Origin of the sequence: Cellulomonas timonensis (assembly GCF_900046455.1) — a bacterium.
Classification (GTDB): domain Bacteria; phylum Actinomycetota; class Actinomycetes; order Actinomycetales; family Cellulomonadaceae; genus Cellulomonas_A; species Cellulomonas_A timonensis.
On the sequence record NZ_FCOT01000010.1, the window covers coordinates 1 to 413,515 of the forward strand.

Annotated in this window: 367 protein-coding genes, 1 other RNA gene and 5 pseudogenes; 153 read left to right on the forward strand and 220 right to left on the reverse strand. The window is 72.7% G+C overall.

Annotation, left to right across the window (positions count from 1 at the left end):
* Both BN3788_RS20030 and trxA read right to left on the reverse strand, forming a co-directional pair.
* Nucleotides 1–2,534: glycosyl hydrolase (locus tag BN3788_RS20030; protein ID WP_315969735.1), on the reverse strand; the 2,534-nt coding region annotated here is incomplete at its 3' end.
* Between the two features lie 256 nt (nucleotides 2,535–2,790).
* On the reverse strand, nucleotides 2,791–3,165 hold the full coding sequence (gene trxA / locus BN3788_RS03700; RefSeq protein ID WP_066582496.1) for a thioredoxin: 375 nt from the start codon (nucleotides 3,163–3,165) through the stop codon (nucleotides 2,791–2,793).
* Nucleotides 3,166–3,282: 117 nt separating this feature from the next.
* Here trxA and BN3788_RS03705 point away from each other — a divergent pair, with 117 nt between their 5' ends.
* Nucleotides 3,283–3,843: an NUDIX hydrolase family protein gene (locus BN3788_RS03705; protein ID WP_066582497.1), complete on the forward strand. Its 561-nt coding sequence runs from the start codon at nucleotides 3,283–3,285 to the stop codon at nucleotides 3,841–3,843.
* Nucleotides 3,844–3,863: 20 nt separating this feature from the next.
* Here BN3788_RS03705 and BN3788_RS03710 read toward each other — a convergent pair whose 3' ends face one another.
* From BN3788_RS03710 to clpS, 25 genes and pseudogenes are all read right to left on the reverse strand, one after another.
* Complete coding sequence (locus BN3788_RS03710; protein ID WP_108723770.1) at nucleotides 3,864–4,580, reverse strand: 4'-phosphopantetheinyl transferase family protein; 717 nt, start codon at nucleotides 4,578–4,580, stop codon at nucleotides 3,864–3,866.
* Nucleotides 4,577–6,334, reverse strand: coding sequence for an ABC transporter ATP-binding protein (locus BN3788_RS03715; RefSeq protein ID WP_082812547.1), 1,758 nt, complete (start codon nucleotides 6,332–6,334; stop codon nucleotides 4,577–4,579). The genes BN3788_RS03710 and BN3788_RS03715 overlap by 4 nt, the downstream gene beginning before the upstream one ends.
* On the reverse strand, nucleotides 6,331–7,980 hold the full coding sequence (locus BN3788_RS03720; RefSeq protein WP_066582500.1) for an ATP-binding cassette domain-containing protein: 1,650 nt from the start codon (nucleotides 7,978–7,980) through the stop codon (nucleotides 6,331–6,333). The genes BN3788_RS03715 and BN3788_RS03720 overlap by 4 nt, the downstream gene beginning before the upstream one ends.
* Nucleotides 7,977–15,203 (reverse strand): amino acid adenylation domain-containing protein, encoded by a 7,227-nt coding sequence (locus BN3788_RS19945; RefSeq protein ID WP_066582501.1) that lies wholly within the window; start codon nucleotides 15,201–15,203, stop codon nucleotides 7,977–7,979. The genes BN3788_RS03720 and BN3788_RS19945 overlap by 4 nt, the downstream gene beginning before the upstream one ends.
* Nucleotides 15,200–20,017, reverse strand: coding sequence for a non-ribosomal peptide synthetase (locus BN3788_RS19625; protein ID WP_082812549.1), 4,818 nt, complete (start codon nucleotides 20,015–20,017; stop codon nucleotides 15,200–15,202). The genes BN3788_RS19945 and BN3788_RS19625 overlap by 4 nt, the downstream gene beginning before the upstream one ends.
* Nucleotides 19,915–26,151: pseudogene (locus BN3788_RS03730) on the reverse strand (amino acid adenylation domain-containing protein); the annotation flags it as partial. The pseudogene BN3788_RS03730 and the gene BN3788_RS19625, both read right to left, overlap by 103 nt.
* A 35-nt stretch (nucleotides 26,152–26,186) precedes the next feature.
* Entirely contained in the window at nucleotides 26,187–27,236 is a 1,050-nt protein-coding gene (locus BN3788_RS03735) for an SIP domain-containing protein (protein WP_082812551.1), read from the reverse strand.
* Complete coding sequence (locus BN3788_RS03740) at nucleotides 27,233–27,508, reverse strand: phosphopantetheine-binding protein (protein WP_066582503.1); 276 nt, start codon at nucleotides 27,506–27,508, stop codon at nucleotides 27,233–27,235. Before BN3788_RS03740 ends, BN3788_RS03735 begins: the two co-directional genes overlap by 4 nt.
* The gene (locus BN3788_RS03745; RefSeq protein ID WP_066582504.1) at nucleotides 27,495–28,808 is read right to left on the reverse strand and encodes a lysine N(6)-hydroxylase/L-ornithine N(5)-oxygenase family protein; all 1,314 of its coding nucleotides are present in this window, start codon (nucleotides 28,806–28,808) and stop codon (nucleotides 27,495–27,497) included. Before BN3788_RS03745 ends, BN3788_RS03740 begins: the two co-directional genes overlap by 14 nt.
* On the reverse strand, nucleotides 28,805–30,526 hold the full coding sequence (locus BN3788_RS03750; protein ID WP_066582505.1) for a (2,3-dihydroxybenzoyl)adenylate synthase: 1,722 nt from the start codon (nucleotides 30,524–30,526) through the stop codon (nucleotides 28,805–28,807). Before BN3788_RS03750 ends, BN3788_RS03745 begins: the two co-directional genes overlap by 4 nt.
* On the reverse strand, nucleotides 30,523–31,656 hold the full coding sequence (locus BN3788_RS03755) for an isochorismate synthase (protein ID WP_066582506.1): 1,134 nt from the start codon (nucleotides 31,654–31,656) through the stop codon (nucleotides 30,523–30,525). The genes BN3788_RS03750 and BN3788_RS03755 overlap by 4 nt, the downstream gene beginning before the upstream one ends.
* 69 nt (nucleotides 31,657–31,725) lie before the next feature.
* Nucleotides 31,726–32,445: an SDR family oxidoreductase gene (locus BN3788_RS03760; RefSeq protein ID WP_066582507.1), complete on the reverse strand. Its 720-nt coding sequence runs from the start codon at nucleotides 32,443–32,445 to the stop codon at nucleotides 31,726–31,728.
* On the reverse strand, nucleotides 32,442–33,098 hold the full coding sequence (locus BN3788_RS03765) for an isochorismatase family protein (protein ID WP_066582508.1): 657 nt from the start codon (nucleotides 33,096–33,098) through the stop codon (nucleotides 32,442–32,444). The genes BN3788_RS03760 and BN3788_RS03765 overlap by 4 nt, the downstream gene beginning before the upstream one ends.
* A gap of 1 nt (nucleotide 33,099) precedes the next feature.
* The gene (locus BN3788_RS03770) at nucleotides 33,100–34,104 is read right to left on the reverse strand and encodes an ABC transporter substrate-binding protein (RefSeq protein ID WP_066582509.1); all 1,005 of its coding nucleotides are present in this window, start codon (nucleotides 34,102–34,104) and stop codon (nucleotides 33,100–33,102) included.
* A 54-nt stretch (nucleotides 34,105–34,158) separates the two neighbouring features.
* Nucleotides 34,159–34,953 (reverse strand): ABC transporter ATP-binding protein, encoded by a 795-nt coding sequence (locus BN3788_RS03775; protein ID WP_066582510.1) that lies wholly within the window; start codon nucleotides 34,951–34,953, stop codon nucleotides 34,159–34,161.
* Nucleotides 34,950–36,023 carry a FecCD family ABC transporter permease gene (locus BN3788_RS03780; RefSeq protein ID WP_082812552.1) on the reverse strand — a complete coding sequence of 358 codons (1,074 nt, stop codon included), beginning with the start codon at nucleotides 36,021–36,023 and terminating at the stop codon, nucleotides 34,950–34,952. The genes BN3788_RS03775 and BN3788_RS03780 overlap by 4 nt, the downstream gene beginning before the upstream one ends.
* Nucleotides 36,020–37,066, reverse strand: a complete 1,047-nt coding sequence (locus BN3788_RS03785) for a FecCD family ABC transporter permease (RefSeq protein WP_066582790.1) — start codon at nucleotides 37,064–37,066, stop codon at nucleotides 36,020–36,022. The genes BN3788_RS03780 and BN3788_RS03785 overlap by 4 nt, the downstream gene beginning before the upstream one ends.
* 231 nt (nucleotides 37,067–37,297) lie before the next feature.
* A pseudogene (locus tag BN3788_RS20150) lies at nucleotides 37,298–37,651 on the reverse strand (ATP-binding cassette domain-containing protein); the annotation flags it as partial.
* A gap of 237 nt (nucleotides 37,652–37,888) precedes the next feature.
* A pseudogene (locus BN3788_RS03790) lies at nucleotides 37,889–39,163 on the reverse strand (ATP-binding cassette domain-containing protein); the annotation flags it as partial.
* Complete coding sequence (gene rdgB, locus BN3788_RS03795; RefSeq protein ID WP_066582512.1) at nucleotides 39,160–39,777, reverse strand: RdgB/HAM1 family non-canonical purine NTP pyrophosphatase; 618 nt, start codon at nucleotides 39,775–39,777, stop codon at nucleotides 39,160–39,162. The pseudogene BN3788_RS03790 and the gene rdgB, both read right to left, overlap by 4 nt.
* A complete protein-coding gene (rph, locus tag BN3788_RS03800) occupies nucleotides 39,774–40,592 on the reverse strand; it encodes a ribonuclease PH (protein ID WP_066582513.1) in 819 nt (272 codons plus the stop codon). The genes rdgB and rph overlap by 4 nt, the downstream gene beginning before the upstream one ends.
* 56 nt (nucleotides 40,593–40,648) lie before the next feature.
* Nucleotides 40,649–41,437, reverse strand: coding sequence for an MBL fold metallo-hydrolase (locus BN3788_RS03805; protein WP_066582514.1), 789 nt, complete (start codon nucleotides 41,435–41,437; stop codon nucleotides 40,649–40,651).
* Nucleotides 41,434–42,249: a glutamate racemase gene (murI, locus tag BN3788_RS03810; protein ID WP_066582515.1), complete on the reverse strand. Its 816-nt coding sequence runs from the start codon at nucleotides 42,247–42,249 to the stop codon at nucleotides 41,434–41,436. The genes BN3788_RS03805 and murI overlap by 4 nt, the downstream gene beginning before the upstream one ends.
* A gap of 14 nt (nucleotides 42,250–42,263) precedes the next feature.
* Nucleotides 42,264–42,929, reverse strand: a complete 666-nt coding sequence (locus tag BN3788_RS03815) for a DUF2017 family protein (protein WP_066582516.1) — start codon at nucleotides 42,927–42,929, stop codon at nucleotides 42,264–42,266.
* Nucleotides 42,929–43,222 carry an ATP-dependent Clp protease adapter ClpS gene (gene clpS / locus BN3788_RS03820; RefSeq protein WP_082812553.1) on the reverse strand — a complete coding sequence of 98 codons (294 nt, stop codon included), beginning with the start codon at nucleotides 43,220–43,222 and terminating at the stop codon, nucleotides 42,929–42,931. Before clpS ends, BN3788_RS03815 begins: the two co-directional genes overlap by 1 nt.
* Before the next feature lie 49 nt (nucleotides 43,223–43,271).
* Here clpS and BN3788_RS03825 point away from each other — a divergent pair, with 49 nt between their 5' ends.
* Complete coding sequence (locus BN3788_RS03825; RefSeq protein ID WP_066582517.1) at nucleotides 43,272–44,657, forward strand: nicotinate phosphoribosyltransferase; 1,386 nt, start codon at nucleotides 43,272–43,274, stop codon at nucleotides 44,655–44,657.
* A 44-nt stretch (nucleotides 44,658–44,701) separates the two neighbouring features.
* On the opposite strand, the gene BN3788_RS19460 is transcribed toward BN3788_RS03825, so the two are convergent.
* The 10 genes from BN3788_RS19460 to BN3788_RS03870 all read right to left on the reverse strand — a co-directional run bounded on the left by BN3788_RS19460 (nucleotide 44,702) and on the right by BN3788_RS03870 (nucleotide 54,802).
* A complete protein-coding gene (locus tag BN3788_RS19460) occupies nucleotides 44,702–44,860 on the reverse strand; it encodes a hypothetical protein (RefSeq protein WP_187138353.1) in 159 nt (52 codons plus the stop codon).
* A 234-nt stretch (nucleotides 44,861–45,094) separates the two neighbouring features.
* The gene (locus BN3788_RS03830) at nucleotides 45,095–46,858 is read right to left on the reverse strand and encodes a DEAD/DEAH box helicase (RefSeq protein WP_066582792.1); all 1,764 of its coding nucleotides are present in this window, start codon (nucleotides 46,856–46,858) and stop codon (nucleotides 45,095–45,097) included.
* Between the two features lie 62 nt (nucleotides 46,859–46,920).
* Nucleotides 46,921–47,310: a DUF3039 domain-containing protein gene (locus tag BN3788_RS03835; RefSeq protein ID WP_066582793.1), complete on the reverse strand. Its 390-nt coding sequence runs from the start codon at nucleotides 47,308–47,310 to the stop codon at nucleotides 46,921–46,923.
* Nucleotides 47,311–47,379: 69 nt separating this feature from the next.
* Nucleotides 47,380–48,174: a glucosamine-6-phosphate deaminase gene (gene nagB / locus BN3788_RS03840; protein ID WP_066582518.1), complete on the reverse strand. Its 795-nt coding sequence runs from the start codon at nucleotides 48,172–48,174 to the stop codon at nucleotides 47,380–47,382.
* Nucleotides 48,162–49,148 (reverse strand): ROK family protein, encoded by a 987-nt coding sequence (locus tag BN3788_RS03845; RefSeq protein ID WP_234346468.1) that lies wholly within the window; start codon nucleotides 49,146–49,148, stop codon nucleotides 48,162–48,164. The genes nagB and BN3788_RS03845 overlap by 13 nt, the downstream gene beginning before the upstream one ends.
* Nucleotide 49,149: 1 nt before the next feature.
* Nucleotides 49,150–50,079 (reverse strand): carbohydrate ABC transporter permease, encoded by a 930-nt coding sequence (locus BN3788_RS03850; RefSeq protein WP_390619683.1) that lies wholly within the window; start codon nucleotides 50,077–50,079, stop codon nucleotides 49,150–49,152.
* Complete coding sequence (locus BN3788_RS03855; protein ID WP_066582519.1) at nucleotides 50,076–51,014, reverse strand: carbohydrate ABC transporter permease; 939 nt, start codon at nucleotides 51,012–51,014, stop codon at nucleotides 50,076–50,078. Before BN3788_RS03855 ends, BN3788_RS03850 begins: the two co-directional genes overlap by 4 nt.
* Before the next feature lie 72 nt (nucleotides 51,015–51,086).
* A complete protein-coding gene (locus tag BN3788_RS03860) occupies nucleotides 51,087–52,445 on the reverse strand; it encodes an extracellular solute-binding protein (RefSeq protein WP_066582520.1) in 1,359 nt (452 codons plus the stop codon).
* Between the two features lie 88 nt (nucleotides 52,446–52,533).
* Nucleotides 52,534–53,718, reverse strand: coding sequence for an ROK family transcriptional regulator (locus tag BN3788_RS03865; RefSeq protein ID WP_066582796.1), 1,185 nt, complete (start codon nucleotides 53,716–53,718; stop codon nucleotides 52,534–52,536).
* A 115-nt stretch (nucleotides 53,719–53,833) separates the two neighbouring features.
* On the reverse strand, nucleotides 53,834–54,802 hold the full coding sequence (locus tag BN3788_RS03870; RefSeq protein WP_066582521.1) for a PfkB family carbohydrate kinase: 969 nt from the start codon (nucleotides 54,800–54,802) through the stop codon (nucleotides 53,834–53,836).
* A 135-nt stretch (nucleotides 54,803–54,937) separates the two neighbouring features.
* On the opposite strand from BN3788_RS03870, the gene BN3788_RS03875 reads away from it, so the two are divergent.
* Nucleotides 54,938–55,300 carry a GntR family transcriptional regulator gene (locus tag BN3788_RS03875; RefSeq protein ID WP_066582522.1) on the forward strand — a complete coding sequence of 121 codons (363 nt, stop codon included), beginning with the start codon at nucleotides 54,938–54,940 and terminating at the stop codon, nucleotides 55,298–55,300.
* Nucleotides 55,301–55,324: 24 nt separating this feature from the next.
* Here the strand turns inward: BN3788_RS03875 and BN3788_RS03880 are convergent, their stop codons facing one another.
* On the reverse strand, nucleotides 55,325–55,543 hold the full coding sequence (locus BN3788_RS03880) for a hypothetical protein (RefSeq protein WP_234346472.1): 219 nt from the start codon (nucleotides 55,541–55,543) through the stop codon (nucleotides 55,325–55,327).
* Nucleotides 55,540–55,959, reverse strand: a complete 420-nt coding sequence (locus BN3788_RS03885) for a hypothetical protein (RefSeq protein ID WP_187138354.1) — start codon at nucleotides 55,957–55,959, stop codon at nucleotides 55,540–55,542. Before BN3788_RS03885 ends, BN3788_RS03880 begins: the two co-directional genes overlap by 4 nt.
* Before the next feature lie 139 nt (nucleotides 55,960–56,098).
* Here BN3788_RS03885 and pgi point away from each other — a divergent pair, with 139 nt between their 5' ends.
* The gene (pgi, locus tag BN3788_RS03890; RefSeq protein ID WP_066582523.1) at nucleotides 56,099–57,781 is read left to right on the forward strand and encodes a glucose-6-phosphate isomerase; all 1,683 of its coding nucleotides are present in this window, start codon (nucleotides 56,099–56,101) and stop codon (nucleotides 57,779–57,781) included.
* Between the two features lie 34 nt (nucleotides 57,782–57,815).
* Here pgi and BN3788_RS03895 read toward each other — a convergent pair whose 3' ends face one another.
* Together BN3788_RS03895 and BN3788_RS03900 are read right to left on the reverse strand one after the other, a co-directional pair.
* Nucleotides 57,816–58,976, reverse strand: a complete 1,161-nt coding sequence (locus tag BN3788_RS03895; protein ID WP_108723775.1) for a S1C family serine protease — start codon at nucleotides 58,974–58,976, stop codon at nucleotides 57,816–57,818.
* Between the two features lie 168 nt (nucleotides 58,977–59,144).
* Entirely contained in the window at nucleotides 59,145–60,386 is a 1,242-nt protein-coding gene (locus BN3788_RS03900) for an amidohydrolase (protein WP_066582525.1), read from the reverse strand.
* Between the two features lie 244 nt (nucleotides 60,387–60,630).
* Here BN3788_RS03900 and BN3788_RS03905 point away from each other — a divergent pair, with 244 nt between their 5' ends.
* Both BN3788_RS03905 and BN3788_RS03910 read left to right on the forward strand, forming a co-directional pair.
* Nucleotides 60,631–61,065 carry a DUF5994 family protein gene (locus BN3788_RS03905; RefSeq protein WP_147525043.1) on the forward strand — a complete coding sequence of 145 codons (435 nt, stop codon included), beginning with the start codon at nucleotides 60,631–60,633 and terminating at the stop codon, nucleotides 61,063–61,065.
* 184 nt (nucleotides 61,066–61,249) lie between these two features.
* Nucleotides 61,250–61,453 (forward strand): cold-shock protein, encoded by a 204-nt coding sequence (locus BN3788_RS03910; protein ID WP_066582527.1) that lies wholly within the window; start codon nucleotides 61,250–61,252, stop codon nucleotides 61,451–61,453.
* Nucleotides 61,454–61,525: 72 nt separating this feature from the next.
* On the opposite strand, the gene BN3788_RS03915 is transcribed toward BN3788_RS03910, so the two are convergent.
* On the reverse strand, nucleotides 61,526–62,038 hold the full coding sequence (locus BN3788_RS03915; protein WP_147525044.1) for a hypothetical protein: 513 nt from the start codon (nucleotides 62,036–62,038) through the stop codon (nucleotides 61,526–61,528).
* Between the two features lie 178 nt (nucleotides 62,039–62,216).
* On the opposite strand from BN3788_RS03915, the gene BN3788_RS03920 reads away from it, so the two are divergent.
* The 3 genes from BN3788_RS03920 to BN3788_RS03930 all read left to right on the forward strand — a co-directional run bounded on the left by BN3788_RS03920 (nucleotide 62,217) and on the right by BN3788_RS03930 (nucleotide 63,855).
* The gene (locus BN3788_RS03920) at nucleotides 62,217–62,597 is read left to right on the forward strand and encodes an RNA-binding S4 domain-containing protein (RefSeq protein ID WP_066582798.1); all 381 of its coding nucleotides are present in this window, start codon (nucleotides 62,217–62,219) and stop codon (nucleotides 62,595–62,597) included.
* Between the two features lie 101 nt (nucleotides 62,598–62,698).
* Nucleotides 62,699–63,151 (forward strand): S-ribosylhomocysteine lyase, encoded by a 453-nt coding sequence (locus BN3788_RS03925; protein WP_066582529.1) that lies wholly within the window; start codon nucleotides 62,699–62,701, stop codon nucleotides 63,149–63,151.
* On the forward strand, nucleotides 63,148–63,855 hold the full coding sequence (locus BN3788_RS03930) for a 5'-methylthioadenosine/adenosylhomocysteine nucleosidase (RefSeq protein WP_066582530.1): 708 nt from the start codon (nucleotides 63,148–63,150) through the stop codon (nucleotides 63,853–63,855). The genes BN3788_RS03925 and BN3788_RS03930 overlap by 4 nt, the downstream gene beginning before the upstream one ends.
* A gap of 15 nt (nucleotides 63,856–63,870) precedes the next feature.
* Here the strand turns inward: BN3788_RS03930 and BN3788_RS03935 are convergent, their stop codons facing one another.
* The 3 genes from BN3788_RS03935 to BN3788_RS03945 all read right to left on the reverse strand — a co-directional run bounded on the left by BN3788_RS03935 (nucleotide 63,871) and on the right by BN3788_RS03945 (nucleotide 67,083).
* A complete protein-coding gene (locus tag BN3788_RS03935) occupies nucleotides 63,871–64,716 on the reverse strand; it encodes a PhzF family phenazine biosynthesis protein (RefSeq protein ID WP_066582531.1) in 846 nt (281 codons plus the stop codon).
* A 51-nt stretch (nucleotides 64,717–64,767) separates the two neighbouring features.
* A complete protein-coding gene (locus BN3788_RS03940; protein WP_066582799.1) occupies nucleotides 64,768–65,415 on the reverse strand; it encodes a dihydrofolate reductase family protein in 648 nt (215 codons plus the stop codon).
* Between the two features lie 102 nt (nucleotides 65,416–65,517).
* Nucleotides 65,518–67,083: a leucine-rich repeat domain-containing protein gene (locus BN3788_RS03945; RefSeq protein ID WP_066582532.1), complete on the reverse strand. Its 1,566-nt coding sequence runs from the start codon at nucleotides 67,081–67,083 to the stop codon at nucleotides 65,518–65,520.
* 173 nt (nucleotides 67,084–67,256) lie between these two features.
* On the opposite strand from BN3788_RS03945, the gene BN3788_RS03950 reads away from it, so the two are divergent.
* Nucleotides 67,257–68,018 carry a metal-dependent hydrolase gene (locus BN3788_RS03950; protein ID WP_159066849.1) on the forward strand — a complete coding sequence of 254 codons (762 nt, stop codon included), beginning with the start codon at nucleotides 67,257–67,259 and terminating at the stop codon, nucleotides 68,016–68,018.
* Between the two features lie 12 nt (nucleotides 68,019–68,030).
* Here BN3788_RS03950 and BN3788_RS03955 read toward each other — a convergent pair whose 3' ends face one another.
* From BN3788_RS03955 to BN3788_RS03975, 5 genes are all read right to left on the reverse strand, one after another.
* Nucleotides 68,031–69,788 (reverse strand): dipeptide ABC transporter ATP-binding protein, encoded by a 1,758-nt coding sequence (locus tag BN3788_RS03955; protein ID WP_066582534.1) that lies wholly within the window; start codon nucleotides 69,786–69,788, stop codon nucleotides 68,031–68,033.
* Nucleotides 69,785–70,729, reverse strand: coding sequence for an ABC transporter permease (locus BN3788_RS03960; protein WP_066582535.1), 945 nt, complete (start codon nucleotides 70,727–70,729; stop codon nucleotides 69,785–69,787). Before BN3788_RS03960 ends, BN3788_RS03955 begins: the two co-directional genes overlap by 4 nt.
* Nucleotides 70,722–71,648, reverse strand: coding sequence for an ABC transporter permease (locus tag BN3788_RS03965; protein ID WP_066582536.1), 927 nt, complete (start codon nucleotides 71,646–71,648; stop codon nucleotides 70,722–70,724). Before BN3788_RS03965 ends, BN3788_RS03960 begins: the two co-directional genes overlap by 8 nt.
* Nucleotides 71,649–71,725: 77 nt before the next feature.
* The gene (locus BN3788_RS03970) at nucleotides 71,726–73,342 is read right to left on the reverse strand and encodes a peptide ABC transporter substrate-binding protein (RefSeq protein ID WP_066582537.1); all 1,617 of its coding nucleotides are present in this window, start codon (nucleotides 73,340–73,342) and stop codon (nucleotides 71,726–71,728) included.
* A 253-nt stretch (nucleotides 73,343–73,595) separates the two neighbouring features.
* A complete protein-coding gene (locus BN3788_RS03975; protein WP_147525045.1) occupies nucleotides 73,596–73,979 on the reverse strand; it encodes a hypothetical protein in 384 nt (127 codons plus the stop codon).
* Between the two features lie 255 nt (nucleotides 73,980–74,234).
* Between BN3788_RS03975 and BN3788_RS03980 the strand changes: the two genes are divergently transcribed.
* Complete coding sequence (locus BN3788_RS03980) at nucleotides 74,235–74,918, forward strand: HAD-IA family hydrolase (protein WP_066582800.1); 684 nt, start codon at nucleotides 74,235–74,237, stop codon at nucleotides 74,916–74,918.
* Nucleotides 74,919–75,028: 110 nt separating this feature from the next.
* Here BN3788_RS03980 and BN3788_RS03985 read toward each other — a convergent pair whose 3' ends face one another.
* Nucleotides 75,029–75,934, reverse strand: coding sequence for an LLM class flavin-dependent oxidoreductase (locus BN3788_RS03985; RefSeq protein ID WP_066582539.1), 906 nt, complete (start codon nucleotides 75,932–75,934; stop codon nucleotides 75,029–75,031).
* Nucleotides 75,927–76,502, reverse strand: a complete 576-nt coding sequence (locus tag BN3788_RS03990) for a TetR/AcrR family transcriptional regulator (protein ID WP_066582540.1) — start codon at nucleotides 76,500–76,502, stop codon at nucleotides 75,927–75,929. Before BN3788_RS03990 ends, BN3788_RS03985 begins: the two co-directional genes overlap by 8 nt.
* Before the next feature lie 94 nt (nucleotides 76,503–76,596).
* Here BN3788_RS03990 and BN3788_RS03995 point away from each other — a divergent pair, with 94 nt between their 5' ends.
* The gene (locus tag BN3788_RS03995) at nucleotides 76,597–77,430 is read left to right on the forward strand and encodes an alpha/beta fold hydrolase (RefSeq protein WP_066582541.1); all 834 of its coding nucleotides are present in this window, start codon (nucleotides 76,597–76,599) and stop codon (nucleotides 77,428–77,430) included.
* Nucleotides 77,431–77,601: 171 nt separating this feature from the next.
* Nucleotides 77,602–79,287 (forward strand): family 10 glycosylhydrolase, encoded by a 1,686-nt coding sequence (locus tag BN3788_RS04000; RefSeq protein WP_147525046.1) that lies wholly within the window; start codon nucleotides 77,602–77,604, stop codon nucleotides 79,285–79,287.
* Here the strand turns inward: BN3788_RS04000 and BN3788_RS04005 are convergent.
* Nucleotides 79,268–82,090, reverse strand: a complete 2,823-nt coding sequence (locus BN3788_RS04005; RefSeq protein ID WP_082812556.1) for a cation-translocating P-type ATPase — start codon at nucleotides 82,088–82,090, stop codon at nucleotides 79,268–79,270. The two genes, BN3788_RS04000 and BN3788_RS04005, sit on opposite strands and share 20 nt — an antisense overlap.
* A gap of 206 nt (nucleotides 82,091–82,296) precedes the next feature.
* Here BN3788_RS04005 and BN3788_RS04010 point away from each other — a divergent pair, with 206 nt between their 5' ends.
* The 3 genes from BN3788_RS04010 to BN3788_RS04020 all read left to right on the forward strand — a co-directional run bounded on the left by BN3788_RS04010 (nucleotide 82,297) and on the right by BN3788_RS04020 (nucleotide 85,250).
* Nucleotides 82,297–82,962, forward strand: a complete 666-nt coding sequence (locus BN3788_RS04010) for a hypothetical protein (protein ID WP_066582543.1) — start codon at nucleotides 82,297–82,299, stop codon at nucleotides 82,960–82,962.
* Nucleotides 82,963–82,993: 31 nt separating this feature from the next.
* Nucleotides 82,994–84,757 carry an FAD-dependent oxidoreductase gene (locus BN3788_RS04015; protein WP_082812557.1) on the forward strand — a complete coding sequence of 588 codons (1,764 nt, stop codon included), beginning with the start codon at nucleotides 82,994–82,996 and terminating at the stop codon, nucleotides 84,755–84,757.
* Nucleotides 84,758–84,983: 226 nt separating this feature from the next.
* A complete protein-coding gene (locus BN3788_RS04020; protein ID WP_066582544.1) occupies nucleotides 84,984–85,250 on the forward strand; it encodes a metal-sensitive transcriptional regulator in 267 nt (88 codons plus the stop codon).
* Nucleotides 85,251–85,257: 7 nt separating this feature from the next.
* Here BN3788_RS04020 and rlmC read toward each other — a convergent pair whose 3' ends face one another.
* The 5 genes from rlmC to BN3788_RS04045 all read right to left on the reverse strand — a co-directional run bounded on the left by rlmC (nucleotide 85,258) and on the right by BN3788_RS04045 (nucleotide 90,495).
* Nucleotides 85,258–86,382 carry a 23S rRNA (uracil(747)-C(5))-methyltransferase RlmC gene (gene rlmC / locus BN3788_RS04025; protein ID WP_066582545.1) on the reverse strand — a complete coding sequence of 375 codons (1,125 nt, stop codon included), beginning with the start codon at nucleotides 86,380–86,382 and terminating at the stop codon, nucleotides 85,258–85,260.
* 10 nt (nucleotides 86,383–86,392) lie between these two features.
* Nucleotides 86,393–87,127: a SprT-like domain-containing protein gene (locus tag BN3788_RS04030; RefSeq protein WP_066582546.1), complete on the reverse strand. Its 735-nt coding sequence runs from the start codon at nucleotides 87,125–87,127 to the stop codon at nucleotides 86,393–86,395.
* 7 nt (nucleotides 87,128–87,134) lie between these two features.
* Entirely contained in the window at nucleotides 87,135–88,826 is a 1,692-nt protein-coding gene (locus tag BN3788_RS04035) for a long-chain-fatty-acid--CoA ligase (RefSeq protein ID WP_066582547.1), read from the reverse strand.
* A 62-nt stretch (nucleotides 88,827–88,888) separates the two neighbouring features.
* Nucleotides 88,889–89,593 (reverse strand): uridine kinase family protein, encoded by a 705-nt coding sequence (locus BN3788_RS04040; RefSeq protein ID WP_187138355.1) that lies wholly within the window; start codon nucleotides 89,591–89,593, stop codon nucleotides 88,889–88,891.
* Nucleotides 89,594–89,682: 89 nt separating this feature from the next.
* Complete coding sequence (locus BN3788_RS04045; protein ID WP_066582548.1) at nucleotides 89,683–90,495, reverse strand: SDR family NAD(P)-dependent oxidoreductase; 813 nt, start codon at nucleotides 90,493–90,495, stop codon at nucleotides 89,683–89,685.
* Nucleotides 90,496–90,846: 351 nt separating this feature from the next.
* Here BN3788_RS04045 and BN3788_RS04050 point away from each other — a divergent pair, with 351 nt between their 5' ends.
* The gene (locus BN3788_RS04050) at nucleotides 90,847–91,185 is read left to right on the forward strand and encodes a DUF5808 domain-containing protein (RefSeq protein ID WP_234346473.1); all 339 of its coding nucleotides are present in this window, start codon (nucleotides 90,847–90,849) and stop codon (nucleotides 91,183–91,185) included.
* Nucleotides 91,186–91,277: 92 nt separating this feature from the next.
* On the opposite strand, the gene BN3788_RS04055 is transcribed toward BN3788_RS04050, so the two are convergent.
* The 9 genes from BN3788_RS04055 to BN3788_RS04095 form a co-directional block, all read right to left on the reverse strand.
* Entirely contained in the window at nucleotides 91,278–92,306 is a 1,029-nt protein-coding gene (locus tag BN3788_RS04055) for a zinc-dependent alcohol dehydrogenase (protein WP_066582550.1), read from the reverse strand.
* A 195-nt stretch (nucleotides 92,307–92,501) separates the two neighbouring features.
* On the reverse strand, nucleotides 92,502–93,266 hold the full coding sequence (locus BN3788_RS04060) for a nucleotidyl transferase AbiEii/AbiGii toxin family protein (RefSeq protein WP_066582551.1): 765 nt from the start codon (nucleotides 93,264–93,266) through the stop codon (nucleotides 92,502–92,504).
* A complete protein-coding gene (locus tag BN3788_RS04065) occupies nucleotides 93,263–93,889 on the reverse strand; it encodes a type IV toxin-antitoxin system AbiEi family antitoxin domain-containing protein (RefSeq protein WP_199824732.1) in 627 nt (208 codons plus the stop codon). Before BN3788_RS04065 ends, BN3788_RS04060 begins: the two co-directional genes overlap by 4 nt.
* A gap of 84 nt (nucleotides 93,890–93,973) precedes the next feature.
* Entirely contained in the window at nucleotides 93,974–94,990 is a 1,017-nt protein-coding gene (locus BN3788_RS04070; protein WP_066582552.1) for a LacI family DNA-binding transcriptional regulator, read from the reverse strand.
* Entirely contained in the window at nucleotides 94,987–97,131 is a 2,145-nt protein-coding gene (locus tag BN3788_RS04075; RefSeq protein WP_066582553.1) for an alpha-galactosidase, read from the reverse strand. The genes BN3788_RS04070 and BN3788_RS04075 overlap by 4 nt, the downstream gene beginning before the upstream one ends.
* Nucleotides 97,132–97,135: 4 nt before the next feature.
* Nucleotides 97,136–98,470: an ABC transporter substrate-binding protein gene (locus BN3788_RS04080; RefSeq protein WP_066582554.1), complete on the reverse strand. Its 1,335-nt coding sequence runs from the start codon at nucleotides 98,468–98,470 to the stop codon at nucleotides 97,136–97,138.
* A gap of 74 nt (nucleotides 98,471–98,544) precedes the next feature.
* A complete protein-coding gene (locus BN3788_RS04085) occupies nucleotides 98,545–99,444 on the reverse strand; it encodes a carbohydrate ABC transporter permease (protein WP_066582555.1) in 900 nt (299 codons plus the stop codon).
* On the reverse strand, nucleotides 99,441–100,367 hold the full coding sequence (locus BN3788_RS04090; RefSeq protein ID WP_066582556.1) for a carbohydrate ABC transporter permease: 927 nt from the start codon (nucleotides 100,365–100,367) through the stop codon (nucleotides 99,441–99,443). Before BN3788_RS04090 ends, BN3788_RS04085 begins: the two co-directional genes overlap by 4 nt.
* Nucleotides 100,364–102,406: a beta-galactosidase gene (locus tag BN3788_RS04095; protein WP_066582804.1), complete on the reverse strand. Its 2,043-nt coding sequence runs from the start codon at nucleotides 102,404–102,406 to the stop codon at nucleotides 100,364–100,366. The genes BN3788_RS04090 and BN3788_RS04095 overlap by 4 nt, the downstream gene beginning before the upstream one ends.
* Nucleotides 102,407–102,572: 166 nt before the next feature.
* Between BN3788_RS04095 and BN3788_RS04100 the strand changes: the two genes are divergently transcribed.
* The 5 genes from BN3788_RS04100 to BN3788_RS04120 all read left to right on the forward strand — a co-directional run bounded on the left by BN3788_RS04100 (nucleotide 102,573) and on the right by BN3788_RS04120 (nucleotide 106,861).
* A complete protein-coding gene (locus BN3788_RS04100) occupies nucleotides 102,573–103,010 on the forward strand; it encodes a hypothetical protein (RefSeq protein WP_066582557.1) in 438 nt (145 codons plus the stop codon).
* A 268-nt stretch (nucleotides 103,011–103,278) separates the two neighbouring features.
* Nucleotides 103,279–103,974 carry a nuclease-related domain-containing protein gene (locus tag BN3788_RS04105; protein WP_234346474.1) on the forward strand — a complete coding sequence of 232 codons (696 nt, stop codon included), beginning with the start codon at nucleotides 103,279–103,281 and terminating at the stop codon, nucleotides 103,972–103,974.
* A 246-nt stretch (nucleotides 103,975–104,220) separates the two neighbouring features.
* Nucleotides 104,221–105,051, forward strand: coding sequence for a CPBP family intramembrane glutamic endopeptidase (locus BN3788_RS04110; protein WP_066582559.1), 831 nt, complete (start codon nucleotides 104,221–104,223; stop codon nucleotides 105,049–105,051).
* 2 nt (nucleotides 105,052–105,053) lie between these two features.
* On the forward strand, nucleotides 105,054–106,205 hold the full coding sequence (locus BN3788_RS04115) for a sensor histidine kinase (RefSeq protein WP_108723776.1): 1,152 nt from the start codon (nucleotides 105,054–105,056) through the stop codon (nucleotides 106,203–106,205).
* Nucleotides 106,202–106,861 carry a response regulator gene (locus BN3788_RS04120; protein WP_066582560.1) on the forward strand — a complete coding sequence of 220 codons (660 nt, stop codon included), beginning with the start codon at nucleotides 106,202–106,204 and terminating at the stop codon, nucleotides 106,859–106,861. Before BN3788_RS04115 ends, BN3788_RS04120 begins: the two co-directional genes overlap by 4 nt.
* Before the next feature lie 16 nt (nucleotides 106,862–106,877).
* On the opposite strand, the gene BN3788_RS04125 is transcribed toward BN3788_RS04120, so the two are convergent.
* A complete protein-coding gene (locus BN3788_RS04125; protein WP_066582561.1) occupies nucleotides 106,878–107,552 on the reverse strand; it encodes a class I SAM-dependent methyltransferase in 675 nt (224 codons plus the stop codon).
* Between the two features lie 368 nt (nucleotides 107,553–107,920).
* Here BN3788_RS04125 and BN3788_RS04130 point away from each other — a divergent pair, with 368 nt between their 5' ends.
* From BN3788_RS04130 to BN3788_RS20160, 5 genes and pseudogenes are all read left to right on the forward strand, one after another.
* On the forward strand, nucleotides 107,921–108,562 hold the full coding sequence (locus BN3788_RS04130; RefSeq protein WP_066582806.1) for a DNA alkylation repair protein: 642 nt from the start codon (nucleotides 107,921–107,923) through the stop codon (nucleotides 108,560–108,562).
* Nucleotides 108,563–108,689: 127 nt separating this feature from the next.
* Nucleotides 108,690–109,340, forward strand: coding sequence for a DUF5317 family protein (locus BN3788_RS04135; RefSeq protein WP_066582562.1), 651 nt, complete (start codon nucleotides 108,690–108,692; stop codon nucleotides 109,338–109,340).
* A 357-nt stretch (nucleotides 109,341–109,697) separates the two neighbouring features.
* A complete protein-coding gene (locus tag BN3788_RS04140; RefSeq protein WP_066582563.1) occupies nucleotides 109,698–110,351 on the forward strand; it encodes a maleylpyruvate isomerase family mycothiol-dependent enzyme in 654 nt (217 codons plus the stop codon).
* A gap of 245 nt (nucleotides 110,352–110,596) precedes the next feature.
* Nucleotides 110,597–110,767, forward strand: a pseudogene (locus BN3788_RS20155) (Cys-Gln thioester bond-forming surface protein); the annotation flags it as partial.
* Nucleotides 110,768–111,088: 321 nt separating this feature from the next.
* Nucleotides 111,089–112,297: a DUF5979 domain-containing protein gene (locus BN3788_RS20160; RefSeq protein ID WP_390619764.1), complete on the forward strand. Its 1,209-nt coding sequence runs from the start codon at nucleotides 111,089–111,091 to the stop codon at nucleotides 112,295–112,297.
* 216 nt (nucleotides 112,298–112,513) lie between these two features.
* Here BN3788_RS20160 and BN3788_RS04155 read toward each other — a convergent pair whose 3' ends face one another.
* Nucleotides 112,514–113,608, reverse strand: a complete 1,095-nt coding sequence (locus tag BN3788_RS04155) for a helix-turn-helix transcriptional regulator (protein ID WP_082812559.1) — start codon at nucleotides 113,606–113,608, stop codon at nucleotides 112,514–112,516.
* 29 nt (nucleotides 113,609–113,637) lie between these two features.
* The gene (locus tag BN3788_RS04160) at nucleotides 113,638–114,033 is read right to left on the reverse strand and encodes a DUF1304 family protein (protein ID WP_066582566.1); all 396 of its coding nucleotides are present in this window, start codon (nucleotides 114,031–114,033) and stop codon (nucleotides 113,638–113,640) included.
* 177 nt (nucleotides 114,034–114,210) lie between these two features.
* On the opposite strand from BN3788_RS04160, the gene BN3788_RS04165 reads away from it, so the two are divergent.
* Nucleotides 114,211–115,155 (forward strand): alpha/beta fold hydrolase, encoded by a 945-nt coding sequence (locus BN3788_RS04165; RefSeq protein ID WP_066582567.1) that lies wholly within the window; start codon nucleotides 114,211–114,213, stop codon nucleotides 115,153–115,155.
* Between the two features lie 77 nt (nucleotides 115,156–115,232).
* Entirely contained in the window at nucleotides 115,233–116,462 is a 1,230-nt protein-coding gene (locus tag BN3788_RS04170) for a cytochrome P450 (protein ID WP_234346475.1), read from the forward strand.
* 214 nt (nucleotides 116,463–116,676) lie between these two features.
* Here BN3788_RS04170 and BN3788_RS04175 read toward each other — a convergent pair whose 3' ends face one another.
* The 5 genes from BN3788_RS04175 to ssrA form a co-directional block, all read right to left on the reverse strand.
* On the reverse strand, nucleotides 116,677–117,144 hold the full coding sequence (locus BN3788_RS04175) for a hypothetical protein (protein ID WP_147525047.1): 468 nt from the start codon (nucleotides 117,142–117,144) through the stop codon (nucleotides 116,677–116,679).
* Nucleotides 117,144–118,202: a sporulation-delaying protein SdpB family protein gene (locus tag BN3788_RS04180; RefSeq protein ID WP_066582570.1), complete on the reverse strand. Its 1,059-nt coding sequence runs from the start codon at nucleotides 118,200–118,202 to the stop codon at nucleotides 117,144–117,146. The genes BN3788_RS04175 and BN3788_RS04180 overlap by 1 nt, the downstream gene beginning before the upstream one ends.
* Nucleotides 118,199–118,783, reverse strand: coding sequence for an SdpA family antimicrobial peptide system protein (locus BN3788_RS04185; protein ID WP_066582571.1), 585 nt, complete (start codon nucleotides 118,781–118,783; stop codon nucleotides 118,199–118,201). The genes BN3788_RS04180 and BN3788_RS04185 overlap by 4 nt, the downstream gene beginning before the upstream one ends.
* Complete coding sequence (locus BN3788_RS04190) at nucleotides 118,780–119,376, reverse strand: hypothetical protein (RefSeq protein WP_147525049.1); 597 nt, start codon at nucleotides 119,374–119,376, stop codon at nucleotides 118,780–118,782. The genes BN3788_RS04185 and BN3788_RS04190 overlap by 4 nt, the downstream gene beginning before the upstream one ends.
* A gap of 506 nt (nucleotides 119,377–119,882) precedes the next feature.
* Nucleotides 119,883–120,252: a transfer-messenger RNA gene (gene ssrA, locus BN3788_RS04195) on the reverse strand.
* 245 nt (nucleotides 120,253–120,497) lie between these two features.
* Here ssrA and BN3788_RS04200 point away from each other — a divergent pair.
* Complete coding sequence (locus tag BN3788_RS04200; protein ID WP_066582807.1) at nucleotides 120,498–121,001, forward strand: DUF6328 family protein; 504 nt, start codon at nucleotides 120,498–120,500, stop codon at nucleotides 120,999–121,001.
* An 87-nt stretch (nucleotides 121,002–121,088) separates the two neighbouring features.
* Nucleotides 121,089–121,385, forward strand: coding sequence for a hypothetical protein (locus BN3788_RS04205; RefSeq protein ID WP_066582573.1), 297 nt, complete (start codon nucleotides 121,089–121,091; stop codon nucleotides 121,383–121,385).
* Nucleotides 121,386–121,396: 11 nt separating this feature from the next.
* Here the strand turns inward: BN3788_RS04205 and BN3788_RS04210 are convergent, their stop codons facing one another.
* Nucleotides 121,397–122,455 carry an ATP-dependent DNA ligase gene (locus tag BN3788_RS04210; RefSeq protein WP_187138356.1) on the reverse strand — a complete coding sequence of 353 codons (1,059 nt, stop codon included), beginning with the start codon at nucleotides 122,453–122,455 and terminating at the stop codon, nucleotides 121,397–121,399.
* A gap of 156 nt (nucleotides 122,456–122,611) precedes the next feature.
* On the opposite strand from BN3788_RS04210, the gene BN3788_RS04215 reads away from it, so the two are divergent.
* A complete protein-coding gene (locus BN3788_RS04215; RefSeq protein WP_108723778.1) occupies nucleotides 122,612–123,664 on the forward strand; it encodes an SMP-30/gluconolactonase/LRE family protein in 1,053 nt (350 codons plus the stop codon).
* A gap of 27 nt (nucleotides 123,665–123,691) precedes the next feature.
* Here the strand turns inward: BN3788_RS04215 and BN3788_RS04220 are convergent, their stop codons facing one another.
* The 4 genes from BN3788_RS04220 to BN3788_RS04235 all read right to left on the reverse strand — a co-directional run bounded on the left by BN3788_RS04220 (nucleotide 123,692) and on the right by BN3788_RS04235 (nucleotide 128,380).
* Entirely contained in the window at nucleotides 123,692–124,930 is a 1,239-nt protein-coding gene (locus tag BN3788_RS04220; RefSeq protein ID WP_082812563.1) for a beta-ketoacyl-[acyl-carrier-protein] synthase family protein, read from the reverse strand.
* Entirely contained in the window at nucleotides 124,923–126,620 is a 1,698-nt protein-coding gene (locus BN3788_RS04225) for a class I adenylate-forming enzyme family protein (RefSeq protein ID WP_066582575.1), read from the reverse strand. The genes BN3788_RS04220 and BN3788_RS04225 overlap by 8 nt, the downstream gene beginning before the upstream one ends.
* 36 nt (nucleotides 126,621–126,656) lie before the next feature.
* The gene (locus BN3788_RS04230) at nucleotides 126,657–127,475 is read right to left on the reverse strand and encodes an SDR family oxidoreductase (protein ID WP_066582576.1); all 819 of its coding nucleotides are present in this window, start codon (nucleotides 127,473–127,475) and stop codon (nucleotides 126,657–126,659) included.
* A 62-nt stretch (nucleotides 127,476–127,537) separates the two neighbouring features.
* Nucleotides 127,538–128,380 carry a CPBP family glutamic-type intramembrane protease gene (locus BN3788_RS04235; protein WP_234346476.1) on the reverse strand — a complete coding sequence of 281 codons (843 nt, stop codon included), beginning with the start codon at nucleotides 128,378–128,380 and terminating at the stop codon, nucleotides 127,538–127,540.
* 122 nt (nucleotides 128,381–128,502) lie between these two features.
* Between BN3788_RS04235 and BN3788_RS04240 the strand changes: the two genes are divergently transcribed.
* Both BN3788_RS04240 and BN3788_RS04245 read left to right on the forward strand, forming a co-directional pair.
* The gene (locus BN3788_RS04240; protein ID WP_066582577.1) at nucleotides 128,503–130,605 is read left to right on the forward strand and encodes a thioredoxin domain-containing protein; all 2,103 of its coding nucleotides are present in this window, start codon (nucleotides 128,503–128,505) and stop codon (nucleotides 130,603–130,605) included.
* A gap of 3 nt (nucleotides 130,606–130,608) precedes the next feature.
* Nucleotides 130,609–131,190 carry a TIGR03086 family metal-binding protein gene (locus BN3788_RS04245; RefSeq protein ID WP_066582578.1) on the forward strand — a complete coding sequence of 194 codons (582 nt, stop codon included), beginning with the start codon at nucleotides 130,609–130,611 and terminating at the stop codon, nucleotides 131,188–131,190.
* 19 nt (nucleotides 131,191–131,209) lie between these two features.
* On the opposite strand, the gene BN3788_RS04250 is transcribed toward BN3788_RS04245, so the two are convergent.
* The 13 genes from BN3788_RS04250 to BN3788_RS04310 all read right to left on the reverse strand — a co-directional run bounded on the left by BN3788_RS04250 (nucleotide 131,210) and on the right by BN3788_RS04310 (nucleotide 142,766).
* Nucleotides 131,210–133,033 carry a DUF2207 domain-containing protein gene (locus tag BN3788_RS04250; protein WP_147525050.1) on the reverse strand — a complete coding sequence of 608 codons (1,824 nt, stop codon included), beginning with the start codon at nucleotides 133,031–133,033 and terminating at the stop codon, nucleotides 131,210–131,212.
* Nucleotides 133,034–133,132: 99 nt separating this feature from the next.
* Complete coding sequence (smpB, locus tag BN3788_RS04255; RefSeq protein WP_066582580.1) at nucleotides 133,133–133,603, reverse strand: SsrA-binding protein SmpB; 471 nt, start codon at nucleotides 133,601–133,603, stop codon at nucleotides 133,133–133,135.
* Between the two features lie 138 nt (nucleotides 133,604–133,741).
* Nucleotides 133,742–135,064 carry a peptidoglycan DD-metalloendopeptidase family protein gene (locus BN3788_RS04260; RefSeq protein ID WP_066582581.1) on the reverse strand — a complete coding sequence of 441 codons (1,323 nt, stop codon included), beginning with the start codon at nucleotides 135,062–135,064 and terminating at the stop codon, nucleotides 133,742–133,744.
* A gap of 4 nt (nucleotides 135,065–135,068) precedes the next feature.
* Nucleotides 135,069–135,983: a permease-like cell division protein FtsX gene (ftsX, locus tag BN3788_RS04265; RefSeq protein ID WP_066582582.1), complete on the reverse strand. Its 915-nt coding sequence runs from the start codon at nucleotides 135,981–135,983 to the stop codon at nucleotides 135,069–135,071.
* Between the two features lie 12 nt (nucleotides 135,984–135,995).
* Complete coding sequence (gene ftsE, locus BN3788_RS04270) at nucleotides 135,996–136,685, reverse strand: cell division ATP-binding protein FtsE (RefSeq protein ID WP_066582583.1); 690 nt, start codon at nucleotides 136,683–136,685, stop codon at nucleotides 135,996–135,998.
* Nucleotides 136,686–136,798: 113 nt separating this feature from the next.
* Complete coding sequence (gene prfB, locus BN3788_RS04275; protein ID WP_066582584.1) at nucleotides 136,799–137,914, reverse strand: peptide chain release factor 2; 1,116 nt, start codon at nucleotides 137,912–137,914, stop codon at nucleotides 136,799–136,801.
* 69 nt (nucleotides 137,915–137,983) lie between these two features.
* A complete protein-coding gene (locus tag BN3788_RS04280) occupies nucleotides 137,984–138,466 on the reverse strand; it encodes a Tad domain-containing protein (RefSeq protein WP_082812564.1) in 483 nt (160 codons plus the stop codon).
* A gap of 50 nt (nucleotides 138,467–138,516) precedes the next feature.
* A complete protein-coding gene (locus BN3788_RS04285; RefSeq protein ID WP_066582585.1) occupies nucleotides 138,517–138,999 on the reverse strand; it encodes a pilus assembly protein TadE in 483 nt (160 codons plus the stop codon).
* Complete coding sequence (locus tag BN3788_RS04290) at nucleotides 138,996–139,403, reverse strand: TadE family protein (protein ID WP_066582586.1); 408 nt, start codon at nucleotides 139,401–139,403, stop codon at nucleotides 138,996–138,998. Before BN3788_RS04290 ends, BN3788_RS04285 begins: the two co-directional genes overlap by 4 nt.
* A gap of 47 nt (nucleotides 139,404–139,450) precedes the next feature.
* Nucleotides 139,451–139,702: a hypothetical protein gene (locus BN3788_RS04295; protein ID WP_390619707.1), complete on the reverse strand. Its 252-nt coding sequence runs from the start codon at nucleotides 139,700–139,702 to the stop codon at nucleotides 139,451–139,453.
* A gap of 38 nt (nucleotides 139,703–139,740) precedes the next feature.
* Entirely contained in the window at nucleotides 139,741–140,673 is a 933-nt protein-coding gene (locus tag BN3788_RS04300; protein WP_082812565.1) for a type II secretion system F family protein, read from the reverse strand.
* Nucleotides 140,670–141,521, reverse strand: coding sequence for a type II secretion system F family protein (locus BN3788_RS04305; protein WP_066582587.1), 852 nt, complete (start codon nucleotides 141,519–141,521; stop codon nucleotides 140,670–140,672). The genes BN3788_RS04300 and BN3788_RS04305 overlap by 4 nt, the downstream gene beginning before the upstream one ends.
* Nucleotides 141,522–141,539: 18 nt before the next feature.
* Nucleotides 141,540–142,766 carry a CpaF family protein gene (locus tag BN3788_RS04310; protein WP_066582588.1) on the reverse strand — a complete coding sequence of 409 codons (1,227 nt, stop codon included), beginning with the start codon at nucleotides 142,764–142,766 and terminating at the stop codon, nucleotides 141,540–141,542.
* A gap of 269 nt (nucleotides 142,767–143,035) precedes the next feature.
* Here BN3788_RS04310 and BN3788_RS04315 point away from each other — a divergent pair, with 269 nt between their 5' ends.
* Together BN3788_RS04315 and BN3788_RS04320 are read left to right on the forward strand one after the other, a co-directional pair.
* Nucleotides 143,036–143,809: a class I SAM-dependent methyltransferase gene (locus BN3788_RS04315; RefSeq protein ID WP_066582589.1), complete on the forward strand. Its 774-nt coding sequence runs from the start codon at nucleotides 143,036–143,038 to the stop codon at nucleotides 143,807–143,809.
* Nucleotides 143,810–143,828: 19 nt separating this feature from the next.
* Nucleotides 143,829–144,740: an aldose 1-epimerase family protein gene (locus BN3788_RS04320; protein ID WP_082812615.1), complete on the forward strand. Its 912-nt coding sequence runs from the start codon at nucleotides 143,829–143,831 to the stop codon at nucleotides 144,738–144,740.
* Nucleotides 144,741–144,842: 102 nt separating this feature from the next.
* On the opposite strand, the gene BN3788_RS04325 is transcribed toward BN3788_RS04320, so the two are convergent.
* From BN3788_RS04325 to BN3788_RS04335, 3 genes are all read right to left on the reverse strand, one after another.
* The gene (locus tag BN3788_RS04325; RefSeq protein ID WP_066582591.1) at nucleotides 144,843–145,769 is read right to left on the reverse strand and encodes a M15 family metallopeptidase; all 927 of its coding nucleotides are present in this window, start codon (nucleotides 145,767–145,769) and stop codon (nucleotides 144,843–144,845) included.
* 203 nt (nucleotides 145,770–145,972) lie between these two features.
* Entirely contained in the window at nucleotides 145,973–147,016 is a 1,044-nt protein-coding gene (locus BN3788_RS04330; protein WP_066582592.1) for a hemolysin family protein, read from the reverse strand.
* On the reverse strand, nucleotides 147,013–148,377 hold the full coding sequence (locus tag BN3788_RS04335) for a hemolysin family protein (protein WP_066582593.1): 1,365 nt from the start codon (nucleotides 148,375–148,377) through the stop codon (nucleotides 147,013–147,015). The genes BN3788_RS04330 and BN3788_RS04335 overlap by 4 nt, the downstream gene beginning before the upstream one ends.
* A gap of 293 nt (nucleotides 148,378–148,670) precedes the next feature.
* Between BN3788_RS04335 and BN3788_RS04340 the strand changes: the two genes are divergently transcribed.
* From BN3788_RS04340 to BN3788_RS19205, 7 genes are all read left to right on the forward strand, one after another.
* On the forward strand, nucleotides 148,671–149,450 hold the full coding sequence (locus BN3788_RS04340) for a response regulator transcription factor (RefSeq protein WP_066582594.1): 780 nt from the start codon (nucleotides 148,671–148,673) through the stop codon (nucleotides 149,448–149,450).
* Nucleotides 149,447–150,493, forward strand: coding sequence for a sensor histidine kinase (locus tag BN3788_RS04345; RefSeq protein ID WP_066582595.1), 1,047 nt, complete (start codon nucleotides 149,447–149,449; stop codon nucleotides 150,491–150,493). Before BN3788_RS04340 ends, BN3788_RS04345 begins: the two co-directional genes overlap by 4 nt.
* 94 nt (nucleotides 150,494–150,587) lie before the next feature.
* Nucleotides 150,588–151,523 carry an ABC transporter ATP-binding protein gene (locus BN3788_RS04350; protein WP_108723780.1) on the forward strand — a complete coding sequence of 312 codons (936 nt, stop codon included), beginning with the start codon at nucleotides 150,588–150,590 and terminating at the stop codon, nucleotides 151,521–151,523.
* Nucleotides 151,520–152,323, forward strand: coding sequence for an ABC transporter permease (locus BN3788_RS04355; RefSeq protein WP_066582597.1), 804 nt, complete (start codon nucleotides 151,520–151,522; stop codon nucleotides 152,321–152,323). The genes BN3788_RS04350 and BN3788_RS04355 overlap by 4 nt, the downstream gene beginning before the upstream one ends.
* A gap of 204 nt (nucleotides 152,324–152,527) precedes the next feature.
* Entirely contained in the window at nucleotides 152,528–156,274 is a 3,747-nt protein-coding gene (locus BN3788_RS04360) for a multifunctional oxoglutarate decarboxylase/oxoglutarate dehydrogenase thiamine pyrophosphate-binding subunit/dihydrolipoyllysine-residue succinyltransferase subunit (RefSeq protein ID WP_066582598.1), read from the forward strand.
* A 133-nt stretch (nucleotides 156,275–156,407) separates the two neighbouring features.
* A complete protein-coding gene (locus tag BN3788_RS04365; protein ID WP_066582599.1) occupies nucleotides 156,408–157,049 on the forward strand; it encodes a DUF6318 family protein in 642 nt (213 codons plus the stop codon).
* A 187-nt stretch (nucleotides 157,050–157,236) separates the two neighbouring features.
* The gene (locus BN3788_RS19205; protein ID WP_147525051.1) at nucleotides 157,237–157,587 is read left to right on the forward strand and encodes a hypothetical protein; all 351 of its coding nucleotides are present in this window, start codon (nucleotides 157,237–157,239) and stop codon (nucleotides 157,585–157,587) included.
* Nucleotides 157,588–157,636: 49 nt separating this feature from the next.
* Here the strand turns inward: BN3788_RS19205 and BN3788_RS04375 are convergent, their stop codons facing one another.
* On the reverse strand, nucleotides 157,637–158,626 hold the full coding sequence (locus tag BN3788_RS04375) for a GlxA family transcriptional regulator (RefSeq protein WP_066582814.1): 990 nt from the start codon (nucleotides 158,624–158,626) through the stop codon (nucleotides 157,637–157,639).
* A 93-nt stretch (nucleotides 158,627–158,719) separates the two neighbouring features.
* Here BN3788_RS04375 and BN3788_RS19210 point away from each other — a divergent pair, with 93 nt between their 5' ends.
* A complete protein-coding gene (locus BN3788_RS19210; protein ID WP_159066850.1) occupies nucleotides 158,720–158,881 on the forward strand; it encodes a hypothetical protein in 162 nt (53 codons plus the stop codon).
* A gap of 163 nt (nucleotides 158,882–159,044) precedes the next feature.
* A complete protein-coding gene (locus BN3788_RS04380; protein ID WP_066582601.1) occupies nucleotides 159,045–159,650 on the forward strand; it encodes a GDSL-type esterase/lipase family protein in 606 nt (201 codons plus the stop codon).
* Nucleotides 159,651–159,737: 87 nt separating this feature from the next.
* Here BN3788_RS04380 and BN3788_RS04385 read toward each other — a convergent pair whose 3' ends face one another.
* From BN3788_RS04385 to BN3788_RS04395, 3 genes are all read right to left on the reverse strand, one after another.
* Nucleotides 159,738–160,358, reverse strand: coding sequence for a PadR family transcriptional regulator (locus tag BN3788_RS04385; protein WP_066582602.1), 621 nt, complete (start codon nucleotides 160,356–160,358; stop codon nucleotides 159,738–159,740).
* Nucleotides 160,358–161,176, reverse strand: coding sequence for a DUF4097 family beta strand repeat-containing protein (locus BN3788_RS04390; protein ID WP_066582603.1), 819 nt, complete (start codon nucleotides 161,174–161,176; stop codon nucleotides 160,358–160,360). The genes BN3788_RS04385 and BN3788_RS04390 overlap by 1 nt, the downstream gene beginning before the upstream one ends.
* Nucleotides 161,177–161,267: 91 nt before the next feature.
* The gene (locus tag BN3788_RS04395; protein ID WP_066582604.1) at nucleotides 161,268–162,359 is read right to left on the reverse strand and encodes a type IV pilus twitching motility protein PilT; all 1,092 of its coding nucleotides are present in this window, start codon (nucleotides 162,357–162,359) and stop codon (nucleotides 161,268–161,270) included.
* 131 nt (nucleotides 162,360–162,490) lie between these two features.
* On the opposite strand from BN3788_RS04395, the gene BN3788_RS20165 reads away from it, so the two are divergent.
* Nucleotides 162,491–162,565, forward strand: coding sequence for a 50S ribosomal protein bL37 (locus tag BN3788_RS20165; RefSeq protein ID WP_372456374.1), 75 nt, complete (start codon nucleotides 162,491–162,493; stop codon nucleotides 162,563–162,565).
* Nucleotides 162,566–162,668: 103 nt separating this feature from the next.
* Here the strand turns inward: BN3788_RS20165 and rsrA are convergent, their stop codons facing one another.
* Together rsrA and BN3788_RS04405 are read right to left on the reverse strand one after the other, a co-directional pair.
* Nucleotides 162,669–162,986 carry a mycothiol system anti-sigma-R factor gene (gene rsrA / locus BN3788_RS04400; protein WP_082812566.1) on the reverse strand — a complete coding sequence of 106 codons (318 nt, stop codon included), beginning with the start codon at nucleotides 162,984–162,986 and terminating at the stop codon, nucleotides 162,669–162,671.
* Entirely contained in the window at nucleotides 162,983–163,723 is a 741-nt protein-coding gene (locus BN3788_RS04405; RefSeq protein WP_066582815.1) for a sigma-70 family RNA polymerase sigma factor, read from the reverse strand. The genes rsrA and BN3788_RS04405 overlap by 4 nt, the downstream gene beginning before the upstream one ends.
* Before the next feature lie 73 nt (nucleotides 163,724–163,796).
* On the opposite strand from BN3788_RS04405, the gene BN3788_RS04410 reads away from it, so the two are divergent.
* From BN3788_RS04410 to BN3788_RS04430, 5 genes are all read left to right on the forward strand, one after another.
* A complete protein-coding gene (locus BN3788_RS04410) occupies nucleotides 163,797–164,330 on the forward strand; it encodes a ferritin (protein WP_066582605.1) in 534 nt (177 codons plus the stop codon).
* A 44-nt stretch (nucleotides 164,331–164,374) separates the two neighbouring features.
* The gene (locus BN3788_RS04415) at nucleotides 164,375–164,965 is read left to right on the forward strand and encodes a DoxX family protein (RefSeq protein ID WP_187138358.1); all 591 of its coding nucleotides are present in this window, start codon (nucleotides 164,375–164,377) and stop codon (nucleotides 164,963–164,965) included.
* Between the two features lie 79 nt (nucleotides 164,966–165,044).
* Nucleotides 165,045–166,352, forward strand: coding sequence for a 3-phosphoshikimate 1-carboxyvinyltransferase (gene aroA / locus BN3788_RS04420; RefSeq protein ID WP_066582606.1), 1,308 nt, complete (start codon nucleotides 165,045–165,047; stop codon nucleotides 166,350–166,352).
* A gap of 37 nt (nucleotides 166,353–166,389) precedes the next feature.
* The gene (gene rsgA, locus BN3788_RS04425) at nucleotides 166,390–167,478 is read left to right on the forward strand and encodes a ribosome small subunit-dependent GTPase A (protein WP_066582607.1); all 1,089 of its coding nucleotides are present in this window, start codon (nucleotides 166,390–166,392) and stop codon (nucleotides 167,476–167,478) included.
* Nucleotides 167,479–167,545: 67 nt separating this feature from the next.
* Nucleotides 167,546–168,343 carry an inositol monophosphatase family protein gene (locus BN3788_RS04430; RefSeq protein WP_066582608.1) on the forward strand — a complete coding sequence of 266 codons (798 nt, stop codon included), beginning with the start codon at nucleotides 167,546–167,548 and terminating at the stop codon, nucleotides 168,341–168,343.
* A 32-nt stretch (nucleotides 168,344–168,375) separates the two neighbouring features.
* Here the strand turns inward: BN3788_RS04430 and BN3788_RS04435 are convergent, their stop codons facing one another.
* The 3 genes from BN3788_RS04435 to BN3788_RS04445 form a co-directional block, all read right to left on the reverse strand.
* Complete coding sequence (locus BN3788_RS04435; protein ID WP_066582609.1) at nucleotides 168,376–168,843, reverse strand: DUF6912 family protein; 468 nt, start codon at nucleotides 168,841–168,843, stop codon at nucleotides 168,376–168,378.
* Between the two features lie 26 nt (nucleotides 168,844–168,869).
* A complete protein-coding gene (locus tag BN3788_RS04440; RefSeq protein WP_222705420.1) occupies nucleotides 168,870–170,168 on the reverse strand; it encodes an AAA family ATPase in 1,299 nt (432 codons plus the stop codon).
* 61 nt (nucleotides 170,169–170,229) lie between these two features.
* On the reverse strand, nucleotides 170,230–170,901 hold the full coding sequence (locus tag BN3788_RS04445; RefSeq protein ID WP_066582610.1) for a hypothetical protein: 672 nt from the start codon (nucleotides 170,899–170,901) through the stop codon (nucleotides 170,230–170,232).
* A gap of 167 nt (nucleotides 170,902–171,068) precedes the next feature.
* Here BN3788_RS04445 and BN3788_RS04450 point away from each other — a divergent pair, with 167 nt between their 5' ends.
* Nucleotides 171,069–171,299, forward strand: a complete 231-nt coding sequence (locus BN3788_RS04450) for a helix-turn-helix domain-containing protein (RefSeq protein WP_066582611.1) — start codon at nucleotides 171,069–171,071, stop codon at nucleotides 171,297–171,299.
* A 41-nt stretch (nucleotides 171,300–171,340) separates the two neighbouring features.
* Here the strand turns inward: BN3788_RS04450 and BN3788_RS04455 are convergent, their stop codons facing one another.
* On the reverse strand, nucleotides 171,341–171,871 hold the full coding sequence (locus tag BN3788_RS04455; protein ID WP_066582612.1) for a hypothetical protein: 531 nt from the start codon (nucleotides 171,869–171,871) through the stop codon (nucleotides 171,341–171,343).
* A gap of 136 nt (nucleotides 171,872–172,007) precedes the next feature.
* Between BN3788_RS04455 and BN3788_RS04460 the strand changes: the two genes are divergently transcribed.
* Complete coding sequence (locus BN3788_RS04460) at nucleotides 172,008–172,835, forward strand: LysM peptidoglycan-binding domain-containing protein (RefSeq protein ID WP_066582613.1); 828 nt, start codon at nucleotides 172,008–172,010, stop codon at nucleotides 172,833–172,835.
* Nucleotides 172,836–173,056: 221 nt separating this feature from the next.
* Nucleotides 173,057–173,551 (forward strand): Rv3235 family protein, encoded by a 495-nt coding sequence (locus BN3788_RS04465; protein WP_066582614.1) that lies wholly within the window; start codon nucleotides 173,057–173,059, stop codon nucleotides 173,549–173,551.
* Nucleotides 173,552–173,614: 63 nt separating this feature from the next.
* On the opposite strand, the gene secA is transcribed toward BN3788_RS04465, so the two are convergent.
* The 9 genes from secA to mtrA form a co-directional block, all read right to left on the reverse strand.
* Nucleotides 173,615–176,401, reverse strand: coding sequence for a preprotein translocase subunit SecA (gene secA / locus BN3788_RS04470; protein ID WP_066582615.1), 2,787 nt, complete (start codon nucleotides 176,399–176,401; stop codon nucleotides 173,615–173,617).
* A gap of 100 nt (nucleotides 176,402–176,501) precedes the next feature.
* Nucleotides 176,502–176,876, reverse strand: a complete 375-nt coding sequence (locus tag BN3788_RS18910) for an EamA family transporter (protein WP_108723787.1) — start codon at nucleotides 176,874–176,876, stop codon at nucleotides 176,502–176,504.
* Nucleotides 176,873–177,535 (reverse strand): hypothetical protein, encoded by a 663-nt coding sequence (locus tag BN3788_RS18915; RefSeq protein ID WP_066582617.1) that lies wholly within the window; start codon nucleotides 177,533–177,535, stop codon nucleotides 176,873–176,875. The genes BN3788_RS18910 and BN3788_RS18915 overlap by 4 nt, the downstream gene beginning before the upstream one ends.
* A 3-nt stretch (nucleotides 177,536–177,538) precedes the next feature.
* Nucleotides 177,539–178,876, reverse strand: coding sequence for a winged helix-turn-helix domain-containing protein (locus BN3788_RS04485; protein ID WP_066582618.1), 1,338 nt, complete (start codon nucleotides 178,874–178,876; stop codon nucleotides 177,539–177,541).
* 151 nt (nucleotides 178,877–179,027) lie between these two features.
* On the reverse strand, nucleotides 179,028–179,696 hold the full coding sequence (gene hpf / locus BN3788_RS04490; protein WP_066582619.1) for a ribosome hibernation-promoting factor, HPF/YfiA family: 669 nt from the start codon (nucleotides 179,694–179,696) through the stop codon (nucleotides 179,028–179,030).
* Between the two features lie 188 nt (nucleotides 179,697–179,884).
* Nucleotides 179,885–180,469: a ComF family protein gene (locus BN3788_RS04495; RefSeq protein WP_234346477.1), complete on the reverse strand. Its 585-nt coding sequence runs from the start codon at nucleotides 180,467–180,469 to the stop codon at nucleotides 179,885–179,887.
* 399 nt (nucleotides 180,470–180,868) lie between these two features.
* A complete protein-coding gene (locus BN3788_RS04500; protein ID WP_066582620.1) occupies nucleotides 180,869–182,581 on the reverse strand; it encodes an LpqB family beta-propeller domain-containing protein in 1,713 nt (570 codons plus the stop codon).
* Nucleotides 182,578–184,278, reverse strand: coding sequence for an MtrAB system histidine kinase MtrB (mtrB, locus tag BN3788_RS04505; RefSeq protein WP_066582621.1), 1,701 nt, complete (start codon nucleotides 184,276–184,278; stop codon nucleotides 182,578–182,580). The genes BN3788_RS04500 and mtrB overlap by 4 nt, the downstream gene beginning before the upstream one ends.
* Nucleotides 184,279–184,310: 32 nt before the next feature.
* Nucleotides 184,311–184,994 (reverse strand): MtrAB system response regulator MtrA, encoded by a 684-nt coding sequence (mtrA, locus tag BN3788_RS04510; RefSeq protein ID WP_066582622.1) that lies wholly within the window; start codon nucleotides 184,992–184,994, stop codon nucleotides 184,311–184,313.
* 671 nt (nucleotides 184,995–185,665) lie between these two features.
* Here mtrA and BN3788_RS04515 point away from each other — a divergent pair.
* The 6 genes from BN3788_RS04515 to BN3788_RS04540 all read left to right on the forward strand — a co-directional run bounded on the left by BN3788_RS04515 (nucleotide 185,666) and on the right by BN3788_RS04540 (nucleotide 192,027).
* Complete coding sequence (locus BN3788_RS04515; protein WP_066582623.1) at nucleotides 185,666–186,511, forward strand: glycerophosphoryl diester phosphodiesterase membrane domain-containing protein; 846 nt, start codon at nucleotides 185,666–185,668, stop codon at nucleotides 186,509–186,511.
* Nucleotides 186,508–187,182, forward strand: coding sequence for a DUF4129 domain-containing protein (locus tag BN3788_RS04520; RefSeq protein WP_066582624.1), 675 nt, complete (start codon nucleotides 186,508–186,510; stop codon nucleotides 187,180–187,182). The genes BN3788_RS04515 and BN3788_RS04520 overlap by 4 nt, the downstream gene beginning before the upstream one ends.
* Nucleotides 187,179–188,369, forward strand: a complete 1,191-nt coding sequence (locus BN3788_RS04525; RefSeq protein ID WP_234346478.1) for a DUF4350 domain-containing protein — start codon at nucleotides 187,179–187,181, stop codon at nucleotides 188,367–188,369. Before BN3788_RS04520 ends, BN3788_RS04525 begins: the two co-directional genes overlap by 4 nt.
* A gap of 165 nt (nucleotides 188,370–188,534) precedes the next feature.
* The gene (locus BN3788_RS04530; protein WP_066582625.1) at nucleotides 188,535–189,515 is read left to right on the forward strand and encodes an AAA family ATPase; all 981 of its coding nucleotides are present in this window, start codon (nucleotides 188,535–188,537) and stop codon (nucleotides 189,513–189,515) included.
* A gap of 6 nt (nucleotides 189,516–189,521) precedes the next feature.
* Nucleotides 189,522–190,814 (forward strand): DUF58 domain-containing protein, encoded by a 1,293-nt coding sequence (locus BN3788_RS04535; RefSeq protein ID WP_066582626.1) that lies wholly within the window; start codon nucleotides 189,522–189,524, stop codon nucleotides 190,812–190,814.
* 58 nt (nucleotides 190,815–190,872) lie between these two features.
* Entirely contained in the window at nucleotides 190,873–192,027 is a 1,155-nt protein-coding gene (locus BN3788_RS04540) for a winged helix DNA-binding domain-containing protein (RefSeq protein WP_066582627.1), read from the forward strand.
* A 22-nt stretch (nucleotides 192,028–192,049) separates the two neighbouring features.
* On the opposite strand, the gene BN3788_RS04545 is transcribed toward BN3788_RS04540, so the two are convergent.
* On the reverse strand, nucleotides 192,050–193,039 hold the full coding sequence (locus BN3788_RS04545; protein WP_066582628.1) for a stage II sporulation protein M: 990 nt from the start codon (nucleotides 193,037–193,039) through the stop codon (nucleotides 192,050–192,052).
* A 50-nt stretch (nucleotides 193,040–193,089) separates the two neighbouring features.
* Here BN3788_RS04545 and BN3788_RS04550 point away from each other — a divergent pair, with 50 nt between their 5' ends.
* The gene (locus BN3788_RS04550; protein WP_066582629.1) at nucleotides 193,090–193,908 is read left to right on the forward strand and encodes an RDD family protein; all 819 of its coding nucleotides are present in this window, start codon (nucleotides 193,090–193,092) and stop codon (nucleotides 193,906–193,908) included.
* Nucleotides 193,909–193,939: 31 nt separating this feature from the next.
* Here the strand turns inward: BN3788_RS04550 and ahcY are convergent, their stop codons facing one another.
* Nucleotides 193,940–195,403, reverse strand: coding sequence for an adenosylhomocysteinase (gene ahcY, locus BN3788_RS04555; protein WP_066582630.1), 1,464 nt, complete (start codon nucleotides 195,401–195,403; stop codon nucleotides 193,940–193,942).
* A 531-nt stretch (nucleotides 195,404–195,934) separates the two neighbouring features.
* Between ahcY and BN3788_RS04560 the strand changes: the two genes are divergently transcribed.
* From BN3788_RS04560 to BN3788_RS04570, 3 genes are all read left to right on the forward strand, one after another.
* Entirely contained in the window at nucleotides 195,935–197,191 is a 1,257-nt protein-coding gene (locus tag BN3788_RS04560; RefSeq protein WP_082812570.1) for a quaternary amine ABC transporter ATP-binding protein, read from the forward strand.
* Nucleotides 197,188–198,072, forward strand: coding sequence for an ABC transporter permease (locus tag BN3788_RS04565; RefSeq protein ID WP_066582631.1), 885 nt, complete (start codon nucleotides 197,188–197,190; stop codon nucleotides 198,070–198,072). Before BN3788_RS04560 ends, BN3788_RS04565 begins: the two co-directional genes overlap by 4 nt.
* A 61-nt stretch (nucleotides 198,073–198,133) precedes the next feature.
* Nucleotides 198,134–199,051, forward strand: a complete 918-nt coding sequence (locus tag BN3788_RS04570; RefSeq protein WP_066582632.1) for a glycine betaine ABC transporter substrate-binding protein — start codon at nucleotides 198,134–198,136, stop codon at nucleotides 199,049–199,051.
* A gap of 76 nt (nucleotides 199,052–199,127) precedes the next feature.
* Here the strand turns inward: BN3788_RS04570 and BN3788_RS04575 are convergent, their stop codons facing one another.
* The 3 genes from BN3788_RS04575 to BN3788_RS04585 form a co-directional block, all read right to left on the reverse strand.
* Nucleotides 199,128–200,063, reverse strand: coding sequence for a cation diffusion facilitator family transporter (locus BN3788_RS04575; protein ID WP_066582633.1), 936 nt, complete (start codon nucleotides 200,061–200,063; stop codon nucleotides 199,128–199,130).
* Nucleotides 200,064–200,207: 144 nt separating this feature from the next.
* A complete protein-coding gene (locus BN3788_RS04580) occupies nucleotides 200,208–200,414 on the reverse strand; it encodes a Trm112 family protein (RefSeq protein WP_066582634.1) in 207 nt (68 codons plus the stop codon).
* Nucleotide 200,415: 1 nt separating this feature from the next.
* The gene (locus tag BN3788_RS04585; RefSeq protein ID WP_066582635.1) at nucleotides 200,416–201,915 is read right to left on the reverse strand and encodes a phosphomannomutase/phosphoglucomutase; all 1,500 of its coding nucleotides are present in this window, start codon (nucleotides 201,913–201,915) and stop codon (nucleotides 200,416–200,418) included.
* Nucleotides 201,916–201,991: 76 nt separating this feature from the next.
* Here BN3788_RS04585 and galE point away from each other — a divergent pair, with 76 nt between their 5' ends.
* Nucleotides 201,992–202,987, forward strand: a complete 996-nt coding sequence (gene galE, locus BN3788_RS04590) for a UDP-glucose 4-epimerase GalE (RefSeq protein WP_066582636.1) — start codon at nucleotides 201,992–201,994, stop codon at nucleotides 202,985–202,987.
* A 37-nt stretch (nucleotides 202,988–203,024) separates the two neighbouring features.
* Here the strand turns inward: galE and BN3788_RS04595 are convergent, their stop codons facing one another.
* Nucleotides 203,025–203,330 (reverse strand): hypothetical protein, encoded by a 306-nt coding sequence (locus BN3788_RS04595; protein WP_066582637.1) that lies wholly within the window; start codon nucleotides 203,328–203,330, stop codon nucleotides 203,025–203,027.
* Between the two features lie 6 nt (nucleotides 203,331–203,336).
* Complete coding sequence (locus BN3788_RS04600) at nucleotides 203,337–203,732, reverse strand: DUF3499 domain-containing protein (RefSeq protein WP_066582638.1); 396 nt, start codon at nucleotides 203,730–203,732, stop codon at nucleotides 203,337–203,339.
* Nucleotides 203,733–203,806: 74 nt separating this feature from the next.
* On the opposite strand from BN3788_RS04600, the gene BN3788_RS04605 reads away from it, so the two are divergent.
* Together BN3788_RS04605 and BN3788_RS04610 are read left to right on the forward strand one after the other, a co-directional pair.
* Nucleotides 203,807–204,262: a metallopeptidase family protein gene (locus BN3788_RS04605; protein WP_315969736.1), complete on the forward strand. Its 456-nt coding sequence runs from the start codon at nucleotides 203,807–203,809 to the stop codon at nucleotides 204,260–204,262.
* Between the two features lie 12 nt (nucleotides 204,263–204,274).
* A complete protein-coding gene (locus BN3788_RS04610) occupies nucleotides 204,275–205,132 on the forward strand; it encodes a glycosyltransferase family 2 protein (RefSeq protein WP_066582639.1) in 858 nt (285 codons plus the stop codon).
* Nucleotides 205,133–205,155: 23 nt separating this feature from the next.
* On the opposite strand, the gene BN3788_RS04615 is transcribed toward BN3788_RS04610, so the two are convergent.
* From BN3788_RS04615 to BN3788_RS04630, 4 genes are all read right to left on the reverse strand, one after another.
* Entirely contained in the window at nucleotides 205,156–206,712 is a 1,557-nt protein-coding gene (locus BN3788_RS04615) for a DUF5719 family protein (protein ID WP_066582640.1), read from the reverse strand.
* Nucleotides 206,709–210,158 (reverse strand): glycosyltransferase, encoded by a 3,450-nt coding sequence (locus BN3788_RS04620; RefSeq protein WP_066582641.1) that lies wholly within the window; start codon nucleotides 210,156–210,158, stop codon nucleotides 206,709–206,711. The genes BN3788_RS04615 and BN3788_RS04620 overlap by 4 nt, the downstream gene beginning before the upstream one ends.
* Nucleotides 210,159–210,202: 44 nt before the next feature.
* Nucleotides 210,203–210,538 (reverse strand): WhiB family transcriptional regulator, encoded by a 336-nt coding sequence (locus BN3788_RS20035; protein WP_289563714.1) that lies wholly within the window; start codon nucleotides 210,536–210,538, stop codon nucleotides 210,203–210,205.
* Nucleotides 210,539–210,729: 191 nt separating this feature from the next.
* Nucleotides 210,730–211,647: a hypothetical protein gene (locus BN3788_RS04630; protein ID WP_066582642.1), complete on the reverse strand. Its 918-nt coding sequence runs from the start codon at nucleotides 211,645–211,647 to the stop codon at nucleotides 210,730–210,732.
* A 138-nt stretch (nucleotides 211,648–211,785) separates the two neighbouring features.
* On the opposite strand from BN3788_RS04630, the gene BN3788_RS04635 reads away from it, so the two are divergent.
* From BN3788_RS04635 to BN3788_RS04670, 8 genes are all read left to right on the forward strand, one after another.
* The gene (locus BN3788_RS04635; protein ID WP_147525052.1) at nucleotides 211,786–213,000 is read left to right on the forward strand and encodes a hypothetical protein; all 1,215 of its coding nucleotides are present in this window, start codon (nucleotides 211,786–211,788) and stop codon (nucleotides 212,998–213,000) included.
* Nucleotides 212,997–213,788 carry a glycosyltransferase family 2 protein gene (locus tag BN3788_RS04640; protein ID WP_066582644.1) on the forward strand — a complete coding sequence of 264 codons (792 nt, stop codon included), beginning with the start codon at nucleotides 212,997–212,999 and terminating at the stop codon, nucleotides 213,786–213,788. Before BN3788_RS04635 ends, BN3788_RS04640 begins: the two co-directional genes overlap by 4 nt.
* On the forward strand, nucleotides 213,785–214,648 hold the full coding sequence (locus BN3788_RS04645) for a ChbG/HpnK family deacetylase (protein WP_066582645.1): 864 nt from the start codon (nucleotides 213,785–213,787) through the stop codon (nucleotides 214,646–214,648). The genes BN3788_RS04640 and BN3788_RS04645 overlap by 4 nt, the downstream gene beginning before the upstream one ends.
* Nucleotides 214,645–215,316: a class I SAM-dependent methyltransferase gene (locus tag BN3788_RS04650; protein WP_066582646.1), complete on the forward strand. Its 672-nt coding sequence runs from the start codon at nucleotides 214,645–214,647 to the stop codon at nucleotides 215,314–215,316. Before BN3788_RS04645 ends, BN3788_RS04650 begins: the two co-directional genes overlap by 4 nt.
* Nucleotides 215,317–215,508: 192 nt before the next feature.
* The gene (locus BN3788_RS04655) at nucleotides 215,509–216,855 is read left to right on the forward strand and encodes a hypothetical protein (protein ID WP_066582647.1); all 1,347 of its coding nucleotides are present in this window, start codon (nucleotides 215,509–215,511) and stop codon (nucleotides 216,853–216,855) included.
* 260 nt (nucleotides 216,856–217,115) lie between these two features.
* Nucleotides 217,116–218,393, forward strand: a complete 1,278-nt coding sequence (locus tag BN3788_RS04660; RefSeq protein ID WP_147525053.1) for a hypothetical protein — start codon at nucleotides 217,116–217,118, stop codon at nucleotides 218,391–218,393.
* 245 nt (nucleotides 218,394–218,638) lie between these two features.
* Nucleotides 218,639–219,898 carry a hypothetical protein gene (locus BN3788_RS04665; RefSeq protein ID WP_066582649.1) on the forward strand — a complete coding sequence of 420 codons (1,260 nt, stop codon included), beginning with the start codon at nucleotides 218,639–218,641 and terminating at the stop codon, nucleotides 219,896–219,898.
* Between the two features lie 10 nt (nucleotides 219,899–219,908).
* Entirely contained in the window at nucleotides 219,909–220,661 is a 753-nt protein-coding gene (locus BN3788_RS04670) for a TIGR03089 family protein (protein WP_082812617.1), read from the forward strand.
* Between the two features lie 33 nt (nucleotides 220,662–220,694).
* Here the strand turns inward: BN3788_RS04670 and manA are convergent, their stop codons facing one another.
* Together manA and BN3788_RS04680 are read right to left on the reverse strand one after the other, a co-directional pair.
* On the reverse strand, nucleotides 220,695–221,888 hold the full coding sequence (gene manA / locus BN3788_RS04675) for a mannose-6-phosphate isomerase, class I (protein WP_066582650.1): 1,194 nt from the start codon (nucleotides 221,886–221,888) through the stop codon (nucleotides 220,695–220,697).
* An 87-nt stretch (nucleotides 221,889–221,975) separates the two neighbouring features.
* Nucleotides 221,976–223,079 carry an NAD-dependent epimerase/dehydratase family protein gene (locus BN3788_RS04680; protein WP_066582651.1) on the reverse strand — a complete coding sequence of 368 codons (1,104 nt, stop codon included), beginning with the start codon at nucleotides 223,077–223,079 and terminating at the stop codon, nucleotides 221,976–221,978.
* A gap of 461 nt (nucleotides 223,080–223,540) precedes the next feature.
* Here BN3788_RS04680 and BN3788_RS20040 point away from each other — a divergent pair, with 461 nt between their 5' ends.
* Together BN3788_RS20040 and BN3788_RS04690 are read left to right on the forward strand one after the other, a co-directional pair.
* On the forward strand, nucleotides 223,541–224,638 hold the full coding sequence (locus BN3788_RS20040) for a WxcM-like domain-containing protein (protein WP_315969737.1): 1,098 nt from the start codon (nucleotides 223,541–223,543) through the stop codon (nucleotides 224,636–224,638).
* The gene (locus BN3788_RS04690) at nucleotides 224,635–226,845 is read left to right on the forward strand and encodes a glycosyltransferase family protein (protein WP_066582653.1); all 2,211 of its coding nucleotides are present in this window, start codon (nucleotides 224,635–224,637) and stop codon (nucleotides 226,843–226,845) included. Before BN3788_RS20040 ends, BN3788_RS04690 begins: the two co-directional genes overlap by 4 nt.
* A gap of 79 nt (nucleotides 226,846–226,924) precedes the next feature.
* Here BN3788_RS04690 and BN3788_RS04695 read toward each other — a convergent pair whose 3' ends face one another.
* From BN3788_RS04695 to rfbD, 3 genes are all read right to left on the reverse strand, one after another.
* Nucleotides 226,925–228,808 carry a methyltransferase domain-containing protein gene (locus BN3788_RS04695; protein ID WP_147525054.1) on the reverse strand — a complete coding sequence of 628 codons (1,884 nt, stop codon included), beginning with the start codon at nucleotides 228,806–228,808 and terminating at the stop codon, nucleotides 226,925–226,927.
* 2 nt (nucleotides 228,809–228,810) lie between these two features.
* Nucleotides 228,811–229,683 carry a glycosyltransferase family protein gene (locus BN3788_RS04700; protein WP_199824733.1) on the reverse strand — a complete coding sequence of 291 codons (873 nt, stop codon included), beginning with the start codon at nucleotides 229,681–229,683 and terminating at the stop codon, nucleotides 228,811–228,813.
* Between the two features lie 245 nt (nucleotides 229,684–229,928).
* Nucleotides 229,929–230,780 (reverse strand): dTDP-4-dehydrorhamnose reductase, encoded by an 852-nt coding sequence (gene rfbD, locus BN3788_RS04705; protein WP_066582655.1) that lies wholly within the window; start codon nucleotides 230,778–230,780, stop codon nucleotides 229,929–229,931.
* Nucleotides 230,781–230,872: 92 nt separating this feature from the next.
* Here rfbD and BN3788_RS04710 point away from each other — a divergent pair, with 92 nt between their 5' ends.
* Entirely contained in the window at nucleotides 230,873–231,505 is a 633-nt protein-coding gene (locus BN3788_RS04710; protein ID WP_066582656.1) for a dTDP-4-dehydrorhamnose 3,5-epimerase family protein, read from the forward strand.
* Nucleotides 231,506–231,562: 57 nt separating this feature from the next.
* Entirely contained in the window at nucleotides 231,563–232,432 is an 870-nt protein-coding gene (rfbA, locus tag BN3788_RS04715) for a glucose-1-phosphate thymidylyltransferase RfbA (protein ID WP_066582657.1), read from the forward strand.
* Nucleotides 232,433–232,501: 69 nt separating this feature from the next.
* On the opposite strand, the gene BN3788_RS04720 is transcribed toward rfbA, so the two are convergent.
* Entirely contained in the window at nucleotides 232,502–233,638 is a 1,137-nt protein-coding gene (locus BN3788_RS04720; RefSeq protein WP_066582658.1) for a glycosyltransferase family 4 protein, read from the reverse strand.
* 146 nt (nucleotides 233,639–233,784) lie between these two features.
* Between BN3788_RS04720 and BN3788_RS04725 the strand changes: the two genes are divergently transcribed.
* From BN3788_RS04725 to BN3788_RS04755, 7 genes are read left to right on the forward strand one after another with little or no spacing between them, the layout of a single operon-like run.
* On the forward strand, nucleotides 233,785–234,807 hold the full coding sequence (locus BN3788_RS04725; RefSeq protein WP_066582659.1) for a glycosyltransferase family 2 protein: 1,023 nt from the start codon (nucleotides 233,785–233,787) through the stop codon (nucleotides 234,805–234,807).
* 33 nt (nucleotides 234,808–234,840) lie between these two features.
* Nucleotides 234,841–235,947, forward strand: a complete 1,107-nt coding sequence (locus tag BN3788_RS04730) for a glycosyltransferase family 4 protein (RefSeq protein WP_066582660.1) — start codon at nucleotides 234,841–234,843, stop codon at nucleotides 235,945–235,947.
* Between the two features lie 23 nt (nucleotides 235,948–235,970).
* Nucleotides 235,971–236,882 (forward strand): glycosyltransferase, encoded by a 912-nt coding sequence (locus BN3788_RS04735; RefSeq protein WP_159066851.1) that lies wholly within the window; start codon nucleotides 235,971–235,973, stop codon nucleotides 236,880–236,882.
* A complete protein-coding gene (locus tag BN3788_RS04740; RefSeq protein WP_066582662.1) occupies nucleotides 236,879–238,360 on the forward strand; it encodes an MATE family efflux transporter in 1,482 nt (493 codons plus the stop codon). Before BN3788_RS04735 ends, BN3788_RS04740 begins: the two co-directional genes overlap by 4 nt.
* A 40-nt stretch (nucleotides 238,361–238,400) precedes the next feature.
* Nucleotides 238,401–240,011, forward strand: coding sequence for a DUF2142 domain-containing protein (locus BN3788_RS04745; RefSeq protein ID WP_066582663.1), 1,611 nt, complete (start codon nucleotides 238,401–238,403; stop codon nucleotides 240,009–240,011).
* Between the two features lie 48 nt (nucleotides 240,012–240,059).
* Nucleotides 240,060–240,629 (forward strand): hypothetical protein, encoded by a 570-nt coding sequence (locus tag BN3788_RS04750; RefSeq protein WP_066582664.1) that lies wholly within the window; start codon nucleotides 240,060–240,062, stop codon nucleotides 240,627–240,629.
* Nucleotides 240,629–242,734, forward strand: coding sequence for a hypothetical protein (locus tag BN3788_RS04755; protein WP_066582665.1), 2,106 nt, complete (start codon nucleotides 240,629–240,631; stop codon nucleotides 242,732–242,734). Before BN3788_RS04750 ends, BN3788_RS04755 begins: the two co-directional genes overlap by 1 nt.
* Before the next feature lie 274 nt (nucleotides 242,735–243,008).
* Here the strand turns inward: BN3788_RS04755 and BN3788_RS04760 are convergent, their stop codons facing one another.
* From BN3788_RS04760 to BN3788_RS04780, 5 genes are read right to left on the reverse strand one after another with little or no spacing between them, the layout of a single operon-like run.
* The gene (locus tag BN3788_RS04760; RefSeq protein ID WP_066582666.1) at nucleotides 243,009–245,237 is read right to left on the reverse strand and encodes a hypothetical protein; all 2,229 of its coding nucleotides are present in this window, start codon (nucleotides 245,235–245,237) and stop codon (nucleotides 243,009–243,011) included.
* Entirely contained in the window at nucleotides 245,234–246,184 is a 951-nt protein-coding gene (locus BN3788_RS20045) for a WxcM-like domain-containing protein (RefSeq protein ID WP_066582667.1), read from the reverse strand. Before BN3788_RS20045 ends, BN3788_RS04760 begins: the two co-directional genes overlap by 4 nt.
* The gene (locus BN3788_RS04770; protein ID WP_147525055.1) at nucleotides 246,181–246,603 is read right to left on the reverse strand and encodes a GtrA family protein; all 423 of its coding nucleotides are present in this window, start codon (nucleotides 246,601–246,603) and stop codon (nucleotides 246,181–246,183) included. The genes BN3788_RS20045 and BN3788_RS04770 overlap by 4 nt, the downstream gene beginning before the upstream one ends.
* Entirely contained in the window at nucleotides 246,590–247,549 is a 960-nt protein-coding gene (locus tag BN3788_RS04775) for a glycosyltransferase family 2 protein (protein ID WP_234346479.1), read from the reverse strand. Before BN3788_RS04775 ends, BN3788_RS04770 begins: the two co-directional genes overlap by 14 nt.
* Nucleotides 247,550–247,551: 2 nt before the next feature.
* Nucleotides 247,552–248,646 carry a DegT/DnrJ/EryC1/StrS family aminotransferase gene (locus tag BN3788_RS04780; RefSeq protein ID WP_147525056.1) on the reverse strand — a complete coding sequence of 365 codons (1,095 nt, stop codon included), beginning with the start codon at nucleotides 248,644–248,646 and terminating at the stop codon, nucleotides 247,552–247,554.
* A gap of 197 nt (nucleotides 248,647–248,843) precedes the next feature.
* On the opposite strand from BN3788_RS04780, the gene BN3788_RS04785 reads away from it, so the two are divergent.
* Nucleotides 248,844–249,587: a glycosyltransferase family 2 protein gene (locus tag BN3788_RS04785; RefSeq protein ID WP_234346480.1), complete on the forward strand. Its 744-nt coding sequence runs from the start codon at nucleotides 248,844–248,846 to the stop codon at nucleotides 249,585–249,587.
* Nucleotides 249,584–249,985, forward strand: a complete 402-nt coding sequence (locus BN3788_RS04790; RefSeq protein ID WP_066582671.1) for a DUF2304 domain-containing protein — start codon at nucleotides 249,584–249,586, stop codon at nucleotides 249,983–249,985. The genes BN3788_RS04785 and BN3788_RS04790 overlap by 4 nt, the downstream gene beginning before the upstream one ends.
* Before the next feature lie 103 nt (nucleotides 249,986–250,088).
* On the opposite strand, the gene BN3788_RS04795 is transcribed toward BN3788_RS04790, so the two are convergent.
* Genes BN3788_RS04795 through BN3788_RS04810 form a run of 4 tightly spaced genes read right to left on the reverse strand, consistent with a single transcriptional unit; the run spans nucleotide 250,089 to nucleotide 255,747 of the window.
* The gene (locus BN3788_RS04795; RefSeq protein WP_066582672.1) at nucleotides 250,089–252,566 is read right to left on the reverse strand and encodes a glycosyltransferase; all 2,478 of its coding nucleotides are present in this window, start codon (nucleotides 252,564–252,566) and stop codon (nucleotides 250,089–250,091) included.
* A 34-nt stretch (nucleotides 252,567–252,600) separates the two neighbouring features.
* Nucleotides 252,601–253,647: a class I SAM-dependent methyltransferase gene (locus BN3788_RS04800; RefSeq protein WP_066582673.1), complete on the reverse strand. Its 1,047-nt coding sequence runs from the start codon at nucleotides 253,645–253,647 to the stop codon at nucleotides 252,601–252,603.
* Nucleotides 253,640–254,848, reverse strand: a complete 1,209-nt coding sequence (locus BN3788_RS04805) for an ABC transporter ATP-binding protein (protein WP_199824734.1) — start codon at nucleotides 254,846–254,848, stop codon at nucleotides 253,640–253,642. Before BN3788_RS04805 ends, BN3788_RS04800 begins: the two co-directional genes overlap by 8 nt.
* Nucleotides 254,845–255,747 carry an ABC transporter permease gene (locus BN3788_RS04810; RefSeq protein ID WP_159066852.1) on the reverse strand — a complete coding sequence of 301 codons (903 nt, stop codon included), beginning with the start codon at nucleotides 255,745–255,747 and terminating at the stop codon, nucleotides 254,845–254,847. The genes BN3788_RS04805 and BN3788_RS04810 overlap by 4 nt, the downstream gene beginning before the upstream one ends.
* Nucleotides 255,748–255,885: 138 nt before the next feature.
* Between BN3788_RS04810 and BN3788_RS04815 the strand changes: the two genes are divergently transcribed.
* From BN3788_RS04815 to BN3788_RS04835, 5 genes are all read left to right on the forward strand, one after another.
* Nucleotides 255,886–256,977, forward strand: a complete 1,092-nt coding sequence (locus BN3788_RS04815) for a glycosyltransferase family 4 protein (protein ID WP_066582675.1) — start codon at nucleotides 255,886–255,888, stop codon at nucleotides 256,975–256,977.
* Nucleotides 256,974–258,077, forward strand: a complete 1,104-nt coding sequence (locus tag BN3788_RS04820) for a glycosyltransferase family 2 protein (RefSeq protein WP_066582676.1) — start codon at nucleotides 256,974–256,976, stop codon at nucleotides 258,075–258,077. The genes BN3788_RS04815 and BN3788_RS04820 overlap by 4 nt, the downstream gene beginning before the upstream one ends.
* A gap of 37 nt (nucleotides 258,078–258,114) precedes the next feature.
* A complete protein-coding gene (rfbB, locus tag BN3788_RS04825) occupies nucleotides 258,115–259,110 on the forward strand; it encodes a dTDP-glucose 4,6-dehydratase (protein WP_066582677.1) in 996 nt (331 codons plus the stop codon).
* A 73-nt stretch (nucleotides 259,111–259,183) separates the two neighbouring features.
* Nucleotides 259,184–260,482: an LCP family protein gene (locus BN3788_RS04830; protein WP_234346482.1), complete on the forward strand. Its 1,299-nt coding sequence runs from the start codon at nucleotides 259,184–259,186 to the stop codon at nucleotides 260,480–260,482.
* A 497-nt stretch (nucleotides 260,483–260,979) separates the two neighbouring features.
* Nucleotides 260,980–261,909 (forward strand): LCP family protein, encoded by a 930-nt coding sequence (locus BN3788_RS04835; protein WP_066582678.1) that lies wholly within the window; start codon nucleotides 260,980–260,982, stop codon nucleotides 261,907–261,909.
* 58 nt (nucleotides 261,910–261,967) lie between these two features.
* Here BN3788_RS04835 and purE read toward each other — a convergent pair whose 3' ends face one another.
* Together purE and BN3788_RS04845 are read right to left on the reverse strand one after the other, a co-directional pair.
* On the reverse strand, nucleotides 261,968–262,513 hold the full coding sequence (gene purE, locus BN3788_RS04840) for a 5-(carboxyamino)imidazole ribonucleotide mutase (RefSeq protein ID WP_066582679.1): 546 nt from the start codon (nucleotides 262,511–262,513) through the stop codon (nucleotides 261,968–261,970).
* Between the two features lies 1 nt (nucleotide 262,514).
* Entirely contained in the window at nucleotides 262,515–263,696 is a 1,182-nt protein-coding gene (locus BN3788_RS04845) for a 5-(carboxyamino)imidazole ribonucleotide synthase (RefSeq protein WP_066582680.1), read from the reverse strand.
* Nucleotides 263,697–263,864: 168 nt separating this feature from the next.
* Here BN3788_RS04845 and BN3788_RS04850 point away from each other — a divergent pair, with 168 nt between their 5' ends.
* Nucleotides 263,865–264,374 (forward strand): GtrA family protein, encoded by a 510-nt coding sequence (locus BN3788_RS04850; protein WP_082812618.1) that lies wholly within the window; start codon nucleotides 263,865–263,867, stop codon nucleotides 264,372–264,374.
* 18 nt (nucleotides 264,375–264,392) lie between these two features.
* On the opposite strand, the gene BN3788_RS04855 is transcribed toward BN3788_RS04850, so the two are convergent.
* Nucleotides 264,393–265,715, reverse strand: coding sequence for an ATP-binding protein (locus BN3788_RS04855; protein ID WP_066582681.1), 1,323 nt, complete (start codon nucleotides 265,713–265,715; stop codon nucleotides 264,393–264,395).
* 2 nt (nucleotides 265,716–265,717) lie between these two features.
* Complete coding sequence (locus BN3788_RS04860; protein ID WP_066582682.1) at nucleotides 265,718–266,410, reverse strand: response regulator transcription factor; 693 nt, start codon at nucleotides 266,408–266,410, stop codon at nucleotides 265,718–265,720.
* A gap of 153 nt (nucleotides 266,411–266,563) precedes the next feature.
* Here BN3788_RS04860 and BN3788_RS04865 point away from each other — a divergent pair, with 153 nt between their 5' ends.
* The 7 genes from BN3788_RS04865 to BN3788_RS19215 all read left to right on the forward strand — a co-directional run bounded on the left by BN3788_RS04865 (nucleotide 266,564) and on the right by BN3788_RS19215 (nucleotide 278,513).
* The gene (locus BN3788_RS04865; RefSeq protein ID WP_066582683.1) at nucleotides 266,564–268,507 is read left to right on the forward strand and encodes a cellulase family glycosylhydrolase; all 1,944 of its coding nucleotides are present in this window, start codon (nucleotides 266,564–266,566) and stop codon (nucleotides 268,505–268,507) included.
* 97 nt (nucleotides 268,508–268,604) lie between these two features.
* Nucleotides 268,605–269,948: a sensor histidine kinase gene (locus tag BN3788_RS04870; protein ID WP_108723781.1), complete on the forward strand. Its 1,344-nt coding sequence runs from the start codon at nucleotides 268,605–268,607 to the stop codon at nucleotides 269,946–269,948.
* A gap of 16 nt (nucleotides 269,949–269,964) precedes the next feature.
* Nucleotides 269,965–270,681 carry a response regulator gene (locus tag BN3788_RS04875; RefSeq protein ID WP_066582684.1) on the forward strand — a complete coding sequence of 239 codons (717 nt, stop codon included), beginning with the start codon at nucleotides 269,965–269,967 and terminating at the stop codon, nucleotides 270,679–270,681.
* Nucleotides 270,682–270,835: 154 nt separating this feature from the next.
* The gene (locus tag BN3788_RS04880) at nucleotides 270,836–271,660 is read left to right on the forward strand and encodes an ABC transporter ATP-binding protein (protein WP_066582685.1); all 825 of its coding nucleotides are present in this window, start codon (nucleotides 270,836–270,838) and stop codon (nucleotides 271,658–271,660) included.
* On the forward strand, nucleotides 271,660–274,326 hold the full coding sequence (locus tag BN3788_RS04885; protein ID WP_066582686.1) for an ABC transporter permease: 2,667 nt from the start codon (nucleotides 271,660–271,662) through the stop codon (nucleotides 274,324–274,326). Before BN3788_RS04880 ends, BN3788_RS04885 begins: the two co-directional genes overlap by 1 nt.
* A gap of 102 nt (nucleotides 274,327–274,428) precedes the next feature.
* Nucleotides 274,429–276,891: an FtsK/SpoIIIE domain-containing protein gene (locus BN3788_RS04890; RefSeq protein ID WP_199824735.1), complete on the forward strand. Its 2,463-nt coding sequence runs from the start codon at nucleotides 274,429–274,431 to the stop codon at nucleotides 276,889–276,891.
* Between the two features lie 176 nt (nucleotides 276,892–277,067).
* The gene (locus BN3788_RS19215; protein ID WP_066582688.1) at nucleotides 277,068–278,513 is read left to right on the forward strand and encodes a hypothetical protein; all 1,446 of its coding nucleotides are present in this window, start codon (nucleotides 277,068–277,070) and stop codon (nucleotides 278,511–278,513) included.
* On the opposite strand, the gene BN3788_RS04900 is transcribed toward BN3788_RS19215, so the two are convergent.
* Nucleotides 278,499–278,915 carry a hypothetical protein gene (locus tag BN3788_RS04900; protein ID WP_066582689.1) on the reverse strand — a complete coding sequence of 139 codons (417 nt, stop codon included), beginning with the start codon at nucleotides 278,913–278,915 and terminating at the stop codon, nucleotides 278,499–278,501. The genes BN3788_RS19215 and BN3788_RS04900 overlap by 15 nt on opposite strands.
* 457 nt (nucleotides 278,916–279,372) lie before the next feature.
* Between BN3788_RS04900 and BN3788_RS04905 the strand changes: the two genes are divergently transcribed.
* Complete coding sequence (locus tag BN3788_RS04905) at nucleotides 279,373–279,621, forward strand: WhiB family transcriptional regulator (RefSeq protein ID WP_066582690.1); 249 nt, start codon at nucleotides 279,373–279,375, stop codon at nucleotides 279,619–279,621.
* A gap of 175 nt (nucleotides 279,622–279,796) precedes the next feature.
* Here BN3788_RS04905 and BN3788_RS04910 read toward each other — a convergent pair whose 3' ends face one another.
* A complete protein-coding gene (locus BN3788_RS04910) occupies nucleotides 279,797–281,284 on the reverse strand; it encodes a sensor histidine kinase (protein WP_082812576.1) in 1,488 nt (495 codons plus the stop codon).
* Between the two features lie 109 nt (nucleotides 281,285–281,393).
* Between BN3788_RS04910 and BN3788_RS04915 the strand changes: the two genes are divergently transcribed.
* The 7 genes from BN3788_RS04915 (at nucleotide 281,394) to BN3788_RS04945 (ending at nucleotide 287,507) form a co-directional block, all read left to right on the forward strand.
* Nucleotides 281,394–281,909 (forward strand): DUF2505 domain-containing protein, encoded by a 516-nt coding sequence (locus BN3788_RS04915; RefSeq protein WP_234346483.1) that lies wholly within the window; start codon nucleotides 281,394–281,396, stop codon nucleotides 281,907–281,909.
* 243 nt (nucleotides 281,910–282,152) lie between these two features.
* Nucleotides 282,153–283,496 carry an ABC transporter substrate-binding protein gene (locus tag BN3788_RS04920; RefSeq protein ID WP_082812577.1) on the forward strand — a complete coding sequence of 448 codons (1,344 nt, stop codon included), beginning with the start codon at nucleotides 282,153–282,155 and terminating at the stop codon, nucleotides 283,494–283,496.
* 89 nt (nucleotides 283,497–283,585) lie between these two features.
* The gene (locus BN3788_RS04925; protein ID WP_066582691.1) at nucleotides 283,586–284,590 is read left to right on the forward strand and encodes a carbohydrate ABC transporter permease; all 1,005 of its coding nucleotides are present in this window, start codon (nucleotides 283,586–283,588) and stop codon (nucleotides 284,588–284,590) included.
* Nucleotides 284,587–285,507: a carbohydrate ABC transporter permease gene (locus tag BN3788_RS04930; RefSeq protein ID WP_066582692.1), complete on the forward strand. Its 921-nt coding sequence runs from the start codon at nucleotides 284,587–284,589 to the stop codon at nucleotides 285,505–285,507. Before BN3788_RS04925 ends, BN3788_RS04930 begins: the two co-directional genes overlap by 4 nt.
* A 106-nt stretch (nucleotides 285,508–285,613) precedes the next feature.
* Nucleotides 285,614–286,651, forward strand: coding sequence for a LacI family DNA-binding transcriptional regulator (locus BN3788_RS04935; RefSeq protein WP_066582693.1), 1,038 nt, complete (start codon nucleotides 285,614–285,616; stop codon nucleotides 286,649–286,651).
* A gap of 32 nt (nucleotides 286,652–286,683) precedes the next feature.
* The gene (locus BN3788_RS04940) at nucleotides 286,684–287,121 is read left to right on the forward strand and encodes a fluoride efflux transporter FluC (protein ID WP_082812578.1); all 438 of its coding nucleotides are present in this window, start codon (nucleotides 286,684–286,686) and stop codon (nucleotides 287,119–287,121) included.
* Nucleotides 287,118–287,507: a fluoride efflux transporter FluC gene (locus BN3788_RS04945; RefSeq protein WP_066582695.1), complete on the forward strand. Its 390-nt coding sequence runs from the start codon at nucleotides 287,118–287,120 to the stop codon at nucleotides 287,505–287,507. The genes BN3788_RS04940 and BN3788_RS04945 overlap by 4 nt, the downstream gene beginning before the upstream one ends.
* 17 nt (nucleotides 287,508–287,524) lie before the next feature.
* Here the strand turns inward: BN3788_RS04945 and BN3788_RS04950 are convergent, their stop codons facing one another.
* Nucleotides 287,525–290,827: a bifunctional proline dehydrogenase/L-glutamate gamma-semialdehyde dehydrogenase gene (locus BN3788_RS04950; protein ID WP_066582696.1), complete on the reverse strand. Its 3,303-nt coding sequence runs from the start codon at nucleotides 290,825–290,827 to the stop codon at nucleotides 287,525–287,527.
* A gap of 123 nt (nucleotides 290,828–290,950) precedes the next feature.
* Between BN3788_RS04950 and BN3788_RS04955 the strand changes: the two genes are divergently transcribed.
* The 5 genes from BN3788_RS04955 to BN3788_RS04975 all read left to right on the forward strand — a co-directional run bounded on the left by BN3788_RS04955 (nucleotide 290,951) and on the right by BN3788_RS04975 (nucleotide 296,393).
* Entirely contained in the window at nucleotides 290,951–291,724 is a 774-nt protein-coding gene (locus BN3788_RS04955; RefSeq protein WP_066582697.1) for a helix-turn-helix domain-containing protein, read from the forward strand.
* A 96-nt stretch (nucleotides 291,725–291,820) separates the two neighbouring features.
* The gene (locus BN3788_RS04960) at nucleotides 291,821–292,624 is read left to right on the forward strand and encodes an aldo/keto reductase (RefSeq protein ID WP_066582698.1); all 804 of its coding nucleotides are present in this window, start codon (nucleotides 291,821–291,823) and stop codon (nucleotides 292,622–292,624) included.
* A gap of 2 nt (nucleotides 292,625–292,626) precedes the next feature.
* Nucleotides 292,627–293,793, forward strand: coding sequence for a M15 family metallopeptidase (locus BN3788_RS04965; protein ID WP_066582699.1), 1,167 nt, complete (start codon nucleotides 292,627–292,629; stop codon nucleotides 293,791–293,793).
* 147 nt (nucleotides 293,794–293,940) lie between these two features.
* Nucleotides 293,941–295,215 carry a Glu/Leu/Phe/Val family dehydrogenase gene (locus BN3788_RS04970; RefSeq protein ID WP_066582700.1) on the forward strand — a complete coding sequence of 425 codons (1,275 nt, stop codon included), beginning with the start codon at nucleotides 293,941–293,943 and terminating at the stop codon, nucleotides 295,213–295,215.
* Nucleotides 295,216–295,421: 206 nt separating this feature from the next.
* Nucleotides 295,422–296,393, forward strand: coding sequence for an LLM class flavin-dependent oxidoreductase (locus BN3788_RS04975; protein ID WP_082812579.1), 972 nt, complete (start codon nucleotides 295,422–295,424; stop codon nucleotides 296,391–296,393).
* Nucleotides 296,394–296,402: 9 nt separating this feature from the next.
* On the opposite strand, the gene hemQ is transcribed toward BN3788_RS04975, so the two are convergent.
* The gene (hemQ, locus tag BN3788_RS04980) at nucleotides 296,403–297,152 is read right to left on the reverse strand and encodes a hydrogen peroxide-dependent heme synthase (RefSeq protein ID WP_066582701.1); all 750 of its coding nucleotides are present in this window, start codon (nucleotides 297,150–297,152) and stop codon (nucleotides 296,403–296,405) included.
* Nucleotides 297,149–298,309 carry a ferrochelatase gene (locus BN3788_RS04985; protein ID WP_066582849.1) on the reverse strand — a complete coding sequence of 387 codons (1,161 nt, stop codon included), beginning with the start codon at nucleotides 298,307–298,309 and terminating at the stop codon, nucleotides 297,149–297,151. Before BN3788_RS04985 ends, hemQ begins: the two co-directional genes overlap by 4 nt.
* Before the next feature lie 264 nt (nucleotides 298,310–298,573).
* Here BN3788_RS04985 and BN3788_RS04990 point away from each other — a divergent pair, with 264 nt between their 5' ends.
* The gene (locus BN3788_RS04990; RefSeq protein ID WP_234346486.1) at nucleotides 298,574–299,479 is read left to right on the forward strand and encodes a serine/threonine-protein kinase; all 906 of its coding nucleotides are present in this window, start codon (nucleotides 298,574–298,576) and stop codon (nucleotides 299,477–299,479) included.
* A gap of 23 nt (nucleotides 299,480–299,502) precedes the next feature.
* Here BN3788_RS04990 and BN3788_RS04995 read toward each other — a convergent pair whose 3' ends face one another.
* On the reverse strand, nucleotides 299,503–300,009 hold the full coding sequence (locus BN3788_RS04995) for a flavodoxin domain-containing protein (RefSeq protein WP_066582853.1): 507 nt from the start codon (nucleotides 300,007–300,009) through the stop codon (nucleotides 299,503–299,505).
* A 247-nt stretch (nucleotides 300,010–300,256) separates the two neighbouring features.
* On the opposite strand from BN3788_RS04995, the gene BN3788_RS05000 reads away from it, so the two are divergent.
* The 3 genes from BN3788_RS05000 (at nucleotide 300,257) to BN3788_RS05010 (ending at nucleotide 303,396) form a co-directional block, all read left to right on the forward strand.
* The gene (locus tag BN3788_RS05000; RefSeq protein WP_159066853.1) at nucleotides 300,257–301,150 is read left to right on the forward strand and encodes an FKBP-type peptidyl-prolyl cis-trans isomerase; all 894 of its coding nucleotides are present in this window, start codon (nucleotides 300,257–300,259) and stop codon (nucleotides 301,148–301,150) included.
* A gap of 117 nt (nucleotides 301,151–301,267) precedes the next feature.
* Nucleotides 301,268–302,719, forward strand: a complete 1,452-nt coding sequence (locus tag BN3788_RS05005; protein ID WP_066582703.1) for an endo-1,4-beta-xylanase — start codon at nucleotides 301,268–301,270, stop codon at nucleotides 302,717–302,719.
* A 107-nt stretch (nucleotides 302,720–302,826) separates the two neighbouring features.
* Complete coding sequence (locus BN3788_RS05010) at nucleotides 302,827–303,396, forward strand: NYN domain-containing protein (RefSeq protein WP_066582854.1); 570 nt, start codon at nucleotides 302,827–302,829, stop codon at nucleotides 303,394–303,396.
* Nucleotides 303,397–303,444: 48 nt separating this feature from the next.
* On the opposite strand, the gene BN3788_RS05015 is transcribed toward BN3788_RS05010, so the two are convergent.
* A complete protein-coding gene (locus tag BN3788_RS05015) occupies nucleotides 303,445–304,146 on the reverse strand; it encodes an alpha/beta hydrolase (RefSeq protein WP_066582704.1) in 702 nt (233 codons plus the stop codon).
* Between the two features lie 199 nt (nucleotides 304,147–304,345).
* On the opposite strand from BN3788_RS05015, the gene BN3788_RS05020 reads away from it, so the two are divergent.
* Nucleotides 304,346–304,927, forward strand: a complete 582-nt coding sequence (locus tag BN3788_RS05020; protein ID WP_066582855.1) for a DUF1697 domain-containing protein — start codon at nucleotides 304,346–304,348, stop codon at nucleotides 304,925–304,927.
* A gap of 25 nt (nucleotides 304,928–304,952) precedes the next feature.
* Nucleotides 304,953–305,396 carry an HIT family protein gene (locus BN3788_RS05025; RefSeq protein ID WP_066582705.1) on the forward strand — a complete coding sequence of 148 codons (444 nt, stop codon included), beginning with the start codon at nucleotides 304,953–304,955 and terminating at the stop codon, nucleotides 305,394–305,396.
* A 31-nt stretch (nucleotides 305,397–305,427) separates the two neighbouring features.
* On the opposite strand, the gene BN3788_RS05030 is transcribed toward BN3788_RS05025, so the two are convergent.
* Entirely contained in the window at nucleotides 305,428–306,240 is an 813-nt protein-coding gene (locus BN3788_RS05030; RefSeq protein ID WP_234346487.1) for an SDR family NAD(P)-dependent oxidoreductase, read from the reverse strand.
* Nucleotides 306,241–306,397: 157 nt separating this feature from the next.
* On the opposite strand from BN3788_RS05030, the gene nhaA reads away from it, so the two are divergent.
* Both nhaA and BN3788_RS05040 read left to right on the forward strand, forming a co-directional pair.
* A complete protein-coding gene (gene nhaA, locus BN3788_RS05035) occupies nucleotides 306,398–307,714 on the forward strand; it encodes a Na+/H+ antiporter NhaA (protein WP_066582707.1) in 1,317 nt (438 codons plus the stop codon).
* On the forward strand, nucleotides 307,711–309,426 hold the full coding sequence (locus BN3788_RS05040; RefSeq protein ID WP_234346488.1) for an alpha/beta hydrolase: 1,716 nt from the start codon (nucleotides 307,711–307,713) through the stop codon (nucleotides 309,424–309,426). The genes nhaA and BN3788_RS05040 overlap by 4 nt, the downstream gene beginning before the upstream one ends.
* A gap of 26 nt (nucleotides 309,427–309,452) precedes the next feature.
* Here BN3788_RS05040 and BN3788_RS05045 read toward each other — a convergent pair whose 3' ends face one another.
* Nucleotides 309,453–309,944: a DsbA family protein gene (locus BN3788_RS05045; RefSeq protein WP_066582709.1), complete on the reverse strand. Its 492-nt coding sequence runs from the start codon at nucleotides 309,942–309,944 to the stop codon at nucleotides 309,453–309,455.
* Nucleotides 309,945–310,049: 105 nt separating this feature from the next.
* Between BN3788_RS05045 and BN3788_RS05050 the strand changes: the two genes are divergently transcribed.
* Nucleotides 310,050–310,757 carry an alpha/beta fold hydrolase gene (locus tag BN3788_RS05050; RefSeq protein WP_066582710.1) on the forward strand — a complete coding sequence of 236 codons (708 nt, stop codon included), beginning with the start codon at nucleotides 310,050–310,052 and terminating at the stop codon, nucleotides 310,755–310,757.
* Here BN3788_RS05050 and BN3788_RS05055 read toward each other — a convergent pair.
* Complete coding sequence (locus BN3788_RS05055) at nucleotides 310,748–311,518, reverse strand: helix-turn-helix transcriptional regulator (protein WP_082812582.1); 771 nt, start codon at nucleotides 311,516–311,518, stop codon at nucleotides 310,748–310,750. The genes BN3788_RS05050 and BN3788_RS05055 overlap by 10 nt on opposite strands.
* Nucleotides 311,519–311,607: 89 nt before the next feature.
* Here BN3788_RS05055 and BN3788_RS05060 point away from each other — a divergent pair, with 89 nt between their 5' ends.
* Together BN3788_RS05060 and moaA are read left to right on the forward strand one after the other, a co-directional pair.
* On the forward strand, nucleotides 311,608–312,090 hold the full coding sequence (locus BN3788_RS05060) for a MogA/MoaB family molybdenum cofactor biosynthesis protein (RefSeq protein ID WP_066582712.1): 483 nt from the start codon (nucleotides 311,608–311,610) through the stop codon (nucleotides 312,088–312,090).
* A gap of 71 nt (nucleotides 312,091–312,161) precedes the next feature.
* A complete protein-coding gene (gene moaA / locus BN3788_RS05065; RefSeq protein WP_066582860.1) occupies nucleotides 312,162–313,169 on the forward strand; it encodes a GTP 3',8-cyclase MoaA in 1,008 nt (335 codons plus the stop codon).
* On the opposite strand, the gene BN3788_RS05070 is transcribed toward moaA, so the two are convergent.
* A complete protein-coding gene (locus tag BN3788_RS05070) occupies nucleotides 313,166–313,513 on the reverse strand; it encodes a DUF6457 domain-containing protein (protein ID WP_066582713.1) in 348 nt (115 codons plus the stop codon). The two genes, moaA and BN3788_RS05070, sit on opposite strands and share 4 nt — an antisense overlap.
* Before the next feature lie 196 nt (nucleotides 313,514–313,709).
* Between BN3788_RS05070 and BN3788_RS05075 the strand changes: the two genes are divergently transcribed.
* On the forward strand, nucleotides 313,710–314,870 hold the full coding sequence (locus BN3788_RS05075; RefSeq protein ID WP_066582714.1) for a calcium:proton antiporter: 1,161 nt from the start codon (nucleotides 313,710–313,712) through the stop codon (nucleotides 314,868–314,870).
* A 48-nt stretch (nucleotides 314,871–314,918) separates the two neighbouring features.
* Here BN3788_RS05075 and mobA read toward each other — a convergent pair whose 3' ends face one another.
* From mobA to BN3788_RS05095, 4 genes are all read right to left on the reverse strand, one after another.
* Complete coding sequence (gene mobA, locus BN3788_RS05080) at nucleotides 314,919–315,554, reverse strand: molybdenum cofactor guanylyltransferase (protein WP_082812584.1); 636 nt, start codon at nucleotides 315,552–315,554, stop codon at nucleotides 314,919–314,921.
* The gene (gene glp / locus BN3788_RS05085; protein ID WP_066582862.1) at nucleotides 315,551–316,792 is read right to left on the reverse strand and encodes a molybdotransferase-like divisome protein Glp; all 1,242 of its coding nucleotides are present in this window, start codon (nucleotides 316,790–316,792) and stop codon (nucleotides 315,551–315,553) included. Before glp ends, mobA begins: the two co-directional genes overlap by 4 nt.
* Before the next feature lie 84 nt (nucleotides 316,793–316,876).
* Nucleotides 316,877–317,074 carry a hypothetical protein gene (locus BN3788_RS05090; protein WP_066582715.1) on the reverse strand — a complete coding sequence of 66 codons (198 nt, stop codon included), beginning with the start codon at nucleotides 317,072–317,074 and terminating at the stop codon, nucleotides 316,877–316,879.
* Nucleotides 317,075–317,131: 57 nt separating this feature from the next.
* On the reverse strand, nucleotides 317,132–317,641 hold the full coding sequence (locus tag BN3788_RS05095; RefSeq protein WP_066582716.1) for a hypothetical protein: 510 nt from the start codon (nucleotides 317,639–317,641) through the stop codon (nucleotides 317,132–317,134).
* A gap of 120 nt (nucleotides 317,642–317,761) precedes the next feature.
* Between BN3788_RS05095 and mqo the strand changes: the two genes are divergently transcribed.
* The gene (gene mqo, locus BN3788_RS05100) at nucleotides 317,762–319,318 is read left to right on the forward strand and encodes a malate dehydrogenase (quinone) (protein WP_082812585.1); all 1,557 of its coding nucleotides are present in this window, start codon (nucleotides 317,762–317,764) and stop codon (nucleotides 319,316–319,318) included.
* Here mqo and BN3788_RS05105 read toward each other — a convergent pair.
* The 3 genes from BN3788_RS05105 to BN3788_RS05115 are packed head-to-tail and all read right to left on the reverse strand — an operon-like array spanning nucleotide 319,302 to nucleotide 321,461.
* Nucleotides 319,302–319,976: a DUF1275 family protein gene (locus BN3788_RS05105; protein WP_066582717.1), complete on the reverse strand. Its 675-nt coding sequence runs from the start codon at nucleotides 319,974–319,976 to the stop codon at nucleotides 319,302–319,304. The two genes, mqo and BN3788_RS05105, sit on opposite strands and share 17 nt — an antisense overlap.
* The gene (locus BN3788_RS05110; protein ID WP_066582718.1) at nucleotides 319,973–320,725 is read right to left on the reverse strand and encodes a YoaK family protein; all 753 of its coding nucleotides are present in this window, start codon (nucleotides 320,723–320,725) and stop codon (nucleotides 319,973–319,975) included. The genes BN3788_RS05105 and BN3788_RS05110 overlap by 4 nt, the downstream gene beginning before the upstream one ends.
* Before the next feature lie 34 nt (nucleotides 320,726–320,759).
* Complete coding sequence (locus tag BN3788_RS05115) at nucleotides 320,760–321,461, reverse strand: YoaK family protein (RefSeq protein WP_234346489.1); 702 nt, start codon at nucleotides 321,459–321,461, stop codon at nucleotides 320,760–320,762.
* Between the two features lie 165 nt (nucleotides 321,462–321,626).
* Here BN3788_RS05115 and BN3788_RS05120 point away from each other — a divergent pair, with 165 nt between their 5' ends.
* The gene (locus BN3788_RS05120; RefSeq protein WP_066582719.1) at nucleotides 321,627–322,454 is read left to right on the forward strand and encodes an SGNH/GDSL hydrolase family protein; all 828 of its coding nucleotides are present in this window, start codon (nucleotides 321,627–321,629) and stop codon (nucleotides 322,452–322,454) included.
* On the opposite strand, the gene BN3788_RS05125 is transcribed toward BN3788_RS05120, so the two are convergent.
* The 7 genes from BN3788_RS05125 to BN3788_RS05155 form a co-directional block, all read right to left on the reverse strand.
* Nucleotides 322,451–323,218, reverse strand: a complete 768-nt coding sequence (locus tag BN3788_RS05125) for a carbon-nitrogen hydrolase family protein (protein ID WP_066582720.1) — start codon at nucleotides 323,216–323,218, stop codon at nucleotides 322,451–322,453. The two genes, BN3788_RS05120 and BN3788_RS05125, sit on opposite strands and share 4 nt — an antisense overlap.
* A 62-nt stretch (nucleotides 323,219–323,280) precedes the next feature.
* Nucleotides 323,281–323,913, reverse strand: coding sequence for a CE1759 family FMN reductase (locus tag BN3788_RS05130; RefSeq protein WP_066582721.1), 633 nt, complete (start codon nucleotides 323,911–323,913; stop codon nucleotides 323,281–323,283).
* Nucleotides 323,910–325,052 (reverse strand): LLM class flavin-dependent oxidoreductase, encoded by a 1,143-nt coding sequence (locus BN3788_RS05135; protein WP_066582870.1) that lies wholly within the window; start codon nucleotides 325,050–325,052, stop codon nucleotides 323,910–323,912. The genes BN3788_RS05130 and BN3788_RS05135 overlap by 4 nt, the downstream gene beginning before the upstream one ends.
* A gap of 190 nt (nucleotides 325,053–325,242) precedes the next feature.
* A complete protein-coding gene (locus tag BN3788_RS05140; RefSeq protein WP_234346490.1) occupies nucleotides 325,243–326,376 on the reverse strand; it encodes an acetamidase/formamidase family protein in 1,134 nt (377 codons plus the stop codon).
* Nucleotides 326,373–326,786 carry a RidA family protein gene (locus BN3788_RS05145; protein ID WP_066582722.1) on the reverse strand — a complete coding sequence of 138 codons (414 nt, stop codon included), beginning with the start codon at nucleotides 326,784–326,786 and terminating at the stop codon, nucleotides 326,373–326,375. The genes BN3788_RS05140 and BN3788_RS05145 overlap by 4 nt, the downstream gene beginning before the upstream one ends.
* Before the next feature lies 1 nt (nucleotide 326,787).
* Entirely contained in the window at nucleotides 326,788–328,371 is a 1,584-nt protein-coding gene (locus tag BN3788_RS20050; protein ID WP_066582723.1) for an amino acid ABC transporter permease/ATP-binding protein, read from the reverse strand.
* 52 nt (nucleotides 328,372–328,423) lie between these two features.
* Nucleotides 328,424–329,344, reverse strand: coding sequence for an ABC transporter substrate-binding protein (locus BN3788_RS05155; RefSeq protein WP_066582724.1), 921 nt, complete (start codon nucleotides 329,342–329,344; stop codon nucleotides 328,424–328,426).
* A gap of 291 nt (nucleotides 329,345–329,635) precedes the next feature.
* On the opposite strand from BN3788_RS05155, the gene BN3788_RS05160 reads away from it, so the two are divergent.
* Nucleotides 329,636–330,340: a FadR/GntR family transcriptional regulator gene (locus BN3788_RS05160; protein ID WP_066582725.1), complete on the forward strand. Its 705-nt coding sequence runs from the start codon at nucleotides 329,636–329,638 to the stop codon at nucleotides 330,338–330,340.
* Nucleotides 330,340–331,488, forward strand: coding sequence for a YoaK family protein (locus tag BN3788_RS18490; protein ID WP_082812587.1), 1,149 nt, complete (start codon nucleotides 330,340–330,342; stop codon nucleotides 331,486–331,488). Before BN3788_RS05160 ends, BN3788_RS18490 begins: the two co-directional genes overlap by 1 nt.
* Nucleotides 331,489–331,769: 281 nt before the next feature.
* Here the strand turns inward: BN3788_RS18490 and BN3788_RS05175 are convergent, their stop codons facing one another.
* From BN3788_RS05175 to BN3788_RS05195, 5 genes are read right to left on the reverse strand one after another with little or no spacing between them, the layout of a single operon-like run.
* Entirely contained in the window at nucleotides 331,770–332,348 is a 579-nt protein-coding gene (locus BN3788_RS05175) for a DUF6286 domain-containing protein (protein ID WP_066582728.1), read from the reverse strand.
* Nucleotides 332,345–332,701, reverse strand: coding sequence for an Asp23/Gls24 family envelope stress response protein (locus BN3788_RS05180; protein ID WP_066582729.1), 357 nt, complete (start codon nucleotides 332,699–332,701; stop codon nucleotides 332,345–332,347). Before BN3788_RS05180 ends, BN3788_RS05175 begins: the two co-directional genes overlap by 4 nt.
* Entirely contained in the window at nucleotides 332,694–332,876 is a 183-nt protein-coding gene (locus BN3788_RS05185; RefSeq protein ID WP_066582730.1) for a hypothetical protein, read from the reverse strand. Before BN3788_RS05185 ends, BN3788_RS05180 begins: the two co-directional genes overlap by 8 nt.
* Before the next feature lie 21 nt (nucleotides 332,877–332,897).
* Nucleotides 332,898–333,203, reverse strand: coding sequence for an Asp23/Gls24 family envelope stress response protein (locus BN3788_RS05190; RefSeq protein WP_066582731.1), 306 nt, complete (start codon nucleotides 333,201–333,203; stop codon nucleotides 332,898–332,900).
* A complete protein-coding gene (locus tag BN3788_RS05195; protein ID WP_066582732.1) occupies nucleotides 333,200–333,679 on the reverse strand; it encodes an Asp23/Gls24 family envelope stress response protein in 480 nt (159 codons plus the stop codon). Before BN3788_RS05195 ends, BN3788_RS05190 begins: the two co-directional genes overlap by 4 nt.
* A 415-nt stretch (nucleotides 333,680–334,094) precedes the next feature.
* Between BN3788_RS05195 and BN3788_RS05200 the strand changes: the two genes are divergently transcribed.
* The 4 genes from BN3788_RS05200 (at nucleotide 334,095) to ligD (ending at nucleotide 339,086) form a co-directional block, all read left to right on the forward strand.
* Nucleotides 334,095–334,697 (forward strand): hypothetical protein, encoded by a 603-nt coding sequence (locus BN3788_RS05200; protein ID WP_234346491.1) that lies wholly within the window; start codon nucleotides 334,095–334,097, stop codon nucleotides 334,695–334,697.
* Nucleotide 334,698: 1 nt separating this feature from the next.
* Entirely contained in the window at nucleotides 334,699–337,032 is a 2,334-nt protein-coding gene (locus BN3788_RS19960; RefSeq protein ID WP_066582733.1) for a hypothetical protein, read from the forward strand.
* A 220-nt stretch (nucleotides 337,033–337,252) separates the two neighbouring features.
* The gene (locus BN3788_RS05210; RefSeq protein WP_066582734.1) at nucleotides 337,253–337,963 is read left to right on the forward strand and encodes a head GIN domain-containing protein; all 711 of its coding nucleotides are present in this window, start codon (nucleotides 337,253–337,255) and stop codon (nucleotides 337,961–337,963) included.
* Nucleotides 337,964–338,015: 52 nt separating this feature from the next.
* Complete coding sequence (ligD, locus tag BN3788_RS05215; RefSeq protein ID WP_066582735.1) at nucleotides 338,016–339,086, forward strand: non-homologous end-joining DNA ligase; 1,071 nt, start codon at nucleotides 338,016–338,018, stop codon at nucleotides 339,084–339,086.
* 32 nt (nucleotides 339,087–339,118) lie between these two features.
* Here ligD and BN3788_RS05220 read toward each other — a convergent pair whose 3' ends face one another.
* From BN3788_RS05220 to BN3788_RS05235, 4 genes are read right to left on the reverse strand one after another with little or no spacing between them, the layout of a single operon-like run.
* Nucleotides 339,119–340,348: an MFS transporter gene (locus tag BN3788_RS05220; RefSeq protein ID WP_066582736.1), complete on the reverse strand. Its 1,230-nt coding sequence runs from the start codon at nucleotides 340,346–340,348 to the stop codon at nucleotides 339,119–339,121.
* Nucleotides 340,349–340,405: 57 nt separating this feature from the next.
* On the reverse strand, nucleotides 340,406–341,245 hold the full coding sequence (locus BN3788_RS05225) for a carbohydrate ABC transporter permease (protein WP_066582737.1): 840 nt from the start codon (nucleotides 341,243–341,245) through the stop codon (nucleotides 340,406–340,408).
* Entirely contained in the window at nucleotides 341,238–342,209 is a 972-nt protein-coding gene (locus tag BN3788_RS05230; RefSeq protein WP_066582738.1) for a carbohydrate ABC transporter permease, read from the reverse strand. The genes BN3788_RS05225 and BN3788_RS05230 overlap by 8 nt, the downstream gene beginning before the upstream one ends.
* Before the next feature lie 29 nt (nucleotides 342,210–342,238).
* Complete coding sequence (locus tag BN3788_RS05235) at nucleotides 342,239–343,588, reverse strand: ABC transporter substrate-binding protein (RefSeq protein ID WP_066582739.1); 1,350 nt, start codon at nucleotides 343,586–343,588, stop codon at nucleotides 342,239–342,241.
* A gap of 224 nt (nucleotides 343,589–343,812) precedes the next feature.
* Between BN3788_RS05235 and purT the strand changes: the two genes are divergently transcribed.
* Nucleotides 343,813–345,012 (forward strand): formate-dependent phosphoribosylglycinamide formyltransferase, encoded by a 1,200-nt coding sequence (gene purT, locus BN3788_RS05240; RefSeq protein ID WP_066582740.1) that lies wholly within the window; start codon nucleotides 343,813–343,815, stop codon nucleotides 345,010–345,012.
* Here purT and BN3788_RS05245 read toward each other — a convergent pair.
* The 4 genes from BN3788_RS05245 to BN3788_RS05260 all read right to left on the reverse strand — a co-directional run bounded on the left by BN3788_RS05245 (nucleotide 344,993) and on the right by BN3788_RS05260 (nucleotide 352,006).
* Complete coding sequence (locus tag BN3788_RS05245) at nucleotides 344,993–347,098, reverse strand: oxidoreductase (protein WP_199824736.1); 2,106 nt, start codon at nucleotides 347,096–347,098, stop codon at nucleotides 344,993–344,995. The genes purT and BN3788_RS05245 overlap by 20 nt on opposite strands.
* 18 nt (nucleotides 347,099–347,116) lie before the next feature.
* The gene (locus BN3788_RS05250; protein ID WP_199824737.1) at nucleotides 347,117–348,316 is read right to left on the reverse strand and encodes an acyl-CoA dehydrogenase family protein; all 1,200 of its coding nucleotides are present in this window, start codon (nucleotides 348,314–348,316) and stop codon (nucleotides 347,117–347,119) included.
* On the reverse strand, nucleotides 348,313–351,414 hold the full coding sequence (gene aroA / locus BN3788_RS19965; RefSeq protein WP_066582742.1) for a 3-phosphoshikimate 1-carboxyvinyltransferase: 3,102 nt from the start codon (nucleotides 351,412–351,414) through the stop codon (nucleotides 348,313–348,315). The genes BN3788_RS05250 and aroA (BN3788_RS19965) overlap by 4 nt, the downstream gene beginning before the upstream one ends.
* Nucleotides 351,415–351,505: 91 nt before the next feature.
* Nucleotides 351,506–352,006 carry a GyrI-like domain-containing protein gene (locus BN3788_RS05260; RefSeq protein WP_066582743.1) on the reverse strand — a complete coding sequence of 167 codons (501 nt, stop codon included), beginning with the start codon at nucleotides 352,004–352,006 and terminating at the stop codon, nucleotides 351,506–351,508.
* A 122-nt stretch (nucleotides 352,007–352,128) separates the two neighbouring features.
* Here BN3788_RS05260 and BN3788_RS05265 point away from each other — a divergent pair, with 122 nt between their 5' ends.
* Both BN3788_RS05265 and BN3788_RS05270 read left to right on the forward strand, forming a co-directional pair.
* Nucleotides 352,129–352,401, forward strand: coding sequence for a DUF2277 domain-containing protein (locus BN3788_RS05265; RefSeq protein ID WP_066582744.1), 273 nt, complete (start codon nucleotides 352,129–352,131; stop codon nucleotides 352,399–352,401).
* Between the two features lie 364 nt (nucleotides 352,402–352,765).
* A complete protein-coding gene (locus tag BN3788_RS05270) occupies nucleotides 352,766–354,208 on the forward strand; it encodes a stealth family protein (protein WP_390619767.1) in 1,443 nt (480 codons plus the stop codon).
* On the opposite strand, the gene BN3788_RS05275 is transcribed toward BN3788_RS05270, so the two are convergent.
* The 5 genes and pseudogenes from BN3788_RS05275 to BN3788_RS19695 form a co-directional block, all read right to left on the reverse strand.
* A complete protein-coding gene (locus BN3788_RS05275; RefSeq protein WP_066582745.1) occupies nucleotides 354,195–355,145 on the reverse strand; it encodes a phosphodiesterase in 951 nt (316 codons plus the stop codon). The two genes, BN3788_RS05270 and BN3788_RS05275, sit on opposite strands and share 14 nt — an antisense overlap.
* Nucleotides 355,146–355,313: 168 nt before the next feature.
* Complete coding sequence (locus BN3788_RS05280; RefSeq protein WP_066582746.1) at nucleotides 355,314–355,631, reverse strand: type B 50S ribosomal protein L31; 318 nt, start codon at nucleotides 355,629–355,631, stop codon at nucleotides 355,314–355,316.
* A gap of 184 nt (nucleotides 355,632–355,815) precedes the next feature.
* Nucleotides 355,816–356,649: pseudogene (locus BN3788_RS05285) on the reverse strand (amidophosphoribosyltransferase); the annotation flags it as partial.
* Nucleotides 356,650–357,150: 501 nt separating this feature from the next.
* Nucleotides 357,151–357,552 (reverse strand): ATP-binding cassette domain-containing protein, encoded by a 402-nt coding sequence (locus BN3788_RS05290; protein ID WP_234346495.1) that lies wholly within the window; start codon nucleotides 357,550–357,552, stop codon nucleotides 357,151–357,153.
* Nucleotides 357,441–358,847 carry an NAD(P)/FAD-dependent oxidoreductase gene (locus BN3788_RS19695; protein ID WP_066582748.1) on the reverse strand — a complete coding sequence of 469 codons (1,407 nt, stop codon included), beginning with the start codon at nucleotides 358,845–358,847 and terminating at the stop codon, nucleotides 357,441–357,443. Before BN3788_RS19695 ends, BN3788_RS05290 begins: the two co-directional genes overlap by 112 nt.
* Before the next feature lie 165 nt (nucleotides 358,848–359,012).
* Here BN3788_RS19695 and BN3788_RS05300 point away from each other — a divergent pair, with 165 nt between their 5' ends.
* Nucleotides 359,013–359,762, forward strand: coding sequence for a class I SAM-dependent methyltransferase (locus tag BN3788_RS05300; RefSeq protein WP_066582749.1), 750 nt, complete (start codon nucleotides 359,013–359,015; stop codon nucleotides 359,760–359,762).
* A 16-nt stretch (nucleotides 359,763–359,778) separates the two neighbouring features.
* On the opposite strand, the gene BN3788_RS05305 is transcribed toward BN3788_RS05300, so the two are convergent.
* The 6 genes from BN3788_RS05305 to BN3788_RS05330 all read right to left on the reverse strand — a co-directional run bounded on the left by BN3788_RS05305 (nucleotide 359,779) and on the right by BN3788_RS05330 (nucleotide 368,706).
* The gene (locus BN3788_RS05305; protein WP_066582750.1) at nucleotides 359,779–360,945 is read right to left on the reverse strand and encodes a GNAT family N-acetyltransferase; all 1,167 of its coding nucleotides are present in this window, start codon (nucleotides 360,943–360,945) and stop codon (nucleotides 359,779–359,781) included.
* Nucleotides 360,946–360,957: 12 nt separating this feature from the next.
* A complete protein-coding gene (locus tag BN3788_RS05310; RefSeq protein ID WP_147525057.1) occupies nucleotides 360,958–361,707 on the reverse strand; it encodes a LysE family translocator in 750 nt (249 codons plus the stop codon).
* Nucleotides 361,708–361,720: 13 nt separating this feature from the next.
* A complete protein-coding gene (locus BN3788_RS05315) occupies nucleotides 361,721–364,672 on the reverse strand; it encodes a non-ribosomal peptide synthetase (protein ID WP_147525058.1) in 2,952 nt (983 codons plus the stop codon).
* On the reverse strand, nucleotides 364,669–365,676 hold the full coding sequence (locus BN3788_RS05320; protein ID WP_159066854.1) for a TauD/TfdA family dioxygenase: 1,008 nt from the start codon (nucleotides 365,674–365,676) through the stop codon (nucleotides 364,669–364,671). Before BN3788_RS05320 ends, BN3788_RS05315 begins: the two co-directional genes overlap by 4 nt.
* A 65-nt stretch (nucleotides 365,677–365,741) precedes the next feature.
* Nucleotides 365,742–367,646 (reverse strand): asparagine synthase (glutamine-hydrolyzing), encoded by a 1,905-nt coding sequence (gene asnB, locus BN3788_RS05325; RefSeq protein ID WP_082812596.1) that lies wholly within the window; start codon nucleotides 367,644–367,646, stop codon nucleotides 365,742–365,744.
* An 82-nt stretch (nucleotides 367,647–367,728) separates the two neighbouring features.
* The gene (locus tag BN3788_RS05330; protein ID WP_066582755.1) at nucleotides 367,729–368,706 is read right to left on the reverse strand and encodes a nucleoside-diphosphate kinase; all 978 of its coding nucleotides are present in this window, start codon (nucleotides 368,704–368,706) and stop codon (nucleotides 367,729–367,731) included.
* A 242-nt stretch (nucleotides 368,707–368,948) separates the two neighbouring features.
* On the opposite strand from BN3788_RS05330, the gene BN3788_RS05335 reads away from it, so the two are divergent.
* Nucleotides 368,949–369,632: a hypothetical protein gene (locus BN3788_RS05335; RefSeq protein WP_066582756.1), complete on the forward strand. Its 684-nt coding sequence runs from the start codon at nucleotides 368,949–368,951 to the stop codon at nucleotides 369,630–369,632.
* Here BN3788_RS05335 and BN3788_RS05340 read toward each other — a convergent pair.
* Together BN3788_RS05340 and BN3788_RS05345 are read right to left on the reverse strand one after the other, a co-directional pair.
* Entirely contained in the window at nucleotides 369,624–371,627 is a 2,004-nt protein-coding gene (locus tag BN3788_RS05340) for a heavy metal translocating P-type ATPase (protein ID WP_082812598.1), read from the reverse strand. The genes BN3788_RS05335 and BN3788_RS05340 overlap by 9 nt on opposite strands.
* Nucleotides 371,627–371,869, reverse strand: coding sequence for a heavy-metal-associated domain-containing protein (locus tag BN3788_RS05345; protein WP_066582757.1), 243 nt, complete (start codon nucleotides 371,867–371,869; stop codon nucleotides 371,627–371,629). The genes BN3788_RS05340 and BN3788_RS05345 overlap by 1 nt, the downstream gene beginning before the upstream one ends.
* A 303-nt stretch (nucleotides 371,870–372,172) precedes the next feature.
* Here BN3788_RS05345 and BN3788_RS05350 point away from each other — a divergent pair, with 303 nt between their 5' ends.
* Nucleotides 372,173–372,865, forward strand: coding sequence for a Crp/Fnr family transcriptional regulator (locus tag BN3788_RS05350; protein WP_082812599.1), 693 nt, complete (start codon nucleotides 372,173–372,175; stop codon nucleotides 372,863–372,865).
* Between the two features lie 28 nt (nucleotides 372,866–372,893).
* Here the strand turns inward: BN3788_RS05350 and BN3788_RS05355 are convergent, their stop codons facing one another.
* The 17 genes from BN3788_RS05355 to BN3788_RS05425 form a co-directional block, all read right to left on the reverse strand.
* Nucleotides 372,894–373,241, reverse strand: a complete 348-nt coding sequence (locus BN3788_RS05355) for a cupin domain-containing protein (protein WP_066582758.1) — start codon at nucleotides 373,239–373,241, stop codon at nucleotides 372,894–372,896.
* A 69-nt stretch (nucleotides 373,242–373,310) separates the two neighbouring features.
* Complete coding sequence (locus BN3788_RS05360) at nucleotides 373,311–373,994, reverse strand: response regulator (protein WP_066582759.1); 684 nt, start codon at nucleotides 373,992–373,994, stop codon at nucleotides 373,311–373,313.
* Nucleotides 373,991–376,594, reverse strand: coding sequence for a DUF4118 domain-containing protein (locus BN3788_RS05365; RefSeq protein ID WP_082812600.1), 2,604 nt, complete (start codon nucleotides 376,592–376,594; stop codon nucleotides 373,991–373,993). Before BN3788_RS05365 ends, BN3788_RS05360 begins: the two co-directional genes overlap by 4 nt.
* Nucleotides 376,591–377,262 carry a potassium-transporting ATPase subunit KdpC gene (gene kdpC / locus BN3788_RS05370; RefSeq protein ID WP_082812601.1) on the reverse strand — a complete coding sequence of 224 codons (672 nt, stop codon included), beginning with the start codon at nucleotides 377,260–377,262 and terminating at the stop codon, nucleotides 376,591–376,593. Before kdpC ends, BN3788_RS05365 begins: the two co-directional genes overlap by 4 nt.
* Before the next feature lies 1 nt (nucleotide 377,263).
* Nucleotides 377,264–379,387: a potassium-transporting ATPase subunit KdpB gene (kdpB, locus tag BN3788_RS05375; RefSeq protein ID WP_066582891.1), complete on the reverse strand. Its 2,124-nt coding sequence runs from the start codon at nucleotides 379,385–379,387 to the stop codon at nucleotides 377,264–377,266.
* Nucleotides 379,388–379,449: 62 nt separating this feature from the next.
* The gene (gene kdpA / locus BN3788_RS05380; RefSeq protein WP_066582761.1) at nucleotides 379,450–381,114 is read right to left on the reverse strand and encodes a potassium-transporting ATPase subunit KdpA; all 1,665 of its coding nucleotides are present in this window, start codon (nucleotides 381,112–381,114) and stop codon (nucleotides 379,450–379,452) included.
* On the reverse strand, nucleotides 381,111–381,203 hold the full coding sequence (gene kdpF / locus BN3788_RS18925) for a K(+)-transporting ATPase subunit F (RefSeq protein WP_108723783.1): 93 nt from the start codon (nucleotides 381,201–381,203) through the stop codon (nucleotides 381,111–381,113). Before kdpF ends, kdpA begins: the two co-directional genes overlap by 4 nt.
* Nucleotides 381,200–381,349 carry a hypothetical protein gene (locus BN3788_RS19220; RefSeq protein WP_159066855.1) on the reverse strand — a complete coding sequence of 50 codons (150 nt, stop codon included), beginning with the start codon at nucleotides 381,347–381,349 and terminating at the stop codon, nucleotides 381,200–381,202. Before BN3788_RS19220 ends, kdpF begins: the two co-directional genes overlap by 4 nt.
* Before the next feature lie 163 nt (nucleotides 381,350–381,512).
* On the reverse strand, nucleotides 381,513–382,583 hold the full coding sequence (locus BN3788_RS05385) for an SIS domain-containing protein (protein ID WP_199824738.1): 1,071 nt from the start codon (nucleotides 382,581–382,583) through the stop codon (nucleotides 381,513–381,515).
* Nucleotides 382,576–383,718 (reverse strand): hypothetical protein, encoded by a 1,143-nt coding sequence (locus BN3788_RS05390; RefSeq protein WP_066582763.1) that lies wholly within the window; start codon nucleotides 383,716–383,718, stop codon nucleotides 382,576–382,578. Before BN3788_RS05390 ends, BN3788_RS05385 begins: the two co-directional genes overlap by 8 nt.
* Complete coding sequence (locus BN3788_RS05395; protein ID WP_066582764.1) at nucleotides 383,715–385,220, reverse strand: sugar ABC transporter ATP-binding protein; 1,506 nt, start codon at nucleotides 385,218–385,220, stop codon at nucleotides 383,715–383,717. Before BN3788_RS05395 ends, BN3788_RS05390 begins: the two co-directional genes overlap by 4 nt.
* Before the next feature lie 43 nt (nucleotides 385,221–385,263).
* Nucleotides 385,264–386,262: a sugar ABC transporter substrate-binding protein gene (locus tag BN3788_RS05400; protein WP_066582765.1), complete on the reverse strand. Its 999-nt coding sequence runs from the start codon at nucleotides 386,260–386,262 to the stop codon at nucleotides 385,264–385,266.
* Nucleotides 386,263–386,328: 66 nt separating this feature from the next.
* The gene (locus BN3788_RS05405) at nucleotides 386,329–387,267 is read right to left on the reverse strand and encodes an ABC transporter permease (protein WP_066582766.1); all 939 of its coding nucleotides are present in this window, start codon (nucleotides 387,265–387,267) and stop codon (nucleotides 386,329–386,331) included.
* On the reverse strand, nucleotides 387,264–388,454 hold the full coding sequence (locus tag BN3788_RS05410) for an ROK family transcriptional regulator (protein ID WP_066582767.1): 1,191 nt from the start codon (nucleotides 388,452–388,454) through the stop codon (nucleotides 387,264–387,266). The genes BN3788_RS05405 and BN3788_RS05410 overlap by 4 nt, the downstream gene beginning before the upstream one ends.
* Before the next feature lie 237 nt (nucleotides 388,455–388,691).
* Nucleotides 388,692–389,795 (reverse strand): sugar kinase, encoded by a 1,104-nt coding sequence (locus BN3788_RS05415; RefSeq protein WP_066582768.1) that lies wholly within the window; start codon nucleotides 389,793–389,795, stop codon nucleotides 388,692–388,694.
* Between the two features lie 29 nt (nucleotides 389,796–389,824).
* Nucleotides 389,825–390,451: a bifunctional 4-hydroxy-2-oxoglutarate aldolase/2-dehydro-3-deoxy-phosphogluconate aldolase gene (gene eda / locus BN3788_RS05420; protein ID WP_234346506.1), complete on the reverse strand. Its 627-nt coding sequence runs from the start codon at nucleotides 390,449–390,451 to the stop codon at nucleotides 389,825–389,827.
* A gap of 82 nt (nucleotides 390,452–390,533) precedes the next feature.
* The gene (locus BN3788_RS05425; protein ID WP_066582770.1) at nucleotides 390,534–392,024 is read right to left on the reverse strand and encodes a PucR family transcriptional regulator; all 1,491 of its coding nucleotides are present in this window, start codon (nucleotides 392,022–392,024) and stop codon (nucleotides 390,534–390,536) included.
* Nucleotides 392,025–392,119: 95 nt separating this feature from the next.
* On the opposite strand from BN3788_RS05425, the gene BN3788_RS05430 reads away from it, so the two are divergent.
* Genes BN3788_RS05430 through BN3788_RS05455 form a run of 6 tightly spaced genes read left to right on the forward strand, consistent with a single transcriptional unit; the run spans nucleotide 392,120 to nucleotide 399,599 of the window.
* A complete protein-coding gene (locus BN3788_RS05430) occupies nucleotides 392,120–393,064 on the forward strand; it encodes an oxamate carbamoyltransferase subunit AllH family protein (RefSeq protein WP_159066856.1) in 945 nt (314 codons plus the stop codon).
* Nucleotides 393,061–394,560: an acyl-CoA synthetase FdrA gene (fdrA, locus tag BN3788_RS05435; protein ID WP_082812605.1), complete on the forward strand. Its 1,500-nt coding sequence runs from the start codon at nucleotides 393,061–393,063 to the stop codon at nucleotides 394,558–394,560. Before BN3788_RS05430 ends, fdrA begins: the two co-directional genes overlap by 4 nt.
* Nucleotides 394,557–395,933 (forward strand): YlbE family protein, encoded by a 1,377-nt coding sequence (locus BN3788_RS05440; RefSeq protein WP_066582773.1) that lies wholly within the window; start codon nucleotides 394,557–394,559, stop codon nucleotides 395,931–395,933. The genes fdrA and BN3788_RS05440 overlap by 4 nt, the downstream gene beginning before the upstream one ends.
* Entirely contained in the window at nucleotides 395,930–396,946 is a 1,017-nt protein-coding gene (locus BN3788_RS05445; protein ID WP_066582774.1) for a carbamate kinase, read from the forward strand. The genes BN3788_RS05440 and BN3788_RS05445 overlap by 4 nt, the downstream gene beginning before the upstream one ends.
* Complete coding sequence (locus tag BN3788_RS05450; protein ID WP_108723784.1) at nucleotides 396,946–397,635, forward strand: cysteine hydrolase family protein; 690 nt, start codon at nucleotides 396,946–396,948, stop codon at nucleotides 397,633–397,635. Before BN3788_RS05445 ends, BN3788_RS05450 begins: the two co-directional genes overlap by 1 nt.
* The gene (locus BN3788_RS05455; protein WP_082812606.1) at nucleotides 397,632–399,599 is read left to right on the forward strand and encodes an allophanate hydrolase-related protein; all 1,968 of its coding nucleotides are present in this window, start codon (nucleotides 397,632–397,634) and stop codon (nucleotides 399,597–399,599) included. Before BN3788_RS05450 ends, BN3788_RS05455 begins: the two co-directional genes overlap by 4 nt.
* A 90-nt stretch (nucleotides 399,600–399,689) precedes the next feature.
* On the opposite strand, the gene BN3788_RS18930 is transcribed toward BN3788_RS05455, so the two are convergent.
* Complete coding sequence (locus BN3788_RS18930) at nucleotides 399,690–400,352, reverse strand: hypothetical protein (protein WP_066582776.1); 663 nt, start codon at nucleotides 400,350–400,352, stop codon at nucleotides 399,690–399,692.
* Nucleotides 400,353–400,487: 135 nt separating this feature from the next.
* On the opposite strand from BN3788_RS18930, the gene BN3788_RS05465 reads away from it, so the two are divergent.
* The 4 genes from BN3788_RS05465 to BN3788_RS05480 are packed head-to-tail and all read left to right on the forward strand — an operon-like array spanning nucleotide 400,488 to nucleotide 402,000.
* Nucleotides 400,488–400,829 carry a PadR family transcriptional regulator gene (locus BN3788_RS05465; protein ID WP_066582777.1) on the forward strand — a complete coding sequence of 114 codons (342 nt, stop codon included), beginning with the start codon at nucleotides 400,488–400,490 and terminating at the stop codon, nucleotides 400,827–400,829.
* Entirely contained in the window at nucleotides 400,829–401,380 is a 552-nt protein-coding gene (locus BN3788_RS05470; protein WP_066582778.1) for an HAAS signaling domain-containing protein, read from the forward strand. Before BN3788_RS05465 ends, BN3788_RS05470 begins: the two co-directional genes overlap by 1 nt.
* Before the next feature lies 1 nt (nucleotide 401,381).
* Nucleotides 401,382–401,561 (forward strand): hypothetical protein, encoded by a 180-nt coding sequence (locus tag BN3788_RS05475; protein WP_066582779.1) that lies wholly within the window; start codon nucleotides 401,382–401,384, stop codon nucleotides 401,559–401,561.
* 49 nt (nucleotides 401,562–401,610) lie between these two features.
* A complete protein-coding gene (locus BN3788_RS05480; protein ID WP_066582780.1) occupies nucleotides 401,611–402,000 on the forward strand; it encodes a VOC family protein in 390 nt (129 codons plus the stop codon).
* 44 nt (nucleotides 402,001–402,044) lie between these two features.
* On the opposite strand, the gene BN3788_RS05485 is transcribed toward BN3788_RS05480, so the two are convergent.
* From BN3788_RS05485 to BN3788_RS05510, 6 genes are all read right to left on the reverse strand, one after another.
* Nucleotides 402,045–404,390 carry a glycoside hydrolase family 31 protein gene (locus BN3788_RS05485; RefSeq protein WP_066582781.1) on the reverse strand — a complete coding sequence of 782 codons (2,346 nt, stop codon included), beginning with the start codon at nucleotides 404,388–404,390 and terminating at the stop codon, nucleotides 402,045–402,047.
* Nucleotides 404,387–405,556: a glycoside hydrolase family 15 protein gene (locus BN3788_RS05490; protein WP_066582782.1), complete on the reverse strand. Its 1,170-nt coding sequence runs from the start codon at nucleotides 405,554–405,556 to the stop codon at nucleotides 404,387–404,389. The genes BN3788_RS05485 and BN3788_RS05490 overlap by 4 nt, the downstream gene beginning before the upstream one ends.
* A gap of 93 nt (nucleotides 405,557–405,649) precedes the next feature.
* Nucleotides 405,650–406,933 (reverse strand): ABC transporter substrate-binding protein, encoded by a 1,284-nt coding sequence (locus tag BN3788_RS05495; protein ID WP_066582783.1) that lies wholly within the window; start codon nucleotides 406,931–406,933, stop codon nucleotides 405,650–405,652.
* An 84-nt stretch (nucleotides 406,934–407,017) separates the two neighbouring features.
* Nucleotides 407,018–407,854, reverse strand: coding sequence for a carbohydrate ABC transporter permease (locus BN3788_RS05500; RefSeq protein ID WP_066582784.1), 837 nt, complete (start codon nucleotides 407,852–407,854; stop codon nucleotides 407,018–407,020).
* Complete coding sequence (locus BN3788_RS05505; RefSeq protein WP_082812609.1) at nucleotides 407,847–408,806, reverse strand: carbohydrate ABC transporter permease; 960 nt, start codon at nucleotides 408,804–408,806, stop codon at nucleotides 407,847–407,849. Before BN3788_RS05505 ends, BN3788_RS05500 begins: the two co-directional genes overlap by 8 nt.
* Nucleotides 408,803–410,029, reverse strand: a complete 1,227-nt coding sequence (locus BN3788_RS05510; protein ID WP_066582785.1) for an ROK family transcriptional regulator — start codon at nucleotides 410,027–410,029, stop codon at nucleotides 408,803–408,805. The genes BN3788_RS05505 and BN3788_RS05510 overlap by 4 nt, the downstream gene beginning before the upstream one ends.
* Before the next feature lie 242 nt (nucleotides 410,030–410,271).
* Between BN3788_RS05510 and BN3788_RS05515 the strand changes: the two genes are divergently transcribed.
* From BN3788_RS05515 to BN3788_RS05525, 3 genes are all read left to right on the forward strand, one after another.
* Nucleotides 410,272–410,898, forward strand: coding sequence for a DUF4956 domain-containing protein (locus BN3788_RS05515; protein WP_066582786.1), 627 nt, complete (start codon nucleotides 410,272–410,274; stop codon nucleotides 410,896–410,898).
* Nucleotides 410,895–411,698, forward strand: a complete 804-nt coding sequence (locus BN3788_RS05520) for a polyphosphate polymerase domain-containing protein (protein WP_066582787.1) — start codon at nucleotides 410,895–410,897, stop codon at nucleotides 411,696–411,698. Before BN3788_RS05515 ends, BN3788_RS05520 begins: the two co-directional genes overlap by 4 nt.
* A 25-nt stretch (nucleotides 411,699–411,723) precedes the next feature.
* The coding region (locus BN3788_RS05525) for a carbohydrate-binding domain-containing protein (RefSeq protein WP_082812610.1) at nucleotides 411,724–413,515 on the forward strand (1,792 nt) is incomplete at its 3' end.

Here is a 413,515-nt window from a genome sequence, read left to right on the forward strand (position 1 = left end):
GTCGTGGTCGCCACCGGCAGCGACCGATTGGTCCCGCCGGTGCCGGGCGTAGTGGAGTCCGAGCCGTGGACCAGCCGCGAGGCCACGTCCGCGGAGGTCGTGCCCGGCTCGCTGGCCATCATCGGCGTCGGCGTGACGGTCGGGCTCACTGTCGGGCTGGGCGTGGGGCCTGGGCCGCCACCCGAGCCCGAGCCACCGGACCAGGTGTGCGCGCCGCTCGCCACGGTGCGCCCGGCGGGCACGTCCAGCGTCGTGCCGTCGGAGAACGCCACGGTGATCGGCGCGGACGTGACGTTCGCGGCGACGTAGGTGCGCGCGCCGTTCGTGGCGAAGACCGCCGCCAGCGGATGGTCGGCCCGCACTGTCGCGTCAGGCGGACCGAGGGCCGCCAGGCTCGAGACCCAGTGGAACGTGTGCGCGCGGCTCTCACCCTCCTCGGGCAGGTAGCCCGGCTGGGCGTTCAGCGCCGCGAGCGCGGCGGGCCCGTCCCCGAGGGCCAGGTACTCCCACCAGATGTCCTGCCACACCGTGGGCGGGCCGCCGTTGACGGCGGCCATCTCGGCGTAGTTCTGGCGCACGTCGTCGGGCCGCTGGCCCAGGTACAGGTGGCTGCCGGTGATGGGCAGGGTGTTGATGCCCTGGATCATCTCGGGCTCGGCGCTGAACCACGTCGCGTACGCCCCGCCGTCGCCCCAGATCATGCCGACGGTGCTGTGGCCGAAGCCGTCCGGGATCGCCTCGGCGCCGTCGAACCAGTACGCCTGGATGGCGGCGGCCTGGGTCGCGTACAGGTACGCGCCCAGGTCGCGCATGGCCGTGTCCCCGGTGGCCTCGCCCCACTGGACGAGCGCCCCGGCGAAGTTCATCCCCTCCGAGCTCGACTCCTGGTTGTTGCCCGCGGCGAACGCCCCGTGCCCGGACGCCCAGTCGTGGCCCGCGTACACGTCGAAGTCCCGCAGGTACGGGAACAGCGGGTCGGAGCGGTCGGCGCCGTTGGCGTCGCGCACCAGCAGGTCCACCATCCCGCCGTAGGCGTCGTCCGCCGCCCAGGCCGGGTCGAACTTGGCCAGCGTGGCCGCCGCGGCGATGAAGTAGCCGTAATGGAAGTGGTGGTCGTTGAGCTCCTTGTCGGAGCCGTAGGACGCCGGGTAGCCGATGAGCGTGCCCCACCTGTCGTCGTAGGCGAAGACCTGCTCCGTCTTGCCGGGCGCAGCCGTGAACCAGTTCGTCAGGGTGGAGCGGATCTGCCCGAGGGCGGCGTCCCGGACGTCCGTGCGCCCCACCAGGTCGGCGATCTCCGCGATGCGGGCCGCGCGGCCGAGCCCCTTGCCCGTCCAGTACGTGTCCGGGGAGACCTGCTGCATGGGGTCGGCGGCGGCCTCCGTGAGGAGCGCGTCCAGGCGGGCCGCGGCGTCGCCGGAGCCGGTCGCGACCGCCGGCAGCTCGGGGAGGATCCCGGTGAACGGAGTCTGCGTGGTGAACGACGTGGCGCCCACGTACGCGGTCATGTCGCCGCGCGGCGACGGGTACTCCGCGGGGGCCGGCTCGGCTGGGCCCGCCACCGACGCCAGGTGCTGCTGCTGGTGCGGGTACAACGCCAGCACAGTGCCCTGCGCGGAGCCCTCCAGCGGAGTGGTCTGCACCGCGTACGTCGTCGAGACGCTGCCCGCGGCCTCGTCGTAGGCATAGTCGGCCTGCGTGCCGGTGACCTCGGCGAACGCGTACAGCTGGTACTGCGCCAGTGCCGCCTGCCGGGCCGCGTCGTCGGAGGCCGCGCTGGTGGGCAGCGCCGCGACGCTCAGGTACCCGAGCCCGGCCAGGCCGCTGACCAGGCTCGACCCGGACACCGTCCAGGACGACCCGCTGGGGGCGAAGGCCGCGTAGTCGTGGCCGCCCGCGGTGAAGCCGATCGTCCCGCCGTCCTGGCTCCACACGCGCGGCGTCCCCGTGACGGTGAGCTGGGCCTGGCCGCCGGTCAGGTGGTACCAGCTGAACGGCAGGCCGTGGCCGATGGTGGCGCGCATCGTGCGGGCGCCGTCGTCCCACGAGGGCGTCACAGTCCAGTCCGACCAATCGGCCACCTCGACCACCGGCGCCGCGAGGCCCGCGACGCCGACCAGCACATCCTGCGCGTACGGGTAGTGGAACTCCCCCACGCCGCCGGGCGTGCCGGAGAGCACCGGGTCACGGGTGCTCGACAGGCCCAGGCCCGCCGCCGTGGGCTGGTACGAGACGGGGTGGGCGTGCAGCGGCTCGCTGCCCACGCAGTTCCACCGCTTGAAGACGAGTGACGACCACCAGTCGTTGGTGGGGATCGCGCCCGTGGGCGCGTCGTCGGTGAGGTACGCGCGCGGATCGGACGCGAGCGGGGCGCAGCCCTCCGGCGAGGGGCCCACCCGGTCCGTGGTGTAGCCGCCCGAGCCGACGGGGACGGGCTCCGCCTGCGCCGACCCGGCGATCGCGCCGATCCCGGTCACCGCGAGCGCCAGCGCCGCCAGCGAGGCTGCCCATCGAGCGGGCCCTCGGGGCCTCACACGGGCAGTCCGCGACCTTCCCGCGTCATTCGTCGTCATCGACAGCATGAGCAGCCCCCCGACGACCGGCCTCTCTCGGCCCGTCACCCGCTGACGCCGCCGTGAGATCGGTCTCCTCGCACCGTAGGCGCGGGAACAGCCCGTCGCAAACCGACACGAATACGTGTCAACGGGGTGGCCCTGAACGCGCGAACGGCCACCACCTGACGCTGGGGCCAGGCGGTGGCCGTCGTGCGAGGCCCCTCGGGGCAGGCGCTCAGTTCTGGGAGGCTGTCTCCTGCGCCGCGATCTGGGCGCGGACGTCGTCCATGTCGAGCGCCTTCACGGCGCTGATGACCTGCTCGAGCGCCGGCGCGGGCAGCGCGCCCGCCTGGTTGAACACCAGGATCCCCTGCCGGAACGCCATCAGTGTCGGGATCGACGTGATGCTGAGCTCCATGGAGAGCTGAGGCTCGGCCTCCGTGTCGACCTTCGCGAAGACGACATCGGGGTGCGCCTGCGAGGACGCCTCGAAGATCGGCCCGAACCGCTTACACGGTCCGCACCACTCCGCCCAGAAGTCGACGAGCACGATGTCGTTGTCGGTGATGGTCTGCTGGATCGTGTCTGCGGTCAGCTCAGTGGTAGCCATGGCCGCTCCTCCCTCGTCGTGAGTCTGCGCACGTAAGAGCACGCCCACCCTCCCGAGTATTCCCTCGTCGACGCGCGTCGGCCTGCCCGGGGTCTGCCGGGGAGGTAGAACAGGACCGTGACCGACACTGCTGACTTCCCGCATGAGCCCGAGCCCCAGCGTCCCGCTGGCTGGATGGACCACGAGGAGATCCGCCACGTGCGCACCCTCCTGCCGATCCTGTACGTGGACGCCATCCCCGTCCGCGTGGACGAGTCGGGCGATGTGGTGGCGGTGGGCCTGCTGCTCCGGGTGACCCGGGAGGGCGTGATGTCCCGGGCGCTGGTCTCCGGGCGGGTCATGTACCACGAGCGGGTGCGCGACGCGCTGCTGCGGCACATCGAGAAGGACCTGGGCCCGGTGGCGCTGCCGCAGATCCCGGCGTCCCCGCAGCCGTTCACCGTGGCCGAGTACTTCCCGACGCCGGGCGTCACGCCCTACCACGACCCCCGCCAGCACGCGGTGTCGCTCGCCTACGTCGTGCCCGTCGCCGGGGACTGCCGCCCCCAGCAGGACGCGCTCGACCTCGCGTGGCTCACCCCCGAGGAGGCGACGTCCAGCCAGGTGCAGATGGCGATGAACGGCGGCCAGGACCTGCTGCTACGCCAGGCGATGGCCCACGTGGGCCGCCTGCCCTGAGGTCGACGGCGGCCCGCACGTCAGGCGCGGGCCGCCACCGCAAGCGAGGCCGACGCCTCCCCCGGCTCCTCGAGCCGACACAGCGACACGGGCCTGGCCTGCGGCGCGTCGAAGCGCGTGACCCGGCCGTCGCGGACCTCAAGCCGCAACGGGTCCACAGCCAGCCCCCAGCCGACGGCTTTGAGCACCGCCTCCTTCGCGGTGAAGGCGTCCGCCACGTCGGCGCGCGTCCGCAAGGGCTGGCGCTCGGCTGCCGACAGGACGACGCGCAGCGCCGCGTCGTCCAACCCCGCGAACGCGGCATGCTGCTCGACGTCCACGCCGACGTCCGCGTCCGCGCAGAACGCGACGACCACCACCTCGCCGCTGTGCGAGATCGACACGTCCGGCACGGGCGCCGCCCACCGCTCCCCCGGCGCGGGCGCATACCTGGGCTTCTCCTCGCCGGCCGCGACCAGCCGGCGGACGAAGCGGAGGCGGCCCGCGTGATCGCCGAGCACCTCGCGGGCGTGCTCCGCCACGATCACCCGCCCCGTGAGGAACCGCCGCGCGTCGGCCTCCCTGCGGAACGCCCGCAGCCTGGCCCAGTCGTCCGCGACCAGAGGCAGCCACGACGGCGGCTCGGACGGCACGAGGCCCCGGGCGACGACCAGGCGGACGTCGACAACGCCCCCGTCCAGGCCTGCCGCGGCCGGTTCCGCGATCGTCACCCAGCGGGCCTCACCCCCGCGCCTCATGGCGCCATCCGCTCCGCGACCCGTCCGACGGCCCGCTCCGTGACGCGCCCCTGCTCCACGTCGTACACCCGGTCGAGCCGTGCGAGCGTCGACTCCCGATGCGCGACGACCACGACGGTCCGCGAGGCCGCGAGCCGGTCGAGCGCCCGCTCCACGAGCTCGGCGGCGGCGGGGTCCACATCCGACGTCGCCTCGTCCAGCACGATGACAGCGCTGCCCCGCAGGGCTACCCGCGCGAGGGCGATGAGCTGGCGCTCGCCGGCCGTGAGCGTCGAGCCGGCGCCCAGCGGCGTGGCGAGCCCGTGGGGCAGGCCGTCGAGCCACCCGCCCAGACCCAGCGAGGCCACCGCCCCGCGCAGCGCCGCGTCGTCCGCGTCGGGGGCCGCCAGCCGCAGCTCGTCCGCGAGCGTGCCGGAGCCGAGCACCACGTCCTGCGGAACGAACGACACCAGGGCCGCGCGCTCGTCCGGCCCCAGGCCCGACAGGTCGACGCCCGCGCAGCGCACCGTGCCCCGGTCCGGGTGGTACAGCCCCGCCATGAGCGTGGCGATCGTCGACTTCCCGGCGCCGGAGCGTCCCGCGAGGCCAACGCGCACACCGTCCGCGATCCGCAATGACACGCCGGCGAGCACCGGCTCGGCGCCGTAGCCGAACCAGACGTCGACCAGCTCGATCGCGGCCTGCCCGTCGGCCGTCACCGCGCCGCGGGCCCCGGCGCGCGGCGGCCGCCCCGAGGCCTCGAGGAGGTCGTGCACCCGCGCGGCGCCCGTGAGGGCCTCCTCGACCGAGCCCATGAGCGCGACGAGGTCGGCGAAGCTCGCGAACAGCGTCACACTCGCGAGCACGAAGGTGACGACCACCCCGGCCGTGATCGTGCCGGAGGCCGCGAGCGAGGAGCCCACCGCGAGCAGCACCGCCAGGGCGGCCCCCTCGATGAGCGACATGGCGCCGATCCACCGGCTCAGCACCACGGTGCGCATCTGGGCGGCCACGGCGCCCTCGTTCAGACGGGCGAGCCTCCCGTCGAGGCGCGAGCGTGTGGTCGCGGGGGCCGTGGACAGCAGCGAGCGCGCCCGGATGCCCTCGGCGATCACCGCCGCGACGTCGGCCTCCGCCTGCGCCTCCGCGCCGAATGCCGCCGCGGCGCGGGACCGGAACCGGTGCAGCACGACCAGTGACGGCGGCAGGAACACCGCCAAGAGCACGACCACGAGCAGCCACGACTGCGAGGCCAGCACCGCGACGAGCAGCACCACCGTCGAGCCGGTGACGAGCAGGCCTGTGAGCGACTCGCGCACGAACGCGGAGAGCTCCGCGACCTCTGCCGTCGAGCGTTGCAGCAGCTCCCCGGCGCGGTGGCGCTCGACGAAGCGCAAGGGCGCCGTGGCGAGCTGGTGCGCCACGGTGTCGCGCACATCCCGCACCAGGTGCTCCCCGGCCCGCGCGAGCCGCGCTCTGCTCGCCGCCGACAGCACGAGCCGCAGGACTGCCAGCGCGATGCCGACGCCGCCGAGGATGAGCACCTCCTGGCGGTCGCCGTCGAGCAGCGCGTCGGCGAGGCGCCCGACGACGACGGGCGCGAGCGTCGTGGCGAGGCTGGCGACGACCCCGAGGGCGACGGCCGCCGCCAGGGCCCGACGATGCGGCCGGGCGAGCCGGAGCGCCGCGCGGCCGACGCCGTGCCGTGCGGGGGTGTCCACGAGTCGGCGGCCGCCGTCGTGCGCCGGGGCGGGTCCCTGTGTCGGCGCCCTCATGCGGTCCCGGCCCGGTCGTGGAGCACGAGGACCTCGTCGGCCGCCGCGAGGAGCAGTTCGTCATGCCCCGCCGCCACGACGATGCGCTCCCGCGAGGCCCGCTGCATCGCCGCCACGACACGTGCGGCCGTCTGGCCGTCGGCGGCCGAGGTCACGTCGTCGAGCAGCAGCACGGCCGCCTCGGCGACGAGGGCGCGCGCCAGTGCGAGCCGCTGGCACTGGCCCCCGGACAGCGCCCCTCCTCCGTCCCCGACCTCCAGGTCCAGCGGGTCGGCCGCCCGCCCGGCGAAGTCCAGGTCGAGCCCGACCTCGGCGAGCACCCGCCGGTAGCGCGCGTCGTCGGCGGCGGCGTCCTGTGAGGCTGCCCCCAGCGCGAGGTTGTCCCGCACCGTCCCCATGAGCACGAGCGGCCGCTGCGGGACCAGGTGGACGCCCCCGAGCCGCGAGTGGAGGGGCGACCCGTCGACGAGGAGGCTGCCGGCGGTGGGCTCCGCACTCCCCGCGAGGACGCGCAGCAGCATCGACTTCCCGCTCGCGACCCCCCCGGTCACGACGACCAGGCGGCCCGGCGCGAGCACGACGTCCACGGCCGAGGCGCCGCGCACGGGCACGAGCGCCCGCCCCTCGATCCGGCCCGGCCGATGGGGTGCCGCACCGGGCACGGCCACAGCGCCGTTCCCGATGTCAGCGCCGCACCCGATCACGGCGCTCAGCCGCGCGGCGCCCACACGCGCGTCGACGCTCTGCGTCCACCGCATGAGGCCCACCTGCACCGCCAACCCGATCGTCGCCATCCACCCCGTGAAGGCCACCAGGCCACCGACGGTCAGGCGCCCGTCGAGCACCGCCAGCGCGCCCACCAGGACCCCGACAGCCGCGGCGACAGCGGGCACGCCCTCCCCGAGGGCCGTCCAGCGGGCGAGCACGCCGCTGGCCCGCACCGTGCGCTCGGCGAGCTCTGCCGACGCCGCGTGATGACGTTGGACGATCGTGCCCTCCGCCCCGATGCCCCGCAGCCCCAGCGAGGCGCGCACGATCTGGTCGACGAGGTTCGCGCGGGCGCCGTGCGCCTCCGCGGCGTCGCGGGAGGCCAGCTCGAACCGGCGTGGGTAGACCACCGACAGCGCGGCGAGGCACGGCGCGGCGGCGCCGGCCACGAGGAGCAGCCACGGGTCGAGGGACGCCAGGCCCGGCACGAGCACACCGACGGTGACCGCGATGACTGCCCAGGTCGGCAGCCCGTGCACCCACACCCGGACGAGGCCGACGTCGCGCCCCGCCCGGATCAGCAGGTCGCCGGTCCCGAGTCCGTCCGCGCCGTGGAGGGCGCCGTCGCGGACACGGGTGCGCAGCGCCGACCCGGCCCGGGCGTCCGCCAAGTTCGCGCCGTGGTCCCACACGCACATCCCGGCGAACTGCAGCACCGCGGCCACGGCGACCGCCCCGCACCAGAACGCCATAGCCCGGGAGTCCCCCGCGACGACGCCATCGTCGATGGAGAAGCTCAGCAGGTACGGGGCGGCGAGGACGCCGGCCTGCCGCACCACGGCGCCGAGGACAGCGGTGAGGAGCGGCCCGCGAACCCGCCACGCCGTTCCCCGCAGGAGCCGCCGGACCTGCGCCCGCTCGACCGCGCTGCGGCTCACTCGGGCGCCGTCGCCGGGGCCGACAGCTCCAGCTGTCCGGACGCCCCCAGCCGAGCCGCGACGATGCCGCCGGTCCGCTCCCACGCCTCGGGCGCCACGACACCGGCGTGGTCGGCGTCGGGGCCGACGCGCTCCGCGTCGTCGCCGAGGAGCCCCTCCCACGCGGTCAGCCGCGGCTGCTCGCGCTCGGCCACGACCAGGACCGTCGGCACAGCCGTCGTCGGGGACTGCGAGGCCGCCATCAGCCGGGACGCCCAGGCGTGGCTCTCCACGATCGCGTCGAGCGTCGCCCTGCCGTCCAGGCCGAGCACGCCGCGTGACGCCCGGATGGCCTCGCGCAGGTCGGGGTCGAGGCCGCCCTCCCCTGCGAGCTCCGCCAGGAACTCCTGCTGCTCGGCGCGCAGGGCCGCCCGGTCCTCGTCCTCGACCCCCTGCCGGGGCCCGCCGAGCGGCGCCGGGTCGAGGAGCACGAGCAGCTCGACGGCCTCGCCCTCGCGCTGGAGCTGTGCGGCGATGGCGTGGGCGATGTTCCCGCCGAACGAGTAGCCGAGCAGCCGGTACGGGCCTCGTGGCTGGAGGGCGCGCATCCGCTCGAGGTACTCCGCCGCGAGGCCGTCGACGTCGGCGGCCGCGCTCATGGCGCCCGAGAGCGCCGGCGCCTGCAGCCCGATCACGCCGATCTCCGGCGGGAGCAGCCGCACCAGCGGGGCGAACTGCCAGGCGAAGCCCCCCGCCGGGTGCACGCAGAACACGGGCGCCTCGTCCGCTGGCTCGCGGAGGGCGAGCACGGGGGCGAGGCCGGCGTCCCGGGCCGGCTCCGCGAGCGCCGCGGCCAGCGCCCGCACTGTCGGGTTCGCCATGACGGTCCCGATGGCGACGCGGGCACCGATCTCCTCGCCGAGGTGGGCCACCACCCGCATGGCCAGCAGCGAATGGCCGCCGAGGTCGAAGAAGCCGTCGTCGCGGCCCCCCACGTCGATGCCGAGCACCTCGGCGAACGCCGTGGCGACCACGCGCTCGATCCGTCCGACGGGCGCGTCGCCCCCGCTGGTGGTCCGCGGCTCCGGGAGCGCGGCCCTGTCGATCTTGCCGTTGGCGGTGAGCGGAATGACCTGCGCCACCGCGAACAGGCTCGGCACGGAGAACGCGGGCAAGGTGGCGGCGAGCTCGGCCCGGACGTTCGCGAGCAGCGCCTCGTCCTGCGGGGCCACGTCCTGCGGGGCCACGTCCTGCGGGGCGGCGGCACGCGGCACGACGTGGAGGCAGAGGGCCTCGGCGCCGGACGCGCTGCGCCGCACCGAGGCGGCGGCCTGCGCCACGCCCGGATGCGCCTCCGCGGCCGCCTCCACCTCCGCGAGCTCGATCCGGTGGCCGCGCACCTTCACTTGGTCGTCCCCGCGCCCCCGGTACTCGATGCCGCCGTCATGCCGCCGGTGCACGAGGTCGCCCGTCCGGTAGAGCCGTTCGCCCGGAGCCCCGAACGGGTCGGCGACGAAGCGGGACGCCGTCAACGCCGTCTGCCCGAGGTAGCCGCGCGCGAGGCCGTCCCCGCCGAGGTAGACCTCGCCCGTCCCGCCGGGCGGCACCTCGCGCAGCGCGGAGTCGAGCACGTGGGCGCGGGCGTCGAGGATCGGCCGCCCGAGGCATGGGCTCTCACTCGAGGCGAGGTCGACGCCGAGCGCGTTGATCGTGAACTCCGTCGGCCCGTAGAGGTCGTAGGCGACGAGGTCGTCCCGCCCGCGCGGCCGCGTCCACAACTCGGGGGGGCCCGCCCCCCCGCCGAGGAGGAAGAGCGCGGGCGGACGCCTGTCGAGGAGCCCGGCGCGGATCAGCTCCCTGCCATAAGACGGCGTGACGTTGACGACGTCGATGCCCACGCGCGCGTACCGCTCGACAAGGGCCGGCACGTCGAGGCGGCCCTCCTCGTCGATGACGTGGACCTCATGCCCGTCGAGCAGCCAGAACAGCTCCTCCCAGGACATGTCGAAGGAGAACGAGACCGTGTGGGCGACGCGCAGCGGGGTGCGGCCCGCCCGGTGGATCGCCGGGCGGAAGATCGCCTCCAGGTGGTTGTCGTACATCGTGACGAGCCCGCGATGCGGCACCGCGACCCCCTTGGGCTCCCCCGTCGAGCCCGAGGTGAAGATCGTGTACGCGAGCTGGTCCGGCCGGACGGCGGGCGGGGTGAACGGCGTCCCGGCCCCGCGGACCGCCGTCACGTCCAGGGTTGGGACGCCCTCGACCCCCGCCCCGCCCGGCGCCGTCAGCACGAGCTCGGCGCCCGCGAGGCGTGCCAGGCGGCTGAGCCGCTCGACGGGGTGCGCCAGGTCGAGGGGCAGGTAGGCGCGCCCGGCGCGCAGCACCGCGAAGATCGCGACCACATGCTCGACGGTGCGGGGCAGCGCCAGCGCCACGACGGCCTCGGGCCCCGAGGTGCTCTCGACCACGCGCGCGGCGAGATCGTCCACGCGGCGCTGGACGTCCTCGAAGGTCCAGGCGGCGTCGGCCCCGGAGAGGTCGCGGCCCACCAGCGCGGTGCGAGACGGCGTGCGCTCCGCGGCGCGGGCGAGCAGGTGGGCGACGGTGCGCGTCCCGCCGGCGTCATGCCGGCCGCCCGGGCCGACGCGCGTCGCCTCCGCGTTGACCCGCCCGACGGCCGCCTGCTCGGCGGGGACGGCCGCGCGCAGCCGGGCCACCGGCTGGTCGGCCTGAGCGACGAGGGCGGACAGGGCCGCCACGTAGCGGGCCAGGTAGCGCTCGGCGCGCTCGGAGTCGATCACATCCGGCCGATGCGCGAGGGCCAGCTCGAGCCGCTCACCCGGGTTCACCGTCATCGCCAGGCTGTAGTGCGTGCCATCGTAGGCCTCCGCCTCCACGATGCGGTGGCGGGCGAACGTCGCCGACTGCGCCTGCTCGTCGAGCGGGAGGTTGCGGAAGACGTACAGGGTGTCGAACAGCACCGACCTGCCGGCCGCGCGCTGCACGTGGCCGAGGCCGACGTGGTGGGCGGGCATCGTCTCAGCCTGGGCCGCCATATGCGCGCGCAACTGCTCCAGCACCGTCTGCCCCGGGCGGACGCGCACCCGCACCGGGATGGTGTTCATGAGCAGCCCGACCATCCGGTCGACCCCCTCGAGCTCTGCGGGACGGCCGGAGACCGTGGTGCCGAACACCACGTCGTCCTGCCCGCAGATGCCCCGCAGCACGAGTGCCCACGCGTAGGAGAGCACCGTCGAGAGAGTCACCGAGGCCCGCCGCGCGAGCCCCGTGAGCGCCGCCGTGAGCGCGTCGTCGAGCAGTCGCGTCGCGGACTCGGAGAGCACGGGCGGGGCGCCCACCGCGCGCGGCTCGACGAGCGTGGGGCCCGGCAGGCCCGCGAGCGCCTCCCGCCACAGCGCGATGCCGGACTCCTGGTCCTGCCGCGCGACCCAGGACAGGTACTCCCCGTAGTCCGCCGCCGGGGCGAGGCCCGCGTCGGAGACCGGGCCGGGCGCGCGCAGCGCCTGGTCGTAGAGCTCGAACAAGTCCTCGAGCAGGATCGTCTGCGACCAGCCGTCCGTGAGGATGTGGTGGTGCACGATGCTCACAAGCCAGTGCTCGGGGGCGAGGCGGGCCGCCACCAGGCGGATCAGCGGCGGCGCCGCCAGGTCGAAGCCCACCTCCACCTGGCGCTCGGTGAGCAGGGCGAGCGCCGCCTCCTGCTCCGCCGGCGCCAGCGCGACGAGGTCGAGCCGCTCGAACGGCATCGCCGCCGCCGGGGCGACGAAGGACAGCGGCGCCGCCAACCCCTCGGACACGAACCCGGCGCGCAGGCTGGGGTGCCGCCGCAGCAGTGCGTCCCCCGCGCGCCGCAGCGCGTCCACGTCCACCTCGGTGCGGAGCGTGAGCTTGTGCTGCACCACGTACACGTCGAGGTCGTCGCCGCCGAGCTGCGTGTGGACGTAGAGGCCCTCCTGCAGCGGGCCGAGGCTGAGCACGGCCTCCCGATGGGGGGCCAGCCGGTCCAGCACCTGGCGGGTGGCCGCATCCTGCTCGATCCCGGCCTGCGTCCCGGCATGGCCGCGTGCGCGCCGCAGGGAGTCCCCGGCCTGCGGGGAGGCGACATGGGCGATCGCCGCAGCGGTCCGCGCCTCGAAGACCGTCCCGAGCCCGATGTCGATCCCCGACCGCCGCGCCAACGCGACCAGCCGGATCGCGGAGATGCTGTCGAGGCCCGCCGCGAACAGATCGGCGTCCACGTCGACCTCGGAGCCGATCACGGTGCGGGCGATCTCGGCGATCCGTGCGGCTGCCGGCTCCATGCCTCGCGTGAGCTGAGTCTGCGGGGAGAGCGCGGCCCGTGTGCGCGCCCCCCGCACAAGGTCGAGCGCCGCGCGCCTGTCGAGCTTGCCGTTCGCGGTGACGGGCAGGGACTCGACGACGAGGATGACGGCGGGCCGCTGCGGGTCGGGCAGGACGTCGGCGAGCCCAGCCGCGAGGGCGGCGGGCGAGGCGCTGGCCCCCGGCGCGAGGCGCACGAGGGCGACGAGCGCGGGACCGGCCTCCTCGTCGAGGAGGACGGCCGCGTGCGACACCTCGGACAGCGACTCGAGCGCGGAGCGCGTCTCGTCCGGCTCGACGCGCATCCCGCGGATCTTCACCTGGTCGTCGCGGCGGCCGCGGTGCACGAGACCCTCGGGCGCGATCTCGACGAGGTCCCCCGTCCGGTACAGCCGGGCGCCTGACCCGAGGGGGTCGGCGACGAAGCGCTCCGCCGTCATCGCGCCCCGCCCCGCGTAGCCGAGGGCGAGCTGCTCGCCCGCGAGGTAGAGCTCGCCGACGCCGCCGAGCCCGACCGGGCGCAACGCCGTGTCGAGCACCCGCAGGGCGGTGCCCGGCGCCGCTGCGCCGATGGGCGACGAGGCGCCGGTGGCCTCGTGCGCGCTGTCGCCCGCGGTCACGTCGATCGCTGCCTCGGCGGGCCCGTACAGGTTGTGCACCGGCGCGCCCGCGGCATGGGCGGCCGCGGCGGCGAGCGCCGACGGGAGCTGCTCCCCGCTGCACACGACCCGTCGGACGCTCCCCCACGCGGGCTCGGGGACCAGGTCGAGGTACGCCGCGAGCATCGACGGCACGAAGTGCACGGTGGTCACGCCCTCGCGGGCGATCAGCGCGTCGAGCGCCTCGGGGTCGCCGTGCGCGCCGGGCGGCGCGAGCACCAGCCGGGCGCCCGTCACCAGCGGCAGCACGAGCTCCCACACCGAGACGTCGAAGCCCACGGGCGTCTTGTGCAGGATCACGTCGTCGTCGCCGATCCCGTAGCGCTCGCACATCCAGGCCAGGCGCACCGCGAGGCCGCTTCGGGTGTTCACGCAGCCCTTGGGGCGGCCCGTGGTCCCCGACGTGAACACGACGTAGGCGGGCGCCGCGCCCACGGTCGAGGGGCGCCCGGGCGCGGCGGGGTCGGTGGCCCGGTGGCGGATGATCGGCGCGTCCTCGACGTCGGAGCCGCCTTCGGGGCCGCCGTCGAACCCCAGCGCTGAGGCGGCCTCACCGGCGCCCGGCGCGACGATCAGCGTGGTGGCCTGGGCCTGCTCCACGAGCTCCCGCAGGCGCGCGGGCGGCAGGGATGGGTCGAGGGCGAGGAAGGCCCGCCCGGAGCGCAGCGCCGCGAGGACGCTCACCACGAGGGTCGCCGAGCGGGGCGCCAGGACGCCGATCGTGCCGCCGTGCGCGCCGAGCCCCGCCGCGACGACTGACGCGGCCTCGTGCAGCTCGGCCGTGGTGATCCGCGACGTGCCATCCACGACGGCCACCTCGTGGGCGTGCTGGGCGAGGACGTCGTCGAGGAGGGCCTCGAGATCGGCCTCCGGCGCGGGCCCGCCCTCGAGCATCGCGGGCGCCGGGGCCCCGCTGTCGAAGGCGATCTGCGCGACCCGGGCCCACGGGTCGTCGAGCACAGCGTCCAGCGCGCACCGCAACGCCGCCTCCACCCCGTCGGCCCCACCGGGGACGTCAGACCGCACGTTCAGCTCGAGCCGCAGCTCGGCGCCGATCTCGGCGAGGAGGGCCAGCGGGTAGTGCACGGCGTCACGCGCCCAGGTTCCGGCCACGGCCACCGAGCCGTCGGCGCTGCGCCAGCCGCCCACGTCGCCCGGGTAGTTCTCCACCACGAGCAGCGTGTCGAAGAGCGTGCCGAGCCCGACACGCGCCTGGACGGCCCCGAGGTCCGCGGCGTGCGCGTCGGCGACGACGCCGTGCAGCCGGTGGGCGGCGCGCACCACGTCGCCGAGGCGGTGACCCGGGCGGGCGTGGACCCGGAACGGGAGGGTGTTGCCGAGCAGCCCGACGATGCGGTCGCTGCCCGGCACGTCGGCGCCGCGCCCCGAGACGGCGAGCCCGAACACGACGTCCGCGTCGTCGACGATCCGGCCGAGCACGAGCCCCCACACCGCCGAGAGCACAGCCGCGGGGGTGGCGCCGAGCTCGCGCGCCCGGCTCCGCAGATCGCCGGCGCGCGGGACCAGGACGGTCCGTCGTGCCGCCGCTCCCCCGGCCGGGGACGCCGCCGTGGCCACAAGGGTCGGGGCGCCGAGCCCGTCGAGCGTGCTGGCCACGGCCTCCGTCGCCCGCTGGCCGTGCGACGGGTCGTCCTGCGGCAGCACGGCGTCGAGGTGGTCGACGAATCCCGCCTCACGCGGCTCGGGCCGGCCCCCGGTGGCCCGGACGAGGATCTCCTCGAGCAGCAATGGCACGGACCACCCGTCGAGCACGAGATGGTGCGCCGTCAGCAGGAGCACCGCGCGCCCCGTCCCGACGCGCGCCCACCGGGCCCGCAGCAGCGGCGGGCGCCGGGGGTCGAAGCCCCGCTCCCACTCCGCGTCCGCGACAGCCGCCACCGCCGGATGCGTGAGCGCCTCGCCCGGCCCGGCGCCGGCGGCCGTGACAGCGTCGACCACCTCCCACTCGGGCTCCAGCCCGTCCGCGACGAACTGCACGGGCGCGGAGTCGCCCTCGGCGAAGAACCCGGCACGGAGGTTCTCGTGGGCGTCCAGCACCTCGGCCAGCGCCGACCGCACAGCCCCGGCCTCCATGTCGCCCTCGAGCTCGACGGCGAACTGCAGCAGGTACGTCGGCCGCTCGCCCGCGTCCCGCTCCCAGAGCGAGTGGAACAGCAGGCCCCTCTGCAGCGGGGTGAGCGGCCAGACGTCGGTGACGGAGGGCATCGGCGCGGTGGTGCTCATCGGGGGTCCTCCAGGAGTCGTTCGATGCTGCTGAGGTCGCGCGCGCTGATCCGCGCCCGGGTGCGGCGCACGGGCCGCTGCGGCGCCGGCGCCAGGGGGGTCGCGGCGGCGGCCAGCGACGCGAGGCGCTCATGGGAGAACACGAGGCCCGGGGTGAGCGCGAAGCCGCGCGCGCGGACCAGCGCGACCAGGCGGATCGAGGAGATGCTGTCCCCGCCGAGCTCGAAGAACGCGTCGTCGGGTGAGACGGCGGCCAGCCCGAGCGCCTCGGCGACGGCCTCGACGACGGCCCGCTCGGCGTCGGTGCCCGGCTCCCGGAGCACCCGCTCGGCGGTGGCGGGCTCCGGCAGGGCGCCGCGCGCGACCTTGCCGTTCAACGTGAGCGGGATGCCGTCGAGGACTGTCACAACCCGGGGCACATATGCCGCGGGGAGCCCTGCGGCGAGCATGTCGCGCACCGCCTGGCCGTCGATCCGCACGCCGGGCTCTGGGGCGACGTAGCCGAGCAGCCGGTCGCGCCCCGTCGGCCCGGGCCGGACGACCGCCGCCGCCTGCCGCACGCCGGGGACCTCCCGGAGCGCCGCCTCCACCTCGCCGAGCTCGATGCGGTGGCCGTCGACCTTGACCTGGTCGTCGGCGCGCCGCAGGAAGTGCAGGACGCCCGCGGCGTCCCGGCGGACCACGTCGCCCGTGCGGTAGAGCCGCCCGCCCGGCGCCCCGAACGGGTCCGCGACGAAACGGGACGCCGTCAGGCCGGCCCGGCCGAGGTAGCCGCGGGCGACCTGCGTCCCCGACAGGTGCAGCTCGCCCGCCACGCCGTCGGGCACCGGTCGAAGCGCTTGGTCGAGCACATACGCGTCGACGCCGGCGAAGGGCACGCCGATCGGCATCGCAGCCCCCGACAGCGCTCCCGACGACTCGCCCGACGGTCCCGTGGGCTCCTGGTCGACCTGGGCGCTCGTGGCCCACACCGTGACCTCCGTGGGCCCGTACACGTTGCGCACCGACCGGCATCCCTCGCGCATCGCCCGGGCCAGGTCCGCCGGGAGCGCCTCGCCCCCGACGAGGGCCGCGACCCGCGACCACGCCTCCGGGTGGGACTCGACAAGCGGCCGCCACAGCGAGGGCGTCGCCTGGAGCACCGTGCACCCTGTCCGTGCGGCCAGCGCCGACAGCTGGTCGGGATCGCGCACCTGCTCACGGTCCGCGAGGACGATCGCGGCACCGCTCATGAGCGGCACGAACACCTCGAGCGCGGCGATGTCGAAGGAGACCGTCGTCACCGCCAGCAACGCGTCGTCGGCGCCGAGGGCGAGGGCGGCGCGCTCATGCGCGAGGAACGCGTCGAGCGCCGCGCGCGGCACCGCCACGCCCTTCGGGCGCCCCGTCGAGCCTGACGTGTAGATCACGTAGGCCGTGGCCGCGGCGGGAACATCGGCTGCCGCGCGGCGCAGGTCGGCGGCGGCGCGCGCGGGATCCACGGAGGCGTCCTGCGACGGCGCGCCGAGCACCACCTCCGGGCGCCCACGTCCCGCGCCGCGCGTCACAGCGTCGACGAGGACGAGTGCCGGGTCGGCGTCGTCCAGCATCATCTGGAGCCGGGCGTCCGGGTAGTCGACGTCGAGCGGCACGTACGCGGCGCCCGCGACGAGGACCCCGAGCAGCGCGACGACGAGCTCGGGGCCCCGCCCGGTGGCGACCGCGACGCGGTCCTCCGGGCCGACGCCCGCCGCGCGGAGCGCATCCCGCAGCGCGAGCACGCGCCCGGCGAGCTCGCCGTAGCCGATCCGCTCGTCGCCCGCGGCCAAGGCGAGACGCTCCGGCCAGGCGGCGACGGCCTCCGCGAACGACCCGAGCAGCGTGGCGGGCCCCGCCACGACTTCGGAGTGGACGGCCGGGCGGCGGCGCCCGTCCCCCCGCCGGGCGTCGACGGAGCGCACCGGTCGCCCCGGGGCGGCGAGCAGCGCGCCCGTCCACTGCAGCAGGCGCGCGAGCAACCGCCCCGCGCTCACACGGTCGTAGAGGTCGGCCGCGGCGACGACGGTGAGCGTGCCCGCCTCGCCCGCGCCGCCCATGCGGAGCCGGACGGCGAGGTCGAAGCGCGCGGCGTCGACGCCCGCCGCCCGCTCGACCGCGCGGGCGCCGGGAATCCGCAGCCCCGCGCCCACCGCGTGCTCGACGGTGACCATCGTCTGGAAGAGCGGGTGCCGGGACAGCGAGCGCGGCGGGGCGACAGCGTCGACGATTGCCTCGAAGGGGAGCCGCGCGCCCTCCCACGCGTCGAGGACGCTGCGGCGGGTCCGGCCGAGGAGGCCGGCCAGGTGCTCGCGGCCCGCGACGTCCAGCCGCACGGGGAGGGTGTTCACCAGGTAGCCGACCGTGCGGGCGAGGCGCTCGTCGTGCCGGGTGGAGACGGGTGAGCCGAGCACGATGTCATCGCCCGCGCCGAGCGCCTGCCAGAGCGTCGCGACAGCCGTCTGCAGCACCATCAGGGGCGTGGCGCCCTCGGCGGCGGCCACCGCGGCGAGGCGCTCGGCGAGCGGCCCCGGCACAGGCGCGGACACGGTGTGCGCCCGGTGGCTGGCGCGCTCGGGACGCGGCCGGTCCGTGGGGAGCTCCAGCTCCGCCGGGATGCCGGCGAGGCGCTCGCGCCAGCGCGCGGCGGCCGCCGGGTCGCCGCGCGCCTCCTCGGCCGCGACGACGGCGAACGGCACAGCCGGCTCCGGCTCCCGCCCATGCAGCAGCCCGGACAGGTCGTCGAGGATCACGGCGAGCGACGTCTCGTCGACGGCCACGTGGTGCGCCGCGATCACAAGTGCCGCTGGCCCGTCCGTGGTCACCAGCGTGCAGCGCACGGGCGGCGCTCCGAACACGTCGAAGGCGCGCGCCTCCTCTGCTGCGACGGCGCGGTCGACCTCCGCGCCAGTGGCGCCGGGGCCGAGGTCGACGACGGCGAAGGACGCCGGCGGCTCCGCGAGCGCCTCGGCGCCGAAGCCGCTGTCGTCGCGGAGGTAGACGGTGCGGAGCATGGGGTGCCGCCGGACGACGCCGTCCCATGCCGCCGCCAACGCGTCGGCGTCCACGGCGCCGGCCAGGTCGAAGGACACGGGCACCGTGTAGGTGGCGCTGACGCCGTCGAGCTCGGCGAGGAAGAGGAGCCCGCGTTGCGCCGAGGACACGGGGACGCGCCCGGCGTCTGGCGACGGCGGCTGGGACGGCGAGCCGCCACGCGGGTCGGCTGTCGGGTCGTGGGCCACGGCGTCATCGGCGGCCACCGGCTGGCGCAACGGCGTCACGCGCTGCGCGATGCGCGCGATGACCCGCCCCTCGAAGACGTCCTTCACGCCGAGCGTGAGGCCCGCCGCCCGCAGCGCGCCGATCACGCGCAGCGCCGTCAACGAGTGGCCGCCCAGCTCGAAGAAGTCGTCGTCGACGGACACCGGGAGGCCGCCCAGCGCCGCCCGGACGGCGCCGACGACGGCCGCCTCCTGCGGGGTCCTCGGCGCGATGACCTCCCACTCGTCCTCGGCGCCGAGCTGGGCGGCGAGCGCGCGGAGCGCGGCCCTGTCGACCTTGCCGCTCGTCGTCACCGGGAGCGCGTCGAGCACGAGCACCCGCGTGGGCGTCAGATGGCCCGGGAGCACCTGCGCGACGGCGCCCCGCACACCGTGGGCGGTGATCCCGGCGCCCGTGACGGCGGCGAGCAGCCGCGTGGCCACTGCCCCCGGCACGTCGGCGAAGGCCGCGGCCAGCCCGACGCCGGGCACCGCCCGCAGCGCGGCCTCGACCTCGCCGGGCTCGATGCGATGCCCGGAGACCTTCACCTGGTCGTCGAGGCGGCCCAGGTGCTCGACGTGGTCGTCGGCGCCCATCCGGACGAGGTCCCCCGTCCGGTACCGCCGCGTCCCGTCGGGGCCCGCGACGAAGCTCGCCGCCGTGAGCCCGGGCCTCCCGAGGTAGCCCCGGGCGAGCTGCCCGCCGCTGAGGTAGAGCTCGCCCGCGACCCCGCGCGGCGCCGGCCGCAGCCATGGGTCGAGGATCGCGGCGGTGACGCCCGCGACCGGGGCGCCGATCAGCGGGGCCTCGGAGTCGGCGACGACCGCGCCGAGGGCGTCCACCGTCGCCTCGGTGGGGCCGTACAGGTTGAGGCCGCGGGTGTGGTCCGCGCGCTCCCGCAGGGCGGTCCACAGCGCGGGCGCGACGGCCTCGCCGCCGAGCAGGATCTCGGGCAGCGGCCGGGCGCCGTCGGCGAGCCCCGCGGCGACGAGCTGCTCGGCGAGGACGGGGGCGACGTCGATCACGTCCGCCGTGCGCGCCCGGGCGGTGAAGAGCGCCGGGTCGCGGCGCTCGTCCTCGTCGAGCACCACCAGCTCATGCCCGGCGAACGCCCAGTGGAGCTGGATGAGCGAGGTGTCGAAGGAGAAGGAGGCGCTGTGCACGGCGACCACGCGCGCACGGCCCTCGCTGGCGCGCAGGCGCTCCACCAGCTCGGCGTGCCGTCCGGTGCGCAGCCCGTCGAAGTGGGTGTCGAGGGCGTCGCGGGTGACGACGACTCCCTTCGGCTGGCCCGTCGACCCCGAGGTGTGGAGGACATAGGCCGCGGCCGCCCCCGGGACGGCCCGCGGGGCAAGCGCCGCGGGCGGGGCGTCCGCGGGGTCGAGGACGGCGGCCCGCCCTCTGCCGCGACGCGCGCCGCCTCGCTCCCCCGTGGTGCGACGACCAGGTCGGCGGCGGTGGAGTCGAGCAGCGCTCGCAGGCGGGCGCGCGGGAGCCCCGGGTCGAGCGGCAGGGAGACGGCCCCCGCGCTGAGGCACGCGACGATCGCCGCGACGATCTCCACCCCGCGCGGCAGCGCCAGCGCCACGATGCGCTCCGGACCCGCGCCGGCACGCTCGAGCGCGGCCCGGATGCCGCCGGCCATCGCGACGAGCTCCCCCGACGTGGCCGCCCGCTCCCGGAACCGCACCGAGACGGCGTCCGGCTGGGCTGCCGCCGCGCGCGCCAGGCTCCGCACGACCGCGCATGACCCGGACCCGTCCTGCGGGGTCCGCGGCGGCTCCGGGCCCACGAGGACGCCGGCGCCGGGTGGGGCGGGCAGCGCGAGAGGTGTGGCGTCGAGCCCGTCCGCAAGCCGCGAGAGCACAGCGCCGAGCCCTTCCGCGAGCTGCTCCGCGCGCTCGGCCGGAACCCGCGCCTCGTCAAAGTCGAGCTCGACCCGCAGCCCCTCGCCCGGGAGTGCCGTGACGCCGACGGCGTAGTGCGTCGACCCGGCCGCGGCCATGCCCGCGACCTGGAGCCCGCCGGGCGCCGAGGTCCCCGGGGGGTAGTTCTCGACGACGACGAGGGTGTCGAAGAGCGTCCCGACGCCGGCCGTCGCCTCGATGTCCGCGAGTGGCAGGCACTCGTGGTCCTGCAGGTCCGCGCGCTCGCGCTGCAGCGCGCGGAGCTGTTCGCCGAACGGGCGCCCCGGCCGCATCCGGAACCGGGCCGGGACTGTCGTGGACAGCAGCCCCACGACCCCGTCGACGCCCTCGACGGCCGCGCTGCGCCCGGCAGTCGTCACCCCGACCACCACGTCGGCGCTGCCGAGCGCCCCCGCCACGATGTGCGCCCACGCGCCTGTCAGGACGGTGCTGACGGTGAGGCCGGCCGCGCGGGCCGTTCCGAGGAGCCGGTTCGCGGCGTCAGGGGCGAGCGGCACGGCGACGGTGCGCGTGCGCACCGTCGCACCGGACGCTGGCGCGAGGATCGACGCACGGGACAACCCGCAGAGGTGCGCACCCCACGCCTCGCGCGACGCGTCGACGCCCTGCTCGACCTGGGCGAGGACGGCCCGGCGCCACGCGGGCCAGCCGTCGGCGACCCGGCCGCCCGCCGCGGCCTCGATGACCCGGTCGACGAGGATCGGCGTGGACCAGCCGTCGAGCAGGAGGTGGTGGGCGGCGAGCACGAGCGTCGCCGACGCGGCCCCCGCCCGCACGATGTGCGCGCGCAGCAGCGGCGGGCGCCCGACGTCTGTGCGCCGGGCGGGCTCCGCCGCCACGAGCGCCTGGACGTCGGCGCCGTGCTCATGCACGGTGACCTCGGCGGACGCCCGGCGCGGCACAAGCTGGACGGGCCGATCGGCGACGTCGACGACGAAGGCCGCGCCGAGCTGCGGATGCGCGCTGACCACGGCGCCCACCGCCGCCGCGAGCGCGCGCACCTCGATTGGCGCCTCGCGGCCGTCGCCGTGCGGCGTGGACACCAGGTCGACGGTGGTCGTCGTCGTGTACACGTCGTCCTCGCCGTCGCGCAACGCGTGGAAGAGCAGCCCCTCCTGCAGGGGCGTGAGCGGGGCGATGTCGCGCAAGGGCCCATGCTCGCGCTCGATCGCGCGGATCTGCGCGGCGTCGAGCCCGGGCAGCGCGGCCTCGGCCGGGATGAGGGTGGCCGGGGCGTCGGCGTCCGCGCGGCCCGCGAGCATCACCAAGCCGGCGAGGGCACGGTCCCAGGCCGCCAGGAGGGCGTCGGCCTCCGCGGCGAGCCCCGGGGCGATCGTCCACTCGACCTCGAGGCCGGCGTCCCCGGGCAGCACGAAGACGGCGACCTCGAGCGCGTGCCCGATGCCCAGGCCCTCCGGCAGGTGCACCTCGAAGGGCCGCTCGCCGCGTAGCGCCACCGAGGCGCCCGCGCGCGTGTCGCCGCCGAAGCGGCCGAGGTAGTTGAGCAACACGCCGGGGCGGGCCGGCTCGGCGGCCAGGCCGGCGCTGTAGCCGTCGCCGGGCGCCTCCGCCCGGGCCTGCCGGGCCGCGCGGACGGCCTCCGCGAGGGCGTCCGGGTCCTCAGCCAGCGGCGCCTGGGCCGCCGCGGGGAACTCGATCGAGACCGGGAACTCGGTGGTGAACCACCCGATGCCCTCGGACGGGTCCTCGCCGTCGTGCAGCGGGTCGCGGCCGTGCGTCTCCCAGTCGACGAGCAGCCGGCCCTCGGCCGCCACACCCCGCCACTCGCGGAGCGCGGCGGCGAGCGCTCCCGCGAGGACGGCGTCGGGGCGGGCGTCGAGCAGGCTCGGCAGCCGGGTGAGCACGGCCTCGGCGACGTCCGCGGGAGCGGCGCGCACGATCCGCAGCGCCGACTGCGCCGCGAAGGCAGGCTCCGAGACGGGGAGGACCGAGCATGGCCGCTCCGCGAGCGCGCGCCAATGCGCCTCATGCGCGGGCGCGGCCTGCTGCGCCTCGAGGGCGAGGGCGCGTTCGCGCCAGGCCGCGTCCTCGCCTGGGGGGAGGTCCCCGCGGCCGAGCAGGACGCCGAGCTCGCGGATGATCGTGCGCCACGAGACGCCATCCACCACGAGGTGGTGGGCGGCCACGACGACGGCGTCGTCGCGGGCGATGAGCCCGACGGCGAGGACCCGGCCCGACGACGGGTCGAGCACACCGACCAGGCGGCGGCGCGGCGCCTCCGCTCCGGCCATGCCGTCGGCGGTGGACTCGTCTGCCAGGACCTCGATCGGCTGGCGCGCGTCGGGCGCGGGAATCTCCAGCGTCCACCCCTGCGCCGCATCGGCCGCGCCGTCGCTGGCGACGAGGTGCAGCACGGGATGCCGCCGGGCGAGGGCGTCGACGGCCGATCGCAGCGCCGCCAGATCGACTCCCGGCGCGCTGAGCACGATGCTCTGCGCGTACCCGCGCACCGCGTCGAGCCCGGGGGCGAGCCGCTCCAGCGCGCGGACCACGGGAGTGAGGGGCGCCGAGCCCCACGCGGCGTGCCGGGCGCGGGCCTGCGCTGTCCCGGCGAGCGGGCGGAGCAGGCCCGCCAGCCCGCGTGCGGTGCGCGCCGCGAAGAGGTCGCGCGGGCGTGCGACCCAGCCGGCCTTGCGCAGCGCCGACACGATGGCGATCGCGGAGATGCTGTCGCCGCCGAGGGACACGACGTCGACGTCCACGGGCACGTCCGCGAGGCCCAGCACCTCCCCGATGGCCGCGCACACCAGGCGCTCGGCGGCCGTCTCGGGCGCCGCGCCGCCCGTGGCGACGTGGCCGGGCTCCGGGAGCGCGGCGGCGTCGAGCTTGCCGTGGGCGGTGAGCGGGAGCCGGTCCACGACGCCGACGGCATGCGGGACCAGGTGGTCGGGCGCCACCTCGCGCAGCCGCCCGAGCAGGTTGGCGGGGTCGAGTTCCGCGCCAGCGGCGGGGACCACGTACGCGAGCAGCCGCGTCGAGCCACCCGTGCCGCGGACGAGGGCGACCGCCTGCCCCACGCCGTCGAGCGACGCCACCGCGTCGCTCACCTCGCCGAGCTCGACGCGGTGCCCGCGGATCTTCACCTGGTCGTCATCACGCCCGAGTGAGGACAGGGCGCCGTCCGGCTCGACGCGGACGATGTCGCCCGTCCGGTAGAGGCGCCGCCCGCCGCCGCGGGGGTCGGCGATGAAGCGCGCGGCGGTGAGTCCGGATCGGCCCTGGTAGCCGCGGGCGAGGTGCGGCCCGCCGAGGCACAGCTCCCCCGCGACGCCGACGGGCACGGGCTGAAGGGCCCCGTCGAGCACGATCGCGTCGCTGCCCGCGAGCGCGCGGCCGATCCGGGGACGCTCGCCCACCACCGGCGCGCCGAGGGCGTCGACTGTCGCCTCGGTGGGGCCGTAGAAGTTGTGGCAGGCCATGCGCGACGCCGACAGCCGGCGCCACAGGTCCTGCGGGGCGGCCTCGCCGCCGATGAGGAACAACTCCGGGGTGTGCGCCGTCTCGAGCAGCCCGGCGTCGACGAGTGCCGAGGCGAAGGACGGTGTCACGTCCAGGGTGTCGATCCTGGCGTCGTCGATCGCCTCGACGATCGCGCGGGCGTCGCGCCGGTCCTCCTCGTCGAAGACGACGAGCTCATGGCCGAGCAGCAGCCACAGGAGCTGCTCCCATGACGAGTCAAAGGAGAAGGACGCCGTGTGAGCCGCCCGCAGCCGCCGACCTGCCCGCGCGGCGGTGGGGCCGAACAGCGTCGCCGCGTGGTGCGCGAGGAAGTAGGCGAGGGAGCCGCGGCTGACGCCGACGCCCTTCGGGCGGCCCGTCGACCCGGACGTGTAGACGACGTAGGCGAGCGTCGCCGGGTCGTGGACGGGGCCGGGGCCATCGGCAGGGTCGGCGTCGCCGGTGACGACGGAGGCCTCGCCGCCGGGGGCGCTGCCGTCCTCGTCGAGGACGAGCGCCCGTGGGTGCGACGCGGCCGCCGACCCGGCAGTTGTCACCACGACCACCGGCGCGGAGTCCCCCAGCAGGAAGGCGATGCGCTCGGCCGGGTAGCCCAGGTCCACAGGGGTGAGCGCGGCGCCCGCCTCCAGCACGGCGAGGAGCGCGACCACCAGGTCGACGCCCCGCGGCAGCGCCACGGCCACGACCCGCTCCGGCCCGGCGCCGTGGGCGACGAGCTGTGCCGCGAGGGCGCGGACCCGTCCGTGCAGGGCGCCGAACGTGATCGCGTCGACCCCCGAGCGCACAGCGATCGCCCCCGGATCGGCCGCCGCCGCCCGTGCGAGCGCCTGGGACACGTCCAGGACGTGGAGGCCGCCCTCGGGCGCGGGCTCGGAGCCGTCCGCGCCGCGCTCGCCCCGGGGCAGGGCGGGCACGCGCCCCACCGGGCGGTCGGGATCGGCCAGGAGCCGCTCGAGGAAGCCCCCGTAGCGCGCGGCGACCCGCTCCAGCTCGGCCGGGGTGTAGGCGTCCGGGTTCGCGTCGAGGCGCAGCGCGATGCCACACTCCCCTGCGACGACAGACAGGTCGAGGTCGTCCACCGGCCCCGCCGCCTCGGTGCGCAGCTCGCCGCGGGCCTCGCCGAAGTCGAGCGTGGGCGTGTACGGCTTGAGGTTGACCCCCGGCCCGCGCAGCAGCGAGGGGATCCCCTGCTGGGCGACGATCTCCTCGCCGCGCAGCGCCTGGGAGCGGCGCAGCACCGCGAGGCCCTCGGCCACGCGACGCGCGAGCCCGGCCAGCGACTCCGCGGGGTCGACGCGCACGGGCAGCGGCAACACGGTGACCGACATCGACGGGGTGCGCGCCGCCTCCCGCGTCGTGCGAGCAGCGAACGGGACGCCGAGCACGAGGGCGGCGGAGCCGGAGGCCCTGGCCGCGAACGCCGCGAAGGCAGCCGTGTGCACGTCGGCCCACGTGATCCGCCGGTCCCTCGCGGTCAGGCGCAGGACGGCTTCGCCGACCTCCTCGGGCAGCACGAGGGGGACTCCGATCGCGCGGCGCACCGCGGGGGCCCGCCGCCCGGACACGGTCGGGACGGCGCCGTCGGCGGCAAGCGCCGAGGTCAGGGCGGAGTCGAGCAGGTCGGTGATCGCGGAGCCGTCGCAGGCCGCGCGCCCCGCCGCCTCCGCCTCGACCAGCCGCTCGAGCGAGCCGAAGCCCTGACCCGGGCCATCGGCGCCCACCAACGCCCGATAACGCTCCGCGACCCGCTGCGCGATGAGCGAGATCGCATAGCCGTCGACGGCGACGTGGTGGTAGCGCTGTAGCCACAGCACCCGCTCCGGCCCCGTGCGGATGATCACCTGCCCCACGGGCTCCGCGGCGTCCAGGCCTCCCGCGCCGCGGGCCAGCTCGGCGTCGACAAGAGCCTGCGCGGCCCCCGACGGATCGGCCTCGCCCGAGACGTCGTGCGTCCGCACCGTGGCCTCGGCACGGACGGCCACCCGGAACGGCTCCCCGGTCTCCGGGTCGCGCTCGACGCGGAACCCGAGGGCCTCGGCCTCCCGGACGACCTCCGTGACGGCCTGCGCGAGGAGCGCCGTCGACACGCGGCCGGTGAGCTCGACGCAGTCCGCGACGACGAAGACGTCGGAGTCCGGGTCGAGGGCCTGCGCGTCGACGATGCTGCGCTGGGCGGCGCTGAGCGGCAGGCGGGAGACGGCCGTGGCGACTGCCAGGTCCTCGGGTTCGGTGCGTGTGGGTGACACGGGTGATGGGCCCTTCACGGAGTCGGTGGATCGGTGCGGGCGGGACGGCGACGTCAGTCGTCCTCGTCGAGGTGCTCGTGCGTGTCCGCTGCCCCGCGCTTCCAGTAGCCGGTGATCGACGAGTGGTCCTTCGTCAGTCCGAGGTCGTGGCGCACCCAGCGCCGCAGCGGCTTGATGGCCCCGGACTCCCCCGCGAGCCACGCGAAGACGCTCGCGCCCTCGGGGAGGGGGACGGCCCGCGTCGCGTCCTCGAGCAGCGTCGTCGCGGCGCCGCCGTTGTGCAGCCACGTGACGGACACGCCCGGCGGGGCGTCGAGCGGCTGCTCGGACGCGGGTCCGGGCACCTCGATCAGCACCGCTCCCCTGCGGTCTCGCGGGCTCTCCTCGAGCCAGCGGGCCACAGCGGGCAGCGCCGTCTCGTCGGCGGCGAGCACGTAGAAGTCGTAGTCGTCGCTGACCCGGTAGCCGCCCGGGGGGCCCGCCACGTGCACCGTGCCCCCCGGCTGGACGTCCCTCGCCCAGTCGGAGGCGAGGCCGTGCGCGTGCACGACGAAGTCGATGTCGATCTCTCGCGCCTCGGGCCGGTGGGCGCGCACCGTGTACTCGCGGCCCGTGGGGATGGGACGCGGCCACACGAGGTCGTCGCCGTCCGGTTGGGGCAGTCGCAGCTCGCCCGTGTCGGGGTCGGGGAAGAGGAGCTTGACGTGCTCGTCGAAGACGCCGCTCTCGAAGCCCTCGGCCCCCGGCCCACCGAGTGTCAGCCGGATCATGGTGTCCGTCAGGCGGGTGCGCCGCACCACCTCGACCTCGCGGATGCGGACCGGGAAGTCGACGTATGCGACGGGCTCCGGCGTGCGGCCCCCTCCCGTGACCCCCTCCCCTGCGGCCGGCACGCCGTCCATCGCCTCGCGCAGCGACCGAGGGCGCAGGTCGGTCCAGGTCCGCTCGACGTAGTCGAGGGAGTCCGCGCGCGTCGACTCGCCTTGGGCGACCGACCAGCCGGAGGGGACCTCCGCGAAGCTCGGCCACAGCGAGAACTGCTCCTCGTCGTTGACCAGCACGAGGAAGGCCCCGTCCTCGTCGTCGAAGGGGTTGGTGCTCATCGGTGTCCTTCCGTCTGTGGTGTGGGCTGTGGTGTCGGCGCCGCCCCGTCGAGGGCGGACGCGATGAGGGCGAGGGTGGGACCGCCGACGAGGTCGGCGTACCCGATCTGCCCGCCCTGTTCGGCGACGCGGGCGATGAGGTCCATCACCCGCACGGAGTCGAGCCCGTAGTCGCGCAGGTCCTCCGCGGGACCGGCGTCGGCGACGTCCTCGGGCACGATCTGGGCCACCAGCCCGCGGGCGCGGGCGAGGGCGATGTCAGACGACGGCATGGCGTCCTTCCTCCAGGCGTGAGTGGCGCCCGGCGCGGACCGCGCCGGCGAGCAGGTCGGCGATCTCGCCAGCGCGGACGGCGACTGTGGACAGCAGCGGGGAGGTCATCCCGTGCAGGTGGTCGCTCTGGCCGACGAGGACGAGGCTCGCCGAGCCGGGGGCCGTCAGCTCCGCCCGGTGGTCGCGTCGGATGACGGGCCTGCCGGAGGCGTCCCGCCGCACAAGGTCGACGTCGTCGCCGAGTAGCACGGACATGTCGAGCGCGTCGTACCCCGTGCCGAGCACCACCGCCTCGGCGTCGAGCACGGACTCCCGGCCGTCCAGGTCGGAGCGCACCACGACCCGGACGCCATGCGGCCCCTCGGCCAGGGAGGCCACCCGGCTGGCCCGGTGCAGGACGAGCCGCTCGCGGCCGAGCCACCGGTCCCGGTAGGCCCGGTCGAAGAACTCCTGGATGACCTCGGCGCTCGCGACGCCGTTGTTCGCGTTGCGGTGCAGCCGGTCCAGGCGCGCCCGCACGTCCTCCTCCGCGGCGTACAGCAGGTCGACCGTCTCGGGGTCGAAGATGCCGTTCACGAGCGGCCCCTGGTAGGACGGCCCGACGCCGAACTGCGAGGACACGAGGTGCACGGCGGCGTCCGGGAACCTGTCGGAGAGGTCCAGCGCGACCTCCATGGCGCTCTGGCCGGTGCCGACGACGACGAGCCGCGTCGGCGCGCGCAGCTCCCCGACGCGATGCAGGTGGTCGGAGCTGTGCCAGCAGCGGGGCCCCGGCTCGACGCCGACGGGCAGGCGCGGCTGGAGCCCGGCGGCGACCACCACCGCCCCTGCCCGCACGGAGCCGATGCCGTCGGATGACGCCACGACGACGTCGAACGCGTCGACCCGGCCGTCGGCCCCCCACACCGGCGCGATCCGCTCGACGCGTGAGCCGTAGCGCACCACGTCGTCGAAGGAGGCGGCGGCCCAGCGCAGGTAGGCGGCGAACTCGATCCGCAGCGGCTCCATCGAGCCCCTGTTGGTGAAGTCCGCGAGCCTGCCCTGCTGGTGCAGGAAGGAGACGAACGAGTAGCGCGAGGTCGGGTTCCGGAACGTGACCAGGTCCTTGAGGAAGGAGATCTGCATGCTCGCGTCCGTGAGCAGCATGCCCGGATGCCACGTGGGCTCAGGCTGGGCCTCGAAGAAGACCGCGCCGGGCGCCCCCGGCTGTTCCCGCAAGGCGATCGCTAGGGCGAGGTTGGCCGGGCCGAAGCCGACGCCGACGACGTCGATCCGGGCAGCCAGCGGACGCCCGGTCATGCCCGCCCCCGCGACCCGGAGGGCGACGAGGTGAGGCGCCGCCTGTCGACCTTGCCGACGCCCGTCGCCGGGAGCGCCTCCACGAACGCGAACACGTCGGGCGTCTTGTAGGTGGCCAGCCCTTGCGCCGCGAGGAAGCGTCGCAGCTCGACCGCGCGCGGCGGGGCCGCCCCGTCGCGGAGCACCACGTGCGCGCGGACCCGCTCGCCGAGCACCTCGTCGGGGAGCCCCGACACCGACACGTCATGCACATCGGAGTGCGCGAGCAGCGCGTTCTCGACCTCCTCCGGCGCGATCTTCTCGCCGCCGCGGTTGATCTGGTCCTTCGAGCGGCCCACCACCGTGAGGTAGCCGTCCTCACGCTCGACGACGAGGTCGCCGGTGCGGTAGAAGCCCTCGGGGGTGAACGCCCTGACGTTGTGCTCAGGCGCCCGGAAGTACCCGCGAATCGTGTACGGCCCCCGGGTCAGCAGGGCGCCGGCGGTGCCCCGAGACACCGGGCGGTCCCGCTCGTCCACGACGAGGACCTCGTCGTCCGGGCTGATCCGCAGCCCCTGAGTCGACAGGACCGTCTCCCGGTCGTCGTCGAGCCGCGTGTAGTTGACCAGCCCCTCCGCCATGCCGAACACCTGCTGGAGACGGCAGCCGAAGGCGGGCTCGATCCGCGCGGCCACGCTCCGGCTGAGCTTGGCGCCGCCGACCTGGACGACCTCGAGGCTGGTGAGGTCGGCCGTGGCGGCCTGGGCCGAGTTCAGCCAGGCGATGACCAAGGGCGGCACGGTGGGCACGATCGTCACGCGGCGCCGCTCGACCAGCCCGAGGGCGCCCGCCGGGCTCGGGTCCTCCGTCAGGACGATCGTGCCGCGCGCGTGGATCACGCCGAGGACGCCCGGCGAGGACATCGTGAAGTTGTGCGCGATGGGCATCGCCACGAGCAGGCGGCTGTGCTGGTCGAGGCCGCAGATCCGGGCGCTCTCGCGCACCGAGTACAGGTAGTCGTCATGCGTGCGCGCGATGAGCTTCGGAGTGCCGGTGGTGCCGCCGGAGAGCTGCAGGAGCGCGACGTCGGCCGGGCAGACGGGGACGGTCGGCGCGGCCGGGAGCGGCCGGATGACCTCGACGAGCCCGACGCCACGGCGCTCGGCGGCGGAGGCTGCGTCGTCGTCATCCGCATCGTCGACCAGCAGGACGCCGCGCACGCTCGCCACACACGCCTGGACCTCGCGGGCGAGGGCGCCGTGGTCGAAGCCCGCGATCACGCCGCGGGTGACGATCAGCACCGCGTCCGCGGTCTGGGCGATGTGCCGCAGGTCGCTGCGCCGGTGCGCGGGGAGCGTGAGGACGGGGACGGCCCCGAGCCGGGCCAGCGCGAAGACGACCAGCACGAACTCGGTGATGTTGGGCAGTTGCACGACGACCCGCTCGCCCCGGGTCACGCCGTGGCATCGCGCGAGCAGCGTCGCGGCACGCCCTGCCAGCTCGTCGAGCTCGCGGTAGGCGAGCTCGCGCTCGCCGTCGATGACCGCGACCTGCCGAGGCGCCTGCGCGGCCGCCTCGCGGAGCAGGCCGTTGAGGGTGGCCCCCGTCCAGTGCCCTGCGGCGCGGTAGCGGGCCGCCACGTCAGCGGGATAAGGCACGGCCCCGTCGATCAGCAGCGGGGCGGGAGGGGCGACCAGGCCGGTGGGGCTCAGGCGCGCTGCCCCGGCGTCGCCGCTCATGCGCCCACCAGCCAGGCCGGGCTCAGCTCGGTGACGTCCGCAAGCGCGTCGAGGGCGGTGCGGAGCTTGGCTGCCGTCTCGGCGTGCTCGGCCCCCGGGTCGGATCCGGCGAGGATGCCCGCGCCCGCCTGCACCCGCGCGCTCGCGCCGGTGACGGTCGCGCAGCGCAGCGCGAGGGCCCATTCGCCGTCACCCGAGGAGTCCATCCAGCCCACGAGCCCGCCATAGGCGCCGCGCCCCTCGGGTTCGAGGGCGTCCACCAGGGCGGCGGCCTCCTGGGCCGGGACGCCGCACACGGCGGCGGTGGGATGCACCGCGTAGGCCACGTCGAGCGCCGTGACGCCGGGGCGCAGCCGCCCGGAGACCCGGGTCCCGAGGTGCCACAGGCGGTCCGCCTCCACGATCGCCGGCGCGGCGGGGATGTGGAGGTCGGTGACGAGCGGCGCGACGTCGCTAGCGAGGCCGGCGACGAGGATCGCGTGCTCCTCGCGGTCCTTGGAGGACGCCAGCAGGGCCGTGTGCGCCACGTGGTCCTCGTCCGGGTCGGCCCGCCGCGCCGCGGTCCCGGCGAGGGGGTGCGAGCGCACGGCCAGGCCCTCGACATCGGCCACCAGCTCCGGCGACGCTCCGACGATCACCGAGCCGTCGGCGAGCGGGATGTGGAAGCCGTACGCCGCGGGATTGCGCGCCGTGAAGGCGGCGAGGAGCGCCTCGGTGTCGATCGGCGCGGGGGCCCGCACGTCGAAGGCCCGCGCGAGCACGACCTTGCGGATCACGCCGGCGCCGATCGCGTCGAGCGCCTGCTCGACGGCTGACCGGTACGCGGGGTCGTCCGCGAGGGCGGGCGCGGTCCCCCGCGCCTGGCGCCCGGTGGCCCGGCCCGCCCGCGGCTCCTCGATGACGCGCTCGGGCACGACGAGCCGCGCGGGTGATCGGGGGTCGAACGGGATGGACCCCATCACCAGGCGCGGGACGCCGTCGGCCTGTTCGAGCTCGCGCAGCAGGGCGAGCGCGGCGACGGCCGCGCCGGGCCCGCAGGCCAGGTCCTGGGAGAGGACGGCCCGGCGGCCGGAGCCGCGCAGGCGCCGCCGGCCGAGGAAGACGAGGTCGTCGCGCGTGGGTGTCGTCATGTGCGTCCTTCTGAGCGTGGGAGTGGCGCCTGTCCTGTCGATGCGGCCGGCTCGATGCGGCCGGCCGCCTCAGCGGAGGGAGGCCCCGCCGTCGACGTAGAGCTCCTGCATCGTGATGTGGCGTGCCGCGTCCGAGGCGAGGAAGGCCACGGCCTCGGCGATGTCCTCGGGCTCGGCGACCCGGAGCAGGGGGATGCCCGGTTTGAAGAGGGCGGAGTCCCCCGCGATCGCCCGCTCCGCGGCCTCGTCCACGCTGTCGCCCAGCCGGGTGAGCATCGCGGTGCGGGTGGTCCCGGGCGCGACCACGTTGCAGCGGATGCCGTGGCTGGCCAGCTCGAGCCCGAAGGACTTCATGTACGCGGTGGCGGCGGACTTCGAGGCGGCGTACGCGGCCATCCCGGCCCGGGGCACCCCCGCGGCGTTGGAGGAGACAGTGACGATGGCGCCGCTCCCCCGGGGGGCCATGCGGGCGGCCACGGCGCGGGAGACACGCGCGGCGCCGACGGTGTTGACCGCGAGCAGCGCCTCGAGGTCGGACAGGTCGGTGTCCAGCACGCTTCCGGCGCGCAGCACCCCGGCGGCGTTGACCAGGACGCCGATCGGGCCGTCTGACCCCTCGACGGCCGCCACCAGCGCGTCGACCGACGCGGCGTCGGTGACGTCCACGCGGCGCCGCGCCCCTGCGAGGTCAGCTCCGACCGCCGTCCAGCCCGCGCGTCCGAGCCGCTCGAGCACCGCCGCGCCGATGCCGCCGGCAGCGCCGACCACCAGGGCGACCCCGCCGCTCATCGGACGGCCTCCCGCGTCAGCTGCGCGAGCTCGGCGATGACGTCGTCGGCGGCCAGCACCCGCGCGCACCGGGTGGCCGCGTAGCGCAGCGCCGCCACGTGGTCCTCGCGGGAGAAGTCGGCCACGGCGTCGGCGACGAGGAACGGCTGGACGTCGTTCATGAACGCGTCCGCGGCCGTCAGCAGGCACCCGATGTGCGCGTACACCCCCGTGACCACAAGCTGGTCCCGGCCGCCCTCGACGAGCAGCTCACGCAGCGGCGTGCGGATGAACGCGTTGTAGCGCCACTTGGTGAGGATGACGTCGCCGGGCTGCGGGCTCAGCCCGGCGACGATGCGGGCGCCCGCCTCGTCCTGCAGCCCGGCGCCCCAGAAGTCGGTCAGCAGGCCCCGGTCGGACGCCGCCTGCCCGGGGGGCTGCGCCGTGTACACGACCGGCACGCCCTGCTCACGCGCATGGCGCAGCACGCGCGCGATGGTGGCCACCACCTCCCCGATCGTCTGGTCGGGCTCCTCGTACGCGTCGACGAAGTGGCGCTGCATGTCATGCACGAGGACGACTGCCCGGCGCGGGTCGAGGGGCCAGGCCACTCGTCCCCCCGCGTAGTCGTCGGGGCCGGGCAGCGGATACGAGGCGATCCGGGGAAGGCCCATGTCAGCCCCCGGCGACCGCGTCGGCGAGCACCGGCACGAGCCGTTCCAGGACCCAGCCCTCGCTGAGCGGCGTCGGGTAGGCCAGCGGCGAGGCGACGAGGTCGTCGATGACGGCGTAGTGGCCGCCCGCCACTGCGGGGACCTGCTGGAACAGCACGTCGCCCTCGAGCGCGGACTGGCTCAGCAGGCCCTCGTCGCCGAACGGGTACCCCACGAGGAGCACGTCGGCGTCGAGCAGGTCGAGGTTCTCGCGGCTGACAGCGGCGCTCGACGCGCTGAACTGCGACGCCGTCTCGGGGAGCGTGAGGCCGAGCCTGGTGAAGAAGGTGACGTCGCTGCCCTCGTAGGAGATGTACGTGACCTGCTCGGGGTGGATCACGGCGTAGGTGAACGACGTGCCGGCGAACTCGGGGTGCTCGGCCGCCGCCGCGTCGAACTGCTGCGCGACGCCGTCGATGACGGACTGCGCCTCCTCGGGCACTCCCAGTGCCGTGCCCGCCTCCTCGGTGCGGTCGGCCCACGTCATCGAGCCGAGCCCATCCTCGCCCTGGTAGGACACCACTGGGGCGATCTTCGACAGGTGGGCGTAGTCCTCGTCGAGCGTCCAGCCGCTCGTGGCGAGGATGACGTCGGGCTCGGCCGCCGCGATGGCCTCGTAGTCGACCCCGTCGGTGGAGTCGTAGGTGGCGAGCTCTGCCCCGCCGAGCGAGTCGAGCGCGTCGGCGGCCCAGGGCTCGAGCTCGGCGTGGCCGTACCGCGGGCCGATGACGGGGACCACGCCGAGCGCCAGCGCGATGTCGAGGTCGACGGACGAGACCACGGCGACCCGCTCGGGCTGCTCCTCGAGCACCGTCTCGCCGAAGGGGCTCGTGAGCGTCAGCGGGTAGCCGCCCGCGGAGCCGGCCGCTTCCGCGGCCTCCTGCTCGGCGGGTGCGCAGCCGGCGACGGCTGCCGCTGCCAGGGACACGACCGCTGCGGCGACGAGCGCGCGACGGGCACGGGACATGGGTGACTCCTCAGGTGGAAGGGATGGCGATAGGGGTGATGCGGCTCGCCGCACTCACACGTCGTGCCGCCCGCGGGCCAGCACGAGCGGGGCGGCGGTGTCCGGGTCGTGGATCACCCGCGCGCGGACGCCGAACACGTCGGCGACGAGCTCGGCGGTGACGACGTCGGCGGGCGGCCCGGCGGCCACGATCTGGCCGTCCTTCATCGCCACGATCGTGTGGGCGTAGCGCACGGCCTGGTTGAGGTCGTGCATCACGACGACGATGGTCGTGCCGGCGGCGTTCAGGTCGACCAGCAGGTCCAGCACCTCGACCTGGTGGGCGATGTCGAGGTAGCTGGTCGGCTCGTCCAGGAGCAGCAGCGGCGTCTCCTGCGCGAGGGCCATGGCGATCCACACCCGCTGCCGTTGTCCGCCGGACAGGGTGTCGACGGCGCGCGCGGCGAGGTCGGCGGCGCCGCTGCGCAGCAGGGCGCCCGCCACGACCCGGTCGTCGTCCGCGGTGCGCGCGCCGAAGCGCCGGTGCGGGTGGCGCCCGCGACGGACGAGCTCGGCGACGGTGATGCCCTCCGGCGCGACGGGGGCCTGCGGCAGCATCCCGAGCCGGCGGGCCACCTCCCGCGTCGGCAGCGCGTGGATGTCGGCGCCGTCGAGCAGCACAGATCCGCCCCTGGCGGGGAGCAGCCGCGCGAGCGTGCCGAGCAGCGTGGACTTGCCGCAGCCGTTGGGGCCGATCAGCGCGGTGATCTTGCCGTCGGGGACTGCGAGGTCGAGGCCCTCGAGGACGACATGGTCGCCGTGGCCGGCGGTGAGCCGCTGGGCGAAGACCGCCCGGAGGAGCGCGGTCATGCGTCGGCCTTCCGGTGGAGGAGCAGGAGCACGAGCACGGGGGCGCCGATCAGGCCGGTGAGCACCCCCGTGGGGACGGGGCTCACGTACGGCGCCGTCTGGGCTGCGACATCCGCGAGCAGGAGCACCGCTGCCCCGACGAGCGCTGCCGGGAGCGGGCCGGATCGCGCCAGCAGGCGGGCGGCGATGGGGCCGGCGACGAGCGCGATGAACGCGACGGGGCCGGCGACGCTCGTCGCGATGGCCGCGAGCGGCGCCCCGAGCAGGAGCACGCCGACGCGCGCCGCCTGCACGCGTGTGCCGAGGGCCGCGGAGAGCAGGTCGCCGAGCCGGAGAGTCTCGAGGTCGGGGCCGATCAGCAGGACGGCTGCCATCGCGGCGCCCAGCACCACGGCCAGCACCACGACCTCATCCCACCGCGCGCCCGCGAGCGAGCCGATCATCCAGCGCATCGCGCGCGTGGACGTGGTGGAGTCGGCGAACGTGAGGAGGTAGCTGGTGATCGCGGAGCAGCAGGCGCCCACCCCGATGCCGACCAGCACGAGCCGGTACGTCGAGGCCCCGCCCCGCCTGCTCAGGCCGAAGATCAGGGCCGCGGCGGCCACCGCGCCGAGCACGGCCCCGGCCTGCACGGCGAGGCCGCCCACCCCTGCGCCGACCAGCACGGCGACGGCCCCGGCGCTCGCGCCGGCGGAGACGCCGATGATGTCCGGCGTCGCCAGGACGTTGGAGAAGAGCCGCTGGCACACGACGCCGGAGAGGCCGAAGAGCGCGCCGACGAGCAGTGCGGTGAGCGCGCGCGGGAGGCGGGTCTCGAAGATCACGAAGTCGGCGAGCCCGGAGCCTTGGCCGACGAGCGCGCCCGGGATCTCGGCGAGCCCGATGTCGGCCGTCCCGCCGACGAGGATCTCGGCGCAGAACCCGATGAGGACGACGGCTCCCACCCCCGCCAGCGTCACGGCGGGGCGCCGCCGCACGCTGCGCCGCTCGGCCCGCAGCCCTGCGACCAGGTGGGCGACAGCGTCCTCGGCGTCGCGGCCGGCCGTGCTGGCCTCGGTCGCCGCCGTCATGCCTCCACCAGCCTGCGCGTGCGGGCGAGCACGACGAAGAAGGGCGTGCCGACGACGGCCGTCATGATGCCGACGGCGATCTCGCCGTGGCCGGGGGCGAGCCGCCCGGGCGCGTCGGCGGCGAGCAGCACCGTCGCGCCCGCCACCATGCTGAACGGCAGCAGCAGCCGTTGGTCCCCGCCGACGACGAGCCGCGCGAGGTGCGCCCCGACGAGCCCGATGAAGCCGATGGGCCCGGCGGCGGCGACTGCGGCGGCGCAGAGCAGGACCGCGACGAGCGCCGTGGCGAGCTGGGCGCGGCGCACGCGCACGCCGAGGCCTGCCGCGACGGCCTCCCCCAGCATGAGCGCGTTGAGCGTCGGGCCGCACAGCAGCGCGAGCACGAGGCCCGCCACCGCGAAGGGCCACAGCTCGCCGATGGCGTCGCCGCGCCCCGCGAGCTGGCCGATCGACCAGAAGCGGTATCGGGAGAACGCCGACTCGTCGCGGATGATCAGGAGGTTGATGACCGCGCCCAGCATCGCCGCGGTGGCGGCCCCGGCAATCACGAGGCTCACGGCCGTCGAGGCGGCGCGCGTGAGGCGCGAGACCCCGTAGACCACGACGGCTGTCGCCACGGCGCCGGCGAGCGCGAGCCAGAAGGTCGCCACGACGCCGTTCAGGCCGAAGGCGACGATGCCCGCGACGACGGCGCAGGCGGCGCCGAGCTCGACGCCGAGGATGCCGCCGTCGACGAGCGGATTGCGCGTGATGGCCTGCATGATCGCCCCGGACCCGCCGAGGCAGAGCCCGACGAGGAGGCCGACGACGGTGCGGGGCACCCGCTCGGTGGCGATGACTGTCGCGTCGTAGCTCTCAGGCGATGCGCCGGCCAGCGCGTCCGCCACCGCGCGCGCCACGGTGCTGGGCGGGATCACGCGGGCGCCGAGGGCGAGTGAGAGCAGGGCGACGAGCCCGAGGAGGAGGACCAGGGCGACGAGGCCCGCCACCCGGCGCCGTGTGGTCGTCGTGACGGCGCCGAGAACGGCTCGGGGATCGTCCATGCCGAGCGCGATGGGCTCCGTCGAGCCGCCGTGGGGCAGGACATTCGTGGACGTTCCACCCCCGCGCACAGTGCTCCGTCCCGGCGCGGATCGAGCGACGCACCCCTGCAGTCTCGACTTAGGCTTGCCTCAATTAGGCAAGGCTCACCTTAGGCATCGATCTGCGGTGCGGGCAAGGGTTCGTCCAGAAATGCGCAGTTGCTCCACGCGGCGCGGCGCCGCGAGCCGGGCTCAGCCGAGCGCGAGCTCCGGCCAGTCCGCCAGGTCGGCGCGCATGCGCCGGTCATGCGTCGCGACCACGACGGCCGCCGACGTGCCGCGCAGGGCGTCGGTCAGCTCATCCACCAGGCCGATCGACAGGTGGTTGGTGGGCTCGTCGAGGATGAGCACGTGGGGCGCGGCGAGCAGGGCGCACGCCAGGTCGAAACGGCGGCGCTGGCCCACGGACAACTCGCTGAGCGGCCGCTCCAGGTCCTCCTCGCTGAGCAGCCCCAGCGCGGCCACCGGCACCAGCTGACCCGGGTCGAGGGCGCCGTCTGCGAGCAGGTCGAGCGCACGCCGGGCATACGCCTCGAACCCGCTCCCCCGCGGGCCGTGCGGACCCTCGACGCCACCGGGCGCCCGGCTGGCGAGCGCCGCGCGCAGCGCGAGCGCCCCCGGCTCGCCCTCCTGCCCCAGCACCCCCAGCCGCCCCCCGCGCCCGAGCGCCCGCGCGCCCCGGTCCAGCGCGACCGTCCCGCCCCGCCCGGCCAGCACTGTCCACTTCCCGGGGCCGTTGGGGCCCGCCCCCCGCACCCCCCCGCACCGCCGCAGGTCCCCCCCGACGCCCGGTAAGTTCGTCGGCCGCGTCAGATGGGTATAAGAGCCAGACCGCGTGCCACGGTCCAGCGCGATCGTCCCGGCCAGCGCGGCCAGCAGTGTCGACTTCCCGGAGCCGTTGGGGCCCGTCACCAGCAGCCTGCCGCACGGCGGCAGGTCCACCCGGACGCCCGGCAGGTCGAGCCGCGCCCGCCCGAATTCACCTGCGACCCGGGGCGCCCGCACCTCGAGCAGCGGCCCGCCGTCGTAGTCGCGCGGCAGCGAGGGCAGGTCCGGGAAAGCGAGCTCCACGGGCGGCGTCGGCACCTCGACGGCCTCGGCCTCGAGGCGCTGCACCAGCCGGTCCGCGGCCTTGACATGGATCCGCGCCCGCGTGGCGCGACGGTTCTTCTGCGAGCCCTTCAACGGGCGCCACTCATCCGAGAGGCCCTCGTACGAGGCGTCGAGGCGCGCGGCGAGCTGTTCGGCCCGCTTGCGCTCGGCGCGGTAGCGGGCACGCCAGCGGCGCAGGGCCTGGTCCTTGGCGAACCGGTAGTCGGCATACGACGTCGCGCCGTAGAGCACCGGCCGGCCGTCCATCGACGGGTCGAGGTCGAGGATGGCCGTCATCACGTCGTCGAGGAGCCGCCGGTCATGCGTGACGATGACCACGACCCCCGGCCACTGCTGGAGCTGCGCGGTGAGGTAGTCGATCCCGCTGGCGTCGAGGTGGTTGGTCGGCTCGTCGAGCAGCAGGATGTCGGCCCGCTCGGCGATGCGGCAGGCGAGCCGGACCCGGTACCGCTCGCCGACACTCAGCCGGTCGAGTGGGCGGCTCAGATCACGGGGCGCGCCGAACCTGCTGAGCGCCTCGTCGACCCGGCGATCGGCATCCCACGCGGCCAGGTGCTCCACCCGGGCGATGGCGTCCGCGAGGGCCGTGAGGTCGCCATGCTCATGGTCGAAGCCCTCGATCTCGGCCGCCAGCCGCTCCGCCGCCGCACGCGAGCGCCCCAGGGCCTCGGCCACGAGGGTCCCGACGGTGGCCCCGGGCGCGAAGTCCAGCTCCTGCTCCACCACCGAGATGGACCCGGCGCGGCGCACCTCGCCGCTGGAGGGCGGCAGGTCGCCGGCCAGCACGCGCAGCAGCGTCGTCTTGCCGGCGCCGTTCTCCCCCACCACGCCGATGCGCTGCCCGGCCGAGGCCAGCACGTCCACCTTGTCCAGCACGGCGCGCCCCGGGTAGCCGACGCTCACCGCGTCGGCGGCCAGGTGCACCAAGCCGGCCCCAGCGGTCATCGTCCGAGGGCGCTGACGATCACCGGGACGAGGGCAGGGAACGCCTGCCCGCGGTGGCTGATGGCGTTCTTCTCCTGCGGGGTGAGCTCGGCGCAGGAGCGTGTGTCGCCCTCGGGGACCAGGATCGGGTCGTAGCCGAAGCCGCTGTCGCCGCGCGGCGCCGTGGCCAGCGTGCCGACCAGGTGGCCCATCTCCACATGCTCGAACCCGTCGGGCGTCACCAGCGCCGCGGCGCAGGTGAAGCGCGCCCCGCGGTGCTCTGCGGCGATGTCCGAGAGCTGGGCGAGCAGCAGGTCGAGGTTGGCGCGGTCGTCGCCGTGCCGCCCGGCCCACCGCGCCGAGAAGATGCCGGGGGCGCCGCCGAGCACGTCGACGGACAGGCCGGAGTCGTCCGCCACGGCAGGCAGGCCGGTGAACGCCGCGAGCGCCCGGGCTTTGAGCAGCGCGTTCTCCGCGAAGGTCACGCCGTCCTCAACCGGCTCAGGGGCGCCGACGTCACGGGCGCCCACCACGGCGGCCGGGTCGAGCCCGGGCAGCGCGGGGGCCAAGATGGCCCGCAGCTCGCCGATCTTGTGCGCGTTGTGCGTGGCCAGGACGAGGCGGGGTGTGCTCATGCGCCAGCGCCGAGGATGGGCGCGGCGGACGGCGCGCCGGCGGCCAGTGCGGCGGCCTGCAGGGCGCCCAGCTCGCTGGTCCCCGCGAGCGCCAGGTCCAGCAGAGCGTCGAGCTCGGCGCGGTCGAACGGCGCCTGCTCGGCGGTGCCCTGCACCTCGACGAACTTGCCGGAGCCGGTCACCACGACGTTCATGTCCGTCTCGGCGCGGACGTCCTCGACGTACGGCAGGTCGAGCACGGGCACGCCGTCCACGATCCCGACGCTCACGGCGGACACCGAGTCGCGCAGCACCGTCTTCTTGCGGCTGATGGCGCCGCGCTCCACGCCCCAGGCGACGGCGTCGGCCAGCGCCACGTACGCGCCGGTGATGGACGCCGTGCGGGTGCCGCCGTCCGCCTGCAGCACGTCGCAGTCCAGCACGATCGTGTTCTCGCCGAGCGCCGAGACGTCGATGATCGCGCGCAGCGAGCGGCCGATCAGCCGGGAGATCTCATGGGTGCGGCCGCCCACCTTGCCGCGCACCGACTCGCGGTCGGAGCGGGTGCTCGTCGCGCGCGGGAGCATCGCGTACTCGGCGGTGACCCAGCCCTGGCCCGAGCCCTTGCGCCAGCGCGGCACGCCCTCGGTGAACGAGGCGACGCACAGCACCTTGGTGCCGCCGAACTCGACGAGCACGCTGCCCTCGCCGCTGTCGAGGTAGCGGCGGGTGAGGGTCACGGGGCGGAGCTGGTCGGCGCGGCGGCCGTCCGCCCGCACCAGGGCTCCCGGCTCCGCAGGGCTCGCGGGACGGGGGGTCGAGGTCGCAGAGGTCATGGCGACGAGCCTAACCGGGCGAGCGTGGGACGCCGACGAGGCTCGAAGGACGCGGCTCAGAGCGGGTAGACCGCGCCGGGCCGGGCCAGGTCGATCGGGCCGTCGTACTCCCCCCGGGCCTCGGCGAGCGTCGCCTGCGGGTCGTTCCAGCTCACGAGGTGGGTGAGCACGAGCCGTCCCGCCTTGCCCGCGGCCGCGGCCGCGCCCGCCCGGCGCCCGGTGAGGTGCACGCCGCGGAGCGCGTCGTCGCGCCCCTCGATGTAGGCGGCCTCGGCGAGCAGCAGGTCCACGCCGTCGGCGAGGGTGGTGAGGCCGGGGCACTCGTCGGTGTCGCCGGTGTACGCGAGGGTGACGGTGCGTGTCGGGTCGGCGTCGGACGGGCCGCTGACGCGCATCCCGAACGACGGCAGCGGGTGGTGCACGGCCACCGGCTCGATGGTCAGCGGGCCGACGGTCACGGGGACGCCCTCCTGCCACGGCTCGAAGTCGAACTGGCCGGTGACCTCGGTCGCCGGGTCCTTGCCGGCCATCTGCGCGAGCCGCTCGAGCGTGCCCGGCGGGCCGTGCAGCCGCACGGGCGCGCACGCCCCCTCGGGCCGGTACCGCCGCAGCACGTTGAGCACCACCAGGTCCGCCACGTGGTCGGCGTGCAGGTGGGAGATCCCCACCAAGTCCAGGGCGGTGGGGTCGGTGTGCGCCTGCAGGGGCCCCAGGGCGCCGCTGCCCAGGTCGAGCAGCACCGTCCAGGTCCGGCCGTCCGCGTCCTCCGCCTGCACCAGGTACGCCGACGCCGCGGAGTCCGCGCTGGGGAACGATCCCGCGCTGCCGACGACGACGAGCCTCACCGCAGTGCCCCTCGCGGCTCGACGGCGAGGACCTCGGGACCGAGGAACCGGCGGGCGAGGGTGTGGAAGGACTCGGGGTCGCCGGTGGCGAGGAACCGGTGCTCGGCCGGCCCGGCGCCGGGCGAGCGCTCGAGGTCGTGCGCGACGAGCGTGCGGTAGACGTCCTTCGCGGTCTCCTCGGCGGAGGACACGAGCGTCACCTCGTCGCCCATCACGTAGGAGATGACGCCCGTCAGCAGCGGGTAGTGCGTGCAGCCCAGCACCAGGGTGTCGACGCCGGCGGCCTTCACCGGCGCCAGGTACTCGTCGGCGACGGCCAGCAGCTCGGGGCCCGAGGTGATCCCCGCCTCGACGAACTCCACGAACCGGGGGCACGCCTGCGTGATCAGCTCCACACCGGGGGCCACCGCGAACGCGTCGTCGTAGGCGCGCGACTGGACCGTCGAGCTGGTCGCGATGACGCCGATCCGCCCGGTGCGGGTGGCGGCCACGGCGCGGCGGGCCGCCGGCAGGATCACTTCGACCACGGGCAGGCCACGGCGCTGGGTGTAGCGCTCACGGGCGTCGCGCAGCATCGCCGAGGAGGCCGTGTTGCAGGCGATGACCAGCATCTTCACCCCGGCGTCGACGAGGTCGTCCATGACCTCGAGCGCATGCGCGCGCACTGCCGCGAGCGGCTTGGTGCCGTAGGGGGTGTTGAGGGTGTCGCCGATGTAGAGGGTCGACTCGTGCGGGAGCTGGTCGAGGATGGACCGCGCGACGGTCAGGCCGCCGACGCCGGAGTCGAAGATCCCGATGGGTGCGTCGTTCACGGGCGCGAGCCTAGTCATCCTCGCTGCCTGCCCTGTCCGTCCCGTCCGGAGCGCCCGAGGTCGTCGAGCAGTGCCGCCATGAGCGTCTCCTGCAGCCAGCTCAAGGAGACGTAGACGGCGCCGAGGTATCGGCGGACCTCGGCCTGCGGGTCGTCCTCGTCCTCCGCCGGCTCGCCGTCGAGCTCCACGTACAGCGACTCGGCGTCCTCGTCCTCGTGCAGCCCGAGCCGGTCGGCCAGGACGAGCCGCAGGTCGGTGAGGGTCGCCGCGACCGCGCCGCCGAGCTCGACGGGCACCACCACGGCGTCATCCGGCCACGCGGCGCCCGGGCCGGCCGTGAGGGCGTCCCACAGCCAGGTCAGGCGTTCCACCTTGACGCGACGCAGGTCGTCCTCGGTGAGGCGCCGGAACTCGGCGGCCACCTCCTCGTCGTCCACGGAGGCGTCGGGCAGCAGCCGCCGCACGGCGTCGTCCTCGGGCGGCTCGATCTCCTGGGTCCGCAGCGACATCCCGGGCATCAGCGCGGGGTCGGCGGGGCCCGCGTCCTCGGTCGCGCGCTCCTCGAGGCGCCCGGCGCCCAGCAGGTCGGCGACGTCCGCCACGACGGCGGCGATCACGCCCCGCTCGGTGGCGTCGAGCTCGGCGACCAGGGAGCCCCGCTCGCGGCGGAACGCGCGCATCACTCGCCTCCCCGCTGCAGCGTGGCCCAGAGCCCGTACGAGTGCATGGCCTGCACGTCGACCTCCATCTGCTCGCGGTTGCCCGTCGAGACCGCCGATCGGCCCTCCTCGTGGACCTGGCGCATGAGCTTCTCGGCCTTCTCGCGGGGGTAGCCGAAGTAGCTCTGGAAGACGTAGGTGACGTAGCTCATGAGGTTCACGGGGTCGTTCCACACGATGGTGACCCACGCGTCCCCGAGCCGCTGGCCCGTCTGCGACTCAGCGGTCTCCTCGGGTGCGATCTGGACTGACACCCGCCCACTGTAGGTGCGCCCGCCGAGGAAGTCGTCCTACGTTGAGCGCATGAGCACTCCGGAGGCCACGGCGCCCGTGTCCGTCCCCACCACGTCCACCACCCCCCGCCCGAGCACCGCGCTGCTCACCGACAAATACGAGCTGACGATGCTCGAGGCCGCGCTCGGCAACGGCACGGCCGCTCGGCGCTGCGTGTTCGAGGTGTTCACCCGCCGGCTGCCCGCCGGGCGCCGCTACGGCGTGCTCGCGGGAACGGGCCGGCTGCTCGAGTCCATCGCGGACTTCCGGTTCGGCCCCGCGGAGCTCGAGTGGCTGGCGGCCGAGCGTGTGGTGAACGACACGACGCTGGAGTTCCTCGCGGGCTACCAGTTCACGGGGTCGATCACGGGCTACGCGGAGGGCGAGGCCTTCTTCCCGCAGTCTCCGGTGCTGGTCGTCGAGGGCACGTTCGCCGAGGCGGTCCTGTTGGAGACGCTCGCCCTGTCGATCCTCAACCACGACTCTGCTGTGGCGTCGGCCGCCTCGCGCATGACCAGCGCCGCCGTCACCCGGCCCTGCCTCGAGATGGGGTCGCGGCGCGCCCATGAGGAGGCCGCCGTGGCGGCGGCCCGGGCCGCGGCTGTGGCCGGCTTCACGGGGACGTCGAACCTGGAGGCGGGGCGCCGGTACGGCATCCCGACGATCGGCACCGCCGCGCACGCGTTCACGCTGCTGCACGACGACGAGGAGGCGGCCTTCGCCGCGCAGGTCGCGGCTGCCGGGCCGGGCACCACGCTGCTGGTGGACACCTATGACGTCCACACGGGCGTCGAGCGGGCCGTGGCGGCCGCGGGGACGGGGCTCGGCGCGGTGCGGCTCGACTCGGGCGATCTGGGGGTGCTGGCGCAGGAGGTGCGCGCGCAGCTCGACGCTCTGGGCGCCCGGGACACGCGGATCGTGGTGACGTCAGACCTGGACGAGTACGCGATCGCCGCGCTGGCCGCCGCGCCGGTGGACTCGTATGGCGTGGGCACGTCGGTGGTGACCGGCTCGGGGGCGCCGACCTGCGGCATGGTCTACAAGCTGGTGGCCCGTGAGGGCCGCGGCGGGGAGATGGAGCCGGTGGCCAAGACCTCTCGGGCCAAAGCCGGCACGGGGGGCCGGAAGGCCGCCGCCCGACGGTTGGGCCCCGATGGCCGGGCTGTCGAGGAGGTGTTGGTGACCGGGACCGACGCGCAGGTCTCCGCGTGGGTGTCCCAGGACGAGTCGCTGCGGGCCCTGCAGGCGCCGCTCGTGGTCGACGGCGCCGTCGACCCTGCCTGGATGGGGCCGGAGGGTGTGCGCCGGGCAGCAGAAAGGCACCGGGCCTCCCGTGATGAACTGCCACGGGGGGCCCGGCGCCTGTCCGCGGACGAGGCCGCGGTTCCGACGGTGACGCTGCACCTGGGCGACTGAGACATGCAGGGGGCTGCGCTCAGGTCACCGGGGGCAGCGCCCAGCTAGATCCGTGCGCCGCGACCACGCCCCACGAGCCCGAGGATCAGGCTGACGACGAGGACGATGACGCCGATCCAGATGAGGAACTGCCCGATGTTCGTGGCGACGCCCAGGATGACCAGGACGGCGCCGACGATGATGAGGAGGAGCCAGGACGGCATAGTGCACACCCTTTCGCTGTTCTCGGATCCGACCCCCGGGGGATCCGGGGTCGGTGGCACGTCCAGAAGACTGGCATCGGGACGGGCCCTCGGCATCCGGAGAACAAGAGTTGCGAATCGGGCGACCTTTGCTAAGTGGGCACGTGTCCAGGGCGCTGACCTGCGGAAACGCAAGTCAAGGCTCCGTCCACGATGTGAGACGCTTCGGGGGCCGTCCCGCCGGGGAGAGAGCGCTCAGCGCTTCCCGACGAACCACGCGCGCAGCATCTCGATCCGCGCCGTGAGCTGATCCGGGTCCGCGAGCGCGACCTCCGGGCCCCCACACCGGCGCCGCAGCTCGGTGTGCACAGTCCCGTGCGGCTGCCCGCTGCGACGAGCCCACGCCCCCACGAGCTGGGCCAGCTCCTTGCGCAGCTCGGCCTGGCGGCGGTGGTCCATCTCCGCGAGCTGGTCCGCCTGCTCCTGCGCCGACCTGCTCCTGCGCCGGCCGCTCTGCTGCTCGGCCTGGCGCTGCTTCAGCAGCGTCGTCACCTGGTCCGCGTCGAGCAGGCCCGGCAGGCCCAGGAAGTCCAGCTCCTCCTCCGAGCCGACATCGGCCCCCGTGCCGAACTCGCCGCCGTCGAAGAGCACGCGGTCGAAGGACGCCTGCGCCTCCAACGCCTCGAAGGACCCCTGCTTGCCGTCCGGCCCGACGGCGTCCGGGCCGTTGCGCTCAGAGTTCGCCGCGGCGAGGAGCGCGTCCTCAGGTGAGAACACGTCGCCCTGCTCCTCGGCGGTGAGCGGGCGGTCCAGCGCGTGGTCCCGCTCCTCCTCGAGCGTGTTCGCGAGCGCGAGGAGCTGCGGGACGCTCGGCAGGAACACCGAGGCCGTCTCCCCGCGCCGTCGAGCGCGCACGAACCGGCCGACGGCCTGCGCGAAGAACAGCGGCGTCGAGGTGCTCGTCGCGTAGACGCCCACCGCGAGCCGGGGCACGTCCACCCCCTCGGACACCATGCGGACCGCGACGAGCCAGCGGGAGTCCGACGCGGAGAACTCGTCGATCCGGTCGCTCGCGCCGTCGTCGTCCGAGAGCACGACGGTGGGCGACTTCCCGGTGATCCGGGCCAGGTGGCCCGCATACGCCCGGGCGTCGTTCTGGTCGGTGGCGATGACCATCGCCCCGGCGTCGGGCACCGAGCGCCGCACCTCGCTGAGCCTGCGGTCGGCCGCGGCCAGCACCGAGGGGATCCACTCGCCGTTCGGGTCCAGGGCGGTGCGCCACGCCTGTGCCGTGAGGTCCTTGGTCAGCGGCTCCCCCAGGCGCGCGCTGACCTCGTCACCGGCCTTGGTGCGCCAGCGCATCGAGCCGCTGTACGACAGGAAGATCACCGGCCGCACGACATGGTCGCGCAACGCGTCGCCGTAGCCGTAGGAGTAGTCCGACACGCTGCGGCGAATGCCGTCCTTGCCGCGCTCGTATGCGACGAACGGGATCGCCGCGGTGTCGGAGCGGAACGGGGTGCCGGTCAGGCCCAGGCGCCGCGTCGCGCCCTCGAACGCCTCACGGACCGCGTCGCCCCAGGACAGCGCGTCGCCGCCGTGGTGTATCTCGTCGAGGATCACGAGCGTCGGCGCCGCCGAGGTCCGCGCCGCGTGCAGCGCGGGCTTGGAGGCCACCTGCGCATACGTCACCGCGACCCCGTCGAAGCCTTGCCCGTGACGGCCCTGCGCGTTGGAGAAGTTCGGGTCGATCTTGATGCCGACGCGCGCCGCGGCGTCCGCCCACTGCCGCTTGAGGTGCTCGGTCGGCGCCACGACGGTGACGCGGCGCACCACGCCGGCCTCGAGCAGCTCGGTGGCCACGCGCAGCGCGAATGTCGTCTTGCCGGCCCCGGGGGTCGCCACCGCCAGGAAGTCGCGAGGGTTGCGGACGCGGTACAGCTCGAGCGCCTCAGCCTGCCAGGCACGCAACTTCCCGGCCGTGCCCCGTGGGGCACGGGCAGGGAACGCCGGCGGCAGATTCGAGGCTGCCGACGATGACGCGTGACTGCTGGCGGAGGACGCTGGCTGGCGGAGCGCGCTCACTTCCCGCCGGAGGAGTCGCCCGACCCCTTGCCGCGCCCGAACCCGCCCCAGCGCCGGCCACCGCCGCCGCCGGAATCCCCGGAGCCGCCGTCCTGCGGCTCGCGCAGGCCCTCGTAGATCTCCTTGCACTGCGGGCAGACGGGGAACTTGTTCGGGTCGCGACCCGGCACCCACACCTTGCCGCACAGCGCGATCACGGGGCTGCCGCTCAGGGCGGAGTCGAGGATCTTCTCCTTGCGCACATAGTGCGCGAAGCGCTCATGGTCTCCGGGCTCGACCTGCTCGGTCGTCTCCTCGCGCTCGAGGACGCTGGTGGAGGTGCCCGTGCCCGGGTCCGAGCTGAACGGGTCGTCCGGTTCGACAGGGAAAGGCTGGGGCTCACTCATGCGCACGAGTCTACGGCGGCCCACCCACGAGGTGGCCCGCGTCCACGGACGTGGCGTCGCGCGGATCCGTCACAGGCCCTGCCACGGCGGCTTCTCCGCGAACGCCTCGCGGTAGTACGCCGCGAGTTGGAGCCTGCTCGCCGCGCCCTCGTCGAGCAGCACCGTCACATGCGGGTGGTGCTGCAGCACTGTCGCGGGCCACATCGCGCTCACCGGGCCCTCGACGAGCTGGTGCACCGCCTCGGACTTGGCCCGGCCGAGCGCCACCAGCACCAGGTGGCGGGCCTGCATGATCGTGCCGAGGCCCTGCGTCAGGCAGTGCCTCGGCACGGCGTCGACGTCCCCGTCGAAGAACCGGGCGTTGTCGGCGCGGGTGCCGGGAGTCAGCGTCTTGAGCCGAGTCCGCGAGGCCAGCGACGAGCCGGGCTCGTTGAACGCCACGTGCCCATCGGCCCCGATCCCGAGGATCTGCACATCCACCCCGCCCGAGGCCACGATCGCCATCTCATAGGCGGCGCACGCCGCGGGCACGTCCTCCGCGAGGCCGTCCAGGCCGTGCACGTCCGCGGGGTCGAGGTCGACCCGGGAGACCAGCTCCTGCTCGATCACGTTGCGGTAGCTGCGGGGATCGTCCGGCGGCAGGCCCAGGTACTCGTCGAGCAGGAAGGCCTCGACGCCCGCGAAGGACAGGCCCTCCTCGCGATGGCGCCGCGCCAGCTCGTCGTACACCGCGAGCGGGCTGGAACCTGTCGCGAGCCCAAGCACCGCGCGCGCGCCGATCGCGGCCCGTGAGCGCACCCGCTCCTCGATCACATCCGCGGCGAGCCGGGCGAGCTGCTCGCCCTCGCCGATCAGGACCTCCATGAGGCCTCCCCTCGTCCCACCAGTGCAGCACCCACGGCTCCCACCGGCACACCCAGCGGCGCCAGTCGCACCCTGTCCTCGAGCTTCATCGACGCCAGGAACGGCGACGCCTCGGCCTCTCGCGCGAGCGAGCCTGCCACAGCGTCGAGCAGCGGCGCGCCCAGCTCGCTCACACCTCCCCCGATCACGATGCGCTCGACGTCGCAGGTCAGGACGAGCAGGCGGACCGCCGACGCCACCGCCCACGCGACCTCGTCGCGCAGCGTGATGGCGCGGGGGTCCCCGGCCGCGGCGGCCTCGAACAACTCGACCCCCGCCGGGCGCGGGCCGCCGCCCGGCCACACCGCCGCGATCGCGCTGCCCGAGGCGTACCGCTCCAGGCAGCCGCGTTGGCCGCACTCGCAGGGCCGCCCGCCGGGGACGAGCGTCACGTGCCCGATCTCCCCGGCCGAGCGCGCGGCGCCGCGCCGCAGCGTGCCGTCGAGCAGGAGCCCTGCGGCCACGCCGGTGCCGAGCGCCAGGAACGCGAGGTCCCGCACCGGCTCCGGGGCCAGGTGCGCCGCGCCCAGCACCGCGGCGTTCAGGTCGTTCTCCAGCAGCACGGGGACCCCGCCGAGGGCATCCCCGAGGAGCTCCGCGAGCGGGAGGCGCTCGGCGATGCCGAGGTTCACCGCGTGCTCGACGGCGCCGCCGACCGGGTCCACGACGCCTGGCACCCCGACGCCCACGCCGCGCAGCACACGGGCGTCGACGCCCGCCCAGCCGGGGAGGTCCAGCACCGCCGCCCGGGCCGTGCCGACCACTCCCCGGGCGCCCGCGGTGGTGGGCAGGCGCACCCGGCGCCGCACGGCGCCGCTGTCGTCGAGCAGCACGCCCAGCACCTTGGTGCCGCCGACGTCCAGGCCCACCGTCCAGCCCGGGTCTCGGCCTCCCCCTGTCGCCGCCGTCGTCATGTCGAGCGGGTTCGTGCTCACGTCAGCCCTTCACCGCCCCCGACACCAGCCCGGAGGTCATCCGGCGCTGCACCAGCATGAAGAACACGATCACCGGCAGCGCGAGGAGCGTGGACGCGGCCATCACCTGGCCCCAGTCGACCTCGCGGCTCACGCTCGCCTGCACGAACCCGCGCAGCCACACCGGCAGGGTCTTGGATGACTCCGCCGGCAGCACCACCAGGGCCAGGGTGAACTCGTTCCAGGCCTGCAGGAACGCGTACACGCCGGAGGCGATCAAGCCGGGGGCGAGCAACGGCAGTGTGATCCGCATGAACGCCTGCCAGCGGCTCAGGCCGTCGACCATCGCGGCCTCCTCGAGCTCGACGGGCACCCCGGCGACGAAGCCGCGCAGCATCCAGATCGTGAACGGGACGACGGCCGCGGCGTACAGCACCGAGATGCCGATCACCGAGTTGAGCAGCTGCGCCGAGCCCAGCAGCTTGTACTGCGCGATGAACAGCCCCTCGGCGGGCAGCATCTGCACGACGAGGACCGTCAGGACAAAACTGCGACGGCCGGTGAACCGGTAGCGGCTCACCGCGAGCGCCGCGAGGAACGCCAGGACGATCGCGACGGCCACGGTGAGCGTGGTGATCGCCAGGCTCATCCGCAGCGCGGGCAGGAACGTGCCGCCGTCGAGCACCGCGGCGAAGTTGTCGAGCGACGGCCGGGTCGGCCAGAACGTCGGGGCGCCCGACGTCAGGCGCACGTTCGGCAGCAGCGAGGAGATGAGCATCCAGTAGACGGGGAACGCCCACAGCGCGGCGATGACGAGCGTGATGACGCTCAGCAGCACCCGCATGAGGGTCTGGGGCGCGGGCCCGCCGCGCCGTGGGGCCACGCGGCGCGGCGCTGTGGCCAGCGGCGCCTGGGGGGCCGTCTGGGTGGCGGCTCCGGGGAGGGCGGTCATGGCTGCTCCTCTCGCAGCAGGGTCCGCACGTACGGCCAGCTCAGCGTGACGGTCAGCGCCAGCACGAACATGGACACCGCTGACGCGGCGCCGAAGTCCCCGGAGCCGACGCCCACCTGGTAGATGTACGTGCCGAGCAGGTTGGTCTCGCTGGGCACTCCCCCGGCGTCCTGCAGCAGCTTGATCTGCGCGAAGACCCGCAGGTCCCAGATGAGCTGCAGCAGCAGGACGAGGGCCAGCACGGGGCGCACCATCGGCATGATGATCCCGGTGAACCGCTGGCGCGCGTTCGCCCCGTCGATCTGCGCCGCCTCGAGCACCTCGTCGGGCACCTGGGTGAGCCCGGCGTACACCGAGAACGCCACGAAGGGCACCGACATCCACACGATCACGACGGTGGCGACGAACAAGAACGACAGCGGCTGCTCGAGCCAGGAGTGCCCCACGAAGTCGAATCCGAGCTGGGTCAGCAGGTGGTTGATGACGCCGCGCTGGTAGTCGAACAGCCAGCGCCACACCGTCATGGCCGCCACCACGGGCATCGCCCAGGCGAGCAGCAGCGACACCTGCAGCACCAGGGCGACGGGGCGCGGCACGGCCTTCATCAGCAGGGCCAGGAGCACCCCGATGGCCATTGTCAGCAACGCGTTGACCAGGCAGAAGGCCAGCGAGCGGAGCACGACGCCCCACAGCTCGGGGTCGGTGACCAGGCGGGCGTAGTTGCCCAGGCCCACGAACTCGGCGCTCGCGCCGAACTGCTGCGCCAGGCCGAAGCGCTGCATCGACGTGACGATCTGCCAGCCCACGGGATAGGCCAGCGCGGCGAGCAGCAGGACGACCGCGGGGGCGAGCAAGAAGAAGGGAGCGCGCGGCTTGCGGCGCTTGCGGAGGGCCTCAGCCCGTGGGGGGGTGTCGAGGGTGCGGGACATGGTCATCTCCTTCGTCCGCGCAGGCCGCCCCGGGCCGGACGGCGCGTGCAGGCGCCGTCCGGCCCGGAGCGGTGCGGGTCAGCCGGCCGCGCCGTTGAGGATGGGCGTGGCGGCGGCGTCGAACGCCTTCGCGGTGGCCGTGACGTCAGCCCCGCTGGCGATCTGCCCGAAGAACTCCTCGAGCTTCTTGCTGTTCTCCAGCGCCGCCCAGCCGGGCGCCGCCGGGGTGAGCTTCGCGCCGAGCGCGGACTCGATCAGCGCGGTGGCGAACTGGTCGTCCCCGAGGGCGTCGACGTGGTCCGAGTTGCCCGGGCCCAGGCCGTTCTCACCGAGCATCTGCTGGTACTCGTCCGAGAAGATGATCCGCATCAGGCTCTTCGCCAGCTCCGGGTTCTGCGACTTCGCGGAGATCCCGATGTTGGAGCCGCCGGCGAACACCGGCGCCGGGCCGGTCCCGTCGACGTTGGGGAGCGTGAAGACGCCGAATCGCTCGTCGTTCCACTCCCGCACCTCCTTGCCGTCCTTGGTGACCAGGTCGCCGACGGACCAGTGCGCCCAGCCCGGCGCCATGACCGTCGCCGCGTCGAGCGAGTAGGACGTCGTGGTGCCGTCCGCGGCCTCGACGGCGTCGGAGTCGTTGAGGTGGTTGTAGGTGTTGTCGTCCTTCGCGTCACGCGGCGCCTTCGACGCGCTGGTCCAGATCTCCTGGAGCTGCTCGAGGCCCTTGATCGACTTCGGGTCGGACATCGTGGACGTCCACTGGCCGTCCTTCTGGACCGCGAGCTCGCCGCCGTTGGCGAAGATCCAGGAGATGCCGTTGCGCCAGTCCTGGCCGCCGATCCAGAAGCCCGAGAGGTTCGGGATGCCGTTCGGCTGCGCGGACGTGATGGTGGCGACCGTCTCGTTGAACTCGGCGAGGGTCTTGGGCACCTCGACGCCCGCCGCGGCCCAGAGGTCCTTGCGGTAGAAGACGTACCGCGAGCCGAAGTAGTACGGGAGCGTGAAGTTGGCGCCGTCGACGACCCCCGCCTCCACGAAGCCGGGCACGAGCTTGTCGCCGCCGAGCTCCTCGTACATGTCGCTGATGTCCAGGAACGCGCCCACGTTGGTGAACGTGGAGGACTGCGTGTTGCCGAGCTCGACGACGTCGGGGGTGTTGGCCGCGTCGGGCAGGGCGGTGGTGAGCTTGGTGACCAGGTCGCCCCAGTCCTGCTGCTCGATGACGAGCTTCGATCCCGGGTTCTCGGCCTCGAAGGTCGTCGTCAGGTACTCACGCAGCGTGTCGGGCGTGTCGCCGCCCGCGAGCCACAGGGTGATCGAGCCGGCCTCGCTCGTGTTGTCGCCGGCTGGCTCGCCGGTGGGGCCGTCGCCGCTTCCGCAGGCCGCGAGTGCGAGTGCTGCCGCCACTCCGACGGCCGCCGTCCGTAGGATCTTCACGTTGGTGTTCCTCCCAGGTGCGAGGCGATCGCCGTCTGGCGTCGCCGAGGGTGGTGCGTCCGACCTGCAAGTGGTCGGCTCGGGGTCCTCACGAGACCCCGAGCTGACCGGACAGGACGAGGACGGCGGCTCCGAAGAGCGCGGCGTCCTCTCCCAGTGAGGTGGTGCGTAGCCGCAGGTCATGCCCGATGACGGGCATGGTGCGCTGCCTGACGGCGTCCAGCGCCGCCTCCCGCAGGGGTCCGTCGAGCAGCTCCGGGGGACCGGAGAGCAGGACCTCGGCGAGGTTCAGGGCGCTGATGACGGGCGCCAGCGCGGTGCCCAACAGCCGCCCTGCCGATGCGAGTGCCGCATCGGCGTCGTGGGGTGAGAGCCCGGCGACGCGACGCCGCAGGGCGGGGACCGACAGCACGGTCTCGAGGCATCCACGGCGCCCGCATGCGCAGGGCAGCGCACGGTCTCCCCCGAATGCCTCTTCGCGCTCGTCGACGACTGTGACGTGCCCGATCTCCCCGGCGGCGTCGTGTCGGCCGCGCACGAGGGCGCCGTCGACGACGAGGCCGGCGCCGAGGCCTTGGCCGACGGTCACGACCATGAGCCCGTCGCCGGTGGCGCCGCCGAAGGTCAGCTCGCCCAGCGCGCGGGTGTTGGCGTCGTTCGCGACGTGCACGGGGACGCCGAGCTCACGGGCGAGGTCGGCGGCGAGCGGCACGTCGTACCAGCCTCGGTTGGGGGCCTCGACCACGGCGCCGTCGGCCGCGATGACGCCGGGCGAGCCGATGCCCACCCCGATCACGGGCCGGCTGGCCGCGGCGAGGAGGTCGCGGCACAGGCCGCGCAGCACGTCGACGGCGGGCGTCCCGGTGCGGCCCTCGAGCCGGGCGGTGCGCCGGGCGACCACGTCCCCGACGAGCGTCATGACGGCGCCGTGCAGGCTCTCGTCGTCGGCGAGGTCGATGGCCACCACCTGGAACTCGGCGGTGCGCATCCCGACGAGGATCGCGGGCTTGCCGACCTTGCCCTCCTGGCGGACGCCGAGCTCCTCCACGATCCCTTCGGCGAGCAGCGACGCGACAAGGTCGGAGACGGTGACCCGGGTCAGGCCTGTGCTGCGGGCCAGGTCGGCGCGCGAGGTGGCGCCGGAGTGGAACAGGTGCTGGAGCACCATCGAACGGTGGTGGGCTCGGGCGTGCTCGGGGAGCAGCTTGGCAGTGGGCCGGAGGATGCCCCCCAGTGCCCTGCCGGCGCCGCCGTTGGCTCCGTTCGCGGTGATCGCTGTCACATTTGTTAGTGAACCTGCCTTACTAATCGGCGTCAAGGCTCTTCTGTGACTGTGATCACTTCGTGATGTGCCGGTCTGCCCAGGTTCGACGGCCAGGCTCGACGGGTCAACGCGGCCCGTCGGCCTCCGACCGCTCGGCGCCCCGCGCCCCGATCCAGCCGCGCGCGCCCCGATGCCGCACCGAGCGTGTCGCCACCTCGACGCCTGCCTCGAGGGCCGCCGCCACCTCGTCGCCCAGTGCGAGCCGAGCCGCGAACGCCCCATGCAGCACGTCACCGGCGCCGAGCGTGTCCACCACCGCGCCCGGAGGCAGGGCAGGCGGCTGGACGACGCGCACGCCCTCCCCCTCCCCCGAGTCCGACGCTGTGTCGATCCAGCGCAGCGGGCCGCCGCCCGCCGAGCGCGCGACCGTCCGCGGGCCCAGGGCCGCGACCGCCGCCAAGTCGTCCAGGCTGCCCGGCGGCGCCGTCGGGCCGCCCGCCCACACAGGCGGCAGGCGGAAGTCCGCGGAGAGCACCGCGTGGTCCACGACGGCCAGCAGACCTGCCAGCCCGTCCTTCCAGCTCCCGCCGTCGAGGGCCACCGGGATCCCCCGCTCCCGCGCCGCGGTCGCCAGGGCCACCGCCCCCGCGAGGTGATGGCCGTCGAGCAGCAGAGCCCGCGCGTCGTCGAGCACCCCCGGCAGCACGCCCCAAGCCCGGTCGCCCAGATCCCCCACACCCGTCCCGTTCACCGACGCCACCGCGCGCTCCCCCGTGGACCGTGTGACCAGCACCGTCGACACCGCCGGCGCCGCAGCCTCCCCCTCGACCAGGTCCACCACCTCGACACCAGCCGCCGCGAGGCCCGCCCGCACCAGGTCGGCCACCGGCCCCGAGCCGATCGCCGTCACCAGCCGGGTCGGCACGCCGAGCGCCACCGCCGTCGCGGCGGCATTCGCCGCCGGGCCCCCGAACGTCACCTGGAGATCGCGCGCCACGACCTTCTCGTCCGCAGCCGGCACATGGTCGACCACCTGGAGCACGTCGAGGGTGACCAGGCCGCAGCACACCAGCCAGGGACGACGCGGTTCCATCTGAGACACACCTCCGGGGCTGGGCGCAGCACGCCAGCCGACTGTATCGACCGATCGCCTCGGCTCACCTCGACGAACCCGGTGACCGCTAGGTTGTGCGAGACCGCTGCCACGCCGACGACCGAAGGGCCCCGGATGCACCTGTTCATCGATGCCGACTCGGCATCGCCGCCCTACGAGCAGCTGCGCTCGCAGATCACTGAGCAGGTCCGCTCAGGCGCCGTGCCACCGGGGACCCGGCTGCCCACCGTGCGCAGGCTCGCCGAAGAGCTCGGCCTCGCCGCGAACACCGTCGCCCGCGCCTACCGCGAGCTCGAGCACGGCGGAGTCGTCGAGACGCGCGGCAGGAACGGCACCTTCGTCCGAGCCGCCGACGCGGTGCAGGCCAGCGAGGCCAGGGCAGCCGCGCTCGCCTTCGCCCGCCGTGCCCACGAGCTCGGCCTCGACGACGAGACCGCGCTCGGCTGGGTCCGCGCCGCGCTCGCCGAGCCGGCCTGACGCCAGGATCCGCGCTCGGCGGGACTACTCGGCGGGGACCTGGCGCTCGACCAGGTAGGAGTGGCCGTCCGGGCCCACAACCCGCTCAAGCTGGGTGCGCAGGTCCTGGTCCCGCTCGCGCTCCTCGGCGCTGACCGGGCGGTGCGGGGCTGTCGAGTCGCCGAGTTGCGGCGGCCCGAAGATCGTCAAGAGCTTCTCCGTCACGCGCATGCCCAGTGGGGTACGGGGGGCCTTGCCCGTCATGGCCTTCTCCTTGCCGGCGCCACAGCGGCGCCCTCTGCTCCCATTGTCGGCCCGTCGCCTGGCTGCCCTGCGCCTGGCTGCCCGGCGCCGGGGCGGCCCACCGCAGGGCGGTCGACTAGCAGCCAGGTGGCGCCACCGAGCACCAGGGCTGCGGCGATGACGGCGGGCCACGCGCCGATCGTCGGGGCCACCAGATGCGACCCGACGAACGCGAGCACGGCCACCAGCACCACGGCGCCCACGCGCAGCCATCCGGCTGCCGGCGCCGATCGCCATGCGCACCAGGCGCCACCCGCGAGCAGCACCACGGCGGCGAGCGGTCGCACGCCGGTGAGCTGCCCCACGGCGAAGCCGATCACGAGCGTCAGTGCGGCGAGCACCGCTGTGGGGAGCGCTGCGGCAGGAGGGCGTGGCACGGGCCCCACTCTAGGCGCGCCCCCTCGTCCACCGGCCGTCGGCCAGCCGTCCACCAGCCGTCCACCAGCGCGGAGTCCCGCGTGCGACGCCCCCAGGTGGACATACCGTGGTGCCACTGACCTGACGAGAGGGAGCCCCGTGACGACCGAACCCATCGACGCGACCGCGACGACGGCCTGGACCGACCTCACCGCGCAGCGTGACGCGCTCCGCCCCGACCTGCGCGCCTGGTTCGCCGCCGACCCCGGGCGCACCGAGCGCCTCACGCGCACGGTCGGCGACCTGCACGTCGACCTGTCGAAGAACCTGGTGACCGACCAGACCCTCGAGTCGCTGGTGCGCCTGGCCGACGAGGTCCGCCTGGGTGAGCACATCGAGGCGATGTTCTCCGGCGAGCACATCAACTCCACCGAGGACCGCGCGGTGCTGCACACCGCCCTGCGCCGGCCCGCGTCGGCCAGCCCCGCACTGGTCGTGGACGGCCAGCAGGTCGACACGGACGTGCAGGCCGAGCTCGAGAAGGTCTTCGCGTTCGCCGACAAGGTGCGGTCCGGCGCGTGGACCGGTGTGACGGGCGCCCGGGTGGCGACGGTGGTGAACATCGGCATCGGCGGCTCGGACCTGGGCCCCGTGATGGCCTACGAGGCGCTCGCCCCGTACGTGCAGGACGGCCTCGAGCTGCGGTTCGTCTCCAACATCGACCCGACGGACCTCGCGGAGACGGTCCAGGGCCTGGACCCGACGACCACGCTGTTCATCGTCGCCTCGAAGACGTTCGGCACCATCGAGACGCTCACCAACGCGCGCCTGGCCCGCGAGTGGCTGTGGGAGCAGCTCCTCGCCGCCGGCGCCATCGAGGACACCGACGAGGCTCGCGCGCAGGCCGTGGCCAGCCACTTCGTCGCCGTGTCGACGGCGCTGGACAAGGTCGCCGCGTTCGGCATCGACCCGGCCAACGCGTTCGGGTTCTGGGACTGGGTCGGCGGCCGTTACTCGGTGGACTCCGCGATCGGCACGTCGCTGGCCATCGCGATCGGCCCGGACGGCTTCCGCGACTTCCTGTCCGGCTTCCACACCGTCGACGAGCACTTCCGCACCACGCCGTTCACGCAGAACGTGCCCGTCCTCATGGGCCTGCTCAACGTCTGGTACGTGAACTTCCTCGACGCCGCGACGCACGCCGTGCTCCCGTACGCGCAGCACCTGCACCGGTTCCCGGCGTACCTGCAGCAGCTCACGATGGAGTCGAACGGCAAGTCGGTCCGCTGGGACGGCACGCCCGTCACCACACAGACCGGCGAGGTGTTCTGGGGCGAGCCCGGCACCAACGGGCAGCACGCCTTCTACCAGCTCATCCACCAGGGCACGCGCCTCGTCCCGGCGGACTTCATCGCCGTGGCGAACCCCGCGCACCCGCTCAAGGACGGCGACACCGACGTCCACGAGCTGCTGCTCGCGAACTTCTTCGCGCAGACCAAGGCGCTCGCGTTCGGCAAGACCGCCGACGAGGTCCGCGCCGAGGGCACCGCCGAGGAGATCGTCCCCGCGCGCGTCTTCACGGGCAGCCGTCCCACCACGTCGATCCTGGCCCCCGCGCTGACGCCGTCGGTGCTCGGCCAGCTCATCGCGCTGTACGAGCACATCACCTTCGTGCAGGGCGTGGTCTGGGGCATCAACAGCTTCGACCAGTGGGGCGTCGAGCTCGGCAAGAAGCTCGCCCTGGAGATCGCCCCGGCCGTCTCCGGCGACGCCGAGGCCCTGGTCGCGCAGGACCAGTCCACGCGCAGCCTCATCGAGTACTACCGCGCCCACCGCGGCTGACCGCCGCCTGGGCGCCCGTCGAGGGCCCGCCGGCTCAACCGCCGGCCGGGCCCTCGACGAGCGTCACCTCGGCGCTGTGCGACGTGCCGCCACTGGTCCACTCGAGGGTCACGGTGTCACCGGGCTCGTGCTCGGCGAGCCGTGACGACAAGTCGGCCGCCGAGGTGACAGTCGTGCCGTCGAGCGCGGTGACGACATCCCCCGCGACGAGCCCCGCCGCGTCGGCGGGCGTCCCGGAGAGCACTCCGGCCACAGGCGCGCCCGTGTCCTCCGGCCCGCGCCGCAGCAGCTCGTCAGCCGGCTCGTCGACGCCTAGGCCCCCGGGCCGGGCAGGGCTCTCGGACATCACGAGCTGCACCCCGAGGAATGCGGGGTAGCCGATGGAGACCGTCTCTGTCTCCTCGCCGCTGAGGATCTGCGCGGCGATGTCCAGCACCGTCCCCACCGGGATGGCGTAGCCGCGGATGTCCTCCCTGCCGGTGGACGCCGCCGTCGTCATGGCGACGCCCTCCCCGTCCCCGTCGAGCCCCGCGCCGCCCGAGTCGCCGGAGACGACGTCGGCGTCGACCTCGATGAGCCCGCCGAGCTCGCGTCCCGTGGTGCTCCCCTCGGTGCGCGTGGTGATGGTCCGGTCCATCGACGTGACCAGCCCGGGGGTGGCCAGCAGCTCGCTGGCGCCCCGCGCGTTGCCCACCACCATCACGGAGTCGCCGACGTCGAGGTCCTCGTCCTGGTCGATGACCGCCACGGCGAGGTTGGCGGCGTCGTCGAGCTGCAGCACCGCGACGTCGTTCTCCGCGTCGGAGCCGACCACTGTCGCGGTGTACGCCACTGGCGGCTCGCCCACGGTGACGGTCACCTCGGTGGCCCCGGCGATCACGTGGGTGTTGGTGAGCACCACGCCGTCGGAGGTGAGCACGATGCCGGTGCCGGCGGCCTCGGCCCGCTGGTAGCCGAGCTCGGTGTCGAGGATCGCCATCCCCGCCCGCTCGTCGAGGCTGGCGGCGCGGGGGTCGAGGGTGATCGTCTGCACGGGGGCGGGCGCGGCGGCTCCCGACGGATCGGGCCCCGACGCCAGCGCTGAGCCGCCGGCGAGGACCGCGATCGCCAGGGCGGCGCCGACCCCTCCCGCAGCGACCCGCCGACCTGGCCGATGCGGGTTCCGCATGCGGTCGGCCACAGCGTCGTCTTCCATCGCGCACCCCCTGCGGCCGCGCCCCGAGACGCGGTTCCCCCTGTCTCCAGGAGAACCCACGCGGGCGCTTGGGGCCTGCGCAACGCGAGACGGATCAGGCTGTCGCAGGTCGGGGGCGTGCCGCGCCTGAGGACGCGAGGGCGTGGGACGGCGGAACGGGGTGGTGGGTCAGGCGCGGAACCGCTCGGCGCGCTCGACGACGCGACCGGTGCGGGAGGCCGCATCCCAGCGGTAGACCGTGACGCCGTCGATGAGCACGTGCTCGGCACGCGACGTCATGTCGAGGGGGTCGCCAGACCAGATCACCACGTCGCCGTCGAGGCCCGGCGCCAGCGCCCCCACCCGGCCCTCGAGGCCGAAGAACGACGCGGGGTTGACGGTGAGCGCCTCGAGGGCCGTCTGCCGCGGCAGGCCCTCCTTGACGGCCAATGCCGCCTGGTGGACCAGGAAGTTGATGGGCACGACGGGGTGGTCGGTGGTGATCGCCACCCGCACGCCCGCCGCGGCGATGGTGACGAGGTTCACGATGGCGCGGTCGCGCAACTCGACCTTGGACCGGCTGGTGAGCATCGGGCCGAAGATCACCGGCACGTCCCGCTCGGCGAGCACGTCGGCGATCTTGTGCGCCTCGGTGCCGTGGTTGACCACGAGGCGGTAGCCGAACTCGTCGGCGAGGCGCAGCGCGGTGGCGATGTCGTCGTGGCGGTGGGTGTGCTGGTCCCAGACGAGCTCGCCGTCGAGCACCCGCGCGAGGACTTCGAGCCCCAGGTCGACGGCGAACGGCTCGTCCTTCGCTGCGGCGGAGGCCCGGGCCGCCCGGTAGTCCTGCGCGCGGGTGAACGCCTCCCGGATGACGAGCGCGACGCCGAGCCGCGTCGAGGGGAGCTGCTTCTTGTCCCCGTAGACCCGCTTGGGGTTCTCGCCGAGCGCCGACTTCACGCTGACCACGTCGCTGATCACCTGCTCGTCGATGGTCCGCCCGCCCCACGACTTGATCGCCACGCTCTGGCCGCCGATGGGGTTGCCCGAGCCCGGCTTGACGACGATGGCCGTCACCCCGCCGCTCAGCGCGTCGCGGAACCCCTCGTCGTCGATGTCGATCGCGTCGATGGCGCGCACCGCCGCCATGTTCGGGCCGGTCATCTCGTTGACGTCGTTGCCCTCGACTCCGACGCCCTCCTCGGAGATCCCCACGTGGCCATGCCCCTCGACGAATCCCGGGAGCACCCAGCGGCCTGTCGCGTCCACGCTCTCGGCGTCCGGCGGGATGGGCCCGTCGGCGCCGACCGCCACGATCCGGCCGTCCTCGATCAGCACGACGCCGCCGTCGATGGGCGGCGCGGACACGGGAACGACGAAGCCGCCGGTCACAGCGACGACCGGACGGGTGGGGCGCGGGGTGGAGGTCATCCGCCCACGGTACGACGCAGGCTGGGCCCTCGTGGAGGCCGACGTCACACCGTTGGCGGGCGCGGGCGCGGCCCGGCACGGGCGTACTCTTCAGGCACGGATCCCTTCGGAACGCGGCGGTCAGTCGCCGCGAGGCTCCGCTCTCCAACGACACCCCGGTCCGCCGGGAGTCTGGTGACACATGAGCATCAGCTCGCCTGCCCGCATCCGTCAGCCCCACCGCGCTCCTGCGTCCTCTCTGTGCGTGCATCCCGACTCGTGGTTCGGCTCGGTGCCCTCTGCCCCGGAGGTAGCGGTGCGGCTGGAGCTGGCCACCGGCTCCTCCGTCAGCCCTGTCGGCGGCGCGTGGTGGCCGTGGAGCCGCGACCTCGCCGCCCAGGCGCCGGAGCTGCTGTCCGCGGTGGGCGCGGCCTGCGGGTCGAGCGTGGTGCACGTGGTCTACGACCGTCGCACCTGGGAGCCGGTCCCCCACCGGCTGGCCCTGGGCGACCGGTACGTCAAGTGCGGGTGGTTCGACCTGGCGGACCCGCACCAGGTGTCGCTGCACATGTACGACGGCCGGCGGTTGGTCCTGCTCGTGGTCCCGCCGGAGACTGGCAGGCGCACGGCGCTGCGTGCGATGCACCAGGCCGCGGACCCGCACAACCGCCTGGCCCCGGGGCAGATCCTGCCCCGCTGACCTGCGACTCTGGCACATGCGGCCAGAGTCGTGTACTGTGACAAAGGATTTGCAGTGCTTGGATGTCATTATTCGCGCCGGTCACACGGCGCGCGTTCCCACAAGGGGCGGACGACGAACACCGTAATCACCTGGTCCCGTTAATTCTGCGGGGTCGTCCGTCTTACCTCCTGAGGAGAACAACATGGCTACTGGCACCGTGAAGTGGTTCAACGCCGAAAAGGGCTTCGGCTTCATTGCTCCCGACGACGGCGGCGCCGACGTCTTCGCGCACTACTCGGCCATCGCGAGCAGCGGCTACCGCTCGCTCGACGAGAACCAGAAGGTGCAGTTCGACGTCACGCAGGGCCCCAAGGGCCCGCAGGCCGAGAACATCACGCCGCTCTGATCGAGCGCGCCTGACTCACAAGAACGCCCCGGCCGGGAACGGCCGGGGCGTTCTTGCGTCTGCTGACAGACCTCAGCCACTCATGCCCGTGGACGCCGGGGCCGAGTCCGCAGGCGCGTCCCACAACCGGATCTGACGGCGCTGCCCCTCGAGCAGGTCGGCGGCGTCGATCGTCACCTCGATGATCTCGCCCCCACCGCGGATGCTGACCACCAGATCGTGGTCCGGCGAGGCTGGCGCCAACCGCATCAGCCATGACGAGCGGGACGGCGTCCTCGAGACCCCTCGCACCGAGCGCGGCTCATGCACCGGCGTCGCCAGCGCCAGGCCCGGCTGCCGGGCCAGCACGATGACGCTGTGCTCCGACGCGACCTCCCCGGGCTCACCCGTGAGCATCTGGACGTCCGTCGCGTGGATCGGCGACCCTGGCGGCTCGAGCACGATCACCAGGTACTCCACCTGGGCGTTCCACACCCAGACGGGGCCCACCACGTAGGACATCCCCTCGATCTGCCCCGCGAGCTGAACGCGTGCAACGCATCCCGGCACCACCGTCTCAGCCGGCTCCCACTCGTCGTGGTCCACAGCGCCCCCGTCCCTCGCCCCCTCGGCGGACAGCCGCCCCTGCTCCACCGAACACCGCGCCGCGATGACCGGCAACCGGTCGACACCCGGTGGACATCCAGTGGACACCCGGTGGGCGCAGACGCGATCCCGGGACGCCCTCGCCACGGCTCCCGGCCATGCCGCCTACAGTCGGTGCATGAGCAACGCCCCGAGCGCGGAGTCCACCCGCCTCGACCGCTGGCTGTGGTGCGCGCGGCTGTTCCGCACCCGCGCGCTCGCGGCGGCGGCCTGCAAGTCCGGCCATGTGCGGATCAACGGCGCCCACGCCAAAGCCGCGTCGACAGTCCGCGTCTCCGATGAGATCCGCGTGCGGGCCGACGGCCGGGAGCGGATCGTGGTCGTCTCGCAGATCATCCTCAAACGGGTCGGGGCAGTGGTGGCCGCCGAGTGCTACGTGGACCACACGCCTCCGCCCCCCACTCCCGAGGAGACGCCCGGGGTCCCGGTCCGCGACCGCGGCGCCGGCCGCCCGACGAAGCGTGAGCGGCGCCTGCTCGAGCAGCTCCGGGGCCGTTGACCCGCGGACAGCCTGGTACGAGATCATGGGCGTGACGGAGAATGACGACCAGCACCGCCCCTTGCCCGACGAGCAGAAGGCCCACCGTGAACCAGCCCCGCATGAACGTCGAGTCCTTCAACCTCGACCACCGCACCGTCGCCGCCCCCTACGTGCGGCTCGCCGACACGAAGGTCCTCCCCGGCGGGGACGTCATCACCAAGTACGACGTGCGGTTCTGCCAGCCGAACGTCGACCACCTGGAGATGCCGTCGCTGCACTCGCTCGAGCACCTCATGGCGGAGCACTCGCGCAACCACACCGACCGGGTCATCGACATCTCCCCCATGGGCTGCCAGACGGGGTTCTACGTGATCCTGCAGGGCGAGTGGGAGTACGACGCTGTGCTCGACCTGGTGCAGGCCACGCTCGAGGATGTCCTCTCGGCCACCGAGGTGCCGGCGGCTAACGAGGTGCAGTGCGGCTGGGCCGCGAGCCACACGCTCACGGGCGCGCAGGAGGTCGCTCGCGGCTTCCTCGCCAAGCGCGACGAGTGGGCGCAGGTGAGCGCATGATCGCGATCGACGCCCTCATCGTCACCGCGATGCCGGACGAGTCGGCGCCGTTCGTCGAGCGCGCCGACTTCGTGGGGCAGCCCACGCAGGTGGGGCACGCCGTGCACCGCGCGCTGTCGTTCGGCGGTCGTGGCGTGCTGCTCGTCCAGTGCGGCATCGGCCTGGTGAACGCCGCGACGGCGGCAGCCGTCGCCCTCAACGGGACGAAGGCCCACGTGCTGATCAGCGCCGGCAGCGCCGGGGGCATCGGCGAGTCCGTGCGGGTGGGCGACGTGGTGGTCGGCTCCGAGTACGTGTACTCCGGCGCCGACGCCCGGGCGTTCGGCTACACGCTCGGCCAGGTGCCGGGCATGCCCGCCGTGTACGAGGGTGACGACGCACTGCTCAAGACGGCCGCGAACGCCGACGTCCCCGACCTGCGCGTCCTGACCGGGGCGATGATCTCGGGCGACACGTTCATCGACGCGACGATGGTGGACGCGATCCGGGCGGCCTTCCCCGACGCGCTCTCCACCGATATGGAGTCGGCGGCCCTCGCGCAGACCGCCCACTTGTACGGGGTGCCGTTCCTGTCCGTGCGCGGCATCTCCGACCTGTGCGGGCCCGCGGCGGACTCCGACTTCCTGCAGCATGTCGATGACGCGGCCGAGCGCTCGGCGCGCGTGGTCATCAGCTCGCTGGCGGAGATCACCTCGAGGTACTGACGGACGAGGGCGCCGTCAGATCCGGACGGCGCCCTCGATGCAGCCGACGCAGTCGCCACCGATCCAGACGTCCTGCCCGTCGCCGTGCACGTGCACGCGTCCGTCGCGCTGCAGCGCCGTGCCCTGCCGCACCACATAGGACGATGGGGCGAGCCCCCCGCCGATCAGCCACTGGCCGAACGCGGCATTGAGGCTGCCCGTGACCGGGTCCTCGACGACCCCCATCTCGGGGATGAACGCCCGCACCTCGAAGTCGGCTGCCGACCCACCGTGATGGGGCCCGATCACCCCGAGCGGGGTGTCCCCCATCGCGGCCAGATCGGGGGCGAGTGCGAGCACCGTCTCCGCGGAGTCGAGCAGCAGGCCTGCCCACCCGGGACCGTTGTCGACCCACTGGTGGCCCCGCACCTGCCGGGCGTTGAGCCCCAGGCTCGCGACGGCCCGCCGCAGCGTCTCCTCGTCCAGCGGTCCGGTGCGCAGCAGCGGCGGAGCGGCGAACGCCAGGCGGGAGCCCGTCCGGCGGATGCGCACCAGGCCGGCCCCGCACTCCTGCACCACGACGCCGTCCTGCTGCGAGCAGCCGCCTGCGGCCAGCCACGCATGGCAGGAGCCGAGGGGGGGGTGCCCCGCGAACGGCAGCTCGCCGCCCGGGGGGAAGATCCGCAGGCGGTAGTCGGCGTCGGGGTCCGTCGGCGGCAGCACGAACGTCGTCTCCGACAGGTTGGTCCAGCGGGCGAAGGCCGCCATGTCGGCGTCGGAGATCCCCCGGGCGTCCAGGACGACGGCCACCGGGTTGCCGCGGTAGGGGACGTCGGTGAAGACGTCGACTTGGGCGAACGGCCGGTCAGCGGCGAGGGTCATGGAACGTACCGTGCCACACGGGGAGCATCGGGCTCACCCCCATCGCTGGCGTCACGCGGTGCGGGTCAGCCGCACGTGGGAGACGGCGGAGGACGCGACGAGCTCGGTGCAGGTGTAGTCGCGGGCCACCGGGTCAATCCCGGCGAAGAGCCGCTCGCCGGCGCCCAGCAGCAGCGGCACCACGGCGACGTGGAGCTCGTCCACGAGCCCGGCCCGCAGATACTGCTGGATGGTGTCCGCTCCCCCGCCCAGCCGGACGTCGAGGCCGTCCGCCGCCTCGAAAGCCTGCGCCAGGGCGGACTCGATCCCGTCCACGACGAAGAAGAAGGTGGTGCCGCCCTCCATAGTGACGGGGGGCCGCGGGTGGTGGGTGAGGACGAACACGGGGTGGTGGTACGGCGGGTCCTCGCCCCACCAGCCGGTCCACTTGTCGTCCGGCCACGGTCCGCGCACCGGCCCGAACATGTTGCGCCCGATGATCGTGGCGCCGATGCCCTCGGTCCCCTGGATGATGAAGTCCGCGTCCACGCCGGCGCTGCCGCCTTCCCGGTCGAGCATCGCGCGGCCCGGGCGGGTGGCGAACACCCACTCGTGCAGCAGCTCGCCCCCCACCCCCAGCGGGTGCAGCTCATCCTGGTCGGGGCCGGCGCCGTAGCCGTCGAGCGACATTGAGAAGTTGTGCACGCGCAGCTTGGGCATCATCGCTCCCGTGGTCGTTTCCACTCCCTCAGCCGATCTTGGGCCATCGGGCGGCGTGGGGCCAGCGTGACGGGGTGGTGGTGTCGCGGCTCCGCGGCGCGATCAGGCGAGTCCGCCGACGTGGACGCCCCGCTCCCGCAGCAGCTCGACGCCGGCCGGAGACGGGTCGACGCCCTCCAGGTCCACGCCCAGCAGCGCGGGCAGCTCGGCGAGCGGGGTGATGTCGGCCACCGGGTTCCCGCCGAGCCACAGCTCGTCGAGGGCGCTGAAGCCGGTGAAGCGCGAGGCGTCGTCGATGCGATTCCCGGCGATGTCGAGCATGACCAGGGCGGGCAGCCCGCCCAGCGGCGCGGGGTCGGCCACGCGGTTCGCCGAGATCGTCAGGCGGTTGAGCTCCCCCAGGCCCGCGAGCGGCGACACGTCGGCGATGTCGTTCTCGCTGACGTCCAGGGTGCTCAACCGGCCCAGCCCGGCGAGCGGCGTGAGGTCGACCACCTCGTTGCGCGCGAGGCCGAGGTAGCGCAGGCCCGATGCGGAGGCGAGCGGGTCGAGGTCCCGGATGTGATTGTCGGACAAGCCCACGTCCTGCAGCGGAAGCCCGCGCAGCGGCTCGAGATCGGCCACCTCGTTGTCGGTGAGCTTGAGCCCGCTCAGGACGCCGAGGCCGCTGAGCGGGGTGAGGTCGCGCACGTCGTGGCCGGTCAGGTCGAGCGTCACGAGGTTTCGCAGGGCCTCGATCCCGACCAGGCTCTGGACGCGGGCGGGCTCGTCGGCCCCGGCCAGGTCGAGCTGGCCTGAGGCGCCCGCCTCGCACGTGAGGCTGCGCACCTGCGACAGCGCCGCACGCGACACCTTCGCCGACGGGTCCGCCGTGCCGGTCGCCAACGTCACGCAGGCCGCGAGCTGGGGATCCGCGAAGACCTCCCGCACGGCGATCCTCGGGGCCCACTGGTACCAGGCGCCCGCCCCTCCTGCGGCCAGCATCACGCCGAGGACCACGACCCCGGCGCGCGCCACCCAGCGCGGCCGGGCACGGACCGGCTCCCCGTGCGCTCCCGTTCCGGTCGGCCACCGCAGCCACGAGCTGTCGAAGGCCACGGCCGCGAGCAGGGCGCCGACGGCGAGCAGGGCGATGGCGCGCACGAGGTCAGAGCTGGTGACCAACGACATCGACGGGACGAGCCGCAGCGTGCGCCACGCGTTGAGCAGCGACGACATCGCGAAGAACCCGCAGGTGAGGACCAGGAGCCCCACCGAGGCCAGGGCCAGGGCCCGGCGGTACGCGCTGCGGCTGCGGGCCATCGCCACACCCGCCAGGGCCAACGCCACGCCGGCCAGCACCCAACCCCAGGGCGCCAGCCCGTAGCCGGAGACCACGAAGATGCGCCAGTGGATCGTCGCGAGGCGCAGCGAGAGGAACCGCAGCTCGGCCGCGAGCACCAGGCCCGCCACGGCGAGAGCCGCGCCCGCGATCACCAGGGCCACGCCCCGGCGGCGACGATCGGCCTCCGACACCGTGAGCAGCAACGCCGGCGACAGGCCGAGGACCAGCATCAGCACGCCCAACGGGCGGCTGGCGCTCGATCCCATCAACTGCGCCGCCACGGGCAGCGCCGCCAGCCCCACGATCCCCGCCACCACGAACCAGACCCACTGCCGTCGACGCATCCGTCGAGTATCGGGGCGCCGGCGGCCACCCGGAGGAGTGGGCATGACATTCCGCCAAACGGGCTACCCTCACACCCGGGTGATGGAGCGATCGATCCCCGTTCGAGGCATTTTCCGGTTCAGCCCTGCGCGTTCGCACGGCTTCTGCGACGAGCGAGGCAGACAGCTCCATGATGGGCGCACACCATGCCGCCACCGGCGCGGCGGCCTGGGTGGCCGTCGCTGGCACCGTCCCCTACACCCTCGGCTGGTACCCGGTCTCCAGCTCCGGGCTCCTCGTCGGCTCCGTCGTGTGCGCCGGCGCCGCGCTGCTGCCCGACGCCGACCACCACTCCGGGACGATCAGCCAGTCGCTGCCGCCGCTGTCCCGCTGGGTGACGCGCGGCGTCTCGGCGGTCTCCGGCGGCCACCGCAACGGCACCCACTCGCTGCTGGCGGTTCCTGTCGCGACGGGAGGCGCCATCCTCCTGGGGCTGATCGGCGTGCACAGCGAGACGTTCGGCCGGATCGCGATCGGCGCGGGCCTGCTGTCGGTGCTGCTGGTCGCCTACGCGCTCAAGGCGTTCCGGCTGACCAAGGAGGGCACCTGGCTGCGGTCCTGGGTGCTGGCGATCTCCCTCTCGGTGGCTGTCACGTTGTTCTCCTCGAGCCGCTGGGAGTGGCTGCCCGTCTGCGTGGGGCTGGGCGTGAGCGTGCACATCGTCGGCGACATGCTCACCAAGGGCGGCGTCGCGCTGCTGTGGCCGTGGGAGCCGCGCCCACCCCGCTGGTGGACGCGGACCCCGGGGCTCAACCGGGTCTGGCAGCGCGGCGGGAACATCGGCCTGCCGATCCTCGGGCGCACCGGATCGGCCCGCGAGTGGGCGTTCGCGATCCCGGTGTCGTTGTACGCCAGCTACGGCGCCGTGGCCGCGGTGATGGGCATGCTGGACTAGCCGACGCCTCCCTCAGAGCACCGCCGCGTCTGTCGGCTCCGGGTCTCCCCGGTCGGGTGTCATAGCCAGCCGCGCGCCGGGGATCGCGTCCAGCAGCTCGCGGGTGTACTCCTCGCGCGGATGGTCGAACACCTCGTCCGTCGTGGCGGCCTCGACGATCCGGCCATCCTGCATGACGCACACCTCGTCGGCGATCTGCCGCACCACCGCCAGGTCGTGGGTGATGAACAGGTAGGTCAGCCCCAGCTCGGTCTGCAGGTCGTTGAGCAGCGTCAGCACCTGGGCCTGCACCAGCACGTCGAGGGCGGAGACGGCCTCGTCGCACACGATCATCTCGGGCTCCAGGGCCAGGGCCCGCGCGATGGCGATGCGCTGGCGCTGCCCGCCGGACAGCTCGTTGGGGAACCGGCGCATCGTCGAGGCCGGCAGCGCCACCAGGTCCAGCAGCTCGCGCACCCGCGCCTCACGCGTGCGCTTGTCGCCCACGCCGTGGATGCGCAGCGGCTCCTCGATGGTGCGGTAGATGGAGTACATCGGGTCCAGCGAGCCGTACGGGTTCTGGAAGATCGGCTGCACGCGGCGGCGGAAGTCGAACAGCCGCCGTCGGTCGAGCGTGCTGACGTCGGTCCCGTCGATGAGCACGCGGCCGCTGGTGGGCTCGAGCAGGTTGAGCACGATCTTCGCCACCGTGGACTTCCCCGACCCCGACTCCCCCACCAGCGCCGTGGTGGTGCCCCGCGGGATGGCAAACGTGACGTCGTCGACGGCGGTGAGCTCGCGCGTGGCGCCGGGGCGGCCGCCCGGCAGCCGGAACACCCGGGTCAGGTGCTCGACGCTGATGATGTCGTCGCGGCGGCTGGGGCCGTCGTCGCCAGCATGTGTGAGCAGCTCGCTGGAGCGGACGCCCCGCTCCTTCGCGCTCTGGATGCGGCGCGAGGCCAGCGACGGCGCCGAGGCGACGAGGCGCCGGGTGTACGGGTGGCTGGGGTCCGCGAGGATCTCGCGGGCGGGCCCGGACTCCACGACCTTCCCCCGGTACATCACCACCAGGTGGTCGGCGCGCTCGGCGGCCAGCCCCAGGTCGTGGGTGATGAACAGCACCGCGGTGCCGAGCTCCCGGGTGAGCCCTTGCAGGTGGTCCAGGACGGTGCGCTGCACCGTGACGTCGAGCGCCGAGGTGGGCTCGTCGGCGATGAGCAGCTGGGGGCGCGCGGCCAGGCCGATGGCGATCAGCGCGCGCTGCAGCATCCCGCCGGAGAACTGGTGCGGGTACTGCTTGGCCCGCCGGGCGGCGTCGCGCAGCCCCGCCTCGGCCAGCAGCTCGTTCGCGCGCGCCGTGGCGGCCGATCCCGTGGCGACCCCGTTGGCGCGCAGCGCCTCCTTGACCTGGAACCCGACCTTCCACACCGGGTTGAGGTTGGACATCGGGTCCTGTGGGACGAGCCCGATCTCCTTGCCGCGCAGCGCCACCATGTCCTTGGCGTCCGCCTGCGTGATGTCGACGCCGCCGAACTCGATCGTCCCCCCGGTGACCTTCCCCGTGCCGGGCAGCAGGCCGATCACGGCATGCGCGGTCGTGGACTTGCCCGACCCGGACTCGCCGACGATCGCGACCGTCTGGCCCGGGTAGACCGTCAGGCTCACGCCGCGCACCGCCTGCACCAGGCCGTTCGCGGTGGCGAAGGACACCTCCAGGTCGCTGATGCGCAACAGCGGCTCGACGGTCGTGGCGAGTGGGGGGGCCTGGGTGTCGATCTCGACGGGGATCATCGGGTGCGCGCCTTCGGGTCCAGGGCGTCGCGCACGGCGTCGCCCATCATGATGAAGCTGAGCACGGTCAACGCGAGCGCCGCCGACGGGTAGAACAGCACCATCGGCTCGCTGCGCAGCGACGTCTGCGCCTTCGCGATGTCGGCGCCCCACGAGGTGATCTGCGGCGGCAGCCCGATGCCCAGGAAGGACAGCGTCGCCTCGGCCACGATGTAGGTGCCGAGCGCCACCGTCGAGGTCACGATGACCGGGCCGGAGGCATTGGGCGCCACATGCCGGATGAGCGTCGCGAGCCGGGAGGCGCCGAGCGCACGCGCGGCGGTGACGAACTCCGAGTGCCGCACCGCGACGACCGCCCCGCGAGTCACGCGGGCGAGCTGCGGCCAGCCGAAGATGCCCAGCACGAGCACCACCGTGAGGATGTTGCGGCTCTCCTTGAACATCTGCATGACGACGATCGCGGCGAGCACCAGCGGGATCGCGAAGAAGATGTCCGTCACGCGGGACAGCAGCGAGTCGAACCACCCGCCGTAGAACCCGGCGACGCCGCCCACGATCCCGCCGACGATGAGCACGAGCAGCGTGGTCAGCACGCCGGTGGCCACTGACGCCCGGGCGCCGTAGATGGTGCGGGCGTAGATGTCGCAGCCCTGCCGGTCGAAGCCGAACGGGTGCCCGGCGGTCGGCTCGCCCAACGAGTTCCGCAACTCGCAGAACCGGGGATCGAGCGACGTGAACATCGATGGGAACGCGGCCACCAGCAGCACCAGGGCGATCAGCGCGGCCGAGACCCAGAACAGCGGGCGGCGGCGCAGGTTCTGCCAGGCGTCGGCCCACAGGCTCGTGGGCGCGGACGTCTCGTCGACCTGGTCGACGAGGCCCAGCTCGGTGTCGGCCGCGAAGAAGTGGGCCTGATCCGGTCGTACGGGGGCGTCAGGCATAACGGATCCTCGGGTCCAGGGCCGCGTAGAGCACGTCGACGAGCAGGTTCGCGGCGATGTAGATGACGACCAGCACCGTGGTCAGGGACACGACGGTGGACGACTGCCCCTGCAGGATCGCCCGGTACAGCGTCCCTCCGACGCCGTTGATGTTGAAGATGCCCTCGGTGATGATCGCCCCGCCCATCAGGGCGCCCAGATCGGCCCCGAGGAACGTCACCACCGGGATCAGCGAGTTGCGCAGCACATGCACCGTGACCACCCGTGGCCGCGACAGGCCCTTGGCGGTGGCGGTGCGCACGTAGTCAGCGGTGAGGTTCTCCGCGACGGAGGTGCGCGTCAGGCGCAGCACGTACGCCAACGACACGGCGCCCAACACCATCGCGGGCAGCAGCAGCGTCCGCACGCTCACGTCCGAGCCGACAGTCGGCGGCAGCACGCCCCACTTCACCCCCACGGTGAACTGGAGCACGAAGCCGATCACGAAGGTGGGCACCGCGATGACGAACAGGCTCACGATCAGCACCGTCGCGTCGAAGGCCTTGCCCTTGCGCAGCCCGGCGACGAGCCCCGCGGCCACTCCGAGCACCGCCTCGAAGACGAGGGCCATGAACGCGAGCATGAACGTGGTGGGCAGCGCCTCGCCGATGACGTCACGGACGGACCGGCCGGAGAACGTCGTCCCGAAGTCGAACGTCACGACGCCCTTGAGATACAGCAGGTACTGCACCAGGAAGGGCTTGTCGAGGTTGAAGCTCTCGCGGATGCGCTCGACGAGCGCGGGACTGAGCCCGCGGTCGCCGCCCAACGCCGCGACGGGATCGCCAGGGAGGGCGAAGACCATCGCGTAGATCAGCAGCGTCGCCCCCAAGAACACGGGGATCGTCTGCACGAGCCGTCGGCCGATGTACCAGGCCACAGCGGGACCTCCTCAGGTGGGTCCTGGGCAGTCGTCGGCGGGGACGGGAGCAGTCCCGTCCCCGCCGGCTCCCGCGATCAGTTCTTGGTCACCTCGTTGAGCAAGGGGACGCTGTTCCACCCGAACGTGACGTTGCTGACGGTGTCCGCCGAGCCGCCGGTGGCGTTGGCGTACCACAGCGGGATCGCCGGGAGGTCGGTGAAGAGCACCTCCTGGACCTTGACGAACTTCTCGTTGGCCTCCTCGATCGAGCCGGCGGCCGCGCCCTCGGCGAGCAGCGTGTCGACCGCGGCGGAGGAGTAGTCACCGTCGTTGGACCCCGCGCCGGTGCCGTAGAGCGGGCCGAGGAAGTTGTAGAGGCCCGGGTAGTCGGCCTGCCATCCCGACCGGAAGGCGCCCGTGATGGTGCGGGCGGTGACCTCCGTGCGCAGGTCCTTGAACGAGGGGAACGGGTTGCCCTCGGCGGAGATGCCCAGGGTGTTGCGCAGCCCGTTGGTCACGGCGTCGACCCATGCCTGGTGGCCGCCATCGGTGTTGTAGCCGATGGTGAACGTCCCGCTGAACGGCGCGATCGCGTCCGCCTCGGCCCACAGCTTCTTGGCCTCCTCCGGGTCGTACTCGAGCACCTCGGAGCCGGTGACCGAGTCCGACCAGCCGTCGATGACGGGCGACGTGAAGTCGGACGCGGGGGTGCGGGTGCCCTGGAAGATCGCCTCGGTGACCTCGGCGCGGTTGATCGCGAGCGAGATGGCCTGGCGGCGGAGCTTGCCCTCCTCGCCGGAGAAGTGGGCGAGGTTCTGCGGGATGGTGAACGACTGGAACACGGCGGCGGGCTGGTTCACCGCGCGGTCGCCCAGCTCGGACTCGTAGGTGCCGAACGCGCTGTCCGGGATCTGGTCGAGCACGTCGAGCTGGCCCGCGAGCAGGTCGTTGTACGCGCCGTCGAGCGTCTCGTAGAACTTGACGACGACGCCGCCGTTCGCGACGGTGCGGTCGCCCGCGTAGTCCGGGTTGGGGACCAGCGACGCCTGGACGTTGTGCTCCCAGGCCCCTTCGCCGTCGAGCTTGTAGAGGCCGTTGCCGACGGGGCTCTCACCGAACGCGTCCATGTCCGCGAACGCAGACTCGGGCAGCGGGTAGAACGCCGAGTAGCCGAGCCGCAGCGGGAAGTCCGACTCCGGCTGCGTCAGGGTCACGGTGAACGTGGTGTCGTCGACGACCTTGAGGCCCGTGAGGTCGGAGTCCACGTCGTAGGAGAAGCCCTCGATGGGCTCGAAGAAGTAGCTGGAGAGCTGCTCGTTGCTGAGCTTGGCGCCGTAGTTCCAGGCGTCGACGAAGCTGCTCGAGGTGACGGGCTCGCCGTTGGAGAACGTCCAACCCTCCTTGAGGGTGATCGTGAAGGTCTGCGCGTCCTCGGTCTCGATGGACTCGGCCACCTCGTTGACGGCCTTGCCGTCGGCCTCGTAGTGCACGAGGCCGGAGAACATCAGGTCGAGGATCTTGCCGCCGCCCACCTCGTTGGTGTTGGTGGGGATGAGCGGGTTCTGCGGCTCGCTGCCCCACGCGGTGACGATGCCCTGCGACGTGCCGCCCTCGGTGGTCTCCGCGTCCCCGCTGCCGCCCCCGGTGTCGCTGCACGCGGCGAGGGCGAGGGCCGCCACTGCCGCGAGGCCGACGATGCGCTTGATCTTCACTGTTCCTCCTGGAGGGTCACGTGCGAGGGGTGACGACGGGAGCCGGGGTGGCCGCTCTCGCTCAACGAGTGGACATTACGGTCCTGCTGTCGCATTGATGACGCTTCGTCGTAATCGTTATTGGAGCGATACCGCCCGGTAACACCCTGGTAGCGCGACCACTTCGTCCGCTCTCACGCAGTCGACGCCATCGGCGACCTGGATGCCCTCTATGTCCTATCAGTGCGCAGGGCCGATGACCAGGCCCTCATCGTCAGGAGAGCTCGCGCGCACCCGGCTCGACCACATGCGCCCGTGTGAATCGGACCTCGTCGCCGAACCGCGGCCGCCGCAGTCGGTACGGCTCGCAGTCCACCCGCCCCACGAGCCAGCCCTCGTCGGCCTCCTCGCCGACCTCCACGACGCGCACCCACAACCGCTCCACCGCACTGGGCCACACCCGCTCGAATCCGAGCTTGACCACGCTGCCCTCGTGCAGCGGCAGAGCGGCGCCCTCGCTCGGCTCACCCGCGGCAACGCCCTCCGCCGTCCAGAGCACCGGCGCGTCGTGCCGGACGGCCCTCAGCAGTCGCCACGGGAAGAGCAACCTCCCGACCACATCACCGCGCTGGCGGCGGCTTCGCCCGGCTCTGCTCATGGCGTGAGAATAGGCGCGAGTCGCCCCGAACACGCCCACACGCCATGAACCCGGGCGGCGGGCTCAGGGACGGCTCTCACAACCGATGCCGTCTCCGTTTGTCCGTGGTGCCGGGCACGGTGTCCGCCACGTCCGCGCTGGGGGACGGCGAACGACTGTGGCCGAGCCTCCACGGTCTCGTCGGAGCCAACGGAGGCGCCGCTGGGCTCGATGCGCGCACTCGCTCCCCTGCGTCTGCGGCCTACCATGCCGCTCATGCGACTCGAGTTCGAGGCTGTGCTCTTCGACATCGACGGGACCCTGGTCGACTCCACCCCCGTGGTGGAGCGGACCTGGAGGACTTGGGCGTCCCGCCGTGACGTGAACGTGGCGGAGCTCCTCAGCGTCTGCCACGGACGACGGACCGAGGACACTGTCTCGTTGTTCCTGCCCGCCGCCGAACAGGCAGCCGCCGTGGCCGAACTGGAGCAGCTGGAACTGGCAGACCTGGACGACGTCATGGCGTTGCCCGGCAGCGGCGCTCTCCTGCCGCAGCTGCCCTCAGATCGATGGGCCGCCGTCACCTCGGGCTCCCAGCAACTGATGCGCGCACGCCTCGCCGCTGCCGGGCTGCCGGCGCCCGACGTGCTCATCGCCGCCGAGGACGTCAGCGCGGGAAAGCCTGACCCGGAGGGCTACCTGAAGGCGGCCGCCGCCCTGGGCGTGGAGGTCCACCGAAGTCTCGTCATCGAGGACGCGCCAGCAGGGATCCGCGCCGGACGCGCGGCCGGCGCGTGGACGCTCGCCGTTGCCACATCGCACCAGGTCGCCGACCTTGAGTCAGCTGATGCCGTCGTCGACGACTTGACCGCTCTGTCCATCGAACCGGGGGACAGTGGACTCGTCGTCACGATCGACTACAGCCGCCTCCGAGACCCGGGTCGGGGACACAGCGCTTGACGGACATGTCCACGTGGCAGAGGCGCCGGTCATCCGACCACGAGCATCCTCGCGCTACAGATCACGCCGTCACGGTCGAGGCGTGTGGCGCAGCCAGCATCTCTGGCGTACTAGGACGTCGGCCGTGCGCCGCGCTCGGCCGCGACGAGCTCGCGCAGCGCCGGCGCCACCTCCTGGCCGAACCGCGCAAGTGCGGCCGGGTCGTCGCTCTGCAGGATGTACGCGCTGAACCCGTGCTCAAGGGTGAGGGCGGCCAGGTGCTCGACCCACCGCTCCGGCGGCCCGGACAGCGGCCCCTCTCCCTCGGCTCCGAACGTGCCACTGATGTTCACCAGGCGCCGCACCGCGACGGGCTCCCGGCCGGCCGCGAGCGCCGCCTCGTCGATCGTCGCGTTCGCGGCGGCGATCTCCGCGGGCGCGATGCGGCCCATCGACGGCAGCCACCCGTCGGCCTTGCGCCCGGTCAGGCGCAGCATGCGCGGCTTGAGGGCGCCGAGCCAGATGTCGATGCGGTGCGCGGGCGCCGGCCCCCGCTTCGCGCCGTCGACATGGTGGTGGGAGCCGTCGACCCGCAGCCGGGATCGGTCGCCCGCGTCCCAGACGCCGCGGATCACGTCGAGGGCCTCGCTCAGGGCGCCGACGGCCTCGCCGGGGCTGAGCCGCTGGCCGCCCATGGCCTCGATGGCGTCCCAGAACGCCCCGGCGCCCAGCCCGAGCTCGACACGCCCACCGCTGAGCAGGTCGAGGCTCGCGACGGAGCGGGCTAGCACCGCGGGCTGCCGCAGCGGGAGGTTGAGCACGTTGCCGGCCAGGTGGATGCGCTGGGTGCGGGCCGCGACGTAGGACATCAGCGTCCAGGTGTCGAGGAACGCCGGCTGGTACGGGTGGTCCTGGAACGTCGCGAGGTCCAGGCCGGCGCGCTCCGACTCCTGGGCCAGCACCACCGCCTGCTGGGGGTCGGCGTTGACCGGGGTGAGGAAGGAGCCGAACAGGAGGTCGTGGCCGTAGTCAGGCATGCGCCTGCTCCTTCATCGCCGCGACGTCGATCAGCACCTCGGCTGCCCGGCGGGCCTGCGCGGCCGCGTCGGGGGCGCCGGCGATCGCGGCGGTGGTCTGCGCGCCCTCGGCGAGGATCGCGAGCTGCGCGGCGAGCTCGGGCGTGCCACCGGCGTCGGCGACCAGCCGGGCGACGTACTCCTGGAACGACTGCTTGTGGGCGCGGGTCTCCGCGGCGACGACCACGGAGGTGCCGCCCAGCTCGGCGAAGGTGTTGATGAAGCCGCAGCCGCGGAACCCGTCGTCGGCGAACCAGTCCGCGAGGTAGTCGAAGACCGCCAGCAGCCGCGCACGCGGGCCGACCTCCTGGCCCACCCTGCCCTCGACGCCGTCGGACCAGAGCCGATGGCGGCGTTGGAGCACGGCCAGGACGATGTCCGACTTCGAGGGGAACAGCGCGTACAGCGCCTTGAGGGACACGCCGGCGGCGGTGCGCAGCTCGTCCATGCCCACAGCTTGGATGCCGCGCGCGTAGTAGAGGCGGTCAGCGGCCTCCACGACTCGGGCACGGGTCTCTTGCTCGTTCATCACGCCATAGTACTTGCCAAGAGAACGTGCGTTCTCTACGGTGGTGACCACAGCAGAGAACGATCGTTCTCTCAGTCCCAGAGAGCAGGGGTCCATGGGCTACATCACTGTCGGAACCGAGAACAGCACGAGCATCGACCTGTACTACGAGGACCACGGCGCAGGCCAGCCGGTCGTGCTGATCCACGGCTACCCGCTCAACGGCGACTCCTGGGAGAAGCAGACCGCCGCCCTGCTCGACGCCGGCTACCGCGTCATCACCTACGACCGCCGCGGCTTCGGCCGCTCGAGCCGCCCCACCGAGGGCTACGACTACGACACGTTCGCCGCTGACCTGAACACCCTGCTCGAGACCCTGGACCTCCGCGACGCCGTGCTCGTCGGCTTCTCGATGGGCACCGGCGAGGTCGGCCGCTACCTGGGCTCCTACGGCTCAGAGCGGATCGCCAAGGCGGCGTTCCTCGGCTCGCTCGAGCCCTTCCTGCTCCAGACCCCTGACAACCCCACAGGCGTCCCGCAGGAGGTCTTCGACGGCCTCCTCGCCGCCGTCAAGGCGGACCGGTACGCGTTCTTCACCGAGTTCTTCACCAACTTCTTCAACACCGACGAGTTCCTGGGCAACCGCCTGAGCGAAGAGGCGCTGCGCGCGAGCTGGGACGTCGCGTCCACCGCGAGCCCGCACGCCTCAGTCGCCGCGCACCCGACGTGGCTCACGGACTTCCGTGGCGACGTCGCCAAGATCGACGTCCCGGCGCTGATCGTGCACGGCACCGCCGACCGCATCCTGCCGATCGACGCCACTGGCCGGCTGTTCGCCAAGTCGCTCCCGGCAGCCGACTACGTGGAGATCGAGGGCGCGCCGCACGGCCTGCTGTGGACCCACGGCGCCGAGGTCAACGAGGCGCTCCTCGCGTTCCTCGCCAAGTAGCAGGAGGCCGGGCCCTGCCCGGCCATGAGCGCACGGCGACCACCGCACCGCAGCCGCGGCCGGTGGTCGTCGTGCGTGCCCCGTCGCGCGTCGGCCGCCCCGCGCCCGCGCGACACACCGCCTCCCAGGAAAACGACTCACGCTGGTCGCCGATCCAGAAGGGGGAAGCACGTGACTCGACGACTGACGTTCCTGACAGCCGTGCTCGGCTGTCTCGCCATCCTGTTCGGATGGGTGGTGGGCTTCGACGGCGCCGCCGCCGAACGACTCCGCCAGGCCTCCGGGGCCGGGGCCGCATCCCGCACGACGGCCCCCACCGACGCCGGAGCCGATGACACCACCTCCGATGACGCGTCCCCCGACGCGTCGTCGGCGCAGCCTGAGGCGTCCACCGAGGGCGACGCGTCGGAGGGCGCCGCCGCGCCCCAGGACGGGCAGTCGCAGGACGAGCAGTGGCGCGGGTACTGGGTGGACAGCTTCAACGAGGGCATCTCCACCCCGGACGAGGTGCGCCAGATGGTCGCCGACGCGCAGGCCGTGGGCGCCAACGCCCTCGTCGTGCAGGTGGCCCGCTGGTACGACTGCTTCTGCGACGACTCGACGCTCCCCCGCACCGACGCCGACCTCGACCCCGGGTACGACCCGCTCGAGGAGGTCGTGGACCAGGCCCACGCCGCGGGCCTCGAGGTGCACGCGTGGGTGAACGCCACCACCATGTGGAGCCGCAGCACCCCGCCCGAGTCCGCTGACCACGTCTACAACACGAACGGCTTCTCGGCCTCGGGCTCCGACCGGTGGCTGAACAAGCGCAACGACGGCGTCGAGAAGATCGGCACCATGTCGTACGTCGACCCCGCCAACCCGGCGGCCGTGGACTACCTCGTCGACGGCGTCGTCTCCATCGCGGAGAACTACGACATCGACGGCGTGAACCTCGACTACATCCGCTACCCGGACGACTCCGCGAACAGCAACGCGAACGACTGGGGCTACTCGGAGACGTCGCTGGCGCGCTTCGCGGCTGAGACCGGCCGCACCGACGTGCCCGCGCCGAACGACCAGCAGTTCAGCGACTGGCGGCGCGACCAGGTCACCAACATGGTGCGCAAGGTCTACCTCGGCCTGTACCAGAACGACCCGACCGACCGGCTCAGCGTGAACACCGTCACCTACGGCGACGGGCCGATCACCGTGGGCGCCTGGGAGTCCACGCAGCCGTACCTCGGCGTGCTGCAGGACTGGAAGGGCTGGCTGGAGGACGGCATCGTCGACACCGTCATGACGATGAACTACAAGAGCCACTCCAGCGCCAACTCGCTGCGCCGCTTCGACGAGTGGAACGCCGCGCTGGTGGAGTACCAGGCTGGCCGGCACGTCGTCGCCGGGCCCGGGCTGTACCTGAACGACGTCGCCGAGAACGTGGCCCAGGCGCAGCGCGTCGACGACCTGGGGCTGGGCTGGAACGGCTACAGCTACGCCAACGCGACCGACACCGCCGCCGACTCGAGCGACGTGGCCGTGGACCGCGCCGAGCGCGCCGCGCTGACCAGCGCGCTGCGCTCCGGGGTGTTCGCGGACAACCCCACAGTGCCCGAGATGACGTGGAAGACCGACCCGTCCACGGGCCTCGTGTCCGGGACCGTCGACCTGCAGGACGGCGGGCCGGTGGACGTCGTGCTGCAGCGCACCGACGGATCGGGCGAGCAGGTCGTGGCCCGCACCGACGCCACGGGCTGGTTCGGCGCCACGGAGCTCGAGCCCGGCACGTATGAGGTGCATGCGGGCGGGTCCGACGCGACGGTCCACGTCCAGAAGGGCGAAGTCGCCGAGGTGCGGCTCAATGCCGCAGGCGACTGACGGCCTTCCGCGCCTCCTCCACCCACAGCACGGCTGACGCCACCGCCACCGCGACGAGCCACTGGCCACCGGTCAGCGCGGTGGTGGTGAAGAAGCCCTGCAGCGCGGGCGTCTGCACGACCAGCACCTGCAGCACCACGATCGCCGCCAGCGCCAGCCACAGCGCGCGGTTGGTGAACGTGGCGCGGGTGAAGACGCTGGCCTCGCGGCTGCGCACGTTCAGCAGGTTGAACACCTGCGAGAACACGAACGTGGTGAAGGCGAGGGTGCCCGCGGTGGTGGCGACATCGGCCTGGGGCTCGGGGCCGGGCGCCAGCTCCAGCACCGCGAGGGCGCCGATCGCCATCACGAGCGCGGACAGCGTGATGCGCAGGATGCGCGGCCCGGTGAGGATGCGCTCGCCCACCGCCCGTGGTGGGCGGCGCATCACCCCGGGGTCGGGCCGGTCCAGGCCCAGCGCCATCGCGGGCGGGCCGTCCATGATGATGTTGACCCACAGCACCTGCAGCGCGGTGAACGGCGCCCCTCCCGCGATCCCGATGGCGCCCGCCACGAGGAAGATCAGCACGAAGCCCCACGACGTGGCGATCTGGAAGCGCACGAACTTCACGACGTTGTCGTAGATCCCGCGCCCCTCGCGCACGGCGGCGACGATGGTCGCGAAGTTGTCGTCGGTGAGGATCATCGACGCCGCGCCCTTGGAGACCTCGGTGCCGGTGATCCCCATCGCGATGCCGATGTCGGCCTGCTTGAGCGCGGGGGCGTCGTTCACGCCGTCCCCGGTCATGGCCACCACCGAGCCGTCGGCGCGCAGCCCGTCGACCAGGCGGATCTTGTGCTCGGGGCTCACCCGGGCGATGACGCCGAAGCCGCGGGCGCGCTCGGCGAGCTGGGTGTCGTCGAGGTCGTCGAGCACCGCCCCGGAGACCGCCTCGCCCTCGATGCCCAGGTCGCGGGCGATCGCCGAGGCGGTGCCGACGTGGTCGCCGGTGATCATGTGCACGCTGATGCCGGCCTCGCGGGCCTCCGCGATCGCCGCGCGCGCCTCGGGGCGCGGCGGGTCGACGATCCCGACGAGGGCCAGCAGCGTCAGCCCGTCGACATGGCGGGCGAGGTCCTCGACGTCGAGCGAGCCGATGGCCTCGGGGTCGATCTCCGAGGCGGGCACGTCCCCTGCCGCGACGGCCATGCCGCGCAGCCCGCGGGAGCCGATCTGCTCGGTCAGGGCGGCGAGGCGCTCACGCTGCGCCTCGTCGAGCGGGACCTTCCCCGTCGGGGTGTCCAGCCACGCGCAGCGGGCCAGCACCACGTCCGGGCCTCCCTTGACGAACAGCCGCGCTCCGCTCTCGCCCGGGACCAGCCCTTCTGCCCAGGCGGCCAGGGTCGCCTGGGCCTCGGCGTCTGCGGGGGCCTCGCCGCGCACGGCCGCCCACGGGTGGAACGTCGCCATGTACTTGCGGTCGGAGTCGAACGGGATCTCCGCGACCCGGGGCCAGGCGCGGCGCGCGGCGTCCACGTCGAGCCCGCCCTTGGCGGCGAGCACCACGAGGGCGCCCTCGGTGGGGTCGCCCACCAGCTCGCCGTCACGCAGCACCGCCTCGCTCGCCAGGGCCATGCCCAGCAGCGCGCGGCGCACGTCCGGCGCGGGGCCCTCGCCCGTCACCTCGAGCGCACCGTCGGTGGAATAGCCCTCCCCCGTCACCTCGAAGAGCCGCTGCCCGGCGAACAGCTCACGGGCCGTCATCTGGTTGAGGGTCAGCGTGCCGGTCTTGTCGGTCGCGATGTGCTGGGTCGAGCCGAGCGTCTCCACGGAGGACAGCCGCTTGAGGATCGCGCCCTGCCGCGCGAGCCGCCCCGCGCCCATCGCGAGGGTGAAGGTGACGACGGCCGTCAGCCCCTCGGGGATCGTCGCGACGGCCAGCGCCACAGCCGTCAGGAACAGGTCGGCGGGCGCCCCGCCCCGCAGCAGGCCGAGCGCGAAGACGATGACGATGACGACGCCGGCGATGACGCTGAGGAACGTCGCGAGCTGGGCGATCTGCCGTTGCAGCGGCGTGGTCTCCCGCCCGGCCGAGCTGAGCAGCCCCGCGACGCGGCCGATCTCGGTGCGCATGCCGGTGGCCGTGACGAGCAGCGCGCCGCGCCCACGGGTGACGGCGGTGCTCATGTAGGCCATGTCGGTGCGGTCGCCGAGGCTCGCGGCAGGGTCGCCCAGCGCGGACACGTCCTTGCTGACCGGCGCCGACTCCCCGGTGAGGGCCGACTCCTGCACCTCCAGGCCCGCCGCCTCGATCAGCCGCCCGTCAGCCGGGACGACATCGCCCGGCTCCAGCAGCACGACGTCCCCGGGCACGAGCCCGTCGGCCTCGACCTGCTCGACCCGCCCGTCCCGGCGCACTGTCGCGCGCGTGACGGTCATGTCCTGCAGCGCGCGGAGGCTGTTCTCGGCCCGGCGCTCCTGGACCAGGTTGAGGATCGCGTTGAAGACGACCACCACGAGGATGACGATGGGCGTCTCGAGCTCACGGGACACCACCGCGCTGACCACCGCCGCGGCCAGCAGCACGAGCGTCATCGGCTCGACCAGGAGGGCCAGGACCTTGCGCCACGCCGGCGTCGGGGGCGCCTGCTCGAGCTGGTTGGGGCCGACGTCCGCCAGCCGTCGGGCGATCTCAGGGCCGTCCAGGCCTCGTCGGGGATCGACGGCGAGCGCGGTCTTGGCCTCGTCGATCGTCAGGACGTGCCACGAACGGGCGTCCCCTGACGTCGTGTCGGCTGTGGCGATGGGGTCTGCCTCGGGCATCTGCCCATCCTCGCATCGCGCCTCGTCGCACGCGGACCCGGCGCCGCGCCGCGGGAGGACGGCCCGGCCACCGGTCGCCGCGCGCACTCGCGGGGCGTAGCGTGGTGAGGTCCATTCGGACCGGGGTGGACGAGCCGAGAGCGCGGCCTCGGACCCTGCGGTTGTCCCGGCGGCCTCGGCTCCCGCACTCCTGAGGAGGCCGGCTGATGAGCACCCCGATGGACCCCCACGACCAGCCCCCCGCCTACCGGCCAGAGCCCCACGGCTCCAGCGCGGCGCGCATCGGCGACGGCTCCAGCGCGGCGCGCATCGGCGACGCGGTGGTGGAGCGCGAGCGGGAGCGGTTCGGCGGCGTCAAGGTGGGCTCCGCATTCTTCGGATGGCTCACCGCGACGGGCACGGTCGTGCTGCTGACCGCCATCGTGGCGGCTGTGGGCATCGCGATCGGCGCGGCCAGCAACACCGACATCGACGCGGCGACGGACCAGGCCGCCGCCGATCCGACGACCGTCGGGATCGTCTCCGGCATCCTCCTGTTGCTGGTCGTCCTGGTGGCCTACTACTGCGGCGGGTATGTGGCCGGGCGGATGGCGCGCTTCAACGGCGCGCGGCAGGGCGTCGCCGTGTGGCTGTGGGCCGTGGTGCTGTCGGTGGCGGTGGCCGTCCTCACAGCGATCGCCGGCGCCCGCTACAACGTGCTGGCGGAGCTGAACGGCGTTCCCACGGTGCCACTGGACGAGGGTTCCCTCACGTTCGCGGGGGTGGTCGCGCTGGTCGTGATCGCGGTGGCGAGCCTGGTGGGCTCGGTGCTGGGCGGCATGGGAGGCATGCGGTTCCACCGCAGGGTGGACCGGTTCGGCTTCAGCCGCTGAGTTGATACCCCCGGGGGTATATAGTCGGGGTGTGGACCAGCACCTGACCCCCCGCTCCAACCCCGTCCCCGACGGCGGCGCCGCCCGCCGGATCGTCATCGTCGGCGGCGTCGCCGGCGGCATGAGCGCCGCCGCGCGCGCCCGTCGCAACGACGAGCGCGCCGAGATCATCGTGCTCGAGAAGTCTGAGCACGTGTCGTTCGCGAACTGCGGCCTGCCGTACCACCTGTCCGGCGAGATCGAGCGCCGCGACGACCTGCTGCTGCACACGCCCCAGTCGCTCGCCGACGCCCTCGCCCTCGACGTGCGGACCCGTCACGAGGCCGTCTCGGTGGACCCGGCGGCCCGCACCGTCACCGTCCGCGACCCGCACGGCGAGCACCAGCTCGGCTACGACGCGCTGCTGCTCGCGCCGGGCGGCGTCGCCGTGCGGCCCCCGATCGACGGCCTCGACCACCCCGCCGTGCACACCCTGCGGACGATCCCGGACGTCGACGCGCTGCGCGCCGAGGTCGATCGGATCACCGCCGCGCAGGCGCCAGGCGCCACCCCGCGCGCCGTCGTGGTGGGCGCCGGGTTCATCGGCCTCGAGGCGGTGGAGGCGCTCACCGCACGAGGGGTGCGCGTCGACCTGGTGGAACTGGCCCACCACGTGCTGCCCCCGCTCGACGCCGAGCTCGCGCCGCTGCTGGCCGACGAGCTCGCCGATCACGGCGTCAGCCTGCACCTCGGCGTCTCGGCCCAGTCGGTCCATCCCGCCGCCGACGGCCACCGCGTCACCGTGGCCCTGTCCGACGGCACGCGGCTCGCCGCCGACCTCGTCGTGGTGAACGTCGGGGTGCGCCCCGCCGGCGACCTCGCCCGTGAGGCGGGCCTCGACACCGGCCCCACCGGCGCCATCACAGTCGACGCGGACCAGCGCACCTCCGACCCGCATATCTGGGCCGTGGGCGACGCGGTCGAGGTGGTGCACGCCGTCACCGGCGCCGTCGGGCCCGTCCCGCTGGCCGGCCCCGCCAACCGCCAGGGCCGCCGCGCCGCCGACTCCATCACCGGGCGCCGCACCACCCCCCAGGCGGCAGTCCTCGGGACCGCCATCGTGCGGGTCTTCGGGCTCACCGCGGCCGTCACCGGCGCCAGCCAGGCCACGCTGCGCCAGGCGGGCATCGCGCATGAGGTGGTGCACCTGCACCCCGCGCACCACGCCGGCTACTACCCCGGCGCCGAGACGATGCACCTGACGGCCTCGTTCGCGCCCGACGGCCGCCTGCTGGGCGCCCAGGCCGTGGGCCGGTCCGGGGTGGACAAGCGCATCGACGTGCTCGCCACCGCGCTGCGCGCCGAGATGACCGCAGACGACCTGGCCGAGCTCGAGCTCGCCTACGCCCCGCCGTACGGCTCCGCCAAGGACCCCGTGAACATGCTGGGATTCGTGGCGCAGAACGTGCTGAGCGGCGCCATGCCGCAGTGGCAGGCCTGGGACCTCGACGAGGCGCTGCGCACCAGCCTGGTGCTGGACGTGCGCTCCGCCGCGGAGTTCGCGGCCGGCCATCTGGACGGCGCGCTGAACATCCCGCACACCGAGTTGCGCGCACGCCTGGACGAGGTGCTCGCGGCCGCCGACGGCCGCCCGGTGAAGGTGCACTGCGCGAGCGGCGTCCGCTCCTACCTGGCCACCCGCATCCTGCTGGCGCATGGCGTGGACGCCCGCAACCTGTCAGGCGGCTGGCTCACCCTCGACGCTGTCCGCCGCGCCACCCCCTGGCAGGCCGCCGGCGGCGCCGTGCGTCGCTGACCTTCCCCACACCTCCCCCATCCGCACCACCGAAGGAGTTCCCCATGTGCTTCCCCGTCCCCTGCGCCACCTGCGGCAAGACGACGTGGGACGGCTGCGGCCTGCATGTCGACGACGTGATGTCCCAGGTCACGCCCGATCAGCGGTGCGCGTGCCGTCGCTGAGCGACACCCCCGCCGGTACCCACCGGGGTATCGTGCCCAGCAGTCACCGAGGAGGAACCGCCATGGAGCTCGACAGGGACGAGATGGCCAAGGTCAGCAACCGGCTCAAGCGCGCCCAGGGGCAGCTCAACGCCGTGGTGCGGATGCTCGACGAGGGCCGGGACTGCGAGGACGTCGTCACCCAGCTCTCCGCCGTGTCCCGCGCCCTGGACCGCGCCGGATTCGCGATCATCGCCTCGGGCATGCGGCAGTGCATGACGAAGACCGACGAGGGCGAGCAGACGCTAGACGTGCAGAAGCTGGAGAAGCTCTTCCTCTCGCTGGCCTGACCCCGCCCTAGACCCGTTCGAGCAGGGTCAGCACCTCGTAGTGCGCCGTCTGCGGGAACATGTCGAGCACCTGCGCCTGGCGTGGGCGCAGCGACGGCATCAACGCGAGGTCGCGGGCCAGCGACCCCGCATGGCAGCTCGAGTACACGACGTGCTGCGCCGAGGACTCCTCGAGCCAGCGGCTGAGGTCCTCGCCGAGCCCGCGCCGGGGCGGGTTCACCACGACCAGGTCGGGCGCCCGCTCCGCCGCGAGCGCGAACGCCGTCGCGTCGCCGGCCTGGAACGTCACCCGGTCCAGGCCGGCCTCCTGCGCGCTGAGCCGCGCGCTCGCCACTGCCTCCACGCTGGTCTCGATGCCCACCACCTCGCGCTCGGGCTCGGCGACGTGCAGCGCGAACCCGCCGACCCCGCAGTACAAGTCCCACACCGAGGCGGGCGACTTCTCGGCCACCCACGCGGCGGCCTGACGGTAGAGCGCCGCGGCGACGTCGGTGTTCGTCTGGAAGAAGCTCTGCGGGCGCAGGTGCAGGTCGACGCCGCCCAGGCGCATCCGCAGCGTCTGCTGCTCGGTGAGCACGATCTCCCGCTCACCCTCGACCGTCGCCTTGTGCTCGGGGTGCAGGTTCACGGACACGACCGCCAGCCGCGGCAAGGCCGACTGCAACCACGGCAGGTGCTTGCGGATCCGGGCGACCGACTCCTGCGAGCGCAGCACCAGCCGCAGCATGAGCTCGCCGTCGGGCGACTCGGTGACCAGCAGGTACTTCAGCTCGCCGGTGCGCTGGGGCACGCTGTACGGCGCGATGCCGGCGCGCGCCACGAACTCGGCCAGCACCGGGAACGCCGCCCGCAGTCCCGGGGTGTACAGCCCGCAGAGGCGCAGGTCCACCCCGCGCCCGTCGGCGTCGAGGATGCCCAGCGTCGGATCGTGCGCGTCGCCGCCCACCACCAGCTTCGCCTTGTTGCGGAAGCCCGACTCGGGGCTGGAGACCGGGGGCAGCCACTGCAGGCCCTCGGGGCGCCCGAGGGCGAGGTCGGCGTGGCGCTGCTTGCCCGCGAGCTGCTCGGCGTACGGCTGCCCCATCAACGTGCAGGAGCGGCACTGCGCTGCGGCGAAGTACGAGCAGTGCATGGGCGCGAGCCTACGTGACCGACCCGGGAGCCCTGGACGGCTCCGCCAGCCGCCCGACGAGCGTGAACGGGGCGCTCACCACGCCCCGCGGCGTCCGCACGGCGTACCGGGTGCGCCCACGCTTCTCGATCACCCCGACCAGGCCCGCGTACTTGCCGCCGCCGAGCAGCCGCACCCTCTCCCCCGGCGCCAGGTCGGCCGTGGCGCCCGGCATGCCCGTCAGCCCGCCAGCAGCGCTGCGCGCCGCGGCCCGGACATGCGCCAACTCCGCCACGTACGCCGGGTGCATCGGCGCCGGCTGGCCCCGCAGCGTCCACGTGTACAACGCGTCCAGGTCCAGCGTCGGCGAGCACGTCGGGCAGGGCCGCACCCGCACCGGCCGCCGGTGCACGCTCATGCGATGCCCGGCCGGGCACACCCCCACCCACGGCCCCTCGACCTTCGGGGCGTCGGACGGCACACACCGCTCGCCGCTGCCGCCGACCCGCACAGCCGTCGCCCGCCACACCGCGTCATGCCCGTGCCCTGGCCCCACGAGCGCGTGGGCGATCTCATGCAGCACCGTGTCGCGGACCTGCTCCGCCGAGTGCAGCGCCGTCAGCTCACGCGACAGCCCGATCTCACGCCGCCCCGCCCGGCACACCCCGGCCCGCGTCTTGGCCCGGTCGAGCACCAGGGTCCAGCGCTTCAGGCCGTGCTCCGCCATCAGGCCCCGCGCCATGCGCTGGGCCTCCACCACGTCCACCCCGCCCTCAGAGCGTCGGGATGACCTGCTCGCGCACCTGCTTGCGGAGCACCTTGCCGAGCATCGAACGGGGCGTGTCCTGGATCTGCACCACGCGTCGCGGCACCTTGTAGGCGGCCAGCCGCTCACGGCAGAACGCCCGCAGCGCCTCCTCGTCGAGCGCGACGCCCGGCTCCAGCTCCACGGCCGCGACGACCATCTCACCGCCCCGCTCGAGCGGCTTGCCGATCACCGCGACGTCCGCGACGTCCGGGTGCAGCCGCAGCACGGCCTCCACCTCCGACGGGGAGACGTTGAAGCCGCCCGTGATGATGATCTCCTTGGCGCGGTCCACGATCGTCGTGAAGCCGTCCTCGTCCACCGTGACGATGTCGCCCGTGCGCAGCCACCCGCCGGGCAGCAGGGTCTTCGCCGTCTCCTCCGGGTTGTTCCAGTAGCCCTGGAACACCTGCGGCCCCTGCAGCAGCAGCTCGCCCGGCTCCCCCTGCGCCACGTCGACAGTCGGGTCGTTCACGTCGACCACGCGCATCGACGTCGACGGGAACGGCACCCCGATGGTGCCCGTGCGACGCGTCGGGTGGAACGGGTTGCCCAGGGCCACCGGCGAGGACTCCGTCATGCCGTAGCCCTCGACCAGCAGGCCGCCCGACACCGACTCCCACAGCTCCACGACGTGCGGCGGCAGGTTCATCGCGCCCGAGATGCAGTACTTGCACGAGCGCAGCGAGACGCCCTTCTCCTTCGCGGCCAGTGCCGTCCGCTCGTAGATGGGCGGCACCGCGCAGTACACCGTCGCCGGAGACTTCTTCATCGCGTCGAGGATGAGGTCCGGGTCGAACTTCGGGAACAGCACGATCAGGGCCTGCTTGCGGATGCCGTACGTCAGGTAGAGCGTCATCCCGAACGCGTGGAACATCGGCAGGATCGCGTAGAAGATCTCCTTGCGGAGCTCCGCGCCGTGCATCCACGCCTCGCCCTGGAGCGCGTTGGAGTACAGGTTGAAGTGCGTGAGCATCGCGCCCTTGGGCAGGCCCGTGGTGCCCGACGTGTACTGGATCGCGGCCAGGTCCTCCACGGACGGGCGCGGGTGCGCGCCGTCGATCGGATCGGCGGAGAGCAGCTTCTCCCACGGGATGGTCCCCGGCGCGGGGGCCGTCAGCGCGTCGCGCGTCGCGCGCAGCTTCTTCACCGGCAGGCCCAGGGCCAGGCGCTTGACCGTCGGGAACGCCTTGAGCAGGTTCACCGAGACGATGTGATCGATCTCCACATCGGCCGGGAACGCCTGGATCGCGGGGACTGCCTTGTCCCAGGCGATCACCACCCGGGCCTGGTGGTCCTCGAAGAGGTGCCGCAGCTCGCGGGACGTGTAGAGCGGGTTGTGCTCCACAGCGATGGCGCCCAGCCGGAGCACCGCGTAGAACGCGATCACGTGCTGCGGGCAGTTCGGCAGCGCCAACGCCACCCGGTCCCCTGCCCTGACTCCGAGCCGGCGCAGCCCCTCCGCCGCCCGTGCGACCTGGTCGCCGAGCTCGGTGTACGTGGTGCGACGACCGAAGAACTCCAACGCCGGATGGCTCCCGCCCTCGGCCACCGAGCGCTCGAACAACGCCACGAGGGACTCGGTGGGCAGGTCGATCTCAGCCGGCACGCCCGGCTGGTAGTTCTTCACCCAGGGGTGCTGCTGGTCAGTCGTCGACATGCGGCCATTGTCTCGCGCCGCGCTGGGCGCTCGTGCGCAACTCGGGGCTCGACTGCGCCACATCACCCGCGATCACGTGGCGTGGGCACGACGAGCAGGACCTCGTGCCCAGTGGATGCCGCGTCCACGCCCGTCACCAGGCCCGGTGTGCCGCAGACGATCACGTCGGCCCGCTCCCACGGCCGGTCGTCGGCGAGGAACGGCAGCTCCTGGGCCATCCACCCGTGCCAGAACTCGACGCTGGCCGCCTCGTCGCCGTTCACACCCTGCGCGATGTCGCGGGCGATGCCCCGGCGCTCCGCCTCGGCGGCGTCGGACTGCACCCACACGGCCGCGTCCAACAGATCGGTGAGCGCGCGCTGGCTGGCGCCGACGCCCTCGACGATCACGAGGTCGAGCCCGGCGGGGACCTCGATGGCGCCCTCGCGCCCATGCGCCGGCCAGGCGGGCGGCTGGAAGGAGACGGCGAGCCCGCGGCGCAGCGGCTCGAGCACCCCGCTGGCGAGCAGCGGCGCCCAGCCGAAGAACGACTCGTTCCAGGCCACATCGTCGGTGTGGACGATCGCCGAGGCGGGGACGGCGGCGTTCATGCGTGCCGCGAGGGTCGTCTTGCCGCCGGCGCTGCGGCCGTCGACGGCGATGATCCTCGGCCTGCCAGCGGTGGCGCCCTGAGTGGCGCCGAGCAGGCGCAGCAGGTCGTCGGTCGAGGCGGCGGTCCAGGGCGCGGCGACGGGCTCGCCCGCGTGCGGGGTCAGGGTCAGGGGCACGCCCACAGCATGCCGCCCGACGGGGAAGCGCGGTGTGAAACCGGCCCCGGCTGGAGGTGGGGTGGGGCCTAGCCGGGGCCGGATGTCCGTCAGTCGAGCAGGTCCTTCATCTTCTTCTGGATGAGCGCCGCGGACCGCCGGGGCGACAGCCGCGCCAGCCGGTCCAGCATCGTGGCGTCCTTCCCGACGGTGACCCGGTAGGCGTCGCGCTCCATCCCGTCGAGGATGATGCGCGCCGCGTCGGGGGCCGAGGTCATCTTGTGCTTCGACTGGTCTGCCGTGGCCGCGTCGGGCTTCCCGTGCATCTCGACGCCCGAGTTCTTGGTGATCTCTGTGTGGATCGCGCCCGGGAACACCACGGTCACAGACACCGGCGTCTCGGCGAGCTCGGAATGCAGCCCCTCCGTGAGCAGCTTCACGGCCGCCTTCGACGCGCCGTACACGGTCTGCCCGGGCACGGGGATGAACCCGCCCATGCTGGAGACGTTGACGATGTGCGCGCTCGGCCTGGCGACCAGATACGGCAGGAACGCCTTGGTCGTGTGCATCAGGCCCCAGAAGTTGATGGCCATGACGCGCTCGATGTCCGGGTAGTCGAGGTCGATCAGCGGCACGAACGGCTGGATCACACCAGCGCAGTTGATCAGCCCGTCCACCTGGCCGTGCTCCGCGATGATCGCCGCGGGCAACGCCTCGACCGCCGCGCGGTCGGTGATGTCCACGACGTGCGTCGAGAGCCTGTCCGATCGGCTGCCCGCGCGGTCCAGCGTGGCCTTCAGGCCGTCTTCGCTGATGTCGAGCGCCGCCACGCGCGCTCCGCGCTCAAGGAGGCCCAGGACCAACTCCCGGCCGATTCCGTTGCCGCCGCCGGTCACGGCGATGGTCTTGTCTGTCACCTTCATTGGGGACACCTCCTGTGGAGTCACCGCAAGGTTAAACCCGGGGACCACCGGCTCAACAGGACCTACGGCCCGACGTCAGCCTGCGCGACGTCGCAGGTGGGGAGGCATACAGCCCGCACCAGGACCGAGGTCCGCCACGGTGGCGCCGACTCGACCTCAGTCGCGGCTCGGCACAGCCGGAAAACAAGAAGGACCGCCACCCCCGGCGAGAGGGATGACGGCCTTCGAGTGCGCGATCAGCCTTGCGGCGATCGCAGCGAGACCAGGTTACCGCCTCGCGACAGTGGTCCCTGGCCACCGAGCCCTGCCAGGTGGAGCATGGATGCACTGTCACCGGATGAGGAGGCCATCGTGGGTTCGCATCACCAGGCCATGGGCTCGCACGACGGCCCGCACAAGAAGAAGGACCCCGGCGGCCTGGCGAAGGTGGTCCGGCTGATCGTGATCGCGCTGACCATCGCCGCCATCGTCAAGGAGCTCCGCACACCGAAAGAGCAGAGGACGTGGCACGGCAACGTCGCCAGGTTCGTCCCCTACGACTTCCGCAGGCCCACCGTCGACCGGATCCGCGAGCGGATGTGGTCGCCGGATGACGCCCAAGTGGTGAAGCCGGAGGTGTTCGGCGTCGGCTGGACGCTCAACTTCGGCCGGCTGGTCGCCCTCGTCCGCCGACGGGCCTCCCCCAGCTGACCGGCCGGCGCCGGGCCTGACGACGCCGTCTCGCGTCGCCAGGCCCGGTCACCGCACCGCTCAGTCACCGCACCGCTCAGCCACTGCACCGCTCAGTCGAACAGGATCGACACCTTCACCGCGCCGCTCGGCGTGGTCAGCAGGTCGAAGCCCTTCTGCAGGTCCGCGAACGGGATCCGGTGGCTGATCATCGGGGCGAACTGCTCCCAGTGCTCCGCCAGCTGGTCGGTCACGTCGAAGATCTCCGTCGGGTAGCCCATCGCCCACCGCAGGTCGAGCTCCGCCATGAGCGCCATGCTCATGTCCAGGGAGAGCGCGTGCTTGTACACACCCGCCGTCGAGACCCGGGCCCGCGTCTTGGCCGACGCCACGATCGCGTCGAAGGACGCCTGGGCGCCCGCCACGTCGATGTACAGGTCCGTCCCCGCGCGCGGCAGCCCGATGCCGTTGGCCGCCGAGCCGTGGAGCTCCATCAGCCGGGCGGTGACCTCCTCGGGGCTGCCGCTGGAGTCGAGCACCGCGTCGGCGCCCATGCGCTTCGCCAGGTCGAGCCGGTCCTGCTGGACATCGGCCACCACCACGTGGTCGACGCCGCGCAGTTTCAGCCAGATCAGCGCGCCCAGGCCGATCGGGCCGGCGCCGAAGATCACCACCTTGTCGGTGGGCATCGGCTCGCCCCGGTTGACCGCGTGCAGCGCGACGGCCATCGGCTCGTTGAGCGCCGTCACCTCGAACGGGATGTCGTCGCGGATCTTCTTGACGCTGACGCCCACCTCGCAGTCCTCGACTAGCAGATACTCCGCTAGCGCGCCGAGGCGGCCGCCGTTGCCGATCACGCCGCTCGGCGCCGCCATCGGGTTGATGAAGACCGCGTCGCCCTCGGCCAACCCGGTCACGTCCTTGCCGACCGCCGAGACCACACCCGTCGGCTCATGCCCGATCGGCAGTCCGCCGGGCATGGCCGGATAGCCGGGCAGGGCGCCCATCACGTAGTAGGACGTGTCCGAGCCGCAGATGCCGCAGGCGCGCATCTTCACGACGATGTCGCGGTCGCCCGGGACAGGATCGGGGACCTCCCGGATCTCGAGGGTGTTCGGACCGGTCACGAACGCTGCCTTCATCGACTGCTCCTTTGCGCCAATGTGCGACCCCGCGACATTGCGGGCAGGCGCCGGTGGACGACGCCGTCACCTCTCGGAGACTATGCGGCCTGACCAGCCACGACGTCGGGCCAAGGTCCCCCGCCGCCCTCCGCGTCGACCCAGCTCAGCGCGACGGCGCGCCCAGAACGCACACGCGCGGACTGGACGTGCGGTTCAGCGACGGTCCATCGCCGCCGCCCACGCGTCGCGGACGGCGACAAGCGCGTCGGCTGCGGAGACGCGGAGCACGGTCTGGTGCCGCAATGCGAACTGCCAGACGGCCTCATCTACGGCGGTGGTGAAGACCCACTCGCCTGGGGGCCTGCCTGACGGGCCGAACTTGATGAAGACATCGAGCGCCTCCCCGTCGATGAGGCCGCGCTCGCCCAGCGCCCACAGGTCATAGAGGTCACGTGACGCCCGCCGTTCCATCCACGCGGCGAGCTTGGCGGCCGCGAAGCCCGCGGCGGTGAGCGTGCGCAGCCGAGCCGGAGGCGCATCGGAATAGCGCTGTTCGATCTCCCGGACCTCTGTGGGCCACAGGTAGCCGCTGCCGCCGACGAGCTGGACCTGGACGCTCGCGGTCCCGTCGACAGTGAGCGTTGCCGACTGGGAGCCCGTGGTCGCGGTGAGGGCCGGACGCCAGGGCGGGCGTCCGTGGCTGCGGGCGAGCCCGCGCCGAACCGCCGCCTCGATCCGTGGGGCGACATCGGCGCGAGGCGCCAACGCGATCAGATCGATGTCCTCACTGAGACGAGCGTCGGCGAGGTGCGTGCGCGACAGCGCAGTCCCCCCGAAGAACACGATGTCATCGGTCGGCACCCCCGACGCGATCGCTCCGAGGACGTGGGAGACGAGGTGGTCGCGGCGCACCTGCTCCATTTCGACGCCGAAGCGCTCGGCAACCGACTCCCACTCCGCGTGCTGGGATCCCGTCATCGACCCTCAGCGATCCGCGCGTAGGTCGCCCTCATCCGCTGCGTGGCGGCGATGCTCTCTAGTGCGACGTGGTCACACTCGGGCCACAGGGCGTCAATAGCCGTCTGCGCGGCTTCGTCCTCCCCTCGGGGATCCGCACGGGCAAGGTCGAGGATGGTCTGCTCGAGGGTCGTGGCGAGTGCTGCGCCCAGGTCGGTGGGCACGAGGACCGCGTCGAGTGCGGCGACATCGCGCATCACGAAGCGGACCTCGCCGGAGCGGTCGGCGAGCTTCAACGGCCGACGCTTCGCGGGAACCGCGACGAACGCCGCGCCGATCGCTCGCGGAAGCGCACCGTGCACACGGGCAGCGGACAGGCCCGTGAGGACCGGCACACGCTCACCGTAGATCGCGGTGGCGATCCCCACGGCGGCCGCCTCCAGCGTGGGCCGCCAGACGGCAGCGTCATATTCAGGTGGGACGGCACAGTAGAAACCGTGCGCGAGCCGGTGGAGCAGCCCGCGCTGCTCGACGGCACGAGCCTCCGAGCGTGGGTGCGCGTAGACCGCGCTGAGATCACGCGTTCGGATCGTCCGCAGCGGCGCGCGGGCAGCCAGTCGAACGACGCTCGCCTTCTCCTTCACTCTGCAAATAGTAGGCCTGAAACCTACTATTCGCACCCTCATACTCGATCTACGCCCGGGGGCAGGTCATCACCACCGTGTGGGTCACGCCGAGGCGCGCCAGACCACCTCGGTGTCGAGCAGCGCGCCGCCCGGCTCCACCTCGACGCCCTCGATCTGGCCGAGCACGATCTCCGCGGCGCGCCGACCCATCAGGCGCGCGGGCTGGCGCACCGTGGACAGCGCGGGCACGCAGCGCACCGCCCAGGCGCTGTCGTCGAAGCCGACGACGCCGACGTCGCCCGGCACCGAGCGGCCGGTCTCGCGGAGCGCCTCCAGCACCCCGGCGGCGACCGCGTCCGACGCGGCGAAGATGCCGTCGATCGCCGGCTCGCGGCGCAGCAGCTCCCGGGCGCCCTCGAGGCCGCTCGCGTACGAGTAGAGCGGATGGTCGACGACGAGGCGGGGGTCGAACCGTTCGCCGAGCGCGTCGCGGAACCCCGCGAGTCGGTCGGAGCCGGAGTCGCGGTCGAGCGCGCACGCGACCATCGCCACCCGCCGCCGCCCGGTGCCGAGCAGCTCCTGCGTCACCGCGCGCGCGGCCGAGCGGTTGTCGATGCCGACGTACGGGATCGCGGGGTGCCCCGGGGGGTGCCCGATGAAGACGGCGGGCAGCCCGAGGCGCTCGACGGCGCCTGCGATCGTGTCGTGCTGGCGGGCGGAGACGAGCACCGCGCCGTCGACGAACCCACCGCGCAAATAATCGGCGACGCGCTGGCTGTCGCGCTCCGAGTCGAGCACGAGGACCACGAGCTGGAAGTCCGCCTCGGAGACCACCTCGTTGGCGCCCAGCAGGATCGCGCCGATGTTCGGGTCGTCGAGGAACAGCTCGTGCGGCTCGTGGACCACGAACCCGACGGCCCGCGAGCGCCGCGTCACGAGGTTGCGCGCGGCGGTGTTCTGCACGTAGCCGACCTTGGCGATGGCCTTCTCGATCGCCTCGCGCGCCTCGGAGGAGACGTATGACGTGCCGTTGAGCAGCCGAGACACGGTCCCCCGCGAGACCCCCGCCTCGGCGGCGACGTCGTGGATCGTGGCGCGGCGCCGGCCTGGAGGGGTCATGGGTCGAATGTAACGTCGTCGGCCAGGCCGATCGGGCCCGCAGGGCCCACTGCGTCGACCGCGAGCAGCACGGCGTTCTCCGGGGCGAGCAGCGGCGCGGCGAGCCCGACGTCGACGAGGACCCGTCCGGGCAGCGTGGCCTCCCCGCGCGCGAGCCAGGGCGGGGGCGCGGCCTGCACCAGCAGCGGCGGCGCCCCGACAGTCCGGACGCGATAGACGCGCTCCGGGTCGAGGCCGATGAGCCGCACCGGCGCAGGCAGGGCCGCCTCGGCCGCCGCGAGGGCGACGACGGCGAACAACGCCGCACTGCCGTCGGGGGCGATGACGCCGTGCACCAGGACGCCCGGGTCCGCGCTGTCGGCACGGACAACCCGTCCCGAGTGGAGCAGTCCGCGTCGGGCCACGTGGTCGGCGACCCAAGCCCGGACCTCGTCGAGCTCGTCGGCACCCGCGCGGGTGAGGTCCCACTCGATCCCGGCGCTGCCGAACATGGCCGTGGCGCACCGGAAGCCGGTGCTCGCGACGCGTCCGGTCGTGTGGGCGCGGGGCGCCCCGAGGTGGCCGCCCAGGTACTCGGGCGGCACGAGCACCCCGGTCCAGCGCTGGATGCCCTGACGCTCGAGCGGGTCGTTCGTGTCGGACGTCCACACGCGGTCGACCCGCTCGAGGATCCCCAGGTCGATGCGGGCTCCCCCGGACGCGCACGACTCGATCTCCACCGCGGGGAACCGTGCGCGCAGCTCGTCGATCAGCCGGTACAGCGCGGTCGTCTGGCGGTGCGCCGAGCCGTGCAGCAGGTCGCGGTTGTGGTCCCACTTGAGCGAGGTGATCGGGTACTCGTCGAGCAGCGCGGCGAGGGCGTCGCGCACGTGCACGTACGCGTCGGGGTGGCCGAGGTCGAGTGTGCGCTGGTCGCGCCACGTCGGCAGGCTCGAGCCGCCCACCACCCAGTCGGGGTGGGCTCGCGCGAGGTCGGAGTCGGGGCTGACCATCTCCGGCTCGACCCAGAGCCCGAGCTCCATGCCGCGCGCGTGGACCCGCTCGACGAGCGGGTGCAGGCCGTCGGGCCACGCGACCGGGTCGACAGTCCAATCGCCGAGCGCACGGGCAGCGTCGGTGCGGCCGGTGAACCAGCCGTCGTCGAGCACGAACCGCTCGACCCCCACGTCGGCCGCGGCGTCCACCAGGCGGTTGAGCGTCGCGTGGTCGTGGTCGAAGTAGACGGCCTCCCAGGTGTTGAGCACGACGGGCCGCGCGCGCCGGATCGTCGACCAGGACCGGATCCACGGGTGGAACCGGTCGGACAGGCCGTCGAGCCCGGCGTCGGACCACGCCGCCACGAGCCACGGCGCGGTGTACCGCCCGCCCGGCGCGAGCCGCACCTCGCCGGGCGCGAGCAGCTCGCCGCCGCCCAGGAGGGCATGGCCCAGGGCCTGGCGCTCGGCCCACTGGCGCTTGTCGCCGCTCCACGCGACGTGCGTCGCCCAGACTTCCCCCGAGCGGAACCCGAACCCTGGCGTCCCCGCGACCAGCAGGAAGGGGTCGTCGTGGCCGGGCCGGCCGTGGCGCGTCTCGCGTGTCCACGCTCCGTGGCCGAGTGTCAGTCGCTGCGGTCGCCGCTCATGCGCCCACAGCCCGGTGAAGTCGAGCACCTCGCGGGCGCGGTTCGGCGCCGGCAGGGACGCGTCGAGCGCCCCCAGCACGAACGTGTCGTCACCCCGGTTCTCGAGGGTGCTGCGGACGCGGAGGACGCCGTGCTCGGTGAGCTCGACGTCGGTCGTCACAGCGAGCGTGCCCGCGGCGTCGGCCAGGCGCAGCCGGATCGCGCGGTCGCCCACCGGCTCGGCGCCGGCCATGACCAGCGCAGCCGCCGGCTCCCCCGAGCCGGACCAGAAGCCCTCGAAGCCCGGCCGCCCCGTCCACCCCTGCTCGCGGGTCGGCAGGATCGACATGCGCAGCGGGGTGTCGATCGCGCTCGGCGGGACGGCCGGGACCAGCGCCGCCGCGAGCCCGGCGAGGGAGTCGTCGTCGAGCGGGCCGAGGTCGCGCCCCCAGTGCAGGACGGCGGGGAGGTCCCCGCCGCCCCGCACCGGGACGTCGAGCACGAGGCTCGACCCTGCTGCGCGCAGGTGCTGGATCATGCGGTCACTTGGCGACGGGGATGGACTGCGACTCGAGCGTCGAGATCGTCGACCCCTGCGCCGACTCGAGCGACGCGAGGAGCGTCCCCGACCCGGAGACCGCGCCCTTGAAGCCGTCGGAGACGTCCGCGTAGACCTGCGTCATCGTCGGGCCCCACGTGAAGCCCGCGGGGACCTGCGTCGAGGCCTCGGCGAACACGTCGTAGATCGCCTGGCCGCCGTAGAACTCGACACCCTCCGCGAGCGCCGGCAGGGCCGCGCCGGCCTTCGTCGCCGGGTAGAGGTTCGCGCCCTTGTTGAGCAGCGTGAGCGCCTCGTCGGACGTGTTGAGCCAGAGCGCGAACTTCGAGGCCTCGTAGACGTGCTCCGAGCCCTTGAAGACCGCAGTCGACGAGCCGCCCCAGTTGCCGGCGGCATCGTCGCCCGCCTCCCACTGCGGCATGGGCGCGACGGCCCACTTGCCCGCGGTGTCGGGGGCACCGCTCGAGATCGAGTTGGCGCCCCACACCGCCGAGACCCACGTCCACGCGGCGCCGGTGTTGTAGGCGTTGTCCCACTCGCTCGTCCACGGCGGGACGCTCGAGACGAGGTCCCGGTCGATGAGGTCCTGCCAGTACTCGGCGACCTGCGTGGACTCCTCGCCCGCGAGGCCGACGCCCCACTCGTCTCCGTCGTTCGAGAACCAGGTGCCGCCCGCCTGCCACACGAGGCCCGCGAACTGGTTGACGTCGCTCTGCGAGAAGTTCGTGATGTGCCCGCCGGCGGCCTTGACCTTCTCCGCCGCGGCGGCGTACTCGGCCCACGTCGTCGGGACGGCGATGCCGTTCGCCTCGAACAGGTCGGCGCGGTAGAAGAGCGCCATCGGGCCGGCGTCCTGCGGGATCGCGTACGCGTGCCCGTTCTCGCCGAAGCTCACCTGGTCCCAGGTCCAGTCGACGAAGTCGCCCTGCGCGGCCAGCACGTCGGCGCACGCCCCGAGGTCGGTGAGCCCGTCCTGGACGCGGAAGTTCGGCAGCGCGTCGTACTCGATCTGCCCGAGGTCGGGCGCGTTGCCGGCCTTGAGCTGGTTGAAGAAGTTCTGGTAGGTGCCGCCGTTGCCGTTGGGCCCCGTCTGCACTGTCACCTGGATGTCGGCGTTCGCCTCGTTCCAGACGTCGACGACCTCCTCGATGCCCGGGATCCACGTTGTGAACGTGAGCTCGACAGCGCCGTCCGACGGCTCGCAGGCGCCGGCGGCGGCGTCGCCCCCGGAAGAGGAGCCGTCGTTCGACGAGCAGCCGGCGACGAGCAGGGCGACCGCGGTGAGGGCGCCGACGCTGGCGGCCTTGGTGAGACGCATGGTTGTCCTTATCTGTGGAAGGGCGCACGGCAGGCAGGGTGCTGCCGGGCGATGAGCGGTCGATCGACGAGCGGTCACTTCACCGAGCCGGCTCCGAGCCCGTTGCGCCAGAAGCGCTGCAGCAGCAGGAAGACGACGATCAGCGGGATGATCGCGAGCAACGCCCCGACGAGCACGTGGCCGCGCAGCTCGGGGATCTGGTTCACCTGGGTGTTCCAGGAGTAGAGGCCGAGCGTCACGGGGAAGACGGCCTCGTCGCGGAGCATGATCAGCGGGAGGAAGAAGTTGTTCCAGATCGCGACGAACTGGAACAGGAACACGGTCACGAGCGCGGGGAACATGAGCCGCACCGACACCGTGAAGAACGTGCGGACCTCGCCCGACCCGTCGAGCCGTGCGGCCTCGAGCAGCTCGTCGGGCACGCTCGCCGCGGCGTAGATCCGCGTCAGGTACACCCCGAACGGGCTGACCAGGCTCGGCAGGAACACCGCCCAGAACGTGTTCGTCAGGTTGACCTGGCTGAAGATCAGGAAGAGCGGGAGCGCGAGCGCCGTCGCCGGGACGAGGACGCCGCCGAGGACCACGTTGAACAGCGTGTCGCGCCCGCGGAACCGGTACTTCGCGAGGGCGTACCCGCACATCGAGGCGAGCACCGTGCCGAGCAGCGCGCCGCCCGCGGTGTAGGCGAGCGAGTTGCCGATCCACCGCACGAAGATCCCGCCGTCGTAGCGCAGCAGCGCGCTGACGTTCTCGACGAGGCTCATGTCGGCGAACCACAGCGGGTTCGTGCTGGTGAACTGCCCGCGGTCCTTCGTCGCGGAGACGATCAGCCACCAGATCGGGACGAGGAAGTAGAGCGTGAAGACGCCCATGACGAGCATCGCGCCGGCGCGCGAGAACAGGCTCTCCTGGACGCCCCGCGAGGCCGCCGGCGACGCCGTGGGCTGGGGTGCGGTGCGGACGGCGGCGCTCACTGGACGCCCTTCTTCTGGGTCAGCTTGAGGAACGTGAACGAGAGCACGAACGTCGCGAGCGCGAGCACGACCGAGAACGCCGCGGCGAGGTGGAAGTTCGGCACGGACGACGTCGAGTAGACGGTGAGGTTCGGGGTGAACGTGCTCGTCACCGCGGAGCTGAACGAGCGGAACACCTGCGGCTCCGCGAGCAGCTGGAGGGTGCCGATGATCGAGAACACCGTCGTGAGCACGATCGCCGGGATCACCAGCGGGATCTTGATCGACCACGCGATGCGCAGCTGGCCCGCGCCGTCGAGCCGCGCGGCCTCGTACACCTCGGTGGGGATCGCGAGGAGCGAGGAGTAGATGATCAGCATGTTGTAGCCGACGTAGACCCACGTGACGACGTTGGCCATCGCCCACAGCACGAGGTCCGCGGACAGCAGGTCGACCCGCCCGGTGACAGCGGTGAACGGCGAGAGGTTCGGGGAGTACAGGAAGCCCCACATGATCGCCGCGACGACGCCGGGCACCGCGTACGGCACGAAGAACGCGAGCCGGAAGAACCGCTTGCCGCGCAGCAGCGGCGAGTCGAGGAGCAGCGCGAACACCAGCGCGAGCGCGAGCATCACGGGGACCTGGACGACCCCGAAGGCGAGCACGCGCCCGACCGAGCTCCAGAACGGCCCGTTCTGGAAGACCTGGGCGTACTGGGTGAGCCCGCCGAACACCTGGCGCGGGGCGCCGAACGTGCCCTCGCGCTCGACGACGAGGAGCGACTGCCACACCGCGTAGCCGACGGGCAGCGCGTAGAACAGCGTGAACAGCACCCCGAACGGCAGCACGAAGAACGCGATCGCGCGCTGATGCGGGACGGGAACGCGGCGCCAGGGCTGCGAGGCCCGCGTCGGCGCGGGGGCGAGGGTCTGGGTGCTCGTCATGCGGGTGTGCCCTCCCGGACTGGTGTGCCCTCCCGGACGACCCGCACGCTTCCGGCGGGGACGTGGACGAGGCCATCGGCTCGTTGGTCGGTGACGAGCTCGTGCCCGGTGGCCGGGTGCTCGAGATCGCGGTGCGAGTGGTTGATGACGAAGACGTAGCTGCGACCGCCGCCCGCGCGGCGGACCACCTCGACCGACCCGTCGCTCTCCGGGCCGGTCGTCGCGACACCGGCGCCGGCCACCGCGGAGCGCATGACATCGCGCAGGTCGGGGTCGTCGAGCGCCGTCGCGACGTACCAGGCGGCGCCCGCGCCACGCTCGGCCCGTGTGATCGCCGGCACTCCGGCGAGCGGGCCGTCGGCGTAGGAGGCGACGACGGCCGCGTCGGTGGTGCGGAGCCGCTCGGTCCACAGCGACGCGTGGGCGCCCGAGTCGAGCGCGACCCGCTGCCCGGGCAGCAGCGGCACGATCTCCTCGCTGACGACGCCGAGCAGGTCACGGAACGCGCCCGGGTACCCGCCGAGCCGCACCCGGTCGTCTTGGTCGACGATGCCCGAGTTGAACGTGACGACCGCGTGCCCGCCGGCCTCGACGTGCGCGCTCACCCGGGCCGCCTGCGCGTCCGAGACCATGTGCAGGGCGGGCACCACGACGAGCCGGTACCCGCTCAGGTCGCTATCGGGGCCGACGACATCGACCGTCACGCCCAGCTGGTGCAGAGCCCGGTACGCGGCGTGCACCTGGTCGAGGTACCGCACGGCGTGCGAGGGCCGTGCCTCGCCGTCGGCGGCCCACCAGGACTCCCAGCTGAACAGCAGCGCGGTGTCGGCGATGACGCGGGTGCCCGCGACCTCGTCGAGCCGGTCGAGCGTCGCGCCAAGCTCGACGACCTCGCGCCACACCTCCGTGTCCGTGCCGGCATGTGGGACGAGCGCCGAGTGGAACTTCTCAGCGCCCTGCGCCGACGCCCGCCACTGGAAGAAGCAGACGCCGTCCGCGCCGCGCGCCACGTGCGTGAGGGAGTTGCGGGTCATCTGGCCCGGGTCCTTGGCCACGTTGACCGGCTGCCAGTTCACGGCGCTCGTCGACTGCTCCATGAGCAGCCACGGCGCTCCCCCGGCGAGCCCGCGGGTCAGATCGGCCGCGAACGACAGCTCGGAGCGCGGGTCGTCGAGCCGGTGGTCGAGGTAGTGGTCGTTCGCGACGACATCCATCTCAGTCGCCCACGACCAGTAATCGAGGTTGCGGATATGGGCGGTGACCATGAAGTTCGTCGTGACGGGGGCGTTCGAGAACCGCCGGAGCACCTCCGCCTCGGCGCGGTGGTGGTCGAGCAGCGCGTCCGAGCTGAAGCGGTGGAAGTCGACGGCCTGCGCGGGGTTGCCGAGCGAGATCGTCGCCCGCGGCGGGAGCACGTCGGCCCAGTCCGCATACCGCTGGCTCCAGAAGCTCGTCCCCCACGCGGCGTTGAGCGCGTCGACCGTGCCGTAGCGGCGCTCGAGCCAGATCCGGAACGCGGCAGCGGACTCATCGCAGTAGCAGAGCGCGTTGTGGCAGCCGAGCTCGTTGGACACGTGCCACAGCGCGACCGCGGGGTGCTCGCCGTAGCGCTTCGCGACCTGGGCGACCAGCGCGAGCGCGCGGCGGCGGAACTCGGCCGAGCTCGGGCACCACGCCTGGCGACCGCCCGGCCACCGGGTCGTGCCGTCCGCCATGACGGGGAGGATCTCGGGGTGCAGCGTCGTGAGCCACGGCGGCGGCGAGGACGTGCCGGTGCCGAGGTTCACCCGGATGCCGTTCTCGTGGAGCAGGTCGACGATCTCGTCGAGGCCGGACCAGTCATGCTCCCCCGGCCGCGGCTCGATGTGCGACCAGCCGAAGATGTTGACGGCGACGAGGTCGACGCCGGCCTCGCGCATGAGCCGGGCGTCCTCGCGCCACACGTCGCGGTCCCACTGCTCGGGGTTGTAGTCGCACCCGAACGCGATGCCGCGCGTGGTGATGTCCCCGGCTCCGAGGACGACTTCCGGCGAGTTCATGTGCTCCCTGCCCGTCGTGTGGCGGGAGCCGGTCGACACCATGTGTGCACGTGCACATACCGTGTCGCGCGTTCTCGCCGTCGAGATTGTGTGAACGTGCACACACTAGGCAGGGCGGCGATTTCGTGTCAACAGTCCCGATACGGACTCACCCGCGGCGGGTCAGATGAACCGGATCGCGCTGGACCTGAGCGGCGTCGGCCACGGCGGCGAACGAGCGCACGTCGCCGTGGCCGGGCTGATCGGTCAGCCGGGCACGACGACCGCGCGGCTCGGGCCGCCGTGGGCCCACGCCTCCCCGACCCGCTCCAGCGAGTACGCCGCCGCGGGAGCCTCGAGGGCGCCGTCGGCGATGAGCCGCATGATGCGCGGCAGCTCGGCCATCGTCCGCTCGGCGGAGACCGAGCCCACGCCGCTGCCGACGATCCGGAAGCGCAGCCAGTCCGACGCGGCGCGGTACTCCCTCGAAGCCCGTGACGCGATGGTCGGCGATGATGCGCCCCTCGTCGTCGCGGCAGGCCACGCGCGCGGCGACGAGGACGCGCGATTCGAGCGCCAACTCGCCATCGTGCTCACCGGGATCGGCGCCCAGCTCGGATCCTGACCGGGCGTCGGGCGCTCATCCGTCCCTTCAGTCGCTCGCATCTCCGACCGATGCTCCAGGCATGACGAGTGGCGCCGAGGGCGGGATGCCGACGACGAAGGTGATGCGTCTGCGGTACGCGGGCCGATGCCGCGCTTGCGGGAGGGCACTATCGGCGGGGGTCTCCGCCGAGTACGACCGGGCCAGCAGGACGGTGCGGTGCCTCGACTGCTCCACGGCAACGCCCGCACTAGCTGGTGGTACGCCTGACCCTGCGACGGCGCGGCCTGTGGAGGTCAGCCCTCCCGCGAGCGGACAGCCGGAGATCGCCTCGGGCAAGGCTGGCGGCTCCGCCCGACGTGAGTACGAGCGTCGAAGCACGAAGCGCGAGGAACGCGTCCGTGCCGCACATCCCAGGATCGGGGGGTTCCTGCTCGCCATCTCCGAAGAGCCGCAGAGCACGAGAGCGTGGGCCGTCGGCGCCCGTGGTGAGGCACTGCTCGGCAAGAGCCTCGACGGGCTCGCCGCGAAGGGCGTGCGCGTGCTGCATGATCGCCGCATCCCACGGACCAGGGCGAACATCGACCACCTCGCGGTCTCGTCGGCCGGCGTCTTCGTCATTGACGCCAAGCGGTACTCAGGACGCCCGTCGAAGCGGTCGGTCGGCGGGCTCTTCCGCCCACGGGTCACGCTGCTCATGGTCGGTGGGCGGAACCAGACCAAACTGGTCGACGGCGCGCACAAGCAGGTGGACGTGGTCCGGAGCGCGCTCGATGCCGCGGGGTTCGCCGACGTTCCCGTGCGAGGGATGCTGTGCTTCATCGAGGCGAGCTGGCCGCTCATCGGCGGGTCCTTCGTCATCGACGGCATCGAGGTCCTGTGGCCTCAGAAGGCCGCCGAGCATCTGCTCGCCCCCGGCACGCTCGACGAGGCGATGACGGACCGAGTCCACCGCACACTGGCCACGGCATTCCCGACCGCCTGAGCCGCCGAACCACCTGACACGCGACGGTGGAGCCGTCCCCGTGGCCCGACCCCTCAACCCGCGTGGCGAACGGCTGTCGCGTCGATGATCCGCGGGTTGTCGACGTCGGCCGCATCACCACTGCGTGTCCCCCATGCGAGGGACCCGCAAGTGTCCACCGTGCGGTGACGATTCCGGATCGTCCGATCTTTAGCGTTCCAGGTAGTCGCAGCGCACCGACTGCGGCGATCTCTGGGAGGACGAGTCATGCGGGTGTTGAAGCAGATGGTGATCGTGGTGGGGGCCGCCTTCCTCGGCAATGTGGCCATCCAGGCCGTGGAAGGAAACTGGCTGCTCACCCTCGTCGTGGGCCTCGCGGGTGCGGCGTTCGCCCTGCTCGCCTATGCGTGGGCCATTCGCACAACCGAGCGTCGATCGCCGGTGGAGGTGGGCTTGGCGGGAGCAGGCGCGGCTCTGAGCCGGGGGCTGCTCATCGGGGTGCTGATGTTCGGCGCAGTGATCGCGAGCATCGCGGTGGGCGGCGGCTACCGGATCGAGGACACGGGTTCCGTGACGGCCGCGGTCGCGCTGATTGGGCTGGTGGCCGCCGGCGCGGTGGTCGAGGAGCTGATCTTCCGCGGCCTGCTGTTCCGGCTCGTCGAGAAGCGCACGGGCACGTGGATCGCCCTGGCAGTGAGCTCCGTGGTGTTCGGCGCGATGCACCTGGCCAACCCGGACGCCACCCTGTGGGGCGTGATCGCGATCGCCATCGAGGCGGGCGCCATGCTCGGCGCGGCGTACGCGGCCACCCGCACCCTGTGGCTGCCGATCGGCCTGCACATCGCCTGGAACTTCGCCGCCGCGGGCATCTTCGGCACGGTCGTCTCGGGCAGCGACATGCCTCAGGGCCTGCTGCGCGGGGTGACGTCGGGTCCGGCGGTCCTCACCGGCGGCGAGTTCGGCCCCGAGGGCAGCATCTACGCCGTGCTGGCGGGCTCGCTGCTGACGGCCGTGTTCCTGGTGCTGGCCCGCCGGCGCGGCAACATCGTGCCGAGCCGGCGGCGGGCTGCCCAGATCGCGTCGGCCGCTACGTTGTGACGGTGGACCTGCGGCGGCTGCGTGACCTGTGGCAACGCCAGAGCGTCACCCTGCGCGACCTCCCGCTCGCCCTCGTGCTGGCCCTCGGGCCTCTCATCCCCTCCTGGCAGAGCCAGGGGACGCGGCTCGGCGACATGCCGGACCGTCCGCTGGACGCGCTGGCCGCCGTCGCGGTCGCACTCCAGTGCCTTCCACTGGCCGTGCGCCGCCGGTGGCCGGCGGTGTGCCTCGCCCTGGTCTCGGCCGGCTTCGCCCTCGACCAGCTCCGCGGCTATCACACGGTGGCCGGCAGCGCGCTGGCTGTGGCGCTGGTGAGCGCGGGCGCCCATCTGGACCGCTATCGGCGCACCACCGCGACCCTCGCGACCGCGGCCTACGTGGCGATGGCCGTCGGCCTCCACCGGGACGGATCCGTTGATCGCGTCAGCGACTACGTCACGTTCTACGTCCTGCTGGCCCTCGCCTGGGGCGTCGGCGCGTGGCTGCGGCAGTCCCGCATCGCCGAGGCCGAGCACCGCCGCCAGGTCGCCGACAGCACCCGCACCGCCGAGCGCACCCGCATCGCCCGTGAGCTGCACGATGTGGTCACCCACCACGTGACGGCGATGGTCGTGCAGGCCGAGGCCGCGCGCTACGTGACCGCCGATCCCGAGCGCCTCGACCGGACGCTCACGGCCGTCACCGACACCGGGCGCAGCGCGATCAGCGACCTGCGGCGCCTGCTCGACGTGCTCAACCCCGACCATGGCGCCGACCCGCGGACTCCGACCGTCGGCGAGCTCCACGGCCTCGTGGAGTTGACCCGGCAGGCCGGGCAGCCGGTCGAGTACGTCAAGGAGGGCAGCCCGCCCGAGACCACCGGCGTCGCGGAGGTCGCGGCCTACCGGGTGGTCCAGGAAGCCCTGACGAACGCCCTCAAGCACGCCCATGGCAGTCGCACCACCGTGCGCGTCCGCCACGGCGAGAAGGAGATCACCGTGGAGGTCAGCACCGACGGCTCCGGCCCGCACGCCAGGATCGTCGGCGGGAGCGGGCGCGGCCTGGCCGGGCTCCGTGAACGGGTCGCCATCCTCGGCGGCGAGTTCAGCGCGGATGCGCAGACGGGTGGCGGATTCGTGGTCCAGGCGCGCATCCCCGCCGGGAGCCCGTCATGACCGAGCCCATCCGGGTGCTGGTCTGCGACGACCAGGCGCTGATCCGCACCGGGTTCGCCACGATCATCGGCGCCCAGCCCGATCTCGAGGTCGTGGGCGAGTGCGGGGACGGGCGCGCCGCAGTCGACCTCGCCGCGCGGGTGAGGCCGGACGTGGTGGTGATGGACGTGCGGATGCCGGTGCTCGACGGCATCGAGGCGACCCGGCTGCTGGCAGGCGTCGGCGTGACGCACCCCGTCAAGGTGCTCGTGGTCACCACGTTCAACTTGGACGAGTACGTGTACGAGGCGCTGCGCGCAGGGGCGAGCGGGTTCCTGCTCAAGGACGCTCCCCCGGCCCAGCTGCTCCACGGCATCCGCACCGTCGCCACCGGCGCCGCGCTGCTCGCGCCCGAGGTGACCCGACAGCTCGTCGGCCGCTACGCCAGCCGCATCAGCCCACCAGAGCGCACATCCGACGACGGTCCGCTGACCCCGCGCGAGCTAGAGGTGCTGCAGCTCATCGCCAGCGGCATGTCGAACAGCGAGATCGCCGCGACGCTGGTGATCAGCCACGAGACCGTCAAGACGTACGTGTCCCGGATCCTCGCCAAGCTCGACCTGCGTGACCGGGTGCAGGCGGTGGTGTACGCGTACCGCAGGGGCTTGGTGGCCTGACCGGCGACGCGGGCTGTCAGCGGTTCCGGCGGGCGCGCAGCACGACGTCGCGGGTGTGCATCCCGCCCTGGCCGGCAGGGGCGTCGCGGTCCCGCGTCTCGTCGACCTCGATCGTCCACGCGTCGTCGAGGTGCGCCACGACGTCCGCACGCTGCACGAAGTCGTCCAGCTCGAAGCCGCGTGAGCGCGCGTGCTCCGCGTCCATGTCGGCGTGCCACGTCGCCAGCAGGATCCCCCCGGGCGCCACGGACGCGAGAACGGCCCGCACTGCGTCCTCCCCCGGCGTCCGGCGCAGCGCCGGGTACTGCACCGAGACGACGTCAAAAGCCCCCAGGTCCGGTGCGCCCGTCGTGAGGTCAGCCTGGACCCAGTGGACGTCGACGTTCGCGGCCTGCGCCGCCGCCCGCCCTCGCTCCAGTGCCACGGCGGCGACGTCCACCGCTGTGACGTCCCACCCGCGCGCGGCCAGCCACACCGCGTCGCCTCCCTCGCCGCAGCCGATGTCCAGCGCGCGACCCGGGGCCACGTCGGACAACTCGGCGACGACGGCTCCATTCACCTTCCCGCTCCAGACCTGCTGCTGGGCGGCGTACCACGCCTCCCAGCCCATCACCTCGGGCGAGCCCACCCCCGCAGGGCCGTGGTGGTCATGCCCGTGGGCCTCGTGCTGGTGTCCTGCGCGGTTCGTCACGAGGCAAGTGTGCCCCCGCGCGCTGACGAGACGGCGCGAGCGGCCGGTCCGTGGAAGGGGTGCTCATGGCAGACGGCGTGACGCTCCACCTCGACAAGGGCGCACCGTCCAAGCACGCCTCCGTGCTGCGCAACGCCCTCCACCTGCTGCCCGAGGTGCCGTCGGGAACCCGATCGAGGTCGTCGTCCACGGTGAGGGGATCGGCCTCGCCCGCCCGGGCGGGCGAGCCTCCGCGGCGCTGGCGGAGGCACTCGCCGCTGGCATCACCCTCGTCGTGTGCCATCACACGATGCAGCCCCTGAGCCCCATACGCTGCCCTCACCCGCGATCAGGAGGTTCAGGTGTCCGACACGACTGTGGCCGACGTGATGGCCGAGCTGGCGACGCTCGAGGACCCGAGGATGCGCGCCGTGAACGAGAACCACGGCGACGACCACGGAGTGAACCTCGGCACATTGCGCGCTGTCGCGAAGCGCCTGAAGACGCAGCAGGAGCTCTCGCGCCAGCTTTGGGAGACGGGCGACACTGCGGCGAGGCTGCTGGCGATCCTGATCTGCCGGCCGAAGGCGTTCGAGCGCGGCGAGCTGGACGCCATGCTGCGGGAGGCGCGCGCCCCGAAGGTCCAGGACTGGCTCGTGGGCTACGTGGTGAAGAAGAGCCCACACGCGGAGGCGCTGCGGCTCGCGTGGTCCGCCGATCCGGATCCGGTCGTCGCGAGCGCCGGTTGGGCGCTGACCGCCGATCGGGTTGTGAAGGCCCCGGAGGGCCTCGACCTCGCCGGTCTGCTCGACGTCATCGAGACGGAGATGACAGACGCCCCGGAACGGCTGCAGTGGGCGATGAACACCTGCCTCGCCCGGATCGGGATCGAGCATCCCGAGCACCGAGCCCGCGCCATCGACATCGGCGAGCGCCTGGAGGTGCTCAAGGACTACCCCACTCCACCGAACTGCACCTCGCCCTATGCGCCGGTCTGGATCGGCGAGATGGTGCGCAGACAGGGCGCGTGACACCCGCGCCGCCCGGTGGACGAGACAGACCTTTCGGGCGCCGATGACGGGCCGCTAGCGTTCCGGCCACCGCCGGGTCGACGTGACGACCCCGGCGAGGGGGCAGCGAGCGAGGAGGTCGTCGGGCGTGTCGCTGCTGCTCGTGCTGCTCGTCGTCCCGGTCGCCATCATCATCGGGCTCCTCCTGCGCGGCGACGGCATCTCAGCCCTCGCGGACCTCAGGGTCCGCGGCCTGCCCTGGGCGGTCGCAGGAGCGGCAGTGCAGCTGCTCCGCACCACAGACCCCACGTGGGCGGCAGGCCCACTGCACGCTGCCGGGCGAGTACTGCCTCCCCTCGCCCTCGCCTTGTGCGCCACGGGCTTCGCCCTGGCCAACGCGCGCGGCGCCACGCGGGGCGTGCGGGCCGCGCTCGCCGCGATGCTCGCCGGGGCCCTCGCGAACGCGCTCACGACGGCGCTCAACGGCGGCATGCCCTTCTCCGTCTCCGGCGCCCGGGCAGCCGGCATCCCGGCCGAGCAGATCGCCGCGCCGCCCCCCGGGCACGTGCCGATCGACGACGGCACAGCGCTCGTGGCCCTGGCCGACGTCATCGGGCTCCCGGGGCTCGGCGTCGTGCTCAGCGTGGGCGACCTGCTCCTGTGGGGCGGTCTCGCGGCCGCCCTCGTGATCGGCGCGCGCCGATCCACCACACGCCCCGGCGCGATCGCCGGGGAGCACCACCCGTCAGGCACCACCCCCGCGGGCAGCCCGCCCGCTGTCGAGAGGAGCACCCCATGAAGGTTCCCAGCCGCGAGCGCGTCCAGGTGGCAGCCATGAGCGTCGCGACCGTCGCCCTGGCCGTCTACGCGTTCGCCGCCCCGTACACCCAGGGGCACTGAGCGCAACCCTTCAGGAGAACGCCAGGGTCGCCCGCCGAACCGGGTGGGCGGCCCTGGCGCCACACCGATCGGCGACCAAGAAGAAGTCCCACACGGCTCTGCTCACTGCCCGCAATGACCGACCAAGGCCGCGGAGGATCCCGAGGCCGCGCCTCCTCGACTCTGCTCACGCCGCGACTAGGTCAATTCTGGTGAGCCAGAAGGCATATCAACCCCGCTTTACGAGATATCACTGAGGAAAGGGCGGTCGAGCACGATGGCGAGACGGCAGGATGACGCACTCTGGACACTGGCGCAGGCCGAGCGGGCCGCCCTCGCGGAGGACTTGAGCGGCCTCAGCGCTGAGCAGTGGCGGCGCCCCACGCTGTGTGGCCGATGGGACGTCGAGGAGGTCGTCGCCCATCTCATCGCGGCGGCGAGCATGAGCCAGTGGCCATGGCTCCGCAGCATGCTCGGCGCGCGCTTCCGCCCTGATGTGCACAATCAGCGCAGGATGGCCGAGCACCGCGGCAACACTCCGGCACAGACCCTCGATCGCTTTCGCGACGTCATCGGCAGCACCACTGCGCCGTCGAGCCACACCCCGGCCTACCTCGGCGAGGTCGTCGTGCACGCCCAGGACATCCGCCAGCCACTGGGACTCCCCCGGACTCCGAGCATCGACGCGCTGACACCTGTGGCCGACTTCTTCGCCCGACGCGACTTCGCCGTCGCGAGTCGCACGCACGTCACGGGCCTGACGTTGCGCGCGGACGACGGGCCGTTCGCCGCAGGGGCCGGCCCGTTGGTCACCGGGCCCACCCTCGCCTTGGTCATGAGCATGGCCGGCCGCGCCGCCTACCTCGCCGAGCTCGACGGGCCAGGCGTGCCCACGCTGCGGGGGCGCCTCCTGGTGGACACAGACGCCTAGGGCAATTCGCGCCTCACCTGCGGCGTCGATCGGAGTCATCGAGTGCGTCTCGCGCCGGACCAGGCGTTCTACGCCGCCCGGGCCCCGACCGGCCCAGCAGTGACCGTCACCACGGGCGGGGAACCGCCCTCAGAATCAGACACCGGACTCCCGAAGCGGTATAAAGGCGACAAACGACGCACGCATGGCAGGCCGAGAGCCCTCGACCGGGTGGCCTCGGATACACCAACGGGACTTGGGATGAGTCCACCGTGCCGAATGTCGGCTACATCGCGAGGATCCTCAACAGCTACTACCCGACGGTCCCGACCGAGCTGGCCACGCCCGCGGGCGACAACGAGCGGGCCGCCGCGGTCCAGGCCGCGATCTGGTTCTTCAGCGACGGGTACGTGGTGGCGACGAGCGACTCGCTCAACCCGATCGTGTCGACCATCGTGGCTGAGGTGCTGGCCGCAGGTCCGGTGCCGGAACCGGCGTCGCCCGACATCGCGATCACGCCCGCATCAGCCAGCGGAGCGGTGGGCGACGTGATCGGGCCGTTCACCGTCACCGCTGCCACCACGACCGGGGCCGCCCCCTCGATCACGCTGACCGTCCCCGCCGGCGTCACCGCGTACTCCGACGCCGCAGGCACGGTCGAGATCCCCGACGGATCGACGGTCGCATCCGGCACGCAGATCTGGGTGCGCGGCGCCGCGGCCGGCGCCGTCTCGCTCGGCGCGACCGCGACCGTCGAGGTGCCCACCGGCAACGTCTACCTCTATGACCAGAGCACGCCCGGGGTGGACGCAGCCCAGAAGCTCATCCTGGCGCAGACGGCCGACATCAAAGCCGACGCGACGGCCACGATCGAACTGTTCGCCACCGGGGCCCTAGTGGTCGACAAGACGATCGCCGGTGGCGCAGCGGGCGCGCAGGGCGAGGTGGTCCTCGACGTGGCGTGCACGCTCGACGGGGAGACCGTGCTGTCGGAGAGCGTCGCCATCCCGGCCGAGAGCGAGGCAGGCACGACCTCGACGAGGTTCGACGGGATCCAGATCGACAGCGAGTGCAGCGTCACCGAGCCGACCACCGGCGAGACGACGGCGATCGAGGTCACCACGACCAACACCGGCGCCGTCACGATCACGGCGGACGCAGACGCGCAGGTCACCGTGACCAACACCTATGAGGTGCGGCCCGGCTCACTCGTGGTGACCAAGGTGATCGCGGGGGCGGCGGCCGGATCGCAGGGCCAGGTCGTGCTCTCCGTCCAGTGCGTCCAGGGCCAGGCCACCGTGCTGTCCGAGCTCGTCGTCATCGAGGCAGGCCAGGGCGCGGGTGACACCGAGGCGTCGTTCACCGGCATCCCGTCGGGGAGCGTGTGCACGGTCACCGAGCCGACGACCGGTGAGACGGCGACAGTGTCCGTCACCACGGACCTGCCAGACCCGGTGACGATCAGCGCGGCCGAGGGCGGCGAGCTGCTCGTCACCAACACCTACGACGCCCGACCGGGGTCGCTGGTGGTGAGCAAGACGATCGCTGGCGCCGGGGCGGGCGCCCAGGGCGCAGTCGAGCTGGCGGTCGAGTGCGTGAGCAACGGTTCGCGGGTGCTGTCCGAGCGCGTGACGCTGCCCGCGGGCGCGTCAGCGGGGACCACCAGCCAGACCTTCACGGGGGTGCCGGCGAACAGCGTGTGCTCCGTCACCGAGCCCGCCACGGGCGCCACGGCGGCGGTCCGGGTGACGGTGTCGCTCCCCGCCAGCGTGACGATCGCCGCAGGCGCCACGTCGACGCTCGCGGTGACGAACACCTACACGAAGGTCTCGTCCGGCGGGGGGACAGCGCTGGCCGCGACGGGCTCCGACTCTCCACTTCCGCTGAGCGGGCTCACCATCGGACTCCTCGCTCTCGGGCTCGCCTTGGTCGACGTCTCACGGCGGTGGGCGAACCGACGCGGGTGACCCGTGCAGCACGGCGTTGACATCAGGGCGTGAGCTCGACCCCGTGCTCTCGCAGGATCTTGATCGCTCGTGGGCCAACGCCGTGCAGAGCCAGGAGCGCTCGCTCGCTAGCTCCGTCGAGGTCGGTGATCGTGCGAAAGCCGGCGGCTTCGAAGGCACGCGTGGCCGGACGGCCCAGAGTCGTCGGCAGCGGAGTCGAGTCGGGCATGCACCCCATCATTCGGAACGAAGCGGACTCTCGGCAAGAGGGGCGCCAACCCCCAGCGGAGTCTTCGGAATCCCCTCGGGGCGCAGTCGCGCGACCAGCTCCCCACGGCTGCGCACCCCGACTTTGGCGAACATCGACTTCAGGTGGTCCTGGACGGTGTTCGTGGTGATGAAGAGGTGCTCGGCGATCTCGGCGGTGGGGTGCCCTCCGATGACCTCATGGCAGATCTCGCGCTCCCGGGCTGTCAGGCCGTACGCCGTCAGCAGCAACCCCAGCAGTTGGTCGCCGGTCGCCGGCTCGATCGTGATGGCGGTCTGCTCCTCATCCGAGCCGATCAGGGGGCTCGCCTCGAGCACCGCCCACCGGCCGTCAGGGCCACGCAGCCGGGCGCGGAAGCCGCCGGACTGGGAGGACCGGGCGCCGAGGGCCATCACCCGCATCATCGTCAGGAAGCGGCCGGACGCGATCTCGTCGAGCCCGTCCCGCCAGTCCTGGGCGGCCGGTGTCGCGGCTCGGAGCCCGCCATCCGGGCCGACGACGACGATCGCTCCCCCACCGCCCGCCGTCGGCGTGCGCGCCTCGGATCGCACGGCGATCCGGGTCGCGCCGGCGATCACGGGGGCGACCGACCTCATGAGCTCGACCTCCCGGTCGCTGAAGTCCGGACCCGCCCGGACCATGCCGGCCCCGCCCCAGCAGGCGCCGTCGGCCATGAACATCACCCGCAGCTCCCGCTCGACGCCGAGCGGCCGCCACACGGTGCGCAGGCGTGCGCTGCGCTCACGCTCGACGCCGGGAAGCTCGGACAGGCGGGCCGCAGGCACACCCTGACGGGCGAGGTCGGCGAACGCGTGCGGCTCATCCGGCGCGTACTCGGCCTGGGCGAGCAGCGGCTCATACTCGGGCGGGATCGCCGTCTCCCCGCTGGTCATCGCGCTGATGACGAGCGTCTCCGGATCGATCGTGGCCCAGCAGGCCAGGTCCGCGCCCACGTCGTCGGCGATCACCCGGATCGCCGCGGCATGCAGATCGCTGACGCCGAGGCCTGCGGCGGCCAACGCCGCGATGTCCCGACGGGCCCGGTGGGCACGCTCGTGCCACATACCTCAAGTCTGGCACTGGTCCCAGCGCCTCACATCGCCGCGATGATCACGACGAGGGGCGGCAGGCTGGACCCGATGGTGCCGATGACGCTGCCACCCCGCGGCCGCCAATACCCGAGCAGGTCGGCGACCGCCATGGCCAGGCTCGCCAGCAGCATGTACCAGGCGAGGGTGAGCACCACGACACGGCCTGTCGCCACGTCTCCGACGTGGAGCATCACCAGCCCCACGATGGTCCCCACGCCGACCAGCACGTTGCGGGCGCCGACGACGAACGCCCACATCCGCACGTCCCTGACGTCGTCGACCTCGACATGCAGCAGCTTGTGGGCACGCGGCCGATTGAAGAAGACCATCTCGAGCTGCGCGGCTCCGATGTAAGCCACCGCTCCGAAGAGTGCTGCGACCTGCGCGATGCCGTTCACGATGCCATCCCCTTCCAGGCGCCTTCGGTGGCGCGGCGCCCTCGCGTGCGGGATCACTCGACGCTAGGCCGCGGCCCCGCGAGGGTCGATCCCAGAAATCTGGGAAATCGGCTTCACGGTCGGCGGCCGATCTCGCGCAGGGGTCGTTGCCGGTTGTGCGGAGTAGCGTCGGAGGGTATGGAGGCTCGCGAGAGCGACGCGGAAGCACCGAGTGATGACGGCCCCGTCGACCGTCCGCTCCCGCATCTCGACGGCGTCCGGCACCTGATCGTCGAGCTGCCCGACGGCCTCCGGATGCACGTCGCCGAGGCCGGGGCTGGCGAGCCGCTGGTCCTGCTGCACGGCTTCCCGCAGCACTGGTGGGGATGGCGCAAAGTCATTCCTGCCCTGGCCGCCCACCACCGCGTGATCGCCCCGGACCTGCGCGGCGCCGGGTGGACCGAGGCGACTACGGGCGGCTACACCGAGGAGCAGCTCGTCGCCGACCTCGTGGCCCTCCTCGACGCGCTCGGGCTGGACCGGGTGTCCCTCGCCGGGCTCGACATCGGCGGCACGCTCGGCTTCCGGGTGTGCCTGACGCATCCCGAACGCGTGCGAAAGTTCGTGAGCCTCGCCGCCCCGCATCCGTACCCCGTGCTCTCGATGGGGGTCATGCTCCGGACGTGGCAGCTGTGGCCCGGCTTCGCGACCGCACTCCCGGTGCTGGGGCCGAGGCTGCTGAGCCGCGGTCGCCTCCCCCGCCGGATGATGCTCGGCAGCTCGGTCGCCCCAGACACCTGGTCGGCAGAGGACCTCGACCTGTTCCTCGGCAGACTCCGAGACCCCGCCCGCGCCCGCGCCGCTGCCGCGACCTACCGCGCACTCGCCCTCGGATCGGCCCGACGAGCCGCCGCCGGCGCCTACCGCACCACCCGGCTCGTCACCCCCACGTTGATGCTCTACGGCACCGTCCTCTACGACGGCGACCGCGATCAGGCCGGCCACCCTGGGCTCCTGCATGGCTACGAGGAGCACGCCGACGATGTGACCCTCGCGCACGTCCCCGGCGCGGGCTACTACCTGGCGGAGGAGCAACCGGAGACGGTGGCCCGACACCTGCTGGCCTTCCTGGCCCGCCCATAAGGGGGTCCGTCGGAACGCGTCGGGGCGCTGGGCCCGCAGTGTCGGGGTGGCGTCGGGCCGGGTCCAAGATGGACGTCGTGACTGAACACCTGCCATCTGATTCCCCAGCGACGCCCGACGTGCCCACGAGTGCGGGCGGCGCTGTCACCACCGAGGAGCGGGAGCGTCCGGACTGGGACCCCCGAGGCCCGAGTGTCAGCAGTGACCCGCGTGCCGCGTACGACGACATGCGAGCGCGGTGCCCCGTCGCCCACGGAACTGACGGCACGTGGACCCTGTTCACGCACGCCGACGTCACCGCCGCCGCCCTCGACCACGAGACGTACTCCAACGCCGTCTCCCGCCACCTGCAGGTGCCCAACGGGCTGGATGGCGACGAGCACACCGCGCTGCGCGTGGTCGTGGACACGTACTTCACGCCCGACCGCATGCAGGCCGTCGAGCCGGCGCTGCGCCAGGTGGCCGCGGACCTCGTCGCCGAACTGGACCTCCCGGGACGCCTCGACGCGGTCGAGGTCGGCTCGCGGTTCGCGGTGCGCGCGCAGAGCGTCTGGCTGGGCTGGCCGGCAGACCTCGAGGACGAGCTGCTGCAGTGGATGGCGGACAACCACGCCGCCACGCGCTCCCGCGACCGAGCGCGCACAGCGGAGGTCGCCCAACGGTTCGACGCCATCATCCGCTCGCTCACGGACGCCCGCCGTCGTGCCGGGGCCGACGCCCCCGCCGACGTGACGACCGACCTCGTGCGCGAGCAGTTGGACGGCCGGGCGCTGACCGACGAGGAGATCGTCTCGATCCTGCGCAACTGGACGGGCGGGGACCTCGGATCCATGGCGCTGTGCGCCGGTGTGGTGCTCACCTACCTCGCCGACCACCCCGACCTCCAGGCCCGGTTCCGCTCCGGCGTCTCCGACCATGAGCTCGACAGCGTCCTCGACGAGATCCTCCGGATCGACAACCCCTTCGTCAGCAACCGCCGCGTCGCCACCGCGCCCGTCATCGTCGGCGGCCGCCGCATCGCCGCAGGCGACACAGTGCTCCTCAACTGGACGTCCGCCAACCGCGACCCCGAGACGTTCGGCGACCCAGACGCGTTCAACCCCGACGCGAACGCGCCGCACAACCTGGTCTACGGGATCGGCAAGCACGTGTGCCCCGGTCGCCCCCTCGCCACCCTCGAGCTGCGAGTGCTGACCAGTGCGATCCTGGCCGCGACCACAGCCATCGAGCCCGACCCCGAGCGGCAGCGCGAGCGCGAGGAGCCTCCCCTCGGCGGCTTCGCGGTGGCCCCGCTGCGCCTGCGCTGAGGGACGGTCGCAGTCGCCACTGACGGGGAGTGGTCCCGGCCCGTCGGCACCGCGCTCAGCGCTCGGTGCCGACGGCTACCGCGTCGCCGATCCGGACTGGCGACGGGCCTGATGCCTCGATCGGTGCGGTAGTGCCTCGACGAACCGACCATTGGTTGACGCCGTGCGGCCATGTGCCACGCCTCTTGGACGGAGGCAGCCGCCGCCGGTGCGTTCAGACAGCCCCGCCCGAGCGCAGCTTGAGCAAAGTGCCGTGGGCCGGTGCTGCCTGCGTGCCGAGCCCGACGAGGTAGCGGCGTCCGTCCGACGTCGCGATCTCCACCGTCTCGTCGTCACCCGTGCTGATCAGCACGCCCCGCTTCCGGTGGCTGCCCTTGATCCCCCAACCGCCGAAGTCCTCGAACGGCCGCACGGTCTTCAGCTCCAGGGACTCGACCTTCTCCCACGGAATCGTGCGGCGCCAGAACGGTGCCAGTGCGACGGCGACGCGCTTCTCGTCGGCGTAGAGGGCAGCACCGGTGGCGAACACGATGACGAGAACCAGGAGGACCGCAGCGCCGACCGCGATCCACTCGGCCACGGACGACGCCGTCGCAGCGATGAGGACGGCCACGATCGCCGGACCAATGCCGATCATGAGCCGAAGGCCGACGTGAAACGGGCGGAAAGCGATGCGACGCATCAGGCTCCTTCTGTCGTGGCGGGCGCTGCGACGGCCGCTTCGCGCGGCGCGGGGAAGTAGGACTCTGGCGGCCGCGGCGGTGGTGGAGTGAGCACGTCACCCGGGCGAACGAGATAGATGATCAGCGCCGCGGACATCGAGAGCAAGAACGACCAGAGGCCGAAGACCACCGCGTTCGCCAAGTGGAACAGCAGCCCAGCGACGAGGAGGCCTGTCCGGAGCGCGCTGCGCACAATCAACGCGGCACCGAGGGCGATCTCCAGCAGCAGGACCGCATAGGTGACTGTGACCGTGCCGACCAACGTCCCAAGGCCCGCCGCCATGACGGCACGCAGAGCTGCGGGGGGACCGAACGTCGGGTCCTGGATCCAATACCAGAGGACAGTCCCGTCGCTCCACTCCGCGACCGGGAGCTTGCCGATCGCCGCATGGAAGTAGATGACCGAGACCTGGATCCACACCATCACGATCGCTGCCCAGGCCGTGCGTCGCACGGCATGATGACGCACCCCGTAGGTCTCGTCGACGTCCCAGTGCGAGCGCCGCCGATCGAGCAGGAGCAAGGGGACGAAGAAGAGCGTCAGGACGCTCGCCACCTGGTCCCCTCCATCCGGGATGGGCGTCGAGTGATTGAAACTCCACGCAACCCACGCATGCGGTAAGGCCGACAGCATCGGACGGACACCCCACACGACGATCACGAGCACCGCGATCGTCACGACGTAGGCGAAGGGCTGCTGGTCGCCCCGGAAGATGCAGAAGAGCGACGCGTCGGAGAGCAGGCGGTCACACACGACACCGTCTGGATAGTTGTCGCTCCGGAAGAACAGCTGACCTCTTGGGGTGGCGAGGATTGTCCCGAGGAGTCCGACGGCGAGGAGCGCGCGGGCAGCGCCGAGCGCGCGGCTGAACGGAGAACACGTGTCGATGGTGGCCGAGGCCTTGCACAACGAGGACCACGCGGCGGCGCCGGCGGCGCGTGCGTAGTTCGCGAGGCTCTCGAGAACTTGGCGGGCACGCTCAGCCGATCGACGAAGCGGTTCGGTCACGTACTTCACGTGATCTCCAAGCACTCGACGGTCAGCCGGACCGCGCGGCCGTCCAGCCTGTCGGTGGGGTGCCGGAACGCCCAGGGCACCGGGGGCCGGGCAACGACTCCGACCTCTCCGCACAAGCGCGACGCGAAGCCCGCGCTCCGGACCGGGAGTGCGTCGATCGACGCGAGGCACTCCTCGTCTGTGAGTGCACGATCGCACTCGTGCCAGTCGGCGTCGTCGACGTCCTCGAGGGCGAGTTGGAGGTCGAACTCGGTCAATCGAGAGCTTCGGTTGAGCCCGAAGAGCCATCGCGGCTGCACATTGGGACCTCGCGCCGCGTTCTCCCAGTCCGCCCCGTCAAGCCGGGTGTAAGGGACGACGACATCACCCCTCGGCGACTTCGAGAAGAACGCCCAGCCCTGCGGGAGCGCTTCCCGAGCCTGGGCGCGAGTCTGGATGCTCTTGCTTCCGAGGTAGTCCCCGGCAGGCGTCGTCGTCGCGACGATCGTCCCCACGCAGGCGACGACAATCGTCGCGACGACGAGCAGTGCTATGACCGGGCGGATCGACGTGCGCCCGTCCTGCACGTCAGAGGCGTTCACGATCCGATCTGCGTCGAGACCTCGACGGCGAACTGCTCACGGGCGCCCACGGAGGCCGCCGTGCTGGAGGTGCTGCACCACTTCCAAGCACCGCACCACAGAGCGGCACCAATGAGGACTGCTGCCACGGCAGTGAGCGCGACAGTGTTGTGCACCGCCGCAGCGGCGTAAGCGACGCAGACCACCGCGACGCCACAGGCCGCGATGGTTGCCCCTCCGGCCGGGTCGCCGACGCGTGCCTCGACGAAGGTGTCCATCTCGGAACCGAGCACCTCCAGGCCATCGAGGACATCGACCGGGTCGCCGGACCGGATGAGGTCGAGCGCCTCGGCCGCCCCGTCTCCCGAGTACGCCAGGAAGTCAGCAGCGGCCACCTGTGCCTGCTCCTCGTAGAGCACGCTGTCCGCGTCCTCGCCGGACACGACCGAAGCCGTTGTCCCCAGTTCGTCGGCAATCTCGCCGACTCCGAAGACCAGACCGAGGACGAGTTCACGGTCAGTGACGACGGCCGGCTCGTCCACAGCCATCACCGGGCTGGCGAGACCGGCCACGCACAGTGCGGCGGTGGCGATCGTGGCGATGACGGACCTCACGCGCATGAATCCTCCCGAGAACAGACGTTTTGACCTGGTGGTTGCGGTCGGAACTGTTGCATCGCGATTGCGCGTGTGACAACAAGGAGTCCATTACTCGAGACAGCGTTGATCGACTCGGAACGATTTGAGGATTGTTGGACGATCGTTCAGGTTCTCTTCCCCGTGCCGGCAAGCGAACTCACTGCCTGACCGACACATAGCGAATGGGCCGGAGAAGAGCTTGTCTTCTCCGGCCCATTCGATCGTCGCCAACACATCACGGCTGTTCCCGCAAATGCCCCCCAGGCCACGATCGTCAACTGGATCGACGTCGACGGAGGTACGGCCTGCGTGGACCGGCACCACGAAGGCCCCAGTTCGGGTCGTGAAGCCGTCTGGCCACAACCTCCTGCCCTCCCGCTGTTCTGAGGTGCAGCAGCACAACACAACGAGGCCCGCCCCCAATAGGGGACGGGCCTCATCGCAATCTACGAAGAGTGTCTCCGCATTCTAGGAAGACCTCATGGTGGAGGTGGCGGGAATCGAACCCGCGTCCGATGACGTGGAACCAGGACTTCTCCGGGCGCAGCTCGCTGCGCTCTTTCTCAGCCCTCGCGATCTAGCAAGCGTGTCGCGAAAGCGGGCTCAGTTGTCTAAAAGTCCCCACAGCCCCGACAACGAAGGCTGTGAGCAGTGGCTCTCTAGATGACGCCAGTTACCGAGTCGAGAGCACTCTCGGGCTGACGGACTTCAGGACTCGCTCAGGCGGCGAGTGCGAAGTCGGTGCGCTTGGAATCGGCACCTATTGGTTTGCGCGGATCGTTAACGAGATAACCGTGCGTCCTCGGCCCGCTTCTCCTGGCTGAACGACCACCGTCGAAACCGATCACCCCCATGTGCAGTTATCAACCGCACGACTGCCCCGGAGGGCCGACGTGCATGTCCAGTCTACGCGAGAACGCGCCAGACGTCGCCAGGATTCCCTCGGACGGGTCCGGGCGGCCGGCGCCACCACCAGCACGGACGGCCCGGCGCGCCACCCACACCTCCCACGCAACGAGATGTCGCGTTCCCCGCGCGCGATGCGCCGCTGAGCGCCACGATGCACGCAGTGTCCGCGCCGATCCCCCGAGGTGACCATGTCCGACCCAGACGAGACCCCCAGCGGTGACCGCAACGAGACTCCGACGGAGCGGATGGACCGCAACTGGAACGAGCTGCTCCAGGAGCTGCGCGTCACCCAGACCGGCGTGCAGATCCTCACGGGGTTCCTGCTGACGGTGCCGTTCCAGCAGCGGTTCGCTGACCTGGACGCCTACCAGCGCAACCTGTACTTGGAGCTGGTGGTGCTGGCGGTGGTGACGACGGGCCTGATCGTGGCGCCGGTGAGCCTGCACCGGATCTTGTTCCGCAAGCGGCTGAAGCGGGAGCTGGTGACGGTGGCGGACCGGTTGGCCCGGGCGGGCTTGGCGACGTTGGCGTTGGTGCTGTCGGGGTCCACGATGCTGCTGTTCGACGTGGTCGTGGGGCGCACCGAGGGGATCATCGCGGGCGCCACGGTGCTGGTGGCACTGACGGTGCTGTGGCTGGTGGTGCCGCTGCGGCTGGCCCGGCTGGCTGGGGAGTCGCGACCGGACCAGTAGCGGGTCAGTTGGCCATCGAGACGACTTCACCCGGCTGCGCGCTCCGATTCGCGGCGCTCGTCATGGTTGCTTCCCTATTGTCATCCGATGATCTTTTTCGGTTGGGGACGCAAGAACAAGACGCAGCAGATCGATGCGCGTCAGGCGTTGATTCTGAGTTTCAACTACTTCCACCTCTTCTGGCTCTTCCGGGTGGCCTTCGGGCTCAACTACAGCGTTGCCACGCTGACGGACGACGGGTGGGCCACGCGCCGCCTCTCCCCTGCCGAGGTCGAGGCGGGAGGCGCCGCGACTGCGCTGACGCTGCACTGGTGGTGGCGTTTCGGCCTGCTCATCGGGATCGCGGCCATCGTCGTCATCGCGACGCTCGCCTCGATCACCTGACCGGGCCGTGCCTACGCTCCCGCCGCCAGCACATCCGCGAGCGCATAGGACACCGGTTCCTCGAGTTGCTCGTAGGTGCACGATGACGGGTCGCGGTCGGGCCGCCAGCGCCGGAACTGCGCGACGTGCCGGAACCTGTCGCCCTCAAGGTGGTCGTAGCCGACCTCGACCACCAGCTCGGGGCGTAGCGGGATGAACGAGAGGTCCTTGCCGGCGCTCCAGCGGCTCTGCTCGGACTCGCGCGGGGTGCGGCCGCTGGCGTCGCAGTTCCACGGGTGGTCCTCGAGCGCGGTGACCAGCGGGGCGAGCTCGGTGACGAGCTCGCGGCGGCGGGCCATCGAGAACGCGGCGGCGACGCCGACGGACGCGAGCACCCCCTCGGAGGTGTAGAGGCCGAGCAGCAGGGAGCCCACGGCGTCGTCGCCGGACTTGTGCGGGCGGTACCCGGCGACCACGCAGTCGGCGGTGCGCTCATGCTTGACCTTCGACATGACGCGCTTGCCGGGCTCGTAGAGCAGGTCGGCCCGTTTGGCGACGACCCCGTCGAGCCCGGCGCCCTCGAAGCTCTGGAACCAGTCGGCGGCGACGGCCGCGTCGTCGGTCTGCGCGGTGACGTACACCTGGGGGTTGGGGCTGATGATCTGCTCCATCAGGGCCCGGCGCTCCGCGAACGGCTTGCTGGTCAGGTCGGTGTCGTCCAGGGCGAGCAGGTCGAAGAGGATCAGCAGCGCGGGCGTCTCCCGCGAGAGCAGCCGCACCCGCGAGGCGGCGGGGTGGATGCGCTGTTGGAGGGCGTCCCAGTCGAGTCCCCCGGTGGTGGCGGACGGGACGACGATCTCCCCGTCGACCACGCACCGCTCGGGCAGGTGGGCCAGTGCCGCGTCGACGATGTCGGGGAAGTAGCGCTGCATGGGGCGCGTGTTGCGGCTGCCGATCTCCACCTCGTCGCCGTCGCGGAACACGACGGCGCGGAAGCCGTCCCACTTGGGCTCGTACAGCTCCCCCGCGGGGATCGCCGGCACGGACTTGGCCAGCATCGGGTCCACCGGCGGCATCACAGGCAGGTCCATCGGCCCAGTGTGGCCCGCACTCCCCCGTCCGGCCAGAGATCGCGGGAGGACGGCCCGATGGCGCGAACCGCCCGCCGTGACGATGCGGCAGGCCCTAGACGCCAGCCGTCCGCCCGGAGCATGTTGGGAGTCCACAGTCGATGAAGGGACGCGACGATGCGCACTCGCCGAACTGCCAGGACCCTCCTCACCCTCACCACCGCCGTGCTGCTGCTGGCCCCGACCGCCGGGCTCGCCGCTGCCCAGGGCTCCTCTGACCGATCCGGTGGCTCCGCCCACAGCACGGGCAAGGGCTCCGGCCACCACCACCCGGGCCGCCCGGATCCCCGCCCCACCAGCTACCTGCTCGACCCCGCCGACCAGGCGGCCGAGGACGTGTTCCCCGAGGGCGTCGCCGTCCACCGCGACACGTTCTACGTCGGCAGCACCACCGACGGCACGATCTACCGCGGCAGCCTCGACGAGCCCGTGGCCACCCCGTTCCTGCTGGGCGGCGAGGACGGCCGGACCAGCGCGATCGGCATGAAGGCCGACGGCCGCACGCTGTTCGTCGCGGGCGGCGCCACGGGCCTCGTGTTCGCGTACGACGTGCGCACCCGGGAACTCGTCGGTTCCTGGCAGGTGGCGCAGACCGGTGAGCCCACGTTCCTCAACGACATCGCGATCAGCCCGCGCGGGGACGTGTACGTCACGGACTCGATGCGCCCGGCGCTCTACCGCATCGACGCGCGGGACCGCCGCACGGATGGCGTCGCGGAGCTGCCGGTCTTCGTGGACTTCACCGGCACCGTGCTCGAGTACCAGCCGGGGTTCAACGTCAACGGGATCGTGGTCTCGCAGGACGGCAAGCACCTCGTGGTGGCGCAGTCCAACACGGCCGAGCTGTTCCGGGTCACGATCGCGGACCGCTCGGTGGCGCAGGTGGACCTGGGCGGCGAGGCGGTGAGCGGCGACGGGCTCGTGCTGCAGGGGCGCACGCTGTACGCGGTTGAGCGGCAGGGCGACGTCGGCTACATCGTGAAGATCGACCTGTCCCGGGGCCTGGCGGCGGGCACGGTGGTCAGCCGCACCACCGACCCGTCCTTCAACGACCCGACGACGGCGGCGCTGGCAGGGCGCTCGTTGCTGGTGGTCAACAGCCAGTTCGGCGAGCGCGCGGCCGGGGTGGAGCCGGGGCCGTTCACGGTGTCCCGCGTCCCGGCGCCCTGAGCGGGGCGCCTGGCCACAACGGCCCGGCTACACCGGCCCGAACGCCAGCACGCAGTTCTGCCCGCCGAACCCGAACGCGTTGGTGATCGCGTGCCGGACGCGCTGCTCCCGCGCGACGCCGGGCACGTAGTCGAGGTCGCAGTCGGGGTCGGGCGTCGTGTAGTTGATGGTCGGCGGGATGACGCCCTCGATGATGGACATCGCGCACAGCAGCGACGCCAAGGTCCCGGCGGCGCCGATGAGGTGCCCGGTCATCGACTTGGTCGCCGTCACCGCGAGCGCGTCGGCGTGAGAACCGAAGACCTGCCGCAGGGCCGCGGTCTCGGTGCGGTCGTTGGCCAGGGTGGAGGTGCCGTGCGCGGCGACCAGCTCGATGTCCGACGGGTCGAGGCGCGCTCGGCGCAGCGCTTGCGCGATGGCCTGTGCGGCGTACGTCCCGGTGGGGTCGGGGGCGACGATGTGGAACGCGTCGGAGGTCATCGCGCCGCCCAGCACCTCGGCGTAGACGCGCGCTCCGCGGGCCCGGGCGTGCGACAGCAGCTCCATCGTGCAGACCACGGCGCCCTCGGAGAACACGAAGCCGTCGCGGTCGGCGTCGAAGGGCCGGCTGGCCTCCTGCGGGGAGTCGTTGTTGCGGGAGAGGCCGCGCATGGTGGTGAGCCCCGCGAACATCACCGGGGTGATGGCGGCGTCGGTGCCACCGGCGATGACGACGTCGGCCTCGCCGGACAGCAGGGTCCGGCGGGCGTCGAGCAGGGCGGCGGTCCCGCTGGCGCAGGCGAGCGCGGACGCGTTGACGGGCCCGTGCACCCCCAGGTCGATCGCCACCTCGCAGGCCGCCATGTTGGTGAGCGACGACGCGACGAAGCTGGGGCTGATGGCCCGGATGCCCTCCATGCCGTATGCCTCGGTGGCCTCCTGGATCTCCGGGTAGCCGGAGACGGCGCTGTTGATGACGATCCCGGCGTCGACGTCGTCGAGCGTCGGCCCGAGTCCCGCGTCGGCCACCGCCTCGCGTGACGCCGCGACCGCGAGCTGGGAGGCGCGGGATGAGCGCTTGAGCCGTTTGAAGGGCAGCAGCGCCGCCGGGTCGAAGCCGCGCACCTCCCCCGCGATGCGGGTCGGGAAGTCGGAGGCGTCGAATGCCGTGATCTTGTCGATGCCGGATCGGCCCTCCAGCAGCCCCGCCCAGGTCTCGGGCCAGGAGTTGCCCAGCGGGGTGAGGGCGCCCATCCCGGTGATGACCACCCGTCGATCGTCAGCCACGCTTCTCCGCCCCCGCCGCCTCGTCGTCGAGCACCGGCCCCTCGCCCACAACGCTGGGCGTCGGCGACACCAGCACCCCGTCCCGCTCGTCCCGCACAGCCTGCTCGACGACCTTGAAGTGCATCTTCTTGCCCGTCGCGGTCAGCGGCACCTCGTCCACGAACCGGTAGGCGCGCGGCCGCTTGAAGTCCGCGAGCGCGTCATGCCCCCGACAGAACGCGTCCAGCTCGTCGACAGTCACCGTCCCGTCGCGGCGGACCACATACGCGACGATCCGCTGCCCCCACTGGTCGTCCGGCAGCCCCACCACCACGGCGTTCGCGACATCGGGGTGGTCCGCGAGCGCGGCCTCGACCTGCACGGGGTGCACGTTCTCCCCGCCGGAGATGATCATGTCGTCCTTGCGGCCCAGGATCGTCACGTACCCGTCGGCGTCCCAGGTGGCCATGTCCCCGGGGTAGAGCCACCCGTCGTGGAACTTCTCCTCCTCGAGGCCCGGCAGGTTCACGTAGCTGTAGCCGGACTTGGGCGAGCGCATGATCAGCTCGCCGGCCTCGACGCCGTCCTGCGCGGCGAGCTCGTCAGGTGAGGCTCGCCGGTCCTCGAAGACCTTGACCACGGCGACGTCGTCGTCGGTGCACGCGCGCCCGGCGGCGCCCGCGTGCTCGGGCAGGTCCTCGGGCCGCAGGAAGGTGTTCCAGAACGCCTCGGTGGTGCCGTACCCGTTGAAGATCCGCGGCGTGAGCACCTGCTGATAGCGCAGCGCCGCGGCGCGGTCCAGGGGCGCGCCCATGGTGACGATGCCGTTGAGGGAGCCGAGGTCGCGCGGTGCGCGCTCCTGCTCGGCGGCGAGCAGCTCCAGGGTGGTGGGCGCGCCGATCAGGAACGTCAAGGAGTGCTCTCCCACCCAGTCGAGGACTGTCGCCGCGTCGAAGGCGCGCAGTGGGACCACGCTGGCGCCGACGTAGACCGCGGGCGTCGGCCCCCCGGAGTGCAGTCCGCCCCGGTGGAACCAGGGGGTCATGTTGAGGGTGCGGTCGTTCGGGGTGAGCGGGAAGTGCATGATCACGTCGTGGGCGGACATCACCTCCACGACGGACGGCAGCGCCACACCCTTGGGCATCCCGGTGGTGCCCGAGGTGTACAGCCGGGTCGTCTCCTCATAGGTCGAGAAGTCGTCGGGCAGCGCCGGGGCCGCGCCGCCGGACTGCGCGAGCGCGGCGTCGAAGGTGTGCGCGCCATTGCCGCCTGGCCCCACCACCAGCACTGCGGGCGAGGTGGCCGCCAGGTCGAGCGCCCGCTGTGCGGCGGGGGCGCACTCCTGGTCGTAGACGAACACGACCGGCATGCTGTCGCGCAGGATGTGCGCGATCTCGGCGGGGGCGAGCCGGTAGTTGACCGGCACGCTGACCGCGCCGAGCCGGTGCGTCGCCAGGTACAGCAGCGCGAACTCGACGCCGTTGTAGAGCTGGAAGACCACCGGGTCGCCGCGCCCGACGCCCCGGTCCATGAGCATGGTCGCGGTGCGGTCCACATCCTCGCCGAGCTGGCGGTAGGTCCACGTCCGCCCGCTCGCCGGGTCGGTGACGGCCACGCCGCCGCCATACCGCGCCACGTTGCGCCGGAACCCGGCTGCGTAGGTCAACTCGCGCTCGAAGTACTGCTGGAACCGGGTCGGGTCGTAGCTCACGGTGCGGGTCCTCTCGGGTCGTCAGCCGGGCGCGTGTCAGTCCCGGCGTGGTCGCTCCGGGAGGGCGATGGGCGCTGTCGCGTCGACGTGGAACGGCGGCGCGGTGAGGGACAGGCCCCCGTCCACCACGAGGGTCTGGCCGGTGATGTACTCCGAGTCGGGTGAGAGCAGGAACTCGACGGTCGCGGCCATCTCGTCGGCGGTGCCCGCGCGGCGCTTGGGGATGCGGGACAGCACGCTCTCGATCGGCGGGATGCCGTCCATCGAGTAGAAGTAGTCGAGCGAGTCCGACTCGATGAGGCCCCCGCTGACGGCGTTGACGTTGATGCCGTAGCCGGCAAGCTCCACGGCCATGAACCGCACGAACGCCTCGACGGCCGCCTTGTAGGAGCCGAGCGCCGCATAGGTGGGAAACGCCCGGATGCTGCCGTAGCTGGTCAGCGCGACGATGCGCCCGCCCCGGTCCATGAGCTTCACGGCCTCCTGCGTGCCCAGCACGAAGGGCCGCACGTTCACGGCGTACGCCCGGTCCAGGTGGTGCGGCTTGAGGTCGACCACATGCTTGAACGCCGCAGCCGCCGCGCTGTTGACGAAGTAGTCGAGCCGGCCGTACTCCTCGGCGACGGTGTCGAAGAGGTTGGCCACCTCCTCCGGGTGCTCCAGGTCGGCCCGCACGGCGAGACCTCCGCCGCCCAGCCGCTTGAGCTCCCGCACCACGTCGTCGGCCAGCTCGTGGTTCTTGCGGTAGCCGACCACCACCTGGCAGCCGCGCTCGGCCAAGCGCTCGGCCACCCGGCGCCCGATCCCGCGGGACCCCCCGGTCACCAGCGCGATCTTGTCGTTGCTCTGCTCCACGTCGTCTCCCCTGCCCCTGGTACCCCGACGTGGTCAGTCTGGCCTGGCGCCGCCCACGGTGGCTATACCGAGGTGAGGAACACGTTGAACAGGTGCGGGTGGTGGGCGTGCACGAGCACTGCGAACACCACGGCGTCGAACAGCAGGTGGACTGTCAGCACGTACGTGAGCGATGCCGTCTTGGCGTAGGTGAGCCCCTGCACCAAGGCGAATGGCACGGTGAGCAGCGGTCCCCACGACTGGTAGCCGAGCTCCCACAGGAACGAGACGAAGACCGCCGCCTGCAGCAGGTTCGCCGTCCACATCGGGAAGTGCCGGCGCAGCAGTGCGAACACCGTGCAGATGAAGAACAGCTCGTCCCACGTCCCCACGGCCGCGACGCCGACGAATAGTCGCGCGATCTCCCCCGAGCCGTCGAGCGCCGGCCAGTTCTGCCACACGCCGGAGGTGAGGAAGTACCAGGGCAGCACCACGTACCCGGCGGCCACCACCACGATCAGGTACGTCCAGTGCACCCGGGTCCACGGGCGGCCGACCCGCCACGGGAACGTGATCGCGTCATGCCGCAACCACCACCGCGACAGCGCGAACGGGACCGCCACCGCGAGCGAGAGCACCACCGCGAACTTGGCGATGCCCGCATTCGACAGGTCCGCCTTCAACGAGATGGCGCTGATGATCCCCATGCCGACGCCGATCAGCGCCAGGTCCGCCCCGAGCGCGCGGTCCACGGCCCAGCCGAGCAGCACGCCCGCGATGAGCGGCAGGTAGGCGATGGGGCGCAGGTGGATCGCGAACAGCAGCACCGCGGAGCCGCAGACCAGCGCGGCGGCGAGCAGGCGTGCGACGGCCAGGCGTCCGGTCGGCGGCGGCGCCAGCACGGCAGTGTGCAGGGTGTCGGTCACAGCCGTACCTTGCCGCACGTCAGGGCGTCCGGCGACCCCGCCCGGCCACCTGGGCGCGCCAGCCGGGCGGTGGCGGTCCCTCCGGATCGCCGCGCGAGTGCCCGCACGAGAGAGTGGGGAATGTGACCAACCGTCTCGCATCGAGCACCAGCCCGTACCTCCAGCAGCATGCGCAGAACCCGGTCCACTGGCACGAATGGGGCGACGACGCCTTCGCCGAGGCCCGACGCCGCGACGTCCCCCTGCTGGTGTCGATCGGGTACGCGTCCTGCCACTGGTGCCACGTCATGGCGCATGAGTCCTTCGAGGACGAGGCCACCGCCGCGTACATGAACGAGCACTTCGTCAACGTGAAGGTCGACCGCGAGGAGCGGCCCGACGTGGACGCGGTGTACATGGCGGCGACGCAGGCGACCACCGGGCAGGGCGGATGGCCGATGACGGTCTTCACCACCCCCGACGGCCACCCGTTCTTCTGCGGCACCTACTACCCGCCACAGCCGGTCGGCGGCCTGGCGTCCTTCCGCCAGGTGCTGGAGGCGGTGGCCGACGCCTGGGCGACGCAGCGCACCGACCTGGAGCACAACGCCGGGCTGCTGGGCGGCGCGCTCGGCGCCCGTCCCGCCATCGGCCCGGGCCAGGGCCCGCTGTCGGACGCCGCCCTGGAGGCCGCCACCGCCGCGGCCCGCGACGAGATCACCGGCGACTACGACGCCCAGAACGGCGGGTTCGGCGCCGCGCCCAAGTTCCCGCCGTCCATGGTGCTGGAGTGGCTGCTGCGCCGGGCCGCCCGCGCGCACGACATCGTCGCGATGGACATGGCCGAGCACACGCTCACGGCGATGGCCCGCGGGGGGATGGCCGACCAGATCGGCGGCGGGTTCGCGCGGTACTCAGTGGACGCGCGCTGGACCGTGCCGCACTTCGAGAAGATGCTCGAGGACAACGCGCTGCTGCTGCGGGTGTACCTGCACTGGTGGCGGGCGTCCGGCTCGGCGCTCGCGCTGGACGTCGTGGAGCGCACGGCCCGCTGGATGACGCGCGCGCTGCACACCGACCAGGGGGCCTTCGCCTCCTCCCTCGACGCCGACACCGACGGGGTCGAGGGGCTGACGTACGTGTGGACGCCCGCGCAGCTCGTCGAGGTGCTGGGCGAGGAGGACGGGGCGTGGGCCGCCGAGGTCTACGGGGTCACCGAGGCGGGGACGTTCGAGCACGGGACGTCGGTGCTCCAACTGCGGCACGATCCCGGCGCCGATGCCGCGGAACGGCTCGCCTCCGTGCGCCGCCGCCTGCTCAAGGCCCGCCGCGCGCGCCCGCAGCCGGATCGAGATGACAAGGTCGTCGCGGCGTGGAACGGCCTGGCCATCACCGCGATGGCCGAGGCTGGCGCCGTGCTCGGCCATCGGAAATGGGTGGGTGTGGCCCTGCGCGCGGCGGTGCTGCTCGACACCGTCCACCTGCGCTCCGAGCCCACCGGCCCCAATGGCGCCCCGCAGACGCGGCTCATGCGCACCTCACGGGACGGCGCCGCCGGATCCGCGCCCGGCGTGCTCGCCGACTACGCCCACGTGGCCGAGGCGTTCCTGACCCTGTACTCCGTCACCGACGACGAGCACTGGTTCGTGCGCGCGGGCGAGCTCCTGGACACCGTCCTGTCGCACTTCGCCGACGACGAGGGCGGGTTCTTCGACACGGCGGACGATCGCACCGACCCGGTCCTCGCCCGCCTGCAACGCCCCCACGAGATCGCCGACGGCCCGGCGCCCTCCGGCCAGTCCGCTGCCGCCGCCGCGCTGCTCACCTACTCCGCGCTCTCGGGTTCTGCCCGCCACCGCCAAGCCGCCGAGCTCGCCCTGGCGGCCCCGCTGGCCATCGCGCCCCGGGCGCCCCGAGCCTGTGGCTGGGCACTCGCCACGGCGGAGGCGATGCTGGACGGGCCGGTGCAGGTCGCCGTCATCGGCCGCGACCTCGACCCGTCCACCGCTGAGCTCGCCCAGGCGGCCTGGCGTTCCACGGCCCCCGGCGCAGTGCTCGCGGTGGGCGACCCGGAGCGCATGGAGGTCGTCGGCACGCGCGTGCCCTTGCTGCAGGGGCGCACGCTGGTGGACGGGCTCGCCGCCGCCTATGTGTGCCGGGGATTCGTGTGCGACCTGCCCACCACGCAGCCCGCACAGCTCGTGCGCGCGCTCGGTGGCGCGGCCACGGCGCCGGGCGCACGATGAGGTATGGACGAACTCCACCTTCTCCACCGCGTGAACGCGGACAAGATCACCTCACTCGTGACCCAGGTGGGCGACCGCTGGGACACGCAGACCTCCTATGCCGACTGGACGGTCCGCGACCTCCTCAACCACCTCACCGCCGAGCAGCTCTGGGCTCCTGAGCTGCTGGCCGGGCGCAGCGTCGCAGAGATCGGCAACCGCTTCAACGGCGATGTGCTCGGCGACGAGCCGCTCGCCGCGTGGCGGCTGGCCGTCGAGGCGGCGCTCGCCGCGTTCGCGGAGCCGGGCGCGCTCGAGCGCTCGGTGCACTTCGGGGACAAGACGCTGACCGCCGACCAGTACCTCGATCAGATGGTCACCGACCTGGCCCTGCACAGCTGGGACCTGGCGACGGCCATCGACGCCGACGCCGACATCGACCCGGCCACCGTGGACCGCCTGCTCGTGGAGTGGACCGGCCGCGCCGAGGAGTCCTTGCGCGGGCCGATGTTCACCGGCCCGGACGAGCCGCCGGCGCCGATCGACGTCTCTGACGAGGAAGAGGCCCAGACCCGGCTGCTGGCGTTGTTCGGCCGACGCGCCTGAGCCTCACCAGCCCCGAGGCTCACCAGCCCCCCCCCCCCCCCCCCCCCCCCCCTTCCCCCCCCCCCCCCCCCCGCGCCGGGCGGCCGCCGGAGAAGCCCGAGTCGCCCGACGACCCGGGCGTCGCGGACAACGACGTCGTCGCGACCGCGCTGAACCGCTCCAGGTTGCTGCCGAATGCCGCGTACGAGACCCAGAACGCCCCGGTGTGCCCGTACGACCCGACGTACCACTCAGGCTCGGCCACGGCCGCGCCCTGGGCGGCGAGCGTGCCGAAGACCTGTGCCCACCGCTCGGTGAGCCCGAAGACGATCGCGTACGGCAGGTAGCGGGAGAAGACGTCCACGCCCTCCTCGAACCTGAGCTGCTCCGCCTCGGCGGTGGCCAGGTACTGCTGGAAGCCCCGCGCCTCGGCGAGGACCGCGGTGCCGTCGGCGGTGCGCGCAGGCGCCGCGTTCGCCATCAACAGCACCGCGACGCCGACCAGGCCGAGCGCGACGGGCGGCAGGAACGCGCCGGAGACCTCGAACATCAGGGCGGCGACCCCCAGGGCGCCGGCCAGGGCGATCAGCCCGAGGCCCGCCCAGCGCCAATGCATGCGCACGACCGCCGGTGAGGTGCGGAACCAGCCGCGGGCGATGACCTCCTCGTACAGACCGCTCTGCACCGAGGCCATCGTCGCCGCGAAGGTGGTCTTCAACTCCGAGAGGGTGACCTCGGAGCGGCCCGTGAAGAGGCCGTCGTACAGGCTGCGCTCGAAGTCGATCAGGCCCTCCGCGCCCCGCAGCCGCACCAGCGTCCAGTCCTTCGGCTTCTTGCCCGGCTTGCTGCGCGGCACCTCCTCGATGCGCAGGTAGCCGCGGACCGCCAGGTCGATCAGGGTGGCCGTGACGTCCTTCGGGTGGGCGATCTCGTCGAGCAGCGTGCCGAGCTCGCCGGGCCGGACCCCCGCCGGCGGGGCGAACTGCACGGCGACGGGCGCCCGCCGGTCACGGAAGCCGACGGCCGGCTCCGCGCCGTCGACGGGCATGAGGCCCGGGGTGAGGCCCAGGTAGGCCCTGTCGCGGCCACGCGTGCGCACCCGGTGGGTGGCCAGGCCGATGCCCCCGACGCCCACTAGCAGTGCGAGCGATCCGGTCAGCGGGGTCGGCGTCAGCACGTCGACCGGCTCCGGGCGCACCTCGAACACGGGCGCGGTGTCGACCAGCGTGCCCACGGGCCAGCCGACGGCGACGGTGAGCTGATCCCCCACCGGCACCGCCGCCTGCGTGAACGTCGCGGCGTCTGCGGCCACATCGGCCCCGTCGCAGGAGGCCTCCGAGCCGGCGGGCCCCGCGTAGCAGGCGGCCTGCAGGATCTCCGCGGGACCGGTCACCGTGACGCTGACGTGCGCGAGCGGGATCTCCCAGTCGGCGCCGATCGCGTTCCAATTGAGCTCGTCGACCTGCGCGCCCGTGGCCGCGTCGGTGACGTCCGGGTTGGGCATCCCGGAGACCGTGTAGCCGATGCGGTACGTGTGCACGCCGTCGATGTCGCCGACGTCCGGGTCGCCCACCCGCACCACCAGCGCGTCCGCCCGCTCGTCGAGGTTGACGTCCGCGGGGGCGCCCGACGGGCTGGACGCCGTCACGTCGTCGATCGTGTAGACCCGGTCGCGGTTCTCCCCCGCGTCCATGCGGGTCGGCCACGACAGGTACGGGCCGTGGCCCGGCTCGTCGCCGAACGCGAAGTCGAAGTCCAGCTCGACGCGCATCGTGCCGTCCGCGGCGACGGTCACCTGCGCGTCGTACCGGAGGATCTGCCGGCTCGTCGTCTCGGCCGAGGCGCGCGAGGCCCAGGGACCCATGAGGAGCGCCAGAGCCAGGAGCGCGGCTCCGGCCAAGGCCAGGGCGCGCGCCCCCGACCCCCCCGCGCGTCGTCGGGCGGGGGTGGAGTCGTGGATCACCTAGAGGTCTCTCTTCTCTCGAATCGCCCGATGGGCCTCGAGGTTGTCCTGGCGCTCACGCAGCGCCTGGCGCTTGTCGTACTCGCGCTTGCCGCGCGCCAGGGCGATCTCGACCTTGGCCCGGCCGTCGAGGAAGTACAGCGACAGCGGGATGATCGTCTGGCCCTTGGCCCGCGCCTTCATGTCGAGGCGGTCGATCTCCGAGCGGTGCAGCAGCAGCTTCCGCTTGCGGCGCGGCGCGTGGTTGGTCCAGGTGCCCTGCGTGTACTCGGGGATGTGCACCCCTTCGAGCCACGCCTCCCCGTTCTCCACCTCGCACCAGCCGTCCACCAACGACGCACGGCCCGCGCGCAGCGCCTTGACCTCGGTGCCCGTGAGCACCACGCCCGCCTCGAAGACGTCCTCGATCAGGTAGTCGTGACGTGCCTTCTTGTTGGACGCGACGAGCTTGCGCCCAGTGTCCTTGGCCACGACCTCCCCTTCCTCGCCTCACCGCATGCCGACAGGCAGCATGCGCTCCAGTTCCCGGTCGTCGAGCCTACCGCTCGGACGGCTTCCGGCCCGAGTCCTTATCGCCGCAAAGGCTCAGCGACTCTGACGCGCAGCGGCTCAGAGGCCGAGCAGCGGGCCCGGGTCCTGCGTGACGCCGTTCACGTACACCTCGAGGTGCAGGTGGCATGCCGCCGACGTCCCGGTGTTCCCCGAGTAGCCCAGCAGCGTGCCCTGCTCGACGCGCTGGCCGGAGCGCACCACGAAGCTGGTCATGTGGTTGTAGCTCGACATCAGCGAGCTGCCGTTGACGAGCCCGTGGTCGAGCATGACCTGGTTGCCGAAGCCGTACCGGTACTGGGCCCACTGCACCGTGCCCGCGCGCCCCGCGTAGATCGGGTTGCCGCAGTAGGTCCGCAGGTCGATGCCGGCGTGCAGCCGCACGTACCCGAGCGTCGGGTGCAGGCGCATGCCGTAGTTCGACGTGACGTACATCGGCTTGATGCTGGTGGGGTTCGCGAACAGGCTCCCCGAGACCGGTCCCGCCGGCGTCTGCGGCTTGCCCGCCGCCGCAGCGGCCGCCGCGTCGGCCGCCCGCTGCGCCTCGGCGATCGCGGCGAGCTCGGCGGCGATCTTCGCGGCCTCTGCGTCGGCTGCGGCGGCCTCCGCCTCGGCGGCGGCCTTCTGGCTCTCGATCTGCGCCTTCTTGGCAGCCTGCTGCACGATCAGCTGCTCGATCTCGTCCTTGCGGTCCTGCGCCTGGGTGCGCGCCGCGTCCGCCTCGACGACCTTCTGATCGGCCTCGGCCTTGAGCTCCTGGATGCGGCCGCGCACCGCCTCGAGCCGCGCCTGGCTGTTCAGGTTCTGGGCCTGCAGCGTGCGCATCTCGTCGAGGGTGCTGGTCTGCGTGCGCAGCGCCGTGCTGACCAGGCCGTACTGCTCGATGAACTCCTCGGTGCTCTCCGCGCCCAGCACGACGCCCATGCTCGACGCCGCGCCGCGGCCCTTGTACGCCTCGCGCGCCATCTGCCCGATCGACTCGCGGATGTGGGTGGCCCGCGCCGTGTCCTGCTCGATGGTCGACCCGATCGACGACTCCTGGTCCTCGGCGTCCTGCAGGCGGGCCGCGACCAGCGTGGCCTCCCGCTGCGAGCGCTCAAGCGACGCCTCGGCCTCCGCCAGCTCGAACTGGGCCTGGGGCATCCGCGCCTCCATGGCCTGCAGGTCCATCAACGCCTGGCCCAGCTCCGCGCTCAGGCCCTCGAGGGACGCCGCGAGCTGCTCGCGCTTGGCGGCGTTCTCCTGCTCCAGCTTCTTCGCGGCGGCCCGCTTGTCAGACAGCGTGTCGGCGATCGCCGGGCCGCCCACAGTGGTCAGCGCGGCAAGGGCTCCCACCAGCACGAGTGCGAGCATCCTGCTCAGCGCACGAGGTCGTCGGCTCATGTGATCACACCTTGGTGTAGCGGCTCAGGGTCACCAGCGAGGCGATCGCCGCCAGGCCGATGGCCACGACGGCCAGGAACGGCGCGATGACCATCACGTCGGCCGTCGTCACGTACGGGATCCAGGTCAGCGAGTTCCCCAGCCAGTCCGCGATCAGATAGTGCACGCCCGCCCACAGGGCCCCCACGGCGAGCGCGGCGCCCAGGGTCGCTGCGATGGCGCCCTCGAGCATGAACGGCAGCTGGATGAACATGTTCGAGGCGCCGACCAGCCGCATGATCCCCGTCTCGCGGCGACGGCTCATCGCGGACAAACGGATCGTGGTGGTGATCAACAGCATCGCCGCCAGCAGCATCACCGCCGCCAGCCCCACCGACAGCAGCGTCGCGCGGTTCAGCACCAGGAACAGCGAGTCGAAGAGCTTGCGCTGGTCCTGCACCTCCTCGACGCCCTGCCGCCCAGACAGCACATCGGCCACCACCTGGTACTTGGTGGGGTCGGCCAGCTTGATCCGGAACGACGAGCTCATGTCGTCGGCGGTCGTCTCCTCGGCCCACCACTGGTCCGAGTACATCTTCTGGAAGGACTCGTACGCCTCTTCCTTGGTCTCGAAGTACACCTTCTCGACGTACGGCCCGATGTCGGCCGACGCCAGCTCGGCCTCGATGGCGCCCTTCTGGTCGTCGGTGACCTCGCCGCCCGCGCACGTCGCCTTCGACGACACCTGCGGGCACAGGTACACCGAGACCTCGACCTTGTCGTACCAGTCGTCTTTCATCGCGCCGATCTGCATCTGCAGCAGCGCCGCGGCGCCCACGAACGTGAGCGAGACGAACGTGACGAGGACGACCGAGATCGTCATCGACAGGTTGCGCCGCAACCCGATGCCGATCTCGGAGAGGATGAACTGGAGTCTCACTGCCGTGCCCCCTCAGCGCGCCGAGCCGTAGACGCCGCGCGACTGGTCCCGGACCAGCTCGCCCGACGACAGCTCGATCACGCGCTTGCGCATCTGGTCGACGATCTCGTCGTCATGGGTGGCCATCACCACGGTGGTGCCCGTCCGGTTGATCCGGTCGAGCAGCCGCATGATGCCCAGCGACGTCGTCGGGTCGAGGTTCCCGGTGGGCTCGTCGGCCAGCAGGATCGACGGCCGGTTCACGAACGCGCGCGCGATGGCGACCCGCTGCTGCTCACCACCCGAGAGCTCATGCGGGCGCCGCTTCTCCTTGCCGGCCAGCCCCACCATCTCCAGCGTGTCCGGCACCGTCGTCAGGATGTGGTGGCGCGGCTTGCCGATGACCTGCAGCGCGAACGCCACGTTCTCGAAGACCGTCTTGTTGGGCAGCAGGCGGAAGTCCTGGAACACCGCGCCGATCTGCCGGCGCAAGTGCGGGACCTTCCACGACGAGAGCGTCGTCAGGTCCTTGCCGGCGACGAACACGCGCCCAGCAGACGGCCGCTCCTCCCGCAGCACCAGCCGCAGGAAGGTCGACTTCCCCGAGCCCGACGATCCGACGAGGAACACGAACTCCCCTCGCTCGACCTCCAGGGAGACCTGATCGAGGGCAGGCCTCGCGCCGCGCGCATAGACCTTGGTGACGTTCTCGAAACGGATCACGGCTCGCGGCCAGTCTTCGGGGACGGGAGGGCACTGCGGCTCTGGCCGCGACGAGCCTAGGCAGCAGGTCCCAACGATCCCCCGCAGACACGCCGCCGGGGAACCTGTGAGTGTTACTCGCGCACGTCCTGGCTGCGGCGCCAGCGAATGCCGGCCTCGAGGAACCCGTCGATGTCGCCGTCGAAGACCGCGGAGGTGTTCCCGACCTCATGCTCCGTGCGCAGGTCCTTGACCATCTGGTACGGGTGCAGCACGTAGGAGCGCATCTGGTCGCCCCAACTCGCCTTGATGTCGCCGGCCATGGCCTTCTTCGCGGCGTTCTCCTCGGCCTGGCGCTGCAGCAGCAGCCGGGACTGGAGCACACGCAGCGCGGCGGCACGGTTCTGGATCTGCGACTTCTCGTTCTGCATCGACACGACGATGCCGGTGGGGATGTGCGTCATGCGCACCGCCGAGTCGGTCGTGTTGACCGACTGGCCGCCCGGGCCCGACGAGCGGAACACGTCGACCTTGATCTCGTTCTCGGGGATCTCGATGGAGTCCGTCTGCTCGATGAGCGGGATGACCTCGACCGCCGCGAACGACGTCTGGCGCCGGCCCTGGTTGTCGAACGGCGAGATGCGCACCAGGCGGTGGGTGCCCGCCTCGACGGACAGGTGCCCGAACGCGTACGGGACCTTCACCTCGAAGGTCGCCGATTTCAGGCCGGCCTCCTCCGCGTAGGAGGTGTCCAGCACGGCCGTCGGGTAGTTGTGGCGCTCGGCCCAGCGCAGGTACATGCGCAGCAACATCTCCGCGAAGTCGGCGGCGTCCACGCCACCGGCCCCCGCGCGGATCGTCACGACCGCCTCGCGCTGGTCGTACTCGCCGCCGAGCAGCGTGCGGACCTCGAGCGCGTCGAGGTCCTTGCGGATCTTCACCAGGTCGGCCTCGGCCTCGGCGAGGGTCTCCTCGTCGCCGCCGTCCTCGGTCGCCATCTCCACGAGCGTCTCAAGGTCGTCGATGCGGCTGCCGAGCTTCTGCACCCGGTCCAGCTCCGACTGCGTCGCCGACAGCGCCGACGTGATGCGCTGCGCCGCCTCCGGGTCGTCCCACAGGTCCGGCGCCGACGCCTTCTCGGACAGCTCGGCGATCTTGGCGTGGAGCACCGTCGGGTCGCTCACCGCCTGGATGGATTCCAGCGTCGTACGGAGGTCGCGGATCTCCGCGGAGAAGTCAGTGGTGGCCACGGCGGTCCAGGTTACCCGCTCACGCTGGAGGCGCGGCCGGTCCGCCCGCCGCAGCCGTCCCGGACTGCCTCACCAGGCGCGCGCGCTCGACTCCGCCTCGAGCGCGATTCCGTCCGACCATGGCGCCGTGACCCAGCTGATCAGCGCTGGCCGGGTGATCGCGCCGAGCCGCACCACGGCCGTCCGCCCGTCCGGCGACGCGGCCTCCAGCACCTGGACGGACTCCCACCCCTCAGTGAGCTCAGGATGGTCGGCGAGGTAGCCCCGCACCGCGCGCCGCACATCCGCATCGGTGATCGGCACGTGCCCGTCCAGCGTCGGAAGCCGCTCCGGCCCGAAGTACCCGGGATCGGAGAGCTCATCCGCGGACGTGATCGCCGCCGCGTCCGCGGTCGCCAGCAGCCGCTTGCGGTCCAGGTGCACACCCGTGGCCGACACGACGGCGGTGACGAGCAACAGCGCCAGCACAGCGAAGCCGATCACCAGGATCGTCGTCTGCCCGTCGTCGCCTGTCGGTGGGCGCCACCGCCGCCGCTGCTCCGGTCCGGTCATCGCTCCCCCGTCGGCGCTGTTCCCTCGCCCGCCGCCCTGATCGCGCGCCGTCACTGGCCCACCTTGAACCGGTCCACCGGCGCCACGTGGCGCGCGCTGACGGGGATCTCCATCGGCACCACGTCCCTCACGAACGACGGCACGAACGGCAACGGCACCTCCACCACGACCTCCGCGACGACCTCGCTGCCCGGCGCCAAGCAGGGCACGCTCGAGCAGTCCAGCGTCAGCGCGCCCGCCGGGTCCGCCTCCGAGAACCCCTGGTCGGCGAGGGCGAGGCCCACCGCCGCCACGGCACGATCGGCGCCCGTCGCCGGGTCCTCCGCCCGTGCGAACGCCCGCCCGGCCTCGCGCGCGGCCCCCTCCACCGCGAACGTCGCCGCCTGCAGACGGCCCAGGACGAGCACGAGGTACACCACCGGCACGAGGATGAGCAGCGCGGCGCCCAGGAACTCGACGATCGCGTTGCCGCTGTCGTCCCCGGCGGCGGCCACCCGGGCTCGCCACCACCGCACGACGCGCCACGACCTCATGCGTCGCCCTCATCGAGCGCATGCCCCACGACAGTGAGCCCTCGTGCCGGCCCCAGCAGCCCGGCGACGGGCATGGGCGCGGTGATCCGCACCTCGACGACCTCCAGCCCATTGACCTCGGTGTGGCGGACCGTCACGTCCTGGGCGTAGGCGCCCGACAGCCCCGCCGTGACGAGCGCCCGGGTGCGCTCGGCGCCGTCCTCGGCGCTGCGGTCCGCGAGCGCGGCGTACCGGGCGCCCTCGGCCGCGCAGTCCACCAGCGTGTTCCGCACGTGCTGGATGATCGCGAGCTGCAGCACCGCGGCGAACAGCAGTGACGTCAGGGCGCCGACGAGCACGAAGTCCACGACCGCCGCCCCGCGCTCACGCCCCGCCGCCCCGCCGTCCGGTCTCCCGTCCGACACGCCATCTGCCGGCTCGCCCGCCGCAGGCCCGCGCCGGGCCCATGCGATCACGGCGGCCCGGTCACGCTCGCGATCGAGCTCTCGAACAGGTTGGCCAGGGTGGGACCGGCCACCGCCCACAGCGCGACCACCAGCCCCGCCGTCATCAACGTGATCAGGACCCAGCCCGGCACGTCGCCCCGGTCGTCCCCTGCCCATCGCAGGCCACGAGCGCCGTCCGGCACCGCTGCCAGGTGAGCGGCGTGCTCGCCTGCGAGCCCTCCAGCCCCGTCGTCTCGGTTCGTCGTCTCGTGCTGCATGGCACTCTCCTTCGTCTCTCGACTCCATCCGCATGCGCTCACAGCCCGACCTTGAGCACCGCAATGCTGGGGAACACGGCGAAGACGACAGTGACCGGCAGGATGAGGAACACCACCGGCACCATCATCAGCACCTCCTTGCGGCCGCCCAGCTCCATGAGGCCGCGGCGGCGTTGCTCGCGGACGTCCTGGGCTTGGGAGCGGAGCACCTCGGCCAGCGGCGTGCCGCGCTCCACGGCGACGGCCACCCCCTCGGCGAAGCGCGCCAGCGCGGCCAGGCCAGTCCGGTCGGCGAGGTTCTCCAGCGCGTAGGCCAGCGGTGTGCCGGAACGGGCGTCCGCCAGAGTGCGTGCCAGCTCGCCGGACAGCTCGCCGTGCGTCGTGCGCACCACCCGCTCCAGCGCCCCGACGGCGCCCTCGCCGGCGCTGACGGACAACGCGAGCAACTCGGCGATGGTGGGCAACTCGGCCAGCAGCCGCTCCTCCCGGGCCGCGACCTCACGGGTGAGCTGGTAGTCGCGGAACAGCACCCCCGTGGCCCCCGACACGAGCACGAGCGCGAGCAGCGGGGCGATCCCCGCGGACCGCCCGGCGGCGATCGCCAGGGCGAGCGCCAGACCGGCCGCGAGCCCGACGACACCCCACACCACCTGGCCGGCCCGGAACTCCTCGACGGTCTCGCTCCGACCCGCGCGCTCGAGCCGGCGGCGCAGATCGGCGGCGGGCGAGCCGATCCGGGCGACGAACCGCATCCCGTCAGCCATCACGGGGGCGATGAGCCGTTCGAGCGTCGGGAACGGCGTACGGGTGGCCGAGGCGCGCAGCAGCCGCGACCCGGTGCGCTGGGGTCGCAGGTAGGGGGCGAGCCGCTCGTCGAAGGTGATGCGCCGGGCGCCGCGCCGCCACATGACGACGGCGAGCCCCAGCCCGCCGAGCGCGCCCACCCCGGCGCCCATCAGCGCGGCGCTCACCGCAGCCCCCGCGGGTCCTCGGGCGGCCGCCCGATCCGCACCATGATCACGTAGGCCGCGACGGAGCAGACCGCCCCGGCGAGCAGCACCAGCGAGCCGGCGACGGAGTTGTACGCGGTGGCGGCCTCGGTGCGGGTGGCCAGCATCGCGAGCACCACCCAGGGCGCCGCCACGGCGAGCCGCGCGGCGTATACCGTCCAACTCTGCCGTGCCTCGAGCTCCCCACGAGTGCGCGCGTCCTCGCGCAGGAACCCGGACAGCGTGCGCAGCAGCCGCCCCAAGTCGGTGCCGCCGACGTCGCGGGTCAGGCGCAGCGCCTCGATGATCCGATCCGCCACCGGGTCGGCCAGGCGCGCCTTCAGGTCGTCGAGGCAGTCCCCGAACCTGCCGCTGACCCGGTAGTCCTCGGCGAAGGCGGCGAACGGCTCGCGCAACTCCACCGGCCCGCGGTCGCCGAGCTGGGCCAGGGACTCCGGCAGTGACAGCCCCGCCCGGATGCCCGAGCCGAGGTGGTCCACGACCTCAGGCCACACGTCCCGCAGCCGGGTGCGGCGCCGTCGCGCCCTCCCCCGCACCAATGCGACGGGCGCCCCGGCGGCCATCGCGGCGAAGCAGGCGGCCACGGCGGGCGACCGGGTCAGCGCCACCCCGAGCAGCAGCACGAGGGCGCCGAGCCCGGTGCAGGCGGCCACCAGGGCGCCCGGGGTCACCTGCGGCGCGCCCGCCTGCACCAGCAGGTCCTGGGTGCGCACCGCCCACCCGTCGGAGGCTGCCGTAGATCGGCGGGGCGGCGCCCACCCCCACCACCACCCGCAGCACAGACCCGCCCCGAGCAGCAGGCCGATCACGACGCCCCCGACGCGCCCTCAGCGCCCGGCGCGCAGCAGCGCGGGCAGGTCGATGCCGGCGATCGCGAACCGCTCGGGATGCGGCGGGGAGCCCTCGCCGCGCACGAGCTCCTCGCCGCGCAGGTGGAACAGGTCGGCCGTCTCCACGATCCCGTTCTCCACCCGGCCCGGGACGGCGACGATCTCGCGGACCCGGCGTCGGCCCCGCGGGTCCAGCCCCAGGTGCACGACCACGTCGATGGCCGCCGCGACGGTCGGCACCACGAAGCGGTCGGAGATGTTCTCCCCCGCGAGCAGCGGGAGCGTGCACAACTTGGTCAGCGCCTCACGGGCGGAGTTCGCGTGCAACGTGCACATCCCCGGCACGCCCGCGTTCAACGCCACCAGCAGGTCCAGCGCCTCCGCCTCGCGGACCTCGCCGATGAGCAGCCGATCCGGGCGCATCCGCAGCGCCTCCTTGACCAGCCGCCGCAGCGGGATCTCCCCGGTGCCCTCCAGGCTGGGCTGGCGGCACTGCAGCGCCACGACATCCCGGTGCACGAGCCGCAGCTCGAAGACCTCCTCGCAGGTGACGATCCGCTGCCGGGCGGGCACCGAGCCCGCGAGCGCGCCGAGCATCGTCGTCTTGCCGGCCTGCGTCGATCCGGCCACGAGCACGTTGAGCCCCACCCGCACGGCGGCGTCGAGGAACACCGCCGCCGCGACGGGCAGCGACCCGAGGGCGACGAGGTCGTCGAGCCGTTGCGCTCGGGCCACGAACTTGCGGATGTTGACGGCCCAGTCCCGCCGAGTGACATCAGGAATGACCACATGCAACCGCTCGCCACCCGGCAGGCTCGCGTCGACGAACGGGCTGGACAGGTCGAGCCGGCGGCCGGACGCCTTGAGCATCTGCTCCACCAGGTCGCGCACCTGCCCGGCCGTGAGGATCGTCGTCGTGAGCTCGGGCTCGCCGCGCCGGGCGACGAACACCTCGGTGGGCGAGTTGATCCAGATCTCCTCGACCTCCGGGTCGTCGAGGTAGCGCTGCAAGGGCCCGAGTCCGGCGACCGCGTCCACGACGCTCTTCAGCGCACCCGCCGCATCGGCCAATGGCGGGACGGCGCCCACGACGCTCCGGGCGTCGTAATCGGCGATCGCGTCGGTGACGAGCTGCCGCACGCCGCTGCGGTCGCGCACCGGGTCCAGGCCACGCCGACGGATCAGCTCGCGGACCTCAGTCTCGAGGATCGCCACCCCGTCCACGGCTGCTCCCTTGGGCCGATGCCACCCGGCTGACGCGCGGGCGCCCCGACACTAGGGGAGGAACCGGACAGAGCGCATCGGACGTCCACAAGCCGGGCCCATCCCTGTGCGAGGATCCGCCCGTGATGCCCCGACGTAACTAGCCCGCGACGAGCTGCACTCTCCTCATCGCGGGCGCCCGGCCTTCCCCGCCGCACCCTCCGGGTAGCGGCTGACGTGGTCGTGCGCTCCTTCCTCGCATCGCCTACCCCCCGAACGGGAGCACACACATGCCTCGGCACGACCATGTCTTCAAGCGGCTCATCGAGCGGGCAAACGCCACCCCGATCGACGGGTGGCACTTCACGTTCCTCGAGGGACGGCAGAGCAGCACACCGCTCCCTTGGGACTACGAACAGCTCGCGGCCCAGCACGTCGTCTCCGCGACACGGATCGTCGATGTCGACACGGGGGGCGGTGAGGTCCTCGCGCGCCTGACCCCGCCGGTCGGATCGCTCGCGGTGGAGGATTGGCCCCCCAACATCCCGATCGCCTCCGCCCGCCTCGAGCCGATGGGCATTCACGTGCGCCAACGCGTCGACGGACGGCTGCCGGTCGCGGATGCCGGAGCCGACCTGGTCCTCAACCGGCACGGCGATCTCGACCTCGCGGAGGCGGCCAGGATCCTGCGACCCGGTGGCGTCCTCTTCACCCAGCAGATCGCCGCGGTGAACGAGCCCGAGATCGGGAAGGCCCTCGGCATTCCGGCGACGTCGTTCCCGAACGCCGTCCGGAGCCTGGACGACTTGGCCGCCCGAGCCGAGGCGGCTGGACTGGTCTGCGAGCTGCGCGCGCAGGCCGTGGTCGTCACTCGTTACCTGGACGTCGGGGCGCTCGTGCTGCAACTGCGCGCGGTCCCGTGGCAGGCGCCCGGGTTCGACGCCAGCGCCTCGCTCGACACGCTCTGGCGGATCCACCAGCGCATGGAGGCCTGCGGCTCATTCGACGCGACCAGCACGCGCTTCCTGCTCCACGCCCGCCAGCCTCGCAGCGCGCTGGCATGACGCGGATATCGTTGTGAGCGTGAACATTCCCTCCCCGTCCGGTCGCCAGCACCACCTGGTCCATGGCGACCACCGCGCCACCATCGCCGAGGTCGGCGCCAGCATCCGCGAGTACACGGTGGCCGAGCGTCCCGTGACCCTGCCCTTCGCCGAGGACGTCATCGCGCCCGCGTACTCGGGCGCCGTGCTCGCCCCGTGGCCCAACCGGCTGCGGGATGGCGAGTACACCGTCGACGGCGTGACGTACGAGGTCCCGCTCAACGAGCACGACCGGCGCACCGCCCTGCACGGGCTGGTCAGCCACGCGCGTTTCACCCTGGTGGGCGAGGCCACGGCCGCGTCGGTCACGCTGCGCCACGACATCGTGCCGACACCGGGTTACCCGTGGGAGCTCCGGGTCGACGTGACGTACACGCTGTCCGATGAGGGCCTCCGCGTGGAGGTCTCGGCCACGAACCTGAGCGGCTCCGAGGCGCCGTATGGCGTCGGCTTCCACCCGTGGCTGTCCCCCGGCGACGCCAGCGTCGACGAGTGCACGCTGCGACTGGACGCGGCGACGCACGTGGTCAATGACGAGCGCCTGCTGCCGATCGGCGTCGAGCCGGTCGACGGCGACTTCGACCTCCGGGCGCCGCGCCTGCTCGCGGGCATCGCACTGGACGACGCGTTCGTCGACCCGCTGCGCGACGCGGACGGCCTCGCCTGGATCCACTTGGCGGCCCCGGACGGGCACACCGCGTCGGTGTGGATGGACGGGACGATGGACACCTGGCAGGTGTGCACGGGCAACGGCATCCCCGGCATCGACCGTGGCGGTGTCGCCGCCGAGCCGATGAGCTGCATCGCCGACGCCTTCCGCACCGGTGAGCGCCTGGTGCGCCTCGCCCCGGGCGACACGCACACCGTCACGTGGGGCCTGACGCTGAGCTGATCGGGACTCCCCCGAACACCAAGGAGCCCGACCGCGCCTGGCGTGGTCGGGCTCTGTCATGTCCTACGCCGACGGGCACGGCGTCCGGCGTGACGGCCAGCGTCAGCCGTAGTACTCGCCGTCGTCCTTGACGCCCTGCGTGTACTCCCAGTGCCAGCGCTCATACGGCCCGGAGCCGCCGGGGCGGGCCCACTCGGGGTTGTCCCACCCGTAGGACGGCGCGTTCTGGTTGAGCCAGGTCCACTTACTGCCACTCGTCTCCGACGAGCAGAGGTCCACGGCGAGGCCCCAGCCGTGGTTGGACTTGCCGGGCGCCGCGGCCAGGCCGCCCTTCTGGGCCTTGACCGATATCTGCTGGGACAGCGTGCGGTAGCCGCTGGAGAGGCACATGTCGGCGCCGAAGCGGGCGACGAACGCCTGGTTGAGCACCGCGAGGGAGACAGCGGCGTCGGCGCGGAGCTGCGTCTTGCCGTCCCAGAGCGTGCAGAGGTCGCCGGTCCTGAGCTGCCCGTTGGTGCCCGGCGCGCGCGTCGCCCCGTCGCAACCGGCGAGCTCTTCGCGCTCCTCGGAGCGGCTCGTCGTCACTGTCGAGCGGAGTGCTTGGGCGTCGGTGGAGATCAGCGAGGACGGCAGCCCGGGGCTCGTCGACGAGCTGAGCGCCTCGACGGTGCTCGGCAGCTCGATCTGGGCCTGGATGTCGGCGGCGAACCCGCCGGTCGGCAGCGACTTCTGCGTGAGGGGGACGACGACTGTCACCCCGGCGAGCGCTGCGAGGACTCCGAGCCGCACCGTCCAGCTCGCTGGCCGGCTCACCGGCCCACGCGGCACGGCCTGCCGGTTCTTGGCGGCCTTCGGGGCGCTCTGCTGACCGCTCGACAGCACCGAGGAGCGGGGCTCCGCCGCTGTCGCCTGGGCGACGATGGGCGTCGGCTTGCCCCGGCGTTGGGCGCGTTCCGCTTGGGCCGCTTGTTCGCGGAGCTGGCGCCGGGAGATGGCGACCGGAGCGTGCGGATCGGGCTGCGACCCCACGACACCTCCAACTCATGACCCGGACAAGAAGCGATCCGTCCTGGTGCAGGCCCCGGCGACCATATGCCGGGGGGCTCTACTGCCTGAGCGGTCACGAAACCATAACGGACACCCGCCGCTGTTCCAACCTCCCTGGACGCTCGTCCAGGGCTCAGCCACCCAGTTGCACTACCAGGTAACCAACGAAACGGACATCTCGCACGTCAGCGCAGGCCGTCGCGCTGCATCGCATCGCGAACTTCACCCACGAGCTCCTCGAGGATGTCCTCCAGGAAGACCACGCCCTCGGTGCGCCCGTCGCGCTCGACGCGCGCCAGGTGCGTGCCGGAGCGCTGCATCGCGGCAAGCGCCTCCTCGACCTCGGCGGCGGGCTCGACGACGGCCAGCGCCCGCACCCGCCATGTCGGCACCGGCAGGTCCCGCGTGTCCTCGTCCGCGTACAGGACGTCCTTGAGGTGCAGGTAGCCCGTGGGCACGCCCGCGTCGTCCAACACCGGGAACCGGCTGTAACCGGTGCGCGCCACGTGCTTCTCCACATCGGCCGGCGTCGCCGCGGCGCCGAGCGTCACCAGGTCGGCGAGCGGCACCATCACCTCGGCGGCGGTGCGGTCGGAGAACTGGATGGCGCCGGAGAGCAGGCCCTGGGCGTCGTCGATCAGCCCCTCGGCCTGTGACAGCTCGACGATCGAGCGCACCTCCTGCGCGGTGAAGGCGGAGGCGACCTCGTCCTTGGGCTCCACGCCGAACAGGCGCAGCACGTGATTGGCGAGCCAGTTGAGCGCGGCGATCACCGGGCGCAGCACCCGGCCGAGCCACACCAGCGGCGGCCCGAACCACAGCACCGCGCGGTCCGGCCCGGCGACGGCCAGGTTCTTGGGCACCATCTCGCCGAGCACCACGTGCAGGTACACCACGATGGCGAGCGCCATCACGAACGCGATGGGGTGCGCGAGGCTCGTGCTCACGCCCAGGGCGTGCAGCGGGTCCTCGATGAGGTGGGCGATCGCCGGCTCGGCGACCAGGCCCAGGGTGGTCGAGCAGACGGTCACGCCGAGCTGGGCGCACGCGAGCATGAGCGAGACGTGCTCCATCGCCCACAGCACGGTGCGGGCGCGGCGGTTGCCCGCCTCGGCGAGCGGCTCGATGGCGCTGCGCCGCGCGGAGATGATGGCGAACTCCGCGCCGACGAAGAACGCGTTGCCCGCGAGCAGGACGACGGCGAGGAGCAGGGCGACGGTGCTGTTCACGCGCGCTCACCCCGCTCGCCGCGATCCGGCACGGTGCGCCCGCGCTCGTCGTCGAGGTCCTCGTCCGGCGCCGGGGTGACGGCCACCCGTTCGACGCGTCGGCCCTGCATCTGCTCGACGCGCATCCGCACACCCGCCGCGACGACCTCGTCGCCCGTCTCGGGCACGCGGCCGAGCAGCGCCATGACCAGCCCGCCCAGCGTCTCGTAGGGCCCGTCGGCGGGCACGGTGAGCCCGGTGACCTCGGTCAGCTCGTCGGGCCGGAGAAGCCCGGGCAGCACCCAGGAGCCGTCGGCGCGCAGCGAGGCCGGGTTGCGGCGCCTGTCGTGCTCGTCGGCGACGTCCCCGACGAGCTCCTCGACGACGTCCTCGAGGGTGACGATGCCGGACGTGCCGCCGTACTCGTCGACCACCACGGCCATCTGCAGGCCCAGCTCGCGCAGCTCGTCGAGCAGCGGGCCCAGGTGCACCGTCTCGGGGACCCGCGGCGCCTCGACCATCAGCGCCGCGGCCGGCACGTCGGCGCGGCGCTCATAGGGCACCGCGATCGCCCGGCGCAGGTGCACCAGGCCGAGGATGTCGTCCCGGTCCTCGCCGATCACCGGGAAGCGGGAGTGCCCGGTCTCGCGTGAGCGGGCGACCACATCGGCCGCGGAGTCGTCGCGGCGCAGCACGACCAGGCGCTGCCGGTCGGTCATCGCGTCCACGGCGGTGAGCTCCTCGAAGTCGAGCGAGTTCGTCAGGAGCATGGCGGTGGACATGTCGAGGGTGCCCACCTGCGCGGAGCGGCGCACCAGCGAGGCGAGCTCCTGCGAGGAGCGCCCGCCGGAGAGCTCCTCGCGCGGCTCGACCCCGACGCGGCGCAGCAGCGCGTTGGCGCTGTTGTTGAACAGCGAGATGAGCGGGCGCAGGGCTGCGGTGAACGCGCGCTGGAACGGCGCCGCCAGCCGGGCTGTCCCCTCGGGGTGGCTGATCGCGAAGTTCTTGGGCACGAGCTCGCCGAACAGCATGGAGTAGCCGTTGACGAGGATCGCGGTGCCGAGCCCCGCGACCGCCGCGACGACGGCCGGGCTGAGCGGGGTGCTCTCCAGCGTCCCGCTCAGCATCCGCGCGACGGCGGGCTGCGTGGTGTAGCCGAGCAGGATGGTGGTGACGGTGATGCCGACCTGCGCGCCCGACAACTCGGTGGAGAGCTGCCGCAGTGCCTTGAGCACGGACTGGCCGCGCCGGTCGTCGGGGCGGGTCTGCTTGTCCATCAGCCCGGCGTCGAGCGTCACCAGGGAGAACTCGCTGGCGACGAACACCGCCGTCCCCATGGTGAGCAGCACACCGAGGCCCACGAGGAGCCATTCGGTCAGCACGGGAGACCACCGCCCGTCTCACGGGCAGGCGCCAGGCGCCACACGGGGTGAGCCGTGCGGTGGGCGCGGATGATCAGGACAGGAAAGGAGCCGGCATGGTCGCACCCGGGCTCTGAGGCCCGGGCGGGACGCCGGCAGCTACTTGAGCTGCTCATGGTGAGGACATCCTACGGAACGCACCTCGGCGTCGTACACATCCGCACCGCGCGCCGCGCCCGCCCACACGGCCATCGGCCGTTTTCCGCCCGCAAGCCTGGCCCGGCTCCCAGGGACGTTGTGCCACCCTGGGGCGCATGTCGATCAGTCATGGAACCGGCGCGAGCACCGGCGCGGGAGCCTCCTCAACCCTCGTGCTCGTCGTGGAGGACGAGCCCGCGATCGCCACGGCGGTGGCGCACCGCCTGTCAGCCGAGGGCTGGCGGGTGGAGACGGTCGGCGACGGCCATGCGGGAGTCGCGGCGGCGTCGCGGCTCAAGCCCGACGTGGTGGTGCTGGACGTGATGCTGCCCGGCATCGACGGGCTCGAGGTGTGCCGGCGGATCCAGGCAGAGCGCCCGGTGCCGGTGCTGATGCTCACCGCGCGGGACGATGAGACGGACATGCTCATCGGCCTGGGCGTCGGGGCCGACGACTACATGACCAAGCCGTTCTCGATGCGCGAGCTCGTGGCGCGGATCAAGGCGCTGCTGCGCCGCACCGAGCGCGCGGCACGGGCCGCCGAGCTGATGAGCACGCAGTCGACGCCGGTGCCCGCCCTGGAGATCGGCGACGTGGTGGTGGACCGCGCGCAGCGCCGGGTGCATCGCGACGGGGCCGAGGTGCACCTGACGCCCACCGAGTTCGACCTGCTGGTCGCGCTCGCGTCGAGCCCGCGCACGGTGCTGACGCGCGAGCGGCTGCTGGCCGAGGTGTGGGACTGGGTCGACGCGAGCGGCACCCGCACCGTCGACTCCCACGTCAAGGCGCTGCGCCGCAAGCTCGGCGCCGATCTGATCCGCACCGTGCACGGCGTGGGGTACGCCTTCGAGCCCTCGGACCCGTCGGCCTCCGCGGCCGCCGAGGCCGACGTATGAGCCCTCGGCACGCCCGCAGGCTGCCGGACGTCCGTCCCCTCGACCGCCTCCGGTCGATCAAGATCAAGCTCGGCGTGCTCGTCGCGGCGACGGTCACCCTGGCCGCGTTCGTCACGTGGCTCGGCCTCAACAACCACCTGGGCCCGTCCCGCACGCTCCCGCTGGCGATCATCGCGTCGCTGGTGGTCACGCAGCTGCTCGCGCGCGGCATGACGTCCCCGCTGCGGGAGATGACCGCGGCGGCGCAGGCCATGGCGGCCGGCGACTACTCGCAGCGCGTGCAGGCCACGAGCCGCGACGAGGTGGGGCAGCTCGCCTCGGCGTTCAACACGATGGCCGAGGACCTGGAGTCGGCGGACACGCTGCGCCGCGAGCTGGTCGCGAATGTCTCCCATGAGCTGCGCACGCCGGTGACGGCGTTGCAGGCCCAGCTCGAGAACATCGTGGACGGTGTGAGCGAGCCGGACGCCGCCACGCTGCAGGCGGCGCTGTCGCAGACAGAGCGGCTCGGGCGGCTGGTGACGTACCTGCTGGACCTGTCCCGGGTCGAGGCGGGCGCCGTGGGGCTGGACATCACCGACGTGCCGTTGCGCGACTTCCTGCTGGACGCCGCGGAGAGCGCGGCCCTGGTCGGAGCGGACAAGGGCCTGACCTTCCCGGTGGAGGTGACCCCGCCGGACCTGACGGTGCCCGCCGACACCGAGCGCCTGCATCAGGTGGTGGCGAACCTGCTGCACAACGCGGTGCGCCACTCCCCCGCCGGCGAGGAGGTCCGCCTGGTGGCGGTGCGCTCAGGGCAGGACGTGCGCATCGACGTGGTGGACCGGGGGCCGGGCATCGCGCGGGACCAGCGCACGCGGGTCTTCGATCGGTTCGCGCGCGGCAATATGCCGGCGACGACGGGCCAGATCTCCACGGGCGGCACGGGCCTGGGCCTGGCGATCGTGCGGTGGGCGGTGGACCTGCACGGCGGGTCCATCGAGGTGGCGGACACCGACGTGGGGTGCACGATGCGCCTGACGCTGCCGGCGTATCGGACCTGATCGCGCCGCGCGCGAGGCTCCGCGCGCAGTTCGCCGGGGACACGCCTGGGGAGGGACTTGTTCTAGTCCAACTATGACAGTTAGGCTCACGGCCATGTCTTCGACCGACGGCGTCATCGAGGTCGCCCACCTGTCCAAGTCGTTCGGCTCCGTCCAAGCCGTCGACGACCTCACCTTCCAGGTCCACCCCGGGCGCGTGACCGGGTTCCTCGGCCCCAACGGGGCCGGCAAGACCACCACACTGCGCATGCTGCTGGGCCTGGTGACCCCCACCAGCGGCGCCGCGACCATCGGCGGCAAGCCCTACCGCGAGCTCGACAAGCCGACGCGCACCGTCGGCGCCGCGCTCGAGGCGGCGAGCTTCCACCCCGGCCGCACCGCTCTCGACCACCTGCGCGTCTACGCCCCCCAGGCCGGGGTGCCCGACTCCCGCGCCTCCGAGGTGCTCGACCTCGTGGGCCTGTCCTTCGCGGCGGACCGGCGCGTCGGCGGCTTCTCGCTCGGCATGCGCCAGCGGCTCGGGCTGGCGACCACGCTGCTCGCCGACCCCCAGGTGCTGCTGCTCGACGAGCCCGCGAACGGCCTGGACCCCGAGGGCATCCGGTGGCTGCGCGTGTTCCTGCGCTCGCTGGCCGCCCAGGGCCGCACCGTGCTGGTCTCCAGCCACGTGCTGTCCGAGGTCGAGCAGACCGTGGACGACGTCATCATCATCGCGCGCGGCCGATTGGTGCACTCCTCCACCCTCGACGCCCTGGCGCGGCTCGCGCTGCCCCGCGTCCGGGTGGCCTCCCCGCACGCTGACGGGCTCGCCGCCCTCGTCGCCCAGGCCGGCTGGGAGACCGCACCCGTCGAGTCACCGACGCCCGGCCGCGTCGAGCTGCCCGGCGTCGACGCCGCGCCCGCCGGCGCCGCCGCGTTCGCCGCCCGCCTCGAGCTGTCCGAGCTCACCCCGCACGACCCCGGGCTCGAGTCGATCTTCCTCGACCTCACCTCCCCCGCCCAGGACGCCACGAACGGAGGCGCCCGATGAGGGCCGCACTGATCACCGAGTACCGCAAGCTCGTCACCACCCGCTTGTGGTGGATCCTGCTGATCGCGATGGCGCTGTACATGGCCTTCCTCGCCGCGGTGATGGCGTGGACCCTCACGCAGGGCAATGAGATGTCCACGGCCGAGGGCGGGGTCGCGCTCACCGCCGGCGAGCTCACGCGCGTCGTCTACACGCTCGCGCCGTCCCTCGGCTACGTCTTCCCGCTGATCGTCGGCGCGCTCGCCATGACCAACGAGTTCCGCCACCAGACGATCACTCCCACGCTGCTCGCCGAGCCGCGCCGGACCGTCGTCCTCGGCGCGAAGCTCGTGTCGACAGGCGTGTTCGGCCTCGTCTTCGGACTGGTGGGCACGCTGGCGACCGTCGGCGTGGGAGCAGGCGTCCTCGCGGCGCTCGGCGAGCAGACGTACCTGACGGACCCGGACGTGCTGCGCACCCTCGCACTGTCCGTCGTCGCGCTCGCGGTGTGGGCGGTGGTCGGCGTCGGCTTCGGCACGCTCCTGACCAACCAGGTCGCGGCCATCGTCGTCCTGCTCGCCTTCACCCAGTTCGTCGAGCCGGTGCTGCGCGTCGTGTTCGGGTTCGTCTCCTGGGCCAAGGGGATCGCCCCCTACCTGCCCGGGGCCGCGGGCGAGGCGATGGTCGGGTCCAGCTTCTACTCGGCCGGGGGCATCTCCGAGCTGCTCGCGCCGTGGCAGGGCTTCCTCGTCCTCGTCGCGTACGCGTTGGTCTTCGCGGCGATCGGCCGGGCGACCACCTTGCGCCGGGACATCACATGACCTGGAAAGACGCGGCGTCGACCCCCGCTTTGGGCGGTGTGGACGCTCCCGTTGCCCGGGGTTGACCACGTATGCGGCACCGGGGTGACTGGCGTCTCAGACACGCTCTGCCGGTCTGACTTCCCAGGGTGCAGGCCGTAGTGTTGTCGTCAACAGAACCGGCGATGACGCGGCGACGCCGCGGCGGAAGTGGGCGAACCTCGCGTGTCCCAGAAGGCAGAGCCAGATTCGACGCGGGCCGATTTCGGCGCCAATGAATGGCTTGTTGACGAGCTCTACGAGCAGTATCTCCAGGACAAGAACGCGGTCGACCCCGCGTGGTGGGAGTTCTTCGAGGGCTACAAGCCCGGCGAGAAGTCCTCGACCCCTGAGAACGGCGCCTCGGCGCCGGGGTCGAACGGACAGGCCAAGCCGGTAGTCGCCGAGCCCACGCCCGCCCCTGCCCCGCGCCCGACGCCTGTGGGCGACGAGCCGACGCCGGTCACCACCACGGCGCCGATAGCGACCGCGCAGCCGGCGACCGCCCCGTACGCCGAGGTCGCCCCGGCACGCCGCCTGGCCGCGGAGCCCGCCCAGCCCACCGAGGACTCGGTGCAGAAGCTCCGCGGCCCGGCCGCGCGCGTCGTCACCAACATGGAGGCCTCCCTCGAGGTGCCGACGGCGACGTCGGTCCGCGCGATCCCGGCCAAGCTGATGGTCGACAACCGCATCGTCATCAACAACCACCTGGCACGTGGCCGGGGCGGGAAGATCTCGTTCACGCACCTCATCGGCTACGCGCTCGTCGAAGCGCTTGCCGACATGCCGGCCATGAACGCGGGCTACACCCAGCTCGACGGCAAGCCGGCAGTGCTGACCCCCGCGCACGTGAACCTCGGCCTGGCGATCGACCTCGCCAAGCCGGACGGCACGCGCCAGCTCCTGGTGCCCAGCATCAAGAAGGCCGACACGCTCGACTTCGCGCACTTCTGGAGCGCGTACGAGGACGTGGTGCGCCGGGCGCGCGGCGGCAAGCTCACCGTCGAGGACTTCGCGGGGACGACGATCTCCCTGACGAACCCCGGCACCATCGGCACCGTGCACTCCGTGCCGCGCCTGATGGCCGGCCAGGGCGCCATCATCGGCGTCGGCGCGATGGACTACCCGGCCGAGTTCGCCGGGACGTCCGAGGAACAGCTCAACCGGATGGGCATCTCCAAGACCATCACGATCACCTCGACATACGACCACCGGATCATCCAGGGAGCCCAGTCCGGCGACTTCCTGCGCATCCTCGGCCAGAAGCTGCTCGGCGAGGACGGGTTCTACGACCGCGTCTTCGCGGCCCTGCGGGTCCCCTACGAGCCTGTGCGCTGGGTGCGCGACGTCTCGTCCGACCCGGACGCCGAGGCGATCAAGCCGGCCCGCATCGCCGAGCTGATCCACTCCTACCGCTCGCGCGGGCACCTCATGGCGGACACCGACCCGCTCGCCTACCGCCAGCGCAAGCACCCCGACCTGGACATCCAGACCCACGGCCTGACGCTGTGGGACCTGGACCGCACCTTCCCCACGGGCGGGTTCACCGGCAAGTCGCGCGCCAAGATGCGCGAGGTGCTCGGCCTGCTGCGCGACTCGTACTGCCGCTCGGTGGGCGTCGAGTACATGCACCTGCAGGACCCGCGGCAGCGCCGCTGGCTCCAGGAGCGGCTCGAGACGGGCTACGCCCGCACCCCCCGAGAGGACCAGCTGCGCATCCTGCGGCGCCTGAACGCGGCCGAGGCCTTCGAGACGTTCCTGCAGACCAAGTACGTCGGCCAGAAGCGCTTCTCGCTCGAGGGCGGCGAGTCCGTCATCCCGCTGCTCGACGCGATCCTGTCGAAGGCCGCCGACAACGGGCTCGACGAGGTGGGCATCGGCATGGCCCACCGCGGACGGCTCAACGTGCTCGCGAACATCGCCGGCAAGAGCTACGGGCAGATCTTCAGCGAGTTCGAGGGCAACCAGGACCCGAAGTCGGTGCAGGGCTCCGGCGACGTCAAGTACCACCTCGGCACCGAGGGCAGGTTCACCGCCGAGTCGGGCGCCACCACGCAGGTCTACCTCGCGGCGAACCCCTCGCACCTCGAGGCGGTGGACCCGGTGCTCGAGGGCATCGTGCGCGCCAAGCAGGACCGCATCGACCTGGGCGGCGACGGGTTCTCCGTGCTGCCGATCCTCATCCACGGCGATGCGGCGTTCGCCGGGCAGGGCGTGGTCTTCGAGACGCTCAACCTGGCGCAGCTGCGCGGGTACCGCACCGGCGGCACCATCCACGTCATCATCAACAACCAGGTCGGGTTCACCACGGGCCCGTCCTCGTCGCGCTCCTCGCAGTACGCGACCGACGTGGCCAAGGGCCTGCAGCTGCCGATCTTCCACGTCAACGGGGACGACCCCGAGGCGTGCGTGCGCGTCGCCGAGCTGGCGTTCGAGTACCGCGAGCAGTTCGGCCGCGACGTCATCATCGACATGCTCTGCTATCGCCGCCGCGGCCACAACGAGGGTGACGACCCCTCGATGACGCAGCCGCTGATGTACAACCTCATCGAGGCCAAGCGGTCGGTGCGCAAGATCTACACCGAGACGCTCGTCTCCCGCGGCGACATCACTGTCGACGAGGCCGAGCAGGTGCTGCAGGACTACCAGAAGCAGCTCGAGCGGGTCTTCACCGAGACGCGTGAGGGCGGCTACACCCCGCCTGCGGAGAGCGAGCCGATCGCCGGGCTGGAGCGGCCCGAGTCGCAGCGCGAGGACGCCGGCGTCATGGTCGGCTGGAAGACCGCCGTCGACGTGAGCGTGCTCGAGCGGATCGGGCGCGCGCACATCCGCCCGCCGGAGGGCTTCACCGTCCACCCGAAGCTCGCCCAGCTCCTCGCCAAGCGCGAGCAGATGTCCCGCGAGGGCGGCATCGACTGGGGCTTCGGCGAACTGCTCGCCTTCGGGTCGCTGCTGGTCGAGGGCACGCCCGTGCGCCTCGCCGGGCAGGACTCGCGCCGTGGGACGTTCGTGCAGCGGCACGCCGTGATGCACGATCGCGAGACCGGCGCCGAGTGGACGCCGCTGCTCTACCTCACGGCGGACCAGGCGAAGTTCTGGGTGTACGACTCCTCGCTCAGCGAGTACGCGGCCCTGGGCTTCGAATACGGCTACTCGGTGGAGCGGCCAGACGCGCTGGTCCTGTGGGAGGCGCAGTTCGGCGACTTCGTCAACGGCGCCCAGACGGTCATTGACGAGTTCATCTCCTCCGCCGAGCAGAAGTGGGGCCAGCGGTCGTCCGTCGTGCTGCTGCTGCCGCACGGCTACGAGGGCCAGGGACCGGACCACTCGTCGGCGCGCATCGAGCGGTTCCTGCAGATGTGCGCGGAGGAGAACCTCACGGTCGCCCAGCCGTCGACGCCCGCGTCGTACTTCCACCTGCTGCGCCGGCAGGCCTACGAGCGCCCCCGCCGCCCGCTCGTCGTCTTCACCCCGAAGTCGATGCTGCGGCTCAAGGCGGCCTCGTCGGACGTCGCCGACTTCACGTCCGGCACCTTCTTGCCGGTGATCCCCGACGAGTTGGCGACGGCGAAGGCCGGCCAGGTCGACCGGGTGCTGCTGTGCTCCGGCAAGGTCTACTGGGACCTGCTCGCGCAGCGCGTGAAGACCGGCGACGAGCGCACCGCGATCGTCCGGCTCGAGCAGCTCTACCCGCTCGACGAGGCCGGGCTGCGCGAGGCGATCGCGCCGTTCGGCGACGCGGAGCTGGTGTGGGTCCAGGACGAGCCCGAGAACCAGGGCCCGTGGACGCACGTGTCGATGAACATGCCGCAGCTCGTCGGACGCTCGATCCGGGTCGTCTCGCGGTCCGCGTCGGCCTCCCCCGCCACTGGCTCGGCGAAGAAGCACCAGGCCGAGCAGGCCCAGCTACTGGAGGACGCGTTCGCGCGCTGACCGGCGGTCGCTGACCTGACGACGGACGCCCTGCCCCATCTCGGGGTGGGGCGTTTGTCGTTCATAAGGCCCGTTGTCCACAGCGAGAGATCGCGGGTGACCGAGATGTCAGGTTCTCGCTAGGTTCACTCGCATGATCCCGCCGCTGCGCTCGCACCCGTTCGCCCGCGACGCGCCCAGGCGCCGACTCGCCCGCGCGGGTGCGGCCGCACTCATCCTGGCCACGACGCTCGGGCTCGTGGGATGCACCCAGGCCGACACGACGCCAGACTCTGGGCCCATGGCGACCGGCGCCGCCGCCACGCCCAGCCCGACTCCCACCCCGAGCCCGACCCGCTCTGCCCAGCCCGAGCGCCCCGCCGCGATGGCCGACGCCACCATCGACGGCGCGATCGCTGCCGCGACGTACTTCATGTCGCTCTACCCGTACGTCTACAACACCGGCGACCTCACCGAGTGGAACGCGCTCAGCCATCCCGAGTGCATCTTCTGCGCGAGCGTCGTCGACGGCGTCGAGGAGATGCACAACCGCGGGAATCACTCAGTGGGCGCTGAGATGGCCGTCGCGAACGCCGTCGCAGTCGAACTCAACCCGGGGCATTCGTTCTCGGTGCAAGCCACCCTGTCGCAAGGCCCGACCACTGAGATCGACGCCACAGGAATCGTGGTGTCGCAGACCGCCGCAACGCAGACGTCTGACGCGAGGCTCGTCATGTTCTGGGAGGGGGATGAGTGGCTCGTGCGTGCTTTCGAGACCTCGGACTCCGATGGGTAACGCCCTCGCTGTTCTCGTAACTGCCTTAGTCCTCGCGGTGGCGCCCCCGTCCCCCGTCCCGTCACCTCCGCCATCCCACTCGTTGAAGGCGACCTTGGACGACGATGCAGCTCAAGTCGAGGCGAGGCAATCGGCGATGGGTCAGGCGGCCTGGGAAGCGGCGAAGGCTGCAGGTGATCCGCTGGCGGTGCTGACGGAGTACAAGCGGATGGAGCAGTGCGAGTCCGCCGCCGGGCAGGTCTACCCCGCCGAGGGCACACCCTGCCCCCCAGCAGACGGCACAGTCCCCCTGCCCGACTGCGGCGGATACCCACCGCCCGTCTCTTATACACCTCCGACCCCCCAACTCGGCACCTTCACCATCACCCTCACCACCACCTGGTCAGGGCAGTACCAAATCGCCGGCGCCACCACCTGGCACCCCATCACCGGCACCGCCACCACCACCACCAGCCACCCACCCGTCACCATCCACGAATCCCGCTCCCACCTCGTCGCCGACACCTGCCACGACAACCCCACAGCACCCGGCTGCTGAGGACGGGCCCTTCACCTGACCGCACGGCGGCAGCCCAGGGGCAGCGCGGCTAACCGAGTGTCGCGGCAGTGGCGGGGTCGTTCGGGGTGTGGTGCGCCGCGCCGGCGAACGTCCGTCGATAGGCCACCGGGCTCGTGCCGAGCAGCCGTGCGAAGTGGTGGCGGAGCACCGCTGCTGTGCCGAAGCCGCAGTTGCGGGAGACCTCTTCGATGCTGGCGTCGGTGCGTTCGAGCAGTTCCTGTGCGCGCGCCACGCGCTGGCGGGTGACCCAGGCGGCGGGGGTGGCGCCGGTCTCGGCCCGGAACCGGCGGGCGAAGGTGCGCTCGGACATGAGCGCCTGGTTGGCGAGCACCGGAACCGAGAGGTTCGCGTCGAGGCGTTCTCGCATCCAGGCGAGCAGCGGGGCGAGGGTGTCGGCGTCGGGCGGGAGCGGTGTCTCGACGTATTGGGCCTGCCCGCCGTCCCGATGGGGGGCGACGACCATGCGCCGTGCGACAGCCGCCGCGGCCGCGGCGCCGAGCTCGCGGCGGACCAGGTGCAGGCACGCGTCGATGCCGGCGGCTGTGCCGGCGCTGGTGATCACCCGGTCGTCCTCGACGTAGAGCACTGCCGGGTCGACGATCGCCGTGGGGTACTCGCGGGCGAGTTGCTCGGTGTACATCCAATGCGTCGTGCAGTGCCGGCCGTCGAGCAGGCCCGCGGCGCCGAGGGCGAAGGCGCCGCTGCACACGCTCAGCACCCAGGCGCCGCGCGCGTACGCCTGGCGCAGCACCTCGAGCACCTCCGGCGGCGGCGTGGTCAGGGCGTCGTAGGCGGACATGACCACGAGGTCGGCGTCGGCCGCGGCCTCCAGGCCGTGCTCCACGACGATGCTGATGCCGATCTTGGTCGACACCGTGCCAGCCTCGACGCCGCATACGGTGAAGTCGAAGTTCGGGCCGCCGGTGTCACTGCGGTCGATGCCGAAGACCTCGCACACCACGCCGAGCTCGAACGGGGCGACCCCCGGGAGCGCGATGGCGGTGACGCTGCGCAGCATCACCCCAGTATCGACTCGCTTTGGCAGGAACTCAACGGTAACGCGCGTTTCCGCCACTGGTGGCGGGATCGACTCGTGCGCAGACTTTCTGCCATGGACATCTTGTGGACCATCTTGGGGCTGGCCGCCTTCCTCGCCCTGCTCGTCCTGTTGGCGCAGCAGGTCCGGCGCGACGGCTACGGCTCCACCCCTCCTCCCGTCTCCCACGCCTCCAGCCTGCCCGCCGACGCAACGCGCGGAACGCCCTACTTCTGACCTTTCGCTCCCCTCCGACCCATCGGACTCCACGATCGTGGCCGCGCCGCGCCCGCAGATCATCCCGTGCGGCCGTGCCGCGCCTGAGACACTGAGCCCCGGACGCGCACGCCCCTGAGGTCGACAGACCGGCAGGTGCGCGCGCACGAGATGGGCTGGAGTGATGAGTGTGGGCGAGCAGCCGCTGCGCCTCGCGGTGGTCGGCGACGAGCTGGCAGCCGGCGTCGGCGACCCGAAGGGCCTCGGCTGGGTCGGGCGCGTGACGGCCCGCACCCCTGCCTCCGCCCCGCCTGCCGTCCTCACCCTGGCCGTGCCCGGCGAAACCAGCACCGCCCTCGGCGCCCGATGGGAGGAGGAGGCTGACCGTCGCTTCGCCGCCGACGCCGACAACCGCCTCGTCATCGGCCTCGGCCGCGCGGATATCGGCGCCGGGCTCTCGCTGGCCCGCAGCCGCCTCAACCTCGCCAACATCCTCGACGTCGCCGAGCAGCGACGCATCCCCGCCTTCGTCGTGGGCCCGCCGCCCGGACGCGCCGCCGACGCGGACCGCCTCGCCGACCTCTCGGCCGCGTACGCCGATGTCGCCACCCGGCGCCGCGTGCCCTACGTCGACACGTTCACACCCCTCGCCGCGCATGAGCAGTGGCTCGCCGACATGGCGTCGGGCGACGGCCTGCTGCCGGGCCAGGCGGGCTACGGCCTGATGGCCTGGCTCGTCCTGCACACCGGCTGGCACACCTGGCTCGGCTTGCCCGACGACACGGTCTAGTCCACCTGCGGCCCGCTCAGCACGCCGCAGCCGCCCCACCTCTAGCCGCCCACGCTCAGCCGCTCAACACAGCCGCTCAGCCGCTGGTCAGCGCAACGTCGACCTGACGGCGGCCAGCGCGCTGTCGAGCACCGTCCGCACGGTCTCGACCGTGAGCGGGCCGACCGCGGCGCGCGCGTCCGCCTGGCGAAGGTCAGCTCGGACGTCATCACGGAACCGCTGAAGCATGGCCTCGACCTCGACTCGGCGGGCATGCGACTCGTGCCTGCCCGACTGATCGTCGGCGGCGGGCGCGCCGTCGGTCCTGGGCGCGCCGCTCGCCCGAGCCTGCTGCGCCGCGGCGGCGAGCTCCGCGCGCAGGCCGGCCATCGAGTCACGCACGTCGGCGCGCACCTGCGCGGCGAGGTCCCGCACCGTCCCCGCCAGGTCCTGCTCGAGCTGCGCCAGCTCGCCCCTGCGGCGCTCCAACTCCTCGCGGCCGGCGTCGGTCAGCGCGTAGGTGCCCTTGCGCCCCTCGTCGGAGCGGGCCACCAGGCCTTCGTCCTCGAGCCGGGCCAGCCGGGGGTAGATAGTCCCCGGGCTTGGCCGGTAGACGCCGCCGAACCTGTCGGAGAGCGCCCGGATGATCTCGTACCCGTGCGCGCTCCCCTGCTCGAGCAGTGCGAGCAGGTACAGCCGCAGCTGCCCGTGGGCGAACACCGGCGCCATCAAACGCCCTGGGCCGGGCCGCGCAGGACGGTGAGGTGGCCGGAGACGGTGGAGCAGGAGATGAAGCAGTACCCCTCGGCGGGCAGGTCGACCTTCGTCTGGCTCGGGCCGGACCCGGAGTGCTGCCTGCCATCGACCACGACGCGGCCGGTGACGCTGCGCGCCTCGACCCGCAGGCCGCGCTCCTGCGGCAGCCGCACGGTGACGTGGCCCGAGATGGTCGAGGCCGTGAGCGCGGAGGACGCCGAGGCGACGTCGAGCGACACGTCGCCCGCGACGGTGTTGGCCGTGACGCGCGTCAGGTCGCCGGAGGCTGTCACGTCCCCGCTCACGCTGTTGAACCGCAGGTCGCCGATGTGGTCGCGCACCACGATGTCGCCTGAGACCGATCGGGCCGTCAGGGCGCCGCGGGTCCGGTCGGTGACGAGGCTTCCCGAGACGGTCGACACGGCAGCATCCTGCTGGACGCCTGCCAGCAGCCCCTCGGCGCCCACGGTGCCGAGCCGGACGGCCACGTCCTCGGGCACGGCGATGTGCACGTCGACGGAGTCGTTGTCGCGGAAGGTGCGGAACTTGTCGACGAAGTTGTCCCATCCGCCGAGGGTGAAGCTGTAGCCGACCTGGAGCTCGCCCTGCGCGAGGGACACCTCGAGCGGGCGCCCGGACACTGAGTGCACCTCGACGCGGACGCCGCGTGCGGCGGGGTCGGTGTGAGCGACGACGTCGACCCGGCCGCGCACGACCTGAACGCGCAGACGGGCGACGTCGTCGACCTCGATGATCTGGGGGCCGGTGACGACCCAGGACTCGGTGGCCATGACTTCCTCCGGGGGATCGAGATATATCGCGTCTTGAGACACGTTATATCGCGTTCAACCCCGCCCACAAGGGGTCGGGCCATCCGAGCCGTCAGGAGACCAGCAGCCCCGCCGCGCGCAGCTCCACCGTGAGGTCCTGCGGGTTCGTCGCCACCGCGCACGCGTCGTCGTACGTGATCGCGTCGTCCCGGATGAGCTGGAGCAGATGCTGGTCGAAGGTCTGCATCTTGTAGTAGTCGCCCTCGCGGATGAGGTCGAGCAGCGGCGGGTTGTCCATCGGCTCCAAGATCGACTCGGCCGTGCGCCCCGTGTTGACCATCACCTCGACGGCCGGCCGCCGGCCGTTGCCATCCGCGTTGCGCACCAGCCGCTGCGAGACGATCCCGCGCAGCGCCTGCGCCAGCGCGACCCGCACCTGCTTCTGCTCATGCGGGGGGAAGAAGTCGACGATGCGGTTGATCGTCTCGGGCGCGTCGATGGTGTGCAGCGTCGAGAGCACGAGGTGGCCCGTCTCCGCCGCCGACAGCGCCGCGCGCACCGTCTCGACGTCGCGCATCTCCCCCACCAAGATCACATCGGGGTCCTGGCGCATCGCCGCGCGCAGGGCCACGGCGAAATCGGCGGTGTCCTGGCGCACCTCACGCTGCGAGATGATCGACTTCTTGTCCTGGTGGAGCACCTCGATGGGATCCTCGATGGTCACGATGTTGACCTCGCGGGTGGTGTTGATGAGGTCGACCATCGACGCCAGCGTCGTCGTCTTGCCCGATCCCGTGGGACCGGTCACCAGCACCAGCCCGCGCGGCTCCAGGGCCAGATCCCCCACGATCTCCGGAAGGCCCAGGTCCGCCACGGACTGCGCGCCGACGGAGACCCGCCGGAACACCATCCCGAAGGTGCCGCGCGCCTGATAGGCGTTGGCGCGGAACCGGCCGACACCGGGCACCGAGTAGGCGAAGTCAGCCTCATGGGTGCGCCGGAACGAGTCGACCAGATCCTCCGGGAGCACCTCGGAGAGCATCAGCTCGGTGTCCTTCGGCTTCAGATCCCGCACCTGGAGCCGGCGCAGCCGCCCATCGACCCGCACGCGGGGCGGCGATCCGACCTTCACATGCAGGTCGGATCCGCCCGTGCTGGCCAAGGCGTGCAGGAACGGGATGACGGACAGCGGCTGGTCGCTCACCCCTCACTCATCGGAGGACGGACCCTCCGACTTGAGATCCGGCGCCCCCTCGGCGCATCGGCGCCGCCAGGTGTGGGAGCATGGACCCGAATCCGGCGCGCATCACGGGCGCCAGTACGTGAGGAGATCCCATGAGCAAGCGCGGACGCAAGCGTCGGGCCCGCAAGGGCAACGCCGCGAACCACGGCAACCGTCCCAACGCCTGAGGCGTTGTGGCCGGAACGTCGGCAGACATGACACAGGCCCGGTGCGACTCGCACCGGGCCTGTTGTCGTCATGCGCCAGCTGGCCGCCCCGCGGGGCGGGCCGTCACGGGCGGCGCATGCGCAAGAACGTCATCTGCTCTTCTATACGGACCCGCAACTCGGTAGGGGCCTCCTCCTGGCAGCACCGCCGCACCAGTCGCTTCACCACGACCTCGACGTCGAACTCCTCCAGGCACGGCCGGCACTCCTCGAGGTGCGCGCGGACACGCTGCTGGTCCGGGGCCTCCAACTCGGAGTCGAGGTACTCGAACAACCGGTCGAGCGCCTCGGTGCAGCCCTCGCCGCAGCCCTCGTCACGCAGCCGCAACGGATCGTGCGCCGGCATGAGCGGCTCCGACGACGTCGGTTCCCACACGCTCATCGCGTCCCCTTCGGTCCGGTCGATGACACGCCAACGAGACCCCGGCTGCGGGCGTAGTCGGCCAGCAGGTCACGCAGCTGGGCTCGACCACGGTGCAGCCGGGACATCACCGTCCCGATCGGCGTGCCCATGATCTCGGCGATCTCCTTGTAGGCGAAGCCCTCGACGTCCGCCAGGTACACGGCGATCCGGAAGTCCTCCGGGAGCCGCGCCAGCGCGTCCTTCACGTCCGAGTCCGGCAGTCGGTCCAGCGCCTCCGCCTCAGCCGAGCGCAGGCCCGCCGACGTGTGTGACGCCGCACGGTGGATCTGCCAGTCCTCCACGTCCTCGGACGCCGACTGCAGGGGCTCGCGCTGCTTCTTGCGGTAGGTGTTGATGAACGTGTTCGTGAGGATCCGGTACAGCCAGGCCTTGAGGTTCGTGCCGGGGCGGTACTGGTGGAACGCCGCGAACGCCTTCGCGAAGGTCTCCTGCACCAGGTCCTCCGCGTCGGAGGGGTTGCGAGTCATCCGCAGGGCAGCGCCGTACAGCTGGTCCAGGTAGACCAGCGCATCCGTCTCGAAACGCGCATTGCGGGCCGCGTCGCCCTCGGCGTCGGGCGCCCGGTGGGTGTCTTCGCTCATCACGTCCGAGCCTAGCCCCGCCCGCTGAGACGGGCGCGCAGCCCCCGCGAGCGCCACATCCACGACAGCGGGCACGATCGTCTCGGGTGGCCTGGTGGCGAGGGCGCAACTCATGTCGGGCACAACACGCCGACGTGCACGGGGATTCCCGAGCGCGCCACCGCGCCCGTCCGACTAGCGTGCAGGCATGACTGACTCGACATTCGTGAAGCTGCTCCGGGAACAGATCGGGCACGAGTTCGACGCCCACCAGCAGTACGTGGCCATCGCCGTGTGGTTCGACGGGCAGGACCTCCCCCAGCTCGCGCGCCACTACTACCGGCAGGCGCTCGAGGAGCGCAACCACGCGATGATGATCGTCCAGTACCTGCTCGACCGTGACCTGCCCGTCGCGATCCCCGCCGGGAGCGCGGTGCGCAATGACTTCGCCTCCGTGCTGGAGCCCATCACGCTCGCGCTGGCCCAGGAGAAGCAGGTCACCTCCCAGATCGAGGCGATCTTCCGGGCGGCCCGCCAGGAGGGCGACGCCCTCGGCGAACAGTTCCTCCTGTGGTTCCTCAAGGAGCAGGTCGAGGAGGTCGCGTCCGCCTCGACGCTGCGCACCGTCGCCGAGCGCGCTGGCGACAACCTGTTCGACCTGGAGAACTACGTCGCACGCGAGCAGATCGGCGACGGCGGCGAGTCCGCCGACGCCCCCGCGGCTGCCGGCGGCGCGATCTAGCCGGCAGAACTCCGCACCCGACCCCACCGACACAGGAGGACCCGATGCTGCTCCGCAAGGTCGCCCGCCCGATGTTCGCCACGTGGTTCATCAGTGAGGGGCTGGACGCGGTCCGCCATCCCTCCGCGCACACAGCCATCGCCGCCGGGGCCCTGGCCTCGGCGATAGGCCGCGTGCCCAGAGGCGCCTTCGGCGGCGCCCTCGAGATGCTGCGCGAGCCCAGCCACCGCCAGGTCACCACAGTGGTGCAGGCGCACGGCGTCGCGACGGCGGTCGCGGGCCTGGCCCTCGCCACGGGCAAGGCGCCCCGCACGGCGGCGCTCGTCCTCGCGGGCCTCACCGCACCGTTGGTGGCCGCCAACCTGCCCGACAAGAAGCGTGCCCCCGTGAGCTCTGAGGAACGCCGCGAACGGCGCCGTCGGCTCATCCGGTCGCTCGCCTTCACCGGCGGCGCGCTGCTGGCCGGGATCGACCACGAAGGCCGCCCGGGCATCGCCTGGCGGGTGGGACAGGCGCGCGAGCACAAGGTCGCGGCCGCCGCCGAGGCCGCCGGGACCGCGAAGGAGCACGCCGCAGCGGCTGTCCGCAGCGCACGGTCGACCGCGGCGGGCGCCGCCCGCTCCTTGCCGCACTGAGTCGCGGAGACGCCCACCCCGCCCGGGCGCACGCCGGACGCCCGGGCGGGTTCCACGGCGGGCCGGATAGCCTGGTCGCATGACGACCTCGCACGATCTTGCGCCCGACGCCGACCTTGTCGACGACGCGTGGGAGGCGCCCACCGCCAGCGGCCCCCTCGACGCGACAGTCGAGGTGCCCGGCTCCAAGTCGCTCACCAACCGGTACCTCGTCCTCGCCGCGCTGGCTGACTCCCCCGGGCGGCTGCGCGGCGCGCTGCGCTCGCGCGACACGCTGTTGATGGCCCAGGCGCTGCGCAGCCTCGGCGTGCGCATCGACGACGACGGCCAGGACTGGGCCGTCGACCCCGGCCAGCTCCGCGGGTCCACGGACGTCGAGTGCGGCTTGGCCGGCACCGTGATGCGCTTCGTCCCTCCGATCGCCGCCCTGGCGGACGGCCCGGTGCGGTTCGACGGCGACGCGGGCGCGCGCGTGCGTCCGATGGGGCCCGTGCTCGACGCCCTGCGGGCGCTCGGAGTGCGCGTGGACGACCACGGCGAGCCCGGCCGCCTGCCGTTCACCGTGCTGGGCGAGGGCGCCGTGCGCGGTGGCTATGTCGAGGTCGACGCCTCCGGGTCGAGCCAGTTCGTCTCCGGGCTACTCCTCGCGGGCGCACGATTCCAGCGCGGACTGACGCTGCGGCACATCGGGGCGACGCTGCCGAGCGTGCCGCACATCGAGATGACGGTGGCGCTGCTCCGCGACGCCGGGGTCACTGTCGACGACTCCGCCCCCGCCGTCTGGCGCGTCGAGCCCGGGGCCATCGCCGGTCGGGACGTGCGCGTCGAGCCCGACCTGTCGAACGCGGCGCCGTTCCTGTGCGCCGCGCTCGTGGCCGGGGGCGCCGTGCGGGTGCCCGGCTGGCCTGCCTCGACCACGCAGCCCGGCGGGCTGCTGCCCGGCATCCTCGAGCAGATGGGCGCCGAGACCAGGCTGGACGGCGACGTCTTGACGGTGCGCGGCAGCGGCGTCGTGCGCGGTGTCGACCTCGACCTGCACGCCGCCGGGGAGATCGCGCCGACCATCGCCGCCCTGGCCGCCCTCGCCGACTCGCCGACCCGCCTGCGGGGCATCGCGCACCTGCGCGGCCACGAGACGGACCGGCTCGCGGCGCTGACCACGGAGATCACGCGCCTCGGCGGCCAGGTCGTGGAGACCGAGGACGGCCTGGACATCACGCCGCGCCGCCTGCACGGCGGCACGGTGCAGACCTACGCCGACCACCGCATGGCGACCGCCGGGGCTTTGCTCGGGCTCGCCGTCCCCGGGGTGCGCGTGCAGGACGTCGCCACCACGTCGAAGACGCTGCCCGACTTCGTCGGGATGTGGGACGGGATGCTCGCATGAGCCGCGCCACGATCCCTGTCAGCGGAGGCCGCTGAGCGTGGCACAGCGTCCGCTCGACGAGTCCGACATCCGCGTCCGCCCGGGCCGCCGCGGGTCCCGGCCGCGCACCAAGACGCGCCCGGAGCACGCCGACGCCGAATCGGCCCTCGTCACGGGCGTGGACCGCGGCCGGTACACGGTATTGGTGGACGCGGGAACCCCGCAGGAGCGCCGGGCCATCGCGATGAAGGCCCGCGAGCTCGGCCGCGACCGGGTGGTCCCCGGCGACCGCGTCGACCTGGTGGGCGACACCTCGGGCGCCGATGGCTCGCTGGCCCGCATCGTCCGGATCACCGAGCGCACCACGGTGCTGCGCCGCACCGCGGACGACACCGACCCGGTGGAGCGCGTCATCGTCGCGAACGCCGACCAGCTCGTGATCGTCACGGCCCTCGCCGACCCCGAGCCCCGCACCCGCATGATCGACCGCTGCGTCGCCGCGGCCTACGACGCCGGCATGGACGCGCTGCTCGCGCTGACCAAGGCCGACCTCGCCGACCCCGCCGAGCTGGTCGCCATGTACGAGCCCATCGGGGTCAAGGTGGTCGTCACCAGCCGCTCCGACGGCGACATCCACGGGCTCGACGCGCTCCGCGAGGAGCTCGCCGGGCGCACGTCGGTGCTCGTCGGGCACTCGGGCGTCGGCAAGTCGACGCTCGTCAACGCGCTGGTGCCGGATGCGTACCGGGCCGTCGGAGTCGTCAACGACGTGACCGGCCGGGGCCGCCACACCTCGACGTCCGCCGTCGCCCTGCGGGTCCCCGAGCCGGCCGGGACGCCGGCCACATGGGTCATCGACACGCCGGGCGTCCGCTCCTTTGGGCTGGCCCATGTCACCCCGGAGAACCTGCTGCGGGCATTCGCCGACCTGTCCGAGGTCGCGCAGGAGTGCCCGCGTGGCTGCACGCACACCGCGGACGCGCCGGATTGCGCCCTCGACGAGTGGGTCGCCGCCGCTCCAGACGACACGGTGCGCGCAGCCCGCGCAGCCCGGCTGGGCTCGTTCCGGCGCCTCCTCGCGAGCCGCACGGGCACGCTCGACGCCGATCGCGGCGCCGACGGCGGCACATCCGGCTCGGCCCCATGAGCTCCGGCGCCGTCTCAGCAGCCCGGTCCAGGGCCGGTGGCGTCCCGCGCCCCGCTACGGTGTGCCCATGAGCCTGCGCCCCGGGTACGACGACGACCTGCGCCTCGCGCACGTGATGGCCGACCAGGTCGACTCCGTGACGATGTCCCGCTTCAAGGCGCAGGACCTGCGCGTGGACACCAAGCCCGACCTGACACCGGTCTCCGACGCCGATCGGACCGCCGAGGAGATCATCCGCACCCAGCTCAGCCGTGCGCGCTCACGCGACGCCGTGCACGGCGAGGAGATGCCGGACACGGGTCATGGGCCGCGGCGCTGGGTCGTCGACCCGATCGACGGCACCAAGAACTTCGTCCGGGGCGTGCCCGTATGGGCCACCCTCATCGCCCTGATCGACAACGACGAGGTCGTGATCGGCGTGGTCAGCGCGCCCGCCCTGGGCCGCCGCTGGTGGGCGGCGAAGGGCTCGGGCGCGTGGACGGGTCGTTCGCTCGCCGCCGCCAGCCGGATGCGGGTCTCGGCCGTGAGCGAGCTCAAGGACGCGTCGTTCTCCTACTCCAGCCTCAGCGGCTGGGAGGAGCAGGGCCGGCTCGACAGCTTCCTCGACCTGACCCGGACCGTGTGGCGCACCCGGGCGTACGGGGACTTCTGGTCGCATGTGCTGGTCGGCGAGGGCGCCGTGGACTTCTCGGCCGAGCCGGAGCTCGCCCTGCACGACATGGCGGCGCTGGTGCCGATCGTCACCGAGGCGGGTGGCCGGTTCACGTCCATCGACGGCGTGCCGGGGCCGTTCGGCGGCTCGGCGCTCGTGTCGAACGGGCTGCTGCACGACGCCGCGCTCGCGGCGCTGAACCCGCAGGGCTGAACTCGCAGGGCTGGCCCTGCCGGGCCGGTCGCTCAGCGCGGGATGTCGCCGAGCTCGCTCACGTCGTACCAGAGCAGGTCACGCTCGGCGAGCCGTTCGATCGCGGCCTCGTCGCCGGTGACGGCGAGCGCCAGGTCCTCGGCTGCCTCCGGCTCGTCCACGTGCCCGCAGGCGACGTCCGCGAGCGGGACCGGCTCGCGCAGCTCCACCGCGCTCGGCGCCACGCCGTCGTCGCCCACGGGTGAGACGGCGCCGTCGGGCACGTCGGCGGACAGCACGAGGCGGAGCTGCGGGGCGTGGGGGCGCCCGGCGACGAGCAGCAGCGCGTCATCGGCGGCGGCGAGCTGCGCGGCGTACTCGAGCTCCTCCTCGTCCTCCTCGGGCAGCGCGGCGCGCAGCGCAGGAGTCACTGTGTGCACGCGCCGCGCGCCCAGGACCGGCTGCCCGCCCTCGGCGGGGTCGTCGAGCTCGTCCAGGGTCGCGGGAAGGTAGATGCGCACCCCCTCAGTGTGCCTGGCGGCGCTACTCAGGCCTTCGCGAGGCGCGCCGCGACGGCGAACGAGTCGATCTCGTTCGTCGCGGTCTGCTCCTGCGCGCCGGGCGCCGTCGTCCTGCGCGGGGTGCTCGACACGCGCGTGGCCAGCGCGGCGAGGGCCCGCCGCACCGCCGAGCCGGGCACGATCTCGTGCAGGAGCCGCGCGTCCAGCAGCGCCGCGTCAAGCGCTGAGGGGTCGTCCGGCACGAGGTGGGGGTCGACGATGCTCGCGTACCGGGCGAGCGCCTCCGCGATGGCCTCCCCCGGCCGTGGTCCCACGACGCCCGGCCGCACCCGGTTGACGACGACGGTGCGCCGCCCCGGCACGCCGAGCTCGGCCAGCTCGCTGAGCGAGCGCACGAGCCGCTGCACGCCGATGGGGTCGGCGCCGCCGACCACCACGACCTCGTCGGCGTCCTGCAGGGCGGACAACGTCGCCGCGTTGCGGCGTGGCGCGCGGGTGTCGTAGCTGAGCACCTCGTCCTGCTCCACGCAGAAGCCGCAGTCGACGACGGTCCAGTCGGTGAGGGCGCGCGCGACCGTCCACACCACGTCGAGCGACGCCCCCGGGAGCTCGGGCCACCGGTCCGGGCGCGAGATGCCGGACAGCACCCGCAGGCCTGGCGCGAGCAGCGGTGAGAGCCGGGCGAGTGCCTGGACGTCGAGGACGCCCTGCCCGGCGGCCCGCGCCGCCGCCGCGAGCCCGGGCGCCTCGTCGAGCAGCCCGACGGCCTGTGCCACAGTCCCGCCGTAGGTGTCCGCGTCGACCAGCAGCGCGGTGCGGCCCAACACCGCGAGCTCGGCCGCGAGGTTCATCGCGACGGTGGTGCGCCCGGGTGCCCCGGTGGGCCCCCACACTGCGATGAGCCGGCCGGGCTCCCTCGCCGCGGAGGCTGCCCCGGTGGCCGCGCCCGCGGAGCCCAGGGACGACGAGGCCGACGCGGGCGCGGCGTGCGAGCCGGGCCGGTCCCCGCCTCCCAGGGGCGACTCGAGGACGGCCACCACGTCGCGCACCAGCGCCTCCGCGCCGGCGGCGTCCTCAGGCGTGTCGACGATCAGGTCCACCCCGAAGGCTGTGATCCGCTCCGCCGCCCACCGGGCGCCCGCGTCCGCCAGCCCCACGACTCGCACGCCGCACCGGTGCAGCGTCGCGACGGCCTCGCGGTCGAGCTGCGGCAGGTCCGCCGAGACGACGGCCACCTGGCCCAGGCCCGCGTCGGCCGCGGCCAGCAGCTCGGCCAGGTCGGCGCAGCGCCGCGTGACGCTCAGCCTCCCCCCGGCGCCGTCCATCGCCTGCACGATCTGTGACTCCGCGCTCCCCCGGACCGCGCACAGCACACCGACGGCCACCTCAGCCCCCGGTCCCGGGGACGTGCATGACCTGCACGGCGCCCTCGCCCATCACGGCGGCGAGCACGGCTGGCAGCTCGCCCTTCGGCACCAAGACCTGCACCACGCTGGACCCGCCTGTGGTGAACGCCCCGTCGGGGCGCGTGACCTCGGCCACCACCAATCCCTCGGCCAACGCCTCTGGGGCGCCCGGCGCCATGGTCCCGTCCGCACGCCGGACGGCCTCCGGAACCTCCCACAGGTCGACCTGGGAGCCGACCACCACGTCCTGCGACAGCGTCTGGTCCACGGGGACGGCAAGCGGCCGCACGTCCAGGTCGCCCGCGGCGCCCACGGCAGAGCGCGGGAGCAGCTCGCCAGCGTCCACGACCCGCACCGCGACGGCGCCGTCCGGGACGCCGTCCGCGACGGTGAGATACCGGTCCAGCTCGCCGGGGCCGAGGCGGACCTGGGCGATGCCCAGGGCATCGGCGGCCAGTCCGCTGCCGGGGGTGATCGTGCCCCGCGCCACGTAGACGTCCACGGTGCGCTGGGCGTCCTGCACCACCCAGGAGCCGAGCGCCACCGAGCCGGCGACCATCGCGAGGCCAGCGAGCAGGCGCGGGTCGCGCCAGCCTGGCCTGCGCAGACGGCTCACCGCCGGCGCCGGCAGCTCAAGCACGGACGTGTCCATCCCGACTCCTTCTCCTGGCTCCTGGTGCGACGCCGGGCATGGGTCCACCCCGCTGCGCGGCGCCGTCGCGATGCCCATCATGCCGACAAGCGAGCAGGAACAGGACATCCCGGTCGCAGCCTTGTGCACAACGGCTCCTGCGTGCGCGTGCGTGCCACACTGCGAACATGGCCCCCAGGTTCCTCACGCTCGCCGACGTGACCGAGGTGCTGAACATCTCAGCCGCCCAGGCATATGCGCTGGTGCGCTCGGGCGAGCTTCCCGCGATCCAGATCGGCGGCCGCCTGCAGTGGCGCGTCGAGGCGCAGGAGCTCGAGCGGTACATCGAGCGCATGTACGCGCAGACGCGCGCGCGGATCGAGTCCGACGCGGGCCAGCAGGTCGACAGCCCGCACTGAGCCGGCAACCCACGCTGAGTCGGCAACCCGCGCGGAGCGGCTCACCGCGACCTCACGGCGCGGAGCCCCGCGAACGGCACAGCCACGAGCCCGTCCCGTCGGGCCGCCTCGCCGTGCCCTGCTGCGAGGTCGAGGTGATCGGCGCCGACGCGCTCGATGCGTCCGGTGAGCTCGGTTCCGTCCACCTCGACCTGCACGAGCACCCGGTCGCGGGCCAGCGCCCGTAGCGCGTGCCCGAGGGTGAGCCGGCCCTCCACCACCCCGGGGCTCGGCGCGACGTACGGCCCGAGCCCCGTGACCACGACGACCGCCGCGAGTGGGATGAGCGCCTGGCGCCCTTGCGCCCCGAGGAGCAGCCACTGCGGCGCGGCGTCGAGGACCTGCCCCTCGGCTGTCGACCCACCCCGCAGGCGCACCGACAGGACACCGCCCCGGGCTGCGCGCAGGCGGTCGCCGATCGCGACAGTGGCCCGCTCCGCACGGGTCAGCTCGGCGACCTGAGCGTCGAGCTCGGCTGCGCCGTGGGCGGCGAACTGGGCCTCGAGATCGGCGAACAGGGCTTCCCAACGCATCCGCACACCGTAAGGCCGAATCCTGACGAGTTGTCCACTTCCGGCGTGATGTCTGGATCTTGTGGCGCTCATGCAGTAGACCTAGGGCACGACGAACACCAAACGACATCAAACTGCATGAAACGAGGGTGACCGCATGACAGCGCTCGACCGCCCACCCGGCGCTCCCCGGATCCTGAGGCTGCTGGCGCTGCCCGTGGGCCTCGCGGCCAGCGCCGCACTCACCGGCCTTCTGGCCGTCCGACTCCGCAGCATCGCCACCGCCGACCTCTCAGCCCTGCGGATCGACCAGGCCGTGGAGATCGGTGTCGTCGCCATCGGCGCCGCCCTCACCGCCTGGCTCGCCCTCTCGCTGCTCGTCGCGACCGCATGCGCCGCAGCACGCGTGGTCGGCGGCGGATGGGCCGCCGGCGAGCGGCTCGTGCATCGGTGCGCGCCCACCCTCGTGCGGCGCACGCTCGTGCTGGCCGTCGGCGCCGGGCTCGGGCTCTCCGTGGGCGGTGTGGCGCATGCGGCCGACACCGACCTGGGCTGGACGCCCACCACCACGACCGCAACGGCCGACACCCAGATCGACGCCGTGCCCGCAGCGCCACCTGCCGGGCCCGCCGACGAGGACCGGGCGCACACCGCCGCGACAGACGCCGCGACAATCACCGTGAGCGCGTCGACGCAGGCGCCTGGCTCGCAGCCGCCGATGCCCGCCGACCTCACGCAGCCGACGTCGGCGCAGGTCGTCGTCGCCCCCGGCGACAGCCTCTGGAAGATCGCCGCCGATCACCTCGGACCCGACGCCGGCGCCGCGGAAATCGCCGCCGCCTGGCCCCGGTGGCATGAGACGAACGCCGCCGCGATCGGCGCGGATCCCGACGTCATCCACCCGGGCCAAACGCTCGACGCGCCCTCGCCCGAGCTCGACGAGACGGCGCCCCTGGACGTCCCGGTGGAGGGGAGCGCGTCATGACCACCACCGCGCCGCCACTCACCTCCGCCGAGGCCGCCCTCGCCCATCTGCGCCCGACGGCGCCGCCCACTCGCCCGACGCCGCCCGCGCCGGCGTCGCCGGCCGCATCGCATTCGACCGATGCGGTCCGGCCCACGCTCCCGGCCGTGGCCGACGAGCCGGAACCGGCGCCGTCACGGTCGGGAGCGACAACGGGCCGAGCACCGCAGGCATCCGTCCACATGCGCCTCATCCCCCACCTGGCGCCGGGAAGCCGCCCCCGCGCGGCCAGCGGCCCGGGCCCGGTCCGTCCACCGACGCTCGAGGAGCGCACCCGCGAACGGCGACGCAACGCTCTCCAGGCGTCGCGCCAGACGCCAGAGCCCGATGAGCCGGGCTGCGACCCCCTGCCGGAGCCGACGTCGGTGTGCTGCTCGATCGTGCTCGTGGCGCTGGAGGCGTTGACCGGCACCCGTTCCCTCTCCCAGCTCGCCCGCTGGGTGACGCCTGAGGTCTATGAGCGGCTCGCCGCACGCGCGGCGGTCACCGAGCGGTCGCTGGGCTCCTCCCGGCCCGCCCCGCGGCCCGAGGTGCGCCGGGCACGGGTCTGCCGCCTCGGCCAGCGCGTGGCGGAGGCGAGCATCGTCGTGCAGGACGGCGCCCGGGTGCGAGCCGTCGCGGTCCGGGTCGAGGAACGCCGGGGCGCCTGGCGGGCTGTCGCCCTCGAGATCGGCTGACCGCCGCCCCCGCACATGACGAAGGCCGGGTCGGTTGCCACCGACCCGGCCTCACGTCATGCGTCAGCGCTTGCGCTTGGCCGCCTTGCGGCGCTCCTGACGGTTCGCGGCGCCGCCGGCCTCGGGCCGGGCCTCGCCACCCTCAGAACGCGTGACGACGTCAGCGCTGCCATCCACGCTCGGCGCGGAGTACTGCAGCGGCGCCCGCTGCTCCGGCCCGTCGATGCCCTTGGCGACCAGGGCTCCCGGACGAGGCCCGGCGGCTGCGGCGCCGGCGCCGAGCGCCGCCTGAGCAGCCGACTCGGCGGTCACGGCGGCAGCGCCCTCAGCGCCTGCCTCGGCCTCCGGCTCCGCGACCTTGACCTCGAGGTTGAACAGGTACTGGACCGACTCTTCCTTGATGGACTCGGTCATCGCGCCGAAGAGCTGGAAACCCTCGCGCTGGTACTCGATGAGCGGGTCGCGCTGGGCCATCGCGCGCAGCCCGATGCCCTCCTTGAGGTAGTCCATCTCGTAGAGGTGCTCACGCCACTTGCGGTCCAGCACGGACAGCACCACGCGGCGCTCGAGCTGGCGCATGTTCTCCGAGCCGATGGCCGCCTCGCGCTCGGCGTAGGCGATCCGCGCGTCGGAGAGGATCTCGGTCTGCAGCAGCTCCACCGACAACCGCGTCGGGGCGCCCGCCTGCTCGACGACCTCCTCCGGCGTGATCGTGATCGGGTAGATGCCCCGGATGGCGGTCCACAGCGCGTCGAGGTCCCAGTCCTCCGGGCGGCCCTCGGCCGTCGCGGCGGCCACGTAGTCCGTGATGACGTCGGTGAGGAAGTGGCCGACCTGCTCCTGCAGGTTCTCGCCCTCGAGCACACGGCGGCGCTCGTCATAGATCACCGTGCGCTGGCGCGACAGGACGTCGTCGTACTTCAGGACGTTCTTGCGGATCTCGAAGTTGCGGCCCTCGACCTGCGACTGGGCGCTCTGGATCCCGCGCGTGACGATCTTCGACTCGAGCGGCATGTCATCTGGGAAACCCGCCCGGGTCATCATCGACTCGGCCATCTGCGAGTTGAACAGGCGCATCAGGTCGTCCTGCAGCGACAGGTAGAACCGGGACTCGCCCGGGTCGCCCTGACGGCCGGAGCGGCCACGGAGCTGGTTGTCGATGCGGCGGGACTCGTGCCGCTCGGTGCCGAGCACGTACAGCCCGCCGAGCTCGACGACCTCGTCGTGCTCCGCCGCCACAGCCTCAGTCGCCTTCGCGAGCGCGTCGGGCCAGGCTGCCTCGTACTCCTCCGCGTTCTCGGCCGGGTCCAGCCCCCGTGCGGCGAGGTCCGCGACGGCCATGAACTCGGCGTTGCCGCCCAGCATGATGTCGGTGCCACGGCCGGCCATGTTCGTCGCGACGGTGACGGCGCCCTTACGGCCCGCCTGCGCGACGATCGACGCCTCACGCGCGTGCTGCTTGGCGTTGAGCACCTCGTGCGGGACGCCCTGCTTCTTCAGCTTGGCGGAGAGCAGCTCGCTCTTCTCGACGCTCGTGGTGCCGACCAGCACCGGCTGGCCCTTGGCGTGCCGCTCGACGATGTCCGCGACGACCGCGTCGAACTTGCCCTCCTCGGCCTTGTAGACCAGGTCGCCCTGGTCGATGCGCAGCATCGGGCGGTTGGTGGGGATGGGGACGACGCCGAGCTTGTAGGTGCCCTGGAACTCGGCGGCCTCAGTCTCGGCGGTGCCGGTCATGCCCGCGAGCTTGTCGTACAGGCGGAAGTAGTTCTGCAGCGTGATCGTGGCGAGGGTCTGGTTCTCGGCCTTGATGGCCACGCCCTCCTTCGCCTCGATGGCCTGGTGCATGCCCTCGTTATAGCGGCGGCCGGGCAGGATGCGGCCCGTGTGCTCGTCGACGATGAGGACCTCGCCGTTCATCACGACGTAGTCCTTGTCGCGCTTGAACAGCTCCTTGGCCTTGATCGCGTTGTTGAGGAACCCGATCAGCGGCGTGTTGAGCGACTCGTACAGGTTGTCGATGCCGAGGTAGTCCTCGACCCGCGCGATGCCAGGCTCGAGGACTCCGACGGTGCGCTTCTTCTCGTCGACCTCGTAGTCGCGCTCGGCCTGCAGGCGGCGTGCCACCTTGGCGAACTCGGCGTACCAGCGGTTCGCGTCGCCCGACGAGGGGCCCGAGATGATCAGCGGGGTCCGCGCCTCGTCGATGAGGATCGAGTCGACCTCGTCGACGATCGCGAAGTGGTGGCCGCGCTGCACGAGCTCGTCGGTGGTCCACGCCATGTTGTCGCGCAGGTAGTCGAAGCCGAACTCGTTGTTCGTGCCGTACGTGATGTCTGCCGCGTACTGGGCGCGACGCTCGGCCGGGCGCTGGTTCGACAGGATCACGCCCGAGGTCAGCCCCAGGAACCGGTACACGCGGCCCATGAGCTCGGCCTGGTATTCGGCGAGGTAGTCGTTCACGGTGACGACGTGCACGCCCTTGCCCGTGAGCGCGTTGAGGTACGCGGGGGCAGTGGCGACGAGCGTCTTGCCCTCACCGGTCTTCATCTCGGCGATGTTCCCGAGGTGCAGCGCCGCGCCGCCCATGAGCTGGACGTCGAAGTGCCGCTGGCCGAGCGTGCGCCGGGACGCCTCCCGGACCGCGGCGAACGCCTCGGGGAGCAGGTCGTCGACGGTCTCGCCGTCGGCCAGACGCGCCTTGAAGCGGTCCGTCTCCTCGCGCAGCTCCGCGTCGGAGAGCGTCTGGAAACTGTCCTCCAGCGCGTTCACCTGCTGGGCGATTCCGGACAGCTTCTTGACGATCCGGCCCTCGCCGAAGCGCAGGACCTTGTCGAGAATCGCAGGCACGCGTCACTCCCCACGTGTTCGCGCTCCGCACGCCGAGGCGTCGGAGCGGTCTGGGCGGACCCGACCGCACGGCCGGGGCGCTGACCATCGTAGGCGAGGGTTATGGCCTCGGTCGAAGAACGACTACGGCGAGGAGCAGCAGGAGGGCTCCCAGCACCCCCGCCACGCCCAGCCGCTCGTCCCGCAGGAGCACGGCGCCGACAGTGGCGGCGAGGGGCTCGAGCAACGCGAGCAGCGCGGCGGTGGTCCCCGGCACGCTGCGCAGGCCGCGAAAGTACGCGGCGTAGGCGGCCGCGGTCGGCACCGCCCCGAGGAAGAGCAGCAAGACCCATCCGCCGGCCTCCCGGGGCAGTAAGGGACCGGCTCCTGTCACCAGCACCGCGGCCGTGAGCAGCAGGCCGCCGCAGACGAACGCGAGGCCCACGAGCGGCAGCGCGCCCAGCCCCGGGACCGGGCGCGTGTTGAGCTGCGTCATCGCGGCGAACCCAGCCCCCGAGCCGAGCGCCAGCAGCACCCCGGCGCCGCCCGCCTCCCCGGACGCCGGCGCCCCGACGGACGTGGGACGTCCCCGGCAGCGGGGGATGTGTGTGAGAGACAGAGCCGGGCAACCCCAGCCGCGGTGCGGCGCATCGATCGCACCGGGGGCTGCACTGACGGCACGTAGCGGGACGCTCCGACGCGCAGTCCTAGGCGGCCGAGCGCCAGCAGGAGGGCGGCCAGCACCTGCCCTGACGGCGCCTGACGGCTCCGCAGCGCGACCCCGGCCGCCACCATCACCGGCGCCGACCCGAGCGCGACGAGCGTTGCCATCGCGACGCCCGCGCTGGCCACCGCGCCGAAGAAGCACGCCTGGTACAGGGCCGCGAGCGCCGCCGTCGCGGCCACCCTTCCCGCCGCGGCCCGGGTGCGCGGCACCTGGTCGAGCCGGCCGGACACCGCGACGATGCCGAGCAACAGGAGGCCGCCGGACAGCAGCCGGCATGCCGCGACGGCAGTCGCCGACATCCCCGCCACCGCGCCGAGCTCGGCGCCCGCGAGGCCGCCCGCCCCCCACAGCACCGCGCCCAAGGCCACCAGCGCGAAGTCACCTGATCGGGTCAACGCGACGCGCGCGTCGACCCCCTCGGCGGCCATCTCTCACGGTCCGGTCGTGGCGCCGGAGAGGGCGTCGGCCAGCGCGGCGGCGAGCCCGCCGGACGCCCCGGCCCCCGCCCCGCCGACCTGCACGTCGGACAGGCCCAGCCAGCCGGCGAGGACGCGCAACTCGGCGGCCAGCGCGTCGGCGACGTCGGCGGCCTCCCCGCCCGGCGCCCCCGGGGTCCGATGCGCGGCGTGCACGCGGAGCACGCCGGCACGGCGGTCGGCCTTGAGGTCCACCAATGCGACCAGGTGCTCCCCCAGCAGGAACGGCAGCACGTAGTAGCCGTGCACGCGCTTGTGCTCGGGCACATAGATCTCGATGCGGTAGCGCAGGCCGAAGAGCTCCTCGAGCCGCCGCCGCTCGAACACCAGCGGGTCGAACGGGCTCAGCAGCGTGCGGGCCGCGGACTGCCGTGGCACCGTCGCGTCCCGGTGCAGGTAGACCGCCCGACCCCAGCCCTCGACGCGCACGGGCAGCAGGACGCCGTCCTCCACGAGCTCGTCCAGCGCGCGCGTCGCCGCGGGCCCGCGCAGCCGGAAGTAGTCGAGCAGGCACTTCGCGGACCCGATGCCATGCGCCCGCGCCCCGATCTCGACGAGCCCGCGGAGCGCCTCGTCATCCGTGGGCTCGGGACTCGCCAGCACCGCCGCGGGCAGCACCCGCTCGGCCAGGTCGTAGCAGCGCTCGAACTGGGCGTTGCGACGGGCGGCGGCGACCTCGCCGGTGAAGAACAAGTACTCGAGCACACGTTTGGCGACAGTCCAGTTCCATCCCCACTCGGTGCGGGTGCGGGGATGCTCGGCCTCGAAGTAGGCGTGGATCTGGCTGGCAGTGACCGGGCCGTGCGCGGCGACGAGCCCGCGGATCTCCGCGACCTCCGCCGCATGCGCGAGCGGCACGTCACGGACGGACCCCCACGCGGATGTGCGGTACGAACGCCTGCGCCAGCCCAGCATCCGGTAGGTCTCCGGCGGCACGAACGACGCCTCATGCGCCCACGTCTCCACGAGCCGGCGTGGCGCCCGGCCCGCGGCGCGGTCGAGGAGCGTCGTGTCGTACGGCCCGAGCCTGGAGTAGACGGGCATGAGGTGCGCGCGGGCCAGCACGTTCACCGAGTCGATCTGCAGGAGGCCCAGCCTGTCGACGACCTGCAGGTACTGGCGCATGGTGACCGGACCCGTCCGCACCGGGCGGCCGCGGTCGAGCCCCTGGGCCCGGAGCGCGACGCGACGCGCCTGGGACGCGGAGAGCGAGTCTCGCGGCGCTGGCGCGACCCGGCCGGATCCTTGCCGGGAGGCGTCGGCGGAGGGCTGGGTGAGCGGGAGTGAGGCCACCGGGCCATCCTGCCGTCGGGCGGTGACATCTGGCGTGGGTCATCCCGGCGTGAAGTTCCCGGCCCGCACGCGCGGACAGGCCCCGCGGGCGATGCCCACGGGGCCTGTCGTCAGGTGATCGAGCCGTCCAGGAGGACCGCTCGGTCGGCTGCTACACCCGTGCCGTCTGCCGTTCGGCGAGCTCGCCGTTGCCGTTCGTGCGCACCGGCGTGTCCAGCTTGATCACGCCGTAGCTCCAGCCGTGGCGGCGGTAGGCGACCGCGGGCTGAGCGGTCTCCGCGTCGATGAACAGGTAGAAGTCGTGCCCCACCAGTTCCATCTCGTAGAGCGCGTCATCGATCGTCATGGGGTGGGCCGAGTGGACCTTCTCGCGGATCACCACCGGGGAGTCGCCGAGCGTCAGCTCCACGACGTCGCCCGGGGCCACCGCGACCGTCTGCTCGGGCTCCTGGTCGTCGTCGCTCGGCGGCCGCACGTCGACGGGCACCTCGCTCGGCGGGATCAGGGTCCGGTTGTGGTGGTCCTTGCGGCGGTCGCGCGAGCGCCGCAGCCGTTCCTGCAGCTTCGCGATGGCGAGGTCCAGCGCTGCGAAGCGGTCGTCCGCGCACGCCTCGGCGCGGATCACTGGGCCCTTGTCCACGACCGTCAGCTCCACCCGCTCGCAGCTGCCTGCCTGTCGCGGGTTGCGTTCGTGCGTGACGACCACGTCGATGCGCTGAGCACGGGGAGCGAGCTGGGCCAGCTTCGTCAGCTTGTCCGTGGCATGCCGGCGGAACTTCTCCAGCACCTCGGTGTGACGACCAACGACCACAATCTCCATGAAGACCTCCAGGGAGGGACCAGGGGCGGGGGGAACACCGCCCGGTGACGTACCAAGACGCCCCGATGGGGCGATCGTGCGGCACCACCTCCTCCCGTGGCCTGGCCTGCGCCCGGGACCGAGCAGGGCATCGGAGCGACCTCGCCCCGACCTGTCGGTTCTGAGGTCAACGCTATCCCGACGAGGGCTCAGGTTCCAGTTCCGCCGCTCCGCCGACCGGGTGGCGGAGTGGCCGCGAGCACGAGCGCGCCGATCACGACGGCCCCCGCGGCGGTCAGCGCGCGCTCGCATGCGGCGAGGGTCGCGCCGGTGGTCAGCACGTCGTCGACGAGGAGCACCGGACTGCCTCCCACCTGCGCGCGCGTCGACCGGCGCACCACGATCTGGTCGGCGAGGTTGGCGCCGCGAGAGCGGGCTCCCAGCCCGACCTGGTCGTGACCGCCCCACCGTCGCCGCAGCGCGCGGCACGGCCGCGTGCCCGGCAGCCCGTCCGCGAGCGCCTGGGCCGCCGCGGCGGCGAGCCGGCCCACGAGGTCCTCGCCTCGTCGCCAGCGCGCCGTGACGGATGAGGGCGCGGGAACGACGAGCAGGCTGGTCGACGGGCTCCAGCCGCCCAGCGCAGGAGCCACCTGCCGGGCGGCGCCCGCCGTGGCGTCCGCCAGGTGACGGCTGAGGTCGACGCGGCCACGGTCCTTCCACGACACGACGATCTCCCGCACAGGCCCCACGCACGGCGCCGGCGCCCACACGGGCAGCGGCGCGCGACCGTCCATGGTGTCGAGCCGCGGCGCCGCGCCCTCGCACCGCCAGGGCGGAGCACGGAGCAGTGCGGCGCAGGCGGGGCACAGCGCCACGTCGAATGCCCCGCATCCCGCGCAGTCCACCGGCAGCACGAGCCGCCCGACGTCGGTCAGAGCACGACGGAGTCCGCGAACGACACCAGAAACGGAGGCCGCCGAGGGAGGGGGTGCGAGGTGGGATGCGCTGGCGCCTGCGGGGTGAGGCTCGGTCATGGAGTGGACAGTGCCACCGCCGCACGGCAGGGGCCGCGCTGGGCGCCCTTGCCGTGGACGGCCCGCGGCCACGGCGGGCTGGGGGCGGACAACGGTCATCGGGCCCGGCGCTCAGCCGGGGGACGGGTCATCCCGCGAACGGCTCATCTCGCGAACGGCTCAGCCCGGGAACGACGGAGCCCGCACCCCCGAGGAGACATACGCCCAGCTCGGCCCCGACCGCACGAACAGCTCGCCGTCCGCCGTCGTGACATACAGCGCCCGCTCCCCCTTGCCGCCCGCGAGCGCGACGATCCCCTCGAGCGCGGGCAGCGCGCGCGTCTGCCCGGCCAGTGGCACCAGGTACACCGTCGTCGACGTCGCGGCGGCGGTCTTGCCCAGCACGCCCAGCGTCGACTCGTCGACCCACACCACACGCGACGCCTCCGTCAGGGTGGCGCCCGTGGCGATTGGCTCCCCGAGCTGCAGGGGGGCGCCCTCCTGGTCGCGCACCACGCCCGTGACATCGAGGCCGAACCCGCTCGCACCCGTCGACAGGACCGCGACCCGCGTGCCGTCCCGCGCGACCCGGATCTCCTGCACCGTGCGCCCCGCGAGCCAGTCGGCGCGCACCACCTGCCGGGCGCCGCCGCCCCGCACCGCCGTGATCACCGGCCCGTCAGGCCCTGCCGCCGCCGTCCACACCCAGCCCAGCCGGTCCGCGGACGGCGCGGTGAGCGCCTCGGCGGCGAGCAGCTGCTCATCCCCGCCGGAGGAGGAGGCCCGCAGCAGCGTGTCGCCCCCGGACAGGAGCACGCGCACCGTGCCGGCCTCGTTCCGCGCGGCGCCAGTGACGTCCAGACCTGTCAGCGGCCCCACACCAGCCACCGGCGACAGCTCCCCGCGGCCGAGCGTCATGAGCATGTCGTCCTGCACCCCCTCCAGCGCCGCGTCGCTCGGCAGCGAGCCGCGGGCCAGCCTCGCCGGCTCCCACGCGAGCGGCACCCCGCCGGCGAGGACCTCCACCGAGTTCACCTGGGCGATGTCCAAGGTCGCCTCGAGCTGGGCGAGCATCCGCGCGCGATCCTCCACGTCACCGAGCGCCGCCCCCGACAACGACACCTCTGCGGTGCCGTCCGCGTCCACCGGCACCGCGCCCGTCTCGAGCTGGACGCCATCCGGCACCGCTGTGCGGACCGCGTCGCGCAGCCACGGCGACGGTCCGTCCATCAGCGCGCGGACCACGGACGTGGCGAGGTTGCGCACGGGGAACCAGCGGGTCTCCGGCACCAGGTGTGTGCTGTCCGCGGAGAGGAAGTAAACGGCCGCCTGGCGGAAGACGAGCTCGAAGTTCGGCTCCGAGAGCACCACCCCGTTGTCCAGCCGGGAGATCCGCCACTGGTCGCTGCTGTCCTTGACCAGGTCGAAGACCAGGGGCTGCAGCGAGCCGGGCGCGCTCTCCTCGTAGACGCCGTCGGCGTCGATGCGGGCCGCGACGCCCACTTTCACCTGCACCTGCGTCTCCGTCAGCAGCGTGATCTCGGGGCTGCTGGCCGTCGGGTAGACGATCACCTGCTCATCGGGGTTCCACGTCGAGCGCACCTCGCCCGACAGGTACTCGCGGGCCACCGAGAACGTCGTGCTGACGTCGGCGGTGGTCTCACGGCTGTACCCCGCGGCGTTCGCGTTGAGGAAGCCCTGGACGATCTCCATGGGCGAGGCGTCATGCCCCGGCGAGTAGCCGAGCAGCGTCACGGGGGCGGGCTCGTTGACCTCCGCGACGCCTTCGGCGACGGGCCCACGGGTCGGGATCGAGACGCAGGCCGTCAGCGCCACCGCCACGGCCAGCGCCACGGCGCCAGCACGGAGCGCGCGGATCGGGCGCCGGGTCATCGGACCTCCTGGTGGTCGAGCTCGTCGTCGAGCTCGGGGAGCGCCGCCGGGTCGAGCGGCTGGCGCTGGGGAGTCGTGGGCGGCTCCGGGTCCTCGACGGGGACGAGGGGCAGCGGCGAGCCCTGCAGGCGGATGCCCGCGCGGCGCGGCAGGGTCAGCCGGAAGCAGGCTCCGCCGCCCGGACGGCCCCACGCCTCGAGCCAGCCGCCGTGCAGGTGCGCGTCCTCGAGGGAGATCGCCAGCCCGAGCCCCGTGCCGCCGGTGGTGCGGGCCCGGGCCGGGTCCGCACGCCAGAACCTGTCGAAGACGTGCGCGGCGGCCTCGTCGGTCATCCCCACACCGTGGTCGCGGACGGTGACGGCGATGGCCTGCGCGTCGGCGGCGAGCGTCACCGCCACCGTGCTGCCGTCGGCGTGCTCGATCGCGTTGTCCAGCAGGTTGCGCAGGATGCGCTCCACCCGGCGTGGGTCGATGTCCGCGGCGCAGCGGGCATCCGGCAGCGCGACGCTGAGCCAGACGCCGCGGTGCTCGGCGAGCGGGAACGCGTGGTCGGCAGCGGCTCCCACCACCTCCCGCACGTCGCGGTCCTCCGCGTCGAGGGTCGCGGCGCCCGCGTCGAACCTGCTGATCTCCAGCAGGTCGGCCAGCAGGTCCTCGAACCTGTCGAGCTGGGTCTGCATCAGTTCGGCGGAGCGCTTGATCGACGGCTCGAAGTCCTCGCGGGCGCCGTGCAGCACCTCCCCCGCCATCCGGATGGTCGTCAACGGCGTCCGCAGCTCATGAGAGACGTCGGAGACGAAGCGGCGTTGCAGCGTCCCGAGCTCCTCCATCCGGCCGATCTGCTCCTGCAGGCCCTGCGCCATCTCGTTGAAGGAGCGGCCGAGGGTCGCGAGCTCGTCGACGCCGCGCACGGGCATCCGCTCGTCGAGGTGCCCGTCGGCGATGCGCTCGGCCGCCTGCGCCGCCGCCCGCACCGGCCGGACGACCTGGCGTGTCACGACCCAGGTCATGGTGCCGAGCAGCACCACCAGCGCCGCGGCGCCGATCGCGAGCATGCGCTGCAGGAACTCGAGCCTCTCCTGCTCGGCCTGCAGGTTGTAGAGGAAGTAGAGCTCGAAGGTGCCGGCGCGCGGCACGGACACCGTCTGGCCGACCATCACGGCGGGGACGACGCCCTGCTCGGCGGTACGCGCCCCCGCGCCCGAGTCCGGCCAGCCCACCGATTGCCAGCGCTGGCCGGCCCCCTCGGTGGTGGCCCGGCGCAGGTCGTCGCTCACCAGTCCGAACAGGGCGGGGTCCGAGACGGCCGAGTTGACCAGCATCGCCTGGCCCGGCGCCTGCCAGAGCAGGACCTCGCGCTCGCCGGAGCCGCCCGAGCGCAGGGCCCGCATGACGTCGTTGAGCAGCCGTTGGGCCTCGGTGACGGAGGTCGCGGTGGACGCGTCGAACGTCTCCTGGGCCTGCTGGGTGGCGCGGGCGCTCTCATCGAGGACGAGCTCCACGCGCTCGGTGAACAGGCCGTCGCGCATCTGCTGGGAGAGCGTCACGCCGACGAGCGCGAGCGCGACCAGGCCGATGGCGAGCGTGGAGGTGACGACCCGCACTTGCAGCGACGACCGCCACGCGTGGGACAGCGCGCGCCCGGCGCCGACGGCGCGCAGGCGGGCGAGCCGCCAGGTGCGTCTCGCACGTCCCATGCGGTTGCGTCCGTCCTGCGCGGTGGCCCGGCTCAGAGCGCTGGGGCCCCGGCCTTGTAGCCGACCCCGCGCACCGTCACGACTATCTCAGGCCGCTCGGGGTCCGCCTCGATCTTCGACCGCAGCCGCTGCACGTGAACGTTGACCAGGCGTGTGTCGGCAGCGTGGCGGTACCCCCACACGCGCTCGAGGAGCACCTCGCGGGTGAACACCTGCCACGGCTTGCGCGCGAGGGCGACGAGCAGGTCGAACTCGAGCGGGGTGAGCGAGATGGGCGTGCCATCCCGAGAGACACGGTGCCCGGTGACGTCGATGGTGAGGTCGCCGATGCCGAGGTGCTCGGGCACGGGCTCGTCGCTGCGGCGCAGCCGGGCGCGGACCCGCGCGATGAGCTCCTTGGGCTTGAACGGCTTCGAGATGTAGTCGTCCGCCCCCGACTCCAGCCCCAGCACGATGTCCACCGTGTCGGCCTTGGCGGTGAGCATGACGATGGGCACGCCCGACTCGGCACGGATCTGGCGGCACACCTCGGTGCCGTCCTTCCCGGGCAGCATCAGGTCGAGCAGCACCAGGTCGGGCTGCGACGCCCGGAACACGCCGATGGCATCGTCGCCGTCCGCGCAGAACACCGGGTCGAAACCCTCTGAGCGCAGCACGATGCCGATCATCTCCGCCAGCGCGACGTCATCGTCGACCACAAGGACCCGACCCTTCATGGACACATGATCGCACCGAGAATCAGCAGGCAGCGCCATATGCGAACAGATCACCCGGTCGCGTCCCGGTCGCGTCCCGCTCGCATCCGGGCGCGTCACGCCGCCTCGCCGCGCCCGTCGGCCCTGCCCGGCCCACCGCGCGCCGACATTGCCGCATCACGAAGGCGTGACATGGCACGATGAGCGCTCAGCCGCCGCCGCCCGCGCACCAGGGAGCATGAGTCGATGACCACGCCGCACGAGGACGCGCCCCGGCCCTCGGCTCAGGCTCCGGGATCTCCCGACGGCCAGGACCCCGCTCAGCCCCGGCCCCGCAGGCGCCGCCCGCGCCCTCGGGTTGGGGCCCGGCGCCGGGGCAGCCAGGCGCCCAGGCGCCCGGGTACGGCCCGCAGCCGACCGGTTGGCAGCAGGCGCCAGGTTGGCAGCAGCCCGCCTACGGCGATCCCGCCTACGGGCAGCCCGCGTACGGGCAGCCCGCGTACGGGCAGCCCGCATATGGCCAGCCCGCCTACGGCCAGGCCGGCCCCGGGCAGCCGGGCGCGCCCGCGCCGTACGGACCGGGCGGCTGGCGCCCGCCGGCCCTGCAGCCGGGGATCATCCCACTGCGCCCCCTCGGCGTCGGGGAGATCCTCGACGGCGCCTTCCGCTCGATCCGCGCCAACCCGCGCGTGATGTTCGGGCTCGCCGTCATGGTCGTCACCGTCGTGGTCATCGTGCAGGCGGCGCTCGAGTGGTACGTCGGCGGCCTGATCTCCGGCGCCCTCGCGGACTTCTCCGCGACGGCCGACCCCACCGGGGACCTCGGGCTCGACCAGCAGTTGGGCATGACGCTCGGCTCCCTGCTCAGCCTGCCGTTGCTGCTGGTCGCCACGACGGTGCTCACCGGACTGCTCATCGTGTCGGTGAGCCGCTCGGTGATCGGGCAGACGGTCACACTCGGCGAGGCGGTCCGCGTCTCCAAGCGGCGCGTGTGGTGGGTGCTGGGCATCACCCTGCTCTATCTGGCCGTGATCGCCGTGGGCTACGCCGTCGTGGCTGGGGGCATCGTGCTCGCCGCCAGCGACGAGCGGTGGGCGCTGGTCGGGATCGCCGCGATCTTCGGCAGCCTGCTGATGCTCGCCGCCACCGTCTGGATCTCCGTGCGCATGCTGCTCGTCGCCCCCGCGCTGATGCTCGAGGGCGGCGCGTTCTGGGCCACCGTGCGGCGCGGCTGGAAGCTCACCCGCGGCAGCTTCTGGCGCCTGTTCGGCATCTACCTCTTGGTGCAGATCATCATGTCCGTCGTGGTCGGGATCATCGCCGTGCCGACAGCCGTCATCTCCGGGGTGTTCTTCAACGACCCGCTGATGCTCTCGTTCGGCGGGATCGCGGTCAGCTCGATCGCCAACGTGATCTCGTACACGCTGACCACCGTCTTCTCCGCTGCCGTGGTGGCCCTGCTGTACATCGACATCCGCATGCGCCGTGAGGGGCTCGACGTCGAGCTGGCCCGCGCGGCCGACCAGACGGCCGCATGACCTTCGTGTTCCACGGCCCGCGCCTGTCCGACGTCCCGGTGCAGCCGGGCGCGGACGACGCGCGGGCGCTGCTCGAGCAGGAGCTGGCCGACCCGGTGTACCACCGCGGCCCGAGCCTCCTGCAGCGCATCCTCGACTGGCTCGCCGGGTTGTTCGGCGACGCGCCCCAGCTCGCCCTGCCGCCGCGCGCCGCGGTGCTGATCGTCGTCGCCGTGCTCGTCGTGGTCGCCGCCGTGGCGCTGTGGATCGCGGGCCCGGTGCGCCGTGCCCGGCACGGGTCCGCCCACCGGGCCGTGCTCGCGGACGACGAGGGCCGCAGCGCCGCCGAGCTCCGCGCCGCCGCCGATGCCGCCGCCGCGCAGGGTGTCTGGGACGCCGCCGTCGCCGACCGTTTCCGCGCTGTCGTCCGCGCCCTCGAAGAGCGGGCGCTGCTGGACGAGCGGCCCGGGCGCACCGCGCATGAGGTGGTCGCGGTGGCCGTCCGCCGGCTGCCCGCCCGCGCCGAGGACCTGCAGGCCGCGGGCCGCCTGTTCGACGACGTGGTCTACGGCGGCGTCCGCGCGCGCGAGCAGGACGATGTGTGGCTGCGCGCCGTCGACGCGCGGGTCGCGGCCGAGCGCCCGCTCGATGCCGCCAGCGCCGCTCCCGAGCCGACGGGGTGGTCGCTGTGACCGACACGATCGCCCCCGCGACCGCGCCCGTCGTCGGCGACGGCACCACCGGCCGCTCCCGGGCCCGCAGCCGGTGGCGGCGAGCACGCTGGCCGCTGGCCATCGTGTGCCTCGTGCTGCTGGTCGGCCTGCTCGCCGCGCTGCCCGCGCCGCGCACGTCGACGGTGGCCCTGGCCCCCGACAACCCGTCCGCCAACGGCTCCCGCGCCCTCGCCGAGGTGCTCCGCGAGCAGGGCGTGGACATCACCTACGTCCGCGCCTCCGCGGCAGCGCTCGAGGCGGCCGGCCCCGGGACCACGCTGCTCGTCACCAGCGACGCCACGCTCACCGACGACCAGGCAGCCCAGATCGCCGCGTCCGAGGCCGACCTCGTCCTGATCGACCCGGTCTGGATCCTCTCGCTCGTCACGTCGTCGGCCGACACCACCGCGGAGTTCGCGCCCCCGCAGGTCCGCACCGCCGAGTGCGCCGACCCGGACGCGCTGGCCGCCGGCACGGTGGACGTCAGCGGCAGGGGGTTCGTCGCGCTCGACGACGCCGCCACGACCTGCTTCCCGGTCCCGGGCGGCGAGTCCGCCGCCGGCGCGTACCTGGTCGTCGAGGGCGAGCGCCGCGTCACGGCGCTCGCCGACGGGTCGCTGCTGGCCAACGACACGATCACCGCCGAGGGCAACGCCGCGCTCGCGCTGCGCACCCTCGGCCGCCACGACCACCTGGTCTGGTACGTGCCCTCCCTCGCCGACACCGGCGAGGCCGCCGGGCCGCCGCTGCGCGACATGCTGCCGCCCTGGGCGGGCCCGCTCGGTCTGCAGCTCCTGCTGGTGGCCGCCGTCGCCGCAGTGTGGCGCGCCCGGCGGCTCGGCCGCGTCGTCGTCGAGCCGCTGCCGGTGACGGTGCGGTCGGGCGAGGCGACGCGTGGACGAGGCCGCCTGTACCGTCGCTCCCGGTCGTACGGCCATGCGGCCGCCGCGCTCCGCGCGGGGGTGGCGACCCGGACGGCGGCACAGCTCGGGCTCCCCCGATCGGCGCCCGCGCCCGTGGTGATCGACGCGCTGGCCCGCGCCACCGGGCGGGCGGCTGAGGACGTGGCGGGGCTGCTGTACGGGCCGCCGCCGACGGACGACACCGGGCTGGCGCTGCTGGCCCGCACGCTGGACGAGCTCGAGAGCGAGGTTCACCGAACGTGACCGAGGCACACACGAACGGCGGGGGGGCGGCCCCCCCGGGGGGGCCCGCCCCGGGGCACCACCCCGCCGGGCCCCCCCCCCCCCCGTCTCCTATTCACCACCGACGCCGCCGGCGGGCTTACGCCGGCCGGCGTCTGCGCGGGGTGCGCGGTTGCTACAAAAGTCCTGGCCGCGCCCGCGGACCACGACACGCCGTCCGCCGCCCTGCGCGAGACCCTCGGCGCGGTGCGGTCCGAGGTCGGCAAGGCAGTCGTCGGACAGGACTCGGCGGTCACCGGGCTGGTGATCGCGATGCTGTGCCGCGGCCACGTGCTGCTCGAGGGTGTGCCCGGCGGCGCCAAGACGCTGCTGGTGCGCACGCTGTCCGCCGCCCTCGACCTGGACACCAAGCGCGTCCAGTTCACCCCCGACCTGATGCCCGGGGACATCACGGGCTCGCTCGTGTACGACGCGCGCACCGCCGAGTTCTCGTTCCGCGAGGGCCCGGTCTTCACCAACCTGCTGCTCGCGGACGAGATCAACCGCACGCCCCCGAAGACCCAGGCGTCGCTGCTGGAGGCGATGGAGGAGCGCCAGGTGTCCGTCGACGGGCTCGCGCGTCCGCTGCCCGACCCGTTCATGGTGATCGCGACCCAGAACCCGGTGGAGTACGAGGGCACGTACCCGCTGCCCGAGGCGCAGCTCGACCGGTTCCTGCTCAAGCTGACCCTGCCGCTGCCCGAGCGCGTCCACGAGGTCGAGGTGCTGGCCCGGCATGCCGCCGGCTTCGACCCGCGCGACCTGCGGGCCGCCGGCGTGCGGCCGGTCGCGGGCGCCGACGTGCTGGCCCGGGCCCGCGCGGAGGTCGCCCGGGTGCAGGTCGCGCCCGAGGTGCTCGGCTACGTGGTGGACGTGTGCCGCGCGACCCGCCAGTCGCCGTCGCTGTCCCTGGGGGTGTCCCCCCGAGGCGCCACCGCGCTGCTCGCCACGTCTCGCGCGTGGGCGTGGATGTCCGGCCGCCCGTACGTGACCCCCGACGACGTCAAGGCGCTGGCCCACCCGACCCTGCGGCACCGCGTGCAGTTGCGGGCCGAGGCGGAGCTCGAGGGCGTCACCACCGAGAGCGTGCTCGACACGGTGCTGGCCTCCGTGCCCGTCCCCCGCTGACGCTCGATGACGATCACCTGGCGGGCCGTGCCCCTCGCCGCGTTGGGGACGGTGGCGGTGCTGCTCGTCCCCGTGCCCGGCACCGTGCTGGTGTGGGCGCTGGTCGTGGCGGCGGTGTGCGCTGTCGACGCGCTGCTGGCGGCCTCGCCCCGCCAGGTCGCGGTCACCCGCTCGACGCCGGGCTCGGTGCGGCTGACGCAGACCGCGCGCTCGACGCTCACCCTGGCGAACGTCGGCCCCCGCCGGCTGCGCGCGCTGGTGCGGGACGCGTGGCTGCCGTCGGCTGGCGCGGGCCCCAACCGCCACCCGGTCGACCTGCCGCCGGGCGAGTCCACCCGGGTCTCGACAGTGCTGGCCCCCACGCGCCGCGGCGACCGCCGTGCGGATCGCGTGACGATCCGCACCCTGGGGCCGCTCGGCATCGCCGGGCGCCAGGCCTCGCTGGACGTGCCGGGGGTGCTGCGGGTGCTGCCCGAGTTCGCGTCCCGGCGCCACCTGCCGAGCCGGCTGGCGCGCCTGCGCGAGCTCGACGGGCGCGCCGCCGTGCAGGTGCGTGGCGCCGGCACCGAGTTCGACTCGCTGCGCGAGTACGTGATCGGCGACGACGTGCGCTCGATCGACTGGCGGGCCACCGCGCGACGCGCCGACGTCGTGGTCCGCACCTGGCGTCCCGAACGCGACCGCCGGGTGCTGATCGTCCTGGACACCTCGCGCACCGCTGCCGTGCGGGTGCAGGACGCGCCGCGCGTCGACGCGTCCATCGAGGCGGCGCTGCTGCTCTCGGCGCTGGCCTCGCGCGCCGGCGACCGGGTCGAGCTCATGGCCTACGACCGCACGCTGCGGGGCCGGGTCGCCGGGTTCAGCGGGCCACGGCTGATGCCCGCCGTCGCCGACGCGCTGGCGGGCGTCGAGCCTGCGCTGGTCGAGATGGACTGGCCGGGCGTTGTGAGCATGGTGCGCGAGCGCCTGTCCCAGCGGGCACTGGTGGTGCTGCTCTCCTCATTGGAGCCCGCCGCCGTGGAGCAGGGGCTGCTGGGGGTCGTGGGCCAGCTCGCCGAACGCCACCAGGTGGTGCTCGCGGCCGTGCGGGACCCGGAGGTGGAGGCGCTGCGCACCGGCCGGGGCGATGTCTCCGAGGTCTTCGACGCGGCAGCCGCCGAGCGCGCCGAGCTGGAGCGCGGGGCCGTCGCCGTGCGCCTGCGCCAGCGCGGCATCGAGGTGGTCGACGCGCTGCCCGACGACCTGGCGCCGCGGCTGGCGGACACGTACCTCGCGCTGAAGGCCGCCGGCCGCCTCTGAGCGCAGCACGGCGTCGAGCGGAGGCAGGGTGTCGGCGTCCGGCCCTAGGGTCGCTCGCATGCAGGCACCCGCACCCGTCCTGGGCCGCCGAGCGCTGAACCGCGCGCTGCTGGCCCGGCAGCACCTCCTGGCCCGCCACGAGGCCAGCGTCCTGGACGAGGTCACGCACCTGGTGGGCCTGCAAGCCCAGGCCCCGTGGTCGCCGTACACGGCGCTGTGGTCCCGGCTGGCGCCGTTCAGTCCCACCGAGCTCGGTGACCTGCTGGTGGGCCGGGAAGTGGCGCGCGTGGCCGCGATGCGCTCGACGGTGCACCTGCTCACCGCCGACGACGCGCTGCTGCTCCCGGTGCTCACCGCCGCCGTGGGCGAGCGGGGAGTGCGCGGCAAGGGGCCGTTCTCCGACACGCTGCACGCCCTCGACCTGGCTGAGCTCGCCGCGGCGGGCCGGGAGATCCTCGAGGCAGAGCCCATGACCCCCGCTCGACTGGGCGAGCGCCTGCGCGAGCGCTGGCCGCAGGGCGCTCCCGAGGCCCTGGCACACGGTGTGCGCTATCTGCTCGCCCTCGTCCAGACGCCTCCCCGCGCGGTGTGGGGGCGGTCGGGGGCGACGGTCTGGACGACCACCCGGGCATGGCTCGGCCGTGAGCCCGAGGACCTCGACGACCCCGAGACGCACGACGCGGCGCTGCGCCAGGTCGTGCTGCGGTACCTCGCCGCGTTCGGCCCCGCGAGCACCGCGGACGTGCAGCGCTGGATCGGGCTGACGCGGCTGGCCCCGGTGCTGGAGGGACTGCGCGGGGAGCTGGTGGCGTTCCGCGCCGAGTCGGGGCCGTCGGGTCGCCCCGGGAGGGAGCTCTTCGACCTCCCGGACGCGCCGCGCCCAGCCCCGGAGACACCGGCGCCGGTGCGGTTCCTCCCCGACTTCGACAATGTGCTGCTCAGCCACGCCGACCGCGGCCGCATCGTCTCCGAAGACGACCGCCAGGCTTTCGCGCGGGCGAACGGGCTGACCCCGGGGAGTGTGCTGGTCGACGGGTTCGTCGCCGCCGCCTGGTCGCTGCGGCGCGATCGGGCCACGGCGACGCTCGAGGTGCAGCTCCTGCGGCCGCTGGCCCGCGCCGAGCGCGACGAGATGGCCGCGGAGGCGGAGGCTCTGGCGAGATTCCTCGCCGAGGACGCGGACGCTCACGACGTCGCGATCGTCAATGCCTGAGCCGGGGCCCGGCGGGCGGCTGCTACCCGGCGACGGCCACCGAGTACCCCGCGCGATCGTCCTCGAGGTCGCCGGTCTCGCCGTCGGCGACGGCCCGGCGGCCCAACACCAGGGTGTAGGCCCAGAACGCGGCGAGCACCGCGGCGCCGATGGTGATCTTCACGGCCCACGGCAGGCTCGATCCGGTGACGAACCCCTCGACCAGGCCGGAGACCAGGAGCACCCCCACCAGGCCGATGGCCACGGTGAACAGCGACCGGCCCTCCTCGGCGAGCGCGCGGGCACGCGGGCGGGGTCCCGGGTCGATCCACGTCCAGAACAGGCGCAGCCCCGCGGCGCCGGCCACGAAGATCGCGGTGAGCTCCATCAGCCCATGCGGGGAGATCAGCTGCAGGAACAGCGCCAGCTCGCCGTGCGCGGCCATCATCCCGCCCGTGGCGCCCACGCTCACGGCATTGCCGATCAGCACGTACGCGGGGCCGATGCCGGTGATGCCGAGGCCCACGCACAGGGCGGCGATCCACGCGTTGTTGGTCCACACCATCGTCGCGAATCCGATACCCGGGTCGTAGTACGAGGCGAACGCGTTCTCCACGTACTCCAGCCGCTGGCTCTCGGTGCCCATGGTGGCGAGCGCGGCGGGCTCCGTGGCGACCCAGGCGCCGGCGACGACCGCGAGGGCCAGGAACCCGACGGTCACCGCGACCGTCCACCAGCGGATGCGGTAGAGCGCGGCCGGCAGGGAGACGAGCCCGAAGCGGGCGGCGTCGCGCCAGCTCGGCTCATGGGATCCGGCGATCCGCGCTCGGGCCCGGGCGAGCGACTGGGACAGGCGGCTGACGAGCTCCGGGTCGGGCGCGCTCGACCGCACCCTCGACAGGTCGGTGGCCACCGACTGGTAGAGCCGGACCAACTCGTCGGCGTCGGCGCCGCTCAGCCGGCGGCGTCGGCTCAGCTCGTCGAGGCGCGCCCAGCCCGGGGCGTGCACGGCGGTGAAGGCGTCCAGGTCCACGCCGGATACCCTGCCACAGCACGCGCCGCGCCAACTGCAGGAGGAGCCCGATGGACGAGGGGATCGTCACTGGAGAGGGTGTGCTGCTCGACACCCGGCCGACGTCGTTCTTGTCGCGGGTGCTCGCGGCGCTGATCGACCTGACTGCGTTGGGGATCGTGCTGATCGCCACGGTGCTCGTGCTCGGCGGCGCCGACTTCGCGCCGAGCGAGGCGGCGACTCGCATCCTGTCGATCGCGACGCTGGCGACGGTGCTGGTGGTGCTGCCGACGGCCGTGGACACGATGACCCGGGGACGCTCGCTGGGCAAGCTCGGGGTGGGCATCCGCGTCGTCCGGGACGATGGTGGCCCGATCCGGCTGCGCCAGGCGTTCGTGCGGGCCCTGACCGGTGTGTTCGAGCTGTGGCTGACGTTCGGCAGTGTCGCGCTGATCTGCTCGATCGTGCAGCCACAGGGCAAGCGCGTGGGAGACCTCCTCGCGGGGACGTACGCGGTGCGGGTGCGGGGCAAAACCGCGCCGCGGACCCCGGTGATGATGCCCCCGCATTTGGCGGGGTGGGCCGCGGGGGCGGATGTGCGGCGGCTGCCCGACGGGCTGGCGTTGTCGGTGCGGCAGTTCCTCACCCGAACGGCCACGTTGCACCCCCAGTCCCGGGCGAGCCTGGGCACGGACCTCGCCGTCGAGGTGCAGAGGTTCGTGGCGCCCGCGCCGCCGCCGGGCACGCATCCGGAGCTGTTCCTCGCGGCGGTGCTGGCGGAGCGCAGGCGCCGCGAGCACACGAGCGCGGAGGCCGGGCGGCAGCGGGCCGCCCAGGAGAGCCTCTTGATGCAGCGACTCCCCCACGGCGTCCCCGACCCGGTCGACTGAGCCGCTCCCGACGCGGTTCCCGGCTTCCGGGCTAGTACCGGTAGTGGTCGGGCTTGTACGGCCCGGCGACGTCGACCCCCAAGTACTCGGCCTGCTCCTTCGTGAGCTCGGTGAGGCGCACCCCGAGGGCGTCGAGGTGCAGCCGCGCGACCTTCTCGTCGAGCGGCTTCGGTAGGCGGTGCACCCCGAGCGGGAACGCGTCGGGGCGCGTGAACAGCTCGACCTGCGCGATGACCTGGTTCGCGAAGGACGTGCTCATCACGAAGCTCGGGTGGCCTGTCGCGTTGCCGAGGTTGAGCAGGCGCCCCTCGGAGAGGACCAGCACCGAGTGCCCGTCGGGGAACGCCCACTCGTGCACCTGGGGCTTGACCTCCGTGCGTTGGATCCCCGGCCACGCCGCCAGTCCCGCCATGTCGATCTCGTCGTCAAAGTGGCCGATGTTGCCGACGACGGCCTTGTCCTTCATCGCCGCCATGTGGGCAGGAGTGATGACGTCGCGGTCGCCGGTGGTCGTGAGGAAGAAGTCGGCCTCGCCCACCACGTCCTCGACCCGCACCACCTGGATGCCGTCCATGACGGCTTGGAGCGCGCAGATGGGGTCGATCTCGGAGACGACGACCCGGGCCCCTTGGCCGCGCAGCCCTTCCGCGGCGCCCTTGCCGACGTCGCCGTAGCCCGCGACCAGCGCGACCTTGCCGCCGATCAGCATGTCGGTGGCCCGGTTGAGGCCGTCCGGCAGCGAGTGGCGGATGCCGTAGCGGTTGTCGAACTTCGACTTGGTGACGGAGTCGTTCACGTCGATCGCGGGGAACAGCAGCAGCCCGGCGTCGGCGAGCTGGTCGAGGCGGCGCACGCCGGTGGTGGTCTCCTCGGTGACGCCCCGGATGCCCGCCGCGATCCGGGTCCAGCGCCTGGGGTCGGCGGCCAGCGACCTGCCCAGCACCTCGCGGAGCACGTCGGCCTCCACCGAGTGGCCCGGCTCCCCCGGCGCCGGTCCGGGCGGCGCCGCGCCCGCGGCCTCGGCCTCGACGCCCCGATGGACCAGGAGGGTGGCGTCTCCGCCGTCGTCGAGGATCAGGTTCGGACCGCTGGTGGGCCACTGGAAGATCTGCTCGGCGCACCACCAGTAGTCCTCGAGCGTCTCGCCCTTCCACGCGAACACCGGCACGCCGGCCGGGCGCTCTGGCGTGCCGTGCGGCCCGACGGCGACGGCCGCGGCGGCCTCGTCCTGCGTCGAGAAGATGTTGCACGACGCCCAGCGGACCTGGGCGCCCAGCGCGGTGAGCGTCTCGATGAGCACTGCCGTCTGCACCGTCATGTGGAGGGATCCGACGATGCGGGCTCCGGCGAGCGGCTGACGGGCGCCGAGCTCGGCGCGCAACGCCATGAGGCCGGGCATCTCGTGCTCGGCGAGCCGGATCTGGCGGCGGCCCGGCGCGGCCAGTGACAGGTCGCGGATCTTGTACTGGTCGACGGCCTCGTCGAAGTCGGACATCGGCGCCCCTCTGGGTCGGCAGACCACTCGCCTCCGTGCACCGCCATGCTCGCCGAGGCGGGCCTGCGGCGCGAGCGCTCCTGTCGATCGCGTGGGGCGCGGGCGTGACGTGCGTCACCCGGCATGGGCCGACTCCGGGACGCGCGGCCGCCAAGCCGCCTCCGTCAAGGTCACGAAAATGTAACGATCCAAGATTAGGTAAAGTCGCAGGTCAGAGGCCGCTTCTCGCATGACTCGCGCTCGGAATATCGGACATCAGGCCCCGAGCCAGTTCGCTTTCACCCCGCCAGTCGAGGCATGGTGCTGAGGACAGATTGACGACGGTCCCGTTCGGATGCCGCCCCCTCAACCCGCCGAGGCCCCGTTTTCCGGGCCTCGACAGAGGGGCGATGGCCTTCCTCGAGCACTCGCCGCACACCCGTGCGCGCCGTCGTCGACCGAGGCCCACCCGGCCCACCGCCAGCGCGCCAGCGCCTCGCTGGCGGCGCCCCCTGCGGGGCGTGGCCCGGGTGAGCGTGAACGGATGATGGGATGACCATGACGGCAGTACGCGCCGAGAACGTCTACAAGGTGTTCGGCCGACGCCCCGGCGAAGCCGTGCGCCGGCTGCGCGAGGGCGCCACCCGTGACGAGGTCGCCATGCACGGCACCGCCGCCGTGATCGACGCGAGCTTCGAGGTCGCCAGCGGGGAGACGTTCGTGGTGATGGGCCTGTCGGGATCCGGGAAGTCCACGCTGATCCGCATGCTCAACGGGCTCGGGCGCCCCACCTCCGGGCGTGTCCTGCTCGGCGACCACGACCTGTCGACAGTGCGGTCCAAGGAGCTGCGGGAGATACGCCAGCGCCGCGTCAGCATGGTGTTCCAGCACTTCGCGCTCCTGCCGCACCGCTCCGTCCTCGACAACACGGCCTACCCGCTGGAGATCCGGGGCGTGGACAAGGCCGAGCGGCGCCGGCGCGCCGGGGAGGCCCTCGAGCTCGTCGGGCTCGAGCGCTGGGCCGACCACCTGCCGTCCCAGCTCTCCGGCGGCATGCGCCAGCGCGTCGGCCTCGCCCGCGCCCTGGCCGCCGACACCGACGTGCTGCTCATGGACGAGGCGTTCTCCGCGCTCGACCCGCTGATCCGCCGCGAGATGCAGGACCAGCTCCTCGAGCTCCAGCAGACCCTCGGCAAGACCATCGTGTTCATCACCCACGACCTCAACGAGGCGATGTACCTGGGCGACCGGATCGCCGTCATGCGCGACGGCCGCATCGTGCAGGTCGGCACCAGCGAGGAGATCCTCTCCGACCCGGCGAACGACTACGTCGCCCAGTTCGTCGCCGACGTCGACCGCACCCGCGTCCTCACCGCAGCGTCCGTGATGCAGCCCGCACGGGCCGTCGTGCCACTCAGCGGCGGCCCGCGCCTCGCCCTGCGCACCATGCGCGAGCAGCAGGTGTCCGCCGCCTACGTGCTCGACCGCTCCCGCGCGCTGCGCGGCATGGTCCACGACGCTGACGTCGTCATCGCGCTCCGGAACGGCGCCGACACCCTCGTCGACCTAGTCCGCACCGACGTGGCGCCCGTCTCGCCCGAGACCCCGCTCGGCGAGCTGTTCGCGCCCGCCGCCGAGTCCGCACTCCCCATCCCCGTCACCGACGCGGCCGGGCGGCTCGTCGGCGTCGTCCCCCGGGTGACGCTGCTCGAGGCCATGGTGCCTCCCGAGCAGACGCCGGCCCAGGGCACGCCCGCGGTCGCTGACACCCCCACATCTTCCGACGAGGCCACGGCGGTGCCCGCATGACCACCACATCCACCACCACCACCGGCCTGCCGCGCCTGCCCCTCGGGGACTGGGTGGCCGACGGCGTCGACTGGGTCACCAGCACGTTCCGCGGGCTCTTCGACCAGATCCGCGCCGTGCTCGAGTGGTGCTACGGCTCACTCGACACGCTGCTCGGCGGGCCTCCGTTCTGGCTGGTCGCGCTCCTCCTCGCCGCGATCGCGCTGCTCGTCAAGGGCTGGCGGCTCGCGGTCGGCTCGCTCGTCGGCTTCGCGCTCATCGCCGCCGTCGACCAGTGGTCGAACGCGATGAACACCCTCGCCCTGGTGATCCTCGCGAGCGTCGTCGCCCTGGTGCTCGCGATCCCGCTCGGCATCTGGTGCGCCCGCAACGACCGGGTCTCCCAGTTCGTGCGGCCCGTGCTCGACCTCATGCAGACCATGCCCGCATTCGTCTACCTGATCCCCACAGTGGTGATCTTCCGGGTGGGCGTGGTGCCGGGCATCGTCGCCACCGTCATCTTCGCGATGGCGCCGGGGGTCCGCTTCACCGAGCTCGGCATCCGGCAGGTGGACCGCGAGGTCGTCGAGGCCGGCCACGCGTTCGGCTCCGGCGAGCGGCGCATCCTGCGCCAGATCCAGCTCCCGCTCGCGATGCCCACCATCATGGCCGGCGTCAACCAGGTGATCATGCTGTCCCTGTCGATGGTCGTCATCTCCGGCATGGTCGGCGCCGCGGGGCTGGGCCGCGACGTCGTCACGGCGCTGCAGCGCGTCAACATGTCCCTCGGCTTCGAGGCCGGCGTCTCCGTCGTGATCCTCGCCGTCTTCCTCGACCGGGTCACCGCCGCCCTCGCCGACCGGTCCCCCGTCGCGCGCGCCCTGCGCACCACCGACGCCTGAGACTCGCCCGACAGCCCACCCCGGCGCGCGGCTCCTCGCCGCGCGCCACCAGGAAGGAAACATGACCCACCGCACGTCACGCCACCTCACCACCATCGCCGCAGTCGCCACGCTGGCCCTCGGCCTCACGGCCTGCTCGACGTCCACTGACGCCGCAGCCGACGAGCGCCTCGAGAACGGCGACCTGTCCACCGTCTCGATCGGCATCCACTCGGGCTGGGACGAGGGCATCGCCGTCTCCCACCTGTTCGCCGCGATCCTCGAGGACGAGGGCTACACCGTCACCAGCGAGGAGGCCGACCCCGGGATCGTCTACACGGGCATGTCCGGCGGCGACTTCGACGTCAACTTCGACATGTGGCTGCCGGAGACGCATGCGGACTACCTCGATGAGTACGGCGACGACCTAGAAGACCTGGGCGCCTGGTACGACAACGCCAAGCTCACGGTCGTCGTCAACGAGGACTCGCCCATCACGTCGCTCAGCGAGCTCGCTGACGCGTCCGGCGAGTTCGACAACCGGATCGTCGGCATCGAGGCCGGCGCCGGGCTGACCCGCATCGTCCAGAACGCGGTCATCCCGGCCTATGGGCTCGAGGGCATGGACCTGCTCATCTCCTCCACGCCCGCGATGCTCGCCGAGCTCAAGGGCTCCACCGACTCGGGCGAGCCCATCGCGGCGACCCTGTGGCGCCCGCACTGGGCCTACGACGCCTACCCGATCCGCGACCTCGAGGACCCCGAGGGCGCGCTGGGCGAGGCCGAGGAGATCCACTCCATGGGCCGCACCGACTTCACCGCCGACTACCCGACGCTCTCGTCGTGGATCCAGGCCTTCCGCCTGACCGACGAGCAGCTGTTCTCGCTTGAGAACCTCATCTACGAGGGCGACGGCGCCGACCCGCAGATCGCGGTGCGCGAGTGGCTCGACGCGAACCCGACCTTCGTCGACGACCTCAAGGCCGCCGCCCAGGCGTGACGCCCCGACACGACACGACGGGCCCGGGACCGCAGCACAGCGGTCTCGGGCCCGTCGGCCGTCATGCGCCAGCGGGTCAGCCCGCGACCTCGGACTCCGCCGCCCTGCGACGCAGGTCGGGCTCCAGGTAGATGGCCGTCGCGATGGGCACCGCTGCCCGCACGCGCTGCTCGGCGGCGTCGATGGCCGCTGCGATCTCGGCTGCCGTCGCCGTGGGCGCGATCTCGATCTTCGCGGCGACCAGCAGCTCCTCCGGCCCCAGGTGCAGCGTGCGCAGGTGGATGAGCGAGCGGACGCCCTCGCCGACCAGCGCGGCCTCGATCGCGTCGACATCCTGCTCCGTGGCCGACTCGCCCAGCAGCAGCGACTTGGTCTCCAGCGCGAGCACCACGGCGATGATCACGAGCAGTACGCCGATGCACGCCGTGCCGGCCGCGTCCCAGCGCCCGTCGTCGGTGACGAGCGTCATCGACACACCGCCGAGGGCCAGCACCAGGCCCACCAGGGCGCCGAAGTCCTCCAGCAGCACCACGGGCAGCTCGGGGGCCTTGGCGCGGCGGATGAACTGCGTCCACGTCTGCGAGCCGCGCAACGGGTTCGCCTCATGGATGGCGGTGCGGAACGAGAAGCTCTCCATCACGATGGCCGCGAGCAGCACCGCGATGGGCACCCACTGCCACGAGTCGATCGGGTGCGGGTCCTCCCACTTGTGCCACGCCTCGTACAGGGCGAACACGCCGCCGAGCGTGAACAGCACGATCGAGACGATGAACGCGTACACGTACCGCTCGCGCCCGTAGCCGAACGGGTGGCGCGCATCCGCCGCGCGGCGCGCCCGCCGGCCCCCCACCAGCAGCAGCGCCTGGTTGCCGGAGTCGGCGAGCGAGTGCACCGACTCCGCGAGCATCGAGCTCGACGCGGTGAGCAGGTACGCGATGAACTTCGTCACCGCGATGCCGAGGTTGGCGACGAGCGCCGCGACAATCGCCTTCGTGCCGCCACCGTGGGCCATGTGTTCCTCCTGGTCGCACCAGGCGCAGCGGCCGTCCGGCACGCTCACGCTGGCCGCCGTGAAGACGGCCAGCGGAATACTAGGTCACAGCGGACAACCGCACCGACACGGGGTGGCGCCCCGCGCGGTCAGCGGATGGCGCGGTCAGCGCAGCGAGCGCGCCTCGTCGGCGAGCAGCACCGGGATGCCGTCCCGCACCGGGTACGCCAGCGGGTTCTCGGCGTCCGTGGAGTGCAGCTCGGGCTGCCCGTCGGGGCCCACGGCGTCGACGAGCGTCGCCCCGGTCACCGGGCAGCGCAGGATCTCGCGCAGCCACGGCTCAATCCCCGCAGCGGTGTTCTCTTCCGACATGTCAGTCCTCCTCGGCCTGGCGCACGAGCGCGAGCACGTCGTCGCGCACCTTGATCATGATGTCCTCGTCGGCGGCCTCGACGTTGAGCCGCAGCAGCGGCTCGGTGTTCGAGGCGCGGAGGTTGAACCACCACTGGGGGGTGGCGTCCCAGTGCGAGATCGTCAGGCCGTCGAGCTCGTCGACGGTGACGGGGCCCGCGCCCTGCTCGGTGACGTACGCCTGCACGACGCGGGCGCGCGCGGCGGGGACGTCGGCGACCCGGGAGTTGATCTCCCCGCTCGCCGAGTAGGGCTGGTAGATCTCCGCCAGGGCGGAGAGCGGGTGCTCCTGGCCGCCGAGCGCCGCGAGGACGTGCAGCGCGGCGAGCATGCCGGTGTCCGCGAAGAAGAAGTCGCGGAAGTAGTAGTGGGCGCTGTGCTCGCCGCCGAACACGGCCTCATGCTTGGCCATCTCGGCCTTGATGAACGAGTGGCCGACGCGGGTCCGCACCACCGTCGCGCCGGTGGCGCCGACCAGGTCGGGCACCACCTGGGACGTGATGAGGTTGTGGATCACCGTGGGCGTGGGCCGCCCGGCGGCCTGCTCGCGGGCCACCTCGCGCAGCCCCACGAGCGCCGTGATCGCGGACGGGCTGACCGGGTCGCCGTTCTCGTCGATCACGAAGCAGCGGTCCGCGTCGCCGTCGAAGGCGAGCCCGATGTCCGCGCCGTGCTCGACCACAGCGGCCTGCAGGTCGCGCAGGTTCTCCGGCTCGAGCGGGTTGGCCTCGTGGTTGGGGAACGTGCCGTCGAGCTCGAAGTACAGCGGGACGATCTCGAGCGGCAGCTCGGGCAGCCCGGCGCCTGTGCCGAGCACGGCCGGCGCCGTGAAACCGCCCATCCCGTTGCCCGCGTCGACGACGACCTTGAGCGGGCGGATGCCGGACAGGTCGACCAGCGAGCGCAGGAACGCGGCGTACTCGGGCAGCAGGTCCTGCTGGTCGATCGTGCCGGGCTCCACGCCGTCGACGGGCTCCACGCCGAGCGCGAGGTACCGCGACGCGAGCTCGCGCACCTGGGCGAGCCCCGAGTCCTGGCCGACCGGGCGGGCCCCTGCGCGGCACAACTTGATCCCGTTGTACTGCGCGGGGTTGTGGCTCGCGGTGAACATCGCGCCGGGGATGTCGAGCGAGCCGGAGGCGAAGTAGAGGCCGTCGGTGGACGCCAGGCCGATCAGCGTCACGTCGACGCCGCGCCCGGCCAGGCCGTCGGCGAACGCCGCGACCAGCTCGGGGCCCGAGGGACGCATGTCGTTGCCGATCACCGCGCGCGGGCGCTGGCCCGCCGGCGTCTCCGGCACGACCACGACGTCGGCGAACGCCGCGCCGATCGCCCGGGCGACCTCGGGGTTGAGCTCGGCGGGCACGACACCGCGGACGTCATAGGCCTTGATCAGGCCGGACAGGTCCGGAAAGGTGTGCGCAGCGGACGTATCGGGCGTCTGACCAGTGGTGAATGACACAGCGTCACCCTACCGGCAGACGCGCCCGGCACCGGCATCCAGGATGCTCGCCAGGGCACATGAGCAGGGGGACCACATGACGGTGATCGTCACCGGAGGGGCCGGCTACATCGGCGCGCACATCATTCGGCTGCTGGCCGCTCGCGGCGACGACGTGGTGGTGGTCGACGACCTGAGCAACGGGCGCGCGGACCGTGTCGGCGACGCACGGCTCGAGGTGGCCGACCTCGCGGCGGACAGCACCGTGGACAGGCTCGCGGCGCTGTTCCGCGAGGTGGGCGCCCGCGCGGTCATCCACCTCGCGGCGCGCAAACGCGTCGACGAGTCCCTCACGCGCCCGACCTGGTACTACCGGCAGAACGTCGGCGGGCTGGCCCACGTGCTGGAGGCTATGGAGCGGGCCGACGTGCCATCGCTGGTCTTCTCGTCCTCGGCCGCCGTCTACGGCGCCCCGTCCTCCGCGCTCGTCACGGAGGCCTCCCCCACGGCGCCGATGAACCCTTACGGCGAGACGAAGCTCGCGGGCGAGTGGCTGGTGCGGGACGCCGCGCGGGCCTGGGGCATGCGCTGCCTGTCACTGCGCTACTTCAACGTGGCGGGCGCCGGCTGGGACGATCTGCACGACCCGGCCGCGCTGAACCTCGTGCCGCTTGTGCTCGGCCGCATCCGCGCCGGGCTGCCGCCGCTGGTCTTCGGATCCGACCACCCGACCCCGGACGGCACCTGCATCCGGGACTACGTGCACGTGCTGGACCTCGCGCAGGCGCACATCGCCGCGCTGGACCACGTGGCCCTGGCCGGCGCAGTCGTCGACGACGACGCGGGCCCGGGCGCCGACCACGTGCTGAACATCGGAACTGGTGTGGGCTCGTCGGTCCTCGAGGTGCTGGACGCCTTCGCGGTGGCGACCGGCGCGCCCGTCGTCCCCGAGCTGCTCGGCCGCCGCGCCGGCGATCCCCCGCAGGTCGTCGCGGCGGTGGACCGCGCCGTCGACGTCCTGGGCTGGCGTGCTGAGCGAGACCTCGCCGAGATCGTGCGCTCCACAGTGCGGGCCGAGGTCGCCGCGCGCTGAGCCCCGGGGCGTCCGACCGCGCGCAGCAGTCGCGGAGTCAGCCCTTGCGGTCGCGCTTGCCGCTGCGGGCGATGACGTCCTCACGGGTCAGCTCGGAGCCGTCGTCATCGGCGCGGAACCACGCCTTGCCCTCGCAGTCGTGGCAGGAGACGAACAGGACCGGGAGTCCGTCGCCGAGCGTCATCCGCAGCCGGGTGAGCGCCTGGCCGCCGCACTCGCCGCAGCTCTCCACCCGGAAACCCGCTCGCGAGCCGGACTGGCTGAGCGAGCCCAAGGGCTGCGAGGGCTCCGCCGCGCGGCTACGCGGCGCGCGGGCGCGCTTCTCCGGTCCCGGGGTCGACACCGACGATCAGCCCTCATCCGAGCGCAGGATGCGCAGGTGGCCGCGCCGGGGCGCGTTCGCCTCCGCGAGCGCCGCGATCGGCGCCAGGCCAGCGGACGGCTCGGACACGGCGGGGACGGTTCCCGTCCGTGGGCGGCCCGCCTCACGCACCGCGTCCGCGAGCGCCAGCAGGTCGTCCTTGCTCGGCCCCGCCTCGACGAACTCGGGGGTGAGCCGGACGACCTCCCAGCCGCGCGGCGCCGTGAGCCGGCCCGCGTGCTCGACGCACAGGTCGTAGGAGTGCGGCTCGGCGTTGTGGGCCAAGGGGCCGAGCACCGCCGTGGAGTCCGCGTACACGTAGGTCAGGGTGGCGACGGCAGCACGGCCGCACGCCGTGCGCGAACACTGCCGGACGGATCTCACAGGGCAGACCGTACCGCTCGGGAGAGCCCGACCGCGCCCACGCCGCGCCGCCCGTCGCGGGCTACAGTGCCCAGGTGAGCTCCCCCGTCCAGCACCAGCCCGCAGGCGACCCCCGCCCGGTGCGGCGCCGCGACCGGCGCGGGCGCGGCCTGCGCGGCCCGCTGCTGCCGGCGGGCGTCCCCGCGGCCCGCACGCGCGCCGAGCGGTTCGACGACCTGGTGCTGACGGCGGTGGAGCGGCTTGAGCGACGGTGGTCCCGCCAGCTCGAGGGCACCGAGTTCGCGGTCGAGGACGTGCCGCCCTCGAACCCGGCGCCATGGGAGCGGGGCGGGGTCCCGCTGGGCCGTTGCTTCCCGGCCGACGCGGGCCTCCCGGCGCGCGTGGTCGTGTACCGCCGGCCCGTGGAGACCCGCGCGCTGGATGACGACGACCTGGAGGACTTGGTCCGCGAGGTCGTCGTCGAGCAGGTCGCCCATCTGCTCGGGCGTTCCCCCGAGGACGTGGACCCGCAGTACCGGGACGGGCACTAATCTGATCCGACCATGAGCACCGCCGGCCCCGCCCACGTCCGTGTCGTCTGCGTCGTCTTCAACCCCGGAGCCGAGCTGGAGGACTTCGCCGTCTCGCTCCAGGGCGCGAGCCGCCTCCCCGTCGAGCTGGTCCTGGTGGACAACGGGACCGATGACACGGTCACCCGCTCCGTCGCGGAGGCGCATGGCGCCCGGGTGCTCAAGCCGGGCGCGAACCTCGGCTACGGCTCGGGGGCGAACGCGGGAGCCCAGGGCGCCGACGCCCCGTGGCTCGTGGTGGCGAACTCCGACCTGGTGTGGGGCCCCGGCTCGCTCGACGCGCTGATCGAGGCCGCGGAGCGGCACCCACGCGCGGGGTCCCTCGGCCCGGCGCTGCTCAACCCGGACGGCACCGTCTACCCCTCGGCGCGCGAGCTCCCGTCGCTGACCCAGGGAGCCGGGCACGCGCTCTTCGCGCGGGTGTGGCCGGCGAACCCGTGGACCCGCGCCTATCAGCAGCGCCAGCAGCTCGCCGGCGCCGAGCGGGCCGCCGGATGGCTGTCCGGGGCCTGCCTGCTGCTGCGGCGCGAGGCGTTCGAGCAGGTCGGCGGGGTCGACAGCTCGTACTTCATGTTCTTCGAGGACCTGGACCTGGGCGAGCGGCTCGGCCACGCCGGCTGGGAGAACCTCTACGTGCCCACGGCGCGCGTGACGCACGTCGGCGGCACCTCCTGGCGCGAGCGGCCCGCCCGCATGATCTCGGCCCACCACGCGAGCGCCGCGCTGTACCTGCGCCGCCGGTACCACCGGTGGTACCAGTGGCCCGTGCGCGCTGTCGGGCAGATCGGGCTCAAGGCGCGCGAGCACCTCGAGCTGCGCGCGGCCCGCTGAGCCTCGGCCCACACCGCTGAGCGTCAGCCCAGCCCCAGCGCGCTGCCCCGCCGGACGCTGACCTGCTTCGGGCCCGGAGCCTCGGGCGCGGGCCCCAGCACCGCGACCCGCACGCCGTCCGGCTGCACCACCTCCGCCACCACGGCGAACGCCCACACGGGGTCGCCGTCGGAGGCGACCACCTCGACGCCCGCGACCTCGCCGTGCTCCGCCAACGGGATGCGCGCCGTGCGGCCCTCCGCGACCTGCACCGCCTGTTCGCCGAGCACCTCGCCGCGTGGGCCGTAGTAGCGCAGCACAACCTCGCCGGAGCCGGCCTGTGCCGGGTCGCCCTGCTGCGGCGCGCGGGCGATCAGCACCGTCGAGCCGGCGCCGACTGGCGTCGCGACGAGCCCACCGGCCACCGGGGCCGTCGCGGCGGCCCAGGCGCGTTCGAGCGTCGGTGTGGGGTCGAGCTCGCTGGGGGCGCCGGACCTCGTCAGCATCGCGGCGGCGACGAGGGGCACGTCGGCGTCGACCACCACGGTGTAGGCCCCTGCCGCCAGCCCGCCGAGCGGGACGTCGGTCACCGCTCCCCCGGTCAGCGGGACCTCGTCCGCGCCGGGGAGCGGCACGGGCCCGTCTTCGCCGAGCAGTGTCAGCCGCGCCGTCGCGCCGTCTCCGCCAGGGGCGAGGAGGCGCAGCACGGGCTGGTCCGCGTCGTCGACGCTGGACTCCTCGACCAGGACACCGGCGACGACCTGGCGTGTGGCGGGCGCCGCGCCCGGGACCACCAGGTCGGTGCCCGCGGCGGTGAACCCGCGCCGCCGGGAGTCCTGCAGGTACGCCGAGACGGCGCCGCCCGTGGTGCTGAGGCGTGCCACCAGGCGGCGTTGCTCGGCGGCCACGCCGGAGAGCACGACGACCCGCCGCGCGCCGGGGGCCACGAGGTAGCGGGCGGAGCCGGCGAGGTCGATCTGGCCCGCCGGCCCCCACAGCTCGACCGCGACGTCCGCCGGGGTGGCGCCGGGGTTCTCGATGACCAGGAACGCGGAGCTGCTGATCTCGGTGCTGCCGCCCACGAGCCAGAGGTCCGAGCCCGGTGCCTGGCAGCCCGCCGCCGCGAGGCCACGCAGGTCACCGGCGGTGACGAGCGCCGAGGTGGCGCCGGCCAGCCATGCGGGGCTCCCGTCCTGCGCGTCGCCCTGCAGCAGCACCGGCGCCGTGGCGTCGGCGACGAGGGCGGTGCGCGCCGCCTGACCGGCGAGGTCCGCCGCTGCGCTGCCCTCGCCGAGGAGGGTCAGCGAGGCGGGCGCGGCGTCGCCCGCGGCGCCCGGGACGCTGAGCCCGCGCACCCGGAACACTGGCGCGACGGGCGTCGTGTCGAAGCCGCCGACTCCCGTGGCCTCGGGCTGCTGCAACGGTCCCGGGCACACCAGGGTGGTGCGTGCGGGCGCCACCTCGACGAGCGTCGCGGGGACCGGCTCCGTTGTGGGCGCGGCGACTATGCCCGCGGCGCCCACCACGGCGCCGACCGTGCCCACCACGACGAGGCCCGATGCGGCACGTGCGAGGCGTGCGGCCCAGCGGGGGGCGGTCATCGGCGTCCTGCCTTTCGTCGACGGAACGGCAGCGCGAGCAGGACCGTCACCAGCACCACGGAGCCCTGGACGGCGAGCCACAGCTCCCGATGCTGCCCCTGGTGGCCCACCACGAGACGGCCGCCGTCGGGCCCGAGGTCGAACGCCTGCCGCCAGTCGGCCTGGTCCACCGCCAGCGGTCGCCCGTCGAGCGTGGCCGTCCACCCGGGATCGGCGCGTTCGGCCAGCACGACGCGTCGCGAGGCCGACCCCGGCGGGACCTGCGTGTCGACGGTGCGACGGTCCGAGTCGAGCGCGGTGTCGGCATCCGGGTCGTCGCCCTCGGCCAGGCGAGCCCAGCTGCTGACGGTGCCCTGCACAGTGCCGCCGGGCGCCGCCGACGCCTGGACCCGCCAGATCGTGCCGGCGGTGTTCTCGGTGATCCGCTCCAAGCCGGCGGTGGAGTCCAGCCGGGCGACCAGATCGGCCCGCGCGTCGGGGCCGGGCTGTGGCGCGTCGGCGTCGGACCCGGTCGGCGACGGCGGGACGAGGACGTCGCCCACCCCGAACTCGGCGAGCTCGAGCGCCACGTCACCGCTGGTGGCAGCGGCGATCCGCGCCACCAGGCGATCGAGCAGGGCCTCGGGCTCCTCGATCGGGGCGGCCTGCGCCCCACGCAGCGCGCCCTGCACCGTGCGGGTCCAGACCGTGGCCGATTGGTCCACCAGGAGAACCCCGTCGCCGCGCACGAGCTGCCAGGTGACGACGCCGTCGGCTGCGACCTCGACCATCAGCACCCGCGACCCGCGCGGCGCCGACTGGGCCTGCTGCCCCACGGCCGGGACCACGAGGCGGTCCAGCGCGACGACCTGCGCGAGCCCGTCCGTCCGCGCCTGCCACGCCCAGCCGCCCAGGCTCGCCGCGACCACCGCGCCGGCGAGGACCCCGCCCAGGACGACGCTCGGCTGCCGCCATCCGAACGTGGCCCGCCCGATGCGCGCGCGCAGCCCTTGCGTGCCGAGCACGGCGGCGGCGAGGAGCCCCGCGCTGGCGAACGAGACGCCCGCGCCGGCCCAGCCGCGCACGAGCTGCCCGTCGGCCACCGCGACGTCGACCATCCCGCTGGCCACTGCCGTCGCGAGCCCGGCGGCCGCGGCGGCCCACGCGAGGCGCACCGCACGCGCCACCGGGGCGCCTCGCAGCAGCCCGAGAAGCGCCAGGACCAGCACCACGGCCCCGAGCGCCCACGGCCAGTACTCGGCGACGGCGGCGGGAACGAGGGCGGGGACGAGGGCGGAGGCGTCCGACGGGACGCCGAGCAGCAGGGCGAGCGGCGTCGCCGAGGTCGACGGGTACGGCAGGCCCGGGTCGGCGACGAGCAGCCGCAAGCCCTCGACGCCGCGCGACGCGGCCTCGGCGAGCACCGGTCCGAGCACGACGAGTGCGGGCAGGGGCACGAGCAGCACCCGGGCCCGGCCACGTAGGGCGCACAACGCGACCGCGACGACCAGGAGCACACCGGGCACGAGCAGCACGGGGGCGCCCGCGGCCATCACGGCGAACGCCAGCGCGGCGGCCGCCGTCGCGGCGGTGGACGCCGCGCGTGGGCGGATGTCCACCCGCTCCGGCGCGGGCTCCTCCTCCGACGCGTCATCGGGCGCCGCGTCCTCCGCCGTCCGGCGCTGCGCCGTCGCCACGCCCGAGAGCACGGTGTCGACCTGATGCGAGCCCGTCGCCCGGGCGAGGCCGAGTGCCACCCACGGCAGTGCGAGGTGCGCGAGCACGGCGCCGAGCCGGCCCTCGCCGAGGCCGAGCAGCAGCGCCGGGGCGGCCGCCCACACCAGCGCGGCCCACAGCCGGATGCCGACCGAGCGCGTCGCGGCGCCGGCCGCGAACCACGCGCCGAGCCCGCCGAGCAGCACCGACCCGAGCAGCAGCGCACTGACCGCCGCCGAGAGCGAGCCTGCTGCGGCCGCGGCGGCGGGTAGCAGCACCGTGAGCAGGGCATCGGCCGGGCCCGCGTTCCCCAGCCCGCCCGCGATCCAGCCGGAGGTGGCGGCCTGCCACAGCTCGGCGAGGGTCGCGGCCGCGGGTGCCAGGGCTCCTCCCACGAGCGCCGACCCGCTGAACGCCGCGCCGGCCACCGGGCCGACGGCCAGCGCGGACACCCCGACCAGCAGCACGGCGAGCACCCCGAGGGTCGTGCGGCGACGCGCGGCCAGCGCGGCGAGCTCACGCAACTCGAGCTCACTGGGCGCGTGCACGATGCGGCGCTCCTCCGCGCGGGCCAGGCGGCGGTCGCGCCACTCCCGGCCCACCTCGCGCCAGCTCGCCTGCAACGGGCGCAGCGTGCGGCGCGAGACGCGGCGGGTGCGGGACGCCTTGCGACGGGCCCGCAGCACGGCGCCGGGCCGCGCCAGGACTGCCAGGGGCGCGGTCAGCTCGGTGACCGCGAGCAGGGGCTCCTTCGTCGCGAGCCGCACGAGCGTGCGCACCGCGCCGGCGGCGACGGCCATGAGCGCGACGAGCGGCATGAGCAGCAACGGCGCCGTGACGAGGCGTTGGTGCAGGAGCGCGCGCCGACGTCCCGCGAAGGACCGGCGCGGATCGCCGGTGTCGGGCAGCCCGTCGCCATCGGCGTCGACCTCGGCGCCGGCGCCCGGCAGGCCCCGCAGCCCGTGGTACGACGCCTGGGCGTGCCGCACGACGGCGGAGGGCACCACGACGACGCGGTGGCCCGCGAGCCGGGCGCGGCGCGAGAGGTCGAAGCCGTCGCCGAACGGCCCGAGCGCCGGGTCGGGCCCGTCGAGCTCGTCCCACACGTCGCACCGCACCAGCGCGCCGGCGATCCCGACGCCCAACACGTCGTCGCGGCCGTCATGCTGGCCCTGGTCGACCTCGGCGTCCTCGACGCCCGTCATCCGGCGGCCCGAGCGCGACGTGCGCAGCCCGACCTCGAGCAGGCGTGCCGGGTCTGTCCAGGTGCGCTGCTTGACTCCCGCGACGCCGACCGACGGGGCGTGCTCGACGGCCCGCAGCAGCTCCGCGAGCGCCTCCGGCTCCGGCGCGCTGTCGTCATGGAGCAGCCACAGCCACGAGCCGGCGGTGTCGGCCGCCGGCGCGAGCATGCTGGGGGGAGCCAGGGTGGCGAGGGCGCCGCGCACGGCCGCGCCGAAGGTGCGCGCCCCGGGCACGGGCGCCGCGACGATCTCGGGCGCCATGTCGCCCGGCAGGCCGGCGAAGGCGCCGCGGGCCAGCCGGAGGACGTCCTCGTCGGCGGTGGGCGCGACGTCGACGACCACGACCTTGCCGGGCACGTGGGTCTGGGCGCCAAGGGCCTGCAGCGTCGGCGCCAGATACCGGGTGGGGCCGTGGGTGACCACGACGGCGGTGACGGCCAGAGCGGACCTGGCCGAGGTGGGGGCCTCGGCCAGCCGGAGCCCGGTGGGCAGCGTGGAGTCAGTCATCTCGCGACATCATGGCCCTTGTCGGGCCAGTCGGGAAAAGTTGATCAGACGACGCGGCGCTTGAGCTTGCGCCGCTCCCGCTCGGACAGGCCGCCCCAGATGCCGAACCGCTCGTCGTTCTCGAGCGCGTACTCCAGGCACTCAGAGCGGACGTCGCAGCCGGTGCAGACCTTCTTGGCCTCCCTGGTCGATCCGCCCTTCTCCGGGAAGAACGCCTCAGGGTCGGTCTGCGCGCACAGGGCGCGCTCCTGCCAGCCCATGAGCCCGTCGTCGGCGGGCGTGCCGAAGAGATTGAGGACGTTCGAGGGCTCCTGGGTGGCCACTGTCGAGCGACCCGCGTCGGAGGGGAAGGAGCCGTCGGCGTCGAGCAGATTCCACATGGGGTTCCTCCGTGCTCGATGGTGCTCGTGTGGATCGTGCGGCCGGTCGGGCGACGATGCCCGGCGGCGTTCGGCACAAGGCCGCATCCCCGCTCCAGCCGCGCCCTGACCCTGCGCAGAACCTGGACGTTGCGTGAAACGGTTCTAAGAAATTACACGCGTGTCGTTCGAAATCGTCAAGCGGAACTGTGCTAGTCCGGGCGGTTTGTCGGGTGAAAAGAAGATCCCCCCGCGTGTCGCGCGTCCGTGTCGTGCCGATTGTCGTGCAGGGGCGCCGCCGTGACCTGGTCGGGCGTGCCGAACCGCGCGACCGCCAGCGCCCCCGCCAGGACCAGCGCGAACGCCGCCACAGTGCCAGCGCCAGCGCCCGGCGAGGGCCTGTCCCCGGCCAGCGCCATGCCCAATCCGGAGGCCAGGCACGTCTCCACACCCACCATCACCGCCGTCACAGCGACCACCGGCGCCCGCTGCAGGGCGAGGGCCCCGAGGACGAGCCCCGAGGCGCCCGCGACCACCATCGCCCATGCCACCGGATCGGCGACGAGAGCCATCGGGGAGAAGCTGTGGAGGGTTCGTGCCCCCACCGCCAGAAGCGCGTACCCGACCCCCGCGAGCACCGCCAGCACCACGCCAGCCCGCGCCGGCGGCCGCATGCGCACCGCGAGCACGGCCCCGCCCAGCACCACCGCGACACCCCCGATCAGCACCACGCGCGTGGCGCCCACGTCCACCCGCGCCGTCTGGGGGGCCACCGAGGCCGCCAGCACCACGAGCCCGGCGCCCAGCGCCACGACAGCCCCGATCTCGCGTCTCCGCAGGCGGGCGCCCAGCATGACGACGGCCAGCACCGCCGCCACCGCCAGGCTCGACGCCCGCCCCGCCTGCACCAGGAAGAGCGGCAACGAGCGCAGCGCCCAGAACGAGACGGCGAACCCGGCCGCCACCAGGGCCAGGGCCCCGAGGTACGTGCGGCTGCGCGCGAGCCGCAGCACCAGGCCGGCCTCGAGCCTCTCCTGCACCGGCAGGCGGCGGACGGCCAACGCCTGGAGAACCGTCGCGGTCCCCGAGCACAGCGCGGCGGCGGCGACGCCGAGAAGAGCAGGCAGCACATCTCCCCCTTCGGAGGGCTTCGTGGTCGAGGTCACACCCGGCATGGGCACGTTGTCTCTATGCTCCTGTGCGACCGCCGCACCTCAGCGCGGCACACAGGGGGCGTAGTGCACAGAACGGACCAGAGCACCGTAGCCGTGCCGACGGCTGCCGTGGCGGCGCCACGACAGCCCTACCCATGGGCCCTGGTGCTCGCCGTGTTCCTCGCCGTCTCCGCGGCGCTCACCGCAGTGGTGGCCTGGTCGGAGCGGCATCGTCCCCCTGGCGACGGGAGCATCCTGCAGGGGCCGTCCTGGCTCGATGGCTGGTTCCAGTACGACGCCGGCTGGTACCACCACATCGCCACCGCCGGGTACCAGTACGTCCCCGGCCAGCAGTCGTCGATCGCGTTCTTCCCGGTCTACCCGATGGGGGTCCGCGCGCTCGCGAACGTGACAGGCGACGTGCAGGTCGCCGGGTCGCTGCTCGCCGTCCTGGCGGGCGGGGCGGCCGTCCTGCTGTTCGGCCGATGGGCGTGGGCCCGGCTCCCCCGCCCCGCGGCGCTCACCGCGATCGCCGTGCTCATGCTGTACCCGTACGCGTTCTTCCTCTACGGCGCGATGTACGCCGACTCGCTCTTCCTGCTCTGCGCCGTGGGAGCGTTCCTGCTCCTCGAGCGCCGCTGGTACTGGGCGGCAGGGCTCGTCGGCGCGCTCGCCACCGCCGGACGGCCCGTGGGTGTCGCCGTGGCGGTGGGGCTCGTGGTCCGGACAGTGGAGCTGCTCGCCCAGGACCGGGCGAAGGCCTCGGGCGACGTCGACGCCGGGCCGCGCGGCTGGCGCGAGCTCGTCCGCGCCGTGCGGGACGTGCGCTGGCGCCATGCGGGGGTGCTGCTCTCCGGCGCCGGGCTCGCCGCGTGGTGCGCCTACCTGTGGATCGAGTTCGGCAATCCGCTGGCCTTCGTCGAGGTCGAGTCCGCGCCCGGCTGGAACCAGGGCGTCGGCCCCAAGACGTGGTTCAAGGTCGTCTACGCGGGCACCCTCGTCAAGGGCCCGTACGACGTCGCCGCACTGCTGACGCTGCAGGCCGTCGCCTGCCTGCTGGCAGTGCTCCTGCTGCGCCGCGTCTGGCGGCGATTCGGCTGGGGCTACCTCGCCTACACCTTCGTGGTGCTGCTCATCCCGATCCTCGGCACCAAGGACTTCATGGGCACCGGGCGGTACGTCCTCGTCGCGTTCCCCGCCATCGCCGCGGCAGGCGACTTCCTCACCAGCTCGCCACGCCGTTGGCTGCGCCCCGCGGTGCTGCTCGTCAGCGCGGTGCTGCTCGTGCTGCTCACCTCCCTGTTCGGACGATCGGTGGCTGTGTCATGACCTCTGCGCTTCCCGCCCCGGAGACCTTCAAGAAGCTCTCGATCTTCTTCCCGATGTGGAACGAGGAGCTGTACATCCACCGCGCCGTCGGCGCCGCCGTCGAGATCTGCGAGCAGCTCGTGGACTCGGGGCAGATCGCGGACTACGAGATCATCGTCGTCGACGACGCGTCCACCGACGCCACCCCGCAACTCGCCGACGCGCTGGTCGAGGCCGACCCCCACGTGCGCGTCGTGCACCACCCCCACAACCGCAAGCTCGGCGGCTCGATCAAGAGCGGCTTCGCGGCCGCGACCGGCGACGTGGTGCTCTACACCGACGCCGACCTGCCGTTCGAGATGCTCGAGCTGGTCCGGGCGCTGCGCGTGCTGCGCACCTACGAGGCGGACATCGTCAGCGCGTACCGGCTCGACCGGACCGGGGAGGGCCCACGCCGGGCCGTGTACTCGTTCTTCTACAACGGCCTCATCCAGGCGATGTTCGGCACGCGCCTGCGCGACATCAACTTCGCGTTCAAGCTGTGCCGCCGCACCGTGCTCGACCACGTCGACCTCGTGAGCGAGGGGTCGTTCATCGACGCCGAGTTGGTCATCCGCGCGCAGCGCTCCGGCTTCCAGATCCTGCAGATCGGCGTCGACTACTTCCCCCGCACCCGCGGGGTGTCCACGCTGTCCTCCTGGTCCGTGATCCGCACCATGCTCGGGGAGATGTTCCGGCTGCGCTCCGACCTCAAGCGGGTCGAGCCGTACCGCGCCCCCGCCCCATCGACCCCTGCCGGGGCCATGTGAGCCGCCTGCTCATCGTCACCGCCGACGACCTCGGGCTCACCGTCGGGGTGAACCGGGCTGTGCGGCGCGCCCACCTCGACGGCGTCGTCACCGCCACCTCGCTGCTCGCCGTCGGCCGGGCATTCGACGACGCCGCCACGATGCTGCGCGCCACCCCCACGCTCGAGCTGGGCGCCCACCTCGCCCTCGTCGGCGAGGCCCCGCCGCTGCTGGCGCCGCGGGAGATCCCCACGCTCGTGGACCGGCATGGCGCCTTCCCGCTGAGCTACCGCGCCGTCGTCGCCCGCGGGCTCACGGGACGCCTCGACCCCGACGACGTGCGCCGTGAGCTCGGCGCGCAGCTCGAGCGCGTCGTCGGCGTCGGCGTGCCCGTGACGCACCTCGACACCCACCAGCACACGCACCTGTGGCCCGCCGTCGGGGACGTCGTGGCGGACCTCGCCCGCGCCCATGGCATCGGGGCGGTGCGACTGCCCCGGAGCCGCGCGCGAGGACCGATCGGGCTCGGCGTCCAGACGCTGAGCCGGCACACCGCGCGACGACTAGGGCGACGGGGCCTGCACCTGCCCGCGGACTACGCAGGCCTCGACGAGGCCGGCGCGCTCGACGCCTCGCGCCTCGCCGGCGCGCTCGCCGCGTTGCGAGACGGCGCCGCGCACAGCGCCGAGATCAACGCCCATCCCTCCGAGCCCGACGACCCCGACCTGGGGCGCTTCGACTGGGGCTACCGCTGGGGCGACGAGCTCGCCGCGCTGATCGACCCGTCGACCCGCGACGCGATGGAGGCCGCGGGCTTCCACCTCGGCGGATTCGCCGACCTGGTCGGCGCGACCCCCCACAACGGACAAGGACGACGATGAGCCTGACCGCACGCCGACCCGACAGTGCCGGACGCGCCGCCCTCGGCCTCTACCGCCGATCCCCCGCCGCCGTCCGCGCCCACGTGACCGTGCGCTGGTGGAGCGCGCCCTTCGCCTCGATCGTCGCCACGCTCCCCCGCACAGGCCGGATCCTGGAGATCGGCTGCGGGCACGGGCTGTTCAGCGCCTACGCCGCACTCGACGCCCCCGGCCGCGACGTCGTCGGCGTCGACATCGACACCGCCAAGATCGCCCAGGGCCACGCCGCCGCCCATGACGTCGACAGCCTCGACCTACGCGTCGCCGAGTCCGGGGCCGTGCCGCCCGGCCCCTGGGACGCCGTCGTCTTCGTCGACGTGCTGTACCTGCTCCCCGCCTCCGAGCAGCAGCGCCTGCTCACCGAGGCAGTGGGCCAGCTCGCCCCCCACGGGATGGTGCTCGTCAAGGAGATGGGCGTCGAGCCCCGCTGGAAGGTGCGCTGGAACACCTGGCAGGAGACGATCTCCGTCAAGGTGCTGCGCATCACCGAGGGGTCGTCCTTCGACTTCGTGGCGCCGGAGACGATGGCGGGATGGCTGGCCGGGCTCGGGCTCAAGGTCTCGCAGCGGCGGCTGGACCACGGGCGGGTGCATCCGCACCATCTGGTGGTGGCTCGGCGGGGCGCCTAAGCGCGAACCTGGGAGAATTCCCTCTTCCGCGTGTTGATAGGCCCACCCGCCGACCATAGGCGATCGGCGACGCGAGGCGCCAGTGACTCATTTTGCCGCCGCGATAGCATGTGATTCGCAGGAAACACCGCTTCGACACGCCTCGAATTTGCTTGATTTATTAGGCGCCCAGAACAGTGGTTTGATTTCCCCATGCACCGCCCACTGGAACAGGCATTGGCGATATTTCGTCGCACATCGGTTCAAATCGCCATCATCTTTGCATTGGCGACTTTGATGCGAGGAACGCAGCCGCTCCTTTTCGATGCTTATCACTACTGGCTCGGCGCGCAGCACATCGTCGGAACCAGCCCCGAGGCCCTTGAGAACTACTGGGAGCTCCGTGGCGTCTGGACGTCGATCGTGTACGCACCGGCTGCCGCGCTCACACGCCTGATGGGCGCGCCATGGGCGACATTCGCGGTCTTGCTGCAGAACACATTGGTGCTCTCTTGGTTCGCCGCCCACCTGCTCCCCACCTTGGCATCTCGCCTCGCACCGTGGTCTCCACGCGCCCGTTGGATCGCGGCAGGCCTCCTCTGGGTAGTGACATCCGGGTTTGCCAGTTCATCCCTTGTCGACATTTATGCGGCCATCGGCTGCTTCGCCATCGTGGCGCTAATTCGGTCTCAACGACCCTCGACCCTGGTGCTCGCAGGGGTTCTGGGCGGGATCGTGGTGAACCTCCGGCCCGCCTACGTGGTCGTGGTGGCCCTGATCGTCCTCATCACCCTCATCTCCCATAAAATGGCGGCGATCGGGATGCCGCTTGGCTTCGCCCTCGCCCTCGCGCCACAAGTCATCCTCAATATTGGCCAGTTCGGGCATCGATCTGCCTCGCCGCTTCTATCGGACTATCTTGCGACTCTCCAAGCAGGTTTGGGCTCGTACACGATCCGATACGACACCGTGCACGGCTCGGACGTGCCGCAGCAGTTCTACTGCTCACCAGACATGGCAGCGCGGGTCGCCGACGACGTCCCCACGTCGACTGCGGGCCTTGCGCGCACCCTTCTCAGCAACCTGCCCGACTCCCTAGTCTTCTCACTCGAGAAGATCGCTGCGGCGTTGCACTGGCCGGCTAACACCCCTTACGGCGCGGACTCGCCTGGACTTGATGCCATCCACGCCATCCTCATCACCACCATGACGGTTGTGGGAATCTCCGTGCTGGCCCGCACCTTCCGACGCCGATCCGATTGGACTGACGGGCGACAGGTCGAGGCGCTGGGATTCTTGGCGATTCTCATTGGCGCCGTCGTAGCCATCGTCGGATCAGCCACAGAAGCCCGGTTCGCGCTGCCGCTCGCAGTCCTTGGAGCCCTGGGATGCGCCCTGCTATCCGACAATCCCCTGCGGACGCTCACTTCGAGCCAGCGGCGGTGGATCGGCGTGACGTGCGCCACTCTGGCGATCACGCTCACCCTCGGCTACATCGGACTGTCCAACCCTGCGGACCCGGGTGGAGTTGATGCCGAGATCTGCGGGCTTCTCGGGTGAGCGCAGAGGTCCATGCGCCGTCGCTCCGCGCGCGGCCGTCGCTGCGCGCATCCACCTGAGGCAGATTGCGGCGCGACTGGCGTCTGAGTTGGCCGGGAGTTCGCCAACACTGCTCCGCATCGCTCAATCGCGCGCCTGGAAGCCGTCAGCTTGAGCGGGGCCCATCGAGTCGTCGCGCCGCCCTTACGGCCCATCACGCCCCCACGACCCACTCATGGAGCACCTATGCCCAGGGCCTGATCGACCGTACCCTCTGGCCTGTGCCGAACTACGCAAACCGTATATTCAGGTGTGTATCGATCGCACTCGCCACGTTGAGCCTCTGTGCTGCGATCTGGCATCTGATCCGCGCGCGGACGGTCACTGTCGGAGACGGATGCGGGTGGGATGGGGTGATCTACTGCGCGATGACGCGCGGCGACGTGGTCATGGAGCCCTACAGCCGGCGAGTTCTGCTGCCCTGGCTGGCGGGGCTCATTCCCGTGGGCTCGCCGGTCACGGCGTTTCAGATCCTCAACGCTTTCGCCTTGGCCGGCTTGATCGCGTCAGCCCTATGGCTGCTTCACACGCTCATCGGCAGACGCGCGCCACTCCGAGGATTCGCGATGCTCGCGACCGCGAGCATGGTGCTGCTGAACCCCTGGACATTCCACCTGTACCTCACGTACCCCGTGCTCACCGACGCCGCGTCAGCCGCACTCGCGCTGGCTTGGTGTGCCGCCGCGCTTCGGCGCACTCGCCTTGCGGATCTCGGGGGCGCAGTGGCCCTCATCTGCATGAGCCTCACCAGGGAGCACTGGTCCCTCGTCGCGATCGCGGCGGCCTGGATCGCGGTGGTTCTGGGCTTGCGCACCTGGCGCTGGGCGGTCGGGAGCTCGGCGATCGGCATCGCCGCGATGATGTTCGCCTTTGGCCAGCCCACCGACTACGCGGCGGGCCCACTTCAGACGGTCGTGCTGCACTGGATCCAGGAGAGCGTCTCCAGCCCGTCACATCTCGCGCGCTTCCTCTTCATGGTGGTCGCCGGCATCGGGTTCACAGCCCTGGCGCCGCTGCTGCGGCCGCGCGCTGTGTGGCGCGAGCGCCCGCTGCTGTGGGTGTGCGTCGTCGCGCTGGGGAACGCCGCGGGCTCGGCTTTCGCCGGTGGGGACACCGACCGCATCCTCATGCCCTCCGGGATCATTCTCATGATCGTCGCCATCGCGCTCGTGCTCCGGACGCCGGACCTCGTGCTGCCCTGGGGGTTGTGGGTGATCGGGACCATCGCGATCTGGCGCCCGTTCGCCTCGGCGGGACCGGATGGTGCGTCGTGGCTCGCGTTCTACGGGTTGCGCGTCGAGCCGATCGAGGTTGTCGTCACTCGGATCATCAACGATCTCTCGGCGGCCGCGCTCCCGGTCGCTCTCGGAGCCTTGCTCTGTCTCACGCTGCCGCGCAAATGGTCTGGCGCAGAGCACGCAGAGCCACTGAGCCTCGATGAATCGATCCCTCGGGACGCAACGAGCTTGATCTCTGCGGACTCTCATGGTGGGGCGTGACAGCAAGGTCGGCTGCATCTCTCTGCGCGGGAGCCCACCGAGCGGCACACACCTCGGCAACGTCGTAGTTTGAGAAGCAGGGAGCATGCCCGCCTCCCGGCGCACGCTCGCGCGGGGAGGGAACGGAGCCGCCGATGGACGAATCCCACAGCGGCGCTCCGGCGGCTCCCGCCAACTCGCGAGTCGACAGCCCGTCGTCGGCCCGAGATCGACGTCCGCGGCCGTCGGGAGACTCGCTCATCGCTGTGGCTGTGACGCTCGTGTGCTCCGCCATCGCATGGCTGCGCGTCCCGGAGACCGCCCGCGAGACGATCTGGGCGGAAGACGGCAGGGTGTTCCTCTGGGATGTCTTCTTCTCTCCGGCATGGTCGACATTGCTCCGCACATATGACGGCTACGTGCACCTCGTGCCGCGCTTGGTCGCCGAGGCCGTCGTGCTGACCGTGCCGCCTGCGGGGTATGCGCTTGCGGTGTCCGCCGTCAGTTGCGTCCTCGTGGGCTGCACAGCCGGCCTCGTCTACGTGTGCGCGTCGACCCTGACGGGCAGCCGATGGATCCGCCTGGGATTCGCGTCCATCACGGTGCTCGTTCCCTCGGTCGCGCTCGAGGTGCTGGGCAACCTCGCCAACCTCCACTGGTTCGCGCTGTGGCTGATGCCGTGGTTGCTCTTCCACCGTCCAGCATCGCGGCTCGCCTCGATCGGCTTCGGAGCAGTCGCGCTGGCATGCTCCCTCACGGAGATCCAGACTGCGTTCTTCTTGCCCCTTGCCCTCTGGAGGTGGCGTGAACGATCGGGGTGGGCGGTGCGTGTCGCGCTGCTGTTCGGCGTGACGTTCCAGCTACTTGGCGCGGCGGACCGACCGGAGCGGACGCCACCGCTCCCCCCAGTGGGGGACTTCATCGCGGGTTTCCTCGTCAATGCCGTCATGACACCGTGGTGGGGGTCGGCGCACACGATCACCTGGTCTGTGCGGGTCCTCGGATGGGGCGCGGCAGCGATGTGCCTCATTCCCTCGGTCGCGGCCTTCGTCTTGGTGCTCCGCAGAGGAGACCGAGTCCAACGACTGGCGGCAGTCGTCTTCCCACTGGCGTCGGGTGTCGTGTGGTGCGCCGCCTTGTACTTCAGCCGGCCAGAGGCAGACTGGAGCCGTCCAGACGCAGAGTCGGTGCGCGAGCTGCCGGTCCTGCGATACGCCGTGGTGCCGTCCATGTACCTGATGGCGGGCATCGTCCTCGCCTGTACCGTCCTGCGTTGGCGTCCCCTGTCGCGCGCCATCACCGCCGCCCTCGCCGTCCCGCTCGCGCTGGTCGTGGTGACCAGCTTCGTGCCCGTCACCGTGCGGTCGGCAGGCCCGACCTGGCCGCCGGAGAGCACGCGCGGCCGAGAGCAGTGCCTGGAGGACGACTCGGCCGCCTACGTGGACGTGCCCATCACGCCCCACGGCTGGACGTCGCGGGTGCCGTGCGACGTGCTGGAAGGCAGCGCGCCAGCTGAGGCACCCTAGGGTGGGGCACGTGAGCCCTCACATCGCCGACATCCTCCGCCTCGTCACCACCGAGCCCGGCCGACCACGGCTCACCTGGTACGGCGACGGCGGCGAGCGGGTCGAGCTGTCGGGGGCCGTCTTGGAGAACTGGGTCAACAAGACAGTCAACCTGCTGGTGGAGGAGTTCGACGTGGAGGCCGGCACTCGGGTGCTCCTGGACCTCCCTCCGCACTGGCGCACCGTGGTCTGGGCACTCGCGGTGTGGCGCGCGGGCGCATGCATCGTCCTGGCCCAGGAGCCCTCGACCCCGGAGCACCTGGACGTCATCGTCACCGACCGGCCCGCGCGCCATCTCGACGAGTCCGCCCCGGTCGTGGCGGTCGCGCTCCCCGCCCTCGCTCGGCGGTTCGACGGAGCACTGCCCGTCGGGGCGATCGACGCCGCGTCGGCAGTGATGACCTACGGCGACATGCTGGGATGGGTCTCTCCCGTGGATCCGCATGCGACGGCGCTCGTGGTGGCAGGCACCCCTCTCACCCACGCAGAGCTCGGCTCCGAAATGAACGAGCCCTCCCTCGATGGGCCCGGTCAGCGCGTGCTCATCAGGCCTGACGGTGATCGCCTCGCCGGCACCGGCGAATTCGTCCGCGAGAGCCTCAGGGTGCTCGCGTCTGGCGGGTCAGTTGTCGGACTCGACGCCAGCCTCGCACGGGACTACGTCGAGCAGCCCCAACGCTTGGAACGGCTCATCACCGACGAGCGTGTCACCGCCATCGCGTAGACCTGGACATGCTTCCTGTGGAGGACAGCCCGTTTAGGGCACGTCCGCCTGGATCAGCACTCCGGCGCCCCGCGCGGTGAGCCGCCCCTCCGACGAGGGCACGAACGCGGCGTCACCCCGGGCCAGCGTCAATGAGTCGACCTCCGAGCTAACGGTGATCTTCCCTTCGAGGCAGACGAGCGTCCGCGGCCCGCGGCCGGGGAGGGGGTGGACCGCGTCGTCGCTGAGGTCGGTCACCGACAGCTCGAAGTCGTCGACCGGCGCGTAGAACACACGCGTCGCCCCGTGGAAGACCTCTGGAGCCGTTCGGATGGGGGGCGCGGCGACGTAGTCCACGCAGGCGAGCAGTTCCGCAATGTCGACGTGCTTCGACGTGAGCCCAGCCCTCAGCACGTTGTCCGAACTCGCCATGATCTCAATGCCCAGACCGCTCAGGTAGGCGTGGACTCCGCCCGCGGGCACGAACAGCGCCTCACCCGCCTGAAGGCTGACCGGGTTGAGCAGCAGCGAGGCGACGACCCCCGGGTCTCCTGGGTACGCCTTTGCAAGCAAAGCCACGGTGGAGTCGGCTCGTGGAGAGGTGGAACCCGAGGCAAGGCGCGCCTCGCACTCCTGCGCCAGGACCTCGACCTCGAACTCTGACGGGCGTGTCGCCGGGTCGAGGAGGAACGTGAACGCAGCGCGCACACCGGCGACCGACGGCTCCGCCACGAGCAACGCACGGAGCTCCTTAGCCAGCGGAGCCGACAGACCCGCGAACAACTCGGCAGCCCGGCGTGGCGCCCGGAAGCCACAGAGCGCCTCGAATGGGGCAAGCGCGAGCACCAGCTCGGGCTTGTGGTTCCGGTCGCGATAGCTCCGGTTGTGGGCGTCGACGGGGATGCCGGCCACCTCCTCACGGTCGAACCCCTCGCGGGCACGGGCGGCGTGAGGATGCACCTGCAACGAGAGCGGCCGCTCGGGGGCTATGAGCTTCAGCAGGTAGGGAAGCGCGTCGCCGAAACGCGCGCGCACGTCGTCGCCCAGGGTCGCGCCTGGGTCCGCGGCGATCAGCGCGGCGAGATCGATAGAGCCGTCAGCGTCAACGACAGGCGACGGGGCGCTGAGGTGCGCGCCGAACCACAACTCGGCGACCGGTGTCTCGCCGGGCACCCCTCCCAGCAGTTCGGGGATGGCGCGGGGCGAGCCCCACGCATAAGAACGGGTGGTCCCGCCCAGTCTGTGCACTTTGTTCCACCTCTCAGCCGACCGCCACAGGCTATCTCGACCAAGCAGGGACCATCTGGGCTGATGAGGAGAGGGCCCACTCCTCCCCTAGATCTCCACCCCAGGCTGGTCCTCAATCCACGTCGCCAGCCGCTTGACGCCGTCCGCCAGGCTGAACTCGGGAACCCAGCCGAGCGCGGCCCGCGCGTGCTCGACATCTGCCCAGGCGTGCCGCACGTCGCCCTGACGGAACTGCCCGGTGACATGTGGCGCCGGAGCCCCATAGAAGGCGGCGATCAGCTCGGCCGCGGTGGCGATGGTCTGGTGCTCCCCGGAGCCGATGTCGATGGGGCCGACTCCAGGCTTTGCAGCGATGGCGGCCGCGTGGACGGCGCGCGCCACGTCGTCGATGAGGACGAAGTCTCGGCGGACCTGCCCATCCTCGTAGAGCGGGATGGAACGACCGGCCCTCGCCAGACGGCAGAAGAGCGACATGATCCCCGTGTAGGGGTTGATCAGCGATTGGCCGGGCCCGTACACGTTCTGCAGGCGGAGCACGACGGGCTCGACACCCACCGACTGCGCCCACGCCGTCAGGATGTTCTCCTGGGCGAGCTTCGTGGCGCCGTAGACGCTCACCGGGGCAGGATGGGTGGTCTCAGCCGACATGGCACACGGCGCCGCGTCCGGGAAGTCCCACTGCGACCGCTCGAGGAGCTCGTTGGTCCGCTGGCCCGGATAGAACGTGGCGCCGTCCGCGCCACGGCTCCACGCGCCCTCGCCGTACACCGCCCGGCTGCTCGTGAGGACCACTCGCCGCGGCTTCGCGTCATTGCGCAGGAAGGCGTCCATCATCTGCGTGGTGCCCACGACATTCGCCGCAGCATGTCGCGTCGCCTCGGTGAGCGACTGCCCGGTGCCGGTCTCGGCGGCGAGGTGGATGACGACGTCCGGGTGGCAATCACTCAGGACGCCGTCCCACACCTGGGGCGACGTGACGTCACCGACGACCAACTCGACGCGCTCGTCGAGCCCTGCGGGGCGCACGGCCGACGGGTGGATCTGCGGATGCATCGAGTCGACGGCGACCACGCGATCGAACGAGTGCGCGAGCAGCGGGGACGTCGCGACGCCGATGAAGCCGGCGCCGCCGGTGACCAGCACCGTCCCGCCGCGCTCGCCCGACTCGCGGCGTGCCTGTGATGTGGTCATCTGTCTTGCCTCTCGGTTCGCCTCACGTCGTGGCTGTGCACGACCTCTCGCGTTGCCGGGCATCAAGCCGCCAGCGGCGAATGAACCCTACAAGTGATGCGAGAGCCTGCTCCACCGTGCGCGCCGACGCGGGCCCCTGCGCGCTGCTCTTGCCAGGGCAGACGCCCTCGTCGGGGACGAGGCGCGTCCGGCCATATGCGCGAGACGCCTACAAGAACAGAGGACGCCCTCCCGATTTCTTTGACCAGGTCGCGCGAGATCCTCGATGCCGATCGATGAGGCGCATACCTCCCGGCCACCCACGTGGCGACTCGTCGTCGCGCGGCGCGAGCCCGGGCGCCACCGCCGAGTTGCCCGTCCTGCTGTCGCGGGCCACCGACAAAGAACCACCTATGTAGAGGTCTTCTCCGCGGGGTGGTGACGCCCTGATCTTCGTCGACAGGTTCGCCTTCGGTGTCCGGGTGAATCGATGGGCTATCGTCGCCTACGCCGCGATGCACCTCGTGGCGTTCCTCATCGGCCCCGTCACCATCTGCTGGATGACGGCTCGACTTGCTGCCGGACAGGGCGCAAGCGCACCGAACGCGGCAACCCACGCCCAGCACGACAGGTCAGGACTCATGAGCCATTTCGTCCATCCCCACGGAATCTGCGAATCGACGTCTGTGGGCGACGCCACCCGGATCTGGGCTTTCGCTCACGTCTTCCCGAGCGCCGTCATCGGGGCGGATTGCAATGTGTGCGATCACGTCCTGATCGAGAACGACGTGATCATCGGCGATCGCGTGACGGTGAAGTCGGGTGTGCAGCTCTGGGACGGGATCAGGCTCGGCGACGACGTCTTCGTCGGTCCCAACGTGACCTTCACGAACGACATGTTCCCACGGAGCAAGAAGTACCCCGCCAAGTTCCTCGTTACCACCGTGGCGGACGGCGCCTCGTTGGGCGCAGGATCCGTGATCCTGCCCGGCATCAGCATCGGCCGCAATGCCATGGTGGGGGCCGGTGCGGTTGTCACGAAGGACGTCCCGGCCAATGCGGTGGTCGTGGGAAACCCGGCCCGGATCGTCGGCTATGCGGACACCATGCCTGTGGACCCCGTTGCGGTCGCGGACACCCCGCTGGACAGCTCGGAGCTCACCGGTGGCGCTCGCCTCGTTGCCATGAAGGTCGCGAGCGACCTGCGCGGCTCCCTCGCGGCGGTCGAGCTCGGCACCGACCTCCCGTTCGCGCCTGCCCGCTTCTTCGCCGTCTTCGACGTCCCCTCGAAGGACGTCCGTGGGGAGCACGCGCACCTTCGGTGCGAGCAGGTGCTGGTGGCCCTGCGCGGCTCAGTCACGTGCATCGTCGACGACGGAAATGCCCGAGCGCAGGTCGTTCTCGACCGTCCCGAGGTCGGGCTCTACATGCCGGCAATGACATGGGGCACGCAGTACCGCTATTCGCCCGACGCCGTCCTCGGGGTCTTCGCTTCCCTCCCGTACGACGCGGACGACTACATCCGCGACTACGAGGGGTTCCTCGGCGAGGTCGCCCGACACTCCACCTTCGTGTCGTGACCCGACTCGAAGAGGTGAGCACGGACGTCGCCGAGGACATCGACGCACCAGCCCTCAGAATCGCTCGCCGTTCGCGCCTCCTCGAGGCCGCTTGGGTAGCCGGCCTGCTGGTCGTCCTCGAGTGCCTCATGTTCCGGGGATATTTCACCGGCGACTTCATCCCTCCGTGGGACTTCCTGGGCTCGTACAACACTGAGGCCTACGCCTGGTGGTCCTCCGGGTCGTTCTTCAACCCCACCGAGTGGATCTCCCACTCGTGGGGTGGATACCCGGCAGCGGCATCGATCCAGAACAGCGCCTGGTACCTGCCGGTCGGCCTCACCGCACTGTTCACGCCGTTCACGATTCACGCATCGGCCGCCCTCGCCGCCGTTCACTACGGGTTCGGGGCCTTGGGCGTCTACGTCCTCGGCCGCGCCTTCGGGCTGGGACGGGCGCCGGCGACGTTCGGGCTCGTCGCCTTCTTCTTCGTCACCGGCTTCTTCGCGCAAGCCGAGTACGTCGACATCGCCCGCGGGTACGCGTGGCTGCCCTGGATCCTGCTGTGCACCTCCACACGGTGGCCGTGGCGCCGCTGGTGGGGAATCCCGCTCGCTGTGCTCATGCTCTGGCAGGCCCTGCTCGGCACGTATCCGGGAATGATCGTCGCCATCGCCTACTGCGCTGTGGGCTGGGTGGTCGTCCAGCAGGTGACAACCCGGCTGCCCCTGCGCAGGTACCTGATCCCGCTCGCGTTCACCGGCGTCGTGACAGTCATGTTGCTCGCGCCGAAGTACATCCCCTCCCTCCTGCTCGACACTGAGGTCGCCGCTCCGAGCACCGACTCCTCGGTGTTCGGGTGGAGCGTCCTCGCGACGGCCTTCCTCCCCTACGGCTCCAACCCGGTTCTTCCGAACGACATCGCCATGCGGTCCTTCTTCCTCCCCGCGACCTGCTTCGTGCTCGCCGCGCTGGCAGGCGGCAAGAGCCTCTTGGCGCGTGCGACCACCGCGGTGCTCGCCATCGCCGTCCTCCTGGGCTTGCCGAACCTGCCGTTCCGCGAGCTGGTCGACATGCTCCCTGGGCTGAGCCTCAGCCGGTTCCGCATGAGCGACTTCCGTGCCGCCATGCTCCTCGCGGTATGCCTCCTGGCGATGGCCGCCCTCCACCGCCTGATGAGCTCGCCCCGTGCCGACCTCGCGTTGACGACGCTCCGGAGCCGTTGGGTCGCCACCTGGCTGGCCCTGCTGCCCATCGGCGTGCTGACGCTCGCGCTGGCCAACGGCTTCGATGCCAGCGAGTGGACGATTCCGGTCCTGGTGACGACCGCCGCATGCGCCGTGATTTGGCTCGTCGCGCTGCCGTTGCCCGAGCCCGTCGCCGGGTACCGGCTCGATGTGCGGCCCGCGGCGGCGATCCTCGTCGGGCTCACGGTGATCTCCGGTGTCTACTCGGCCTACGCCACGGCCCAGCCATGGCGCGCGCCCCGCCTCGCCACCGAGGATGTGTCCTTCGGCGGCGTGGTCGAAGACCTCATCGCGCAGGACACGCCGGACGACGCCCTCACCCAGCGCCCCGCCCGCACGCCGGCCCCGGCCGACGCAGAGCCTCATGACCTGATCGGGACTGTCTGGAACGCCGGCTACTACACCGGGCGCGACAGCGTCGGCGGCCTCGTCAACCTCAAGCGGAACACGAGCTACGAACAGCTCCAGGCGGCGTTGCTCGACCCTGAGCGCGCCCCTGACGCCAACGCCCTCTACTCCGCCCCCGGCATCGTCCTCGCACTCGACGAAGGGCAGCTTCCCACCGCCGAAGACGTCAGCGCCTGCGTCACTGACGGCGACTGCGGCGACGGGTTCACGATGGAGCCGGTGAGCTACGAGTCGGGGGACCTGACCTACCGTGTGCAGTCCGACGATGACGTCGTCGTGGCCTTCAACGAGTCCTATTACCTTGGTTGGCGACTCGACGCGTGCCCCACCGAGGGTGGTGAATGCCAGGAGCTTCAGGCGATCCGCGGCCCTGTTGGCACTCTTTCGGTCGCCATGCCCGCTGGCTCGTGGGAGCTGGACGCCGAGTATGTCCCGCCGGGCTCGCACAAGGCATGGGCCTCATTCTGGGCGGGACTCACGCTTGTCGGCGGCGCTGCGGTCGTCGTCGCCTACCGGGGCTCTCGTCGCGGCCGCCCAACCGGTAAGGACGACCCACACCCACCCCGGGCCTAGAAACACGAGAAGGGGGCGACCGGTTTGACCGGTCGCCCCCTCCTGATGTGCGCGTGGCCGATGCCCGGCCAGTCTGCTCCTACCCGGCACTGCCCCCCGTAGGAGCCGGCCGACGGCGCAGCACCGACGTCAGGCGCCACGAGCGGGAGCGACGCAACTCTTCTGCGGCATGAATGAGGTCCTCGTCAGACATCGACACGTAAGTGCTGAACCGCACGCGACGTGACGGCGACCGCAGCACAGCGGGGAGGCGCAGCGGGGAACTCAGCCGCCACGACCTGGACTCGAGGATCTGGGCGATCTCGTTCAGGTTCCGCGGGTCCGGCCCAACCCCGCTTCCTATGGCTAGCCTGCGCTCCGCCGCATCCGCCGTGGCCCGGGCGGCGTCGCGCTCTGCCATGACTTCCCGAATGCGTGACGCCGAGCCCTCAGGCAGGATCAGCGCGCGTGAGTCGAGCTTGCGCACGATGCGACCGTTGTTGCGGTCCCACTCGCGCTGATGGTGCATAGTCCTCGACGACTCGCCGCGAACCCACCAGTGGTAGATCGAGGTGATCTCGGGGCTGGACGCCACACCGACGACGACAGCGGCGCGCATGATGAAGTCCCAGTCCTCGGTGGTCGTCAACTCCGAGTCGAAGCGCATGCCGAGATCATGGAAGACCCCCCGCGGGAAGGCGATCGCCATGTTGGGGGTGAAGTTCGCCCGAAGGTGGTCGAAGATGTCGAACTCCGACGGGTACAACTTCTCGATCCCACCAGTCGTCCTGATGCCCCCCTGGCCGTTGGTCTCGACGGCATCGATGTTCTGGAGCACCGCGACTGCCCGCAGCATCCGTCCCGGCTCGCGGTCGGCCAGTCGCCTGAAGGTCTCCACCCAATGCGCCAAGGGGATGTCGTCGTCGTCCAGGATGACGATGTAGTGCCCACGGGCCGCCTCGAAGCCCTGGTTGAGGGGCGCCACACGGTTCCCGTGTTGGACCTTGACCAGTCGAGTGCGGTCCCGCAGGCTCTTCGGCAGGTCCTCGATGACCCGCTCGACACCGATCTGCTGCTGGACTTCGAGGCGGTGGCCCATGACGAGGACCTCGAAGTCCTCGTCCGTCTGCCCGGCGAGGCAGGTCAGCGCCTCGCGCAGGCAATGGAGACGGCGCCCTTGGGTGCGCATCACGACGGAGAGGAACGGCCGCTCCGGGTTCCGCTGCGCGGTGAAGACTGCCCGGTCGCCAATCGGCCCTGGGGCGACGGCCCAGACGAACTGGTTGGTGTTCTCGTCGGGCGCGGCTTGAGTGCGGAGCTGGCGGAGGAGGTGGTGGAGCGTCGTCCCCGCGGCCAGCGCCGAGTGGCTGTACGGGAAGTGCTGGTCGCTCATCTCAAGCTCGACGTCACGGCGCGCTGTCCGGTAAAGGCCTCCCGCCGCGAGCTCACGCTCAAGCGACTCGGCGCTGAAGAACCGGGTGTGGGTGGTGTCGAGGAGCCCGGTCTCGGTGTACTGCCAGTCTCCCAGAGCGAGTTTGAATCCGATATCCCGGTGCGTGACGTTGGGCACGCTGATGACTGCCGCGCATTCATTGTCAAAAGCGAGCCGACGGATGGCCCGCAGCGCGCCCGTGCCGTCGTAGAGGTGCTCGAGCGTGTCGAGCATCGAGATCGAGGCGACCCGCCGCCCTCCGATGACGCCAGCGAGTGCCTCCAACGTCTCCTGCTCGCCACCGAGTGCGAGGGCGTGAGCCTCGAGGCCTCGACGCACCAGGGCGGCGACACTCTCCCCGTCGGCGTCGACGCCCACATAGGTCAGCCCTGTCGCCTCGACGAGCGGCCCGGCGAGCGCCGCATCACCGCAACCTAGGTCCAGGTGGATGGCCGCGTCGTTCCGCTCCCCGCTCGGAAGGACGTCGAGCAAAAGCGCGAGCGCGTGACCGTAGACGTTGTCAGGTGCGAAGGCATTCTCGTAGTTGGACATCTTCACAGCTCGAATCGGTGCTTGGCGTAGTAGCCGTTGTCGAATACGCCCACGCGTCGGTCTCCGTCGATCGGTTCGGGAACATCTCCCTGGGCCACTCTGGTGCGATATGTGCGCGCGGCACGGGTCTGATTCTCGTCCCCGTGGGCCTCGAAGTCCGTGAGGATCCGCTCCACGAGATCAGGGCGCGACCACTTGTGCGCGAGGAGCAACGCGGCTTCGGCCGAGTAATACCGCTCTGCCGGCGTGGGGTCCCATCCACCTGTCGACGAGAGCCGCTTGTCATGCAAGACGACCGCGTTGGGCTGGAACACCACCCGGAGGCCGAGCAGCCTGACCTGCCAGGAGAAGTCCACATCGTCGCAATACATGAAGAACGTGTCCTCGTCGAAGCCACCGATGTGCCGGAAGACCTCAGAGGGGATCATGGCGCAGGCTGTCGCCGCCCACGACGTGTCGCCCGTGACGGGGTCGTAATCCTTCGGGTGCTCGAGGGGAAGCTGCTTCGCCTCGCTCATCCCGGTCCCCGTGCGCGTGAATGGCTCCAGCAGGTGCTGGATCACGCGAGGTGCGATCACGATGTCGGGGTTGAGGACCAGCATGAACTCGAGGTCGCAGTCCTTGGCCAGCCGGTTGTGACCCCTGGCTGATCCGAGGTTCTCACCGAACCACGTGTATCGGATCTCAACGATCCACCCGTACTTCGCCCGCAGGCCCTCGAGATCCGCGTCCTCGAGACACCGCGCTGGCGAGCAGTCGCCGTAACTCAGGACGACGCGCTTGCACACGCCGTCCTCCATCACCGCCAGCTCGGCCGAGCGCGCGAGCGCCTCAACGGCACGGTCAACGGCGCGGACTGGCGTCTTGTAGAGCACCGATTGCACCCAAACGCTGGGCACCTGGTCCTGGATCAGCGGAGTTCTGTCGAACCAATCGCCTACCGCGACGTCTTTGCCCCGTGCCACCAGATCCCCCTAGTTCAGGCGCCCATGCCAGCCACGGGCGTGCGGTTCGCACGCACCTTAGCCGAAAGGCAACCGCACCCATCGAGCCGACACACTCGTGCGATTAGGACACGCCCGACAATCGGGGATGGCGCCCGCTCAGCCTCCGACGGCGCTCACAGGCCGCCGAGCACTCCCGGAGCCGCCGCGACCCAACGCCCCGCCCAATCCCCGATTGGCGCCACGCCGACTACTTCCAGCGCCCCATGCCCCAGCACCGAGTACGCCGGCCGCGGCGCCGCGCTCGCGAAGGCCGCGCTCGTCGTGGGCCGCACGATCTCCGGGTCGAGGCCGGCCGCCGCCACGATGGCCTGGGCGAACCCGTGCCACGACGTCTCACCGGACGAGGTGCCGTGGTAGACGCCGCTCGGGGCGCCCGCCTCGACGAGCCGGACGATCAGGTCGGCGAGGTCGACGGTCCAGGTCGGCTGGCCCACCTGGTCGGCGACCACATCGAGCCCGCCCCGCTCGGCCGCGACCCGTGCGATGGTCTTCGGGAAGCACTTGCCGTGGGCGCCGTAGAGCCATGCCGTGCGGACGATGAGGTGGTCCGGGTTCTCAGCGCGCACCGCCCACTCTCCTGCGGCCTTGGTGCGGCCGTACGCGGAGCGGGGGTCGATGGGCGCCGTCTCGGCGTACGGCGCGACGCCAGCGCCGTCGAAGACGTAGTCGGTGGAGATCTGCACGATCCGCGCGCCGTGCTCGGCGGCCGCCCTGGCGAGCAGCGCCGGCCCTGTGGCGTTGAGGGCGAAGGCGCTGGCCTCACGTGCCTCGGCGTCGTCGACAGCGGTCCAGGCCGCGCAGTTGACCACCACGTCATGGCCCTGGACGGCGGCGCGCACCGACGCCAGGTCGGTGATGTCCACGTGCTCCCGGTCGGTTGCCGTCACCTCGGCGCCAGCCTCCCGCAGCCGGCTCACGACGTCCTGGCCCAGCATCCCTGCCGCCCCTGTCACCAACCAGCGCACAGCCACTCCTCATCTCGACGTCTCGACCGACGGCCCAGAGTAGTCGCGCCGTTAGGCTGGCCTCGCAACAGCCGACATGAGGAGATATCACCGTGCAGTTCCGCGAGCTCAAGGTCCCCGGGGCGTGGGAGATCACACCGCAGCAGTTCGGCGACCCGCGAGGCGTGTTCCTCGAGTGGTTCAAGGAGGGCGCGTTCGTCGAGGCGGTAGGGCACCCCCTCGACCTCCAGCAGGCCAACTGCTCGGTGTCGGCTGCCGGGGTGCTGCGGGGGATCCACTTCGCCGACGTCCCGCCCGGGCAGGCGAAGTACGTCACGTGCCCGAAGGGCGCGGTGCTCGACGTCGCAGTCGACATCCGGGTGGGCTCGCCGACCTTCGGCCAGTGGGACACCGTGCTGCTGGACGACGTCGACCGCCGCGCCATCTACCTCTCCGAGGGCATCGGGCACGCGTTCCTGTCCCTCGAGGACGATTCGACGGTCGTCTACCTCTGCTCCACGGGCTACTCCCCCGGCCGGGAGCACGGCGTGCACCCGCTCGACACGGAGATCGGCATCGAGTGGCCGACGACGGCCCGCGACGGAAGCCCGCTCACGCCGCAGCTCTCGGACAAGGACTTGGCGGCGCCGATGCTGCGCCAAGCCCAGGAGGACGGCCTGCTCCCGACGATGGACTCGGTGCGCGACTTCGTGGCCCAGCGCAAGGCCTCGCCGCGCGGACTCTGAGCCGCGCGACCGGATCCCGCCGGTTCCCGGAGCCGCTTGCTGGCACACTGTGTGTCCATGCGCGGAATCATCCTGGCCGGCGGATCCGGTACTCGTCTCAACCCGATCACCCTGGGCGTGAGCAAGCAGCTCGTCCCGGTCTACGACAAGCCCATGATCTATTACCCGTTGTCGACGTTGATGGCGGCCGGCATCGAAGACATCCTGATCATCACCACGCCTCACGATGCCGAGCAGTTCCACCGCCTGTTGGGCGACGGCTCCCAGTTCGGCATCTCGATCAGCTATACGGTGCAGGCGGTCCCGAACGGGCTCGCCCAGGCCTTCGTCCTCGGGGCTGACTTCGTGGGCGACGACTCCGCGGCGCTCGTCCTCGGCGACAACATCTTCTACGGCCCCGGCCTGGGGACTCAACTCCAGCGCTTCGAGCAGATCGACGGCGCCGCGGTCTTCGCCTACCGCGTGGCCGATCCGACCAGCTACGGCGTCGTCGAGTTCGACGCGAGCGGTCGCGCGCTCTCACTCGAGGAGAAGCCGCAGCACCCGAAGTCGGACTACGCCGTCCCGGGCCTGTACTTCTACGACAACGACGTTGTGGCGATCGCGAAGTCCCTCAAGCCGTCGGCTCGTGGCGAGTACGAGATCACTGACGTCAACCGGCACTACCTCGACGCCGGGAAGCTCCAGGTCGAGGTGCTCCCCCGCGGCACGGCGTGGCTCGACACCGGCACGTTCGACTCGCTGCTCGAGGCCTCCGACTACGTGCGCACCATCGAGCACCGTCAGGGCCTCAAGATCGGGGCGCCTGAGGAGGTCGCCTGGCGGCGCGGGCTCCTCACCGACGACGAGCTGCGCGCCCGCGCGGAGCCACTCGTCAAGTCGGGCTACGGCACGTACTTGCTGGACCTGCTCAAGCGCCAGCAGTAGTCACACCACCAACCGAGCGCCTGACGCCCGAGCGACTGCTCGGGCGTCAGGCGCTCGGTTTGTCTGTGCTCAGGACGAGCCGCCGGCGCGCTGGACAGCAGCGCGATAGGCCTCGACGTGGACGTCCGCGGCAGCTCCCCAGGTGAACAGCGCGGCCCGCTCGACTGCGGCACGGGCCAGCTCCTCGCGCCTGTCCTTGCTCGCGAGCAGCTGAGCCAGCGCGGTGGCGATCGACGCCGCGTCCGTCTCGGTGTACTCCACCGCGTCGCCGCCCACCTCGGGCAGGGAGAGCCGACGGCTGGTGAGGACCGCCGCGCCGCAGGCCATGGCCTCGAGCACGGGCAGGCCGAAGCCCTCGCCCAGACTCGGGTAGGCCACCACCTGGGCTCCGCCGAGGAACCCGGCGAGGTCGTCGAGCGGGAGGTAGCCGGGCCGGATCACCTGCAGGCCTGCTGGCACCGCCTCGATGGCGGGCTGCACGGCGTCGTCCCAGCCCGCGCCGCCCGCGACCACCAGGGCGGGAGGGTCGGCGAGTCCCGCGACTGCCTCCACCCAGGCCTCGATCAGGGCGGGGACGTTCTTGCGCGGCTCGAGCGTGCCCAGGAAGGCGACGTATGGCCTGCCCTCCAGGCCGAGGGAACGGGCAACCCGCTCCTGCTCCGCGGCCGCCACCGGGTGGAAGACCTCGGGATCGACCCCGTGGTGCGCCACATAGAACTGCTCGGCGCGGCCACCGGCGTAGCGCACGACCTCGTCGCGCGTCGCCCGGGAGGGCACGACGAGCGCGTCCGCGCGGCGCACCGCGAGCCAGGTCGCGCTGCGGAAGAACAGGGTCTTGAAGGAGCTGTGGACGTCCCGGTCACTGAAGAACGTGGCGTCGTGCAAGGTGACCACGCGCGCGCCGGGACTCAACACCGGGCTCGTGTAGTGCGGGCTGTGGACGACATCCGCGCGGATCCTGCGCGCGAGCACCGGCAGACCGGTCTGCTCCCACACCAGTCGCGCGGCCCGCCGCTCGAGCATCCGCGGCGCGGCGATCACCCGGGCGCCGGGGACCGCAGCCTCCATCAGGTCGACGTCGCGGACCTGGCACACGACGACGAGCTCCACATCGCGGACGTCCAGCGCGCGCAGCAGCTCGTCGACGTAGCGCCCCACGCCGCCACGGTCGGACGGGATGGCCGTCGCGTCTACAAGAACTCTCATCTCACCCCTGCCGCACGTGTCCAGAACCGAGCGAGCGTAACGCGGATCGGCGATCCGGTTCTGGTGAGTAGTGTTCAGTCCCGCATAGGGCGGCCGGCGCTGGCCGCCGCCCTCCTCGCTGGAACGAAGGGCCCTCGATCCGGGACATGACCACTCTGCCGCGCGTGACAGCGCTGATGCTCGCGTACGGCGCGGAGCCCTATCTCCTTGACGCCGTCGAGGCGGTGCTCGCGAGCACCGGTGTCGACGTCGACCTGGTCCTCGTGGACAACGGGTGCACCACGGACGCCGTGCGCCGCCTCCCGGAGGACCCGCGGATCACGCTGGTGGTCCCGGCGGAGAACCTCGGCTTCACCGGCGGGATGAACCTCGCCGCGAGCCGGGCGAGCGGGGACGTCCTGCTGCTGGTGAACAGTGACGCGATCGTCGAGCCCGCTGCCGCGAGCGAACTGGTCGGAGCCCTCGCGACGCCGGGCGTCGGCGTGGTCGGCGGGAGCGTGCGGCTGGCTGACGAGCCTGACCTGGTGAACTCGGTCGGCAACCCGTTGCACGTGCTGGGGCTCAGCTGGGCCGGAGGCATGGGCGATCCCGCCGCTCAGCACACGACGCGCGGGCCTGTGGCCTCGGCGAGCGGCGCCTGCATGGCGCTCTCCCGGTCCCTGTGGGAGAGCCTCGGCGGGCTCGTGGAGCCGTTCTTCGCCTACGCCGAGGACCTCGAGCTGTGCTGGCGCAGCTGGCAGCGAGGGCTGCGGGTCGAGTACGTGCCGACGGCCGTGGCGTACCACCACTACGAGTTCAGCCGGACGCCGCTCAAGATGTACCTCGTCGAGCGCAACCGCCTGGCCTTCGTCCTCACGTGCTACGGCGGCCGCATGTTGCTCCTCCTGGCGCCCGTGCTGGCGGCGTTCGAGCTGGCTCTGGTCGCGGTGGCAGCCAAGCAGGGGTGGCTGCGGCAGAAGCTCCGAGGGTGGTGGTGGCTCGCGACGCATGCCCGCTGGATTCGGGCGCGTCGCGCGGAGGTCCAGCGCGAGCGTCGCGTGCCCGACCGCGAGCTCGCCGACCTGATGACCGATCGCTTCGACCCCGCGCAGTTCCCGCTGCCCGCAGGCTCGCATCTGCTGCAATCAGCGCTCGCGCGATACTGGCGCGCGGTCCGCCGTGCCCTGTAGGCCGACGTCGCAACCGGAAGAGGAAGCCCTGCCGTGACCCTCGAAGTCACCCTGACCGCCGAGCAGTGCTGGCAGCCCGTGCCCGGAGGCTCCGGCACCTACGTCGTCGAGCTCGCCCGCGGACTGGCCGACGTCCAGGGGGTCCGGGCCACCGCGCTCGTCGCCGCCCACCGTGGGCGCGAGGCTCATGACGGCCGGGTCGCCGCGCCGGTGCGCCGGGCCCCGCTGCCCCGCCGCCTGCTCTACCCCGCGTGGAACCACCTCCGCCTTCCCCGTGCCGAGTGGGTGGTCCGCGGCAGCGACGTCGTGCACGCCACCACGTGGGCCGTGCCGCCCACCGCGCGGCCGCTGGTGGTGACGGTCCACGACCTAGCGTTCCTCCGGTCGCCTGAGCACTTCACCACGCATGGGAACGCGTTCTTCACCCGTGCCCTCGACCGGGTGCGCAGTGAGGCCGACCTGATCGTCGTCCCGTCGCAGGCCACCGCCGACGACTGCCTCGCGGCAGGGCTGCCGCGGGACCGTGTCAGGGTCGTCCCGCACGGCGTGCGCATCCTCCCCGCCACGTCCGACGAGGTCGCCGCGTTCCGGCGCCAGCACGATCTCCGTCGTGACTACGTGATGTGGTGCGGGACTGTCGAGCCGAGGAAGAACCTCCCCGTGCTGCTCGAGGCCTATGCCCTCGCCGCGGCACGCGGCCTGGACGCCGACCTGGTGCTCGTGGGTCCTCGCGGCTGGGGCGATGCCACCACAGGGCTCGGCGCCGGCGAGGGGACGGCCCCGGGCGTCCGGTACCTGGGGCGGCTCGACGACGTCGACCTCCATCGGGCATTTGCCGGGGCCCGCGCGTTCTGCTTCCCGTCCCTCTGGGAGGGGTTCGGGATGCCCGTCCTCGAGGCCATGGCGCACGGCGTCCCGGTCGTCACCTCACGGGGGACGTCGATGGAGGAGATCACCGCTGGCGCCGCGCTGCTCGCCGACCCCCACGACCCGGAGGAGCTCGCCGAGCAGCTCCTGGCCGCCTGCGGCGACGCGCATGACGACCTCGCCTCGACCGCGTTGTCGCGGTCCGGCCAATTCACGTGGTCGGCCGCGGCCGAGGCCACGGCCGCCGTCTATCGCGAGGCGGCGGGGGGCTAAGAGCGCCCCTCTATACTCGGCGCGTGCCCCCCGAAGACGCCACCCACCGGCATGCGTCCGGGACCCCCGCCACTGCCGCGGTCATCACGGCGTTCCGGCCGGGCACGGAGCTCGCCGAGGCGGCGCGGGCAGCAGCCCGCCAATGCGTTCGCGTGATCGTCGTCGACAACACACCCGCAGGTGAGAGCGGAGCCGACGCCGTGCTGGGAGACATGCCCGGCGTGACGCTGCTGCGCGACGGCGCCAACCGAGGGCTCGCGGCCGCGCTCAACCGCGGCGTCGCCGAGGCCTCGGGAGCCGACGCCCTCTTGCTGCTCGACCAGGACTCGACGGTGCCCGACGGGCTCGTCAGCCGCCTGTGGGCGTCGCTCGAGCAGGATGAGCGGATCGCCATCGCCGCTCCCGCGCCCTGGGACTCGGACGCACAGCGGTTCCTCGATCCGCGCACCCGGGCCCGCGCCGAGGTGGCGGACCTGGACGTCGTGATCACCTCGGGGATGCTGCTGCGGCGCAGCGCGGCGGATGAGCTCGGCGCCTTCCGAGAGGACTTCTTCGTCGACGGGGTAGACCAGGACTACTGCCTGCGCGCACGACGTGCCGGGTGGCGCATCGTGCAGGACCGACGGGTCCTGCTGCCGCACTCCCTGGGCGACACACAGTGGCACGGGATCGGCTTCCTCCGCGTGCGCGCGTCTCACCACCCGACGTGGCGCCTGTACTGGATGGCGCGCAACGGCGTCGTCCTCATCCGTGAGAACCTCCGGCACAGGCCCCGCTGGGCTATGACCTCGATAGCGCTCCTCGCCTACTGGGCGGCAGCCGTCGCCGCCTTCGAGCCGCCCCGCGCCGCTCGACTCTCAGCCATCCGAGCGGGTGTGCGCGACGGCATGCGCGGCGGCCTCGACGCGCGTTTCGCCCCCGAAGCGAAGCGATGACCGCGCCCACCGTCAGCTCGTCCGGCTACGCGCGCGATGCCCTGCTCGCCGCCGCGAGCCGCATGGCCCCGCTGGGCGTCCAGCTCGCGTCAACGCCCTTCCTGCTGGCCAACCTCAGCCCGGGCGCCTTCGCCGCGTGGACGCTCACGATGACGACCATCAACCTCTTCCTCAGCGCGGACCTCGGCGTCGTGGGCATCATGCAGCGCTACCACGGCATCGCCCTCGGGCGGGGCGACACCGCTCTGGGCGGGCGCATCACCGCGACGGTGCTCGCGGTGCTCGGCACGATCCTCGTCGTCCTCGCGATCGCCGGGCCGTGGATCTCCGACGCGATCCTGCACGTCGTGAACCTGCCCGCGGGCGCCGCCGACGAGGCTGGCCTGCTGTTCCGCCACGCGGGGGTCCTCGCCGCGCTGCAGCTCACCGCGCTGGCCTTGAGCAGCTATCTTGCCGCGCACTCCCGGTTCCTCGCAGTGGCCGCCGCCTCCCTCATCGCGAGGACGGCCCTCGCCGGGTGCATCGTCCTGGCCGTCGTCACCGGGGCCGGGCTGCGGGGCCTGCTGCTCGCCGCCTACGCCGACGCGGTCGTCGCCCTGGTCATCACCGCGTTCCTGTGCCGCAAGCACCTCGTCGGCGAGGTCCGCGGCCTGGCCCGTTCCACCGAGCTGTCCGAGTTGTGGGCGTACTCGTGGCGCAACCAGGCCAGCGCGTTCGGCTTCATCGCCCAGCGCGAACTCGACGTCCTGATGGCGGCCGTCCTCCTACCGACCGTTGCCCTCGTGAGCGTGTCCGCCGTCGCACCGCTCGCAGCGGCCGTCTCGCTCGCTCCGGCCGTCCTGCTGACACCGCTGTTCACGCGCCTGAGCGTCCGCGCTGGGGAGTCGCTGCCAGCGGCGGCGGCCGAGGCTGGATCCGCCGAACGGTCATGGTGGTCGCTGCTCCTGCCGTTCGGCGCGCTCGTCGTCGTGATCCTCCCGTTCGCCTCAGCCGCATGGCTCGGGCCCGAGGTGGAGGATGTCGTCCCCCTGACCGCACTGCTGTCCGCGGGCTTCGTCCTGTCGCTCGCCGGATCCGTCCGCGGGATGGCCGCCCGCGCGGTCGGGTCGCCGGGACTCGAGACGCGCGCCTATGTCGTGCTCGTCGCCACCAAGATCATCGTCGGGACGGTTCTCACCCTCGTCTTCGGCGTGTACGGGCTGGCCGCCGCGACGCTCATCGCCGCGGCGTCGTTCCTGATCTCGCTCACGCACGCGACGCGCAAGCGGCAGATCATTGGGCGGACACCGTTGCCGCCAGCCCGCCTGGCCATCGGCACTGCGCTGCTCGCGCTCCTCTGCGGCGCGGCTGCCGCGACCGTCCACCAGATGATCGACGGGCGCCTCGCGCAACTGTCCCTGCTGGTCGTGATCGCACTCGTCGGCGCGCTCGGCGCGTTCTGGGTGTATCGATCCTCGGAGCAGCCGCATGCGCCATGATCCACACGTGTCCGGAGACGGACCCCCGAGAGAGGGCACGATGAGAGAGTCGATCGTTCGCCGGTTCGCCGCAGCACGGGATGGACGCCTGGGCACTCCCCGCGCCACCTTCTGGCTGAGCTTCGTCATCCTCTTCGTGATCACCGCGATGTGGTCTTTCGCGAACCCGCTGATGGGCGTCGTGGACGAGGGCTCGCACACGGTCAAGGCCGCGGCCAGCGCACGGCTGCAGTTCACCGGCGACGAGGAGGGGCTGCCGTCGGGCAACGGCACCTTCCGCGTCCCTGAGCTCTACGACCAGGCCCTGACGCTCCCCAACTGCTTCGCGTTCAGCCCGGACACGTCAGCGCAGTGCCAGCAGGACCTCGACGGAGACCTGGCGGCCGTCACCGACGTCCCGACCTCGGCGGCCCGCTACAACCCGATCTACTACGCGATCGTCGGCATCCCGAGCCTCTTCCCCACTGGCGAGGCGACGCTGTACCTCATGCGCCTCGCTAGCGGCCTGCTCTCCGCGGCACTGCTGGCGTCGGCGTTCCGCGCCGTGGTGGAGATGCGGCGCCGCTCGTGGCTGATGCTGGGCCTGATGCTGACGATCACCCCGACCGTCCTCAACCTCGCCAGTGCGATCAACCCGCAGAGCGTGGAGATCGCCGGGGCCATCGGACTGTGGGTCTCGCTGCTCGCTCTGGTGCGCGCTCCCGATCCCGACCTGCTGCATCGGCGCCTCATCCGTCTGACGGTCCTGTCCGTCCTGTTCGTGAACTCGCGCGCGTTGAGCCCGTTCTTCCTGGCGGTGATCGTCGCCACGGTGGTCCTGTCCGCGCCTTGGTCGAATGTGAAGGCGGTGGTGACCGACCGGCGCAGCTGGCCGTACCTGTCGATCGCGTTCGTGGGGACGTTGGCCGCCGTGGTGTGGATCCGCGCGGTGGGCGGCCTCTCCAACTCCGGCGAGATCCTCTACCCGGAGCTCACCCCCACGCGCGTGGTCGGGGACACCCTGCAGCAGACCGCCTACTACTTCGAGAGCCTCGTGGGCGTGTTCGGGTGGCTCGACTCGCGCATGCCGCAATGGAGCTACCTCCTCTTCGCGGCGGTGCTCGGCGTGATGGTCGTGATCGGATGGACGCTCGCCGACCGGCGCAACAAGCTGGTGCTCCTCGGCCTAGGCGGCGTCACCCTCCTGCTCCCGGCAGTGCTGCAGGCCTCGCAGGCGCCGTACGTCGGCATCGTGTGGCAGGGGCGCTACATCGCGCCGCTCGCCGTGGGGATAGTGATCCTGGCGGCGTTCAGCGCGCGCGACGGTCAGCTGGGCGTCCCAGAGCGCTTCGCGCGCAGCCTGGTCGGGACCGTCGGCATCCTGCTGGTGGTGGGCCACATCGCCGCGTACACGGCGAACCTCCACCGCTTCGTCAACGGCGCCGGGTCCTCGTGGTTGCGCCTCAACAGCGAGTCGTGGAGCCCGCCGATCCACCCGGGCGTCCTCCTCGGCCTCTGCGCGCTGGCGTGGGCGGCCCTCGCGTGGTTCGCCTGGTCCATGTGCGTCGAGCGCCGAACGGATGAGCTGCCGGAAGCTCGTGACCCACGCCCAGCCATTGAGTCGGCCGTGCCCGGCGATTCGCTGCCCAGTCAGGCCGTGCCCAGCCGCTAATGTCGCTGGCGAGCCGAACCCGGCTCGCTGAATCGCGAAGAGGACTGCGTGCGCCCCCGACTACTGTTCCCGATCATCCTGGCGGTCGTGGCCGCCCTCGTGGCGGGCGGGCTGATCGTCGCCTCCCGCACCGGCGGCGACGCGGGAACTGAGGCTGGCGCGGGTGGACAGGAGAGCCCCTCGGCCACTGGCTCCCCGCTCCCCTCCGCAACAGTCTCGGCGACGCCCTCGCCCACCAGCTCCCCGGTGACGCCCCCTTCGGAGCTGCCAGCGGGGGTCCCCACCTCCGACCAGGCCCCCACGGCGCCCGTCAACCCCGCTGCCGTCGAGGTCAGCATCACGTTCGCGCAGTGGTCCGCGTCCTCAGGCGCCGTCGAGGTCGCGGGATTCGCAGCCATCGCCCCTGAGCCAGCGGGGACCTGCACCGTGCGGCTCGCGCGCGGGGCCGACGAGGTCGTCGTGTCGACCGAGGCCGTGCCCGCCGCGACCACGATGTCCTGCGGGACCGTCTCGGTCCCCGGCGGCAAGGTCGCGCGGGGGTCCTGGACGGCGACGTTGACGTATGAGTCCGCCACCGGGACCGGCACATCGCCGCAGACCACGATCGAGGTTCCCTGATGACTGTCCCCGCCACGCGATCGATGCGCCTCGCCCTGGCCACGCTCTGCACGGCCGTGCTCCTGACGGTCATCCAGCTGATGTCCCCGTCGGGGGCCTCGGACGCGCGCGCAGCCGACCTCAGCGGGTTCAACCCCGGCTTCATCATCAGCGACACGACGTTCTACGACACCGCCACGATGGGCGCCGCCGACATCCAGGGGTTCCTCGACACGCGCGGAGCGGGGTGCAAGCCCGGCTCCGATGGCACACCGTGCCTCAAGGACTACGCGCAGGACACCACCTCGCGGAGCGCCGACTCCCGATGCACGCGTCCATACCAGGGCGCCGCCGGTGAGCGTGCGAGCACGATCATCTACAACGTCGCCCAGGCGTGCGGCATCAGCCCGCGGGTGCTCCTCGTCATGCTGCAGAAGGAGCAGGGCCTGGTCACCGCCTCCGGGAACGCGCTCTACGCGAACCGCTACCGGAGCGCCATGGGGTACGGCTGCCCTGACACTGCCGCCTGCGACACGAAGTACTACGGGTTCTTCAACCAGGTGTACTCGGCGGCATGGCAGCTCAAGAGCTACGCCGTCAACCCCAACGGCTTCGGCCACCGCGCCGGCATCGTCAACAACGTCCGCTTCCACCCCAACGCCGCGTGCGGGTCCGCGCCCGTCATGATTCACAACCAGGCGACGGCCAGCCTGTACAACTACACGCCGTACCAACCGAACGCGGCGGCGCTAGCCGCCGGATACGGCACCGGTGACTCGTGCTCCTCCTACGGGAACCGCAACTTCTGGAGCTACTTCACCGACTGGTTCGGGTCGACCACCGCCGGGGGGAACCCCCTCGGCTCGATCGACCAACTCGCCGGCACGGACTCTGGGCTCACCGTCAGCGGCTGGGCGCTGGACCTCGACGTCCCGACCACTGCCGTGCCGGTGCACGTCTACGTGGACGGCGTCGGCCACGCGATCACGGCCAACCAGACCCGGGCGGACATCGGCGCGAAGTACCCCGGCGCCGGGAACCAGCATGGTTTCCAGGCAAACATCCCGGTGGCCAACGGCCAGCACACGGTGTGCGTCTACGCGATCACCCCCCCGGTGGGGCCGAACCCCGCCCTCGGCTGCCAGACGGTGACAGTGCAAGCGCCGCAGGCCAACCCGCCGGTCGGGGTGATCGACTCGCTCACCGGCGCGAACGGCGCCATCAACGCCAAGGGCTGGGCCTTCGACTGGGACACCACCGCGCCGATCCCGGTGCACATGTACGTCGACGGCGTCGGCTACGCCTTCAACGCCGACCTGCCCTCCCCCGCCGTCAACGGCACATTCCCCACCGTCGGCCCCAACCACGCCTACGACCTGACCGTCGCCGCCACACCCGGCACCCACCAGGTCTGCCTCTACGCCATCAATCTCCCCTCCGGGCCCAACACGATCCTGGGCTGCCGCACGGTCACCGTCGCCTCCACCCAGTCGCAGGCCCCGGTCGGCGTGATCGACTCGCTCACCGGCGCGAACGGCACGATCAACGCCAAGGGCTGGGCCTTCGACTGGGACACCACCGCGCCGATCCCCGTGCACATGTACGTCGACGGCGTCGGCTACGCCTTCAACGCCGACCTGCCCTCCCCCGCCGTCAACGGCACATTCCCCACCGTCGGCCCGAACCACGCCTACGACCTGACCGTCGCCGCCACACCCGGCACCCACCAGGTCTGCCTCTACGCCATCAACCTCCCCTCCGGGCCCAACACGATCCTGGGCTGCCGCACGGTCACCGTCGCCTCCACCCAGTCGCAGGCCCCGGTCGGCGTGATCGACTCGCTCACCGGCGCGAACGGCGCCATCAACGCCAAGGGCTGGGCCTTCGACTGGGACACCACAGCCCCGATCCCGGTGCACATGTACGTCGACGGCGTCGGCTACGCCTTCAACGCCGACCTGCCCTCCCCCGCCGTCAACGACACGTTCCCCACCGTCGGCCCCAACCACGCCTACGACCTGACCGTCGCCGCCACACCCGGCACCCACCAGGTCTGCCTCTACGCCATCAACCTCCCCTCCGGGCCCAACACCGTCCTCGGCTGCCGCACGGTCACCGTCAACTGAGGCTCGCGGGCTCCCGGTCGCCAGTCACGACCGGGAGCTCGCAGCTGACCAGCCGGGGCCGGCGATCTGGGGGCGGAGGTGGCTGCTGTCGACCACACAGCCCGAGCTTGGGCGACGTGGGGACCACGCAGCGTGTGGCAAGGGGAGCGCCCGCGCCAGGCAGGAGCCAGTACGTGAGCGCGCAGGCACGCGAGGCCTCCGCCCGCGCGAGAAGGAGGGCATCTCCTGCTCGACGACCCGGAGGCCTCGCTTTCACGCCCGTTGAGGCAGTGGGCTACACCGCTCGGACTGGCTCGTCGAGCGTCATCTCGTGGTCGGACGGCTCTGCAGGGTCCGATGCGGATCGCCGGCGTCGTGCCATGACCACCATCGTCACCGAGGCTCCCATGAGCAGGACCGTCCCCGTGAGGAACGCGGCGCCGGCAGCGCTTTGGTGAGGCGTCGCATACTCGAGATCGACGATCCAGTCGCCAGCCGGAAGATCTGTGAGGACGAGCCCAGCGGCGCCCATCCGAGGCTCCACTACCCGGCAGTTGTCCGCGCTGGCGCCGACCTCACATGCCTCGATGGACCACCCCGGGTAATACGCCTCGTTGAACAGCACTGACGTGCTCGATGCCGCAGTGACCCGGTAGCTGAGATCCCCCACGTCGTAGGCGTCCGGCAGGATGACGAGCCCTTCGCCGCAGGCCCCAGAGTCCGCGCACTCCTCGACGGCAGACGGCGCCGGGAGCTCATCGTCCGCGCCCACCTCGATGCCCAGCCCGGGCGCCTCGTACAGCGCGGTCGTCTCCTCGGCGGTGTCCGGATTGGCGAGCGCCGCGAGGGCCGCTTCGAAAGCCGGCTGGCCCTTGAGGTTGACGTACCCTCCCACTGCGTCCTGGCGGTGGTAGAAGGACGAGTTCCAGTTGACCGCCCCAGCCGAGACCGGAAGCTCATCGAGAGCGATGCGTGCGGGTCGCTGCGTCGAGGAGAGCTCGAGCTCGGCGCCATCCTCGATCAGCTCGTCGGACGTCTCACCCCAGACCGCTGTCTCGAGGGCGGCCCGCTCGGTGCGCCATGACGCGGTGATCGCATACGCCCAGGAGATTCCCGACAGCGCCCCCAGGACTGTCAGCACCGCGACCCATCGGCGCAGGTCCCCGCGGTTGGCGTGCCATCGGGCCCGGCCGAACCCGCCCAGCAACGCCACGACGGCGGCCGAGGCGGCGAGCAGCGTCCACGGCTCGACCCAGCGTGCGACCTGGTAGTTGGCGCGCTCGGCGACGGCCAGGGCGAGCAGCACCATCCCCAGCAGCGCGGCGCTCCCCCAGGGATGCGCCCAGCGGCGACGCGAGGGCTCCTCCGCGCGGGCCCGCGCGAGCGCGCGGGAGATCCCCGCCATGGCAGCGACCACCACGACGAGCAGGAGGTAGACGCGGAAGTCGGCCATGCGGAATCGGCTGAGGTCGAGCCCGGGAAGGGCCTCGAGCGCCGAGTACCACGGCATGAACGGCATGCCGAGGGCCAGCACCACTCCGCCGGCCACGGCGCAGACCCGTACGAGCGGGTCGCGCCAGCGCACGAGGGCGAGCGCCGCCCAGCACGCCGCCGGCAGGAAGAACGCCCGCATCGAGGGGTCGTTCGGCAACCCGACGAGGTCGTAGGGGAAAATCGTGGTGCCGACCATGCGCCAGTCGAAGATCGACTCGTCCACCCCTGTCGGCGATCCCGTGCCCCGCAGGCCGATCGCCGTCAGGTACTTCGGCGCCGACAGCAGGAGGGCTCCCAGGCCCGCCACACACAACGGGAGCAGGAAGTCCCGAATCCTCGGCCGGCGCACGATCTGCGCGGTCACCACCCAGGCGATCCCGCAGTAGGCTCCCGCGACGATGACTCCGGGGTAGCTCCCCGCCAACGCCTGCCAGATCACCACGGCAGCAACCGGGATCCCCCACCAGCGCTTCCAGGCCCAGGTCGGCGACAGGACTGCGATCACCCACGGCGCCCACGCGGCTCCTCGGACGATGTCCGGGTGCAGGGCGTTCGTGTAGAAGCTGGCAGCGAAGAAGTAGGTCACCAGGCCGAACATCGTCGCGGAGCGCGCGAGCCCCCAACGCCGGCCGAGGACGTACACCCCGAGCGCGCCGAAGGCGACGTGCAGCGCCTGCAGTGCCGCGGCAGCGTGGATGGAGTAGGGGGTGATCGCGGCGAAGATGCCAATCGGCAGGTACCACGAGCCGTTCTGGATCGAGATCGCCGCGGGGAAGCCGCCCCACGAGTACGGCATCCATTGAGCTGGGCTCAGCAGCGAGCCGTCGCGCCACCAGGCAAGCGGCTCGTTGTTGTACGACCCGATGAAGTCATCCGGCGCCGGGACCACGTTGCCGGTGAAGTAGTGCCAGAACATCAGCAGTTCCAACACCACGAGCACGGCGGCGACCAAGGCGACCTCACGGGCGCGTGCCCCGGTCAGCGCTCGACCGAGCCTGCTGCGCCGCATCGCGTCCCAGCGCAGGATCATGAGGGCTGGTCGGCGCTCTGCCGCGTGGGGGTCAATCCTCGCGCCTCGAGGAAGGTCTCGTAGTCGCGGATGTAGTCGTCTGAGTCATACGGCAGCGAGGCGAAGACCCCGAGCACCGCGTTGGCGCTGTATCGGTACTGGGTCCCCCACACCATCGCCGGCATGTACAGGCCGAGGTCCGGCCGGTCGAGGACGACCTCCTGGCGCTGGACGCCGTCATCGACCACGCAGGTGACCGATCCGCTCAAACTGACGAGGAACTGCTCGCACTTGCGATGGGCATGCGCCCCCCGCACGTCGCGGGTGGGCACGTCGAAGACAGTGAAGTAGCGCGCGGGCCGGAACGGGAGCTCGTCGTCCAGCTCGGTGGAGACGAGGGAGCCCCGCAGGTCGTCGGCACGTCGCAGAGCGACCGTCGCAGCCCCGGCTATCAGGCTCTGGGGCATGGCCGGGACCTGGGCGGCACGGGGCGCCTCGGCACTGGGCCCGTAGCCGATGATGCGCGCCGGGTTCCCCACCACCACGGCGTTCGCCGGGACGTCCTTTGTCACCACAGCCCCCGCGCCCACCATCGCGCCTCGTCCCACGTGGATTCCGGGAAGGATGACGGCCCCGCCCCCCAGCGACGCCCCCTGGTCGATGCGCGTCGTCGGGAACGACTCGGGGTACTGCCTGCTGCGGGGGAACCGGTCGTTGGTGAACGTCACGTTGGGCCCGACGAACACGTCGTCCGCGAGCCGGATGCCGTCCCACAGCTGGACACCGCTCTTGATCGTGACGCGATCGCCGACGACGACGTCGTTCTCGATGAACACGTGGTCGCAGATGTTGCAGTCGGCGCCGATCACAGCCCCCGCGAGGACGTGGGCGAAAGCCCACACCCGAGTACCGCGCCCGACGCTCGCCGTCTCGCAGACACCCAGCTCATGCACGAAGAAGTCGGTCACGACGTCATCCCCTCTTGCTGTCGGACCGCCTGTCCAGGCGCCGTCCGTCGAACGATCAGAAGCCCGCCCAGGAAGGTCAAGGGCGCGGTGACCAGCACGACAAGCCCCGAGTATCCCGGTGGCAAGCCCTGGCCGACGGCGACAGCGAGGACCCCCAGGCCCACGACGTAGACGCCGATGTACATGGCCACATATTGCAGGATCTGCGCGCGCGCCATCTCGACGCGGTAGACGAAACGCCCGGCCATGAACGTCGAGAACAGGATTCCGAGGGCGAACACCACGGTGTAGGCCAACCCCGGGGCGATGACGAGGGAGAGGAGCGACAACAGCACACCGGTCACCAGCGTGTTGGCGCCGCCCACCACGCCGAACCGCAACGCGGATCCCAGCAGCGCCCGCATCTCAGTCGAGCGCACGTGCGAAGACCTTGTTGCTCATCACGATGGAGGACGGCCGCCGCTTGCTGTTCTCATAGGTGCGCCAGACGTACGAGCCCACCACCCCCAGGCCGTACAGGAGCGTGAAGGTCGACAGCAAGATGGTCAGCATCAGCGGCGCGTAGCCGCTGACGGCGATCCGGTCTGCCGCCCATCCGACGAAGACGATGACGCTCGCGAGGATCGTCAGCACCATCCCCCCGGCGCCGATGCCGGTGAGGACCGAGATGGGCAGGTCCGTGAAGGAGAACACCGAGTCCAGCAGGTAGCGGATCCGCCGGTGCATCGTCCACCCGCTCTTCCCGTGCTCGCGCTTCGAGCGCGAGTAGGGCGCCTCGGCCCTGCGGTACCCCACCCAGTACAGCAGCCCCACCAGGCTCGAGTGCGACTCGTCGAGCGCGAGCAGCTGTCGGGCGACATCCCGGGTGCAGCCGAACACGTCGACGCCGCCTCGAGGGATCTCGGGCTCGATCAGCTTGCGGTAGAGGTTCCAGAAGCTCCGCGACATGAACGACGAGAGCGCGGGGTCCTCACGTGACTCGCGCCGGCCGACGACCACATCGAACTCGCCCGTGTCCAGCGTCTCGAAGAAGGTCAGCATGAGCTCCGGCGGCTCCTGCAGATCCGCCGCCATCACCCCGATGAACTCACCGCGGGCGGCTGCCAGGCCGGTGCGGATCGCGGCGAACGACCCGAAGTTCCGCGAGTGGTAGATCAGCTGTGAGTCGATCGTCGATGCGGGGAGCACCTTCTCGAGGACCAACGCCGACCGATCAGGCGAGCTGTCGATGACGAACACCACCTCGAGCCGGCCGTCCAGCTGGAGGGAGATCTCCTCGAGCCGCCGGGTGACGCTCTCGACAGTGCCCTCGTTCCCGTAGACCGGGACGACGACCGAGTACTTGATGTCTTCGGTGGAGGACACGGTCAGTAGCTCGCCAATGCGCCACAGACGCGGTCGACCTCGTCCGGCGTCATCTCCGCGAAGCAGGGGAGCGTGAGGATCCTGTCGGCCAGCGACGCTGTCACCGGGAGGGAGACGTCGGCGTACTCATCGCGGAAGGCGTCCTGCAGGTGGTCCGGGACGGGGTAGTGCACGTCCGTCCTGATGAGGTGGCTCTCCAGGTGCTCGCGGAGCCTCGCGCGATCGTCCGCGACGACCACCGCGAGGTGCCCGACGTGCCCGGCGCCCTCGGCGGGGAGGACCCGGACGCCGCTCGCACCGACTGCGGCGTATCGCTGGATGATGCCGCGCCTGGCCTCGTTCTGTGCGCTCAGGAGGGGCATGCGCGTGCGCAGCACCGCAGCCTGCGCCTCGTCCAGCCGCGAGTTGCGGCCACCGTCGACGCCGATGCGGTACTTGGCGTCCCAGCCGTACTGGCGCAGCGCGCGCAGCCTCGCGGCGATCTCCTCGGACGAGGTCGTCACCGCTCCCCCGTCGCCGAGCGCGCCGAGGTTCTTCGTCGGGTAGAAGCTGAAGGCCGCGGCGTCGGCCCGCGAGCCCACCGGTCCCTCGTCCGTGCGGGCGCCGATCGCCTGCGCGCAGTCCTCGACCACACGGATCCCACGCGGCTCGCACACAGCCCGCACGGCGGCGACGTCGGCCGCGCGCCCGTACAGGTGCGTCACGACCACGACTCCCACGCGCTCGTCCAGGACCTTGAGGAGGGCGTCGGGGTCGACGAGGTGCGTCTGAGCGTCGACGTCGACGTACCGCACCGTGAACCCCCCGCGCCGAGCCGCCGTGGTGGTGTACCCCCCGCAGTTGGCGGCGGTGACGACCACATCGCGGCCACCCGGCATTGTGGCGCGGAGCATCAGCTCCAGAGCGTCCGTGCCGGAGGCGACCGCCACCGCGTCAGTGGCTCCCACCAGCGCCGCCAGCTCCGCCTCGAAGGCGGCGTGCTCAGGCCCCATCACCACATAGCTGGAGTCGAGCACCCGAGACCAGGCGCCCTCCAGGGCAGCCCGCTGCTCGTTGATAGCCCTGGACAGGTCGTTCATGGGAACCCACTGCTGCACCGCAACCTCAATCCTCTAGCGCCGCGCCGCCGGCTGGATCCGGCACCCCGCAAGGTCCTGCGACCCGTCGCCCGACGAGCGGGCCGATTCTAGCGGGTTGGGTGGGAAGGGCTGCGAATCGTCCGTGCCGCCGGCGCCCCACACCTGCGTGAACGCCGCCGAGAATCGCGTCACGGGGGCGCCGGTACCCTATGGGCGTGACTGTCCCGCTCCCACGCCGTGTCCTCGTCGTCATCCCCGCATGGAATGAGCAGGACGCTCTCCCGGGCGTGCTGGCCGAGGTCGACGAGACGGTCGCGAATGTGGACATCCTCGTCGTCAACGACGGCTCGACGGACCGCACCTCCGAGGTCGCGCGACGCTGCGGCGTCCCCGTCCTCGACCTTCCCATCAACCTGGGGGTGGGCGGCGCGATGCGTGCCGGCTTCAAGTACGCGCAACGCCACGGCTACGACGTGGTCGTCCAGTTGGACGCCGACGGACAGCACGACCCGCGCGACGTGCCCCGGCTGGTGGACCTCCTCACACAGGAGGACGCCGACCTGGTCATCGGGGCCCGGTTCGCCGGTCGGGGGAACTACACAGCCCGTGGGCCCCGCCGGTGGGCCATGCGCGGCCTGTCGTGGGTGCTCTCCCGGGTCACCGGCACCCAGCTTACCGACAGCACCTCGGGGTTCAAGGCCGCCGGCCCCCGGGCGATCGCGCTCTTCGCGCCGAGCTATCCCGCGGAATATCTCGGGGACACCATCGAGTCACTGGTCATCGCGGCCCGCGCGAAGCTCCGCGTCCGCCAGATCCCGGTCGAGATGCGCGCCCGGGCGGGCGGGAGCCCCTCCCACAACCCGGTGCGCGCGAGCCTGTTCCTCCTGCGGGCTGTGCTCGCACTTCTCATCGCCCTGAGCCGTCCGGCCACAGGCGCCCGTCTGGCGGAGGACGCATGACCGGGTACATCGCATCGCTGGCGCTTGCCGGCGTCACGCTCTTCGTGATCCTGCTCCTGATGCGCAGTCGGCGCATCAGGGAGAAGTACGCGGCGATCTGGATCGTCATCGCCATCATCACCGGCGTCGTCGGCCTCGTGCCGAGCCTGCTCACCTGGACGGCCTCGCAGCTCGGCTTCGAGGCGCCGGTCAACCTGCTCTTCTTCGCCGCCATGCTCGTGCTGCTGCTCATCTCCGTGCAGTACAGCGTGGAGCTGTCGACGCTGGAGGAGGAGGTGCGGACGCTCGCCGAGGAGGTCGCGCTCCTCCGGCTCGACGTGGAGGATGTCCGCTCGGACACCGCACTGCCGTCGACCGCCGCCCACGAGGACGACAGCAGCGGCTCACGGCTGTCCTGAGCCCCTGAGCCAGGCGGGTCCCGCGGGAGCCCGCCGCCACCACGACACGAGGCCCTGACCGGATTCCCGGTCAGGGCCTCGATCTCGATCTACGAGCGGGTTGTCACGCCCGCGGCGGAAGCACCAGGCGCTTGACCCGGCCGCCCGCCTTGCTCACGACGTTGACCACTCCGCCGTCCTGCAAGTACTCCCGCACGAGCGCGGCGTCCCCGCGCAGCCCGCCCCACCGCGGGGGCACCACCGAGACCGGGGTTCCGAGGGCCTTCGCCGACTCCGGGTCGACGAGGTCGGGCGCCCGCCGCGGATTGCGGCAGAACTCGACCAGCGGGCGGAGCGCCTCGCTCCAGCGGTACTCCGGAGCCACGTCCTCGATGTTCGCCCGAATTTCCGCGGCGAGCTCCGGCTTGGTGAGCACCTCGGTCAGGGACTCGGCAAGGGCGTCGACGTCACCGGCGGGGACGACACGCCCCAGGTTGCGCGAGGACACGAGGGCCGCCAGCGAGTCCCCGTCGGTGCAGACGATGGGCAATGACGCCCACAGGTAGTCGAGGATGCGCGTGCGGAAGGAGAACGCCGTCTCGACGTGGTCGAGGTGCGTGCTCACGCCGATGTCCGACTCGAGCAGGAAGTTCTGCCGCTCCTCGTACGCCACCCACTCGTGGTTGAAGATGACATGCGTCCCGAGCAGTCCCAGCTCCCGGGCGAGGTCCTTGGCCTGGACCGCCATCCGCATCTCCGGCACGGCAGGGTTCGGGTGCTTGACCCCCATGAACAGGAGCCGGACCTCCGGCACCGTCTCCTTGACGACGTCGATCGCGCGGATGAGCGTCAGCGGGTCGAACCAGTTGTAGATCCCACCGCCCCAGAGGATGACCTTGTCGTCCTTGCCGATGCCGGGGATGACGCCCTTGACCATCGGCCTCGTGGCCACGGGCGGCTCGTCGCCCACACCGAACGGGACGATGCTGATGAGCGAGTTCAGCGTCTCGTCCTCGTCGTAGACAGCCGGGTTGACCCGTCCGAGCGCCGCCATCTGGCCGAGCCAGAAGTCGCGCTGCTTCTCGGCTGCGCACATGAAGTAGTCGCCGCGCAAGATCTGCTCGTTGAGCACGGCCGTCGAGGACCGCACGACCTCGCGGCGGGCCTTCTCTCCCAGGTCGCGCGCCTGCTCGAGCTGCTCGAGGTGGAACGGGTCGTAGATGTCGACGACGACGATCTTGTCGCTGTTCTTGAGCACCGGGTGCTCGTGCATCAGGAAGCCCTGGAACACGATCACGTCCGCCCACTTCTCCAACTGGACAAGATCGCGGCCGTTGACGTGCTTGATCGTGAAGTCGGGGCTCGTGAGGTCGCAGGTCCCGGTCGTGACCAGCTGGACGTCGTGCTCCTTGGAGAGCGCGCTCGCGATCTGCCACGCCCGGATGGCGGGTCCGGCCATGCGCTTCGAGACGGTGTCGCCTGTGGCGACCAGGATGCGACGACGGCCGCCGAAGGGGGTGGCGACGTCGAACGCGTCCACGACTGCCTGATAGGCGTCGACGAAGCCCGCGTCGGGGATGTTGGGGCGCATCGGCTCACCGAAGAGGCGCACGATCTCGGTGTCGGTGCGGCGCCGGGCCGCCTGCAGCACGTCACGCTTCGCCCGCATCGCCGGCAGGTTGCGCACGAACTCGTCGACGGCGTAGGTGGACGCCAGCACGGTGCGGGACACCTCGGCGGTGGGGCCTTCCAGCGGGTCGTGCCCGTGGGCCAGGTCCAGCTGCGTGGGGTCGTCGCCGCCGAGCACCACCCCGCGGCGGATGGCGAGCGCGATGGCGCCGGGGAGGAACCTCGAGAGGTTCTCCTCGCCGTAATTCTTGTAGATCGTGTAGAGCGCATTGCGCTCGAGCAGGTACTTCTCGCGCCAGCTGCCGATCGACGACATCGAGGCGTGATGGCGGTGGTACGAGATCGACTGCGGGACGTAGCGGACCCGGTAGCCGAGCACCCACAGGCGCCAGCCGAGGTCGACGTCCTCGAAGAACATGAAGTAGTCGTCGTCGAAGCCGCCGACCTTCTCGAAGACCTCCTTGCGGAGGATGAGCGAGGAGCCCGTGCCGAAGAGGATGTCGCGCCGGGCCTCGGGCCCGTCGGCCGGCTTCTCGCCCACACCCAGCTTGAACGCCTGGCCGTACCAGGACATCCCCGCGGCGACGAAGTCGATCGTCTTGCCCTCCCAGTCGAGGACCTTCGTGGCGACGGCTCCGACGTCGAGGTTGGACTCGAGCTCGGGGATCGCGGCCGAGAGGAACGCGCGGTCAGGGCGCGCGTCGTTGTTGATGAACGCGACGAACTCCCCCGTCGCCTTCTCCACGCCCAGGTTGCAGCCGCCGGCGAAGCCGAGGTTCTTCTTCGACTCGATCACCCGCGCGTGCGGGACGGCCTGCTTGATCTGCTTGACGTCTGTGCCGCCGCTCGCGTTGTCGACGACGACGAGCTCGAGCTTGTCGGCCGGCCAGTCGATGTCCGCGAACGCCTTGAGGCACGCGATGGTGTCCTCAGCACCGCGGTAGTTCACGACGACGACTGAAACCGTGCCCATTGCGAAGTCCTTGCTCACTGCTGTCCCCCATCGGTCACTGCTGTCCCCCATCCGGCCTACGGAGCCGTCGGGCCGCCGCGCTCGCGACCCGCTCCAGGCTGTACCTGCTGGCCTCCGCCTTCCCCTGCGCGACCACAAGCCGGGCGCGGAGCTGCGCCAGCTCGATGTCCCGGTTGTGCGTCTCGGATCGAGCCGCCGCCAGCTCCGCCTCGAGCCGCGAGACCTTGTGCTGCAGTTCGGCCATCTGCCCGGTTCCGGACAGCCGCGCGCTCAGCACCGTGCCACCGATCGCCGCCAGTGTCGCGTCGGAGTCGGGCGACGTGGCCGGGCTGCGCAGCGAGTCGATGAGCGCCTCGAGCTCGTCGAGGCTACGACGGCCGGACGCCACGACGACCTGCCGGTAGGACGGGTCGGCGTTGTCGTTGAGCGACTGTCGCTCGTTGTAGAACCGGTGCAGCTCCGGCAGCGCGGGCAGGCCCGACGCCAGCAGCTCATGGTGGAAGACCATGCCGAGCAGCCACCGGGGCAGGTAGCCGCTGGGGAGCCGGACCGCGTTCCACCCGTCGCCGCTGAACGCGGCGAGCGTGTCCTCGATCTTCGGCAGCCCGTTGTCGATGTGCTCCTGCAATGTGCCGAAGACCTCGCCGAACCGCGCCGTCACGAACGCCTGCAACGCGTTCTCGGCCAACGCGACGCCCTCGGTGTCGTGTGGCGCGCTCAGGACGACGAAGTCCTGGGCGACCCGGCGGCACTCGGAGAGGAACGCCGCGCGGAACTCGGCGGGGATGTGCTCCAGGGTGTCGAGCGAGATCACGATGTCGAAGGCGTCGTCGTCGAACGGCAGGTGCGCGCCATCCGCCACGACGAAGTTGCCGCCGTGCGTGCCGAACCGGTCGATCACCGCCACCTGCGCGTCATCGAAGAACAGCTCGAGGAAGCCAGGCGCGCCTCCGACGTCGAGCACGCGCCGGCCGGTCCAGCCGCCGAGGCCCTCGACGGCGCGCGCCGCTGTGGCGTAGCGCTGGTACTGGTCGAAAGGCAGCCCAAGCGCCTCGGGGGATCGGTACGTCGGCTCAGCCATGTTGCACTCCGTTGCTCTGCCAGGTCCCCCCAAGACTCACGATGCCGAACCGGTCGGTCGGCTGCCCTGCAAGCACATCGAACCGGAAGAGGTTCTTCTGGTGGTCGAAGGTGTGCGTGAGCGTCGAGTCGGTAGACGCGACCGTCACGTCGTAGGTCCCCGCCAACAGCATGATGCGGGGAACACGCAGATCCACCTGGCCGGCCCCACGCCGCACGTCGATCCGCAGACCGCCGTCCTTCGTGTTGGGCCCGGTGACGTTCTGTCCGGAGAGCGTGGCGATGGCCAGGCCGAAGACCGCGTCGTCGACGTCGCTCGAGGCCTCGTACCGCAGCCGGAACGTCACGTCGTCTCCGGTGTGCACCGTGGTCGTGGGCACGCCGTCGACGAGGAGCTCGACGTCCTCGAGGCGGATCTCTCCCGAGCCGTGACGCAGGCGCCCTTCCTTGGCGGCCTCCTCGTCGCGGTCCGTGTGCGAGGTCTCGATGTAGTCGTCGACGACCTCACCGGGCTTGCCGACCGACTGCAGGCGGCCGTGGTCGAGCCACGCCACCTCATCGCACAGGTCGCGCATGGTGCCCAGGGCGTGGCTGACGACGACGATCGTGCGCCCGTCGTCCTTGAACTCCTTGAACTTCTCCATGCTGCGGCGCTGGAACTCCTCGTCGCCGACGGCCAGCACCTCGTCCACCATGAGGATGTCCGGGTCGACGTTGATCGCCACGGAGAACCCCAGCCGCACGTACATGCCCGACGAGTAGTTCTTGACCGGGGTGTCGATGAAGGCCGAGAGGCCGGCGAAGTCGACGATGTCGTCGAACTTCCGGTCGATCTCCGCCTTCGTCAGCCCCAGGATCGAGCCGTTGAGGTACACGTTGTCGCGGCCCGAGAGCTCGGGGTGGAAACCCGCGCCCAGCTCGAGCAGCGCGGAGACCTTGCCGCGCACGGCGATGTCCCCGCGGTCCGGGACGAGGATCTTCGCCAGGCACTTCAGGAGCGTGCTCTTGCCCGAGCCGTTGTGCCCCACGAGGCCGAAGGTCTTGCCCTCGGGGATCTCCAAGTCGATGTCCTGCAGCGCCCAGAACTCATCGAACTTGGCACGCCGGCCACGCATGAGCGCGACCTTGATCGACTGGTTCCGCTCGTGGTAGATCCGAAAGCGCTTCGCGACGTTGTCGACGGTGATGACAGGATTGTTCACAGTTCCTCAGCCAGCCTTTTCTCCATGCGCCCGAAGACCCGGTTCCCGATCCACAGGAGGATGACTGTGACGACGAGACAGTAGGCGATGGGCTTCCAGTCGGGGAGATGGCCCGCATACATCATGTCGCGGATCGACTCGACGAAGCCCACCATCGGATTCAACTGATAAATGTCGACAAGATGCAGCTTGTCAGCCCAGCTCCCGGAGCCGCGGACGTCCTCGATCAGCGTGATCGGGTAAATGATCGGAGTCGCGTAGAACCAAAGCTGCATGAACAGCGTGACGAAGTGCGCGATGTCGCGGAAATAGACGTTGACGACCGACAGCATGAGCGCGAGCGCGAGCGCGAACACCCCGAGGAGCACCATGACCAGGAAGATCACGGGCACATACGGGAGCACGTTCACCCGGAACGCGAGGAAGATCACGATCAGCACGAGCATCTCGATCGCATACGACACGAATGCCGCAGCCACGTTCGAGATCACCAGGAGCCGGCGCGGGAAATAGGTCTTCTTAATGAGATTGCCGTTGGCGACTAGCGATCCCATGCCCGTCTGGAAGGCGCCCGCCATGAAGTTCCAGGTGAGGAGGCCGCACAGCAGGAACAGGGAGTAGTTGTGCAGGCCGTTGACGCCGACGGGCGGGTTGACCCTCATCACGGTCGAGAACACGATCGTGAAGATCGCAGTGGTGGCCAAGGGGTTGATCAATGACCAGGCCCAGCCAAGGGCCGTCCCCTTGTATTTGCCCCGGAGCTCGCGGAGCGTCAAGTTATGGAGCAGCTCGCGGGACTTATAAACCTCGCGAGTGTCGGTCAAGAGGCCCAACAGCGGGTTCCGTTCTTGTTTCGACCGGGCCCGCTGATCGGGCCGGTGGCGTCGCAGACGATACACGAGGCGACTGTCCGGACGGGACGGTCGACTTACGGCAAAACGGGCGCCCAGCGCGCTGTCGCGTGTGGTGCCGCCAACGCCGTGGCGGTGCAGTCTCGACAACATCATCGTCCATGCCGCGCATGAGAGCATGCAGCGGTGCTGATCACGCTCGACGCGACCCCATTGCTCGGCCCCCGCACCGGGATCGGGAGGTACGTGGAGAACCTGGTGCGGGAGCTGCCGGCGGCGGCGTCCCGCCGTGGCCTGGCCGCCGATGTGCGGGTCACGACCTGGACGGCGCGCGGCGCGCGCCTGGCCGACCTCCCGGGCGATGTCACGCAGGTCGGGCCGCGCGTGCCCGCCCGCATGCTGCGGGAGTGCTGGCGCCGCACCCAGTTCCCCCCGATCGAGTTGCTCGTCGGGCCGACCGATGTGTTCCACGGCACCAACTTCGTCTCGCCCCCGACCCGGTCCGCCCGCGAGGTCGTGACGATCCACGACCTGACCTATGCCCTGCACGCCGAGACAGTCAGCGCGGCGAGCCTGCTCTACCGCGAGCTCGTCCCCCGGGCCCTGGGCCGCGGCGCCCAGGTGCTCACCCCCACCGAGGTCGTCGCGGCGGCGGTCCGCGAGCACTACTCCTTGCCGCATGCGCAGGTGGTCGCGGTGCGGCTAGGCGTCGAGGACGCCTGGTTCGACGCGCCGCCTGCCGCGTCCGTGTGGCTGCGCGCACATGACCTGCCTGACGACTACGTGGTCTTCGTCGGCTCGCTCGACCCTCGCAAGAACCTGCCGCGGCTCCTCGAGGCGCACGCGATCCTGCGCGACACCGTCCCGGGCACGCCCGACCTGGTCCTGGCAGGGCCGGCAGGACGCGAGCAGTCGCTCCAGGGCCGCGCGGGCGTCCACCTGACCGGCTGGCTCGACGACGCTGATCTCCGGGGCCTCGTCGCGGCGAGCCGGGCGCTGGTGCTCCCGTCGACCGACGAGGGCTTCGGGCTCCCCGTCCTCGAGGCCCTCGCCGCGGGACGGCCCGTCGTCGTCTCGGATCTGCCGGTGCTCCACGAGGTCGCCGGCCCGCATGCGGTCGCGGCGCCCCCGGACGACGCCGAGGCGCTCGCCCACGCGCTGGGCTCCGCGCTCGACGGCCCGGATGACACCGCGGCCCGCGCCGCCCGGCAGGCGTGGGCCCGTGAGCTGACCTGGGCGAGGTGCGCCGAGCGCACCCTCGACGTGTACACCGCATGACCAGGCAGACGGTGGGCGCCGACGTCACCGTCGTGACGGTGACCTACAACGGCATCGACCTGGTCGACCGCTGCCTGGACGCGTTGGAGCGGCAGGAGCTGGGCGGGCTCACGATGGACGTGGTCGTCGTCGACAACGCGTCGACCGACGGCACGCCTGACCTCGTCGCCGCGCGCCACCCCGGGGCGAGGCTTGTCGCGTCTCCGACGAACCTGGGCTTCGCCGGGGGCAACAACCTCGTGCTCGACACCGCCACGTCCCCATACGTGATCCTGCTGAACAACGACGCGGTGCCGGAGCCTGACTTCGTCGCGACGCTCGTGCGGGCGATGGACGACGCCCCGGACGAGGTCGCCTGCCTCACCGCGACGGTGCTGCTCGCACAGAGGTTCCGGCTGGCGACGGCGGATGACGCCGACGTGGTCGACGGCCCAGACGGCGCCTACGTCCCCGATGCCACGGGGTCCGTCACCCTGGTCAACTCCACCGGGAACGTGGTGCGGACGGACGGTTTCGGCATGGACCGGGGCTGGCTCGCCGACGCGGCGGCCCACCACCCGCCGGAGGACGTGTTCGGGTTCTGCGGGGCCGCGGCGATCCTGCGCACGTCCGCACTCCGTGACGTCGGAACGTTCGACGAGGACTTCTTCCTCTACTACGAGGACACCGACCTGTCCTGGCGCCTGCGGCTGGCGGGCTACCAGGTCCGGCACTGTGCGGCCGCGGTGGTCCACCATGAGCACGCCGCGTCGACGGGTGAGGGCAGCGAGCTCTTCCGGTTCCACGACGGTCGCAACCGGCTGCTGATGCTGGTCAAGAACGCGACGGCCGCGATGGCGACGCGCGCGGTGCTCCGGTACCTGGTGACCACGGCGTCGATCGCGCTCCGGCGGCGTCAGCCGTGGCCGATGGTGCGCACCCGGTTGCGGGTGATCGGCTCGTTCACCCGGCTCCTCCCCCGCATGCTCGGCAAGCGCCGTCGCCTGACCCGTTCGGCGCGGACCGCTCGCGCGCAGGTCGAGCGCCTGCTGGCCGCGCCGCCCGCGAAGGCGACCGGCGGCTTCCGCCGAGAGGGCGGGACCGACACCCCATCCCGATAGACTCGCCGCACTCATCCGTCCCTGGAGGTCTGACACCATGCGCCTGCTCGTCACCGGCGGAGCCGGCTTCATCGGCTCGAACTTCGTGCACCAGACGGTGCGCGAGCGCCCCGAGGTCCAGGTCACGGTGCTCGACGCCCTGACGTACGCGGGCGACGAGCTGAGCCTCGCCCCTGTCGCGGACAAGGTCGAGTTCGTCAAGGGCGACATCGCCGACGCGGACCTGATGGACGCGCTGGTCAAGGACGCCGACGCGGTCGTCCACTTCGCGGCCGAGTCGCACAACGACAACTCGCTGTCGAACCCGTGGCCCTTCGTGCAGACGAATGTGATCGGCACGTACACGATCCTCGAGGCGGTGCGCCGGCACTCCACCCGCCTGCACCACATCTCGACGGACGAGGTCTACGGCGACCTGGAGCTCGACGACCCGGCGAAGTTCACGCCGGAGACGCCGTACAACCCGTCCAGCCCGTACTCCTCCACGAAGGCGGCGAGCGACCTGCTCGTGCGCGCGTGGGTCCGCTCGTTCGGGGTCGAGGCGACGCTGTCGAACTGCTCGAACAACTACGGGCCGTACCAGCACGTCGAGAAGTTCATCCCGCGCCAGATCACGAACGTCGTCGACGGCGTGCGCCCCAAGCTCTACGGCACGGGTGAGAACGTGCGCGACTGGATCCACGTCGAGGACCACAACTCCGCGGTGTGGGCCATCCTCGAGAAGGGCCGCATCGGCGAGACGTACCTCATCGGGGCCGACGGCGAGGAGAACAACAAGAACGTCGTCGAGCTGATCCTCGAGCTGACCGGCCAGAGCCGCGACGCCTACGACCTGGTGAGCGACCGGCCGGGTCATGACATGCGCTACGCGATCGACTCGACGCTGCTGCGCGAGGAGCTGGGCTGGACGCCCCGCTACGAGAACTTCCGCGATGGGCTCGCCGCGACGATCGACTGGTACAAGGCGAACGAGGCCTGGTGGCGCCCCCAGAAGGACGCCACGGAGGCGAAGTACGCCCAGCTCGGCCGCTGATCTCCACAGATCTCTTACGTGAGGCGCGCGGCGCTCCCCCACGGGAGCGCCGCGCGCCTCATATGCTCCTCCGGTGACCATCCGCCACGCAGCCTCTTCGCGCCCACGGGCCGCCCGCCACTCGCGGCGCCCGCGCACGCACCATGTGCTGCGCGGCGTCGGCCTCGTCATGACGGCGGTGCTCGCCTTCGGCGCGACCAGCATGGCCACCGCCCTCGGCAAGATGGAGGGCAACATCGACGCGGTCGACGTCACGGACCTGCTGGGCGACGTGCCCGTGCCGACGAGCACCGATCCGAGCGATCCGAACGCCGGGCAGGCCATGAACATCCTGCTGCTGGGCTCGGACCAGCGCGACGGCGAGAACGCGGTGATCGGCGGCGACGCCGCGGGGATGCGCTCCGACACCACGATCGTCATGCACATCTCGGCCGACCGGTCGCGGGTCGAGCTCGTGTCGATCCCCCGCGACTCCCTGGTGGACATCCCCTCGTGCACGATGCCCGACGGGTCGACCAGCTCCGCCCGCCGGAACGCGATGTTCAACGAGGCCTTCGCGATCGGCGCGGACCGCGGTGGCGACATGGCCTCCGCCGCAGCGTGCGCGATGAAGACCGTCATGGCCACGACGGGCGTCCCGCTCACCGACTTCGCCGTGATCGACTTCGTGGGCTTCATCAAGATGGTGGGCGCCCTCGGCGGCATCGACATGTGCATCCCCACCGTCATGCGCTCCTCTGACGCAGGCCTGGACCTCTCCGCCGGGCAGCAGACCCTCGACGGCAGCACCGCGCTCGCCTTCGCCCGCGCGCGCAAGGGCGTGGGCCTCGGCGACGGCTCCGACACCGGGCGGTTGGGGCGGCAGCAGGAGTTCCTCTCGGCGATGGCCAAGACGATCTTCGAGAAGAACCTGCTCACCGATGTCACGGGCCTGGTCCGCTTCCTCGACGCGGCGACCGAGTCGGTCACCGCGAGCCCGAACGTCGCGCGGCCCGCCAACCTCGCAGGGCTCGCGTTCAGCCTGCGCAGCATCTCCACCAGCAACATCACCTTCACCACGATCCCGTGGGCAGCTGCCCCGAGTGACCCGAACCGGGTCGTGTGGACGTCTGAGGCTGACGCGATCTGGGACAACATCGCGAACGACCGACCGATGCTGAGCGTCGACGAGGCCCCCGCCGACCCAGCGGTCGACCAGTCCACCGACGCGGGAACCAGCACGGGGAACGACCCGGCGGCCGGCGGCACGCCGGAGCAGCCCGCCCCGGCCACAACTGATGCCGCTGCGCCCCCGGCCCCCGAACCCGTCCAGACGAAGAAGGCGGGCAAGGAAGCCTTCTCGGCGAACGACGTCACGTCCACCTGCGGCTGATCACGGACATGGCCGGCGACAGCAGCACGCCACCGCGGGGCTCTCGCGCGCGCCCGGGCGGGACTGCGAAGCCCGCTGCCGGCCGCCGGCCGCCGCCGCAGGACCCGGCTGCCCCGCCCAGTTTCGCGCCCGGATCCGACCGCAAGCCGGACTCCGGCCCCGCCCGCCCGACGGGCTCGCGACCGGCGACGCCGCCGCCTGCCACGCGGGTGGGCCGGCCCACGCCTCCGCCGCCGCCACGCCCCCCAGCGCCTGCCGCGGGCGCCAGGCGCCCGCCGACGATCACCCCCGCCACGGCACGCACCGGCTCCGGCGCTGCGCCGGCGTCCGCCCCACCCGTCCGCGTCGCCGGCCGTCCAGCCGACCCCGCGGCGAAGCGACCCCCCACCTCACCAGAACGGCCCGCCGTCGGCGGTCGCACCCGGGACTCCGCAGCGGGTGGCACTCGTCCGCCCGCGACCACGACGCCCACGCGGATCCGCGCACCCCGCCGCAAGATGATCCTGCTCGGCGTCGCGATCGTGCTGGTCCTGATGCTCGCCTGGCCCATCGGCCTGCTGATGTGGGCCAACGGCAAGATCGACCACGTCGACGCGCTGTCCGGCGCCGCGGGCACCCCTGGCACGACCTACCTGCTCGCCGGGTCGGACTCGCGTGCGGACGGCGCCATCGAAGACACCGAGACCCAGGGCGCCCGCACCGACACGATCATGCTGCTGCACGTCCCCGACAGCGGGCCGACGGCGCTGATCAGCCTCCCGCGCGACACCTATGTCGAGATCCCCGGCCACGACCCGTCGAAGCTGAACGCCGCGTTCTCCTGGGGCGGCGCGCCGCTGCTGGTGCAGACCGTGGAGCAACTCACCGGGCTCACGGTCGACCACTACGTCGAGGTCGGGTTCGGCGGCATCGAGCAGGTAGTGGATGCCGTGGGCGGCGTCGAGCTGTGCTCGGACCTGACGGTGGACGACGCGGACAGCGGCATGGTGTGGACCCCCGGCTGCCGTGAGGTCGGCGGTGTGGAGGCGCTGGCCTTCGCCAGGATGCGCAAGGCGGACCCGACGGGCGACATCGGGCGCGCCGAGCGCCAGCAGCAGCTCATCGGCGCCCTGTCCAGCAAGGTCGAGAACCCCGGGCTGGTCTTCCAGCCAGGGCGGCAGGTCGATCTGCTGACCGCGGGCACGGGCGCTCTGACCGTGAGCGAGGGCACGGGCATCCTCGACCTGGGCGGCCTCGCGCTCGCCTTCCGCAACGCCAAGGGCGAGGGCGGGATCACCGGCACGCCGCCGATCATCAGCTTGGACTACCGGCCGGGCAACGTCGGCTCGACGGTGCGACTGGACCCGGACCAGACCCCGGGGTTCTTCGCGGCGATCGGCGCGGGCACGTGGCCGGCGGGCCCGACCGGCGGCGCGCCCACCGGCTGAGGCAACGGGCCCGACTCAGCCCTCGCGGGCCGTCGGATCAGGCGTGGTCAGCGAGAGGTCAGGCGCCGAAGCCGATGGGCTTGCGTTGGCCCGTGCCAGATGTCGCGCGCAGCCGCTCGCCCTTCGCGTCCGCCTGCGCGCGCAGCCCGTCCTGGAACACGGCCATGGCCGCCGCGAGCCGAGCCGCCTCGTCGTCGGAGCCCGATGCGAGGATGCGCACCGCCAGCAGCCCGGCGTTACGGGCGCCGCCGACGGAGACCGTGGCCACGGGCACCCCGGCGGGCATCTGCACGATGGACAGCAGCGAGTCGAGGCCGTCGAGGTGCGCGAGCGGGACCGGCACGCCGATCACCGGGAGCGTCGTCACCGACGCGAGCATCCCGGGCAGGTGGGCCGCTCCCCCGGCGCCGGCGATGATGACGCGGAGCCCGCGCGCGGCGGCGGTGCGCCCGTAGTCGATCATCTTCTCGGGCTGCCGGTGCGCGGAGACCACGTCCACCTCGACCGGCACGTCGAACTCGGCGAGCGCGTCGGCCGCTGCCTGCATCACCGGCCAGTCGGAGTCCGAGCCCATGACGATGCCCACCGTCGGCTGCGCGCTCATCTCAGATCTCCTTCTGGTCCAGGGAGTCGCCGCGCAGCAGCGCGGCGGCGGCACGGGCCCGGGCCCGCAGGTCGTCGAGGTCGTCGCCGGAGATGTTCACGTGGCCGAGCTTGCGGCCCGGGCGCACGTCCTTGCCGTACAGGTGGACCTTCACGGCCGGGTCCAGGCGGGCCACGGGCCCCAGGGCGTCGGTGAGCTCCTCGCGCGTGGAGCCGAGCACGTTGACCATCACGGTCCACGGCGCCCGGGGCGACGTGTCGCCGAGCGGCAGGTCAAGCACCGCCCGCAGGTGCTGCTCGAACTGGCTGGTCACCGCGCCGTCGATCGTCCAGTGGCCGGAGTTGTGCGGGCGCATCGCCAGCTCGTTGACGAGCACGTGCGGGGGCTCGTCGGGCGTGGCGCCCGGAACCTCGAACAGCTCGACGGCCAGCACGCCGGTGACTCCCAGGCCCTCGGCGACGCGGACAGCGAGCTCCTGCGCCGCGCGCGCGGTCTCGGGGTGCAGCCCGGGCGCGGGGGCGATGACCTCGGCGCAGACGCCGTCCTCCTGGACGGACTCGACGACGGGCCAGGCGCGCACCTCGCCGGACGGGGTGCGGGCGACCAGCACGGCCAGCTCACGGCTGAACGGGACCATCTCCTCGGCGATGAGCGGGACGCCCATGCCGCTCTGCGCCGCCGCGAGCCAGTCGGCGGCCTCGCCGCTCGACCGCACCACGCGCACGCCCTTGCCGTCATAGCCGCCACGCACCGTCTTGACGACGGCGGAGCCGCCGTTCTGGCCGAGGAACGCGTCCAGGTCCGCGGCCACGGCCACGGGCGCCCAGCGCGGGCACGGCACCCCGAGGGCAGCCAGCCGCTCGCGCATGACCTGCTTGTCCTGGGCGTGCACCAGTGCGTCCGGCCCCGGGTGCACGGCGATGCCTCGGGCGACGAGCTTCTCGAGCAGGGCGTTGGGCACATGCTCGTGCTCGAACGTCAGCACCTGCGCGCCCGACACGAGCGCGTCCACGGCCGCCGGGTCGTTCGCCGCGCCCACCGGCGCGTCCACCACCACCTGGGCCGCCGACGACTCCGCGTCTTCGACGAGGACCCTCAGCCGCAGCCCGAGCGCGGTCGCCGCGGGCGTCATCATGCGGGCGAGCTGCCCGCCCCCGACCACTGCCACCACTGCTGCTGCCACGACGCCCGAGCCTAGTCGAGGCTGCCGACCCGTCCGACGAGCGTCCACGCGCACAAGGGCTCTGGAAATCGGTGAAATCGGGCACAGCGTTCACAGGCGCCACACCGGCGCGGGGCATAGGGTCGACCAGTGCCTGCCTCCGCCGCCGACGCGCATCCACTGCGCGCCATGCGCTCTCGACTCCTCGAACTGAGCCGGTTCCTCTCCGTGGGAGCCGTCGCCTTCGTCGTCGACCTCGGGCTGTTCAACGCGCTCCGATTCGGTCCCGGCAGGCTGCTCGAGGACAAGCCCCTGACCGCCAAGATCATCTCGGTGGCGGTGGCGACCCTCGTCTCGTGGCTCGGGAACCGCCACTGGACCTTCTCGCAGCACCGCACCACGCACCGCGGGCGTGAGCTCACGCTGTACGCGGCGATCAATGTGCTCGGGGTGTTCATCGGCATCGGGACGCTCGCGTTCACGCACTACGTCCTCAACCTGCGCACCCCGCTGGAGGACAACATCTCCACGGTGCTCGGCATCGTGCTCGGCACGATCGTGCGCTACGTCGGGTACAAGAAGCTGGTCTTCACGACGCGCACCCCGGCCAGCGAGGCGCCGGCTCCCGCACGCGACGTCCAGGCGGCGCCGCGACCTGCTGTCGGGCTCGGCGACGGGGACGTCGGCCCTCAGGCCTGAGCCGGGCTCAGCGCCCGCTCACCGCCACCGCCGGTCCGTCCGCGGCGAGATCATCGACCCGCGCGGCAGCACCACGTCGGGGGCCAGCGACGCGGGCACGCCGGCGAGGAACAGCGCGAACACGGCGGGCCGGCGCTGGGCGAGCTCGAGCCTCCCGCCGTCGGCTGAGGCGAGGTCGCGGGCCAGCGCGAGGCCGAGCCCGGTGCCGGCGCCTGAGGTGACCTCCCGCTCGAAGATCCGGGGGGCCAGGTCGTCGGGCACGCCTTCGCCCTCGTCGGCGACCTCGACGACCACGGCTCCGGAGGGCCCGCTGGGCCGGGAGCGCACGGTGGTGGTCCCGCCGCCGTGCTTGAGCGAGTTCTCTAGCAGTGTCGCGATCACCTGGGCCAGGGCGCCGGGGGTGGCGAGCACCTGCACTGCGGGGTCGATCTCGAAGACGAGGCGGCGGTCGGCTGCCGTGTAGGCGGGCTCCCACTCCTCGCGCTGCTGGCGGAGCACGTCGGCGAGGACCACGGCCTCGGTGGTGCCGCCCTGTGCGCGACGTGAGCGGGCGAGCAGGTCGTCGACGACGGTGACGAGGCGTTCGACCTGCTCGAGGGAGATCCGGGCCTCCTCGCGCACCTCGGGCTCGTGGGCGGCGAGGGCGATCTCCTCGAGGCGCATCGACAGCGCGGTCAGCGGGGTGCGGAGCTGATGGGACGCGTCGGCGCCGAATTGCCGCTCGGCGGCGAGCCGCCCGGCCATGCGGTCGGCGCTGCGGGCGAGCTCTGCGGCGACGAGGTCGATCTCCTCGACGCCGGACGGGCGCAGTTGCGGCCGCACCTGCCCGGAGCCGAGCTGCTCGGCGGACGCCGCGAGGTACACGAGGGGGGCCGCTAGCCGGTTCGCCTGCCAGATGGCCATGGCGATGCCGGCGCCGAAGGCCACGACGGCGGCGACGACGACGAGGGCGATGACGCGCGCGCTGATCCAGAACACGTCCCACCAGGAGACGTAGAGCGCGATCATGGCGCCGTTCGCCGACTCGGTCTGGACGGAGACGTAGCGGCCCTCGATCGCGGGCCCGGCTTGGTACTGGGCGCCGTCGGGCGCGACCACGAAGACGCTGGCCTCGAGCGTGCCCTCGCCTCCGACGGCCACTTCGAGCATCCGCGCGGTGAGCGGGATGCCCTCTTCGATGCGGAAGTCCACGGAGCGGGCGAGTCCGGCGGCGCGCGCCTCGAGGGCGCTGACCTCGTTCTCGCGGACGAGCTGGGCGACGATGAAGGCGAGCGGGAAGCCAAGGAGGACCACCGCGACGGTGACCGCCGCGATCGTCGACTGGAGGACGCGACGGCGCACGTTCAGCCTCGGTCGCCCTCGCCGGTCTCGAACCGGAAGCCCATGCCGCGCACGGTGGTGACGTAGCGCGGCGCGTTGGCGTCGTCGCCGAGCTTGCGGCGCAGCCACGAGACGTGCATGTCCAGGGTCTTCGTCGAGCCGGACGGGTCGGAGCCCCACACCTCGCGCATCAGGGTGTCGCGGCCGACGACGGTGCCGGCCGCTCCGACGAGCACGCGCAGCAGGTCGAACTCCTTGGCGGTCAGGTGGAGTTCACGCTCGCCCTGGAACGCCCGGTGGGCGGCGACGTCGACGCGCACGTTCTGGGCGTGCAGCTCGTCCTCGTCGGCGGCGTCGCCGACAGTGCGGCGCAGCAGCGCCCGGACGCGGGCGAGCAGCTCGGCGAGGCGGAACGGCTTGGTGACGTAGTCGTCGGCGCCGGCGTCGAGCCCGACGACGAGGTCGACCTCGTCGGCGCGCGCGGTGAGCACGAGGACGGGGGTCGTCAGCCCTTGATTGCGGATGGCACGGGCCACGTCGAGCCCGTCCATGTCGGGCAGGCCCAGGTCGAGCACGACGAGGTCGGCCTCGCTCGCGTGGTCGATCGCGCCTTGACCGGTTCCTTGCACGTGCACGTCGTAACCTTCACGCCCGAGGGCCCGGGCCAAAGGCTCGGCAATTGCGGGGTCGTCCTCCGCCAGCAGCACGTGGGTCATCGGCCCATGCTAGGTCATGGGCGGGTTCACGACCCGGCTCCACGCGAGGACACTTTGTTCGAAGCGCGAAGTTAGCCGTTGACTCTCCCGATATGTCCTGGTTCGCTGTCACCGGGCGACAACGAGGCCGCCCGGTGATCCCAGGAGACGACGATGTCCCGACCACACCTGCTGGTCGCGACCGCAGCCGCGATCGCGCTCGCACTCCCCCTCGCCACCGCGGCGCCCGCGACAGCGCACCGGCCCAGCCCCGTGCCCGTGGCGGAGCAGTTCGTCCAGCGCGCCGGGCCCCTGCTCACCCTCGCCGGCAAGCCCTACCGGTTCGCCGGGACCAACAACTACTACCTGGAGTACTCGGCGCCCGCGATGACCGACGCGGTCCTGGAGAACGCGTCCGCGTCGGGCTCCACCGTCGTGCGCGCCTGGGCCTTCCTCGACGTCCCCAGCGCCGACGACACGGGCGACAAGGGCGTCTACTTCCAGTACTGGGACGGCCAGCGCCCGGCGTACAACGACGGGCCGGACGGCTTGGAGAAGCTCGACTACGTCGTGGCGAAGGCCAAGGCGGAGGGCGTGCGGCTCATCCTGCCGCTGACGAACAACTGGTCGGACTTCGGGGGCATGGACCAGTACGTCGCGTGGGCCGGCGGCGCGCACCACTCCGACTTCTACACCGACGCGGCCATCCGGCAGTGGTTCAAGGACTGGATCAGCCACGTCCTCGAGCGCACCAACACGCTCACGGGCGTCAAGTACAAAGACGACCCGACGATCATGGCGTGGGAGCTCGCCAACGAGCCGCGCTGCGTGGGCTCGGGCAGGTTCCCGAAGGACCCGGGCTGCACCGTCGACACCCTCACCCCGTGGGTGGCCGAGATGTCCGCGCACATCAAGTCCATCGACCGCAACCACCTGGTCGGCACCGGCGACGAGGGCTTCCTCAACCTGCCGGACGGGACCGACTGGACCGACAACGGCAACGAGGGCGTCGACTCGCAGGCCTGGGCGGCGCTGCCCACGATCGACTACCTCAGCTACCACCTCTACCCCGACGGCTGGGGCAAGGACACGGCCTGGGGCACGCAGTGGATCAAGGACCACTCCGCGGCCGCTCGCGCCGTCGGCAAGCCCGCGATCCTCGGGGAGTTCGGCTCCAAGGACAAGGCCACCCGCAACGCCGTCTACCGTGAATGGACGGACGCCGTGCATCGCAGCGGCGGCGCCGGGGCACTGTTCTGGCTCCTGTCGGACGTGCGCGAGGACGGCACGCTCTACCCCGACTACGACGGCTTCACGGTGTACGCGTCCTCGCCGGTGTCCCGCACGCTGAAGAACTTCGCGACGACGATGGCGAACCCGCTGCGCTTCACCTTCCCGCCCGTGGCCGACGACGACGCGGCGCAGACCGACTTCGACACGCCGGCCAGCCTCAGCCTCACCGCGAACGACATCGCCTACCAGGTCAAGGTCGTGCCCAGCACGCTCGACCTCGACCTCGCGACGAAGGGCACGCAGCGTGAGCTCACAACCCCGCAAGGCTCCTTCGCCGTCTCCCGCGCCGGCGATCTGACCTTCACCCCGGCGGAGGGGTTCGCGGGCAAGGCCGTGGCGTCCTACCAGGTCAAGGACCAGATCGGGCGCTCCTCGAACACCGCCCAGGTCACCGTGACGGTGAAGCCGTCGGCGACGGCGGCCCAGACGCTCTTCGACTTCGCCGACGGCGCCCAGGGATGGACGGGGAACAGCGCCGCCACCGCCGACGGCTCGGGGCGGCTGGCCATCACCAGCGCCAACTCGTGGTTCGGGGCGCGCCTCGCCGAGCCCGCCGACCTCAGCACCCGCAGCACGCTGCGGTTCGACCTGGTCGCCACAACCGGCACGAGCCCCATCCTCGCGCTCCAGCTCGGCCCCGAGTGGACGTGGTGCCAAGCGGCGCCGTTGCCGTGGACCACGTCCCCGGCGACAGGGGCGGACGCCGTGGCCTTCGACCTCACCACCCTCGACGACGCCTGCGCCGCGCTGCTCGGCGAGGTGCGGGCCGTCAACATCTGGTTCAACACCGGCGAGCACGTGATCGACGAGGTCGGCGTCGGCTGAGCAGGCCCACACCTCCACCCGGGGGCTGACCCGCGCTCCGGCGCCGGTCAGCCCGCGGGCTGAGCCGGTCCGCAGCCATGGCGTCTAGGCTCGCCGCGTGGGTCTATGGGAGCGCGTCAACCGGTGGGAGAACTCCCACCGGTTCGCCATCGACGCCACGTTGACCGGATTCGCGATGCTCATCACCGTGCCGTTCTCCCGCGACACCGGGTCGTCCGCCGACGTCTACCTGTGGGCTGCCGCAGTGACCATCCCGCTGGCGTGGCGGCGTTCGCGTCCCGTGGCGTCGGCCGTGGCCGTCTACAGCGTCGCGCTGCTGCACCTGATGGCCGGCCACTGGCTGATCTTCCCCGGTGACGTCGCGGTGCTCGCCGCGCTCTACTCGGTGACTGTCCACGGCCCACGCTGGGCGCACCGGATGGCCATCACCGGGGCGCTCCTCGGGGCCGCGCTGTCGAGCGTTGCCCAGCCGTACAACGACCCCGTCTCGCTGGTCGGCGGGACGATCTTCACCGGCACGATCGCCCTCGCGGTCTGGGCTTTCGGACTCGTGCGACGCCAGCGCCGGATGACCATCGACGCCCTCGTCGACCGGGCGCATCGCCTCGAGGTGGAGCGAGACCAGCAGGCGCGGCTCGCCACCGCGGCGGAACGCTCCCGGATCGCCCGCGAGATGCACGACATCGTCGCCCACTCGCTCAGCGTGATCATCGCGCAGGCCGACGGGGGCCGGTACGCCGCCGAGGCCGACCCGGCCGCCGCCACGCGCTCCTTGGGCACCATCTCGGAGACGGGTCGCGCGGCCCTGGCCGACATGCGCCGGCTCCTGGGGGTGCTCCGCACCGACTCCGCCGACGCGCCCGGATCCCGGCCCCGCTCTCCCGGCCTGGTCGACACCCCCCGCACCGCACAGCAGGTCGCCGATGCCCCGACGACGTCCCCGATGCCCGCCGTGCACGACTTGGACGCCCTGGTGCACCAGGTCCGCGCGAGCGGGATGCGCGTCTCGCTGGTGCGGATGGGCACGCCCCGCACGCTGCCGCCGGGCGCTGGGCTCACGGTCTACCGGATCTGCCAGGAGTCGCTGACGAACGTGCTCAAGCACGCGGGCCCCGATCCCGCCGTGACCATCGTGGTGCAGTGGCAGCCGGCGGCGATCTCCGTCGAGGTCACCGACGACGGCCGCGGCGCCTCGGCCGAGTCCGACGGGATGGGCCAAGGGCTGCTGGGCATGAGCGAGCGGGCGGCCATGTTCGGCGGCGCGGTCGGCGTCGGCCCACGCCCGGGCGGGGGGTTCCGCGTCCGCGCCGGGCTGCCACTGCCACCGGTCGCCGAGGACGACGAGCCACCCGCCTCACCGCCGACGGCGTCGATCGGGCCCTCACACCCGGCCCGCCCCACCGAGACTGACGTCGCAGCACACACCAGGAGACACCGATGAACGGCCGGCAGCACGCATGAACACTCCGATCAGGGTCGCGCTCGTCGACGACCAGCAGCTCGTCCGCGCCGGCTTCCGCATGGTGATCGACTCCCAACCCGACCTCGAGGTGGTGCTCGAGGCGGGCGACGGCGCCCAGGCCGTCCGCGCGCTGACCCCCGGCGCGGGACCCGCCGCGCATGGGCGGGTGGACGTCGTGCTGATGGACGTGCGGATGCCCCAGATGGACGGCCTCGCGGCGACGGCCGCCATCACGGCTGCCGGCACCGAGGACGCGCCGGCGCCACGCGTCATCGTGCTCACCACGTTCGACCTCGACGAATACGTCCTCTCGGCGATCCGCGCCGGGGCCAGCGGGTTCCTGCTCAAGGACGCCCCGCCGGAGGAGATGCTCGGGGCGATCCGCACTATCCACCACGGCGACGCGGTCATCGCGCCGTCGAGCACTCGGCGCCTGCTCGAGCACCTGGTGACGGCGCTCCCCCCGGAGCGGCTCGCCAGTCAGGACGAGCCCGCGCACGCCGCGCTGGCCGACCTGACCGACCGCGAGCGCGAGGTGCTCGTGCTGATGGCACGGGGAAGGTCCAACACGGAGATCGGCGGGGACCTGTTCGTCGCCGAGGCCACCGTCAAGACCCATGTGGGCCGCATCCTGGCGAAGCTGGGCGTGCGCGACAGGGTCCAGGCGGTCGTGGCGGCCTACGAGGCGGGCCTGGTCCGTCCAGGAGGCTGACCGCCGAGGCGCGGGACGCGGCCCTGGTCGCACCGGCCAGAGCCGCTCGTCCCCCCGTGGGGGGACCCAGGTCGCGACCGCAGCCCGACGCGCCGCCCGCCCGGCCCTCCGTAGCGTCGTCCACGTCGCCTCCCACCAAACCTTGGAGCTAGTCGTGGACACGACCGTCTACCAGAACACCCCGCCCGGGCAGCAGTCCGGGCCACCCGCGATCGCCGTCCGGGCACGCGACCTCGCGAAGGTCTACGGACACGGCGGGTCGGCGGTGCACGCCCTCGCCGGCGTGGACGTGGACTTCGCCGCCGGGGCGTTCACCGCGATCATGGGGCCGTCCGGCTCGGGCAAGTCGACGCTGATGCACCTGCTCGCGGGGCTCGACTCGGCCACGTCAGGCCAGGCGTACCTCGGCGCCACCGATGTGACGACGCTCGACGACAACGCCCTGACCCGCCTGCGCCGCGACCGCGTCGGCTTCGTCTTCCAGTCGTTCAACCTGCTGCCGATGTTCACCGCCGCGCAGAACATCACCCTCCCGCTCGAGCTCGCGGGCTCACCTGTGGACCGTGACTGGTACGACACCCTGGTGCAGGCCCTCGGGCTCACGACGCGGCTCACGCACCGGCCCTCGGAGCTCTCCGGCGGCCAGCAGCAGCGCGTGGCGATCGCACGCGCGCTGATCACCAAGCCCGAGGTGATCTTCGCTGACGAGCCGACCGGCAACCTCGACTCCCGCTCGGGCGCCGAGGTGCTGAGCTTCCTGCGCCGCTCGGTCCGCGAGTTGGGCCGCACCATCATCATGGTCACGCACGACCCGACAGCCGCCGCGTACGCGGACCGCGTCGTGCTGCTAGCCGACGGGCGCATCGCCGGGGACATCGCCGACCCGACGCCGGAGTCGGTGCTCGCGGGCCTCGACGCCCTGCGCCAGCTCGACGAGCCCGTCGCGGCCACCGGCGCCACGAGCGTGGCGGGCCTCTGATGCTGCGACTGACCCGGGCCCAGATGCGGCGGAGCATCGGGCGCCTGACCGCGGGCGGCATCGCCATCGCCATCGGCACCGCCTTCGTCGCCGCCACGCTCCTCGCGGGCGGGGTGATCACCCGGACCGGCTACGACTCGCTCACGGCGTCCCTGGCGCAGGCAGACCTCGTCGCCTTCTCCGTCAGCCCCGAGACAGTCGAGGAGATCGCGGAGCTGCCGGACGTGGCCGCCACACAGCCCACGACCGTGATCGACGCCAACCTGCAGCACGGATCGATCCAGATCTGGGCGGGCGTCACCCCCCGCGCCACCGACCCCATGCTGGAGGTGCAGGACCTCGTCGAGGGCATGCTGCCCCGGGCCGCCGGGGAGATCGCGCTGCCCGGGCCGATGGCAGAGCGCCTCAAGGTGGCGATCGGCGACGAGCTCGACGTGCCCTACTCCGTGTGGTCCGAGGCCGGCGCCACCGATGGCCCGACTGCCTCCACCGCTGACTCGGCAGTGGTCACCAGTGCCGACACACCGACCGACACGCCGACTGACTCGGAGGCCTCCGAGGGCGCATGGGAGTCCTCGACGATGACCCTGCGCGTGGTGGGCCTGCTCGACGACCCGCTCGGGGCGTACACGCAGAACGGCGGCGCGGGCATCGTGACGGTCGCCGACGCTCAGACCCTCTACGGCGGGACCACCCTGGTGGACAGCTATGGCTCCGTGCTCCTCTTGCTCACCCCGGGCGCCGACGTGGCCGCTGTCCAGCAGAAGGTCGGCGAGCTCGCCGACACGGAGGTCTTCACCAAGGACGAGGCCGCGCAGTTCCTCCTGTCCCAGCTCAGCTCGGATGGGGAGATCTTCACCAAGCTGGTGCTGGGCTTCGCCGCGGTGGCCCTCATCGTCGCGGCCCTGGTCATCTCGAACACCTTCCAGGTGCTCGTCGCCCAGCGCACCCGGACCCTCGCGCTACTGCGGTGCGTCGGCGCCGGCAAGCGCCAGCTCCGCGCGTCAGTGCTGATCGAGGCGACGCTGCTCGGGGTCGTGGCCTCGGTGACGGGCATCGTGGGCGGGACGCTGCTCGCACAGGGCGCGCTCATGATCCTGCGCCGCACCGCTGTGGACGCGCCGCTGCCCGCTGCGGTGTCGATCACCCCTGCCGTGGTCCTGGCGCCGCTGCTGGTCGGCACCCTCATGACAGTCCTCGCCGCCCTGATGCCCGCACGCGCCGCGACCCGCGTGCCGCGGATCGCGGCGCTGCGCCCCGCTGACGCCCCGGTTGTCACCTCGCGCAGCAGCCGCGTGCGGGTCGTTCTCTCGGCACTGCTCACGGTCGGCGGCGTGATCGGGCTCGTCCTCGGCGTGGTGGTGGGCTCGGACGACCCGACGGTCGGGCTGCTCCTGGGCGTCGCTGGAGGCGCCGCCTCGTTCGTCGGGGTGCTCGTCGGCGCGGTCTTCTGGGTGCCGAAGGTCGTCTCGGCGACGGGCCGCCTGCTGGCGCGGACCGGGCCGAGCGCCAAGCTCGCCGCCGCGAACACGGTGCGCAACCCACGCCGCACCGCCGCCACCAGCACGGCGCTGCTCATCGGCGTGACGCTCGTGGCGATGATGAGCACCGGCGCGGCCAGCGCGCGCACAACGCTCAACACCGCGCTCGACTCCTCGTACCCGGTCGACGTGCTCATCACCGCCCCTGACCTGGCGGACGGCGAGTCAGCCGCCCTGCCACCCGCAGTCGAGCGCAGCGTCGGGCAGATCGACGGGGTCGAGACGATGGTCCCGGTGCGGTCGATCACCGCGACGGTGGGAGCGGCAGGGAGCGCCACGGCCGCCGACGGCAGCTGGGTCGGGCTCCGTGCCATCGACGCCGCCGACGCCGCGCAGGTGATGCGCTCGAGCCCGTCCGGGAGCGAGCTCAGAGACGGCGCCGTCGTGATGAACGCGAGGACGGCCATCCGCCTGGACGTCGCGGAAGGCGACGTGATACCTGTCGAGGAGGCCAATTACACCGGCGCCGACTCGTGGTCGGCCCCCGTCGCGCAGCTCGACGTGGTCGTGGCGGACATCGACGGCCCGGGCCTCCTCGTCACGACGTCCACGTTCGGCCAGATCGTGCCGGAGAAGGCCGGGGCGAACGAGCTGTGGGTCCGCCTCGGGGACGTCGGCGACGCGCCCGAGGCGTTCGCCCTCATCCAGGACGCGCTGCTCGACCACTCGGTGTCCATCCAGGGCGCCGCCGCCGAGCGCGCGCAGTTCCAGCAGGTCATCGACACGCTCCTCACCGTCGTGGTCGGGCTGCTCGGCGTGGCAGTCGTCATCGCCGTGGTGGGCGTGGCCAACACGCTGTCGCTGTCGGTGCTCGAGCGCAGGCGCGAGTCGGCGACGCTGCGGGCGATCGGGTTGTCCCGCCGCCAGCTCCGGCTCACACTCGCGATCGAGGGGCTGCTCATCGCGGGGGTCGGCGCGGTCCTCGGCACCGTGCTGGGGATGCTGTACGGCTGGGCGGGTTCGGCGACGGTCCTTGGCACGGTTGCCGATGTCACCCTGGTGGTGCCGTGGCGCGACATGGCGCTGGTGGTGCTCATCGCGCTGGTCGCAGGGCTGCTGGCGTCGGTGCTTCCGGGACGGGCGGCGGCCCGCACCTCGCCGGTGGCGGCGCTCGCCGTCGACTGACGCGCCGTCGGGGCGACCGACCGGCCTGTGGAGGGGCATCACGTCCCCAGATCCGCGGGCCGGCCGGTCGCCCCTGTACGGGAAGGCCGGAACATGTGGGCCGTGCGCCTCACCCTCCACAGCCCGGACCCGGCCGGCCATGCCGGCTGGCACGTCCTCGACGTGGTCATCGACGAGGGCGCCCGGCTCGGCGAGCTGCGCCCGCATCTGGCGCGGATCACCGGGCACGCCGGCTGGGCGGGCTCGCAGCGGCTGGCCGTGGGCCCACAGCCGGTGGACGACGCGCATCCGTGCGGGAGCCCGCCGCTCGTCGCGGGCGCCGTGCTCAGGCTCGGCCGGGGCCGGCTCGCGGCCGATGAGGCAGCGCTGCGGGCCACGCACCTCGCTGTGCTCTCGGGCCCCGACTGCGGGCAGCTCCTCGCGGTGGCGCACGCGACGATCGTCGGACGCAGGGGCTCCGACGACTGTCCCGACGCCGGGTCCGCTACCCGCGCGGATGGCGCTCCCGAGGACCCGTGGCGCCACGTCCTCGCTGATCCGATGCTGTCCGCCCGGCACGTCGAGCTCCGCCCGCACCGGCGCGGGGCGAGGGCGCGTGACCTCGGGTCCGCGAACGGGACGACGCTGCACCGGGGCCGGTGCCGGGGTCGGGGGCGCGGCTGGCCACCCGTCCGCACTCGGCGGCTCCGCGGCCGCTGGGTGGTGCTGCGCCCCGGTGACCGGATGCGCGCCGGGGCCTCCGAGTTCGAACTGCGGAACGCCGGGGGTGAGGGCGGCGGGGCCCCAGGCGCGGCCCGGCGCCGTGCGGAGGCGCCACCGGCGGGGGGCGCAGGCGGCACCGCCCGGGCATGGCTGGCTCCCACGGTGGGCTCCGTGGCGCTTGCCGCCACCACAGGCCATCGCGTGCTGCTGCTGTGCGCGCTGCTCGGACCGCTGCTCGCCGTGGGCCAGGCGATCGCTGGGCGCCGGCGTCGAGCACGGACCGCGCTGGCGACTGCCCACGGCGGCGCCGGCGACGGGTCCCCGGGCCGCGGGCAGGAGCCGCCCGAGACACCTCTCGACAATCCTGCCGACCTGGTCGCCGCGACCGTGCGCGCGGGGCACACCCGCGCGACGTCACGCATCGACGCCGAGGTGTGCGGGCCCGACGGCGCGATCGCGATCGTGCCGGCTTCCGACGGCGCGATCGCGATCGTCGGGAGCCGGCAGCAGGCCCTCGGAGCGGCCCGGGCCCTGCTGCTCGGCGCGGTCGGCGCCCACGGGGCGGGGCGCCTCACGGTCCGCGCGGACGCCGACCGGCTCGCCGACTGGTCCTGGGCCCGCTGGCTCACCGATCCGGATCCCCCGAGCACAGCGCAGAGCCCGCACCCCGGGCCGCATGTCACCGTCGTCGACGGACCGGACAGCATTGCCGAGGCGGCACGCCATCGCTCTCTGGCCGCAGCGGGCGGCCGCCTCGTCCTGCTCGTGCCCGCCGCCTCGGCGGCCCCCGCCTGGTGCCGGAACTTGCTGCACGTGCGCGCGGACGGCGCCCGCCTCAGCACCCCCTCGAGCGACAGCGCAGCACCCCTGCACGTCGTGTCGCCCCAGTGGGCCGAGCTGCAGGCGCGCCGGATCGCGGGCCTGCGCGGATCGGCCGCCGCGACGGCGTCCGCACAGCCGGCCCTCCCCAGCGGGGTGGCCCTGGGCGAGCTGCCGGGAGTGCCCGAGCCGGGCGCCGAGCACATCGCCCGCGCCTGGGCCGGAGACCGCCGATCCGGCCTCCAGGCGACGCTCGGACGGGATGCGGCAGGGCCAGTGCGCGTCGACCTCGTTCGCGACGGCCCGCATGCCCTGATCGCGGGCACCACGGGGGCGGGGAAGTCAGCGCTGCTCCGCACGCTGGTGCTCTCCCTCGCGCTCGCCCACCCACCGGAACAACTGGCGATCGCCCTGGTCGACTACAAGGGCGGCGCGAGCTTCGGCCCGTGCGCCGACCTGCCGCACGTCGTCGGGCAGGTCACCGACCTCGACGGCCACCTCGCCCTGCGCGCGCTCACCGGGCTGCGCGCCGAGCTCCGCAGACGCGAGCACGCCCTCGCGGAGGCCGGATGCGCGGACCTCGCCGAGTTGTGGGAGCGCCACGTGCCCGGCTCGGGCCCCTCGCCGCCCCCACGGCTCCTCGTGGTGATCGACGAGTTCCGCGCCCTCGCCGACGAGGCGCCCGACTTCGTCCCGGGCCTCCTGCGGCTCGCCGCCCAGGGCCGCTCGCTGGGGATGCACCTCGTGCTCGCCACCCAGCGCCCCGCCGGGGCCGTCAACGCCGACCTGCGCGCGAACATCGCGCTGCGGATCGCGCTGCGGGTCACCGACGCCGCCGAGTCGCTCGACGTCATCGACGCGCCCGACGCCGCCCACGTGCCCCCCGACCGACCCGGTCGCGCGGTGCTGCGCCGGGGCAACGGCCCGCTCGAGCACCTCCAAGTCGCCCAGACCCGAGCGCCGGGCTCGACGGCGCCCGTGCGGCTGGCGCCGCCGTGGCGGGCGCCCGCCTCGCCCACCCCACCCCCCGCCCGCCCCTTTTAAACAACTTGCGCCGCCGGCGCACCTCAGCGCGTCTGGCTGTCGCGGGCGCCGAGACAGGGACAAACACAGCAGAATCACTAGCGATGGCATGGTGTCCGCGCGCCATAGGAGAATCAAGCGAGACACTAAGGGACAGCCAAGGGACCGCCCCCTGGCTGCCCGAGCTGCCGCCCACGGTGCGGCGCTCCGACCTGCCCCCCGACCGAGGGCGGGCCCCCGACACCGTCGCGCTCGCCCTCGCCGACCTGCCCGACCAGCAACGCCGCGACGTCGTGCGCTGGAACCCCCGCCAGGGGCACCTCCTCGTGGTCGGGGAGCCCGGCTCAGGCCGCACCACGGCGCTGCGCACGGCCGCCGCCGGAGCACGGCAGCTCGGGTGGCATGTGCACGCCGTCGGGTTCGACTCTCCCCCGCTTCCCATGGACGACCTGGGGACCGTCGTGGGGGTCGACGACCCACGGCGACTCGCCCGACTACTCACCCTGCTCGCGGACCGGGTGCGGACCGCCGATGGCGCCCGCGATGGCCACAGCGCCGCCCACGAGGCCGCTGGCCCGCGCCAGCTCGTGCTCGTGGACGGGTGGGAGGCGGCCCTCGAGTCGCTCGACGCGTGGGGCCGCGGTGGCGCCGGGCGCCTGCTGCTCGACCTGCTGCGTGACGGCCTCGCCCGCGGGGTGACCGTGGCCGCTGCCTCAGGCGCCACTGCGCGGATGGCGGCTCTCGGCGGGCACTTCCACGACCGGCTCGTGCTCGGGATGGACGCGGTGGACCAGGTGCTCGCCGGCGTCCCCACCGAGCTCACCGGACTGCCGCGACGGCCGGGCCGGGCCGTGCGCCTGCGGGGCGCCGAGGCCCACGAGTGCCAGATCGCGCTTCCGGACGACCTGTCGGCGGGATCGCGGCTCGTGGACGGCCCTCCCCCGCTGCGGCTGCGCGCGATCCCCGACAAGGTCGCGCTGTCCGATCTTGTCGGGGGCGACGGCCCGGCTGCGGGCCAGAACCTCGTCCCGGTCGGCCTCGGCGGCGACGACACCGACGTCGTCTGCGTGGACGTCAGCCGGGGAGCCCTGGTCGCCGGGCCCCCGGGATCGGGTCGGACCACCGCACTGGCCGTGCTGGCCCGCGGCCTGCTCCGCGCGGGCAGGCCGGTGGCGGTGGTCGGGACGGACCCTGTGCTCATCGGCGTCCCGGGGGTGCGGTGGGCATCGGGTCCGGCGGACGTCGCGGCGCTCCTCGACGAGCTCTCCGACGCGCACCGGGGCGGCCTGGAGGGGGTCGACCTCCTGGTGGACGACCTGGACGTCCTCGACCATCTGCACCCGGTGGAGGCCGAGCGGCTCGCGCAGGCGTCGGCGGCACGGTCCACAGGCCTGCGCGTCCGGCTCATCGCCTCGGCCCGCACCGGCCGCGCCGCCACGGCCTACCGGGAGCCGATCGCCCGCCTGCGGTCGGTGCGCGCGGGGCTGGTCCTGGACCCGCTCGAACCCGGGTCCGGCGACGTGTTCGGAGTCGATCTCGCCACCGTCGTCGACCCCTCGCGCGCGCACGCCGCCGGGCGAGGAGCGCTCGTGCACGGCAGAGAGCTGACGCCGGCGCAGGTCGCCGGGCTAGCGCCCGGATGACGGCGGCGACGCCGTCTCGTCGCCGCGCCCGGTCGTCGCCGCGACCACCGAGGGCAGCATGAGGCCGACGCCGATCGCCAACGCGATCACCAGGATCGCCGCCGCCCACGCCGTGGGCTCGACGTTGAACCAGCCAGCGGCCAGGACGATGAGGAAGAGCTGCCAGGTGAGCACCGGCGAGCGCGCCCACCGACGCCCGCGCCACAGGCCGCGCGCGCTGGCCACGAGCACAGCCGCCACCCCGAGCGCGAACACGATGAGGAAGATCATCGCGCCGGCCACCAGGGAGCCGCCGGCGATCTCGACGCCGAACGCCACGCCCAGCCCGACCAGCAGCGCCGCCTCGAGGAGGACGAGCAGGCAGATCGGGGCGAGCAGTCGAGGAGCACGTCTCAGTGGCACGGGCCGACCCTACGGGAAGCGGCCGGGAGGCCGGCCGCACATCCGGCCTGCTCACGGCGCTCGCGGCGGCCTCCAGAGGCGACCGATGGCGCACACGAGTCGTCGCTTGTCACCCGCTGTCGGACACGCGGGCGTATGCGCAGGTCAGCGCGACACGCCGTCGCGGGGGCCGGTCAGTTGGACCCGATTTCGCCCCATGAGCCAAAGAGGATAGGGTGGCGAGTCCCTTCACAGGTGACGTCCAGGTGTGATGAACACCTCAGGTCGCGCGAGAAACCCGCGCGCCTATAGATCTTGTGCTGCGCGCCCGCAGGTGTGAGGCTAATTCACAGCAGTTGATCCCCCCACCCGTGCGCGTAGAACACACGAGCCGCCATGTCGCTGAGCCGTGCTGCGCGCACCAAGCCTGATGAGTCCTGAGAAGGACCTTGGCTTGCCCTGTGCAAGGAGAGATTTCATGGATTGGCGCCACCGCGCAGCGTGTCTGGACGAAGACCCGGAGCTGTTCTTCCCGATCGGCAACACCGGCCCCGCGCTGCTGCAGATCGATGAGGCGAAGGCCGTGTGCCGTCGCTGCGAGGTCGTCGACACGTGCCTCAAGTGGGCCCTCGAGTCCGGCCAGGACGCCGGCGTCTGGGGTGGCCTCTCCGAGGACGAGCGTCGCGCCCTCAAGCGGCGCACCGCGCGCCAGCGTCGCGCGAGCTGAGCAGCCCGACCAGCACGACTGCCTGACCCCGGCGCTCCGGGCCTCCCCCGGCCCGGCAGCGCACGACACGAGAGCCGCCACCAGCATCCTCCGCTGGGGCGGCTCTCGTGTGTCCGGCTGCGGACACGGCTCCGACGCCGGCGCGCCCGATCGCCCGACCAGCGCGCTGGCCGGCTCAGACCGAGCCGGCGCTCTCCCGGCTCGGGTTGCGCAGCACGGCCTCCAGGATCACCTGGGTGCCCCGACTGCCCTCGCGCGGCCCCCACTCGATGCTGCCGCGCAGCTCGTTGGCGACGAGCGTCGACACGATCTGCGTGCCCAGCCCGCTCCCGGCGCCCGCAGACTCCGGCAGGCCGCCGCCGTCGTCCGCCACCACCACGCGCAGGGCCTGGCCCTCCCGCTCGGCGGTGACCTCGACCGTCCCGCCGCCCACAGCCGAGAGCCCGTGCTCCACGGCGTTGGTGACGAGCTCGGTGAGCACCAGGGCCAACGCTGTCGCATCCTCGGCCGGCACCAGCCCGAACGTCCCGCTGACGACGGTGCGCACACTGCTGCCCGCCGACGCGACGTCCGCCGCCAGGCGCAGGCTCCGACCCACCAGGTCGTCGAAGGGCACGGACTCGTCAAGGGTCTGCGAGAGCGTCTCGTGCACGAGCGCGATCGTGGCGACCCGGCGCATCGCCTCGTCGAGCGCCTCGCGGGCCTCGGGGTTGCTCATGCGCCGCGACTGGAGCCGCAGCAGCGCCGCGACGGTCTGCAGGTTGTTCTTCACCCGGTGATGGATCTCCCGGATGGTCGCGTCCTTGGTGATGAGCTCGCGCTCACGCCGCCGCAGCTCGGAGACGTCGCGGCACAGCAGCACCGCCCCGATGCGCTGCCCACGCTCGGTGAGGGGGACGGCCCGGAGGGACAGCGCCACACCCTTGGACTCGATGTCGGTGCGCCACGGCGCGCGCCCCATCACGACCAGTGGCATCGACTCGTCCACGGGCGCCTTGTGCTCGACGAGCTCGGCGGTGACCTCTATCAACGACCTGCCGACCAGGTCCCCGAGGGCGCCGAGGCGGTGGAAGCAGCTCAGCGCGTTGGGGCTCGCGTAGAGGACCTCGCCCTCGGAGTTCAGCCGGATCAGACCGTCGCCCACGCGCGGCGCCCCTCGGCGGGGGCCGGTCGGAGCGTTCGTCGCGGGGAACTCACCGCGGCCGATCATGCCCATCAGCTCGTCGGCGGACTCCACGTAGTTGAGCTCGAGCCGGCTCGGCGTCCGGGCGCCGCCCAGGTTGGTCTGGCGCGCGACGACGGCGATGGCGCGTCCTTCGCGAACGACCGGCACGGCCTCCTCGCGCACGGCGTAGGAGCCGAACCAGCGAGGCTCGCGGGAGCGCTGCGCCCGGACCTCGGTGAGCGAGCGCTGGAGCTGCGGGCGTTGCCCGTCGGGCGCGCGCGAGCCGACGACGTCGTCGTAGTGGACTGTCGCGCCGGTGCTCGGGCGGCACTGGGCGATCGCGATGAAGTCACCGTCGTCGGTGGGCAGCCACAGGACGAGGTCGGCGAATGCGAGGTCGGAGATCACCTGCCAGTCGCCGACGAGCAGGTGCAGCCACTCGAGGTCGGCGGCGTCGAGCGAGGCGTGGCGCGTGGCGAGGTCGCTCAGGGTGGACACGGACTCCAGCGTAAGCGTCCGGAACACGCCGCCGTGCAGCCGGGGCGATAGCCTCGACCGCAGTGCCACCTTGCTGTGCGCACGTCGACACCCTGAAAGGAGCCGGTCGGTGCACCTGCGCATCAGCTTCACCCTTGCGGCGTCTCCCACCACCGTCGCCGCCATGCTGGCCGACCCCGCGTACGTCGAGGCCAAGGTGCGGGCGAGCGGGGCGATCGAGCAGCAAGTCGACGTGGTGCCCGCCGAGGACGGCGCGTTCACCGTCACGTCGAGGCGCGCACTGCCCACCGACCAGATCCCCGCCAACATGCGGGCCTTCATCGGCTCCCAGATCGACGTCCGGCAGGTCGAGGCGTGGGAGCCTCCCGGCCTGGACAACACCCGGGCGGGCACCGTGGTCGTCGAGATCTCGGGCGCTCCGGTGCGGTTGACCGGCTCGATCCGGCTGTCCGCCGAAGGCGCCGGCTCGGCGATCGTGTACGAGGGCGACCTGAAGGCCGCGATCCCCTTGTTCGCGGGCGCCGTGGAGGATGCCGCGGCCTCCGCGATCCGCTCCGCGCTGGCCGCCGAGGAGGCCGTCGCCACGGCCTGGCTGCAAGGTCACGAACCGGGTTCCCAGCCGTAACAATTCGGTAACACCAACGTCGCCGATATCGCCCTGACCTGCGGCGATGCTTGTGTGGGATCGCTACCACGCTGTTTTCGGCGCCTTCGTCCTTGACACCCGCCCAGGTCGCGGCCAGAGTTCGTGAAAGCGCGTGGGAACGCTCCCGCTACACGATGTGGAAGCGTTCTCATGTGAGGGTCCACCAAGGCCCACACGAGCCGGACGACACCGCTGCCAGCGGTTCCGGGCGGTGCGTGTCCCATGGGTACGGCGACGACGCCGACGACTGACAAGGGAGTCATTGTGCGCAAGACCACACGCAAGATGTGGGCGGCTGCGGCCGGGGTCACGGGCATCGCCCTCCTCGCCACCGCCTGCGGCAGCTCGGATGGCGGCGGCAGCGGCGAGCCCGCCGCGGACGGCGACGAGCAGATCACGCTCTCGATCGCCACGTTCAACCAGTTCGGCTACGAGGACCTCATCACGGAGTACGAGAGCCTCAACCCGAACATCAAGATCGAGCACAACAAGGTCGCCAAGTCGGACGACGCGCGCGCCAACCTCAACACGCGTCTCGCCGCGGGCTCCGGCCTGTCGGACATCGAGGCCATCGAGGTCGACTGGCTGCCCGAGCTGCTCGTCTACTCGGACAAGTTCAACGACCTCAAGTCGGACGAGGTCGAGGGCCGCTGGCTGGACTGGAAGGAAGACCAGGCGACCGACGCTGACGGCCGCCTCATCGCCTACGGCACGGACGCCGGCCCGGAGGCCATCGCCTACCGCTCCGACCTGTTCGCTGCCGCGGGCCTCCCGACGGACCGCGCCGCGGTCGCCGAGCTCTTCGGTGGCGCGGACGCCACGTGGGACAAGTACTTCGAGGTCGGCGACCAGTACTACGCCGCCACGCAGAAGCCGTTCTTCGACTCCGCCGGCGCCATCTACCAGGGCATGATCAACCAGGTCGAGGCCGCGTACGAGGACCCCGAGACGCTGGAGATCGTCGCTGCCGACAGCAAGGAGGTCAAGGACATCTACACCCAGGTCCTGACCGCCTCGGCAACCCAGTCCGCCCACTACGAGCAGTGGAGCGACGACTGGGTATCTTCCTTCCAGAACGACGGCTTCGCCACGATGCTCGCCCCGGGCTGGATGCTCGGTGTCATCGAGGGCAACGCGGCCGGCGTCACCGGCTGGGACATCGCTGACGTCTTCCCCGGCGGCGGCGGCAACTGGGGCGGGTCCTTCCTGACCGTCCCGACCCAGACGGAGCACCCGGAGGAGGCCCAGGCCCTCGCCGCGTGGCTCACCGCCCCGGAGCAGCAGATCAAGGCGTTCAAGGCTCAGGGCACGTTCCCGAGCCAGAAGGAGGCCCTGACGAGCCCGGACCTCACCTCGGCCGTCAACGAGTTCTTCAACGGCGCCCCCACCGGTGAGATCCTCGCCAACCGCGCCGCCGCCATCGAGGTCGCGCCCTTCAAGGGCCCGAACTACTTCGCGGTGAACGACGCGATGGGCAGCGCGATCCTGCGTGTCGACGTGCAGAAGACCGACGACATCGAGACCTCGTGGACGAAGTTCCTCGAGGCAGTGAGCGCACTGGGCTGACGCTCTAGGCGCCGGGGCGCCGGCCTCATCGGCCGGCGCCCCGGCACCACCCTGTAACCGCCCTGCTCAGCGCCCCTCGAAGGATTCTGATGGTCACCTCCACGACGCCGAAGCTCGACCGCAGGCCGAAGCGGTCCGCGGATCGCGAGCCGCGCCGGATCGGCTTCGGCCAGCGGCTCGGCCGGTGGGACGTCAAGGTCTCGCCGTACCTCTACATCTCTCCCTTCTTCATCCTCTTCGCGATCGTGGGCCTGTTCCCGCTGCTGTACACCGCGTATGTGTCGATGCACAAATGGCATCTCATCGGTGGCCAAGGCGAGTTCGTCGGGCTGGAGAACTTCGCCTACGTCCTCCAGCAGCCGTTCTTCTGGAAGGCGCTGCGCAACACCTTCAGCATCTTCCTGCTGTCCTCGGTGCCGCAGGTCTTCATCGCGATCACGATCGCCGCGGTGCTGGACGCGAACCTCCGGGCCAAGACCTTCTGGCGCATGGGCGTGCTGCTGCCGTTCGTCGTGGCGCCCGTCGCCGTCTCCCTGATCTTCGGCAAGCTCTTCGCCGACGATTCCGGGATGATCAACGCGATCCTCGGTGGCGTCGGCATCGAGCCGATCCGCTGGCACGCTGACGTCCTCGCGAGCCACGTCGCCATCTCCTCGATGGTGAACTTCCGCTGGATCGGCTACAACACCCTGATCTTCCTCGCTGCGATGCAGGCCGTGCCGCGCGAGCTCTACGAGGCCGCGATCCTCGACGGCGCCGGCCGACTGCGCCAGTTCTTCTCGGTCACGGTGCCCCTGCTGCGCCCGACCATCATCTTCGTGGTGGTGACCTCGACCATCGGCGGACTGCAGATCTTCGACGAGCCGCGCCTGTTCGACCAGACCGGCCAGGGCGGCGGCGACCGTCAGTGGATGACGGTGACGATGTACCTCTACGAGGTCGGATGGGGCTCGCAGAAGAGCTTCGGGCGCGCTGCGGCCATCGCCTGGATCCTCTTCGTCATCATTCTGATCATCGGGCTGATCAACTTCTCCATCACCCGTCGCATCGCGTCCGACTCGGCGCCCAAGTCCGGAAGGAAGCAGAAGCGATGAGCGCGCCTTCGATCCCCGTCATCCAGCAGACAGCAGGACGCGGCGCCGCCCGCGCCGCTGCCAACCGCCGCGGCGTCTCCAAGGGCGCGGGCTCGGACCGTCGTCCCGGGTGGGTCACCTACGCGGTCCTCACGCTGGTCATCCTGATCTCGGCGTACCCGCTGTACTTCGCGTTCCTGCTGGCGACCTCGGACGCCGTGACGATCGCGCAGAACCCGATCCCGTCGCTGATCCCCGACAGCAACCTGTTCGCCAACTTCGAGCGCGTCCTCAGTTCGGACATCAAGTTCTGGAAGTCGCTCGGGAACTCGGTCATCGTCTCCTCGGTGACCGCGATCTCCGTGGTCATCTTCTCGACGCTGGCCGGCTACTCGTTCGCGAAGCTGCGCTTCAAGGGCCGCGGGCCTCTGCTCGTCTTCGTCGTGGCCACCACGGCCGTGCCGACGCAGCTCGGCATCGTGCCCCTGTTCATCGTCATGTCGAAGCTCGGGTGGACGGGCAACCTGATCGCGGTCATCGTGCCTGGGATGGTCACCGCATTCGGCGTGTTCTGGATGACGCAGTATCTTGAGGGAGCGCTTCCGTACGAGTTGATCGAGGCTGCCCGTGTGGATGGCGCGTCGATGATCCGCACGTTCTGGCACATCGCGCTTCCGGCAGCCCGACCGGCCGCCGCGATGCTCGGCCTGTTCACCTTCGTGGGGGCATGGACGAACTTCTTCTGGCCGTTCATCGTGCTGGGATCGGCGAACCCGACCCTGCCGGTGGCCGTCCAGTTGCTCCAGGGCAACTACTTCAACGACATGTCGCTTGTCATGGCGGGCGTCACCCTCTCGGTGATCCCGCTGGTCATCGTGTTCGTCTTCGCAGGACGACAGCTCGTCGCCGGCATCATGCAGGGCGCCGTCAAGGGCTGAGAGACTTGCCGCGCGGCGGCGGCGGTGGATCGCCACCGCCGCCGCCGCGCGGGGTCTGCCTGTGCTACACCACGCTGCTCCGGGCAGCTTCAGGAGGGGACGACCAATGTCGGTCGACAATGCCACGCATCGAGCGGACGCCGCGCGGCCGGCCGCGCCGACGCTCGAGCAGGTGGCCGAGCGTGCGGGCGTGTCGCGATCGACCGCGTCGCGCGCGATCAACGGTGGCCTGCGGGTCTCCCCCGAGGCGCTGGCCTCCGTCGAGGCCGCAGTGGCCGATCTCGGGTACACCCCGAACCGCGCCGCCCGCTCGCTGGTCACCCGCCGCACCGACTCGATCGCCCTGGTGGTCCCCGAGCCCGACGAGCGCGTCTTGTCCGACCCGTTCTTCGCGGGCACCCTCAACGGCTTGAGCAGCGCGCTCGCCGAGTCCGACCTGCAGCTCGTGCTGGTCATCGCCCGCCCAGGCGACAGCGCCCGCACCGTCCGCTACCTGCGCAACGGCCACGTCGACGGCGCCATCGTCGTCTCGCACCACCGCGACGACGCGTTGGACCAGGCCCTGCGGCAATCGCACCTCCCCAACGTCTTCGTCGGGCGGCCCCTGTCCAAGGGCGACACGCAGTATGTCGACGCCGACAACGTGGCCGGCGGGCGCATGGCGACCCAGCACCTCATCGACCTGGGGCGGCGCCGTATCGGCACCATCGCCGGACCCCTCGACATGTCAGCGGGCATCGACCGGCTCGCCGGCTGGCGGCAGGCCATCCGTGCCGCCGGGCTGTCCGAGGCCGCCATCGTGCACGGCGACTTCACGATCGCCTCGGGCGCCGCCAGCACCCGCCGCCTGCTCGAGCAACACCCCGACGTCGACGCGATCTTCGTCGCCTCCGACCTGATGGCCGCGGGCGCGCTGGGCGTGCTCGCCGAGCTCGGCCGCGACGTGCCGGGTGACATCGCCGTCGTCGGATACGACAACCTCGGAGTCGCGACCTCCACGAACCCCCCGCTGACCACGGTGATCCAGCCGGTCGTCGCGATGGCCCGTGCGGCGGGCGCGCGGCTGCTCGACCAGCTCAGCGGCGTCTACGCGGATGCGCCGATGATCTTCCCGTCGGAGCTCGTGATCCGCGCCTCTGCGTGAGCCGCCGTCGCATCGCCTCTGGCAGTCGCACAATGACACGGTCCTCGACATTCGTGCTCGTCGGCCTCGGCGGCGCTGTCGGCGGGCTGCTGCGCTGGACGGCGACAGTCGTGCTCGACGAGCCCGCCGACACGTTCCCGTGGACGACGTTCGGGGTCAACGTCCTCGGGTCATTCGCCCTCGGGCTCCTGGTCGTCGGGTTCGTGGGCCGTCGCGGCGCCCCTGCCTGGGTGCGCCCCGCCCTCGGCACGGGCCTGCTCGGCGGGTTCACCACCTTCTCGGCCTACGCGCACGCGGTCGACGTGCTCGCCACCGGCGGGCGGCTGGGCGTCGCGGCCGCGTACCTGGTGGGCTCGGTCATCGCGGGAGTGGCCGCAGCGGGGGCTGGCGTCGCGCTCGGGTCACGACTGCCAGCGGTGACGCTCCCCGCGCTGCCTGACAGCCAGCAGCCCACCGGGGAGCGGGGGTGAACGGCTGGGTGGCCGTCGGCGTCGCCGTCGGCGCGGGCCTGGGCGCGCAGCTGAGGTTCGCGACAGAGATGCTGCATGCGCGGGCCCGGGAGCGGCGCGGACTCGGACGGCCGACGTTCCCGTGGGCGACGCTGACCGTGAATGTGATCGGGTCGATGGTGCTCGGCGCCGCAGCGGCGGGGGCAGCGCGCGGTGCGATCAGCGCGCCGTGGCTCACCGTGCTGGGCGCCGGGCTGGCGGGCGGGCTCACGACCTTCTCGACGTTCGCGCTCGACGTGGTGGAGCTGGTCCGCACCCACCGGATGGCGCGCGCGATCGGCGACGTGGCGCTGCACCTGACCCTGGGCCTGGGCGCGGCCGCGCTCACGTTCCACGCGCTGCTCTGAGATCAGCCCCGTGAGCCCTACCGCTCCGCGCGGCGGGCCTCGACGTGGCCGAAGCGGTGGCGGGTGCGGCTGATCGCCTGTGCGCGCAGCACCGTGAGGAGCTCGCGGCGACCGCTCGCGAGCACGGGGCCGTCGAGCACCGTGACCGCGCCGGTCCGCGCGCTGGCGGCGCCCCGCAGTCCTTCGACCTTGCCCACGACCCGGATCCGGCCTTCCACGGCTCCCTCCCGGACACGGACCGCGAAGGCGGCGTCGTCCTCGACTGTCGACCGGCTGATGGTGACCGGTGTGCCGACCAGGCGGGCGGCAGCCAGCACGCGCTCCACCTCGACGTCACGGGCTCCTGCCCCCACCCGGACGGTGAGATGCGGGACGGGCCGGTAGCGCAGCACGTTGGACTCGGCGCGCAGCCCACTCGCGTCCTGCTCGACCCCGAGCTCCTGCGACCAGCAGCGCGCGTCGTCGGCCAGCGCCCAGGCGAGCCAGTCGGCGTCCTCGCGGGGCACATCGGCGGAGTCCGCCCAGGCGCCGAGCTCGGCGACGTAGTCCGGGCCGCCCGCCTTGGCCCCGGGCCCGACGACCGACGCCTTCCACCCGCCGAACGGCTGCCGCTGGACGATCGCCCCGGTGATGTGCCGGTTCACGTAGGCGTTGCCCACCTCGACACGCTCGAGCCACCTGTCGATCTCGTCCTCGTCGAGCGAGTGCAGGCCGCCGGTGAGGCCGAACGCGACGGCGTTCTGCAGCTCGATGGCCTCGTCCAGGGTGTCGACCCGCATGACCCCGAGGACGGGGCCGAAGCACTCGGTGAGGTGGAACGCGGACCCGGGCGCCACGCCGACCTTGATGCCCGGGGTCCACAGTCGCCCGTCGTCGTCGAGGCGCCGGGGCCGGACCGCCCACGTCTCGCCGGGGTCCAGGGTCGTCAGGGCGTGGAGCAGCTTGCCCGAGGCGGGCTCGGTCAGCGGGCCCATCGTGGTGGCGAGGTCCTCTGCCGGCCCGACGCGCAGCGATGTGACGGCGTCCACGAGCTGGCGGCGCAGGCGCTCGGAGCGGCCGGCCGATCCCACCAGGATGAGCAGCGACGCGGCGGAGCACTTCTGCCCGGCGTGGCCGAACGCGGACCGGACCACATCGGCGACGGCCAGGTCCAGGTCTGCGGACGGGGTGACGATCAGCGAGTTCTTCCCGGAGGTCTCGGCGAGGACGTCCAGGTCGGCGCGCCAGGAGGCGAACAGCCGGGCCGTCTCGATGGACCCGGTGAGCAGCACGCGGCGGACGGCGGGGTGGGTCACGAGCCGCTGTCCGGCGTCGCCTTCGGGGGCGAGCAGCACCTGCAGCAGCGCGCGCGGGGCCCCGAGCTCGTCCATGGCCCGGTGCACGGCGCCCATCGCCACCTGGACGCACCGTGGGGTGGGCGGCGCGGGCTTGACGATCACGGGTGATCCGGCGGCGAGCGCCGCGAGCACCGATCCGACGGGGATCGCGACGGGGAAGTTCCACGGCGGGGTGACGACGGTCAGGCCCTCGGGCCGGAACTGGGCGCCCGGCACTCCCCCGTCGGCGAGCCGCTCGGCCTGGTCGGCGTAGTAGCGGGCGAAGTCGACGGCCTCGCTGACCTCGGGGGCGGCCTCCGCGACGGTCTTCCCGGCCTCCTCCACCATGGTCGCGACCAGGTCGGCCCGGGCCTGCTCGAGGTGGACGGCGGCGCGGCGCAGCACCTGGGCCCGCTCGCGTGGCGAGGCTCCGGCCCACGCGGCCGCGACGGCCGACGCCCGCTCGACGGCCTCGTCGACGGCCTCGGTGGTGGGGGCGACGATGCCCTCGGGGACGGCGACCTCGCGGGTCAGCAGGTCGCGGGCCCAGGCGCGGTGCTCGGCGACGGCGGGGTCCGTGTCGGGGACGTTCACGAACGGCTCACCCGCGACCGCCTCGACCGGCTCGCCGCGGGGTGTGCGCTGCGGCGGGCTGGCGGGCTCCTGCGCGTCCCGCACCGACGCGAGGAACGCCTCGCGTTGCGCGCCGAGCCCATGGCCGCCGTCGGGGGGGAACAGCGCGTGCAGGTAGTTCTGCGGCGCGGCGTTCTCCTCGAGGCGGCGCACCAGGTAGGAGATCGCCACGTCGAAGTCGCTCCGGGCCACCACGGGCGTGTACAGCAGCACCGTGCCGACGTCGTCCCGCACGGCGCGCGCCTGGGCGGGCGCCATGCCTTGCAGCATCTCGATGTCGAGCGCCTCGTCGACCCCACGGGCCTGCGCGAGCAGGTGCGCCAGGGCGACATGGAAGAGGTTGTGGCTCGCGGCGCCGATGCGCACCAGCGCGGTCCGCTCGGGGCGCAGCGCCTGATCGAGCAGGCGCACGTACTGCGCGTCGACCTCGGCCTTGGAGCGGAACGGCGCCTGCTCCCAGCCGTGCAGCTCGGCCTCCACCTGCTCCATCGCGAGGTTGGCGCCCTTGACCAGCCGCACCTTGATGCGGGCGCCACCGGCTGCCTCGCGGCGGGCCGCGATCTCGGTGAGCTCGTCGAGCGCCGCCACCGCGTCGGGCAGGGAGGCCTGGAGCACGATGCCCGCCTCGACGTGCAGCAGCTCCGGGTCCAACACGAGCTCCTCGAAGACCCGGATGGTGAGCGCGAGGTCGCGGTACTCCTCCATGTCCAGGTTGACGAAGACCCCGTGGCGCGCGGCGGCCAGGTACAGCGGGCGCAAGCGGGCCACGAGCCGGTCGCGGCTGCCGTCGGCGTCCCAGGTGGAGAGCTGGCTCGCCACGGCGGACGCCTTGATGGAGACGTAGTCCACATCCGCGCGCTCGACCAGCGCGGACACCCGCTCCAGCCGTGACGCGGCCTCCTGCTCGCCGAGCACCGCCTCGCCCAGCAGGTTGAGGTTGAGGCGGAAGCCCTCGGCGCGCGCGCGGGCCAGGTGGCCGGTGAGGCCTGGCCCGGCGTCTGCCACCAGGTGGCCGACGATCTGCCGCAGCCGCACCCGCGCGGCCGGCACCACGATCCAGGGCAGCACCGTGGCGAGCCGCGCGCCGCATGCCAGCAGCGTCCGGTCGACCGGTCCCAGGAATCCCGCGGCGGCGGACTGCGCCTGCGCGAGGCCGGCGAGCTCGCGCGCGGCGACGTGCACGTCCTCCGGCCGGGCCACGCGGTCCACGAACCGGACCGCCAGGTCCAGGCCCACGGGATCGGAGACGAGTGCGGCCAGACGGGCAGTGGTCCTCCGCTCGCGCGGTGTCTCACCTGCGGCGGTCGCGGCGACCCAGCGGTCGGCGAGCGCGAGGGCTTCGTCGACGAGGGCGGCGGGGCTCGTGTGCATCTGTCCATCGTCCGGCTCACTGGGCCTCGGCGTCTTGTCTCGATCCAGCGTCCAGCGTGACGTTCTGGCGCGTGTCGGGGTGTCGCGAGCGTGTGGCCAGCGGCGGAGTAGCCTCCGGACCTGATGAGCACCCTGACCACAGCCCCCGCGCAGGCGCCGACGTGGCCCGGCGCGCTCGAGCTGCTCACGGCCCTCGGGGAGCCGATGCTCGCGCTGATGGACGAGCTGCCCACCACCATGTTCTGCGCGAAGGACGTCGACGGGCGCTACGTCGCGGTGAACCAGGCGTTCGTGGGCCGGACGGTCGAGCGGTCTCGGCGTGCCGTCGTGGGGCGCTGCGCGGGCGACCTGTTCATCGCGTCGCTGGCCGCGCACTACGCGCAGCAGGACGCCGCGGTGCTCTCCACCGGGCGCCCGGTGCGACATGTGCTCGAGCTGATCCGCCGTCCGGGAGGCGGGCCGGGCTGGTACCTCACCTCGAAGCAGCCCGTGCGCCTCGCCGGCCGCGTGGTGGGCCTGGTCAGCGTCTCGGAGGACCTGCGCACGCAGGACACCGCCGACGTCGCGCTGAACTCGCTGTCACGGGTCGTGGAGCTCGTGCGCGAGCGGATCGCCGGGACGATCACCGTGGCGGACATGGCCGCGGCGGCGGGCTGCTCGGTGTCGACGCTGGACCGGCGGATGCGCAAGGTCTTCTCGCTCTCACCGCAGCAGTTCGTGCTCCGGGCCCGCATCGACCATGCGGCGCCCTTGCTGACCTCGGGGGACGTGCCGATCGCCGAGGTCGCCGCTCGGTCCGGCTTCTGCGACCAGGCCGCGTTCACCCGGACGTTCGGGCGGCTGACCGGTGAGACCCCGGCGCAGTTCCGGCGGCGGGCGGCGGCCGTGCCGGGATGAGCGGGGAGGCCGATGCCCCGACGCGCGGAGGGCCTGGCAGAACGTCCCCGCGTGGCGCCGGTCGCCGCCCGCCGGGGTCGCGGGCATCATGTTCCGATGACTGCTGCTCCCCTCCCCACCCTCGCGCTGCGCGGCGCGGACATCCCCCTGCTCGGCCTCGGCACCTGGCAGTCGGAGGGCGACGACGCCCGCCGGGCCGTGCGCGACGCGCTCGAGCTGGGCTACCGGCATGTGGACACCGCCACCGGCTACGGCAACGAGGCGCTCGTCGGACGCGGCCTGGCCGACTCCGGCGTCCCCCGCGACGAGGTGTTCCTCACCACCAAACTCCCCCCGGACGCCGCGGGCCGGGAGCGCGAGACGCTGGAGCGCTCGCTCGCCGACCTCGGCGTCGACCACGTGGACCTGTGGCTGGTGCACTGGCCGCCAGCGGGCGCCGCCACCCCGGCGACCTGGGAGCAGTTCATCGCCCTGCGCGACGAGGGCCTGACGCGCGCGATCGGGGTGTCCAACTACTCCCTCGCCCAGATCGACGAGCTGGTGGCCGCCACCGGCGAGGCTCCCGCGATCAACCAGATCCCGTGGAGCCCGGGCGACCACGACCCCCACCTGGTGGCGGGCCACACGGCGCGCGGGGTGGCGCTCGAGGGGTACAGCCCGTTCAAGCGCACCGACCTGTCCGATCCGAGCCTCGTCGAGATCGCTGCGGCGTATGGCGTGACGCCGCGCCAGGTGGTGCTCCGCTGGCACCTCGAGCACCAGGTCGTGGTGATCCCGAAGTCCACCCATCGGGACCGGATCGCGGCGAACCTCGAGGTCACGGGCTTCTCCTTGACGTCCGACGAGGTCGCGCGGATCGACGCGCTCGGGAGCTCGGCTGGCGCCGAGGTGGGCGCCTGACGATGACGACGGCCCGGGCGCGGCTCATCGTGGCGGTGGGCGGTGTCCTGGCCATCGTGGCCCTCGGCGTGGTGGTCCTCGCGCTCGGGAGCGCGCGGACGAGCCCCCCAGGCGGCGCGGCCCCCGTGGCCACCGAGGCGGTGGGCGTGCTGGACCCCGAGCGGGCAGACGTCGCAGCGCGCGCCCGGCTCGCCGCCGCCGCGCTCGCGCACGGTGTCCGGCAGGCGCGCGGCCATCTCCACACGGCTGCGGCCACCACCGCCGCAGTCGCGGCGACCGCCACAGATCCGTCGGGCGCCGCCGCACCTGACAGCGCCTCCGAGACCGACACGGCCGACGCCGCCCACCCGACCGACGCCGCCTGGGCAGCGCTCACCGCCGCAGTCGCCGGACTCGACGCCTCAGTGGCCCGGCTCGAGGGCCTGGTCGCGGAGGCCGTCAGCGGCGGGGCCGTCATCGTGCGCGACGAGGCCGCCACCGTGAGCGGCGCCGCGCTGCTCGTCGTGGGCGCGGAGACCGAAGCCTCCCGCGTGGCGCTCGACGCCGCGCATCAGGGATGGCGGGCGGCCCTCGACGCGGGGGCGGCAGAGCAGGCCCGCCAAGCCGACGAGGCCCGCGCCGCCGAGGCGCAGGCCGCGGCCGCGGCAACAACGGGCCCCGCCGCCGGGGCGGCCACGGGCTCCGCGGGCGGGCGCCCCACGGACGCCGCGGGCAACGTCCTGTGGGTCACGTCCGTCCCGACGGCCGACGGCGACGGCTCGAACGGCAACCTGCCGATGTCGGCGATGTGCCGCATCCCCTGGGGGACCGACCAGCTCGGCTACGCCCAGTACCTGCGCTGCGACGCCGCCCATGCCCTGACCCGTCTCAACGACGCCTTCCGCGCCGCGTTCGGCGAGTCCATCGCGATGGACCTCACCTACCGCTCCTATGAGGACCAGGTCGCGATGAAGGCAGCCTTCGGCGCCCTCGCGGCGCGCCCGGGGACGTCCAGCCACGGCCTCGGCACCGCGCTGGACGTGCAGGAGTGGCCGGACGTGTACGGCTTCGGCACCGCGCGCTACACGTGGCTGGTGGAGAACGGGCCCGCCCACGGCTGGCACGCCCCGCCGCGGGTCCGAGAAGACGGCCCCTACCCCGAGTACTGGCACTTCGAGTACGCGCCCTGAGCCCGCTAGGCGGACTCACCCGCGCTCGGCACCCGGTCAGATGCGGCGTCCCGTTGACCGGGGTGGCATGGTGAGGGCGGACGCGTCCCCTGGTCGGCAGCGGAGCCGACGGCGCGCCCAGCGTGACTGCTCAGGAGGCATATCCGCATGACGGTGACCGATTCGTCGTCCACGCTCGCAGGGCGCTCCCCCCTCGCGACGGCTCATGCCCAGCTCTCGTCCGCCATTGAGATCCTGGGGTACGACGAGGGGCTGCACGCGATGCTCGCGACCCCCCGCCGGGAGATCACAGTGGCGATCCCGCTGCGCCGTGACGACGGCACGACGGAGCTGTTCACGGGCTACCGCGTGCAGCACAACATCACGCGCGGCCCGGGCAAGGGCGGGCTGCGGTACGCGCCGGGCGTCGACCCGGACGAGGTGCGCGCGCTCGCGATGTGGATGACGTGGAAGTGCGCCGTCGTCGACCTGCCCTACGGCGGCGCCAAGGGCGGGGTGACGATCGACCCCCGGCAGTACTCCCAGGCCGAGCTCGAGCGGGTCACCCGCCGCTACACCAGCGAGATCATGCCGATGATCGGCCCCGAGCGGGACATCATGGCCCCCGACATCGGCACCGACGAGCAGACGATGGCGTGGGTGATGGACACCTACTCGGTCAACAAGGGGTACACGATCCCCGCCGTGACGACGGGCAAGCCGGTGGCCATGGGCGGCTCCCTGGGGCGGGCCACCGCCACGTCGCGCGGTGTGGTGCACTCGGCGCGCGCGGCGCTGGCCGACGCCGGCGTCGACCTGCGGGATGTGAGCGTCGCGGTGCAGGGCTTCGGCAAGGTGGGCTCGCACGCGACCCGGTTCTTCGCCGACGCGGGCGCCCGCGTCATCGCCGTCTCCGACCAGTACGGCGGGGTGCAGGCCGCCGACGGGCTGGACGTCGCGGCGCTGACCGCCCACGTGACCGCCACCGGCTCCGTGGTGGGCTTCGCCGGCGGCGACCCCATCGACAACGACGCGCTGCTGGCCCTCGACGTGGACGTGCTGGTGCCGGCCGCCGTGGAGGGCGTGCTGGACGAGGTCACCGCCCAGACCGTGAAGGCCCGCTGGGTGGTCGAGGGCGCCAACGGCCCCACCACCGGCGCCGGGGACCAGGTCCTCGCCGATCGCGGCATCGTGGTGGTGCCCGACATCCTCGCCAACGCGGGCGGCGTGGTCGTGTCCTACTTCGAGTGGGTGCAGGCGAACCAGACGTACTGGTGGACGGAGGCGGAGATCGAGGAGCGGCTCGAGCAGCGCATGCTGGCCTCCTACGCGAACGTCGCGCAGGTGGCGCGCGCCGAGGGGCTGAGCCTGCGTGACGCGGCCCTGACCATCGGGGTGCGGCGCGTCGCCGAGGCGCACCAGATCCGCGGGCTGTACCCCTGACGTCCGCCCGGGCCCGCGCCGACGGGAAGCAAGCGACTCCCGTCGGCGTTGGCCCGGTGTGACCCAGCCCAGCCCCGCGCCCAGCCAGCCCAGCCCTTCTGCCGTATGCTGCCGCCACACTGCACGCTGCCCGATTTCTCTGATTTTCTTGAGCAGTCTGCCGCGCACCCAGAATCACGCCCGCGTGAGGCTCGCGGCGGCCGCAGGTGTTTAAAAGGAGCCGCCCCCGGCCCCGCCGTGCGGACGACCTCGGCTACCTGCGCTTCTGGGTGGCTGAGCACCACTCGATGCCCGCCGTCGCCTCCACCAGCCCCGCCGTGCTCATCAGCCATCTCGCCAGTGCCACCCGCCGGGTGCGCGTCGGCTCCGGCGGGGTGATGCTGCCCAACCACCCGTCGCTGGTGGTCGCCGAGCAGTTCGCGATGTTGGAGGCCCTGCACCCGGGCCGGATCGACCTGGGCATCGGGCGGGCGCCCGGCGCCGATCCGATGACGGCGGCCGCGCTGCGGCGCACTGTCGAGGGGCTCGGCGCCGAGGACTTCCCCCGTGAGCTGATCGACCTGCTCGCGCTGCTCGACCACCCCGCAGGGCGGCGGTCCTCAGCGGCGCGACGCCTCATCGCCACCCCGGCCCAGGAGTCCACCCCGCAGGTGTGGCTGCTGGGGTCGAGCCTGTTCAGCGCGCAGCTCGCCGGTGAGCTGGGCCTGCCGTTCAGCTATGCGAGCCACTTCTCGACTGGGCGCACCCAGGAGGCCGCGGCCGCCTACCGGGCCGCGTTCCGCCCGTCGGAGGTCCTGGACGAGCCGCATCTGATGGTCTCGGCGTCGGTCATCATCGCCGACACCGAGGAGGAGGCCGCCCACCTGGCTGGGCCGAGCCGGGTCATGGCGTTGAGCCTGCGCACCGGGCGGCTGGGGCCCGTGGTCTCGCCGGAGGACGCACAGGAGCTGCTGGCCGCGCTGGACCCGCAGGCGGCCCAGGACTTCTTCGCCCAGTCCCCCGGCACCCAGGTCGCCACGACCGCCGAGCGCGCAGTGGCGGAGCTGGAGGCGCTCGTCAGCCGCACTGGCGCCGACGAGCTGCTCGTCACCAGCACCACCCACGACGTGGCCACCCGGGTGCGCACGCTCGAGGCCCTGGCGGACGGGTGGGGCCTGCTGCCCGACCCGGCCGCCTGAGACGGCTCCTCAGGCCTCGCGCGGCTGCCGGTCGGCCCACTCGGCCAGGGTCACGCGGGGCCCGGTGTAGAACGGGACCTCCTCGCGCACATGCCGGCGCGCCTGCGTGGCGCGCAGCTCGCGCATGAGGTCCACGATGCGGTGCAGCTCGTCGGCCTCGAACGCCAGGATCCACTCGTAGTCGCCCAGGGCGAACGCGGCGAGCGTGTTCGCGCGCACATCCGCGTAGTCCTTGGCGGCGCGGCCGTGCTCGACGAGCATCTCGCGGCGCTCCGCGTCGGGCAGCACGTACCACTCGTAGGACCGCACGAACGGGTACACGCACAGGTAGTCGCGCGCGGGCTCGCCGGCGAGGAACGCGGGGATGTGGCCGCGGTTGAACTCGGCGGGCCGGTGCAGGGCGGCGACCGACCACACGGGCGCCACGTGGCGGCCGAGCGCGCTGGCCCGCAGCCGCTCATAGGCGCCCTGGACGGCCTCGATCGAGTCGCCGTGGAACCAGACCATGAGGTCGGCGTCGGCGCGCAGGCCGGCGACGTCGTACCAGCCGCGGAGGACGAGGTCGCCGGGCGCCGTGCCGTCCCCCGTGATGGCCGACTCCGACTCGCGCACGAGTTGCGCGCGCTCCCTGTCGTCCTCGGGCAGCGCCTCCTCGAGTGCGAAGACCGAGAACATCGCGTAGCGGATCTCGGCGTTGACGGTCTCGGCGACCTCGGCGGAGTGGCCGCCCTCGGGGGCTCCTGCGTGTGCCGTGCTCATGCGTGCTGCGCTCCTGTCGTCGAGTCCACCAGCGGGTCCTGGACCGGGTCCGATCCGCATGCCGCGGGGATCTTGCTGTCCTCGCCGGCGCGCATGCGGCAGCACCCGGGCCGGCACACATCCGGCCAGGCGCCGAGGCTACCCGCGACGGCCCGCTCGACGTCCTCGCCGCGCTCCGCGGCCGCGCGCTCGAGCACCAGGTCCACGATGCCCTCGACGAACGGGCGGCGCGTCGACACGGTGCCGGCGCGCTCTGCGACGACGCCCAGCTCGCGGGCGGTGGCCAGCGCCTCGGTGTCGAGGTCGAACGCGACCTCCATGTGGTCGGAGACGAAGCCGATCGGCGACAGCACGACGGCGCGCATGCCCCCGGCGGCCCGCTCGCTCAGCAGGTCGTTCACGTCGGGCTCGAGCCACGGCTGGCTGGGCGGGCCCGACCGCGAGCAGTACGCGAGCGTCCACTCGACGTCCGCGTCGAGGCGCTCGCCGACCTGCGCGGCGACGAGCCCCGCGACGTCGAGGTGCTGCGCGCGGTAGCTGGGGGCCTGCGCGCCGGACCCCTCCTCCATCGCGTCCGGCACCGAGTGCGTGACGAACATCAGCGGGGCGCTGCTGGCCAGCGTCGCAACGTCGTCACCGGTGCGCTCAGCGAGCCGCTCATACGCCTCCACCACGGCGTCGGCGTTGGCCTGCACGAAGCCCGGGTGGTTGAAGTAGTGGCGCAGCTTGTCGACGACGATCCCGGCACTGCCGTCGTCGCCGGTGGGGCTGGTCGCGCCCATCTCCACGAGGGTCGCGGCGAGGTTCTCCCGGTACTGGCGGCACCCCGAGTACGAGCCGTAGGCGCTGGTGACGATGGCCAGCACGCGCTTGGCGCCGCCCTCGCGCAGCCCGGTGAGCGCGTCGATCGTGTACGGCTCCCAGTTGCGGTTCCCCCAGGCCACGGGCAGGTCCACGCCACGGCGCTCGAGCTCGGCGCGCAGGGCCTCGACCAGCGCCAGGTTCTGCTCGTTGATGGGGCTGCGGCCGCCGAACTGGGCGTAGTGCTGGCCCACGACGGCCAGCCGCTCGTCGGGGATGTCCTTGCCGCGCGTGACGTTCCGCAGGAACGGCAGCACGTCCTCGGGGGCGTTCGGGCCGCCGAAGGAGTACAGCATCAGGGCGTCGTACGGCGCGGTGGAGGTCCGGGGCGAAGTCGTCGATTCCACCCATGCATCATGGCGCCGGGCTCTGCGAGGCCCGGCTCCCGAGGCCCCGGCGACCCACGTGACATTGTCGAGACAGGACGTCAGATCACGGGAACGGGCGCACGCGCGAACGTGTGATCCCCGGCCGCGGCGGGCCGCCCCGGATGCGCCGGCCCCCCGCTGCTCCTACCGTCGAGGGGTGGGTCGAGACGACGATCGAGGGAGCGCGGCACGGTGCACAGGATCGACCCCGGGTCACTTGTCGGGTGCGTGCTCGGGCACCGCTACCTCGTCGACGGCCCCCTCGGCCATGGCGGGATGGGCACGGTCTTCCGGGGCACCGACAGCCGCCTGACCCGGTCCGTGGCCATCAAGGTCTTCTCACTCGACGGTGTCGCACCGCGCGAGATCCGGCGTTACGCGGACGAGGCGCGCATGCTCGGCGCCCTCTCGCATCCGGGACTGGTGGCCCTGCTCGATGTCGGCGCCGACCTCGGCCCGGCAAGCGAGCCGCTCGCGTTCCTGGTGATGGAGCTCGTCGAGGGCCGCACGCTGCGCGAGCACATCGACACCGGGCCGATGCCCCCCGCCGAGGTCGCGGACGTGGGCCGTCAGCTCGCCGAGGCGCTCAGGCACGCGCATGCGGTGGGTGTGGTGCATCGCGACCTCAAGCCCGCCAACGTGCTCGTCGCCCGCGAGGCCGTGCTCAGCGGGGACGCGGAGGCGCCGCGGACGTCCACGAAGCTGGCCGACTTCGGCATCGCGCAGTCGATGGACGGCGAGTCCACGCCGGGCGCCGAGGGCGGCCCCACGTTCGGCACGGCCAGCTACCTCAGCCCCGAGCAGGCCCTCGGGCGACCACTCGGCCCGCAGTCCGACGTCTACTCGCTGGGCCTGGTCCTGCTCGAGTGCCTCACCGGCCGCCGCGCCTACCCCGGCGAGGCGCTGGCCAGCTCGCTCGCACGGCTGCTCGACGCCCCCGAGGTGCCGGACACATTCGGTCCGGCCTGGGCCGCACTGCTGCGGTCCATGACCGCGGCGACGCCCGAGGAGCGCCCCACGACCGACCAGGTCGCCGAGCAACTCCGCCGGCTACGGCGCCCCGCGATCTGGGACCGGGTGGCAGCCCAACTCGGCTGACGGCCGCGGCGTCGCGCCGCCGCTCAGGCGCGCGCGGGCGTCAGCACCGCGAGCTCCTCGGCGATCTGCGCCGCCCACGCCGCCACGGCGTCGAGGTCGCGGTGGTCCCCCTCGCGGGCACGCGCTCCGGAGATCAGCGCCCGCTCGGCGAACGTGAGCTCGCTGCGGATCAGCCGACCGGCGAAGCTGCGGTGCGCGCGGGCGCCGAGGCTCTCGCGCATCTGGTTCACCTCATGCGGCGAGTTCGCCGACGCGGCCGGCTGGGTGGCCAGCCCGGAGGACATCAGCCACACGGGCCGCTCGGCCAGGTCGTGCGCGCACCGCTCGGCGAGCGCGCGGGCCGCCGGGAGCCAATGGGCGGTGTAGACGGCCGAGCCGAGCACCACCGCGTCGTAGTCGCGCACGTCCGTGACCTGCTCCGGGTCGAGCTCGTCGACCGCGTGGCCCGCCTCGTTGAGCACTCGCGCCACCACCGCGCCGATCTCACGCGTGGCTCCATGCCTGGACGCCACTGTCACCAAGATCCTCATCGCGTGCACCTCCTGCTCGTCTGTGCCCTGCCCCCGCAGCCCGGCTCTGTGCAACATCGTCCGTCCCGACCAGCCGTCACACGTGGGCCGGAGGTCCCTGCGCACGTCAGACGCGCCCAGCGCGGGCCTGCGGCGTGGCGGGCAGGACCGGGAGGAAAGGGGCATGCTGAAGAGGCCCGCTGCCGCTCCTCCGGGTGCGTGCCTCCCCCGGCCGGACCGACCGGCGGACCGTCGTCCGGGAGCCCACATGAACCCTCGACCCACCGCCCTGTGGGGCATGGCCCTCGCGGTCCTGATGCTGCTGACCTCCTGTGTGACGAGCTTCGACGGCGCCGGGTCCGCCGCGATGCCCACGGTCAGCGGCGAGGTCGGCAGCCGCCCGGAGCTCGCCTTCCCCGGGTCGGCGCCGCCGCGGGGCTTCGCCACGAAGGTGGTGTCGCCGGGCATCGGCCACACGGTGGAGCCGACGGACCTGGTGCTGGTGCACTACCTGGCCCAGGTGTGGGACGGCGCGGAGCTCGACAGCTCCTTTGACGACGGGACGCCGATCGTGGCGTCGTTGCCGGGCCTGCCGCCGGGGTGGAGCGAGGCGTTGTCGGGGCTGCGCGTCGGGTCCAGGGTGCTGCTGTCGGTGCCCCCGGAGATCGGGTACGCCGCTCCCGGAGGCGCCGGCCAGCACGCCGAGTCGCAGGACGAGACGGTGGTGCTGGTGGTGGACGTCGTCGGCTCCTACGGCAGGTCGGCCAGCGGCCAGCCGGGCGCGTGGCCCGATCCCGTCGCGGCCGGCGCCGTGGCGCCCCGGGTGACCGGCGCGCTGGGCGGGCCGGCGAGCGTCGTGGTGCCGCCCGGCTCCCCTCCCCCCACCGAGGTCGTCACCACGGTGCTCGCGCGCGGCACGGGGCCGTCGGTGTCGCCGGGGCCGGTCATCGCGCAGTACGCGGCGGTCGACTGGAACGGGGTGAGCGCCGGGAGCTCGTGGGAGTCGGGCGCTCCGGAGCAGTTCCTGGTGTCCTCTGCCGACCGCGCCTTCGCCGGCCTGGCGGGCGTCCCGCTGGGCAGCAGGGTGCTGGTCCAGCTGCCCGGTGACGGCGGCGGCAGTCCGGCTGTGGCGATCGTGATGGACCTGGTCGGCCAGCCGTAGAGGTGTCGACATCGATATGGACAACGTTATGCAAAACGATTCACCCCTGGTGTCCTCCTGGCGTGCACACAAGGCTGCACGGCGATCGCCAGACCTCAACGAGGAGGACTCCCCGCCATGACACCGACCCGCACCACACCTCGAGCACCCCGCGTGGCCGCCGCAGTGGCCACTGCGGCGCTCCTGATCGGCACCGCGTTCGCCCTGCCCTCCGTCGCCGCCACCACGCTCAAGTCGCTGGCCGACGCGAAGGGCAAGGACATCGGGTTCGCGCTGGACCCCAACCGGCTGAGCGAGTCGCAGTACAAGGCCATCGCCGACGCGGAGTTCAACCTCGTCGTCGCCGAGAACGCGATGAAGTGGGACGCCACCGAGTCGAGCCAGGGCAACTTCACCTTCAGCGCCGCCGATCAGGTCGCGAACTACGCGCAGACCACGGGCAAGGAGCTGTATGGGCACACCCTCGTCTGGCACTCCCAACTGCCCGGCTGGGTGTCCAACCTGGGCACCGCCGCGCAACTCACGAGCGCGATGAACAACCACATCACCACAGTCGCCAGCCGCTATCAGGGCAAGGTCACGTCGTGGGACGTGGTCAACGAGGCCTTCAACGACGACGGCTCGCGCCGGCAGTCCGTGTTCCAGCAGAAGCTCGGCGACGGCTACATCGAGACGGCGTTCCGCACCGCCCGCGCGGCGGACCCGGCCGCCAAGCTCTGCATCAACGACTACTCGACGGACGGCGTCAACTCCAAGAGCACCGCGATCTACAACCTGGTGCGCGACTTCAAGGCGCGCGGCGTGCCGATCGACTGCGTCGGGTTCCAGGCCCACCTGATCGTCGGCCAGGTGCCGTCCACCATGCAGCAGAACCTGCAGCGCTTCGCCGACCTGGGCGTCGACGTGCGCATCACCGAGCTCGACATCCGCATGTCGACGCCGTCCGACTCCTCGAAGCTCGCCGCGCAGGCCGCCGACTACTCGCGCGTCTTCCAGATCTGCGGGGCGGTCAGCCGCTGCCAGGGCGTGACGCTGTGGGGCATCACCGACAAGTACTCGTGGATCCCCGACGTCTTCCCCGGCGAGGGCGCCGCGCTGGTCTGGGACAACAACTACAACGCCAAGCCCGCGTACAACGCGATCGCCACGGCGCTGGGCGGGACCACGGGGACGCCCACCCCGACCGTCACTCCCACCGTGACGCCGACGGTCACACCGACCACGCCGCCCACGACCCCGCCCACCGGGACGGGATCCTGCCGGGTGGCCTACTCGGTGAACCAGTGGAACACCGGCTTCACCGGCAACGTGACGGTGACCAACACCTCGAGCACACCGGTCAACGGCTGGACGCTGGCGTGGTCCTTCTCGGGCGGCCAGTCGATCTCGCAGGCGTGGAGCTCGGTGACCACGCAGTCCGGGTCGCAGGTGACCGCGAAGAACGCCGCCTGGAACGCGTCGATCCCGTCGAACGGCAGCGTGCAGTTCGGCTTCAACGCCTCGCACACCGGGTCGAACCCGGCCCCGAGCGCGTTCACGCTCAACGGCGCGGCCTGCACCGTCGCCTGAGCGCATGCCGAGATCGCCCGGGGCCCCCGTCATACGGGCCCCGGGCGGTCCCGCGTCCGGGGCGCCGTCCGTGCCCGGCGCGCAGTCGCACGTCGTACGCTGTGCCGATGCAGAACGGGGAAGGCCGCACCACCTACGTCCTGGTCGACGGCGAGAACATCGACGCCACGCTCGGCTCGTCGATCCTCAATGGCCGGCCCACCCCGGAACAGCGCCCCCGGTGGGAGCGGATCCTCGACTTCGCCGAGCGCGCCTGGGGCAACCCGGTCAAGGGCCTGTTCTTCCTCAACGCCTCCAACGGCACCATGCCGATGTCCTTCGTGCAGGCCCTCGTCGCGATCGGCTTCCAGCCGATCCCCCTGGCCGGGGAGTCGTACGAGAAGGTCGTCGACATCGGCATCAAGCGCACCCTGACGGCGCTGGCCGATCGCGACGGCGACGTGCTGCTCGCCTCGCATGACGGCGACTTCATCCCCGAGGTCGAGGACCTGCTCGGCGACGACCGCCGGGTCGGCCTGCTCGCCTTCCGGGAGTTCACGAACGCCGGGCTCGCGCAGCTCCAGGACCGCGGCCTCCAGGTGTTCGACCTGGAGACCGACGTCAAGGCCTTCAACGTGCAACTGCCGCGCCTGCGGATCATCCCGCTCGAGGAATTCGACCCGCTGCGCTACCTCTGAGCCTCCGGCGGCGGGCGGCCTGACAACGGGCCGCCCGCTGCTGGGCGGTCAGGACGCGAACGCGGCGGCGATGAACGCGTCCATCTGGTCGATGACCTGCGGGCCGGCGTCGGTGGTGAAGATCGCCACGCCGTGCGCGCCGCCGGGCAGCTCGACGTACGTGCTGGGGTCGTCGGCGCGGGCCACCTGCCGCGACTCCGACGCACGGATCGAGCCGTCGGTCTCGCTCGCGATCACCAGCAGCGGCCCGGTGTAGGCGCTGTTGGCCGACGTCGCGTCGACGCCCTCGATCTCGACCCCGGGGCTCAGCGCGATCACGCCCGCCGGGGCGGGCTCCAGGTCATCGGCGACACCGGCGACGAATCCGGCGCCCTTCGAGGAGCCCACCAGGACGACGTCCTCGGCGCCCTCGCCCCGGAGCACGTCGACAGCCGCCTCGACGGCTGCGGCCCCGTCCTCGCTCCAGGCGAACGACGCCACGCGGTAGCCCTCGCCCGCGTACCGCGCGAGCTCATCAGCCCACTGGCAGTGATCGGCGCCGGACTGGGGGGCGAAGACGATGCCCTCGGCGCCCTCGCCAAGCGTGACGACGATGGTCGGGTCGTCGTCCGTGCCGGCGACGACCGCCCGCGCGCCGTCGGGGGCGCAGTCGGGTGTGTCGATCGCGCGCGGGCCGGCGGCCTCGGTGGCGGCGGGCTTCGTGCCCTCCGCGACCGGCTCTGCCGCCGTGTCGCAGGCCGACACGGCCATGAGGAGTGGGAGCGCTACCACACAGAGCGCGAGGGACCTGGGTCGCAAGGAGAGGGACATAGCGGATTCCTAGTGGTCACGGGGTTGCGAGCGCCAGAGGATTCACCCATTCGCCGTGGCCCGGCTTCCCCCGGCGCGCTGGTGAGCACCTGCCGCGACCAGCTTGTCGTCGCGACGCCGCGAGGCCATGCTCACTCAGATGACAGCGGTGACGGCTCTCCTGCGCGGGGTCAACGTGGGCGGACGGCGCAAAGTCCCGATGGCGGACTTGCGCGCGGTCATCGAGCACCTGGGCCACCGCGCCGTCGCCACCCACCTGAACAGCGGGAACGCCGTCTTCGTCGTCGACGAGGGCACGGTCGTCAACGAGGTCACGGCGGAGGGCGCCGACAGCCTCGATTCCGCCGCGATCGCCACCGCCGTCTCCGCAGGGCTGCGCGAGCGGCTCGCGCTCGACGTGGACGTGGTGGCGCGCACCGCGGCGCGCTGGGACGCCATGGTCGCGGCCAACCCCTTCGAGGACGAGGCTCGGGCCGATCCCGGGCACGTCCTCGTCGTCTTCTACGCCGACCCGGTGCGGAGCCCGGGACTCGACGCGAGCCGCTACGGCGCCGAGCGCATCGTGTGGGACGGCGCCCATGCCTACGTGCACTACCCGGACGGCATCGGCCGCTCCCGGTTGACGCCCGACCTGCTCGACCGCGCCGCGGGGCAGCCCGGCACGGGCCGCAACTGGCGCACGGTGCTCGCCCTCCAGGAGCTGCTGCGCGCGCGTGCCTGAGCGCCGTCCGGGCTAGGTTGGCGCCATGGCCACCGTGTTCTCGCAGATCATCTCCGGGGCGATCCCGGGCCGCTTCGTGTGGGCCGACGACGTCGCCGTCGCCTTCACCACCATCGCGCCGATCACCGACGGGCACACGCTCGTGGTGCCGCGCGAGGAGATCGTCCAGATCACCGACGCGCCCGCGGACGTCCTCGCGCATCTGGTGCGGGTCGCCCAGCTCATCGGCAGAGCGCAGCAGGAGGCGTGGGACGCCCCGCGCGTCGCACTGCTCACCGCCGGCTTCGAGGTGCCGCACCTGCACCTGCACGTGCTCCCGGCGTGGGACGAGCAGAGCCTGACGTTCGCCAACGCGCGCCACGACGTGCCCACCGCGGAGCTCGACGCCGCCGCCGAGCGCGTCCGCGAGACGTTGCGCGCGCAGGGGCAGGGCGAGCACGTCCCGGCCACTCTCGGCTCCGCCGACTGATCCCTGACCCGAGGGCCGGCCCCGGGCGCTGCTACTCGCGGAGCTCGGCCAGGTCGGCGAGCCGCAGCACCCGGGCGTCCGCCGCGACGACCCGCTCGGCCTCGGCGAGCAGCGACGCGGGGGTGTCGGCGCCGGCGCGCATGAACCGTCCGGAGAGCACGTCGAGCTCACCGGCGCCGAGGGCCTGCACCAGCTCGACGACCGCCTCCACGGGCGTCCACTCCGTGCGGTCGTCATGCGTGGGCATCGAGGCGGTCATGTCGGTGCGGACCACGCCGGGCGCCAGGTCGAAGACGCGCAGGCCGGCGTCGCGGTACTGCGCGTCGAGCAGGCGGGTGAGCCGGGCGATGGCGCCCTTGCTGATGGAGTAGCCGGTGTAGGCCTGCATGGGCCGGTGCCCGGCGCCGGAGTTCAGGTTGACCACGCGCCCGGCGCCACGGGCCAGCATGCCGGGCAGCACCGCATGGGTCACGAGCAGCGGGCCGCGGACGTTCGCCTCGATGACCCGCCACATGTCGGCGGGGTCGTCCTGCGCGAACGGGAGCTCGGCGGACTCGACCACCCCGGCGTTGTTGACCAGCAGGCCCAGGCCGCCGTGCGGCGCGAAGGCCTCGAGCACCTCGCCGACGGCGGACGTGGCGGCGCCCGGGTCCACCAGGCCGGCGGCGGCGACGGGCGCGCCCACGCCGAGGGCCCGGCACTCCTCGGCGACCGCGTCGAGCCGCGAGCGCGTGCGCCCCACGAGGCCGACCGACCATCCGGCGGAGGCGAGCCCGAGGGCGATCGCGCGTCCGATCCCCCGCCCGGCGCCGGTGACGAGTGCTGTCCGAGGTGTGTCGACCATGCGCCCATCGTCGCGCATGGCATGCGGCGGCGTGGCGCCGGGCCGGACTCGCGCGCGGCCCCCGCGCCTGAGAGTTTGGACGCACGCGTCGCCGAACGGAGGTCGCTTGGTGGTCTCTGCCAGCCCCGGGCCGCCCCTGCGGGTGCGGTTGCCGAATATGAACCCCGGGGTTCTGCGCTTCCTGACGACGGAGGCCGGCAGCGCGGTGTTCCTGCTCGCCGCGACCCTCGTGGCGCTGGCGTGGGCCAACTCGCCGTGGTCGGCGGCGTATGAGGCGCTGTGGTCGACGCCCGCAGGGCTGTCCCTCGGCGGCGCGGAGTTCGAGCTGGACCTGCACCACTGGGTGAACGACGCCGCGATGGCCGTCTTCTTCCTGGTGGTGGGCCTGGAGATCCACCGCGAGGTGACCAGCGGCGAGCTGCGGGACAAGCGCACAGTGGCGGTGCCCGCGCTCGGCGCGCTCGGCGGGATGGCCGTCCCGGCGCTGCTGTACCTGGCGTTCACCGCGGGCACCGAGGCCGCCCACGGGTGGGGCATCGTGATGTCCACCGACACCGCGTTCCTGCTGGGCATCCTCGCGCTGTTCGGGCCGGCCTGCCCGGACCGGCTGCGGCTGTTCCTGCTGACCCTGGCCATCGTCGACGACATCGGCGCGATCACGGTGATGGCGGTCTTCTACACCGACGCGATCGACATGCGGGCCCTGGCTGCGGCAGTCGTGGTGCTGGTGGGCATCCTGGCGCTGCGCTGGCTGCACGTGTGGCGCTTGGCCCCGTACCTCGTGGCGGGCGTGCTGTTGTGGTGCGCGGTCCTGGCCGCCGGCGTGCACCCCACCCTCGCGGGCGTGCTGCTGGGGCTGCTCATCCCGGTGCGCCCCTCAGCGCGCGAGCACGTCGACGTCGTCGCCCGGTACGCGGACCACCTCGCGGCGGAGACCACCGCCGATCGGGAGCACCTGACGGAGCTGGCCGCCCGCGCTGCCGTGCCCGCCGGCGAGCGGCTGCAGCGCACGCTGCACCCGTGGAGCGCCTACGTGGTGGTCCCGTTGTTCGCGCTCGCCAACGCCGGGATCCAGCTCGACGCCGAGGCGTTGCGCACCGCTGTGACGTCACCCGTGACGGTGGGCGTCGTCGTCGCGCTGGTGGTCGGGGACGCGGTGGGGATCTTCGGGGCGTCCGCACTGGCGATCCGCCTCGGACTCGGGGAGCTGCCCGGCCGGGTCCGCTACGGCCACCTGCTGGGCGGGGCGATGCTGGCGGGGATCGGGTTCACCATCGCGCTGTTCATCACCGAGCTGGCCTTCGACGACGACGCGCTGCGCGAGCAGGCCAAGATCGGCGTGCTCGCCGGGTCGCTGCTGGCGGCCGTGCTCGGCACCGTGGTGCTGCGGCAGCTGGGGCAGCGCCTGCCGCTGTGCTCGCCCGAGTCCGAGGAGCCGCCGCCCCTGCCCCCGACCCCGTGGCACAACGCGTGAGCGGCCTGCGGGCACGGGCTCTCGCGTTCCTGCGGGCTTTCTCGCCGCTCGGGCTGGCGGGCGCCCTGGTGCTCTTCGCCGCGACGCTCGGCCCCTCGCTCATCCCGCGTCCACCCGTGTTCCAGGGCGCTGCCGCGGGGATCTGCGCCGCCCTCGGGTACGGCGTCGGCGTCTTCGTGGCCTGGGCGGCCCGGCGGATCGGCGTGCCCGCGCCACGCTCCCCGCGCTGGCGCCGGGCCGGGTGGTGGGCCCTCGCGCTGGCCGCCGTGGTGACGGTCCCGCTGGCGCTCGCCGAGAGCGCGTCTTGGCAGCGCGAGGTCCGCGACATGTTCGGCATGCCCCAGCCCACGTCCGCGCACTCGTTCCAAGTGCTCGGGCTCGCGGTGCTGGTCGCGCTCGTCCTGGTGCTGATCGCCCGGGGCCTGCGCGCCGTGGCCCGGGCGCTGGGCCGGCTGCTCGGCCGCTGGGCGCCACCGGTGCTGGGCCGCGCGATCGCGGCGGTGCTCATCGCGGTGCTGACGGTGCTCGCCCTCGACGGTGTGCTGTCGCACTGGCTCATCGGCGGGCTGCGCGCGACGTACGCGCGCGTGGACCGCACCACGGAGCCGGGCGTCGAGCAGCCGACGCAGCCGGAGCGCAGCGGGTCGCCCGCCTCGGGGGCGTCGTGGGAGTCGCTGGGCCAGCAGGGCCGCACCTTCGTGTCCGGCGGGCCGGGCGTCGACGAGCTCCAGGCCTTCGCGCAGCGCACCGGCCTGCCGCTGGGGGTGCGGGAGCCCGTCCGGGTCTACGCGGGCCTGGAGGCCGGCGAGACGCTGACGGACGTGGCAGCGCAGGTCGTCGCCGAGCTGGACCGCACAGGCGCCTGGGACCGGGAAGTGCTCGTGGTGGCCACGACCACAGGCACCGGCTGGGTCGACCCGTCCATGTCGGAGGCGCTGGAGTTGAGCTGGGGCGGCAACACGGCCATCGCCGCGATGCAGTACTCGTTCGTGCCCAGCTGGGTCAGCTTCGTCTCCGACCGGTCGACGCCGCCCGCCGCGGGCACGGCGCTGTTCGAGGCGGTGCACGCCGCCTGGTCCAGCCGCCCCGAGGCGGACCGTCCCCTGCTGATGGCCTTCGGGGAGTCGCTCGGCAGTTACGGCGGCCAGGGCGCCTTCTCCGGCCTGCAGGACATGCGGGCCCGCACCGACGGCGCGCTGTGGGTCGGCACGCCGAGCTTCACGGAGGACTGGGCGTACCTCACCGACCACCGCGACCCGGGCTCGCTGGAGATCAGCCCCGTGGTCGACGGCGGGCGCGCGGTCCGGTGGGGCACGGACGTGGCGTCGGTGGCGAACATCTGGGAGCTGCCCGGGCCGTGGGACCAGCCACGGGTGCTGTATGTGCAGCACGCCTCGGACGGCGTCGTGTGGTGGTCCCCGGACCTCCTGCTGCACGAGCCCGACTGGCTGCGCGAGCCCCGTGGGCCGGATGTGCTGCCGAGCGTCAGCTGGTTCCCGGTGGCGACGTTCTTCGATGTGACGATCGACCTGTTCCTGGCGCAGGACGTGCCGGACGGCCACGGCCACCGCTACCGGCTCGCCTATGCCGGGGCGTGGCCGGCCGTCGCTCCACCGCCCGGGTGGACGGACGAGGACACCGCGCTGCTGCGCGAGGTGATGGCGCGCTCCAGCGTGGACCCGGCGGGCAGCAACGCCACGGACGCCGGCTGAGCGCAGAGGCCAGTTGGGCGCCGCGGTCAGTCGAGCCCTGTCGCCGCCCGGAGGTCGGGGAGTGTGATCCGCCCCGTGTACAGCCTCCCGTCGATGAAGAGCGTGGGCGTGCCCCGGACCCCTGCCTCGACGCCGTCGCGGTACTGCCGGCCCACCTCCTCGGCGTGCTGCTGGGCCGCAGCGCCGACCACGCTCTCCGGATCGACGCCCACGCTCTGCGCATGGCGCCGCAACGACACGTCGTCGAGCGCCTCCTGATGCGCGAAGAGCTGGTCGTGCATCGGCCAGAACCTCCCCTGCGCTCGTGCGGCCTCGGCGGCCAGCGCGGCCGCCAGCGCATGGGGGTGGATCTCGAACAGCGGGAACTCCCGCCACAGCAGCCGCACCCTGCCCCCCGAGCCCTCGACGAGGCTCGCCAGCACGGGCGCGGCCGCCCGGCAGTACGGGCACTCGAAGTCGCCGTGCTCCACCACCGTGACCGCCGCGCCCGGGTCACCGCGGAACTGGTCGGACGCCATGGCCCACCTCCCCGCCCAGCATGGCCCGGCGCTCGCCTTGCCGCCCTGCGCGGAGCCTGGTCTGCTGTCAGGTGAGGAATGTCCCAGATGCCCCGGGAGGGTTCCATGCCGCAGCCCACAGTCCTGCTCGTGCACGGCGCCTTCGCCGATGGCTCGAGCTGGTCCCGCGTGATCGACCGGCTCCACGCCGAGGGCGTGACGGCGCAGGCCCTGGCCAACCCGCTGCGCGGCCTCACCCACGACGGCGAGTACGTCGCGAACGCCGCGTCGCAGGTCGACGGGCCTGTGGTGCTCGTCGGGCATTCCTATGGCGGGCCCGTCGCCACCTACGCCGGCAGCAAGGCCCCGAACGTCACGGCCTTGGTGCTCGTCGCGGCCTTCGGGGTCGACTACGGCGTGTCGGCGCTGGGCTCGGTGGCGGAGTTCCCGGACCCCGAGCTGGCCACGTCGCTCGAGCCCCGCACCTACCCGGGCAGCGACAGCCCCGAGGTGTACATCCAGCGGGACAAGTTCCGCTCCGTGTTCGCGGCCGACCTGCCCGAGGAGGAGACGGCGCTGCTGGCCGTGAGCCAGCGCCCCGTGGCGCTCGCCGGGCTCAACGACGTGCTCGAGGTGGAGCCCGCCTGGAAGACCCTGCCGACATGGTTCGCCGTCGCCACGCAGGACCACGCGATCCACCCCGACTCGCAACGGGCCGCCGCCGCGCGCCTCGGCGCCACGACTGTGGAGATCGAGGGGTCGCATGCGATCGCCCTCTCCCAGCCCGACGCCGTCGCGGCGCTCGTCCTGGCGGCGGTGCGGGCTCAGGAGTGAGCGGCGCCGTCCAGCCGGTCCGGCGCGGGGCGCTCGCCGAGGCGCAGGACGCAGTGGTGCGGCCCGACGAAGCGCTCGAGCCACTCGGCGACGATCGGCCCGTCGTGCTGCTCCAGCACGCCCCGGCTGAGCCCGAGGTGCACCTGGCACATGACATCGGAGGACTGGCCCACCAGGTCGATGAACGGGCACCGGTGCAGGTGCACCTGCAACGAGTCGGGATCGGCCTCGGGCGCGAAGCCCAGGTCCTCCATATGCCGGCGCAGGTCGTCGAGCTGGAGCCGTGCCTCATGCGCACGCGCGATGACCTCGGCGTGGCCGGGAGGCGGGCACTCCTGCGCGAGCTGGGCCGCCCACGCCCGACCGCACTCCTCGGCGGGCTCGGCGGGCTCCGCTGGCACGTTGATGCAGGCGCGGTCCGCCGCATCGGGAGGGGTGGCCCCGGCCGTGGAGTACCCGGCGAGGAGCGCCCGGATGAGCTGGTCGCGAGCCCGGGCGTCGTTCGGCTCCTCGAGCTCGGCGGTGGCGCTGTACAGGATGCGAGGCCTGCCTCGGGTGCGACGCCGCTCAGTCTCGGTGGTGACGAGCCCCGACTCGATGAGGCGGTCGAGGTGCTCGCGGACGGTGTTGACGTGGAGGCCGACCTCGAGCGCGATCTCGTCGGCGCCCAGCGGACGGCCCAGGCGCTGGAGCATGCGCACCATGGCCATGCGCTTGTCCGACGCGAGCGCCCGATGTGCGCTGACCGGCTGACTTGGCATGCGTCCATTGTCCGATGGCCGGTCAGGGCACTTCTAGGACCAGCGGCCCGGCGCCGTGGGGTCGCTCAAATGATCGCTACGGTGGCGACATGGACTCCGCGCAGGCAACCGTCATCGTCGTCTCCGACAGATGCTCCCGGGGTGAGGCGCAGGACCGGTCCGGGCCGCTCGCCGCGGACTTGCTGCGGGCTGCCGGGCTCACGGTGGCAGACCCGGTCGTGGTGCCCGACGGCGCCGCCTCGGTCGCCGCGGCCCTGGAAGCGGCCCTCGCCTCCGGGTCGCGCGTCGTCCTCACCAGCGGCGGCACGGGCGTGACGCCCCGCGACCAGACCCCCGAGGGCACCCGCGGGGTGATCGACCGCGAGCTGCCCGGCTTGGCGGAGGCGCTGCGCCGCGAGGGCGAGGCCCATGTGGCGACGGCTGTGCTGTCCCGCGGGCTCGCAGGCGTCACGGCTAGCGGCGCGCTCGTGGTGAACCTGCCGGGCTCCACCAAGGCCGTGGAGCAGGGCATGGGGGTGCTGGCGCCGCTGCTGCCGCATCTGCTGGACCAACTGGTCGGCGGCGACCATTGAGCCAGCAGGTGGCACTGCCCCATCCGGTCCCCCGTGACGCGACGCCCGATGCGCCAGCGCCAGTCGGCACGCTGGGCCAGGACGGGCGGCTCACGGACACGTTCGGCCGCGTCCATCGGGCCCTGCGGATCTCCCTGCCCGACCGCTGCTCCCTGCGCTGCACGTACTGCATGCCCGCCGAGGGCGTGCCGTGGATCGCGGGCTCCGACCTGCTGAGCACCGCCGAGCTGGTGCGGGTGGCCACCGTCGCCGTCGAGCAGGCGGGCATCGAGGAGCTGCGCCTCACGGGCGGCGAGCCGTTGCTGCGGCCCGATGTCGTCGACGTCGTCGCGGCGCTCGCCGCGCTGCGCGGCCCCCACGGTGCGCCCGAGGTGTCATTGACCACCAACGGCCTGCGGCTGCCAAAGCTCGCGGGGCCGCTCGCCGCCGCGGGGCTCGCCCGCGTCAACATCAGCATCGCCCCGCTGCGCCCCGACCGGTTCCTGGCCCTCCCCCGCCGGGACCGCCTCGCCGACACCCTGGCCGGCATCGCGGCTGCCGACGCCGCCGGGCTGCGGCCCGTCAAGCTCAACGCCGTCGCGATGCGCGGGGTCAACGACGACGAGCTGGTCGACCTGGTGCGCTTCGCCACCGAGGGAGGCTACGAGATGCGGTTCATCGAGCAGATGCCGCTCGATGCCGGGCACACGTGGGAGCGCAGCTCGATGGTGACGGGGCCGGAGACCCTCGCCCGGCTCGCCCCCGCGTTCCCGCTCCCCCCGGTGCCGGGGCGCGGCGCGGCGCCCGCCGAGCGGTGGCTGGTGGACGGCGGCCCGGCGACCGTCGGGGTCATCGCGTCGGTGTCAGCGCCGTTCTGCGGCGCCTGCGACCGCCTGCGGCTCACCGCCGACGGCCAACTCCGCTCCTGCCTGTTCGCGCGCACCGAGACGGACCTGCGGGCGCTGCTGCGCGGCGACGCGGACGACGCTGCGCTCGTGAGCGCGTTCGCCGGCTGCGTCGCGGGCAAACTGCCGGGGCATGGCATCAACGACCCGTCGTTCCTGCAGCCCGACCGGCCGATGAGCGCGATCGGCGGCTAGCCCGGGGCGGGCCGCGACCAGTTGTGCGGGCCGCCCATCGCCATGTAGCGCGCGTACCAGTCCGTGGCCAGGTCGTCTGCCCGATCGATCGCGTCCGCCAAGGGGCCCGCGCCGACGCCCGCCGCGTAACCCACCAAGAAGGCGGTGAGCGGCGACGCGCCTGGCCGGCCGACGCTGCGCGCCGCGTGCAACGCGAGCGCCACGAGCGCCTCCTCGTCCACGACGACCATCTCGATCCCGAGATCGCGGGCCAAGGTGTCCGTCCAGGCGTCCAGCGGCGTCGTGGGCGCGGCGATCAGCCGCGTCGACGGGCGTGGGCCTGGATGTGGTGTGGTTCCGGTCATGCTGCGCCTCCCCTGTCGCACATGCCGCTTCTCTCCATCGTGCCACGCGACCCGGGCAAGCGCCCGAACGGTCGTGCAGACTCCTCGTCCGCCGGTGGCCTATCCTGGGCGGCGTCGACTGACAGGACCACCACGGACGGGACGGCCCGTTCGTTCGCTCGGCACGGGGACGGCCCCGTGGAACTGGACCTCATCCGTGATCTCCACCACCGCGCGATCCATCCTCACTCCCGTCGCCCTTCTCCGCCTCGTGCTCGGCTGGTGCGCCATCGTCGCCCTGATGCTCGCCGGCCCCCTGCTGGACGGAGCCGTCCCCGCGCCGGTGCTCGTCATCGCGCTGGCGCTCATCATCGGCGTCATCCTGGTCTGCGCCTTCGGGGTGGTCCATGAGGCCGAGCACCTCGCCCGCCGGCTGGGCGACCCCTACGGCTCGCTGGTCCTCACGCTGTCGATCGTGCTGATCGAGGTGGTGCTGATCTCCGCCGTCATGCTCGGGCCCGGCCACCAGGCCACCATCGCCCGCGACTCGGTGATGGCGGTGTCGATGATCATCCTCAACGGGGTGATCGGGCTCTGCCTCCTCGTCGGGGGCGTCAAGCGCGGCGACATGGAGCACAACCGGACCGGCGCCTCGGCCTATCTCGCCCTGCTCATCGTGCTCTCGTCGTTGGCCTTCGCGCTTCCGGCCCTGATTGGGCGCGACGGCTCCTACCTGCCGGGGCAGGAGGTCGCCATCATCGTGCTGACCCTCGCCCTCTACGCCTTCTTCCTCTTCCGCCAGATGGGCGCGCAGGCCGACGACTTCCGTGAGGTCGACCCCCACCTCGCGGCCGTCTCAGGCTCCCGTGGCGAGGGCGCCTCACTGCAGGAGCGTCCCAGCATCACCCGGGTCATCGCCGAGCACCGTGCCGAGATCGGGCTGCGTCTCGCCCTGCTCATCGTGACGGTCCTGCCCATCGTGCTGCTCTCCCACGACATGGCGACCCTCCTGGACGATGGCCTGGGCCGCGTCGGGGCGCCGGTGGCGCTGGCGGGCATCCTGATCGCGATGATCGTCTTCCTGCCCGAGTCGATCACCTCCGTGCGCGCCGCCCTGCGAGGCGAGATCCAGCGCGTCAGCAACCTGTGCCACGGCGCCCTGGTCTCCACGGTCGGCCTGACGATCCCCGCCGTCCTCGTCATCGGCGCCCTCACCGGGCAGGCGGTCGTGCTGGCGGAGTCCCCCGTCAACCTGCTGCTCCTGGGCGTCACGTTGGCGCTGTCGGTGACGACCTTCGCCGCTCAGATGGTCACGGCGACGCACGGCGCGGCCCACCTCGTGCTCTTCGCGGTCTACGGCATCGCCGTGTTCTCCTGAGCGAGCCGCTGGGCGCCTTCGACGACGGGCGCATGACCCGCTGAGCGCTCACCCCTCGATGCGGCGCACGTCCTCCCACGTGTCGACGTCGCGGGACGCCCCCTCGTCGGCGAGGCGCTGCACGTGCATCTCCGTGAGGATGGCGCGCACGGGGGCGCCCCGGACGCCGCGCCCCCCCGCCAGCCGGGCCAGCCCCGACTCGAGCGCGGCCCGGCGGTAGAGCCCGACGAGCGGCTGCTCGCGGCCGTCCGCGTCCACGAGCATCACGCCGTCGAACGCGGTGTCGTCGCGTCGGGCTGCGGCGAGGCCGGCCAGGCGCGGGACGGCAGCCGCGACGAGCGGCACGTCGCACGCGAGCAACAGCACCCACTCCCCGGGAGCATCGAGGGCGGCGAGGCCGGCGGCGATCCCCGCCGCTGGCCCGCCGTCCGGCGGGTCCTCGAGTGTGAGCCGGACGCCCGGGGGCACCTCGAGCGCGGGCGGGCCGACCACGACGGCCTGCCGGGCCTGCGCCGCCGCGTCGAGCACGTGCGCGAGCATCCGGCGGCCCCGCACCACGACGTCCGGCTTGGACGCCCCGCCGAGCCGGCTGGCCCGGCCGCCCGCGAGCACGACGGCGTCGAACGACACGTCCGCACCGACCGCGGCGGCCAGGGCTGGCTCCCCCGTGCCGGCCGGGCTCATGGCGCGATCCGCACGACGGCGACCTCGTCGCCAACCCCCACCGCCGAGACGTCACGCGGCACGATCGCGAGCCCGTCCGCGAGCGCGAGCGAGGCCACCAGGTGCGACCCGGATCCCCGGTTCGCGGCAGGCCGCGCCTCGAGGCCGTGCTCGCCCTCGGTGAGGACCACCGGGATGTGCTGCTCACGCCCGGCGGGCGAGGACCATCCCTCGGCAGCGCGGGCGCGCACGCGCGGCCGGTGCAGCGCGGCGCCCGTCAGCCCGCGCAGCGCCAGCAGCGCCGGCCGCACGAAGGCCTCGAAGGATACGAAGGCGCTGACCGGGTTCCCGGGCAGTGCGAGCACCGGCGTGCCGTCCTCGAGCCGGCCCATGCCCTGCGGCTTCCCGGGCTGCATCGCCACGGGCATGAACCGCATCTCAGGGAGCCCGATGAGGACCTCCTTGACCACGTCATACGCCCCCTGGCTGACCCCGCCGGAGGTGAGGACCAGGTCGACATCCGGCCGCTCGGCGCCAAGGGCAGCCCGCAGCGCGTCCGCGTCGTCGGGCACCGCGCCAAGCCGCACCACGCTGGCGCCCGCAGCCCGGGCGGCGGCGGCGAGCAGGTAGGAGTTGGAGTCGGGGATCTGGCCGTGGCGCATGGCCTCCCCCGGGACGACCAGCTCGGAGCCCGTCGACATGACGAGCACCCGTGGGCGCCGGTGGGCCAGGACCTCGGCGCGGCCCACCGAGGCGATGGCGGCGACCCGGTACGGCGTCAGCTCCTGCCCGGCGGCGAGCACGACGGCGCCGGCGGCCACATCCTCGCCGGCGCGGCGCACGTGGGCGCCCGGGGCGGCGGGCGCGGAGATCGTCACCATCCGCTCCCCCGCGTCGGTGCGCTCGACGGGCACGATCGCGTCGGCGCCCGGGGGCATGGGGGCGCCGGTCATGATGCGCGCGACGGTTCCGGGCGCCACGGGGGTCCGCGCGTCGGCGCCCGCGGGCAGGTCGAGCACCACGGGCAGCGTCACCGGGTGCTCGTCCGAGGCGCCGGCCACGTCGCGGGAGTGCACCGCGTAGCCGTCCATCGCCGAGTTGGCGAAACGGGGCAGCGCCTCGGGCGCCGTCACATCCTCCGCGAGGACGAGTCCGAGCGCGTCATCGAGCGGCACGGTGACGGGCGGCAGGGCCGCCACCAGGGCGAGCACCTCCGCCAGGTGGTCGGCGACCGTGCGGGGACCTTCGTGCGTGGGCATGGCGCCCACGCTAGCCGCCGTCGCGACGGGGGCCCCTAGGACCCTCGTCGCAGCGGGCGGCCGATATGGGCACGGCCAGGCAGGTCAGCTCTGCTCGGCGTTCGCGTCGTGCCGCGGGTTCATGTTGCCCGGGTCCGCGTCGGTGTCGGCGTCGGGGTCGGGGTCGACCGCCACGTCGCTCTTCGCGTTGACGCCCGAGCGCGGGTTCATGTTGTCCGGGTCCGCGTCGGTGTCGTAGTCAGGATCGTCGTCGCGCTGCCCTGCCGGAGGTGTCGAGTTCATCTGCTCACGCTGTCACCGTTCGGCGGCCGGCGCACCCGAGAGCGCGTCTCGGCATCTTCACGCCCGCAGGACCGCCCGGCGCGCGACGGCGGCGAGGCTGGCGAGCTCGTCGAGTTGGCGGTCGGCGGAGAGCACGAGCTCCTCGAGCACCACCGGGTCGAGCCCCAGCGGCGCCGACCAGTCCTGCAGGGCGTGCCACAGCGACCTCTTGCCGGCCACGGCGGATTGCATGAGGTCGAGCTCGAGGAGCGTCGACAGCGGGGACCTGCGCGCGAGCCGCCCGTTCGGCTTGAGCCGGCCCAAGTGCTCGCCCGCCCACAGCGCCGCGAGCTTCGCGCGGTTGATCCGCACCCCCAGGCGCCGGGCCGTCTCGATCAGCCACTCGCGCTCCGTCCTGATCTCGGCGGCGAGGTCCGCGAGGCGAGGGCCGAGCGGGGAGCCCACGTGGGCATCTGCCATCTGGCTGATCCGGCTCGCCCCGGCGGTGGCGCCGGCGATGTGGTCGTTCAGGTAGATCGCGAGCAGCCTGCCGTCGGGCGCGGTGGAGCCCACGTCACTGGAGCCCACGTCACTCGTCCCGAGCGCGCTGGCCGGGCTGGCGCGGACCCGGTGCGTCGCGGAGGTTCTTGTCTGCGTCCATCCGCCCAAACTGCCACCGGCAGATCGCCTCCGCACCCGCTGGCCGACATGCGGCTCTCGCTGCGCGATGACCGCACTGCGGACAGCCATTCGGGTGACAGGCGAGATCATCCTACGATTCGGCGGGTGAGTTCTCAGCAGACTGTGGATGTCGTCCTCGTCGGCGGCGGGATCATGAGCGCGACGTTGGCAGCGATGCTCTCGACGCTCGAGCCCACGTGGAAGATCGAGATCCTCGAGCGGCGCCCCGCACTCGCCGAGGAGAGCTCCAGCCCGTGGAACAACGCGGGCACCGGCCATGCCGCGCTCTGCGAGCTGAACTACACCCCCGAGCGGCCCGACGGCTCGATCGACATCGCCAAGGCGGTGGCCATCAACGAGCAGTTCGAACTGTCCCGCGAGCTGTGGAGCTTCCTGCTCACCACCGGGCGGCTGCCGGACGACACGTTCCTCTCGCCCGCCCCGCACATGACCTTCGTGCGCGGCGCCGCCGACGTGGACTACCTGCGCCGACGTGCCGACGCCCTGCGCGCCCACCCGCACTTCGCGAGCCTCGAGTTCTCCACCGACCCCGAGGTCATCCGCACGTGGGCGCCGCTGCTGGTGCTCGATCGCGAGCTCGACGAGCCGATCGCCGCGACGCGCGCGCCCGAGGGCGTCGACGTGGACTTCGGCGCGCTGACCCGTGCCCTGGTGGAGGACGTCACCGCACGCGGCGCCACCGTGCGCCTCGAGCACGAGGTCCGCCGCCTGCGCCAGCGCCGTGACGGCACCTGGCGCCTGCGCGTGCGCGACCGCCGCTGGAACGCCTCTCCCCGGAACCGCACCATCGACGCGCGGTTCGTGTTCATCGGCGCCGGCGGCGGCGCGCTCCACCTGCTGCAGAAGTCGGGGATTCCCGAGGCCAAGGGCTACGGCGGCTTCCCGATCAGCGGGCAGTTCCTGCGCACCACCAACCCCGAGATCGTGCGCCAGCACCAGGCCAAGGTCTACGGCAAGGCCGATGTCGGCTCCCCGCCCATGTCGGTGCCGCACCTCGACACCCGTGTCGTCGACGGGCAGACGGCGCTGATGTTCGGCCCGTACGCGGGCTGGAGCATGAAGTTCCTCAAGCACGGCTCCCCGCTGGACCTCCTCCGGTCGATCCGGCCCGGCAACGTGGTGCCCATGGCCGCCGTGGGGCTGCAGAACCTGGACCTGCTGAAGTACCTGATCGGCGAGTTGACCGCCTCCCCGACGCGACGGCTGCGCACCCTGCGGGCGTTCATGCCCTCCGCGCACCCGCGCGACTGGGAGCTGATCACCGCGGGCCAGCGCGTGCAAGTCATCAAGAAGGACGCGAAGCGGGGCGGCGTGCTCGAGTTCGGCACCGAGCTGCTCACCTCGGCGGACGGCACCATCGCCGGGCTGCTGGGCGCCTCACCCGGCGCGTCGACGGCAGTGTCCACGATGCTCGACCTGCTGGGCCGCTGCTTCCCCGACCGAGCGACAGCGTGGGAGCCGGGCCTGCGGGCGATGATGCCGGTGCTGGGCGGCGAGGATTGGGACGACGCCCTCGCGCTGCACCAGATGGCGGCCGGCGACCAGGTCACCGCGGAGCCCTGAGGCCCAACCGCGCCTGCCCGACGGCGGCCACCGCGAGTGCGAGCCCTGAGGCCACGCCCAGGGCCAGCCCGATGTGCGCCCGCAGCAGCAGGGCTCCGGCCAGCGCGCCCGAGCCGAGCAGCGCGATGCTGAGCGTGCGGCGCGCCCACGGCTGGTCGCGCCGACGGCCCGTGTCGGCCGCCAGGCCCGTGACCTGCTCGTCAATGGCCGACGTCGGCACGTCCACGACGCCCAGGTGCTGCACTGTCGCCGCCTGCAGCCCCATGCACGCGCCGAGCACGCCCGCGGCGGCCAGCGCCATCGCCCTGGACGACTCGGGCGGGGTCCGCGCGACGAGCACCGCCACGACGCCCACCGCCAGCCCGACGCCCCCGAACAGCCCGGTGGTGCGGGCCGTCCAGATCCGGGGCGTGCGCCTCAGCGCCCGACCGCAGGCCGCCGCCCCCGCCCAGAAGGCCGCCAGCGCCCACGCCAGCCCGGCCGCCTGCAGGCCCCCGGCGCCCGCCAGCGCTGCTCCCAGCAGCACGGTGTTGCCCGTCATGTTCCCCATGAAGACCCGGTCGAGCTCCAGGTAGCCGACGGCGTCGACGATCCCGGTGGCGAAGGTCAGCGTGAGGAGCAGGGCCACCTCGAGCCGCTCCGCGCGGCGCCCGCTCACGGCCCGCCGCCCGACTCGGCCTGCCCGTCGCGCTGGACGTCGTGCTGGACGTCGTGCTGGTCGTCAGGGCTCCGCGCCAGCAGCGCCTGGCCCGCCACCGCGACGCCCACGCTGAGCACCGCGACCAGGCCCAGCGCGAACCCGGCATGTACGCGGATGAGCAGGGCGCCGGCGAACGCCCCGACGCCGATCAGCGCGAAATTGCCCATCCGCCGGCTCCACCGCCCGGGGTCGGGACGGCTGTCGCGGAACGTCAACCCCAGCCCCACCAACGCGCCCGTGATGGCGTCGGCGACGAGGTCGGCGACCCCCGTGGCGCGGGCCGCCGCCGCCTGGGCCCCCATGCAGGCGCCCAGCACCGCGGCCGCGCCCAGGCCGGATGGCTGTGAGGTGGCTGGCGGGACCAGTGCCACGCCGACGCCCACCAGCCCCACGACCACCCCGGAGAAGGCGATCAGCGCGGAGACGCGGGACGTCCACCCGTCTGGGGCCCCGCGCAGCGCGTGCCCGCACAGCTGGGCGCCCAGCCAGAACGCCGCGAAGGCGATCGCAGGGCCGGCGACCTGCAGCCCGCCGGCCCCGGCGAGCCCCATGCCGAGCAGCAGCACGTTGCCGGACATGTTCCCCGCGATGACCCGGTCCAGCACCAGGTAGCTGACCGCGTCCACCACGCCGGTGCCGAACGTGAGGACGAGCAGCAGCACGGTCTCGTGTCGGCGCGTCTGGCGCCGCAGCGACTCGAACACCATCCCGACGCCCCCTCACTCGCGTGGCCGGCAGCGCTCACCCCGCTGGCCGGCCTCCTGAGCGGTGCCGGGCAGCCCCGACCCCGGCGACGGCGAGCACCAACACCGCGGGGACCGCGAGCGCCAGCGCGATGTGCACGCGCAGCAGCACCGCCCCCACCGCCGCGCCCGCGCCGATGAGCACCACCGCCCCGGCCCGCCGCGCCCACCGCCCGGGCGTGCCGGCGCCGAGGTCGGCGAAGAGCCGGGTGAGGGTGGACGTGACGACCACAGTGGTCACGTCGGCCACCCCGAGCTGGCGCGCGGCGGCGGCCTGCAGTCCCATCGCCCCGCTGAGCAGGGCGACGGCCACCGACCGCACGGCCACGGGCACGGGCGCCTCGGCGGGCGGGGGCATGAGCACGAACAGCAGGGCCGCCAACGCCGTGGCCGCGCCCGTCACGGCGATCGCTGTGGTGGTGCCCCGCCCCCAGGCGGGCGGGCTCCCCCGCAGCAGCCGACCCCCGACGGCGGCTCCGACGGCGAACATCAGCAGCGCTAGTGCGGGGCCCGCCACGGGCAGGTCCGCGGCCTTGCCGATGCCCATGCCGAGGATGAGGACGTTGCCGGTCATGTTCCCGGCGAAGATGAAGTCCAGGCCGAGGTAGCCGACCGCGTCGACCATCCCGGTGGTGAAGGTGAGCGCCAGCATGAGGGCGAGGTCCAGGCGCCGGGGATCGGCATGCAGCGCGTTCAGCACCGGCAGCCTCCCAACGGCCGCACGGCCCTCCGGACCCGGCCGAGGTGCGCGCGCCACGTCCGCCCGTGGCCCGCCGCAGTCCCCCCCAGGCTAGGTCGACGCCCCACAGTCCGCGCGAGCGCGCTGCGGATGCGGCCCACACGGGGACGGCGTAGACCTGGGGACATGACGGGCCGACCTGAGTTCCTCCCCGTCGGCAGCGGCTACGTCGCCCTGGGCGACTCCTTCGCGGCCGGTCCGGGCATCCCCGTGACGGTCGACGTGGAGTGCGCGCGCTCGGACGGCAACTACCCCCACCTCGTCGCGGGCGAGCTCGGGCTCGCGCTCATCGATGTGACCTGCCGGGGCGCGTCGATCGACGACCTGATCGACATCCCCGAGTCGGCAGGCGTGCACGGCGCGCCGCTGCCGCGCCAGGTCGACGCGCTGCTGCCTGACACGAGCCTGGTGACCGTGACCGCTGGCGGGAACGACGTCGGCTTCTTCGCCGCGCTCAGGTCGTGGTCCGCCGTGCACGCCGCCGAGCGCGGGCAGCTCCCGCACGGCAGGGGCGGCCTCGCGTCGCCGACGCCGCAGCCCGTCGACCGGGCCCGCGTCGAGGACTCGCTGCGGGGCATCGGGCCCCGGCTCGGCGACGTGCTCTCCGCGGTGCGGGTGCACGCCCCCGACGCACGCGTGGTCCTGGTCGACTACCTCACCGTGCTGCCGCCGATGGGCACAGAGGTGCCCGAGGTCCCGGTGACCAGCGCGGAGCAGGAGTTCTTGTGGCATGTGGCGCATGCCCTCGGGGACGCGACGGCGACGGCGGCCCGTGACCACGGGGCCATGCTGGGGCGGGGGTCCGCCGCGAGCCGCGAGCACCACGCCGGGTCGCCCGAGCCGTGGGTCGAGGGGTTCTTCCCCGGGCTCAACGTGCCGCCATACCACCCGGACGCCGCGGGGCACATGGCGGTGGCACGGCTCGTGCTCGACGCCCTGGCGGCGCGGGGCTAGCCACGCGGGCGGGCCCGAGGGCGGTGGCGCTCGATCTCGGTGGAGCGCAGGCGGTGCACCAGCAGCCCCGGGAGGCCGTCGAGGCCCGCCACCCGGCTCCCATCCGGCGCCCACACCGCAGTCCCGCCGATGGCCGACCCGATCGCGCTGGGGCCCGTGAGCCCCGCCATGGCCGTGTACATGCGGTGGTCCATCGCGCGGGCGCCGTGGTGCAGGTCGTGGCGTCGCTCCTCGCCCTGGACGTACACGGAGGACGAGACGTACAGGTCCGCGCCGGCCGCCGCCGCCTGCGCCGCGTGGCCGGGGTGCGCCATGTCGAAGCACACAGCGAGCGCGACCAGCCACCCGTCCACGTCGATCGGCGGCTGTGGGCGGCCCGCGGTGAACCAGCCCGTCTCGGAGCCGTGCAGGTGGGCCTTGGGGTGCACGTGGTCCTGCCCGGCGGGTCCCAGCACGATCGATCCGATGACGGGCGCGGCGCCGGGCTCGCGCACCGGGGCTCCTGCCACGATCCACATCCCATGCCGACGGGCGCGTGCGCGCAACGGCTCGAGGCGGGGGTCGCCCGCGCCCGAGGCCCAGCACGCGTCGTCGTGCAGCAGCGCCAGGTCGTAGCCGATCAGTGAGAGCTCGGGGAAGACCAGGAGCCGGGCGCCCTCGGCCGCGGCCGCGTCGGCCACGTCCAGGGCGTGCGCGACGTTGGCCGGCAGGTCGCCGGGGACCGGGGTGGTCTGGGCCAGCGCGAGGACGAGGTCGTCTGCCATGGGGACAAACGTAGCGACAGCGTGGGCGCCGGCCGAGAGGCGGGCGCCCACGCTGTCACGGCTCAGCGGCCGGCGAGCAGGTCCTCGAAGGACGTGGGGTTGGCGAACGGGTCGGCGATGGCGCGCGGCTCCCGCGCGGCCATGAGCTGCGCGAGCTCGCGGGCCGCGCGGTCCACGCGCCGGTCGAGCGCCCCGGACTCGTCGGAGACGTCCTGCTGGGCCGTGGCGCCGAAGTCCGCCGTGGCCGCGAAGACCCCGGTGGGCACGGCCATGGCCCGCAGGTACGCGAACAGGGGCCGGACCGCGTGGTCGAGGGCGAGGGAGTGCCGGGCGGTGCCGGCCGTCGCCCCGAGGAGCACGGGGGCGCCCGCGAGCGCGCCCTGCTCCGTGACGTCGAAGAAGTTCTTGAACAGCCCCGAGAACGAGCCGGAGAAGATCGGCGTCACGGCGATGAGCCCGTCCGCGCGGGCCACCGTGTCCAGCGCGGCCCGCAGGTCGCCGGCGGCGAACCCGGTGAGCAGCATGTTGGTCAGGTCGTGGGCGAGCAGCCGCACCTCGACGACCTCGACCTCGGCCTGGACGCCCAGGGCGTCGAGCTCGCGGACGGTGGCCGCGGTGAGCCGGTCGGCGAGGAGGCGGGTCGAGGACGGCTCGCGCAGCCCGCTCGAGACGACCGCTAGCGTGCGCTTGGTCATCGCGACTCCGCCGGGGGGGCGCCGGTGACGTCGTCGACGAGGCGGGCGCGCTCGTGCGTCGGGCGGTCCCCCGCGGCGGCGACGCGGGCGGCGTGAGTCGGCGCGTCGGGCACGTGCGCCGGGCGGCCGATGGCGAACTCCTTGCGGAGGGCGGGCACGACCTCCCCGCCCAGCAGGTCGAGTTGCTCGAGCACCGTCTTGAGCGGCAGGCCGGCGTGGTCCATGAGGAAGAGCTGGCGCTGGTAGTCGCCGACCTCGTGCCGCATCGTGGCGTAGCGGTCGATGACCTCCTGCGGGCTGCCGACCGTCAGCGGGGTCTGGGCGGTGAACTCCTCCATCGTGGGGCCGTGGCCGTAGACGGGGGCGTTGTCGAAGTAGGGGCGGAACTCGCGCTTCGCGTCCTGGCTGTTGGGCCGCATGAACACCTGGCCGCCGAGGCCGACGATGGCCTGGTCGGCCCGGCCGTGGCCGTAGTGCTCGAACCGCCGGCGGTAGAGCTCGACCATCTGCCGGGTGTGCTCGATGGGCCAGAAGATGTTGTTGTGGAAGAAGCCGTCACCGTAGTAGGCGGCCTGCTCGGCGATCTCGGGGCTGCGGATCGACCCGTGCCACACGAACGGCGGCACGTCGTCGAGCGGGCGGGGCGTGGAGGTGAAGGACTGCAGCGGGGTGCGGAACTTGCCCTCCCAGTCGACCACGTCCTCGCGCCACAGCCGGTGCAGCAGCGCGTAGTTCTCGATGGCCAGGTTGATGCCCTGGCGGATGTCCTTGCCGAACCACGGGTAGACGGGGCCGGTGTTGCCGCGGCCCATCATCAGGTCCATGCGGCCGTCGGCGAGGTGCTGCAGGTAGGCGTAGTCCTCGGCGATCTTCACCGGGTCGTTGGTGGTGATCAGCGTCGTGGACGTCGACAGCAGGATGCGGTCCGTCTGCGCGGCGATGTAGCCCAGCAGCGTGGTCGGCGAGGACGGCACGAACGGCGGGTTGTGGTGCTCGCCGGTCGCGAAGACGTCGAGGCCGACCTCTTCGGCGTGCTTGGCGATGGCGACTGTCGCCTTGATGCGCTCCGCCTCGGTGGGCGTGTGGCCGGTGACGGGGTCCGTGGTGACGTCCCCCACGGTGAAGATGCCGAACTGCATCTGCGACATGTGGGTGCTCCTGCTCTGCGGGTCGAACGATCTGGCGTTGTCAAACATTCAACCACCCCCGTTCGAGGTCGTCAAATCTTCAACTACCTACCGAACCGGCCGCCCCGCCCAGGTATTCCCCGCGCAGCACGACGGCCGGCCGGCGCCTCCCCCGAGCGCCGACCGGCCGTCCCACCCAGCACTAGGCCCAGGCCGCCCAGTCCGCCTTCGGGATCAGGCAGTGCACGCCCTTGACCGCGTCCACCACCTGGCTCACCTCGAAGTCCCCCGCCGCCGAGAGGTAGGCCAGCGCCACCGAGCGCGGCACCCCGAACCGCCCGTGCAAGAACGCCACCGCATGGCGCACCGCCTGGCGCATCGCCTCGTCCAGGTCCGCGTCCATCCCCGTCGGGATCCAGTGCGTCGCGGTCTCGACCACCGGGGTGCGCACCCCGCCCAGCACTCCGCGGACCTGCGCGGCGGGCACCACGCTCAGCCGCAGCGTGGCGCGCAGCGAGGCCTCCAGCGCGGTCAGCGCCACCTCGCCGTTGCCCTGCGCGAAGTGCGGGTCGCCCGTGTAGAACAGCGCCCCGTCCACGGCCACCGGCAGGTACAAGGTCGCCCCGACGCCCGCGTGCTTGATGTCGATGTTGCCGCCGTGGTCCCCCGGCGGCACCGACGGCACCGCGTCACTGGTGGCCGGGGCGACGCCCATCAACCCGAGGAACGGCGCCAGCGCGAACTGCACCGTGCGGCCGCGGCCCGCGTCCATCACCCCCACCTCGCGGCCCGAGCGGCGCTCGACCCAGGCGAAGTGGCTGACCGAGCCGTCGGTGATCATGCGGTCCACATGGCGGGTGGGCGTGGAACGCAGGTCCTGCGGATACTCCCCCGCCAGCGCGCCGTAGCCGTGCCGGTTGCTCACGAACCCGTACGGCACCCGGTAGGCGAGGTCCAGCACGTCCACCCGCAGCATGTCGCCGGGGCGGGCGCCCATCACCGCGATCGGCCCAGTGACGACATGAGGGCCGTCCTCCGGCCCATTCGCCAGGTCGCTCGCGGCGACCTCCACCGCGTCGTCCAGCACGTCCACCGCGCCGAACTGGCGCACGTACCGCGCCGGGTCGCGGCCCTGGTCGGCGAGCAGGCCCTCGTGGGACAGCGTGTCGATGGTGACCGTCGCGCCATCGGCCACCCGCAGCACTGGCGTCGCGTCCGCATTCGGCAGCCAGCCCCACCGCACCTCCTCGGCGCGCGAGGGCAGGTAGTGCCGCCCCAGGACGGAGCCCTTGCCGGGCTGCAGCGCCGTGCTGCGCAGGATCGTCGCGGCGCTCACAGGACACCCTCGCCCCGGACGCCCACGACGAGGTCCACCTCGACGAGCGCGCCCACCGCGAGGCCCGTGACGCCGACGCACGTGCGGCTCGGCAGCGGGTCGTCGAACCACGTGCGGTACTCGGCGTTGAACTCGTCGAAGTCGTCGAAGTCCGTCAGGTAGGCCCGGACCATCAACGTGTCCGACAGCTCCGCGCCCGCGGCCCGGACCACTGCCTGCAAGTTCGCCATGACCTGGCGGGTCTGCTCCACGAGCCCGCCCGGCACGAGCAGCCCGGTGGCGGGGTCCGTGGGCATCTGCCCCGTCACGAACAGCAGGTCGCCCCACCGCACCGCGTGGCTGAACGGGCCGACCTGGGGCGGGACCCCGGCCGACGCGGGGAAGACGTGGTGCGTGCGTGCCTTGCTCATCTCAGACCTCCGCCGAGTCCATCGCACGGACGAAGCGACGCGTCGCCTCGACCTGTGGGTCACCGATCACTTGCTCTGCCGTGCCTTGCTCGACGACCACCCCGTCCGCCATGAAGACGACCCGGTCCGCGACCTCGCGGGCGAACCGGAGCTGGTGGGTGGCGATGATCATCGTGAGACCGCCCTGGCGTGCGAGGCCCTGGATGACGCCCAGCACCTCCGCGACCAGCTCGGGGTCGAGGGCGCTGGTCGGCTCGTCGAGAAGCAGCACCTTCGGGTGGGACGCGAGGGCTCGGGCGATGCCCACGCGCTGCTGCTGCCCACCGGACATGTGCCGCGGGAGGGCGTCCGCGCGGTGCGACATGCCGACCTGCGCGAGCAGCTCGTCGGCCCTCGCGGCGGCCTCCTCCCGGGACCAGCCGTGCACCCACCGGAGGGGCGCCGCGACGTTCTCGCGGGCGGTGAGGTGGTGGAACAGGTTGAACTGCTGGAAGACCATCCCGACGCCGGCCTCGACGCGCTGGCGGGCCACATGCCGCTCCACCAGCTCGCCGCCCCGGTCGCCGTAGCCGATGGCCGTGCCGCCCACCAGCACCGCTCCCCCGTCCAGCCCCTCGAGGTGGTTGAGGCAGCGCAGCAGCGTGCTCTTGCCCGATCCGCTGGGCCCCAGCAACGCGATGACCTCGCCCTCGCGGACCTGCAGGTCGATGCCGCGCAGCACCTCGTTCTCGCCGTAGGACTTGCGCAGCCCATAGGCCTCGATGAGCGCCTCCCCGAAGCTGCGCGGCGGCGGGTCGGCCTGCGTGAGCCGCGCCGCGGAGCCGAGGCCGGAGTCGGTGCGGTCGGGGACCCGGCGCGGGTCGGGCTCGGCCACCGAGGTCGCAGTGCCGGCCCTGCCCCGCCGGCCGATCCAGCCGCGGAGCGACGCCCGCGCCGGGCGGTCCAGGTCCAGCGCCCGCTCCACCGCGAGCTGGACCAGGGTGAGCGCCGCCGTCAGCACCAGGTACATCACGGCCGTCGCGAAGTAGATCTCGAAGTAGTCGAACGTGGCGGAGGCGAGCTGCTGGGTGCGCAACGTCAGCTCCGGCACCGCGATGATCGACGCGAGCGCCGAGTTCTTCATCGTGGCCACGGCCTCGCTGCCCAGCGACGGCACCATCGACCGCAGCGCCTGCGGCGCCACGACCCGGCGCATGAGCAGCGCCGGCCGCAGGCCCAGGGCGCGGCCGGCGGCCACCTGCCCGGGGTCGACCCCCTTGACGCCCGAGCGGAAGATCTCCGCGAAGAACACCGCCTCGTTGAGCGCCAGGGCCAGGCCGCCCGCCGCGAGCGGGGAGAGCACGATCCCCGCCCGCGGCAGCACGGAGAAGACGAAGACGAGCTGGAGGATCAGCGGCGTCCCCCGGTAGAGGGTCACGTACGCCCTGGCGGCCCAGGTCAGCGCCCGGAAGCGGGTGAGCTGCATCGCCGCGAGGAGCAGGCCCAGGATCATCCCGCCGACGAATCCCATGGCGGTCAGCCGCAGGGTGAACACGATGCCGTCGAGCAGGTAGGGCAGGGTCAGGTAGTGCAGGAACTCGGTCATGTCAGGCCGCCCTCGCGTGAGTCGTCAGTCGCCCGTCGTGGTCAGCGGGCGCTCACCCGACGCTGAGCACCGTCGGCTCGGCGAGCGCGTTCTCGTCGAGGGCCCACTTGCCGGCCAGCTCGGCCTGCAGCCCGGAGCCCTGGATCTCCACCAGCGCGGCCTGGACGGCGTCACGGAAGACGTGGTCGCCCTGCAGCACGCCGATGCCGATCTCGTAGTCGAGCATCACGGTCTCGGCCGAGTCGAGGTCGTCCGGGTGGGCGGCGATGTAGCCCTTCACCGTGTTGACGTCGTTCATGTACGCGTCGGCCCGGCCGGAGAGGATGGCCTGCACGCAGTCGGCGCTGGAGTCGAAGAGGCTGACCGTGGGTGCCTCGAGCCCGGCCGCCTCGCAGTCGGGGGCGACGCCCTCGACCAGCGGGACCTCGACATAGCCCTTGTTGAGCGCGACGGTGGTGCCGCACAGCGAGGTGTCGATGCCGGTGATGGACTTCGGGTTGCCCGTGGCGACGAGGATCCCGTCGAAGACCTTCGAGTAGCTGATGAAGTCGACGCCGCCGTGCGCGCGCTCCTCGGTGGCGTAGAGGTTGGAGACGATCCAGTCGGCCTGGCCGCTGGCGACGGTGGGCACGAGCTCGGAGAAGCCGACGGGCAGGTAGTCGACGTCGAAGCCGAGGCAGTCGCCGATCGCGTCGCCGAGGTCGATGTCGAAGCCGATGAACTCGTCGGGGTTCTCCGGGTTGACGACCTCGTAGCCGGGGGTGTGCGGGTTGAGCGCGTTGGTCTTGGTCGTGCCGACCAGGTCGGGGTTCTGCTCGCGCAGCTCGACACAGGCGGCGGAGTCGGCGAGGTCGGGGAAGGCCGCCTCGCCCGCGGCCTCGGCCTCGGCGTTGGAGCAGGCCGTCAGTGCGAGCAGGGCCGCGAGCGCGGCTGTGGCCAGGGCTGCCGTGCGGGAGGTGTTCGTGGGGAGCATCGCGCATGCCTTCCGGTCGCCGGGCGACGGCGCCGGGCCCCGGCGGGAGCGCTGGGGACGCGACGCCGCCGTTGGTGTCTCCGGTCGGATGGTCTGACCGGTGGGAGCAGACGCTAACCCCGGGACGAGGACCCGATCCGGGCATTCCGGTCGCGGAAACAGACTGTTTACAGGCTCGACCCACGCCGAAACATTGGTCAGACCATCCGACCGGACGGGTGCTAACGTGCCGTCTCGCGCAGCCGCTGCCAGCCGGTCTGCGCCGAGCCCGACACCGAAGAGGAGCACCTCGTGCCGACACCGGTCCCGCCGCTAGCCCGCAGGTCCCCCACCATCTCGGTGACCCTCGCCGCGCATCTCGAACGCCTGATCGCCACCGGGCAGCTCGCCCCCGGGCAGCGCCTGCCCGGTGAGCGCGAGCTCGCGGCGCAGCTCGCCGTGTCCCGGGCGTCGCTGCGCGAGGCGATGTTCGAGCTCGAGTCCAAGCACCTCATCGAGCGCCGGCCCGGACGCGGCACCGTCGTCGTCGAGACCTCCGCCGAGCAGCGCGACCTGCACGACCTCACCGCGGGCGCCGGAGGCCCCGGCGGCGCCGCCATCGCCGACGCCGCGGAGCTGCGCCTCATCGTGGAGCCCTCCATCGCCGGCCTCGCGGCCCGCCGCGCCACGCCCGCCAACCTGCTCCAGCTCCACGACGTGCTCGACGCGTCCGTCGGGCCGCTCACGCCCTCCCGGTCGGTGGAGCTCGACCTCGAGTTCCACCTGCTGCTCGCCCAGGCCGCCCGCAACCCGCTGCTCACCACCCTGCACGGGCTGATGGGCGAGTGGACGCTGCCCATCCGCCGCCGCCCCCACCCCCCCAAAGCCGGCCGCGCGCGATCGCTCGCCGGCCCCCGCGACATCTACGCGGCCGCCGCCGCCCCCGACCCCGCCGCCGCCCCCGCCGCGATGCACGCGCCCCTGCTCGACATCCACACCCTGCTGGAGGACTCCTGATGCCCCGCCCCACCCCCGCCGGCCTGTACACCAGCGGGCTGCTGCTGCTGACCGCCGCCACCGGCGCCATCGACGCCGTGAGCTACCTGGCCCTCGACGGCGTCTTCACCGGCAACATGACGGGCAACGTGCTGTTCCTGGCCTTCGCCCTCGTGGGGGTCAGCGGCATCCCCCTGTTGAACAACGCGTTCGCGCTCGGCGGCTTCGCGCTCGGGTCGATGCTCGGCGGGCGGCTCGTGCGGCGCGGGCACCCCGTTGGCCTGCCGGTCCGCAGCGGCTGGGTGCTCGGCGTCGGCGCCGCGCTCATCTTCACCCTCGTGGGCGCCTGGGCCGCGCTCGGCGATCTGGGCCCGGCCTGGCAGATCACCCTTACCGCGGTGCTCGCGGCCCTGATGGGCGCGCAGGTGGCGGCCGTGAAGCCCGTGGGGAACACCGACATCACGACAGTCGTGGTGACGAACACGCTGGCCAATGTCACGCGCGAGAGCCGCCTGGGCGGCGGCCGGCAGACGGCGCTCCAGTGGCGGCACCGATTCCTCGCCGTGGTGTCGATGGGCGCCGGGGCCGCGCTCGGGGCGGCAGTGCTGCGGGTGGGCGACGGGCCAGGCGCCCTGGCCGCGTCGGGGGTCGTCTTCGCGGCGGGCGTGGCCACACTGCTCGTGGCCCGACGCGCACAGCGCCTTGCCGACGAGGCTGAGGCGCCCGCGGGCGCACTCGCCGTCGACAAGGTCGAGGTCCGTCTCTTATTAACAACAGGCGCTGCCGACGATCTTACGCGGGTCGGTCGTCGCGGCGGCCCGCGCGTCGCATCAAGACACAGCTGGGAGGATACATCGAGCGCCGCGGATCTCTTAGAGCCCCCTGCCGCCCGGGCGCGCGTTCGCCGCGACGAGCACCTGCGCGCGGCACCGCACATCGTCGCGTCCGAGCACCCGGTGCAGGTCGGCGCTCGCCACCTCCACGGCGCTCGCGACCTCGTCCAGGTCGGCTGTCGGGTCGATGGTCACGCGCAGCCCGGCCACGAGCTCGCCGCGGTCCCGGATGAAGGAGCCCGAGGCCGCCCGCACGCCAGGCGTCGCGGCCAGCGCGTCGGCGGCCGCCCGGGTCGCCTCGGCGCCGTCGATGCTCAGCAGGCCGCCGGAGCCTGATCCGGTCAGCCGCAGTGGGCCGGCCGAGCGTCGCGGGATGTGCGCCAGCAGCCACCAGAGCCCGAGCAGCACCAGCACCCCGCCAGCCACGCCGAGCGCCCAGGGCCACCACGTCTCACTGGCCAGGTCGGCCGCTGCGGTCGTGTCGAGGGTGTCCGGGGCCGCCGACCACACGTCGTCGAGGTAGCCCGTCCACCAGGCCACGACCGCGAGCCCTGCGGCCAGCAGCACCAGCCCGAGCAGGAACGCCGCCACCCGGTCCCAGCCGATCACCGCGCGGCTCATAGCGGCGCCTCCGTCGCGGGAGGAACGCCGTGCGCCTTGACGAAGACCTTGGGCGGCTTGGCCAGGGGCGCGAGCCGGGTCATCACGACCTCCCGCACCCGCTCACTGGTGTGCGGGTCGCCGGTGGTGCGCACGTCGATGCTGACGTTGCGACGCCCCCCGGTGGCCTTCGCCTCGAGCACCCCGTCCACGTCGTCGGCCGCCACGCGCGCGAGCCGGGCGACGTCCCGTGGCCGGATGCCCACCCCGACCGCGCGCCGCAGCCACAGCGCCTTGCGCCGCCGTCGCCGCAGCGAGACCACGATGAGCCACAGGCCCACGAGCGCGGCGACGATCCCCGCTGCGAGAGCCCAGCCGGTCTTCGCTTGGCCGTCCAGCGCGTCCAGCACTGTCACGACCCACCCGTTCCCGGGCAGCACCCCGGCGATGGCGAGCGCGTCCCACAGCAGGGCCACGCCGAGCGCGATGGTGAGCACCGCGAGCACCGGTCCCACGAACCCGATCGCCCCGGAGCCTGTGGACTGGCGTGCCGGGCGCAGCGGCGGGACGCCCGGCGCCGTGTGCTGGCCGCTCATCGGGCACGCGCCCTGGCCGGCTCCGGGGGCTGCACCACCCGGAGCACCTCGACGCCCACGGAGTCGGCGGTCAGGTCGAGCAGTGCGCCGACCTGCTCGCGCACCCGGTCGCGGACGGCCATGGCGACCTCGGCTGCCGAGCGCGGCCAGAGCGTCGCGATCTCGAGCGTGATCCTGGCCCGGTTCCCGGCGACCGTGGACTGGCTGCGCGGCAGCCCGCGACCGAACGCCCTCTTCTCGGGGCCCGCCACGCCGTCGACCGTGAGCGCCGCGGCCTCGACGACCCGGGCGATGACGCTGTCGGCGATCTGCAGGCTCCCGCGGCGGCCCGCCTCGTCGCTGTCGTCAGCCACGGCGACGGCCCGCCTGCACCATCGAGCCCAGGTCGACCCGCCCCTCGATCTGTGCGCCGACCACGAGGCCGATCAGGCCGAGCCCGAGGGCGAGCAGGAAGCCCCCGAACCCTCCGAGGATGGCGGCGATGGCGAGGAGGATTCCCACGAAGATGCCGATGACTGAGGCGGACATGTCAGCTCCTGGTTCGGGGTGCTACTGGGGGTCGGGGATCGCGATGTCCTCGACGTAGACGTCGACTGGCTCCGGGCGGATGTGCTGCACGGCGGCGCGCACCGCGTCGGCCACCCCGGGGATCGGGTTGTCGGGGGTGACGACAACATGGACCTCGGTGCGCTCGGGCTCGAGCCGCACGCCGGTGACCCGGCGCCCGGGCAGGTAGGTCGCCACGTCGGCGAAGACGCCGCCGTGCATGGCGTTGACGCCCGGCACGCCCAGCACCGCGGCGCGCACGGCGTCGGCGGGGCCGGGCGTCGCGCCCGAGGGCGACGCGGTGCTCATGACGATCGCTGCTGGGCCTGGCCGCCGCCCTCGTCCTCGTCGTCATCCTGCGGCAGGTGGATGTCCACCACAGAGATGTTGACCTCGGTGACCTGCAGCCCGGTCATGCGCTCGACGGCGTGGATGACGTTGCGCCGGATGGCCGACGCCACATCGGCGATGGGCACCCCGTACTCGATGATGACCTCGAGGTCGACGGCGGCCTGCTTGTCGCCGACCTCGACGCTGACGCCCTGGGAGTAGTTGGGGCGTGCGCCGGGGATCCGCTCGCGCAGGGCGCCGACGGTGCGCGCCGCGCCTCCGCCGAGCCCGTGGACGCCCTGGATCTCCTTGGCGGCCAGGCCGGCGATGGTGGCGACCACGCCGTCCGAGATGGTGGTGTTGCCCTGCGCGCTGTCCAGGGCGCTGTGCGGCTTGCTGGCGCCGCCAGTCGTCCCGCTGCTCGCGGGGGTGGAGCTGCCTGACTGCTCGCTCACGATGTGCCTCTTCCTCCGCTGGGCATCCTCGTCCGCCCGGCGGCGTGTCGGTGGCGATGCAGCCCTGGCTGCGTCGCGGCGTCCGTGGCGACGCGGTGCGCCGGCGCCTGAGACCTCCGTGCGGCGCCGGCTCGGCGTCGGAGAGTCATGCGTGATGACCTCCCCTCCAGTGCAACACCAGGCCGGTGCCGCCGCACCCGCTCGTGGGAGGACGCACGAAGTCCAGGTCACGGGGTGATAACGATGTCCGGCACTGCGACGCGAAGTACCTAGTACTCACTGTTCCACCCATACCCGGCGCTGCTAGACAGTGCTCGATCGACCCGTTGGGACCTAAGTCCCAGGCGCAGCGACGATGCTGGCCCGCCCCGACGGACATCGGCTCCTCCACGACCTTCACCACAACGAGGTGGTCATGACCAGACATGTGCTCGCGGGGGCTCTCCTCGCCGTCGTCGCAACCGTCACCGTCCTGCTCTCCGGACTACTGGGCCCCGAGGTCCAGCCCGTCGCGCTGCTCGGCGCGGCGCTCGGCGGTGCCCTCGGGCTCGTGCCCGACCGCACGCCCGGCCAACGCATCGCCGCCTTCGCGGTCGGCTTCGGCGCCGCCTGGATCGGCTACCTGCTGCGGGCCGCCGCGCTGCCCGACGCCGCCGCCGGCCGCGCCGTGGCCGTCTTCGTCGTGCTGATCGCCTGCCTCGCCATCGGCGCCGGCACCCGCGGCCGGCTTCCACTGTGGGCCACACTGCTCGGCGCCGCCGCCATGGCCGGCTCCTACGAGTCCGCCTACGCCGCGGACCCGTCGGCCTTCGTCACCACCTCGCCGATCGCGGCCACCGCCGTGCTCCTCACCGCGGGCGCCGGCTTCCTCGCCACAGCGCTGCTCGGCCCCGCCGTCGAACGCGACCGCGCACGCGACGACGAGGAGGCACTGCCGCTCGAGCCCGAGCGCGGCCGCCCGACGCGCGTCGCCGAGCCCACCGCCTACCGCCCCTTCGAGCACGCACCGGAGGCCTGAGATGACCCCGACCACCACCCAGCGCGGGCGCCGCGCCACCACGGTGCGCCGCGCCGGCGTCGCCACCCTGGGCCTCCCACTCGTCCTGCTCCTCGCGTCCTCCCCCGCCACCGCCGCGCGGGCCGCCGCCGACAGCGGCGACGTCGAGGTGGCCAACACCGAGACCGTCCAGGCCCGACTCGACGCCACCGGCAAGCTCACAAGCGCCCGCGTCTACGAGCAGCTCGCCTTCACCGGCCACGGCACCCGCACCGTCACCAACCCCGTCTCCACCAAGGGGCTGCGCAACCTCGACGGGTTCGGCGGCTTCACCGTCAAGGACGGCGCCATGCAGGCCACCGTCACCGTGGACGGCGAGCAGCGCCTGCGCACCGTCAGCGACTTCGACGGGGAGCTGCCCATCAGCGTCGACGTGGAGTACCGCCTGGACGGCGTGAAGGTCGGCCCCGGCGCCGTCGTCGGCAAGTCCGGCGAGCTCGAGGTCCGGTACACCGTCACCAACCTGACCACCCGCCAGGACGAGGTCGCCTACGACGACGGCACCGGCAAGCAGGTCACCGCCACCGCCGAGACCGTCATCCCCATGGTCGGCCAGCTCACCACCACGCTGCCCTCCACCTTCACCGCCGTCGCCTCCGACGAGGCCAACATGGCCGGCGACGGCCGCGGCGGCACCAAGCTCTCCTACACGATGACCCTGTTCCCGCCCATCGGGTCGCCCACCGCCGAGTTCGGCTACACCGCGCAGATCCGCAACGGCAAGATCCCGCCCGCGTCGGTCACCGCGCTGCCCGTCTCCCCGCTCACGAGCCCCTCGTTCAAGGGCGGCTCCGCGAGCTACCAGGGCGGCGCCGAGTCCGGCATCGCCCTCACCGCCGGGGCCACCGAGATCGACGCCAACCTGCTCAAGCTGCGCGACGGCGCCGCGACGCTGCTCGACGGGCTGCTGCAGCTCCGCGACGGCGCCGACCAGCTCGCCGCCGGCCTCAACGACCCCGCCGCGCCGGGCGCCAGCCAGCTCGCGACCGGCGCCAAGGCAGCCGACGCGGGCGCCGACGCCCTGGCTGCGGGCGCCGCGTCGGCCGATGCCGGCGCCCAGCAGGTCGCGTCGGGCGCGGCAGCCCTGAACGCCGGCCTGACCTCGGCAGGCGCCAAGGTGCCCGCACTCCTCGGCGGGCTCACCACCCTCGACACGGGACTCGCCACGATCCAGGCGGGGCTCACCCAGCTCGCCGGGGCCGAGGGCGTCGACAAGATGGTCGTCGGCGTCGGCTCGACCACCTCGCCCGAGACGCTCCTTCATGGCGTCGACCAGCTTCGCCAGAGCCTCGCGTCGCTTGGCCCCGGCTTGGCGAAGCTCAGCGTCGCAACCGCCGCGTCGAGCACCGGATCCCGAGACGCCGCCACCGGTATCCGGGATGTGGCGACCGGCCTCGCGGCCACCGATCCTGTGGCTGCCGGCACGCTCAGTGTCATCGCTGACAAGCTCGACAGCACGGTGGTGACCGACCCAGCCAAGCCTCCATTGGCCATGCTCCTCGACCAGGTCAGCGGCCAGCTCGCCGAGACGTCCACAAGGATCTCCGGCACGGCGCTCCCCGGCATCATGCAGGTCGAGTGCGGGCTGAGCGCGGCATCGCTCCCGGTGTGCGACCCCAAGAGGCCAGGGGTCCTTGAAGGGCTGCTCGCGGTCCGCGCGGGAATCGGCGCCACGACCGACCCGACCACGAGCAAGACCCTGCAGGGCGGCATCAACGCAGCGCGTGCCGGCGTCGGTCAGCTCTCAGCCGGGGGCCAGACGCTCGTCGGCGGCCTCGGACAGCTCGCCGAGGGCGCGTCCGCGCTGAAGGCGGGCTCGTCGCAGCTGGCCGGTGGCACACGTCAGCTCGCGTCCGGCGCCGGCCAGCTCTCCACCGGCACCGGCCAGCTCGCCGATGGCGCGGCGCGCCTGGCGGGTGGGCTGCGCACCGCCGCCGACGGGTCGCAGACGCTGGCCGACGGGCTCGGCACGGCTGCTGACGGCGCCCCGGCGATCGTCGACGGCGCGGAGCAGCTCTCCGAGCAGGGCACCTCGGTGCTCGTCGAGACGGGCGCGTCGACGGCCGCCGACTACGGAGTGAAGTACGCCGTGATCGAGGCCGGCGCCGTGCGGGCCACTGAGGAGTCGATGGCGTACGGCGGCCCGGAGGGCGCGGCGTCGGTGACGGCGTACTCGATCGAGATCGCCGGGGCCGATGGCTCGGGCGCCAGCTCGGTGGGCCGGGGCGCGGCGGCGGCTGCGCTGTTCGGGCTGGGCGGGGCGCTCGCCGCCTTCGCCCGGCGCCGGTTCGCCTAGCGGTCGCTCGCTCCTCGGCGTCACCGGAGGGCGTCGCGTGCAGGGCCCTGGCCTCGCACGCGGCGCCTTCGCGTGTGGGTCGGCGACCCTGAGCGGATCCGCCCCAGAACCAGGGCCAGGGTCCGGGCGCCCCCTGATGCCGCGCGGCGGCGGGCCGACCAGACTGGTCGCAGAGCGCTGGCGAGCCAGGCCGGCGCCATCAGCACGGACGAGGTCACGTATGCGCTCCCGCTCGATCGCCCTTCTGACCGGCACGCTCGCGGTGTCGGTGGCCCTAGTGGGCTGCGGCCCTGTGATCACCAACCAGGGCGAGCCCGTGACGGAGGAGCGTTCCGTCGGCGATGTGACCGAGGTGCGCCTGCAGACGTCGGGGAACCTGACGGTGGCAGTCGGCGATGAGCCGTCGCTCACCGTCACCGCGGGGAAGAACGTCCTGGAGCACCTCACCACCGAGGTCAGCGGCGACACCCTGGTGCTCGACACCGACGGCGGCTGGGGCAACCACGGCGCGATCGACTACACGCTGACCCTCCCCCGCCTGACGGACCTGACGGTCGCCGGCAGCGGCGACGTCCGCGGCCAGCTCGCGTCGGGCGAGGCTCTGTCCGTGACCATCAAGGGCAGCGGCGACGTGCGGCTCGACGAGGTGGACGCCGCCGAGCTCCGACTGTCGATCTCTGGCAGCGGCGACGTGCAGCTCGACGGCTCCGTGTCCCGCCAGGACGTGGAGATCAAGGGCAGTGGCGACTACGACGGGCTCGGGCTCGACTCCCAGGAGGCCGTGGTGGACGTCGCGGGCTCCGGCAACGTGGAGGTCCAGGTGAGCGACCGCCTCGACGCGACGATCGCGGGCAGCGGCTCCATCCGTTACGAGGGCGACCCCCAGATCAACAGCACCACCCGTGGGTCCGGGAGCATCGAGCAGCGCTGACGCGCGACGCTTCCCCGCGCCGCGGTGGCCGCCCGCGTCTACGGTGGCTGCCATGGCGCCCACGAAGACGCCGGCGGTGGAGCTCGACGTGCAGGGACGCACCGTCCGCGTGAGCAGTCCGGACAAGGTCTACTTCCCCGCGCGCGGGCTGACGAAGCTCGACGTGGTCGAGTACTTCCTCTCTGTGGGCGACGGCATCCTGGGCGCGTTGATCGACAGGCCCACGACGTTGGAGCGCTGGCCGAAGGGCGTGTTCGAGGGCGCGAAGATGGCGACCCGCGCCGACTCCACAGGCGACGCGTTCTACCAGAAGCGTGTTCCGCAGGGCGCCCCCGAGTACGTGGAGACGGCCCGCATCGCGTTCCCCAGCGGCCGCACCGCCGACGAGGTATGCCCCACCGAGCTGGCGGTGGTGGCGTGGGCGGCGAACCTCGGCACGATCACGTTCCACCCGTGGCCGGTGAGCCGTGCGGACGTCGAGGCGCCCGACCAGATGCGCATCGACCTGGACCCGCAGCCCGGCACGGACTTCACCGACGCGGTGCGCGTGGCGCCTGTGGTGCGGGAGGTGCTGCAGGAGATGGGCATGGAGGGCTGGCCCAAGACGTCCGGCGGGCGCGGGCTGCACATCTTCGTGCCCATCGAGCCCCAGTGGACGTTCACGCAGGCGCGCCGGGCCACGATCGCGCTGGGCCGGGAGGTGGAGCGGCGCCTGCCGGAGCAGGTGACCATGCACTGGTGGAAGGAGGAGCGCGGCCGCAAGATCTTCATCGACTACAACCAGATGGCCCGTGACCGCACCATCGCCTCCGCGTACTCGGTACGCGCGAACCCGCGGGCCACGGTGTCCGCGCCGCTGCGCTGGGACGAGGTGCCCGACGTCCACCCGGACGACTTCGACGTGACGACGATGCCGGCGCGATTCGCGGAGGTCGGCGACCTGTTCGCCGCGCTGAGCGCCGTCGACGGCCCGGCGTACTCGATCCGCCCGCTGCTGGACCTGGCCGACAAGGACGAGCGCGACCACGGCCACCAGGACCTGCCCTACCCGCCGGAGTACCCGAAGATGCCGGGCGAGCCCAAGCGGGTGCAGCCCAGCAAGGACCGCGACCGGGCCCACTGAGCCGGTGGAGCCGGCGGGCCGATCAGCGGGCGTCAGGCCTTCGCGACGGGCAACGCGGGCTCGTCAGCGGCATCGGACACGGCCGCGCGCGGGGTCCCGATGGGGCTCGAGCCGCCGCTGACGAGCCCGGCGACCGCCATCGTCACCGAGATGCCCATCATGACCAGCAGCGACGCATGCCACCCGGCGCCGGACATCACGCCGATGAGCACCGGCACGCAGGCCGCGAGCGCGTAGCCGACGGCCTGCACCATCGCTGACAGCGACCGCGCGGTGTCGCCGTCGACACTGCGGCGCGCGATGAACGTGAAGGCCACGGCGATGGCGCCACCCTGGACCACGCCCGTGACGACGATCCACACCGCCCACAGTCCGGGCGCGGTGAGCAGCCCGATGAACGCGACAGCCCACACGAGGCCCAGGGAGCCCGCGACGACGCGGGGCGACCGGGCGCGGGTGGCCAGGACCGGGGCCAGCAGGGCGCCGGAGATGCCGAGCACCTGGAAGACGGACATCGCGGTGGCCGCGGCGCCGGCGCTGAGCCCGGCGACGTCGCGCAGCATGCCCGGCAGCCACGCGGTCATCGCGTAGTAGAGGCCGGACTGGCAGCCGAAGTACACGCCGAGCGCCCAGCCGCCGCCGGAGCGCCACACGGTGGAGCGCCCGCTGGCCGCCGGCACCTCGACGTCGCCGCGCCCGCGGGAGGACACGGCCCACAGCCACGCCCCGGCAAGTGCGAGCACCGCCCACACGGCCGTCGCGGTCCGCCAGCCGAGGCCGTGTGCCAGCGGGATCATCAGCGCGGCGGTGATCGCCGCGCCGGCGGTCAGGGAGGCGGTGCTGGCGCCTGTCATCGCCCCGAGCCGGTGCGAGAAGTCGCGCTTGACCAGCACGGGGATGAGGACGTTGCCGACGGTGATGCCGGCGCCGATCACCACGGTGCCGACCAGGAGCTGGGTGGCGCCGCCCCACGGGCGCAGCGCGATGCCCGCGGCGATGAAGAGCAGCGCGACGACGACGGCGCGGTCGACACCCCACTTGCGCGCGATGCCCGGGACCAGCAGCGATCCGACCGCGAAGCACAGCACGGGCAGCGTGGTCAGCAGGCCGGCCTGCCCGGCCGACAGCCCGAGGTCGGCACGGATGTCGTCCAGCACCGGCGACACCGCCGAGATGGCGCCGCGCAGGTTGAGGCTGACGAGGATGAGGGCGACGACGTGCAGCGCTCCCGCGACGGCGGGCACGGCGACGGCGTTCTTCACGGGGCGATCGGGCACCGCTCTTTGTAGCATGCAATGTTCCGTTACGGCTTCTCGGCCCTACTTCACCGACCCCGAGGTGAGTCCCGCGACGAACTGCTTCTGCAGCAGCAGGAATCCGATGACCACGGGCACGCTCACCACCAGTGACGCCGCCATCACCTGGTTCCAGTAGACGTTGATCTGCGTGGAGTACTCCCGGAGCCCGATGGACAGCGTCCGGTTCGCGTCATTGGTGAGCACGGACGCGAAGAGCACTTCCCCCCACGCCGTCATGAAGGCGTAGATCGACACGGCGATCACCCCCGGGCGCGCCGCTGGGAGCACCACGCGCAGCAACGCGCCGATATGCGAGCAGCCGTCCACCCGGGCCGCCTCGTCGAGCTCGCGCGGGATGCCGTCGAAGTAGCCGGCGAGCATCCAGATCGCGAACGGCAGCGAGAACGTCAGGTACGTGATGATCAGGCCGAGCCGGGTGCCGATGAGCTGCACCCCGAAGGTCTGCGTGAAGTTCACGAAGATCACGAACAACGGCAGCAGGAACAGCACCCCCGGGAACATCTGGGTGGACAGCACCGTGGTGGTGAACACCCCGCGGCCCTTGAACCGGTGCCGGGACACCGCGTACGCCGCGAAGATCGCGATGGCGACGCTGGCGATCGTCGCGGCGGTGGACACGATCAGGCTGTTGAGGAAGTACCTGGCGAGCGGGACCGTCGACCACATGTCGATGAACGGCTGCACGGTGAGGTTCGTCGGCCACCACGTGAACGCCCCCCGCACGTCGCCCAGCGGCTTGAGCGACGAGCCGACCATCACGTATAGCGGCACGAGTGTGAACACCGCGAGCACCGTGACGGTGATGACGCGGAAGACTTTGAACCCGGTGGTGTCATGCACGGCGCGACTCCCGGTTCACGATGAGCAGGTAGATGCCGGTGACGAGCAGCAGGAACAGGAGCAGCAGCACGGACATCGCCGCGCCGAGCCCGAAGTTCCAGGTGAGGAACGTGGCGTTGTAGATGTGGAACGAGATGAGGTCGCCCGAGGCGGGCTGGCCCGTGCCGAACAGGACGTACGGCGTGTTGAAGTCGTTGAACACCCACAGGAACATCACCAGCACCAGCACCACGTTGACGGGGCGCAGCATCGGCAGCGTGATCGACCGCCACTGCCGCCAGGCGTGCGCGCCGTCCACGGCCGACGCCTCGTAGACGTCCTGCGGCACCGATTGCAGCCCCGCCATCAGCATGAGGAAGGCGAACGGCCACATCCGCCAGATCGCCACCACCACCACCGACCAGAACGCGTTGGAGCCGATCAGCCAGAACGGCCGGTCATCGAGTAGCCCCAGGTTGTCCACCAGGATGTGGTTCACCGCGCCGGTGTCGCGCTGCAACATGAAGTTCCAGGTCAGCACGCCCGCGTACACGGGCAGCGCATAGGGCACCAGGAACATCGTGCGGAGCCCCGAGCGCCCGCGGAACGACCGTTGGAGCACCACGGCCGCGGCCATCCCGAACGTCCACGAGACCACCACCACCAGCAGCGTGAAGGCGCACGTCACCAGGAACGACTGGAGCAGCGCCTTCCCCACCGCCGAGTCGAAGTCCAGCGCCACCTGGAAGTTCCGCAGCCCGACGGCGGGCGCCGCCGTCCAGTTGCTGATGAAGAACTTGGTGAGCTGGCGCGTGCTCATCCACACGCCCGTGATCATCGGGATCACGTGGATCACCAGTTCGAACAGGATCGCCGGGGCGAGCAGCGCATACGGCAGCCACCAGCCCGACCGCCTGCGCGGCCGGGCCGGTGGCTGCTGCTCCTGACCGGCGTCGTCCTTCTCCGAGACCGCTGTGGTCGCCATCAGACGCCCTCCTCGTCAGGGTGGGACGGCTAGCCGACGGCTGTCTGGACCTGGTCCTGAGCCGTTTGCAGCGCGCTGCGCACGTCGTCCTCGGTGACTGTGCCGCCGGTGGCGATCGTCGCGAACATCTGGTTCATCGCCTTGCCGACGGTGTTCTCGAACTGGTCCTCGGCGGGCACCAGCGGCAGCGGCGCGGACCGGTTGTTGTAGATGTCGGTGAACGTCGCCGCCAGCTCGGCGTTGTCCGTGAAGGACGGCTCGGTGTCGACGAGCACGGGCAGCGTCGAGAACGGCAGGCCGAGCTGGGTCTGCACCTCGGGGCTGGTCATGTACTCGACGAACTGCAGGGCGCCGTCCTTGTTGTCGGTGTTGTCGAAGATCGACAGGTTGATGCCGGCCACGTGGCTGGCGATGTCGTCCTCGGCGTCCGATGGCGCGGGGAAGGCGACGACCCCGAAGGCCTCCTCAGGCATCCCGTTGGCGGCGATGGTGGCGCCCGCGTTGTTCTGCGTGAGGATCATCGCGGCCTTGCCGGTGGCGAAGTCCGCGACGGCGAGGGCGCCGTTGTCGTACTGGGCGTTCGAGGTGTTGACCACCCCGTCCTCCTGCATGAGGTCCAGGTAGCGCTGGACGCCCTCGACGACGCCGTCCTCGGTGAACGTCGGGTTGCCGTCGCTGTCGAAGAGCTCGGCGCCGTTCTGCGCGGCGTTGATGAACGCGAAGTGGCTGTTCTCCGTGTAGCTGCCCGCGGCGAGGGTCATGCCGTACACCCCGGCGGCCTCGTCAGTGGTGGCCTGCGCCGCGGAGACCATCTCCTCCCACGTGGTGGGCGGCTGCACGCCCGCCGCCTCGAACATGGCCTTGTTGTAGTAGAGCCCGTACGCGAGCCCGTAAACGGGCACCGACGTGGGGTCCTGGCCCTCGGCGCCGCCGGTGGCCAGCGCCGTCTCGACGAACTTGTCGGCGCCCCCGATGGCGTCCATCTCCTCGCTGCCGAACGGCATGAACGCGCCGGTGGCCTGCAACGACGCCGCCCAGGTATTGCCGATGTTCACCACGTCCGGGGCCTGCCCGGACGTCACGGCGGTCTGGATCCGCGTCTGGAGGTCGTTCCACCCGATCACCTCGAGCTCGACCGGGATGCCGGTCTGCTCGGTGAACGCCTCGAGGACGGGGGTGAGCACCTCCTTGTCGTTGTCGATGCTCGTGCCCTGGTTGCTGGCCCAGTAGGTCAGGGTTCCTCCGCCGCCCCCTCCCTCCTCGGTGGCCCCGCCACCATCGGAGTTGTCAGAGCCGTCGGAGTCGCTGGTGCAGGCGGCCGTCATGCCGAGCAGCAGGGCTGCGGCGACGACGGAGGCGCCCAGAGATCGTGTCTTCACGAGATGTCCCCCCTGGTCATCACGGGATCGGCGTCCGGATGGCGGCCGGTCCACACGGGGCGTCGATGCGTGCATTGAGCCCTTTTTGATGGTATGCGCGGTCTCGCGTGACAGCGCGTCGGGAGCGCGTCCACGGGCTGCGGCCCAACGCGCGCGCCACGTGGGCGCCACGACGCGGGAGAATGGCCCGACCCGGTCTCACCCCCCGAAGGAGCACCTCCGCCATGAAGCCCTGGGGCACGCCCCTGTCCCCCGCCGCCGCCCGCGTGATGCTGCTGGGCTCCGGCGAGCTCGGCAAGGAGGTGCTGATCGCGTTGCAGCGGCTCGGCGTGGAGACCATCGCCGTCGACAGGTACCCCGGCGCACCCGGCCACCAGGTGGCCCATCGCGCGCACACCCTCGACATGACCGACCCGCAGGCCCTGCGGGACCTCATCCTGGCCGAGCGCCCCGACCTGGTGGTGCCGGAGATCGAGGCCATCGCCACGTCGGCGCTTGAGGACCTCGAGCGGGACGGCCTGGTCCAGGTGGTCCCCACCGCGCGCGCGACCCGCCTGACGATGGACCGCGAGGGCATCAGGCGCCTCGCCGCCGAGACCCTGGGCCTGCCCACCAGCCCCTACCGCTTCTGCGACTCGGAGGACGAGCTGCGGGCGGCGATCGACGCCATCGGGTACCCGTGCGTGGTCAAGCCGGTGATGAGCAGCTCCGGCAAGGGCCAGAGCCGCCTCGACGGGCCCGACGACATCACCCCGGCGTGGGAGCACGCAATGGCGGGCGGGCGCGTCGCGGGCGGACGGGTCATCGTCGAGGGATTCGTCGACTTCGACTACGAGATCACCCTGCTCACCGTGCGGGCAGTGGAGGCTGACGGCACTGTCGGCACGCGCTTCTGCGAGCCCGTGGGGCACCGCCAGGTGGGCGGCGACTACGTGGAGAGCTGGCAGCCGCAGCCCATGTCGCCGGTGGCGCTCAGCCGGGCGCAGGAGATCGCGCGGGCCGTGACCGGCGACCTCGGCGGGCTGGGGGTGTTCGGCGTGGAGCTGTTCGTGCGCGGCGACGACGTGTGGTTCAGCGAGGTCAGCCCGCGCCCGCATGACACCGGCATGGTCACGATGGCCACGCAGCGGCAGAGCGAGTTCGACCTGCACGCCCGGGCGATCCTGGGGCTGCCGGTGGACACCACGCTGCTGAGCCCGGGGGCCAGCGCCGTCGTCTACGGCGGCGTGGACGCCGAGGCTGTGGTGTTCGAGGGCGTCGCCGAGGCCCTGCGCGTGCCGCACAGCGACCTGCGGCTGTTCGGCAAGCCTGCCAGCGGGGTCCGCCGACGCATGGGCGTGGCGCTGGTCCACGGCGACGACGTGGAGACGGCCCGCGCGCAGGCGGCCCTGGCGGCGAGCAAGGTCACGGCGCGGCCAGCCTGACTGCCATGCCCGCGGCCACTGCTGTCCCGGCCCGCAGGCCCTGCTCGAACGCGCGCACGGCGTTGAGGCCGGGGGCGTCCAGTGCCCCGCCGATCACCGTGTGCGGGATGCCGAGCGCCGCCAGCTCCGCCGCCAGCGGGGCGTGCGGCTCCTGGCCGGCGGCGACCACGACGGTGTCGGCGGGGATCACCTCCTCCACGCCGTCGACATCGGCATTGGCGACGACGAGCCCCTCGGCGGCGATCCGGCGGTACTCGACGCCTGTCCTGCTGCGCACTCCTGCCACGCGGATGGCCTGCAGCACGGCCCACCGAGTGGACGGCCCGATGCCCTCCCCGACGTGGCGGCCCCGGCGCAGCAGCGTGATCTCCCGGGCGGGGGCTCCCGCGCGCGGCTGGTCCAGCCCGGCCTCGCGCCGGAAGCGGGCACGCTCGGCGGCCCGACTGTCGGCATGGTCGCCCCAACACACCTGCATCTCATCCGGGCCGCCGAGCCCAGCGCCGGTAGGCGGAAGCGGCAGAGGTGAGGGCGAGCCCGGAAAGGAGGATAAGTGCGCCAGGTCCACGGCGATGCCGCCCGCCCCGATCACCGCAACCCTGCGGCCAACCCGCCACGGGGCCGCGAACGCCTCCTGGTAGTCGAGCACCGGCAGCGCGCCCGCGCCGGGCAGCGCCACCCGGCGCGGGCGCACCCCCGTCGCGACGATCACGTGGGCATGGTCCGCCAGGTCGGCGGCGCTCGGCGCGACGCCCACGCGGATGCGCACCCCGAGCCTGGCGAGCTCGTGGCGGAAGTAGCGGACTGTCGCCAGGTAGTCCTCCTTGCCGGGCACCTGGCCCGCGAGCAGGAACTGCCCGCCGATCGAGTCGGCCGCCTCGATCAGGTCCACCGGCGCCCCTGCGGCGGCCAGCGTGGCTGCCGCCTGCATGCCGGCGGGGCCAGCCCCCACCACCGCCACGCGGGGCGAACGGGGCTCGGGCTCTCGCACCGCGAGTGGGAACTCCAGCTCGCGCCCGGCACGCGGGTTGACCAGGCAGGACACCCGCTCGACGCCGAGGGAGCGGTCGATGCAGGCCTGGTTGCATGCGATGCACGTGTTCACCAGGTCGAGGTCGCCGTCGCGCGACGTGGCGACGAGGCGCGCGTCGGCCAGGAACGGGCGGGACATCGACACCAGGTCGACGTCGCCCCGCGCGAGCGCCTCCTCGGCGAGCGGGAGCGAGTTGACGCGGTTGGAGCCCATGACGGGCACGTCCAGGCCCGCCTGCGCGATCCGGCGCCGGATGCCCCCCGCGATGTCGAGCCACATGGAGTGCGGCACCAGGGACTGCACGCTCGGCACCGACGACTCATGCCACCCGATGCCGATGTTCAGCGCGTCCGCGCCGCCCGCCGCGAGCCGCAGCGCAAGGTCGGCGCTCTGCTCCGGTGTGCTGGACCCGTCGACGAAGTCCGCGCCCGATGTGCGGACGATCACCGGGAAGTCGGGGCCCACCGCCGCCCGGACCGCGGCCAACACGGCGAGCGGGAACGCGGCCCGGCGGTCCTCGTCGCCACCCCAGGCGTCGTCGCGCAGGTTCGTCAGCGGCGAGGCGAACTGGTTGATCAGGTACCCCTCGGAGCCCATCACCTCGACGGCGTCGAATCCGCGTCGCAGCGCGGTGGCGGCGGCTGCCGCGAAGGCCGCGATGGTCCGCTGGACCCGCTCCTCGTCCATCGCGGCAGGCGTCTGCCGGGAGAACCGAGAGAAGACCGCCGACGGCGCCACCGGCGCGACGCCCATGGCGTACCGCCCGGCATGGAAGAGCTGCAGCGCGAGCAGGGCGCCCGCCTGATGCACGGCGTCCAGCGCGGGCTCCAGGGCGTCCCAGGCGCCGGGCTCGTCGAGCACCAGGTACTCCGGGCTGCCCGCGCCCGCCCGGTCCACCGCCGCCCCGCCCGTGACGATCAGCCCGGCGCCCCCCAAGGCGCGCTCGCGGTAGAAGGCCGCGAGCGCCGGCGGGTCGTGCTCGAGGTTGAGGTGCATGGAGCCCATGACCACCCGGTGCGGCAGCCGCAGGCTCCCGATCCGGACGGGTGAGAACACGCGGGTGAGCATCGACGCTCAGCCCTGGCCGCCGCCGAGTCCCGCGCGTCGCAGCAGGTCCCGGGCGATGACCGTCTTCTGGATCTCGTTGGTGCCCTCCTCGAACCGCTGCGCGCGGGCGTCGCGGTACACCCGCTCGATGGGCATCGACTTCCAGTAGCCGATGCCGCCGTGCACCTGCAGGGCCTTGTCGGTGACGCGGGTGAGCATGTCCACGGCGGTGAGCTTGGCCATCGACGACAGCGCGGGCGCACGGTCGTCGCCGTCCTGCCAGGCGCGCGCGGCGGTGAGGGTCAGGGCCTTCGCGGCCTCGATGTCCGCCGCGTTCTCAGCGAGCTGGAAGGCGATGGCCTGCCGGGACGCCAACGGCTTGCCGAAGGTGACCCGCTCGGTGGCGTAGGCGACGGCGAGCTGCTGCGCGCGCTGCGCGAGGCCCACACAGCTCATCGCCACGGAGATGCGGCTGGGGGTGAGGAACCCGCCAAGCGCCACCGCGAGGCCCTCCCCCTCCGCGCCGAGCCGCTGGGACACCGGCACGGGCGCGTCCTCGAACAGGAGGGTGGCGTGGTCGGTGCCGCGCACGCCCATGGTCTGCGAGCTGTCCTCCACGACGACACCGGGGGTCTGGCGGTCCACCAGCAGGGCGACGGTGCCCTCCTTGCCGCTGCTGCCGGCCAGCCGGGCGAACAGCAGCCAGTAGTCGCACCGCACCCCGAAGGTGATGAGGTGCTTGCGCCCGGTCAGCCGGTACACGTCCCCCTCGCGGCGCACCGTGGAGGTGATGTCCGCGCCCGTGCCGTTGCCGGGCTCGGTCAGCGTGAACGCGACGGTGAGCTTCCCGGCGATCGCGGGCTTGATGAACAGCTCGCGCTGGCGCTCGTCGGCGTAGGGGTTCATGGCCCGCCACGTCCCGTTGACCACGTGCACGATCATCCGCACCGACGCGTGCGACCGGGAGAACACCTCCATCAGCCCCATCCACTGCACGAAGCTCACGCCGCGCCCGCCCAGGTCGCGTGGCGCCGCGAGCGCGAGGTAGCCGAGGCCCACCAGCTCGTCCCACAGCGTGTCGGGCACGTCGCCGTCGGCCTCGATGCGCTCCGCCCAGGCCTCCCCCGGGCCCTCGACCCAGGCGGTGACCTCGGCGAGGAGTTGGTCGAACTCCTGGTCGGGGATGCTGCTGCCCCGGCCGTCGGCTGTGATGGCGGCAATGCTCACGAGGTGCTCCCTGGGGTGTCGGCGGGTCGGGCTGCGTGGGATGTGGTGGTGAACTGCAGGGCGAGGTCCCGCAGGAGGAACTTCTGCACCTTGCCCACGGCGTTGCGCGGCAGGCTCTCCAGCACCTCGAGCCGCTCCGGCCAGTAGTGCTTGGACACCTGGTGGCCGTCCAGGTAGGCGGTGAGGTCGGCCAGGGTGAGGGTCGCCCCAGCGGTGGGGACCACGAACGCGCAGGCCCGCTCGCCCAGGCGCGGGTCGGGCATCGCGGCGATGGCCACGTCGTCGACGCCGGGATGCCGGTACAGGAGCTGCTCGATCTCGGCGACGGGGATCTTCTCCCCGCCCCGGTTCACCACGTCCCGGACCCGGCCGGTGATCCGCAGGAACCCCGCGTCGTCGAGGGTGGCCAGGTCGCCGGTGCGGTACCAGCCGTCCTCGGTGAGCGCCTCCTTGGTGAGGTCGGGGCGGTCCAGGTAGCCGTCGAACATCGTGGGGCTGTGCAGCTCGAAGTTGCCCTCCCCGCCCGCCGGGATGAGGTGGCCGTCGTCGCTGACGATGCGGGCCCGCACCCCGTCCAGCAGCCGCCCGTCGGTGCCCCAGACCAGCGCCGGGTCGTCCTGCGGCGCGGCCAGGCTGCCCAGGCACGTCTCGGTGGTGCCGAACGCCCCGCACACCGCGGCGCCCAGCACGCGGGTGGCGCGCTCGGCCAGGTGCCGGGGCGCCGCGGCGCCGGTGTTCACGAAGATCCGCAGGCTCGCGGGCGCGGGCTCCCCGGCCTCCACCGCCTTGACCAGGTCGGTGAGGAACGGCGTCGCGGCCTGCGCGAACGTGCCCTTCCAGCCGCCCAGCAGCCGCAGCGCGCGCACCGGGTCCCACACGGGCTGCAGGATCTGCGGGGCGCCCAGCACGAAGGACAACCACATCCCGTAGAGGAAGCCCGTCTGGTGGGCGAGCGGCGAGGGGATGAAGATCGCGTCGTCGCTGGACAGGCCCAGATGCGCGACCTCCATCGCCGCCGCGCGGCTGAGGGTCTGGTGCCGGTGCAGCACGCCCTTCGGCTCGCCGGTGGTGCCGGAGGTGAACAGCAGCTGCGCGGCGTCGTCGGGGCGTGGGGCCCGCTCGTCGAGCACGTCGCGCCGCACGTCCGCCCCGGCCATCGTCTCGGCCCAGCTGTGCCAGCGGGGCGTGCGACCCGGCTCGTCGGGCGCGGCGGCATCCCCGCCCCCTGGCTCGGCGCCGGGCCGACAGCGCTCCGGGACCTCGCCGATCACGAGCACGTGCTCCAGGAACAGCCCGTACCCCGGGTCCCGGCCCGTGCCGGCGCGCAGGATGCCGTCGAGCTCCTCCGCGTGGCGCCGGCCCCGGAACTCCTCCGGCACGACCATCACCCGCGCGCGCGACCTGTGCAGGGCGAACGCGACCTCGCGCTCGCGGAAGATCGGCATGATCGGGGCCACCACCGCGCCGACGCGCAGCACGGCCGTCGACAGCACCACGAACTCCCGCCAGTTCGGCAGCTGGAAGGCCACCCGGTCCCCCCGCCGCACCCCCAGGCCCACCAGCGCGGCGGCCGCGCGATCCGCTTCGGCGTCGAGCTGCGCCCAGGTCAGATGCCCGGTGGCGTTGTCGCGCGCGTCCACCACCGCCGTCTCGTTGGGCCGCTCGGCCGCCCACCGCCGCACCCACTGGTCGCCGGTGGCCTGCGACGCCGCGTCGATCCCCGGCCCGGCGATGGTGTGCGGCCGGGCCGCGCGGGCTGTGCGGACTGCCGGGTGGTGGGGCGCCCGGCGCCGGAGCCGGCCGTCGTCCACCCGCATGTCCAGCCCGAAGGTCGTCATCGACTCCAGGTACTCCGGGTAGGAGATCCGGTAGGCGTGCGGGTAGGTGAGGGTGCTGCGCCCCTCGGCCGCGGAGGCCGCCACGGCCAGCGACATCAGCACCCGGTGGTCGTTGAAGGACGACAGGTCCGCGCCGCTGAGGCCGGGCACCCCGCGCACCCGCAGCTCGGCGCCCTCGATCCGCACATCCGCGCCCATGCTGTTGAGCTGCAGCATCGCGGCGACCCGGTCCGACTCCTTGAGCCGCACATGCTCGACGTTGCGGAAGACGCTCTCACCGTCGGCGAAGCAGGCCAGCACCGACAGGACGGGCAGCATGTCCGGCACGCTGCGGCAGTCGATGTCAGCCGGGCGCAGCCGCGCGCCGTCATGCCGCACCCGCACCGCGTCGACCTGCGGGTCGTAGGCCATCGGCACGCCCATCGCCGTGGCGATGTCCAGCAGGTGCGCCTCGGGATGGTCGGACCGCGCCGAACTGGTTGACCGGAGCCCGTGCAGCACGATGTCGGAGGGGTGCAGGGCCCCGGCAGCCAGCCCGAACGCCGCCGATCCGATGTCCGGCGGCATCCGCAGGTCGGTGGCCACGGCCTGCTGGTCGGGCTCCACCTCGAAGCGGCGCCAGTCGTCGGACACCTGCACGTGCAGCCCGAACTGCTTCATCATCTCGACGGTGAGCTGCAGGTAGGAGCGCTCGTTGAGCGGCCCGTCCACGACCACCGTGGTGGCGGACGACGCGAACGGCGCCAGCAGCAGCAGCCCCGAGATCCACTGCGAGAGGGTGCCGGCGATGTGCACCTCGCCGCCGCGGGGCCGGGCAGCGCGCACCCGGATGGGCGGGCAGTCGTCGGCGGAGGCCACGTCGAGGCCCATCTGGCGCAGCGCGGCGAGCAGCGGGCCGATCGGGCGGCGCTGGAAGTACTTCTGCCCGGTGACCGTGACATCCCGGTCGCCCAGCGCGGCCAGGCCGGCCATGAAGTACAGCGTGGTGCCGGAGCTGCCCGCCGTGACCACGTCGCGGCGCGGACGGTATGGGCCGCCGTGGACCACGTACGTGCCGTCCTGGACGTCGATGCGGATGCCGAGCTGGCGCAGCATCGCCACCGTGTACTGGACGTGGCGGGCGTCGGTGAGGCCCGTGATGCGGCTGGTTCCCGGCGCCAGCGACGCGAGGATCAGCGCCCGATGCGCGTGGTACTTCGAGTTGGGCACCTGCACGGCGCCGCCGATGGGTTGATGCGTGCCGAGAACTGACAGATACATGCCTGAGCGCCCCCTGTGCCGTCAGCAATGTCCGCTTTGTCCACGACGCTAGTGGGCGAGGGCGGCCACCACCATGGGGCATGCCGTGAGGTCAGCGCGGAGGATCGGCCAGGCGGAAGAACAACGTGGTCTCCCACTTGGTCATGTCGGGCTCGTCGTCCGGGTCGGTCAGGTAGGACTCGACCCGGCAGGCCCACGCGTCGCCCCGTGGGTCATCCCACCTGTCGAAGTCGAGCCCGGCGCGCTCCGCCCAGGCCAGCAGGTCGCCCGTGACGGCGATCAGCTCGTCCGGGTGGCCGGTGTGGGTGACCGTCGCATAACTCCCCGCGGGCAGCACCCCGGCGACCACGTCGCCCTCCCCCTCCACGGGCTCAGCGACGGGGGCGCCCGCTTCCACGAGCAGCTCGCGGTCCATGTCGATGACGTGGTAGCGGATGAACTGCGGCCCCGACGCCTCGACTCCGGCCGCCGCCATCCAGATCGCGAGCTGGTCGAGCCGCTCCACGACCTTGTCGAAGGAGGACATGGTGATCGACTCGCGGATGCCCAGGTAGGGCTGGGCGTCGCGCTGCTGGATGCTGGGCTGCGGCATGTCGACTCCTCGGAGACGGCGCCCACGGGCGTGGGTCAATCCCGACATTAGGCCGGGAGGCCCACCCCGTCCTGCGCTGCGCTGCTGTTCCCTTCGGGGCCGACGACTTCTAGCCTCGAAGGATGTGCCGGAACATCCGAACCCTCCACAACTTCGAGCCCGCCGCCTCGGATGACGAGGTGCACGCCGCGGCCCTGCAGTTCGTGCGCAAGGTCAGCGGCTCCACCCACCCGTCGCAGGCGAACCGCGCCGCCTTCGACCACGCCGTGGCCGAGATCGCGCACATCACCCAGCACCTGCTGGACGACCTGGTGACGTCGGCGCCACCGAAGGACCGCGAGGTCGAGGCGGCCAAGGCGAAGGCGCGCAGCGCGCAGCGGTTCGCGCCTGCGTGAGCCGCGTCTGAGGGCCTCGTCCGACAGGTGACGGGGGCTGTCGTCGACGAGGGAACGGCGCTGTCGACGTGGGGTTGCGCGGGGTCTGCCGACAGGTACGCTCAGCCTGCCTCATCGGAGTGGTCGATCCGATGGGATCTGATGACTTCGCTCGTGGCGCCTCCTCCCCCCATCGACCATCGGACTCGCCATCGTCACCGTTCCCGCCCCGCGCGAGGTGTACCTCGCACCCCCTGAGACTGCAGTCGAGCCCGCGCTGCCCGTCACCGCCGCCTCCCGCGCGCGACTCCGCGAGCGCGACGACGTCGTCCTGCTCAAGGGCCGCTACTGCCTGGTCAACACCGGCCTGACGCCCCACGAGGCGATGGTCGAGGACCTGCTGTTCGTGCGCGACGCCCTCGACCAGGCCGGCATCGACTGCCTGCTGGTGCGCGGCAACGACGAGCGCCCAGTGATCGCCGTGGACCGCGCACAGCGCAAGGCCCTGCGCGCGGCGCTCGCCAGCGCGTGCGCGGACGAGCCGTTCTACGTCAAGCCCCTCGATGCCAAGGCGCCGACTCTGCTGGTGGCCGACGGCGCCCTGTCCACCACGTCGAAAGCCCGGGCGTTCCGGCTGTACCGGCCACGGGTGTGCCTCAACGGCGGGCTGCGCTACGGGGCCGCCACCGGCGTGCAGATCGAGCTGTGGGCGTTCGGCGACGAGGACATCGTGCTGCCGATCGAGAACTCGCTGACCCGCCGCGCCATCCACCGCAGCGAGGCGGTGCGCGGCGAGGTCGAGCGCTACGGGCGGACGTGGACCACCATCGAGAACATGTTCGCCGAGCACGCCGCGGACATCAGCTTCGACATCGACCTGGTGTTCTCCTGGGTGGACGGCGCCGACAGCGACTGGCAGAAGGCCCGCGCCGCGCGCATGCAGAGCTACGTGGTGGGCGAGGGCGACGACTCCGAGGCCCGGTTCCGGCAGATCGACGAGCTGCGTTACGCGCTGCGCTCGGTGCACATGTTCGCCCCGTGGGTGCGCCGCATCTTCGTCGCGAGCGACTCCCCCAAGCCGGCGTGGCTGGCCGACCACCCGGGCGTGACGTTCGTGCGCAGCGAGGAGTTCTTCACCGACACCTCGGTGCTGCCCACGCACAACTCGCAGGCCGTCGAGTCGCAGCTGCACCACATCCCCGGCCTCGCCGAGCACTTCTTGTACTCGAATGACGACATGTTCTTCGGCCGCGCGGTGAGCCCGGCGATGTTCTTCTCCCCGGGCGGGATCACCAAGTTCATCGAGGCCAGCACCCGCATCGGGTTGGGTGAGAACAACGAGGTGCGCAGCGGGTTCGAGAACGCTGCCCGCGTGAACCGGCGTCTGCTGAACGAGCGCTTCGGCCGCGTCACCACCCGCCACCTTGAGCACGCCGCGACTCCGCTGCGCCGCAGCGTCATGGCCGAGTTGGAGGCCGAGTTCCCCGACGAGTTCGCCGCCACCGCGGCCAGCCCGTTCCGGGCGAGCTCGAACATCTCCGTGACGAACTCGCTGTACCACTACTACGCGCTGCTCATGGGCCGCGCCGTGGCGCAGGAGAACGCCCGCGTGAAGTACGTCGACACCACGTCGCGGGCCGGGCTCGCGGACATGACGTCGCTGCTGGCCTCGCGGGAGATGGACTTCTTCTGCCTCAACGACGGCAGCTTCCCCGAGATCGACGCGGACTTGCGCACCCGCGCCGTGACCGAGTTCCTCGAGCAGTATTACCCGATCGCGGCGCCGTGGGAGAAGGCGGCTGAGGGCGGTCCCGTCAGCCCTGCCTGACGGTCGCCCACACGCGGGAGCGGTCCTCCGCTCCCGCGTCGCGCCGCTCACGGAGCGGCTCCGGGATCACCACGCCGGCGGCGGCCAGGCGCCGGGCCGCCTCCTCGGGCGTCACCGGCTCCCCCACCGTCAGGCCCGTGCCGAGGGGGACCACCGAGTGCACGATCGTGTCGTCGTACACGTGGACCAGGTTGAAGCCCTGCGCGCCGTCGCGCCCCCGCAGGCCGCCGCCCGCCGCCACGTTGAGGTCCTGCGTGTAGCAGGTGGCTGAGGCCACCGACACGGGGATGCCCGCGAACATCGCTGTCGTCGAGTAGTGCAGGTGCCCCGCGAGCACCGTGCGCACGTCGGTGCCGCGCAGCGCGTCGGCCAGGCGGTGCTGGTCGCGCAGCTCGACGAGCACCGCGAGGTCCAGCACGCTCGGCACCGGCGGGTGGTGCAGCGCGAGGACGGTGCCGTGCGGGGCCGGCTCGGCCAGCACGCCGGCGAGCCACTCGAGCTGGGCTGGGGCCATCTCCCCGTGGTGGTGGCCCGGGACCGTGGTGTCGAGGGTGACGATGCGCAGCCCGTCCACGTCGTCGACGCGATCGACGGGGCCGTCTGACGGGGGCTCGTCCAGCAGCGCGCGGCGGACCTCCGCCCTGTCGTCGTGGTTGCCCATCGCCCACACGACGAGCGCGCCCAGCCGCTCGGCGACAGGCTCCACGAGGGCGCGCAGCATCGCGTAGGCATCGGGCTCGCCCTTGTCGGCCAGATCACCGGTGACGACGATCGCGTCCGGCCGGATGCCCGACGTCTCGGCCTCGGCCAGCACCTGCCGCAGCCGCGCCGTCGCGTCGACAGCCCCGTACAACGGGCCACCGCCGACCAGGTGTGTGTCGCTCAGGTGCCAGAGCACATGATGCGGTCGAGGGTGCTCTGCTACGCGGTGGCTCATCGTTCCCCGTCCTGGGATCCCGGTCGTGCGTTCGATCTCACCACTGCCCACCCAACACCCGGTGACCACTAGGCGACGGTGAGGCGTCGATCCGGGAGCGTCCGGACACAGCGGTGCGCGGCGTCTCCGCCGGCTCGCGTGTCCGGGCTCGCGTGTCCGGCCTGACTCTCAGGCCTCGTCGGAGTCCGCTGCCTCGGGCGCGGGCTGCTCGGGCGGCGCCTTCTTCTCGGGAGCCTGGCCGCCGCGGTTGCCGTAACGCTGCCGGAACTTCTCCACGCGGCCGGCGGTGTCGACCACGCGCGACTGCCCTGTGTAGAACGGGTGCGTGGCGCTCGAGATCTCGATGTCGACCACTGGGTAGGTGTTGCCGTCCTCCCAGACGATGGTCTTGGACGGCGTCGCCGTGGACCGCGTCAGGAAGGCGAACTCGCCAGACACGTCACGGAAGACGACCGGGTGGTAGTCGGGGTGGATGTCCTTCTTCATGCCTCCAGCATGTGCCGGTAGGCCGGCGCGCGCAGCCTGGCGCGCCAGGAATGTCGAGGCCTCCGCCTGAGACGCAGCGCGCCCCCGCGGCCCGACGTCGATGACCAACGAGCGACTCCACGGGCCCCCGAAGGCGCCGAGGACTGACCACCGCGTCAGCCGACTACGCAGCACTCCGGTCGGCTCAGGGGTGGTCCAGGGCGGTCGCGCCGCCGACGCCGTACAGGAGGGTCGCGAGGCCGTCCTCAGGCGCTCCGAGCGGCAGCTCATCCTGCTCGAGCAGGTGCTTGCCGAGCCGGTGGGCGGGCGGCAGCTCGATGGGATACCTGCCGCTGAAGCACGCAGTGCACAGCTGCGACGCTGGCTGCTCTGTCGCCTCGATCATCCCTTCCGCGGAGAGGTAGCCGAGCGAGTCGGCACCGAGCGAGGCCCCGATCTCCTCGACCGTGAGGCCGTTCGCGATGAGCTCGGCGCGGGACGCGAAGTCGATCCCGTAGAAGCACGGCCACTTCACCGGAGGCGCGCTGATCCGGATGTGCACCTCTGCGGCGCCGGCCTCGCGCAGCATCCGCACCAGGGCGCGCTGGGTGTTTCCGCGCACGATCGTGTCATCGACGACCACCAGGCGCTGGCCGCGGATGACCTCCTTGAGCGGGTTGAGCTTGAGCCTGATACCCAGCTGGCGCAGCGTCTGCGACGGCTGGATGAACGTGCGCCCGACGTAGGCGTTCTTCGTCAGGCCCTGCCCGAAGCGGATTCCCGACTCGGCGGCGTACCCGACCGCGGCCGGCGTCCCCGACTCGGGGACCGGGATGACAAGGTCCGCTTCGACGGGGTGCTCCTGTGCGAGCCGACGGCCCATCGCGACGCGGGCGGCGTGCATCGAGCGCCCGGCGATCGACGTGTCGGGCCGTGCGAGATACACGTACTCGAACGCGCACCCGGCCCGGTCGATCTCCGCGAACCGCGTGCTGCGCAGCCCCTCGGCGTCGATCGCGACAAGCTCCCCCGGCTCGACCTAGCCACAGCGTCAGGAAGGCGTCATAGGGACGTTCGGCCGACTCGACGGCACATCGCTCTGGACCCGTCATGGCGGACACCGGCGGTGTGCTGGACGGTCCCCGTCCACCCGTCGTCTCGACGTCGATCCCGCACCGCCCACCACTGACCACCGCGGCGACCACCCCGCGGGCATGCGACCAGCTCAGGTGCGTCGTCTCGGCGCCCTCAACCCATGGGCGGCCGTGCGGGCCGCCACAGACAGCGCACTGCTGCCGCACGATCTGGTCCTCGGGGCGCCCACCGAGCACCGCGGCGACGCACGCCCTGGCAAGGACGTGCGCCGCCACGAAGTCGTCAGCATCGGAAGCGTGGACGAAGCGGGCCGCCCTCGCACGCTCCTCGCGCGTCAGCATCCGGCCCGGTGCGTCGAAGCGGCACAGGACCTCACTCGTCGCGAGCACAACGGCGTGCGCGGACTGGACCGCCCGGGCGTCGGCCTCGGTGTCGTCCACCCGGCTCAGCGGTACGCCGCAGCCTGGAGCTGGAAGAGGTCCGCGTACAGGCCGTCCCTCTCCATGAGCTCGCGATGGGACCCCGCCTCAACGACCCGGCTGTCGGCGACCACGAGGATCAGGTCGGCCATCTGGACTGTCGAGAAGCGGTGGGACACGAGCAACGTGACAGCACCCGTCAGCCGGCCCACCCGCTGCGCGTTCGACGCGTACCTGTCGAACAGCTCGTGCTCGGCCTGCGCGTCCAGTGCCGATGTCGGCTCGTCGAGGATCAACAGCAGCGGAGCCTCGCGCATCATCGCGCGGCCGAGCGCGAGCTTCTGCCACTGGCCGCCCGAGAGCTGCGCCCCATCGGTGTGCGTCGTGCCCAGTTGTGAGTCGAGCCCGTCGTCGAGACGGTCGAGCACCGACTCCGCGCGGGCACGGCGGAGCGCCGCGAGCACTTGGGGTCACCGCCCATCTGGTCCGACGCGATGCGGGGACGGAACGTGTCGGCGGGCACCGCGCCGTCCCACGGCTGCCCGAGCACGACCGTGGCCGCGAGACGGCCGATCTCGTCGGACCCGCGAGCGCCGTGCCCGTTTCCCCCGACAGCGACCGTCAGCGTCTCGTCGTCAACGTGCCCGATGTACGGATAGCGCGAAGGGGTCTTCTCGATGATGCAACAGGCCGAGCGCACGGACGGCGGCTTGAGGTCCGGCACAAGCATCTGCATCATCTCGCTCAGGAAGATCTCCTGGCGAGGCGTGAGGGTCTGCGCGGCATACCACTCGACCATGTCCCCAAGCCGGGTCAGCTCGTCCACGACGGGCTGCATGCCGGGGCCGATGCGCATGTACCAGCGACCGTCGGGGTAGCGCACGGGCGGCAACAAGTAGAGCGAGAGGTTTGCCTCGCCGACGTCTTCCGGGTCGACCGTGACGACAGTCGGCAGGGTGCGCAGCGCGCCGAGCTGCTCCTCGCCGAGCTCGTAGAGCAGGTTCGGCTCGGTGAACGCGTGCAGCGCGAGCCGGCGTCCCCCAGGGAGCACGCCCGCGACGTTGGTGAACGCACCGGTCGCGACCAGCAGCCGCTGCGCGTTGACCGTCTCGTCGACGCCGTCGCCGCGCACGTCGAGCACCCAGCCCCCGGACCCGGCCGGGCGTACGTCGGTCACCGCGGCTCGCACGTGGCGCGCGCCGCCGCCAGCAGCCAGGGCGAGCTGCGCCCGCACCAGGAGCCTGGGGTTCAAGTAGCCGGCGCCGCGGTTCTCGTAGAGCCCCTCGACGCCGCCCGCTATCGGCACGGCGCCGAGTGCCGGGAACCGTCGCGCGAGGTCGTCCTCGTCGAGGCGCTCCACGGCGATGCCGTCGGCCGCGCACTGGGCGAGGATCTTCTCGGTGCGGTGGCTGATGGACCGCGCCATCAGCACGAGCGAGCCGCAGTCCTCGAAGAACGGCAGACCGCTGCGCTCCTCGATGCTCGCGAACCTCTCCTGCGAGCGGGCGTCGAGCGAGCCCCACACGGCGTCCCAGCCGAGCCGGCGGACGATCCGTGCCTCGTCGTGGTGGGCCCCGAACGCGTGCTCGGGGCGGGTGGACGCGTCGTCGGGACCGCTCGGGCCGATCACTGTGACGTCGACGCCCGCGTCGGTCAGGTGCCTCGCGGCAGCCGAGCCGAACATGCCGGCGCCGACGATCGCGACATCCGTGGTGTGCGACATGGCTCCCCAGGTGAAGACGAACGACGGTGGTCTTGGCCTCGGGCCGTGGAGCGCGGTGAGCGTATCGACATTTGACCCCTTCGGGCGGTTTGTGACCATACTGTGAGAGCGTGGCCGCGCGAGGCGGCGGGTAACCGTGACGGCGGAGGGAAGCCGGCAATCGACGTGTACGACGCCATCGCTGAGCGGTACGACGAGCTCTGGGGAACGCGGGCCCACGACGCGGCCGAGTTCGCCTTCCTGCGGGCGCACGCGGGAACGGGGCCGGTGCTCGAGGTGGGGGTCGGCACCGGGCGGGTCGCCATCCCGCTGGCGCTGTCGGGGCTCGCCGTCGTGGGGGTCGACCCGTCACGGGGCATGCTCGACGTGCTCGCGCGCAAGCTGGCCCAGCAGCCGGGAGCGGACGTCGAACCACGCCTCGGGGACATGACCCTCGCCGGGGTGACGGGCGCCTTCATGCTCGTCTACTGCGTCTACCACACGCTCGTCTACGCAGGCTCCCGGGCGGAGCAGGCGACCCTGTTCAGGCGCGCGGCCGAGCTGCTCCGACCTGGTGGGACCCTGGTCGTCGAGGCTTACCACCCCGGACTGGCACGCCGCGTGCGCTGGGACCGTGGGGTGCGGGTGCGGGTGCTCACGGACGCGGCGTGCGACATCGAGGTCTACGAGCACGACGCGGATCTGCAGACGGTGGACGTCACGGCGATCCGGGTCCAGGGCGGGGACGCCGAGCGAACCCGCTGGGTCGAGCGATACCTGCTCCCGGCACAGCTCGATGGCCTCGCCACCGACGCCGGGCTGGTCCTGCACGCGCGCACGGGTGGCTACGCGGACGAGCCGTTCACCACAGCGAGCCGGCGCTGCGTGAGCGTCTACCGACACCGCCAGCCCGAGGGAACGCGCGGTCGCGGCTGACGACGCGTCCGCGCTGTCAGCAGAAGCCCGACCACTCCTCGGGGTCGATAGCCCCGGCCGTGCGCGGGTTCGCGAGCGCACGGGCGAGCGCCGCGGCGTTGTGCGCACGCGCGTCCGCAGCCGCGCCCGCCAGGACCCGCTCAGCACCGAAGTCGAGCAGCCAAGACGGTTGCAAACGGGCGCCGCGGAGTGCTTTCGCCTCGCTCGCCTTGATCCCGGCGTGCAGCCGACGGTCACCGGACACGGCGGAGCGCTCGATCAACTCGTAATAGACAAGGTTGAAGTACTCCGCCGCGCCGGGCGCCAGCCGGTCGTAGTCGAACCCCGCCCAGCGCAGGTGCACCGTGCCGTTCCACCGGTAGTAGAGGCAGAAGCCGGTCACGACGCCGTCGCGTGCGCACGTCAGCACACGGGCCTCCGCTCCCATCCCCTCGATGTGCGCGCGCAGCAGGGACTCGTAGGACTCGACGTCCTGCACCGTTCCGTACTTGCCCCCGGTCGCGCGCGCGAGCGGGCCGAGCACCGCGACCCGCTCCGCGAGCGTCGAGTCCTCGACGACGTACCCCGCCTCGCGGAACCGTCGCCGTTCGCCGCGCACCGCCACGCGTCGTTTGGACGTCAGCGTGCCGAGCCACGCGTCCCAGCCCCCGCACACGTCGATCGACGCGTCGAGCTCGAGCAGGACTGGGATCCCGTCGACGCCGGCGGCGAGAGCACGGCGCACACCGTCGGTGTCGAGGTACATGCCCACCGTGGCGGCCTGCGACGCGCCGCCGCCCGAGGCTTCGCCGACGACGGCCGCCGCCTCGCGCAGCTGGTCGACGAGCATTGCGACGTCCTCGGGCCCCGAGGCCGGTGCGGACACGAGCCGGCCCTGGTAGCCCTGCAGCACGCCGATCATCGCGCCGTGGCCTGGGAGCGCCGGCAGCCCGCGCTCCGCGAGGAGGGTGTTCCAGTCGTAGAGTCCGGCCGCAGCCGACTCGACCTCGGTGACCACGGCGCCCGCGCGCGGCCGGGACGGCTCGCCCGCGAGCAGCAGACCGGTGCGGCCAGCCGCGGCCCCGGCGCAGTAGCGGACCCAGCGGGCGCTCGAGTAGAACGCGTCCTGGGTCAGCGCGTCCCAGTGCACGTCGTCAACGGTCGCCGGCGCGAAGCCGAGGTCGCGGGCGGTCGTGATGTCCATGGGTCTCCTCGATCAGTGGGCGAACAGGCGAGAGACGCTCAGCACGAACGCCATGACGATGAGGGTCACGCCACACACGAGGCGCGCCCGGAGAAGCGCCCGGGGACTGCTCAGGACGCTGCGGGAGGCCAGTCCGGTGAGCAGTGCGACCGCGACGAGGACGCTCGTGCCCAGCACGTTGAACAACACGCCGAAGAAGGCGACCTGCTGCCATGTCGGGCCGTCCTGCGCCCGGACGAACTGCGGGATGAACGACAGGTAGAACACGACGACCTTGACGTTGAGCAGGTTGACCAGGGCTCCGCGCGCCGTGACGGTCAGGAGGCCCGGCCGCTCGTCGGTCGCGGCCATCGCGCCCGAGGACGCCGACCCGTCGGGCAGGGCTGCGCCGGGCGAAGCGTCGTCGCGCGGGTGGTCGGCATAATGCGGCGTCCCGCCCGCCGTCGCGGGTTCGGCGACCGGGAGCGCGCTCGTGTCCCGGATCATCGCGACGCCGGACCACACGAGATAGGCAGCGCCCGCGAACGTGACGACGTTCATCAACACGGGCGACGCCGCGACGAGGGCGGACAGCCCAGCCGCGGCGAGGACCACGTGGCACAGCGAGCCGAGGGCGATCCCGAGCGCGGCGCACACACCCGCACGCGTACGCCACCGCAACGTGGCGCCGACGACATAGGTCATGTCGAGCCCGGGGGTGAGGTTCAGCGCGAGGCTGGCCAGGACGAAGGCCCCGACCACCCCGATCTCCGGGACGAACACCCCCGGGCCCACCTCAGCGCGCGCCCGTCGGGATGGTCGCGCTGCTCCGGCGCGCGTCGACGGCCCGGGCGAGGTCTCGGACGGTCGCCGCCGTGAAGATCACCGTGAGCGGCAGGGCGACCCCGAGCTCCTCCTCGATCCCCTGGAGCATCGACAGGACGACGAGGGAGTGGCCCCCGACGTCGAAGAAGCTCTGCTCCATCCCGAACGACTCGGTTCCGAGGAGCTCGGACCAGACCCGGGCGACGGCGCGCTCGGTGTCGTCCGCCGGGGGGTCCACGGGCGCCGCCTGCTCCGCCTCGACCGGGAGCGCGGCGACGTCGACCTTGCCGCCGACCGTGGTCGGCCAGAGCGGGACGGCGAGCACCTGCGCAGGGACGTTCGCGGGCGGGAGCACCGTGGCCACCCGGTCGCGCGCGCGGGCCGCGACGTCCCGCCTGGCGCCGTCGCCACCGTCCGGCACCAGGACCCAGCCAACGAGGCGGGCGTCGGGCCCCTCGCCGAGCAGCCGGACCACGGCGTCGACCACACCGTCCTCGCGACGCAACACGGACTCGACCTCGCCGGTCTCGACCCGCACGCCGCGCACCTTGACCTGTCCGTCATCCCGCCCGAGGAAGTCGAGCGACCCGTCGCCACGCAGCCGCCCGAGGTCGCCCGTGCGGTAGACGCGTCCCTGGTCGGCTGTCTCGACGAACCGTGCGGCCGTGAGCGTCGGGTCACCGAGGTACCCGCGTGCCACACCGGCGCCCCCGACCCAGATCTCGCCCGCGACCCCAGGCAGCACGATCCGGCCGGCGTCGTCGCGGACCGTCACTGTGACACCGTCGAGCGGGGGGCCCAGCGTCGGGCGCGTGCCGGTGACCTCGACGGCCGTCGCGTTCACCGTGACCTCCGTCGGGCCGTAGACGTTGAAAGCGCGGACCGGCGACGCCGCGAGGGTGCACCACAGCCCATCGTTCACTGCCTCGCCACCCACGAGGACCACCCCGGGCCGGTGCGCGTCCGCGTCCAGCAGGCCCGCGGCGAGCAGGAGGGTGAGGAATGTCGGCGTGACATCGATGACGTCGACCCCCGCTCGGCGGCACAGCCGCACATACGCGGGCGGGTCCCGGCGAGTGTCCTCGTCGACGACGACGAGGTGGTGACCCGCGGCGAGGAGCCCGAGCCGCTCGACCGAGCCGTCGAACACCAGCGACGGCGTGAGCGTGCCCACGAGAGGCTCGTCCCGGCCCACGGTCGCCGGACCGTAGATCCGCGCGCGATGGGCCCGCACGAGGTTCACGACGGACCGGTGCTCGACGACGACACCCTTGGGCCGCCCTGTCGTGCCGGAGGTGTACAGCACATACGCGACGCCATCGGGTTGCGCCCGCGGCTCGAGCGGGCCCGCCGGCTCCTTGACGACGTCTGAGACCGCGAGCGTCGGCACGCCCAGGTCCTGCGCACTGTCGGCGGCGAGGAGGAGGACGGCGCCGGCGTCCGCGAGGACCGTGCGACGACGCTCGACCGGCCACTGCGGGTCAAGCGGGACGTACGCCGCGCCTGCCGCCCAGACGCCGAGCACCGCGGCGACGAGGTCGACGTCACGCTCGGAGGAGATGCCCACCACCGCGTCCTCACCGGCCGCGGCCAGGATCGCAGCGGCGACAGCGGCTGCAGACCGCGTGAGCTCCGCGTAGGTCACGGTCCGTCGGGCGTCGCTGACCGCCGGGGCGGCGGGGGTGCGGGCAGCCTGCTCGGCCACCAGGTGCACCAGGGTCGCGCCGGGAGCCTCCGGCGCCCCGCTGGGAATGCCCGCGGTCGCCGGCGCGGCGCCACCCAGGGGCAGATCGGCCAGCAGCACGGCGGGATCCGTGCCGATCTGACCGAGGACCGCGACGAGGATGGCGACGAGCTCGTCAGCGGGGCCATCGGCGTCGCGTGTGGTCACCACCGCACGGGCCCCGGACGCGTCGTGCAGCACATGGACGCCGATCCGGTCGTCGTGGCTGTCGTCTGAGAGGACCACGTGGTCCCGGACGTGCGCGGTCCGCACCGGCAACGCCGCGAACGTCACGGGCCCTTGCGGACGTCGGCTGTCGGCCGCGAATGTGCCCACGCTCTGGCGCGACCACCGGAACGAGTCCGCCACGGCCACGAGCTCGGCGTGGGCCCTCACGACGGACGCGAGCACCTCGCTGGTCACCTCGTCGGCCTCGAGGACACGCGGCAGTGGCAGTAGGCGCGAGAGCACCCCGACCGTCGACGCCAAGTCGGGGTACACGGTCCGGTGGTCCACGAGCACGGCGGTCGCGGGCAGGGCGTCCCGAGCTCGTGCGCGGACCGTCTCCCAGGCCGCGAGCAGGAACGCGTGGACGTCCACCCCGGCGGTGGCCGCCCGCGTGGTGATGGCCGACCACTGCCCAGGGCCGACGAGCGCATCCGCCGTCTGCACCGGCTCGTCGGCGTCCGCCCTCCCCCCCCGCGCGGCCCGCGACGGCCGCGGGAGTTGGTCGCCCTCGGCGTCCGAGACGACGTCCAGCCGCCCCGCGGCGTACTGCCCCGCCTGCACCGGCTCGTCGAGCGTTCTCCCGGTGAGGATCTCGACAAGGTCGTCCGCGAGCACGACGAGCCCGCCGAGGTCGACCAGGTCGTCCGGCGCGCTCAGCTCGATCTCCGTGACCCCTGCGGACGACGCGAGCGTCACCTCGAGGCGAGCCACCGTCGACACGGCCCGGGCCGTGTCGCTCGCGGCGTCGACGGCCCACACGAGCGGCGCGTCGTCGTACACGTGGTGGACGACCCGCGACAGGCGCCGCTCCGTGCTCGTGCGCAGCGCCTCGTGCCGCGCGACGATGGTCGCCAAGGCCGCCTGCGCGGCCTCACGGGTTGTCCCCGACGGCAGCGGCAGCCGCAGACGCGAGCGCCCGAGGCCACGGCGCTCGCCGTGCTGGAGCGCTGCGGCCTGGTCCGTCACGCTCATCGGAGGGCCCCGCCAGCCGCCGGGACGGCCATCTCGAACGCCCCAGGAACGGCCACCTCGTGGAAGTGCGACGCCCGCGCCATCGACACGAGCACCTTGCGCGTGCCGGTGAACGGATCGCGCGCGTGGCACACCCGGAGGTTGTCGAGCAGCATCACGTCGTCCTTCTCCCACGGGAACCGCACCCGCGCGGCGTCGTACGCGCGCCGGACCTCCGCCATCATGTCGTCGGCGATCGCACCGCCGTCCCCGAAGTACGCGTGGCGGGGCAGGTCGTGCTCGGGCATCGCCTCGAGCATCGCGGCCCGGATCTGCGGGTCAAGGTTCGTCACGTGGAACAGGTGGGCCTGGTTGAACCACACCGGGCGCCCGAGCGCGGGGTGCTGCACGACGGCCGGCAGCACGTGCTCCGTGCGGAGCCGGTCGCCTTCGCGCCACTCCCATGTCAGGCCGTCACGCTGGCAGTCCGCCTCGACGTCCGCCCGGTCATCCGTCTGGAACGCCTCCTGCCAGGTCAGCTCGAGCCCAGCGCCGAAGTTGCGCACGTAGCGCAGGCCGCGCCGCACGAACTCGTCGCGCACGTCCGAGTCGATCGCGTCGAAGACGTCGTCGGTCCGGGCGATCGGCGTGGCGCCCCCGGTCTCAGCGACGATCACGGAGTGGAACATGATCCGGGTGGGCCACCGGTACTGGAACGCGTTCTCGCTGTGCAGCTCGATCGACAGCGCCGACGGGTGCTCGGTGGAGGTGTAGACGCCCTCGCGCTCCTTGGTGCGGCGCGTCGAGCGCTGGGTGTATTCGAGCCCGCCGCCGCCGACCGTCGCGCCGAACCGCGGGAAGCCGGTCTCCGGGGCGACCAGGAAACCACGGAACAGCAACGAGCCGTGCTCCGCGAGCATCGCCTCGATCCGCGCCACGTTCTCCTCAGCCCACGCGCCGAGATCGATGTCGGTCGTTGGGCGCACGACGAGCGGGTGGGCCGCGCCGTCGATCTGTGCGGTCACCACGTCAGCCGCACCGGTCGGGACCGATCGCGGGCGCAGGCTCCGGAAGCTGGGTGTTGGGGAAGTCATACCGATCCTCTCGTCGTCACGGGCTGCGCCGCGGTGAGCGCGGCGTCAGGTCGGGCGCTGCTGGTGTGCCAGCGCTCGAGCATGTAGAGCGTCCACAGGGCGTACGCGTCGGCGGGGCGGAAGGCTTGGACGAACGACCGGAGCCTGTCGGGATCGAAGTAGCCGCGTCCGAGCGACTCCTCGGCGAGCAGCGCGGACGTGATCCGGTCACGTAGGAGGCGCGTGAGCCAGGACTCGAGCGGGACGGCGAGCTCCTGCTTGCGCCGGTGCACCACACTGGCGGGCAGGTAGCGCTCGGCGACCGCCTTGAGCAGGGCCTTCTCGTTCCCCGGGACCAGCCGGAGGCCGGGGCCCAGGGTGCTGACGTACTCGACGAGCCGGTGGTCGAGCATGGGGCTGCGGGCCTCGACAGAGCTGGCCATCGACATCCGGTCGATCTTGACCAGCTGCGCGTCCGGCAGCCAGAACCGGAAGTCCAGCTGCAGCGCCCGCTCGAGGTCGGAGCGGCTCGGGTCGGTGCGTCCGAGCCGGCGCCGCAGGTGCACCGCCGGGTCGGTCTCGGTGACCCGAGACCGGAACGCCGGCGCGTACAGGTGCTCCTTGAGCGCGGGACGCACGCCGTCGACCAGCACGCTCGCGTAGCGGGTGGCCAGGTCGTCCCCCGCCTGGAGCGCCTCGAAGTCGACGCGGTGGCGGTCCGCCGGGTCGACCTCAGGGAGCGCCCGCAGCACGTCGTAGCGCCGGTAGCCACCGAAGATCTCGTCGGCGCCGTCGCCCGTCAGGACGACCGTGACCTCGCGCGCGGCGAGCTGGTACATCCTCCGGCTCGCGATCGCCGACGGGAACGCGTAGGGCTCGCCCATGTGCGCGAGGACCGCGTCCGCGTCGGCCAGGGCGTCGTCCGGCTGCACGGCGACCGCGTGATGCCGTGTACCGCAGAATTGGGACACCGCGCGCGCGTGCTCGGACTCGTCGAACGCCGCCTCCGCGAACCCGATCGAGAACGTGTCCAGCGGTTCTGGACGCATCCGGGCGGCCATCGCCACGACCAGGCTCGAGTCGAGCCCACCGCTGAGCATCGCCCCGAGCGGCACGTCCGCCTCCGATTCGAGGCGGCGCTCGACCGCGGCGCGCAGCAGGCGGTCGATCGTGTCCACCGCGTCGTCCCACCTGACGACTGGGTCGAGCCCGTGGTCGCGCACATCCCAGTACGTGCTGGTCCGGATCCCGTTGTCGTCGAGCACCAGGATCGACGCCGGGGGGAGCTTGCGCACCGAGCGGTAGACCGTGCGGGGTGCGGGCACCACGCGGTGGCTGAGGTACTCATCGACCGCGTCGGGGTCGATCGTGAGGTCGAGATCGTGGTGCTGCGCGAGCGCCGAGAGCTCGGAGGCGAACACGAAGACGCCGTCGGGCGTCGTGCCGTAGAACAGCGGCTTCTTCCCGGCCCGGTCCGTGGCGAGGACGAGCCGCCGGTTCCGGGCGTCGAGGAGGGCAATCGCGAACATGCCGTCGAGGTGCGCGAACATCGCTGTGCCGTGGTGCGCGTACATCGCCGGGAGCACCGCGGCGTCCCCGCGGCCGTGGACCGGCCTGCCCGCGACGAGCATGCGGCGTCGGATCTCGTGGTGGTTGTAGATCTCCCCGTTGAACACGACGGCGACCTGCGGATCGGCGCCGCTGACGGGTTGGTGTGAAGAACAGTGCCGAGCCGGTGAGGAAGAGCCCGGTGCCGGAGGCCGCGACGACGGACGCGACGAGGAAGTGCCGAATCGCCGTCTCCGGCGGGAGCCACCCCCAGGCTCGTTGCCACAGGGTGGCTCCGCGCCCTGCGATCGGACCGTTGGCGCTTCCCCCAGGCGTCGGCACCCGCGTGAGCATACGGCATGAGTTGTCCTGATCTGAGACGGTTCGCCCCATGCGACGAGACACTCAGCGCCTGCGCTCGGTCTCCCTGATGCGGATCAGGCCCGGCCTGTCCTCCTACGGCCTTCTGCCGCCGGCGAGCAGGCGTTCCACACCGGGGAGGTCGTGCTCGACCAGATCCGTCGCGACGACCAACGCATCCCAGGACAGGGGGTCCGCACCGAGCTCTTCGAGGCCGCGGGCGAAGATGTGCCAGTCCAGGGGCTCGGCGCCTGCGCGGGCGCGGTCGAGCCGCTCCAGGAGGTCCCCGGCCGTCGCTCCCATGCCGCCCGGGACGTCGCTGTCCTCGACGCGCCGGACGAGCTCGGACCTCAGTCGCGCGGACGAGGCCTCCAGATCGAGGTCGTGGGCCAACGCTCGCGCCTCGAGCTCGGCGACGGCCTCCTCCAGCGCGGACCGCGTCGCGGGCGACGCCGCAGCACCCATCGCCGCGTAGAAGTCCGCCAGGGCCTCCGGCACGAGGATCGCCAGCTCACGCACCATGTCCAAAGGCTCGTCGGACGTGTGGACCAGGACCACGAGCTTCGTGGGGGACCCGAGCGTGGCCCGGAGCTGGTGCGGCTGACGACGGGTGGTGTCCGACGGTCCTTTGAGCGCGGTGAGGCGCAGGCTCGCGGGCCCCTCCCGCACCGCGGACACATCGCGCAACAGAACGACGATCGAGTCGTCGCGCGAGCAGATCGCGTCAGCCAGCTCGAGACTCGCCGGGGTCGAGGAACTGGACTGGTAGTGCCAGATCGCGGCCGTCACCGGAGGATCGATCCGCACCCGGCGCCAGTGGACTGGTTCGAATCCCTCCCGCCGGACGATGCTCAGAGCCCGCTGCGCGAGTCCACCGGCCACGCAATCGGGCTGGAGCACCAGCACGGCGTGGTCGCGCAGCAGTGCGGCGAGGCCGGCGGCCTCGCGCGGTCGGGCGCGGGCCAGACCGGCCGCCACATGCTCGTCCTCGGAGTACAGCTGCCACTTCTCGGCGTCGTCGGTGAATAGGCGCCAGGCCCCGTCGGCCAGCTCGTCGATCAGCTCCCGTGCCACTGACGTCCTTCCTCGTGCCGGACCCGACCATCGGCCGGAAGGCGTCGCACCGTGCGATTCGGCGCCTGGCCAGCTCACGCCAGCGGCCAGGCTACCGCGGCCCGCGGAGGCGTCAACGAGGTGGGCAGGGGGTTGCGCAGCCGCTCCACGGTTCGCGATGATCACGGCGCGCAGCCACCTGGTTGCCGCCGCGGGGCGGGCTGGCTCACGGCACATCCGGCACTCCAGAAGAGGACTCCGACGTGACCGCACTCGAGACGCTCGTCGAGCCGCTGCTCAAGATCGACTGGGACGACACGGACGCCGTCGAGGCCGTCGCCGAAGAGGCGCTCAAGGCCGTCGCGGCTGACGGCCGCATCCTCCGCGAGGCGCTCGCCGCGCTGGCCGAGCGTCCAGATCTGCAAGCGCTGTGCGAGCACCCCGACCCGCAGGGCACAGCCGACCTGGGGCAGCAGCTCGACAAAGTGGTCCTGTACGCCGACCCGGATTCCGGGGTCCGGGTGCGACTGCACGCCTTCTGGCCCGGCTACTACGACCTGCCGCACAACCACCGATGGACCTTCGCGAGCCTCGTCATGCGCGGTCGGTTCCGGCACCGGATCTACGGCGACCAGGGGCCCGACGACGCCCCCCTGCCGGTACCGCTCCTCCCGCTGCACGTGCGGCACGAGGAGCCCGGCAATGTCTACGCGCTGCACCACAGGATGCTGCACGCTCTCATCGCAGAGCCCGGCACCGTGTCCCTGGTGGTTCGCGGCCCAGCCGCGAAGGACCGCTCGTTCCTCGTCAGGGAGAGCGATGGCGCCCGCGTGTGGCACGTCGGCGCGAGCAACGAGTCATCGCAGCAGCTGGCACGCAAGCGCATGAGCCCGGCTCGTCTGGCAGAGCTCACCGAGCTGTTCGGCACGTGGGGGCTCCTAGGCTGACAAAGCCCGAGCTGCCGCAACCATCGGCACGACTACCGCCCCCGGGTCTGCTCCGCGGCAGCGTCCACTCCCGCCACCATCGTCAGGAGGAGGACGCAGGCGCCCGCCCGTCGCCGGGGCGCCGGGCGCCGTGGAGGGCAGCCTGCGCAGCAGCCGCATGGCGTTGAGGATGACCACCAGCACCGACACCTCGTGCACGAGCATCCCCACCGACATCGTCACCCCGCCGAGCAGCACCCCGAGCAGGAGCAGTGCCACGGTGGCCAGCGCGACGGCGATGTTCTGGCGCATGGTCGCCACGGTGCGGCGCGCCAGCCGGATGGCCTGCGGCAGCCTGCGCAGGTCGTCGGCCATCAGGGCGATGTCGGCGGTCTCGAGGGCGACGGCTGATCCCGCCGCGCCCATGGCCACGCCGAGGTCCGCGACGGCCAAGGCGGGGGCGTCGTTGACGCCGTCGCCCACCATGGCCACGACGTGCCCCTGGCGTTGCAGCTCCCGGACGGCGTCGTGTTTGTCCTGCGGGAGCAGCCCGGCCCGCACCTCATCGACGCCGGTCGCGCTGCCCACGGCTAGGGCGACCGGGAGGGCGTCACCCGTGAGCATGACGACCGTGCGCACGCCCGCGCGGTGCAGCTCGGCGACCATGTGCGCGGCATCGGGCCGCACCTCGTCGGCGACGGCGAGCACCCCGACGCCGGCGCCATCGACCGCCACGATCATCGGCGTGTGCCCCGCAGCGGCGAGGTCGTGGGCCACCCGATCGCTCCCCCGAACGTCGGCGACGCCGAAGTGGGACAACAGGGCGACGTTGCCGACGAGCACGCGATGCCCGTCGCTCGTCGCCGTGATGCCCATCCCGGGGATCGACTCGGCGGCCTCCGGGAACTGGCCGCTGGGCAGCCCTTCAGCGCGGGCGGCGTCCAGCACCGGACGTGCCAGGGGGTGCTCGGAGCCTGCCTCGGCCAGCGCGGCCCAGCGCAGGACGGCGACGCGGTCCGCCGCCGGGTCGAGCACGACGACGTCGGTGAGGAGCGGGCGACCACGCGTCAGCGTGCCGGTCTTGTCGATGGTGACCGCCGTGATCTTCGCCGCCCGCTCGAGGTGCTCCCCGCCCTTGATCAAGATGCCGTCCTTGGCCGCGCGGCCGATGCCGGCCACGATCGAGACCGGGATGGAGATGACCATCGCCCCCGGGCACCCGATCACCAGCAAGGTGAGCGCGAGGACGATGTCGCCGGTGACGGCTCCCGCGACGACCGCGAGGACGATGATGCCGGGCGTGTACCAGCGGGAGAACCGGTCCATGAACCGCTGGGTGCGGGCCTTGGCGTCCTGCGCCTCCTCGACGCGGTGGATGATCCGGGCCAACGTCGTGTCGGCCCCCACCCCGGTCGCCTTCACCTGCAGCACACCACCTCGGGAGACGGTGCCGGCGAAGACCTGGTCCCCGACGGCCTTCTCCACTGGGATCGACTCCCCCGTGATGGAGGCCTGGTCGACAGCCCCGGCCCCGGCGACGACCTCGCCGTCGACCGGCACCTTCGCGCCGTTCTTGACCACGACCGTCTCCCCCATGGCGACGTCGGCGGCCGCCACCTCGATCTGGCCGCCCGCACGCAGGACGACAGCGACATCCGGGGCGACGGCGACCAACTCGGCCAGCGCCGACCGGGTCCGGCTCAGGGTGGCCTGCTCCAGGGCATGGCCGACGGCGAACAGGAACGTCACAGCGGCGGCCTCCCAGTACTGGCCGATCACCACCGCCCCGACGGACGCGACGGTGACGAGCAGGTCGATGCCGATCACCCGCGCCCCCAGCGCGCGGACTGCGTGGACGGCGATAGGCGAGCCCGCCGCGACTGCTGCCGCGAGCATCAGCGCGTTACTCGCAATGCCCGCACCGGACACCGTGGCTATCGCGGCTGATCCCCCGATGAGCAGCCCGCTCACCGCGGGGACGGCCCAACGGCCGCGCAACCTCTGGGACCTGGCCATCAGAACGCCGCCGCTCTGGAGGCGTAGCCGGCCTTGGCGACAGCCGCGATCAGCGCCTCGACGCCGACGACTTGCGGGTCGTGGTCGATCTCCACGCGGCTCGAGGCGAAGCGCACCGTGACGGCACTGACGCCTGCGAGGCGCCCGACCTGCTTCTCGATCTTCGCCACGCAGGACGGGCAGGAGAAGCCCTCGGCTCGCAGGATCGTGCGGGTCGTCGCGGCGGTGGAGGTGGTGCTCATGGTCGGACCTCTTCTGGTGGAGTCTGCGCCGCCCCGGTCGAGGCGACTGACGCCGACGCTAAGAGGCACGTCGCCACGCGAACATGACGTGCGTCAGGTAGCCGCAGCACGGCGCGGAATGTCCGGCCCAGGCCCCGGATCAGGAGGGATACGCTCGCGAGGAGCCCAGGAGACGATGTGACCACCCCGCACGCACACCCTCACCACGACGGGCCAGGGCCGACGACGACGCCCTCGGCCCGACGGCGGATCCCGCTCCGGACAGCCTGCGCTGAGCCCCACCACTGCCCGGCGCCGGTCCGGATGCGCGTCCTGGGGAACGTGCCGCTGTTCGCCGGCCTTTCGACGTCAGAGCTCGAGGCCATCGACGCCCGGATGGTCTCGCTCGCCTGGCCCGCCGGCGGCCAGGTGTTCACCGCCGGCGCCCCCGCCGACCACCTGTACGTGCTGGCCTCCGGCCGGGTGAAGGTCTCCCAGCCGACCGACGGCGGGCGCGAGATCGTCGTCGACCTGCTCACCCCGGGCGATCTCTTCGGGACCCTGACCACCCTCGGCGACCCGACCTACCCGGAGACAGCCGAGGCCCTCACCACCACCTGCGCCCTGCGGATCGACCCCACCGCGTTCCGCGCCGTGCTCACCGAGCACCCGACGGTCGCCCTGCGGGTGCTCGACGACGTCGCGGCGCGCCTCGCCCGAGCCCGCTCCGACCTGGGCCGCCACTCCACCGACACCGTGGCGCAACGCGTCGCCGCGACACTTCTCCGCCTCGCGGACAAGCTCGGGCAGGAACGGGCCGACGACGGCGGGACCCTGCTCCAGATCCCGCTCTCCCGCGCCGACCTCGCCGGGATGACCGGCTCGACGCCCGAGTCCGTGTCCCGGGTGATGAGCAGGCTCCGCAAGGACCGGGTCATCGACTCGGGCCGCCGCTGGACGGCGGTCCTCGACCGGGACCGCCTGGCTGACGTCGCCGCGGGGTCATCGGGACGGTAGGCCCCAGCGACGGCGCCTGCCCCTGGGCCTACCGCGCCCTGGTCGGCTCCGCAGCGGGCTCCACGCCCGTCACCGTCGTCAGGAGGAACACCGCGTCCTCCTCGGCCCGCACGGCATGTCGAAGGTGCGTGAGCAGCGCGACCTCGCCCGCGGCCACCTCGTCAACCTCCATGCCGGTGACCTTCACCCGGCCCACCAGCACCTGCAGGCTGGCCGCGCTGGGCGAGTTGTGCTCCGCGAGCTCCGTGCCCGCCACCAGGGCGATGACGGTTTGCCGCAGCGGGCCGTCATGCAGCAGGAGCTCGGCGCTGCGGCCGTTGTCGGATGTGCGGGCGGCGTCGAGGTGCGACTGGGTGAGAAGGCTCAGGTTGGCCATGTGTCCTCCAAGGTCACGCCGAGCGTAGGGCCCGGCGGCACGTGCAGGCCTGGGGCGGCGGTGAGCCGCTCACACCTCGAACACGTACCCCATCCCCGGTTGGGTCAGCAGGTGCCGCGGGTGCGACGGGTCCACCTCGAGTTTCCGCCGCAACTGCGCGGCGTAGACCCGCAGGTACCCCGTCTCGTTCGTGTAGGCGGGCCCCCACACCTCGAGCAGCAGCTGCTCGCGTGACACGAGCCGTCCACGGTTGCGGACCAGCACCTCGACGAGCGCCCATTCGGTGGGGCTGAGCCGCACCTCGGCGCCGGCGCGCAGCACTCGGCGCCGGGCGAGGTCGATGGCCAGCTCCCCCGCCTCGACCACGGCCTCCGCGACATCGCTGGGGGCGGCGCGGCGCACGGCGGCCCGCAGGCGGGCGAGGAGCTCGTTCATGGCGAAGGGCTTGGTCACGTAGTCGTCGGCGCCGGCGTCGAGGGCCTCGACCTTGTCCTCGCCGTGCTGCCGGGCGGACAGCACCACCACGGGCACCCGGCTCCAGCCGCGGATGCCGGCCAGCACGTCCAGGCCGCCGATATCGGGCAGGCCCAGGTCGAGCAGCACGACGTCGGGCCGCCAGGACGCGGCGAGGTCCAGGGCGTGGGCGCCGTCGGTGGCAGTGGCGACCTCCCAGCCGTGGGCGCGCAGGTTGATGGCCAGGGCCCGCACGAGGCCGGGCTCGTCATCGACCACGAGCACCCTGGATCCGGTCATGGGCCCTCCTCGGCGCGCGGGATCGTCAGCACCATCGTGAGGCCGCCGCCGGGGGTGTCCTCGGCGGCCAGCTCGGCGCCCCCCGCCTCAGCGAGGCCTTGGGCCACAGCCAGGCCGAGTCCCAGGCCGCCGGGTGAGGTGTCGCCGAGCCGCTGGAAGGGCTCGAACATGCGGTCCTTCTGCTCCTCGGAGAGCCCTGGCCCGCTGTCGATGACGCGCACCTCCACGGAGCGCCGCGTCGACGAGCCGGCCACCCGGACCCGTGTCCCCGCTGGGGCGTGCCGGGCGGCGTTGCCCACGACGTTCGCGACCACCCGCTCCAGCAGCCCAGGGTCGGTCGTCACCAGCGGCAGCGACTCGGGCACGTCCACGTCGAGCCGCCGGGGGTCGACGCCCTCGACGGCCAACGGCACCACCTCGTCGAGGCTGGTGGGCCGCAGCACCGGCTTCAGGCCGCCCGCCTGCAACCGGGACAGGTCCAGCAGGTTGTCGATGAGCCGCTCGAGCTGGGACGTGGCCGTGTCCGCGGCGCCGACGAGCGCCGCGGTGTCGTCCTCGTCGAGGCGCACGTCCGGTGACCTGAGGCCGTCCACGGCGGCGCGGATCGTGGCCAGCGGCGTGCGCAGATCGTGGGAGACGGCGCCGAGCAGCGCCGACCTGGCCACGTCGGCCTGCTGCAGGGCGTGCACCCGGTCGGCCTCGGCGCGCAGGCGGCCGCGTTCGAGCACCGCGCCGGCCTGCGAGGCGAACGCGTCGAGCACACGCCGGTCGCTCGCCGGCAGCACGCGGCCCCGCAGGGCCAGCACGCGCGCGTCGTCAATGGCGACGACGGTCTGCGCGTCATCGGGATGCAGCGCCGGATCGGCGCCGTCGGTGGCCAGTGCCCGCCACGCTCCGCGCCCCGGCTCCCGTTCGAGCAACGCGACGGACTCGAGGGTGAACGTCTCCCGCAGCCGCCCGACGAGGGCCTGCGCGGAGTCCTGCCCGGAGAGCACGGACCGGGACACTGCCGCGAGCGCCGATGCCTCCGCGCGCGCACGGAACGCCTGCCCGGTGCGCCGCGCCGCCAGGTCGACCACGGAGGCAACCGCTGCGGCGACCAGCACGAAGACCGCGAGCGCGAGCGCGTTCTCGGGGGCGTCGACGGTGAGGCGGCCGGTGGGCGCGGTGAAGAAGTAGTTGAGCGCGAAGAACCCGGTCACGGCGCTGAACACCGCGGGCCACAGCCCTCCGATCAGCGCGACCCCGACGGTCAGCGCGAGGAAGAGCACCAGCTCGGTGGGCAGCCCGAGCCGTCCGTCCATCGGGTGCAGCAGCAGTGTGAGCCCGGCGGTGCCGAGCACGGCCAGCAGCCAGGCGCTGACGGTGCGGCGCCGGGACAGCAGTGAGCCGTGCCGCCGTGTCCTGCGTCCGCCCCGCGCCTTCTCGTGGGTCATGAGGTGCACGTCGATGTTCTCGGCGAGGCGCGCGATCTCCACGCCGTTGCTCTCGGAGAGCGCCTCGTGCCATCGGCTGCGCCGCGAGACGCCGACGACGATCATCGTGGCGTTGACCCCGCGCGCGAAGTCGATGACGGCGGTGGCCACGTCCTCGCCGACGACTGTGTGGAAGGCGCCGCCGAGCTGCTCGACGAGCTCTCGCTGCGCCGCGATGACACCGGGGGCGGCGCCGGGCAGGCCGTCGGTGGGCAGGACGTGCACGGCGAGCAGCTCCGAGCCCGCCGAGCGCTGCGTGATGCGGGCGCCGCGGCGGATGAGCGTCTCGCCCTCGGGGCCGCCGGTGACGGCCACCACGATCCGCTCGCGGGCGGGCCACGGCTCCTCGATGCTGTGGTCGCGGCGGTAGGCGGTCAGCGCGTCGTCCACCCGGTCGGCGAGCCACAGCAGCGCCAGCTCGCGCAGCGCGGTGAGGTTGCCGACGCGGAAGTAGGAGGACAGCGACGCGTCGATCTGCTCGGCCCGGTACACGTTGCCGTGCGCGAGGCGTCGGCGCAGGGCCTGCGGCGAGAGGTCCACGAGCTGCACCTGGTCGGCGTCGCGCACCACGTGGTCGGGCACGGTCTCGCGCTGCCGCACCCCGGTGATGGCCTCGACCACGTCGTTGAGCGACTCGAGGTGCTGCACGTTCACCGTGGTGACCACGTCGATCCCGGCGTCGAGCAGATCGTGCACGTCCTGCCAGCGCTTGGCGTGCTCGACCCCTGGCACGTTGGTGTGCGCGAGCTCGTCGACGAGCACCACCTGCGGTGCGCGCTTCAGCACCGCGTCCACGTCGAGCTCGCCGAACTCCTGGTCGCGGTAGGCGACGGTGCGCCGCGGCACGACCTCCAGGCCGTCGAGCAGCGCCGCCGTGGCCGCGCGGCCGTGCGTCTCGACGAGTCCCACCACCACGTCGGTGCCGCGCGACTGGCGCCTGTGCGCCTCGTCGAGCATCGCGTAGGTCTTCCCGACGCCGGGGGCCGCGCCGAGGTACACCGTCAGGCGCCCACCTCGGCCAGAGTTGCCCGCATGCGCGCCGGGGCTGCCCGCATGCGCGCCCGGGCCGGCCGGTGACGTGGAGTCACCGGCCGGCCGCGGCGCGTCGGGCGCGGGTGTGCTCACGACCCCATTGTGGTCAGCGCGAGGTTCAGCTCGAGCACGTTGACCCGCGGCTCGCCGAGCACGCCCAGGTCACGGCCCTGCGTGGTCTCGTCCACGAGCGAGGTGACCTCGGCTGCGGACAGCCCGCGGGCCTGCGCGACGCGGTCAACCTGCTGGTGTGCGTACTCCGGCGAGATGTCGGGGTCGAGCCCCGAGCCCGAGGCGGTGAGCGCGTCGGGCGGCACGGACGCCGGGTCGACGCCCTCCATCGCGGCCACATCGGCCCGGCGCTCGCGCACGGTGGCGAGCAGGTCCGGGTTCGTCGGGCCGAGGTTCGATCCGCCCGAGGCGAGCGTGTCGTAGCCCCCGGCCGACGGGCGCGGGTGGAACCACTCGTCACCCTCGAACGACTGGCCGACCAGCAGGGAGCCGACCGCCTCGTCGGGAGCGGTGACATGCGCGCCGTCGGCGCTCACGAGGGAGCCATTCGCCTGCCACGGGAACGCGGCCTGCGCGATGCCCGCCACGGCCAGCGGGTAGGCGAAGCCGAGCACGGCGGTGAGGACGAGCAGGACGCGCAGCCCGGCCCAGGTCTGCCGGGTCAGCGCCACGAGCGTGGCTCCGGCCGAGCGGGTGGTGCGGGGACGGGGGTGCGGTGCGACGGGCGTCGCGGTGCGGGGGGTGGTCATGTCAGCCGATCCCGGGGATGAGGGAGACGATCAGGTCGATGAGCTTGATGCCGGCGAACGGCGCGATGAGGCCGCCGACGCCGTAGACGAGCAGGTTGCGGCGCAGCATCACGGCGGCGCTCGCCGGGCGGTACCGCACGCCCCGCAGCGCGAGCGGGATGAGGGCCACGATCACCAGCGCGTTGAAGATGACCGCGGAGAGGATCGCCGACTCGGGGCTCGACAGGCGCATCACGTTGAGCACCCCGAGCTGCGGGAAGGCCACCAGGAACATCGCGGGCAGGATCGCGAAGTACTTCGCGACGTCGTTGGCGATCGAGAACGTGGTCAGCGCCCCGCGCGTGATGAGCAGCTGCTTGCCGATCTGCACGATCTCGATGAGCTTGGTCGGGTTCGAGTCGAGGTCGACCATGTTCCCGGCCTCCTTCGCCGCGCTCGTGCCGGTGTTCATCGCCACCCCGACGTCGGCCTGCGCGAGCGCCGGTGCGTCGTTGGTGCCGTCCCCCGCCATCGCGACCAGTCGGCCGCCGGCCTGCTCGCGCCGGATGAGCGCGAGCTTGTCCTCGGGGGTGGCCTCGGCGAGCACGTCGTCGACGCCGGCCTCGAGCGCGATCGCCCGGGCCGTCACGGCGTTGTCGCCCGTGACCATCACGGTGCGGATGCCCATCGCGCGCAGCTCGTCGAACCGCTCGCGCAGGCCGTGCTTGACCACGTCCTTGAGGTGGATGACCCCGAGCACGCGGGCCGGGCCGTCGCCGATCTGCTCGGCCACCACGAGCGGGGTGCCGCCGGAGGAGCTGATCGCGTCGACGACCTGCCCGTTCTGCGCCCCGATGCTGCCGCCGGTGGACCGCACCCAGGCCGCCACCGCGGCGGCGGCGCCCTTGCGGATGCGACGCGCCTGGCCATCGGCGGCGTCGCCAGAACCGCCCGGCAGGTCCAGCCCGCTCATGCGGGTGCGGGCCGTGAACGGCACGAGCTCGGCGCCCACCAGCTCGCCGCTCTCCCGGGCGCGCAGGCCGAGCTGCTCCTTGACCAGCACCAGCACGCTGCGCCCCTCTGGCGTCTCGTCGGCCATCGAGGAGAGCTGCGCGGCGTCGGCCAGCTCGGCGAGGGTGACGCCCTCGGCGGGCAGCAGCTCGGAGGCCTGGCGGTTGCCGAGCGTGATGGTGCCCGTCTTGTCGAGCAGCAGCACGTCCACGTCCCCCGCGGCCTCCACCGCGCGCCCCGACATGGCCAGCACGTTGCGCTGCACCAGGCGGTCCATACCCGCGATGCCAATGGCGGAGAGCAGCGCGCCGATCGTCGTGGGGATGAGGCACACCAGCAGCGCCACCAGCACGATGAGCGACTGCCGGGCGCCCGAGTACACGGCGAACGGCTGCAACGTGGCCACGGCCAGCACGAAGATGATGGTCAGCGACGTGAGCAGCACGTTGAGCGCGACCTCGTTGGGTGTGCGCTGGCGCTCGCTGCCCTCGACGAGGGCGATCATCTTGTCCACGAACGTCTGCCCGGCGGGCGCCGTGATGCGGACGACAATCCGGTCCGAGAGCACCACGGTGCCGCCCGTGACTGCCGAGCGGTCGCCGCCGGACTCCCGGATCACCGGGGCCGACTCGCCGGTGATCGCCGACTCGTCGACGCTCGCGATCCCCTCGACCACATCGCCGTCGCCCGGGATGACCTCCCCCGCGACGACCACGACCACGTCCCCGACGGCGAGCGTGGAGGACGGCACGGGCGCGGTCGGCAGGTCGGACAGCGCCACACCGCCCACGGCGTCCTGCGGCGCCAGCACTCGTCGGGCGGTGGTCTGCGCCTGGGTGGCGCGCAAGCTCGCGGCCTGCGCCTTGCCCCGGCTCTCCGCGACGGCCTCGGCGAGGGTCGCGAACACGATGGTGAACCACAGCCAGATCGTCACCGAGACCGCGAAGACGCCCGGGTCGAGCACTGTGAGCACTGTCGAGGCAACGGCGCCGATCTCGACGACGAACAGCACCGGCGCGTGGGAGAGCTCGCGCGGGTCGAGTTTGCGGAGCGCCACGGGGAGCGCCGCGAGGAGTTGGCGGCCGCTCAGCGCGCGCCGATTGCCCGTCGGGCGGGGCGCGCCGAGAGGCTCCATGGGTCCAGGGTCGACCGAGGCCCCTGCGGGGGCCACCAGGGTCGGATGCATGACGGTGTCCTTCATGAGAGGGACTCGGCGATCGGGCCGAGGGACAGGACAGGGATGAAGGTCAGGCCGACGACGACGAGCGTCACCGCGACCAGGAGGCCCACGAACAGCGGCCGGTGCGTCGGGAGGGTGCCCGAGCCGGCGGGGACCGTCTGCTGGCTGGCGAACCGGCCCGCGAGGGCCAGCACGAGCGCGATGGGCACGAAGCGCCCGAGGAGCATCGCCAACCCGAGGAGCGTGTTGTAGAAGGGCGTCGAGACGGTCAGGCCCGCGAACGCGCTGCCGTTGTTGTTCCCGGCGGAGGTGAACGCGTACAACACCTCGGAGAGGCCGTGCGGCCCGGCCTCCTGCATCCCGGCCTGCCCCGCTGTCGTCGCGATGGCCACGGCAGTGCCGAGCAGCACCACAGCGGGCACCGCGAGCACGTAGAGGGCGACGAGCGTGATCTCCTGGCGGCCGATCTTCTTGCCCAGGTACTCGGGCGTGCGCCCGACCATGAGCCCCGCGACGAAGACCGCGACGATCGCCAGCACGAGCATCCCGTAGAGGCCCGATCCGACGCCGCCGGGGGCGACCTCGCCGAGCATCATCGTGAAGATCGTGACGCCGCCGCCCGGCGCCGTCAGCGAGTCGTGCATCGCGTTGACGGCGCCCGTGGACGTCCCGGTCGTGGCGGCCGCGAACAGCGCGCTGCCCGCGGCGCCGAACCGGGTCTCCTTGCCCTCCGACGCGGCGCCCACGAGCTGCGGCACCGCCCCCGGCGCCGCCATCTCGGCCCAGGTCAGCAGCCCCACGGCGGCGACCCACAGCGTGGCCATCGCCCCGAGGACCGCGTGGCCCTGCCGCTTGTCGCCCACCATGAGGCCGAAGGTGCGCGGCAGCGCCGACGGGATGAGCAGGATCAGGAAGACCTCGAGCAGGTTGCTGACCGGCGTCGGGTTCTCCAGGGGGTGCGCGGAGTTCGCGTTGAAGAACCCGCCGCCGTTGGTGCCGAGCAGCTTGATCGACTCCTGCGAGGCGACCGGCCCGCCGAGCACGCTCTGCGCGCCGCCCGCGAGGGTGGTGACCTCCGTGGGGGCGGCGAAGTTCTGGATGACGCCCGTCACGACCAGCAGCACCGCGCCGATCGCCGCGATCGGCAGCAGGATGCGCACCGTCGACCGGACCAGGTCGGACCAGAAGTTGCCGACCCGCCCCTCGGCGCCCGAGCGCGCGAAACCGCGGATCAGGGCCACGACCACGGCGATGCCGACGGCCGCCGAGAGGAAGTTCTGCACCGCGAGGCCCGCCATCTGCAGCAGGTAGCCGGCGGCCTGCTCGCCCGAGTACCACTGCCAGTTCGTGTTCGTCACGAACGAGACGGCGGTGTTCCAGGCGCCAGCGGGGTCCATCGGCGACATGCCCAGCGACATCGGCAGGTGGTTCTGCAGGCGCGCGAGGCCGAACAGCAGCAGCACCGACGCCAGGGAGAAGCCGAGCAGCGAGAGCAGGTACGCGCTCCAGCGCTGGTCGGCGTCGGGGTCCACGCGCATCAGCCGGTAGCCGGCCCGCTCGACGCCCAGGTGGCGGGGCGAGGTGAAGACCCGCGCCATGTACGCGCCCAGTGGCGCGTGCACCGCGGCGAGCAGGGCGACCAGCAGCGCGATCTGGCCGACGGCGGCCCAGGTCGCGCTCATCGGGTCGAGTCCGGGCGGATCAGGGCGACGAACAGGTAGACGAGCACTGCGGCCGTGACCACCAAGGCGGCCCAGTCGGCCCCGGTCACGGGTGGTCCAACGTGCGTGCGACGAGCGCCACGGCGGCGATGAACGCCACCGTGAGCGCGAGGAAGGCCAGGTCGGCCATGAGGGGCGCCTTCGGGGAGTCGGGCGGTCCGCGTGACGCGGCGGACCGGTGCGCACCCGCGCACACCCCTGTCCTACGCCCGCCACGGGCGCCCGCAACCCGGCGTTGACGACTCCTTAGCGCCCCGGGCGCCCGCCTTGACGCATCCCTGACGGGGCCGGGCGCACCGATGACGAACGCCCGCACCCCCGGTGCTGCAGAGGCGTACGGGCGTTGGCGCCGTCTTGGCTCAGGACGTGAGCGTCACCTTCGTCAGGCCACGGGGCCGATCGGGGTCGAGCCCACGCGCGAGCGAGAGCTCGAGCGCGACCAGCTGGAACGGGATGATCTCGAGCAGCGGCACCAGCTCGTCGGGCACGTCCGACGGGATCGTGAAGTCGCGCCCGGGGGCGGCGCTCGCGTCCACGTCAGGCTCCACGCGCGTGGACCACACCCGAGCGCCACGCGCCCGCAGATCGGGCGCCAGCATGTCGACGGACTCGCGTCCCGCGGTCGCGCCTCGCAGGCAGAAGACCGGGGTGCCCTCCACGACCTGCGCGAGCGGGCCGTGCTTGGCGTCGGCGGCGCTCCACCCCGAAGCCGCGACGGCGCACGTCTCGGTGAGCTTGAGCGCAGCCTCACGCGCGGTGGCCAGGCCGTAGCCGCGGCCCAGGACGAGAGCACGGTCCGCGTCCCCGAGCTCGACCGCGATGCTCCGGGCCAACGGCTGCGAACGCTCGTGCACCGCGCGTCCGGCACGTGCGACGTGCACGAGCCTTGACGTGACCGTGTCCGGCGACGTCCCCAGCAGCTCCTGCACCCAGAGGTACAGGGCAAGCAGCTCGCCCGTGTAGCTCTTGGTCGCCGCGACCGAGCGCTCCGCGCCCGCGCAGATCGGGATGTGCACGTCGACGCCCGTCGCCAGGGGCGACGACGGGTCGTTCGTGATCGCGATGGTGGGAGAGCCGCTGCGCCGCGCGCTGCGGACCGTCTCGACGAGATCGGGCGACTGGCCCGACTGCGACAGCACCACGACCAGCGTCGACGGGCTGGTCACGTCCCGGTGGTACACCGTGGCCATGCTCGGGGCCGCGAGGTGTGCGGGGATCCCCAACTGGGTCTGGATCAGGTACTGCCCGTAGATCGCCGCGTGGTCGCTCGTCCCCCGTGCGGCGAGCATGACGGCGTTCACGCCGCGCTCGCGCACCAGCCTCGCGGCCTCGGCAACGCCCTGAGGTGTGGCGCCGAGCTCGAGCCAACGCTCGGGCTGCTCAGCGATCTCGGCGCGCATGAGCGCGCCGGGCGTGGTCTGTTCAGTCAAGTTCGCCGTCCTTGTAGTCGATGAGGCGGCGCACGCGCTCGCCCCCAGCGGCCTCGTCGGCGAGGAGGTCCCGCCACGAGTAGACGAGGACGCCGTCGGCGCCCGAGCGGGCCACCCCGCGCAACGCGTCATGCCACTCCTCAGCCGTGATCTCCCGGCGGCGTCGTCCCGGGGCGTAGATGTCCTCGAGGTACTCGGCCCCGCCCTGCAGGTCGGCCAGCACGGGCCGGTCCGTCAGCGCCCTCACCTCGGCGACCCGTTCGGGGATCCAGGTCAGCGGGTCTCGCTTCTGGATCTGGAAGTAGAACATCAGCTCGTAGTGGTCCACGGCGGCGTCGAGCGCGGAGAACCGCTGGCCCAGCACCTCCTCGACGGCGTTGCCGAAGTCGCCGCCACCCAGGCCGAAGCTGTTGAGGATCACGTCTGCGGTCGGCACGACGTCCCGCACAGTGGCCCGCAAGGCGGTCGCGACATCCGCGACGACAGCGCACTTCCATGCGGTCCACCGATCACGGAGCTCGCCGAGGACCAGGGCAGCGCGCTCGGCGACCGATCCTGGGCCCAGGTCCACCCCGGCCCAGTCGCTGAACAGCGCGAGGCAACGCTCGCAGAAGCAGTACTCACGGATGTCCTGACGCCGGGTCCCGGTGAAGCCGTCCGAGTCGGGCAGCCACATCTCCCAGAAGCCCGGGAAGCGCAGGAACGACAGGAACACACCGTCGGGGCGCGTCGAGGCGACGGCCGACGCGAGCTGCTCTCGCTTGCGCGCCAGGTAGGCCGGGTCGGTGGGACAGATGCCGACGTACCAGCTGAACGGTTCGAAGACCTCGCCGTGCTGGTCGACGGGGCGCAGGCCCGGATGCGCCGCGAACTCCCCAGGCTGGAAGAAGCACGACGTCGACTGGTAGACGCGCAGCCCCTCGTCCTGCAGTCGCGCGGTCCATTCACGGTCGTCGTACGCGCCGGCGGGCGGGCTCTGGTCGACAGCGCTGCCGGGCAGCGGGTCGATCAGGTTCTGCGCGAGCACCCAGTCGACGTGCTGCTCGCGCATGCGCCGGGCGGCCCCGCGCATGTCGAGCCCGTGCTGGGTCGACCATTCCCACCCGTAGGACTTGACCCCGAGGATCCGGCTCATACGTGATCTCCCTTCGAGCTGATCTGGGCGAGCAACGTGGGCTCGTCGAGATCGGCCACCCGCTGGGCGGGTCCGATGTCACCTGATCGCACGACAGCGATGTCGTCGCACAGCACGAGGAGCTCTTCGAGCTCGTCGCTCGCGACGAGGCACGCGACCCCCTGGGCGGCGAGCGCGCGCACCTGCGCGTAAATCTCGCCCTTGGCTCCGATGTCGACGCCCGCGGTGGGTTGGTCGAGCAGCAGCACCACCGGGTCGGCCTCGCTCGCGCGGGCGATCAGGGTCTTTTGCTGATTGCCGCCCGAGAGCGCCGCGATCGGGCTCTCGGGAGAAGGCGTGCGGATGCCGAAGCGCTGGATCGACCCGCGCACCGCGCGCCGACGCAGCCCCGTGCGCACGATGCCGGCGCGCGCGTACTTGCGCGCCAGAGCCGTCAGCACGATGTTCTCGTCGACGCCCCGTTGCATGATCACACCCTTGTGCTTGCGGTCCTCGGGGACGAGGACCACGCCGCGGGCTGCCGCATCGGCCGGTGAGCCGAACCGGACCGCGGTGCCACCGAGGCGCATCGACCCGTGCGCGGGGCGAGCCGCGCACAGGGCCTCGAGCAACGACGAGCGTCCCGATCCCACGAGCCCTGCGAGTCCGAGGACCTGGCCGGCACGCACCTGCAACGTGGCGCCACGACGGCCGCGCTGCCCGAACTGCTCGAGCTCGAGCACGACCGGCGCCGAGTCGTCGGTCGCCTGGTGCGGCGTCCGCTCCGCGATCGACTGCCCCACGATGTGCTCGGCGAGGAGGTCGACTGTGAGCACGTCAGCCGCGCACGTGGTGATCGCGGCGCCGTCACGGAGCACCGTCACGCGGTCCGCGACGGCGAGCACCTCGTCGAGGAAGTGGCTGATGTAGATGATGCCGACGCCCTGGGCGCTGACACGTCGCATGATCGCGAACAGCGCCTCGCGCTCGGCACGGGCGAGCCGGGACGTCGGTTCGTCCATGACGAGGACCCGGGCGTCACGGCTCAGAGCCTTGGCGATCTCGGTGAGCTGCTGGTGCGCCACGCTCAACTCGCTGGCCGGCACCCCGAGAGGCACCTCAAGCCCCAGGCGCTCGAGCAGTGCCGCGCCCTGAGCCTGCGTCGCACCGTGGTCGACCAGGCCGACCTGGCGCCGGGGCTCGTGCCCGAGCGCCAGGTTCTGGGCTGCGTCGAAACCCGGCACGAGCGAGAACTCCTGGTGGATGACGGCGACGCCCGCGGCCAGCGAGTCCTGCGGCTGCGCGAACCGCACGGTGGCGCCGCCCAGGACGATGTCCCCGCGGTAGTCCGCGTAGACACCGCCGAGCACCTTGATGAGCGTGCTCTTGCCGGCCCCGTTGTGCCCGACCAGGGCATGGATCTCCCCTGGCCTGACCTCGAGGTCCACGCCGTGGAGCACCTCGTTGCCCGCGAAGCTCTTGCGGATGCCTCGCATCTCGAGCACGGGCGTCGTCTGCGTCATCACCCTCGCCGTTCCTGTCGGTCGTCGTTCCGGTCGGTCGTGGTCACTCGCCCCAGGCGGCGGCGTGGTCGGCGACGTTGGCCTTGGTCACAATGGGCAGCGGCAGGTACTCGTTGGGCTGCGTGACCTTGTCCTGCTTGCCGGTGAGCCACTGCACGGCCGCCTCGACCGAGCGCGTCCCCTGCGGGTACGGGTCCTGGTTCACCGAGCCGACCACGTAGCCGGCGAGGATCCCCTCGCGCACCTCGACGGGGAAGTCGCCCAGGATGAAGCGGATGTCGGTCCGTCCACGGTCGCTCGCGTACTTCGCGGCGTTGGCCGTCTCGGGCCCCTGCGCGACGACGGCGTCGAGCGTGCCCTGCGCGTACTTGTTGAGCCAGTCCTGCACCACGGTGAGCGCCTCAGCCGCGTCCCAGTTGTTGGTCTGCGTCTCGACGATGCGGATGCCGGGGTGGTCTGCGAGGACCTCCTCGAAGCCCTGCTGGCGCAGCAGCTGGGCGCTCGTGCCGAGCGCGCCGACCATGTAGGCGACGTCGGCGTCTTCGCCAACCTGCTCGACCAGGAGGTTCGCCTGCTGCCGCCCGAACTCGACGTCGTCCGCGCCGATGAACGTGACAGCACCGGCCGCGTCGTCGACCCGGTTGTTGACCGCGAACACCGGGATGCCCGCCGCGACAGCCTGCTTGACGGCGGGGGCGATGCCGGTGGCGTCGGACGCGGTCACCAGGATCGCGTCGACGCCCTGCGTGACGAGCTGCTGCACGCCGGCGACCTGGGCGCCGAGATCACCCTTGCCGTCGACCATCTTGAGCGTGACGCCGAGCTCGTCGGCGGCCTCCTGTTGCCCCTTGATGAAGTTCGAGTAGAAGGGCACCGACGCGTTCCAGAGCATCGAGCCGATGACGAGCTTGTCACCCGACTCTGCGGAGCCGTCAGTCGAGGCGCCGGGGTCTGTGGTGGACGAGCACGCGGCGAGGCCGAGCGCGGTTGCGGTGACTGCCAGGACGGCAGCGCCGCGACGGAATCGGGGGAAAGCTCGCATGACGATGTTCCTCACTTCTTTGGGGGGAGGTGGAGTGGTGCAGGAAGGGGGTCCGCGCCAGCCGTGTCAGGAGGTCCGGCGTCGACGCTGCACCATGTCGATGCCGACCGCGCCGATGATCACGGCGCCGGTGAACGCCGGCTGCCAGTACGGGGAGATGCCGAACAGGTTGAGAGCGTTGGACACCACACCGAGCAGCAGGGTGCCGATGACGACGTTGCCGACGCCACCCGATCCGCCCGTGAGCGCCACCCCGGCGATGGCCACCGCCGCGATGGCGGACAACGGCCAGCCCTGTGCGGCGCTCGGCTGACCGATCGAGGTCTGCCCGAGCAGGATGAGCCCGCCGATCGCTGCGGCCACGGCGCCGAGCGTGTACGCGGTGATGGTGATGCGGTGGACGCGGATGCCGGCCAGTCGGCTCGCCTCCGACGATCCACCCACGGCATAGATGTGGTGGCCGAGCGTCGTGTAGCGCAGCATCGCCCACGTGGCGAGGACGACCACCGCGTAGATCAGGGCGGCCACGGGAATGGCCCCGATCCGACCGAGCCCGACGACCGTGAACGCCTCGGGGACCCCGTACACGGGGGTCGCGTCCGTGAACACGAAGAGCAGTCCGGTGATGAGCGACTGCATGCCGAGCGTGGCGACGAACGGATTGATGCCGACCTTGGCGATCAGGAGCCCGTTGCACAGGCCGATCACGGCGCCGAGGGCGAGCGAGGCGAGCACTCCCGGCACGATCCCGCTCGTCGACATGGTCCATGCCGCGATCACGGACGTCGCGGCGCCCACGGCGCCGACCGAGAGGTCGAAGCCGCCCAGCAGGATCATCAGCAGCATGCCGCACGCGACCACACCGATGATCGACTGCTGCTCGACGATGTTGACGAGGTTCGGCACTGAGCGGAACGTCGGCGACGCGATCGACAGGGCGGCGACCACGGCGACGAAGATCAGGAACAGGGCGTGCCGTGAGGCCCAGCGGAGCCCGACGGTCATGAGGGGGTGCCTCCTTCGTGGGTGAGCTCACCGAGCACCTGGGGCGCCTCGGTCAGCCGGAGATGGTGGAGTGCCCCCGAGAGGGCGCCGCGAACGGTCGAGTTGGGTCCCAGGTCGGAGACGGCCAGCCGTGGTGGCGTGGCGATGTGACGGGCCACGAGCCGCGTGACGTCGTCGAGCAGCGGCGCCAGCGCGCGGCCCACGCTGCCGTCGATCACGACCGTCTCGGGATCGGTCACGGCCGCGAACGTGATGACGGCCTGGGCGAGGGCGCGCACGACGTCGTCGAGCAGCGCCTTGCCATGGGGGAGCCCGTCGAGCCCCGCGGCGATCACCTCGCGGGCCGTGGGCGCCTCGCCGAACTCGGCACGCGCGTCGGGGCTCGACGCGGCGAGCTCGCGTGCGTGATGGGCGATGGCTGCGCCGCTCAGCACCGACTCGAGGCCGCCGATGTCGCTCGCCCGGTTCTCGCCGAGCATGCGGACGTCGGGGAGGAGTGCGCCGATCTCGCCGGCGGCGTTGTGGCGTCCCCGCACAAGCCGGCCGTTGCTGACCACGGCGCCGCCCAGGCCGGTGCCGATCGACAGCACGGCGTAGTCGCGTGAGCCCAGAGCCTGCCCGACCTCACCCTCGGCGATCGCGGCGAGGTTGACGTCGTTGTCGACGAGGAACGGCACACCGAACGCCCGGACGCGGTCGACCAGGTCGAAACCTGCCCAGCCGACGTTGGGGCCGCGCACGGCGAGCTCGGTGTCGGCGTCGATCACCGCGGGCACGCCCACTGCGAGAGCCCCGATCTCGACACCACGGGCCGCGGCGGCCGTCTGCATCGCGGCCCAGACCCGCTCGAGGGCCTCGAAGGCTCCCCCGGCGTCGGCGACCGTGACGTACTCCTCGGCGAGGATCTCTCCGTCGAGCCCGCTCAGGGCGCCGTGGCACTTGGTGCCGCCGAGGTCGATGCCGACGACGCACGCGCTCTCGACGTTGAGGGTGAGGACCACGCGCGGCCGACCGCCCGACCCCGAGGTGTCCCCCGTCTCGACGAGGACGCCTCGGGCGATGAGCCGCGCCACCATCCGGCTGACCGAGGCCTGCGAGAGTTGGAGGTCGCGCGCGATCTCGGGCCGGGTCGTCCGCCGGTTGTCGCGGACGTACTCGAGCACGAGGTACTCGTTCACTTCGCCCATGGAGCCGTGCTGGAGAGCCACTTTGTTCCCTTCTGAATGAAACTAATGGGAACCCTGGCACGGGCTTCTCCGACGTGTCAAACCGTTCATCCAAACGTGTCTGCGCAGGTGAGGAGGTACATCACAAAGCGGACGACGCGTGGACGACGACAACGCCCGCACCGCCCCCGGGGATCTCCGGGGGCGATGCGGGCGTTGTCGTCGTGCGATCCCCGAAGCTCGGGGACGGCGGGTGGGTCAGCGGTCGACGCGGGCGTTCCCGCCGCCGGCGAGCTTGAGCACCTCGGCCTTGGTGACCATCGTCGTGTCGCCGGGGGTCGTCATGGCCAGGGCGCCGTGGGCGGCGCCGTACTCGACGGCCGTCTGCAGCGGCTGGCCGTCGAGGAGCCCATAGATGAGGCCCGAGGCGAAGGAGTCCCCGCCGCCGACGCGGTCCATGATCTCCAGGCGCTCCCGGTGCGTGGACTGCACGACGCCGGTCTCGCGCGACCAGGCCAGCGCGCCCCAGTCGTTGATGGACGCGGAGTGCACGGTGCGCATCGTGGTGCCGATGGCCTGGAAGTTCGGGAACGCGGCGGCGGCCGTCTCGATCATTGCGGCGAACTTGTCGACCTCGAGCGCGGACAGGTTGTCATCGACGCCCTCGACCTCGAAGCCGAGCGAGGCGGTGAAGTCCTCCTCGTTGCCGATCATCACGTCGATGAACGGCGCGATGGCCCGGTTGACCTCCTGCGCCTTGGCCTGGCCGCCGATCGAGCGCCACAGGCTGGGACGGTAGTTCAGGTCGTAGGACACGATCGTGCCGTGCTTCTTGGCGATCTGCACAGCCTCGATGACGGTTTCGGCAGCGGACTCCGAGAGGGCCGCGAAGATGCCGCCGGTGTGCAGCCACCGCACGCCGAGGTCGCCGAACAGGTGCTCCCAGTCGATGTCGCCGGGCTTGAGCTGCGACGCGGCGGTGTGGCCGCGGTCGCTGACGCCCACGGCGCCGCGGACCCCGAAGCCGCGCTCGGTGAAGTTCAGGCCGTTGCGGACCTCGCGCCCGATCCCGTCGTAGGGGACCCACTGGACGAACTGGGTGTCGACCCCGCCCTGGAGCATGAGGTCCTCGACCAGGCGGCCGACCTCGTTGTCCGCGAGCGCTGTGACGATCGCGCCGCGCAGCCCGAACGCCCGGCGCAGGCCGCGGGTCACGTTGTACTCGCCGCCGCCCTCCCAGGCCCGGAAGGAGCGCGCGGTGCGGACCCGGCCCTCACCCGGGTCGAGACGCAGCATCACCTCGCCCAGGGACACCGCGTCATAACGGCACTCGGAGGCGGGGCGGACGGCGAGCTGAGACATGGGTCAGTCCTTCGTGGTGCGGGGAGGGGTCAGCGGGTGAGGGCGACGGCGTCGGCGGTGAGCTGCGTGATGCCGGCGAAGTCGCCTGCGGCGACGCGGTCGCGGGGGACCATCCAGGAGCCGCCCACAGCGGCCACCGACGGGATGCTCAGGTAGTCCTGCAGGTTCTTCGGGCCGATGCCGCCGGTGGGCACGAACGTGACCTGGCCGAACGGCGCGGCGAGCGCGGCGATGGCCGGGGCGCCGCCGGAGGTGCCGGCCGGGAAGAACTTCACGGTGGTGAGGCCGAGCTCGAGCGCTGCCTGGATCTCGGTCGCGGTGACCGCGCCGGGCAGGGCGAGCACGCCGAGCTCCTGGCAGCGCTCGACGACGGCCCGGCTGAGGCCGGGCGAGACGACGTAGGACGCGCCGGCGGCGACGGCCTGGTCGACCTGGGCCACGGTCAGCACGGTGCCGGCGCCGACGAGGATGTCGCCGCGATCGGCCATCGCGCGGATGGAGTCGGCGGCCGCGGCGGTGCGGAACGTGACCTCGGCGACGGGCAGCCCGCCGGCGACGAGGGCGCCGGCGAGGGCGTCGGCATGGGCGGCGTCATCGAGTACGACGACGGGGACGAGACGTGCGTCGCTCAGGGCGGCGAGGGTATCCACGGTGATCCATTTCGCTAGGCGCAACGCACATCGCGCTGCGTGAAACATCGTCTCATAGCGCCCCGTCGTCCTCAAGCACCGCCGCAGGTCAGCGCACCTTGCGCATCTCCAACGCGAGAGAGAGCGTCAGCCGGGTCCGCGGATCGTGCAGGTCCGCGCCCGTGAGGTCCGCGATCCGGGCGATCCGGTGCTTCATCGTGTTGTAGTGGATGTACAGGCGCCGGGCGGCCTCGGCGCCGTTGCCGACGCCTAGGAACTCCTCGAGCGTGCGGCACAGGTCTCCCCCGTGCTCGGCGTCATGCCGCACCAACGGCCCGATGGCGTCGTCCACGAACTGGTCCAGCGTCTCCCTCGGCACCGAGAGCAGCAGTCGCTCCACTGCGAGGTCCTCATGCCACACCACCTCGCGCGCGGCGCCCTCGGCGATCCGCAACGACTCCCGGGCCCCCGCGTGGCTGTCGGCCAACGCGCCGGGCTCGCGCGCGATCGGGCCCACCGCGACCACCACGGGGCCCCGCGCGATCTCCACCAGCGCGCGGCGCCACCGGTCCGCGGGGTCGTCGAGCACCCCGTCGCGGATCGCCCCACGGTCCAGCGCCGCCTGCGGGACGATCGCGACGACCTCGCGGCCGCGCGACCACACCAGCGCCTCGGCGCCGAGCACCCGCGTCGTGACGGCGGCGACCTGGCCGTCCGCGAGCTCCTCCCCGCACCTGGCCAGCAGCACGGCATGCGGCGCGCTGAAGTCCCACCCGAACAGCCGCGAGCGCTGCCTCACGAACAGCTCGTCCAAGTGCGGGCCGCTCACCAGCTCCTCGAGGAAGAGTCCCCGGAGCCGGCGGTCGAGCTCGATGCCGGCGATGGCCTGCGCGATGTGCATCCCCGCGGCGAAGCACGACTGCCGGATGAGGCGGCGCTGGCCGAGGGAGGGCTCCTCCTGCCCGCCCACGAGGACGCGGCCCCGACGGGTCCCCGCCACGGTGATCGCGAACTCCCACGGGTCGCCCCCGTCGGAGGCCGGCGCGCCCGCCCCCCTGCCCAGCACCACGGCGTCCTCGTCGACGATCCGCACGTCCCGGTCGAGGGCGCCGGCGAGCGTGCGCGCGATCTCCTCAAGCCCGCCGCCCGCGAGCGCCACGCCGGTGAGCCGCTCGCGGATGGCCTCCGCGCCACCGGGCTCTGCGCCGTACTCGGCCAGCACCACCGCGAGCACCGCGCCGATCACCTCGTTGAACGAGGTGCGATCCGGCATGACCAGCACCGGGAAGTCCAGGCGGTTGGCCACCTCGACGAGTCGCGGCGGGAGTTCCTCGAGGTAGCGCATCGGCTTGATGGCCAGCGCCGCGAGGCCACGGGAGGCGAGCTCGGGCACCAGCTCGACCAGCCGCTCAGGCCGCTCGCGCACCGGGTACGCGGTGGTGAGCAGCAGCTCGCCGCGCTTGACGAAGTCCTCGATGTCCGGGACCTCCATGACGTTCACCCCGGACACCATCCGGTCGAGCCCGCGGGCGCCGCCCAGGACATACGTCCCGCGCAATGCGCCCAATGTCATGATCTCGCGCACCGTGACTGAGGTCATGGCCACTCCCCTCGTCCTTTTCGGACAAGCGTAGGCGCGAAGAGGGGCCGATGCGGACGCAGCCAAGCCCAGGGCTGCCTCGTACATTCATAGGCATGACAATGATGTTCAGGGGGCAGCTCGGGACGGTGCGCCACGTGCGCGTGCCGATCGGGCCTGAACCTTGGCGCGAGGACGGGTCGTTCCACCTCGTCCATGTCGGACAATCGGCCCTGATCCTCGCCCGGCCCGTCGAGCGGCGGCAAGGCCGTCGCTCCGAGCTCGTCGCCCTCACCTCGCGGATGCGGGGCCTGGTGCCGGGCGGCATCTGCGTCCCCGACTACGCCGAGTTCGCCGAGCTCTCCCACCGGCTCGCCGGAAATGAGCCCGTGCGCCCCGCACAGGCCCCCCGCACCGTGCGCCTGGACGGCTGGCTCGCCGACCCGCCGCACCTCGTCGAGCGGGTCGACCTGCGCCTCCCGCCCACTGTGCTGGACCCGCGCGCGGTGGCGCGGATGGGCTCCGCGCTCGCCGCCGTGCCCGTGCACACGCCGGACCCCGTGATGGACCCGCGCGCGCAGCGCGAGCTCGCTGGCCCCCTCGCCCGCGCGGCCCTCGCCGCCGACGACCTGCTGGTGGAGGACCTGCTCGTCCGGCTGATCGGCGCCGGCCCGGGCACGACCCCCGCAGGCGACGACGTGGTCATCGGCGTGCTCGCCACGCTCTCCGCGGCGACCGGGCTGCCGCGGGCCAACGGCCTCGGCCCCGCGCACCGCCTCGCCAGCCAGGTGGCGGGCCTCGTGGACCAGACCACCGCGATGTCCCGGCATGACCTGCTCGCCGCCGTCGACGGCCAGTTCGCCGAGCACGTGCACGGCCTGCTGCGAGCCCTGGCCGACCCGTCCCTCGTCACCGCGACCATCGCCCACGCCCGCACCTGGGGTGCCAGCTCCGGCGTGGACCACGCGAGCGGCGCCACCGCCGCGGCCCGCGCCGCGCTGGCCCACACCTCAGACCATCTCCCGTCCCGCTCGACCCACGTCCCCAGGAGGAGCGCATGAGCGCACCCGATACGACAGTGCTGCGCGCCCGCGTGCTGCCCCGCCTCTACCGCGACTCGGTGGCGCTGATGGCGCTGGCCTCGGCCACCGAGAAGCGCGACGGCGTGCGGCGCGTCGGCGCCGTGATGGCCACGCCCGGCAACCTCGAGATCCTCGAGCGCTCGTCGATGCGCCCCGACGACCTGGTCGCCGCGCCGGACGACCTGCTGCTGGTCGTCCGCGCCGATGACGAGGAGATCGCGCAGGAGGCCCTCGACTCCGCGGAGGCCGGGCTGACGGCCGTGGAGCAGTCCACCGGCGAGCGCGCCGAGCAGCTCCCGCAGTCCATCGCCGAGGGTGTGGCGGCCGCCGACGGCGCCACCCTCGCGACCATCTCCACGCCGGGCGCCTACGCCCCCGCCGTGGTGGAGCAGTCGCTGCGCAACGGGCTGCACGTGTTCTGCTTCTCGGACAATGTCTCGATCGAGGACGAGGTGCGCCTCAAGCGCCTCGCCGTCGACCGGGGGCTGCTGCTGATGGGCCCCGACTGCGGCACCGCGATCCTCGACGGCGTGCCCCTCGGCTTCGCCAATGTGGTGCAGCGCGGCTCGGTGGGCATTGTGGCCGCGTCGGGCACGGGCGCCCAGGAGGTGTCCTGCCTGCTCGACGTCGCGGGCTGCGGCGTGTCCCAGCTCATCGGCGTGGGCGGCCGCGACCTCAGCGTCGAGGTCGACGGCCTCATGACCCACCACGCGCTCGACATGCTCAGCGCGGATGACGAGACCAAGGTCGTGGTCGTCGTCTCGAAGCCCCCGGCCCCCGCGGTCGCGGAGCGCCTCCTGGCCCGGCTCGCCATCCTCGGCAAGCCGGTGGTGGCGTGCCTGCTCGGCCTCCCGGACTCCGACGGCCCCGTCGTGGTGCGCGGCACGCTCGAGGGCGGCGCCATCGCCGCCGCGGAGCTCGCCGGCCACCCGCTGGCCATCGAGGCCGCCGCCACCCCCGACCTGGACGTCCCGCTGTCCGGCGGGGTGCTGGGCCTGTACACGGGCGGCACCCTCGCCTCCGAGTCGAAGGTCATTCTGGGCGCCGCTGGCGTCCACGCCGAGATCCTCGACCTGGGCGACGACGAGTTCACCGCCGGCCGCCCGCACCCGATGATCGAGCCCGCCGAGCGCTCGGCCCGGGTCGCCGCCGCGGGCGAGAACCCGCTGGTGGGCCTCGTCCTGGTCGACCTGGTGCTGGGCTACGGCGCCTCCGCCGACCCGGCGGCCCCGCTCGCCGAGGCCGTGCGCGCCGCACGCGCCGCCGCGGCGTCCGACGGCCGCGAGCTGGTGGTCGTCGGGTCCGTCTGCGGCGCCCCCGACGATCCCCAAGGCATCGACCAGCAGCGCGCCGTGCTGCGCGACGCCGGCGTCCTGCTGCACCCGTCCAACGCGTCCGCGGCCCGCTACGCCGCGACCCGCGCCACCGTCGCGTCCACGGGCGCGCTCTCCAGCTCCCCGAAGGAGGACGCATGATCACCGGCGGCATCCGCGTCATCAACGCAGGCCTACCCCTCATCGTCGAGGGGGTGCCCGCCGAGGACGTCGTCCAGCTCGACTGGCGGCCACCCGCCTTCGGCGACGCCGTCGTGGCGGTCGCGGCCGCAGGGCTCAACGACGACGTCACCCGTGAGGCCAACCGCCGCGCGCTGGCCGCGGTGCACGCCGTGCGCCCGCGCCTGGTCGCGATCCGCCCCGCGCGGGAGGTCGTCCCCGGCCTCGCCGACGCCCGCGTGCTGCTGCACGCCGGGCCGCCCATCGAGGTCGAGCGCATGTGCGGCCCGATGCTCGGCGCGCTGATCGGCGCGAGCCTCTTCGAGGGCTGGGCGTCCACGCCCGACGAGGCCCGCGAGCTGCTGCGCACCGGCCAGATCCAGGTCGACCCGTGCCACCACCACGGCGCCGTCGGCCCGATGGCCGGCGTGGTCTCCCCCTCGATGCCCGTGCTGGTCGTCGAGGACGGCGACCGCCGCGCCTTCGCGACCCTCAACGAGGGCCTCGGCAAGGTGCTGCGCTTCGGCGCCTTCGACGGCGAGGTGATCGCCCGTCTGCAGTGGATGCGCGACGTGCTCGGCCCGGTGCTCGACTCGACGCTGCAGGCCTACGGCCCGATCGACGTCACGTCGCTGATCGGCCAGGCGCTCGCGATGGGCGACGAGGGCCACAACCGGAACGTGGCGGCGACCAGCCTGCTCACGCGCCGGCTGGCCCCGACCCTGGCGACGCTGCCGCGCGGCGTGGAGGTGCTGGAGTTCCTGGCCGGGAACGACCACTTCGCGCTGAACATGTCGATGGCGGGCGCGAAGCTCGCGATGGACGCCGCGGTGGGCATCGAGAACTCCACCCTCGTGACGACCATGGCCCGCAACGGCGTCGAGTTCGGCCTGCGGGTCGCGGGCGCCGGCGAGCGCTGGTTCACCTCCCCGGTGGGCCCCGCCGACGGCCTGTTCTTCCCGGGCTTCAGCATCGACGACGCGAACCCCGACCTGGGCGACTCGGCGATCACCGAGACCCTCGGCCTGGGCGGCTTCGCGATGGCGGCCTCCCCCGCGATCGTGCAGTTCGTGGGCGGGACCCCCGACGACGCCCTGGCCACCACCCGGTCGATGCGCCGTATCACCATGGGCCCGCACCCCGCGTACATGCTGCCCCCGCTGAACTTCACCGGGACGCCCAGCGGGATCGACGTGTTGAAGGTCCTCGACACGGGCGTGCTGCCGGTGATCAACACGGGCATCGCGCACCGCGAGGCGGGCGTCGGGCAGATCGGCGCCGGCATCGTCGAGGCGCCCAGCGCCGTGTTCACGCAGGCCGCGCTGGCCCTGCGCGAGCTCAGGGACTCCCGATGAAGGGCTCCGTGCTCGTCGCGATCGGCGGCAACGCGCTGGTCCTCGACGGCGAGCCGGGCTCGGTGCCCCGCCAGCTCGAGCGGGCCGCGCAGTTCGCCGAGCAGGTCGCCGACCTGGTGGCCGACGGCTGGCGCGTGCTGGTCTCGCACGGCAACGGGCCGCAGGTCGGGTTCATCCTGCGACGCGGCGAGCTCGTGGCCCCGGACGCCGACCACGAGGGCCTGCCCGACCTGCCCCTGTGGCTCGCCGTGGCCGACTCGCAGGGCGGGATCGGGCACATCCTGGCGATGGCGCTCAACACCGCCCTGGAGCGCCGCGGGCTCAGCGACCGCGCGGTCGCGGTGCTGACCCACTCCGAGGTGGACCCGCAGGACCCGGCGTTCAGCGCCCCGTCGAAGCCCATCGGCTCGCAGCTCACCGGCGAGACGGCCCGCGCGCGGGCCGCCGCCGAGGGCTGGACCGTCGTCGAGACGAGCCCGGGCGCCTTCCGCCGGGTCGTCGCGAGCCCGCCGCCGCTGCGCATCGTGGAGGCCGACCAGATCCGCGCCCTGACCCCGCATGCGGTCGTCGTTGCCGCGGGCGGCGGCGGCATCCCGGTGGCGCGCACCGCCGACGGGTGGCACGGGGTCGACGCCGTGGTGGACAAGGACCGCGCGTCCGCGTTGTTGGCCGCCACGACCGGTGTCGACACACTGGTGCTCGTCACCGGCGTGGACCACGTCTACGTCGGCTGGGGCACACCCGACCAGCGCTCGCTGGACGTGGTGGAGGCCGCTGAGCTGCGTGCCCACCTGGAGGCCGGCGAGTTCCCCGCCGGGTCCATGGGGCCCAAGGTCGAGTCCGCGTTGCAGTTCGTCCAGGACGGCGGAGAGCGCGCCGTCATCACGTCCCTCCCCCGGCTGCGTGAGGCGCTCGCCGGCGGCTCAGGGACGCATGTCATCCTCCGGCAGCCGACGGCCTCTGCGACCGCCCTGCCGATGGTCCCCACCCCCCGCCCCGAACAGGAGATCTGATGAGCATCACTGTCCCCGCAGAGCCGTTCTCGTTCACGTTCGACCCGCGTCAGACCGCACTGATGTGCATCGACTTCCAGCGTGACTTCGTGGAGGCGGGCGGGGTCGGCGAGTCGCTCGGCAACGACGTCTCGCGGCTGCGCAGCACGATCGAGCCGACGCAGCGCGTCCTCGCGGCCTTCCGCGAGCTGGGCTCCACGATCATCCACACCCGTGAGGGGCACCGCCCCGACCTGACCGACCTGTTCCCCGCCAAGCGCGACCGCGGCAACCCGTCGCTGCGCATCGGCGAGGAGGGGCCCATGGGACGCCTGCTCGTGCGCGGCTCGCGCGGCCACGACATCATCCCCGAGCTCGCGCCCATCGAGGGCGAGGTCGTGCTCGACAAGCCCGGCAAGGACTCGTTCTACGGCACCGACCTCGAGACGATCCTGCGCGCCCGTGGCATCACGCGCCTGATCGTCACCGGTGTGACCACCGAGGTCTGCGTCCAGTCGACGGTGCGCGCCGCGAACGACCGCGGGTTCGAGTGCCTCGTGCTCTCGGACTGCACGTCGTCGTACTTCCCCGAGTTCCACGAGTCCGCGCTGGCGATGTTCTCGGCGCAGGGCGGCATTGTCGGGTGGGTCGCGGACTCCGCTGCCCTGCTCGGCGCGATCAAGTCCAGCGAGAGTGGAGGAGAGGCATGAGCACCGTCGCTGCTGCCCCGAAGCGTGGCGCCGAGGCGCCCGTCAAGCTCAAGTGGTGGGTCCCGGGTGACTGGAACGGGCTGTTCGGCCTCGGCACGAACGTCCTGCTCAACGTCATCGTCCTGACGGGCCTGTGCCTGGCCGTCGTCAAGATCCCGGCCGAGACCGTGTACGGGCGGGTGCTGCCCGCGCTGGGCATCGCCCTGCCGCTCGGCAACATCTGGTACGCGATCCTCGCGCGCCGCCTCGCCCGCCGCGAGAACCGCACGGACGTCACGGCACTGCCGTACGGCCCGAGCGTGCCCCACACGTTCATCGTCGTCTTCGTGGTCATGCTGCCCGTCCTGCTGCAGTCCGGCGACGCGATGAAGGCCTGGCGGGCTGGCCTCGCCTGGGCGTTCATCATCGGCTGCATCATCCTGCTCGGCGCGATCTTCGGGCCGTGGATCCGCAAGATCACGCCGCGCGCCGCCCTGCTGGGCGCCCTGGCCGGTATCTCCATCACGTTCATCGCGATGAGCCCTGCCGCGCAGATCTGGCAGGCGCCGTGGATCGCGTTCATCGCGCTGGCCTTCATCCTCGTGGGCTGGCTGGGCAACCGCCCGATGCCGTTCAACGCCCCCGTCGGGCTGCTCGCCGTCGTCGCCGCCACTGCCGTCGCCTGGATCGGCGTCGCGCTGGGGTGGAGCGGGATCCTGGAGCCGAGCGCCGTCTCGGAGTCGATCGCGAACCTCGCGCTGCACCTGCCGTTCCCGACGGGTGATGTCGTCACCGGCCTGCAGGACATCGCCCCGCTGCTCGCCTCGGCCATCCCCCTCGGCATCTACAACTTCACCGAGGGCATGACCAACGTCGAGTCGGCCGCCGCCGCTGGCGACCGTTACTCGGTCCGCCAGGTCCTCACCGCCGACGGCCTGGGCGCCATCGTCGGCTCGTTCCTCGGCTCGCCGTTCCCGCCCGCCGTGTACATCGGCCACCCGGGCTGGAAGCAGGTCGGCGGTCGCATCGGCTACTCGCTGGTCACCGGCATCGTCGTCGCGGTGGTCTGCTTCACGGGGCTGATCGGCACGTTCCTCGCGATCTTCCCGATGCAGGCCCTCGTGCCCGTGCTGCTGTACATCGGCCTGGTCATCGGGGCGCAGGCGTTCAATGTGAGCGCCAAGCGCTACGCCCCCGCGATCGTCATCGCGATGCTGCCCAGCATCGCGGAGTGGGCCACCGGCCAGATCGACAACGCGCTGGCCTCGGCTGGCACGACGGCGAACGAGGTCGGCATCGCCACCCTCATCGACAACGGCGTGATCTACGACGGCCTCAAGCTGCTGGGCCAGGGCGCGGTGCTCGTGGGCGTCGTGCTCGGCGCGATCACGTGCTTCATCATCGACCGCAAGATGTACGCCGCGGCCATCACGGCCGGGCTCGGCGCGGTGCTGTCCTTCGTGGGCCTGATCAACGCCTACGAGATCGGCTTGAATGCCTCGCCGTCCGTGACGCTGGGCTATGTGTTCCTGGCGCTCATCCTGGTCGGCTTCGGCTGGAAGGCGCGCAACGAGAAGAACACCGAGCTGGACGACGACATCCTGTTCGTCAACGGCACGCTCATGCGCGGACTGGAGCTGCACCCGAACCTCGCCGGCGCGGAGTTCATCGAGGAGATCGCCACGGCGCCCCTCTACCGCGTGCACACCATCGGCGACGTCCACCCCGGCATGTACAAGGTGGCCGACGACGAGCAGGGCGCGTCGATCTCCGGCGAGCTCTACCAGGTGCCCATCGAGGTCCTGCTGAAGGTCATCGAGGGCGAGCCGGCCGGCCTGTACCGCGGCCCGGTGCAGCTGGCCGACGGGCGCGTTGTGCCCGGGATCCTGTACGAGCGCGAGCGCGCCGAGCAGCACCCGGAGATCACCCAGCACGGCGGGTGGCGCGAGTACCTGGCAGCCGCGGCGGCCGGCGCCACGCGCTAGCCGGCCAGGCGCAGGCCTCACCTGCGCAGAACGACGTCGGGCCCCCGAGGAGTGATCCTCGGGGGCCCGACGTCGTTCGTGTGGCGCGGGTCAGATCCCGCAGCTCGACGACCCCGACGCGGAGCCGCTCGACGTCCCCGTCACCCGCAGGCACGGGGTGGGCGACTGCACCGTCGCCCCGCCGGCGCTGAGCGTGAACCGGTGCTGCGAGTAGGCCCTGCCGGTGTTGGACACCACGCCGGACCCGCTGTTGATCCGCCCCTGGTAGCTCCAGCCCGGCGTCGACGTCTCGCCGCCCGCGTCAGCGAGCCACGCGCTGGTCACGGTCGAGCCCGAGGAGCACCAGCCGCCCACGGTGTAGTACGTGTACAGCGTGTTGCCGAGCCCGGACCGGGCGCTGCCGTTCTGCCGCGCCGTCCAGCAGCCCGTCGCCAGGATGCCCACGGAGCGGCCACTGGCTGTCGCCGCGCTGAGGCTGCGCCGGGCGGCCGCGTCGAGGGGCTGCTGGGCGCCCCGGGTCAGCACGATCTCCGCCGGCAGGTTGCTGGCGATGAACGCGTCGCGGTCGGCGGGGCTCAACGTGCCGAGGTACGCCTCGAGCTCCGGGCTGAGCGCGTCGGCGCCGGTGACGGCTGCCGTGGACACGCTGTCGGCCGCGGTGGGGCTGTGCCCTGCGGCCATGCTGGGCGCCGCGGCGAGGACGAGCCCGGCGGCGGCGATCGTGGCGACGGTGGCGGTGCGGAACCTGTGCATGTGTCTCCCCTAGGTGGTCGGACGGGGCCTCCGGGGCCAACCACCGGGAGGCCCCCTCGCTCCCGCGTTGAGCCAACCAGGGAACCTGGCGATGCGCACTACCTTGCGGCGCACGTTACTGCTACCGTGCCGTGCATGGAACCGACCGCGGAAGGCGTGCTCACCCAGATGCGCAAGGGTGTGCTCGAGTTCTGCGTGCTGGCCTACCTGCGCTCCGGACCGGCCTACGGACTCGAGATCGCCACGGAGCTCGGCCGCCACGAGACGCTGTTCACCAGCGAGGGCACGCTCTACCCGCTGCTCGCCCGGCTCCGCAAGCAGGGCTGGGTCGAGACCACCTGGCAGGAGTCCCGCAGCGGCCCGCCCCGGCGCTACTACTCCCTCACCGACGAGGGCCGCGCTGCCGTCCGCACCTTCGCGGCGATCTGGTTCCCGTTCAGCGACGGCGTGGACGCCGTGCTCGGAAAGGCCAGCTGATGACCGCCCCGCACCTGCCCCTCGTCGAGGCGTACCTCGAGGACCTCGACCGCGCGCTGGCGGGCATCGACCCCGCCGAGCGCGCCGACGTCGTCGCCTCCATCCGCGAGCACGTCGACGAGTCCCTGGGCGAGGCGCCCACCTCGGAGGATGTGCAAGACGTGCTGCGGCGGCTCGGACCGGTCGAGCGGATCGCCCGCGAGGCGGACGTCGCAGGTCCCGCGCTGCTCAGCCCGACCGCCACAGTCCCGCACCGCGTCGGCCACCCCGCCCGATCAGGGCCCGCGCTGCTCGTCCTCGCCGCGCTGTCCCTCGCGCTCATCCCCGCCATGCCCGTCGTGGCAGTCGCCCTCGCGCTCGCCGTGGGCATCGCCGCCTTGCTGGGAGCCCGTCGCACGGACGGGCCCACCGGCCTGCTGCGCGCCGCCGCCGCGCTGGCCGCGCTGGCGATCCTGATCACCGGGATCGCCGCCGCGACCCTGCTCAGCGCCCGCACCGAACTCCCCTCGATCGAGGCCCCGGTCGAGGTCGTCTCCCCAGGAGGTGGATGACATGGCCGACGACGACGTCGACAACACCACCGAGGCTCCGCCCACCGAACGCGAGCTGCGCCGCATGGTGCTGCTCCGCCGCAGGGCGCAGCGCCGACCGTTGAGCTCCCAGGCGGTGCTCGCCCTCGCGATGCGCGTCGGGCCGCCGCCGCCAGCCTCACACGGCACCACGGCGGGCTGACCAGCTGCCCGGCTTGACGCCAGACCACCCGAAGCACCATTTTTCGTGCATGGTGACCATCGGCAGATACACGGTCCTCGTCGACGACCTCGACCGGGCACAGGAGTTCTACGCCACCGCGTTCGGCTTCACGACCCTCTACGACGAGCAGCCCTCCCCCGGCTTCCGCTACGTGCACGTCGGCCCCGGCGGGCTGCAAGACCCCGGCCTGTGGCTGTTCGCGGCGACGTCCGACGAGGCCCGGGCGCGCGCCGGGAACCAGACCGCCGGGTACCCGCTGCTGGTGCTGTACACCGACACCCTCGACGCCGACCTCGCCCGGATGGCCGCCGCCGGCGTGCACCCCGACCACGGCCCGCTCGTCGACGACGACGGCAGGTACGCGCACATCCGCGACCCGTGGGGCAACGCGATCATCCTGGCCGAGCTGGCGCGCTGACCCTCCGGGGCCCGCCTCTCGCGGCGGGCCCCGGAGGCTGTCGGTCAGGCGGCGAACACCGGCGCGAGCTCGGCCCAGCGCTCGGCGCGGCAGTACACCGGCACGATGTCGCGCGGCGTCGACCGCTCGACCGTGGCGCCGCCCTCGAGCACCTGCCCTGACCAGACGTCCACCCACGTGCCGGCGGGCAGGTAGGTGGCCCACGTGCTGATCCCCGGCTCGGTCACCGGGTGCACCAGCAGATCGTCACCGAGCAGGAACTGCCCGGTCCAGTCCCACACCGCGGGGTCGTCGGGCCAGTCGAAGAACAGGCCCCGCATGAGCGGGCGGTCGGTGGCGATCGTGCGCGCCGCCTGCTCGGCCAGGTACGGCACCAGGCGTTCGCGCAGGTGGGCGTAGCGCCGGAACTCGTCGACGACAGCCGGGTCGTCATGGGTCTCGGCCACGAACCACGGGGTGCGGTCGCGCAGCGGCCGCTGGTGGTGGTTGAACTCGGAGTGGTACTGCATCACGGGCATGAACGTGGCCGCGGCGGCCGCGCGCACGTACAGCTCGCCGTCGGGCACCGGGCCCGAGAATCCGGCCAGGTCCCAGCCCCAGTACACGATGCCGCAGGCCGAGGCCGTGATGCCGGCCGTCACGGAGTTCCGGAAGGCCTCCCAGGTGGAGTCCTCGTCGCCTGCCCAGAACAGGCCGTGGGCCTGCGAGCCGGTGAAGCCCGCGCGGGAGAAGGTCACGGGCGCCTTGCCGTGCGCGCGGAGCAGGTCGCCGAACGCCCGCGCGTAGTGCACCGGGTAGAGGTTGTTGCCCTCGTCGCCCCGGCGCCCGTCGGCGTAGCGCAGGTCGTGGCCCCAGGCGTGCTCGCCGCCATCGGTCTTGAACCCGTCGACGTCGAGGTCGGCCACGAGGTAGCGCCGCTTCGCCGTCCACCAGTCGCGGCCCTCCTGCGTGGACAGGTCCGCCATGAGCGCCTGCGGGAACCACCACCCGCGGTTGTGGTAGGCCGAGCCGTCGGCCTCCCGCACGGCGTGGCCCGACGCGACCATCGCGCGTCCGTCGGACAGCACCTGGCTGTCATGGGGAACGTCGGGCCCCAGGTCGTGCTCAGTCTTTTGCAGCGGGATCTGCCAGAGGATCACCTTGATGCCGCGGGCGTGCAGCTCGTCGATCATGGCGCGCGGGTCGGGCCACGCCCCGCCCGCTGGGTAGGCGAAGTCGGCGGCGTCGTGCGGGGCTCCGTCGGGGGTGACCTCGTACTGGGCGTCGCGGAAGATCGTGATGCCCTCCTCGTCGCTCCACGCCTCGATCACCACGGCGCCCACGGGGATGTCGAGGTCCTGGTGGCTGTCCATGCGCTCCATCACGAGCCGCTGGGTGTTCCACTCGTTGCCCGAGGCCCACAGCCGGAACACCCACGCGGGGAGCTCCTCGGCGCGCCCGACCTCGTCGCCGAACGCGCGCAGCACCTCGTCGGGCGTCCCGTCGTAGAGGGCGACCTCGAGCCGCTCATGCGGGGCCCCGCCCAGCGCGGCCTCCACCACCAGCACGTCGGGCTGCGAGGCGCCGACGTCGTACCAGGTGCGCCGCGCGGTGCGGACGTGGAAGCCCCACCCGGCCTGAAAAGTAAGCCAAGGCCCGAAGCTGGAGCGGTGGGCACGGGGGCAGGGTCGGAAGAGTATAAGAGACAGGCCCACCACATGCGCGAACGGCATCGGCAGGTACGTGCGGCGGTGCGCGGCCTGCGACTTGTACTGCTCGAACACGACGGCGTCGAGCGCCGTGCCGCGCTGGTCCACGGCGTCGTACCGCTCGCCGAAGCCGACGACGCGCTCCTGCGGCTCGAGCCGCAGCGCGAGCCGCGCCCGGCGCGCGCCCTCGGCGTCCCGCAGCCACGACACGCCCCCGGGCCCGAGCCGCGAGCGTGCGTCGCCACCCGTCAGCACGAGGTCGCCGCCCTCCTCGGACCAGGTCGCCGCCGAGACCTCGAACCAGGGGGTCGGCTCCGCGGCGGGCGCCGTGTCGGCCAGGAACCGGTAGCGGTAGCGCGTCCCGGCGGTGAGGACCGGGCTCTGTGCCGACCAGCCGCCGTCGGCCTCGAGCTGCGCGGCCTGGGCCGCTGCCAGGTGGCCGTCGCCGCCCGCGAGCGCGGCGGCGTCCGCAGCCGAGGCGCTCGCCGGAGACAGCGTGAGCACGGTGGTGGTGCCCGCGGCCTGGTCGTGCCACTCGCAGGCGACGGCCGTCACGTCGGGGCGCGCGAGCACGCCGAGGCGGACACTCTGCCCGGCCTCGGGGAGCACCGGCACGCGCTGATCGGCCGACGTCGCGTAGGGGTGCTCGATGCCGTGCGGGCGGTGCGTGAGCGCCGGTCCGGTCGTCGTGGTGAGGGTCATCGCTGGTCGTCCTCCGGGAGCAGGCCGAGCTCGTCGGCAAGGATCAGGTACATGCCGTGGGACCACAGCAGCGGGGTCGCGACGGGGCCCCAGCGCTCGAGCCACTCGTCGCGGCGCTCGGGGGCCAGCAGGTGGTCAGGGACCTGCTCGGGCAGCTCGCCGTCCTCCGTGGCGTGGTCTGCGACCCACTGCAGGTGGCGCAAGGCGCCCGCGCGGTCGCCTGCGACGGCACGGTTCCAGCCCAGCAGGCAGGCCAGCAGCAGCCACTGCCCGCCCCCGTAGAACACGTCGGCGCGGAAGCGGTGCACGCCGCCGTCGACGTCGAGGTCACGGGCCACCGCGTCGAGCGTCGCGGCCGCGATCGTGGTCCCGGGCTCGACCAGCCCGAAGGGCGCCACACATGCTGCGAGCGAGGCGTCGACGGCAGTCGAGCCGAGCCATTTGGCGAGGTGCGGCGCCGCGGGGTCGCCCGCGCGGCCGGCCGTCGTGCCCTCGGCCAGCGCGAGCCCGCGCGCCTGCTCGGCGACGTGGAGCGCCCGCCGTGTGCGGGTCGGGTCGAGCGCGCCCGCCTCGGCGATGGCCCGCAGGCCGCCGTGGATCGCGCCGAGCGTCGAGACGTGGCGCTGCTCGACGTGCTCCTCCCACCAGTCGTAGCACGGGCGGTCCCAGAACGTGAGGAGGTAGTCGACAGCCACCTCGACGCCGGGGAGCCAGCGGTCGAGCGCCAGGGCGTGGCGGCGCGCGTGGGTCACCACCGCCCACAGCCACATGCCGTAGCCGTCGGTCTGGAAGTCCCACCACGGGTCGGAGCCGTCGGCGCCGTCGAACGTGAACCGCGTCGGCAGCATGCGGTCGAGCGGGAGGTCCTGGCCTGCGCCTGCCGCTGCGATCAGCCCGGCCACCTGCTCCGCCCGCGCCGCCAGGACGTCGGTGACCCAGTCGTGGAAGCGGTCGACCGAGCCGACATCGCCATACCGGGACATGCCCTCGGCCGTGAACGCCCCGTCACGCAGCCACGCGTAGCCGCGATAGGCCGAGAAGGTGGGTGAGGCGGGATAGGCGCCGCCAGGGTCTTGGTGGCCCGCGATGACGGCGTGGCTGCGGCGCGTGAGCGCGACGAGGCGCTCACGGTCGGGCGAGGAGATCGCCGGGATGGGGTCGGTCATGTCTCACAGTCCTGGTCAGTGTCGTGCGGGAATCCGCGCGCGATGCGCGCGAGTGGTGGGCCCGGCCGATCGCCCGGGCCCACCACGGGCGGGTCAGCCCAGGAGGGCGGTGACCCGGGTCTGCGCGTCGGTGAGCGCCTGCTCGACGGTCTTGCGGCCGGCTGCGGCGTTGGCGAGCTCCTCGCCGACGATGTCCTGCATCTCCTGCTGGGACTCGATCACCGGGGGCAGCGCCACCGCGTCGAGCGAGTCGAACACCGCGGCGCGGTTGGCCGGCGGGGTGACGTCGAGGTAGCTGTCCAGCAGCGACTGGTCGGCGACGGGCGGCAGCTCCCACGACGTGGCCAGCCGTGTCGTCACCGTGGTGTCGGATGCGGTGAGGAACTCGAGCCACCGTGTGGCCTCCTCGGGGTGCGCCGACTTCGCGGACACGGCCACGCCGTTCGCGAACAGCGCCGACGCCTTCTGCGTGTGGCCCGGCTCGACGGCGATGTCCCAGCCGAGGCCCTCGACCTCGGCGAGGCCGCCGAACATCCAGATGCCGCTGTGCCACATGCCGAGCTTGCCGGCCTTGAACAGGTCGGTGTCGAAATCGGCAGTGCCTGCGCCGTCGGCCTCGGTCGGCATGGTCGTCCCGGACTTGCCGACGAGCCACGTCGCGGCCTCGATGCCCTCGGGGCTCGCGAAGGTCGCAGCGGTCTGCTCGGCGTCGAAGAACTCGCCGCCGGCCTGGGCCAGCGCCTTGTAGAACTCGTGGAACGAGATGGGCTGGTAGTCGCCCCACACCCCGGCTGCCCGGTCGGTGAGCTTCTCGGCCGCGGCCTGCTCGTCCGCCCAGGTCCAGTCGGCTGTCGGATACGCGAGGCCCGCCGCGTCGAAGAGGTCCGTGTTGTAGAACAGGACGACATTCGAGAACGAGGCCGGCAGGCCCAGCTGGGCGCCGTCGTGGGAGAACGACTCGAGCAGCGACGGTGTGTACGCGTCGGCGTTCTCGACCGTCAGCTCCGCGAGCGCGCCGTTGGCCGCGTACGTCACGAAGTTCTCGAAGTTGAGCTCGAACGTGTCGGAGACCGTGCCGCCCGCCACCGAGGTCAGCAGCTTGGTGAAGTAGTCGGCGTACGGGAGGGTCTCGACCTGGACGTCGATGTCCGGGTTGGCGTCCTCGAACGCCGCGACGATCGCGTCCAGGTCGGCCTCGTGGCCGCCGTTCGCGGAGAAGTTCATGTAGGTGACGGTGACCTTCTGGTCGGCGTCCCCGTCCCCGGTCTGGGGCGCGGTCGCCGAGCCCTGGCTGCACGCCGTGAGCGTCAGCGCGAGCGCGGCGCTCACGCCGAGCACCGCCCCACGGGTGCGGTGGGAGGTGGTTCGGAACGACATTGTTCTTCCTTTCGTGGTGGTCGGCGGCGGCGCCGATCCGGGGGGAGGTCGGTTGCCGCCATGCGACGACCGATGCGGTGGTGGCTACTTGATGCCGGTGTGCGCCATCCCCGCGATGATGTGGCGCTGCGCCACGAGGTAGAGCAACGCGATCGGGATGATGGAGACGACAGCCCCCGCCATCACCACGTCCCACTCGGTGGTGAACTGCCCGCGCAGCGTCGCGAGCCCCAGCGGCAGCGTCATCAGCTCGGGCGACCTGATGACCACCAGGGGCCACAGGAAGCTGTTCCAGCTCGACATGAACGCGAAGACCGCGAGTGTGGCGAGCGAGGGGCGCACCAGCGGCAGCATGATCGTGCTGAAGATGCGCAGGTGGCCGGCCCCGTCGATGGTGGCGGCCTCGTCCAGCTCGCGGGGCACGCCCTCCATGGCCTGCTTGAGCAGGAACACCCCGAACGCCGAGGCGATGGTGGGGGCCAACAGGGCGAAGTAGGTGTCGTTGAGCTGCAGGCGCGTCATCTCGATGAACAGCGGCACGACGAGCACCTGCAGCGGGATCATGAGGGTCGCGAGGTACACCGCGAAGACCACGTTGCGGCCCCGGAACGGCAGCCGGGCGAACGCGTACGCGGCCATCGACGACGTGATGAGCTGGAGCACCGTCGTGGCGACGGCGACCCCGAAGGAGTTGCCCACGATGCGCCACACCGGCATGACGCCGAACAGCTCGCGGTACGCGTCCAGCGTGGGGTCCTCGACGACCAGGCTCGGCCCCGAGGAGAGCGTCCCGCTGGGCGTGATGGAGGTGATCACCGTCCAGAGGAAGGGGAACAGCATGAGCACGGCGCCCACGGCGACGACGAGGTAGAGGACGACGCGGCGGCCCAGCCGAGAGGTCGTGGTCTGGATGTCAGGCATGGTTCACCCACCGCTTCTGGCCGTGCAGCTGGAAGGCCGTGACCCCGAGGATCAGGGCGAAGAGGAGCCAGGAGAGCGCCGAGGCCTCGCCCGCCCGCCCGTAGCGGAACGTCAGGTCGTAGATCTGGCCGACGACGACCTGGCTGGCCCCCGACGGCCCTCCCCCGGTCATGACGTAGACCTGGTCGAAGACCTGGAATCCGTTGACCAGCGAGATCACCACGACGAAGAACGTCGACGGGGACAGCAGCGGCAGCGTGATCGACCGGAACCGCTGCCAGGCGTTGGCGCCGTCCATCCGCGCGGCCTCCATCACGTCGCCCGGGATCGCCTGCAGGCCGGCCAGCAGGATCACCATGACAAAGCCGAGGTCCTTCCACGCGGAGGCGAGCACCACCGACGGCAGGGCCCAGGTGGGATCCGTCCACCAGCCGGGCTCGGGGAGCCCGATGGCGCCGAGCGCCTGGTTGACGAGGCCGTTGCTCGGGTTGAGCAGCCACTGCCACACGAGCGCCACGACGACCCAGCTGGTGACCACCGGCAGGAAGTACGCCGCGCGGAAGAAGGACCGGCCGCGGAACGCCTGGTTGAGCAGCAGCGCGAGGCCCAGGCCGCCCACGTACACGAGCGGCAGGTATCCGGCGATGTACATCAGCGTGTTGCCGAAGACCTTGCGGGTCGTGGGGTCGCCCAGCAGCTTGGCGTAGTTGTCCAGGCCGACCCACTCCATGCCAGAGATGAGGTTCCAGCGGTGCAGGCTCACCCAGGCCGAGCCCACCATCGGGACCAGGACGAAGGCGATGAGCGGAATCGCGCTCGGCAGCAGGAAGAGCAACACCCACCCGGCGTGCTTCAGGCCCCGACGGCGGGAGGCGGGGCCGCGGCGGGCGCGGCCGACGGCCGTGTCGACGGTGGCGCGGGGCGCGAGGGACGGCGCCGTCGACGCGCTCATCGTGCGGGCTCGGCGTGGTCGTCCGCCCCGGCGTGGAGGCGCTCGCGCACGAGCCGCCCCTGGTCGCCAGCCGCCCCCGCGGCGTCGAAGGGGCTCGCCAACACCAGGGACGCGGCGCCGAGCGCCCACTTGTCCTCGGCCCAGGGCTCGATCACGAACGGGATGCCGCGGCGCGCGGGCATGAGGTGGCCCCGGAAGGACGGCTCGAAGCCGGGCTCCCAGTGCCGCCAGGCGTCGATGCCCTCGCCGAGCAGCACGATCACCTCGGGGTCCACGGTGTGCACGACGCCCGCGAGCGCCCGCCCGAGGCGCGCGCCGGCCTCGCGGTAGATCTCCTGGGCGGCGGCGTCGCCGCGCTCGGCGGCCTGGCGCAGCCCGGTGGCAGTCCCCCGCGGGCCGACCACGCCCTGCTCGAGGGCGGCTCGCACCAGGGCGTCCTCGCCGATGTGGGCCTCGAGGCAGCCCCGGGCCCCGCAGCCGCACAGGGGGCCGTCCATGGTGATCGGGATGTGCCCGATCTCGCCGGCGCCACCCGACGCGCCCCGGTAGACCGCGCCGTCGACGACGATGCCGCAGCCGATGCCGCGTCCGATCGTGACGACCAGGTAGGAGCCGTGGTCGCGTCCGGTGCCGTACAGCCGCTCGGCGACGGCGAGGGTGTTGACGTCGTTCTCCACCAGGACGGGCACGCCGAGGGTGCTGCGGAGCACTGCGCCGACGTGGGCGTCGGACCAGCCGAGGGTCGGGGCGTCGACGATGCCGGAGGCCTGGGAGTCGACCGAGCCGGGGATGCCGACGCCGATGCCGAGCAGCGGCCCGGAGTGGTCGTCGACCGCGGAGCCGAGGATGTGGCCGAGCGCGTCGAGCGCGTCCGGCGCGTCGGGGTCGAAGCGCTGCGTGGACTGGCTGCGGACGGTGCCGTCGAGGTCCACGTCGACGAGGGCGACGTGGTCGGCGGTGACCTTGGCGCCGATCGCTCCCCCGGCAGAGCGGACGAGCCCGAGGAGCCGCGCCGGGCGCCCGCCTTGCGAGGGCGCGTGCTCGAGCTCGGTGACGAGCCCGCGCGCGATGAGGTCCTTGGTCAGCTGCGTCACGAGCGCCGGGCTGACGTCGAGCGCTCGGGCGACGTCGGCGCGGGAGGTCGGGCCCCGCGTGCCGAGCAGCCCGAGGATCGCCGACGGGACCAGGTCACCTCGGGCGGACGGGCGGGATGCGGGCGACATCGAACTCCTTTGTTCACCACTAAATTTAGTCGAACACTAACTACCTGGGCCGATGTCGTCAACTCCCGTCGCGTCGGTGGCCAGGCACAACGACGCCCGACGGAGGCGGTGGGCTAGGGCGACTCCCCTGGCGGCGACGGAAACGAATCTCCACCACAGGGCAGGCACAGGTCGGGCACAGGCACGCGCGGGTGAATGGTCCGGCCGAGAACGATTCGGCCCAGACTCCCCGGAGGCCCCGCATGTCGCAGTACCTGCTGTACCTGGTCGACCTCATCGCGATCAGCATCCTCACGTTCGGGCTGTACTTCCCGCGCCACCGGCGACGCGACCTCGTGGTCGCCTACCTGGGCGTCAACGTGGGGGTGCTCGCAGTCGCGGGGGCGCTCGCGCAGAGCGCCGTGGGCGCGGGCCTGGGGCTCGGGCTGTTCGGGGTCCTGTCGATCATCCGGCTGCGCTCGACCGAGCTCGAGCAGCATGAGGTCGCGTACTACTTCTCAGCGCTCGCGCTCGGGCTGCTGGGCGGGCTCTCGGGCGGGGCGCCAGGTCTGAGCATCGGGCTCATGGCCCTGATCCTGGTGGTCCTCGCCGTGGGCGACCACCCGCGCCTGTTCCGCCAGTACCGCCACCAGGTGGTGGTCCTCGACGTCGCGCTGGCCGACGAGACAGCGCTCATCGCACACCTCGAGGGCCTGCTGGGGGCGCAGGTCCACCGGGTGAGCGTGCAGCGGCTCGACCTGGTGAACGACACCACCTGTGTCGAGGTGCGGTACGCGGTGACGGGGGCGCCGGAGTCCGCCCGCCCCGCCGCGCCGGGGGCCGCATTCCCCACCTCGGCCCGGGATGACCTGGCGGCGGGCCTGCGATGACGTCCGTCGTCGGAGGCAGCGCCATCGACCGCCTCGCTCCTATCAGCCTGGTCGAGCTGGACGCCCGCGCTGCGTTGCAGACGCGGGTGGACCGCAAGTACGTCGTCCCGCTCGACGCGCTCGAGCCGCTGCTGCGGCAGACCGACCCGGGCGCCCGCGTGCTGGAGATCGGCGGAGCCCGCGATTTCGCCTACGAGTCGGTGTACTTCGACACGCCTGATCTGACGAGCTACCTCGGCGCCGCCCACCGGCGTCGTCGCCGGTTCAAGGTCCGCACCCGCACCTACGTGGACTCGCGCCAGTGCTGGATGGAGGTCAAGACGCGGGGCCCGCGCGGCTCCACCGTCAAGACGCGCCTGCCGCACGACCCGGATCAGCGCGGCCGGCTCACACCCGCGGGCCTGCGGTTCGCCGACGAGGTGCTGGAACGCGCCGCGATCCCGAGCACAGGCGCGGCGCCCTTCGTCCCGACGCTGGTCAGCCGCTACCACCGCACGACAATCCATCTGCCGGGCGACAGCCGCACCACCATCGACACCGGCCTGGTCTGGGCCGACCCCGTGAGCGGCGTCGAGGTCGCCCTGCCCGGCTTTGCGATCGTCGAGACCAAGACGGGCTCGACCCCGTCGTCCACGGACCGGCTGCTGTGGCGGCACCGCCTCCGACCGGTGCGGATCTCCAAGTACGGCACCGGCATGGCCGCCCTGCACCCGGAACTCCCGGCCACACCCTGGCGGCGCGTCCTCGGCCGCCATGTCCCAGCGGTCGCCTCTGACCGCTTGAGCACCCCGACCGCATGAGCACCCTCGCCGTTTGGAGCATCTGATGCGACGCACCACCCTGACGCACCTCCTCACCCCCGTCGCGGCCTTCGCCCTGCTGGCCGGCTGCACGTCCACGGCCGCCGTGGACTCTTCCGAGACGGGCGACTCCTCCGCGTCCGCCTCCACGTCGGCGGCCACGCCCGCCACGGACGCCGACCTGTCCGTCGAGGAGGCGATGGCCGCGAACGCCTCGGCCCACACCGCGGCCGAGGCGTGGGACCCGTCCGACGAGGTCCCCCTCACGCTCAACGGAGACTCCGCCACCGCCGACGACGACGGCGTGCGGGTCGACGGCTCAACCGTCACCCTCACGGCGCCCGGCACGTACCGGCTCTCCGGCACGCTGGACGACGGCCAGGTCGTGGTGGACAGCGCCGGCGACGGCCTGGTCCGCGTCATCCTCGACGGCGCCGAGATCACCAGCTCGACCACCAGCCCGCTGCAGTTCCTCGACGCCGACGAGGCAGTCGTGGTGCTCGCCGACGGGACGTCGAACCGCCTGTCCGACGCCTCCACCTACGTCTACCCGGACGCCGCGACGGATGAGCCCAACGCGGCGCTCTTCTCCACCGCCGACCTGACCCTCACCGGCGGCGGCGCGCTGCATGTCGAGGGCAACGCCAACGACGCCATCGCGAGTAAGGACGGACTGGTCATCGACTCGGGCTCGCTCACCGTCGATGCGGTGGACGACGGCATCCGCGGCAAGGACTACCTCGTGGTGCGGGGCGGCGACCTGGACGTCGAGGCCGGCGGCGACGCGCTGAAGTCCGACAACGACGAGGACGAGACGATGGGCTACGTCGCCGTCTCCGGTGGTGACCTCACGCTCGTCGCGGGTGACGACGGCATCGCCGCGGCGACGGATGTGATCGTCTCCGGCGGCGCCCTGGACGTCACGACAGGGGGCGGGAGCTCCGCGTCAGTGGCCGCGGACGCGTCGCCGAAGGGCCTGGTCGGCGACGTCTGCGTCATCGTGGGCGCTGGGGATGTGCTGGTCAGCGCTGCTGACGACGCCATCCACTCCGACGGCGCCGTGCACCTCGCGGGCGGCGCCGTGACCCTCGCCTCCGGCGATGACGGCATCCACGCGAACAACGCCCTGCGGATCAGCGGCGGCTCGGTGGACGTCACCCGCTCGTATGAGGGCCTGGAGGCGGCGCAGGTGACGGTCGTCGACGGTCAGGTCTCCGTCGTGGCGTCCGACGACGGCATCAATGCCGCGGGCGGTGACAATGACGCCTCGGAGGACGAGTGGGGCGACGCGCCGGCGCCCGGTGGCGGCGACGCCGCCGACGGCTCCAGCCTGACGATCACGGGCGGCACTGTGGTGCTGGACGCCGGTGGCGACGGCTTCGACTCGAACGGCTCCGCCTCCCTGAGTGGCGGGACGCTGGTGGTGCACGGCCCCACGAACGGCGGCAATGGCTCGATCGACGTCGCCGGCACGTTCGACGTCACCGGCGGCGAGCTCATCGCGGTGGGCAGCTCGGGCATGGCGCAGACCCCTGCGGCGTCCTCGGCGCAGTCCTTCGTCGCGCTCTCCCTCACCGGCCAGGCCGGCGACGTGGTGCACATCCTGGACTCCGACGGGAACCAGCTCGCGGTGTTCGAGACGACCAAGCAGTACGGCTCCGTCATCTACTCGTCGGCGGAGGTGGTCGCGGGCGAGGAGTACCAGGCCGCCGTCGGCGGGACGATCACCGGGGAGACGGTCGGCGGGCTCGGCCACGCGGGTGACACCAGCGGCGCGACGGTCACCGCCACCGGCACTGCGGGCCAGGAGACGCGAG

Excerpts from the sequence above, each read along its gene's own strand:
- BN3788_RS03850 (WP_390619683.1), bottom strand. The coding sequence starts at position 50,079 with ATGACCGCCCTCCCCGGAGCCGCCACCCAGACGGCCCCCCAGGCGCCG.
- BN3788_RS04755 (WP_066582665.1), top strand. The coding sequence starts at position 240,629 with ATGACTGTCCCCGCCACGCGATCGATGCGCCTCGCCCTGGCCACGCTC.
- hemQ (WP_066582701.1), bottom strand. The coding sequence starts at position 297,152 with ATGAGCACGGCACACGCAGGAGCCCCCGAGGGCGGCCACTCCGCCGAG.
- BN3788_RS05125 (WP_066582720.1), bottom strand. The coding sequence starts at position 323,218 with ATGGCAGACGACCTCGTCCTCGCGCTGGCCCAGACCACCCCGGTCCCC.
- BN3788_RS05010 (WP_066582854.1), top strand. The coding sequence starts at position 302,827 with ATGCAGAACGGGGAAGGCCGCACCACCTACGTCCTGGTCGACGGCGAG.
- glp (WP_066582862.1), bottom strand. The coding sequence starts at position 316,792 with ATGCCCACGCACGAAGGTCCCCGCACGGTCGCCGACCACCTGGCGGAG.
- BN3788_RS05055 (WP_082812582.1), bottom strand. The coding sequence starts at position 311,518 with ATGCCAAGTCAGCCGGTCAGCGCACATCGGGCGCTCGCGTCGGACAAG.
- BN3788_RS04205 (WP_066582573.1), top strand. The coding sequence starts at position 121,089 with ATGATCTTTTTCGGTTGGGGACGCAAGAACAAGACGCAGCAGATCGAT.
- BN3788_RS04925 (WP_066582691.1), top strand. The coding sequence starts at position 283,586 with ATGGTCACCTCCACGACGCCGAAGCTCGACCGCAGGCCGAAGCGGTCC.
- BN3788_RS03895 (WP_108723775.1), bottom strand. The coding sequence starts at position 58,976 with ATGGAAGACGACGCTGTGGCCGACCGCATGCGGAACCCGCATCGGCCA.
- BN3788_RS04930 (WP_066582692.1), top strand. The coding sequence starts at position 284,587 with ATGAGCGCGCCTTCGATCCCCGTCATCCAGCAGACAGCAGGACGCGGC.
- BN3788_RS19960 (WP_066582733.1), top strand. The coding sequence starts at position 334,699 with ATGACCCCGACCACCACCCAGCGCGGGCGCCGCGCCACCACGGTGCGC.
- aroA (WP_066582606.1), top strand. The coding sequence starts at position 165,045 with ATGACGACCTCGCACGATCTTGCGCCCGACGCCGACCTTGTCGACGAC.
- BN3788_RS04465 (WP_066582614.1), top strand. The coding sequence starts at position 173,057 with ATGCGCCTCATCCCCCACCTGGCGCCGGGAAGCCGCCCCCGCGCGGCC.
- BN3788_RS04245 (WP_066582578.1), top strand. The coding sequence starts at position 130,609 with ATGGACGAACTCCACCTTCTCCACCGCGTGAACGCGGACAAGATCACC.
- BN3788_RS05110 (WP_066582718.1), bottom strand. The coding sequence starts at position 320,725 with ATGGTGTTCGAGTCGCTGCGGCGCCAGACGCGCCGACACGAGACCGTG.
- BN3788_RS04655 (WP_066582647.1), top strand. The coding sequence starts at position 215,509 with ATGCACCGCCCACTGGAACAGGCATTGGCGATATTTCGTCGCACATCG.
- BN3788_RS04695 (WP_147525054.1), bottom strand. The coding sequence starts at position 228,808 with ATGTCCAACTACGAGAATGCCTTCGCACCTGACAACGTCTACGGTCAC.
- rfbA (WP_066582657.1), top strand. The coding sequence starts at position 231,563 with ATGCGCGGAATCATCCTGGCCGGCGGATCCGGTACTCGTCTCAACCCG.
- BN3788_RS04175 (WP_147525047.1), bottom strand. The coding sequence starts at position 117,144 with ATGCGTCGCATCGCTTTCCGCCCGTTTCACGTCGGCCTTCGGCTCATG.
- BN3788_RS03780 (WP_082812552.1), bottom strand. The coding sequence starts at position 36,023 with ATGACGGCGGCGACCGAGGCCAGCACGGCCGGCCGCGACGCCGAGGAC.
- BN3788_RS05005 (WP_066582703.1), top strand. The coding sequence starts at position 301,268 with ATGACACCGACCCGCACCACACCTCGAGCACCCCGCGTGGCCGCCGCA.
- BN3788_RS04295 (WP_390619707.1), bottom strand. The coding sequence starts at position 139,702 with ATGCAGCACGAGACGACGAACCGAGACGACGGGGCTGGAGGGCTCGCA.
- BN3788_RS05440 (WP_066582773.1), top strand. The coding sequence starts at position 394,557 with ATGATCACCGGCGGCATCCGCGTCATCAACGCAGGCCTACCCCTCATC.
- BN3788_RS03735 (WP_082812551.1), bottom strand. The coding sequence starts at position 27,236 with ATGAGCACCAACCCCTTCGACGACGAGGACGGGGCCTTCCTCGTGCTG.
- BN3788_RS04340 (WP_066582594.1), top strand. The coding sequence starts at position 148,671 with ATGTCGATCAGTCATGGAACCGGCGCGAGCACCGGCGCGGGAGCCTCC.
- BN3788_RS03955 (WP_066582534.1), bottom strand. The coding sequence starts at position 69,788 with ATGATCCCCGTCGAGATCGACACCCAGGCCCCCCCACTCGCCACGACC.
- BN3788_RS04200 (WP_066582807.1), top strand. The coding sequence starts at position 120,498 with ATGTCCGACCCAGACGAGACCCCCAGCGGTGACCGCAACGAGACTCCG.
- mobA (WP_082812584.1), bottom strand. The coding sequence starts at position 315,554 with ATGAGCCCGGCCGGCACGGGGGAGCCAGCCCTGGCCGCCGCGGTCGGT.
- BN3788_RS05015 (WP_066582704.1), bottom strand. The coding sequence starts at position 304,146 with ATGGCCGTGTCGGCCTGCGACACGGCGGCAGAGCCGGTCGCGGAGGGC.
- BN3788_RS05185 (WP_066582730.1), bottom strand. The coding sequence starts at position 332,876 with ATGTCCGCCTCAGTCATCGGCATCTTCGTGGGAATCCTCCTCGCCATC.
- BN3788_RS05025 (WP_066582705.1), top strand. The coding sequence starts at position 304,953 with ATGGCCACCGTGTTCTCGCAGATCATCTCCGGGGCGATCCCGGGCCGC.
- BN3788_RS04955 (WP_066582697.1), top strand. The coding sequence starts at position 290,951 with ATGAGCACCCTGACCACAGCCCCCGCGCAGGCGCCGACGTGGCCCGGC.
- BN3788_RS05395 (WP_066582764.1), bottom strand. The coding sequence starts at position 385,220 with ATGACGCAGACGACGCCCGTGCTCGAGATGCGAGGCATCCGCAAGAGC.
- BN3788_RS03910 (WP_066582527.1), top strand. The coding sequence starts at position 61,250 with ATGGCTACTGGCACCGTGAAGTGGTTCAACGCCGAAAAGGGCTTCGGC.
- BN3788_RS05190 (WP_066582731.1), bottom strand. The coding sequence starts at position 333,203 with ATGAGCACCGCGTCGCCCTCGGGCGCGACGCCCGGCCCCGCCGACGCC.
- hpf (WP_066582619.1), bottom strand. The coding sequence starts at position 179,696 with ATGGAGATTGTGGTCGTTGGTCGTCACACCGAGGTGCTGGAGAAGTTC.
- BN3788_RS03940 (WP_066582799.1), bottom strand. The coding sequence starts at position 65,415 with ATGCCCAAGCTGCGCGTGCACAACTTCTCAATGTCGCTCGACGGCTAC.
- BN3788_RS05120 (WP_066582719.1), top strand. The coding sequence starts at position 321,627 with ATGACGGGCCGACCTGAGTTCCTCCCCGTCGGCAGCGGCTACGTCGCC.
- BN3788_RS20035 (WP_289563714.1), bottom strand. The coding sequence starts at position 210,538 with ATGTGGAATCTGCTCGACGCCGACGGCTCCTTCCCCTCCGACGCGGGT.
- BN3788_RS04650 (WP_066582646.1), top strand. The coding sequence starts at position 214,645 with ATGAGCCTGACCGCACGCCGACCCGACAGTGCCGGACGCGCCGCCCTC.
- BN3788_RS03740 (WP_066582503.1), bottom strand. The coding sequence starts at position 27,508 with ATGCCGTCGTCTGACATCGCCCTCGCCCGCGCCCGCGGGCTGGTGGCC.
- rph (WP_066582513.1), bottom strand. The coding sequence starts at position 40,592 with ATGACCTCTGCGACCTCGACCCCCCGTCCCGCGAGCCCTGCGGAGCCG.
- BN3788_RS04250 (WP_147525050.1), bottom strand. The coding sequence starts at position 133,033 with ATGGGTCCCTGGGCCTCGCGCGCCTCGGCCGAGACGACGAGCCGGCAG.
- BN3788_RS04875 (WP_066582684.1), top strand. The coding sequence starts at position 269,965 with ATGAACACTCCGATCAGGGTCGCGCTCGTCGACGACCAGCAGCTCGTC.
- BN3788_RS05455 (WP_082812606.1), top strand. The coding sequence starts at position 397,632 with ATGAGCACCGTCGCTGCTGCCCCGAAGCGTGGCGCCGAGGCGCCCGTC.
- BN3788_RS03935 (WP_066582531.1), bottom strand. The coding sequence starts at position 64,716 with ATGACCCTCGCCGCTGACCGGCCGTTCGCCCAAGTCGACGTCTTCACC.
- BN3788_RS04455 (WP_066582612.1), bottom strand. The coding sequence starts at position 171,871 with ATGCGTTGGGAAGCCCTGTTCGCCGATCTCGAGGCCCAGTTCGCCGCC.
- ahcY (WP_066582630.1), bottom strand. The coding sequence starts at position 195,403 with ATGTCCGACTTCGACGAGGCCGTCGACCAGTACAAGATCCGCGACCTG.
- BN3788_RS05155 (WP_066582724.1), bottom strand. The coding sequence starts at position 329,344 with ATGCTCCCCACGAACACCTCCCGCACGGCAGCCCTGGCCACAGCCGCG.
- BN3788_RS04680 (WP_066582651.1), bottom strand. The coding sequence starts at position 223,079 with ATGACCACATCACAGGCACGCCGCGAGTCGGGCGAGCGCGGCGGGACG.
- BN3788_RS04550 (WP_066582629.1), top strand. The coding sequence starts at position 193,090 with ATGGACGAGGGGATCGTCACTGGAGAGGGTGTGCTGCTCGACACCCGG.
- trxA (WP_066582496.1), bottom strand. The coding sequence starts at position 3,165 with ATGGCTACCACTGAGCTGACCGCAGACACGATCCAGCAGACCATCACC.
- mqo (WP_082812585.1), top strand. The coding sequence starts at position 317,762 with ATGCGGCTCTCGCTGCGCGATGACCGCACTGCGGACAGCCATTCGGGT.
- purT (WP_066582740.1), top strand. The coding sequence starts at position 343,813 with ATGAAGCCCTGGGGCACGCCCCTGTCCCCCGCCGCCGCCCGCGTGATG.
- BN3788_RS04345 (WP_066582595.1), top strand. The coding sequence starts at position 149,447 with ATGAGCCCTCGGCACGCCCGCAGGCTGCCGGACGTCCGTCCCCTCGAC.
- BN3788_RS04515 (WP_066582623.1), top strand. The coding sequence starts at position 185,666 with ATGTTCGGGCTCGCCGTCATGGTCGTCACCGTCGTGGTCATCGTGCAG.
- BN3788_RS03785 (WP_066582790.1), bottom strand. The coding sequence starts at position 37,066 with ATGGACGATCCCCGAGCCGTTCTCGGCGCCGTCACGACGACCACACGG.
- BN3788_RS04640 (WP_066582644.1), top strand. The coding sequence starts at position 212,997 with ATGACCTCTGCGCTTCCCGCCCCGGAGACCTTCAAGAAGCTCTCGATC.
- BN3788_RS03995 (WP_066582541.1), top strand. The coding sequence starts at position 76,597 with ATGGGCTACATCACTGTCGGAACCGAGAACAGCACGAGCATCGACCTG.
- BN3788_RS04495 (WP_234346477.1), bottom strand. The coding sequence starts at position 180,469 with ATGGACGGTCGCGCGCCGCTGCCCGTGTGGGCGCCGGCGCCGTGCGTG.
- BN3788_RS04055 (WP_066582550.1), bottom strand. The coding sequence starts at position 92,306 with ATGAAGGCAGCGTTCGTGACCGGTCCGAACACCCTCGAGATCCGGGAG.
- BN3788_RS04985 (WP_066582849.1), bottom strand. The coding sequence starts at position 298,309 with ATGCTGTACTCCTTCGGCGGCCCGAACGCCCCCGAGGACGTGCTGCCG.
- BN3788_RS03870 (WP_066582521.1), bottom strand. The coding sequence starts at position 54,802 with ATGGAACCGCGTCGTCCCTGGCTGGTGTGCTGCGGCCTGGTCACCCTC.
- BN3788_RS05305 (WP_066582750.1), bottom strand. The coding sequence starts at position 360,945 with ATGGACATCACGACCGCCCGCGACCTCGGCTTCGCGCCGGCGACCGTT.
- BN3788_RS05050 (WP_066582710.1), top strand. The coding sequence starts at position 310,050 with ATGCCGCAGCCCACAGTCCTGCTCGTGCACGGCGCCTTCGCCGATGGC.
- BN3788_RS04020 (WP_066582544.1), top strand. The coding sequence starts at position 84,984 with ATGGAGCTCGACAGGGACGAGATGGCCAAGGTCAGCAACCGGCTCAAG.
- BN3788_RS04570 (WP_066582632.1), top strand. The coding sequence starts at position 198,134 with ATGACCCACCGCACGTCACGCCACCTCACCACCATCGCCGCAGTCGCC.
- BN3788_RS05260 (WP_066582743.1), bottom strand. The coding sequence starts at position 352,006 with ATGCCGCAGCCCAGCATCCAGCAGCGCGACGCCCAGCCCTACCTGGGC.
- BN3788_RS04740 (WP_066582662.1), top strand. The coding sequence starts at position 236,879 with ATGACCGCGCCCACCGTCAGCTCGTCCGGCTACGCGCGCGATGCCCTG.
- BN3788_RS04100 (WP_066582557.1), top strand. The coding sequence starts at position 102,573 with ATGAACCGGATCGCGCTGGACCTGAGCGGCGTCGGCCACGGCGGCGAA.
- BN3788_RS04820 (WP_066582676.1), top strand. The coding sequence starts at position 256,974 with ATGACCAGGCAGACGGTGGGCGCCGACGTCACCGTCGTGACGGTGACC.
- BN3788_RS05175 (WP_066582728.1), bottom strand. The coding sequence starts at position 332,348 with ATGAGCGGCCAGCACACGGCGCCGGGCGTCCCGCCGCTGCGCCCGGCA.
- rsrA (WP_082812566.1), bottom strand. The coding sequence starts at position 162,986 with ATGAGCGTGTGGGAACCGACGTCGTCGGAGCCGCTCATGCCGGCGCAC.
- purE (WP_066582679.1), bottom strand. The coding sequence starts at position 262,513 with ATGAGCGCGCAGCCGACGGTGGGCATCGTCATGGGCTCGGACTCCGAC.
- BN3788_RS19695 (WP_066582748.1), bottom strand. The coding sequence starts at position 358,847 with ATGTCGCACACCACGGATGTCGCGATCGTCGGCGCCGGCATGTTCGGC.
- BN3788_RS04010 (WP_066582543.1), top strand. The coding sequence starts at position 82,297 with ATGAGCACCCCGATGGACCCCCACGACCAGCCCCCCGCCTACCGGCCA.
- BN3788_RS04745 (WP_066582663.1), top strand. The coding sequence starts at position 238,401 with ATGAGAGAGTCGATCGTTCGCCGGTTCGCCGCAGCACGGGATGGACGC.
- BN3788_RS03710 (WP_108723770.1), bottom strand. The coding sequence starts at position 4,580 with ATGAGGCGCGGGGGTGAGGCCCGCTGGGTGACGATCGCGGAACCGGCC.
- BN3788_RS03960 (WP_066582535.1), bottom strand. The coding sequence starts at position 70,729 with ATGCCTGACGCCCCCGTACGACCGGATCAGGCCCACTTCTTCGCGGCC.
- BN3788_RS05400 (WP_066582765.1), bottom strand. The coding sequence starts at position 386,262 with ATGCGAGCTTTCCCCCGATTCCGTCGCGGCGCTGCCGTCCTGGCAGTC.
- BN3788_RS05415 (WP_066582768.1), bottom strand. The coding sequence starts at position 389,795 with ATGTCTCAGCTCGCCGTCCGCCCCGCCTCCGAGTGCCGTTATGACGCG.
- BN3788_RS04090 (WP_066582556.1), bottom strand. The coding sequence starts at position 100,367 with ATGACGAGCACCCAGACCCTCGCCCCCGCGCCGACGCGGGCCTCGCAG.
- BN3788_RS04375 (WP_066582814.1), bottom strand. The coding sequence starts at position 158,626 with ATGCTGCGCAGCGTCACCGCCATCGCGCTCCCGGGGGTCGCCCCGTTC.
- BN3788_RS05265 (WP_066582744.1), top strand. The coding sequence starts at position 352,129 with ATGTGCCGGAACATCCGAACCCTCCACAACTTCGAGCCCGCCGCCTCG.
- BN3788_RS03875 (WP_066582522.1), top strand. The coding sequence starts at position 54,938 with ATGCACCTGTTCATCGATGCCGACTCGGCATCGCCGCCCTACGAGCAG.
- BN3788_RS04935 (WP_066582693.1), top strand. The coding sequence starts at position 285,614 with ATGTCGGTCGACAATGCCACGCATCGAGCGGACGCCGCGCGGCCGGCC.
- BN3788_RS03975 (WP_147525045.1), bottom strand. The coding sequence starts at position 73,979 with ATGAGCAGAGCCGGGCGAAGCCGCCGCCAGCGCGGTGATGTGGTCGGG.
- BN3788_RS05410 (WP_066582767.1), bottom strand. The coding sequence starts at position 388,454 with ATGGGCGAAGTGAACGAGTACCTCGTGCTCGAGTACGTCCGCGACAAC.
- BN3788_RS03825 (WP_066582517.1), top strand. The coding sequence starts at position 43,272 with ATGAGCACTCCGGAGGCCACGGCGCCCGTGTCCGTCCCCACCACGTCC.
- BN3788_RS05425 (WP_066582770.1), bottom strand. The coding sequence starts at position 392,024 with ATGACCTCAGTCACGGTGCGCGAGATCATGACATTGGGCGCATTGCGC.
- BN3788_RS05465 (WP_066582777.1), top strand. The coding sequence starts at position 400,488 with ATGGAACCGACCGCGGAAGGCGTGCTCACCCAGATGCGCAAGGGTGTG.
- BN3788_RS04285 (WP_066582585.1), bottom strand. The coding sequence starts at position 138,999 with ATGAGGTCGTGGCGCGTCGTGCGGTGGTGGCGAGCCCGGGTGGCCGCC.
- BN3788_RS04365 (WP_066582599.1), top strand. The coding sequence starts at position 156,408 with ATGATCCCGCCGCTGCGCTCGCACCCGTTCGCCCGCGACGCGCCCAGG.
- BN3788_RS03835 (WP_066582793.1), bottom strand. The coding sequence starts at position 47,310 with ATGAGTGAGCCCCAGCCTTTCCCTGTCGAACCGGACGACCCGTTCAGC.
- nhaA (WP_066582707.1), top strand. The coding sequence starts at position 306,398 with ATGAACCCCGGGGTTCTGCGCTTCCTGACGACGGAGGCCGGCAGCGCG.
- BN3788_RS05135 (WP_066582870.1), bottom strand. The coding sequence starts at position 325,052 with ATGCAGTTCGGCATCTTCACCGTGGGGGACGTCACCACGGACCCCGTC.
- BN3788_RS05475 (WP_066582779.1), top strand. The coding sequence starts at position 401,382 with ATGGCCGACGACGACGTCGACAACACCACCGAGGCTCCGCCCACCGAA.
- BN3788_RS03745 (WP_066582504.1), bottom strand. The coding sequence starts at position 28,808 with ATGACCGGGCGTCCGCTGGCTGCCCGGATCGACGTCGTCGGCGTCGGC.
- BN3788_RS05275 (WP_066582745.1), bottom strand. The coding sequence starts at position 355,145 with ATGAGCCACCGCGTAGCAGAGCACCCTCGACCGCATCATGTGCTCTGG.
- BN3788_RS05045 (WP_066582709.1), bottom strand. The coding sequence starts at position 309,944 with ATGGCGTCCGACCAGTTCCGCGGTGACCCGGGCGCGGCGGTCACGGTG.
- BN3788_RS04885 (WP_066582686.1), top strand. The coding sequence starts at position 271,660 with ATGCTGCGACTGACCCGGGCCCAGATGCGGCGGAGCATCGGGCGCCTG.
- BN3788_RS05495 (WP_066582783.1), bottom strand. The coding sequence starts at position 406,933 with ATGTCGTTCCGAACCACCTCCCACCGCACCCGTGGGGCGGTGCTCGGC.
- BN3788_RS05280 (WP_066582746.1), bottom strand. The coding sequence starts at position 355,631 with ATGAAGAAGGACATCCACCCCGACTACCACCCGGTCGTCTTCCGTGAC.
- BN3788_RS20050 (WP_066582723.1), bottom strand. The coding sequence starts at position 328,371 with ATGACCGAGTTCCTGCACTACCTGACCCTGCCCTACCTGCTCGACGGC.
- BN3788_RS04995 (WP_066582853.1), bottom strand. The coding sequence starts at position 300,009 with ATGAGGATCTTGGTGACAGTGGCGTCCAGGCATGGAGCCACGCGTGAG.
- mtrB (WP_066582621.1), bottom strand. The coding sequence starts at position 184,278 with ATGGGACGTGCGAGACGCACCTGGCGGCTCGCCCGCCTGCGCGCCGTC.
- BN3788_RS05485 (WP_066582781.1), bottom strand. The coding sequence starts at position 404,390 with ATGACCCTCACCACGACGACCGGACCGGCGCTCACGCACCGCCCGCAC.
- BN3788_RS18930 (WP_066582776.1), bottom strand. The coding sequence starts at position 400,352 with ATGCACAGGTTCCGCACCGCCACCGTCGCCACGATCGCCGCCGCCGGG.
- BN3788_RS05430 (WP_159066856.1), top strand. The coding sequence starts at position 392,120 with ATGACAATGATGTTCAGGGGGCAGCTCGGGACGGTGCGCCACGTGCGC.
- BN3788_RS05230 (WP_066582738.1), bottom strand. The coding sequence starts at position 342,209 with ATGGCGACCACAGCGGTCTCGGAGAAGGACGACGCCGGTCAGGAGCAG.
- BN3788_RS03950 (WP_159066849.1), top strand. The coding sequence starts at position 67,257 with ATGGGCGCACACCATGCCGCCACCGGCGCGGCGGCCTGGGTGGCCGTC.
- BN3788_RS05345 (WP_066582757.1), bottom strand. The coding sequence starts at position 371,869 with ATGAGCACCACCTCCACCGCCGCGACGACCCGCACGATCCTGCGAGCC.
- BN3788_RS04445 (WP_066582610.1), bottom strand. The coding sequence starts at position 170,901 with ATGGACACGTCCGTGCTTGAGCTGCCGGCGCCGGCGGTGAGCCGTCTG.
- BN3788_RS05480 (WP_066582780.1), top strand. The coding sequence starts at position 401,611 with ATGGTGACCATCGGCAGATACACGGTCCTCGTCGACGACCTCGACCGG.
- BN3788_RS03900 (WP_066582525.1), bottom strand. The coding sequence starts at position 60,386 with ATGACCTCCACCCCGCGCCCCACCCGTCCGGTCGTCGCTGTGACCGGC.
- BN3788_RS04315 (WP_066582589.1), top strand. The coding sequence starts at position 143,036 with ATGCCTCGGCACGACCATGTCTTCAAGCGGCTCATCGAGCGGGCAAAC.
- BN3788_RS04620 (WP_066582641.1), bottom strand. The coding sequence starts at position 210,158 with ATGACTGACTCCACGCTGCCCACCGGGCTCCGGCTGGCCGAGGCCCCC.
- BN3788_RS19945 (WP_066582501.1), bottom strand. The coding sequence starts at position 15,203 with ATGAGCACCACCGCGCCGATGCCCTCCGTCACCGACGTCTGGCCGCTC.
- BN3788_RS03755 (WP_066582506.1), bottom strand. The coding sequence starts at position 31,656 with ATGACGACACCCACGCGCGACGACCTCGTCTTCCTCGGCCGGCGGCGC.
- BN3788_RS04960 (WP_066582698.1), top strand. The coding sequence starts at position 291,821 with ATGACTGCTGCTCCCCTCCCCACCCTCGCGCTGCGCGGCGCGGACATC.
- BN3788_RS04920 (WP_082812577.1), top strand. The coding sequence starts at position 282,153 with ATGGGTACGGCGACGACGCCGACGACTGACAAGGGAGTCATTGTGCGC.
- BN3788_RS04610 (WP_066582639.1), top strand. The coding sequence starts at position 204,275 with ATGAGCACCGCCGGCCCCGCCCACGTCCGTGTCGTCTGCGTCGTCTTC.
- BN3788_RS05500 (WP_066582784.1), bottom strand. The coding sequence starts at position 407,854 with ATGCCTGACATCCAGACCACGACCTCTCGGCTGGGCCGCCGCGTCGTC.
- BN3788_RS05515 (WP_066582786.1), top strand. The coding sequence starts at position 410,272 with ATGTCGCAGTACCTGCTGTACCTGGTCGACCTCATCGCGATCAGCATC.
- BN3788_RS04140 (WP_066582563.1), top strand. The coding sequence starts at position 109,698 with ATGGCGAGACGGCAGGATGACGCACTCTGGACACTGGCGCAGGCCGAG.
- BN3788_RS04070 (WP_066582552.1), bottom strand. The coding sequence starts at position 94,990 with ATGACCCCTCCAGGCCGGCGCCGCGCCACGATCCACGACGTCGCCGCC.
- BN3788_RS04430 (WP_066582608.1), top strand. The coding sequence starts at position 167,546 with ATGAGCCTGCGCCCCGGGTACGACGACGACCTGCGCCTCGCGCACGTG.
- BN3788_RS18490 (WP_082812587.1), top strand. The coding sequence starts at position 330,340 with ATGCCCCGCCCCACCCCCGCCGGCCTGTACACCAGCGGGCTGCTGCTG.
- BN3788_RS04795 (WP_066582672.1), bottom strand. The coding sequence starts at position 252,566 with ATGGGCACGGTTTCAGTCGTCGTCGTGAACTACCGCGGTGCTGAGGAC.
- BN3788_RS03930 (WP_066582530.1), top strand. The coding sequence starts at position 63,148 with ATGATCGCGATCGACGCCCTCATCGTCACCGCGATGCCGGACGAGTCG.
- BN3788_RS04535 (WP_066582626.1), top strand. The coding sequence starts at position 189,522 with ATGACGATCACCTGGCGGGCCGTGCCCCTCGCCGCGTTGGGGACGGTG.
- BN3788_RS18910 (WP_108723787.1), bottom strand. The coding sequence starts at position 176,876 with ATGACGCAGCTCAACACGCGCCCGGTCCCGGGGCTGGGCGCGCTGCCG.
- BN3788_RS19460 (WP_187138353.1), bottom strand. The coding sequence starts at position 44,860 with ATGCCGTCCTGGCTCCTCCTCATCATCGTCGGCGCCGTCCTGGTCATC.
- BN3788_RS05145 (WP_066582722.1), bottom strand. The coding sequence starts at position 326,786 with ATGAGCAAGGCACGCACGCACCACGTCTTCCCCGCGTCGGCCGGGGTC.
- BN3788_RS05200 (WP_234346491.1), top strand. The coding sequence starts at position 334,095 with ATGACCAGACATGTGCTCGCGGGGGCTCTCCTCGCCGTCGTCGCAACC.
- BN3788_RS04390 (WP_066582603.1), bottom strand. The coding sequence starts at position 161,176 with ATGGCCACCGAGTCCTGGGTCGTCACCGGCCCCCAGATCATCGAGGTC.
- BN3788_RS04165 (WP_066582567.1), top strand. The coding sequence starts at position 114,211 with ATGGAGGCTCGCGAGAGCGACGCGGAAGCACCGAGTGATGACGGCCCC.
- BN3788_RS04380 (WP_066582601.1), top strand. The coding sequence starts at position 159,045 with ATGAGTGTGGGCGAGCAGCCGCTGCGCCTCGCGGTGGTCGGCGACGAG.
- BN3788_RS04850 (WP_082812618.1), top strand. The coding sequence starts at position 263,865 with ATGCGCTCTCGACTCCTCGAACTGAGCCGGTTCCTCTCCGTGGGAGCC.
- kdpC (WP_082812601.1), bottom strand. The coding sequence starts at position 377,262 with ATGACCACCCCCCGCACCGCGACGCCCGTCGCACCGCACCCCCGTCCC.
- BN3788_RS03945 (WP_066582532.1), bottom strand. The coding sequence starts at position 67,083 with ATGCGTCGACGGCAGTGGGTCTGGTTCGTGGTGGCGGGGATCGTGGGG.
- BN3788_RS04410 (WP_066582605.1), top strand. The coding sequence starts at position 163,797 with ATGACTGACTCGACATTCGTGAAGCTGCTCCGGGAACAGATCGGGCAC.
- BN3788_RS04940 (WP_082812578.1), top strand. The coding sequence starts at position 286,684 with ATGACACGGTCCTCGACATTCGTGCTCGTCGGCCTCGGCGGCGCTGTC.
- BN3788_RS05490 (WP_066582782.1), bottom strand. The coding sequence starts at position 405,556 with ATGACCGACCCCATCCCGGCGATCTCCTCGCCCGACCGTGAGCGCCTC.
- BN3788_RS03770 (WP_066582509.1), bottom strand. The coding sequence starts at position 34,104 with ATGTCCCGTGCCCGTCGCGCGCTCGTCGCCGCAGCGGTCGTGTCCCTG.
- BN3788_RS03775 (WP_066582510.1), bottom strand. The coding sequence starts at position 34,953 with ATGACCGCGCTCCTCCGGGCGGTCTTCGCCCAGCGGCTCACCGCCGGC.
- BN3788_RS03760 (WP_066582507.1), bottom strand. The coding sequence starts at position 32,445 with ATGAGCGGCGGGGTCGCCCTGGTGGTCGGCGCTGCCGGCGGCATCGGC.
- ligD (WP_066582735.1), top strand. The coding sequence starts at position 338,016 with ATGGCGCCCACGAAGACGCCGGCGGTGGAGCTCGACGTGCAGGGACGC.
- mtrA (WP_066582622.1), bottom strand. The coding sequence starts at position 184,994 with ATGAAGGGTCGGGTCCTTGTGGTCGACGATGACGTCGCGCTGGCGGAG.
- BN3788_RS05355 (WP_066582758.1), bottom strand. The coding sequence starts at position 373,241 with ATGGCCAACCTGAGCCTTCTCACCCAGTCGCACCTCGACGCCGCCCGC.
- BN3788_RS04520 (WP_066582624.1), top strand. The coding sequence starts at position 186,508 with ATGACCTTCGTGTTCCACGGCCCGCGCCTGTCCGACGTCCCGGTGCAG.
- BN3788_RS05510 (WP_066582785.1), bottom strand. The coding sequence starts at position 410,029 with ATGTCGCCCGCATCCCGCCCGTCCGCCCGAGGTGACCTGGTCCCGTCG.
- BN3788_RS04260 (WP_066582581.1), bottom strand. The coding sequence starts at position 135,064 with ATGAGCCGACGACCTCGTGCGCTGAGCAGGATGCTCGCACTCGTGCTG.
- BN3788_RS04045 (WP_066582548.1), bottom strand. The coding sequence starts at position 90,495 with ATGAAGGTGACAGACAAGACCATCGCCGTGACCGGCGGCGGCAACGGA.
- BN3788_RS04005 (WP_082812556.1), bottom strand. The coding sequence starts at position 82,090 with ATGCCCGAGGCAGACCCCATCGCCACAGCCGACACGACGTCAGGGGAC.
- BN3788_RS03715 (WP_082812547.1), bottom strand. The coding sequence starts at position 6,334 with ATGAGGGCGCCGACACAGGGACCCGCCCCGGCGCACGACGGCGGCCGC.
- BN3788_RS03765 (WP_066582508.1), bottom strand. The coding sequence starts at position 33,098 with ATGGGCCTTCCCCGGATCGCCTCGTATCCGCTGCCCGGCCCCGACGAC.
- BN3788_RS03855 (WP_066582519.1), bottom strand. The coding sequence starts at position 51,014 with ATGACCATGTCCCGCACCCTCGACACCCCCCCACGGGCTGAGGCCCTC.
- BN3788_RS04130 (WP_066582806.1), top strand. The coding sequence starts at position 107,921 with ATGGCCGAGCTGGCGACGCTCGAGGACCCGAGGATGCGCGCCGTGAAC.
- BN3788_RS05445 (WP_066582774.1), top strand. The coding sequence starts at position 395,930 with ATGAAGGGCTCCGTGCTCGTCGCGATCGGCGGCAACGCGCTGGTCCTC.
- BN3788_RS04790 (WP_066582671.1), top strand. The coding sequence starts at position 249,584 with ATGACCGGGTACATCGCATCGCTGGCGCTTGCCGGCGTCACGCTCTTC.
- BN3788_RS04110 (WP_066582559.1), top strand. The coding sequence starts at position 104,221 with ATGCGGGTGTTGAAGCAGATGGTGATCGTGGTGGGGGCCGCCTTCCTC.
- BN3788_RS03815 (WP_066582516.1), bottom strand. The coding sequence starts at position 42,929 with ATGCGCGCGTTCCGCCGCGAGCGGGGCTCCCTGGTCGCCGAGCTCGAC.
- BN3788_RS04415 (WP_187138358.1), top strand. The coding sequence starts at position 164,375 with ATGCTGCTCCGCAAGGTCGCCCGCCCGATGTTCGCCACGTGGTTCATC.
- BN3788_RS04565 (WP_066582631.1), top strand. The coding sequence starts at position 197,188 with ATGACCACCACATCCACCACCACCACCGGCCTGCCGCGCCTGCCCCTC.
- BN3788_RS04210 (WP_187138356.1), bottom strand. The coding sequence starts at position 122,455 with ATGGACCTGCCTGTGATGCCGCCGGTGGACCCGATGCTGGCCAAGTCC.
- BN3788_RS04440 (WP_222705420.1), bottom strand. The coding sequence starts at position 170,168 with ATGGACGGCGCCGGGGGGAGGCTGAGCGTCACGCGGCGCTGCGCCGAC.
- BN3788_RS04860 (WP_066582682.1), bottom strand. The coding sequence starts at position 266,410 with ATGACCCACGTGCTGCTGGCGGAGGACGACCCCGCAATTGCCGAGCCT.
- BN3788_RS05060 (WP_066582712.1), top strand. The coding sequence starts at position 311,608 with ATGGACTCCGCGCAGGCAACCGTCATCGTCGTCTCCGACAGATGCTCC.
- BN3788_RS04725 (WP_066582659.1), top strand. The coding sequence starts at position 233,785 with ATGACCACTCTGCCGCGCGTGACAGCGCTGATGCTCGCGTACGGCGCG.
- BN3788_RS04450 (WP_066582611.1), top strand. The coding sequence starts at position 171,069 with ATGGCCCCCAGGTTCCTCACGCTCGCCGACGTGACCGAGGTGCTGAAC.
- kdpA (WP_066582761.1), bottom strand. The coding sequence starts at position 381,114 with ATGAGCGCGACCTGGGCCGCCGTCGGCCAGATCGCGCTGCTGGTCGCC.
- BN3788_RS18915 (WP_066582617.1), bottom strand. The coding sequence starts at position 177,535 with ATGGCCGCCGAGGGGGTCGACGCGCGCGTCGCGTTGACCCGATCAGGT.
- BN3788_RS04865 (WP_066582683.1), top strand. The coding sequence starts at position 266,564 with ATGTCCCGACCACACCTGCTGGTCGCGACCGCAGCCGCGATCGCGCTC.
- aroA (WP_066582742.1), bottom strand. The coding sequence starts at position 351,414 with ATGTATCTGTCAGTTCTCGGCACGCATCAACCCATCGGCGGCGCCGTG.
- BN3788_RS04540 (WP_066582627.1), top strand. The coding sequence starts at position 190,873 with ATGCAGGCACCCGCACCCGTCCTGGGCCGCCGAGCGCTGAACCGCGCG.
- BN3788_RS03925 (WP_066582529.1), top strand. The coding sequence starts at position 62,699 with ATGAACGTCGAGTCCTTCAACCTCGACCACCGCACCGTCGCCGCCCCC.
- BN3788_RS03750 (WP_066582505.1), bottom strand. The coding sequence starts at position 30,526 with ATGAGCGGCGACGCCGGGGCAGCGCGCCTGAGCCCCACCGGCCTGGTC.
- BN3788_RS04800 (WP_066582673.1), bottom strand. The coding sequence starts at position 253,647 with ATGGCTGAGCCGACGTACCGATCCCCCGAGGCGCTTGGGCTGCCTTTC.
- BN3788_RS04970 (WP_066582700.1), top strand. The coding sequence starts at position 293,941 with ATGACGGTGACCGATTCGTCGTCCACGCTCGCAGGGCGCTCCCCCCTC.
- BN3788_RS04095 (WP_066582804.1), bottom strand. The coding sequence starts at position 102,406 with ATGAACTCGCCGGAAGTCGTCCTCGGAGCCGGGGACATCACCACGCGC.
- rlmC (WP_066582545.1), bottom strand. The coding sequence starts at position 86,382 with ATGCACTGCTCGTACTTCGCCGCAGCGCAGTGCCGCTCCTGCACGTTG.
- BN3788_RS05470 (WP_066582778.1), top strand. The coding sequence starts at position 400,829 with ATGACCGCCCCGCACCTGCCCCTCGTCGAGGCGTACCTCGAGGACCTC.
- BN3788_RS04580 (WP_066582634.1), bottom strand. The coding sequence starts at position 200,414 with ATGTCGGAAGAGAACACCGCTGCGGGGATTGAGCCGTGGCTGCGCGAG.
- BN3788_RS05030 (WP_234346487.1), bottom strand. The coding sequence starts at position 306,240 with ATGGTCGACACACCTCGGACAGCACTCGTCACCGGCGCCGGGCGGGGG.
- BN3788_RS04835 (WP_066582678.1), top strand. The coding sequence starts at position 260,980 with ATGATCCTGCTCGGCGTCGCGATCGTGCTGGTCCTGATGCTCGCCTGG.
- nagB (WP_066582518.1), bottom strand. The coding sequence starts at position 48,174 with ATGGAGGTCCTGATCGGCGAGGGCGAGCAGCTCGCCCGGCTCGCCGCG.
- BN3788_RS04155 (WP_082812559.1), bottom strand. The coding sequence starts at position 113,608 with ATGTGGCACGAGCGTGCCCACCGGGCCCGTCGGGACATCGCGGCGTTG.
- BN3788_RS03980 (WP_066582800.1), top strand. The coding sequence starts at position 74,235 with ATGCGACTCGAGTTCGAGGCTGTGCTCTTCGACATCGACGGGACCCTG.
- BN3788_RS05070 (WP_066582713.1), bottom strand. The coding sequence starts at position 313,513 with ATGACCGGAACCACACCACATCCAGGCCCACGCCCGTCGACGCGGCTG.
- BN3788_RS04905 (WP_066582690.1), top strand. The coding sequence starts at position 279,373 with ATGGATTGGCGCCACCGCGCAGCGTGTCTGGACGAAGACCCGGAGCTG.
- BN3788_RS05000 (WP_159066853.1), top strand. The coding sequence starts at position 300,257 with ATGAACCCTCGACCCACCGCCCTGTGGGGCATGGCCCTCGCGGTCCTG.
- BN3788_RS04075 (WP_066582553.1), bottom strand. The coding sequence starts at position 97,131 with ATGATCCAGCACCTGCGCGCAGCAGGGTCGAGCCTCGTGCTCGACGTC.
- BN3788_RS04385 (WP_066582602.1), bottom strand. The coding sequence starts at position 160,358 with ATGGCGCCGGTGTTCGCCCACGGGCAGCTGCGGCTGTACCTGCTCGCA.
- BN3788_RS05090 (WP_066582715.1), bottom strand. The coding sequence starts at position 317,074 with ATGAACTCGACACCTCCGGCAGGGCAGCGCGACGACGATCCTGACTAC.
- BN3788_RS04215 (WP_108723778.1), top strand. The coding sequence starts at position 122,612 with ATGCGCACTCGCCGAACTGCCAGGACCCTCCTCACCCTCACCACCGCC.
- BN3788_RS04060 (WP_066582551.1), bottom strand. The coding sequence starts at position 93,266 with ATGACGGGATCCCAGCACGCGGAGTGGGAGTCGGTTGCCGAGCGCTTC.
- BN3788_RS04120 (WP_066582560.1), top strand. The coding sequence starts at position 106,202 with ATGACCGAGCCCATCCGGGTGCTGGTCTGCGACGACCAGGCGCTGATC.
- BN3788_RS05340 (WP_082812598.1), bottom strand. The coding sequence starts at position 371,627 with ATGGCCAGGTCCCAGAGGTTGCGCGGCCGTTGGGCCGTCCCCGCGGTG.
- BN3788_RS04965 (WP_066582699.1), top strand. The coding sequence starts at position 292,627 with ATGACGACGGCCCGGGCGCGGCTCATCGTGGCGGTGGGCGGTGTCCTG.
- rdgB (WP_066582512.1), bottom strand. The coding sequence starts at position 39,777 with ATGAGCACACCCCGCCTCGTCCTGGCCACGCACAACGCGCACAAGATC.
- BN3788_RS05210 (WP_066582734.1), top strand. The coding sequence starts at position 337,253 with ATGCGCTCCCGCTCGATCGCCCTTCTGACCGGCACGCTCGCGGTGTCG.
- BN3788_RS04720 (WP_066582658.1), bottom strand. The coding sequence starts at position 233,638 with ATGAGAGTTCTTGTAGACGCGACGGCCATCCCGTCCGACCGTGGCGGC.
- fdrA (WP_082812605.1), top strand. The coding sequence starts at position 393,061 with ATGAGCGCACCCGATACGACAGTGCTGCGCGCCCGCGTGCTGCCCCGC.
- BN3788_RS05315 (WP_147525058.1), bottom strand. The coding sequence starts at position 364,672 with ATGAGCGTGACGGACCAGGCCGCAGCGCTCCAGCACGGCGAGCGCCGT.
- BN3788_RS05020 (WP_066582855.1), top strand. The coding sequence starts at position 304,346 with ATGACAGCGGTGACGGCTCTCCTGCGCGGGGTCAACGTGGGCGGACGG.
- BN3788_RS05130 (WP_066582721.1), bottom strand. The coding sequence starts at position 323,913 with ATGACCAAGCGCACGCTAGCGGTCGTCTCGAGCGGGCTGCGCGAGCCG.
- BN3788_RS04500 (WP_066582620.1), bottom strand. The coding sequence starts at position 182,581 with ATGACCCGGCGCCCGATCCGCGCGCTCCGTGCTGGCGCCGTGGCGCTG.
- BN3788_RS04460 (WP_066582613.1), top strand. The coding sequence starts at position 172,008 with ATGACAGCGCTCGACCGCCCACCCGGCGCTCCCCGGATCCTGAGGCTG.
- BN3788_RS19210 (WP_159066850.1), top strand. The coding sequence starts at position 158,720 with ATGGACATCTTGTGGACCATCTTGGGGCTGGCCGCCTTCCTCGCCCTG.
- BN3788_RS03985 (WP_066582539.1), bottom strand. The coding sequence starts at position 75,934 with ATGCCTGACTACGGCCACGACCTCCTGTTCGGCTCCTTCCTCACCCCG.
- BN3788_RS04575 (WP_066582633.1), bottom strand. The coding sequence starts at position 200,063 with ATGGCCCACGGTGGCGGCACGAAGGCGATTGTCGCGGCGCTCGTCGCC.
- BN3788_RS05390 (WP_066582763.1), bottom strand. The coding sequence starts at position 383,718 with ATGAGCCGGATCCTCGGGGTCAAGTCCTACGGGTGGGAATGGTCGACC.
- BN3788_RS04760 (WP_066582666.1), bottom strand. The coding sequence starts at position 245,237 with ATGATCCTGCGCTGGGACGCGATGCGGCGCAGCAGGCTCGGTCGAGCG.
- BN3788_RS05450 (WP_108723784.1), top strand. The coding sequence starts at position 396,946 with ATGAGCATCACTGTCCCCGCAGAGCCGTTCTCGTTCACGTTCGACCCG.
- BN3788_RS04350 (WP_108723780.1), top strand. The coding sequence starts at position 150,588 with ATGTCTTCGACCGACGGCGTCATCGAGGTCGCCCACCTGTCCAAGTCG.
- BN3788_RS04355 (WP_066582597.1), top strand. The coding sequence starts at position 151,520 with ATGAGGGCCGCACTGATCACCGAGTACCGCAAGCTCGTCACCACCCGC.
- BN3788_RS04035 (WP_066582547.1), bottom strand. The coding sequence starts at position 88,826 with ATGTCGACGACTGACCAGCAGCACCCCTGGGTGAAGAACTACCAGCCG.
- BN3788_RS04080 (WP_066582554.1), bottom strand. The coding sequence starts at position 98,470 with ATGCGTCTCACCAAGGCCGCCAGCGTCGGCGCCCTCACCGCGGTCGCC.
- BN3788_RS05270 (WP_390619767.1), top strand. The coding sequence starts at position 352,766 with ATGGTCGAGGACCTGCTGTTCGTGCGCGACGCCCTCGACCAGGCCGGC.
- galE (WP_066582636.1), top strand. The coding sequence starts at position 201,992 with ATGACGGTGATCGTCACCGGAGGGGCCGGCTACATCGGCGCGCACATC.
- rfbB (WP_066582677.1), top strand. The coding sequence starts at position 258,115 with ATGCGCCTGCTCGTCACCGGCGGAGCCGGCTTCATCGGCTCGAACTTC.
- BN3788_RS05405 (WP_066582766.1), bottom strand. The coding sequence starts at position 387,267 with ATGACCGTCGGGCTCCGCTGGGCCTCACGGCACGCCCTGTTCCTGATC.
- BN3788_RS05350 (WP_082812599.1), top strand. The coding sequence starts at position 372,173 with ATGCGCGTCCTGGGGAACGTGCCGCTGTTCGCCGGCCTTTCGACGTCA.
- BN3788_RS05505 (WP_082812609.1), bottom strand. The coding sequence starts at position 408,806 with ATGAGCGCGTCGACGGCGCCGTCCCTCGCGCCCCGCGCCACCGTCGAC.
- BN3788_RS04560 (WP_082812570.1), top strand. The coding sequence starts at position 195,935 with ATGACCATGACGGCAGTACGCGCCGAGAACGTCTACAAGGTGTTCGGC.
- BN3788_RS04615 (WP_066582640.1), bottom strand. The coding sequence starts at position 206,712 with ATGACCGCCCCCCGCTGGGCCGCACGCCTCGCACGTGCCGCATCGGGC.
- BN3788_RS03880 (WP_234346472.1), bottom strand. The coding sequence starts at position 55,543 with ATGACGGGCAAGGCCCCCCGTACCCCACTGGGCATGCGCGTGACGGAG.
- BN3788_RS05360 (WP_066582759.1), bottom strand. The coding sequence starts at position 373,994 with ATGACCGGATCCAGGGTGCTCGTGGTCGATGACGAGCCCGGCCTCGTG.
- kdpB (WP_066582891.1), bottom strand. The coding sequence starts at position 379,387 with ATGGAGCCTCTCGGCGCGCCCCGCCCGACGGGCAATCGGCGCGCGCTG.
- BN3788_RS04405 (WP_066582815.1), bottom strand. The coding sequence starts at position 163,723 with ATGAGTTGCGCCCTCGCCACCAGGCCACCCGAGACGATCGTGCCCGCT.
- BN3788_RS04280 (WP_082812564.1), bottom strand. The coding sequence starts at position 138,466 with ATGACCGGACCGGAGCAGCGGCGGCGGTGGCGCCCACCGACAGGCGAC.
- BN3788_RS04950 (WP_066582696.1), bottom strand. The coding sequence starts at position 290,827 with ATGCACACGAGCCCCGCCGCCCTCGTCGACGAAGCCCTCGCGCTCGCC.
- BN3788_RS05520 (WP_066582787.1), top strand. The coding sequence starts at position 410,895 with ATGACGTCCGTCGTCGGAGGCAGCGCCATCGACCGCCTCGCTCCTATC.
- BN3788_RS03990 (WP_066582540.1), bottom strand. The coding sequence starts at position 76,502 with ATGAACGAGCAAGAGACCCGTGCCCGAGTCGTGGAGGCCGCTGACCGC.
- BN3788_RS03920 (WP_066582798.1), top strand. The coding sequence starts at position 62,217 with ATGAGCAACGCCCCGAGCGCGGAGTCCACCCGCCTCGACCGCTGGCTG.